The following is a 455979-nucleotide window of genomic DNA, read 5'->3' as shown; positions in this document are numbered from 1 at the left end:
CAGTGGATTTGCGGCTGACGGACGGCGTGATGAACACCGGCCTGTCAGGGGGCCTCGGCACCGCACCGCAGCGTAGGTCAGCAAGAAACAAGTCGTCGGCTGTCGTTCGATCACCTCGATCCACCCAGTGCGCACTTTTTTGCTTGCCCCGTCCACGCACCTCGGGACTCCGCTCCGGCGAGCCCGGTACGACCATTAAAGTATGTTAAGGAAATCGACAATGGCAACTGGCACTGTCAAGTGGTTCAACGACACCAAGGGCTACGGCTTCATCTCCCCGGACGACGGCGGCGATGACCTGTTCGCTCACTTCTCCGAGATTCAGGCTGAGGGCTTCAAGACCCTGCAGGACGGCCAGAAGGTCACCTTCGAGGTCACCCAGGGCAAGAAGGGCCTTCAGGCCTCCAACATCCGCCTCGCCGACTGATTCGGCGACGCGGCCGGCGGCGCCAAGGCGCCGCCGCTGTCACGAGAAGGCCCACCGCACGGTGGGCCTTTTTTGTGGCCGGCGCTCGGGGACGGCGGCTCAGCGCTCTTCCGACTCCGACTCCATGGGCTCGAACTCGTACTCCTCGACCTCCATCGGCTCGAATTCGGGAAGCTCCTGCTCCACCGCATCGAACTGCTCCTCGAGGCGACGCTGGGCCTCCTCGAAGCGCCGCTCCTGCTCCTCGATGATGGCGTCGATATCGGAGCGGGACGGCCCGCCGGTATCCAGCGCCTCGTCGTCCAGGCTCGAGTCGAAGTCCATTCCCGTATCGAAGCCCTCGTCGCCCTCCATGGGCTCGGGCACGGCGGCCTCCTCCTCGGCCTCCTCGAACTGCTCCTCGATGCGCCGCTGCGCCTCCTCGAAGCGCCGCTCGGTCTCCTCGAGCATGGCGTCGATCTCGTCCCGGGTGGTCTCCCCGGGCAGCGCCGCGCCCTCGTCCAGGGTGCTGGCCGGGGACTCGCCCAGGGTCTCGGCCTCGGGAATCTCTTCGGGCACCTCGTCCGGCGCCTCCTCGGCGGGCACCGGCTCCTCGGCCGCGTCATCCACCAGGCCGGCCTGCTCCTCCGGGGGCAGCTCGTCCTCGAGGGCCTCCGGCTCCTCGGCAGGCGCCGCGCTCTCTTCCTGGGCGGCGGGCTCGGCCGCGGGCTCCTCGGCGGCCGGCGGGGTCTCGTCGCCGTTGCCACAGCCGGCCAGCCCCAGCGCCAGCAGCGCCGCCAGCAGGGCGGGTTTCCAGGGTCTCTTCTGCATCTACCTGCTCCTGCATGTCTGACATCTGAGAGAAACATATTCCACCAGAGGCGGCAGGCCTACCGCAAGCCGCGCCCCGGCCCAGTTGTGTAAACCCACCTAGTCGTCGCGCAGGGGGAGCGGGCAGCCCAGGGTCCAGGCCACCGCCCGCAGCAGCTCGGCCTCCTCCGGGGCGATCCGGCCATCCTGCTCCACACAGCACACCATGGCGGCCAGCAGCGGCGCCCGTTCGGCCTGGACGAGCCGCACCAGGCGGGCCATGGCCCAGTCCAGGTCCGCCGCCGAGGGCGGTTCGCGCACCAGGTCCAGGGCCACGCCCAGCGCCCTTCCGGCCTGCTCGAGGGACTCACGCTGCTCATCCGGCGTGGCCTGGCCGGCGCGGGCCAGGGTGGAGAGCAGCAGCGAGCAGCGACAGCGGCCCCGCGAGGTCGCGCAGATGCCGGTCGCGTCGCGCCCGGGGCTCGCCCTCGATGCCGGTCAGCACCAGCCGGTGCAGCGCCCACTGCAGGGCACCAGGCACGGTTTCGGCCGCCATCAGGCCGGTGAGGCAGGCCCGAAAGCGGGCGAACTGGGCGGCGGAGAGCTGGCGCAGCACCGGCAGCGCCACCTCGATCAGCGGCAGGCGATCCCCGGCCGAGAGCTCGGCGAGGGGCGCCTCGAGGGCGTCGAGCTCGCGCAGCACCTCCGGCAGCGCCTGGTTCGCCAGCACCCGGCGCTGGGCCTCGCGGCTGGCCGGGTCGACGCCCATCAGGATGCCGTAGAGCAACGCACGGGCGGCAAAGGGATCATGGGCGGCCACGACCAGGCGCTCGTCGAGCCCCGCCAGGCGGCGCCGGGCCAGGGCAAGCGCCTCGGGGTCGGGCTGGCCGACGCTGGCCACCACCGCACCGGCGATGGCGGCACCGGCCGCGGCGCCTCCCAGGCCGCCGCCGAGGCGGGCATCCCGGAGAGAGGCCGCCGCCGGCTCCTGTGCCGGCGGGGCCTTGGGTGCCGGTGCGAAGGGCTCGGGCAGAGACCCGTCCCAGCGCGGCAGCACGCGGCGGATGCGCGCCTCCAGCGGGGGGTGGGTGGCGGTCCAGCGGCTCAGGGCTCGCACGCCGCTGCCGAAGTAGAGGTGGCTGAACTCCGCCGCCTGGGGCGCCATCAGCCGCGACCCGAGCCGGTAGGCGGCCAGGGTCTGGAGGGCGCCCCCGATGCCCTCGGGGTTGCGGGTGTACTGGACGGCGCTGGCATCGGCGAGGAACTCGCGCTGGCGGCTCACCGCCGCCTTGATCATGTTGCCGCACAGGGTGCCGGCATAGCCGACCAGCATCAGCGCCGCCCCGCCGGCCATCAGCCCCACCTGGGCACCGCCGCCGCGACGCGACGAGCGCCCGCGTCCCGACATCGCCGCTCCTCGCAGCAGCAGCTGGCCGATCAGGCCGATCACCAGGATGCCGTGAAGCAGCGCCACCAGGCGCAGGTTCAGGCGCATGTCGCCGTGCAGGATATGGCTGAACTCGTGGGCGATGACGCCCTGCAGCTGGTCACGGTCGAGGTGCTCGATGGCCCCCCGGGTCACCCCGATGGCGGCATCGTGGGTCTGGTGGCCGGCGGCGAAGGCGTTGATGGCGGCGTCCTCGAGCAGGTAGACCGCCGGTACCGGCATGCCCGAGGCGATGGCCATCTCCTCCACCACGTTGAGCAGCTGACGCTCGTCGGCGTCCCGGGTCTCGGGGTTGAGCAGACGGCCCCCGAGCGCTTCCGCCACCGCCGAGCCGCCGGCGCGCAGCTGAAGGTGGCGCATCGCCGCGCCCCCCACCACCACGGCCACCACCCCCAGCGCCACCCAGGCGAAGAGCTCGGGCTCGAGGGCGCGGGCCAGCGGGTCCGGTCCGCCCAGTTGGCCATCCATCAGCACCACGGCCAGCGCCACCAGCACGCTGGCCGCCACGACCAGGCCGACCACCGCCAGCAGCAGCAGCACGACCAGGCGCCCGGTCTGGCGCCGGGCGCGGTCCTGGGCGGTAAAGAAATCCATGGGCCGCCCCCGTCAGAAGCTGACGCTTGGCGCCGCCTGGATCTCGGCGCTGTCCGCGAACTCCAGCAGCGCGGCATCCTGCTTGTGGCCGAAGGAGGCCGCCATGACCACCGGCGGGAAGCTCTGCTTGTAGGTGTTGTACTGCATCACCGCGTCGTTGAAGGCCTGGCGGGCGAAGGCCACGCGGTTCTCGGTGCTGGTCAGGGTCTCGGAGAGCTGGCGCATGTTCTCGGAGGCTTTCAGGTCCGGGTAGGCCTCCATCACCACGTTGAGCCGACCGAGTGCCGCTCCCAGCGCCCCCTCGGCGCCGGCAAGCGCCGCCATGGCCCCCGGCTCACCGGGGTGGGCGGCGGCGTTCTGAAGTCCGGCCAGGGCGCCGTTGCGCGCCTCGGTCACCGCGGTCAGGGTCTCGCGCTCGTGGCTCATATAGGCACGGGCGGTCTCCACCAGGTTGGGAATCAGGTCGTAGCGCCGCTTGAGCTGGACCTCGATCTGGGCGAAGGCATTCTGGTAGCGGTTCTTCAGCGCCACCAGGCGGTTGTAGACCGCGACCGCATAGACCACCAGCAGGCCGAGGATCACCAGCGGCAGGATCATCGAGAGTGACATGGTCGACTCCTTGTCGAGATTGGGAGGGCAAGACGGCTTGACCCGTATCAAGGTCCTGACCCGCGGGCAGGTCATGTCGTGGCAGGGGCTTGATGCTATCATCGGCACACACCGGCCCGGCAGGGACAGCTTCAAGGCTAGCAGGCCGGCGCCCCGGGGTCGCCACCGGGATGATCCAAGAGACGATTCAGGGAGCCGAACTTGGCCGAGCAACTCAGGGACTTCGCCCACGCCTTTCTTCATGCCCTGCGCAACCTGACACCGATCATCGTGGTGGTGGTGGCCTTCCAGGCCCTGCTGTTCCGGGAGTGGCCCGACGGCGGCCTGAGCATCGCCATCGGCCTGCTGATCGTGGCCGTCGGGGTGGCGCTCTTCCTGCAGGGACTCGAACTGAGCATCTTCCCGGTGGGCAAGCGGCTCGCCAACCAGTTCGCGAGGCGCGGCTCCATGCCGCTGCTGATGGCCTTCGGCTTCGCCATCGGCTTCTCGGCGGTGGTGGCGGAACCGGCACTGATCGCCGTGGCCGAGCAGGCCTACGAGATCAGCGAGGGACGCATCGACGCCCTCACCCTGCGCCTGATCGTGGCCACCTCGGTGGGCCTGGTGATGGCGCTGGGCGTGCTGCGGGTGATCCTCGGCCACCCCATCCACTGGTACATGATCGTCGGCTACATCCTGGTGGTGGCGGTGACCTTCTTCGCGCCGGAGGAGATCGTCGGGCTCGCCTACGACTCCGGCGGCGTCACCACCAATATCGTCACCGTGCCGCTGATCGCCGCCCTGGGCATCGGCCTGGCCTCCTCCATTCGCGGCCGCAACCCGCTGCTCGACGGCTTCGGCCTGGTGGCGCTGGCCGTGATGGTGCCGATGATCAGGGTGCAGCTCTACGGCATCCTGGTCTACGCCGACCCCGGCGATGTCGCCAACGGCGCCGCCCTGGTGGCCGCCGGCAGCGACGTGGAAAAGCCCTCTGGCCCGCTGGTCATGATCCTCGACCTGTTCGGCATGCTGCGCGACGTGCTGCCCATCATCCTGGTGATCCTGTTCTTCCAGTACGCGGTGATCCGCCGCCCCCTGGCCAGCCCCGTCAAGGTGGGCGTCGGCTTCGCCCTGGTGATCATCGGCCTCTACGCTTTCGTGGTGGGCCTGAAGCTCGGGCTCTTCCCCATCGGCCAGCGCATGGCCGAGCAGCTGATCGGATTCGACACCTGGCTGTGGGTCTACCTGTTCGCCTTCGCCATCGGCTTCGCCACCACCATGGCCGAACCGGCGCTGATCGCCGTGGGCCAGCAGGCCGAGGAGGCCGCCGCCGGCAAGATCAACGGCAACGTGATCCGCATCCTGGTGGCCGTGGGGGTGGCCATAGGCATCACCATCGGCGTCCACCGCATCATCAGCGGCGACTCCATCCACTACTACATCATCGGCGGCTACCTGCTGGTGATCGCCCTGACCGCCCTGGCACCGCGCTATATCGTGGCGCTGGCCTTCGACCTGGGCGGCGTGACCACCTCGGAGGTGACGGTCCCCCTGGTGACCGCGCTGGGCATCGGCCTGGCCGGCCAGATCGAGGGACGCAACGTGCTGATCGACGGCTTCGGCCTGATCGCCTTCGCCTCCATCTTCCCTATCGTGACCGTGATGAGCTATGCCATCCTGATGGAACGGGTGGCCCACTGGAGAGAGAGGCAATCATGAAGTTTTCCCTGCTGGTGGCCATCGTGCCCGAGGAACTGGAGCAGGAGTGCATCGATGCCGCCACCGAGGCCGGCGCCGTGGGCATGACCCTGATGTCCGGCCGCGGCATCGGCGGCGAGCGCAAGAAGACCTTCTTCGGGCTGACCTTCGAGGGCAGCCAGAGCATCATCCTGCTGACCCTGGAGAAGGGGCTGTCGCTCAAGGTGCTCAAGGCGGTGCGCCAGGTCCTCAACCCCACGGGGGAGGATTCCAAGGGGCTGGTGATGACCCTGCCCGTGGAGCATCTCGGCGGCATCGACATGGCCCAGGTCAAGCGCTTCGAGGAACGACTCAGGCAGGATATCTGAGCGCCACCCACTGACGGAGAGAGACAATGCTGGTCAAGGACATCATGATGCGCGACGTGGTGACGGTGTCACCCTTCGCCACCCTGCGCGACGCCCTGGCGCTGATGAAGAAGCACAACCTCAAGTGCCTGGTGGTGGAGCAGCAGGACCCCCACGACGCCTGGGGCCTGATCACCTACACCAATATCCTCAAGACCATCGTGGCCGAGAACGGCGACATCGACCTGATCAACGTCTACGACGTCTGCGCCAAGCCCGCCATTGGCGTCGGCGAGTCCCTGGACGTGCGCCATGTGGCCAGGCTGATGACCGACAGCATCGTCAAACGTGTGCTGGTGCTCGACGACAATCGCCTGCTCGGCCTGGTGACCATGGACGATATCGTGGGTACCGTTCTCGACCTGATCGAGTGATGCACGGGACCCGCTGACATGGAAGAGTTCTTTACCTGGATCGGCAGGACGCTGGGCGAGGTGATCCGCTTTGCCGTCGACCTGCTGACCGGCTTCTTCGCCAACATCGGCAATGCCGCCCGCGGCTTCCTGGATGGCCTCTCCGGGGCGCTGGGCATCTCGCCGTCGCTGATCAGCCTGGTGGTGCTGGTGCTCGGGCTCTGGCTTCTGTGGAAGGGCTTCCGGGCGCTGATGCGCCGGGCCATTATCGCCACCCTGATCTGGTGGCTGCTGGGGTTGATGGTGCTGAGCTGGCTGATCTATTGATTGTGCGGAGGCTTTGCTGCTGCGCTCGATATCCTGGCCGCCGGCGGTGCTCGGAATCCTCATGTAGCGAGCTACACTCCGGTTCCTGCGCTTCGGCGGCGACCAGCCTCTCATCGCTCGCGACGCAAACCTCTCTCGCCCAATTTAAGCCAAGGCTTTTTCGACAACCTCATACACATTCGGCGAGAGCTTCTCGGCGCGGATGCGCTCGAGCTCGGCCTTCATCAGCGCCTGGCGGGTCTCGTCGAAGCGCGCCCAGCGGGTCAGCGGCGTGATCAGCCGCGCGGCGATCTCCGGGTTGAGGCGGTTGAGCTCGATCACCATGTCGGCCAGCAGGCGGTAGCCCGCACCGTCGAGGCGGTGGAAGTTGACCCGGTTCTGACCGGCGAAGGTGCCGATCAGCGCCCGCACCCGGTTGGGGTTCTTCAGGGAGAAAGCCGGGTGCTCCATCAGGAACTTGACCCTGTCCAGCGCATCGGGCTGCGGCCGAGTCACCTGGATGGCGAACCACTGGTCCATCACCAGGGGGTCGTGGGCCCACTTCTCGCCGAAGGCCCTGAGGGCCGGCTCGCTGAATTCGTCGCGGCTGCTGTGGGTGAGCAGGGTCAGGGCGTGGCGCACATCGGTCATGTTGTGATCCGCCGCGAACTGCTCCCGGGCGAGCTCGATCCCCTCCTCGTCCTCGATGGCCATCAGGTAGGAGAGCGCCACGTTCTTCAGGCTGCGCCGGGCGATCTGCTCCGGGGTCGGCGCATAGGGCTCGCCCCCCGAGTGCTCGAGGTGGTTCTCGCGGTAGACCCGCAGGAAGTCGTCGCGCAGCGCCATGGCCAGGCCCTGCTTGACGAAGGTGCGCGCCGCGTGGATGGCATCCACGTCCACCAGCGGCTGCTGCTCGGCGATATAGGCCTCGCTGGGCAGCGTCAGCATCTCGGCCAGCACGGCCTTGTCGTCGGTCTCGGCGGCGAGCAGGCTGCGGAAGGCATCCACCACCCGGGTGTCCATCACCTTCTCCACGCCGTTGCGATGGGCGGCGATCAGGTCGTCCAGCGCCAGCAGGGCGAGGCGCTGGCCGGCGTCCCAGCGGTTGAAGCCGTCGGAGTCGTTGGCCAGCAGGAAGGCGAGGTCCTCGCGGCCGTAGGGGAAGCGCAGCTTCACCGGGGCCGAGAAGCCGCGCAGAAGCGACGGCACCGGGGCCTCGGCCACGTCGGTGAAGAGGAACTCCTGCTCCGCCTCGCGCAGGTGGATCACCGCATCGGTGCCCAGCGTCTCGCCGTCGAGGGTCAGCGGCAGGTCGCGCCCGCTCTTGGTGCCGACGAGGCCCAGGCGCACGGGGATATGCAGGGGGAGCTTGTCCGGCTGCCCCGGGGTGGCCGGGGTGCGCTGGGCCAGGCGCAGGCGGTACTCGCCGCGGGCGTAGTCATACTCGCCGAAGGCGTCGATCTCCGGCGTGCCGGCCTGGTCATACCAGCGCATGAACTGGGTCAGGTCGAGCCCCGAGGCTTCGGCCATGCAGGCCACGAAGTCCTCGATGGTCACCGCCTGGCCGTCGAAGCGCTCGAAGTAGAGGTCGCTGCCGCAGCGGAAGGCCGCCTCCCCCACCAGGTTGGCCAGCATGCGTACCACCTCGGCCCCCTTCTCGTAGATGGTCAGCGTGTAGAAGTTGCCGATCTCGATGTAGTGGTCCGGGCGCACCGGGTGGGCGGTGGGGCCGGCATCCTCGGCGAACTGGGCGGTGCGGAAGAAGGAGACGTCCTCGATGCGCTTGACCGGGGCCGAGTTGGTGTCGGCGGAGAAACACTGGTCGCGGAAGACGGTGAAGCCCTCCTTGAGGGAGAGCTGGAACCAGTCGCGGCAGGTCACCCGGTTGCCCGACCAGTTGTGGAAGTACTCGTGGGCCACGATGCTCTCGACCCGCTGGAAGGCGGCGTCGGTGGCGGTGTGGGGGTGGGTCAGCACCGCCGCCGAGTTGAAGATGTTGAGCCCCTTGTTCTCCATGGCACCCATGTTGAAGTCGTTCACCGCCACGATCATGAAGAGGTCGAGGTCATACTCGCGGCCATAGGCCTCCTCGTCCCATGCCATGGCGCGCTTGAGCGAGGCCATGGCGTGGTCGGTCTTGCCGAGGTTCTCCTCCTCCACCCAGATCTGCAGGGTCACCTCCCGCCCGCTCAGGGTAGTGAAGGTGTCCTCGACCTTCTTCAGGTCGCCGGCCACCAGGGCAAACAGGTAGCTCGGCTTGGGGTGCGGGTCCTCCCAGGTGACGAAGTGCCGCCCGTTGGGCAGTTCCCCGCGCTCCACCGGGTTGCCGTTGGAGAGCAGCACCGGCTCGCGGCCGGCATCGCCGATCACCGTGGTACTGAAGGTGGCCATGACGTCGGGGCGGTCCGGGTAGAAGGTGATGCGCCGGAAGCCCTCGGCCTCGCACTGGGTGCAGTACATGCCGCTGGACTGGTAGAGCCCCTCCAGGGCGGTATTGGCCTCCGGGGCGATCTCCACCTCGGTGTCGAGGTGGAAGCGCTCCGGTACCCGATGGACGGTCAGTCCGTTCTCGCTCAGCGCATACTCATCCGCGTCGAGCGGCTCGCCATCCAGGGCGATGGCCTTGAGGGCCAGCCCCTCGCCGTGCAGCTGCAGCGGATCACCGGCCTCGCCCTCGGGATGGCGCTCCAGATGCAGGCGCGTCTTGACCCGGGTAGCGGCGGGGTCGAGGTCGAAGGTCAGCTCGGTGCGGGTCACGCGGTAGGCCGGGGGGCGGTAGTCGCTGAGATGGGTCGCCTGGGGATCGGACATTCGGGAAGCTCCTGTCGGAAATGGCTCCCATTGTACGGCGCCCGCCCCTTCTATCTCAAAGGCCTCTCAAAGACCTCTCAATGACCCCTCAGAGACCCGCTCGACTCGCCCCCGCCCGACAGGCCGAGGCGGCCCCTGCTAGCGGCCGAGTGCCGGCTCGGGGCGGGTGATGATCCACAGGCCGAGCAGGGAGAGCCCGCCGATCAGCGCCAGCTTGAGCCACAGCAGGCTGACGGTGAGGGCCAGCACCAGCATGGAGAAGGCGAGCATGCCGGCGGCCAGGCACTTGGCATGGCGGGGAATCGCCCGCTCCCCTTCCCAGGCCACCACGGTGGGGCCGAAGCGCGGGTGCGCGCGGATCCACAGGGCGAAGCGAGGCGAACCCCTCGAGGCGGCCCACACCGCCAGCAGCATGAAGCAGGTGGTGGGCATCAGCGGCACGAAGACGCCGATCACGCCCAGGCCGAAGCTGACCCAGGCGATGGCGATATAGACCAGACGTGCAAGCGTCGACATCCTGCGCTCTCTTGGCGACCTGACTTCATTGAAGACCAACCGGGAGCGTCTGGCCAATCGCCATGGGCTATGGGGCCCTTAGTCGCGGAAGTTGTCGAACTGCAGCGGCAGGTCGGGGCCACCCTCGCCGCGCAGCAGCGCCATCACCGCCTGCAGGTCGTCGCGCTTCTTGCCGGTGACGCGCACCTTCTCACCCTGGATCTGCGCCTGGACCTTGAGCTTGGACTCCTTGATGCGCTTGACGATCTCCTTGGCCTCCTTCTGGTCGAGGCCCTGCTTGAGGGTCACCTCCTGGCGGGCCCGCACCCCGGAGAGCACCGGCTCCTGGACGTCCATGCAGCGGGCGTCGATGCCGCGGCCGATCAGTTTTCCGCGCAGCACGTCGAGCATCTGCTTGAGCTGGAAATCCACCTCGGCCTCCAGCGAGACCGTCTCGCCGTTGAGTTCGAAGCTGGCGGTGACGCCCTTGAAGTCGAAACGGGTCTGGACCTCACGATTGGCCTGGTCCACGGCGTTGCTGGCCTCATGGCCGTCGAATTCGGAGACGATATCGAAGGAGGGCATGGCGGCTCCTGACTGTGGTTGGGAAGACGCCAGGATTCTATCAGCCCGCGACGCTCTCCGCGCCTGCCGGCAGCGCCTCGAGTGCCTTGACCATCTGCCAGCCGGCACAGCCGTCCTCGTAGTACTCCGGCAGCCAGCGCTCCAGGCGAAAGCCCATGCGCCGATAGAGCCCCAGCGCTACCCGGTTGTCGGCACGCACCTCGAGCCCCAGCAGCGCACTGCCCCGTGCCCTGGCCTCGCCCTCCAGGCACTCGAGCAGCTGACGGCCGAGTCCAGTGCCGCGGGCCTCGGGATGCACGCAGAAGGAGTAGAGCCGCGCCCGGCGGCTGCCGTGGCGAAACAGCAGAATGCCGTAGCCCAGCAGGCGCGCCGGCGAGAGGTCCTCGGCCTCGCGCTCGACCACCCAGGTCGCGGCGTGGGCGCGGTTGAGCAGGTGCCAGAGCTGGCGGCGGCTGAAGCGGTCGCCGGTAAAGGCGCTCTGCTCCAGGCGATGGAGGGCGTCCAGATCCTGGGGCGTGGCCGGACGCAGTCGGGTGGTCATGGGGAGCTCCTGTGTCGATGGCGGTGATTCTGCGCAGCCCGGCCACGGCTGTCAGCGGCCAGCAACATGAAATCTTTTCACTGTGCCGGCCGATTGTCCGCCGCCGCCCCCTGCCGCATGCTGGGCGCGTTGTCTCCCCCTCTCCCTCTGTCCGGAAAGCGCCCCATGTGTCCCTTGCGAATCGTCGTCGACCGCCTCGACGACTGGCAGCCCTACTACCCCTCCGAGGACCTGATCACCGCCGCCGACTTCCTGGCCCAGGATCGCCGCCACCGGGCGAGCGAGGAGCAGGACCGCACCACCCACGTGCTCAACCTGTGCGGCGAGCTCGACTACCTCGACAGCGGCTACTATGTCTCGCTGCTGGCCCAGGCCCGCGGTCAGCGGGTGCTGCCCACGGTGGAGACCCTCAACGAGCTGTCGCGCAAGGCGCTGATCGACCTGCAGCTGGACACCCTGGCACCGCTGCTCGGCGAGCTGGCCCGTGATGGCGCCCTGCCCGGCGATGCCCTGACCCTGCGGGTGCTGTTCGGCGAGTGCCGCGAGCCGGCGCTGGCGCGGCTCGCCCGCAAGCTGTTCGAGCGCCTGCCCTGCCCGCTGCTCGAGGCCAAACTGGTGCGCCGCCACGACCTCTGGCGGCTGGCACGCCTGCGCCCGCTGCGCCTGCGCGACCTGGCTGCGGACGAGCAGGACCTCTTCGCCAGCGCCCTGAACCGCCACTCGCGCCAGGTCTGGCGCACCCCCAAGGCGCGCCGCCGCTACCGCTTCGACCTGGCCATCCTGGTCGACCCGAAGGAGGCACTGCCGCCCAGCAACCGCAGTGCCCTCAAGGCCTTCATCCGCGCCGGGCGCAAGCAGGGTATCGACGTGTCGCTGATCACCCGCCGCGACGCCGGGCGGCTGGCCGAGTTCGACGGCCTGTTCATCCGCGAGACCACGGCGCTGGACCACCACACCTATCGCATGGCGCGGCGCGCCGAGCACGAGGGGCTGGTGGTGATCGACTCGCCCCGGGACATCCTGCGCTGCACCAACAAGGTCTACCTGCACACCCTGCTGCGGGCCCGCGGCGTGCCGGCGCCGGAGGGGGTGCTGCTGCAGCGCGGCGATCGCCGCCCCCTGGCCGAGCGGCTCGGGCGTCTCGCCTTCCCGCTGGTGCTCAAGGTGCCGGACGGCGCCTTCTCCCGCGGCGTGGTCAAGGTGACCGACCAGGCCCAGCTCGAGCGCGAGGCCGCCCGCCTGTTCCGGGACTCCGCCCTGCTGCTGCTCCAGGAGTGGCTGCCCACCGAGTACGACTGGCGCATCGGCGTGCTGGACGGCCAGGTGCTGTTCGCCAGCCGCTACTACATGGCCCGCGGCCACTGGCAGATCTACGACCACTCCGGCGCCCGGGTGAAGAGCGGCGGCTTCACCACCCATGACCCCGCCGAGGCACCGCCGGCGGTGATCAAGGCCGCCCTCAGGGCCTGCCGGCTGATCGGCGACGGCTTCTACGGCGTCGACCTCAAGCAGGCCGGCGAGCGGGTGGTGGTGATCGAGGTCAACGACAACCCCAACGTGGATGCCGGCATCGAGGATGCGGTGCTCGGCCGCACTCTCTATGAGCGCATCATGGGGGTGTTCCTGGCTCGCATGGAGGCGCGGGTGCGCCAGGGTGGCTGACGGGACCGGGCGGTTGGCGTAAGCTAGCTACCTTGGACAAACCCTGTACAGATACGGAGCCCCGATGAACGATCGCGACACCCGCCACCACCAGGCGATGCAGAAACTCAAGGCCCATGTCGACGGCAAGGTCGCCGCCGCCACCGAGCAGCGCGGCCTGCTGCTGGTCTTCACCGGCAACGGCAAGGGCAAGACCACCGCCGCCTGGGGCACCGTGACCCGGGCCCTCGGCTACGGCTACCGGGTGGGGGTGGTGCAGTTCATCAAGGGCATGTGGGAGTGCGGCGAGCGCGAGCGGCTGGCCGAGGACCCCAACCTGGAGGTGGCCATCATGGCCACCGGCTTCACCTGGGACACCCAGAACCGCGAGGCCGACACCGCCGCCTGCCGGAAGGTGTGGGTGGAGGCCGAGCGCATGCTGGCCGACCCCGGGGTCTATCTGGTGGTGCTCGATGAGCTCACCTACATGCTCAAGTTCGGCTACCTGGATATCGAGACGGTGAAGCGCGCCATCGAGAACCGCCCACCGGAGCAGACGGTGATCATAACCGGGCGCAACGCCCACCGCGAGCTCACCGCCATGGCCGACACCGTGACCGAGATGCAGGAGGTACGCCACGCCTTCAACGCGGGGATTCAGGCCCGCCGCGGCATCGACTACTGAGCCCGCTCAGGGCGCCGGCTTGCCCAGCGAGCCGGCGCCTCACTCCGGCGCCGGGGTACAGCGGCGCAGGGCCGATACCAGCCGCTCCAGCGCCTCCTCGCCGCCGCAGTCGCGGGTCTGCTCGTCCCACCAGGCGCGATGCACGCTGCGCACGCGCACCGTTATCCGCGGCAGGCCCAGCACCTGGGCCATGGCCAGCCGATGGAGCCCCTTGTTGATCTTGATCAGCTGGCCCCGACGGTCCACGGCCACTCCCAGGCGATCCTTCCCCGCCCCCGCATCGAAGCCGAAACAGGCCATATCTTCCATGTAGAGCAGGTAGAGTCGCAGATACTCCAGAATCCGCTCTCGGCTGTCGAGCAGCATGCCGCGATGATGGGAGCGCATCGGGTTGCCGCTCAGGCGGCTCGCCTCCAGCTGCTGAAAGGTATCGCTCTCCTCGGGGGCCAGGCGGTGTCGCCAGATGTCCTGGATGAACCGCACGTGGCCGCTGTCGGCCAGATAGTGCCGCGGCCGGTCCCAGTCGCCCTCCCACAGAAACAGGTTGGACGCCTTGCGTCTCTCCAGGCGGTCGGGGAAGCCGTCGGGATAGCTGAACCCTCGCACCAGGCGGCGCGGGTCGATCTCGAGATCCAGACGCTCACCCAGCGCGGACTCCAGGCTCCGCCGCGGCAGCCCCTGCTGTTCCAGCGTGCGGCAAGCCTCACGATTCCGCTGCCAGCGGCGAAACAGGAAGTCCTCGAATGGACGGCCGAGGGCGTGTTGAAACGCCATCTTGGCCTGATAGGCAACCCGCGACCTCAGCATACGACGCCGAAGGCGCCGGTCGTATAGCGGTGGGTGCACCGTTTCGCCGGTGGGCGTCAGCGGCAGCCCGGGCGCACGTCGCAGATCCTGAAGCCGCTGCTCGAGACGCCTCGACAGCGCCTCTCCGGGCGGGACCGGCGCGAGCGTCTGCGCCAGCTGCCACAGGGCCGCGCCCTGTCGCTGCGCGGGTATCGGGTCGAACACGCCCCCGGAGGAAGCCAGCGCCCCCTTTGCCGTCAGCAGGCTGTGCAGCCGGCTTGCCAGCACGGCGAACAGCCAGCCCTCGGGGGAAAGCTCGCTCTTTGCCTGGCAGTGGGCGTTCTGCCAGGCCAGCATCAGGGTGTCGTGAGTCACGTCATCGACGTGGCGCGCCTCGCTCAGGAAACGCTGCGCCACTGCCAGCAGAGACGGCGCGGCGGCGCGCGGGAGTGCCTGAAAGCCGCGGGCGTCTCCGGCACGGCTGGCCTCCAGTGCCGGCAGCAGCACCTGAGAAAGTGAGGGTGACGAAGTCATGGTGGCGTCTCGGCCATTGTGATGCCGTCAACCCTGCGGCCATTCAGCAGAAGGCCCCGCTGCAGCGGGGCCTGGCGTGACCGGCCGGGGAAGTTCGGCGGTAAGCCGCGGCGGCGCTCAGCCCTCGAAGGGGTTGCGCAGCACGATGGTCTCGTTGCGATCCGGGCCGGTGGAGATGATGTCGATGCTGACGCCCACCTTCTCCTCCAGGTAGCGGATGTAGGCGCGGGCGTTGGCCGGCAGGTCCTCGACGCGCTGGGCGCCCAGGGTCGACTCGCTCCAGCCCGGCAGGTCCTCGTAGAGCGGCTCGATGGCCTCATAGCCCTCGGAGTCCACCGGGGTGTCGAGCACATCGCCATCCTTGCTGCGATAGCCCACGCAGACGCGGATGTTCTCGAGGCCGTCGAGCACGTCGAGCTTGGTCAGGCAGATGCCCGAGACCGAGTTGATCTGCACCGCATGGCGCAGGGCCACGGCGTCGAACCAGCCGCAGCGGCGCGGGCGGCCGGTGGTGGCGCCGAACTCGTGGCCACGCTCGGCCAGGTGACGGCCGTGGTCATCGAACAGCTCGGTGGGGAACGGGCCGGAGCCGACCCGGGTGGTGTAGGCCTTGGTGATGCCCAGCACGTAGTCCAGGTAGAGCGGGCCGACGCCGGAACCGGTGGCGGTACCGCCGGCGGTGGTGTTGGAGCTGGTCACGAAGGGGTAGGTGCCGTGGTCGATGTCCAGCAGCGAGCCCTGGGCGCCCTCGAAGAGGATGTTTTCGCCCGCCTTGCGGTAGTCGTGGACCAGGCCCACGGTGTCGCAGACCATGGGGCGCAGCTCCTCGGCCATCTCCATGGCGCTGTCCAGCACCTGCTGGAAGTCCACCGGCTGCTCGCCGTGGTAATTGACCAGCACGAAGTTGTGGTAGTCGAGCACCTCGCCGAGCTTGGAGGCGAAGCGCTCCCGGTGCAGCATGTCGCCCAGGCGCAGGCCGCGGCGGGCCACCTTGTCCTCGTAGGCCGGGCCGATGCCGCGCCCGGTGGTGCCGATCTTGGCCACGCCGCGGGCCTTCTCACGGGCCTGGTCGAGGCGCACGTGGTAGGGCAGGATCAGCGGACAGGCCGGCGACAGGCGCAGGCGCTCACGCACCGGCACGCCCTTGGCCTCCAGCTCGCGGATCTCCTTGATCAGCGCGTCAGGCGAGAGCACCACGCCGTTGCCGATCACGCAGGTCTTGTCCTTGCGCAGGATGCCGGAGGGAATCAGGTGCAGGACGGTCTTCTCGCCGTCGATCACCAGGGTGTGGCCGGCGTTGTGACCGCCCTGGAAGCGCACCACGGCGGCGGCGGATTCGGTGAGCAGGTCGACGACCTTGCCCTTGCCCTCGTCACCCCACTGGGTGCCCAGTACGACTACGTTCTTGCCCATTGCTCTCTCGTCTCTCGTTGCCGCGCGGCGGCAGGCCGTCGCGCCCAAGGTTTAACCCAGTCTACAGTGCCACGGCCTGCCAGTGGCCATCGATCAACACCAGCTCACGGTCGCAGCGATGCTCGGCCGGTCCGGTGCGCTGCCCCGGCAGGGCCTGGACCACCCGCTCGCCCTGCCCGCGCAGGGCCACCACGGTCTCGTGCAGGCCCTCGCCCTCGGCCGGCGCCCAGATGCCGTCGCACGGCGGCTCCGAGGGGCTGAGCCCCGCCAGCAGCTTGAGGTCCATGGAGAAGCCGGTGGCCGGCCGGGCGCGCCCGAAGGCGCGTCCGGTGTCGTCATAGCGGCCGCCCTTGGCCAGCGCCTGGCCGTAGCCGGGCACATAGGCGGCGAACATCATGCCGGTATGGTAGGCGTAGCCGCGCAGCTCGCCCAGGTCGAAGTAGGGCGCCACCTCCGGGTGGCTGGCCAGCACGCCCTGATGCAGGGCGCGCAGCTGCTCCAGCGCCGCGCCCACGGCGGCGGGCGCCTCGGCGAAGGCCTCGCGGGCCTCCTCGAGCACCTCGGCACCGCCGTGCAGGCGGCCCAGCGCCAGGAACATCTCGGCCAGGGCCGGATCCTCGACGCTCTCGGCGACCCGCTCGGCGATCTCGCCGGGGCTCTTCAGCTCCAGGGCCTCGAACAGGGCTCGCTCGGCGTCGCCCGCCAGGCCCGCCGCCTGCACCAGGCTGCGGTAGATGCCGATATGGCCCAGCGCCAGGTGAATCTCGCCGGCGCCGGCGGCGGTAAGGCTGGCCAGCGCCAGGTGGAGGATCTCCAGGTCCGCCTCGATGCCGGCGTGGCCGAACAGCTCCACCCCCACCTGCACCGGGCTGCGGCCGCCCTGGTGCTGGTCGGCGGTGGCCCGCAGCACGTTGGTGCAGTAGCAGAGGCGCACCGGCCCCTGGCGCTTCAGGGAGTGGGCGTCCATGCGCGCCACCTGGGGGGTGACGTCGGCACTGATGCCCATCATGCGTCCGGTGAGCTGGTCGGTGAGCTTGAAGGTCTGCAGGGCCAGGTCGGAGCCGGTGCCGGTGAGCAGGGAGTCGAGAAACTCCGCGGTGGGCGGCATCACCTGGTCGTAGCCCCAGCGGTGGTAGAGGTCGAGCAGCGCGCGGCGCAGCTCCTCCATCCGGCTTGCCTGAGGCGGCAGCACCTCGTCCATGCCGTCGGGCAGCAGCCAGCGGTCAGCGATGGTCATGTGAATCATCCTGCTAGGCAGTGAAAATGGCCGTGAAGCCGTATGACAGGCGCTCGAGCCGAGGCCTCGGCGAGCGTCTCACGTGCAACAGGGCCTGCGCGGTCTTGCGACAGGCGGCCACAAAAAAACCGGGCCACGCCCGGTTGCAGGAGTCTACCACGTTTGCGCCGGGGATGAACCCCGGCGCGTCTCGCTGTCACTCCGCGCCGGAGGGCATGGCGCTCTTCAGGTAGCGGAAGAAGTCGCTGGAGGGATCCAGCACCAGCATGTTGCCGTCACCCTGGAAGCTCTCGCGGTAGGCGTTCAGGCTGCGCCAGAAGGTGAAGAACTCCTGGTCCTGGGAGTAGGACTCCGCGAAGATCGCCGCGGCCTCGGCATCACCCTCACCGCGCAGGGTCTCGGCCCGCTCGGTGGCCTGGGCCAGCAGCACCTGGCGACGACGGTCGGCGTTGGCGCGGATGCGCTCGGACTCTTCCTGACCCTGGGCGCGCCACTCGCGGGCCTCCCGCTCACGCTCGGAGCGCATGCGGTCAAAGACCGCGGCGGAGACATCGTCGGGCAGGTCGATGCGCTTGACGCGCACGTCGACGATAGCGACACCCAGCTCCTCGCGCAGCAGGGCATCGAGGTCCTGGGTCGGGCCGATCATCAGATCGTCGCGGCGCTCGGCGATGATCTGCTGGAGGTCCAGGCGACCGAACTCGTTACGCAGGCTCTCGTCGACCCGCGGCTGGATCAGGCGCACGGCCATCATCTCGTCGCCGGCGGTGGCCTCGTAGTAGCGGGTCGGATTGACCACCTGCCACTTGACGTAGGAGTCGACGATCACCGCCTTCTGCTCCAGGGTCAGGTAGCGGCTGGTGTCGGTGTCCAGGGTCAGCACCCGGGTGTCGAACTTGCGCACCGTCTGGGTGATCGGCACCTTGAAGTGCAGGCCCGGCTGGATGTTCTCCTCGATGACCTCACCGAAGCGCAGCTTGACGGCACGTTCGGTCTCGTCGACCACGTAGAGGCTGTTGCTGGCCAGCCAGGCCACGGCGGCCAGGCCGCCGACGATGAGCAGGGAACGATTATTGATCATTTAGCGGCCCTCCCTGCGGATTCCACTGTTGCTGCTGCTCGAGGTGGTCTGGCCGGAGCGCAGACGCTCCAGGACCCTCGGGTCGAGCTCGCCCTGCTCGCCCAGGCGCTCGCCGGAGGCCGAGGTGCCGCCGCTGCCGCCGCCATTGCCCATCTGGTCGAGGGGCAGGTACATCAGCGGGCTGTCGGAAGCCACGTCCACCAGGACCTTGGGCGTGCTGCTGAAGACATCGGCGATGGCATCCAGGTAGAGGCGCTCGCGCATCACGGCGGGCGACTGCTGGTACTGGGCAAGCAGCGCGGTGAAGCGGTTGGCCTGACCGCGGGCCTCGGCTACCACCGACTCGCGGTAACCCTGACCCTGCTCGACCAGGCGCTGCGCCTGACCCTGGGCCTCGGGGATGATGGCGTTGGCGTAGGCCATGCCCTGGTTGATGGTCCGCTGGCGGTCCTCACGGGCCCGGATGACGTCGTCGAAGGCGTCGATGACCGGGGCCGGGGCCGAGGTGGACTCGATGTTGATGGTCTGCAGGCGGATGCCGGTGCCGTAGCTGTCCAGGTAGGACTGCAGACGGCTGGACACGGAGCTGCCGAGGATCTCACGACCGGAGGTCAGGATCTCGATCATGTCGGTGCCGCCGACCACGTGGCGCAGGGCGGAATCCAGCGCGTTCTCGATGGAGAGCTGCGGGTTGCGCACGTTGAGCACGAAGTCGCGCGGGTTGGCGACCTGGTACTGGGCCGAGATCTCGACCTCGACGATGTTCTCGTCGCGGGTCAGCATCGACTGGGTCTGGGTCAGCGAGCGCACGCGGGTCACGTTGACCATGCGCACGTCGTCGATCAGCGGCGGGTTCCAGTGCAGGCCGGGGCTGACCACTTCCTGGAACTTGCCGAAGCGCAGCACCACGCCCCGCTCGGACTGGTCCACCAGGTAGAAACCGGAGGCCGCCCAGATCGCCAGCGCCACCACGACCAGCAGGCCAGGCAGCGCGAAGGTGTTGCGCGGCTTGCCGCCTCCCCCCTTGCCGCCCTTGCCGCCCTTGCCGCCGCGGCCGCCGAGCATGCCGTTGAGCTTGTCCTGAAACTTCTTCAGGGCCTCATCGAGGTCGGGTGGGCCCTGGTTGCCGCCGCGGTTGCCACCGCCGCCACCATTGCCACCGCCTCCGTTGCCGCCGCGTCGGCCACCACCACTCCAGGGGTCGTGCTGGTTGCCACCGCCACCAGGCTCATTCCAGGCCATAGGTCTTCTCCACTATGCGTTACTGCCCCGGCCGGCAAGCCGGCCGGGGCCTCGGTTGCGATCCTGTCGGCGCCCCTCCATCCGGGACGGTGGCGCCCGTCGTCCATGTCGTCGTTGTTATCAGCCGCCCGCTGCTAGTCTGCCCCCTGCTCTTCCCAGGCCTCGCGGTCGTGCAGGGCCTCGGGGAGATAATCATCGGCGCGCTCGCCGAGTCGCGACATCAGCTGCAGGAAGTCGCGCCGCGGCAGGCGCACCTGCAGCCGGGTGTCGCCCTGCTCGTCGAAGGCCTCTTCACGCACTGCCCCCAGTTCGTGAAGGGCCGCACGCAGGCGGCCCTGGGCCGGCCCCAGGCTGAGGGAGAAGTCGAGGACGTCGTCCGCCAGCCGCTCGGCCAGGGCCTGGGCCAGCAGGTCCAGCCCCCTGCCCTCCTGCGCCGAGAGCCACACCACCTCGGGGCGCCCCTCGCCGTCGCGCTCGATGCGCGGCGCGCTGTCGAGCAGGTCGATCTTGTTCATCACCTTGAGCATCGGCACCTCGAGGGCGCCGATCTCGTCGAGCACCAGCTCGACCTGCTGCACGTTGAGCTCGCGGTCCGGGTCGGCGGCATCGATCACATGCACCAGCAGGGTCGCCTCGGCGGCCTCCTGCAGGGTGGCGCGAAACGCCTCCACCAGCTTGTGGGGCAGGTGGCGGATGAAGCCGACGGTATCGGCCAGCACCACCGGGCCCACGTCCTCGACCTCCAGGCGCCGCAGCGTCGGGTCGAGGGTAGCGAAGAGCTGGTCGGCCGCATAGACCTCGGAGGAGGTCAGGGCGTTGAAGAGCGTTGACTTGCCCGCGTTGGTGTAGCCCACCAGGGAGACGCTGGGAATCTCGGCCCGGGCCCGGGAGCGACGGTTCTGCTCGCGCTGGCCGCGCACCTTGTCGAGGCGCTTGTGGATCGACTTGATGCGGGCGCGCAGCAGGCGGCGGTCGGTCTCCAGCTGGGTCTCGCCGGGACCGCGCAGTCCGATACCGCCCTTCTGGCGCTCCAGGTGGGTCCAGCCGCGTACCAGGCGGGTCGACATGTATTCCAACTGGGCGAGCTCCACCTGCAGCTTGCCCTCGTGGGTACGCGCCCGCTGGGCGAATATATCGAGGATCAGGCCGGTGCGGTCGAGCACCCGGCACTTGAGCTCACGCTCGAGATTGCGCTCCTGGGAGGGGCTCAGGGCGTGGTTGAAGATCACCAGCTCGGCACCGTGCACCGTCTTGGCCTCGCGGAGCTCCTCCAGCTTGCCGGAGCCCACGAAGGTACGCGGATCCGGCCGCTGACGGCTGCCGGTCAGCAGGGTGGCCGGCACGGCGCCGGCGGAGCGGACGAGCTCGAGGAACTCGCCTGCATCCTCGCGCTTCTGTTCGTCCTGGAAGTCCACATGGACGAGGACGGCCGTTTCACCGGCGTCGGGGCGTTCAAAAAACAATCACTACCTCACTGACTGTCCTGCGGCGCGGCAGGGTCCTGGGCCGGCAGACGCACGTTGCGTGACGGCACCACGGTGGAGATGGCGTGCTTGTAGACCATCTGGCTCACGGTGTTGCGCAGCAGGATGACGAACTGGTCGAAAGATTCGATCTGGCCCTGCAGCTTGATGCCGTTGACCAGGAAAATCGATACCGGGATGCGCTCCTTGCGCAGGATGTTCAGGTACGGATCTTGAAGGGACTGCCCTTTGGACATGTTGCTCTCCCTGAAATTGTCTCTGGGGTTGATGTTATTTCGTGGCGTACTGCTGTTGCCTCACTGGCATCGCCGACGCCGCGAGGGGCCCGGCTACCCGGCTCGTGAAAGGCGTATCATACGCTAAGTGCCGAAATCGCGCACGAGTTTCAGCACTTCGCCCAGGGGGTCAGGCCCCAGGCTGTCGACCCAGGCAAGCCCCTCCCAGCTGCGCATCCAGGTCAGCTGGCGCTTGGCCAGCTGGCGGGTCGCGACGATACCGCGATGGCGCAGGGTCTCGCGATCATACTCGCCGTCGAGATAGGCCCAGACCTGGCGATAGCCGACGCTCTTCATCGATGGCAGCTCCGGGTGCAGATCGCCGCGCGCCTTGAGTGCCGCCACCTCCTCGATGAAACCGCCGGCCAGCATGGCGTCGAAGCGTCGGGCGATGCGCTCGTGCAGCACGGCGCGATCCGCCGGGGCGAGCCCTATCGACAGCGTGCGCCAGGGAAAGGTTTCAGGCCGCTGCTCGGCCCACAGCTCGCTCAGCGGCCGGCCGCTGAGCCGATACACCTCCAGCGCCCGCATCAGCCGCTGGGGATCGTTGGGGTGGATGCGGGCCGCCGAGGCCGGATCGACCCGGGCGAGCGCCTGGTGCAGGGCGGCAAGGCCATGTGCCGCAGCCTCGGCCTCAAGCTCGGCGCGCACCGCCGGATCCGAGGAGGGCAGGTTGGCCACCCCGTGCAGCAGCTGCTTCAGGTACATCATGGTGCCGCCGACCAGCAGCGGCACCCGGCCTGACGCCGTGATCTCGGCCATCTCGCGCAGGGCATCCTCGCGGAAATCCGCCGCCGAGTAGGGTTCGGCGGGGTCGAGGATGTCGATCAGCCGATGGGGCGCCCGGGCGAGCTCCTCCGCGGAGGGCTTGGCGCTGCCGATATCCATACCGCGGTAGACCATGGCGGAGTCGACGCTGATCAGCTCGCAGCCGAGCCGCTCGTGGAGCGCGATGGCGAGGTCGGTCTTGCCGGCGGCGGTGGGCCCCACCAGCAGGATGGCGGGAGGACGGGTATCTGGCATTGCGTATCAGCCGCTCTTTTCAATCAATTGCATGACTTACAGATTAAGGAGCTTGCCTGGCGACAGGCCTCCGCGAGGGCGCTGTAAATACCTCCCTGTACGCTACTTTTTCCTTCCCTGGAAAAAGACCCTCGCTGCGACCTGCCCCCAGCGCTCCTGGAAAGCCCGGAGGCAATGACAAGGGCAACTACTGCCCCCTCATGAAGAGGCGGTCCAGGTCCTTCATGCTCATCTCGGTCCAGGTGGGGCGACCGTGGTTGCACCGGCCGCTGCGCTCGGTGCGCTCCATGTCGCGCAGCAGGGCATTCATCTCGGCCAGGCTCAGCTGGCGATTGGCACGCACGCTGCCGTGGCAGGCCATGGTGGCCAGCAGCTCGTTGACGTGGGCCTCGATACGGTCCGAGCGGCCGTAGCGCTCGAGGTCCCCCAGCATCTCGCGGATCAGGGGCTCCACGTCGGCGTCGATCAGCAGCGCCGGCAGCTGGCGCACCAGCAGGGTCTCGGGGCCGGCCACGTCGAGCTCGACACCGAAGCGGGCAAAGGCCTCGCGCTCCGCCTCGGCGGTGGCCACCTCGGCCGGGCTGGCGGCCAGCGACACCGGCACCAGCAGCGGCTGGGCATCGAGACGCCCACCGTGCACCTGGGTCTTCATGCGCTCGTAGACGATGCGCTCGTGGGCGGCGTGCATGTCCACCAGGATCAGGCCGCGCTCGCTCTGGGCGAGGATATAGACGCCATGCAGCTGGGCGATGGCGTAGCCCAGCGGGGGCGCCCGGGTGTCGTCGGCCTCCGGCAGCACCGGGCGGTGGGCCTCCTGCAGGGTCCGGCGCTCGGCCAGGGCCACCTCGGCGGCCGCACCCCCGACCCCGGCGCCCGGAGCGGCGGGCTGCGGCGTCAGCAGCATCTCCTCGTGACCGGGATGCAGCGCCCGATAGCCCTCCATGAAGGCGCGGACGCGATCGGGCGTCACCCGCTCGCCCTCCTCCCGGCCCGGCAGCGCCATAGGCTGCTGCTGCCAGCGCCCGGCGCTCTCGCGCACCTGCCCTGCCTCAGCGGTGCGCGGCGTCTCATCCGCAGCGACAGGTTCCCGGGCCTCCTCCAGGTCATGGCCGGCCCCCGGCTGGCCGGCCCCCGGCTGGCCGGCCCGCGCCTCCCCCAGGGCGCGATGCAGGCTGGAGAAGAGGAAGTCGTGGACCAGGCGGCCGTCGCGGAAGCGCACCTCGTGCTTGGTGGGGTGAACGTTGACATCCACCACCGACGGCTCCACCTCCAGGTAGAGCACGAAGACCGGATGGCGCCCGCTGAACAGCACGTCGCGGTAGGCCTGGCGCACGGCATGGGCCACCAGGCGGTCGCGCACCACCCGGCCGTTAACGAAGAAGTACTGCTGGTCGGCCTGGGCCCGGGAGTGGGTAGGCAGGCCCACCCAGCCCCACAGGCGCAGCCCCGAGGCCGCGAGGTCCAGGTGCAAGGCGTTCTCCAGGAAGGCACGGCCGAGCAGCGAGGCGATGCGCCGCTCGCGGGAGGCCTGGTCCTCGCCGGGACGCAGCTGGTGGAGGGTCTTCTGGTTGTGGCGCAGCGTCCAGCCGATGTCGTAGCGGGAGAGCGCCTGGCGGCGGAAGGCCTCCTCGACGTGGCCGAACTCGGTCTTCTCGGTGCGCAGGAACTTGCGCCGCGCCGGGGTATTGAAAAAGAGGTCGCGCACGGTCACCGAGGTGCCGCGGGCGTGGGGGGCCGGGCTGACCCGCGGCTCCATGTTGCGCCCCTCGGCCACCACCCGCCAGCCGGCGGTGGGGTCCTCATCGGCGTTGGAGACCAGCTCCAGGCGCGATACCGAGCTGATCGAGGCCAGCGCCTCGCCGCGAAAGCCGAGGCTCGCCACGCCCTCGAGCTCCTCCAGGGAGACGATCTTGCTGGTGGCGTGGCGCGACAGCGCCAACGGCAGGTCGGCCTCGCCGATGCCGCTGCCGTCGTCGCGCACGCGAATCAGGCGCGTGCCGCCGGCCTCGAGCTCGACCTCGATGCGGCGGCTGCCGGCATCGATGGCGTTCTCGACCAGCTCCTTGACCACCGAGGCGGGGCGTTCCACCACCTCGCCGGCGGCGATCTGGTTGGCCAGCCTCGGGTCGAGGACCCGGATGGGGCGCGGTTCGCTCATATCACTGCCTGCCCTTCGATTCAGGAGCGCGGGATGCGCAGTACCTGTCCCACACGGATCACGTCGCCATTGAGCTCGTTGGCCTGCTTGAGCCGATCCGTGGAGACGTTGTGCCGGGCGGCGATCTGCGAGAGCGTATCGCCGGGTTGGATGCGGTACTCGTTGCCGCCGGTGGTGCGGTTGTTGTCGCGCTGCCAGGCCAGCAGGCTGGCCGGCGGCGGGTTGCGCCGGAAGTGATCCTGCAGGCCCGCGAAGATCGCCCGGGCCAGGCCCTGCTGATGGTTCGGATCGCGCAGCCGGCGCTCCTCGTCCGGGTTGGAGATGAAGCCGGTCTCGATCAGTAGCGACGGGATATCCGGCGACTTCAGCACCATGAAGCCGGCCTGCTCCACCCGGTTGCGATGCAGGCGGTTGACCCGGCCCAGCTGGTCGAGCACCTGGCCGCCGATGGAGAGCGAGTCGTTGAGGGTGGCGGTCATGGTCAGGTCGAGCAGCACGCCGCGCAGCACCTCGTCCTTGTCCTTGAGGGAGAGGTTGCCGTCGACGCCGCCGATCAGGTCGGCGCGGTTCTCGCTGGCCGCCAGCCCCAGCCACTGGGCGGTCTCCGAGGTGGCGCCACGCTGGGAGAGTGCATAGACCGAGCTGCCCTGGGGACGGGGGCTGGTGAAGGCGTCGGCGTGGATGGAGACGAAGAAGTCGGCCTTCTGGTCCCGGGCGATCTGGGTGCGCTGGCGCAGGCCGATGTAGTAGTCACCGTCGCGGATCATCACCGCCCGGAACCCCTCCGCCTCGTCCACCAGCCGCTGCAGGCGCCGCGAGATCTGCATCACCACGTCCTTCTCACGGGTGCCGCCGGGGCCGATGGCCCCGGGATCCTCGCCGCCGTGGCCGGGGTCGATGGCGATGATGATATCGCGCCGGGGATGGGGCTGGGCCTGCTGCAGGGCCACCGCCGGCTCCGGGCTCACCTGGGCCGGGGCACCGCTCGATTCAGCGCGGGCGCGGTTGGCGGCGATCTCCTGCTCGCGGATCATCGCCTCGATGGGGTCGATGGGGTCCTGCACGGCGCTCTCGCCGGGGTACTCGAGATCCACCACCAGGCGGTGGCCATACTGGTCATTGGGCGCCAGGGTGAAGTGGCGGGGCTCCACGTCGCGCTCGAGCTCCAGCACCACGCGCAGGCCGTTGCCGTCGCGCGTACCGCTGCGAATGCGGCTGATGGCGCTGCCGGCGAGGTCGATGCCGGCCAGGTCGGCGGCCATGCGGCTGTCGTCGAGGTCGATCACCAGGCGCCGCGGGTTGTCGAGCGCGAAGATATTGGCCTGGGTCGGCGAGGCGAGGTCGAACACCAGGCGGGCATGGTCCGGCGCCGCCCACAGGCGCACGTTCTCCACCTCGGCGGCCTTGAGGCCTGCCAGGGGAAGCCACAGCAGGGTGGCGGCCAGCAGGCCGCGAAGTAGCCACTTGCTCATGGTGCGGTGTCGCCTCCCCTGGCGTCATCGGGTTCCTTGCGGAGGCTGGCGGCCAGCTCCGGCATGGCCGCCAGCCTGGCCAGCAGCTGCTCGCCCCGCGCGGTGAAGGCCTCGAGCCGAGCCTCCCGGCCCACCTCGGCCAGCGACAGGGCGATGCGCAGATCGGGCTCGGGCAGCCAGCCCTCGCCGCGCCCGGGCCACTCCACGAGGCACAGGACATCCTCGCCCAAGAGGTCGCGCCCCCCGATGAACTCCAGCTCCTCGGGGTCACCCAGCCGATAGAGGTCGAAATGGTGGACCCGCACCCCGTCCAGCTCATAGGGCTCCACCAGGGTATAGGTGGGGCTCTTCACGGCGCCACGGTGGCCATAGGCCCGCAGCACGCCGCGGGCCAGGGTGGTCTTGCCGGCGCCCAGCTCCCCCTCGAGATAGACCAGGCCACGCCCCTCCAGGGCCCGCCCCAGGCACTCGCCCAGGCTCACCTGGCGCGCTTCATCATCGAGTCGCAGCAGCATCGTCACCGCCCATCGTCGGGTTGACCAGAATTCGCGCATAGGATGCCAGATCACCGGCCAGCAGACCACGCTCCCCGGCCTTCGCCGCGGCGAGATCCGCGGCCCGGGCATGCACCAGCACCAGCACGCCCAGGCGGGCCGCGGCCTCCAGCGGCACCCCCTGGGCCAGCAGCGCACCGAGCATGCCGGAGAGCGCATCGCCCATCCCGCCGCTGGCCATGCCGGGGTTGCCGAAGGGGCAGACGGCAAGCCCCGCGGGCCCCGCCACCAGGGTACCGGCTCCCTTGAGCACCACCACGCCGCCGAAGCGCTCGCGCAGCGCCAGGGCCGCGGCGGGGCGGTCCGCCTCCACCTCGGCAGCCGTGCCGCCGAGCAGGCGGGCCGCCTCGCCGGGGTGAGGGGTGAGGATCCAATCGTCGCGGGTGTGCCCTGAAAAGCGCGCCGCCAGCAGGTTGAGGCCATCGGCATCCACCACCAGCGGCCGGCCGGACGCCAGCGCCGCCTGCAGCACGCCCTGGCCCCAGCTGCCCTGCCCCAGGCCCGGGCCCACCACCAGCGCGTCGGCCTGGCGAGGCAGCTCGCCGAGATCGCCGGCCCCGCGCACCCCGTGGGCCATCACCTCGGGGCTGCGAACCAGGCTTGCCGTGACGTGCTCGGGCGCGGTGGCCAGGCTCACCTTGCCGGCCCCCAGCCGGGCGCTCGCCTCGGCGGCGAGCAGCGCCGCCCCGCCGAAGCCCGGCGCGCCGCCCAGGATCAGCACATGGCCGCAGTCGCCCTTGTGGGCGGTCCGCCGCCGCGGCGGCAGCCAGGCCCGGATCAGCGCTTCCTCCAGCCGCCATGCCGCCGGCACCAGGTCCTCCTCGGCCCCGGCATCCACGCCCAGCGCGCAAAAATGGTGTTCGCCGACGTGATCCGCCGCCGCCCCGGTGTGGAGCCCCAGCTTGTCGCCGATGAAGGTGACCGTCGCGGTGGCACGCACCGCCTCCCCCAGCACCGCGCCGGTGTCGGCATGCAGCCCGGAAGGGATATCGACGGCGTACACCGGCCGGCCCGAGGCATTGATGGCGGCGATGGCTTCCCGGAAGGCGCCGCGCACCTCCCCGGTGAGTCCGGTGCCGAGCAGCGCATCCACCACCAGCTCCCCCTCCAGCGCCATGCCGGCGCGCCACGGCTCGGCGCCCACGCCGGCCGCCGTGGCCATGTCGGCGGCGAGCCGGGCATCGCCTGCGAGCTCGTCGATGCCCTTGAGCAGGATACGCTGCACGGCCAGGCCCTCAGCGGCGGCCAGGGCCGCGAGCACATGGCCATCGCCGCCGTTGTTGCCGGCACCGCACAGCACCGTGAGCCGGCGCACCCCGGGCCAGCGCTGGCGCAGCAGCTGCCAGGCGGCGACGCTGGCCCGCTGCATCAGGGCGAAGCCGGCGATGCCGCCGGCGATGGTGCGCCGGTCGAGCTCGCGCACCTGCTCGGCGCGGTAGAGGGGGAGCAGGGTCTCGTCAGACATCCGGTGTCTCCTGGCGGGGGGTTGCTTTACCATCAGTGTGTCGTTTCCCGGCCCCGGCGCCAATCGCCAGGCCTCACTTGCCCGGTATTTTCGCGATCATGAGCCACTCCCCCCCCCCCGCCGACCTCACCGCCCTGGCCGAGCGCATCAAGGCCTGGGGCCGCGAGCTCGGTTTCCAGCAGCTCGGCATCACCGACGTGGACCTGGCCGAGGACGAGGAGCGCCTGGCGCGCTGGCTGGATGCCGGCTTCCACGGCGAGATGGGCTTCATGGCCAAGCACGGCACCAAGCGCACCCGTCCCGCGGAGCTGGAGCCGGGGACGGTCCGGGTGATCAGCGTGCGGCTGGACTACCTGCCCGCCGAGGTGGAAACAGCCAAGGTGCTGGGCCAGCCCGAGCGCGCCTATGTGTCGCGCTACGCCACCGGCCGCGACTACCACAAGCTGATGCGCAAGCGCCTGGCGACCCTGGCCCAGCGGATCGAGGCCGAGGTGGGCCCCATCGGCTACCGTGCCTTCGTGGACTCCGCCCCGGTGATGGAGCGAGCGTTGGCGCGCAAGGCGGGGCTCGGCTGGTTCGGCAAGAACGCCATGCTGCTCAACCCGAAGGCCGGCTCGCTCTTCTTCCTGGGGGAGCTCTACACCGACCTACCGCTGCCGGTGGACCCGCCCTTCGAGGACGAGCACTGTGGCAGCTGCAGCGCCTGCCGCACCGCCTGCCCCACCGGTGCCATTGTCGCGGACCGGGTGGTGGACGCCCGGGCCTGCATCTCCTACCTCACCATCGAGCTCCACGGCGCCATCCCAGAACATTTCCGGGAGGCCATGGGCAACCGGGTGTTCGGTTGCGACGACTGCCAGCTGGTCTGCCCCTTCACCCGCTTTGCGCGGGCGACCCGGGAGCCCGACTTCGCGCCGCGCCACGACCTGGACCGCGCCAGCCTGCTCGCGCTCTTCGCCTGGGGCGAGGAGGAGTTCCTGGAGAAGACCGCCGGCAGCCCGATCCGCCGCATCGGCTACGCGCGCTGGCTGCGCAACCTCGCCGTGGGGCTCGGCAACGCCCCCTGGAGCGAGGCGGTGGAGACCGCCCTCAGGGCGCGCCTGCCCTACCCCTCCGACCTGGTGCGCGAGCACGTGCGCTGGGCGCTGGCCCGCCAGCGCGAGAAGCGCCGGGCGCTGATCGCCAGCGGCTGACCCTACTCCTCCTCATCGCTCCGCTGGCCCGGCAGGCGCAGGAAGGTCGCGCGGTAGTGGGCAAGCTCGGCGATGGACTCCTTGATGTCATCCATGGCCAGGTGAACGTTGCGCTTCTGGAAGCCCGCCATGGCGCCGGGGTTCCAGCGCCTGGCCAGTTCCTTGAGGGTCGAGACGTCCAGGTTGCGGTAGTGGAAGAAGGCCAGCAGCTCGGGCATCTCCCGCTCCATGAAGCGACGGTCCTGATGCACGCTGTTGCCGCACATGGGCGAGGTACCGGGCGCCACGTGCTCGCGCAGGAACTCGAGAGTACGGCGCTCGGCTTCGGCGGTGTCGACGGTGCTCGCTTTGACCCGCGCGGTCAGCCCCGACTCACCGTGGGTCCGGGTGCACCACTCGTCCATGGCCTCGAGCAGGCCGTCGGGCTGCCTGACGGCGATCACCGGCCCCTCGGCCACGACGTTGAGCTCGGCATCGGTGACCAGGGTCGCCACCTCGATGATCCGCTCCTTCTCCGGGTCGAGCCCGGTCATCTCCAGGTCGATCCATACCAGACGGTTCTGGCGCGGATCCTTGGGTTCGTTGCGCTGGCTCATCGCTATTCCTTGGGTGAGGTCCTTGCATGGCGCCGCGCGGCTCGCGACAGCGGGCGCCCAGGGTGAGTACAATGATCGACATTGTAACGAGCATCGGGCCCCCATGAGCAAACGCAAGTTGAACCGCCAGCAGCGCTGGCGCATCGAGAAGATCCAGGCCGAACGGGCCGCCCGCGCCGCCCGGCTCGACGAGAAGGACAGCGAGAAGCTGGCCGCCGGCGAGTACGGTCCCGAGCAGCCCGGCCGGGTCGTAGCCCACTTCGGGCGCACCCTGGACGTGCGCCCGGAGGGGGCCAGCGAGCCGGTACGCTGCCACCTGCGCGCCAACCTGGAGGGCCTGGTCACCGGCGACCGGGTGATCTGGCGCGGCCGCCAGGACGCCGAGGGCGCCATCGTGGAAGGCGTGGTGGTGGCCCGCGGCGAGCGGGAAAGCGTGCTGGAACGCCCCGACGCCCGCGGCCAGCTCAAGCCGGTGGCCGCCAATATCGACCAGATCCTGATCGTGTTCGCCGTGGAGCCCGAGCCCCACCCCAACCTGATCGACCGCTACCTGGTGGCCGCCGAGGCCACCGGCATCGCCCCGGTGCTGGTGCTCAACAAGATCGACCTGCTGCCCGAGGGCGGCGGCGAGCTGATGGCGCTGCTGCATCGCTACGAGGCGCTGGGCTACCCGGTGGTGGCCAGTACCACCGAGCGCGAGGAGGGCCTCGACGCCCTGCACGCCCGGCTGTCCGGGCGCACCTCGGTGTTCGTGGGCCAGAGCGGCGTGGGCAAGTCGTCGCTGATCGACCGCCTGTTGCCCGACGAGGAACTGCGCATCGGGGCGCTGTCCAAGGACAGTCGCAAGGGCACCCATACCACCACCACGGCGCGCCTCTACACGCTGCCGAGCGCCGTGGAGGCAGAGCTGATCGACTCGCCCGGGATCCGCGAGTTCGGCCTCGGCCACCTCGACGAGCAGCAGGTCGCCGAGGGCTTCATCGAGTTCCGCGACCTGCTGGGGCACTGCCGCTTCCGCGACTGCCGCCACCGCCAGGAGCCTGGGTGCGCGCTGCTCGCAGCGCTTGAGCGGGGCGACATTCATCCCGAGCGCTTCGCCAGCTACCGACGCATCCTCGACACGCTCGAATCGGGTTTCTAGACCCCGGGTTTGTAGAACAAGGAAATAGGAGAGCCGCCATGAGTTCCGAAGCCAACCTGCTGCCGCTGATCATCGAGCCCGAGCGGCTCGCCGAGCACCTGGACGAGCCGTCGCTGCTGATCATCGACGTGCCGCTCAAGGCCGAGAGCTACGCCGAGGGCCACGTGCCCGGCGCCATCTTCCTCGACAAGGCGCGCCTGATGCGCGGCTCGGGCGAGGTCCCCTGCCTGGAACCCACCGTTGCGCAGCTCTCCGCACTGTTCAGCGAACTGGGCCTGACCCGCGACACCCACGTGGTGGCCTACGACGACGAGGGCGGCGGCTGGGCCGGCAGGCTGCTGTGGACCCTGGAGCTGATCGGCCACACCCGCTACTCCTACCTCAACGGCGGCATCCATGCCTGGCGCCAGGATGGCCTCCCGGTGGAGACCGCGCCCAATGCCCCCACCCCCAGCGCCTACGAGGCGGAGATCCTCCACCCCGAGGTCGCCATCGACCGCGTCGAACTCGTCGAGCGCCTCGGCGAGAAGGGCTTCGCCATCTGGGACGCCCGTTCGCCCGAGGAGTACCGCGGCGAGAAGGGCGATAACCGGCAGCTGGGCCATATCCCCGGCGCGGTGAACATGGAGTGGACCCGCGCCATGGACCCGGAGCGCGGTCTGCGCATCCGCGACTACGCCGAGCTCGTCACCGAGCTGGAGGCGCTTGGCCTGACCCCGGACATGGAGGTCGCCACCCACTGCCAGAGCCACCACCGCAGCGGCTTCACCTGGCTGGTGGGCCGTGCGCTGGGCTTCGAGAAGATCCGCGGCTACGCCGGCTCCTGGAAGGAGTGGGGCAACCGCGACGACACCCCGATCGAGAAATAACCCTCAACGCTTGCCACAGGAATGCCCTTGTCACTCTCCCGGCTCTTTGCCCTGATCCAGTACCCGCTGCCCCACCACCTGCTCTCGCGGCTGGTGGGGCGCCTCGCCGACTGCCGCACCCCCTGGCTGAAGAACGCCCTGGTGCGGCGCTTCATCCGCCAGTTCAAGGTCGACATGAGCGAGGCGGCCAACCCCGACCCGACGGCCTACGCCACCTTCAACGACTTCTTCACCCGGGAGCTGAAGGCCGACGCCCGCCCCCTCGGCGAGGGGGTACTGAGCCCCGCCGACGGCAGGCTCTCCCAGTTCGGCCCGCTCACGGCCGGCCAGCTGCTCCAGGCCAAGGGCCACCGCTTCTCGGCCATGGACCTGCTGGGCGGCGACGGCGAGGCCGCGCGCCGCTACCTGGGCGGCAGCTTCGCCACCGTCTACCTCTCTCCCAGCGACTACCACCGGGTGCACATGCCCCTGGCCGGCACCCTGACCGAGATGGTCTACGTGCCGGGGCGGCTCTTCTCGGTCAATGCCGCCACCACCGAGCACGTGCCCAACCTCTTCGCCCGCAACGAGCGGCTGGTGTGCCACTTCGACACCGAGCAGGGCCCCATGGTGATGGTGCTGGTGGGGGCGATGATCGTCGCCGCCATCGAGACGGTATGGGCCGGGCAGATCACCCCGCTGCCCCGCGGCGGCGTGCAGCGCATCCGCTTCGATACCCCGGTGCACCTGGAACGCGGCGCGGAGATGGGCCGCTTCAAGCTCGGCTCCACGGTAGTGATGGCGCTCAGTGAGCCGGTGGCCTTCGCCCTTCGCCGACGGCCTCGCGCCCGGCGCCAAGGTGCAGATGGGTCAATCTCTGGGGGCGTTCCCCTCCTCATAGCGAGGGGCGCCGGGGACAGGCCGAAGAGGGGGTCCTACGCCAGGGGTGAGGAGCACTGCTCCGAACGGGCTGGCCATGGATGGCCAGCACCGGACCTGCAAGCGGAGCAGGATGCGAGAGCGAAGCAGGGCGTCGGTAGCGTACAGGGAGGTATTCACAGCGCCCCCTCGTAGGGCTGTCGACGGATCAGCCCCGAGCGGTGCAGATCCACGCCGCCTGGGAATCTTGCTAGCAGCGCGGCGTGGCGAAGGCCATTACCTCCGCCACGCTCGACTTGCCCAGCGCCAGCTGAATCAGCCGGTCGATGCCCAGCGCCACCCCGCTCCCCTCGGGCATGCCATGGGCCAGCGCCGCCACCAGGCGCCGGTCGATGTCCACCTCCGGCAGCCCCGCCGCCCGCCGTGCGGCGTTGTCCTCATCGAAGCGCGCCGCCTGCTCGGCGGCATCGGTCAGCTCGTCGTAGCCGTTGGCGAGCTCCAGCCCCTCGAGGTAGAGCTCGAAGCGCGAGGCCACCCACTCCCCGTCCTCCGGGTCGCGGTGGCGTCGGGCCAGCGCCGCCTGGCTGGCCGGGTAGTCCACCACCACCTCGATGCCCTCGCGGCCCAGCCCCGGCTCGATCACGAGACTCATCAGCAGGTCGAGGCAGTCATCGCGGGGGGCGTCGTCCATGGCCAGTTCGCCCTTGTCGGCGGCCAGCCGGCGCAGCTCGGCCAGGGGCGCGGTGAAGGGATCGATGGCGAGCGCCTCGCGAAACAGTGTCCGGTAGCGGCGACGACGCGGCGGCCCCGCCTCACTCCCCGGCTCCCGACCCAGCACCCGGCTCACCAGCGTGGCCGTCTCCTCGATCAGCGCGTCGAGGGTAAGGCCGGGGCGGTACCACTCCAGCATGGTGAACTCGAGGTTGTGGCGCCGCCCCACCTCGCCGTCGCGGAAGCAGCGCGCCAGCTGGAAGATGGGCCCGGCCCCCGCCGCCAGCAGCCGCTTCATGGCGAACTCCGGCGAGGTCTGCAGCCAGAGCCGCTCGCGTCCCGCCGGCGTGGTCGCCCGAGCCGAGAGCGAGGCCAGGTGCAGGTCGGTGCTGCCGCCGTGGCCCAGCACCGGCGTCTCCACCTCCAGCACGTCGCGCTCGGCGAAGAAGGCCCGCACCTCGGCCAGCAGCCGCGCCCGCTCGCGCAGGGTCGCGATCGTCGCCGTGGGGCGCCAGTCATCGGTCATTTCCTGTCCTCCGGAATCGTCAAGGCCACGCCGAAGCGTGGCCTTGTCTGGGATGCTCTCGTCGACCTGTCCCCGACGCCGCTGGCTGAGGCGTCTTTCCTCAGGCGCGGGAGACGTAGTCGCCGCTGCGCGTATCCACCTTGAGGATCTCGCCCTGGTTGATGAAGAGCGGCACACGGACCACGGCGCCGGAGGAGAGGGTCGCCGGCTTGGAGCCGCCCTGGGCGGTGTCACCCTTGAGGCCCGGATCGGTCTCGACCACCTCGAGCTCGATGAAGTTCGGCGGGGTCACGCTGATGGCGTTGTCGTTCCACAGGGTCACGGTGTAGACCACCTGCTCCTTGAGCCACTTGATGGTGTCGCCCAGGGCCTTCTTCTCCACCGCGTACTGCTCGAAGGAGCCGTCGGTCTTCATGAAGTGCCACATCTCACCGTCGGTGTAGAGGTACTCCATGTCGAGGTCCATGACGTCGGCGCCCTCGAGGGACTCGCCGGACTTGAAGGTGCGCTCCCAGACGCGGCCGGTGATCAGGTTGCGCAGCTTGACGCGGTTGAACGCCTGCCCCTTGCCCGGCTTCACGAACTCGTTCTCGACGATCGCGCAGGGATCGCCGTCCAGCATCACCTTCAGACCGCCCTTGAATTCGTTGGTAGAATAGTTCGCCATCTTCTCTCACCCATGTTCGAGCGCGCCCCCGGAACCCGGCGGCGCGCTGGGAAACGACTTTCGACGAGGCGACGCTTCCAGGAGCCCGCCTCGCCCGCATTGACTGGTGTGCCGCATGATAACCCGAAGCCCCGCCCTTTTGCAGCGTCACGACGAGGCCGAGCCGCTGGCACCGCCGCCCGCCTGGCAGGCGCAGCTGGCGGGCGCCATTCGCGACCCCGCCGAGCTCTGCCGGCGCCTGGGGCTCGACGCGGCCTGGCGGCCCGGCGCCGAGGCAGGCCATGCCCTCTTCGAGGTGCGCGTGCCCGAGGCCTTCCTGTCGCGCATGCGCCCGGGCGACCCGCACGACCCCCTGCTGCGCCAGGTGCTGCCGCTGGGCGAGGAGACCCTGCCGGCACCCGGCTTCGTGGCCGACCCCCTCGAAGAGGCGGCCCACACCCCGGCCCGCGGGCTGATCCACAAGTACGCCGGCCGGGTGCTCCTGATCGCCAGCCCCGCCTGCGCGGTCAACTGCCGCTACTGCTTTCGCCGCCACTTTCCCTACGGCGACAACGCGCCCTCCCGGGCTCAGTGGGAGTCCAGCCTCGACCATCTGAGACACGACCCCACGATCATCGAGGCGATCCTCTCCGGCGGCGACCCCCTGGCGGCCAGCGACCGCCAGCTCGCCTGGCTGGTCGAGCGCCTGGACGCCATTCCCCACCTCCGGCGGCTGCGGATCCACACCCGCCTGCCGGTGGTGATCCCGGACCGCATCGATGGCGGCCTGCTCGACTGGCTCGGCAAGACCCGCCTGCAGAAGGTGATCGTGCTGCATATCAACCACGCCCAGGAGATCGACGACGCCGTGATCGACGCCTGCGCCCGGCTCAAGACGGCAGGGGCCACCCTGCTCAACCAGAGTGTGCTGCTGCGCGGGGTCAACGACTCGGTGGACGCCCTGGCCGCGCTCTCCGAGCGGCTCTTCGAGGCCGGCGTGCTGCCCTACTACCTCCACGTGCTCGACCCGGTAGCCGGCGCGGCCCACTTCGACGTGCCGGACGACCAGGCCCGCGAACTGGTCGCGGGCCTGAGGGAGGTACTGCCGGGGTTCCTGGTGCCGAGATTGGTCAGGGAGATCCCCGGCGAAGGAAGCAAGACGCCGCTATAGCTACAAGGAGCAAGCACCAAGACTAGCGGCGCCGGGGACAGGCCGAAGCGGGGGTCCTATGCCAGGGATGGCATCGGTAGCGCCCAGGGACGGGTTCACAGCGCCCCCTCGGCGGTCCGGCGTCCCGGGGCCTGTCGCCGGATCAGCCGCGACGCTGCTACTTGGCCACCTCCAGCGACTCGGCGGTCACGTTGGCCGCCGGGGCCTGGGTGGAGACATGGCGGTTGATGGCGCTCATCACCGCCTTCATGGAGGCGCTGGTGATGCTCTCGTCGGTGCCGACGCCGAACACCGCCTTGCCATCGATGCGCACCTCCACGTAGGCGATCGCCTCGGCGTCGGCGCCCTGGCCGCGGGAGTGCTCGTGGTAGTCGATGATCTCCACATCGTGGCCGGCAGCGGCCAGCGCCTTGATGTAGGCGGCCAGCGGGCCGTTGCCCTCGCCCCTGATGCTGCGCCGCTCGCCGTGCTCCTCGATGGTCGCCTCCAGGCTCACCCGGGGGCTATCCGCCTCGGAGGAGAGGCGATGGCTGACCAGGCCGAAGGGCGTGGTCTGGGCCAGGTACTCGTCGGCGAAAGCCTGGTAGATCATCTGTGAGGTGATCTCCTTGCCCGTGCGGTCGGCCACCTCCTGCACCACCTGGCTGAACTCGATGGAGAGGCGACGCGGCAGCTCGATGCCGTGCTCCTGCTCGAGCAGGTAGGAGACTCCGCCCTTGCCGGACTGGCTGTTGACGCGAATCACCGCCTCGTAGCTGCGGCCCACGTCCAGCGGGTCGATGGGCAGGTAGGGCACCTCCCAGACGGCGTCGGGATTGGCGCGGCGCTCCGCCATGCCCTTCTTGATGGCGTCCTGGTGGGAGCCGGAGAAGGCGGTGAAGACCAGGTCGCCCACGTAGGGGTGGCGCGGATGCACCGGCAGCTGGTTGCAGTACTCCACCTCGCGCATGATCGGCGTGATGTTGGAGAAGTCGAGGCCCGGGTGCACGCCCTGGGTGTACATGTTCATGGCCAGGGTGACGATATCGACGTTGCCGGTGCGCTCGCCGTTGCCGAACAGGGTGCCCTCGACGCGGTCGGCGCCCGCCATCAGGGTCAGCTCGGCGGCGGCCACGCCGGTGCCGCGGTCGTTGTGGGGGGGCACGCTGACGATCAGGGCATCCCGGTTCTTCACGTGGCGACAGAACCACTCCACCTGGTCGGCGTAGTTGTTGGGCGATGCCGCCTCCACGGTAGCCGGCAGGTTGACGATCATCGGCTTCTCGGCGGTGGCACCGTAGGCCTCCATCACCGCCTCGACCACCTCCTTGGCGAAGTCCATCTCGCTGGTGGTGAAGAGCTCCGGCGAGTACTGGAAGGTCCAGTTCGTCTCCGGGGCCTCCGCCATGCGCTGCCGGATGAGGGTGGTGGCGTCCACGGCGATGCCGATGCACTCCTCCTTCGTCACGTTGAACACCACGCGGCGGAAGACCGGGTCGGTGGCGTTGTAGACGTGGACGATGGCGTTCTTGGCGCCCTTCAGGGACTCGAAGGTACGGTCGATCAGGTGGTCGCGGGCCTGGGTCAGCACCTGGATGGTGACGTCGTCGGGAATCCGGTTGCCCTCGATCAGCGAGCGCACGAAGTCGAAGTCGGTCTGGGAGGCCGAAGGGAAGCCCACCTCGATCTCCTTGAAGCCGATCCTCACCAGCAGGTCGAAGAAGCGCTGCTTGCGCTCCTGGTCCATGGGGTCGATCAGCGACTGGTTGCCGTCGCGCAGGTCGACGCTGGCCCAGATCGGCGGCTGCTCGATGCGACGGCTGGGCCACTGGCGATCCGGCAGGTCCACGGCGACGAAGGGGCGATACTTGGAGGCGGGGTTGTCGAGCATCATGGTGGCATTCTCCCTGGGCGACGGTGCGGCTGAATCAGTGGGCGGTGCGGAAACGATAACGCCCCGACGGGCAATGGCCAGTCGGGGCGTCGGGACTCGCTTCGCACATGATCGCACAGACGGCAGCCACTTGGCTGACGCAGGCGACACGATGGGCATGGATGGGGGTATTCATGGGGGCAGACATGGTACAACCTCGTTTTGACCGGACTCCAGACGATGCACAGGGGGCATCGCCGCTCGCTGTTCAGGCGCGGGCTAGTAGTCGTAGGTCGAGGTCGTACGCAGTCATGTTCATGCCTCTAGAGAATCAAGGTTGAGACCCTTTGTCAACTTTCCATGTACAGTGCCTGCCGGCTTAACGCCGCTGACGTTCCAGCAGCGCCTCCATCCGCGACAGCTGGGCGCGCAGTTCGCGCACGTCGTCGCGCAGGCCGTGCAGCTCCGCGGCCTCCCCCTCCCCGGTCTCCAGCTCGATGGCCAGGCTCTCCTTCTGCATCACGTCGAGCGCGATGCCCATCATCATGTTCAGGAAGATGAAGGCGTTGAGGAAGATGAAGGTCAGGAAGTAGATCCAGGCGTAGGGGTAGTGCTCCATGGTCGGGTAGAGCACCGCCGTGGCCCAGCTCTCGAAGGTGGCCACCTGGAAGAGCGTCAGCATGGCCAGCGAGATGTTGCCCCACAGCTTCTCGTCGACGCTGGCGAACAGGAAGCTGCCGATGGCGCCGTAGATGTAGAAGATGATGAACATCAGCAGCGCCACGTAGCCCATGCGCGGGATCGACTTGAACAGGGCGGCGATCAGCAGGCGCAGCTCGGGGATCATCGAGACCAGACGCAGCACCCGGAAGATGCGCAGCAGCCGCGCCAGCAGCACCATCTCCGAGTCGTCCATGGGAATCAGGCTGGCGGTGACGATCAGGAAGTCGAAGATGTTCCAGCCCTTGCGGAAGAAGTCCCGCAGGCGCTTCTCCGCCGCCATGCGAATCAGGATCTCCACCAGGAAGAACACCGTGACGCCGACATCGAGCCACAGCATCACCTCCTGGAAGCGGCTGACCTCCTCCTCGTAGGTCTTGGCGCCGATCAAGAGCGCCGAGACCACGATGATGGTGATCACCGTGAGCTCGAAGGCCTTGTTCGAGCGCAGCCGCTCGAAGCGGTCGCGCCAGGTATCGAAGGGGGCGCTCACGTCCACTACTCCTCCAGGTCCACCTGGCGATACCCGATCAGGTAGAGCACCGCATCGAGGCCCAGGGTCGAGATCGAGTGGTTAGCCTGGGCGCGCACCAGCGGCTTGGCCCGGAAGGCGATGCCGAGGCCTGCCGCCGCCAGCATCTTGAGGTCGTTGGCCCCATCCCCCACGGCGATGGTCTGCTCCAGGGTCAGCCCCTCGCGGGCGGCGATCTCGCGCAGCAGCTCCGCCTTGCGGTCGGCGTCGAGGATGGGCTCGCGCACCTCGCCGGTGACCTTGCCGTTCTCGATCAAGAGCTCGTTGGCGTGGACCTCGTCGAAGCCGAGCTTCTGCTGCAGGTGGCGGGCGAAGTAGGTGAAGCCCCCGGAGAGGATCGCCGTGCGATACCCCAGGCGCTTGAGCTGGGCCATCAGCCGCTCCACGCCGTCCATCAGCGGCAGCGTCTCGGCGATCTCGGCCAGCACCGACTCGTCGAGGCCCTTGAGCTTGGCCATGCGCTCGCGGAAGCTCTGCTGGAAGTCGAGCTCGCCGCGCATGGCGCGCTCGGTCACCTCGGCCACCTCGTCATAGACGCCGTGGCGGCGCGCCAGCTCGTCGATCACCTCGGCCTGGATCAGGGTGGAGTCCATGTCGAAGCAGACCAGGCGGCGATGCCGGCGCCAGATGGAGTCCTCCTGGATGGCGATGTCGACGCCGTGCATGGCGCCGAGCGCCAGCGCCTTCTCGCGCAGGGCGTCGAGGTCGACCTCCTCGCCGCGCAGCCAGCACTCCACGCAGGCCCCCTGGATGGCATCGCGCTCGCCGGGGACGCCGCCGTCCAGGGGCTCGCGGCCAGAGAGGCGGTGGATCAGCTCCACGGTGAGGCCGTGCTCGGCGGTGAGCGCCCCGACCTCCGCCAGGATGCCGGCGGGCAGGTGGGGCGCCAGCAGGGTCAGGATCAGCCGCGGCTGGCTGGCCTGCACGCTCCAGCGCTGGTACTCCTCGGCGCTGACCTGGATCGCCTGGACGTCGAGGCCCAGCAGATCGCCGGCGGCGGCCAGCGCCCCTTCGAGATCGGCCTCATGCTCGAGGCCCACCAGCGCCTCGAGGGAGAGCATGCCGAAGGTCACGCTCTGGTTGATGTCCAAAAGGCGCGCGCCGCTTGCGGCCAGCGCCTTGCCCAGCCCGGCCAGTTGGCCCGGCCGCGCCGCGCCGGTGGCGCGGATCAGTACTCGTCGTGTCATGGTTGCCTCAAGAGCTCTCTCGGTCCGCGGCGGGCCCGGCGCCGCGGTCTCATCGTGTCAGGTGTCGACGCTCATCGCTTCCAGCCGATCGACCTTCTGCAGGCCGCGGGGCAGCTTGCTGCCGCGCCGGCCGCGTTCGCCGCGATAATACGCGAGATCGTCGGGCTTGAGGGTGAGGTGACGCTTGCCGGCATGCACCACCAGGCTGGCGCCGGCCGCCAGCACCACCAGATCGCGCACGAACTCCTCGCGCCGCGCCGCCCGGGCCCCGGGGATGTCGATCATCTTGTTGCCCTTGCCCTTGGCCATCTCGGGCAGCTGCTCGAGGGGGAAGAGCAGAAGACGCCCCTCGTTGGAGACCGCCGCCACCATAGCGCCCTCGTCCGGCGGCACCGCCACCGGCGGCAGCACGTTGCACCCCTTGGGCACCGAGAGCACCGCCTTGCCGGACTTGTTCTTGCCGACCAGCGCCTCCAGCGGCGCCACGAAGCCGTAGCCGCCGTCGGAGGCGAGCAGGAAGCGCGAGGCGGGCGGGGCCAGCATGACGCCGGCCATATGAGCGCCGGCCACCACGTTGACGCGGCTGGTGACGGGCTCGCCCTGGCCGCGGGCGCTGGGCAGGTTGTGGGCGGCCAGGGTATAGGCGCGCCCGGTGTCGTCGAGCAGCACCAGCGGCTGGTTGGTCTTGCCCCGGGCGGCCAGGGCGAAGCGGTCGCCGGCCTTGTAGGAGAGCCCCGCCGGGTCGATCTCGTGGCCGCGGGCCGCGCGGATCCAGCCCTTCTCGGAGAGCACCACGGTGACGGGATCGGCCCCCACCAGCTCCACCTCGGAGAGGGCACGGGCCTCCTCGCGCTCGACGATGGGCGAGCGGCGCTCGTCGCCATGGGCCTCGGCGGCGGCGCGCAGCTCCTCCTCGATCAGATCGGTGAGCTTGGCCTCGTTGCCGAGCAGTTCCTGCAGGCGCTGGCGCTCCGCCTCGAGCTCCTCCTGCTCGCCGCGGATCTTCATCTCCTCGAGCTTGGCGAGGTGGCGCAGGCGCAGCTCCAGGATCGCCTCGGCCTGGCGCTCGGAGAGCCCGAAGGCCTCCATCAGGGTGGGCTTGGGCTCGTCCTCCTCGCGGATGATGCGGATCACCTCGTCGATGTTGAGGTAGGCGATCAAGAGGCCCTCGAGCAGGTGCAGGCGATCCTCCACCTTGCCCAGGCGGTGCTCCAGGCGGCGACGCACGGTGGAGCGCCGGAAGCGCAGCCACTCGCCGAGCAGGTCGGGCAGCGGCATCACCCGCGGCCGGCCGTCCAGGCCGATCACGTTCATGTTGACGCGGATGTTCTTCTCGAGATCGGTGGTGGCGAAGAGGTGCGCCATCAGCGCCTCGATGTCGACGCGGTTGGAGCGCGGCTCGATCACCAGACGGGTGGGCTCCTCGTGGGTCGACTCGTCGCGCAGGTCGGCCACCATGGGCAGCTTCTTGGCCTGCATCTGGGCGGCGATCTGCTCGAGGATCTTGGCCCCGCTCACCTGGTAGGGCAGCGCGGTGACCACGATGCTGCCCTCCTCCATGACGTAGCGGGCGCGCAGCTTCACCGAACCGCGGCCGCTCTCGTAGAGCTTTCGCAGGTCGGCGCGCGGCGTGATGATCTCGGCCGCGGTGGGGAAGTCCGGGGCCGGCAGGTGCTGGAGCAGGTCCGCCGTGGTGGCCTCGGGGTGGCGCAGCAGGTGGCAGGTCGCCTCGACCACCTCGTTCACGTTGTGGGGCGGGATGTCGGTGGCCATGCCCACGGCGATGCCGGTGCCCCCGTTGAGCAGCACATGGGGCAGCCGCGCCGGCAGCACCACCGGTTCGTTCATGGTGCCGTCGAAGTTGGGAGTCCAGTCCACGGTGCCCTGGCCCAGCTCGGCCAGCAGCACCTCGGCGAACTTCGAGAGCCGCGCCTCGGTGTAGCGCATGGCGGCAAACGACTTGGGATCGTCGGGGCTGCCCCAGTTGCCCTGGCCGTCCACCAGCGGGTAGCGGTAGCTGAAGGGCTGGGCCATCAGCACCATCGCCTCGTAGCAGGCGCTGTCGCCGTGGGGGTGGAACTTGCCGAGCACGTCGCCGACGGTGCGCGCCGACTTCTTGTACTTGGCGTTGGCATTCAGCGAAAGCTCGCGCATGGCGTAGACGATGCGCCGCTGCACCGGCTTCATGCCGTCGCCGATATGGGGCAGCGCCCGGTCGAGGATGACGTACATCGAGTAGTCGAGGTACGCCTTCTCGGTGTATTCGCGCAGCGAGAGGCGCTCGACGTCGCCCTCCGCCACCTGGATATCCATGGTCATACGGTATGCCCCTGGTCAGGGTGTCCAAAATCGTTGGCTGTCTTGCCTCGCGGCGGATCCGGCGACAGGCCTTGGCGCTTCAAGCTCGGCGTTACACTTCGATATCCGCCAAGTTGCCGTAGTCCTCGAGCCAGCTCTTGCGGTCGGCGGCGCGTTTCTTGGCCAGCAGCATGTCCATCATCTCCATGGTGCCGTCGCCCACTTCACGGGTGAGCTGCACCAGGCGGCGGGTCTCCACCGCCATGGTGGTCTCGCGCAGCTGTAGCGGGCTCATCTCGCCGAGGCCCTTGAAGCGCTGCACGTTGGGTGTGCCGCGCTTGCCCTCGAGCTTGCGCAGGATCGCCGCCTTCTCGCTCTCGTCCAGGGCGTAGTGCACCTCCTTGCCCAGGTCGATGCGGTAGAGCGCCGGCATGGCGACGTAGACATGGCCGGCATCCACCAGCGCCGGGAAGTGGCGCACGAACAGCGCGCACAGCAGCGTGGCAATGTGCAGGCCGTCGGAGTCGGCGTCGGCGAGGATGCAGATCTTGTGGTAGCGCAGCTGGCTGAGGTCGTCGCTGCCCGGATCCATGCCCACCGCCACGGCGATGTCGTGGACCTCCTGGGAGCCGTAGATGTCGTGGCTGTCGACCTCCCAGGTGTTGAGGATCTTGCCGCGCAGCGGCAGGATCGCCTGAGTCTCGCGGTTGCGCGCCTGCTTGGCGCTGCCGCCGGCCGAGTCGCCCTCGACCAGGAACAGCTCGCCCTGGGCCGGATCCTGACCGGAGCAGTCGGCCAGCTTGCCGGGCAGCGCGGGGCCGGCGGTGACCTTCTTGCGCGCCACCTTCTTGGCGCTCTTCTGGCGCCGCTGGGCAGCGCTGATCACCAGCTCGGCCAGGGCCTCGGCCTGATCGACGTGGTGATTCAGCCACAGCGAGAAGGCGTCCTTCACCACGCTGGAGACGAATGCCGCCACCGTGCGCGAGGAGAGCCGCTCCTTGGTCTGGCCGGCGAACTGCGGGTCGAGCATCTTCACCGACAGCACGTAGGCGACCCGCTCCCACAGGTCCTCGGCGGTGAGCTTGACGCCTCGGGGCAGGAGGCTTCTGTACTCGCAGAACTCGCGCAGCGCCTCGAGCAGGCCGGCACGCAGGCCATTGACGTGGGTGCCGCCCTGGGGGGTGGGGGTCAGGTTGACGTAGCTCTCCAGCAGCGGCTCGCCCCCCTCGGGCAGCCACTGGATCGCCCAGTCCACCGCCTGCTCGTCGTCGGCGAAGTGGCCGACGAAGGGCGACTGGGGCAGCACCTCATAGCCATCGGTGGCCTGGGCCAGGTAGTCGCGCAGGCCATCCTCGTACTGCCACTCGCTCTGGGTGCCGTCCGCCTCCATCAGGGTGACCTTCAGCCCCGGACAGAGCACCGCCTTGGCCCGCAAGAGGTGCTTGAGCCGCCCCACCGCCAGGCGCGGGCTATCGAAGTAGCTCGACTCGGGCCAGAAGCGCAGCACCGTGCCGGTGTTGCGCTTGCCGACGCTGCCGATCACCGAGAGGTGCGAGGCGGGCTCGCCGTGCTCGAAGGCGATGGCATGGCGGCCGCCGTCGCGCAGCACCTCCACCTCGAGGCGCCGCGAGAGGGCGTTGACCACCGAGACGCCGACGCCGTGCAGGCCGCCGGAGAACTTGTAGCTGGCGTTGGAGAACTTGCCGCCGGTGTGGAGCCGGGTGAGGATCAGCTCCACCCCGGAGACGCCGTGCTCCGGGTGGATGTCGATGGGCATGCCGCGGCCGTCGTCGGCCACCTCGATGCCGCCATCCTCGAAGAGCCGCACGGTGATCGTCGAGGCGTGGCCCGCCAGCGCCTCGTCGACGCTGTTGTCGACCACCTCCTGGACGAGGTGATTGGGGCGACTGGTGTCGGTGTACATGCCCGGGCGCTTGCGCACCGGCTCCAGGCCGGAAAGCACCTCGATCGAGCTGGCACTGTATTGCGTCATGGGTCGTCCGGTTCCTTGTGTGATCGTGGCTGCCAGGCGGGCGACAGGGCGTGGCCGCCGTGGGCCAGCAGCGCCGGCAGATGCCGGGCCAGCACCGCGAAGCCGTGGTCGGCCCCCGGGTGCAGCAGGGTTCGCGCATCGCGATAGAGGGCGAAGGCGTCCGCCGGCTCGAGCACCTCGTCGGCGGTGCCCAGCAGCAGCAGGTAGCGCTCCGGAGCCGTGATCCGCTCCGGCGTCAGCGCGGCCAGCTCCGCCAGGTGCACCTCCCCTACGGTGAAGCGCTCACCGCTGTAGTCGTTGACGAAGACCTCGTCGACCCAGTCGGCCACCAGCCGGGCCGGCGCCACCGCCGGATTGATCAGCGCGGCGCGCAGGCCGTGGCGCTCGGCCAGGCAGGTGGCCAGAAAGCCCCCCATGGAGCTGCCCGCCACCAGCGGCGCGGGGCCGAGCTCGGCGAGCCGGGCCTCGGCCAGCGCCAGTGCCTCGACGGGCCGGTGCGGCAACTGCGGCGTCACGCAGGGCAGGTCCAGGTGGGCACAGGCCTCGCGCACCCACACCCCCTTGGGCGACCCGGTGCCGCTGTTGAAACCATGCAGGTAGAGCACCCCGCTGGCCGGCGTTGCCCGGCAGGGGGCACTCAGCATAGCGCAACTGCTGTACGAACAGCCAGTATCACGTGACGGCCTTGCCATTGGTATCGGCCGCCCAGGCCGCCTCGATCAGCGCCCGGGTGGAGGCATCCATGGCCTCCAGGCCCTCCCGGCTCTCGAGGATGCGCTGGGTCTCGCCGGCGATCTGCTTGCCCAGCTCCACCCCCCACTGGTCGAAGGGGTTGATGCCCCAGATCGTCGCCTGGACGTAGACCTTGTGCTCGTAGAGGGCGATCAGGGCGCCCAGGGTGGCCGGGGTCAGCTCGTCGAGCAGCAGGGTCGTGGAGGGCTGGTTGCCGCGATAGCGCTTGTGCCCGGGGCGCTCTCCCGGCTCGTCGATGGCATCGTCGCCCAGCGCCAGCAGCCGCGACTGGGCGAAGCAGTTGGCCAGGGTCAGGCGGTGCTGGCCCTTGAGGTGCCGGCGGGTGGCGTCGTCGGCCACCTCGTCGTAGCGCCGCAGCGGCGCGATGAAGTCGCACTCCACCGCCTGGGTGCCCTGGTGCAGCAGCTGGTAGAAGGCGTGCTGGGCGTTGGGCCCGAGCTGGCCCCACAGCACCGGGCAGGTGGAGTAGTCCACCTCGCGCCCCTCGGCGGTCACCGACTTGCCATTGGACTCCATCTCGAGCTGTTCGAGGTAGGCGGCGAAGTACTCCAGGCGACCGTCGTAGGGCAGGATGGAGTGGGCGCGGATATCCAGGAAGTTGACGTTCCAGACCCCCGCCAGGGCCAGCAGCACCGGCAGGTTGTCGGACGGTGCCGCGGTGCGGAAGTGCTCGTCCAGGGCGTGGGCCCCGGCCAGCAGCTCGCGGAAGCGCGGCATGCCCACCACCAGGGCGATGGGCAGGCCGATGCCGCCCCACAGCGAGTAGCGCCCGCCGACCCACTCCCAGAACTCGAGCTGGTGCGCGGGGGCGATGCCCCACTCGGCCATCTTCTCGGGACTCGCAGAGACGCCAATGAAGTGCTGGCGCATCACCAGTTCGGCGTCGACGCCCTCCTCCCCGGAGAGGCGTGACATCAGCCAGTCCCGGGCGGTGCGGGCATTGGAGAGGGTATCGATGGTGGTGAAGGACTTCGAGGAGAGCACGAAGAGGGTGGTCTCGGGGTCGAGGCGCGCCAGGCAGTCGGCGAGCTGGGAGCCGTCCATGGTGGAGGCGAAATGCACCCCCACCCGGTGCACGTCGCGCAGCCGGTAGTCGGAGAGCGCGTGGGTCACCATCAGCGGGCCCAGGTCCGAGCCGCCGACGCCGAGGTTGACCACGTCGCGGATGGCCCTGCCGGTGGCGCCACGCCACTGGCCGGTATGGAAGCGCTCCACCATGGTCTCCATGCGGTCGAGGGTGCGGTGCACCCCGGGCACCAGGTCCTCGCCCTCCACCACCAGCGAGGCGTCCTGTGGCAGGCGCAGGGCCGTGTGCAGGGCCGGGCGGTCCTCGCTGAGGTTGACCCGCTCGCCCCCCAGCAGCCGCTGGATCGCCCCAGGGACATCCGCCTGCTCGGCCAGGGCCAGCAGGCGTGTCAGGGTCTCCGCGGACCAGCGCTGCTTGGAGAGGTCCAGGGTGAGGCCGGCGGCACTGCGGGTGAAGCGCAGGTGGCGGCTCGGCTCGGCCTCGAACAGGTCACGCAGGTGGCGCTCTCGCATCGTCCCGGCGTGGCTCGCCAGGTCGCGCCAGGCGCTGCGCTGATCGATCGGCTGGGTGGGCATGATTTCCTCCTTGACGTCCTGTCGTGCAGACGGGGCGGCCGAGGCGTAGAATGTCGGCCTTTCCCGCATGATTCCGGCTTGGCCCATGAGTGACGCATCTTACCGTGACGCGATCTTTTCGACACCCCTGGACCGGGTCGCGCGCTTCTCCTTCGATGAACGGGTGGTCGCCTGTTTTCCGGACATGATCCGCCGCTCGGTGCCGGGCTACGGACAGATCCTGGGGATGCTGGGGCTGATCGCCCGCCGCCACCTGCGCCATGGCGCCCGGGTCTATGACCTGGGCTGCTCGCTGGGCGCCGGCGGCCTGGCCCTGGCCGGTCAGCTCGCCCCGGAGGCCTTCCGCTACACGGGCGTGGACCTCTCACCGGCCATGGTCGCCCGCGCCCGGGAGACCCTGGCCGCCGAGTGCCCCGACCACGCCATGGAGGTGATCGAGGGCGACATCCGCACCCTCGACTACGCCCCCGCCGGCATGATCGTGCTCAACTTCACGCTGCAGTTCCTGCCCCCGGCGGATCGCGAGGCGGTGATAGCCCGGCTCTTCGAGGCCCTCGAGCCCGGCGGCGTGCTGGTGCTCTCGGAGAAGATCCGCGCCGAGGACGAGCAGGAGAACGCCTGGCTGGTGGAGCGCTACCACGACTTCAAGCGCGCCAACGGCTACAGCGATCTGGAGATCAGCCAGAAGCGCACCGCGCTCGAGAACGTGCTGGTGCCGGACACCCTGGACGCGCACCATGCCCGCCTGGCCGGCGCCGGCTTCGCCCGCAGCCACACCTGGTTCCAGCTCCTCAACTTCGCTTCGCTGGTCGCTTTCAAGGACGCCGACACCCCGGCGCCCCGGGAGGGCTGAGCGTGCCGATCCCCCCCGAACACCGCGACCTCTACCGGGCTTTCCTCGACCAGGGCCTCGACACCTGGCTGGCCCGGCTGCCCGAGCAGCTCGCCGCCGGGCTCGATCGGAAGCGCTACGGCGACCTGCCCGCCTGGGAGAAGGCGGTGGCCAAGCTGCCAGCACTGCCCGACGACCGCCGGGTTCGGCTCGACGCAGATACCCTCGAGGTCGAGCTCGCCCTCACCGACAGCCAGCGCTGTCAGGCCGAGAACCTGCTGAGAAAGCTCATGCCCTGGCGCAAGGGCCCCTTCTCGCTGGGTGGCATTCACATCGACACCGAGTGGCGCTCCGACTGGAAGTGGCAGCGCCTCGCCCCCCACCTGGCCCCGCTCGCCGGCAGGAAGGTGCTGGACGTCGGCGGCGGCAGCGGCTACCACGGCTGGCGCATGGCAGGTGCCGGCGCGGCCTTCGTGCTGGTGATCGACCCCTCCCCGCGCTTCTTCTGGCAGTTCCGGGCGGTGCGCCACTTCGTGGGCGACGCCGACGGCCATCGCACCCACTTCCTGCCGGTGGGCATCGAGGAGGTCCCCGAGGGGCTCGCCTTCTTCGATACGGTCTTCTCCATGGGGGTGCTCTACCACCGCCCCTCCCCTCTGGAGCACCTGCTGCAGCTCAAGGAGGCCCTGCGCCCCGGCGGCGAGCTGGTGCTGGAGACCCTGGTGGTGGAAGGCGACGAGACCACGGTGCTGCTGCCGGGCGAGCGCTACGCCGCCATGCCCAACGTCTACTTCCTGCCGTCATCACAAGCGCTCTGCCAGTGGCTCGGGCGCTGCGGCTTTACCGACGTGCGGGTGGTGGATGAGGCGGTGACGACGACCGACGAGCAGCGCGCCACCGAGTGGATGACCTTCCAGTCGCTCGCCGACTTCCTCGACCCCGAGGACCCGACCCGGACCCGGGAGGGCTACCCCGCCCCGCGCCGCGCAGTGGTCATGGCCAATCGGCCGCTCTAGCGCCTGAGGATCACCAGCCAGCGCCCCAGGTTGAGGATGCTGGCCAGTGAGGCCGCCACATAGGTGAAGGCGCAGGCGGTCAGCACATGGCGGGCGCCGGGCATGTCGTAGGGGGGGATATACTCCTTGAGCAGCGGCAGGGCCCGCTGGAAACTGGCGTCGAACTCCACCGGCAGGGTCACCAGATGCACCAGCGCCGCGGTGCCGAAGCTGATCACCGCCGCGGCCACCACGATGGCAAGGCCCCCCGGCAGGCGCGTCAGCAGGAACAGCAGCGGGGCCGCCATCATCAGTACCGCACCGAGCTTCTCCGCCTTCTGGGCCACCGCCACCAGCCGCGAACGGGCCAGCAGCGGCGCATAGCCCTGATGGTGCTGGATGGCATGACCCACCTCGTGGGCCGCCACCGTCACCGCGGTAAGCGAGCGCCCGCCGTAGACCTCCGGCGAGAGCCGCACCCGGCGCGCCTCGGGGTCGTAGTGGTCGCCCTGCTCGGTGAGCTCCACCTTGACCCCCTCGATGCCCAGCCGGCGCAGCAGGTGGTCGGCCAGCTCCGCCCCGGTGCCGGGGTAGTCGTCGCGGCCACGAGCGTGGCGCTTGATGACCCACTGTGCCCAGAGGTTGGGCAGCAGGAAGATGGCCAGCAGCAGGGCAATGGCGAGAACGATCATCGAGGAGTGGCTCCGGGTCGCTATGCTGGATATAGCAGCTTGCTCGGGGCTGTTCCGTCGACAAGCCTGCGAGGAGGCGCCATGAACCCCTCCCTGGGGGCTACCTAGACCATCCCTGGTCCACGGACCTCCTCTTCGGCTTGTCCCCGGCGCCCCTCGTCAACGAACGCTGCGAGAGCATGAGGTTAGCTGTGATGCTTTGGACACAGCCTACCACCGTGGGTTTCCGACTGCCGAAATGCCACGGGCCCGACCGCCATGGCGATCGGGCCCGTATGCTGGACGTTACCCGCCCTCAGCGCTTCAACAGCTTGCGAATATCCTTCGCTTCCCAGTGGGGGAAGTACTTGCGTACCAGGGCGTTGAGCTCCAGCTCGAAGCCGGCCCAGTCCACCTCGGTGGCGCTCGGCGAGTCGCCGTCACTGGCCACCACGGCGCGGATCATGCCCGCCCCCAGGGTAACGTTGGTCAGCCGGTCGATGACGATGAAGCTGCCTGTGCCGGGGCTTATCGCGTAGTCGTCCAGCGCCACCTCGGCGGTGAGGCTGACCCGGCAGCGGGCGATGGCGTTGAGCTCGAGGCGTTCGGCGGCGTGGTGCGACAGGGTGTTGACGTCCACCTGGTGGAGGATTTCCTTCACCTGCCCCGCCACCGAGCGCCCGGCCAGGCGGATGTCGACCTGCCGGCCCGGTTCGAGGGGCTGCTCGTGCATCCACACGATGTCCGCCTCGAAGGCGTGGGAGCTGGTCACCTCGGCGTCCGCCGCCACGATCCAGTCGCCCCGGGAGATATCGATCTCGTCCGCCAGGGTCACAGTGATCGCCTGGCCCGGCCAGGCCACTTCCAGGTCGCCGTCCCAGGTCACGATGCGCTCGATGGTGGAGCGCTTGCCCGAGGGCAGCACCTTGATCGCGTGGCCCGGGCGCAGCACGCCCGCCTCCAGGGTGCCGGCGTAGCCGCGGAAGTCGAGGTTGGGGCGGTTGACGTACTGCACCGGCAGGCGCAGGTCGGTCAGGTTGCGATCGCGGCTGATCTCGACACTCTCCAGCAGCTCCAGCAGCGTCGGCCCGGGGCTTCCATCGACACGGTACCAGGAGAGCGCGTCGCTCCTGTTGACCACGTTGTCGCCCTTGAGCGCCGAGAGCGGCACGAAGCGGATGTCGCGGGCCTGGAGCCTGTCGGCGATGGCCTGGTACTCCTCGACGATCTCCTCGAAGCGCGCCTGGGAGTAGTCGACGAGGTCCATCTTGTTGACCGCCACCACCAGGTGCTGGATGCCCAGCAGGTCGGCGATGAAGCTGTGCCGACGGGTCTGGGTCTGCACGCCGTGGCGCGCATCGACCAGGATGATGGCCAGGCTCGCCGTGGAGGCCCCGGTGGCCATGTTGCGGGTGTACTGCTCGTGCCCCGGGGGGTCGGCGATGATGAACTTGCGCCGGTCGGTGGAGAAGAAGCGGTAGGCCACGTCGATGGTGATGCCCTGCTCCCGCTCGGACTGCAGGCCATCCACCAGCAGGGCGAGGTCGACCTCCTCGCCGGTGGTGCCCACCGTCTTCGAGTCCCGGGTCAGCGCCGCGAGCTGGTCGTCGAAGATCATCTTGGAGTCGTGGAGCAGCCGGCCGATCAGGGTCGACTTGCCGTCGTCGACGCTGCCACAGGTGATGAAGCGCAGCAGGTCCTTGTTCTCGTGCTCGTGCAGGTACTGCTCGATATTGTCGGCAATCAGATCAGACTGGTGGGCCATCAGAAGTACCCCTCACGTTTCTTCTTCTCCATGGAGCCGGCCTGGTCGTGGTCGATGGCGCGGCCGCTGCGCTCGGAGGTCCTGGTCAGCAGCATCTCCTGGATGATCTCGGGCAGGGTGGCGGCGGTGGACTCCACCGCACCGGTGAGCGGGTAGCAGCCCAGGGTGCGGAAGCGCACCGAACGCTCCTCGGGCACCTCGCCCTCGGCCAGCGGCAGGCGCTCGTCGTCGACCATCACCAGCATGCCGTCGCGCTCCACCACCGGACGGGGGGCGCTGAAGTAGAGGGGCACGATGGGAATGGATTCCAGGTAGATGTACTGCCAGATATCCAGCTCGGTCCAGTTGGAGAGCGGGAAGGCGCGGATCGACTCGCCCTTGTTGACCCGGGCGTTGTAGAGGTTCCACAGCTCCGGGCGCTGGTTCTTGGGGTCCCAGCGGTGGAACTTGTCGCGGAAGGAGAAGACGCGCTCCTTGGCGCGGCTCGCCTCCTCGTCGCGGCGCGCGCCGCCGAAGGCGGCGTCGAAGCCGTACTTGTCCAGCGCCTGCTTGAGCGCCGCGGTCTTCATCACGTCGGTGTAGCCGCTGGAGCCGTGGTCGAAGGGGTTGATGTTGGCCGCGCGCCCCTCCTCGTTGGTGTGCACTAGCAGATCCATGCCCGCCTCGGCGGCCATGCGGTCGCGGAAGGCGATCATCTCGCGGAACTTCCAGGTGGTGTCCACGTGGAGCAGCGGGAAGGGCGGCGGGCCGGGATAGAAGGCCTTGCGCGCCAGGTGCAGCATCACCGAGGAGTCCTTGCCGATGGAGTAGAGCATCACCGGGTTGCGGAATTCGGCCGCCACCTCGCGCAGGATGTGGATCGACTCGGCCTCGAGCTGCTGCAGGTGGGTCAACCGCTGGGGCGACAGCGTCGGGGGGGCGCTGCTCGCCTGGGCAGGAGACGCTTGGGTCGCGGCGTGAAGAGTGGTCATGGCCCGGCTACCTCGCATGACGGTGGGCATGGGAATCATGCCATCGAGGGTAACGCCGGACCATTATTACTCAAAAGAATTAATGGCGATCTTTTTATAGCCAATAATCAAAGATCGACCCGTTCTACCCAGGTCGCGAAGCCCTCCTCGCCCAGGTCCACCACCCGATAGCCGGGGCGCGAGGCCTCGTCGATGGCGAAGGTCTCGGCACCGGCCAGGAACTGGTCGGTGGTGGAGGGGCAGCCGAAGACCGCCACCTCGCCATCTTCCAGGCGCTGGTGGCTGGCGAAGGCCTGATGGATATGGCCGCAGAGGATGGCGCGCACCTGGCGGTAGGCGGAGAGGGTCTGCCAGAAGGCTTCGCGATCCTTGAGCCCGAGCGCGTCGATCCATGCCGATCCCACCGGCAGCGGCGGATGATGCATGGCCAGCAGGGTCGGCCGGTCGTCCTCCTCCAGTCGCGCGGCCAGCTCGGCCAGGCGCTCCGGCCCCAGCTCACCGTGAGCCTGGCCGCTGACCCGGGTGTCCAGCATCAGGATGCGCCAGGCGCCGATATCGAGCTCGTCGAGCAGCTCGCGGGTCTCGGCCATCAGCGCCGGGTCATCGTGGTTGCCGGCCAGCCAGAACCAGGGGGCGGCGAGCCGGCCCAGGATGCGTGCGGCCAGTTGGTAGGAGGCCGGGGTCTCGTCGTTGCTGATATCGCCGGTCACCAGCACCATATCGGGGCGCTCGCGGTTGACCTCGGCCACCACGGCCTCCAGCTGGCGCAGCGGGAAGCCCGCCCGGGCGCGGGCGGCGGGGTCGGCGTGCAGGTGGCAGTCGCTGATCTGGACCAGTCGCATCATCGAAGGGGCTCTCGTCGGGCGCCGGTGAGCGCAGCGGGTTCAGGGAAGTGGCGTCAGGAGAGTTCGGGCAGGTCGCGCGAGTGGCCATGGGCCAGCCCATGCTCCAGCCACTCGCCGAGAAAGCGGTTGAGCTGCAGCTTCTCGTCGGGCTGATGCATGCGCGAGTTGGGGTAGCGGTAGCGGCCATCGAAGTGGCGCTGGCGCTGGAAGTCGGTGACCTCCGCCATGCGCACGTCGTGGTAGAGATGAACGCGCATGCGCGGGGCCTCGATCAGAGAATCGAGCACGCCGCGCTGGGTCACCCGCACGATGCTGGTGTAGGGGGCACGCTCCAGCAGCGTGAGGCTGAGCACGCCCAGCCAGCGCCCGTCGCTGGCCAGCTCGATCTCGCGGGTCTCGCCGACCTCGAGATCCCCCAGTAGGCGCACCAGGCGCAGGAAGTTGATGCTGCACTCCCCCTGCAGGCTCCTGAGATCGGTCACATAGGCACTTCGCCGCACAGCATCTCTCCGCACACTCTCTCCCCGGTCTATCGTGTCGCTCGCAGTGAGGCCCGTTCGACTGCCAGCCACTGCAGGGCGATCAGGCACATGGCATTGTCGAGTCGCCCGGCCTGCAGGAGTTCCCAGGCCCTGGCAAACGGTAGCACATGCACGCGGATATCCTCGTGCTCCTCGTCGAGGCCATGCACGCCGCCCAGGCCCTCGCTGTCGACCAGGCCGCAGAAGAGGGTGACCCGCTCGTCGCAGGCGCCGGGGCTCGGGTAATAGGCATAGAGCTCGATCAGCTCGCCCACCCGGGCGCCCGCCTCCTCCACTGCCTCGCGCCGAGCCACCTCGGCGGGCGACTCGCCCTCCTCCACCAGGCCGGCCACCACCTCGAGCTTCCAGGGCGAGGCGGGATCCTCCAGGGCACCGGCGCGGAACTGCTCCACCAGCACCACGGCGTCGCGCGCCACGTCGTAGAGCAGCACGCCCACGGCGTCGTGGCGGCGATGCACCTCGCGGGTCATGGCGCCGCTCCAGCCCCCTTCGAAGAGGCGATGGCGCAGCTGAAGTGCCTCCAGGCGAAAGAAGCCCTGATGCAGGCAGCGGCGCTCCAGCAGTTCCACGTCGGCGCGAGTAAAGGGCGCCTCCGCGGCCAGGTCCGGGGTCCGTTGGGCGTCACTCATGGCGCTCTCCGCATGCACAAAGTGGCCATTATCGTGACCGGGGGCACCGATGCCAAGCTGCCCCCGCTCCTCGCGACGACTCAAAGCCGCTCGAAGAGCTCCCGGGCTTCCTCGCGCAGCGCCTCGTCGGAGGCAGTGCGGTCGGGGCGGGCTTCACCTTCCACGGCGCGGCGGGCGTGCTCCCGGGCCTCCTCAATGCGCCCCTCGTCCTCCAGAAAGGCGGCGTAGTAGAAGTTGACGTCGATGCCGTCGGGGCGAATGGAGAGCGCGCGCTGGAACATCCGCTCGGCGGTCTCGCTGTTGCCGAAGCCCACCGGGCGGCCCGGCGCGCGGTCGTAGAGGGCACCCAGGGTGACGTAGGCCGAGCCCGCGGCACCATCGGGGTCGAGCTCGACGGCGCGTTCCAGGGCATCCCGGGCGCTGCGCGCGCTGGAGAGCGCCCCCAGGCCGCTGCGCTCCCGGGCATAGGAGGCCTCGATGATGCCCTGCCACACCAGCGGCATGGCCTCGTCCGGGTGGTCGGCCACCAGGCGCTCGGCCTGGCCGGCCAGCGACCTCAGGCCGCTGCTGCGCTGGCCCTCCGCCTGTTCGGTGATCAAGCGCTCCCAGTGGCTCTTCATGCCCTCCACCCGGGCCTCCCAGGCATGAGCCGCGGCCAGCGGCAGGGCGGCGAGGCCCAGGCTCAGACTCAAGCCCATGGCGGTATTCAGCAGGCGACGTCGAAACATGGCGAAACTCCTTTGCGGGGTGTTGTGGTTGTTGGGGGTCGCCCTGGCAATGTAACGAACGTTTGAATGATTCGCCAGCCGCCGCCTCTCCGCTTCCCCCTTGCCCTCCCCCCTTGGCCACCCCGGGCGCATGGCGTATGGTCCCGCCAGACGCAAGCGTGCGAGGAAGAGCATGAAAGGCCGCAACATGACCCGCTGGCGCGACCCCGCCAAGGACCCGCGCCAGGAACCCAAGAGCCACCTGATCACCGCCGAGGGCGCCGAGCGGCTGCGCGGCATCCTCGACCACCTCTCCCGGGTCAAGCGCCCGGCGCTCTCCGCCAAGGTGGGTGAGGCCGCCGCCCTGGGCGACCGCAGCGAGAACGCCGACTACACCTACAACAAGAAGGAGCTCAACCGGGTGATCGCCCGGATCCGCTACCTGACCAAGCGGCTCGACGAGTTGCAGGTGGTGGATCGCCTGCCGGCGGATACCGGCAAGGTCTATTTCGGCGCCTTCGTGACCCTGGAGGACGAGGACGGTGAGGAGATGGCGATCCGCATCGTCGGCCACGACGAGATCGACCCGGCCAAGCGCTGGATCAGCGTCGACTCCCCGCTGGCCAAGGCCCTGCTCGGCAAGCCGCTGGACGAGGAGGTGACGGTGGCCGCACCCGGCGGGGAGACCACCTACGTGATCACCGAGATCGCCTATCGCGACCCGGGGAAATAGCCCGGTAGACCCGGAAGCGGCGGTCGTCGGCGAGGATCTCGAAGCCGCCGAAGGCGCGTTCGAGCAGGTCCGGGTAAGGCAGGAAGGCGTTGGCCACCAGGAGCAGTTGTCCGCCGGGCTTGAGGTGCGCCGGCGCCTCAAGGATCAGCTGCGCTGCGGGACCGTAGTCGATGGCGCGCTCCTGGTGGAAGGGCGGGTTGCTGACGATGGCGTCGAAGGTGCGCCCCGCCAGCGCCGAGTAGACGTCGCTCTCCAGCGTCTCGCCAACCAGACCATTGGTTGCCAAGGTGCGCCGGGTCGCCTCCACCGCGAAGGCGTTGACGTCCACCGCCGTGACCGCCGCCCCGCGGCGGGCCAGCCAGGCGGCCAGGATGCCGTCGCCGCAGCCCATGTCTAAGACATCGCCCAAGACATCGCCCAGGACATCGCCCGGCCCATCGCCCACCGGCAGCACGGCAGGCAGCATCTCCAGCAGCAGCCGGGTGCCGTCGTCCAGCTTGCCGTGGCCGAAGACCCCGGGGTGGCTGGCCAGGAGCAGGCGCTCGGCGTCCGGCTCGACCTCGAAGGCGGTCCAGGCGGCATCCGGGTCGATCGCCACCCGGCCGAGGCGAGTCTCGAACAGCGAACAGCGCCGGGCGCTGTCGAGTTTGCGGCAGCCGAGCCCCAGCGCGGCCAGCACCTTGAGCACCCGCTTGATGCCTCCCTGATTCTCCCCCACCAGCTGCAGCGGCGTGCCCTCGGGTAGGGTGGCGCAGAGCCACAGCAGCCACCACTCCCCCCGGGCATGGCTCTTGGGCCAGAACAGCACCGCGCCCTGCACCTCCCTCTGCCCCTCCCCCTGCGGCGCTTCCTCGGCGCTGCCCGGCAGAGAATCAAACGGAGAGTACGCAGGACGCCCGGCGGCCTGCCACGCCTGGCGCACCGCAAGATCGGCGCTGATCGCCAGGCCCTGCCCTCCTTCCAGCCAGGGGTCCCGAGGCGGGGCCACCCACCACCAGCCGCGATAGTCCGTCTCCTGGCGGGCCAGTAGCTGGCAGGTGGGGGGCAGGGCTTGGGGGGTATCGGCATTCATGTCCCGGGCTCCTCGGCGGGCAGGGTTGGGGAATCGGGGCGCACCAGGGTGTAGAGCAGATAGCGCCCCAGGCGCCAGTGGGGGTCGACCCGGCAGTAGCGACGCTCCAGCGCCAGCAGCGCCTCACGGTCGGCGTCGTTCTGCGGCGGGTGGCGACAGTAGTCGTTGAAGATGCGGATTCCGGCCACGCCGCGGATCTCAAGCCCGCACTCGGCGCTCCAGGCCTCGACCTGGGCGTGGGTGAGCGGCGAGATCGGCGTCAGGCGCAGGCGCTCACCCTTGCCTTCCAGGCGATCGGCTAGGGCCTTCTCCAGGTTGCCCTTCACCACATTGGAGAAGCGCAGGGCATCGCGGTTGAAGACCATCAGCGAGAGCTGCCCGCCCGGTGCCAGCAGGCCCGCCAGGGTCGCCAGGGCGGCGCGCGGGTCGGCCAGCCACTCCAGCACCGCGTGGCAGGCGATCAGCGACCAGGGGCCGGGGGCCACCTCGGGCAGCGTCTGCAGCGGCGCCTGGATGAAGGTCACCGGCTGGCCAGACAGGGATTCCCGGGCCCGGGCCAGCATCTCGGCGGCGGGCTCGGCCAGGGTCACGTCATGCCCGCGCTCGGCGAACCAGCCGGCCAGCTGCCCCAGGCCACCGCCCACGTCGAGCATCGGCTGGTCGTGCAGCGCCAGCATCTCCGGCAGCAGCTGGTCGAGCAGGGCCAGGCGCAGCTCACCCCGCACGCCGCCGTAGAGGCTGGCGGCAAACTTCTCGGCCAGGCCGTCGAAGTGGCGGTCGCCCTGGGCGGAGAGCGGCGAGACGGTGGGGCCAGATGGCCTGGTGTGAGAGGGCTGGGACATGCATAGGCTCCGGCGGTGTCGCCGGGCATTCTACCTGAACTTAGCCGCCTGGCGGTCGCGGCAGGTGGCGGGCCCAGGCCACCTCCGCCTCCAGCTGGGCGGCCAGCGCCAGCAGGCACTTCTCGTCGCCCATGGGGCCGATCACCTGGACGCCCACCGGCAGCCCCTCGGGGGTGACGTGCAGCGGCAGCGACATGGCCGGCTGCCCGGTCAGGTTGGCCAGCTGGGTATAGGGGGTCATGCGCAGCGAGTCGGCGGCCAGGCGCTTGAGCATGCCGGCCTTCATCGCCAGCCGGGAGGCCCCCGGAATGGCCAGCAGCGCCATCAGCCGCTCCCGAGCGGGCGTCGGGTAGAGCGCGCCGCGGTGCGGGGCCGGGGTGGCGGCTACCGGCATCAAGAGCACATCGAAGCGGCGATGGAAGGCGGCCATGTCGCGGGCCACCCGGTTCCAGTAGCGCTTGGCCGCCTCGTAGTCCCGGGCCGGCAGGCAGCGCCCCAGGCGCCCGATGGCCCGGGTGGCGGGCTCGATGGCCAGGCGCGACACCGCCACCTCGGTCTGCTCGCTGATCCAGGCAAGATCCGCCGCCAGGTGGCCCAGGTAGAGGGTGAGGTAGCTGTCGGCCAGGGCCTCCCCGTCCAGGTCCGGCTCGGCCCACTCCACCTGGTGGCCGAGCCCCTCCAGGCGCGACGCCGCCCGCTCCACGGCCAGGCGCACCTCCGGGTCGAGACGGGCGCCCAGTGGCGCCCCCAGGGGCTCGCCCAGCGACACCGCTACCCGCAGCGGCCCGGGCGGGCGTGAGAGCGCATCGAGAAAGCCCTCCTCTCGGGGCAGCGGCCAGGGGCTGCCCTCGTCCATGCCGTTGATGGCGTCGAGCAGCGCGGCGCTGTCGCGCACGCTGCGGGTCAGGGCGTGCTCCACCACCGCGCCCTGCCACACCTCGCCGAACATGGGGCCCAGCGGCACCCGCCCGCGGGAGGGCTTGAGGCCGAACAGGCCACAGTGGCTGGCCGGGATGCGGATCGAGCCGCCGCCGTCGCCGGCCAGGGCCAGGGGCACCAGGCCGCCGGCCACCGCCGCGGCCGCCCCGCCGCTGGAGCCCCCCGGCGAGTGTGCCGGCGCCCAGGGGTTGACCGGATGGGGGAAGGCGCGGGGCTCTGTGATACCCATCAGCCCCAGCTCCGGGGTGGCGGTCTGGCCGAGGATCGAGAAGCCGGCCTGGCGCAGACGCGTCACCAGGCTCGAGTCCTCGGGGGCGCGCCACTCGGCCATGGCGGCGCTGCCGAAGGCGAGCGGCTCGCCACCGATGGCCATCAGCAGGTCCTTGGTGAGGGTGGGCACCCCGGCGAAGGGCGCGGAGGGATCGACGCGCTGGCCCTCCTCCCGGGCCTGCTCGAAGCGGGTGCGCACGACCGCCCCGAGGGCGGGGTTGCCTGCCTCGATGGCCGCGCAGGCCGCGGCAAACACCTCGCCGGCGCTCACCTCGCCGGCGCGGATCAGCGCCGCCAGCCCCAGGGGGTCATGGGCCTGATAGTCGCGAACGTCCATGATCTGCCTCCCTCTGAGTGACCAGAGCCTCAGACTACTCAACATTGGCAATGATGGAAGCCACATCTCGAGGCTGACCCGGCGACAGGCCTTAGAGGGGGCGCTATGAATACGTCCTTGTACGCTACTTCGGCCATCCCTGGTCCTCAGACCCCCTCTTCGACCTGCCTCCGGCGCCTCTCACCCTGGCAGCTTCGACAACCCTGCTCCTGATGCTACACCGCAGATTCCAAGGCTCGCCGCCGGGCCAGGCGCTCGCGGCCGTGCTCCAGCCAGGAGAGCAGCGCCGGGGTGACCAGCAGCACCAGAAACGTGGAGCCACCGAGGCCGAAGGCGATGGAGGTGGCCATGGGGATCAGGAACTGCGCCTGCAGCGAGGTCTCGAAGAGCAGCGGCAGCAGGCCACCGATGGTGGTCAGGGAGGTGAGCAGCACCGCCCGCACCCGCTGCACCACCGCCTCGTTGAGCGCCTCATCGATGGCCAGCCCGCGCTCACGCTGCTCGCGGTAGAAGCTCACCAGGATGATGGCGTTGTTGACCACGATCCCGGAGAGCCCGAACAGGCCGAACAGCGAGAGGATGGTCAGGTCGATGCCCAGCGCCCAGTGGCCAAGCAGCGCCCCCACCAGGGAGAAGGGGATGATGGCCATCACGATCAGCGGCAGGCTCCAGGAGGCGAACACCCAGGTCAGCACCCCGTACATCAGGCCGAGGCCTACCAGCAGGCCCATGCGCATGTCGGACAGGGTCTCGCGCTGGTCGGCGGCGCGGCCCTCGAAGCTGTAGTGCAGGTGGTGCTCCCGGGCCAGGGCCGGCAGGAGCTGTGCCGAGAGGCTCTCCAGCACCTGCTCCGCGGAGGTCACGGAGGTATCGAGCTCGGCGGTCACCTCCACCGCCAGCTGGCCGTCGGCGTGGCGCAACGCCTCGAAGCCCTGGCGATGGTCGAGCTCCATCACCTGGGTCAGCGGCACCTGGCGGCCGTCCGGCAGGCTCACCGCCAGCCCGGCGAGGGTGGCGAGCCGCTCGCGCTGCTCGCGGGGCAGCTGGACGCGCACCTCGATCTCGTCGGCGCCGGCCTGGTGGATCTGCACCACCCGGCCATCGAAGGCGGTACGCAGCTGGCGACCCAGTTCGGCGGTGGTCAGCCCCAGCGCCTCGCCGAAGGCGTTGACGCGGTAGATCAGCTGCTCGCGGCCCCAGGGCATGTCGTCCTCGGTGTCGATCACCCCGGAGAGGCCCGCCATGGCCTGGGCCAGGGTATCGGCGGCCAGGCGCAGCGCGAGGGCATCCTCGCCGGTCAGGCGCACGTTGACATCACGCCCCGGCGGACCGGCGGCGCGCTCGTTGATATTGAGGGCATCGAGGCCGGCAGGCTCGCGGATGCGCTCACGCCAGGCGCGGATGAAGGCGGCATTGCGCACCTCGCGGTGGTCCGGCGAGACCAGCTCGATCATCAGCGAGCCCACCTCGTCGGCGCTGCGCCCGGGGGAGCCCCCCTCCAGGGTGGTGCCATAGCGCGACACCGCCACCCGGACCAGGCCGCCGCCCAGGGCCTGGTCGGTCTCCTCCAGGGTCGCCTGGAGGTGGTCGACGAACGCCGCCACCCGGGCGCGGTCGGTGCCGGCCACGAAGCTGGCATTGGCATAGACCACGCTGGACTCCGGGGCCGGGAAGAAGTTGAAGCCGAGCCGTCCGCCGGCCAGCAGCCCCGCGGTGACCAGGGTCACCGCCAGGGCGCCGGCCACCGTAGCGCCGCGATGGCGCAGGGTCAGCGCCGAGAAGCGCCGGAAGGGGCCCTCGCGGAAGGCCTCGAAGCGCGCCTCGAAGCGCTCGCGCAGCCGGGCGATGCCGCGGGGGCGGCGCGCCTCCCCCTTGCCGGGCAGGAAGGCGTTGCGCAGGTGGGCGGGCAGCACCACGAAGCACTCCAGCAGCGAGGCGATCAGCACGCAGATCATGATCACCGGGATGTCGCCGAGGATGTTGCCGATCACCCCGCCCACCATCAAGAGCGGCATGAAGGCCGCCACCGTGGTCAGTGAGGAGGCCACCACCGGCCACAGCATGCGCCGCGCCGCCCCCGCCGAGGCGTGCCTCGGCGCCTCGCCCAGGCGGTGATGGGCGTCGGCGTCCTCGCCCACCACGATGGCGTCGTCGACGATAACCCCCAGCGCCATGATCAGCGCGAAGAGCGACATCATGTTGATGGAGCCACCGATGCCCCAGAACACCCCCAGGGCCGCCATGAAGGCGGTGGGAATGCCGATGGCCACCCACAGCGCCACCCGCGCCGGCAGAAAGAAATAGAGCAGGATCACCACCAGCAAAAGGCCGCTGGCGCCGTTGAGCAGCAGCAGCGAGATGCGGTCGTCGATCAGCTGCCAGGACTCGTCGTAGACCTCGAGTTCGACGCTAGGCGGCAGGGTCGGCCGGGTCTCCTCCACCCAGCCCGCCAGTACCCGGGCGGCGGCCAGGGAGTTGCCCGACTCGGCGCGCTGCAGCACCAGCTCCGCCGCCGGGCGCCCGCGGTAGGCGAGCTCCACCTGCCCATCCCTTGGTTCCTGCCGAATGGTGGCGATGTCGCCCAGGCGCAGCTGCACCCGATCGCCGCTGAGGATCGGCAGATCCTCGAAGCCGAGCGCGTCGCGACGCTGCTGCAGCGAACGCAGCTCCCGGGCACTGTCGCGCTGGCCCAGCAGCCCCGCCGGCAGGTCCCGGGACATCCCCTCCACCCGGCCGGCAATGTCACCCAGCGAGAGCCCCAGGCCCTGCAGCCGCTCCGCCGGCACCTCGATGCTGATCTGCTGGGCCGGCAGCCCGGTGATCTCCACCCGATCGATGCCGGCCTGCAGCAGCTCGTCCTCGAAGCGCTTGGCCATCTGGCGCAGCTCGTGGGGCGCCAGGTCGCCATGCACCAGCAGCCGGGCCACGGGCTCGTAGCGGGCCAGCCGCGACACCTCCGGCGTCTCGGCGTCCGCCGGCAGGTTGGTGAAGCTGTCTACCTGCTGGCGCACGTCGTCCAGGGCCAGCACCGGGTCGCTGCCCTCCCGGAACTCCAGGGTGATGTTGGCGATGCCCTGGGCCGAGGTGGAGGTCATCCGCTTGAGGCCGTCGAGGCTGCGCAGGCGCTGCTCCAGCGGGTTGGTGATGCCCTGCTCGATATCCTCGGCGGAAGCCCCGGACCACACCACCCGCACGCTGACCACGTCCAGGGCGAAGGTGGGGAAGAACTGGATGTTCATGCGCGCGATGCCGAGCGCCCCGCCGAGCAGCATCACCAGCATCACCAGGTTGGCCGCCACCCGATGGTGGACGAAGAAGCCGATCAGGCCGCCGCGCCGCCTCACTGGCCGGCCTCCTCGACGGCCGGGGCCTCGGCCACCTCGACCCTGAGCCCCTGCATGGCGTTGGGCAGGTGAGTGGCGATCACCCGGTCCCCCGCGGCCAGGCCCGGCGCACGCACCAGCAGCCAGCGCTCGCCGTCGGGTCCGATCGTCTCGCCCAGGCGCTCGACCCGCGCTCGCTCGAGGCGGGCGTCATCATCGATGCGGTAGAGCAGGTCGCTGCCGTGCAGGGCGGCGAAGGGCACCGCCAGGGTGTCCGCCACCGCCGGGCGCTCCAGCAACACCGCCACCAGCGCCCCGGGGCGCAGCCCGGCGGCCGGCCCCTCCAGCGCCAGGATCGCCTCGGTGCCGGCGGGGTCGCTCTCGCCGGCCAGGCCCGACAGCACGAAGCGCTGGCCACCCTCCTCGGCGGTGGCATGCAGCGGCTCGCCGCGCTCGAGGCTAGCCGCCAGCTCGGCCTGGAAGCGGCTCGGCACCCGGGCACGCAGCTCCAGCCCCTCCCCCGGGTAGAGCGAGAGCAGCGGCGCACGAGCGGCCACCTGGTCGCCCGGGGCCACCTGCACGCCGGTCACCACGCCATCGAAGGGCGCCAACACCCGGCCGCGCTCCCGGTCTCGCCCGGCCGTCTCGAGGGTGGCCCGGGCGCGGGCCAGGCGCGCCTCCAGGCTGGCCAGGCGCGACGGGTGCTCGGCCTCGGCGCTCTCTCGGGTGGTCACACTGAGCCGGGCCCGGGCGACCGCGTCGCGGGCGGCATCGAGGTCGGCCTGGGAGGCCAGATTGCGCTCCACCAGCGAGCGGTTGCGCTCCAGCTGGCGATTGGCGCTGGCCAGTATCTCCTGCTCCCTGGCCAGGGCCTGGCGATTATTCGCATGGCGCAGGCGCTCGTTCTCCGCCTGGGCCTCCAGGTCGGCTACCTCTGCCTCGGCCTGGCGCAGCGGCGGCAGCAGGTCGGCGTCGTCCAGGGCCACCAGCAGCGCCCCCGCCGCCACCCGCTGACCATCGCGCACCGGGCGCTCGGCCACCCGGGCGGCGATGGGCGCCACCAGGCTGACCCGCTCCGGTGCCACCAGCTCGCCGAACAGCGGCAGCACCGGTACGTGCTCGGCGTGGGCCACCGTCAGCGCCTCGACGCGCCAGCTGCGCTCCTGGGGGACGGCCGGCGGCGGCTCGGGCCGGGTCAGGCGCAGGGCCATGAAACCGGCGATGCCGAGGGCGAGGATCAGCAGGGGAAGCAGACGCTTGAGCATGGGGAGGTCCGAGCCGGTGATTAGCGGGGTCTACTATACGCCGCCCACGGCGGGCAACGAACGGCCAAGGCCAACGCTGCGGCAAGGTAACGCAGCTGCCCTGGCCAACCCGGGCGGTTTCACTCGCCGCCGATTTTCCCTATAATGCGCAGCGCGTCGCCCCCATAGCTCAGCTGGATAGAGCGTCCCCCTCCTAAGGGGAAGGTCTCAGGTTCGAATCCTGATGGGGGCGCCAGAAAGAACAGACAAAACAGCCACTTACGGATCACACCGGGTGGCGGTTTTTTGCTGCATCTCACTCTAGGTGACAAACGGGTGACAGGCGGCGGGCTGGTGCTGCTACGCCTGCCAGTGGGGGGGGCTGCCGCCGCATGAGGAGAGGGGGGGCTTCTCCTGGGGCGGGCCAGCGCTTGCCAGACCCCCGGGGACTTGCTGGGGAGGGGGCGCCAAGATTTCGCCTAGCCCCGCACCCGTCCCACCCCCACTGGCTGGCGCACCCTGACACCCCCCGAAAATTTTGAGATTATCAGCCAGAGAAGAGGCGCCCCGTGGGGCGCTGCCGGCAGGTGTGGCCAAAGTCGGGGTTAAGGTGCCGACCAAGGCCGACTAGGCTTATCTGGCAAGCACTATTAGAACATGAGCTCCGCCGGAGCCAGGGGACAGAACATGAGAAACGCCATCCTCGCTGCATGTGCAGCTATCAGCCTCCTGCTTACAGGCTGCGCCAGCCAGCTGAGCATTCAGGCACAGCCGGCAGCAGAGCATCAAACGGTCTACGTGGCCGGCCAGCCGGTGATGCTCTCGGATAAGCAGTACTCGGTGGCGGTCAGCCCGTCATCCTCCCGGGCAATGTCCAACGAGTCGCTTAGCTTCCTGGTCTACCTGACTAACACTCACGGTGAACCGGTGAACTTCGGCCCCGGCAATATCCGAGCCTCGCTCAACGGCCAGCCCGTCAGGGTGTTCACGCATGAAGAAGTCCTTGCCCAGATGGAGAGAGAAAGAGACTCGCAAGCACTCTCTGCCGCACTGGCAGGCCTTGGGCAAGCCATGTCGGCCACTGGCCAACAGCAGCACTTCGGTACCGCATCAGCCCAGCATTACGGCCGACAGGGTTATATGGGCCACAGCACCGGGATGTACAGCGGTACCACGTACAACCCAACAGCGGCGGCGGTGGCCCAGTCCAACATTCAGTCCCAGACACAGCAGAACGTCAGCAACATCAGGCAGCAGCACGATCAGGAAATTGCCAGCGCCAGGGCCGTGCTGCTGGCCACAGAGACTGTCTACCCCGGCAACAGGCACGGCGGCTATATCCGCACTGCGCAGCTGAACGACAGCAACGCATCGGGAACGCTCACCCTGACTGTCACGGTGAACGGAGAGCAACACGCCTTCGACTTTTCCGTCAGAGGCAACTAATTCGCACCGGCCTGCCAGTGGGGCTTCTCCCCCCCCCCCACTGGCCGGCGCTATTGGTCCCTGATATCTCCCAGTTGCCGCAGCGCCTCCAGGTGCAGTTGCGAAGCGCTCCTTGCCGTCAGATCCACCCGGGTCTTGTCGCCGTAGGTCTCTCGGTCGTAACGCGACGCCAGCCACTGGCGGATGCTGGCGGCGGCCTGGGCGGCCTTCGGGTTTAGCTCCCCCGCCTCCACCTGGTCGGCCAGCTCAAGCATACGGTCAGCCATCGCCGCGGCCGCTGCCTGCCGGGCTGCCTTCAAGTCCTCCCCATGGTCCTTGGTAATCCAGTGCCAGAAGGTGTTGATAGGGATGTCGTGCTCGGCGGCCAGGGCGCGGATGCTGTCGCCGCAGGCGATGCGGGCGATGCACTGGTGGGCGAAGTCGGGGTCGGCCTTCAAGGCCTGCCACCGGGCTCGGCGCTCTCGCTTGATGGGACTTCCAGCCATTGTGGCGATCCTCTGTCGGGTGATGATGGCGCGCGACTTGGGATGCTCGCGCGCGTAAGAAGCCGTTACAGCAGCGGGTGGTCCCCCGCCGGTTGCCGGCCTGCCCCCCTTCTTCGCCAGCCAGGGGGAGGTTCCTCGGCGCTGAACATCTCAAGGCACGAAACTGAGGGCTTAACACGAGGTGTCCGGTTGGTGTCCGGTTTAGCGTCCGGTTTGGCGCCGGTTTGTCCGGTAGGGTGTTCCTGACGGTGTCCTGTCCGGTCCGCTCCCCCTAGGGGGGCGGACAGGACCGGACATCCGGCACCCTGGGAAACGTAAAAAGGGGTGGTTATTTCCCTCCCACCATCTGATGCACCCTTACCCCCCACTGGCTGGCGCTGAGGGGAGGCCCCCGTGGCGGCGCCGGCCAGTTGGACGTGATGGCCGTCCACATGGACATCGCCCGCCTCCTCCAACGCGCTCAGCACGTCCGACCAGCGGCGCCTATCCACCCCAGCCTCTCGGCAAGCCTGCCGCCACTCCTCCAGCTCCACCCACACGGGGGCGGGGCCCCTTCCGGCTCTAAGCATTTCCGCCTCATGCTCCTGCGCCAGCATGGCCAGCTCGGCCAAGGCTGTTGCCTGGTTCTTGCCCCTCCTCCTCCCCCTGGTCGGCGAGGCAGGGGCTCCGCCCGGCACAAGGTAGGCCCCGAACACATCATTCCCCTCCTCGTCTATCAGCGGCACCTTGACGCTTTCCAAGGCGAAGGAGATGGGCGGCGGCAGCTCGGCGTCTTTCATCTCCGTGGGCTCGAACGTCACGCTACCGGTCGCGTCTCGCTTGATCAGGTAGCCGGCGTCGATGGCCCCGGTGAGAGAGGAGTTACCGCGGGCGCCCCTGCTCTCATCCTTGCCGGTGTGATGGACGACCAGGACGGTGCATTTCCAGTTGGCGCGGATCTCGTCCAGGTGCTGCACAAACCGGCCCATGTCTTCCGTGCTGTTCTCATCAGCCCCGAAGTTGCGGGCCAGGGTGTCCACCACGATCAGGGCGGGCGCTCCGTGCTTTTCCGCCATCCGGTTGATGGCGTGCAGCACCTCGGCGGCAGCATCACGGTCTGTAAGGGGCGCCGCCTTGTGGGAGATAGCCAGAGGGGCGGCCGCCAGCGGCACGCCTTTGGCCTTCTCCCAGGCAGTGAAGCGTCGGGCTAGGCCGTTGTGTCCTTCGCCGGCCAGGTAGAATACGGCGCCTTGCTGCACCCGGTGCCCGTTCCACGGGGTACCGGTGGCGATGCAGCAGGCCCAGTCGATAGCCAGGAAGGACTTGCCGGACTTCGGGGGGCCGTAGATCAGCCCCAAGCTGTCCGCCTCAAGATACCCTTTCACCTGCCACGCTATCGGCTTCAGCTGGCCCACCAGATCGCCAACCATGGTAAACCCTAGGGACAGCCCGCCTTCGCCCCCTGAGCGCGCCTGTACGGCCTCCTGAGGCGATTCCTGGGGCAGGGTGAGGGACGGGCCCACCACTGGCGGGCGCTCCCCCTCGAAGGCGTCACCCGCCAGTGGGGCTACCTCGTCCGGCTCAGCCTTGCTGGCGCTCCAGGCGCTATCCAGCGTGCCGGCGATCTCCTCGGCGTCCAGGCCGCAGGCAGAGGCCACAGCATCCAGGTCGGCACGAACCTCCACCCCATCCGCCTTGCCGGCGTGAACAAGGCTGAAGGCGCGGCGGGCCTTCTGGTACAGCACACCATTCCGGGTGCCGAGCGGCGCCTCCTCGATGTCCTGATAGATCCCGGCCAGGGCGCGGCGAGTGTAGGCGTCGCTTACCTCCCCCACTGGCTGGCGCTCCACGGCAGGGGCGGCGACTGCCTCCCCTACAAGGGGCACGCTGACAGCTGCCGCCCCCTCCACGAAGCCGGAGCGCACCGGCACCGGGTCAACCACCCCCGCCTCGAACATTGGGGCGGCGGTGTAGTGGAGCTGGGTGGCGCCGAATAGCGCGATGTCGAAGGGAGGGACCCCGTCCTCCTGCCAGCGGGCTTTCGCCCAAGCCTTGAGATGCTGGCTGGTCCGGGGCTCCTCCAGCCAGAACCAGATCCGCGCCTTCAGCTTGCCCGTGGCGGACGGGTGGCCGGCGGAGCCGGTCAGCTGCCAGTGGTAAGCGGCGCCCTCGAACTCGGGGAGGTGGGCGGCCAGGAACTCCGCCACCCCACTGGCAGGCTCTGCCACGGGGTCGGCACCAGCCGGCTCGAAGTCGTCCACATCCAGCGCCAGCCAGGAGCGGGGCACGTCTTCGAAGGTGGCGTTGTTGCGCTGCACGCTACCCGGGTCGATGCCTTCCCGGAGCTCGCCGCGGATGATGGCGGCGCTTGGGGTGCCCTCGAGTTCGGCCAATAGCGTAGACAGCTCCCGGATACTGCCCACTGGTCGGGAGGAGCACGAGAAGGTCTTGAGGTTGGGATAGCGGTCGATCTTGCCGTCAGCTTTCCAGGTCTTGGCAAGGGGCCGGGGGGCCTGGGCATGAAGCAGGGTGACGGCGTTCATTTGCGTACCTCCCCCACCTGATGGCCCACCGGCTCACCGTTCCGGAAGCGCAAATAGAGGGAGATGTACAGAGGCACATGGTAGGAGCCGCCGGCGGCAGCGTGGAGAGCCTTCCCCTCCTCCAGCTGCTTCCGGCGCCGGCCTCGGTAGAGGTACGCATCATCCAAGGTGCAGCAGTCCGATCCCCGGTGGATGGGCTCCCCTAACAGCTTCTCACCACGGCTTACGCCATGCTGGTGGACCTCACCGCAGAACGGGCAACGCACCAGCACCAGGTCAAGGTAGTCCTCGGGGATCTCAACAATCCGGGCGATAGCTTCAATGTTCTGGTGTATCATTAGAATTGATCCTTTAGCATTCCTTACGCCTCCCCTGGCTCGAGCCAGCGGGGGGCTTTTTCTGTCCGGAGTGGGGACCACTCACTGGCCGGCGGCAGCCACAGCAGCGGTGCTGCCATGACTGTCGGCAGCCGCCAGCCAGGCGAGCACATCGGATAGGCGGTAGCGGACAGAGCGGCCGCGCTTAACGAACCTCGGTGCCGGACGGCCAAGCAGCACACCGGTCACCCGGGCTTTGCGAGCAGTGGATGGCTGGGCGGCGATCAGGTGAGGGAATACGGCGGCCTCTGGCAGCTCGATCAGCGTCGGGTCGAAGCCTTCGCGGTAGCGGGCCAGGGCATTGGCCAACTGGTCGGCGGGTATTTGGGGGACAATGGGTTGGATGGTAGTAGCCATTTAGAGCGTCTCGTTTATGGATGACGCTAGAAATGGTCGAGCTTGAGCGCTGTCAATTGGTGCAGGTGCAAAATGCAGATTGCAGGCTACCGGCGCTTCTTGGCCTCCCATGCTTTGATTGCCGCGCCTACATGCTCTTGCAGCTTGCGGTCGCCCATGCTGGGCACGTCATCCGGAACTTTGGTCGACATATCGTAACTATTCAGCACCGGTTGGCTGAGTCGGGGCTTCTTGCTGCATGAAGGCTGGCACCTCCCCCGCAAACAGTTGCTCCAGTGCGGTATGCGCCGCTACCCCTTGCTTGACGGCGGTCGAGAGAAAGCTACGCATGCGGCAGAAGATCTCAGCACCCTCCCAGGAGCGGAAACAGCCCGAGATTTTCTGCTGGACCTTGGTCATTCGCAGATCGCGCTCCCCCTGGTTGTTGGTGAAGGGAGCGGCAGGGTCGTCGAGGAAGCGCAACACGTCGTCCTCGTACGCGTACGCCTGGAGGCGTTCCAGGAGGTTGCGCGACTTGGTGCGCTTGGCCCGGCCTCGCGTTCCAGGTGGCGGTTTCACCGGCGGGGGGCACTCGGCGTCCCCTTTCGCCAGGCAATCTCGATAGCGCTGCCGCCAGGCTCGGGTCTCATCGGCCGAGAGGCAGCCGTCGGCCACCTCCACGGCGCGATGCATCTCCAACAACAGGTCATGCAAGGCCTTGGCCCATGCCTGGCCATCGTTCTCCCAGGCCGCTGTCAGCTCCCGAAGGTGGTGCGCATTACAGAGCGCGTGCCGGCAATCCGGATAGCGGTAGTAGGGCTTCCAGTGATCATGCACCAGCACGCCACGCACGAAGGGCAATACGCCGATGGCGTCCATCGCTTCCTGGCCGCGCTTGGGGTGCGGGGCCAACCAGGTCAGGGCCTCGTTGGAGGCGCTGTGTAGCCAGTAGCGTTTGCCACCGACCTGCATTCCGGTTTCATCGGCATGGACGGTGGCTGCTTCACGTAGCGCCGGGATCACCCACTCGGCGAACGCCTCGGCCCGCTGGTAGGCCTCCTGGTTGAAGGCGAACAGGGTGCCGGTGCTCAGCGACAGGCCGCACTGCGAGGTGAGCAACTCGCGGATACGCGCATAGGGCAACAGCTGATACTGGGAGAGATAGACGACATGCGCCTTGAGGCGAGGGCCATACTGGATGGGGCGAGTCACGCCCTCGGGGAATGGCGCCACGTAGCGTTGCCCCTGATCATCTTCGAGGACCTCAGCCTGATATTCGGTGACCACGGCCTGGATTACGATGTCCTGCACTTGGCGCGTTTCGACGCCGACCGGGCGGTAAGAACGCCCCTTGGGGAGTTGCCGACGATCGACACGGAGCTTGACCACCTCGTCGGGGTCCGTCACCGGCGCCAACGTCTTACCCTCATGCCCTGGCTGTCCGCCGGGGCGCCGCTCGCCTTTGGCGCGCGAGCGGCGCTGGCGATTGGGATCCTGGGACGGTGGCTTGCTTGCTGTTGCGGCTACTGGTGGCCAGGCGATCGGCCATGAGCTTGACCAGCAGCATCAGCACATCGATGGCGGCACGCAGCGACGGCGAGACCGTCTGGTCTTCCTTGAGCTGCTGCCGGACCCGCTCCAGGGCCTCGTCGACGTTGATATCGCTGATGGTCATATCACCGCATAGGTGTGCCGAATGATGCTGTGCACTATGCCAGAAAAATCAGCTGGTTGGCGATACCCCATCCGCAGCCACCTGAATAGTTACGACATATCTTTGACAATGCGGGACGCCTTTGGCCGCGCCCCATACTGATAATCGGGGCCATGCTGGCTGGCATACAGCTCCACCAACAGGCCGAACGCCTCAAGGGCTCGCAGCTCCTTGTCTGCTGCTACCCCCCCTTTCTGCGCGTCTGCATCTGGCGCCTGTTTCGGCGCCTCTCCTGCTGACCAAAGCTCCGCGGGAACATCCGCATCTCCTGCTCCCCGGCTCTTGAGCCAGTCTCGGACTTCCTCTCGGGGCAATAGCCGCCCGTCTTTTTGACGACCAGCCCTTACAGGAACTCGGTCACCTCCCACTGGCTGGAGCTCTCCGCGCTCAATAGCTCCCGCTATCGTGCTCTCCCACTTCTCGGCAGCCGAAGACCCAAGAGCCCAGGTAGGATCACTACATTCAGGGTTGGCGTGACAAGCCAGCAAGGCAGCCATCTCTCTCACCGAAAGGACATCATCAAGCTGATAAGGGGACAAAGGCATCTGTATAACTCCTAACAAGCCTATGAAGCCCAGCCGGCCGGCATGACTTCATGACTTCCATGACTTGTGTTGGCTTCAGGTTTTGAAGTGGCTGAAGCGGCATATGCCTCCACCGCATCTCGTGCATGATCCGGGCGCAGGTGTGCATAGTGTTGGATGGTCGTCTGGATGTCCGAGTGGGCCATCAGTTTGGAGACGGTCAGCAGATCGACGCCGGCCATCACCAACTGGCTGGCGAAGTGGTGCCGCAGCGTATACAGCAACAGGTCGTCTGGAAGGCCGGCCAGCTTGCGGACGTTCGCCCATGGCTTCTGCATCGCGGTTGAAGCGAGACGCCGACCAGTGCGGGGGCTGGGGAAGACCAACCCACTGGCTGGCGCTCCCTGCTGTTGGTGCCACGCCTTGAGCACTGCCACCGCGGCAGAGGAAAGGGGGAAGGTCTGGGGCTCGGGGCGATGGTGGGCGGTCTTCTCGATCACCTTACGGATGGTGGCAAAGGTCAAGTTCACCTGCTCCCAGCGAAGGCCGAACAGGTCACCAGGGCGCAGCCCCGTGTAGAACATCAGCTCGATGAACGGGGCAACGTGATCCACGTAGGCCACCCCATCCAGGTCGGGAAGGTGCGGCTTACCGTGGGCGCGGCTGCGGCGGCGCTGCTGGCGCTTCTCCTCCTGGTAGGCCGCCAGCCCAGCAAACAGCGCTTCGACCTCCTCCGACTCCAGGTAGCGGCGCTGGGCAGCCTGGCCGGCCATCCCCTCCTCGGTCATAGCCGGGCGCTGCAAGCTCACGCCAGCCAGGGGGTGGGTGGGAATTACCTTGCGCTCCGCAGCATGCGCCAGCAGCGTGCACAGCGCCCCATAAACCCTGGTCAGGGTAGCGAAGGCGGGGGGCGGCTCCTCCGCCTCCTTACCGGCATGCCAGCGCTCCACATCGGCACGGGTCAGGCTCCCCATGGGCTTATCCAGCCAACCGGCAAAGTGTTTCTCGATGCTCTGGACTGTCGCCTTGCCGCCTTTTTTCCTCCCCTGATAGGCGGCATAGGGGCCAGCCAGGTAGGCGCCCAAAGTCTGCTGCTGCTGGTGCACAGCCTCGGCCTTGGCTTCCTCCAGCGCAGCGCGCGGATCTCCTCCCTGGGCTACGATAGCCAACGCTTCCGCTGCCCGCTGGCGGGCCTGGGCGGCGGTCAGAGCGCCGTAGCGCCCAATGGTCAGCATGCGCCGCTGGCCGGTCTTGGTGCGGTAGTAGAGCCGGAAGGTCAGGCCCCTCTTGCCAGGGCGGACATGGTAGCCAGCCAGCTCGGTATCCCACACATCCTCACCGGTGGCCGGCGGGGCCTTGGCCAGACGCTCCAGCGCCTTGGTGGTCAGCTTCATCTTGCTGGTGGGGTCTGCCATGGCGGGCTATCTCTAGGTGACAAACAGGTGACACCAACAGGATACATCGGGCACTATCCGGGAACAAGCGGAACACTCGATAACGCCATCAAGCTACTGATTCAATTGTGATATTGGGATATGTTCTGTTCTGGCTGTTCCTGGTGAGATACGACCTCCACCCCCTCCTAAGGGGAAGGTCTCAGGTTCGAATCCTGATGGGGGCGCCAGCGATTCCCCTCGATTTCCAGCGCCATCTTCGCCTGGCCCCGCGAGGCCCGCTAGCAGTCTGTCGGTTTAGAGGGCATGAAGCGTAGAAGCAACGTCCCCTCTCTGGTTTCTTCGCAGGGTAGTCGGTCATGTGGCGGGAGAGAGAGTCGCTGTTGGCCCTCCCTGCCTCGCCTTGCACCGCTCCTGACCCCGGTGACGCGCTACCCGGTGAGGGATCTCCCCTCATCCGGCAGCCAGGCGGTGCATTCGCTTGATGTTCCAGGCCAGGGTGGCCAGTCGCCACTCGCCGCTGACCTTGTCCAGGCCACGCAGCGAGAACTGCCGGAACCCCATCACGTGCTTGATGATGCCGAAGACCGGTTCCACCGTATGCTTGCGCAGCGCATACAGGGCGCGTCCCGCCCGGGTCTTCAGGCGGTGCGCCATCTGCTCGACGGGATCCTCACTCGCCGGGGCGGGCGGATCCGCCGCGAAGCGCTCGAACACGGGGAGATGATGGACATCGCGCTTCATGGCCAGCAGCGGTTCGATGCCATGGGCCTGGCAGGCATCGACATTGGCCGCACTGAAGTAGCCCGTGTCGGCCAGCAGGCAACTGGGGCGCCCCAACGCCTCGGGGTAGCCCTGCCATGCGGTCAGTAACGGCATGACCTGCTGCTTGTCGTTGGTCGCCTGGGTGACATGCACGTGGGTGACCAGCAGGGTGTCGTCGTATCGACGGCCGCCTGGGCGTTGTAGCACTGATCGAAGGCCTTGCCGGTGACCGGCATGATGCGTGATTGTGGGTCGGTGAGGTTGACCTGATCCTTGTCGCGGGGGGCCGCCCGTCGGTGGCTCGGGATCCCGCCCCCGAGGCGTCTTGCCGGCCTTCCGCTGCGCCTCACGGCGCGCCACCTTTTCCTGGTAGGCGGCTTGTTCGACGGCGTCTCGCTCCTCGGCCCGCGCCTCGATCTTGGCCTTGGCCTCGGCGATCGCCGCCAGGCGCGCTGTTCGCGACGGGCAATCTCCGCCGGGATGTCCATGCCATCGGCGGCGTCATCCCGATCCGCGGACTCGGCCCGTTGGGTCAGCGCCTTCACCTCGGCCTTGAACTGAGCCTCCAGCTTCTTGGCATGGCCGTACGACAGCGCCCTATGCTTGCTGGCGTTGGCCTTGAGCTTGGTGCCATCCAGCGCGATGGTGCCGAGCTTGAGCAGCTTCATCTCGCGGGCCAGCAAGAGCACCTGGACGAACAGTTGCTCCAGTTCGGGCAGGAAGCGCCGCCGGAAGGTGGCCAGGGTGTCGTGGTCGGGATGGGTGTTGGCGGCCAGGTAGCGGAACGCCACCGAGTCATAGGTGGCCCGCTCGATCTTGCGGCTGGAATACACCCCGGTGGCATAGCCATAGACCAGCAGACTCAGCAGCACCGCCGGGTGATGGGCCTTATGCCCCCGGCCGGCGTACCGCCGCGTCAACGCCGAGAGGTCCAGCTGCTCGACAACATCCACCACGAAGCGCGCCAGGTGGTCATCGGGCAACCACTCGTCCACGGAAGGCGGCAGAAGATAATCGGTCTGGCGGTCAACGGGGATGAAGCGGCTCATGGCGACGTTCCGGTGGTGGCGGCTGGAAGCGAGTATCTCACGACGTTATCGAAAACCCGACAGACTGCTAGCTATCGGCCAATGCCGGGGCAGCTTGAGGCAGGCCTGATGCGAGTCAGCCCAGGATGCGCTCGTAGGTCTGCTCGGTGGCCGGCTGCCGGTCGGCATCGAGCACCTCGCCGCCGAGTGCCTCGAGCTCCCTGCCAAACGCCACGAAGACGTGCATCTGCTGGTTACGGCTTCGCCGCAGCGGCGGCTTCACCAGCAGGCTCAGGCCGCGAAGTTGGAAACCATCGCTGCCCTGCCCGTTCAGCAGATCCGGCAGGGTGCCGGGCGGAAAGGCATTGGCGACCTTGATCGGGTTGGCGGGCTGTTCACCAGCCACGTTGAAGACCTCGAAGACGGAATCGTAGCGGGCCTCCACCTTGCGAAGCCATGCCACTACATCTGCCTGTATCTCGGACGTTGGCTCCGGAAAGATCACGAAGAGGCTATGCGCCGTGACCGCTTGAGCACGGCGCGGGCCATTGCCAGAGCGGGAGGGTAGCGAATCCTGGGTCGACTCACTGGTCGGCCCGGGCCGCGGCTTGACGTCAGGCTCAGCGCTGCGTGCCGCCCGCTGTGGCCTCAGGAACGCAACAGATAGATAGAGCGCCAGCCCGGCCGCCGCCAGGCTTCCCAACAGGGCGACCACACCCAACACCGCAGGCAGGGAATCGAACACCATGCTCTCCTTGTACTTTTTATAAGAATATTGACAGGACGACGATGCTAACACACAGAGTTAACACAGTATTATTGACTCATATCAAGCCACACCCAGCCAGACAGCACCCGCAACAGAGGTACCGTCACTGGGCGGGAGTCACGCCAGCCCTGAACTACGGCTGGACCTCGTGGCCGATTGCCTGCTCCCTGGATTCATAGCATAACCGCAGCCCACGACACCGAGCGTCTCAAGCGATTTGGCCAGATCGACTAAAGTCTCGCCCTACCGGGCCGATATGGAAAATGCTTCCAAGTCACCCCACGACGAGACCCTGTCCATGCCCCACACCGCAACGCCCTTAAGGCGCGCGCTCTCGCTGCAGACGCGCCTGCTGCTGCTGGTCCTGATCCCCCTGCTGGTGGTAATCCTGACGCTCACCGCCAGTCAGGCCCTCTCACGTATTCAGGACAGCCGCCAGCAGCTGGAGCAGCAGCGCCAGCTGCTCCTCGATACCCGCCAGACCGGCGTGCAGGACGTGGTGCAGAGCTCCCGCTCCGCCATCACGCCCGTGCTCGAGAACCCGGGGCTCAGTGCGGCCGAAAAGCGCCGCCTTGCAGCCGAAGTGCTCCGCGCCATCCGCTTCGAGGGCGACAACTACATCTTCGTCTACGACTTCGACGGCACCAATGTGGTGCTGCCCTACAGCCGCGAACGGGAAGGCACCGACATGAGCGGCCTGCGCGCGCCGGATGGGCGCTACCTGGTGCGCGACTTCATCGAGGTGGGCCGCAGCGGCGGCGGCCACTACGCCTATCCCTGGGAATACCCCGGCACCGACCGGGTAGAGCCCAAGTACTCCTACGTGGATGCCATTCCCGAGCTCGGCTGGGTGCTGGGCGCGGGGGTCTATGTCACCGACATCGATGAGAGCATGGCGGCCGCCGAGACGGTAGCCGCGGCGGAGCTGCGCCGCAGCCTGCTCACCACCGCCCTGCTCGGCCTGCTGATCTTCGGCGCGGTGGCCGCCGTCAGCCTGGTGCTGGTGCGCCACACCGTGCGCCCCATTCGTCGCACCGCCGAGGCCATGGGCGAGATCGCCCGCGGCCCGGGCGATCTGACGCGCCGCCTGACCGCCCAGCGCAACGATGAGCTGGGCGACCTGGCCACCCAGTTCAATGCCTTCGTGGCGCGCATGCAGGAGACCCTGCGGGACGTGCGGCGCAGCACCTACAGCGTGCACCAGGCCGCCGGCGAGATCGCCCAGGGCAGCGACGAGTTGGCCACGCGCACCGAAGAGGCCGCGGCCAACCTCCAGGAGACCTCGGCCTCCATGGAGCAGATCACCGCCATCGTGAACCACAGCGCCGAGGCCGCCGAGCAGGCCAACCAGCTGGCCCAAGAGACCGCCGGCGTCGCCCGCGAAGGTGAGACCGCCATGCGCGAGGTGGCACGCACCATGGGCGACATCGACCACTCCGCCGGCCAGATCAGCGAGATCATCACCCTGATCGATTCCATCGCCTTTCAGACCAATATCCTGGCGCTGAATGCCTCGGTAGAGGCCGCCCGGGCCGGCGAGCAGGGTCGCGGCTTCGCCGTGGTGGCCCAGGAGGTGCGCTCCCTGGCCAGCCGCTCCAGCGAGGCGGCCAAGGAGATCCGCACCCTGATCGACGCCTCCGTTGCCCACACCCGCGAGGGCACCCAGATCGTCGAGCGCGCCGGTACCACCATGCAGGGGATCGTCGAGAGCGTGGCCCGAGTCAGCGACGTCATCGCCGAGATCAGCGCCGGTGCCCGAGAGCAGAACAGCGGCATCGGCCAGATCAATACCGCCGTGGCCGAGATGGACACCATGACCCAGCAGAACGCCGCCATGGTGCAGCAGAGCGCCTCTGCCGCCGAGGAGATGCGCCACCATGCGACCCAGCTCAGCGCCCTGATCGACACCTTTGTGCTGGGCGACGAGCCCGGCGACCAGCGCAAGACACCGCAAGCCAAGGTCCCAGCGGCTATCGCCGGCTCATCATCCGCGATGAATCAGCAAGCCGCCCCTCCCTCGCCGGGGCGCACCGCCCCCGTGCGTACTGCGCCCTCCTCCACCGAGGCCGAGTGGGAAACGTTCTGAAATAGAAGAAGGCCCGGCCTGGCTCACCCGCTCTAGACGACCGGGGCAAAGAGCAGCGCCAGGTCCTCTTCGTCGAACATCGGGCCCTCACTCGGGCGCTCGGCACCGCCCTCTAGGATCGAGGCGGCGAGGTCAGCCTTGCGTGCCTGCAGGTCGAGAATGCGCTCCTCCACGGTGCCGGCGCACACCAGCTTGTAGACGAACACCGGGTTCTGCTGACCCATGCGGTGGGCACGGCCGGTGGCCTGGGCCTCCACCGCCGGATTCCACCAGGGATCGTAGTGGATTACGGTATCCGCGGCGGTGAGGTTCAGGCCCGTACCGCCGGCCTTGAGGCTGATCAGGAACACCGGGATCTCGCCCTGCTGAAACAGCGCCACCCGCTGGGTGCGGGTCTTGCCCGGCGTGTCGCCGGTCAGGGTGGTGAAGGTGATGCCGTCCTTCTCCAGGGCCTCACCGATCAGCGTGAGCATCTCGGTGAACTGGGAGAAGATCAGGATGCGCCTCCCCTCCTCCACCAAGGGTCCCACCAGCTCGCGCAGCTGTTGGAGCTTGGCCGAGCGTTTCGTCTTGCGCGCGCTCTGAAGCTTGACCAGCCGCGGGTCGCAGCACACCTGGCGCAGCTTGAGCAGCGCATCGAGCATCACGATGCCGGAACCGGCCAGTCCGCGCTCGGCCACCGCCTGCTGCACCCGCTGGTGCTGGGCCAGGCGCAGGCTCTCGTAGAGCTCGCGCTGGGCGCCGCTCAGGGTGACCTCGCGGCGGGTCTCGGTCTTCTCCGGCAGCTCGGCGAGCACCTGCTGCTTGGTCCGGCGCAGCATCAGCGGCGCGATGCGCCGGGAGAGCCGCTGGCGCAGTTCAACGTCGCCCTCTTTCTCGATGGGGGTGCGAAAGCGCTGACCGAACCACTGCTGGCTGCCCAAGGCACCGGGAGCCACAGCGTCGAGCTGGGCCCACAGCTCACCGAGGTGGTTCTCCAAAGGGGTGCCGGTCATGGCGATGGCGCGGGCCACATTGAGCTCGCGCACCGCCCGCGCGGTCTGGCTGGCGGCGTTCTTGATCGCCTGGGCCTCGTCCAGCACCAGCAGGCCGAAGTCGTGCTCGCGCAGGCGCTCGAGATCGCGGATCAGCAACGCATAGGTGGTCACCGCGAGGTCGGCATTGGGAAGCGCCTCCTCGAACTGGCGCTCGCGCTGAGCCTTACCCCCCTGCAGGGCGACGACGTTGAGATCGGGGGCGAAGCGTTCAGCCTCGGCGCACCAGTTGCCCACCAGGCTGGTGGGCGCCACCACCAGGGTCGGGCGGGTCAGCGCCCCGCGGGCGCGCTCATCGAGCACATGCGCCAATACCTGGACGGTCTTGCCCAGGCCCATGTCGTCGGCCAGGATGCCGCCGGTGCCCAGCTCGGAGAGAAAGCGCATCCAGGCGATGCCGCGGGCCTGGTAGTCGCGCAGCTCCCCGGTAAAGCCTGGGGGAGCCGGCAGGCTGGCGGGCAGTGCGCGCAGGCGGCTGGCCAGGGCAGTCACGTCTTCTCGCCCCGCCCAGCGCTCGTGTTCGGCAAGCGGCGCGACCTTCTCGGCGGCGGTCACCGGTAAACGCAGCGCAGCCTCCGGGTCACTCTCGTCGCTGAGCCAATCCAGGATAGGCGCCATCAGCGAGCGCAGGCGCGAGAGCGGCATCACCAGGCGCCGATTCTCCGCCAGGGGCAGCGTCCAGCTGGCATCCTCGGCTTCGTCCTCGGCGGGCTCCAGCGGGAAGCCGGGATCCCGAAACAGGCGACGCAGGATCGGCAGCAAGTTGAGGCGCTCGCCTTCCACTTCGATATCCAGCGCCAGGTCGAACCAGCCGTTGCCGGCCGGCTCAAGCTCGCCGTACCAGTCGTCCGGCTCCAGGTACGTCGGCTCTTCGGGGAAGTCATGATCGAACTCAACCAGGCAACCGGCCTGGCGCAGCCGGGCAATCATCTCCCACCAGTCATCGGGGCCGGCCAGGTGAGTCGACCACTCCAGGACCGTGGCCGGCAGGCATCCCGCGACCGGCAGCAGCAGCGACCAGCTGGGCAGCTTCAGATAGGCCGGCACCACGCCAAGTTCGCGTAGTCGCTCCAGGGTGACCATGCCCGGCGGCAGGCTGCGCACCAGCGCCAGCTCCGCCTCGGTATCGCGCCGGATGATCAGGCGCTGGCCGTCGCGAAAGCCCTGCACGCGCTCGCCACGCTCAGGCGCCACCTCGATGCCGGCGTAGTCGAAACTCACCACCGCGGCCCCCCCCTCGACCCAGCGCGGCAGCGGGGCCCCATCACGAAAGCCCAGCTGCCCCGCGGCAGCCTGCATGGTGACCTTGAGCCGCGGCACCACATCATCCAGGTGGCGCTCCTCGATCTGGTGCGGCGCGACCAGGGTCTCGGCCAGCGCCGGTGCCTCGCGCAGTCGCTCACTCAACCAGCCGCTCATCTCAGGGGGCAATGGCGGCGCCCGCGCGACCCGGCTGAGCCATTCCGGGTCTCCCGCCATGCGCCCGAAGAGGCCCTGCTCAACGTCCAGGTAACACAGCTCGCGCCCTGCGCGCAGCACGATCCCCGCTGGAGAGAGCAGGTCAGCGGGCTGGACGTCCAGCTCAAGGTGCTGGACACCCTCCTCATCGGCTTGCCAGTAAGGTGCCAACTGCCCGGCAGGCCCCAGCGCCAGCGGCGAGCCGGTCTGCTTCTCGTGGAACAGCAGCGGGGGAGCCTCAGCTTCCAGCAGGCGCCACAGCGCCCGGGCCTGGAAGGCCTGCGACACCAGGGTGGCGCCGCGCACCTGGCCGGACACCCAGGTGGACTCTCGTTGGCCGTGCAACAGCAGGGTCAGGGCTTCCTCAAGATCGGCCGACCAGCCGCCTTCGGGAACCGGCTGCAAACCATGGGAGCCAGATTCGATGATCCGCGGCGCTACCCAGCCCGTATGACGCCGGCTCTGACGCGACGGGCGCACCCACACCGGCACTACCCGCAGTATCGGGTCACGATAGGCACCGGGGATGCTCAGAAACAGCGCCAGGCGATACTCCTCGCCAACGCGCTCGCTGTCAGGGCCTGGGTGAGCCGGGGCGGCCAGCCAAGCCTCCCAGTCGCGCTTCAGCCGCTCGCTTCTGGCAGATGCCAGCTCGGCAGGCGACGACGAGTTGGCGATCGGCGATTCAGCGGGCGAGCCGGGAGCAGGCTCGGGGCTGTCCTCCTGCCAGGTGCCACCCTCCTCGGCCACCTGCTCCATGAAGGTCTCGATCAGAGCCACGGCATGCTTGCAGCGCACGCCGACCGGGCAGTTGCAGAGGGTAAAGAGCCCCTTGTCGAGCCCCTTGGGATCAAGATAGACCTGCGTCATGTAGGCCTGCTTGCGGCCCCCAGCCACGCGCCCGAAGATTCCCAGCATGTCGCTGCCGACCTGCAGGTTGAGCCCTTCGTACACACGCCCCTTCTGGGCATAGCCCAGGCCACGTGACAGCGTGGCGGCATCGAAGGCGGTGGGCCAGTCCACCTCCATCAGGGCCCAGAACAGGTCAAGGGCAGGATCTTCAGGGAAGTGCTCCGACACGTTGGCTCCTTATACCTGACTAGTGGCGATCTCTCGGGGCGGCGATGCTACCACGAGAGCTCCCGCTCACCCGAATTGCGCCTGCTCCACCTCGAAGGCCACGATCTGGCGCTGCTCCCGGGAGAACTCCACGCCCACCAGATGAACGGGCATGCCCCGGCCAAGATACTTGTCCGCGTAGCCGCGAGCCTTGAGCTGCCCGAGGGCACTGCCCTCGGGCAGTTGCTCCACCACCTTGAATTCGAACAGGTAGAGGTGCCCGAAGGCCTCCACGGTCATGTCTACCCGGCCGTGGTGGCTGGCATCCTCCACCGTGACCCGCACCCCCAGGGCAGCGAAGTGGCTGTAGAAGACGCTGGCATAGTGGCCCTCGTACCTGGCGATAGGATTGTTGCGATACCAGTCGTGGGGCAGGCCAGCATAGAGCGCCTTGAAGTAGGACTCCAGCCCCGCAAAGTCCGCCTCTCTCAGCAGGCCTGGCAGCCGCAGTATCAGGTCGTCCTGGGCATCGTCGTTCAGCCCCAGCACCGGCAGCAGCGCCTCGTTGAGGCTCATCTCCACCTCCTGGTTGGGGAAGCCCAGACGATAGAAAGGCCGGTTAGGAATCTCTTCGCGCACCTCGTGCAGCGTCAGGTAGCCCGCCTGAAAGAGCAGCGCCTCGGTGGCGATATCGTCCACATCGAAACGCCCCAGCAGCGCCGGCCGACTATGCCAGGCGGTCAGGGCCGGCGTGAACACGCCCCGCTGCCGGAGCAGCTCCACCAGAAACGTCGGCGTGGCGCTCTCGAACCAGTAGGGCCCAAACTGGCGTTTCTGAAACAGCAGCAGCACATCGAAGGGGTTGTAGACCGATGTCACGTTCTCCCCGCCCCAGCGGTAACCGTTGTACCAGTGGCGGATCGCCTCGCGATCCAATCCAGGCAGCTCTGCGGCAAACACCTGGTCGATATCCGCATCGGTATAGCCGCAGAGCGTGGCGTAGGGGGCATCCAAGGTGATGTCGTTGAGGTTGTTCAGGCCAGAGAAGAGACTCACCTTGCTGAACTTGGAGACGCCGGTAAGCAGCACGAAGGCCAAGTGCGGGTCGGCATCCTTGAGCACGCTGTAGAGGTTCTTCAACCCCTCGCGCAGCGCCCGGGCACGCTCCGGCTCCAGCAGGTTATCGAGGATTGGCTTGTCATATTCGTCGATCAGCACCACCGCGCGTTCGCCATGCCGGGCGTGTGCGTCGCGAATCAGCGCCGAAAACTCCCCGGCAATGTCGGTCTCGCGATTCAGCGATACCCCCAGGCGCTCACGCTCCCGGAACAGCTGATCACGGATGCGAACATCCAGGGCCTCGCGGCTCTGCAGCACGCCATCGCCAAAGCTCAGCCGGATCACCGGATGGCGGCGCTGCGACTCCCACTTGTCGTGGATATAAAGCCCATGGAAAAGCGCCTCGCGCCCCTCGAAGAGGCAGGCCAGGGTATCCAGCAGCAGGCTCTTGCCGAAGCGCCTCGGCCGCGAGAGAAAGTAATAACCGCCCTCCTCTACCAGCCGATGCAGCAGGGGTGTCTTGTCGACGTAATAGCACCCTTCCTTGCGAAGTTTCTCGAAGGACTGGATACCGATGGGCAGTTTCTTGCGAGCGAGGGTGGACATGGCGCCTCCAGGTGCGACGGTGCAGCAGAGCGCCAGTGTAGCATCGCAGGCTCCATAGAGGTCTGCAGAGCATTCTCAGCTTTTCCTCCCAGGCACCTTCTCAGCAAGAATCCGCGTGAAGCCTCGCCCAGCCGGGCGGGGAGCAGTCACCACGCCAAACTTGCGCGAAACCATCAAGGTTCAATAGTGGTACCTGCAAGAGATGATCGTGATCGAAGACTCCTCCACCACGTAAACCAGTCGGTTTGATTCGTCAATGCGTCGAGACCAAAAACCGGACAGGTTCTCCTTTAGTGGCTCGGGCTTACCAATACCTTCAAACGGCGAGCGCTTGACGTCCGCTATTAGCTTATTGATTCTCTTTAGCGTTTTCTTATCTTGACGTTGCCAATAGACATAATCACGCCATGACTCATCCGTCCAGCACACCAGTCGATTACTCATCGTCATCGAGCAACTTACGCCCAACGACTTTTCCTGAACGGTACTGCTCAATCGATCTGTTCAGATGTGCCGCATTCGCTGGGGAGCGAAGCAGGTGCACGGTTTCCATCAGGCTGTTGTAGTAATCGAGTGACATCACGACGGCATCTTCAGAGTCTCGACGTGTGATGATGGCCGTATCGGCATCGTTAATCACACTGTCCAGCACGCTCTTTAGCCCGTTTCTTGCTTCGGTAAAGGACACGACCCTCATGGCACTTCTCCACGGTCATTGCATTGTGCTCACGATAGCATAGACATCAGACATGTTCAATATGTTGCACATGTTGTCGATTGCCGAGGGCTACCCTCTCCCCCACTAGGCTGTGCCAGTGGCGGTCGATCACTTGAAGGGGTGAATACCGATGAGCAGCTTCTTGCGAGCGAGGGTGGACATGGCGCCTCCGGGCACGACGGTTCAGCAGACGCTCCATAGAGGCCTGCAGGGCGCTCTGTGCTGGCCGGCACGGGCAGTTGCCTCAGCCCGTGATTGCCTCCTCCATCTCGAAAGCCACGATCTGGCGCTGCTCCTTCGAGAACTCCACGCCCACCAGGTAGATCGGCATACCCCGGTCGCGGTACTTGTCGGCGTAGCCTTTGGCCTTGATCTGCGCAAGGGCACTGCCCTCGGGCAGTTGCTCCACCACCTTGAATTCGAACAGGTAGAGCTGCCCGAAGGCCTCCACGGTCATGTCCACCCGCCCATGGTGGCTGGCATCCTCCACCGTGACCCGCACCCCCAGGGCGGCGAAGTGGCTGTAGAAGACACTGGCATAGTGTCCTTCATATTTCGCAATCGGGTTATTGCGGTACCAGTCGTGAGGCAGGCCGGCGTAAAGCGCCTTGAAGTAGCTCTCCAGCCCCGCGAAGTCGGCCTCTCTGAGCAGGCCCGGCAGCCGCAGTATCAGCTCATCCTGGGCATCATCGTTCAGCCCCAGCACCGGCAGCAGCGCCTCGTTGAGGCTCATCTCCACCTCCTGGTTGGGGAAACCCAGACGGTAGAAAGGCCGGTTGGGAATCTCCTCGCGCACCTCGTGGAGCGTCAGGTAGCCCGCCTGAAAGAGCAGCGCCTCGGTGGCGATATCGTCCACATCGAAACGCCCCAGCAGCGCCGGCCGGCTATGCCAGGCAGTGAGGGCCGGCGTGAACACGCCCCGCTGCCGGAGCAGCTCCACCAGAAACGTCGGCGTGGCGCTCTCGAACCAGTAGGGGCCGAACGCTCGCTCCTGAAACAGCAGCAGCACATCGAAGGGGTTGTAGACAGCCGTCACCTCAGCCCCGCCCCAACGATAACCGTTGTACCAGTGGCGAATCTGGTCACGATCCAGCCCCGGGAGCTCGGCGGCGAACACCATCTCGAGGTCGGCATCGGTATAGCCGCAGAGCGCGGCATAGGCAGGCGAAAGGGTGATATCACGCAGATTATTCAGCCCCGAGAAAAGGCTCACCTTGCTGAACTTGGAGACGCCGGTGAGCAGCACGAAGGCCAGATGCGGGTCGGCATCCTTGAGCACGCTGTAGAGGTTCTTCAACCCCTCGCGCAGGGCTCGGGCGCGCTCGGGCTCCAGTAGGTTATCGAGGATCGGCTTGTCATACTCGTCGATCAGCACCACGACGCGTTCGCCATGCTGGGCATGGGCATCGCGAATCAGCGCCGAAAACTCCCCGGCAATGTCGGTATCACGCGTAAGCGACACCCCCAGGCGCTCACGCTCCCGGAACAGCTGGTCGCGGATGCGAACGTCCAGGGCCTCGCGGCTCTGCAGCACGCCATCGCCGAAGCTCAGCCGGATCACCGGATGGCGGCGCTGCCATTCCCACTTGTCGTGGATATAGAGCCCTTCGAACAGTGCCTCGCGCCCCTCGAAGAGGCAGGCCAGGGTATCCAGCAGCAGGCTCTTGCCGAAGCGCCGCGGGCGCGAGAGAAAGTAATAACCGCCCTCCTCTACCAGCCGATGCAGCAGGGGTGTCTTGTCGACGTAATAGCACCCTTCCTTGCGAAGTTTCTCGAAGGACTGGATACCGATGGGCAGCTTCTTGCGAGCGAGGGTGGACATGGCGCCTCCGAGTACCACGGTTCAGCAGAAGCGCCAGTGTAGCACTCTGAGCATTTGCCCCCAGAAATTTCGCGGCATGCCCCAGGCACCTGCTCAGATCAGAGTCCATTGGTGCGTACCAGCGGCGATTATAGATTCACTTCGCCGAATGCTAGACTGCCGCAAGCTTCCTCAGCCGATTGCCAAGGCAGGACCCATGCAGGATTCCACCGCCATCCAGAACGCTCTGGCCGACCTGGCGTCTCGCAGCAACGCGATTGCCGTGCTGTGGCTCTATGGCTCGCGGGCCAAGGGCACCGCGACGCCAGCTAGCGACTTTGATCTGGCCGTCGCCTTCCGGGAATTCGAGAAAGACCCGCTGGAGCGGCGCTTGCGCCCCGAGCTACTGGCGCAGGCCTGGCAGGATGCCCTGGGCCTGGCGGAGGATCAGCTCTCGATGGTGGACATCAACCTCGCGCCGCTGCCCCTGGCGCATGTCATCATCCGCACCGGGCGCGTGCTTCAGGCCAACGATCGCCTGCGGCTGATTCGAGAGGAACAGCGAATCGGCTCGATGTGGGAGATCGACCACCTTTACCACCAGCGCCATTTCGCCTGATCGACCGAGCCGACCTCCTATGGAACGCGAATATATCGACGCCATGCGGGAGCACCTGGCCACCCTCGCCGAGGAGCTGGAGCAGCTCTCACAAGCCGCCACGCAGCCGAGCGGGCTGAGCCCGCTGCTCTATCGTGCCGCCGAGCGCAACCTGCAGCTGCTGACCGAGGCCTGTATCGGCATCGCCAAGCAGCGCCTGAAGGCACTGGGGCAGGCCGTGCCCAGCGAGGCAAGGCAGGCCTTCGCCAAGCTGCACCGCCTCGGCCATGACGACAGCGGCACCCCCTGGAACAAGGTCATCGGCCTGCGCAACGCCCTGGTGCATGACTACCTGAACCTGGACGCCGGCATCGTCGAGAGCGTGATCCGCCAGCGCGACTACCAGCGGCTGCTGGACTTCGCCGAGACACAGCTTCGGGCTGGCTAACAGGGAAAGCAGGCAGGCCTCTCCCCCATCAGCCCAACATCGCCATCACATGCTCACGTTGCTGCTTCACGGCACCGTCCAGAATATCGAGTAGCTTTTCGTAGTCCCCCGGCATCTGTTCATCCATACCGGTGGCCTCGAAGCGGTCGATGGTGCGCTGGGTATCGTCGATGACGACCTGTAGCTCATCGATCACCTGCTGATATTCGTCAGGCTTCATAGCGACCTCATAACATCAGCTGCACTCTGCCCAGAACCGATTCCTACCAGGCGGCTAATGGTAGTCGTCCAGATGACGGCAGACTTTCTCGCCGAGAAGCAGGAAAAGCGCTACGATCACGGCAATGCCCAGTCGCAAGGCTCCAGTGCCATAGGCTGCATTACCCACCATCGGCGCATACTGCAAGGCCTCGAAAAAGAGATAGATTCCCGCTACAACACACAGCACCGCGACGACACGAAATGCATTCGCCAGTGTCAAAGGCCCGGATGGAATAAACGTATCGGGCGGCTCTACCCGGGCCTGAGAATCATCCGATTGGCTATCGTTAGATCGCATAAGCCGTTTCCTCCTTTTTCATCATTGAAACTCATGAGTCAACGCGAATCTATTTGTCAAAAACTAAAAAAAACATCTCCGTCAATTTTTAAATTAGATCAACAACCGATCGATTTTTAACTAAAAAAAATACTCTAAATTAAACTGATAGCCGCATTCTAGGCATCGACAATTATTAAGAATTTTTTTATTAACTATATGGCCCGCAGCAGCTCCTGAAGTTGCACCGACAGCACCCCCAGCAAGTGCACCAGCAATAGCGCCTGCGATAGTACCTATCGCGACACCCGCAGCCACACCAACAGGGCCGCCAAATACACCTACTGCTGCTCCTGCCTTGCCTCCAGCCGCGGCTCCTGCCACAGATGTAAGTGCCTAACTGAAAGTTTTCGTGCATAATGTACGTAGGATAACTGACACGGACGGAACCATGGCAAGGCGCTTCGTTGCACCTCTCACTGAGTCTGAGCAGCAGACGCTGTCCTCCGCCTATCACCATGGTGAGAAGCGCGCCCTACGTCGACGTGCGCATGCCGTCTTGCTGAGCGATCAAGGTCATACCATCGCTCAGATCTGTGAGATATTGCAGGTCCGCCGCGATGCCGTATCTCGATGGCTCAAACAGTGGGAGGTAGCAGGGCTTGATGGGCTGATCGACAAGCCGCGCAGTGGCCGCACGCCGGCCTTGGATGACGACGACCACCATCGGCTGCAGGAACTTGTCGCCGAACAGCCCCACCAGCTCCGCTCCTTGCATGCCCGCTTTCAGGAAGAGACCGGGAAAAACATCAGCATGGTGACGCTCCGCAGGGCGCTGAAAAAAAAATAGGCTCAGCTTCAAGCGTATTCGGCATTCACTGAAGGCACGGCGCGACGAAACGGATTTCCGCAACACTCAAGGCCTTCTCAAGGTGCTTCAGGAGCGGGAAGACCTGGGTGAGCACGAGCTCTATTACTTCGATGAGTCGGGCTTTTCGCAGTCGTCACCGGTTCCATACGCGTGGAGTCCCATTGGGCAGCCCTTTGAGATGACCGCCTACTCCCATAGGGCTCTTCGTCGTTGGGTGTGGAATTCGCCCCCTGAGCTGGGCCAGGATATGACCTCCACGACGACAGGAGGCATGGCATGGACGGCACCCAGATTCTGACCCTCGGCCTGGGCCTGGAAGCGCCCTGGATCCTCAAGGACCAGCACCTGGATACCTCCGTATCGCCCCACCGGTTGGACCTCTACGTCGAGGCCGAGCGCGGCAGCCTCTACCCCTGCCCTGAGTGCGGTGAGGCCTGTCCGGCTCACGACTTCTCCAACAAGACCTGGCGGCATCTGAACTTCTTCCAGCATCACTGCCACCTGCACGCCCGCGTGCCCCGCACCAAGTGCCCGGAGCATGGCGTCAAGCGCATCGAGGTGCCCTGGGCCCGGCCAGGCAGCGACTTCACCCTGTTGTTCGAGCAAGCCGCCATGTCGCTGGTCAAGGAAATGCCGGTACTGGCCGTCTCCCGGCAGCTGGAGATCTCCGACAAGCGGCTGTGGCGCATCGTGCACCACTACGTCGGCCGCATGCTGGGGGAACTGGATTTGAGCAATGTGGCCACCGTCGGCGTCGATGAAACCGCATCCCGACGCGGCCAGCGCTACGTCACTGTGTTCCTCGACATGCAGCGCAAGCAGGAGCCGGTGATCTTCGCCGTCCCAGGCCACGGCAAGGACACCATCAAGGCCTTCAGCGCCTTCCTGGCGGCCCATGGCGGCGATCCGGACAACGTGGTCGAGGTCGTCTGCGACATGTCACAAGCCTTCCTCAGCGGCGTGGCCGAGCACCTTCCCAAGGCCGAGGTTACGGGCGACTGGTTCCATATCGTGCAGACCTTCACTAAGCGGCTGGACGAAGTGCGCAAGAAGGAGCGCCGGGAGCAGGGGCACCCCAAGTCGCTGCGCTGGGCTCTGCTGAAGAGCTTGGAAAACGAGAACCTGACGCCCAAGCAGCTGGCGGCGCTCCAGGAACTGGTGGCCGACCAGAGCGCCACGTCCGATGCCTGGGTGATCAAGGAGAAGCTGCGCTGGATCCAGAAGGCCCCGACGCCGCGAGCGGCTCGGTGGCGTATCACGAACTACCTCAAGGTCATGAAGGCGGCGGTCTCGGAGAAGCCTCTCCTGAAGCCGATGGGGAAGGCCCTGGCGACGCTGGAGCGGCACGCCGACGCGGTAGTCAGGCGGTGGATCTCGGGACTGACCAACGCACGACTGGAAGGGATGAACGGCTTGTTCCAGGCGGCTCGGTCACGCGCACGCGGCTACCGGAACGAGGCCAACTTCATCGCCATGATCTACCTGATTGGCAGCCCGGTGGGCCGCCTGTTCGATCAGGCCAAATCCACATGAAACGACGAAGAACCTCCCATAGCCGAAGGTTGAACGTACTGGGGTTCCTCAGCCGAGCCGGGAAGCTGGTCTACCATACCTCCACGGAGCCGGTGACTACCGAGACAGTCATCGAAGCATTTGATCAATTTGTGGCCCAGAAAGATCCCGATACCTTCGCCATCGTGGTGCTCGACAATGCCAGCATGCATCGCTCCAAGGCCTTCAGAAGGAAGATTATGGAGTGGATGTCGCATCGTGTGCATCTGGTCTACCTATCGGCTTACTCGCCGGAGCTTAACCTGATAGAGATTCTGTGGCGGCAGATGAAGTACGCATGGCTACCGTTGAGTGCCTATCTCTCATTTGACCACCTCAGCAAGGAGGTCTGTCGCCTACTCGACGGCTACGGGTCTGAGCGCACGATAAATTTTGAATAGCCACTTACCACTGGCCTACCTAACTCATTAACCCAGCAGAGACAGCACGTTCTGCGGGATCTGGTTTGCCTGTGCCAGTACGGAAGTACCAGCCTGCTGCAGGATCTGCGCCCGGGTCATGTTGGCCACTTCCACCGCGTAGTCAGCGTCCTCAATGCGCGAACGAGCAGCAGCGAGGTTGGTCTCGTTGGTGCTCAGGTTGGTGATAGCGTCTTCGAAGCGGTTCTGCACGGCACCCAGTTCGGAGCGAAGGGTATCAACCTTGCTCAGAGCATCGTCAAGGGCACGCAGAGGGTCAACATTGACAGTGTCAGCCCCTTTACTGACAACGCCATCACTGTCGATAGTAGCGCTATGGAACGTGGTGTTGCCATTGGCGTCTTCGCCTTTGATGACATAGTCCCCAGTACCGTTTCCATCTGCATTCAGAATCTGATGCAGCGTTTCACCTTCAGCGAGACCGTCAAGATCAACAGTCACAGTATCGCCAGTCCTGACTTGACTAACAGGGTCATCCGAGGCATTAGAGGCGTTGAGGGCGGGGGTATCTGAACTCCAGCTCACTTCACCATTAGTGTTAACTGTTGCGGCATAAAAGTTGCCATCATCGGCCTCTACAGCATAACCACTCGGGGTATCAGAGTGCTCAAACACAGCAACTGCGGCAGGCACATCTGCCGGGTTAATTTCATTGCCATAGATATTGACGCTGCTGCCAACAGCTTCTGTCTGTGCAGTCACTTCAGCAGCAGCAGCGGTATTTACGTTTGATTCACTGACCTGCACGAGGTTCTCATAGTTAACATCGACTGTGTAGGTCCAGTTATCAGGGTTAGGATCAGTAGTACCTGAATCCGTGAAGCCGGCGCCGACACTTTCCCTATCACCGCCAGCGAGCACTTTTTGATCATTCGCCCCGTGCAAGTTGGCTTTCGCAAGCCCGTTATTGCCAAAACCCACCGTGCTGATCGGTGCTGACGGCCCGTTTTGTCATGCCTTTCCACCCGCCAGGCACGACATATCTGGCGATCGCGTGTCGCCTGGAACTGCTTGTGGATAGAGTGTCGCCGATTGACGGTCAGCATGGCGTTCCTCGTGGATAACGCAGTCGGCTCCGCAGCGTCTTGAGCACCGTCATGCGCCCGATGTCCTGCCCGAAGTCGAGGATGATCTGCCGCGCCTTGTGAATCACGAGCGCCGCACGATGCACCAGCTCTTGTAGCACGGTGCGGATCCGGCGCCGCTTAGCGGGATGGCGCACCGGGCTCAGCTCGCCGGTCATGCCCAGCTGCCCCATCAGCCGCAGGATGTTGTAGGCCAGCTGGGCGAGGTGCAGGATCAGATCGTTGGTGGCGAACTTGCCCGACGGCAGCCGCTCCAGGTCGAGATCGGTCTTGATCTCACTGTGGAATTGCTCGTGGGTGGCATGCGCCTGGTAGCGTTTGATCACCGCCTCCGGCGCCTCGTCCAGGCTGGTCCACCAGCCTTCCAACTCATAGTCCGGTTCGAGCAGCAACTGGCCATCGCGATCGGCGGTGCGCTCTACCAGGCGCATCACGCGTTGGACGACGTATTCGGTCTTGTTGTCGTCGTGGATCGAGACGGTCTGCGGCCACAGCGCCTGGCGCTTGCCAGGACGCAGCTCTTCCCAGTAGTCCGCCGCCACAGCCAACCAGGTATCCTGATCCGCCGTGGCCGAGCCGCGCGGGTTCCATTTGACGACATAGTCGAGCCGGCGCCCCTCGTCGGCAAAGACCTGGCGTTGCTGTTCGAGAAGCGCCAGGTGCGCCTGGCTGTCGAAGCCGCTGTCCTCGCGTAACAGGATCGGTTGCTTGGTCAGGCCTTGGGCGCGAGGCAGTACCCGCTCCAGGAAGGCGTTGCTCTCCTTCATGGTGTGCTGCTTGCCAGGCCGCAGTTCCAGACCCAGGCACCACCCTTCGTTGCCCAGATAGGCGGCGATCGGGGTGTAGCCATCGACCTTCTGGTAGGTCCGCGAGACGCCTTCCTTCTTCGAGTTGCTGTTGTCCATGACGAAGGTGTCGATGTCCAGGCAGACGTGCGTCGTCTCGGCGGTGATCGGTGCTTCGATCAGTGACAGCAGGGTCGTGGACCAGGTGGCGGTGCGCGCCTGCAGGTCGTTGGCGGCAAGTTTCTCCAGCCGCTGTCGCAACGTCGCCGCGCTCGGCACCTTCTGCAGGGTCAGCAGTTGTTGGAAGGGCTTGTCGCGGCGGAAGTTCTCGACAGCGTCATAGTCGCTCATGCCCAGACACAGCAGGCCCAGGTAGCTCTTGATCACGTCACTGGTGCGCATGCCCAGCGTGGTGGGGAAGCGGCCGTCGATGCTGTCGACGCCAGCGATCTCGAAGCATTGCCCGATGATGGACAGCCCGGCGTGGCTGGTGAGGGTGCGGCGACTGGCGCGGAACTTTATGTTGGGCATGGCACTGTCTGGGTGAATGGCGATAATGGCTATATTGCCATGCAGGTCAGTGGGTTAGAAGTGCTTCCGGGGGCCAGTCTCACGGATTCAGGTAGTAGTAAAGGTCAGGTCGACAGCGTAGTAGTTGCCATCATTACCAAGCGCTGCGTATTCCTCTCCTGCCACATCGTTACGCAGGAATAGCGCACCCGGCTGGATCTCGAAAGTAGTCGTACCGTCGGCCAAGGTCCCTGCAGTACCGCTGCTATTGAGGGTGCCCTGATTACCAGCGATCTTGATCGGAAGATCAGTGATCTCTTGGCTAGTATCAACATCAGCAGCATCGACTGCAGCTGAGGAGGAATCCCACACCCACTCCTCAGTAACGGCATTCCGCTCCAGATTATAGTACTGACCATCTTCAGCACGGGCGACAAGATCACCGGTGCCATCGTTCTTGGCAAACACGGCGTCCAGAGTGTCTGCAGGGCCAGCAGCAGGAGTAAAGCTATTCGCTTGCAGCTGGGCGTCGATGGTTTTATCTACAGTACCAGCATCTGCAATAGCATCGCTGAGATTTTCGCTGCTTACCGTCGGCTTAGTGATATCAAATGAAGAAAGCCCAAGAGTACTAGCGTTGATGGTCTGAAGATTTACGCTAATCACTTCACCATCGTTAGCACCAACTTGAATTTGAAGGCCTTGATTAGTATTGAGAACTTCCACACCATTGAAGTTGGTTTCGCCAGAAATACGGTCAATCTCGCTAAGGCGCTGGCCGATTTCGTCCTGAATGGACTTCAGATCATCTTCAGAGTTGGTTGCGTTCTGGGCCTGAACGGACAGCTCACGAATACGCTGCAGGTTGTCGTTAACCTGATTCAGCGAACCTTCAGCAGTCTGCGCCAGCGAGATACCGTCGTTGGCGTTACGCTGCGCCTGAGCCAGACCAGTGATCTGAGCGGTCATGCGGTTGGCGATGGCCTGACCTGCCGCATCATCCTTGGCACTGTTGATACGCAGGCCCGAGGACAACCTCTCCATGCTGGTCTGCAAAGCATTTTGCGACTTGTTCAGATTGGATTGGCCAATCATGGAGGTGGTGTTGGTATTGATCACGGACATGTGATGTTCCTTCCTAACGTGGGGGGCTCCATTGGCGGGCCCGCTGCGATTGGTCTTTCAAGGCCCAGCGGGCCTGCCACAACGGCGCCGGTGGCCGTTACTCTCTATAACGGCGGCCCCGGGGAAACCTTTAGGGTGCGTTAACAATTGCCGATGGAGATCGGGCTGATTTAGAATATCAGCATTTTTCGGTGATCTATGCCTCGGCTAATGCTACGTGATGACCAATGGGAGCGCATCGAGCACATGCTCCCCGGCAAAGCTTCAGATCGCGGGGTGACGGCCAAGGACAATCGCTTGTTCGTGGAAGCCGTCCTGTGGATCGCCCGGACAGGCGCTCCCTGGCGTGATCTGCCCGACGCCTTCGGTCGCTGGCACACTGTCTACATGCGCTATAACCGGTGGTCTAAGAAGGGGGTCTGGCAGCAGGTTATCGACACATTAGCCGATGATCCCGACATGGAGCAGCTGATGATAGATGGCAGTATCGTCAAAGTTCATCAGCATGGGGCGGCAAAAAAACGGCTCAGAGCACCGAAGCCATGGGGAAATCGCGTGGGGGATTGAGCACCAAGATCCACGCGGCGGTCGATGCCCTCGGCAACCCGGTACGGCTAATCCTCACACCGGGCCAAGCGTCTGAGTACGGAGCCGCCCCAGCGTTACTGGCGGGCTTTTCTCCAGCGGCGGTGCTTGGCGACAAGGGGTATGATTCCACCGCTTTGAGGGACATCATTCGAGCGGTGGGCGCCGAGCCGGTGATTCCGCCGAGAAAGAATCGCTTGGAATGCCCCGAGATAGATTGGCACTGTTACAAGGATCGCAACCTGGTAGAAAGGTTCTTCCAGAAAATCAAGCAGTTCAGGCGGCTGGCAACACGCTATGAGCGACTGGCGAGAAACTACCAGTCGCTACTCAACCTTGTATCCGCCGTCATATGGCTGGCCTAATTGTTAACGCTCCCTAGCCCGGATGTTGCACCGGGCCGACCAGACGCTCTCAGGTTTCAGGCCCGGAGAGTGTGATCCCTCTCCGGGCCTGAAATTGGCTATATATTGATCAAATTGCTGAGTTCAGGACGCACTGCCCCCAACCCCCATGTGTTTTCTGTGCCGGGGACAGCACGCCGCGGCGCTATCCCGGCACCAGCTTGCTGGCCAGCTTCAGGAAAAGGTCCTGCTCCGGGTACTGGCTGCTCAACATCAGCCGAATCGTGCGCGTGTTGCGGGTGATGACAGCGCCGATCTTCAGCAGCTTCAGGCGGATGGTATTGACCTGGGCTTGGGCGAAGGCGGTGCGCTTAAGGTAAATCCGACGCAGCCGCTCCAGGAGCAGGTAGGCCAGCCCCGAGAGCAGCAGTCGGTACTGATTGGGCCACCATTGGTGGCAGCTGGTGCGGTCTGAGAACAGGAGCTGCTGCTCCTTGATGCGGTTCTCCATCTCGCCTCGGGCGCAGTAGCGGTGGTCGTAGAGCCACTCTGCGCTGCAGCCGCGCAGGTTGGTCACCACGTAGCGGGTGTTGAAGCCACGCCAACTGGTCTCGGATTTGACGACCACCTTTCGTCGGCGCTTCTTCCAGCTCTTGGCGGCGTACTCGATGAAGCCGAAGACTCGCTGCTTCTCACGGGTCTTCTCGAAGCGGATAGCTGACTCGTAGTCGATATCCAGGGCTAGCTTGGCCAGCCGCGGGTTGCCGGCAAGGCCGACGATGTAGTCGACACCGTGGCGCTCGCACCAACTGAGGATCAGCGGGCGGCAGAAGCCGCTGTCGCCGCGGAATACGACCTTTACCTCAGGCCACGCCTGGCGCAGCCGCCGAACCAGCAGGGCAAGAATGGCGCCGGCGTGGTGGGCGGCATCTCGGTAGGCCGGGCGAAGGTAGCTGACCAGCAGCTGATCGCCACAGAACACGAACAGCGGCAGAAAGATGTAGTGGTTGTAGTAGCCGTTGAAGTGCCGCCCGAGCTGCTGGCCGTGCACCCGGTCGTCGGTGGCATCGAAGTCGAGGTAGAGCGGCTTCTTGGGTGGCCGCCGGAACGAGCGGATGAACTGCTCGATCATTTCCTCGTGGATGGTGACCGCCCAGTCCCGATCGGCTTGCTGCTCGAAGCGACACAGCGTGGACTGGCTGGCCAGCACGCCGTCGGTATCGACGGCGGTCTGCAGGGCGATGTCGTGACGCAGCGCCTGGTGGTCGTTGAGATCCTCGTAGCCCAGCGCCAGGCCAAACACGCGCTGCCGAACCAGGGTTTCGGTGCGATGCAGGCAGCGTTGAGGATCGCGGTCATCACTCAGCCGGCGAGCGATAGCGCGGGTCAGGCCCATCTCGCGGTCGAGCTGCCGCAGCAGCAGGATGCCACCGTCAGAGGTGACCTCGCCGCCATCGAAGCTGGCGGTGATCTGACGGCCTTTGCAGCGTGGAAAGGTGGCGGTGGGCGTGGTACATTTTGTCATGGCGGCTGTGTGTCGGCTGATTCTTGGTTAGGCTCTTGAATTATAACCGATTTTCAGCCGCTTTTTTCATGCCTGGTGCAATATTCGGGCTAGGCCCGTGGCGAAATAATTTGTGACATTTGCCTTGACAGTGCGTAACAAAAGGTAAATCTGGCCTGTAGATAACCCGGAAAGGCCAGCGCCCGGCGGAGCCGGGCGCTGCGGGGAAGGAGGGACTGGTGATGAAGGGGCTGGAAAGCCGAAGAGCCGCCCTGGCCGTTCCCGCTTCAGTTGCCGGCAGCCAGCTGCCGGCCAACCAGGCGCAAGGCTATTCCACCTGGATATCATGATGTCTAAAGCAATCAATTTTCTGCTAAAATAGACATCATGATGCCCCACGATGGATTCATTGATGCGTCTCTCTCTCCTCACCGCCAGCGACACCCAGCACGATCTTGCCAAGGCTGTGCGCCGCCACCGGCGCGAGCTGAAGCTTTCGCGTAGCGCCCTGGCAGAGCGCAGCGGGGTACCGGCCCCAACGATCAAGCGGTTTGAAACCACCGGGCAGATTTCCCTGCGCCAGTTCCTGCTGCTGTGGCAGTGCGTGGATCGACTGGAGCGAATAGCGGCGCTGGCAGCGCCAACGCCGAAGGCGCCACGCAGCATCGAAGAGGTGCTGCGCGATGAGTGAGTTCACGCCCGTGCGGCAGCTGGAAGTGTGGCGCTGCCTCGGCGACGGCCGCCAGGTTGCCGTGGGCCGGCTGGCGCAGAATCGCCAGGGCGTGTTCTTTCAGTATGACGACGCCTATTGCCAGGCCTTCCACAACCTCGCGCCGTTTCAGCTGGCATTCGACACCCGGCTGCAGGCCGCGCCACGCACCCCGCATCGGGGGCTGCATGGTCTCTTCGCCGACTCGCTGCCGGACGGCTGGGGCATGATGCTGATGGATCGCCTGTTTCGCCAGCACGGCATCTCGCCTCATGACGTGACGCCGATGGATCGGCTGGCCTTTGTGGGCGAGCACGGCATGGGGGCCTTACGCTACTACCCGGTATCGGCGCTTGGCGCTGGCAGCGACGCCGCCCCCGAGTGCAGCCTGGGCGAGTTGGGCGAACAGGCCCGCCGGCTCTTCGAGGGCCAGACCGACACCGTACTGGCCACCCTGGCACAGGCCGGAAGCTCGGGCGGGGCCCGCCCCAAGGTGCAGGTGTATCTCTCCCCGGAGACTCCCGACCGGGCCAGCACCCACCCCCGCACAGGGCTGGAACCCTGGCTGGTCAAGTTCACCTCCGGCACGCTGGCACTGGGGCATGAAGAAGGGCTATGCGAGGCTGCCTATCTGACTCTTGCCCAGCGTAGCGGCATCGAAACGCCGAGCTGGAAGCTGATCACGCCGCCCGAAGGTTCCCCGGCGCTTGGGTGGCTGGCACTGCGGCGCTTCGACTGCAGCGCCAGCTCCAGCGAACGGGGCCGGTATCACATGAGCAGCGCCTGCGCACTGCTGGATGCCGATTTTCGCCTCCCCTCTCTGGATTACGGGGATCTGATCAAGGCCGGCCAGGTACTCTGCGCCAGCCCTGCCGTCGGCAGGCAGCTGTTTCGTCGCGCCCTCTTCAACCTGTTCGCCTGCAACCAGGACGATCACAGCAAGAACTGGGCGTTCCTTCTGGATGACGAGGGCCAATGGCGCCCCTCGCCCGGCTACGACCTGACCTTCAGCCCGAGCCCCTATGGTGAACACGCCACGGCGTTCAAGGGGTATGGCAAGGCCCCACCGCTCAAGGCCGTTCAGGCGCTGGCCGATCAGGCCGGTTTTGCCCGCTGGCGCGAGGCAAGAGAGACGATCGAGGAGGTCGTGACGGCGATCGGCGACTGGGACTCAACCGCCAAGGCGCTTGGCGTCAGCGCCGGGGTGCGCCGGGAAATACAGCGGCGGCTGAACGCCACTCTCGAGGAGAACCGCCCGCTGTGGCGCGGCTGAGGGGCGGGACTTGCCCGCCTTGGCCACCGGCGCCAAGGCGGGGCTCTGGATCACGGCGCCGCTACCGCTTCCTGGGGTTGCCCAGATCGGCCAGCATATCGAACTGCTGGGTGAGGTAGGCGCTGGTCTGGTTCATCTGGGCGATCATCGAATCCAGCTGGCCGAACTGCACCCGGTAGCGGTCGATGGTGCGCTCGATGGAGACCTCCATGCGCGCATAGCGCTCGCCGATGCTCTTGACCCGGCTCTCGGCCCCGCTGATGGAACGCTTGACGATGCCGTTGCCGTCCAGCAGCTGGCCCAGGGTGGTGTTGAGCTGCCCGGCGAGGCCACCCTTGCTGTCGGCGCCGGCGAAGAACTCGCCCAGGGCGGCCATGTTCCCGCTGGTGAGCTCGTTGAGCTTGGCGTCGTCGAGCTTCAGGGTGCCGTCGCGCTGCAGGGTGATCCCCGCCTGGCTCAGGGTGCGCAGCTCCCCTTCCCCCACTCCGCCGGAAAGCACGCCGCGCAGCCGCGCCTCGATGGTGCGCACTGCGCTGTCGCCGTTGAGCTCGCCGGCCTGGCCGGTCTCGGCATTGAAGGAGGTGAGCTTGCCGATGGTGCCCTTGAGCTCGTTGAACGCCTTTACAAAGCCCTGCACCGCCTCGCGAGCCTTGAGGGTGTCCTGCTCCACCCGGAGGGTCATAGGCTGCCCCGCCTCGGTGGTCTGCTCCAGATTGAGGGTCACGCCCTGGATGGCGCCCTCTACCTTATTGGTGGCGCTGGTGATGCTGATGCCGTTGACGTTGATGCTCGCGTCGCGACCTGCGCGCAGGGTATCGGCATCCGCCTCAAGGGTGGCACTGCCGAACGTGAGGCCAGTCAGCGAGGCGTCGGCGCCGGTCTCCTTGCTCGCCAGCGCCAGGCGGTAGCCATTGCCGTCGTTGACGATCGACGCTGACACACCGGCCTTCTCGTCGGCGTTGATGGCGTCCCGCAGGTCCTCGAGAGACCAGCCCGCCTCGATCTGGATCTCCACGCTGCGCAGCGGCGCGGCGGAATCATCCAGCTCGCCGTCGGCATCGAAGGTGGCGCCGAAGTTCAGCGTCAGGGTATCGGCCGCGGTGAACAGCTCGCCATCCCGCGTGGTGGCCGCCGTGGTGGCCAGGGTGCCGGCGGTGGCCAGCTGAGCCACCTCTACGTTGTAGCTACCGGGCTGGGCCGCCTTGCTGGTGGTGGCGGTGAAGGCGTCGCCGCGCACGTTGGCGGAGAGGCTTTGAAATAGCGAGGCGTCGTTGAGCTTGGCCACGCTGTCCTGGAACTTGGTGAGCGACGACTGCAACTGGCCGAAGGCGGAGATCTTCGCCTGCTGCTGCTCCTCCTGTGCCTGCAGAGGAGCGAGCTTGCCGCGCTCCGCGTCGCGCAGCTGATCGAGCAGACCGGAAAGGTCCAGGCCAGAGCCAACGCCGAGGGCCGTGATGGTTGACATGGAAGTTCCTCAGTAGGCGCGCGATGCGCGGGTGCCGATAACGGTTCTGACAAAGATTATCGGCAGCACAATGAGGAACTTTAGCATGTCGCCGATCAATCACGGCCCAGCTGGGCATCCATGGCGGCGAACTGCTGGGTCAGGTAATCGCTGGTCTGGTTCATCTGGGCGATCATGCCGTCTAGCTGACCGAACTGCACCCGGTAGCGCTCGATGGTCTGGGCGATACCCTGCTCCATGCGCACGTAGCGCTGGCTGAGGCTCTCGATGCGGTTCTCGGCGCCGCCGATAGCGTTGGTGAGCGCGCCGTTGCTGCCCAGCAGCTGGCTGCTGGTCTCCGCCAGGCGCCCAGCCATGCCCGGGACATCCTCGCCGCCGGCGAAGAAGCGCTCCACCGCACCCATGTCGTTGGCGATGGCCATGTCGAGCTCGGCGGGGTCCAGGCTCAGGGTGCCATCCAGGGAGAGCGAGATGCCAAGCTCGCTGAGCATGGCCAGCTCGCCCTGGGCGGGGTCGCCCACCATGGCGCTCAGGTCGTTGCGCAGCCGCGATTCGATGGTGCGCACGGCGCTGTCGCCCAGCAGCTCGCCGGCCCGGCCGGATTCAGCATCGAAGGCGGTCAGCTCGCCGATGGTGCCCTTGAGGGCGTTGTAGGCCTCCACGAAGCCGCTCACCGCCTCGCGCACCGCCAGGGTGTCCTGCTCCACGCCGAGGGTGGCGCTGCCGGGCTGCTGCAGGTCCAGGGTGACGCCCTGAATGGCGCCCTCCACCTGGTTGGTCGGGCTTACGATAGCGATGCCGTTGACGCTGAAGGCGGCATCGCGGCCTGGCTGGACCACCGCGCCTGCGCCCTCGTCCTCGGCATCGCTGACGATCACGCCATCGGCAAAGAAGCCCTCCTCGAAGGTCATGCCGGTGAGAGAAGCCGCCTCGCCGGTGTCGTTGGACATCAGCGCCAGGCGGTAGCCCTCGCCGTCGTTGACCACGCTTGCCGAGACGTTGGCGCCCTCATGGGCGTTGATGGCGTCGCGCACCTCCTCGAGGGTGCTGCCGGCCGCCACGCTGATGTGGATGGCATCGGGCTTTCCGTCCGGGGCATTGCCAAACGCCAGGGTCAGAGTCGAGTCGCTATCGGTCAGGGCCTCGTCGAGCTCAACGTCGATCCGCTGGCTGGCCAGGCTGCCGGCGCTGGCGAGCTGTTCCACCTCCACCTGGTACTGGCCGGGGGCGGCATCGGCGTCGGCGGCGGCCTGCAGGGCGTCGCCGGTCACATTGGCGGAAAGGCTCTGGAAGAGCGAAGGCTCGGCCAGCCGGCCCACCGCGCCCTCGAAGGCGGCCAGCGCCCCCTGCAGCTCGCCGTAGGCGGAGATCCTCACCTGCTGGGATTCGATCTGGCGCTCCACGGGTTCGAGCTTGCCGCGCTCCGCCTCGTTGAGCTGATCCAGGAGCCCGTTGAGGTCGAGCCCGGAACCGATGCCGAGGGCTGAAATACTCGCCATAACACACTGCCTTATTGCCGGTGAATTTGCCTCCTGGGGAAGGGGATCGGCGGGGGAAGCGAGAACTTTAGGGTTGGTGGTCTCGCGACCTGGCGAGCCAGGCGTCAAGCTGCCGCTGGGAGAGGCCCATGCCGGCAATGCGATGGGGCGCCAGGACGCGCAGATCCTCGTGAAGGTGGCGCAGGAAGTGTTCACGATCCTGCTCGGGAACGGTGAGACAGCGCGCCTGAATCCGTGCCTCCATGTCTGGCCCCGTGAGCAATTCGGCCACGATCTCGGCGATGATCTGGCGGCGGAGCTTGCGGTATTTCACCCGCAGCGGATCGAAGCCGACGGCTTCGGCCGCTACGTCATAGTCGCGGCAGGAGCACAGGTAGGTCCAGACATAGAGCTCTGCCAGAGGCGAGACGTCGTTGAACTCGTAGGCCACCAGAATGGCCGCGTGGTAGTCGCCGGGCTCGACATCGTGAAAGGAGAGCGGCACTAGATTGTGGCGCACCAGTGGCAGGTTGGCGGCCAGGCGCGCCGTGCGCTTGTTCACGTCCACGAAGGGCTGAAGGTAGGCCAAGTGCACCAGCAGGAAAAAGCTCTGCTCATAGGGGTCACGAATGGCTCGTGCTTTCTCGACCAGCCGCTCCAGGCGCGGCAGCAGTTGATGGCGGCGCTCCAGAGGCAGGTAGCGCGACCCACCGATTCTCACCCCTTCATCACGCAGCTCGCCGGCCATGCCCGGCGCGACCAGACCATCAGCCAGCAGGTAGTGAAGCGACTGGATGTTGCTGACAGAAATCTCCAGTCGGTTGATCCCTTCGACGAGGAACTGGATCGCATCGCGGTGATTGAGAATCATCGCCTGCTCGGCATCGAGCTTGTCATCGGCGGCAACGCCCTCCAGCAACAGCCGCTCGGTTTCCGCCAGGGAGTAGGTATTACCCTCCAACCTTGAGGAGTTGTAGGAGAGGTCTACCAGCAGTCGATTGTAAATGCGCCTGGCGAAGGTACCGGCTGGCATGACACCTGCAAAACGGCTACCGCTGGAAGAGAGCGTTTCGCGCTGCGATTCGCTCAGATAGAAACTCTGGTTGGGAACGTAGGCCTCGACCCACTCATCCCGATAGGTGCTGGCCGGGCGCTGGAAAATCGGCACATCGAGGCGCCGCAGCGCGGCCCGCGCCCGTTCGCTCAAGGGCTCGGCTGGCACCGGGAGCGCCACAGCGCTACTACTGCCCCCCACCTCCCTGGCCCCGTCGGATATCACTCGGTACTGGCGGTTACGCTGGCCTCCACGGCTCACCAACACCCCCTGCTCGACCCACGCCTTGAGCCAGCGCCGTAGGGTACGAGGCGCAAGGTCGCTCCCCTGGGCAACGAGAATCTCACTCAAGGAAGGCCACTCACCTCGTGCCGAGAGGTAGTCGAGAACAGCCCGGCGGATGGATTCATGCTCTGTCATACAACAGCTCCAGGGGCGGATCGGTGTTCTTATCGGCCACTTATCGGCCACTTATCGGCCAGCATAGCGCTTTGAGGCCTTTATTGGCCACTTGCCGGCCATTTATCGGGCAAATTCTCAGTTGCCGGCCACTTATCAGCCACGTTTCGACGACCGAGCTCGTAACCTCCGTTCGGGAGCCACTTCCACCTTTGGGAGGGGAACTGCGTGCCGGCGGCAACTGGCGCCCTCTGGCTCCGGCAGGCATCAATGTGGTCACCGGCATCACGGCCCCGGTGCCGCTCACCACCCCCGACGGCCGCTACCGCCAGACGGCCCACGCCACCTTCGATGGCCAGACGCTCTCGCTCTGTCGTAGCGAGCACGAGCTCGATCGCTCGGGGGGCGATTGCGCCCGGCTGGTGGGCACCCAGCGCGACTTCTCCCGGGGGCTTGCCGGGCGGGTGGAGACCGAGCGCTTCGTGCGCGGGCCGCTGCGCTGCGACCTGCCGCTCAGGTCACGGTGATGCTAGACTGCCCGGCATGATGAAGGGGGAAGCCATGCGCCTGACTGAGCGGGAACACAACGCCATCGTCGCGGTGCTCAAGCGGCATTTCGGGGATGACGCGGTGATATGGCTGTTTGGCTCGAGGGTCGATGACAGGTTCTTCGCAGACTGGCGTGAAAGCGAAGCAACCTTAGGCAGAGGCGGGATAGAGAAACGGCGGTAAATCCGAGTAAGCTGATGTTCACCACAAACCCCAGCCTACGGATACCGCCGTTGCCATGGATGCTACCCCGCTCTGCCTGTTCTGGAAAGGTTTCACCGTCGCCCATCACGAATTCCTGGATGAGCAAACACTACGGCTCCAGTTGGCGCCTGATGACCTGATCCCGCCAGTCTGCAGCGGCTGTGACCATGCCTGCTTTCTCGTCCATGACGTGCATCACCGTCGTGTCCGAGAGGCGCCGTTACTGATCTACCGGGTGGAGCTGGAGGTGCCGGTACGTCGCCTGCGCTGCCCCGTCTGCGGCCCGACACGCGAGCGCATTGACTGGTTGCCGGGTCGTTCACCGGTGACCACTACGCTGCGCCAGTGGGTGGAGCGTCTGGTCGAGTTGCTGCCGATCCGGCATGTCGCCGACTTGGTCGGCCTGCACTGGCATACCGTCAAGACCATCGATAAGCAGCGCCTACAGCGTGACCTGCCGGCGCCGGACCCGACACGGCTGCGTCGCCTGATGATGGACGAGTTCGCCCTCCACAAGGGGCACCGCTACGCCACGGTGATTGCGTGTGCCGACTCCCAGCAGGTGGTGTGGATCGGCGAAGGTCGCTCCCGGGAGGCGATCCGCCCGTTCTTCGAATGGTTGGGTGATGCGCGACAGCAGATCGAGGCCGTCGCCATGGACATGAACGCGTCTTTCGATCTCGAAGTGAAGGACCAGTGCCCCAACGCCGAGGTGGTCTACGACCGCTTCCATGTCGTGGCCAAGTACGGGCGTGAAGTGATGGACCGGGTGCGTGTCGATCAGGCCAACCAGCTGCGCGATGATAAGGCGGCCCGCAAAGTGATCAAAGGCAGCCGCTGGCTGTTGCTGCGCAATCAGGACAATCTCAAGCCTGAGCAGGCGGTGAAGCTGGAGGAGCTGCTGGCTGCCAATGCCTCACTGACCAAGGTCTACCTGCTCAAGGACCAGCTCAAGACGCTGTGGTTTGCCGATGACGAGGCAACTGCCCGCCATGGCTGGCGAGAGTGGGCCGGCATGGCGTTGAGCAGCGGCATCGACGCCTTGGTGCGTTTCACCAAGAAGCTGGAGCCTTACCTGGATGGCATCGTGTCCAGTGCTCGCCACCGGCTAAACACCAGCGTGCTGGAGGGCATGAACAACCGGATCAAGGTCATCAAGCGGATGGCCTATGGGTACCGCGACACGGAATACTTCTTCCTGAAGATCCGTGCCGCGTTTCCCGGCAAAATGCGATGAACCATTAAAAAGACCGCATCGATCTTCACCGCCTCCGCCCTGGCGCTGGCCGTTGCCGGCGCCGCCCAGGCCGTCGAACTGGAAGTTGGCGAGACTACCCTCAACCTTTACGGCTACGCCAAGCTCGACATGATCTATGACGTCGATGACGATCTGGGCAACGCCGTTAGCCGCGCCGCGATCAGCCTGGATGGCGAGCCCAGCTCCAACGGCCATACCACCATGCACGCCTTCCAGAGCCGCCTGGGCTTCACCACCGCCACCCCGGCGGGCGGCAGCGAACTGAAGACCATGATCGAGGGCGACTTCTACGGCGGCGGCGGCGGCACCTTCCGCCTGCGCCACGCCTACGGCGAGTGGAATGGCCTGCTGGCCGGCCAGACTTGGACCAACTTCGGTGGCTTCCTGGCCATGCACCCCACCGTCGACTTCACTCCGACCCCGGGTATCGGCAACGCCGCCCGTCAGGCCCAGCTGCGCTATACCGTCGACGGCTTCTCCATTGCCCTCGAAGACCCGGAGAGCCTGGGTGGCAAGCCGAATGCAACCTACCGCTTTGTAGACACCGTTACTGTCAATGGTACAGATGTTGACCAAGTTGGCTCAGGCGATGCCGCCAAGAGCCGCCTGCCCGACCTGACCATGCGCTACCAGGGAGCTGCTGGTGACTTCAACTATGCCGCCTCCGCCATGCTGCGTCAGGTGCGTTACGACGCCAACAGCCAAGACGCTGCTCCTGCAGCCTGGAGCAGCGATTCCGCCACCGGCTGGGGCCTGGCCCTCGAAGCCAATGCCAAGGTCGCCGAAGGCGTGACCATCCGCGGCGGCGTGACCCACGGCGACGGCATCGGCGGCTATCTGGAGGGCAGCCCGGCGGCACCGGCCTATATCGACCCAACTACCGGCTCCCTGGAGACCATCAAGGCCACCGGCGGTGCAGCCAGCATCACCGTGGCGCCGGTCCTGGCAACATGACCCTGGGCTACGGTATCGCCCGCGCCGACCTCGACGATGCCGAAGCCGCCGGAGCAGCAACTGCCAACTCCAACAAGCAGTTTGAGGCCGTGCACCTGAACTATATCTGGTCACCGATCCGCAACGTCACCTACGGCGTGGAAGTGGGCTACCACACCCGCGAAGTGCAGGATGGCCGCGACGGCGATGCCGTGCGCGTCCAGGGCATGGTGCAGTACAACTTCTAAGCCTACCCCCGGCGGCGCGGGAAGCGCCGCCACTGTTTCAAGCGGTTCCCAGTACAAGCAGAAATTCGATCCCTTCGCCCCGGCCCAGCGCCGGGGCTTTTTGTTGGCGCCGGGAATATTGGTGCGACACTGCCAAACAGGGAACGCCGAACCATACCTTCAGTCTTTAAGAGGCTGGAGGCTGCTGGCGGGAGATCCTATTGGTGAGCCAAGCACTCGACAGGTGGGGGGAGGCGGCTCGATTCATTCACAAATCAAGGCCAGGGTCCGCCACGCGCCGAGCTTGCTGTGACTGGTGGGAGATCGGCTCTGCCGAGCGAATGGCCTAGCGGGCGCCACGGGCGGTATTGTTTGGCTTGCTGCCTGCCGCCAGGCGGATGTGCCATAGAGAATCCCCTGCTGGGGAATGTCACCTCGACCTACGAAGCGCACACAAGAAAGCCGGCCCCTTGGGGCCGGCTTCTGTGTACCGCTAGATCGGTTCGCTGTTTCTAATGCCGAAGAGGCAATTAGAAATCGTAGCGGATACCAACAGCGTAACCGAGATCGTCATTCAGATCGCTGACGCTATCGTCAGTGTCGAAGTCAGTATCCCAAATCTCAGCGTATACATACATCGGCTCACTGAAGCGATAGTTTACACCAACGTTCCAGCGATTCTGACTGTCGATCTGATCCAGCGCCATGCGAACGCGGTAGTAGTCAGCATAGACCTCACCCATACCGTAGTCGAAGGTGGCACCAAGACCCCAAAGGTTTTCAATCAGCCTGTGCGGGTTCTTTTGTTCCTCCAGAGTGGCTTGATCAAACTGGCTTGCTACTTCCTGATAAGTCAGGCGGGCAGAGAGCGCCGGAGTAAAGGCATAACGAGCGCTCACACCCCAAATGTCTTCGCCGCCCGCATAGGCTGCACCGCCATCATAGCTTGCACCACGATCAGTTTTACGACTCACACCCTTGGACTGATTGTAGCCAGCAGCCAAGTAGAGACCGTCAATCTCATAGCTCACGGCACCCGCGGCTGAAACGGTAGAGGAGTTATCCTGCTCACCGATATCCTGACCATTGCCACTCAGATGCTTCACGGAAACGTGGGCTTGGAAACCTTCCAGATTCGGTGTGGAGTACTGGACGGAGTCACCGCGGCTGCTGATGCTGCCGCCATCAAGGGTGGTGTATCCACCCCACTCGGGCACATCAAACATGGATGTAACAGCGGAATAGAATACGCTGTCGAAGTTACCTACGCGAACCATGCCGAACTGGTTGCTGTTCAGACCAACAAAAGTATTGCGGACAGTGATACCATCATCGTTCACAGCGTCCATGCGCGGACGGAGCTCAACGTTACCAAATGCCTGAAGGTCGGAGCTCAGCTGGTGACGTGCACGAAAGCCGATACGAGAGTTGACATCACGGAACTCAGAACCTGAGGTCTTCTCGGTCTGTACCAGCACGGGGTTACCATCTGCATCAAAACCATCGAATTTAGCATCATCGACTCCACCAGCGGTAACAGCAAAATTGATGCGGCCATAGATGTCGATTTGGGTGCCGTCCTGGTCGTAGACAGTAGCGGCCTGGGCGGCAGCGGAGACGCCCAGGGCGCCGGCGATAGCAGTTGCTAACAGTGTCTTTTTCATCTTGGGTTCCTTTGACTAGCAGTCTGTTTCGATCGTTTACCTGCGGACCGCGGGGCGGTCGCTGCAGCCGGCTTGCCGGGTCTGCTCTTCTCTTGCTGGCCGGTTCCCCTCCCGGGAAGCGGCTGGCTGGCGGCATGCCTCGACGAAGCCTTGTTGTAGTCCAATGCTCGCAAGAGGAACTCTATACCGGGAACCGGGGGAACGCAACAAGAAAAAACAGTGTTTCCCTTCGGGGTTCACCCTCCCACAGGAACTTTCGATGCCACCTGCGGTCTTGCGCCGCAGGCGTCACGCGGTTCAGGAGAGGCGATGCTTGGCCACCAGGGCGGCCAGCTTCTCCTCCATGGTGACGGGGCGGGACTCGGCCGCGGGCTGGGGCTTGGCCGCCTTGAGCGCCGACGGCCTGGCGGCGTCGCCCCCGGCCGCGGGCGCCTCCCGGGCGGGGCCGGCCTTGAACCTGGCCTTTCTATCCTCCTGTCTATCCCCCTGTCCATCCCCCGACTTGCCCAGCGACTTGTCTACCGATTGACTTCCCGGCCGGGCGCGCTTGGGCGCTGCTTGCTGGCGGCGGGCAGCGCCGGACGGCACCTTGCCGCGGCGCTCGGCCTGCAGGCGATCGAGCTTCTTGCGCGCGTGCTCGGCGGCCTGGGCATCCACGCCACCGGCGGGCTGGCCGGCGAGATCGATGCGCTCGGCGCCCTCGCGCACCGCCTTGAGGTAGCGCGGGAGGTTCACGTAGCAGGCCAGCGCCCTACGCACCAGCTTCTCGGGCCAGGGTTCGCGCTCGGCCAGCTCCTCGTGGATGCCCACCTTGAGCGGACGGGTGTGGCCCTTGAAGAAGGCAGCGGGGTAGCGCTGGTACCACTCGGCCAGCAGCGTGTGGGGCGAAGGGGCCTCGCCGATGGCGAGGCTGTCCTGCTGGCCGGCGACGGTCGGTGCCGGTGAACCACCTTCCTGTGAGGCGACCGATGCCGCCCCGCTGGCATCGCCCTTCGCCCGGCCGATCTCCTGGCTGATCTCCTCGCTGAGCCCCTGCCCCGCTGGGGGTTCCTCGGGTGCTGAGGGAGACTGCGCCGAGTCGGCGGTCGGGGAGGTGCGGCGCCCGATCAGCGCCGAGAGCCCCTGGGAGCGGCGGGCGGGGCGAGGAAAACCGCTGGCCTGCCCTTCCCGCTGCTCGCTCAGGCGCTCGTGAAGGTGGCGGTTATGCTCCTCCAGCTCGCGGTTCTGCTCGTCGAGCTCGCGGTTTTCTTCTACAAGCTCCAGGCGGCTGGCCTCGAGCTCGCGACGCTCTTCCAGCAGCTGATGGTTCTTCTCCACCAGCTGCTGGCTCTTCTCGGTGAGCGCCAGATGTGCGGCCTCCAGCTCGTCCAGGCGCTGCTGCAGGGCCTGGCGCGACTCGCGCTCCTGCCGCCACAGCCTGAGCAGGGTGTCGGCTCGCCCCTCCAGGGCATCCAGCAGGCGAATTGAGCGTTCCTCGATCAAACCGTTCTCCTCCACGCGTGAGCCAGAGCGAGGCCGTGACGGCCAGTCTGTGCCAGGCGCCGCCCCATGACAAATGTCGTCTAGCGGCGACGATACTCCACGAAGTCGTAGGCGGGCTGCCCCGCGCTCGGGGTTCCCGGCACGCGCTGCACCTCTTCCCACTCGCTCATGTCGAGTTCGGGGAAGCGGGCATCGCCCTCCACCTCGATGGCCACCTCCGTCAGGTAGAGGCGGCTGGCGTGCCCCAGTGCCTGAGCATAGATCTCGGCGCCGCCCATCACCATGATCTCCTCGACGCCGTCGATGGTGGCCTGCTGGTCGGCGAGGGCCAGGGCCGACACCAGGTCGTGGCAGACGCGAATGCCGTCGTGGTGAAACTCGGCGTCGCGGGTCACCACGATATTGAGCCGCCCGGGCAGCGGCCGGCCGATGGACTGGAAGGTCTTGCGGCCCATCACCAGGGGCTTGGCCTGGGTCATGCGCTTGAAGAACCTGAGGTCCTCGGGCAGGTACCAGGGCAGCTGGTTGTCCACGCCGATCACGCGGTTCTTCGCCATGGCGGCGATCATGGCGATGGGGATCAGGGTCTCGTCGGTCATACGGCCTCTCCTGCTTATACGGCCACGGCGGCCTTGATATGGGGATGGGGATCGTAGCCTTCGATGGCGATGTGTTCGAAGCGGAAGTCGAACAGGCCCGTGACGCTCGGGTCGAGCACCAGGCGCGGCGCCGGGCGCGGGGTGCGGGTGAGCTGCAGCTCGGCCTGCTCCAGGTGGTTCAGGTAGAGGTGGGCATCCCCCAGGGTGTGGATGAACTCCCCCGGGGCAAGGCCCGCCACCTGGGCGATCATCTGCGTCAGCAGCGCGTAGCTGGCGATATTGAAGGGCACGCCGAGGAAGATGTCGGCGCTGCGCTGGTAGAGCTGGCAGGAGAGCCGCCCCTCGGCCACGTAGAACTGGAACAGGCAGTGGCACGGCGGCAGGGCCATCTCGTCCACCAGCGCCGGGTTCCAGGCGGAGACGATCAGCCGGCGAGACTGGGGGCTTGCGCGCAGCTGCTCCAGCAACCCGGCGATCTGGTCGACGTGGCCGCCGCGGGGGTCGGGCCAGCTGCGCCACTGATAGCCGTAGACGGGGCCGAGATCGCCCTTCTCGTCGGCCCACTCGTCCCAGATGCTCACCCCGTTCTCCTTGAGGTAGGCGATATTGGTGTCGCCGGCCAGGAACCACAGCAGCTCGTGGAAGATCGAGCGGGTGTGCAGCTTCTTGGTGGTCAAGAGCGGGAAGCCGCGGGCCAGGTCGAAGCGCATCTGGTGGCCGAAGAGCGAACGGGTGCCCACCCCGGTGCGGTCGCCGCGCTCCACGCCGTGGTCGAGCACCTGGCGCATCAGGTCGAGGTAGGGCTGTTCGAGGGCGGGTAGCGTCTGGTCGGTCACGGCGTTCTCTGGTTGCTGGATGGGGACGGGAGTCTACCGGATCTCACTACGGTTGTTGATCGGCAGAAGGACTCTTCAGGGTAGCGTCACTGCAGTCGCCAAAGCATGTTGGTAGGGTTTCCGAGGCGTGGATGGATCGACCACGAGGATATCAATCGGCTGATCGCCGAGGCGAATCTGCAGGCGCGCCGTCAAGGTCAGCATCTTGTCCATCCTGCTCTCGATGACGTCAGGGCTCTCCAGCAGCAGGTCGATATCACCGCCCCGCACGGCGTCATCCAGGCGTGACCCGAAGAGCTTCACGCTGACGCCATCACCGAAGACCTCAACGGCGGCCTGCTTGATGATGGCAACCTGCTCCGGTGTTAGTCGCATACTCCACCTCCTTGCCTCACTCATCGTTACTCAGCACCACTCACGATTCACGACTCACCACTCATACTCTTGCATCCACCGGCTGATTCCGCGACCAGGCGATCAGCGCCAGACCGGCAACGATCATCGGCAGGGTCAGCAGCATGCCCATGGTCACCCAGCCGAAGGCGATGAAGCCGATATGGGCATCGGGCAGGCGCACGAACTCCACCGCGAAGCGGAACACCCCGTAGAGGGTCAGGAAGAGCCCGGAGATCAGCCCGCGGGCGCGGGGCTTCGCGGAGACGAACCACAGCACCACGAAGAGCACCGCCCCTTCCAGCACCGCCTCGTAGAGCGCCGAGGGGTGGCGCGGCTCGGGCCCCAGGCCCGGGAACGGCATGCCCCAGGGCAGCTCGGTGACGCGGCCCGGCAGCTCGCGATTGATGAAGTTGCCGATGCGCCCGGCGCCCAGGCCGATGGGCACCAGGGGGGCGACGAAGTCGGTGAGGGTGAAGTAGGCGAGCCCCTTCTTCCTGGCGAACCACCAGCTGGCGAGCAGCACCCCGGCCAGGCCGCCGTGAAAGCTCATGCCACCGTCCCAGACCCGGAAGATCCACAGCGGATCGCTGAACCACTGCCCCATGCCGTAGAAGAGCGCATAGCCCAGGCGCCCGCCCACCACCACGCCGATGGCGGCATAGAAGAGCAGGTCGCCGATGTCGTCGTGAGTCAGGCCGACGCGCGCGGCGCGGCGACGGCCGAGCCACCAGGCGGCGACGAAGCCCACCACATACATCAGGCCGTACCAGTGCACCTGGAAGGGGCCGAGGGAGATGGCCACGGGATCGATATCGGGGTAGTCGAGCATCGGGATTCCTTGAGGGCGAAACGAGATCAGGGGGTATCGAGGGCATCGGGGCGGGCCGGCAGCCAGCGCCTGACCAGCGCGATCAGCTCCTGGGGGCGATAGGGCTTGGCCAGGTAGTCGTCCAGGCCGGCTTCGGCGAAGCGCTGGCGATCCTCCACGCTGGCGTTGGCGGTCAGCGCCACCAGCACGCTGCGGTGGTCGGGGTAGTGCGCGGCCTCGACGTCACGCCAGCGGCGACTGGTCTCCATGCCGTCCATGCCGGGCATGAAGATGTCCATCAGCACCAGGTCGAAGGGGAGCTGCTCCAGGCTGGCCAGCGCCTCGGCGCCGCTGGTGGCGGTGCGAACCACGAGCCCTTCCCGCTCCAGCACCTGGCGCGCCAGCATCAGGTTGACGGGGCCGTCGTCGACGATCAGCACCCGGCTCTCCCGGTGGGCGGGCGGCGCCTCGGTGGCGGCCGGCTCCTCGCCGGCGATGTCCTCGAGCAGCACCGCGAGGTCGCCGAGCCTGTCGCGCAGCTCCTCCAGAGCGTGGCGCTGGGGGCCGCCCAGGGGTTGCTCGTCCTGGGGCGTCAGCAGTGCATCCAGGCGGACCTTCAACGGCTGGAGCTCGCGGCCCAGCAGGGTCAGGTAGTCAGACTTGAGCCGCGACTCCTCGCGGGGGCGATCGCGCCCCGCCGTCAGGCGCTCGAGCCGCTGCTCGCGACGCGCCAGGTCGTCTTCCAGGGCCTGCAGGCGGCGGCGCAGCTGCTCCTCGCCGGCGGCGACAAGCTCCACCGAAGGCGCCGCCTGCGGAGGGGTCAGGGGAGCCGGGGCGCCGGCCGCGGGCTCGGCATGGCGGGGAGACTCGCGCAGGCACCCGACCGCCACCGCGGCGAGGTTGAGCGTCGAGGCAAGCAGCAGCACTGCCAGCCAGGCACCGGGTGCGCTTGTCAGCAGCAGCGCCAGCCCCGCCAGCAGCAGGCCGGACTGGAGCAGCAGCACCAGGCGAAGGTAGGGGGGGAAGCCGCCGACATGGGCGACACTTGTCGACTCGCATTGTCATCCCTGGCTTGTCACGAGATTGACGGACGAGTGTACGCCGGGGGCGGCCGGCTGTCATGGCGCCCGCCCGGGTGGCCGGCTCAACGCTTCCCGCGCCCTGCGGGAGCCGCTAAGCTGGCGGGATGTGCCTGATTGCCTTCGACCACCGTCCGGACAGCGCGTGGCCGCTGCGGCTGGTCGCCAACCGCGACGAGTTCCACGCCCGCCCCGCCGCCTCCCTCGCCCGCTGGGCGGATGCCCCCCATATCGTCGGCGGCCGCGACCTGGAGGCCGGCGGCAGCTGGCTGGCGGTCCACCGCCGCGGGCGCTTCGCGGCGGTGACCAATGTCCGCGACCCGCGCCTCAAGGTGGCAGGCGACGCGCCAAGCCGCGGCGACCTGGTGCGCGACGCTCTCACCTGCGCCGACCTTCCCGCCTGGCTCGACCGCCTCGCCAGCGGCGAGGCCGAGCGGTTCGCCGGCTTCAACCTGCTGGCCGGTGACGGGGAGCGCCTGTGGCACCTGCACCGCGGCCTGGACGGCATCCAACTGGGCGAGATCGCCCCGGGCCTGCACGGGCTCTCCAACGCCAGCCTCAACACCCCGTGGCCCAAGCTGATCAGCGTACGCCAGGGGCTCGGGGCCAGCCTGCGCCACGGCCGCTGGCCCGAGGATGCCCTGGCGGCCATGGGCGACCGCCACCCCGCCGATGACGATCAGCTGCCGGAGACCGGCGTGGGCCTGGAGATGGAGCGGATGCTCTCCTCCCCCCTCATCGTCGGCGAGCGCTACGGCACCCGCGCCATGACCTGGCTGAGCTGGCATGCCAGCGGGCGCATCGAGATCGGCGAGCGGCGCTTTGGGCCGCATGGCGTGGCGCTGGGGGAGAGCGTGGAGCGGCTGGTGGGTTTACACCGCTAGGCAACACCGCCGGGGCGGCTTCGCCGCCATTCGCCGGGCAAAGCCCAGCTCCCACCAGTAGCCTCGAGCCTCGGGAATTATCCAGTCATCACAGAGGTCATTGGGCGCCTGCGGGGCGCAGACGCCTCAATCCCGCGGCGGCAGCAGGTGGCCAAGTTCCCAGCCGCCCAGGCGCTCGGCCAGGTGGTGACGCACCTCGCCGGGGGTGTCGAGGCGCAGGGTCTCCTCCACCAGGTCGCGGGCGCCTTCCAGCGGTACGCGGCGGATGGCGGCGCGCACCCGGGGCAGGCTGGGGGCGTTCATGGAGAGGGCATCGAAGCCCATGCCCATCAGCAGCAGGGCGCCGGCGGGGTCGCCGGCCAGCTCGCCGCACACCGAGATCGGCCGGTCCAGGCGTTTCGCCTCGCGGGCCAGGCTCGCCATGGCGGAGAGCACCGCCGGGTGGCAGGCATCGTAGAGCTCGGCGACCCGCGGGTTGTTGCGATCCACCGCCAGCAGGTACTGGGTCAGGTCGTTGCTGCCCACCGAGAAGAAGTCGGCGCGCCGGGCCAGGGCGTCGAGCTGATAGAGGGTCGCCGGCACCTCGATCATCACCCCCACCTTGGGCCGCGGCACTGAGACACCCTCCTCGCCCAGCTCGACGATGGCGCGATCGAGCAGCTTGAGGGCATCGTCGACCTCGTCGACGTTGGTCACCATGGGCAGCAGCACCTGGAGGTTGTCGAGCCCCTGGGAGGCGCGCAGCATGGCACGCAGCTGCACCATCAGCACCTCGGGGTGGTCGAGGGTGACGCGAATCCCGCGCCAGCCGAGGAAGGGATTGGCCTCCTCGATGGGGAAATAGGGCAGGTCCTTGTCGCCGCCGATATCCAGGGTGCGCATCACCACGGGCAGCGGGGCGAAGCTCTCCAGCTGATCGCGATAGAGCCGGGTCTGCTCCTGCTCACCGGGGAAGCGCTCGGTGACCATGAAGGGCACCTCGGTGCGGTAGAGCCCCACCCCGCTGATGCGGCGCTTGAGCTGAGCCACCGCGTCCACCACCAGGCCGGTGTTGACCATCAGCGGCATGTCGTGGCCGTCCGGCGTGCGGCTGGGCAGGTCCTGCTCGTGCTCGAGCACCTCGGTGAGCGCCTGCTCCTCGGCGATCAAGCCCTGATAGTGGGTGAGCAGCTCCTCGCCCGGTCGCACGAAGAGCCGCCCCCGGTGGCCATCGAGGATCACCCGCGCGCCGGAGAGCCGCGGCAGCGGCAGGTCGACCATGCCGAGCACCGTGGGGATGCCCATGGCCCGGGCGATGATCGCCACGTGGGAGGTGCTGGAGCCGCGCACCGAGACCAGCCCGGCGAGCTTCTCCCGGGGCACCTCGCCGAGCATCGCCACGCTGAGCTCGTCGCCCACCAGGATGGTGCTGTCGGGGAAGACCTCCGGCGTCTGGGGGGTCTCCTCCTGCAGGTGCGCCAGCACGCGGCGCCCCAGGTCGCGCACGTCGGCGGCGCGCTCGCGCAGGTAGTCGTCGTCGACCCGCTCCAGGTACTGGACATGGCGCTTGACCACATCGGCCAGCGCCCCGGGCGCCCACTGCCCCTCGCGGATGCGCTTCTCCACCTCCTGGGAGAGCGCCGCCTCGCTGAGCATCTGCTGGTAGACCTCGAACAGCGCCAGCTCCTGGGCCGAGACGCGGTTGGCCAGGCGCTCGGCGGCGGCGCGCAGCTCCTCGCGCGCGCGGCCGATCGCCTCCTTGAGGCGGGCGATCTCGTACTCGACGTCGGTGGGAATCAGGTCCGGCACGCTGTCGAGGTCGGCGGGTGGGGCAATCACCACCGCCTCGCCGATGCTCATGCCCGGGGCGCCGGCCACACCCTTGAACTGCACCTGCCCCGCCAGGCTTGGCCGGGTGAGGTTGCCGGTAGCCAGGGCATGGGCCAGCACGCCCGCGAGCTGGGCCGCCATGGTGACCAGGAAGGCCTCGTCCTCCTCGCCGTAGCGGCGCTTCTCGGCCTGCTGCACCACCAGCACGCCGAGCATGCGGCGCTGGTGGATGATGGGTACGCCGAGGAAGCTGGAGTAGCGCTCCTCGCCGGTGGATTCGAAGTAGCGGAACTGGGGATGAGCCTGGGCGTCCTCGAGGTTGAGGGGCTCCTCGCGGCTGGCCACCAGCCCCACCAGGCCCTCGCCCACCGGCAGGGCCACATGCCCGACCGCCTGGGTGCGCAGGCCGATGGTCTCCATCAGCACCAGCTGCTCGATCTCCTCATCGAAGAGGTAGAAGGAGCACACATCGGCCTCCATGGCCTTGCGGATACGCCGGACCATGGTGGCGAGCGCCGCTTCCAGGGTGCGGGCCCCGGTGACTTCCTGTGTGATGCGGCGCAGGACCTCGAGCATGGGCGTGGCATCTTCCGTTGTTGTCGTGGGTAGGGAGGCGGGAGCGAACTCCCGCCCCTGAGACTGCCTCACCGGGGCGGGGTTCCTCTATCAGGCTTCTGTCCGACCGAAGGCCTCGTCAGCCGAAGCCCAGGGCCAGGCGCTGGGCGCTGGGCGAGAGCTCCCTGAGCGCGCGGCGGTAGACCTCACGCTTGAAGGGCACCACCTGGCCCAGCGGATACCAGTAGCTGACCCAGCGCCAGCCGTCGAACTCCGGCGAGGCGGTGCCATCCATGCAGATCCGGCTCTCCTGACAGCGGATCCTCAGCAGGAACCACTTCTGTTTCTGGCCGATGCAGACCGGCCTCGAATGGGTACGAATCATGCGTCGCGGCAGGCGATAGCGGAGCCAACCCCGGGTGCAGGCAAGGATCTCGACGTCGTCGGCGGTCAGGCCGATCTCCTCGTAGAGTTCGCGAAACAGTGCCTCTTTCGGTGTCTCGTTCGCCTTGATGCCTCCCTGGGGAAACTGCCACGCGTTCTGCCCTACCCGACGCGCCCAGAGCAGCTGCCCCTGATCGTTGGCGATGATGATGCCAACGTTGGGGCGAAAGCCGTCAGCGTCGATCACGGACTTCACCTTGTTGAAACCTGAATTGGTCCCATTCTTCCACAGGGCCACGAAGCGCATCAATACGCCTTGCGGACGAAGCGCACCGGCGCGGCTCGCAGCCGGCAGCGGGTTCTGCGATAATCGCGGGCTTTCGACCCTGACCGTCAACCCTCTGCAACCTGCCCAAGGGAGTCATCGTGAGCCTGGCCATCTTCGACCTGGACAACACCCTGCTGTCGATCGACAGCGACCACGCCTGGGGGGAGTTCCTTCTCGAGCAGGGCGCCGTGGACCCGGTGGCCTACCGCGACGCCAATGATCGCTTCATGGCCGACTACGAGGCCGGCACCCTGGATATCCACGCCTTCCTCGCGGTGGCGCTGAAGCCCCTGGCCGACAACAGCCCCGAACAGCTCGCCGCCTGGCACCAGCAGTTCATGGCCAGCAAGATCGAGCCGCACATCCTGCCCAAGGGCGAGGAGCTGGTGGCCCGCCACCGCACCCGCGGCGACACCCTGCTGATCATCACTGCCACCAACCGCTTTATCACCGGCCCCATCGCCGAGCGGCTGGGCGTGGATGACCTGATCGCCGTGGAGCCCGAGATCGTCGACGGCCGCTACACCGGCCGCGTGAAGGGCACCCCCAGCTACCGCGAGGGCAAGGTGGTGCGTCTGGAGGAGTGGCTGGCCGACAAGGAGCTGACCCTGGACGACGCCTGGTTCTACAGCGACTCCCACAACGACCTGGCGCTGCTGGAGAAGGTCGACCACCCGGTAGCGGTGGATCCGGACCCCTCCCTGCGCGAGGTCGCCGAAGCCCGCGGCTGGCGGATCATCAGCCTGAGGGACTGAGCGCCAGCCGACCAGGCCAAGCCCGCGACAACGAAAAAACCCGCCGGATGCGCTCCGGCGGGTTTTTTCTCTGCTCTGCGCCGCCATGCGGCGATTCGCCCGGGAGACCTGGGCTCCCACAGGGTGGAAGCCCGCTCCCGAAGGAAGGCTCGATCAGCCCAGCAGGTGCTCGACGGCGGCGCGCTCTTCACGCAGCTCGTCTTCGGTGGCCTTCATCTTCTGCTTGCTGAAGTCGTCCAGCGCGAGGCCCTGGACGATCTCGTACTTGCCGCCTTCGCAGGTGACCGGGTAGGAGTAGATGATGCCCGGCTCGACGCCGTAGCTGCCGTCGGAGGGGATCGCCATGCTGACGATCTGGCCGTTGGTGCCCAGCGCCCAGTCGCGCATGTGGTCGATGGCGGAAGAGGCCGCAGAGGCCGCGGAGGAGGCACCGCGGGCCTTGATGATGGCCGCGCCGCGCTGCTGCACGTCCGGAATGAAGGTGTTCTCGTACCAGTCACGCTCGACCAGCTCGGCCGCCGGCTTGCCGGCCACCTTGCAGTGGGCGATGTCGGGGTACTGGGTGGCGCTGTGGTTGCCCCAGATGATCATGCTCTCGACGTCGGTGACGTGCTTGCCGGTCTTCTGGGCCAGCTGGGTCAGGGCGCGGTTGTGGTCCAGGCGGGTCATGGCGGTGAACTGCTTGGGATCCAGGTCCGGCGCGTTGCAGGAGGCGATTAGGGCGTTGGTGTTGGCCGGGTTGCCCACCACCAGCACCTTGACGTCGCGGCTGGCGTTGTCGTTCAGGGCCTTGCCCTGCACCGAGAAGATGGCGGCGTTGGCTTCCAGGAGGTCCTTGCGCTCCATGCCCGGGCCGCGCGGACGCGCACCCACCAGCAGGGCGAAATCGGCATCCTTGAAGGCGACGTTGGCATCGTCGGTGGCGACGATGTCCTGCACCAGCGGGAAGGCGCAGTCGTTGAGCTCCATCACCACGCCGTTCAGGGCCTCCATGGCCGGAGTGATCTCGAGCAACTGCAGGATGACCGGCTGGTCCTTGCCCAGCATGTCGCCGGAGGCGATGCGGAAGGCGAGGGAGTAGCTGATCTGGCCGGCAGCGCCGGTGATGGCAATACGAACGGGATCTTTCATGGTGGCTCCTGAGGTTGTCAACGCGAGGGTTGTCGCCGTGAGGATGGCCCGGGCCGGCGGATGGCCCGCCCGGGCCGGAATTCGAACCGCCAGAATGGTATGCCTGCAGTGCACAAAACTCAATGCGACGTAGGAGTGACAGGGGCAAGGGGCAAGGGGCAAGGGGCAAGGGGCAAGGGGCAAGGGGCAAGGGGCAAGGGGCAAGGGGCAAGGGGCAAGGGGCAAGGGGCAAGGGGCAAGGGGCAAGGGGCAAGGGGCAAGGGGCAAGCATCAGTATGAGGGTAAAGCCCCGGGAGGGTATGCTGGCGTTTCATGCTCGTTGATGGATCACCCCGCATGCCTCGCCGTCGCCTTCCCCTTTCCCCGCTGCTGGCCATCGCCGTCACTCTCGCCCTGGGCATATGGCTGGCCTTCGGCGATCTGCAGCGCTTCCAGGACACCGCCCCCGAGAGCGAGCCGGCCGAGGCGCCGCCCGCCGTCCGGGTCGAGGTCATGGAGCGCGAGGCCGAGGCCCACGCCCCGCGGCTGGTGCTGCAGGGCCACCTGGAAGCCGACCGCGACCTGACCCTGCGCGCCCGCCAGGCGGGGCGCATCGAGGCCCTGCCGGTGGCGGCGGGCGAGCGGATCGAGGCCGGTACGGTGCTGATCCATCTGGCCCGGGACGAACTGCCGGCCCGGCTCGAGCAGGCCGAGGCGGAGCTCGCCCTGGCCCGGGCCGAGCTGGCCGGTGCCGATGACCTGCGCCGCCGCGAGCTGATCGCCAACACCGACTACCTGCGCCTGCAGAGCGGCGTCGCCCGGGCGGCCGCCGAGGTGGCGAGCCTGCGCCGCCAGCTCGACGACACCCGCCCCATCGCCCCCTTCGACGGCGTGCTCGACCGCCTCGACGTGGAGCTCGGCGAGCTGCTCCAGGTGGGCGAGGCCTTCGGCCAGCTGGTGGATGACCGCCACCTGGTGGCCCGGGCCTGGGCGCCCCAGCGCGACGCCCACGCCCTCGAGGTCGGACTGCCCGCGACGCTGCGCCTGCTGGACGGTTCGCGGCTCGAGGGCGAGGTGAGCCTGGTGGCGCGCCGCGCCGAGGAGGAGGCGCGCACCTTCAGCGTGGAGGCCCGGGTGGCCAACCCCGAGGGACGCCGCCTGGCCGGCGCCAGCGCCACCCTGGTGATCACCCTGCCCGAGCGGCAGGTGCACCGGCTCTCCCCTGCCCTGCTGGAGCTCGATAACGACGGCCGCCTGGCGGTGAAGCAACTGGATGACGACGACCGGGTGGTGCGCACTGCGGTCGAGCTGGTCGATGCCGCCACCGACGAGGCCCGGGTCGCGGGGCTGCCCGAGCGGGTGCGCCTGATCACCCTGGGCGGCGGCCTGGTGGCTCCGGGCGAGCGCGTCGTGCCGGTGGCGGCCGACGCCCCCCAGGCGTCGCCCTGAGATGCGCGCCCTGATCGAGGCGGCGCTGGACCGCTCGCGCACCACCCTGCTGCTGCTGGCCGCGCTGCTGCTGGCGGGCCTGGCCGCCTGGCAGGCGATCCCCAAGGAGGCCAACCCCCACGTCACCATCCCGATCATCTATGTCTCGCTGTCGCTGGAGGGGGTCAGCCCCGAGGACGGCGAGCGCCTGCTGGTGCGGCCCATGGAGCAGGAGCTGCGCAGCATCGAGGGGGTGCGCAAGATGACCTCCCAGGCCAGCGAAGGGCACGCCGCGCGCATGAGCTGGCCGGTGATCGCCTCCACCGCCACTACCCTCGCGGTGTTCGTGCCGCTGCTGTTCTGGCCCGGGGTGGTGGGCGAGTTCATGAAGTACCTGCCGGCCACGGTGATCCTCTGCCTGCTGGCCTCGCTGGCCATGGCGCTGGTGTTCCTGCCCACCCTGGGTGGCGTTTTCGGGGTACGCGCCTCGCGCCGGGAGATCGCTCAGGACCACATCAGCGCCGGCGGGCGGCTCTATCGCGCCCTGCTCGCCCGGCTGCTGGCCATGCCGGGGCTGACCCTGCTCTTCGCCCTGCTGCTGCTGGGGCTGATCTACACCGCCTACGCCCGCTTCAACCACGGCGTGGAGTTCTTCCCCGCCGTGGAGCCCGACAGCGCCCAGGTGCTGGTGCGCGCACGGGGCGACTTCTCCGCCGTCGAGAAGGACGCCGTGGTGCGCCGGGTGGAGGCGCGCCTGGCCGGCATGAGCGAGGTGGAGGCGCTCTACGCCCGCTCCTTCGCCGTGCCCAACCAGCAGCTCGGCAGCGACGTGATCGGCGTCCTGCAGTTCCAGCTGATCGACTGGCACCGGCGCCGCCCGGTGGCCGAGATCTTCACCGAGATGAGCGAACGCACCGCCGACCTGCCCGGAATGGTGCTGGAGTTCCGCGAGCAGGAGATGGGCCCCGGCGAGGGCAAGCCCATCGTGCTGGAGGTGAGCGGCCATGACGATGCCGCCACCGACCGCGCGGTGGACCGGCTGCGCGAACTGATGGGCGAGCTGGGCGGCTTCCGCGACATCGAGGACGACCGCAGCCTGCCCGGCGTGGAATGGCGGGTGATGGTGGATCGCGAGGCGGCGGCACGCTTCGGCGCCGACGTGGCCGCGGTGGGCAGCGCCGTGCAGCTGCTTACCACCGGCCTGCAGGTGGCCAGCTACCGCCCCCCCGGCGTGAGCGACGAGGTGGATATCCGCGTGCGCCTGCCGGCGGGCTACCGCTCCCTGGACCAGCTGGGCCGGCTGACGCTCAACACGGCCCGGGGCCAGGTGCCGATCGCCAACTTCGTGGAGCTGGTGCCGGCGCCCAAGGTGGGCACCCTGCACCGCATCGACGGGCGGCGAGCGGTGACCCTCGAGGCCGACGTGGCCGAGGGTTACCGGGCCGACGAGCGGCTGCGCGCCCTGCTCGAGACGGGCGGTACGCCGCCGGAGGGGGTGATCGTCAACGTGGCCGGCGAACAGCAGGACCAGCAGGAGGCGAGCCGCTTCCTGGCCAGCGCCTTCCTGGTGGCCATCGCGCTGATGACGCTGATCCTGGTGACCCAGTTCAACAGCCTCTACCAGGCGGGGCTGGTGCTCTCGGCCATCGTGCTCTCCACCGCGGGGGTGCTGCTGGGCCTGCTGGTCAACGGCCAGCCCTTCGGCATCGTCATGGTGGGAATGGGCATCATCGCCCTGGCGGGGATCGTGGTGAACAACAACATCGTGCTGATCGACACCTACAACCAGCTGCGCGGCGAGGGGCTCTCCCCCGTGGAGGCCGCCCTTGAGGCGGGCGGGCTGCGCCTGCGCCCGGTGCTGCTGACGGCCATCACCACGGTGCTGGGGCTTGCGCCCATGGTGCTGGGGGTGAACGTCAACCTCTTCGCGCCGAGCCTGGGGCTGGGCGCCCCCTCGACCCAGTGGTGGACCCAGCTCTCCAGCGCCATCGCCGGCGGGCTCACCTTCGCCACCGCCCTGACGCTGCTGCTGACACCCTGCCTGCTGGTGCTGGGCGGGCGCTTCGAGCGCCGCGGCAAGGACGCCTGACCGGGCAGGGCGGGCCAGGCGGGTGAGGCGTCAGACCCGCGACTGCTGGGCCGCGGCCTCCTGGCGGGCGGCATCGGGGGCGTGGGCGGCATGGACGCGGCCGATCAGCTGATCTTCGAGGGCGAAGCGCTCGGTGAGTCCATGGGCCAGGCGCTCGAGCCAGGCGGGCAGCCGGCCGAGATGCTGGCGCACGCGGCCGGGGCTCTCGTACTCGGCATCGAAGGAGAGCACCAGCTCGGTGGACATCTCCAGCCGCGCCAGCAGACGGTCGGCCAGGGTCAGGGCGGCCTCGTCGTCGAAGGCCTTGGCCTCCTCGCGCAGCTGGGGGTAGATCTCGAAGTGGCCGGCGCTGATGTAGTCCATCAAAAGCTCGCTGAAGCGGTCGATCTGCGCCTTGCTGACCGCCTCCAGTTCGGCGTCGCAGGCCTCCTTGAGCTCCACGAAGTGAACCAGCAGCTCGCGGCGCTCGTCCAGCCAGCGATCGATCAGCTTGTGCACGCCGCCCCAGCGCTCCAGGGCGCTCTTGCAATCTTCCAGCATGGGGGCCTCCCTACGTTTGGTGGAGCCAGCTCGGTGGCGCCGGGAGCCTCCTGTTCCCGGCAGGGACTCCAGACTCACCCGCGCCGCAGGCGCTGTCAATCCCCGAGGGGAAGGCCATTGGCCAGGGGCGCCGGGGAGACTCAGCCGCGCTCCCGGAACGCCGAGAGCACAAGGCCCAGCGGCGCCAGGGCCAGCACCAGAAAGCCGATCAGCGTCCAGCCGGGCAGCGAGATGCCGAGCAGCAGGAAGTCGATCTCGGCGCACTCGCCGGAGCCGGAGAGCACCATGGCCACCACGTCACGCCAGGGCAACAGCTCCATCATGTAGTCGAGGCCGGGGCCGCAGCTGGGCACCTGGTCCGGCGGCAGCGACTGCAGCCACAGATGGCGCCATGCCACGCCGATGCCACCGGCCACCGAGGCGAGGCCCAGGGCGCCGTAGACGCCCGCCCCGACCCGCCCGGCGGGGTTGTGGGTGGCGGCGATCGCGAAGACCGCGGCGGCCGACAGCACCGCCACCCGCTGGAAGATGCACAGCGGACAGGGCTCGAGGCCGCCGAGGTGCTCGAGGCCGAGGGCCACGGCCATCATCAGCACGCAGAAACCCAACCCGGCGAGGCTCCACTGGCGCACCGAGAGGCGAGTCAGGTGCGTGCTCATGGGCTCTCCTCCCCGATCAGGCGAGACTCCCGGGCACGCTCGAAGTAGTCGGCCAGGAAGTCATCGAAGGCGACCCGGTCGGCGGCCTCGATCTCCTCCTGCTGGCGCCAGGAGGTGCCCACCAGCTCGGCGAACATCGCCTCCCGGGCCGGGTCCATGGGCTCACCGCGCAACCGCTCGGCCTGCTCCCGGGCGATGGCCAGCATGGCGTCGCTGAACTCCTCGCCGCTCTCCTCGAGGCGCGCCATCAGTCGGCCCGAGGGCGTCAGCGACGGGTCGGCCAGGCGCGGGGCCATGGCGGCCACGGCCTCCCGGTGGGGGCTGCCCGCCTCCAGCTGGTCGAGCAGGCCCGCCACCTGGTCGATCTCGGCCAGGATCTCGCCGCCCCACTCCGCCACGCTGCGGCCTTGCCCCTGGTCGCACAGCTGGAGCTCCGGATCGCGGCCACGCTCCACCACCCGCCGGCGGTTGTCGTCCAGGTGCTCGCACTCCTCGTCGCTGATCCAGGGGCTCTCGGCCAGCAGGCACCACATCACGAAGGCGTCAACGAAGTGGATCTGCGCCTCGTCCAGGCCCAGGGTCAGCAGCGGGTTGAGGTCGAGGCAGCGCACCTCGATATACTCCACCCCGCCGGCCTCCAGGGCCTGGCTGGGGGTCTCGCCGTGGCGGGTCACCCGCTTGGGGCGGATGTCGCTGTAGTACTCGTTCTCGATCTGCAGGATGTTGGCGTTGAGCTGGCGCCACTCGCTCCCCTCCTGAACGCCCAAGGCCGCATAGGCGGGCCAGGGCGTGGAGATGGCGTTGCGCAGGGTGTTGACGTAGTTGGAGAGCGAGTTGAAGCAGATCTTGAGCTGGGCCTGCACCTTGTTCTGATAACCCAGGTCCGACATGCGCAGGCTGGTGGCGTAGCGCGATACCAGCGTCTCGCTGCCATGGGCCTCGAGGTTGTCGGGGGTATCGCGGCCATCCAGGAAGCTGCGATCCAGCGCCGGCGAGGCGCCGAACAGGTAGAGCAGCAGCCAGCTGTGTCGGCGGAAGTTGCGGATCAGCCCGAAGTAGCGCTGGGAGCGATAGTCGGCCATGGGGGTGTCGGTCGCCCCCTCCAGCTCGCGCAGCAGCGTCCAGAGGTCGTCGGGCAGGGAGACGTTGTAGTGCACCCCGGCGATGGCCTGCATGATGCGCCCGTAGCGCACGTCCAGCCCCTGCCGGTAGACCCGCTTCATGGTGCCCACGTTGGAGCGGCCGTAGTCGGCGATGGGCACGCTGTCGTTGCCGGCCAGGCGCGACGGCATGCTGGCCGGCCAGATCAGCTCGTCGCCGAGGTAGCGATAGGTGAAGCGGTGCAGATCGCCGAGGAAGGCCATGGCGTCGGCGGGCCGGCAGTAGACCGGAGTGATGTACTCCAGCAGCGCCTCGGAGTAGTCGGTGGTGATGTGCGGGTGGGTCAGCTTGGAACCCAGCGCCTCCGGGTGCGGGGTGCGGGCGATGCGCCCTGCGGGGTCGACGCGCAGCCCCTCCTTCTCGAGGCCGCGGCGAAGCCGGCTGAACTGCCCCTGGCGGGCGGGGCCGGCCAGGCGCTCGATGAGGGTGGCGAGTGAGTCTGACAAGGTAACACCCCTGGTAGCGGAAAATTAGCGTGGAAGGTTAGCGCTTCTGTTTGGCCTTGAGCAGGGCGGCCCCGAGGGCACCCATCTGCCCCTGGGAGTCACTCGAGTCGCGTCCGCCGCCCCTGCGGGGCGCCTTCTGGCCCCCGGGCTTCTGGCCGGTCGACTGACGCCCCCCGCCGGCACGGCGCGGGCTCTCGCCCTCCTCCCCCGGCTGGTCGTCCAGGCGCATGGAGAGGCCGATGCGGGCCCTGGGAATATCGACGCTCATCACCTTGACCCTGACGATGTCGCCGGCCTTGACCACCGAGCGCGGGTCCTCGACGAAGGTGTGGGAGAGCGCCGAGATATGCACCAGGCCGTCCTGATGGACGCCGATGTCGACGAAGGCGCCGAAGTGGGTGACGTTGGTGACGCTGCCTTCGAGGATCATGCCGGGCTCGAGGTCCTTGAGGGTCTCGACCCCCTCGCGGAACTCGGCGGCCTTGAACTCGGGGCGCGGGTCGCGGCCCGGCTTGTCCAGCTCGGCGAGGATATCGGTCACGGTGGGCACGCCGAAGCGCTCGTCGGCGAACTCGGCGGGCCTGAGCGACTTCAGGGTGGCGCTGTCGCCGATCAGGCTGCCGAGATCCCGCCCGCTCTTCGCGGCGATGCGCTCCACCAGCGGGTAGGCCTCGGGGTGCACGGCGCTGGCATCCAGGGGGTTGTCGCCGTTCATGATGCGCAGGAAGCCCGCGCACTGCTCGAAGGTCCTGGGCCCGAGGCGGCTGACCTCGAGCAGCTCCTTGCGGCTGGCGAAGGCGCCCTGCACGTTGCGCCGGGCGACGATCGCCTCGGCCAGCGCCGGGGAGAGCCCCGCCACTCGGGAGAGCAGGGCGCTGGAGGCGGTGTTGAGGTCCACCCCCACGGCGTTCACGCAGTCCTCGATCACCGCCTCGAGGCTGCGCGACAGCTGCACCTGGGAGACGTCGTGCTGGTACTGGCCCACGCCGATGGACTTGGGCTCGATCTTGACCAGCTCGGCCAGCGGGTCCTGCAGGCGCCGGGCGATGGAGACGGCGCCGCGGATGGTGACGTCGAGATCCGGCAGCTCCCGGGAGGCGTACTCCGAGGCGGAGTAGACCGAGGCGCCCGCCTCGCTGACCATCACCTTGGAGAGCGTACGCTTGCCGGCGAAGCGTTTCAGCAGGTCGCCGGCCAGGCGGTCGGTCTCGCGGCTGGCGGTGCCGTTGCCCACGGCGATCAGCGCCACATCGTGCTTCTCGACCAGCCGGGCCAGCTCGGCCAGCGAGGCGTCCCAGTCGTTGCGGGGCGCATGGGGATAGATGGTGGCGTGGGCCAGGAACTGGCCGGTGGCATCCACCACCGCCACCTTGCAGCCGGTGCGCAGGCCCGGGTCGATGGCAAGCGTGGCCTTCTGCCCCGCCGGCGCGGCCAACAGCAGGTCCTTGAGGTTGGCGGCGAAGACCTCGATGGCAGCGAGCTCCGCGGACTCGCGCAGGCGGCCCAGCAGCTCGGTCTCCAGGTGGGTGTAGAGCTTGACCCGCCAGGTCCAGCGCACCACGTCGGCCAGCCATTTGTCCGCGGCGCGGCCCTCGTCGCGGATCGAGAAGTGGCGGGCGATGGCCACCTGGGCCGGATGGAGCGGCGCCTCGTCCTCGCCGGGCAGCTTGATGGCGAGCGTCAGCACGCCCTCGTTGCGGCCGCGGAACATGGCCAGCGCCCGGTGGGAGGGCGTCTTCGAAAGCTTCTCGTCGTGCTCGAAGTAGTCGGAGAACTTGGCGCCCTCGCCCTCCTTGCCCGGAATCACCCGGGCGCTGAGCTCGCCCTCCTGCCACAGCCGCTCGCGCAGGCTGCCCACCAGCTCGGCGTCCTCGGCGAAGCGCTCCATCAGGATCTGGCGGGCGCCGTCGAGGGCCGCCTTGGCGTCCTCCACGGCGGGGATGTCGCCCTCGGCCGCCCGAAGGTACTTCACCGCCTCGCTCTCGGGGTCCAGGCTGGGGTCGGCCAGCAGCGCATCGGCCAGGGGCTCGAGGCCCGCCTCGCGGGCAATCTGTGCCTTGGTGCGACGCTTCTTCTTGTAGGGCAGGTAGAGGTCTTCCAGGCGCTGCTTGGTGTCGGCGGCCTGGATCAGTCCCTTGAGCTCCTCGGTGAGCTTGCCCTGCTCGTCGATGGCGGCGAGCACCGCGGCGCGGCGCTCCTCCAGCTCACGCAGATAGCCGAGCCGTTCGTGAAGGGTACGCAGCTGGGTGTCGTCGAGGCCGCCGGTCACTTCCTTGCGATAGCGGGCGATGAAGGGCACGGTCGCCCCGCCGTCGAGCAGCTCCACCGTGGCCAGGACCTGCTGCGGGCGAACGGAAAGCTCCTCGGCGAGGCGCGCGATGATGCGGTTGGTGGCGTCCATGTTACCCCTTCAATGATGCTCGAAAATCGATCGCGACAAGGTATCACAAGCGCCCCGCCCGCGGCAGGCTTGACGTCCGTGTAAAGCAGCAGCCCCACGGCCTGGGGCGCGTGGGGCTGCTGGGGGTCACCAATGCCGCCGGCGGCGGCCGACCATCAGGTCAGGCTGGGGCCTGCCTTGACGATCGCTTCGCTGACGCCGTCGAACTTCTTGAAGTTGTCGACGAACTGCTCGGCCAGGTCCTGGCGCTTGCGGTCGTAGGCGGCCTTGTCTTCCCAGGTCTCGCGCGGGTCGAGCAGGCGGGAGTCGACGCCCGGCACGGCCACCGGCACCTCCAGGTTGAGCCCTTCGAGGCGCTTGGTCTCGACCTCGCGCAGCACGCCGGTCTGGATGGCGCTGATGATAGCGCGGGTGGTGGGGATGGAGAAGCGCGAGCCGCCCTCACCGTAGGAGCCGCCGGTCCAGCCGGTGTTGACCAGGTAGACCTGGGCGTCCTTCTCGGCCACGCGCTTGATCAGCAGGTCCGCGTACTCGCGGGCCGGACGCGGGAAGAAGGGAGCGCCGAAACAGGTGGAGAAGGTGGTGGAGAGACCTTCGGCGGAGCCCATCTCGGTGGAACCCACCTTGGCGGTGTAGCCGGAGAGGAAGTGGTAGGCCGCGGCTTCCTTGGAGAGCACGGAGACCGGAGGCAGCACGCCGCTCATGTCGCAGGTCAGAAAGACGATGGCGTTGGGCTCGCCGGCGCGGTTCTCCGGCACGCGCTTCTCGACGTGCTCCAGCGGATAGGCGGCGCGGGAGTTCTGGGTCAGGCTGTCGTCGGCGTAGTCCGGCTCGCGGCGATCGTCGAGGACCACGTTCTCCAGCACGGTGCCGAACTTGATGGCGTTCCAGATGACCGGCTCGTTCTTCTCGGAGAGGTCGATGCACTTGGCGTAGCAGCCGCCCTCGATGTTGAAGACGGTGCCCGGGCCCCAGGCGTGCTCGTCGTCACCGATCAGGTAGCGGGCCTGGTCGGCGGAGAGAGTGGTCTTGCCGGTGCCGGAGAGGCCGAAGAACAGGCAGGTCTCGCCGTCCTCGCCCACGTTGGCGGAGCAGTGCATCGGCAGCACGTCGGAGGCCGGCAGCAGGAAGTTCTGCACGGAGAACATGGCCTTCTTCATCTCGCCGGCGTAGCGCATGCCGGCGATCAGCACCTTCTTCTGGGCGAAGTTGATGATCACCACGCCGTCGGAGTTGGTGCCGTCACGGGCCGGGTCGCACTCGAAGCCGGCGGCGTTGAGGATGGTCCACTCTTCCTTGGCGGAAGGGTTGTAGGCCTCGGGACGAACGAACATGGTGCGGCCGAACAGGTTCTGCCAGGCGGTCTCGGTCTGCACGCGCGCCGGCAGGTAGTAGGTCGGGTCGCTGCCCACGTGGAGCTCCGACACATAGTGCTCACGGCCCAGCAGGTAGTCCTCGACGCGGGCCCAGAGGGCATCGAACTTCTCGGCGTCGAAGGGACGGTTCACGCTACCCCAGTCGATCTGCGCGCTGGTGGACGGCTCATCGACGATGAAGCGGTCCTTGGGCGAGCGCCCGGTGCGCACACCGGTATTCACCACCAGGGCACCGTTGGCGGCCAGGCGGCCCTCGCCGGTGGCCACTGCACGCTCGATCAGTTCTGCGCTGCTGAGGTTGACGTGGACGTTGGGAGCTTGGGGTGTGGTCATGTCGGTTCCTGGGCCTTGCGGCCGATTCTCTCTCGTGTGCCGGGCGTCGGTGGCGACGCAGCGGATACCTGCCATCGATCGCCGCTGCGGGTTTCCCGTCTTGTGGCGAAGCGATCGAGCCGAAAAAAAGCGGCGCCATTATGGCAAAAAGCGCCGCCGCGGGGAACGCCGTTTTTGGGCGAAATTCATGTAGTTTTTCTACAACATCTCGCCCGTTCACTACAGAATTTGTTGTGCGGCGCAGCAAGCGAATCAGTGCAGAACGGGGGGCGGCGCATCACCCTCGCTCAGCAACGCCTCGACGTCGGCCTCGTCGAAGTGGTAGCGGGTGTGGCAGAAGTGGCACTGGGTGTCGATGCTGCCGTGCTCGGCCAGCACCTGGCGCAGCTCTTCCTGGCCCAGGGTCAGCAGCGCGGAGGCGATGCGCTCCCGGGAGCAGGTGCAGCCGAAGCGCAGCGGCTTGGGGTCGAAGAGCCGCACCGTCTCCTCGTGGTAGAGACGATGCAGCAGCGCCTCGGGAGCCAGTGTCAGCAGCTCCTCGTCCTTGACCGTGTCGGCCAGGACCACGCTGCGATCCCAGGCGTCGAGGTCCTGGTTCTGGGATTCGTCGGGCATGCGCTGCAGCAGCAGGCCGCCGGCACGCACCCCGTCAGCGGCCAGCCACAGCCGGGTAGGCAGCTGCTCGGACTGCACGAAATAGGCGGCCAGGCAGCCGGCCAGGGTGTCGTGGTCCAGGGCCACGATGCCCTGGTAGCGGTGCCCCTCGCGGGGGTCCAGGGTGATCATGATCTGCCCCCCGCCGAGCAGCTCGAGGAAGCCCGCGTCATCCGCCGGCATCGGGGCGTCCTCGGCCAGCCGGGCGATGGCGCGCAGCTCGCCGCCGGGGTTCGATTCGGCCATCAGCAGGGCCAGGGCGCCCTTGCCGCGCACCTCGATGCTCAGGGTGCCATCGAGCTTCACGGTGTCGGTGAGCAGCGCCACGGCGGCGAGCAGTTCGCCGAGCAGCCGATTCACCACCGGCGGGTAGTCGTGGCGGTCGAGGACCTCGGCGTAGGCCCGCTCGAGGGTGACGAGCTCGCCGCGCACGTTGGTGTTGTCGAAGAGGAAACGCTGGATCTGGTCGGTCATCATGACTCTCTGTGAATCGTCGGCCGGCTGGCTAATCGTCGGACTGCTGACGCTGGAAACGCTGGATATCCCGGCGCTGCTTCTTGTCGGGGCGCTTGAGCGGGTGCTGCATGGCCTGGTTGGTGAGGCGGCGCGCCTCGGCCTCGCGCTCGCGGCGCACCGCACTCTCCTCGGTCTCGCGGTAGAGGGCGCGGGCCTCAGGGGCGCCGCGGCGCTGGTCGGAGAGCGCTACCACCTCGACCTCGAGGAGATCCCACCCCTGGGGCACGCGCACCAGGGCGCCCACCTCGACGGTCTTGCTGGTCTTGGCCCGGGCACCGTTGTAGTGGACCTTGCCGCCCTCGATGGCCTTCTTGGCCAGGCCCCGGGTCTTGAAGAAGCGTGCCGCCCACAGCCACTTGTCGAGCCGCACGCTACTCATGATCTCTCTCCATGGGCGCCCTCCCCCGGCGCGCCGGCGGCCCCGGGTGCCTGGCCGGGCGGCAGGTTGCCGGGCAGGATCGCCGCAAAGCGGTCGAGTGCCACGAACTCCTCGAGCTCCTTCTCCGGCCGAGTGCTGTCGGGCTGCTTGATGCCGAGCAGGTGGCGGATGCCGAACTCACGGGCGCTGGCCAGCACCCGGGGATTGTCGTCGATGAACAGGGTGCGGGCCGGGTCGAAGGGCTCGATCGCCTGGAGGGCGGGCCAGAAGGCCTGTTCCTCCTTGGGCACGCCCAGGTCCGCCGAGGAGACGATGGCGTCCAGGTACTCCTCCAGGCCGGTGAGCGGCAGCTTGAGTTCGAGGCTGGCGCGGTCGGCATTGGTGGCCAGCACCACCCGGGGGTGGGCCACCTTGAGCCACCGGAGGAAGTCCAGGGCGTCGCTGCGCAGGCCGATCAGGTGCTGGATCTCGCGCTTGAGGGCGACGATGTCGAGGTCGAGCTCGCGACTCCAGTAGGCCAGGCTGTACCAGTTGAGGGTGCCCTGCTCGTGGAGCACCTTGGAGCGCACCACCTCCTGGGTGGCCTCATCGAGCTGGTGCAGCTCCACGTAGCGCCGGGGCAGGTGCTCTAGCCAGAAGTGGCTGTCGAAATGGAGGTCCAGCAGGGTGCCGTCCATGTCGAGCAGGACGGTGTCGATGGCGCGCCAGTCGATCATCGCGACTCCCGGGTGGTGGCGGTAAAGGGGTGGTATTGTATCAGGCGCTCTCCCCTCCCAGAAATGGAGCCTCCATGTCCAACGCCCCCGAGTCCCAAGCGCCCAAGCCCCAGGCCCCGAGGTCCGAGGCCCAGTGGCCCCGGAAGCCCGAGGTGCTGGCCCGCCGGTCGGTGGCCACAAGCCGCCTGTTTCACGTCGAATCCCTGGACCTACGCTTCTCCAACGGCGAGGAGCGCACCTTCGAGCGGCTGACCGGCAGCGACAGCGGCGCGGTGATGATCGTCGCCATGCCCGACCCGGACCACGTGCTGCTGATCCGCGAGTATGCGGCGGGCTTCGAGGAGTACGTGCTGACCCTGCCCAAGGGCCTCGTCGACCCGGGCGAGGACATCGTCACAGCCGCCAATCGCGAGCTGATGGAGGAGTGCGGCTTCGGTGCCCGCAACATCGAGCCACTGGTGGAGCTGTCGCTGGCCCCCAACTACATGCGCCATCGCATGCAGGTGCTGCTGGCCACCGACCTCTACCCGAAGCGCCTGCCAGGCGACGAGCCGGAGCCGCTGATCGTCGAGACCCATGCCCTCGAGGAGCTGCCCGCGCTGCTCGCCCGGGAGGACTTCCATGAGGCACGCGCCATCGCCGCGCTGTTCATCGCCCGCGACCGCCTGCGCGGCGATCGCGACGGCGGCCCCAGGCTCTGGTAGCACCCGGCCCTGCCTGAGGCACTGCTCTGCCAAAACCACTGCCCCGGCGCCTGGCCGGGGCAGCAGAGTCGCTCGGGCGCGCCGGGTCAGTCGAGCTTGGAGAGGTCGCGCACCGCGCCCTTGTCGGCGGAGGTGGCGAGCATGGCGTAGGCCTTGAGCGCCGCCGAGACCTTGCGGTCGCGCTGGATGCTGGGCTTCCAGGCGGCGGCGCCCTTGGCCTCCTCGGCCTCGCGGCGGGCGGCCAGCTCGGCATCGGTCAGCTTGACGTTGATCGCCCGGTTGGGGATGTCGATCTGGATGATGTCGCCGCTCTCGATCAGGCCGATGGCGCCGCCAGCGGCGGCCTCCGGGGAGACATGGCCGATGGAGAGCCCGGAGCTGCCGCCGGAGAAGCGCCCGTCGGTCATCAGCGCACACACCTTCCCGAGCCCCTTGGACTTGAGATAGCTGGTCGGGTAGAGCATCTCCTGCATGCCGGGGCCGCCGCGGGGTCCCTCGTAGCGCACCACCACCACCTCGCCGGGTTTCACCAGCCCGCCCAGCACGTGCTCCACCGCCTGGTCCTGGGACTCCACCACGTGTGCCGGCCCCTCGAAGACCAGGATCGACTCGTCGACCCCGGCGGTCTTCACCACGCAGCCGTCCAGGGCGATGTTGCCGAACAGCACGGCGAGGCCCCCCTCGCGAGAGAAGGCGTGCTCGAGATCGCGGATACAGCCGTTGGCCCGGTCGCCGTCGAGGCTCGGCCAGCGCGCGGCCTGGGAGAAGGCGGTCTGGGTGGGGATGCCGCCGGGGCCGGCCTTGTAGAACTCCACCACCTCGGCGCTGGGGTTGCGCATGATGTCCCACTCGTCCAGGGCGTCCTTCAGGGTATCGCCGTAGACGGTGGGCACCCGGGTATCCAGGACGCCGGCGCGGTCGAGCTCGCCGAGGATCGCCATGATCCCGCCGGCGCGATGCACGTCCTCGATGTGGTACTTCTGGGTATTGGGGGCCACCTTGCAGAGCTGCGGCACCTCCCGCGACAGACGGTCGATATCCTCCATGGTGAAGTCGACCTCGGCCTCCTGGGCGGCGGCCAGCAGGTGCAGGATGGTGTTGGTGGAACCGCCCATGGCGATATCCAGGGTCATGGCGTTCTTGAAGGCCGCCTTGGAGCCGATGGCCCGGGGCAGCAGGTGTGCCTCGTCGCCCTCGTAGACGCGCTTGGCCAGCTCGACGATGCGATGGCCGGCATTCTCGAAGAGACGGCGGCGATCGGCATGGGTGGCCACCACGGTGCCGTTGCCCGGCAGCGCCAGGCCCAGGGCTTCCATCAGGCAGTTCATGGAGTTGGCGGCGAACATGCCGGAGCAGCTGCCGCAGGTGGGGCAGGCGCTGCGCTCGATCTCCTCGATCTCCTCGTCGCTGTACTTGTCGTCGGCGGCGTAGATCATGGCATCGATCAGGTCGATGTTGTGGTCGAGCAGCTTGGTCTTGCCCGCCTCCATGGGACCACCGGAGACGAAGATCACCGGGATGTTCAGGCGCATGGCGGCATTGAGCATTCCGGGGGTGATCTTGTCGCAGTTGGAGATGCACACCAGGGCGTCGGCGCAGTGGGCGTTGACCATGTACTCGACGCTGTCGGCGATCAGGTCGCGGCTCGGCAGCGAGTAGAGCATGCCGTCATGGCCCATGGCGATGCCGTCGTCCACGGCGATGGTGTTGAACTCCTTGGCCACCCCGCCGGCCTTCTCGATCTCGCGGGCCACCAGCTGCCCCATGTCCTTCAGGTGCACGTGGCCGGGCACGAACTGGGTGAAGGAGTTGGCCACGGCGATGATGGGCTTGTGGAAGTCCTCGTCCTTCATGCCGGTGGCGCGCCAGAGGGCGCGGGCGCCGGCCATGTTGCGGCCGGCGGTGGTGGTGCGGGAACGATACTCGGGCATGGTGTCCTCTATTCTCTTTACGGCCGCCCTGTGCCGGGCGGCTCCAGTGTCCAGGTCGGTGTCGATTCTGGCATGCGTCCGCCCGTCAGGCCAGGCCCGGAGCTGCACGTCTTGCACCTGGCACCGGCAGGCGGGAAGATGAAACACCCCTCGACGGAAAGGCGGCCATGTCATCCACTGTTGTCCACAAGGATGCTCCCGGTGACTCGAGCATCCCCCAGAGCGAAACGCTGACGGCCATCATCTCCCTGGCACGCCGTCGCGATGACCTGGCGGCAGTGTGGCTGTACGGCTCCAGGGCGCGCGGGGACCACCACCCCGAAAGCGACTTCGATCTGGCCGTGGCCTTCACCGGCTGGATCGCTGATCCGCTGGAGAGGCGCCTTCGCCCCGAGCTGCTGGCTCAAGAGTGGCAGCGTGAGCTGGGGTTGGGCGAGGAACAGTTGAGCGTGGTGGACCTGGCCATTGCCCCGATTCCGCTGGGCTGGAGCATTCTCAGCCAGGGAGTGCTGCTGGTTGACCTCGACTGGGACACTCGGATACGCCAGGAATCCCGTATCCTCTCGCGCTGGGAGATCGACTACCTTCACCCGGAGGGAATCCATGCCTGACGGCCAGCAGAGCGCCTACCTCAAAGCCCAGCGGCAACATCTCGAAGAGTGCGAGCAGGACCTTGCCGAGCTCGGCACCCTGCTGGAACAGCGCCCCTGGAGCCGGATCGAGCGCCACGCTGCCGAACGCTCACTGCAGCTCCTGATCGAGGCCTGCATCGGGCTGGCCAAGCACTGGGCACGCGAAGAGACCGGGATGGCATGCCGAGATGCCATCACCGGTTTCGAGCGACTCCAGGATGCCGGCAGGATCGAAAGTGATATCCCCTGGCGCAAGATCATCGGCCTACGCAACGTACTGGTTCACGACTACCTGGATGTCGACCCGGACATCGTGAAGAGCGTGATCGCCGACCGGCACTACCGCACCATCATCGACTTCGGCCATCAGGCCCTGGCCGCCCTGGACCGGGTTGGCTAGGGCCAGCGACGCCACTACCCGAACACCACCCGGGCCACGTCCCTGTAGCGTTTGGCGAAGTGCACCGTCATGCCCTCCTTGAGGTGGTCGGGCAGCTCCTCATAGTCGCGGCGGTTGGCGTCGGGCAGGATCACCTCGAAGATGCCGCTGCGCCGGGCGGCGATCACCTTCTCGCGGATGCCGCCCACCGGCAGCACCTGGCCGGTGAGGGTCAGTTCGCCGGTCATCGCCAGGGGGCGGTCGATGGCGTGGTGCTTCGCCAGGGAGAGCAGCGCCGTGGTCATGGTGACCCCCGCCGAGGGGCCGTCCTTGGGCGTGGCGCCCTCCGGCACATGCAGGTGCACGAAGGCGGAGTCGAAGAAGTCGGCGTCGGCGCCATATTCGGCCAGGTGGCCCAACACGTAGCTGTAGGCGATGTTGGCCGACTCCTGCATCACCTCGCCGAGCTTGCCAGTGAGCTTGAAGCCGCGGGTCAGCGAGTGCACCTTGCCCGCCTCGATGGGCAGGGTGGCACCGCCCATGGCGGTCCAGGCCAGGCCCGTGACCACCCCTTCTCCCTTGAGCACCTGCTCCTTGCGGAACAGCGGGGCCCCCAGGAAGGTCTCGAGGTTCTTCACCGAGACCTTCACCGACGCCTGGTCGCCCTCCAGCAGCTGCACCGCCGCCTTGCGCACGATGCGATGGAGCTGCTTCTCGAGCTGGCGCACCCCGGCCTCCCGGGCGTAGCCCTCGACCACCTGGCGCAGCGCCGCCTCGGTCAGGTTGATGCGCTTCTTCGGGATATTGGCGCGCTTGAGCAGCCTCGGCCAGAGGTGGTTGCGGGCAATGGCCAGCTTCTCCTCGGCGATGTAGCCGGAGAGGCGGATCTGCTCCATGCGGTCGAACAGCGGCCCGGGGATCGAATCCAGGGTGTTGGCGGTGCAGACGAAGAGCACCTTGGAGAGGTCCAGGCGCACGTCCAGGTAGTGGTCGAGGAAGTCGACGTTCTGCTCCGGGTCGAGCACCTCGAGCAGCGCCGAGGCGGGGTCGCCCTGGAAGGACTGCCCCATCTTGTCGATCTCGTCGAGCATGATCACCGGATTCTCGACCTCGACCTCCTTGAGGGCCTGCACCAGCTTGCCGGGCATGGCGCCGATGTAGGTGCGCCGGTGCCCCTTGATCTCCGCCTCGTCGCGCATGCCGCCCACCGAGAAGCGATAGAACTCGCGCCCCAGCGCCTCGGCGATGGAGCGGCCGATGGAGGTCTTACCCACCCCGGGCGGGCCCACCAGCAGCAGGATGGAGCCGCCCACGTCGCCCTTGAAGGTGCCCTCGGCCAGGAACTCGATGATGCGCTCCTTGACGTCGCCCAGGCCGTCGTGGTCGCGGTCGAGCACCTGCCGGGCGTGGGCCAGGTCGAGCTGGTCCTGGCTGTGGACGCCCCAGGGCATGCTGGTCAGCCAGTCCAGGTAATTGCGGGTGGTGCCGTACTCCGGCGAGCCGGTCTCCAGCACGGCGAGCTTGTCTAGCTCCTCCTCGATGCGGGTCAGCACCTTGGGCGGCACGACGAGGCTCTCCAGGCGGTCGCGGAAGGTGTCGACGTCGTTCTCGCGCTCGTCCTTGGAGATGCCCAGCTCCCGCTGGATCACCTTGAGCTGCTCGCGCAGGAAGAACTCCCGCTGGCGCTCCTGCATCTGGGCGTTGACCTGGTCACTGATCTCGCTCTGCAGCTGGGCGACCTCGATCTCCTTGCGCAGCAGCGGCAGCACCTTCTGCATGCGCGCGAGCACCGGCAGGGTGGCCAGCACGTCCTGCAGCTCGCGCCCCTTGGCCGAGGTGATGGCCGCGGCGAAGTCGGTGAGGGGGCCCGGCTCGTGGGGGCTGAAGCGGTTGAGGTAGTGCTTGAGCTCCTCGCCGTAGAGCGGGTTGATCGGCAGCAGCTCCTTGATGCCGTTGATCAGCGCCATGGCATAGGCGCGGGCCTCGTCGGCCTCGGCATCCACCGGCTCCCGGGGGTAGCTCACCTCCACCAGATAGGGGGGCTCCCGAGAGATCCAGCGCTGGATGCGAAAGCGCTGCAGGCCCTGGGCGATGAACTGCAGCTGTCCCTCTTCGCCCTGCAGCTTGTGCACCTTGACCGCGGTGCCGATCTCCGGGAAGTCGTCATGGGCAAGCCCCTCCACGGCGGCCTCGCCGACGAAGGCCAGGCCCACGGTGTGGTGGGGCGTCTTGGCGACCCGCTGCATGGTCTCGTCCCAGCGCTCGCGGTTGATCACCAGCGGCTGCACCTGGGCCGGGAAGAAGGGCCGATTGTGGATCGGCAGCAGGTAGATGCGCTCGGGAAGGGAATCGCGGGCCGGCACCACGGCGTGCCGGCTATCGCCAGGCAGGTCCTCGAGGTCGAACTCCTCGTCCTCGTCGTGGGCCCCGCCGTGGGTATCGTGCCGCCACTCCGGCGCATCCGGGTCGTGGCGGCGGTCCTGCTCGTCACTCATGATGGTCGTCCTGATCCAATGGAGGCTTGTGCCGTTGGCTCAGGAATGCGGGCGACGGGCGACAACTTCAAGTCGGGGGGTGGCCCTGCCTGCCACCCCTTGTCACCGCCAGAGCGACGGCATCGGCCGCCCGTTGACCCGAACCCGTCCGCGGATCACGTCGAGTTCCAGGTCACGGGTCCCCAGCGGCAGGCCCAGCCACAGGGCCACCACCGCGGGCACCTCACGCCAGATGCCATCGCCGTCGATACGGGTCAGCCAGCGCGCCCGCTCCTCTTCGTCATCGAGCCGCGCCAGGCTCAACTCGTCGAGGCGGCGCGGGTCGAAGAACAGCGACCCGTCGCCGCGGGCGGCGAGCCCCAGCATGGGGCTCTCCAGGTCGACCTCGGTGAGGTCCAGACGCGGGGAGTCGACCAGGGTCGCCCGCAGCTCCGGCTCCAGGCGGGCAATCAGCTCCCGCGGGGCGAGCTCGCGGGCCTTGGCCGCCTCCCGGCGCAGCCCGGCCAGCGCCTCGCGCACCGCGTCGGCGTTGATCCGCGACAGCTCCATGGCCACCCGCCCGGTCAGCAGCACCTGCTCCGCCGCCAGCACCTCGGCCAGGGTCAGCTCGCTATCGATGCGCAGCTCGCTGTCATCGAGCTGCATGCGGCTGCGGTAGACGAGCTCACTGGCCTCCAGCGCCAGGCCCGGCTGCTGCCAGGCGAGCTGATCGATGCGCAGCAGGTCACGCTGGGTGAAGTGATGGGCGCCGGCGGTATAGGCGTAGCGGCTCTCCAGGGAGACCAGCCCGGACTCCAGGGTGGCCACCCCATCGGTCAGCCGCCAGGGCTGCAGCCTGGCGCGCAGGCGCCAGTCGCCCTGCTGGCCACCGAAGCTGAGCTGGCCACCGCGGAAGTCGAGCTCGCGGGGCCCCTGGCTGATCAGGAAGGGGGCGAGCTGGATGGTGCCCTCCAGGGTGCCACCCAGGGTCTGGTAGCGGGCATGCCAGCTCGGCGGGCTGGAGGGCAGCCAGTCGCCGAACAGATGCAGCTGGCGCGGGCCGATGGCGGGATGGAACCCCCCCTCGATGCGGGTGCTGAAGACCCCGTGGCGCGCCGAGTAGGTGAGTTCGAGACGCCAGCCATCGCCCAGCACCGGGGAGACATGCACGACACCGGAGGAGCTCAGCCAACCACGCTCCACCTGGCTGCGCTCCATCACCATCTCGCCGCGGGCCTCGAGATCCGCCAGGGCGCGGACCAGCTCCCGCTCGAAGAGCAGCGAGGCGAGGTACTGGGCCACCGCCCAGACCACCGCCACCGCCACCGCCACCGGGACGATCAGTCGTTCCTTGCGCATAGCGCTCCCTTCCCTGCTTGGCCACGCCCGGACGGGCGAGCCACGACACGGTCCTTCAGTGTAGCCAGAACCAGATGTGCATCACGCTCCAGGCGTAGATCCCCGCCATCACGTCGTCGATCATGATGCCGAAGCCCCCCGCCACCCGGCGGTCCGCCCAGCGGATCGGCCAGGGCTTGATGACATCGAAGATGCGGAAGAGCACGAACCCCCACAGCGCCGCCTCCCAGGAGAAGGGCACCGCCGCCATGGTGATCCAGTAGCCGACGAACTCGTCCCAGACGATGCCGGAGTGATCGTGGACGCCGAGGTCGCGGGAGGTCTTCTCGCAGAGCCACACCCCCCACACGAAGGCCGCCATCACCACCGCCAGGTACCAGCCCAGGGGCAGCTCGGAGAGCAGCCAGTAGAAGGGAATGGCGGCCAGGGTACCGAAGGTGCCCGGGGCCCAGGGCACGGCCCCGCTGCCCAGGCCAAAGGCGAGGAAGTGGGTCGGACGGTGCCAGATGCTGGGGGGCGCTCGGTTCATGTCGCGCCCCCTGCGCCTTCGCTGCCGGCCGCCAGGAAGTGCTGCCAGCCGCTGCGGCTGGGCATGGCCACGCCGCGCAGGCCGGGCTCGGCCTCGAGGCGACCGATCACGGTGAGCGGCAGGCCCAGGGCGGCGAGCCGTGTGCGGGCCTCGTCGAGCCGCTCGGCGGGCAGCGCCAGCAGCAGTTCGTAGTCATCGCCGCCGGCGAGCGCTGCCTGGCAGGCGCCCTCCTCACCCAGCGCCTCGACCAGCCCTTCGGCCAGGGGCAGCGCCGCGGGGTCCAGGGTGGCACCCACGCCGGAGCGCTCGAGGAGATGGCCCAGGTCGGCCAGCAGGCCATCGGAAATATCGATGGCCGCCGTGGCCAGTCCCCGCAGCGCCTCGCCGGCGGCGAGACGCGGCTGGGGACGCAGATAGCGGAGCAGCAGCGGGTGGGACGGGTCGCGTTCGCCGCGCTGCCAGAGCGCCAGGCCGCCGGCGCCGCCGCCCAGGGCGCCGGTCACCGCGACCAGGTCGCCCGGCCGGCCGCCATGACGGGTCAGTGCCGCCTCCGGCGCCACCTCCCCCATCACCGTCACGCCGATGGCGGTGGCGCCGCGGGTCACGTCGCCGCCCACCAGGGCGGTGCCGCTGGCCTCGGCGAGGTCGCGAAAGCCGCGCGAGAAGCCCTCGAGCCAGGCGTCGTCGGCCTCTTCCAGAGTCAGCGCCATCAGGCACCAGCGGGCGCGGGCGCCCATGGCCGCGAGGTCGCTGAGGCTCACCGCCAGGGCGCGATGCCCGACCGCCTCGGCGGGGGCGTCCGCGGGGTAGTGGACGCCGGCCACCGAGGTGTCGACGCTCACCGCCAGCTGCTGCCCCGCCGCGGGAAGCAGCAGCGTGCAGTCATCACCCACCCCCAGCGCCACGCCGGCATCACTGCCGGGCGGCGACGGGGTGAAGTAACGGGCGATCAGCCCGAATTCACTGTGCTGACATTGACTGGGCACGGCTTGACTGGGCACGGCTTGATTGGGCACGGGGACACCCCCTTCAGCGGCGGCGGGCGGCCACCTCGGCGGAGCGCAGGCGCCCGGCGAGCTTGTCGAGGATGCCGTTGACGTACTTGTGGCCATCGGTGGCGCCGAAGGACTTGGCCAGCTCCACGCCCTCGTTGATCACCACCCGGTAGGGCACATCGAGGCGCCGGGAGAGCTCATAGGCCCCCAGGCGCAGGATGGAGAGCTCGATGAGGTCGAGCTCCTCGAGTTTGCGGTCAAGCAGCGGCGCGATGGAGGCGTCGAGGTCGGCCTTGAAGCGCGCCACGTTGTGCAGCAGCTCATGGAACAGCGCCAGGTCGGCGATCTCCATGACCTTGAGCCAGTTCTCGTGGTCCTCGAGGTCGTCGTCGGCACGCTGGCTGCGAAACTCGGCCTCCACCGCGGAGATCGACTTGCCGGTCATCTGCCACTGGTAGAGGCCCTGAACGGCCAGCTCCCGCGCGGCACGCCGAGAGAGCTGCGCCTTGGAGGGACCGCGAGCGCGCTCGCGACTCATGCCTCTTCCTCCTCGTCGTCGCCGAAGCAGCGCAGCAGCGAGACCATCTCCATGGCCGCCATGGCCGCCTCGGCGCCCTTGTTGCCGGCCTTGGTGCCGGAGCGCTCGATGGCCTGCTCGATGGAGTTGACGGTGAGCACGCCATTGGCGATGGGGGTATCGAACTCGAGCTGCAGGCTGCTCAGGGCCGAGTTGCAGCCGCCGGCCACGTACTCGAAGTGGGGGGTGCCGCCGCGAATCACCGCGCCCAGCGCGATCACCGCGTCGGGATGGGCCACCTTGAGCACCTGCTTGACCGCCAGCGGCAGTTCCCAGGCACCCGGCACGTGGACGATATCGATGTTCTCGCTGGCCACGCCGTGGCGTACCAGGCTGTCGACGGCGCCTTCCACCAGGCTGTCCACCACGTGATGGTTGAAGCGCCCCACCACGATGACGTAGCGGCCGTCCACGTCGATGAAGCTGCCTTCCACTTGAGAAATGGGTTGCATGTCTGTCTTCCTGATGATGCTGGGGCGCGGCCCGGGGCCGCGCCCGCTGGATGGTCGGGATCGGGGTCGGCGTCAGTCGCCGCGGTTCTCGGCACGCTCGGCCTCGGCAGCGTCTGCCGCGGCGATGTCCTCGGGGCTAAGGCGCTCGACCACTTCCAGGTCGAAGCCGGAGAGCGCCGAGAACTTCCAGGGGGAGCTGAGCAGGCGCATCTTGCCGACGTTGAGATGGCGCAGGATCTGCGAGCCGGTGCCGATGGTCAGGTAGTTGCCAGCACCGTCGGAGGCGCTGTTGCGCGGCGCACGCCGGCGCTCCAGGAAGGTGTCCCGGGTATCGCGCAGGTCCTGGCGGGGGCGGCCGTCGTCGAGCAGCACGAAGACCCCGCGCTCGCTGCGCGCCACCTCGGCGATGGCTCGCTGGGAGCTCCACTGGGCGCTGTCGCCCTTCTGCAGGGCGAGCAGGTCGCGCATGGCGTCGGCCAGGTGCACGCGCACGGTGGTCGGGGTCTCGGGGCTGGGGCGCCCCTTGACCAGCGCCAGGTGGTGGGCGCCCTGGATGCTGTCGCGGAAGACGTGCAGGGTCAGCTCGCCATAGGCGGTCTGCACCGGCGTGGCCTCCACGTGCTCCACCGTCTGCTCGTTGTGGATGCGGTAGTGGATCAGGTCGGCGATGGTGCCCATCTTCAGGCCGTGCTCGGCGGCGAAACGCTCGAGCTCCGGACGACGCGCCATGCTGCCGTCGTCGTTCATGATCTCGCAGATCACGCCGCTGGGGTCGAGGCCGGCCAGGGCGGAGAGATCGCAGGCCGCCTCGGTGTGGCCGGCGCGACGCAGCACGCCGCCGGGCTCGGCCATCAGCGGGAAGATATGCCCCGGCTGGACGATGTCCTCGGCCCGGGCGTCACGGGCCACCGCGGCCTGCACGGTGCGCGCGCGGTCGGCGGCGGAGATGCCGGTGGTCACGCCCTCGGCGGCCTCGATGGAGACGGTAAACTTGGTGGCGAAGCCCGAGCCGTTGTCGGTGACCATCAGCGGCAGCCTGAGGCGCTCGCAGCGCTCGCGGGTCATCGGCAGGCAGATCAGCCCACGGCCGAAGCGGGCCATGAAGTTGATGTGCTCGGCCTGCACCTTCTCGGCGGCCATGATGATATCGCCTTCGTTCTCGCGATCCTCATCGTCCATGAGGATCACCATCTTGCCCTGGCGGATGTCCTCGATCAGCTCCTCGATGGGGGCCAGCCCGCCGGCAGTTGAGTTCACCATGAGATCTCCAGAAATTCAGCTTGGCTGAGCGTCGGCCAGCGGCGACAGTCGCGTCGTCCGCAGGCGTCTACCCGCCTCGAAACGGCGTCAGAGTACCGTGGCGCGGCGTCGGGCGCCAGTAAAGCGCCGTGGCAAGCCCCTGCACGCTACTTTTCCGCTTTCGTGCGGCGCTCGGGCCGGGCGGTGATGCGCCAGTCGCGGCCCACGGCGCGAATATCGAGGATCTCGAGGCCGCGCTGCTGGGCCATGGTCTCGATGCCGGCGAGCTGGAAAAGCGGGCGCGCCTCGCCGCCCAGCAGGGTGGGGGCCACGAAGAGCTGCATCTCGTCCACCAGCCCCGCGTCGAGCATGGCACCGGCCAGGGTGGCGCCGGTCTCCAGCAGCACCTCGTTGGCCTGCTCCACATCGGCCAGGTAGCGCAGCAGGGCGTGGAGGTCGACGCGGCCGGCGGCGTCTGCCGGCAGCGCCACCACCTCGGCGCCGGCGGCCTCGAGCCGTTCGCGCCGCTCCGGCTCATGGCCCTCCACCGTGGCCACCAGGGTGCGGCCAGGCTCGGTGAGGCAGGCCGCGGCCTCGGGCAGGCGCAGGCGGCTGTCCACCACCACTCGCAGCGGCTGGCGGCCGGCGATCAGCTCCACCCCGTCGAGCTCGGCCTGCTCGGGGCGCACGGTGAGCCGAGAGTTGTCGAAGATCACCGATTCCACCCCGGTCAGCACGGCGCTGGACCGGGCGCGCAGGCGCTGCACCTCGCGACGGGCCTGGGGCCCGGTGATCCACTGGGACTCGCCGGAGCGCATAGCGGTGCGGCCATCGAGGCTGGTCGCCATCTTGAGGCGCACGAAGGGGCGGCCGTGGTCCATGCGCATGATGAAGCCGGGATTGAGCGCCCGGGCCTGCTCCTCCAGCACGCCCACCTCCACCTCGATGCCCGCCTCGCGCAGCCGCGCGATGCCGCGCCCGGCCACTGCCGGGTTGGGGTCGGCCATGGCCACCACCACTCGCGCCACGCCGGCCTCGACCAGCGCCACCGCGCAGGGGCCGGTGCGCCCCTGGTGGGAGCAGGGCTCCAGGGTGACATAGGCAGTGGCGCCGCGGGCGGCCGCGCCGGCCTGGCGCAGGGCATGAACCTCGGCGTGGGGCTCGCCGGCGCGGGCGTGGAAGCCCTCGCCCACCAGGCGCTCTCCCTTGACCAGCACGCAGCCCACGCGGGGGTTGGGGTCGGTGGTATAGAGGCCGCGGCGGGCCAGTTCCAGGGCCCGGGCCATCCAGGCTTCGGGGGGCGTTACGGCCATGGGATTCCTTGGGGTCGGGAAAGGACGCTTAGCCGCGCGGTTCGTCGGGGCCGAAGGTAGGCTCCTGGGCCAGGCGGTCGATCTCGGCGCGGAACTCGTCAATGTCCTGGAAGCGCCGGTAGACCGAGGCGAAGCGGATATAGGCGACCTGGTCGAGGCGCTTCAAGGCGAGCATCACCTGCTCGCCGATGTCGCGGGCGTGGATCTCCCGCTCGCCGCGGGCGCGCAGGGTCTGACGGATGCGCTGCACCGCCGCTTCGATGGACTCGGCGCTGACCGGCCGCTTCTCGAGGGCCCGCAGCATGCCGGCGCGCAGCTTCTGCTCGTCGAAGGATTCGCGGGAGCCGTCGCCCTTGATCACCCGGGGCATCACCAGCTCGGCGGTCTCGTAGGTGGTGAAGCGCTCGCCGCAGGCCACGCACTGGCGGCGGCGACGCACCTGGTCACCCTCGGCGACCAGCCGCGAGTCGGTGACCTTGGTGTCATGGGTACCGCAGAAGGGGCAGTGCATCGCTGGGTTCCGGGCTGGGGAGACGGGGACGTGGTCATATTGTAACGACTGCGGCCGCCCCCGCCCAGCGTGGCTCTCAGTGCCCGTGGTGGCCGCCACCGTGGCCGCCATCCTGCCCGTGCATGCCGCCGCCCATCACCTCGATGCGCCGCACCGGGGCGGTCAGCTCAAGGCTCTCGCCGCTGTCGAGCACCAGGGTGATCTCGACCTCGTCCCCCTCGTGGAGCGGCGCCACCAGGTCGATCAGCATCAGGTGCAGGCCGCCCGGGGCCAGCTCGGTGCTGGCCCCGGCGGACACGCCGATCTCGTCGACGCGGCGCATCTGCATGACGCCGTCCACGTCCACATGGTTATGCAGCTCGGTGGTCCCGGCGGCCGGCGAATGGGCCTCGACCACCGCCAGGTCGCCATCGCCGGGGTTAGTCAGCACCATGAAGGCCGCGGTGGTGGTGGAGACCGGCGGCACGGCACGCACCTGGGCGTTCTCGACCGCCAGGGACTGGGCCAGGACGGTCTGGCTGGCCAGCGCCAGGGCCAGGCCGGCAAGGGCGGTGCGCAGGAAAGGCAGGGCGGGATAGAGCATGGCAAGAGGTTCCTTGGGCGAGTGTGGCGAACAGGCGTATTCCGATATCCTACTGTCGAGCGGGCGACACGACCTTGCGACATAACGCCCCACGCCGCCGCCCCGGCTGCCAGGATAATACTCTGCTAATCCACGGCTGCCACTCTCGCCACGGGCTGTACAGTGCCCGACCCCCGACCCCCGACCCACAGGGAGCTTTCACATGCACGGACTGAACCAGAGCATCGCCATCGGCCCGCTGGGGCTCTCCATTGGCCAGCTGCTGCTGGTGCTGGCCTTCTCCATCGCCCTGCTGGCCGGCGCCCTGATCGGGCGGCGCCACCGCACCCCGACCGCCGACACCCTCTTCACCCTGCTGTTCGTGGCGCTGGTGGGCGCCCGCCTGGTGTTCGTGGCCCGCTACTGGGGCAGCTACGACGGCGCGCTGGCCATGCTGGACATCCGCGACGGCGGCTTCGACCCCCTGGGCGGCCTGGTCGCGGGCGTGGGCTATGCCCTCTGGCGGCTGTGGAAGGCGCCGCAGCAGCGCGCGGCGCTCTCCGGCGCCCTCGTGGCCGGCGCCTTCACCTGGGGACTCACCGCCGGCCCCCTGCTGCTGCTCGAGAGCCAGACTCGCCCCATGCCGGACACCCCGCTGGCGACCCTGGCAGGCGAGCCCATCGACTTGCCGACCCTGGCCGAGCGAGAGGCCCGGCCCATGGTAGTCAACCTCTGGGCCACCTGGTGCCCGCCCTGCCGGCGCGAGATGCCGGTCTTCGAGCAGGCCCAGCAGGAGGAGAGCGACATCACCTTCGTGTTCGTCAACCAGGGCGAGGATGAAAGCCTGGTGAACCGTTTCCTCGACCACGAGTCACTGACCCTGGAGAACGTGCTGCTGGATGCGCGCAACGCCCTGGGCGACGCCACCGGCGCCATGGCCATGCCGACCACCCTCTACTACGACGCCGAGGGTCGCCTGGTGGACACCCACTTCGGCGAGCTCTCCAGAGCGACCCTGCAGCGCGGGCTGGAGCGCCTGCGCTGAAGGCCACCACCGCCCATTTCCGTGTTCCCATCCATGAGAAAGGACCTCCCCATGCGACTGCCCTCTCCCCTGCTTCCCGTCGGCGCCCTGGCCATGGCCATGGCCATGGCCGCGCCTGCCCTCGCCGATGACCACTGGCCGGCCCCGATCCAGGCGCTCAGCGCCCAGGGCCTGCAGATCCACGCCGAGTTCGAGGCCCCCGGCGGCCTGACGGGCTACGCGGCGAGCTACCCCGCTGGCGAAGTGGCCATCTACCTGACCCCGGACGGCGGGCACGCCATCGTCGGCACCCTGGTGGACGCCGAGGGCAACGACCTCTCCGATGCCGCCCTGGACGAACACGTGCGCGCCGCCCAGTTCGCCGAGGTATGGGAGCGCCTGGAGAAGAGCCACTGGATCCTGGACGGCGACGCCGACGCGCCGCGGGTGGTCTACACCTTCACCGACCCCAACTGCCCCTACTGCCGGCAGTTCTGGGAGGCCGCACGCCCCTGGGTCGAGGCCGGCGAGGTGCAGCTGCGCCATATCATGGTGGGCATCCTCGCCTCCAACAGCCCCGCCAAGGCGGCGAGCCTGCTGGGCGCCGAGGACCCCGCCGCGGCGCTGCACGCCCACAGCGACGGCGGCGAGGAGATCGTGCCCACCGCCCAGGCGCGCGAGATCGAGGAGCAGGTCTACGCCAACAACCAGCTCTTCGACGAGCTGGGCATGATCGCCACCCCTTCCACGCTGTTCCGCGACGGCGATCGGGTCGATCGCGTCCAGGGGCTGCCGAGCGACGAGCGGATGGTCGAGGCGATGGGCGGCGAGGCGCCCTGACGCCTCGACACCCGTCCATGGGAAGCAAGCGTTGAAGCGAAGAGCCCCGCCTGGCACGCCAGGCGGGGCTCTTCACTGGCTGGCCACCGCCTCGGCGGGGCAGCGCCGGGCGGGGCCAGGGTGGCCTCAGTCCTCGAGATCCTTGAAGCGCGGCTGGCCGATGTTCCACGGCTTCACATCCTCGCCCTTCTCGCCCCAGTTGGCGTGATCGGCAAGGATATTGCCGTCAGGGCCTTCCTGGCCGTAGAGAGAGGTGCGGTGGAAGCTGGGGCCGAAGCGCTCCAGGGTCTCGGCCACGTCGCCGGTGTAGCGCGGATCCTGCGGGCGCTCCTGGTTGCTCATGTAGTAGGCGATGTCCCAGGCCTCCTGGTCGGAGAGCGATAGCGGCTGGCCCAGCGGCATGTTGTTCTTGATGAACCCTGCCGCGGTGTGGACGCGCACGATGCCGGCCCCCCAGTTGTTGGAGCCGTCACCCCAGGGCGGCGGAAAGACATACTCGCCGTTCTGGTAATAGCCGGAGCCATCCTCGCTGTGACAGACGGCGCAGTTCTCCATGTAGAGCGCCTCGCCGTTCTCGTAGCTGAGCTCGTCGGGGCGATCCGGGTGCGGGAAACCGCGACCGTAGATCGGCTGGTCGGGGTACATGGGGGCACCCTTGGCCAGCCACTGGTGGTAGGCGGTCAGCGCCAGCATGTCGTCGCTGCCGTACTCGGGCGGCACGCCGTTCATGGAGTAGGCGAAGCAGCCGGCGATGCGCTCCTCCAGGTTGTTGACGTGGTCGTTCTTGCCGCGGTAGTTGGGCAGGGTGACCGCCGCCGCCCACACCGGCGCGCTGAACGGCTGGCGCCCCTCGCCCAGATGGCAGCTCGAGCAGTTCATGTCGTTGTAGACGTTCTGGCCGCGCAGCTGCTGGGTGTCGGTGAAGAGGTCGTAGCCGCGCCGGATGACCTTCTTGGTCTCCGGGTGCAGGTCGGAGGCCTCGAGGTCCGCCATGGTCGGCGGGACATGCACCAGCTCGCCCTCCTGGGGGGCCGGATAGCCCATCTCCACCAGGGTCTCGATGGCCGGGTGCAGGGTGTCGGCGCTGGCCGCCAGGCTGACGCCAGCCACCAGAGTGGCGCTGGCCATGGCCAGGGTGGTCCTGCCCAGGTGTGTCCTGAAGTGGTTCATGCTCTGCTCCCCTTATTCCTCGGACGCCACGGACTGGCCGGCCAGCCAGGCCGCCACGGCGGTGATGTCCTCGTCGCTCATGCGCTTGGCCACGGCCCCCATCAGGTTCTGCGGGTCGTTGCTGCGCTCGTCGGCCTGCCAGGCACGCAGCTGCTTCTCGATGTAGCCGGCGTGCTGGCTGCTGATGCCCGGGAAGGTGCTGCCGGCCCCCTCGTTGCGCGGGCCGTGGCAGCTCTTGCAGGAGACGATGTACTGGTCCCAGTCGCCGCGCAGGGCGAGCTGCTCGCCGCGGGCCAGCAGCTCGTCATCGACGTCACCGCCCTGGGCGGCGGTCACCGGCATCTCGCTGTAGTAGGCCGCCACGTCGGCGATCTGCTGGTCATCGAGCATGTTGGCGAAGGGCAGCATGCTGGCGCTCTGGCGACGCCCCTCCTTGAAGTCGTGCAGCTGCTTGGCGATGTAGTCGGCATCAAGCCCCGCCAGGCGCGGCCAGGATTCACCGCCGGGCACGTTCATGCCACTGCCGTCTGCCTGATGGCAGGCCACGCAGGTTCCCGCGGCCGCCTGGCCCCGCTCGGCGTCGCCTTCCAGCGCCATGGCCTGACCGGCGGCCAGGCCGACGCCCAGCAGCAGGCCAAGCCCGCCCGTGATCCTCTTGCTGGTCATGTGGTTTCCCCTTGTTGTGTCATCGGCCCCGGTACGCGGTGATCGGTACGGGGTATTCAACGACCCGCCTTGACCGGCACGGTCAGGCAGGCCTCAAGCCCCTCCCCGTCGGGACGGGCAAACTCGAGCCGGCCGGCGAAACGCTCGGCGATGGCCATCACGATGGCCAGCCCCAGGCCGCTGCCGCGCTGCTTGCTGGCGCGCCAGAAGCGCTGGGACATCTGGGCGAGGGCCTTGTCGTCCACCCCCGGGCCGCGATCGCGCACCCGTAACGTCAGCTCACCCGCTGCCTCGTCCAGGCGGGCCGTGACCGTTACCGGCGCGCCCTCGCCACCGTGGCGCAGGGCGTTGTCCACCAGGTTGCGCAGCGCGGTGACGGCAAGCTCCCGGGGCAGCGCCAGGTCCACCTCGGGCCACGCCTCGGGCAGCGCGAAGCACCCCGGGTCCACGCCGGTATCGCGCAGGGCCAGCTCGACCACGTCGGCCACCCGGCTCGGCTCGCCATCCTCGAACTGCACGCGCCCCTCGACCCTGGCCAGCATCAGCAGCTGGTCGAGGATCCGCGCGAGCCGCCCCACGCCCTCCTCGGCGTAGGCCAGCGACTGGCGGGCCGCCTCGCCCTCGACCCGGCCCGCCACCTGCAGGTGGGTCTTGATGGCGGTGAGCGGCGTCTTCAGCTCATGGGCCGCATCGCTGGTGAAGCGCTGCTCGCGCACGATGGCCTGCTGGATGCGCGCCAGCAGGCCGTTGAGCGTCTCGATCAGGGGGCGCAGCTCCATGGGCACGCCGTAGGTGGCCACCGGCGCCAGGGCATCCGGGTGGCGCCGCGCCAGGGAGTCCCGCAGCCGCGAGAGCGGCGCCAGGCCGCGCAGCACGCCCAGCCAGAGCGCCACCATGCTGCCCAGCAGCGCCACGGCGAAGGGCACCACCGCCACCTTGAAGACGTCGGCCAGCAGCTGGTCGCGCTCGTCCATGCGGTCGGCGGTGGTGATGGTCAGCCCGCCGCGCTCGTAGGTGAACACCCGCCAGGTGACGCCGCCCTCCTCGCGGAAGGTGTGGCCGCGCTCCCCCGCCGCCAGGATCGTCTCCAGGTCGGTGTGGGTGCGGGCCATGATCTCGCCTCGCGGCGAGTGCACCTGGCAGGCCAGCCCCCCGATGGGCGGGATGGAGAGCGCACGGCGGTCGGCCTGGAGCCACACCTCCTCGGGGAGTTGGGCCATCAGCCCCGCCACCATCCGCGCCGACTGGGCCAGGCGCTGGTCCAGGGTGGCCACGAACTGCTCCTCGAGATCCCGCATCAGCCAGGCCGCAGCCAGGCCCCACAGCAGCGCCAGGGTGAGCCCCAGGGTCAGCAGCAGCCGCGTGCGCAGGCTCATGCCCCCCGCCCCCTCTCGGTCGGCTCCACCGCCGAGGGCTTGCCGAGCCGATAGCCCAGCCCGCGCACCGTCTCGATCACGCGGCTGCCGAGCTTGCGGCGCAGGTGGTGGATATGCACGTTGAGGGCGTTGCTCTCCACCTCGTCGTTCATGCCGTAGAGGCTGTCCTTGAGCTGGTCGGCCGAGAGCACGCTGCGCGGCGACTGCAGGAAGGTCTCCAGCAGCACCAGCTCGCGGCGCGACAGCGCGACCGGGCGCCCCCCCACGGTGACCTCCCGGGCCACCGGATCCAGGCACAGCGCCCCGTGCTCGATCAGCGAGCGCGGCCGCCCGGCGGCACGGCGCAGCAGCGCCTGCAGCCGGGCCACCAGCTCGTCCAGGTCGAAGGGCTTGATCAGGTAGTCGTCGGCGCCGCCGTGAAGGCCCGCCACGCGGTCCTGCACGGTGTCCCGGGCGGTCAGCACCAGCACCGGGGTGGTCACCCCGGCGGCACGCCACTCCTCCAGCAGCGTCAGGCCATCACCGTCGGGCAGCCCGCGGTCGAGGATCACCACATCGCTGGAGACCGCCCCCATGGCGCTGCGCGCCTCGGCCAGGGTCGCCACGTGGTCGACCACGAAGTCGTGGACGGTCAGGCCGGCCCGAATGCCGGAGGCCACCAGGGCGTCATCCTCGATCAACAGAACGTGCATGAGATGGATTCCTCGTCGTGTGGGGCATCGTGTCACCCGTCAATTAAGCAGGTGTTAAGCGGTTATAAGCGTACAACTGTTCGGCATGATCCATTGGCCCAATGACCCCGGGGAAACGCAAGCGTCCCCGCCGGCGATGCCGACGGGGACGCGAGGCGCCGCCCGGTGGGAGGGATTCAGCTGCGGGCTGGAATCGCCCTGGCCAGGAACCAGCCGGCCACCATGGCCACCAGCATGGCGACAAGGGGCGCGGTCAGGCCGCCGATGGAGGCAATGGCCGGACCCGGGCAGTAGCCGGAGAGCCCCCAGCCGATGCCGAACAGGGCGGCACCGCCGATCAGCCGTCCATCCAGGTCCTGGCGGGTCGGCAGCTGGAAGGCCTCGCCGTAGACCGGGGCCGTGCGCTTGAAGACCAGGCGATAGCCGATGAAGTTGGTGACCACGGCGCCACCGAGCACGAACATCAGGGTCGGGTCCCAGGCGCCGAAGAGGTCCAGGAAGCCCAGCACCCGCGCCGGGTCGGTCATGCCGGAGATGCCGAGGCCGAGGCCGAACAGCAGGCCAGCGATGTAGCCCGCGACTGATTTCACATTCCGGGGCTTCAAGGTCTCGGTCTTCATGCGCCACCTCCGATCACATGGCGGACCACGTAGACGGTGATGATCGCCGCCACCAGGAAGGTCAGGGTCGCCACCATGGAGCGCGGCGAGAGGCGCGACAGGCCACAGACCCCGTGGCCGCTGGTGCAGCCGCTGCCGAGCCCGGTGCCCACGCCGACCAGCAGGCCGGCCACGAGCATCAGCGCCACGCCACCGGCGGGGGCGCCGATCACCTGGCCTGTCACATCGATCCCGGTGCCGGCCACGTTGCCGAGCCCGCCGCCGAGCAGCATCAGCAGGAGGGGCCCGCTGATCAGGCCCAGCAGGAAGGTGAGCCGCCAGGCGCTGTCGCCCCTGGGCCGAACCGTGATGAGGTTGCCGATGATGCCGCTGATGCCGGCGATGCGGCCCAGCGTGGCCATCAGCCAGGTGGCGGACAGGCCGATCAGGATACCGCCGGCCAGTCCAGACAGGGGTGAGCTCCAGTCCACTTTCTCTCTCCTTCAGTGCATCCGCGGATGCGGGTGTGTCGAATCATCGATGGGGGAATCGAGTGTCGCGCCCATCTGCAGCTCGGCGCAGCGTCGCGACAAGCTGCCGTCGCTCTCGCCGCGCGGCTCCTGCCAGGCATCGAAGGTGCTGAGGAACACCTTGCCGGTCATCTCGTGGCAGAACTCGGTGTGCTGCAGGCGATCCATCACCGGCCCCTTGACCTCGGCCAGGTGCAGGGCGACGCCGGAATCCTTGAGCCGCGCGTTGATCGCCTCCAGGCTCTCCAGGGCCGAGGCGTCGATGACGTTGACCGCCTGGCAGGCCAGCACGATGTGGGCCAGGCCCGGCTGGCGAGCGGCCAGCGCCATCACGGTATCTTCCAGGTAGCGGGCGTTGGCGAAGTAGAGGCTCTCGTCGACGCGCAGGATCGCCAGGCGCGGGTCGGTCTCCACCGTGTGGCGCTCCACGTTGCGAAAGTGCTCGCTGCCCGGCACCAGGCCCACCACCGCGCTGTGCGGGCGGCTGGTGCGGTAGAGGTGCAGCGCCAACGACAGCCCCACCCCGGCCATGATGCCGCTCTCCACACCGACGACCAGGGTCACGGCGATGGTCGCCAGCATGGCGGCGAAATCGCTGCGCGAGTAGGCCCAGGTGCGCCGGATGGCCGGGATGTCCACCAGGGAGAGCACCGCCACGATGATGGTGGCCGCCAGGGTGGCGATGGGCAGGTAGGCGATCAGCGGGGTGAGCAGCAGCGCCGCCACGGCGATGCCCACGGCGGTGAAGGCCCCGGCCGCCGGGGTCTCGGCGCCGGCATCGAAATTGACCACCGAACGGGCGAAGCCGCCGGTGACCGGCATGCCCCCGGTGAAGGAGGCGGCGATATTGGAGGTGCCGAGCCCCACCAGCTCCTGGTCGGGGTCGATGCGCTGCCGACGCTTGGCGGCGAGGGTCTGGCCCACCGACACCGACTCCACGAAGCCGACGATGCTGATCAGCAGCGCCGCCACGAACAGCTGGCTCCACAGGCCGCTGTCGACGCCGGGCAGGGTCAGCGGCGGCAGGCCCGCCGGCACCGCCCCCACCACGGCCACGCCGCGCTCGTCGAGCCCATACCGCCAGGTGACCAGGGTCGTCACCGCCACGGCGAGAATCGGCGCGGCCTTGGTCAGCATGTCGGCCGGCCGGCCCGGCACGCCGAGGCGCACCAAGGCGGACTTGAGCCAGCGCCGGGCGGCGTAGAGGAAGGCCAGTACCGAGAGCCCGATCGCCAGGGTCGGGGCGTTCACCTGCCCCAGGCTGCCGGCCAGGCCAAGGAGCAGCTCGAGCAGATTATGGCCGCCGGCCTCGACTCCCAGCACATGCTTGAGCTGGCTCGCTGCGATGATCAGGCCCGAGGCAGTGATGAAGCCGGAGATCACCGGATGGCTCAGGAAGTTGGCCAGGAAGCCCAGCCGCGCCACCCCCATCAGGGTCAGCATCAGCCCGGACATCAGCGCCAGCACCAGGGCCGCGCCGAGGTACTCCGGGGTGCCCTGGGGGGCGATCTGCCCGATCGCCGCCGCGGTCATCAGCGAGACCACCGCCACCGGCCCCACCGAGAGGGTGCGGCTGGTGCCGAACACCGCATAGACCACCAGCGGCGCGATGCTGGCATAGAGGCCCACCTCCGGCGGCAGCCCGGCCAGCATGGCGTACGCCAGCGACTGCGGGATCAGCATGATGGTGACGATCACCGCCGCCAGCAGGTCGCTGCCCAGGGTGGCGCGTCCGTAGCCGGGCAGCCACTGCAGGATAGGCAGGTAGCGCTTGGGGTTCACGCGGCAGCCCTCAGAACTTGTTGATCGGCACCTTGAGGTAGACCTGGCCGTTGTCCTCGGCGGGCGGCATGTGCCCGGCGCGCATGTTGACCTGCACCGAGGGCAGGATCAGCTTCGGCATGTCGAGGGTGGCATCGCGCTCGGTGCGCATCTTCACGAACTCCTCCTCGCTGATGCCCTCGTGCACGTGGACGTTGTGACGACGCTGCTCTTCCACACTGGTCTCGTGCTGGTACGCCTCGCGATCCGGGGCCTTGTAGTCATGGCACAGGAAGATGCGGGTCTCGCCGGGCAGGGCCAGCACCTTCTGGATGGAGCGGTAGAGGGTGCGGGCATCGCCGCCGGGGAAGTCGCAGCGGGCGGTGCCATAGTCGGGCATGAAGAGGGTGTCGCCGACGAAGGCGGCATCACCGATCACGTAGGTCAGGCAGGCCGGGGTATGCCCGGGGGTGTGCAGCACCCGCCCTTCCAGTTGGCCGATGGTGAAGGTGTCACCCTCCTCGAAGAGGCGGTCGAACTGGCTGCCGTCCCGGGCGAACTCGGTGCCGGCGTTGAAGGCCTTGCCGAAGACGTCCTGGACCACGGTGATCTTGGCACCGATGCCGGTCTTGCCACCCAGCGCCTCATGCAGGTAGGGCGCCGCGGAGAGGTGGTCGGTGTGGACGTGGGTCTCGAGGATCCACTCCACCTCGAGCCCATGCTCACGCACGAAGGCGATGATCTCGTCGGCGGAACGGGTATCGGTGCGCCCGGCGGCGTAGTCGAAGTCGAGCACCGAATCGAGGATCGCGCAGGACTTGCTGTCGGGATCCTGCACCACATAGCTGAAGGTGTTGGTGGGCTCGTCGAAGAAGTGGGTCACGATGGGTCGGGCCACGGCGGCCCGGGACGCGTTCGACTGGGTCATGGGAAGCGGCCTCCTTGGAGATCAATGCTGCCGGTTGCTACCGGATATGGACTCAGCATAGCCGAAAACAAGTTCTAACCATAGATTATTTTAGAATAAATGAGCACCGCCGCCATTCTGCCCGTCATGGCGCCCCCGAAACACACGAGGCCCACCGCCATGGCGGTGGGCCTCGCTAGGTGCCTGCAGAGGCTGGGGACTACTTCTTCAGCTTGCAGGTATTGATGCCGAAGATGCTGTAGGCCGGACAGAAATTGATCAGGCCGGTGGCCAGCGGCAGCACGCCGATCCAGCCCCAGGCGCCAATGACGCCGGTCAGCGCCAGGCCGATCAGCAGAGCGCCGAAGACGATACGCGCGATCTTGTCGGCACCGCCCACGTTGCTTTTGATGTTCATGGTGACTCTCCTTCAGTGCCGGATGGCGGCATGCCGGCCGCCCCAAGGGCTGCCGGCATCGACATCGGGGCGAATGGGCTCAGAAGCTGAAGACCGGGATGGCCGGGTCGCGCATCATCTCGGCCATGGGACCCGGTGCGGCCACGCCCACGCCCTCGCGCAGGTCGCCTTCCTCGTAGTCGGTGTTGGGCAGGTAGATGGCACAGACATCCACACCGGCGCCCTCACCCATCATCATCTGCATCAGGCCCTCGGGCTTGACGCCGCGCGGACCCAGCTCGGTCTCGCTCTCGTAGCCCTCGATGGCCAGCTCGCCGGCGGCGTCGCAAAGCAGGATATGCGGGGTGGTGCCCTGCTCTCGCATGGCGTTGGCCAGGATCATCGCCATGCCCTGGGTCTGCAGGGAATCGCTGGTCACGATAAAGAGCGCCTTGTCGGCGTAGTCGTCGTGGGCGTCGTCACCGCCACCATGGCTACCGGCCAGGGCAGGAAGTGACAGGCCGGCAGTCAGCAGCGCACCGGCAAACAGGGAAACCGCAGCTCTATTCATAACAATAACCTCTAAGCTAATTACTCAATCAACCATTAGCCGAGGATAGACCAGGGATCGCCGAATGACATGGGGCAAGTCGTCGCAGCTTGATCCAGATCAAGCCGCGACGAATGGCATCAGAGCTCGATGCGGTCGCCGTAGGAGGGAATCTCGGCTTCGATGCCGCTCTCGGCCAGGGCGGCCTTGAAGGCCTCCTGGGTCTCGGGCTCGCCGTGCACCAGATAGAAGCGCGGATTGTTCCGGAAGGCCCCGGCCCAGCCGATCATGTCGGTCTGGCCGGCGTGGGCGGAGAAGCCGCCGATGGTGTGCACCTTGGCCTTTACGGCCAGATCCTGGCCCAGCACCCGCACCCGCTCGGCGCCATCGACGAGCCGACGGCCCAGGGTACCGGCGGCCTGGAAGCCGACGATCACCAGGCGGGTATTGGGCTTCTCCAGGTTGTAGCGGAAGTGGTGGATGATGCGCCCGCCGGTGCACATGCCGGCCCCGGCGATGATGATGGCCCCGCCGTGGATGCGGTTGATGGCCATGGACTCCTCCACGGTGCGGGTCATGCGCAGGATCGGCAGGTACTGGCTGGTGTCGCCGCTGGCGGCGATGTTGAGCACCTTGAGGTCCTCGGGATCCAGCGCCTTGCGCGCCCGGTGGTAGAGCTCGGTGACCTTGATCGCCATGGGGCTGTCGAGGAACACCAGCTGCTGGCGCAGGCGCTCCTCGTGGTAGAGCACGCTCAGGTGGTAGAGGATCTCCTGAGTGCGCCCTACCGCGAAGGCGGGGATCAGCACGTTGCCGCCCGCCTCGTGGGCCTCCTCCAGCACCCGGGCGAACTCCTCCAGGGTCTCGTCCAGAGGGCGGTGGTCACGATCGCCGTAGGTGCTCTCCATCAGCACCACGTCGGCCTCATAGAGCTTCTCGGGATCCTTCATCAGCACCGAACTGGGGTTACCCAGGTCGCCGGAGAAGACCAGCCGTTTCTCCTGGCCGCCGGAGGGGATCGTCAGCTCGACGATGGCCGAGCCGAGGATATGGCCGGCATCGCGAAACACCAGGCGGGCGCCGCCGGGCAGGTCCACCGGCTGGCCGTAGGGGTGGGACTCGCACAGCATAAGGGTGCGCTCCACGTCTTCAAGCTCGTAGAGCGGCTCGACCAGCGGCTTGTCTTGGCGCTTGCGCCACTTGTTCTCCCACTCCACGTCCTTGGCCATGATGAAGGCGGCATCCTGGAGCATGATCTCCAGCAGGTCACGGGTGCCCCGGGTGCAGTGGATCGGGCCATTGAAGCCCTCGCGAACCAGCTTGGGCTTGGGCAGCAGCCCGGCGTGGTCCAGGTGGCCGTGGGAGAGCACCACCGCGTCCACTTCATGAGCCAGCTTGCCGAAGGGTTTGGCGTTGGCCTCGTCGGCGTCGCTGCCCCCCTGGTGCAGCCCGCACTCCAGCAGCAGCTTCTTCGGGCTGCCGTTGCCGTCCACCTCGATCAGGTAGCGGGAGCCGGTGACTTCCTTCACCGCGCCCTGGAAAGTGAGTGTCGACATGGGGTTGCGCTCCTTTGCCCGCTGAGGTGCCCTGCTTGTGTGGCTCTTCCTTGCAGCATACTGGATCATCGCACGGGTGCACATGAGGTGATGGCAATATGCATAAGCAGCGCGCCCCGCGCCGTTTCCACGGCGCGGGGCGCGAAGTGCCCGGCGACAAGAGGTCGCCGGGCGCTCGAGGCAGGAGGCGCTCAGCGATAGACGGGGAAGTTGGCGCAGACGGCCTCGACCTTGCCCTTCACCTCGGCCTCGATGGCGGCGGAGTCCTCGCCCCTCGCCATCACGTCGAGGATGTCGCAGATCCAGCCGGCCAGCTCACGGCACTCGCCCTCGCCGAAGCCGCGGGTGGTCACCGCCGGGGTGCCGATGCGCAGGCCGGAGGTGACGAAGGGGCTCTGGGGGTCGCCCGGCACGGCGTTCTTGTTGACGGTGATGTGGGCGCGGCCCAGGGCGGCGTCCGCGTCCTTGCCGGTGAGGCCCTGCTTGATCAGCGAGAGCAGGAAGAGGTGGTCCTCGGTGCCGCCGGAGACGATGTCGAAGCCGCGCTCGATGAAGACGCCGGCCATGGCCTGGGCGTTCTTCACCACCTGCTGCTGGTAGGTCTTGAACTCGGGGTCCATCGCCTCCTTGAAGCAGATCGCCTTGGCGGCGATGACGTGCTCCAGGGGGCCGCCCTGGCCGCCCGGGAAGACCGCGGACTGCAGCTTCTTCTCGATGTCGGCATCGTTCTCGGCGGAGAGGATCAGGCCGCCACGCGGACCGCGCAGGGTCTTGTGGGTGGTGGTGGTGACCACGTGGGCGTGGGGCAGCGGGGTCGGATAGACGCCGGCGGCGACCAGGCCGGCCACGTGGGCCATGTCCACCAGCAGGTAGGCGCCCACCTCGTCGGCGATCTCGCGGAACTTCGCCCAGTCGATGATCTGGGAGTAGGCGGAGAAGCCGGCGATGATCATCTTCGGCTGGTGCTCGCGGGCAAGCCGGGCCACTTCCGCGTAATCGATGCGGCCGCTCTCGTCGATCCCGTACTGCACGGCGTTGTAGTGCTTGCCGGAGAAGTTGGGCTTGGCGCCGTGAGTCAGGTGGCCGCCAGCGTCGAGGCTCATGCCCAGGATAGTGTCGCCCGGCTTGACCAGCGCCTGGAAGACGGCGCCGTTGGCCTGGGAGCCGGAGTGGGGCTGGACGTTGGCGTAGGTGGCGCCGAACAGCTGCTTGGCATAGTCGATGGCCAGCTGCTCGACGATGTCGACGTACTCGCACCCGCCGTAGTAGCGCTTGCCGGGATAGCCTTCCGCGTACTTGTTGGTGAGCTGGCTGCCCTGGGCTTCCATCACCCGGGGGCTTGCGTAGTTCTCGGAGGCGATCAGCTCGATGTGCGCTTCCTGGCGCGCGACTTCCTTCTGCATCGCGTCGAACAGCACGTCATCGAAACCGGCAATCGTCATGTCGCGGCTGAACATGGGCGGGGGACCTCGCATCAAAGGGGGAAATCTGAGGCCATTATGATACCCCAGCCCCGGAGCGCTTTCATATGAAACACCGTCATCGCGGGTTGCAGGGAATTCATCCCGCCCCCGCCCGGCGGCATGGGCGCTGCCGGGCGACGGGTCCGAGGCTCAGCGGGTCTCGATCCGCAGGTCGAGCCGGTCGGGCAGCGCCAGGGGATCGTCGGCGAGGCTCTCCAGCCGGCTCTCGGCCGGCAGGGTCACGGTGAGCTCGAGGGTCTCGGCGCTGCCCTCCATCAGTGCCACCAGGCCTTCGAGCAGCTCCTGCACCCGGGGGCCGAACATCATGCCGAAGCCCTGGGCCTGGGTACGCGCCTGCTCCAGATACTGGCTCTCGGTGACGCCCCCCATGGCGGCCCCCAGGGTCACCAGGCGCGGGAAGAGCCCGTGGTCGCCCAGGGTCAGGGAGAGCTCGCCGCCGAGCAGGGTCGCTGCCTCCAGCAGGCGCTCATCGGTGAAGAGCTCCGCCGCGCTCACGCCCTCGGGCAGCAGAACCGGCAGCGTCACGGCATGGGCCAGGCGCAGGGCATCCTTCAGGTCGATGTGCCCTTCGCTGGCCAGGCGGGTGTGGCCGTCGCGCTCCTCCCACTCGGCGTCGAAGGCGGCGTCCAGGCGCAGCCGCCCGCTGCCGTCGGTGAGCACGTTGCTGATCATGCGCAGCCGGGTGCGCTCGTCGGCCGGGGCCTGGTCGATCATCCGCGCCAGGTCGAGCTCCAGGGCCTCGACCCACAGCCCGCCGCTGCCGTCCTCGAGGTCGCCATCCAGGCGCAGGCTGGCCAGGGAGGCCACCGGCCCCTCGGTGAGCTCGAGGCTCAGCCCGGAGAGCGCAAGCCCGCCCAGCCATTGCTCGGCCAGGGCCTCCTCGTCCCGGGGCGGCACGGCGCGACCGGGGTCGCTCAGCACCACCCGTTCGATGCCCATCACCCCCGGCTCGTCCAGGAACGCCTCCAGGCGAATGCCTTCCAGGGTGACCTCGTCGGGGCGGTCGTAGTCCCCGCGGACCACGTAGCGGTCGATGGTGAGCCGCTCGCCGTCGTGGCTCTCGAAGCGCAGGTCCTCGGCGGTCACCCGGCTGCGCAGCAGCGCCGAGGAAATATCGCCGATCTCGAGAGTGCCCTCGCCGGCGAAGAAGGCCTGCAGGTCGGCCTCGAGGCGCTCGACATCCGCATCGGCAAGCGCGAGGGAGGGCACGGAAAGAGCAACAGCGAGGCCCAGGGGCAGGGCAAGCCGCGCCGAGGCGTGAAGGGAGCGAGACATGGATCACCTCCTGTTTGATCGATAGGAAAGGGAGACTCTGCCAGTGAGCCTAGCTCAGACGGCCGAGGCGAGGCGCGCCTCGAGCCGCTCGTTGACCTGCTCCAGCACCGCCAGCCGGGCGCGACGCTTGTCGTCGCAGGCGACCAGCGACCACTCGGCGCCGGGGACGTGGGTGCGGGCGAACATTTCGTCGATGGCGGCCTGGTAGTCGTCCCAGCGCTCGCGGTTGCGCCAGTCCTCATCGGTGAGCTTGTGGCGCTTGTGGGGGGTAGCGGCCCGGGCCTCGAAGCGCCTGAGCTGCTCGTCCTTGTCGATGGCGAGGAACAGCTTGATCAGCACCCCGCCATGGGCCACCAGCTGCTGCTCGAAGTGGTGGATCTCGCCATAGCCGCGCCGCCACTGGGCCTCGCTGGCCAGCCCCTCGACCCGCTCCACCAGCACCCGCCCGTACCAGCTGCGATCGAAGATGGCGATGCGCCCGTCGGCGGGCAGGCGGCGCCAGAAGCGCCAGCCCCAGGGCAGCGCCAGCTCCTCGTCGCTGGGGGCGCCGATGCGATGGACCCGGTACTGACGGGCATCCAGCGCCGCGGTGACCCGGTGGATGCTGCCGCCCTTCCCCGCCGCGTCGTGGCCCTCGAAGGCGATCACTACCGGGATGCGCCGCCGGGCGACCTCCCGGGCATTGGCGGCCAGGCGGGCCTGCCCTTTGGCCAGGCGCTCGCGGTAGGCGACCTTGTCGAGACGCTCGGCCACCGCGGCGCTGGCGCGCCCCAGCGAGGGGGTGCCGGGCGATTCCTCCGGCCGCCTGGCGAGGGTCGCCGCCGGCGGTTCGGGGGGCGTTTCCAGGGCCGCCAGCAGGGCACGGCCGACCCGGGTGAGCTGCTCTGCCGGGTCATGGAAGGGCAGCCGCTGCCAGGGGGCGTGAGGCGCCTCGGTGTCATCGCGCAGCGTCCGCCCGATGGCCTCGATGACCGCATGCTGGCCATGGCGCTGCCACTCGCTCACCCCGACCTGCCAGGCCCGGGCCGGGTCCTGCTGCAGGTCGGTCAGGTGGCGGCGCTGCTCGCGGCGGCCGATGTCGGTCCACAGCTTGAGCAGCACCACCCCCTCGGCGGCGAGCTCCGCCTCGAAGGCGCGGATCTCCGCCAGGCGGTCCTGGAAGGCCCCGGGAGAGAGCCGGCGCTCGGCCCGGGCGAAGAGCGCATCGCCGTACCAGCCATGGATGAAGATGCCGATGCGGCCGCGATCGGGCACCCGCCGCCAGTAGCGCCACCAGTAGGGGCGCGCCTGCTCCTCGCTGCTCGGCCCCAGGGCGTGCACCTCGGTGTGACGGTTCTCCAGCCAGTGGTTGAGGCGGTTGACCACCTCGCCCTTGTGGGTCACCGCGTGGCCGGTGAGCAGCAGGATCACCGCGCGCTGCTTCTCCCGGGCCAGGGCGAGCTGGGCGTCCAGCAGCCGGTAGCGCAGGGTGTCGGTGTTCATGCGCTCCCCCTCAGGTCTCGCCCAGCAGTCCGAGGCTCGCCGCCGGGGCCTGGCGACGCAGGTCCCGGGAGAGCAGGTGGCCGATGGCACCGATCAACAGCGCCCCGCCCAGCGGCAGCGCCAGCCACAGCCAGCCGTGCAGGCGCGGCGTCAGATCGAACCAGGCCAGGTAGATGGCGGCGGTGGTAAGCTCCGCCAGCAGCGCCCCCATCAGGCCGCTGGCCAGCCCCAGGATGGCGAACTCCGCCCCCTGTACCCGGGAGAGCATGCGGTTGCCGGCGCCGAACACCCGCAGCAGGCCGCTCTCGTGGGCGCGCACCGGGCGACTGGCGGTGAGGGCGGCGTAGAGCACGCTGACCCCGGCCAGCAGCACGAACACCAGCACCAGCTCCACGGCGCGGGTCACCTGGGTCAGCAGATCGCGCACCTGGCCGAGGATGGCATCCACGTTGAGCAGCGAGACCCCGGGGAAGGCGCGCACCAGCTCACGCAGGGTGGTGGTCTCGCCGGCATCCAGGTGGAAGGCGGTGATGTAGCTGTGACCGAAGCGCTCCAGCACCCCGGGCGGGAAGATCACGAAGAAGTTGGGCCGGAAGCTGTCCCAGTCCAGGTCGCGCAGGCTCGCGATCTCGCCGACGATCTCCTCGCCGCCGATCGTGAAGGTCAGGGTGTCGCCGAGCGCCAGCCCGAAGCGCTCGACCAGGCCATCCTCCACGGAGATCGGCACCCGGATCACCGCGGGCTCGGCGGCCACCTCCCCCAGCCAGCCGCCGGGCTCGGCGCCCTCCAGGGCATCGAACCACTGCCCCGCCACCAGGCGGTTGCCCTCCGGCAGGGTCTCGCGCCAGGTCAGGTTGAGCTCGCGGCGCAGGGTGTTGTCGCCGCGGGCGTCCGCCGGCACCGCCTCCCGGGGCGGCCGGTCGTTGATGGCGGTGATGCGCCCGCGCACCATGGGATAGAGGGCGCTGCGCGCATCGGCGGCGCCGCCGAGCGCCGTCTCGAAGTCCTCGCGCTCGTGGGGCTGGATGTTGATGGCGAAGTAGTTGGGGGTGTCCTCCGGCAGCTGGGCCTCCCAGGTGGTGAGCAGGTCACCGCGCACCAGGGCGATCATCGCCATGGCGAAGAAGGTGACCGAGAAGGCCAACAGCTGGCCGAGGCTCGCCGTGCGCCGCCGCGCCAGCTGGGCCCCGCCCAGGCGCAGCGCCTGGACGAGATCCGCCTCGCCGCCGCGGCGGGGCAGGCGGGCGGCCAGGCGCAGCACCCCCGCGAGCAGCAGCGACCCGAGCCCCCACAGCACCACCAGCATGACGAGCCCGCCCAGCAGCAGCCCCACCGAGAGGCCGAGGTCCCCGGAATAGAGCCACAGCAGCGCCCCGAACACGGCGCTGGCCACCGCCACCACCAGCCAGGCGGACGCGGGCAGCGGGTCGAGCTCGCGGCGCAGCACCTTGAGCGCGCTGACCTTCTTGAGCCTCAGCAGGGTCGGGCCGGCGAAACCCACCAGCACGGCTAAGGCGGTGAGCACGCCGAGCCATAGCGGCAGCGCCCCGGGGGGCGGCAGCTCCATGGGCAGGAAGGCGGTGAGCAGGGCCAACAGCCCGGCCTGACCGGCCAGCCCCAGCAGTGCGCCCAGCGCCGAGGCGGCCAGCGCCAGCCACAGCAGCTGCAGGCTGAAGAGCCGCGTCAGCTCTCCCTGGGTGGCGCCGAAGCAGCGCATCAGCGCCGCGGTATCCAGGTGGCGATCCACGTAGCGGCGGGTGGCCATGGCCACCGCCACCCCGGCCAGCAGCACGGCGGCAAGTCCGGCGAGGCTCAGGTAGCGCTCGGCGCGCTCCAGGGCGTTGCCGAGCTGGGGGCGGTCGCGGCGCACGTCGCGCACCTCGATGCCGTCGCGTCGCAGCTGGGTCAGCAGCGGCGCCAGGTCGTCGATGATATCTGGCGGCCCGGCGGCGAGCAGTTCAAAGGAGACCCGCGAGCCGTCCTGCACCAGGTTGGAGGCGGCGAGATCCGCCGCGTGCATCATCAGCCGCGGGTTGAAGTTGGCGAAGCCGCCGGACTGGTCGGGCTCGCGCTCGACCAGCCCGGCCACGGTGAGCTCGGTCTCGCCCACCTGCACGCGGTCGCCGATCTCGGCCTCGAGCAGCAGCGCCAGGCGCGGCGCCAGCCACGCCTCCCCCGGGGCCGGGCCCCGGGCCACCACCTCGGTGCCCTCGCCCAGGTCCACGTGGACCCCGCCATAGAGCGGGTAGCGCTGGTCCACCACCTTGAGGCTGGCGGGCTGGAAGGCGTCCCCGAAGCTGACCATGGAGACCATGCCCACCTGGTCGGCGAGCACCAGCCCGGCCTCCTCCAGGGTCTGGCGCAGCTCGCTGCCGAAGGGGCGGCCCTGCTCCAGCACCAGATCGCCGCCCAGCAGCTGGCTGGCCTGGCGCTCCAGGCCGCGGTCCAGGCGGTCGAGGAAGAAGCCGATCATGGTGGAGGCGGCCACCGCCAGGGCCAGGGCGACGAACAGCGCGCGCACGTCGGCGGCCCGCAGGTCGCGGGCCAGCCCCCGGGCCGAGTAGCGCGCCAGGCGCAGGGCGGTCAGGCTCATGCGCTCACCTCGTCGAGGCGCAGGGTCTCCAGGCGGCCGTGGTCCAGGCGCAGGCAGCGGTCGCAGCGCCGCGCCAGGGCGTGGTCGTGGGTGACCAGCACCAGGGTGGTGCCGGCCTCGCGGTTGAGCGAAAAGAGAGTCTCGATGATGCGCTCGCCGGTGTCCGGGTCGAGGTTGCCGGTGGGCTCGTCGGCGAACACCAGCTCGGCGCCGGTGACGAAGGCCCGGGCCAGGGCGACCCGCTGCTGCTCGCCGCCGGAGAGCTGCTTGGGCAGGTGGTCGAGACGCTCGCCCAGGCCCACCCGCTCGAGCCACTCCCGGGCGCGGGCCTCGGTGCCCGGCCGCGGCGAGAGCTCCAGCGGCAGCATCACGTTCTCAAGCGCGGTGAGGGTCGGCAGCAGCTGGAAGTTCTGGAACACGAAGCCGACCCGGCCGGCGCGCAGCCGGGCGCGGCCATCCTCGTCCAGCGCGGCGAGGGACTGCCCGAACATCGAGAGCTCGCCGCCGGTGGGCAGGTCGAGCCCGGCCAGCAGGCCCAGCAGGGTCGACTTGCCCGCGCCGCTCTGGCCGAGGATCGCCACCGTCTCGCCGGGGAACACCGAGAGGGCCAGGTCACTCAGAATGGTGAGCTGCCGGTCGCCGCTCCTGACCTGCTTGGCCAGGTGCTCGGCGTGTAGAATCGGTGCCATGTCCATGCGAGAGGTATCGTTCATGATGAAGGGATTCCCTGGTTGTGCGTATCGTCGAGTGACCGCCTGGCTGCTGGCCCTGAGCCTGACGCTGGCCGCCGGCGCGGTCCTGGCCGAGGCACGCCCCACCCTGCTGGTGATGGGCGACAGCCTTAGCGCGGCCTACGGCATCGAGGCCGACGAGGGCTGGGTCAGTCTGCTGGAAGCGCGGCTCGACGGAAAGGCGCGGGTGGTCAACGCCAGCATCAGCGGCGAGACCAGCGCCGGCGGCGCCAGCCGGCTGCCCGAGCTTCTCGGACAGCATGCCCCCGACATTGTTCTGCTCGAACTGGGCGGCAACGACGGCCTGCGCGGCCTGCCGCCGGGCCAGTTCGAGGCCAACATGACTCGCATGATCGAGGCGAGCCTGGCGGCCGAGGCCGAGGTGCTGCTGCTCGGCATCGACATCCCGCCCAACTACGGCCAGGCCTACCGTGACGCCTTCACCGGGGTCTTCCACCGCCTGGCCGAGGCGTTCGACCTGCCGCTGGTGCCCTTCCTGCTGGAGGGGGTGGCGCTGGACGAGACGCTGATGCAGGGCGATGGCATCCACCCCACGGCAGAGGCCCAGCCGATCATCCTCGACACCGTCTGGCCCGAGCTCGCACCGCTGCTCAAGGCGAATGGTGCCCTGGCGGCGAAGGCCGATCTGCCCTGACAGCGACCCGGAGCCGACGCCGGCTCAGGCCTGCGGGTGCGGCGCCGGGGCCTTCTGCCACTGCTGCAGCGCGAGGCCCCCGAGGATCAGCACGAGGCCGACCAGGGTCGAGGCCAGGATCGGCTCCCCCACCACCAGGAAGAGCAGCAGCAGCGACACCGGCGGCGAGAGGAAGATCAGGTTGGAGACCTTGGCCGTGCGCGACACCCGGTGCACGGCGAGCTGCCACAGCACGAAGGCGATGCCCATCTCGAAGAGCCCCACGTAGACCCCGGCGGCGAGCCCCGGCCAGCCGTACCACTGGAGGCCCGGCCCCGCCAGCAGCAGCAGCGTGAGCACCGGCAGCCCGACGCTGAAGTTCTGCCACTGGGCCACCAGCGGCGGGCGATGATCCCGTGCATTGAGCAGCCAGTAGAGCGCCCAGATCAGGGTCGAGGCCAGCGCCAGGGCGACCCCCAGGGGGTCCGCGAAAGCCACGTCGAACACCGCCCCGCGGGTGGCGATCACCCACACCCCGGCGTAGGCGACCAGGCCGGCCAGCACATCCATTCGAGTCAGCCGCTGGCCGAGCAGCGGCACGGCGAGAAACGCCATGGCCAGCGCCCAGGTGTAGTTGAGGGCCATGGCCTCCTGGCCCGGCAGGCGGTCATAGGCCCCAAAGAGCAGCAGGTAGTAGGCCACCGGGTTCATCAGCCCCGCCCAGGCGGCGGTGCGCCAGCCGCGCTGGAACGCCTGGCCGGCGAGCCCCTGGCGCACCACCAGGGCGCCGATCAGCGCCCAGGAGACCAGCGAGGCGAGCCACATCAACTCAAGCGGCGACATGTAGCCCAGCGCCACCTTGAAGGCGGTGGCCACGGTGGACCACAGCGCCACGGCGCCGAGGCCGTAGAGCATCGCCTGACCGTCCCGGGTCACGGGTCAGCGTTTCCGGACACCCTCAGAATGTGCCGCGCCTGGAAGTCGCGGCAGCGTTCAAGGGTGTCCGGCAATAGAGGATAGAGGCGCGCCGCCGCATTGATGTTCTCGGCGATGGCGGCGCCATCCGTCAGATACTCATGGGCAAAGGCGTTGCGCAGCTGGCGCACTTCAAGCCAGTCATCGACGGCGAGCAGCACACCGAACTTCTCCATGCGGTTCAGGGTATCCAGCAGAGAGATATCGCCGCCGGTATCTTCCAGGCTGGCCCGCGCCAGCGCCCGGAACAGCTTGCCGGCCATGAAGTCCTGCAGCTTGCCGAAGCGGCTCAGGAAGAGGTCCAGCCTGTCGATGGCGTCATCATCCAGCCGGCGCACCCCATCCGCCTGCATGGGGAGATCTGGCTGAACCGCCTCCCAGGAGCGGTGCAGATGATGCAGCATGCGTTCCGCCACCTGAAGCTGCTCCTCCAGAATGGCATTGGCCGTCGTGGTCAAAGTCTCACTCCCTGCTCCAAGGCATCGCGATGTATCGGCCGCAGCGCCTCATCACGCGCACGAATCAGCAGATCGATACGCCTGGGGCCCAGGCGCTCCCAGAGCCGGCGCTGCAGCTGCACCTGCAGCCGCGAGCGGCGCTCGGCCAGGACCGGCAGCTCGATGTAGAGATCGATATCGCCGCCGCGGCAACGATCATCGACCCGAGAGCCGAACAGGTAAACGCGCGCCTCCTGGCCCAGCACCTCGGCAACCGTCTCATGGATGATGGCGACCTGCTCAGGGGTCAGGCGCATAGGCGAATCTTCCGCCGCCGAATGAGTGACATGGCAACCTTGCTATCGTGACAATGGGGCTTTCTATCTTAGCAAAAATCCGCGTAACCCCTCGCCCACTCGGGCGGGGATACAAGCGGGCAGCGCGATAGCGCTACTGGGTTTGCGGTATGGGGCCCGGCGGCATAAGCTGTATATACATACACGCATTAATGGGGCGCCATGCTGAAGGCTACTAAGGTACGACTCTACCCTACGACCGAGCAGGCGGCGTTCCTGAACCGCCAGTTCGGCGCGGTGCGCTTCGTCTATAACACCGGCCTTCGCATCATGTCCCATCGCTACCAACGCCACGGCCAGTCGTTGAGCGCCAAGCACGACATCAAGAAGCTGCTGCCGGTCGCCAAGACATCGCGCAAGTACGGCTGGCTGAAAGAGGCTGACTCCATCGCCCTCCAGCAGGCGTGCCTGCACCTCGATCATGCCTTCCAACGCTTCTTCGACCCCAAGCAGAAGGCCGGCCATCCGCGCTTCAAGAGCAAGCGGGGCAAACAGTCCAGCTATCACTGCGTCGGCGTCAAGGCCGGCGACGACTGGATCAAGGTGCCCAAGCTCGGACCGATCAAGGCCAGGGTGCATCGCAAGGTCGAGGGCAGACTGAAAAGCATCACTCTGACCCGTACCGTCACCGGCAAGCACTACGCCTCGTTGCTGTTTGAAACAGAGCAGGCCGCCCCGGCACCGCTGAAGGACATTGACGCCGCCAAGGTCGTGGGCCTGGATATGGGGCTGTCGCACCTGGCCATTGACTCCACCGGGCGCAAGATCGCCAATCCGCGCTTCCTCAAGCAGGCGCAGAAGAACCTCAAGCGCAAACAGCAGGCGTTGTCCCGCACAAAGAAGGGCAGCGCGAATCGAGCCAAGGCACGGTTACTCGTCGCCAAGGCGCACGAGCGGGTCGCCAATGCCCGCCACGACTTCCAGCACAAGCTCTCTCGACAGATTGTTGACGACAACCAAGCGGTGATCGTCGAGACGCTGAAGGTCGGCAACATGATGAAGAACCGCAGACTCGCCAAGCACATCGGCGATGCGTCCTGGTATGCCTTGATCACCAAGCTGCACTACAAGACCGAGGAGCAGGGCAAGCATCTCGTCAAGATCGCCCCATGGTTTCCCAGCTCCAAGACCTGCCATGTCTGCCATCACAAGGTGGACATTATGCCGTTGAGTGTCCGGTCGTGGGAGTGCCCGGCATGCCACACGCAGCACGACCGGGACATCAACGCGGCGTTGAACATCAAGCAGCAAGGCATCATCCAATTGAAGGCGGAAGGGCTGTCCGTCTCTCCCCATGGAGGCTTGCGTAAGTCCGGCACGTCGCCGGCTGCTGCCTTAGAAATGGGAAGCCTCGCCCGTTAGGGCGGGGAGCAGTCACCAGCGAGGAGCTCCCATGGCCGCACCCGAGATCAGCCAGTCCCGCCTCTACGAGTGGCTGACCGGCGACGAGGACAGCCGGATGTGCAAGGACATCCCGGACGAGGCCTGCGACGAGCAGCCGCGGAGCTTCTTCCTGCACCTGGTCGCCTCGCTCGGTAACAAGCTGGCCGACGAGCTCTCAAGCGCTCGGCTGGTGCTGCCCTGGCTGATGGGGGTGATCGGCGCCCCGCTCTGGATGGTGGGCCTACTGGTACCGATCCGCGAGGCCGGCGCCCTGCTGCCCCAGCTCTTCGTGGCGGGCTTCATTCGTCTCCGACCCGAGCGCAAGTGGGTCTGGGTGGCGGGCGGGCTGCTCCAGGCGGCGGCCGCGGCCCTGCTCGCCCTGCTGGCGCTGTTCGGCTCGGGCGGCGTCGGCGGCGGCCTGGTGCTCCTGGTGCTGGTGTCGCTGTCGCTCGCCCGGGGCCTCTCCTCGGTGGCCACCAAGGACGTGCTCGGCAAGACCATCAGCAAGCAGCGCCGCGGCACCCTGATGGGCTGGAGCGGCAGCGTGGCCGGCGCCGTGACCCTGGCCGCCGGTGCCGTGCTGATGCTCTTCGGCGACCGTCCGGGGGAGCTGGCCCTGGCGGTGCTGCTTGGCATCGCCGCCCTGGGCTGGGCCCTCAACGCCCTCTGCGCGGCGCGCATTGCGGAGACCCCCGGCGCCGTGGAGGGCGGCGAGAACGCCTGGGACAGCATCAAGCTGGGCCTGCGCCTGCTGCGCGAGGATCGCGGCTTCCTGCACTTCAACCTCTCCCGGGCCCTGCTGCTGGCCAGCGCCCTGGCACTGCCCTACGTGGCGCTGCTCGGCCAGCAGCAGAGCGGCACCGCACTGGGGGGACTCGGCGTGCTGATCGTGGTCTCGGGGCTCGCCGGCATGGTGGCGAGCCCGGTATGGGGGAAGCGCGCCGACGCCTCCAGCCGCCGGGTGATGCGTGATGCCGGGCTCGGCGCGACTTTCTGCTGCCTGCTGGCCGCCGCCATCGCCTGGCTGCCGGGCGCCTGGAGCCAGACCGTGTGGCCCTATGCGCTGGTCTATGCCCTGCTGGTGATCATCCACGCCGGGGTGCGCCTGGGCCGCAAGACCTATATCGTCGACATGGCCGGCAGCGACAGGCGCGCCCTCTACGTGGCGCTCTCCAATACCATCACCGGGGTGCTGATGCTGGCGGTGGGTGGCCTGGTCGGCGCGCTGGCCCAGTGGCTCGGCACCGCCGCGCTGATGGTGGTGCTGGCGCTGATGGCGCTGGCCGCCGCGGCCAGCGCCAGCCGACTGCCTGAAGTGGAGTGAACAGGTGGAGTGAACGCGCCGCGTTGAAATCCCCCGGCCGTCTGGCCATGATGTAACCAGCTGTGAAGTGCCCGCCGCCGTCGCCCTACCGGGCGGCCAGGACAGGATTTGCGACAGGATCGCCCAGAATGGAACGTCCAGAATGAAACGATCACCCCTGATCAGCCCGGAACTGCTCGAGCGCATCGTCGATGCCTCAGAAGATGGCATCGTGGTCGCCGAACAGGAAGGCGACGAGAACATCCTGATCTACGTGAACAAGGGGTTCGAGCGCCTGACCGGCTACAGTGCCGACGAGATCCTCTACCAGGACTGCCGCTTCCTGCAGAACGAGGATCGCGACCAGGAGGGCCTGGTGGCCATCCGCAAGGCACTGGCCGAGGGGCGCCCCTGCCGCACCGTACTGCGCAACTACCGCAAGGACGGCACCCTGTTCTGGAACGAGCTCTCCATCACCCCCGTCCACGACGACGATGACAACCTGACCTACTACATCGGCGTGCAGAAGGACGTCACCGAGCGGGTCGAGGCCCAGCTGGAACTGGAGCGCCTCAAGGCCGAGCATGGCCTTTAGTGAGACGGTCCGGGCTGCCCCGACCGGCCGCGCCGGCAAATAAATTCGCGCGGGGGCTTGTGCCCCGCGCCAAGTGGCGATATATAGCGCCCAGGCAACCACGTTGCCTGGGCGCTTCGGATTCCGCGTTACAGACCTGCAACGCACTGGGGAAGAGAAGCGATATGTGACCGGTCGACGCCCGTCGACCCCTGGCCATGGGAGGAGATCGCATGGGCCGTGAACACCTTCTCGAACCGAGCCTCGATGACGAGGTGGATTTTTCCGAAGCGGTGAACGACGAGGAGTATGCTCGTCCCCGCACCAGCCGCGCCGATACCCTGCGCGCCCGCCGCCGCGTGGAGGCGCTGCTCGAGGAGCGTCGCCTGCGTCGCGCCATCGAGGACGACTGGGCCATAGACGAAGAGGAGTAGGGCCGCGGCTGGCCTTTGCCTGCAGTGGCCACTATCATCGTGGCCACTGCAAATCCTCCAACCGATGGGTTCCCATGGCGCAATACGTCTTCACCATGAACCGGGTGGGCAAGGTCGTGCCCCCCAAGAAGCAGATCCTCAAGGACATCTCCCTCTCCTTCTTCCCGGGTGCCAAGATCGGCGTGCTGGGCCTCAACGGCTCGGGCAAGTCGACCCTGCTGCGCATCATGGCCGGGGTCGACACCGAGTTCGAGGGCGAGGCGCGCCCGATGCCGGGCATCAACGTCGGCTACCTGCCCCAGGAGCCTGAACTCGACGACGACAAGAACGTCCGCGAGACCGTGGAAGAGGCCCTGGGCGCCATCAAGGAAGCCCAGGAGAAGCTCGACGCCGTCTATGCCGCCTACGCCGAGCCGGACGCCGACTTCGACGCCCTGGCCGCCGAGCAGGCGCGCCTGGAGAACATCATCGAGGCCGCCGACGCCCACAACCTCGAGCGCAAGCTCGAGGTGGCCGCCGAGGCCCTGCGCCTGCCGCCCTGGGAGGCCCGAGTCGGCCATCTCTCCGGCGGCGAGCGCCGCCGCGTGGCGCTCTGCCGCCTGCTGCTCTCCAGCCCCGACATGCTGCTGCTCGACGAGCCCACCAACCACCTGGACGCCGAGTCGGTGGCCTGGCTGGAGCGCTTTCTGCACGACTACAACGGCACCGTGGTGGCGATCACCCACGACCGCTACTTCCTCGACAACGTGGCGGGCTGGATCCTCGAGCTCGACCGCGGCCAGGGCATCCCCTTCGAGGGCAACTACTCCGGCTGGCTCGAGGCCAAGGAGCAGCGCCTGGCCCGCGAGGCCAAGCAGGAGGCCTCGAAGAACAAGGCCATCAAGCAGGAGCTGGAGTGGGTGCGCTCCAACGCCAAGGGCCGCCAGGCCAAGAGCAAGGCGCGCCTCAACCGCTTCGAGGAGATGCAGTCCGGCGACTTCCAGAAGCGCAACGAGACCAACGAGATCTACATTCCGCCCGGCCCGCGCCTGGGCGACAAGGTCATCGAGTTCCACGGCGTCGCCAAGGGCTTCGATGACAAGCTGCTCTACGAGAACCTCTCCTTCACCGTGCCCAAGGGCGCCATCGTCGGCATCGTCGGCGGTAACGGCGCGGGCAAGTCGACCCTGTTCAAGCTGATCACGGGCAAGGAACAGCCCGACGCCGGCGAGGTGGTGATCGGCGATACCGTCGATGTCGCCTATGTGGAGCAGCTGCGCGACGGCCTCGACGACAAGCAGACGGTGTGGGAAGCGGTCTCCGACGGCCAGGACATGCTCAACATCAACGGCTACGAGGTCTCCTCGCGGGCCTACGTGGGGCGTTTCAACTTCAAGGGCAATGACCAGCAGAAGCGCTTGAACGAGCTCTCCGGCGGCGAGCGTGGTCGCCTGCAGCTGGCCCAGACCCTGAAGCAGGGCGCCAACGTGCTGCTGCTCGACGAGCCTTCCAACGACCTGGACATCGAGACCCTGCGCGCCCTGGAAGAAGCCCTGCTGGCCTTCCCCGGCTGTGCCATGGTGATCTCCCACGACCGCTGGTTCCTCGACCGCATCGCGACTCACATCCTGGCCTTCGAGGGGGACTCCCACGTGGAGTTCTTCGAGGGCAACTACGCCGAGTACGAGGCGGACCACAGGAAGCGGGTGGGCGACGATACCCCGCACCGCATGAAGTACAAGCGCATCGACGCCTGACCGGCTTCGCCGGAGCGGGAAGCCGTAAGCTTTAAGCTGTAAGAGAAAACCCCACTAACCTTCTCGGTTGTGGGGTTTTCTTATGGCTTACGGCTTATAGCTTACAGCTCCCGGTTTCTACTGAAGCTCCGCTTCAGTAGAAACCGGGTTCGCCCTCGGGGCGGGTCTTGAAGCGGCGGTGCAGCCACAGATACTGCTCGGGGTGCTTGCGGATCGCCGTTTCGATAAAGGCGTTGACCCGGGCGGCGTCGGCCACATCGTCGCCGGTGGGAAAGGGCTCCAGACGCGGATGGCACTCGATGGTGTAGGTGCGGTTGTCGGGGTTGCGGTGGAACATCAGCGGCACCACAGGCGCCCCGGTCATGCGCGCGATCTTGGCAGTCAGCTTGATGCTGGCCGCCTCCACGCCGAAGAAGGGGGCGAAAACGCTGACGTCGCGGCCGAAATCCTGGTCCGGAGAGTACCAGACGATATGGCCCGCCTTGATGCGACGCACCACGCCGCGCAGGTCATGACGGTCGATGGCACGCCCAAAGATGCGGTTGCGCGCCCGGGTCATGAAACGCTCGAAGAGCGGGTTGTCGTGGGGCCGATAGACCACGTCGGCCGGAAAGAAGAGCGAGTGCAGGGCGCCTCCCAGATCCAGGGTCGAGAAGTGGATCCCCACCACCAGCACGCCTTTCCCTTCCGCCTGGGCGGCGGCCAGATGGTGCTCGCCCTTGTAGGTGACGCGATGGCGAAGATGCTCGGGGTCGCGGCACCAGCCGGTGGCGGTCTCCATGATGCCGATGCCGTTGGCGACAAAGGTCTCCCTGACCAGACGCGCCTGCCGGTCGTCATCCAGCTCGGGAAAGCAGAGCCGCAGGTTGGTCTCGGTGATATGGCGCCGGCGCCGGGCGAAGCGCCAGGCGGCAAGGCCAATTCCCTTGCCGACCCAGAGCTTGAGCCGCCAGGGCAGCCAGGCCGCCAGGTACATCAGCCCGATGGCGAACCACACCGGCCAGTAGCGGGGGTGGGCGAAGTTCTGGTGGCTCATGGGGACAGACCCCAATTAACGGACCGCTCCATGTGAACCCTCTCCTTGTGCATGATTAATTGGGGTCTGTCCCCGATTCCCCATGATACCGCCTCGGCACCCGGGGCAGCACCCCGGTGAGCAGGGTGTAGCTGATGGTGTCGCAGTGACGGGCGACCTCGTCCACGCCGAGCACCTCGCCGCCCGCCGCCCGGCCCCACAGCACCACCTCGCTGCCGATGTCGGCCTCGGGAATATCGGTGATATCCACGGTCATCATGTCCATGGAGACCTTGCCGGCGACGGCGGTACGCTTGCCCGCCACCAGCACCGGGGTGCCGTCTACCGCATGGCGGTCGTAGCCGTCGCCGTAGCCACAGGCCACCACGCCGATGCGCGACGGCCGCGGGGTGACCCAGCGCCCGCCATAGCCCACCGGCTCGCCAGCGGGCAGCTCGCGCACGGCGATGATCGCCGAGCGCAGGGTCATCACCGGCGCGAGCCGGCGGCTCGCCGCGTTGGACTGCTCCAGCGGGTCGCTGCCGTAGAGCATCACCCCGGGGCGGTTCCAGGCGCCGTGGGCCTCGGGGCGGGCCAGGGTGGCCGGCGAGTTGGCCAGGCAGAGCGGTGCGCCGAGCCGCTCGGCCAGGGCCGCGAGCCGCGTCATCTGGCCGGCGAAGTAGCCGGTGGCGGCAAGGTCCGCGGTGGCGAAGTGGGTCATCAGGTGCAGGTCGCAGGCGTGACCGGGTGCCGCCGCCAGGCGCTGCCAGACGGCCTCTGCCCGCTCGGGGGCAAAGCCCAGGCGATGCATGCCGGAGTCCACCTTGAGCCAGGTGGGGATGGGGCTGGCGGGACGCCGGGCGAGCAGCGCCTCCACCTGCCAGTCGCTGTGCACCGCCATCCACAGGCCCAGCGCCTCGACCCGGTCGAGCTCAGCGGCCTCGAAGATCCCCTCGAGCAGCACGATGGGAGTACTGATGCCCGCCTCGCGAAGGGTCACCGCCTCCTCGATGCAGGCCACCGCGAAGGCCGGGGCGAGGCCCTCAAGCGCTCGCGCGCAGGCCACCGCACCATGGCCGTAGGCGTCGGCCTTGAGCACCGCGACGGCACGGCTGTCGGGGGCGAGCGAGCAGGCGAGACGATAGTTGTGACGCAGGGCATCGAGGTCGATATCGGCGATCAGCGGCCGGGCCATGGCAGATCCTGAAGCTGTGAAGGGGAAGAACGAGAGAAAGATCTGGCATTATCCATGGATAGCGCGGCCATCTCATGAAAGAAACCACCAAATTCTTGGTGGTTTCTGGTGGCAAGGCTCAAGAAATCATCAACCGGCAGCAAATCGTCAGGATGGCGACCGCGGACGCTCACCGATGTTCATCACCGGGTCATCGTTGGCCATCGCCGGCAGCTCCAGCGACACCGCCCCCTCGCTGCGCAGCCAGGCGTTGACCGCCTGGATCGACTCGGCGTCGAGCAGCCCCGCCTGCTGCTGCAGGCGCAGCAGGCCAAGCACGTAGTCGTAGCGCGCCTCGGCGTGGTCGGCGATGGCGTTGAACAGGTTGCGCTTGGCGTTGAGCACATCGACGATGTTGCGGGTGCCCACCTCGTAGCCGGAGCGGGTCGCCTCCAGGGCGCTGCGGTTGGAGACGATGGCCTGGGCGCGGGCCTCCACCGTCTCCACGTCGTTGCTTACCCGGGTGAACAGCGAGCGCACCTGCTGGACGGTATCGCGGCGCTGGGCCTCGAAGTCGTACTGGGAGACCTCCAGGGCGAAGCCGCTCTGACGAATCTGTGCCTGGGTGCTGCCGCCGGTGTAGAGCGGCATGCTGGCGCGCAGGCCGAGCTGGCTGCCGGAGTTGTAGCCGGAAGCCCCGCTGCGGTCGTTGTCCGAGTAGTCGTAGCGGGCGAAGGCCTCCAGGCGCGGCAGCTGGCCGGCCCGGGAGACGTCGAGCTCGCTGCGCGCCACCTCGATGCCGGCCTCGGCCATCTGCAGCATGGGACTGTTGGCCATGGCGAGCTCGACCCAGTCGCCACGATCCACGGGCTCCGGCGGCACGATGGGAATCTCCTCGGCGAGGCCGTCGATGCTCTCGTAGCGCTTCCCGGTCAGGCGCTCCAGGGCCTCGAAGCTGACCTGCATGGCGCTCTCGGCGGCGATGCGCTGAGCGCGGGCCAGGTCGAAGGAGGCCTGGGCCTCGTGCACCTCGGTGATGGCGATCAGCCCCACCTCGAAGCGCTCCCGGGCCTGCTCCAGCTGGCGCTCGATGGCGGTCTCCTGGGAGCGGCGCGCCGAGAGGATGTCGTGGGCGCGCAGGATCTCGAAGTAGGCCTCGGCCACGTCCAACAGCAGCTGCTGCTCGGCTACCGCAAGCGACAGCGATTCGCGATCGACCCGGCGCTCGGCCTGCTGGAGCTGGGCGCGCCGCGCGGGGTCATAGAGCGCCTGGCTGGCGTCCAGGTTCACGCCGAGGCTGTTGACGTCGTCATCCTCGTCCCGCGGCAGCTGGCCGGACTGCTGACTGGGGGGTAGCGCGGCACCGGACTGGCTCTCGTAGGTGCGGCTGTGGGTCAGGTTGCCGCCCAGGCTGACCTGGGGCAGCAGGGTGCCGCGCTGCACGTCGCGCCCCGCCTCCACGGCGGAGAAGCCCGAGCGGGCGGCGGCCAGGGTGGCGTCGTTGTCGAGGGCGTCGCGGGCGACGGTCCAGAGGTCGGTGGCCTGAGCGGTGCCGGCCACGGCCAGCCCCACGAGGAGGACCAGCGGCCGGGGCAGCAGGCGGGTCAGGGTCGGGCGATGCATGGGCTTGCGATTCCTGTACGGGGCCGAAGCCTGCATGCTGCCCCAGCAGCATGCAGGAAATCGGCAAGGGGTGCCGGCCGGGGCGACACGCGAGCCGGCACCGAGCGCTAGGCGAAGATCGAATCCAGCGAGAGTCCCTGCTTGTCGAGCACCCGGCGCAGCTTCTTGAGCGCCTCGACCTGGATCTGGCGGACCCGCTCGCGGGTCAGGCCGATCTCCTCGCCCACCTGCTCGAGGGTCGCCGCCTCGTGGCCGCGCAGGCCGAAGCGACGCACCACCACCTCCATCTGCTTCTCGGTGAGCTCGGAGAGCCACTCGTCGACGTGCTGCTTGATGTCGCCATCGAGCAGCGAGGACTCGGGGCCCAGGTCGTTGTCGTCGGCCAGGGTCTCGATCAGCGGCTTGTCGCTGTCGCCGCCTACCGGGTAGTCCACCGAGGAGATGCGCTCGTTGAGGCCCATCATCTTCTTGACCGCCTCCACCGGCTTGTCGAGGTGCTCGGCGATCTCCTCGGCGGTGGCCTCGTGGTCGAGCTTCTGGGTCAGCTCGCGGGCCGCACGCAGGTAGATGTTGAGCTCCTTGACCACGTGAATGGGCAGGCGGATGGTGCGGGTCTGGTTCATGAGCGCCCGCTCGATGGTCTGGCGGATCCACCAGGTGGCATAGGTGGAGAAGCGGAAGCCACGCTCGGGATCGAACTTCTCGACCGCGCGGATCAGGCCGAGGTTGCCCTCCTCGATCAGGTCGAGCAGCGACAGGCCGCGGTTTAGGTAGCGCCGGGCGATCTTGACCACCAGACGCAGGTTGGACTCGATCATCCTCGCGCGCCCGGCCGGATCCCCCTTGCGGGCCAGGCGGCCGTAGTAGACCTCCTCCTCCGGGGTCAGCAGCGGCGAGAAGCCGATCTCGTTGAGGTAGATCTGGGTGGCATCGAGGCTGTGGTTGCTGTAGCGATCCTCGCGACTCAGCGCCTTCTCGAAGGCCTCCTCGTCGTCACGACGGCTTTCCGTGTCGTCGTGGTCGTCGTCCAGTTCGTCGGCAACGTCATCCACTACCGCGTCGTCCTTCTCCTCGAGCGTGTCGAGATTCACATCCTGAAGGTCCCGTTCAAGCATGCTCATCGATGGCTACCCTGTGGTTGCGTCCCGGCGCCGATGCCAGACAACAGCATCGGCGCACCTGATTATTATTGTGTGACACCCCGCCACTGCGCGGGCCCTCGGGGCCACCGAGCGCCTCAGCGGGACGGCAGGTAGTTCAGGGGGTCCTGCGGCTGGCCGTTCTTGCGCACCTCGAAGTGCAGTCGCACGTCCTCGGCGTCGCTGTCGCCCATGGTCGCAATGACCTCACCGGCCTCGACCACATCGTTCTCGCGCACGCGCAGGGAGTCGTTGTGGGCGTAGGCGCTCAGGTACTCGTCATTGTGCTTGAGCAGGATCAGGTTGCCGTAGCCCCGCACCCCGCTGCCCGCATAGACGACGATCCCCGGACCGGCCGCTCTGACAGGTTGCCCCTTTTGCCCAGCGATATCAATGCCGGCGGTGATGCTGCCGCCCTCGCCGAAACGACCGACGATCTCGCCGTCGGCGGGCCAGCGCCAGTTGACCTCGTCCACCGGCGTGTAGCTGCGCGAGCTGCGATCCGGCGCCGGGCTGCCGTCGGCGCCGGGCGTCGTGGCGTCATAGATGGGGCCGGGGCCCGTCGTGCCGCCGGCGGCCTCCATGGCCCCCTCCATGGCCACCTGGGTCGGGCCGTCGGCCTCGTCCAGGGACTGGGCGGAGAGCCGACGGCCCTGCTCGGTGGTGCCGTCGGGCAGCAGCCACTCCATGCTGCCGCTCTCGACATCGGCGGGGGGCTGGCCACCACCCAGGGGGGTGGCCACCACGCCGGGCGTGCTGGCCACGGCGGTGACGCCCTCGTCGCGGGCCGGTCCCGGGCCTTCCGCGTCCAGCACCAGGCGCTGGCCCGGCTGGATCTGGTAGGGGGGGCCAATGCGGTTTAGACGTGCCAGGTCGCGGTAGTCCATGTTGTGGCGCCAGGCGATGCCATAGAGGGTATCGCCCGTCTCCACGGTGTAGTGGGAGGCGGGAGCGCGCTCGCGGCTGGCGGACAGGTCGCGGACCTGCGGCGCCTGGCCCTGCTGCTGGGCGGCACAGCCGGCCATGGCCAGGGCCAGCGCGGAAATCATCATTGCCTTACGCATCGGAAGCATCCTCCTTGTTCGCCCCCTTGGGCGTGCTCACGGCGGCCGGACGCCGGCCGGTACGATCCAGCAGCAGGACCAGGGCCAGGCCGGCCAGCATCAGCGCGGCCACCGCCGGCAGCTGGGCCGATTCGCCGGTGAGCAGGGCGAAGTCGCCCGGGGTGAGATAGCGATAGTCCAGCGGGATCATCTGCCCCTCGGGGCCGAGCTGATAGCGTACCAGTTCGCGCCACGGCCAGAGTACCGGCAGCGATCCCACGATGAAGCCAAGCAGCAGCTGGAGGGTGGCCGCATGGTGGCGGCGCAGCAGCCAGGAGAGCAGGCGAGAGAAGAAGAACAGGCCGATCAGGCAGCCCACCCCGAACACGGCGATCAGGCCCAGGTCGAAGGTGCGGATGCCCTGCATCACGGTGCCATAGAGCCCCATGGTGAGCAGCAGGAAGCTCCCGGAGACTCCGGGCAGCAGCAGCGCGCTGATGGCGATGGCACCGCCCACGATGAGCATCAGGTTGGGGCTGCCGAGCAGGGTGATCAGCGGCATCACCGCCGGCAGGAAGTGGGCCAGCAGCAGCCCCGCCACCAGCGGGGCGATGTGCCACCATCGCCAGTCGGTGGGATGGCGCCCCACCACCAGGGCCGAGGCCGCCACCAGGCCGAAGAAGAAGCCGTTGAGCAGCAGCGGATGGTCCTCCATCAGCCACACCACCAGGTGGGCGACGCTGATCAGGCTGGCGGCGATGCCGGCCAGCAGCGGCACCACGAAGCCCAGGTTGAGGTGGGCGATCAGCATCGGCAGGCCGCCGCGGCGCCAGGCCACGAAGGCGCTGGGCCCGAACTGCTTGATGGTGTGAATCAGCTCCTCGTAGATGCCGGTGACGAAGGCGATGGTGCCGCCCGAGACCCCCGGGACCGCATCGGCGGCCCCCATTCCGGCGCCCCTGAGAAAGATTCCTGGATAACGCTTCAAGCACGAACTCCTTTCAACGAATGACGCCTTCCAGCAGCGGCACGAAGCGAACCGACTCCAGGCGCTGCTGTTCGAATGTGTCGCCCTGGCGCCGCACGCGGGTCAGCCACTGGCGCCCCCGGGCATCGGCCAGCGGCGTGATCAGCACCCCCCCCTCGGCCAGCTGGGCCAGCAGCGGGGCGGGCAGCTCACCGGCACAGGCGGTGAGCAGGATGACATCGAAGGGGGCCTCCTCCGGCCAGCCGTGGCCGCCATCGGCCAGGCGCAGCTGTGCACCCTGGGCCTCCAGCAGGCGCAGGCGCTCGGCGGCGCGGCGGTGCAGGGCATTGATCCGCTCGATGGACCAGAGTTCCGGCACCAGCCGCGCCAGGATCAGGGTCTGGTAGCCCGAGCCGGTGCCGATCTCCAGCACCCGGGAGGGGGCCGCCTCCAGCACCAGCTCGGTCATCCTGGCCACCATCCACGGCTGGGAGAGGGTCTGGCCATGGCCGATGGGCAGCGCGGTGTCCTCGTAGGCGCGATGGGCCAGCGCCTCGTCCAGGAAGAGGTGGCGCGGTTCGGCGGCCATGGTGGCCAGCACGCGGGCATCGCGGATGCCCTGATCGGCCAACCTGGCCACCATGCGGTCGCGGGTGCGCTGGGAGGTCATGCCCACTCCCCGCACCAGCGCCGGCAGTCGTTCAGGTGAGTGCATCCAGCCAGCCCTGTACGTCACTGATCGCCGCATGCCGGGTCAGGTCGGTCTGCAGCGGGGTGATGGAAACGTAGCCGGCCTCGACGGCGGCGAAGTCGGTATCGGCGCCGTCGTCGGCGTTCTCACCGGCGGCGGCGATCCACCAGCGCACCCGGCCGCGGGGGTCGCGCACCTCGAGGGGCCGCGAGGCCGGACCGCGATAGCCCAGGCGGGTGACCCGGAAGCCCTGGATCTGGTCCCAGGGCAGGTCCGGGACGTTGACGTTGAGCAGGCTGCGCGGCGGCAGGGAGAGCTGGTCGGCGGCGCCCACCAGGCTCGCCGCCACGCGCCCGGCGGTATCGAAGTGGCGCGAGCCCACAAGCGACATGGCGATGGCCGGCATGCCCAGGTTGCGCCCCTCCATGGCGGCGGCCACGGTGCCGGAGTAGAGCACGTCGTCGCCGAGGTTACCGCCGTGGTTGATGCCGGAGATCACCAGGTCAGGTCTCTCCTCCCAGACGCCGTTGACCCCCAGGTAGACGCAGTCTGCCGGGGTGCCGTCGACGCTGTAGAAGCCGTTGTCCATGTCGGTCAGCGACAGCGGCCGGGTCAGGGTCAGGGAGTTGCTGGCCCCGCTCTTGTCGCGGTCCGGTGCCACCACGCGCAGCCGGGCGTGGGGCGCCAGGGCGTCATGCAGGGCACGCAGGCCCGGGGCATGGACGCCGTCGTCGTTGGAAAGCAGCAGTCGGCGCATGGCAGGCTCCTTCACAGGGTGGGGTGGGCGATCAGCTCGCGCAGCACGGCGGTGGCGAAGGCGCCTCGCGGCAGGCTGAAGGCGAGCCACAGCTCGCCCTCGCCGCGGGTCAGGGTCGGCTCGCCGAGGCGCAGGCGCAGCGCGCGTCGCGCCAGGCGCACGCCGGCGCGCTCGAGGCCCGCGCAGAGCGCCGGGTAGCGCTCGGCCAGCCGGGCCTCCCGGTCCAGCGCCTCGCCGGCCGCCACGGAGCCGCCGACGCCCCACAGCACGCCGCTTCCGTGCAGGTCGAGCCGGGCCGCCCGAGCCTCGAGCTCGGCATCCGGCGTCTCCAGGGTGAACTGGCTGGCGGTGCCGTCGAGGATCGCCACCTCGCCGGGCAGCAGGCGGTGCCAGCTGCCGTCGTGGACGCGCTCGGCCAGCTGCTCGTTGAACAGGAAGCTGCGCGCCGCGGAGAGCATCATGCCGTCGCGGTCATCGCGCTTGCGCCAGCCGCGGGCCAGCAGCGAGCGGGCACGCTGCAGGTTGCGGCCATCCGGCCCGAAGCGCTGGGGCCCGAAATAGTTGGCCACGCCCTGCTCCACCAGCCGCGCCCAGCGCGCCTCGAGGGTAGGGTCGGCCACCGCGGGGCCGGTGATCCGCAGGCGAAAGCGATTGGCGCGGTGCACGCCGCGCTTGAGCTTGCGGGGATGGCGCGCCTCGGCCAGCACGCGGATGCCGCGCTCGGCCAGCGCCTCGGCGAGCCCTGTCGGGGCCTCGCGCCCGGGCAGCTGCACCGAGAGCCACTGACGGGTGACGGCGACGCGATCCTTCATGCCGGAGTAGCCGACGTCGCGGGGCGAGACCTCGCACAGCCGGGCCAGCTCGCGCACCGCCATGGCGGTGGTCAGGTCGCGCTTCTCGACGTGCAGCCAGAGGTGCTCGCCCTGCCCCTCCGGGGCGAAGTCGAGCACCTCGGCGACCTGGAAATCCTCGGGGGTGGCGCGATACTCCCCCGCCGGCGGCGGGCCGAAGTCGGCGTCGAGCACCCGCGGCCAGCTCGGCGGCCAGGCGATGGCATCCGGCTCGCGCCGGGCGTCGGTGTCACTCACCGGCGCGCTCTCCCTCAGCGACGAGGGCCGCGGGCAGCAGCAGCACCACCGCCTCGGCGGCGATCCCCTCGCCGCGCCCGGTGAAGCCCAGGCGTTCGGTGGTGGTGGCCTTGACGTTGACCGCGCCGACCTCGACGCCGAGATCCTCGGCGATGGTGGCGGCCATGGCCGCGATGTGCGGGGCCATCTTCGGCGCCTGGGCCATCAGGGTGGCGTCCAGGTTGCCGACCCGGTAGCCGGCCTTACGCACCAGGCCCACCACGTGGCGCAACAGCACGCGGCTGTCGGCCCCCTTCCAGGCCGGGTCGGTGTCGGGAAAGTGGCGACCGAAGTCGCCCAGGGCGCAGGCGCCCAGCAGGGCATCGCTGACGGCGTGCAGCAGCACGTCGCCGTCGGAGTGGGCGACAAAGCCGTGGTCGAAGGGAACGGCGACGCCGCCGATCATCAGGTGGTCGCCTTCGCCGAAGCGGTGGACGTCGAAGCCGTGGCCGATGCGCATCATCTCTCCAGTGCGCCGGAAGGCGCCTTGTCCTGCTCGCCCGAGGCCGTCGCCTGGCGCTGGGCAGCCAGGATCTGCCCGGCCAGGGCCAGGTCCTCGGGATGGGTGATCTTGAGGTTGTCGCGACGCCCGCTGACCAGCCGCGGGAAGCGTCCCAGCGCCTCCACCGCCGAAGCCTCGTCGGTGACCGCCACGCCGGCTTCCCGCGCCGCCGTCAGCGCCCGGCGCAGCAGGCCGTAGCGGAAGCCCTGAGGGGTCAAGGCGTGCCAGAGGCCGGCGCGAGGCTCGGTAGTAGCGACTCGACCGGCGCCGTCATCGCGCTTCATGGTGTCGGCCACCGGGGCGGCCAGGAGGCCACCCACCGGATCGTCCGCCAGCACGGCGTGAAGGCGGACAAGATCCGCCACGGTCACGCAGGGGCGCGCCACGTCATGGACCAGCACCAGGTCATCGTCGCCGGCCTCGCCCGCGATGGCCGCCAGGGCGCTGGCCACCGAGTCGACCCGCTCGGCACCGCCGGGCACCCGGCGCCACTCGGCGAAGGGCACCCAGGCCGGGTCGAAGCGGGCATCCTCGGGGTCCAGACAGAGGCAGAGGCGCGCCGCGGGAAAGGCGGCATGCAGACGCGCCAGGGTGTGGGCCAGCACCGGGCGGCCGTCGATCGCCAGGTACTGCTTGGGGCGATCGGCCCCCATGCGTCGCCCCTGCCCCGCCGCGGGCACCACCAGCCAGGGCGCCACGCTCATCGGCTGGCCTCCAGGCTCACCGCCGGCGCGGGATTGACCACCGGGACGGCCTCCACCGCCACGCCCGGCACCCAGAAGAAGTACTCCTCGGCGCGCACCATGCCGATGTCGCTGCGGCTGCGCTCCTCGATGGCATCCAGGCCGGTCTTGAGGTCCAGCACCTCGGCGCCCAGGCGGGCGTTGCGGTCGCGTAGCGGCTTGTTGGCCGCCTCCAGGGCCGCCACCCGCTCGCGCACCTCGCCGAGGTCGCGGATGCCCCCCTCACCCAGCCACAGGCGATACTGCAGCAGGGCGAGCAGGACCAGCAGCACGATGGCCAACCACTTGAGCATGAACAGCGTCCGTCGCGAGAAAAAGGATGGCGGCATTATGCCACCATCGCCGGGCCCGCTCACGCCCTGAACGGCAGCGCCTGCGTCGCGGCGGCGCAATAGGCGCGGATCTGGGCGCGCTCCTCGGCGCAGAAACGCGCCACGGCGTCGCGCAGGCGGGGGTCGGCGATATGGTGAAGCGAGGTGAGCAGGCGCGGCGCGAAGCCCCGGGCCAGCTTGTGCTCTCCCTGGGTGCCGGGGTCGAAGAGGGTCAGCCCCCGGGCCAGGCAGTGCTCGATGCCCTGGTAGTAGCAGGCCTCGAAGTGCAGGCAGTCGGCCATCACCTCGCTGCCCCAGTAGCGGCCGTAGAGGGTGCGCGCGCCCTGCAGGCAGAGCGCCGCGGCCACCGGCCGGCCCTCGAGCCGCGCCTGCACCAGCAGCAGGCTCTCCGGCATGGTGGCGCGCAGCCGGCGGAAGAAGTCCGGGTTGAGGTAGCCGTGGCGCCCCCGCTCCAGGTAGGTGATCTCGTAGCAGCGAAAGAAGTGCTCGAGGGCCGCCGCGTCGATCTCCTCCCCTTCGAGGCGATGCAGCGTCAGCCCCTGGTCGGCGACGAGGCGCCGCTCGCGGCGGATCGCCTTGCGCCGCTTGGAGGTCATCGCGGCCAGGAAGCCCTCGAAGTCGCCGTAGCCGGCGTCGCGCCACTGGAACTGCACCCCGTGGCGGGCCAGCAGCCCGGGGCGCGCTGCCTGCCAGGCGGCCACCTCGGCCTCCTCGGCAAACAGCAGGTGCCAGCTGGAGAGCTCGCTGGCCACGCCTTCCCCGCGCCCCTCCCAGGCCATGGCCAGGGCCTCACGGGCGGCCAGCGGGTCGATGCCCTCGGCCAGCGCCAGCCGCGGCCCGGGCGCTGGGGTGTAGGGAATGGCGGTGAGCCCCTTGGGATAGTAGCGCCCGCCGGCGCGCTCCCAGGCATCGGCCCAGCTCCAGTCGAAGACGTACTCCCCGAAGGAGTGGTGCTTGAGGTAGTGGGGCATCGCCCCCACCAGGCGCTCGCCCTGCCAGAGGGTCAGGTGGCGCGGCACCCAGCCGGTGGCCGGGCTCACCGAGCCGCTCGCCTCCAGGGCATGCAGGAACTCGTGACGCAGGAAGGGGTGGTCATCGCCGACCAGGGCGTTCCAGGCCGCGGCCGGCACCGCCTCGATGGCGGGGAGTTCTTGCAACACAAGCGAGGACATGGCGGCTCCGGCAGCTGACAAGCCGTTGGCAGAAGGCCTACATTGTGCCCAGTGCCCGAGCCCCCTTCCATCCTCATCGACACACGGAGACGTGCATGACCGATGCCCGCGAGCTGCAGGCGCAGTTCGATGCCCAGCGTCGCGCCTTCGCGGCCGAGCCCTACCCGACGCTTGCCACCCGCCGCGAACGCCTGGCCCGGCTGGCGACCCTGACCCGGCGCCACCGCGACGAGATCATCGCCGCCATCGGCGAGGACTTTGGCCACCGCGCCGAAGCCGAGAGCCGGCTGGCCGAGATCGCCACCGTGCTCCAGGCGGTGCGCCATGCGCGGCGCCACCTGCGCCGCTGGATGCGCCCCCGCCGCGCCGCCGTGCCCTGGCGGCTCCAGCCGGGGCGGGCCCGGGTGCACCGCCAGCCGCTGGGGGTGGTGGGCATCATCGCCCCCTCCAACTACCCCTGGAACCTCGCCTGGCTGCCGGCGGTGGACGCCCTGGCCGCCGGCAACCGGGTGCTGATCAAGCCCAGCGAGCACACCCCCGCCACCAGCGCGCTGATGGCGCGCCTAGCCGAGCGCTACTTCGACCCCGCCGAGCTCGCCGTGGTCCCGGGCGACGTGGAGACGGCCCGCGCCTTCTCGGCGCTGCCCTTCGATCACCTGCTGTTCACCGGCAATGCGCGCATCGGCCGCGAGGTAGCCCGGGCCGCCGCCGCCCACCTGACCCCCATCACCCTGGAGCTGGGCGGCAAGACCCCGGCCATCATCGGCCCCGATGCCGACCTGTCGCATGCCGCCGAGCGCATCGCCTTCGGCAAGTGGCTCAACGCTGGCCAGACCTGCATCGCCCCCGACCACGTGCTGATCGACGCCTCCCGGCTCGGCGACTTCATCGAGGCGATGCGCCGAGTGGTCAACGACTTCTACCCTCGGGGCACCGCCGGTGAGGACTACACCGCCGTGCCGGGAGAGCATCAGCGCGCACGGCTCGAGGCCATGCTCGACGAGGCCCGCGACCACGGCTGCCGGATGATCGCCCTGGGCGAGCGCGTCGAGCTGCCGGGCGGCGGGGCCAAGCTGCCGCCGACCCTGGTGATCGACCCCAACGAGGGCCTGGCCCTGATGCAGGAGGAGATCTTCGGCCCCTGGCTGCCGGTCCTCGGCGTGCGCGACTTCGATGCCGCCCTGGCCCACGTCAACGCCGGGCCGCGGCCGCTGGCACTCTACGCCTTCACCGACGACGCCGAGCGGCGCCGCCGGGTGCTTGAGACCACCCACTCCGGCGGCGTGGTCTTCAACGACACCCTCTGGCACAACGCCGTTCCGGCACTGCCCTTCGGCGGCGTGGGCGAGAGCGGCATGGGCGCCTACCAGGGCGAGGCCGGCTTCCTGCGCTTCAGCCTCGAGCGCAGCGTCTTCCTCCAGGCGCGACGCAACGCCGTGGGCCTGCTCAACCCGCCCTACCGGCGCTGGCTGCTCAGGCTGCTGGGGCTGTGACGGGCCGAACGGCCCTAAAGGTAATAAAACTACAAATTCGACCAAATGCCGACTAGGATGACGGAGAATCCCGAGATTATTTTGGTAAACTTACCAAAAATACACAGAGACCGAGGTACCCCATGGCCACGACGCCCCCCGCCCTGAACGCCACCGTTGCCGACGTCACCCGACGCATCCGCGAGCGCTCCGCCGAGCGCCGCGCCCTCTACGAGGCGCGCATGGCGGCCCAGCATCGCCGCGGCGTGCACCGGGGTGAGCTCTCCTGCGGCAACCTGGCCCACGGCTTCGCCGCCTGCGGCGCCGAGGAGAAGGACCGCCTCAAGCTGATGAACAGCGCCAACCTGGGCATTATTTCGTCCTATAACGACATGCTCTCGGCCCACCAGCCGCTGGAGGACTACCCGGCGATCATCAAGGCCGCCGCCCGGGCCATGGGCTCCACCGCCCAGTTCGCCGGCGGCGTGCCGGCCATGTGCGACGGCGTCACCCAGGGCCAGCCCGGCATGGAGTTGTCGCTCTTCTCCCGGGAGGTGATCGCCATGGCCACCGCCGTGGCGCTCTCCCACAACATGTTCGACGCCACCCTCTACCTGGGCGTCTGCGACAAGATCGTCCCGGGGCTCTTCATCGGCGCGGCGCGCTTCGGCCACCTGCCGGCGCTCTTCGTGCCCGCCGGCCCCATGGAGAGCGGCCTGCCCAACAAGGAGAAGGCCCGCATCCGCCAGCTCTACGCCGAGGGCAAGGTGGGCCGCGACGAGCTGCTGGAGGCCGAATCCGCCTCCTACCACAGCCCCGGTACCTGCACCTTTTACGGCACCGCCAACTCCAACCAGCTGATGATGGAGATCATGGGCCTGCACCTGCCCGGCGCCTCCTTCGTCAACCCGGGCACGCCGCTGCGCGAGGCCTTGACCCGCTACGCCGCCGAGCAGGCGATTCGTAACAGCGAGCCGGGCGGCAGCTACCGCCCCTTCTACCAGCAGGTCGACGAGCGCGCCATCGTCAACGCCATGGTCGGCCTGCTGGCCTCCGGCGGCTCCACCAACCACACCCTGCACCTGGTGGCCATGGCCGCCGCGGCGGGGCTGACCATCACCTGGGACGACTTCACCGCCCTCTCCGCGGTGACGCCGAGCCTGACCCGCATCTACCCCAACGGCCAGGCCGACGTGAACCACTTCCAGGCCGCCGGCGGCATGAGCCTGCTGATCCGTGAGCTGCTGGGCGCCGGACTGATCCATGGCGACATCCCCACGGTGTTCGGCAGCGACCTGACCGCCTACACCCGGGAGCCCTTCCTGGAGGAGGGCAAGCTGACCTGGCGCGAGGGCCCCGCCGATAGCCTCGACCGGGACGTGCTGCGCGGCGTAAGCGAGCCCTTTGCCCCCACCGGCGGGCTCACCGTGCTCGACGGCAACCTGGGCCGCGGGGTGATCAAGGTCTCGGCGGTGGCCGAGGAACACCGCCTGGTGGAGGCGCCGGCACGGATCTTCGAGGACCAGAACGAGCTCAAGGCGGCCTTCGAGGCGGGCGAGCTGGATCGCGATCGCGACGTGGTGGTCGTGGTGCGCTACCAGGGCCCCAAGGCCAACGGCATGCCGGAGCTGCACAAGCTCACACCCTATCTCGGCGTGCTCCAGGACCGCGGCTTCCAGGTCGCGCTGGTCACCGACGGACGCATGTCCGGCGCCTCCGGCAAGGTCCCCGCGGCCATCCATATGACCCCCGAGGCTCTGGACGGCGGCCCCCTGGCGAAGCTGCGCGATGGCGATATCGTCCGCCTGGACGCCGACGCCGGCACCCTCGAGGTCAAGGTGGACGCCCACGCCTGGGCCGAGCGCGAGCGCGCCGAGCCGCACCTGGAGCACTGCCACCAGGGCCTGGGACGCGAACTGTTCGCCGGCCTGCGCCATCTGGCCAGCGGCTCCGAGCAGGGCGCCTCGGTGTTCGGCGGCTTCGAGGCCGACGACCTGGCCCGCCAGGCCGGCCAGATCCACGACGAGGACGCCTGAGCCACTGCCATCGCGAGAAGCGCCAGGGACAGAAAGGACACATTGACGATGACACGACCCGCGTTGATCGGTGATATCGGCGGCACCAACGCCCGCTTCGCGCTGGTGACCCCGGGCGCCTTCGCGCCCCGCGATATCCTCGCCCTGCCCTGCGCCGACTACCCCGGCCTGGTGGAGGCGGTGCACGACTACCTGACCCGGGTAGGCGCCACCGGCGAACGGGCCCCACAGGAGGCCTGCCTGGCCTTCGCCTGCCCGATCCGCGGCGACCAGGTGACCATGACCAACAACCACTGGGCCTTCTCCCGGGCCGAGGCCCAGGCGGCGCTGGGGCTCACGCGCTTCAAGGTGATCAACGACTTCACCGCCCAGGCGCTGGGCGTGCCCCACCTGCCCGAGGCCGACCTGGTCGAGGTGCAGCCCGGCGAGGCGATTCCCCATGCGGCCCGGCTGGTGATCGGCCCCGGCACGGGGCTCGGCGTCGCCGGCCTCTTCCCCGGCCGCCACGCCTGGATCCCGCTGCCCACCGAGGGGGGCCACGTCACCTTCGCCCCCACCGACGAGCGCGAGCAGAACCTCCTGCGCCACTTCCGCAACCGCTACGGCCGGGTCAGCGTGGAGCGCCTGCTGTGCGGCCAGGGGCTGCTGGACCTCTACCTCGCCCACTGCTCGCTCAAGGGCGCCAACCCCGTGCACACCACCCCCGCCGAGGTCACCGCGGCGGCCGACAGCGACCCGCTGGCCCGTGATACCCTGCTGCGCTTTCTCAAGATCCTCGGCGACGTCTGCGGTGACGCCGCCCTGATGCTGGGCGCCCGCGGCGGGGTCACCCTGTGCGGAGGCATCCTGCCGCGGCTGCGCGACTGGCTGCCGCGAAGCCGCTTTCGCGAGGCCTTCGCCGCCAAGGGACGCATGGACGCCTACACGGCGACGATCCCCGTGCACCTGGTGACCGCCCCCTGGACGGGACTGCTGGGCGCCGCCGAGGCCCTTTACAATCCAGAAGTCGACTAACGCGATGGAAGAGGTCGAATGATGATTCCGCAAAGCCTGCGCACCCTGCTCGACGAGACCCGCGGCCAGCGCCGCGCCCACTGGGCCGGCCGCGAGCTGTGGCTGGCCAACGAGGCCTGGGGCGAGCTGGCCCTCTCCCTGCAGGGGGGGCAACTTCTCCACTTCCTACCGGCCGGTGACGGCAGCGAAGGCTGGCTGTGGGTGACGCCCACGCCCCAGGATCTCCCCGGTGCGATTCGCGGCGGCATCCCGCTCTGCTGGCCCTGGTTCGCCGACGATCGCTACGCCGACGAGTCCGAGGATCACAGCGGCCCCTTCCACGGCACCGCACGCCTCGCCGACTGGCGGCTGGACGCCGTGGACGAGCACGAGGAGGGGGTGGAGTTGCACCTCTCGCCCGAGACGCGCCTGCACAGCCAGCTCACGGCGCGCCTGGTGGTCCAGGCCAACGCCCGGCGCCTGCACGTGGAGCTGGTCACCGAGCACGTCGGCGAGACGCCGGTGAAGATCAGCGGCGCCCTGCACAGCTACCTGGCGGTGCGCGACGCCTTCGCCTGCCGCGTCGAGGGGCTGGCCGGCGCCCGCTACCTGGACAAGCTGGCCGGCTTCGCCGACCGCGAGCAGCAGGGCGAGCTCGGCGTACGCGGCGGGCTCGACCGCATCTATCACAGCAACGCCGAGTTGACCCTGGACGACGGCGCTCGCCGCCTGCGCATCGCCCGCCAGGGCAGCGACTCCGCCGTGGTCTGGCACCCCGGCGAGGCGCTGCCCGAGGACACCCCCACCGAGGCCGGCCACCGCTTCCTCTGCGTGGAGTCCGCCAACACCCGCCTCGACCCGGTGTGGCTGGTGCCCGGCGCCCAGCACCTGCTGGGCACCACCCTCAGCCTGGCGCTGCCCGCATGATCCCGGTGATCGCCTTCGGCGAGGCCCTGGTCGACATGCTCTCCAGCCGGCTGGGCGATACGGCACAGGGCCACGAGACGTTCACGCCCTATGCCGGCGGGGCACCGGCCGACGTGTCCGTGGCCTGCGCCCGGCTCGGCGTGCCCAGCCGCTTCCTCGGCATGGTCGGCGATGACCGCTTCGGCGACTTCCTCGCGGCACAGCTGGCCGCCCACGGCGTCGACACCTCCGGGGTGGTGCGCACCCAGGAGGCGCGAACCGCCCTGGCCTTCGTCTCCCGGGATGAGCACGGCGAGCGCACCTTCGACTTCTACCGCCCGCCGGCCGCCGACCTGCTCTACCGGCTCGAGCACCTGCCCGCCGGCGTGTTCGCCGAGCCCGCCATACTGCACCTGTGCAGCAACAGCCTGACCGAGCCGGCGATCGCCGAGACCACCCTGGCCATGGCCGAGATGGCGCGCCGCGCCGGCTGCCTGGTCAGCGTGGACGCCAACCTGCGCCACAACCTGTGGGCCGAAGGCACCGCCGACATCAGCCTGGTGACCCGCCTGCTCGACACGGCCGACCAGCTCAAGCTCTCCACCGAGGAGCTCGACTGCCTGCGCGCCGACCACCCGGAGGACGCTTGGCTGGCCGAGCGCCTGGCCGCCGGAGTCAAGGCCATCGTCATCACCGACGGGGCCGGCGACGTGCGCCTGCTGGGCGTGGGCCTCGAGCAGCGGGTGACGCCGCCCGCCGTCGAGGCGGTGGACACCACCGCCGGCGGCGATGCCTTTATCGGCGGACTGCTGGCCGAACTCGCCGAACACCTCGGCGAGGCCGGCATCGACGGCGACTGGCACCGCGACGCCGACTTCCTGGCCCGGGCCGTGGAGACCGCCTGCCGCTGCGGCGCCCACGCCGTGACCCGCCCCGGTGCCTATGCCGCCCTGCCCACCCGCGAGGATCTGGCCGGGCTGCGCCATTAATTGGCTTAACGCTGATCTGTGTGCCAGGTAAGCCCTGCCACCTGAGGAAGTAAGCAGCTGTCGCCTCTCCCCGGCCAGGGCTATCGGCTCCAGTGGTTCGAGAGCACTTCCGCCTGTTGCATGATCAGCTCAACGGCCTCCGGCGCCTGGTCGGGCGGATACTTGTAGCGCTGCAGCGTTCGCCTCACCAGGATGCGCAGTTTCGCCCGCACGCTCTCGCGCACCTGCCAGTCGACGGTGGTGGATTTGCGCAGCTTGTCGGTGATCTCCACGGCAATCTTCTTCAGGACCTCGTCACCAAGCTCGCGCACGGCGCTCTCGTTATTGGCCAGAGCGTCGTAGAAGGCCACCTCGTCCGGGTTCAGGCCCAGGGCGGCATCCCGCTCCATCTCGGCCTGGAACTGCTTGGCCATGCTGATCAGCTCTTCGATCACCTGCGCCGTCTCGATACCCCGGTTGTTATACTTGCGCAGCGTCTCCTGCAGGCGGTCGGCGTATTTCCTCTCCTGCACCACGTTGTTGCGAGTCTTGGCCTTGATGTCGTCCTTGAGCAGCTTCTCCAGCAGCTCCACGGCGAAGTTCCTGTAGGGCATCTGCCGAACGTCTTCCAGGAACTCGTCGGATAGCAGCCCGATATTCGGCTTGTCCAGGCCACACAGGGCGAAGACATCAGTCACGCCCTCGGCAACCAGGGCATTTTCCAGGATCTGCTTCAGGGCGGTGTTCTTCTCCTCCTCGGTGAGCTTACGGTCCACGCTGGTGAACTTGGTGATGGCGGCCTTCACCTGGGACAGGAACGCCACCTCCTTCTGCAGCGCCTGGGCTTGATCCAGGGTGGCACACAGGGAAAAGGCCTTGTTCACGGCCAGCACGGTATCCAGGAAGCGCTTCTTGCCATCTTCCAGGCCGAGCACGTAGTTGGCGGTGGGCACCAGCAGCCTGTGGGGCTCATCCTCGAAACTCGCTCCCTGATGACAGCGGTAGTTGAATCCCTTGCCCTTGGGGCCAGGAGCGAACATGCCGTGGATGATGTCCAGCTTCTCCAGCAGGATGGCATAGGCCTCTTCGGCACTATGGGTGGGGGAACCCTTGCCCTTAGCGTCGGTGTAGGTCTTCAGAGCCTGCTTGAGCTCGTTGGCAATACCGATGTAATCCACCACCAGACCGCCGGGCTTGTCCTTGAACACGCGGTTCACATGGGCGATGGCCTGCATCAGGTTGTGCCCCTTCATGGGCTTGTCCACGTACATGGTGTGACAGCAGGGGGCATCGAAACCGGTCAGCCACATGTCGCGCACGATCACCAGCTTGAGCGGGTCGCGTTCATCCTTGAAGCGTTTCTCGAAGCGCTTCCGGGTCGCCTTGTTGTAGATGTGTGGCTGCAGCAGGGCCCGGTCCGAGGCGGAGCCGGTCATCACGATCTTGATTGCGCCTTTCTCGGGGTCAGCGTCGTGCCACGCCGGGCGCAGGGCGACGATCTCGTTATAGAGGTGAACCGCGATCTCGCGGCTCATGGCCACGATCATCGCCTTGCCGCTGATGGTCGCGGTACGGATCTCGAAGTGGTTGACCAGGTCCTCCGCCACCTGCTTCAGACGCGGACCGGCGCCCACCAGCTTCTCCAGCCGGCTCCACTCCCCCTTGGTCTTCTCGCGGCTGCCCACGTCTTCCTCGTCCTCGACCACCTCCTCCACCTGGTCGGAGAGCGCCTCGATCTGCTCGCGATTGATGTCCAGCTTGGCCAGGCGAGATTCGTAGAAGATCGGCACCGTCGCGCCATCGTCCACGGCATCCTGGATGTCGTAGATGGAGACATAGTCGCCGAACACGGCGCGGGTGTCCTTGTCCTCGCTCTCGATGGGGGTGCCGGTAAACCCGATGAATGAGGCGTTGGGCAGGGCATCGCGCATGTGCCGTGCATAGCCGAACCTGTAGGTGCCGTCCCTCTTGAGGGTAGCCTTCAGGCCGTACTGGCTGCGGTGGGCCTCGTCCGAGATCACCACGATGTTGTGCCGTTCGTTCAGCGCCGGGTGGTCGGTCTCATCAGTCAGCAGGGCGAACTTCTGCACCGTGGTGAAGATGATGCCGCCGGATTCCCGCTCCGACAGCAACCGGCGCAGGGCATCCCGATCATCGGCCTGAACCGGCTCCTGCTTGAGCAGCTCCCGGGCGGCGCTGAAGGTGGCGAACAGCTGGCCGTCCAGGTCGTTGCGGTCGGTCACCACGACCAGGGTGGGGTTGTTCATCTCCGGTTGTTGCAGCAGCTTGCCGGCATAGCAGCACATGGAGATGCTCTTGCCGGAACCCTGGGTATGCCACACCACCCCGGCCTTCTTGCTGCCCGGCTGCACCTCATCACCATAGGTGGCGCGCCGCCCCTCGGCTCGGTCAAGCTCGGGCGTCCGGGCGGCGATCACGGTGGCCTTCACCGCCTCACGCACGGCGTGGAACTGGTGGTAGCCGGCGATCTTCTTGACCAGCCTCTCGGCATCCGTCTCGAAGATCACGAAGTAGCGGATATAGTCCAGCAACAGCTCGCGGTCGAAGAAGCCCCGCACCATGGACTCCAGCTGCCACTCCAGCAGGGGCCTGTCGTCCTCGTGCTTCACGGTGCGCCAGGGCATGTAGCGCTCCTGGCTGGCGGTGAGCGAACCGACCCGAGCCAGGTAGCCATCGCTGATGACGGCGGCCTCGTTGTAGGCGAACAGGTCGGGCATCTCCTCCTTGTAGGTCTGGACCTGGTGGAAGGCGTCCCAGATGCTCACGTTCTCGGCACCGGGGCTCTTCAACTCCAGCATGGCCAGCGGCAGGCCATTGATGAAGCAAACGACATCCGGGCGGCGCAGCTGCTTGGCCCCTTCGAGGGTGAACTGGTTGATGGCCCGGAAGCGGTTGGCACTCAGGTCGCCGAAGTCCACCAGGAAGGCCTGGTCGTGGATCACCCTGTCGTCGCGCTTATACTCGACCGGCACGCCGTCCAGCAACAAGCGATGGAAGGTGCGGTTGCTGATCGCCACGTCCAGGCTTTCCGGCTTGCGCACCACGGCGATCGCCTGCTCGACGGCGTTCTGGGGCAGGTGCGGGTTGATGCGCCGGATGGCGGCCTCGAGATCCGCCAGCAACAGTACCTGCCGGTAATCGCCCCGCTCCGGGACCTCGCCATCCGGTGCCAGGTCCGGCCCGTGGGCGATCTCCCAACCGCCCTCGGCGAACCACCGCAGGCACTGCTGCTCCAGCTGATCCTCGGTCATGTCTTCAATCCTTATCCCCGGAAGCCGACTCTTTCAGCAGAATGAAATGCTCGATCAGGCGGATCATCAGGGCCTTCTGATCCGGCAGGCTTTCCGCCACCAGCAGGGCCAGGGCCACCAGGGTGTTGTCGTTGATCAGGTGTTCCACCGGCCGCGCCAGCAGGGTGGCGTTGCGGCGCAGGTACCACAGGAACAGGAACGAGCCGCAGCGCTTGTTGCCGTCGGCGAGCGGGTGGTTCTTGATCACGAAGTAGAGCAGGTGCGCGGCGCGGCTGGCGACATTGGGATAGAACAACTCATCCCCGAACCCCTGCTCGATGATGGCCAGGGCCGAGGCCAGGCCATCGCCCCGCAGCTGGCCGAACAGCTCGGTGGCCTCGCCCTTGGCCATCAGGGTCTGCTTGAGCTCACCGATGGCCGCGAGGGCCTCGTCCAGTTCCAACGGCTGCATGTCAGGCTGCCTGATTCCGACCTCGGCCAGCTGCTGCTCATCGTAGCCCTGCAGCAGGCTCCAGGAGCGGGCGTAGTCGCTGATCACCCGTGCGACGGCTTCGCCCTCCCTGGAGACCAGGCCCTGATGGGTCAGCGTGCGGCTCAGCAGGTCGACCGCCTGCTCGAACTCGATGCCGCGCTCCGCCAGGCGGCGCTGATTGAGGGTGTAGCCCTGCACAAGATGATCCTTGAGCACCTGGGTGGCCCACTGACGAAACTGGGTGGCGCGAATGGAGCTGACCCGGTAACCCACTGAAATAATGGCATCAAGATTGTAATGCTTGATGCGACGACGAACCTGACGCTTGCCCTCCTGGCGAACTACCGAGAAATCCTCGGTAGTTCGATCTTCCTCAAGCTCACCCTCTGCAAAGATATTCTTCAGGTGCAAACCGACATTGTCGGTGGAGGTATCGAACAAGGCAGACATCTGGTTCTGGTTCAACCAGACAGTTTCCCGATCAAGCGCCACTTCCAGCTGCGCCTTCCCGTCCTCAGAGACGAAAAGCTGGACCTTCTGTTGGTCAGGCGGTGGCATCGGCGACATCCGGAGAAACAGGCTCGAAAACGGCGTTCGAAATGCTCAACTCGCCGGAAAGCAGCTTAGGGAGGAGGGTGTCGCGGAGTTGGGAAAGAGTCTGCGACTGTCTGATATTCCTGGCCATGACCGCATAAATCGACGCTATACGGTTTGAATATTCAAGCATCAACGGCTCCGGAGGTAGTACCACGCCCATCGAGGCCACCTGCTTTGGCTGGGCCCTTTGCCGGCTGCCAGTCGAACCCGTCACACGCATCATCATTCCGCTTTGAAATGGCTCGGAGGTGACCATGCCAGCGATGAAAGCCCTTTGCTTAAGTTTCAGTGGTACAAACTGCATAAACTCTGTGGAGCAGATAGCACCGTCGTGATTTCGCACATCCGGCACCCATGTGCGAGGAAAGTGGGGATTCAACTTGGATGAAAGGATAGCGGCAGGATGGACCTTATACTTGCTACTTTTGATCTCCGACCCGAAATCATAAGCTGGGAATGCACCTTCATCGAAAGCTGGGATGCTATAATGTTCCCAGATTTTTCCAGGCTCCTGGGCGGGTTTCACCGACGTCGTATCCAGGCGAGCAATCTTTGAGAAAGACTCGACCGCCCACCCCTCCGGAATCTCTCCCAGCTCACTATCCTGCAGCTCCGACGGGAACAGCCCGGCGGTGGCACGAAGATTGGTGTACTGCTCGGGCTGTTCGGCCTTGAGCCGGGTCAGCGCCAATTCGTCCTTGCCGGAGATGGCCTGCATGGCGGCGAGCAGGGTGTCTTGCTCGCTGCCGCCGGCTTCCAGTGCGGCGACCTTGGCCTTGACCGGCTCGAAATCGACAAACCAGCTTTTAAAAATGGCCTGGACCATCTGCTCTAGATCTTGGTTGATTTTGCGGTTGAGTTGGATTTTACAGTCAAGGGCATCGAGTATCGATGCTATTTTGTTTTGGAAGGCAAGAGCAAACTCTGGAATAATGAGGTTAACTAGGTCTGACCCACGAATACCTGCTGCACCCGCGCCTTGCTCGATGATTGTATCCATCAAGGCTTTGCCATCTGGGCTGGAGAAATAATAATAGTAAAAAAGCGGGTTATGAGAAGTTTTTTCTAGGCGACAACGAATAAGATGCGACTCAAAGCAGACACGCTCCGAATCGCCCAAGAAAATTGAGCATTTCCCAGCTCCTTCTCGGACGAGCGACTGTCTAGCAAATAACAAATCCCCAGCCTCTAGCAGCGATGAAGCTTGCTCTTTTGGCGTCAGGGGCACTCTATCCATGAGAATATTGTTTATCCGCGAGTACTTGAATAGCTCACCCATGTTGACCATCTTAAAGCCCTGACCTCTAACTTTTTTGGGCTTTGTGAGGCCATTCCTTACCGGAATGCTTAGCAATTCTCCAAAAGGCTTAGATGTCATACCCCAGCCCCCCAAGATTCCGCTTAATCTCGGCCTCTAGCCGATCACTCTCCGCAAACTGCTCCCGCAGTTGCCCGGTCAACCGCACCATCTTCTCGGCAAAGGGCTCGCCGTCGTCCTCCTGCTCTTCTGCGCCCACATAGCGTCCCGGGGTCAACACGAAGTCGTGCTTCTTGATCTCCTCCAGGCTGGCGGCCTTGCAGAAACCGGCGACATCCTCATAGCCCTCGCCGCGCTGCCAGGCGTGGAAGGTGTCGGTGATGGTGGCGATATCCTCGGAGGCGAAGTCGCGCAGCACCCGGTCACGCATGTAGCCCAGGCGGCGGGCATCGATGAACAGGTACTCATTGCGGCGGGCGCGCTTTCTCACCTGGTTGGGCGAGAGGCCGCCGCTCTTGTCCTTGGTCAGCAGCCAGATGCAGGCGGGAATCTGGGTATTGGTGAAGAGCTGCCCGGGCAGGGCCACCATGCACTCCACCAGGTCCTCCTCCACCAGGCGCTTGCGGATCTCGCCCTCGTTGTTGGTATTGGAGCTCATGGAGCCGTTGGCCAGCAGCAGGGCCATGCTGCCCGCGGGCGCCAGGTGGTGGAGCATGTGCTGCATCCAGGCGAAGTTGGCGTTGCCCTTTGGCGGGGTGCCGTACCTCCAGCGGGCATCGTCCGCCAAGGATTCGCTCCACCAGTCCTTCATGTTGAAGGGCGGGTTGGCCATCACGAAATCGGCGCGCAGGTCCGGGTGCTGGTCACCCAGGAAGGTGTCGGCGTTCTTCTTCCCGAAGTTGAAGTCGATGCCCCGGATGGCCATGTTCATGGCGGCCAGGCGCCAGGTGGTGGGGTTGGACTCCTGGCCGTACACGGAGATGTGCTTCTTCTGCTCGGCAGGGTCGTAGTGCTGCTCCCTGGCGTGCTCCTCGATGAACCTGTCGCTGGAGACGAAGAAGCCGCCGGAGCCCATGGCCGGGTCGTATACGCGGCCGGAGTAGGGTTCGAGCATCTCCACGATCAGGGTGACGATGCTCTTGGGCGTGTAGTACTGCCCGCCCTGCTTGCCCTCGGCCAGGGCGAACTGGCCGAGGAAGTATTCGTACACATGGCCGAGGATGTCCTTGCTGTGCAGGCTCAGCGGCTCGCCGTCGAATACAGGCCGGGTGAAGGAGGTATCCGAGAAGGTGTTGATCAGGCCCAGCAGCTTGTCGTTCTCCAACTGGTACTGGCTGATGCGGTTGAGGATGCCCTTGAGCTTGGCGTTGCTCTTCTCAATCTCCTCCAGGGCGTTATCGATCAGTAAGGAGACGGAACGCAGCTTCACGTCATTACCCACACCGTCCTGCCAGAGCACGCTGCCCACTGGCAGCACGGCCTTCTCCTTCAGGGTGCTCCAGCGCGCTGCCCTGGGCACCCAGAAGACGTTGGCCTCGCGGTAGTAGTCCAGCAGCTCCAGCTCTTCCCCGAGCGCCTGCAGATACGCCGCGTCGCTGTCGAAATCCTCGCGGGGCAGGTAATAGATGTTGTCGTCGCTGTCGTGCCGGAACAGCGCCAGCAGCTCCTGCTGGCGCTCCTCGAAGGCATCGGAGACGTACTTCAGGAAGATCAGCCCCAGCACCACGTGCTTGTAGTTGGCGGCATCCAGGCTGGCACGCAGCTTGTCGGCGGCCTTCCATAGCTTGTCGTCCAGCTCCTTGAGGAACTGCTGCTCCTTGCTGTTCATGCGCTACCTCGTGCTTGATTTGCACACAGCTTGATAATTGCTCTGCTGAAAGTCCATAGGCTGCGCCGAGCCCCTACCTCACCGCCTGGCGATCCGGCCGCCGCCAGCGCAGCCGCCGGGCGATGACCGTCTCGCCCGGGCGATAGTCGCCGCGGGCCGCGGCCAGGGCGGCCTGCAGGGCCGTGGCAGCGATGCGCTCGTGGTCCTGCACCGCCGAGTTGACCGGCTGCGGCAGGAAGTCCAGCAGCCGGCTGTCGCCGAAGGTGGCCAGGCGCAGGCCCTGAGGCAGCCCGCCCTCCTCCAGCAGCACGTCGAAGACGCCGTCGAGCAGCGCATAGGAGGCCGTGACCAGGGCATCGGGCAGACCGTGGGCGTCGATCAGCTCGCGCAGCAGCCGTGCCCCCTCGTCGCGGTCATAGCGCTCACCGCTGGCGATGATTGCCTCGGCCTCGCTGTCCGCCAGGGCCCGCTCGAACCCCGCCCGGCGCTCCCGGGTGATGGAGATCCCCGGCACGGCATCCAGCCAGGCCACCCGTTTCACTCCCTCGCCCAGCACCGAACGGGTCAGCCGCTCGGCGGCCTCGCCGTCGTTGCTCACCACGCTGACGAAGCGCGAGGGATCGAAGCCCCGATCCACGGCGATGACAGGCAGGCCATCGGCCATCAGCTCGGCGTAGAAGGGATCGTCTGGCGGCAGGCAGCTGGCGGTGATCAACACTTCGCAGCGCTGGGCGCGCAGCGCCAGCGCCAGGTCGCGCTCGCTCTCCGGCCGATCATCTGAGCCGACGATCAGCAGCTGATAGCCCTGCTCCCGAGCGCCGCGCTCCAGCCGCTTGGCCAGGCGCGCATAGCTGGTGTTCTCCAGGTCCGGGACGATCAGCCCCAGGGTGCGACTCGAGCCACGCCGCAGTGCCGCGGCCTGGGCATCGACCCGGTAACGGTGCTTGCGCACCACGGCCATCACTCGCTCCACGGTCTGGGGGCTGATCCGCCGTTCCTCGGCCTTGCCGTTGATGACATAGCTGGCCGTGGTGCGCGAGACGCCGGCCAGGCGGGCGATTTCTGCGAGCGTCATGACGTTCCCTTGTGATGGAGGTGACACGATTCTACGCCACCCGCTACCGACCTGGCGCCCCACCGAGATGCGACCAATGTCGTAGGCCGTTCGCCTTGCCATCTCAAGTGAATCGATCCAGCCTTATTGGCATGGTGACTCGATTCACTAACCCTCGAGACATTCCCGATGCTGACTCTGACACCCGACGACATCCTGCTCGACTGCCATGCCGATGACTGGCAGGCGGCGCTGGACCACGCCGCCGAGGCCCTGCTGCAGGCCGGCCTCACGGCCGATGGCTACCGCGACGGCCTGCACGCCCGCGAGGCCCAGTCCTCCACCTTCCTCGGCAATGCCATCGCCATCCCCCACGGCACCCCGGAGAGCCGCGAGCACGTCCGTGCCACCGGGGTGCGGGTGCTGCAGTTTCCCCAGGGCATCGACTGGCACGACGGCAATCGCGTCCATGTGCTGGTGACCATCGCCGCCCAGAGCGACGAGCACCTGGAGATCCTGCGCCAGCTGACCCATGTGCTGGACCGCGAGGGCATCTCCGAACGGCTGGCCGCCGCCGACTCCCGGGGCGAGATCGCCGGGCTGCTGTCGAAGACGGTGGTGGAGCCGCGCCTGGATGCCGACACCCTCTGCCTGGGCTTCCCCGCCCGGGACAGCCAGGAGCTGGCGCTGGCCGCCGCCGCCCGGCTGCGCCAGGCCGGCTGCGTGGAGAACGCCTTCGTCGCCACCGTGGCCGACCAGGCGCCTCGCGCCCTGGGCCAGGGCCTGTGGCTGGTGGCAAGCGACCTGGGGGTGACCCAGCCCGCCCTGGCGCTGGCGACACCGGCGCACCCGCTCAACATCGGGGACGCTGGCCTTGTCGGGGTCTTCTGCCTGGCGGCCCAGGGCGACGCCCATCACGGCCTGCTGGAGCGGCTCGTCACCCTGCTGGAGAGCGGCAGCGCCGGCGACCTGGCCGGCGCCGACGCCGCCACCGTGCTGGCCCGCCTGGCCGGCGAAACGGCGAGCGCTATCACCGCCACGGTGCGGGTGCTCAATGCCCACGGCCTCCACGCCCGACCGGCCAAGCAGCTGGTCCAGGTGGCCCGCGCTCAGGGCGTGTCGATCCGGGTGCGCCTGGCCGAGGGCCTGCGGCAGCGGGCAGGCGGTCTCGGCCACCAGCCTGACCAAGGTGATCGGCCTCGGCGCCCGCCGCGGCCAGCCGCTGCTCTTCTCCATCGACGGCAGCGACCTCCCCGCCGACGCCGCCGAGCGTGCCCTGGCGGCCGTCTGCCGGGCGGTGACCGAGGGCCTGGGCGAGGCGGTCGCGCCCTTCGACGAGGGCCGCGAGCATCACCTGCCCGAGCCGGAAGTCATTATCGAGCCGCTGGTCGAGAACGAGCCCCAGACGGCGGTGGCCGCCTCCCCGGGCCTGGCCATCGCCCCGGCCTTCGTGCTGCGCCTGCCACGTTTCGAGTACCCCGAGCGCGCCGGCGACCCGGCCGCCGAGAACCGTCGCCTGGACGCCGCCCTGCTCGAGGGTGAGGACCAGCTCGAGGCCCTGGTGCGCCAGGCCCGCGGTGGTGAGGTGGCCCAGATCCTCTCCATGCACGAGGAGATGCTCAAGGACTCCGAGCTGCACCAGGCCGCCCGCGAGGGCATCGCCGAGGGCGCCTCCGCCGAGGCCGCCTGGTGGCATGCCATCGAGACCGCCGCCCGCGCCCAGGAGATGCTCGCGGACCGGCTACTGGCCGAACGCGCCGCCGATCTGCGCGATGTGGGTCGCCGGGTGCTGGGCATCCTCTGCAACGTTGCGCTGTCCGAGCCGCCGGACAGCCCCTATATCCTGGTAGCCGACGACCTGGGCCCCTCCGACGTGGCCCGCCTGGACACCGCCCGGGTCCGCGGCCTGCTCACCGCCCGCGGCGGCGCCACCGCCCATAGCGCCATCCTGGCCCGAGCGCTGGGCATTCCCGCCGCGGTGGGCGCAGGCGACAGGGTGCTGACGATGGCCAACGACACCCTGCTGATCCTCGATGGCGACCGGGGCCGCTATACCGTCGCGCCTTCCGAGGAGCGCCTGGCCAGTGCCGAACAGCGCCTGGCCGACCAGCGCCGCCGCGAGGCCGAGGCCTGGGAGGCCCGCCACCAGCCCGCGGCGACCCGCGACGGCCACCGCGTCGAGGTGGCCGCCAACCTGGGTAACACCGCTCACGCACAGGACGCCGTGGAGCGTGGCGCCGAGGGGGTGGGCCTCTTGCGCACCGAATTCATCTTCATGGCCCATGCGGCGATGCCCGACCTCATGACCCAGGTCGAGGAGTACCGCGAGGCCACCGAGGCCCTGGACGGCCGCCCCCTGGTGGCCCGCACCCTGGACGTCGGCGGCGACAAGCCGCTGCCCTACTGGCCGGTACCCAGGGAGGACAACCCCTTCCTCGGCCTGCGCGGTATCCGCCTGGCGCTGACCCGTCCCGAGGTGCTGGAGACCCAGCTGCGTGCCCTGCTGATGGCCGCGGCGCCTGCGGCAGAATCGGAACAAGCGCCTGCGGCTGGGGTCAAGGCGCCCGCGGCTGGGGTTGATAAAAAGTCCCGCCCGCTGCGCATCATGCTGCCGATGGTCAAGGACCTCGGCGAGTTCCGGCAGGCCAGGGCGATCTACGACCGCCTGCTTGAGGAGATCCCCGAGACCGAGCGCGCCACCGACGTCCAGCTCGGGGTGATGATCGAGATCCCCTCCGCGGCGCTGCTGGCCCCGACGTTGGCCCCCGAGGTGGACTTCTTCTCGGTGGGCACCAACGACCTGACCCAGTACGCCCTGGCCATCGACCGCGGCCACCCCGAGCTCTCCGCGCAGTCCGATGGCCTGCACCCGGCGGTGCTGCGGCTGATCCAGCTGACCGTCCAGGCCGCCCACGCCCAGGGCAAGTGGGTCGGGGTGTGCGGCGAGCTGGCCTCGGACGCCACGGCGGTCCCGGTACTGGTCGGCCTCGGCGTCGACGAACTCTCCGTGAGCGCCCGCCAGGTGCCGCTGGTCAAGGCGCGGCTGCGCGAGTTCGACCTCGAAGAGGCCCGTGCCCAGGCCACGCTGGCACTCGCCCAACCCACCGCCGAGGCGGTGCGTGACGCCCTGGAGGTGCGCTGATGGCCCGGATCCTCACCCTCACCCTCAACCCCGCCCTGGATCTGTCGATCGGCCTCGAGCGGCTCGTCCCCGGGGAGGTCAACCGCACCCGGGAGACCCATCTCGAGGCCGCCGGCAAGGGGGTCAACGTGGCCCGGGTGCTGGTCGCCCTCGGCCACGAGGTCACGGTGTCGGGCTTTCTCGGCGCCGACAACGACGGCCCCTTCCTGCGCGCCTTCGAGGCACTCGGCGTGGAAGACGCCTTCCTGCGCGTGCCCGGCGAGACCCGCATCAACGCCAAGCTCGCCGAGGCCGACGGGCGGGTCACCGATATCAACGGCCCCGGTGCCACCATCGACCAGGGAGCCTGGCAGCGGCTGCTGGCCTGGCTCGACGCCCGCCTCGCCAACCCCGAGCGTCGCCCCGCGGCGGTGGTGATCGCCGGCAGCCTGCCCCCCGGCCTCTCTCCTGCGGGGCTCGCCGAGCTGATCGCCCACCTGCGCGCCGACGGCCTGCCGGTCTGGGTGGACACCAGCGGCGAGGCGCTCGGCCAGGCCATCGAGGCCCGTCCCACCGCGGTCAAGCCCAACGAGCATGAACTGGCCGACTGGGCCGGCCACTCCCTGGAGGGCTTCGAGGCGCGCCTCAAGGCGGCGCTCCGGCTCTATGCGGTCGGCGTCGAGGAGGCGCTGATCTCGGCGGGCCCCGCCGGGGTGCTGTGGGTCAGCGGCCGCGGCGCCTGGCAGGCGGTGCCGCCACAGCTCGAGGTGGCCAGCACCGTGGGCGCCGGCGATACCCTGCTCGCCGCCCTGCTCCACGGCGTGATCGAGGGCCACACCCCGGAGCAGACCCTGCGCCTGGCCACCGCGCTCTCCGCCGAGTCCGTCCGCCACCTGGGCGTGGGCAACCCCCGCGCCTCCGACTTCCCCCACCTCCAACAACAGACCCGCGTGCGTCGCCTCAACGATGTCGATGCCAGCGCGGGGGGAGCCATCGCATGAACGTCCTTATCGTCACCGCCTGCCCCAGCGGCATGGCCACCACCTTCCTTGCCGCCCGTCGCTTGGAACAGGCCGCCAGGCGCCTGGGCTGGTCGCCCAGCGTCGAGATGCACGGCGAGCTGGCGCCCCCGGCACCGCTCTCCGCCGAGACCATCGCCGCCGCCGATCTGGTGATCGTCGCCGCCGAGCGGGTCCCGGCTCCCCAGCGCTTCGCCGGCAAGCCGCTGTTCCAGGCCGCCATCGACCAGGCGCTGCCCGACCCGGCGGCCTTCCTGGCCCGCGCCGAGCGCGAGGCGGCCCCCTTCACCCCACCGCAGGAGGCCGAAACCGAGGTCCCGGCCGCCGCCCCGGGCGGCGCCCGGATCGTGGCGGTGACCGCCTGCCCCACCGGGGTGGCGCATACCTTCATGGCGGCAGAGGCCCTGTCCGAGGCCGGCAAGGCGCTCGGCCACGAGATCCGCGTGGAGACCCAGGGCTCGGTGGGGGCCCAGGACAAGCTTACCGAGGAGGAGATCGCCGCCGCCGACCTGGTGATCCTGGCCTGCGATATCGAGGTGGACCCCACCCGCTTCGCCGGCAAGCGCCTTTACCGCACCTCCACCGGCAACGCCCTGAAGAAGGCCCAGACCACCATCGAGGCGGCCCTGGCCGATGCCGCGGTGGAGAGCGCAGACGCCTCCGCCAAGGGCGAGGCGCCGAAGGGCGTCAAGGAGAAGGGGGTCTACAAGCACCTGCTCACCGGGGTCTCCTTCATGCTGCCGATGGTGGTGGCCGGGGGACTCTTGATCGCGCTCTCCTTCGTGTTCGGCATCGACGCCTTCGAGCAGGAGGGCACGCTGGCCGCGGCGCTGATGCAGATCGGCGGCGGCACCGCCTTCGCCCTGATGATCCCGGTGCTGGCCGGCTATATCGCCTACTCCATCGCCGACCGTCCCGGCATCGCTCCGGGCATGATCGGCGGGATGCTGGCGGCCAACATCGAGGCGGGCTTCCTCGGCGGCATCCTCGCCGGCTTCCTGGCCGGCTATGTGGCCCTGGCGGTGGCGCGCCACGTCAAGCTGCCGGCCAGCGTCGAGTCGCTCAAGCCGATCCTGATCATCCCGCTGGTGGCAAGCCTGGTCACCGGCCTGACCATGATCTACGTGATCGGCGAGCCGGTGGCGGCCATCATGGCCGGCCTGACCAGCTTCCTGGCCGGCATGGACGCCACCAACGCCGTACTGCTGGGCATCCTGCTCGGCGCCATGATGTGCTTCGACCTGGGTGGGCCGGTCAACAAGGCCGCCTACACCTTCGGCGTCGGCCTGCTGGCCTCCCAGACCTACGCCCCCATGGCGGCGATCATGGCCGCCGGCATGGTGCCGGCCATCGGCATGGGCGTCGCGAGCTTCGTGGCCCGGAACAAGTTCTCCGAGCCGGAGCGCGAGGCGGGCAAGGCCTCCTTCGTGCTGGGGCTGTGTTTCATCAGCGAGGGGGCGATTCCCTTCGCCGCCAAGGACCCGCTGCGGGTGATCCCCGCCTGCATCGCTGGCGGCGCGGTCACCGGCGCCCTCTCCATGTGGGTCGGCGCCCAGCTGATGGCCCCCCACGGCGGCATCTTCGTGCTGCTGATCCCCAACGCCATCACCCCGGTACTGCTCTACCTGGCGGCCATCGTGATCGGCTCGCTGATCACCGGCCTGGGTTATGCGGCGATCAAGCGCGGCGCCGCCCCGGTGGCGGTGGGCGCTGCCACCTGAGCCCTCACCGACGGCACCACCCAGCCACAGGGCCCGGGCACCAGCCCGGCCCTGATGCTGTGTTCCATGGCGCTCGACTGGCTGCCGGCCCCGCCCTCCGCGTCGCGCAGTGCGCCGGTCTCTCGCCCGGGCGACGAACACGAGAACGCCGGGACGGTCTCCCGTCCCGGCGTTCGATTCAAGACCCGACGGCTGGCCGGGTCAAGTCAGGCGATCAGGCCGCGTCGCGCTTGGCGTCGCTCACCGCCTGCATCGCCAGGGCGGTATCCAGCATGCGGTTGGAGAAGCCCCACTCGTTGTCGTACCAGGCCATCACCTTCACCAGGCGACCGTTCACCCGGGTGTGGTTGGCATCGAAGGTGGAGGAGTGGGCGTCGTGGTTGAAGTCGATGGAGACCAGCGGCTGGGCATTGACCGCGAGCACCGGGGAGGCCTCGGCGGCCCTGGCGACGATGGCGTTGATCTCCTCCCGGGTGGTGTCGCGACTCGCGGTGAACACCAGGTCCACCAGGGAGACGTTGATCACCGGCACCCGCACCGCCAGGCCGTCGAGGCGACCGTCGAGCTCCGGCAGCACCAGCCCGACAGCGGCGGCGGCCCCGGTCTTGGTGGGGATCATCGAGTGGGTGGCGCTGCGCGCCCGGTAGGGGTCGCTGTGGTAGACGTCGGAGAGGTTCTGGTCGTTGGTGTAGGCGTGCACCGTGGTCATCAGGCCGTTCTCGATGCCCACCGCCTCGTGGAGCGCCTGGGCCACCGGCGCCAGGCAGTTGGTGGTGCAGGAGGCGTTGGAGACCACCTTGTGCTCGGGCCGCAGCACCTCCTCGTTGACCCCGTAGACCACGGTGGCATCGGCATCCGGGCTCGGCGCGGAGATCAGCACCCGCCGGGCGCCGGCCGCGAGGTGCTTGGCGGCGGCGGCACGCTGGGTGAACAGGCCCGTGCACTCCATCACCAGATCGACGCCAAGCGACTTCCAGGGCAGCGCCGCCGGGTCGCGCTCGGAGAGGATGGCGATGCGATCGCCGTCAACGCGCAGGCTCTGCTCGTCATGCTCCACCGGGAAGGGGAAGTGGCCGTGCACGGTGTCGTGGCGCAGCAGGTGGGCGTTGAGGGCGGGATCCCCCAGGTCGTTGATGGCCACCACCTGCACGCGGTGGCGATAGCCGTTCTCGTAGAGGGCGCGCAGCACGTTGCGCCCGATGCGGCCGAAGCCATTGATGGCAATCTTGAGGGTCATGGTTCTCTCCTCCCAGGCGGTGGCCCTGTTGTGATCTTGTCGTGGTCCGGGGGGAGCCGGTCGGCGGAGGTGGCGGCCGGTCGCCGCCCGACTTGCCCACGGGCTCGTCCTCTCCGCAATGTGCCTCAGCGGAGGGAAGGATTCAAGATTATTTTGGTAAGTTTACATTCATAACGCTTAAAAACTAACCATTATCTGGGAGCTGACACTTATCACGAACCAGATCTCCGCCCTATTGGTAGTAAACTTACAGATAACCCGCTATTCTGGACACCCAGCCCCTTGCCCCAGGAGACCGCGATGTCGAGCCAGCCTCACCACTCCTCCATCCATGACCCCATCCGCCGCACCAAGATCGTCGCCACCCTGGGCCCGGCCAGCGATCGCGAGGGCGTGCTGGAGGCCATGATCGCGGCCGGCGTCGACGTGGTGCGCCTCAACTTCTCCCACGGCTCCCCCGACGACCACCGCCAGCGCCTGACCCGGGTGCGCGAGATCGCCGACCGCCTGGGCCGGAGCGTCGCCGCCCTCGGCGACCTCCAGGGGCCCAAGATCCGCATCGCTCGCTTCGCCGAGGGCGCCGTCGAGCTCGCCGAGGGTGCCCCCTTCGTGCTCGACATGGCCCTCGACGGCAACGCCGGCACGCCGGAGCGGGTCGGCTGCGACTACCAGCAGCTGATCGACGATGTCGCCCCGGGCGACCGCCTGCTGCTCGACGACGGCCGGGTGGTGCTCGACGTCACCGCCGTCGAGGGGCGCGAGGTCCACACCACCGTGGTGGTAGTCGGCAGGCTCTCCAACAACAAGGGCATCAACAAGCAGGGCGGCGGCCTCTCGGCTCCGGCGCTCACCGACAAGGACCGCGCCGACCTCGCCACCGCCGTGGCGATCGGCGTCGACTACCTGGCGGTGTCGTTTCCGCGCAGCGCCGCCGACATGGCCGAGGCCCGGGCGCTGCTCGGCGAGGCCGGGCGCGAGATCGGCCTGGTGGCCAAGCTGGAGCGCGCCGAGGCCGTGGCCGACGAGGCGACCCTGGACGGCATCATCGAGGCCTCTGAAGCGGTGATGGTGGCCCGCGGCGATCTCGGCGTGGAGATCGGCGACGCCCAGCTGATCGGCATGCAGAAGCGCATCATCAAGCGCGCCCGCACCCTCAATCGGGCGGTGATCACCGCCACCCAGATGATGGAGTCGATGATCGAAGCGCCGCTGCCCACCCGGGCCGAGGTGTTCGACGTGGCCAACGCCGTGCTCGACGGCACCGACGCGGTGATGCTCTCCGCCGAGACCGCCGCCGGGCGCTTCCCGGTGGAGACCATCGAGGCCATGGACCGGGTCTGCCTGGGCGCCGAGCGGGAGAGGGTCGCCCAGGCCTCCGGCCACCGCATCCACGAGGGTTTCTCGCGCATCGACGAGACCATCGCGCTCTCCGCCATGTACGCCGCCAACCACCTCTCGGGCGTGGCGGCCATCGCCTGCATGACCTCCACCGGCTACACGCCGCTGATCGCCTCGCGGATCCGCTCCGGCCTGCCCATCGTCGGGCTCGCCCCACAGCCCGGTGGCGCAGCGGCGCATGGCGCTCTACCGTGGGGTAGTCTCGCTGCCCTTCGATACCCAGGACATGGCCCCCACCGAGCTCAACGACCGGGCGCTGGCGCTGCTGGTGGAGAAGGGCATCGCCGCCCCCGGCGACCACGTGATCCTGACCCGCGGCGACCACATGAACGCCCATGGCGGCACCAATACCCTGAAGATCCTCGAGGCGTAACACCATGAGCGACCCACGTCCGCAGCACACCGTGACCCGCACCCTGCCCGCCCGCAAGCGCATCGCGCTGATCGCCCATGACGGCAAGAAGGACGAGCTGCTGGCGTGGGCGGCACGCTGGCAGGCGACCCTGGCCCGCCACGAGCTCACCGGCACCGGCACCACCGCGGGCCGGGTGGCCAAGGCGCTGGGGCTCCCCGTGAAGGGACTGCTGAGCGGACCGCTGGGCGGTGACCAGCAGATCGGCGCCCTGATCACCGAGCAGCGGCTCGACCTGCTGATCTTCTTCTGGGACCCCTTCGCCCCCCAACCCCATGATCCCGACGTCAAGGCGCTGCTGCGACTCGCCGCCCTGTGGAACATCCCCCGTGGCCTGCAACGCCGCCAGCGCCGACTTCCTGATCAGCTCGCCCTGGCTGGAATCGGCCTACGAGATGACCATTCCCGACGCCGGCGCCTGGGTCTCGACCCGCAACGCCGACTGACACTCCCGACCCGGCTCCCATCGACCCCATCAATGACAAGAGGCGAGGCTTCCGATGTTCCAGCTGACCCGCAGCGTGACCTGGCAGGCACTCAAGCGCCTGCATGAGCAGACCGCCAACGACCGCATCCGCGACTACTTCACCGCCGATCCCCAGCGCTTCGAGAAGATGAGCCTGCGCGTCGGCGGCCTCTTCCTCGACTACTCCAAGCACCAGGTCTCCGACGCGGTGCTCGACCGGCTGATCGAGCTGGCCAACCACTCGGCGCTGGTGCAGCGTCGCGCCCAGATGTTCTCCGGGGACATCATCAACGTCACCGAGGACCGCCCGGTGCTGCACACCGCCCTGCGCAACCTCGCCGAGGGGCCGCTGATGGTGGACGGCCAGGACGTGATGCCGGAGATCCAGCGCACCCGGGAGCAGATCCGCCAGTTCTCGGAGGCGGTGCGCAGCGGCGAGTGGAAGGGCTACAGCGGCGAGCGCATCCGGGACGTGGTCAACATCGGCATCGGCGGGTCGGACCTGGGGCCCAACATGGCCTGCCGGGCGCTGCTCAAGCACCGCCACCCGGAGCTGAACTTCCACTTCGTCTCCAACGTCGACGGCGCCCATATCCAGAAGGTGCTGAGCCGCCTCGACCCGGCCACCACCCTGTTCATCGTCTCCACCAAGACCTTCTCCACCCAGGAGACGCTGCTCAACGCCCATACCGCCCGGCGCTGGTTCGTGGAGACCGCCGGCCCGGATGCCGACGTGGGCGCCCACTTCATCGCCGCCTCCACCAACAAGACGGCGGCCATGGCGTTCGGCATCCGCGAGGAGAACGTCTTCGAGTTCTGGGCCTGGGTGGGCGGTCGCTACTCGATGTGGTCCTCCATCGGCCTGCCCATCGCCCTCTCCATCGGCTTCGAGGGGTTCATGGAGCTGCTGGAGGGGGCCTACGCCATGGACCAGCACTTCCTCGCCGCCCCCTTCCGGGAGAACATGCCGGTACTGATGGCGCTGATCGGCATCTGGTACATCAACTTTCACGGCGCCGAGACCCAGGCCATCGTGCCCTACGACCAGGCGCTGCATCAGCTGCCGGCCTTCCTGCAGCAACTCGACATGGAGTCCAACGGCAAGTCGGTGGACATCTTCGGCCACCCGGTGGACTACAAGACCGGGCCCATCGTCTGGGGGCAGACCGGCTCCAACGGCCAGCACGCCTTCTTCCAGCTGCTCCACCAGGGGACGCGCTACGTACCCATCGACTTCATCGCCTCGCTGAAGCCCGAGCCCGGCATGGAGGAGCACCACTTCGCCCTGCTCACCAACATGCTGGCCCAGGCCAACGCCTTCATGGAGGGCAGCCAGAGCGGCAGCCGCCTCGATCCCTACAGCTGCCCCGGCAACCGCCCCTCCAGCGTGCTGCTGCTCGATGAGCTGACGCCGAGGAACCTCGGCGCGCTGATCGCCCTCTACGAGCACAAGGTGTTCGTCCAGGGGGTGATCTGGAACATCAACTCCTTCGACCAGTGGGGCGTGCAGCTCGGCAAGCGCATCGCCGGCGAGATCAGCGAGCGCATCGACGAGCAGAGCCAGGACTTCGACGCCTCCACCCAGGGGCTGCTGGCGCTGGTGCGTGGCCACTTCGCGGCCGACGGCGCTCCCCGGGCGAGCGCCGACGAGCCCGCGGCGACGCCCTCCGACAAGGGCGGCAAGCGCCGCCGGCGCTGAGTCAGCGTGCAGCGCGGGGGCCGGCAACTGCCGGCCCCCGCTCGTTTCGGGCTCGTTTCGGGAGAAAAAAAACCCGGCCACGAGGGCCGGGGAGAGGGACAGCAAGAGGCTGTCGAGAGAGCACGCGGGAACTTCTTTCGCAGGGAACTTCTTTCGCAGGGAACCTGGGGAGGGAGTCAGTGGTGGAAGCGCTCGGCCACCTCCCGGGCCAGCTGGCGGATGCCGTTCCAGTCTTCGGCCTCCACCAGGGAGTTCGGGGTCAGCCAGGAGCCGCCCACACACATCACGTTCTTGAGCGCCAGGTAGTCCTCGGCGTTGTCGAGGTTGATGCCGCCGGTGGGACAGAAGCGCGCCTCGGGGATCGGGCCGGCGAAGGCCTTGAGCGCCTTGACGCCGCCGCTGGCCTCGGCGGGGAAGAACTTGAAGCGGCGGTAGCCGAACTGCCAACCGGTCATCAGCTCGGAGACAGTGGCAACGCCCGGCAGCATCGGCACCGGGCTGGTCACCCCATAGCGATAGAGCGCCTCGGTGGTGCCGGGAGTGACCACGAAGTCGGCGCCGGCCTGCTCGGCCTGGCGGTACTGGGCCGGGGTCAGTACGGTGCCCACGCCGATGCTGGCCTGGGGCAGCGCCGCCTTGATGCGGCGCACCGCCTCCAGGGCGCAGTCGGTGCGCAGGGTCACCTCGAGCACGGTGAGGCCACCCTCGACCAGGGCGGTGGCCAGGGGCACGGCGTCTTCCACGCGCTGGATGGCCAGCACCGGGATCACCTCGGCCTTCAGGCAGATGCTGTCGAGCTCGGTGGTGCGGGTGGAGGGCAGCTGCTTGTCGATGCTCTTGTCGAAGGTCATTGGTGTCTCTCCATGAGATCAGGGGGCCCAGTAGATGGCCAGCGGGCAGGAAAGAAAGGCGCGGATCGGCAGCTCACGGACGTCATCGCCCGACAGCGCCCGGACCAGCATGTCACGCTTGTCGCCGCCGGTAATGTGCAGGAAGTGGCGCCGGGAGCGGTGCAGCCGATCGGCGGAAAGGGTCAGGCGCGGCTGAGACTGGCTCCGGGCACGCACGGCCACCGCCGCCTCGGCGGTGGAGAGCGCCAGCGCAAGCTCCCGGCTGTCGGGGAAGAGCGAGGCGGTGTGACCATCGCCGCCCATGCCCAGCACCACCGCGCTTGCCGGCCAGGCCAGGCCGGCAACACGCTCGGCCACGACCTCGGCGCCCTGCTCGGGGGTGGCGTCATCTGTGGTCAGGGGCACGAAGCTGGCCGCCGCCGCCGGGCCCTTGAGCAGGTGCTCGCCCACCAGGCGGGCATTGCTGTCGGCATGGGCCGGGGGCACCCAGCGCTCGTCGGCGAGGGTCACCTCGACCCGCGACCAGGGCAGCTCGCAGGCCGCCAGCGCCTGGAAGAAGGGCACCGGCGTGGAACCACCGGAGACCACCAGCAGGGCACGCTCCTGGCTCGCCAGGTCCTGTCGCAGCGCCTCGGCCACGGCCTCGGCCAGTTGGGTGGCCAGGCGTTCTCGGCAAAGCTCACTCATCTTGGAGTTCCTCAGTAATCCTCATACCAGCTGCGCCCGTCCTGAGTGATCATGGCAATCGATGCGACCGGCCCCCAGGAGCCGGCCGGATAGCGGCGCGGCGGCTCATCGCGATCGGCCCAGGCGGCAATCAGGTTATCGCACCACTGCCAGGCGTGCTCGACCTCGTCGCGGCGCACGAAGAGGTACTGCTGCCCCTTCATCACCTCGAGCAGCAGGCGCTCGTAGGCATCGGGAATCCGCGACTTGGGGAAGGCGCTGTTGAAGTCCAGGTGCAGCGGACCACGGCGCAGACGCATGCCCTTGTCCAGTCCGCTGTCCTTGGTCAGCACCTCCAGGGCGATGCCCTCCTCCGGCTGCAGGCGGATCACCAGCTTGTTGGCGGCGAGTCCCCGCTGGTCGGGGTCGAAGATGTAGTGGGGCTGCTGGCGGAAGTGGATGATGATCTGCGAGAGCTTCTCGGGCATGCGCTTGCCGGTGCGCAGGTAGAAGGGCACGCCGGCCCAGCGCCAGTTCTCCACGCCGGTCTTCATGGCCACGAAGGACTCGGTATGGCTCTCGGTATTGGCCCCCTCCTCCTCGAGGTAGCCGGGCACCGACTTGCCGTTGATGGTGCCCGCCGTGTACTGGCCACGCACCACGTCACGCCCCAGCATGTCGTCGGTGAAGGGCCTGAGCGCCTTGAGCACCTTGACCTTCTCGTCGCGGATGGCATCGGCGTCGAGGTTGGCCGGCGGGTCCATGGCGATCAGGCAGACCAGCTGCAGCAGGTGGTTCTGCACCATGTCGCGCAGCTGGCCGGCGTCGTCGAAGTAGCCCCAGCGCCCCTCGATGCCGACCTGCTCGGCCACGGTGATCTCCACATGGGAGATATGGTTCTGGTTCCACTGGGTGCCGAACAACGGGTTGGCGAAGCGCAGCGCGATCAGGTTCTGCACCGTCTCCTTGCCCAGGTAGTGATCGATGCGGTAGACGCGAGACTCGGGGAAGACGGCGCCGATGGCGTCGTTGATCTCCGCCGAGGAGGCCAGGTCGTAGCCGATCGGCTTCTCGACCACCACCCGGCTCTGGTCGTCCAGGCTGCCGCTGGCCTCGAGGTGGCGGCAGATGTCGCCGTAGATCCTTGCCGCCACCGAGAGGTAGACCACCATGGGGCGCTCCTGCCCCGCCTCGCGCCCCGCCTTGCGCCACTCCTGAATCGCCGCATAGCCCTCGACGCGAGTGAAGTCGAGCTGGCGGTAGTCGAGCCGCGCCAGGAAGCGCGTGAGGGCCTTGCGGTCGAGCTCCTCGGCCTTGACGTAGGTCGTGAGCGCCTTCTCGACGCGCCCCTTGAAGCCGTCGAGGTCGAGCTCCTGGCGTGCCAGGCCGAGCAGGCGCGTGCCCGGGTCGAGCAGACCCTCGCGATCGAGCTGGAACAGCGCCGGAAAGAGCTTGCGCTGCGCCAGGTCGCCAAGGGCGCCGAACAGCGCCAGGTCGATGTCGGTGCTGGCTGCCTGGCCGGACCGGCTGAAGTGACTCATGTCCGCCTCTCTTTTCGTTGGATTACCAAAAAAATACCCGAATCCCGGGATCAAGACAATGATTTGTTGTAATCTTACGCAATTAATTGCCAGCCACCGAGGACGATTGGCCGCGGCCGACCTCCTCGGGCTAGGATAGTCAGCATAATGTAGTTAAATCACTACATCACCCGTTCCGGCTTCACCCCGCGGCCCCGTCCCGCCCAGCATGGAGAGCGCCACCGCGCCATGGCCCGTCACGACCTGATCGATCGCATTCGTCAGCGCCTCGAGGAGCTCAACCGCTCCGAGCGCAAGGTTGCCGATGTCATCCTCGCCGACCCGGCAACCGCCACCGGCATGAGCATTGCCACCCTGGCCCAGGCGGCTTCGGTGAGCGAACCTACCGTCAACCGCTTCTGTCGCAGCTTCGATGCCAAGGGCTATCCGGACTTCAAGATCAAGCTGGCCCAGAGCCTGGCCGGCGGCACCCCCTACGTCAGCCAGGCGGTGGAACCCGACGACACGGCCGCCGACTACACCGAGAAGATCTTCGGTGCCACCATTGCCGCGCTGGACAACGCCCGTCGCCAGACCGACCCGCTGCGCATCGAGCGGGTAGTGGACTACCTGATCCAGGCGCGACAGCTGCACTTCTTCGGCCTGGGCGCCTCGGGCGCCGTGGCCCAGGACGCCCAGCACAAGTTCTTCCGCTTCAACATACCGGTCACCGCCTATGTCGACGTGCTGATGCAGCGCATGGTGGCCTCGAGCTGCCATACCGGCGACGTGGTGGTGGTGATCTCCTGGACCGGGCGCACCCGGGAGCTGGTCGACATCGCCCGCCTGGCCCGGGAGAGCGGCGCCGTGGTGCTGGGCATCACCGCCCCCGACTCGCCGCTGGCTCGCGAGTGCACCGAGACCCTGGAGGTCACCACCCCCGAGGACACCGACCACTACATGCCGATGACCTCGCGGATGATCCAGCTGGCGCTGATCGACGTGCTGGCCACCGGCGTGACCCTGCGGCGCGGCGAGGACTTCCTCGGCCACCTGAAGAAGATCAAGGACAGCCTGAAGGATACCCGCTACCCCGCCGGCCGGCGCTGAGCCCCGCGACGCGCCAGCCAACTGCCCGCGAGAGGCTGGCCCAGGGCCCTCCGACAGCTTGCCATTCCCGCGCCATCCCTTACCATTGGCGGCCCTGCCTCATTGCCACGGAGCCGCCTCCATGCGCCGCCTCGCCCTTGCCGCCGCCGCCCTCGCCCTGTTTGCCCAGGGCGCGGCCGCCGAGACCTTCCGCTTCACCGCCATCCCCGACGAGGACCAGGCGCGCCTGGTGGAGCGCTTCGGCAAGGTCGCCGACTACCTCGAGGAGCGCCTCGGCGTCACGGTGGAGTACGTGCCGGTCAAGTCCTACAGCGCCGCCGTGACCGCCTTCCGCAACGACCAGGTCCAGCTGGCCTGGTTCGGCGGCCTCTCCGGGGTGCAAGCGCGCCGCCTGGTGCCGAACTCCCAGGCGCTGGCCCAGGGCAGCGAGGACGACGCCTTCATGAGCTACTTCATCGCCCATGAATCGACGGGGCTGTCGCTGGCCGACGAGCTGCCCGACGAGCTCGAGGGCATGAGCCTCACCTTCGGCTCGCGCACCTCCACCTCCGGGCGCCTGATGCCGGAGCACTTCTTCCGCCAGCGCTTCGACAATGTCGACCCCGAGGCCTTCTTCTCCCGGGTCGGCTACTCCGGCGACCACTCCCGCACCATCGCCCTGGTGGAAGCGGGCACCTGGGACATCGGCGCGGTGAACTACACCGTCTGGGAAGCCGCCGTGGCCGATGGCCGCGTCGACACCGACAGGGTCTCGGTCATCTGGGCCACCCCGACCTACCCGGACTACAACTGGACCCTGCGCGGCGACGCCGACGCACGCTTCGGCGAGGGCTTCACCGACAAGGTGCAGGCCGCCTTCCTGGAGATGGACGACCCGGAGCTCCTGGCGAGCTTCCCCCGCGAGGCCTTCATCCCCGCCGACAACGCCCTCTACGCGCCCATCGAGGAGGTCGCGGAAGAGCTCGGCCTGCTGCGCTGAGGGCAGACGCCATGGAGAGCGAGCAACGCCGGCTGCTGATCCGCTTCGAGGGCGAGGATCTCGGCCACGGTCGCGACCGCCAGGGGCGCCTCCAGCACCTGGTGCTGCCCGGGCTGACGCTCACCCTGCACGAGGGTGAGCGCGTGGCGCTGCTGGGCCAGAGCGGCTCGGGCAAGTCGACCCTGCTCGCCGAGCTGCGCGCCCGACTCGGGCGGCACGCGGCCTGGTGCCCTCAGCACCACGGCCTGGTGCCGCAGCTGGCCGTCTACCACAACGTCTTCATGGGACGGCTGCCGGAGCACTCGACGCTGGCCGGCCTGTGGAACCTGGTGCGCCCGCTCTCCCGCCCCTGGCGGGAGGTGGGCGAGCTGTGCGCGCTGCTGGGGCTCGAAGGGCTCGAGCGGCGCCCGGTGGGCCAGCTCTCCGGCGGCCAGCGCCAACGGGTCGCCATCGGCCGCGCCCTCTACCAGGGGCGCGACCTCTTTCTGGGCGACGAGCCGGTGGCCAGCGTCGACCCCCACCAGGCGCTGCGCCTGCTGGCGCTGATCGATTCACGCCACGCCACCTCGGTGGTCGCCCTGCACCAGCGCGAGCTGGCGCTGTCCCACTTCGACCGGGTGTGGGGGCTGCGCGACGGCCACCTGGTGATCGACGCCCCGGCGGCGACCCTGACCCTGGCCGAGCTCGACGCCCTCTACCCGGATGCTGACGAACCGGCCGGCGCCTTCGGTGCGCCGGCGGCGGCCGGGATGCCGAGCCCGGAGGCCCTGCCCTGCGCCCGGGGCCGCCCGTGAACGAGGCGCTGCCCCACCCGCCCCGCCACGGCCGCCACTGGTGGCGGGGCACCACCCCCGGGCTGCGGCTGGCCCGCCATACCCTGGCGCTGCTGGCGCTGGCCGTGGTGCTGGCGCCCCTGGCCGATCTCGCCATTCACACCCGGGACCCCTGGGCGGAACTCGGCCGCATGGCCATGGGCATGGCCTGGCCCGCCTGGGGATCACTGGAGTCGCCGCTCACCGCCGTCGGCCTCACCGTCGCGGTGGCGATCTGGGGCACCCTGGCCGGGGTGGTGCTGGGCTTCCCGCTGGCGCTGCTGTTCGCCCGCTCCCGGCTGGTACGCGCCGGCTGCGCCTTCGTGCGGGCGATTCACGAGCTGTTCTGGGCGCTGCTGTTCCTGCAGGTGTTCGGGCTCTCCGCCTTCACGGCACTGGCCGCTCTGGCGATCCCCTATGCCGGCATCTTCGCCAAGGTCTATGCGGAGATCCTCGAGCAGACGCCCCGCGCGCCCCGCGACGCCCTGCCCCCGGGCACCGGCCGCCTGGTGCGCTTCGTCTATGCGGAGCTGCCGCTGGCCTGGGCGCAGCTCGCCGCCTATACCCGCTACCGCTTCGAGTGCGCCCTGCGCGCCAGCGTGCTGCTGGGCTTCGTGGGGCTGCCCACGCTCGGCTTCCACCTGGAGACGGCCTTCCGGGAGGGGCGTTACCACGAGGCAGGGGCCCTGCTCTGGCTCTTCTACCTGCTGATCGCCAGCCTGCCCGGGTGGAGCCACCGACGGCTGATCCCGGTGCTGCTGATCGGCGGCGCCTGGCTGCTGGGCCCCTGGCCCAGCGTGGATGGCGCCCTGGTGTGGCGCTTCGTCTCCGAGGACATCTGGCCACGGGCGCTGCTGGCCGGCGACTGGCCGGGCCTGGTCGAGTGGCTGTCGCGCATCCCGGACCTGGGGCCGGCCATCGGCAATACCCTGCTGCTGGGGCTGCTGGGCACCGTGGGCGCGCTGGTGGTGGCCATGGCGCTCTGGCCGCTGGCCTGCCGGCACTTCGGCAATCGCGGCACCCGGCTCGCCGGCCATGGCCTGCTGATCGCGCTGCGCTCCACGCCGGAGATGATGCTGGCCTTCCTCTTCCTGCTGCTGCTGGGTCCTTCGCTGCTGCCCGCCTGGCTGGCGCTGGCGCTGCACAACGGCGCGCTGATCGCCTTCCTGGTGGCGCGCCACGCCGATGCCATCCAGCCCGCCATGCCGGGGCTCTCCGCTCCGGGCCGGCTAGCCTACGAGCTGCTGCCGCGGCTCTATCCCGGGATGCTGGCACTGCTCTACTACCGCGCCGAGGTGATCCTGCGCGAGACGGCGATCCTGGGGATGCTGGGGGTGGCGACGCTGGGGTTCTACATCGAGGAGGGCTTCGACTACCTGCTGTTCGACGTGGCCTTCTTCCTGCTGCTGGTCACGGTCACGGCGATGCTGAACATCGCCGTGGATGCGCTCTCGCGGCGAATCAGGCCGAAGGACGGGGCCGTCATGGACGACCCCTGCGCGCGGTAGGCCAGCGGCTCAGTAGCTGTACTCGCCGCTGACCACGGCGGCGGTGACGGTGATCTCCACCCGGAGCTCGTCGGCGGGCATCGGCGCGCAGACGCAGGTGCGCGCCGGGGCGTGGCCGGTGGGCACCCAGGCATCCCACACCGCGTTCATGGCGGCGACGTCGTTGCCATCCTTCAGGTAGACGGTGGCGGTGAGCAGGTTCTCCCGATCGGAGCCGATCTCGGCAAGCAGCGCATCCACGCGTGCCAGCATGCTCTTCGTCTGCTCGGTGATGTCGCCGTGGCGCGCCTCGGGGCCGGGCACCTGGCCGCACAGGTAGGCGATGCCGTTATGGATCACGGCGCGGCTCATGCGCGCCTTGGTGTCGTGGCGAATGATGGTCATGGGTACTCCCCTTGGCGGTTATCGACAGGAAGATGGCCTGCCGGATGACGATCAGGCCGCCAGTATCAACGGATCCTCGCCAACAGTCGATACGTCGTGGCAGCGCATGAAAAACCCGCGGCCTGAGCCGCGGGCAAGCATCGGAACCGCCGAGGACGGCCCGGCCAGGCCGCCGGTCTCAGAACCAGACTTCGGTCTGCACGCCGAAGCTCCACTGGCCCCCGGTGAAGCCCTCCTCGCCGAAGCTGCCGCCATAATTGTTGAGCGCCTCGCTCCAGTCGGTGTAGGAGGCGAACAGGCGGATCTCCGGGCGCTGCCAGAAGCCCCCCACCTGGGGCTTGAAGGTCGGCGCGACGGTAAACTTGCCGAAGTCCCCCTTCACGGCGTTGCCGCCCTCCCCCTGATCGAGGTCCATGTACTGGTAGCTGGCCTCGTACTGCATCTCGAAGTTCTCGGTCAGCTCGTTGGCCAGGCGCACGTTGAGGCCCGCCCAGGTGAACTCGTCGCCCTGCACGTAGCGGTCCCGGCTGGTCTCGGCAAGGAGCGAAGGTGCCACGCGCCAGCTCGGCGCCAGGTAGGTGGTGCCGTAGAGGCCCAGGCGGGTCGCCTGGGCGTCATCGGTGAGATTGCCGTCGGCGCCCAGCACCTTGGCCTCCGCGCCCAGGCCCTGGCCGTGGATCAGGGCCGCCTTGAAATTGCCCTCGGAAAGGCCGAAGAAGCTGTCGCCGTGGTAGGCCACTATAGTGTGGAAGCCGCTGTCGGCGGCGGTCTGGCCCGCCCCGATATCGCGCTCGTCGTTGTCCGCGGCGGAGAGGCCGCTGACCATGAACTGCCAGTTGCCGACGTAGTTGTTGCTGGTGAGGATCAGGCTGTCGGTGCTGCCCGCGTTCGGATCATCGCTGCCGATCAGGTCGAAGCCGCTGAAGCTGCGGCCATAGAGCGACAGGTTGGAGGTCCAGTCGTCGGCCAGCTGCATGTCGTAGATCCCCGCGCCGGTGCCGGCCAGGAAGACGAAGTCGCTGTCGATCCAGTGGATGTCGAAGTTGTCGCGGTCGAAGCGCTTGCCGGCCCAGATCGAGGCATTCTCGAAGACGCCGGTGAAGCTCGGCAGCTCACTGAACTCCGCATAGACCTGGCGAACGTTGAGGTTCGACTCGTCGGCGGTCCAGTCGTTGCTGGTGCTGACGGAGTCGGCCAGCATCATGCGGTAGTGGGCCCGGGCGCCGTTGTCGTAGCGCATCCGGTAGTTGAAGATGCCCTCCACGTAGGTATCCCCCTCGTTGCCCAGGCGCCCCACGGCGCCACCCAGGGGGCCGGCGGGCGTCACGTAGGGCCCACCGGGAATGCTCTTGCGATCCTCGCCCAGCAGCAGGCCGGAGCGGGCATAGGCGTTGAAGGAGAAGCCCTCCTCGCCGCTGGCCTGGCGCTCGACGCGGGCCAGGCGCTCCTCCACCTCGTCGGCATCCGGCCGGGCCCCGCTCTCGGCCCGGGTCTCAGCAAGCGTGGCGCGCTGTTCGGCATCGGCGGCGCGCTGCTCGGCGGCGGCGATCCGCGCCTCCAGCTCGGCCAGACGCTGCTCCATGCCATGGGTATCGGCGCGGGCGGCGCCGCTCAGCGCCAGGCCGGCGACGGCGATGCCAATGGCCAGAGGGGTCTTGAACATGACGGCGTTCATGGTGATGTCATCCCTTGTTGTTGTGATCTGTAACGATTCAGTCCGGCAGCGTAACCCGACCGTCGGGGCACCCCGGAGGGCGGGCTGGGCAAGCCCACCAAAACTTAATCGTTTAAGTCGACCTCCTCAACGTCGCCCGGCAAGAACGCGACCAATGTCTAATGCCCGCTCCCTGACACCCGCCCGCGCCGGCGAGAGCGGCGTAATCATTAGCTTGCAAGGTAAGTCGCCGCTCACTCCCTCGTTGCCGGCCACGCCACCGCCCCTTCGACAAAAGTCTAGGTTGATGGGGCCCGGCCCATGCTCTTAACTGTGCCGACGTACTTAATCGTTTAAGACCATCGCCAACCGACAATAACAACCGACGAGGACTCCCATGCTCAAGACACCTCTCATCACCGCCCTCGCCCTGGGCACCGCGACGCTTGCCACCACCGGCCAGGCCCAGGCGGCGGATCTGACCATCTCCTGCGGCGCGGTCGGCGCCGAGCTGACCCTCTGCGAGGAGGGCGTGCGCGCCTGGGAGGAGGCGACCGGCCACCGCGTCGACATCGTCTCCACGCCCAACTCCTCCACCGAGCGGCTGTCGCTCTACCAGCAGATCCTCTCCGCCAACTCCCGGGATATCGACGTCTTCCAGATCGACGTGATCTGGCCCGGCCTGCTCGCCAACCACCTGCTCGACCTGCGCGAGGCGCTGGGCGATGAGGCCGGCGAGGGGCACTTCGAGGCCATCGTCGAGAACAACACCGTGGATGGCCGCCTGGTGGCGATGCCCTGGTTCACCGACGCCGGGGTGCTCTACTACCGGGCGGACCTGCTGGAGCAGCACGGCCACGAGCCTCCCGAGACCTGGGAGCAGCTCACCGAGATCGCCCGCGAGATCCAGGCCGCCGAGCGCGAGGCGGGCAACTCGCGCATGCACGGCTTCGTCTTCCAGGGCCGCGCCTACGAGGGGCTGACCGTCAACGCCCTGGAGTGGGTGGCCAGCCACGGCGGCGGCAGCGTGGTGGAGCCGGACGGCGAGATCAGCATCAACAACGCGCAGGCCGCGGCGGCCCTCGACCTGGCCGCCAGCTGGGTCGGCGAGATCGCCCCGAGCGGCGTCCTCAACTACACCGAGGAGGAGGCACGCGGCGTCTTCCAGGGAGGCAACGCGGTGTTCATGCGCAACTGGCCCTACGCCTGGGCGCTTTCCCAGAGCGACGGCAGCGAGGTGCGCGGCAAGGTGGGGGTGACCCAGCTGCCGGCGGGCGGTGATGGCACCAGCGCGGCGGGCCTCGGCGGCTGGAACCTGGCGGTCTCCCGCTACAGCGAGAACCCCGAGCTCGCCGCGGACCTGGTGGCCTTCCTCACCGGCCATGAGGAGCAGAAGCGGCGCGCCATCGCCGGTGCCTACAACCCCACCCTGGCGGCCCTCTACGAGGACGAGGAGGTGCTCGAGGCGGTGCCCTTCTTCGGCGAGCTCTACGATACCTTCGTCAACGCCGTGGCGCGCCCCTCGGCGGTCACCGGCGACGCCTATGGCCGGGTCAGCAACGCCTTCTTCAGCGCCGCCCATGACGTGCTCTCCGGCAGCCGGAGCGGCGAGCAGGCCGTGGCCGACCTGGAGCGCGAACTGTCCCGCGTCAAGCGCCGCAACTGGTAACCCGGGAGCCCCGACATGAGCACCACCCTAGACGACTGCGCGCCCGCCGTGGCGCGCCCCCCGGCCAAGGCCTACCGCAGTACCAAGGTCCGCCGCCAGCGGGTCAAGGCCGCCTGGCTGTTCCTCGCGCCGATGCTGGTCGCCCTGGCCCTGGTGGCCGGCTGGCCGCTCGCGCGCACCTTCTACTTCAGCTTCACCGACGCCTCGCTTTCCGATCTCGGCGACGTCCTCTTCGTCGGCCTGGAGAACTACCTGGTCCTCGACGACGGCCAGTGGTACGGCGTGCTCGCCGACCCGATCTGGTGGCGCGCGGTGTGGAACACCTTTTTCTTCGCCATCGTCTCGGTCTCGCTGGAGGTGGTGTTCGGGGTGATCGTGGCGCTGATCCTCAACGCCCAGTTCAAGGGGCGCACCTTCGTGCGCGCGGCGGTGCTGATCCCCTGGGCGATTCCCACCATCGTCTCGGCGCAGATGTGGGCCTGGATGCTCAACGACCAGTTCGGGATCATCAATGAGCTGTTGATGGCGCTGCGCATCATCGCCGACCCCATCGCCTGGACGGCGGACGCCAGCTACTCCATGTGGGCGGTGATCATGGTGGACGTCTGGAAGACCACGCCCTTCGTCGCCCTGCTGGCGCTGGCCGCCATGCAGATGCTGCCCAAGGACTGCTATGAGGCCGCCGAGGTAGACGGCATCCACCCGGTCCGGGTGTTCTTCAGGGTGACCCTGCCGCTGATCACCCCGGCGCTGATGGTGGCGGTGATCTTCCGCCTGCTCGACGCCCTGCGAGTCTTCGACGTCATCTATGTGCTGACCTCCAACTCCACCAGCACCATGTCGATGTCGATCTACGCCCGCCAGCAACTCGTCGAGTTCCAGGACGTGGGCTACGGCAGCGCCGCCTCCACCCTGCTGTTCCTGATCATCGCGCTGGCCACCATCGCCTATCTCTACCTGGGCCGTAAGCGCCTCAACCTGGGAGGTGACGCATGACCTCGCGCCAGTTCAACAAACTCGCCACCCGCATCGGCTTCTGGCTGCTGGTGGCCTTCGTGGTGGTCATCGCGGTGTTCCCCTTCTATTACGCCGTGATCACCTCCTTCAAGCCGTCCAGCGACCTCTTTCGGGTCGAGCTGTGGCCCAGCACCTGGAGCCTGGCCAACTATGTTCAGGTGTTCACCCAGCGAAGCTTCCTCCAGGCGATCTTCAACTCCCTCCTGGTCGCCACCAGCGTGGTCTTCATCGCCCTGCTGCTCGGCCTCACCGCCTCCTACGCCCTGGGCCGGGTGCGCTTTCGCGGCCGCTCCACGGTGCTGCTGGTGATCCTCGGCGTGTCGATGTTCCCCCAGGTGGCGGTGCTCTCGGGGCTCTTCGAGGTGATCCGGGCGCTCAATCTCTACAACAACCCGGGCGGGCTGATCCTGAGCTACACCATCTTCACCCTGCCCTTCACCGTCTGGGTGCTGACCACCTTCATGCGCCAGCTGCCCATGGAGCTCGAGGAGGCCGCCATCATGGACGGCGCCACCCCCTGGGTGACCATCACCAAGGTGTTCCTGCCACTGATGTGGCCGGCCATGGCGACCACCGGGCTGCTGGCCTTCATCGCCGCCTGGAACGAGTTCCTCTTCGCCCTGACCTTCACCCTCACCGACAGCCAGCGCACCGTGCCGGTGGCCATCGCCCTGCTCTCCGGCGGCAGCGCCTTTGAACTGCCCTGGGGCCCGATCATGGCCGCCTCGGTGGTGGTCACCGTGCCCCTGGTGATCCTGGTGATCATCTTCCAGCGCCGCATCGTCTCCGGCCTGACCGCCGGCGCGGTCAAGGGCTGACCTCTTCACTCATTCTCGACCTGGGATTCCTGCATGCAAGACACGACTACCTGGTGGCGCGGCGGCGTCATCTACCAGATCTACCCGCGCAGCTTCATGGACGCCAACGGCGACGGCATCGGCGACCTGGCGGGCATCACCGAGAAGCTCGACTACGTGGCAAGCCTGGGCGTCGACGGCATCTGGCTGTCGCCCTTCTTCACCTCGCCGATGCTCGACTTCGGCTACGACGTCAGCGACTACCGCGACGTGGACCCGATGTTCGGCACCCTGGAGGACTTCAAGACGCTGCTGGCCAGGGCGCACGCGCTGGGCCTCAAGGTGATGATCGACCAGGTGATCAGCCACACCTCCGACCAGCATCCCTGGTTCCAGGAGAGCCGCGTCGACCGCACCAATTCCCGGGCGGACTGGTACGTCTGGGCCGATCCCAGGCCCGACGGCACCCCGCCCAACAACTGGCTGTCGATCTTCGGCGGCGCGGCCTGGACCTTCGACCCGCGCCGGCGCCAGTACTACCTGCACAACTTCCTGACCAGCCAGCCGGACCTCAACTTCCACCACCCGGAGGTGCGGGCCGCCCAGCTCGATAACATGCGCTTCTGGCTGGAACTCGGGGTCGACGGCTTCCGCCTGGACACCGTCAACTTCTACTTCCACGACCAGGCGCTTCGCGACAACCCGCCGGTGCCGGCGGGCGAGGCCAAGACCCTGGGCGCCCCGGAGGCCAACCCCTACACCTGGCAGCGCCACGTCTTCGACCTGAGCCGCCCGGAGAACCTCGACTTCCTGCGCGAGCTGCGCGCGCTGATGGACGAGTACCCCGGCACCACCACGGTGGGCGAGATCGGCGACGACAACCCGCTCGAGCGCATGGCCGAGTACACCGCCGGCGGCGACAAGCTGCACATGGCCTACACTTTCGACCTGCTCAACAAGCCCCATTCGGCGGCCTATCTCCGCGAGGTGCTCGAGCGCTTCCAGCGCCTGGCCGGCGATGCCTGGCCCTGCTGGGCGATCTCCAACCATGACGTGGAGCGCAGCGCCAGTCGCTGGGGCGCCGGGGAGGACCCGGTGGCCTATCCCGCGGTGATGCTGGCCATGCTCTTCTCGCTGCGCGGCAGCGTCTGCCTCTACCAGGGCGAGGAGCTGGGCCTGCCCGAGGCCGAGGTGCCCTTCGAGCGCATCCAGGACCCCTACGGCAAGGTGCTGTGGCCGGAGTTCAAGGGCCGCGACGGCTGCCGGACCCCGATGCCCTGGAGCGATGCCGAGAGCGGTGGCTTCACCGCCCCGGGCGTCGAACCATGGCTGCCCATGGAGGCGCGCCACCTGCCCCTCGCGGTGGCCCGCCAGGAGGACGACAGCAGCTCGGTGCTCAGCGCCACCCGCCGCCTGCTGGCCTTCCGCGCCGCGCATCCGGCCCTGGTCGATGGTGACCTCGAGCTCGTCGAGGTCGGCGACGAGCTGCTCGGGTTCGTGCGCGCGACGGGCGAGGAGCGGCTCCTCTGCCTCTTCAACCTCACCGGCCAGGCCCGTGAGGCCCGCCTGCCGCTGCCGGTCACCGAGGCCCTCGAGGGGCACGACTTCCGCCACGAGCGCGACGACGAGACCCTTCATCTGCCGCCCTACCAGGCCGCCTGGTTCAGGCTCTGAGCCACACTGATGTCATCACAGCATCGATAACGAACAGCACGCATAACAACAGGCCGGCCCGCGGCGCGAGCCGCCGGGCCGGCAAGGAGACACCCCATGGCAAGCGTCACCCTCGACAAGGTCAACAAGGTCTTCGGCAGCACCCATATCATCAAGGATGTGGATCTCGACATCGGCGATGGCGAATTCGTGGTCTTCGTCGGCCCCTCGGGCTGCGGCAAGTCCACCCTGCTGCGGCTGATCGCGGGGCTGGAGTCGATCAGCGACGGCGAGCTGAGCATCGGCGAGACCGTGGTCAACGAGCTGCCGCCCCGGGAGCGCGGCGTGGGCATGGTCTTCCAGTCCTACGCCCTCTACCCGCACATGACGGTCTACGAGAACATGGCCTTCGGCCTCAAGCTGGCCAAGACCGCCAGGGAGACGATCCACGAGCGGGTCATGGCCACCGCCCGCATCCTGCAGCTCGAGGAGCTGCTCGAGCGCAAGCCCAAGGCGCTCTCCGGCGGCCAGCGCCAGCGCGTGGCCATGGGTCGCGCCATGGCCCGTGAGCCGCGCATCCTGCTCTTCGACGAGCCGCTCTCCAACCTGGACGCCTCGCTGCGCGTACAGATGCGCAACGAGATCGCCCGCCTTCACAACCGCCTGGGCTCCACCATGATCTATGTCACCCACGACCAGGTGGAGGCCATGACCCTGGCCGACAAGATCGTGGTGCTCAACGGCGGACGCGTGGAGCAGGTGGGCAGCCCCCATGAGCTCTACCAGCGGCCGGCAACGAAGTTCGTGGCGGGCTTCATCGGCTCGCCAACCATGAACTTCCTGCCGGCGAGCCTGGCCGGTCACGCCGAGGCGGGCTGTCGGGTCTCGGTCGAGGGCGTCGGCGACCTGGCGCTGCCTCAGCAGGCCGGTGAGCACGCCGCCGGCACGGCCCTTTCCCTGGGCGTGCGCCCCGAGCACCTGCGCCTGGCCGAGGCCAGCGGCGACAACGCCTTCGAGATCGTCAACGTGGAGTACCTCGGCAACGAGGTCTACGTCTATCTGGACGCCCGTGACGGTGGCCCCCTGCTGATCCACCGCAGCGAGGCGCCCAGCCGCTGGCAGGAGGGACAGCGGGTAGCCCTCGCGCCGGACCCGCAGCATGTGCACCTGTTCGATGGGCAGGGCAGGGCCCTGTCGGCCGCCACAGCCCGGGCGGCGGCCTGAGGCTCGCGGCGCGCCCCGTCGTCGGGGCCGCGTCGCCCGGCAGTGGCCAAATGCCGCGCGGACCACTAGGATAGCGAGCTGACTGAATCGATCCAGATGGCGAAGGAATCGCGCTTGTGTCTACCCCCCGTCGTATCACGCTGAAGGATCTGGCACGGGAGCTCGGTGTCTCCACGGCCACCGTCTCCAACGCCTTCAACCGCCCGGACCAGCTCTCGCCCGCCCTGCGCGAGCGCATCCTCGGCGAGGCGCGCCGCCTGGGCTACCGAGGGCCGGACGCCATGGCGCGCAGCCTGCGCACCGGGCGCTCGCGAATCATCGCGGTGATCCTCGCCGAGAGCCTCACCTACAGCCTGAACGATGCCGTGGCCAGCGAGTTCCTCTCGGGGGTGGCCGAGGTGCTCGACACCCAGGGCCACACCCTGCTGCTGCTCTCTTCGCGGCAGACCCAGGCCCAGTTCCCGGGCTCCGCCAGCATGGCCGACGGCTTCATCGTCTACGGCCTGATGCCCTCGCCCTCGCTGCTGGAGAGCCTGCCGAGCCAGGCGGCCCTGGTGGCGGTGGACTTCGACATCGAGGGGCGCCCCGCGATCCATGTGGACAACGAGGTGGCGTGCCAGGCCATCGCCCGGCACGCCCTGAGGATGCCGCCACGGCGGCCGGCGATCGTCAACCTGCGCCTGACCGCCGAGCCCTGCAACGGCCCCATCACCGCGTCACATCGGCTGCTGGGCGCCGAGCAGACCATCACCCGCTCCCGCCTGACCGGCTTCTACCGCGCCCTGGCGGAGCGCGGCATCGACCCGGCCGGCGTGCCGATGTGGAACATCGAGGAGAACACCTTCGAGGTGTGCGCCCCGGTCCTCGAGCCGATCCTCGACCTGCCTGGCGACGAGCGTCCCGACCTGCTGCTGTGCATGTCCGACCGCATCGCGCTGACCGCCCTGACCCTGGCCGAGCAGCGCGGCCTGCGCGTCCCCGAGGACCTGCGCATCACCGGCTTCGACGGCATCGCCGAGGGGCAGTACCGAGCGCCGCGGCTCACCACGGTGCGCCAGGACAGCACCGAGAAGGGGCGCATGGCGGCCCGCATGATCCTCGGCCTGACCCCGCCCGCCTCGAGCCTGCTGGCCACCGAGCTGATGGTCGGCGACAGCTGCCCCTGACAGCATGACGCCCCGGGCTCCCGTGATTCACTCGGGAGCCCGGGGCGTCGTGGGCCGGTCGGCCTCGGCGCTCAGCGCTCAGCGCTCAGCGCAGCAGCAGCACCGGCACCGAAGCCTTGCGCAGCATGCCCGTGGTAGTACTGCCCACCAGCAGGTGGCGGATGCGCGAGTGGCCGTAGGCCCCCATCACCAGCAGGTCGATGCCCTTCTCCTCCTTGTAGGCGCGCAGGGTCGCCTCCACCTCGCCGGCGCGGATGGCGCCCTCGGCATCAATGCCGGCATCGCGCAGGGTCTTGAGCGCCCAGTCGAGCTGGGAGCGGTTGTCGCCGGTCTCGGCGCCGATGATCACCACATGCACACCGAATGCCTGCGAACAGGGGGCTCTTCGCCAGCATCTCCACCCCCTTGCGGGTGGTCTTGCTGCCGTCGAAGGCGAGCATCACCGCCTCGGGGGCCTTGAAGGTGTCCGGCACCATCAGGATCGGCCGGTGCAGGGTGCGCACCACCCGCTCCAGGTTGGAACCCAGATGGCTGCTGTCCTGGTGGGCGGACTCGCCCCGCTTGCCCATCACCAGCAGACGGATCTCCTCCTGCAGCTCCTCGAGGGTCTCCACCAGGGTGCCGTTGCGCTGGCGGGTGCCCGGTTCGGTGACGCCATCCTCGATGGCCCGCTCCCTGGCGGCCTTGAGCATCAGCCGGCCCTGCTCCTGGGCCACCTTGGCGCGCTGCTCGTCGAGGTGGGCGAGCTCCTCGAGCAGATGCTCCCGGGCGCCCAGGCCGATATGGCCGGAGAGATCCGCCTCGGCGATCTGAGGGTGGTTGTCCACCACGTGCAGGAAGGTCAACGGTGCGCCCAGGGCGAGGCTGGCCCAGGCCGCCGCGTCGCAGACCCCTTGCGAGTACTTCGAGCCGTCGATGGCGGCCATCACCTGATCTGTCATGGTCATCGTGCTCCTCAGTGGCCGCCCATCAGCTTGTCGACGGCGGCAGGATCATTGTGCACAGCATAGCGATCCACGATGGTGGCCGTCGCCTCGTTGAGGCCCACCAGCGCCACCTCGGTGCCCTCGCGGCGGAACTTGATCACCACCCGGTCCAGGGCCTGCACGGCGGTGATGTCCCAGAAGTGAGCCCGGGAGAGGTCGATGGTGACCTTCTCCACGCTCTCCTTGAAGTCGAAGGCGTTGCCGAAACGCTCGGAGGAGGCGAAGAACACCTGGCCCACCACCCGGTAGCGGCGACGGCTGCCCTCGTCGGCCTCCTCGGAGCCGATGTAGAGGATGTTGCCCACCTTGTTGGCGAAGTTCATGGCGGCGATCAGCACGCCGACGAAGACGCCGATGGCCAGGTTGTGGGTGGCCACGGTGACCGCCACGGTGGCCAGCATGACGACGTTGGTGCTCATGGGGTGCTGCCTGAGATCGCGGATCGAGGCCGAGGCCCAGCTGAAGGTGCCGATGGAGACCATGATCATCACGGCGACCAGCGCCGCCATGGGAATCAGCGAGACCCAGTCGGAGAGGAAGACCACCAGGATGAGCAGCAGCACCCCGGCCACCAGGGTGGAGAGGCGCCCGCGGCCGCCGGACTTCACGTTGATCACCGACTGGCCGATCATGGCGCAGCCCGCCATGCCGCCCATCAGGCCGGCGCCGATATTGGCGATACCCTGGCCCTTGCACTCGCGGTTCTTGTCGCTCGGCGTATCGGTGAGGTCGTCGACGATGGTGGCGGTCATCATCGACTCCAGCAGGCCCACCACGGTGAGCATCAGCGCATAGGGCAGGATGATCCACAGGGTCTCGAGGTTGAGCGGCACGTCCGGCCACAGGAAGACCGGCAGGGAGTCGGGCAGCTCGCCCATGTCGCCCACGGTGCGGATCTCCATGCCGGAGAACAGATAGACCGCGGTGAGCACCACGATGCAGACCAGCGGCGAGGGGATCGACCTGCCGATCCTCGGCAGGTAGGGGAAGCCGTAGATGATGCCGAGCCCCGCCGCGGTCATGGCATAGACGTGCCAGGTCACCCCCGTCAGCTCCGGCAGCTGGGCCATGAAGATCAGGATCGCCAGGGCGTTGACGAAGCCCGTCACCACCGAGCGCGAGACGAAGCGCATCAGCTCGGCAAGCCTGAGATAGCCGGCGACGATCTGCAGCACCCCGGTGAGCAGGGTGGCAGCGAGCAGGTACTCGAGGCCGTGGTCGCGCACCAGGGTGACCATCAAGAGCGCCATGGCGCCGGTGGCCGCCGAGATCATGCCCGGCCGGCCGCCGGTGAAGGCGATGATCACCGCGATGCAGAATGAGGCGTAGAGGCCCACCTTGGGGTCCACGCCGGCAATGATGGAGAAGGCGATCGCCTCGGGTATCAGGGCGAGGGCCACCACGATACCGGCGAGGGTGTCTCCCTTCACGTTGGAGAACCAGGTCTGTCTTATCGATTCGAACATGCTCTGTTCCAGTCAGGGGTGGGGGTCATGCCGGGCAGCGCTGGCGCCACGGACAGCGCAGGGCCATGGGCCGCATCCTTCGGAATGCAGCGCGTATCGCGGCGTTGGGCGTTATCGCTAGGGAGAGTTGTCGTCAGGGGTGGACGCAGGTGCGCCCTGGCAGCCACAGCGTGGCGCCATGCGGTGACGTCTCGATGACGAGACGCCGCCGGGGAAGGGGGGGTGTACGCTAGGGCGGAGTCGCCAGCCCTGCCGGGGGAGTCATCACGGGGTGCGGTCTCTGGTCTTGGAGGAGCGCTTGCGGGGCGCCCGGGTCTCCGTCACGGCTCCGAGCCACGGCATGAGCCGGGGTCAGGGTCGCCAGGAAATCGAGCCGCGAATTCTAGCAGTAACGCCGCGGCCCTGCACCCGGGGCAGGGCCGCCACGACCGGGTGGTCGTAATGGCGGGATCAGGAGGGGTCGTGACTGCCGTTGGACGACTGTCCGGCGCTGCGCGCCTGGGCCGCCGGCGAAGCCTTCATATGCTTGAAGGCCTTCATGATGTCCATGGGCAGCGGGAAGACGATGGTCGAGGCGTTCTTGTTGCTCATGTCGCTCATGGTCTGCAGATAGCGCAGTTGCAACGCCGCCGAGTTCTCGGCCATGACGTTGGCCGCCTCGACCAGCTTGCGCGAGGCCTGCAGCTCGCCTTCGGCATGGATCACCTTGGCGCGACGCTCGCGTTCGGCCTCGGCCTGGCGGGCAATGGCACGGATCATGGTCTCGTTGAGATCGACATGCTTGATCTCGACGTTGACCACCTTGATTCCCCATCCCTCGGTCTGGGCATCGATGATTTCCTGGATGTCGGCATTGAGCTTGTCGCGCTCGGAGAGCATCTCGTCGAGATCATGCTTGCCGAGCACCGAACGCAGAGTGGTCTGGGCCAGCTGGCTGGTGGCCATGGTGAAGTTCTCCACCTGGATGATCGCCTTCTCCGGGTCGACCACCCGGAAGTAGATCACCGCGTTGACCTTCACGGTGACGTTGTCCTGAGAGATCACGTCCTGCTCCGGCACGTCCATGGTGATCACCCTCAGGTCGACCACCTCCATCTTCTGGATGCCGGGAATCACGATGATCAGGCCAGGGCCCTTGACCCCCTGGAAGCGACCGAGGAAGAAGATCACACCGCGCTTGTACTCCGGAAGGATGCGAATCGAGGCCGCGATCAGCATGAACAGCAGCACGACCGGTACGAGATAGGGAATCAACATGCTCTTTCTCCATGGTTTGCGTGGAACGTTCAGCGTGCAAGCGTGACGCGTCGAACGCGACGCCTCAGTGATGCTCATCCAGGGGTTCGACCTCGACGGTCAGGCCATCGATGCCCGCCACCCGCACCCTCTGGCCCTTGACCAGCGGCTGGTCGCTGCGGGCGTTCCAGCGCTCGCCCATCAGGCGCACGTGGCCGCTGCCCTCGAAGTCCTCGAGGACCCGGGCCTCGCTGCCGACAAGCTCCTCCTGCCCGCCCTTGGCCGGGCGCCGGCGCAGGCTGACGAAGCGGGTCATCACCCACAGCATCAGGACCGCGGCCAGCAGGGCGATGCCACCGATCATCGGCAGCGAGATACTCAGGTTGTCTGCGTCCATCAGAATCACCGATCCGATCACGAAGGCGACGATGCCGCCCATTCCCAATATGCCGAAGCTGGGCATCAGCGCCTCGCCCACCATCAGCGCCAGGCCGACCAGGATCAGCGCCAGGCCGGCGTAGTTGACCGGCAGCACCTGGAAGGCAAAGAGCGCCAGCAGCAGGCAGATGATGCCGATGGTGCCCGGCACCAGGCTGCCCGGATTGGAGAGCTCGAAGATCAGCCCGTAGAAGCCGATGATCATCAGGAAGTAGGCGACGTTGGGGTTGGTGATCACCGAGAGCAGCTGGGTGCGCCAGTCGGGATCGAAGCGCTCGATGACGAGCTCCGCGGTCGCAAGGGTCAGTTCGCCACGCTCCATCACCACCGTGCGACCGTCGATCTGCGCGAGCAGGTCCTCGATGTCGCTGGCCACCACGTCGATGACATTCTTCTCCAGCGCCTCCCGGGAGGTGAGGTTGACCGCCTCGCGTACCGCCTCCTCGGCCCAGTCGGTGTTGCGGCCGTGGCGCTCGGCCAGGCCGCGGATGTAGTAGACGGCGTCCTCGAGCACCTTGCGCTCCATGGCGGTCTCGCCGCGGCGCGGGCCATCGGCGGCGCGGCTGCGCTCCTCGGCCTCCTCGTCGGTGGCCGCCGCATCGGGCACGGCATCCCCCTCGGCGGTCTCGTCGCCGGCCACGTCGCTGTCGCCCGACGCGGCCTCTGCCTCGCCGTTCGCCTCGGTCTCCTGCTCGGGCTCCTCGGCACGCGCCCCACCCCGGGTGCCGCTGCGCTCGTCGTCATCGTCATCGTCGCCGCCGATCCCCGGGAATCCGCCGCCCATCTGCACCGGCGTGGCCGAGCCCAGGTGGGTGGAGGGCGCCATGGCCGCCACGTGGCTGCCGTAGAGCAGGTAGGTACCGGCGCTGGCCGCCCGGGCGCCGCTCGGCGATACATAGATGGCCACCGGCACCGGCGAGGTGAGCATGGCGCGGATCATGTCGCGCATGGAGGCGTCGAGGCCGCCGGGGGTGTCCATCTGCACCACCACGATCTCGGCATTGCCCTCGGCGGCCCGGCGCAGGCCACGCTGGAAGTAATCGCTGGTGGCGGGGCCGATGGCCCCTTCGACGGTCATCACCAGCGCCGTGCGCTCGCTCTGCTGGGCCTGGACCACCGACTGGAAGACGGCCAGCGCAATGCCCAACGCCAGGCACAGGAAGCTGAAGAAGAGGAGGCGTCGCCCGACCAGGGCGGCATGAACTCGGCTCATGGTGATCCTTCCTGCGCGACCCATACAGTGAATGTGAGTACCGGCACGGTGCTTGGTTCAGAATGGATTAAGTTGACACTGATATCAGCGTAGCAGCCCGGGCCGTGCTGCATGAAAACGAAAGCGCCGCGGGGCCCCCCCGCGGCGCTCTCATTGATGGCTGTAGTTTGCGATGACTGTAGTTTGCGATGACTGTTGTTTGCGATGACTGTCGTTTGCTGATCAGGCACGCACGGCTTGGACGGCACCCTCGCGCACCAGCTCGTCGGTGACGCGGTCCACGGCGCGGCGGGCGCGGGCGACGATCTCGTCCACCTCGTCGCGGGTGGTGACCAGCGGCGGCGCGAAGCCCAGGATATCGCCCTGGGGCATGGCGCGGGCGATCAGGTTCTCCTCCAGGGCCGCGGCGGCGATGCGCGGGCCCACCTTGAGGGCCGGGTCGAAGTGCTTGCGCTGCTCGGGGTCCACGGAGAACTCCAGCGCCGCCAGCATGCCCACGCCGCGCACGTTGCCGACGATCGGGTGGTCGCCGAAGGCGGTGGCCATGGCCTGCTGCAGGTAGGCGCCGGTATCACGGGCGTTCCCGGTCAGATCCTCGCGCTCGATGATCGCCAGGTTGGCCAGTGCGGCGGCACAGCCCAGGGCGTGGCCCGAGTAGGTCCAGCCGTGGCCGATGGGGCCGTACTGGCCGGTGCCCTGCTCCAGCACCGCCCAGACGCGGTCGCCGACGATGACGCCGGAGAGCGGCTGGTAGGCGCTGGTCAGGCCCTTGGCGACGGTGATCAGGTCGGGCTTGATGCCGTAGAAGTGGCTGCCGAAGTCGGCGCCGATACGCCCGAAGCCGCATACCACCTCGTCGGCGATCAGCAGCACGTCGTACTTGACCAGCACCGCCTGGATCGCCTCCCAATAGCCCTCGGGAGGCGGCACGATGCCGCCGGTGCCGAGCACCGGCTCGCCGATGAAGGCGGCCACGGTCTCGGGCCCTTCGGCCAGGATCATCGCCTCGAGCTTCTGCGCGCAGTAGGTGGAGAACTCGCGCTCGGTCATGCCCTGCTGCTCGGCGGCACGGTGGTAGTAGTAGGGCGCCTCGGTGTGCAGGATGCCCTCTAAGGGCAGGTCGAACTGGTCGTGGAACGCCTTGAGGCCAGTCAGCGAGCCGGTGGCCAGGCCCGAGCCGTGGTAGCCGCGCATGCGCGAGATCACCTTTTTTTTCAGCGGGCGACCCAGCACGTTGTTGTAGTAGCGCACGATCTTGAGCTGGGTCTCGTTGGCATCAGAGCCGCCGAGGCCGTAATAGACCTTGGACATGCCGGGGCCGGCGAGCGCGATGATCTTCTCGGAAAGAGCGATCTGCGGCTCGTTGGAGTGGCCTACGTAGGTGTGGTAGTAGGAGAGCTCCAGGGCCTGCTGATAGATCGCCTCGGCCACCTCGGTGCGGCCATAGCCGATGTTGACGCAGTAGAGGCCGGCGAAGGCATCGATGAACTCGCGGCCATCCTTGTCGCGGATATGGATGCCCTTGCCGCCGGTGATCACGCGGCCCGGCGCATCGCCCTGGGCGAAATCGCGCAGGTGGGTGGAGGCGTGGAAGGTCACCTTGCGGTCGCGATCGATCAGGTCCTGGTGCTGCTGGCTCATGGCTTTCCTCTAGTCATATCAGGCTCCCCGGCGTCCCGCCGGGGAGGATGGTCATCTAATTCGTTTGCCGGTATTGCAACATCTCGCGATGCCCGAGGACGAAACCCTGAGGCTTCGCTTGCGGCCTGCGCGTCGAACCGGAACAAGGTCCCTCTTGCCGGTTCTCGATCGACATCCCTGTCGATCGCCGCGCGCCGCTGCACTCGACTCAGCGTCCTCGGGTAGATATCGCTCGATATCGCATCCCGGCAAGGGTTCAGTCCTAGCTGCCCGAGACAGAGCCCAGGGCGCCGAGGCAGTAATACTTGGTCTCGAGATACTCGTCGATGCCGGTGGTGCCGCCCTCGCGGCCGAGGCCGGACTGCTTGACGCCGCCGAAGGGCACGGGCGGGCCGGTCATCTTCACCGAGTTGACCGACACCATGCCGAACTCCAGCGCCCGCAGGAACTTCCAGATGCGGCGGATATCGTGGGTGTAGACGTAGGCGGCGAGACCGTACTGGGTGTCGTTGGCCAGGGCAATGGCCTCGTCATCATCGGCATAGGCCATTACGCCGGCAATGGGAGCGAAGCTCTCCTCCTGCCACAGGCGCATGTCGCGGGTCAGCCCGGTCAGCAGCACCGGCATGAAGAAGTTCTCGCCGGGGGCGGCGCTCTGGTCGCCGGCCACCAGGGTGGCCCCCTTGGAAAGGGCGTCGTCGACGATGCCGGCGGCCTTCTCCACTGCCTGGCGGTGGATCAGCGGCCCCAGGTCGACCTCGCTCTCCAGGCCGTTGCCCAGAGTGAGGGCGGCCATGCGCTCGGCGAAGTGGGCGACGAACTCGTCATGGATCGACTCGTGGACCAGGATGCGGTCCGCGGCCAGGCAGTCCTGCCCCGAGGTCTGGAACTTGGCGGCCACGGCGGCGAAGGCGGCCTCCTTCGGGTCCATGTCCGGGCCGACGACGAAGGGGGCATCACCGCCCAGCTCCAGGGAGACCCGCTTGACGGTGCCGGCGCTCTGCTCGAGCAGCAAGCGGCCGACCCGGGTGGAGCCGGTAAAGGAGAGCGCCCGCACCCGTGGCTCGGCGCAGAGGATCTGCGAGACCTCGGCAGGCTCGCCCAGCACCACGTTGAAGATGCCCGCCGGGATGCCGGCACGTTCGGCCAGCTCAGCCAGGGCCAGCGCCGAGAAGGGGGTCTCGCCGGCCGGTTTGACGATCACCGGGCAGCCGGCGGCCAGCGCCGCGGCGGCCTTGCGGGTGATCATCGCCAGCGGGAAGTTCCAGGGGGTGATCAAGGCGGCGATGCCCACCGGCTCCTTGATCGTGCCCAGGGCGGCGTTGGGAATATGGCTGGGAATAGTCTCGCCGAAGGTGCGCTTGCCCTCCTCGGCGAACCAGCGCACGAAGCTGGCGCCATACTCCACCTCGCCGCGGGCGTCCGGCAGCGGCTTGCCCTGCTCCATGGTCATGATGGTGGCCAGGTCCTCGCGGTTGGCCAGGAGCAGGTCGTACCAGGCCAGCAGGCGCTCGCAGCGCTCGTCGGCGCGCAGCGCCCGCCAGTGCACGAAGGCGGCCTCGGCGGCGTCCACCGCGGCGCGGATCTGATGCGCCTCGAGCCAGGGAATGTACCCCAGGGCCTCGCCGGTGGCCGGGTCGAAGACGGCCTCCTCGCGGCCGCCCTCGCCGTGGGTCCACTGACCGTTGACGTAGGCGTGCTGACGAAACAGACGCGGATCGTCGAGCATGGTGGACAAAGTCCTGGACAGCTTCATGTTCATGCGGCACCTCCCTGACGCGCCGACCGGATTGGCCTTGTGGGTTGATGTTGCCCAGCGGCCGGCGTGAAGAAACGGACGAGCCGCCTGGCGTAATCCCTCCAGGGCGGCTCGATGGGTTCATGGTAAGGGAGATGAGCGGCGGGGACTTTTCGTTGGGCGGCGGGGAAGATGCGCTTTTTTTTTGTCCGCCGCCGCCCGACAGGAGGATTTTCTGCGCGACCGGTCAACCCGCCTCGGGGTTGGCCAGCGCCGCCTCGGTGAACACCAGCAGGCCAAGTTCCGGCCGATAGCCGTGGATCTCGGTGACGTCCAGGGCCTGCAGGAAGTGGAGGATCTCCTCGCTGACCACCTGGCCCGGCACCAGCACCGGGAAGCCCGGCGGATAGGGGATCACGAAGCTCGCCGAGACCGCGTCGCGGCCCGCACGCATCTCGGCCTGCAGCTCACCGTTGTCGAAGCGCAGGTATTCGGTGTTCTCCTCGTCATAGGCCAGGAAGTAGGCGCGGCGGATATCGCCCTGGGGCGTCTCGCTGCACTGGCGGAAGGCGTCATGGAAGCGGCTGAAGTCGGGCAGCGGCGGCAGCTCCTCGGTCAGCGAGCGCACCCGGTTCTCGATGATCCGACGCTCCGGGCGGCTGCTCTCCTCCCAGCGGGCCTCGAACTCCTTGGCCAGCTTGATCAGCACGTCGAGCAGGTAGGCGATGGAGCCCCGGGTGGTGCCGATATTGGTCATGAACAGCACGGTGTTGCGGGAGGTCTTGTTGATCTGGATGCCGTACTTGTTCATCAGGTACTCGTTCTTGAAGGCATCGCCGTCGACGCCGGTGGCGCCGATGGCGATGGTCACCCGGCTGGGGTCGACCACGAACTCGTCGCGGGCCCAGGCCTCCTCCATCTTGTTCCAGCCGGTCACCGGGTCGTAGAAGGACTCCACCCCGGATTCGCGGTATTCCGCCGGCACCAGGTCGCCGTTCTTGAGCACCCGGAAGTACTTCTGCAGCAGCGGGTGGTGGTAGAGCTGCTCGCGCAGCGACAGCGCCGCCTCCACCTGGGCATGCACCAGCTCGAAGCCCTCCATCTCGGCCTGCATCCGGCCCACGTCCAGAGAGGCGATGATCTGGTAGTTGGGCGAGGTCGAGGTATGGGTTATGTAGGCCTCGTGGAACGGCGCCTCGACCTTCTGGCGATAGTCCTGGTCCCAGACATGGATCATCGAGCCCTGGCGCAGCGAGGTCAGGGTCTTGTGGGTGGAGTGGGTGGCATAGGTGCGGATGCGCACGAGGTCGGGGTCGGGCAGCAGCAGCTGCTCCAGCCAGGTGGCATCGTCGTCCGGGTCGAGCGCCTCGAACTCGGCCTTCCAGGCCGCGTACTCCTCGCGGTAGGCCTCGCTGCGGTAGCGGTCGCGCAGGGTGCGGGCGGCATGCATGGCGGTGCGCGGGCGGTAGGTGGGGTTGAAGCCGGCGAAGGCGAACCACGCCTCATCCCAGAGGAACACCAGGTCTGGCTTGATCGCCAAGCACTCCTCCATCACCCGGCGCACGTTGTAGACCACGCCGTCGAAGGTGCAGTTGGTCAGCAGCAGCATCTTGACCCGGTGGAGCTCGCCGGCGCGCTTGTAGGCCAGCAGGGTCTTCTTGATCTCCTTGAGCGGCACGGCGCCGTACATGGAGTAGTCGTTGAGCGGATAGGAGTCCAGATAGCTGACGTGGGCCCCGGCCAGCACCATGCCGTAGTGGTGCGACTTGTGGCAGTCGCGGTCGATCAGCACGATGTCCCGCGGCTTGACCAGCGCCTGCACCACGATCTTGTTGGCGGTGGAGGTGCCGTTGGTGACGAAGAAGCTCTGCCGGGCGCCAAAGGCGCGGGCGGCGTACTCCTGGGCCTTCTTGATGGGGCCGTAGGGCTGCAGCAGGGAGTCGAGCCCGCCGGAGGTGGCCGAGGTCTCGGCGAGGAAGATGTTGATGCCGTAGAAGTCGATCATGTGCCCCGCCCAGTGCGAGCGGGTCACCGACTTGCCCCGCGAGATGGGCATGGCGTGGAAGACCCCGGTGGGCTTCCTGCTGTACTCGCGCAGGGCATCGAAGAAGGGGGTGCGGTAGCGGTTGTCGATGGCACGCAGGATGGTGTGGTGCTGCTCGATGTAGTCGGTCTCGCGATAGAAGATGCGGTTGAAGTGTCGGATGTCGCGGCTCGCCGTGGCCTCCACGTCGCCGCTGGTGACCAGGAACTGGTCGATCTCCGGGCGCAGCTCATGGATCATGCCGCTGAGCAGGATGCTGCGCTCCGCCTCGGACTGGTGCTCCAGGGCCTGCTCGGAGAGCCCCTCCAGGTAGTTGCGCAGCGCACTGAGGTTGTACTTCGACTTGTAGGGAAACTCGTAGCGGATCAGGCAGGCCTGGATGTTGGGATTGACCAGCACCGCGATCAAGGCGTCCTCGAAGCTTCTCACCGTCACCACATCGTAGACGAAGCGATCCTCGGGGCGGCGCATGTTGCGGAACGCCTCGCGCACCACCTCCTCCTCCTGGGCCGACAGGTTGTCGACGATCAGCAGCTCGAAGTAGGGCTGGGCCGCGCTGTTGGAGGCCGGATGCCCGCGGCGCAGCTGGGCCAGGGCATCCAGGGTCTCCATGTCCTCGGCATCGGCGTCGGTCTCGCTGAGGTCCACGTGGCGGCGCCGGTAGGACTCGCTGATCAGCGCCCGCACCAGGCGCTTGACCACCTTCTCCAACAGCAGGTACTCCTCGCGATCGAACAGCGACCAGAGGTGGCGGAAGTCCTCCTTGGAGGGGAAGGCATGGTAGTCCTCGATGATCTCGAGGCGGGTCAGCTTGACGTCGATCGCCTTGACCAGGTTGCGGGCCTGCGCCTCGTCGGCCAGCCGATTGAGCTGGCCGAGGTCGCGCTTGAGCGCGTTCCAGGTATCGGCCCGTAGCTGAGAGATCTTGTGGTAGAAGCCCAGCGCGGTATAGGGCGTTTCTGTTTGGCTGCTCTCTTGCATGGCGACACCCTTCTCTGGTGATTGTCGTTGTCGATATCGATCAGCTGCCGAACCTCTCCCGCACGCCGTAGCGCACGGTGATCGCCTCCTCGGGGAAATGATCGAAGCCGAGGTCCAGGTCGAGGCCGGGCCAGCGGTAGCGCACCCGCCCCTCCCCGGGGCGGTAGAAGGCCGAATAGATGGTGCCCAGCCCGCGGCGATAGTCGTGGCGGAACAGCGGTGGTGCCGAGAAGGCCGCCTCCAGGCGCGCCTCGCTGGTGGCCTCGTCATCCACCAGGATGGAGAGCTGCCCCTCGCGGATCAGCGTCTCCGAGGCCAGCGCGTGGGCGTACCACTCGATGCGCTTCTGGTGGTTGGTGGCCACCGGCACCCGGCGGATGCTGGCCCGGCGGTCGGGGCCGATCATCGCCGTGACGTAGCGCCCGGCAGCGTCGGCCACGGTGATGTTGTAGGCCATATGGGTGGGCACCCGCGCCAGCACCTCGGCGGCCTCGGGCACGCTGTCGCAGAACTCCAGCAGGTAGCGCAGGATCACCGGCGCCCCGAACCCCTCGCCCACCGCCTTGCGCCCGCCGAAGGCCAGCGACACGGCGAGCCCACGGTCGTTCATGCCGTCGAGCACGCCCCACAGGCAGTCGCTCATGGCGATCACGCCGCGACCGTTCCAGCGGGTATAGAGGATCGACCCCTCGCAGAGCTCCGGCGGGTAGTCGTAGTTGCGGGCCAGCAGGGTGGCGCCGGGGCGGGCCAGCACCGCCTGGGAGCAGCCGGTGATGTAGGGCGGCGGCTGGTAGAGGCTCAGGAAGCGCGAGGCCAGGTCGCCGCCGCCGGCCAGGTCGCACAGCGTCCGGTAGGTATCCAGCAGCTCCGGCATATGGCGGCGCAGGGCGTTGAGGCAGGCCAGGTACCCCGGTCGCTCGCGCTCGCCCTCCGCCAGGTACCAGGCCCCGTAGGCGGACCAGTGCGCATCGAAGAGCGAGCGCCACTTGGGGCCCGGCGCCGCCTCGTGCAGGGTGCGAAAGACCAGCGTCTTGTCGTCCATCGTTGCGGACGCCGACCCTCGCGGGCCGGCCCCCTCCCCCTTCACAGGATCTTGAAGTTGCCGCCGCCCACGGCGTGGCTGACGGCGACCTGCTCCACCACGGGATCCTGCAGCGACTGGCCGGCGTACTGGCCGCGGATGCCGTCGATCCAGGCCTTCGCCCGCTCGTTGAGCTGGAAGTTGTCATCCATCAGCCGGCCGCGGGTGATCAGGATGCCGAGGTCTGCTCCCTCATAGCGGAAGTCGCCGGCACCGCTGATGCGCAGGAAGAAGCCCTCCTGCTCGTTCTCGGCGGCATGGGGGTGATAGCTGTAGTGGTCGTAGGCGATGCTGCCGTCCTCGGCCATCTTCCACACCCCGGTGCGCGGCGCGCCGGTCAGCAGGTCGACGCTCTCGTCGGTGTGCTTTATCACCAGCTGGCTCCAGCTGTCGACGCTGTCCGGGTGCGCCCAGCGCTCGTTGATCTCGTTGATGTCGAGGTCGAACTCGACGTCGGAGAACTCCAGCAGGTGGAAGAGGAACAGCGGGATGTCGGAGTGGGCGAAGGCCGCCACGTTGGTCAGCGAACTCGCCCCGGTGACCCGCGGGTTGAGCTCGCCCAGGTAGACCTCGCCGCTGTCCATGTCGATCAGGAAGTCGAGCTCGAAGTAGCCGCGGTAGCCCTCCTCGCGCAGCGCCTCGCCGAACTTGAAGGTGTACTCACGAGCCTTGTCGCGAATCTCCTGGGTGAAGGCGCCGGCGAACATCTCGTTGCCGCACCAGCCCCCCTTGTAGGGGGTCAGGGTCTTGAAGCCGACCAGCTCGGTCATCAGCGGCCCCACCACGGTGCCGCAGCGGGTGGCACAGGCCTCGATGGCCGAGCCGCGGCAGTTGATCCGCTTCATGATCTTGACCTCGGCCTCGGCCTCGATCTCCTCGGCGTGCTTGTAGTAGTCGTCCTCGCTGGCGATGAAGAAGGTGGTGTGGCCGGAATCGCCGAAGGCGGTCTGCACCACCAGGTCGGAGCCGAGTTCCCGGCTCACCTCGCAGAGCTCCTGGTAGCTGCCCACCCGGGCCAACACATTGGGCACGCTGGGCACGCCGGCCTTGTTGCCGATGCGCACCGTCTCGATCTTGTTGTCCATCCGCGAGCGCAGCGCCGCCGGCGGGAAGGCCACCTTGAGCCCCAGCTGCTGGCACACCTCCTCGGTGTGCTCGTCGAACATCAAAAAGGCGGCGGTGCCGGCATGCTCGCCGTCGGCCCTCGACTGGATGAAGTCGATGACCTCCTTGTGCTCCAGCAGGTAGTTGTTGATGTCCTCGATGCTCTCGAAGTCGCGGGGAAACTTCTCCTTCGGCACGAAGACGTTGCGCTGCTGGCCGTCGAAGCAGTCGATGTAGTTGATATGGCGGAAGTTGCCCACCCAGTCGCCGATGCCGAGCAGATTGAAGTTGGTGGCCGAGATGAAGTAGATCGGCTCCTTGTTGTTGCGAAAGTGGCGGCGGACATCGGCAATGCTGGTGATCTTGTTCATTGTTGTCGCTCCAACGATGGCGGATGAGGGGGCGTCAGCCGCTCTCGCGGCGGGCGAGGGGGAGTCCCGGCGGCCGAGCAGTCGGCACAGGGTGCGCTTCAGGGACTCCAGCATGATGGTCTCCTTGCGGGTCAGGGGGCTGCGGATCAGTACTCCTCGACGTCGGCGCGCAGCGGCTTCTGCAGCGGGCCCAGGGTATCGAGGAAGGGCGAGGAGCCGGTCTCGCTGCGATAGAGCGAGAAGTCGACGCTGCGGTCGCGGAAGCTCTTGAGGGGCTGGCCGAGGCCGCGCAGGCCGGTCTCGCGCTCGCGGCGTACCCGGTTGAGGTCCACCTCGATGGGCATCACCTCCTCGCCGGTGCCGGCCTGGTGGATGACGTCGCCGGAGGGGCCCACCACGATGGAACGCCCGTTGCCGATGGCGCCGGCGCCGTTGATGTCGAAGAAGTAGCACTGGTTGACCGCTGCGTTGGTGCGCGCGATGGAGAGCTCGATGTCGCGGTCGATGGTATCGGTCATGGTCGGGTGGAGGATCACCTCGGCCCCCATGGCGGCCAGGGTCCGGGTGGTCTCGGGGAACCACATGTCGTAGCAGATCGAGACCCCGAAGCGCGCCACGTGGGGCACGTCGAACACCACAAACTCGCTGCCGCTCTCCACCCCCGCCTCGTAGGGCAGGAAGGGGAACATCTTGCGGTAGCGGGCCACGACCTGGCCGTGGGGGTTGATCACCGAGAGGGTGTTGAAGATCCCGTGCTCGGTCTTCTCGAACATGGAGCCCGGGATCAGCCAGATGCGGTGCTGCTCGGCGAGCTGGCAGAAGAACTGCTCGGCATGGCTGGGCATCGGCTGGGCGTGGTGGGGCGAGGCCCCCATGGGCATCAGCTCGCTGAACAGGACCATCTGGACCTGGGGGAAGCGGCTCATCAGCACGTCGACCCGGTGGCGCATGGCTTCGGTGTTGTCGCCGTGATGCAGGGCATGCATCTGCACACCGGCAATCGTGAAGTAGGACATGGCAGTCTCTCTGCGTCAGGCGATCTCGTCTCTATCCGGGGCGGAGTCAGCCATGACCGGCACCTGGAAAGCGTGCCGGAAGGACCGCCCGGCGTGGCTAAGCCTATGCTCACACACTTACACAAGCATATGCCACAGGCTTCGCCGGAGAATCAACGCTGGACTCGCGCAGGGCGGGTCAGCCAGCGGGGGAGACGGGGGTCAGGGGGAGAAGTCGTCGCGGGAGAAGCCCGGTTCGGGCCGCTTGACCGTCTTGGTGACGATGTAGGTGAAGTAGCGCTCGATGCCGGCCTCGCCGGTCAGCCAGGCATCGATCAGGCGCTGGTAGGCGTCGATGGAATCGGCCTCGACCTTGATCAGATAGTCGACGCCGCCCCCCACCCCCACGCACTCGGTGACCTCGGGGGTGGCCTGCACCAGCGCCTCGAAGCGGGCGAAGCTCTCGGCGTTGTGGGCCTTGAGCTCGATCTGCACCCACACCGGGGTGCGCTTGACCAGCGCGGTACCATTGATGCGGGCGCTGTAGCCTTCGATGATGCCGGCCTTCTCCAGCCGGCGCACCCGCTCCCAGCAGGGGGTGACCGAGAGGTTGATCGCCTCGGCCAGCTTGGACTTGGTGATGCGGCCATCCCGGGAGAGGATCTCGAGGATCTTCAGGTCGTAGCGGTCCAGTTTCATCGTGATTCCGGCACCCTCAACCCAGCGAGTCGACGACATCGGCGATCACCGCGATGGTGTCACCCATGTTGACCAGCGCCGGATGACGGCGTGCCGCCAGCACCCCGCTGCGCCCGGCGCGGTACTCCACCGGGGCGGTGCCGCTGCGGGTCATGTCATAGACCCGGGCCACCACCTCGCCCTTCTCGACCCGCTCGCCCAGGGCGAAGCAGAGCTCCAGCACGCCGGAATGTTCGCTCTGCACGTAGCAGCTGGCATCGGGCATGTCGAGGTAGACCTGGGGCTCGGCGGGCATCTCCACCTCGCCTTCCAGCAGGCCGTAGTGGATCAGGAAGTTGCGCACGCCGCGCTCGGTGATCGCCATGCTCTCCGGGGTGGAGGTGCCGCCGCCGCCGAGCTCGGTGGCCACGAAGATCTTGCCCTGGCTCTCCACCGCGGTGTCGAAGAGGGCCGCGGCGTCGAGCTCGAACATCATCATGGCGTAGGGGGCGCCGAACGCCTTGGCGCCCTCCAGCGCCTGGCGCTGCTGCTCGGGGTCGTCGAGCACGTGGGAGGCGCCGAAGGGGATGATGTCCAGGGTGCGCCCACCGGAGTGCAGGTCGAGCACCACGTCGCACATCGGCACCATCACCCGGGTGAAGTAGTCGGCGATCTTCTCGGTCACGGTGCCGTCGGGGTCGCCGGGGAAGCTGCGGTTGAGGTTGCCGCCGTCGAGCCCGGAGGTGCGCTTGCCGGCCATCACCGCCGGGGTGTTCATGCAGGGCACGATGATCACCCGGCCGGTGACCTCCTCGGCCTTGAGCTGGCCCGACAGCTTGAGCAGCGAGGTGATCCCCTCGTACTCGTCGCCGTGGTTGCCGCCGGTGAGCAGGGCCGTGGGGCCCTCGCCGTTCTTCACCACGGTGACCGGGATCATCACTGCCCCCCAGGCGGAGTCGTCCACCGAGATGGGTAGCTTGAGGAAGCCGTGCTGGACGCCGTCGGCGTCGAAATCGACGGTGGCGCTGATCGGGCTGGGACGCTTGGTCATTGTTGATACTCCTTGTTCTGATGTGACATGGGCGCCATGGCCTCGTGCCACTCGGGGCTGATCTGGCGGCAGATCTACGAGGGGGCGCTGTGAACCCATCCCTGGGGGCTACCGATGCCATCCCTGGCATAGGACCCCCTCTATGATCTGCCCCCAGCGCCCCTCGCGATTCGATGTAGTTAACTCAGCTTGAGCCCGTTCAGCGCACGAACAGCTGGCGCGGGAAGTCGGCCAGGGTCTCGCAGCCGGTCTCGGTGATCAGGATGCTCTCGGTGATCTCCAGGCCCCACTCGTCCTCCCACAGGCCCGGCATGAAGTGGAAGGTCATGCCCGGCTGCAGGATGGTCTCGTCCGAGGGGCGCAGGCTCATGGTGCGCTCGCCCCAGTCCGGCGGGTAGCTGATGCCGATGGGGTAGCCGCAGCGGGCGCCGCCGCGGTCGAAGCCATACTTGTCCATGGCCGCGCCCAGCGCCATGGCGATGTCCGCGGTGCGGTTGCCGGGCCTGGCCACGGCCAGGCCGTTCTCGATGCCCTCGAGCAGCGCCGACTCGGCGCGCACGAACTCCGCCGGCGGCTTGCCCAGGAACACCGTGCGCGACATCGGCGCATGGTAGCGCTTGTAGACCCCGGCGATCTCGAAGAAGGTGCCCTCCCCCTCGCGGAACGGGGTGTCGTCCCAGGTGAGGTGGGGGGCGGCGGCATCCTTGCCGGTGGGCAGCATCGGCACGATGGCCGGGTAGTCGCCGCCGAAGACCTTGCCATTGGCGTCCGTCCAGCCCTCGATGCCCACCCGGTAGATCTCGGAGACCAGCTTGCTCTTGGGCAGGCCGGGCTCGATCACCTCGAGGATCCGCGAGTGCATGCCCTCGACGATCTTCGCCGCCACGCGCATGTACTCGATCTCCTGCGGCGACTTGATGGCACGGCACCAGTTGACCAGGGAGTTGGCGTCCATGAAGCGGGCGTGGGGCAGCTCCCGCAGCAGGCTCTGGTAGGCCTTGGCGGAAAAGTAGTAGTTGTCCATCTCCATGCCGACCACCCCCTGGTGCCAGCCGCGATCGGGCATGATCGACTGGGCCAGGTAGTCCATGGGGTGCATGTCGGGGTTCTGGACGTAGTAGTCCGGGTAGTAGGTGATGTTTTCCGGATCGATCCAACAGGTGCGCAGCGCCCCGTTGGCGTCCATGCGCCGGCCGTACCAGACCGGCTCGCCCTCCAGCCCCAGCAGCACGCACTGGTGCACATAGAACGACCAGCCGTCATAGCCGGTGAGCCAGGCCATGTTGGAGGGGTCGCTGATGATCAGCACGTCGATGCCGCGGCTGGCCATCTCGGCACGCACCTTCCATAGCCGGCTGGCGTACTCCTCGCGGGTGAAGGGCAGGTTTACCTGGGTCATTAGGCCACTCGCCAAAGCAACATCAAGAAAATCGGCCCTCTCGATGAGGAGAAGGCCGGCCAGGGTCACGGTCACCGACGGATGCCTGGACGGGTCGCGAACCGGTCGGTGGCACGAGGCAGTGGGGTTGACCCCTCTGGGTGGAGGTTACTGCCAACCCACGGTAGGCGGTCAAGCATTTCCGCTTCAGGTGTCACCCTTGTTCACAACGTCGCCGGCTTCCATGATGAACGCAACCCCTGTGCAAGGAGAGACCATGAAGGTACTGGTGCATATCGACGATGCCGAGCAGTGGCGAGACGCCCTGGCCGAACGGCTGCCCGAGGCCGAGGTGATCACCAGCGCGGCGCCGCCGGCGCAGCGCCGCCAGGCCGACTATCTGGCGGTGTGGAAGCCGCCGGAGGCACTGCTGCGCGAGCCCGAGGCCCTCAGGGGCATCGTCAACCTGGGAGCCGGGGTGGACGCCCTGCTCAACAACCCCGGGCTTCCCGAGGGGGTCCCGATCGTCAAGCTGCGCGACGCCGGCATGGCGGAGCTGATCGGCGACTACGTGCGCTACGGGATCCTCCACTTCCAGCGCGACTTCGACCGCTACCGCCGCCAGCAGCACGCCCGGGCGTGGCGCGAGCACGCGGTGGTGGACAAGGCCGACTGGCCGGTGGGGGTGCTGGGGCTCGGCGCCATCGGCGCGAAGGTGGCCGCCATGGTGGCCGCCGACGGCTTCCCGGTGCACGGCTGGAGCCGCTCGCCCAAGCGTCTCGAAGGCATCACCTGCCACCACGGCGATGCCGGTCTCGACGAGCTGCTCGGCCGGGTCAACACCCTGGTGCTGCTGCTGCCGGACACCCCCGCGACGCGCCATATCATCGACGCCCGCGCCCTCGCCCGGCTGCCCGAGAGGGCCAGCCTGATCAACCCCGGACGCGGTACCCTGATCGACGAGGCCGCGCTGCTCGCCGCCCTGGGGCCGAGCGACGACCCCGCAAGCGTGGGGCGGCTGCGCGGCGCCCTGCTCGACGCCTTCCCCGAGGAGCCGCTGCCCGAGGCGAGCCCGCTCTGGACCCACCCACGGGCCTGGATCACCCCGCACATGGCCGGCCCCACGCCGCTGGGCGCGGCGCTGGACCAGGTGGCCGAGGCGCTGCGCGCCTTCGAGGCCGGCACGCCCCAGGCGACGGTGGACCCCGCGGCCGGCTACTGACGCCGCTACACGAAGGGCGGTGAAGGCCCTACCCTGAGAAGAGAGGTGCCACCTTCAGGGGAGAGGCAGATGATGAGCATGAGCTTGGAGTACGGCCCCGGCGACGCGCTGCTCGTCGTGGACCTGCAGAACGACTTCTGCGAGGGGGGCGCCCTGGCCGTGGCCGGCGGTGCCGCCTTGGTGCCGGGCATCAACGCCGAGATCGCCGCCGCTCGGGCCGCGGACGCCCTGGTGGTGGCCAGCCGTGACTGGCACCCCGTCGACCATGTGAGCTTCGCCCATCGCGGCGGCCCCTGGCCGGTGCACTGCGTGCAGGACACCGACGGTGCCGCCTTCCACCCCGATCTGGCGCTGGACGCCGCCACCATCCGCGTCAGCAAGGCCACCGCCTTCGACGCGGACGCCTACTCCGCCTTCGACGGCACCGGCCTCGCCGGCTACCTGCGCAGCCGCGGCATCGAGCGCGTGTTCGTCTGCGGCCTGGCGCTGGACGTCTGCGTCCGGGCCACCGCACTGGACGCCCGCCGCGAGGGCTTCACCACCCGGCTGCTCGGTCCGCTGTGCGCCGCGGTGGTCCCCGAGGCTGCCGAGGAGACCCTGGGGGCGCTGCGCGATGCCGGGGTGGAGGTGGTGGCGGAGCGGGTGCCATGACGCCGGTGCCCTATGCGGTCGCCGACGACGACCTGGCCCTGCTCACCGACCTCTACCAGCTCACCATGCTGCAGGCCTACTGGGCCGAAGGGATGGAGGCCCGCGCCACCTTCAGCCTCTTCTTTCGCAGGCTGCCGGCGACTCGCCGCTTCATGCTCGCCTGCGGCCAGCAACATGCGGCCGAGCTGGCCACCCGGCTGCGCTTCGGTGAGTCACAGCTGGCCCGCCTGGCCGGCACCGGGCTGTTCGACGCGGACTTCCTCGACTGGCTCGGCCGGTGGCGCTTTCGCGGCGACATCCGGGCGCTGCCCGAGGGGACCCCGGTGTTCGGCAACGAGCCCCTGCTGGAGGTGGAGGCCCCCATCGCCGAGGCCCAGCTGCTCGAGAGCCTGCTCATGAACCTGGTGCAGCTGGAGACGGTGCTCGCCTCCAAGGCGGTCCGCCTGGTGATCGCGGCCCGGGGCCGGCCGGTGGTGGACTTCGGCCTGCGCCGCATGCACGGCATCGACGCCGCGGTGCGCGGCGTGCGCGCCTACCGCACGGCGGGGCTCGAGGGGACCAGCAACGTGCTGGGCGGGCTGCGTCACGGCATGGCGCTGCGCGGCACCATGGCCCACAGCTATATCCTGGCCCACGACGACGAGCGCGAGGCCTTTCGCGCCTTCGCCCGCCACTATCCCGGCACCACCCTGCTGGTGGACACCCACGACACCCTCGAGGGGGTACGCCGGGTCATCGCGCTGCTGCGCGAGGAGCCCGCGCTTGCGGTGAAGGCGATCCGCCTCGACTCCGGCGACCTCGGCGAGCTGGCCAGGGGCGCCCGGGCGCTGCTCGACGCGGCGGGCCATGGCGAGGTGAAGATCGTGGCCAGCAGTGGCCTGGACGAGGGGCAGATCGCCGCGCTGATCGACGCCGGCGCGCCCATCGATATCTTCGGGGTGGGCACCGAGATGGGGGTCTCCGCCGACGCCCCGGTAATCGACCTCTCCTACAAGCTGGTGGCGTACGCCGGCACCCCGCGGGTGAAGCACTCCCCCGGCAAGATCAACCTGCCCGGGGGCAAGCAGCTCTATCGCCGCCTGGGCGCCGACGGCCGCTACGCCGGCGACATCATCGCCCTGCGCGACGAAGCAGGCATCGACGGCGAACCGCTGCTGCGCCCGCTGGTGGTGGATGGCCGGGTGGTCGCCGAGGAGATGGCACTGGCCGAGGGCGCCCGGGAGCGGGTGCGGGAAGCCCTCACGGCGCTGCCCGCCCCCCTCCTCGAGCTCGCCCCGGGCGAAAGCGACTACCCGGTGACGCTAAGCCCGGGGCTCGCGGCGCTCAGCCGCCGGCTGTGAGGCCGGACGAGGCGCCACGATGAAAGCCGCGGCCTGAATATGCAAGAACCCCGCATGCCGGAACCCTAGCCCGCCGCGGGGGTCCACTGCACTGCCTTCGCCCAGCGAGACCCTGTGATGCACCTGAGACGCCTGCTGCCCGTCCTGCTCCTCTGCCTGCCCCTTGCCACCGCGGCGGCGGAGGCGCCGGCCGCCCCCTCCCCCAGCTACCGCAAGGCGGAGCCGGCCGTCGAGAACGCCGCACGGGTGGTCCCCCAGCCCTTCGCCGCCCGCTACCGTCTGGAGGTGAGCGGCTGGCCCAGCACCAGCGTCGAGCACCGGCTCTCCCGGGACGGTGGCTCCTGGCACAGCGAGATGAGCGCCGCCATCGCCGTGGCGCGGGGGGAGGAGCGCAGCCGCTTCATGATCAAGGACCAGGGGGTGCGTTCTCTCCAGTACATCAGCGGCTACTCCCTGCTGGGGCTGGGCGGCGACTACCGCCTCGCCCCGGACGACCTGGCCGTGCTTCCCGACCGCCAGGCCGCCCTCTTCGAGCTCTCCCGCCGGGTGATCGACGGCACCTGCCGGGATAGCTGTGACATCCGCTACCAGAACCACCGCGGCCGGGAGGAGCGCATGGCGTACCAGGTGCTGGGTCCCGAGAGCCTGAGCCTGCCCGCCGGAGAGTTCGAGGCCCTGGCGGTCGAGGTCACCGAACCCGACAAGCCGGAACGCCACCTGGTGTTCCACTTCCACCCCGAGGTCCCCGGCCTGATGCTGGCCGTGGAGTACCACCGCGACGGCGAGCGCCGAAGCCGCCTCTCCCTCTCCCGCCTCTCCCTCGGCGAGTGATGCCCAGCCCCGCAAGAGCCTGCTAGAGTAGCGGGTTTTCCGTCGCCGCCTTGGCGACAGCACAGGGAAGGGACTCTCGATGCTGACAGGTCTGGTGATCGTGCTGCTGCCGCTGGTGCTGGGCTATCTGGTACCGGTGCGCCGCGCCGGCCTGATGGCGCTGATCAACCGTGGAGTCAACGCCTCCGTCTACGTGATCCTGCTGCTGATGGGGGTGAGTCTGGCCGGACTCGACGACCTCGCCGGCCAGCTCTCGCGCATGGGGGGCGAGGCACTGGTGCTGTTTGCCGTGATCAGCGCCTGCAACCTGGCGGGGCTCTGGTGGCTCTCCGGGCGCCTCGGCCTCGCCACCGACCCCTCCCGGGTGGTGCCCGGCGCCCCGCTGAGCAAGCTCGCCGCCATGGCCGGCTCCCTGGCGCTGGTGGCCGTGGTGGTGCTCGGCGTCGGGCTGGGGCTGGCGGGCCGCGCCCTCCCCGGGCTCCACGACGGCGCCGAGACCCTCGCCGAATGGGTGCTCTACGCCCTGCTGGTGCTGATCGGCTGCCAGCTGCGCAACTCCGGCATGCCGCTGCGCCAGATCCTGCTCAACCGCCACGGCCTGGCCATCGCCCTGGTGCTGGCGGCCACCTCGCTGGCCGGCGGCCTGCTCGCCGCACCGCTGCTGGACCTGCACGCCAGCGAAGGCCTGGCGCTGGCCGCCGGCTTCGGCTGGTACTCCCTCTCCGGCATCCTGGTGGGTGATGCCCTGGGCCCGGCCATGGGCGGCGTGGCCTTCTTCAACGACCTGGCCCGTGAACTCCTCGCTTTCGTACTGATCCCCCTGGTGATCCGCCGCCATGCGGCCCTGGCCATCGGCTACGGCGGCGCCACCTCCATGGACTTCACGCTGCCGGTGATCCAGCAGCACGGCGGTGTGACCTGCGTGCCGGTGGCGGTGGTCTCGGGCTTTATCCTCTCGCTGCTTTCGCCGCCGCTGCTGCTGTTCTTCCTCTCCCTCTGAGGCGCTCCCGCCGCCACCGGCTTGCATATCGCTTGCACATTTCCTGACCATTGGCTGCATCGCCGCGCGCGATGCTCTTCGCTCCCCTTCCCTGCCCGAGTCGCCCATGAACCGCCCGCCCCACCCCTCCCAGGCACGTCCTCACCGCCAGCGCGGGCGCTTCGGCCTCGGCGCCCTGGTCGCCCTGCTGGTGCTGGCCGGCGGGCTCGCCATGGCCTGGTGGCTGATGAGCCAGCCGCCACGGGTGGAGCGCCGCCCCGCCCCGGCGCCCGTCCCGCCGCTGGTGGAGGCCATCAGCGTGATGCCGCGTGCCGCCGCCCCGGCGCTGCACGGCTTCGGTCGGGTCGTGGCAGAGCGCGAGTCGCGGCTGGCGAGCCGGGTGGCCGGCCGCCTGGAGGCCTTCGCCCCCGGGGTGGTACCGGGCCGCGTGGTAGAGGCCGGTGCCCCCCTCGCCCACCTGGACGACGCCGACCTCGGCCTGGCCCTGCGCGAGGCCGAGGCCGCCCTGGCCCAGGCCGAGGCGGCACTGGCCATGGAGCAGGGGGAACAGCAGCGCGCCCGGGCCGAGTACCAGAGCTTCGGCCGCGAACTGCCCGCGGAGCGGCGCGCCCTGGTGCTGCGCGAGCCCCAGCTGAGAAGCGCCCAGGCCGACGTGGAGCGCGCCCGGGCCGCCCGCGACCGGGCCCGGCTGGATCTCGCGCGCGCCACCCTCACCGCCCCCTGGGCCGGCATGGTCCAGGCGCGCCTGCTCGGCGAGGGGAGCGAGGTGGGCAGCGGTACCGAACTCCTCCACCTGGTGGACGTGTCGCGCTTCTGGGTGCAGGCGTCCTTGCCGGGCGAGGCGCTGGCCTGGCTGGTGCCTGCCTCCGAGGAGGCCTCGGGCAGCGCCGTGACCCTGACCAGCCGCGGCTGGCCCGCCGGCAGCGAGCGCGAGGGCGAGCTGCTCTCGGTGCTGCCGGCCCTGGAGGAGAACGGCCTGCAGGTCCAGCTGCTGGTCGCGGTGGAGGACCCCCTGGCGCTGGCCGAGGCGCAGCGCGGCGCGCCGGCGCTGCGTCTCGGCGACGTGGTGCGCCTGGAGTTCCAGGCAGGCGAGCGCGAGGACCTGATCGCGCTTCCCGCCGCGGCCCTGCGCCCCGGCGACGAGGTATGGGTGCTGGACGAGGAGGAGCGCCTGCGCCGCCGCCCGGTGAGCGTGCTGCATCGCGATGACCATCAGGTGCTGGTGGCCGAAGGCCTCGAGACAGGCGAGCGGGTGATCACCTCGCCGCTGGGCCAGCCCCGGGAGGGCATGGCGCTGCGCACCGCCGCCAGCAGCGCCGAGCGACCGGCCGGCGCCGCGCCGGCGGAGCCCCGCCCATGATGCGCCGCGGCCCCATCGCCTGGATGGTCCACCACGGGGTGGCCCCCAACCTGCTGATGCTGCTGCTGATCATCGGCGGGCTGATGGCCTCCACCACCATCAAGAAGGAGGTCTTCCCCGACTTCGAGCTGGAGATCATCACCGTCGCCATCGGCTATCCCGGTGCCACCCCCGAGGAGGTGGAGCGCAGCCTGCTGCTGCCCCTGGAGGCAGCACTGGCCAACGTGGACGGCATCGACGAGCTCACCGCCACCGCCAATGAGGGCGCCGGCCGCGTCTCCGCCAGCCTGGTGGAGGGGGTGGAGGTGATGCGGGTCTACCAGGAGATCCAGCAGGCGGTGGGCGCCATCACCAGTCTGCCATCTGCCGCCGACCCGGCCCGCTTCGGCCTGGCGGGGCGCTCGCGCAGCGTGATGAGTCTGCAGTTGCATGGCTGGGTGGACGACCAACTACTCCACGACGTGGCCGAGGAGGTGCGCGCCGAACTGCAGGCGTCCCCAGGCATCGCCCGGGTGGAGCTCTCCGGCAACCGAGAGCGCGAGATCCAGGTGCTGCTCGACGAGGAGGCGATGCAGCGCCACGGCCTCGACCACCGCCAGCTGGCCAACCGCATCGGCGACGAAGCCCTGGACCTGGCCGGCGGCCGCCTGACCACCGGCGAGGGAGAGTGGCTGATCCGCTACCAGGGACGCCGCGACGAGGCCCGGGAGTTCGCCGAGCTGCCGATCCTCGGCACCCCCGACGGCGGCCAGCTGCGCCTGGGCGAGATCGCCCGGGTCGAACGCGGCTTCGCCGAGACCGACCGCGAGGTGCTCTACAACGGCGCGCCGAGCCTGACCCTGGACGTCTACCAGGTCGGCGGCCAGACGCCGATCGGCATCTCGGACGCCGTGCATGCCCAGCTCGAGCGGCTTCAGGCGGACCTGCCGGAGGGGGTGAGCCTCACCATCTCCCGGGACAGCTCCGAGGTCTATCGCGACCGCCTCGACCTGCTGCTCAAGAACGCCTTCCTGGGCCTGGCGCTGGTGCTGGTGCTGCTGGGCCTGTTCCTGGAGGCGCGGCTGGCCTTCTGGGTCACCCTCGGCATTCCCACCGCCTTCCTCGGCGCCCTGCTCTTCCTGCCCTGGTTCGGGGTGTCGCTGAACATGATGTCGATGTTTGCCTTCATCATCGCGCTGGGCATCGTGGTGGACGACGCCATCATGGTGGGCGAGAACATCCACAGCTACCGGGAGCAGGGCCACTCCCTGCGCGAGGCGGCGGTGCGCGGCGCCCGGGAGATGGCGGTGCCGATCAGCTTCGCCATCCTCTCCAACATCGTCGCCTTCCTGCCGCTGCTCTTCCTGCCCGGCTTCCTGGGCATGATCTTCGCCGTGGTGCCGCTGGTGGTGATCACGGTGTTCCTGGCCTCCTGGCTGGAGGCGCTGTTCATCCTGCCGGCCCACCTGGCCCATCGCGCCGGCGGCCGCGAGGCGCCGGCTTGGCGGCGTCCCCTCGACCGGGTGCGCAAGGCCCTGCAGGCCTGGCTGTCTCGCGTCACCCAGCAGCGTTTTTCCCCCTTCCTCGAGCGCTGCCTGGACCAGCGGCTGCTGACCGTGAGCCTCGCCGTGGCGTTGCTGGCGGTGGCCCTGGCCTGGGCCATGAGCGGGCGGCTCGGCTTCTCGCTGATGCCCCGGGTGGAATCTCACCGGGTCCAGGCCACGGTGACCCTGCCGGTGGGCAGCCCCATCGCCGACGACCGCGCCATCCGCGACCGCCTGCTGGCCGCCGCAGAGGCCTTGGCCGCTCGCGACGACGGCCCCGCCTTTACCGCCAACCGCGCCCAGATCGACGGTGACCGGCTCAGCGTGCAGCTGACCCTGGAGCGCGCGAGCCTCGACGCCTGGCCCCCCTCCCGGGTCGCCCGGGAGTGGCGCGAGCTGGCCGGCGAGTTCAGCGGCGCCCAGGCGGTGCGCTTCGAGTCCGACGTGGGCGGCCCCGGCGCCGGGGCCGGCCTGACCCTGCGCCTCTCGCACCCCGACAGCCGTGCGCTGGAGGGTGCCGCCACGCGGCTCGCCGAGGCGCTGGGTGAGTTCGAGGGGATCACCGACATCGACAGCGGCCTGGCCGACGGCAAGCCCCAGCTGGAGATTCGCCTCTCGCCGGAGGGGCGCGCCCTGGGCCTTACCGGCGGCGACCTGGCCGGCCAGCTGCGCGCGCCCCTGCAGGGCATCACGGCGCTCGAGCAGTTCATCGGCCGCCACGAGATCAGCGTCGAGGTGCGCCTGCCCGCGGAGGCGCGCCAGAGCCTCGCCGACCTCTACCGGCTGCCGATCCGCACCCCGGACGGGCGCCAGGTGCCGCTGGCCCGGGTCGCCGAGATCGAGCTGGGCCGGGCCGCCACCACCCTGCAGCGCATCGACGGCCGGCGCATCATCAACGTCACCGCCGATGCCGCCGGCGATGAGCGCATCAATCAGGTGCTGGGCACCCTGGAGGCCGACGTCTTCCCCGCCCTGAGGGCCGGCTGGCCGGGGCTCGAGATCTCCCCGGGCGGGCGCCAGCAGGAGACCGCCGACAACGTCTCGGCACTCACCAAGGCCTCCTGGCTGACCCTGATCGCCCTCTATGCCCTGCTGGCGATTCCCTTCCGCAGCTACCTGCAGCCGCTGCTGGTGCTGGCCGCCATTCCCTTCGGCATCATCGGCGCGGTGGCCGGCCATATGATCATGGGCTTCGGCCTCTCGGTGGTCAGCCTGATGGGCATGCTGGCGCTCTCCGGGGTGGTGATCAACGATGCCCTGGTGCTGATCGACTACGCCAACCGCCGGCGCCGCGAGGGCATGGGCGCCCGGGAGGCGATCGTCGCCGCCGCCACCCGGCGCCTGCGCCCGATCATGATGACCACCCTGACCACCTTCCTGGGGCTCGCGCCGATGATCTTCGAGACCTCGCGCCAGGCCCGCTTCATCATTCCCATGGCGATCTCGCTGGGCTTCGGCATGCTCTTCGCCACCGTTATCCTGCTGCTGCTGGTGCCTTGCCTCTACCTGATGCTGGAGGGGGTGCGCGCGCGCGTTTAGGGCCGCAGCCCCCAACCCGAGGAGGCCTCCCCATGAGCCTGCGTCTGCCCCGGCCCGCCGTCTCCCGGCTGGGCGTCAAGCTGTTCGTGGTGATCCTGTCGGTCAATGTGGCCATCTCGGGTCTGGTGTTCCTGGGCATCTCGCGCAGCCTCGACCGCGGCTTCATCGAGTACCTGGACACCACCCAGGCCAACCGCGCCGAGACCCTGGCCGAGGGGCTCGGCGAGGAGTGGGCGAGCCGCGGCGGCGACTGGCAATGGCTGCGCGCCTCGCCCTCGGCCTGGCATCGGCTGGTGCGCCAGCAGCTGTGGCCCGGGGCCGGCATGCCGCCCCAGGGCATCGAGCGCCGCCTGGGCGACCCCAAGGACTTCGTACTCCACGACGCCTCGGGCCTGCCGGTGATCGGCCTGCCACCGGACGACGAGGAGGAGGCCGCCACCCTGCGCTGGCTGCCGATCCTCCACGAGGGGGAGCGGGTCGGCACCCTGGGCTATCGCCCCCCGGAGCAGCTGATGGCGCGCATGGACCATATCTTCCTCTCCCGCCAGCAGCGCAACCTGGCGATCATCATCGGCTCCCTGGGGGTCGCCTCGCTGCTGCTGGCCGGCGGGCTCTCCTGGTGGCTGGGGCGGCGCACCCGCAGCATGGCACTCGCCACCCGCCGCCTCACCGAGGGCGACTACAGCATCCGCCTGCCGGAGAGCGGCCAGGACGAGCTGTCGCGGCTCTCCCGGGACTTCAACGTGCTGGCCGCCACCCTGGAGGCGAGCCGCGAGGCGCGCAGCCGCTGGGTCTCCGACATCGCCCACGAGCTGCGCACGCCGCTCGCCGTGCTGCGCGGCGAGATCGAGGCGATGCAGGATGGCATCCGCCGCCTCGACCAGGACAGCCTGCACTCCCTGGCCCAGGAGGTGGGCCAGCTCGAGCGACTGGTGACCGACCTGCGGCTGCTCTCCCAGAGCGACGCCGGCGCCCTGAAAGTGCTGCTCGCGCCGCTGGACCTGGCCGAGAGCCTCGCCGACCGACTCGACGAGGCCGAGGGCTGGCTCACCGACAGCGGCATCACCCTGGAGACCCGCATCCAGGCCGAGGCCTGGATGCGCGGCGACGTCCAGCGCCTGCGCCAGCTGTGGAACAACCTGCTCGACAACACCTGCGCCTATACCCGGGCCCCGGGCCGGCTGCGGGTCACCCTCGACGCCACCCCCCGGGGCATCCGGCTCACCTGGGAGGACAGCGCCCCCGGGGTGCCCGAGGGCGAGCTTGCCCGGCTCACCGAGCGTCTCTACCGGGTTGAGGGCTCGCGCAATCGCGCCAGCGGCGGTAGCGGCCTTGGACTCTCTATCGCCGCGGCCCTGGTCAAGGCCCACGGCGGCGAGATGCACCCCTCGTCCTCGCCGCTGGGTGGGTTATGCTGGACGCTCACCTTTCCACCGCTCGATGACGACCGCATCAGGGAGGAGATCGCATGACATCAAGGGAACACGAGGGACAGCAGGTCCTGATCGTCGAGGATGAACCCAAGATCGCCCGGCTGGTGGCCGACTACCTGGCCGGCAGCGGCTTCGCCACCCACCACCTGGATCACGGCGACGCCGTGCTGCCGTGGCTGGCCGAGGCGCGTCAGGGGGGGCAGGGGCCCGCGCTGGTGCTGCTCGACCTGATGCTGCCCGGCACCGATGGCCTGACCCTGTGCCGCGAGATCCGCCAGCGCTGGCCTGCGCTGCCGGTGATCATGCTCACCGCCCGGGTCGAGGAGGTGGACCGCCTGCTGGGGCTCGAGCTGGGCGCCGACGACTATATCTGCAAACCCTTCAGCCCCCGGGAGGTGGTGGCCCGGGTCAAGGCGGTGCTGCGCCGCAGCCAGGGCAACGACGGCGCCGAGCAGGCCGCGGGCAGCGACCTGCTCCTCGACGAGGAGGGCTGGCGGGCGCTGGCCGACGGCCAGGACCTGGCCCTCACCGCCGTGGAGTTCCAGCTGCTCAAGGTGATGATGCACGCCCCGGGACGGATCTTCTCCCGGGACCAGCTGATGGACCACATGTACCGTGACCACCGCATCGTCTCCGAGCGCACCGTGGACAGCCACGTCAAGAAGCTGCGCCGCAAGATCAGCGAGGTGTGGCCGGAACGCGAGGTGATCCGCTCGGTCTACGGGGTGGGCTACAAGTACCAGCCCGAGGAGTGAGCATGCACCACCTTTGCACGCTCGCTGCACCGACCTTGCACCGCGCCGGGTGAGACTGGAACCATCAACCCGAGGCACGAAGGAGTGACCCCATGAAGATGACCGTTTCCCGCAAGCTGCTGGCGCCGGCCCTGCTGGCCATCGCCATCGCCCCCCTGGCGCTCTCCGCCACCGCCGCCCACCACGGCAAGGGGGTCGAGCAGTCTCAGGAGCAGCGCGAGCAATGGAAGGAGGCCCGCGCCGAGTACCGGGCCGAACAGCGCCAGGCGCTCTTCGAGCGCGCCGGCATCGACGAGGCGACCCGCGAAGCCCTGGACGAGGCCCGCACCGAGCACCGCGAGGCGATGCGTCAGCTCCACGAGCAGCATCAGGAGCGCCTGGCCGAGATCCTCGATGATGAGCAGCGCGCCGCCCTGGAGGAGGCCCGCCGGGAGATGCGCGAGGAGCGTCGCGCCGAGATGATGGAGCAGCGCCGCGCCAGCATGCAGGAGCGCCTCGAGGCGCTGGTCGATGAGTGGGGCCTCTCCGACGAGGAGCGCGAGGCCCTGCGTGAGACCCGCGAGGCGATCTACGCCGACATGGCCGAGCTGCGCGGCCGCGACTTCGACTCCCGCGAGGAGCGCCGCGATGCCATGCGCGAGATGCGCGACCGCCACCAGGAGGCCCTGGCCGAGCTCCTCAGCGAAGAGCAGCTCGAGGAGCTGCGCGAGACCATGATGCAGCGCGGCGAGCGCGGCTATGGCAAAGGTCATGGCAAGGCCTACCGCGGCCATGGCGAGATGCGTGGCAACTGACACACTGCAACCCAAGCGCGGCCACTGAAGCACAAGAGCTGCCGCCGGCCCAGGCCGACGGCAGCTAAGAGAAGCCCTCCCCCGGACCCGACGCCCTGCGTCGGGTCCGGTCTTTTCGAACATGGCCACGAAGACCAGCAGCCGGAAGGTGCGCTGCACCTCCCGCATTCAACGCGGGAGAGTCCCCCTCGACCTGCTGCCCTCCATCCCCCTCACCCGCAGGTCTGCTTGCGGCGGCGCAGCAGAGAGGCGTAACGTATTGGCTCTTGCTCATTAGCACGCAAAGGAGTCGCCATGTCCCGGTCTACCCCCAGGAGCGGCTATCGTCTTCCCGTGCCCGGCAGCGCCCTGCTGGCCGCCTGGCGCGCGGGCTACGGCCTGGCCGAACTGCGTCACGACCTGATGGCCGGCCTGACCATCGGCATCGTCGCGGTGCCGCTCTCCATGGCGCTGGCCATCGCCACCGGGGTACCTCCCCAGCACGGGCTCTACACCGCCATCGTGGCCGGCGCCATCATCGCCCTGACCGGCGGCTCCCGATTCAACATTTCCGGCCCCACCGCGGCCTTCGTGGTGATCCTCTTTCCCATCGTCGCCAGCCACGGCGTCGGCGGGTTGCTGATCGCCACCCAGATGGCGGGATTGATCCTTACGGCCCTGGGCCTCGCCCGGCTGGGCAGCCTGATCCAGTTCGTGCCCTACCCGGTGGTGCTCGGCTTCACCGCCGGCATCGCGGTAGTGATTGCCCTGCTGCAGCTCCCCCACTTCCTGGGACTGGCCGGAGTCGAGCTCGGCGACAGCACCCCGCACAACCTGGCCGCCATCGTTCGCGCCGCGCCGACCCTGGCCCCGGCCGAGCTGGGCATCGGCCTGGTGACCCTGGCCACCCTGATCCTCTGGCCACGCTTGAAGATTCCGGTGCCGGCTCCCCTGGTAGGCCTGATCGCAGGCACCCTGGCGGCCCTGGCAGTGAGCGCCGCCGGGGTCGAGGTCGCCACCATCGCCTCGCGCTTCAGTTGGGAGTTCCAGGGCCAGGGCGGCAGTGGCATCCCGCCCTTCGCTCCCGGGCTGGTGGTCCCCTGGCGACTGCCAGGGCCCGACGGCACGCCACTGGTGGTGGACTTTGCGCTGATTCGCGAACTGCTTGGTCCGGCGCTGGCCATCGCCATGCTGGCGGCCATCGAATCACTGCTCTGCGCGGTGGTGGCCGACGGCCTGACCCGCACCCGTCACGACCCCAACGCCGAGTTGATCGGCCAGGGGCTCGGCAACATGGTGGTGCCCTTCTTCGGTGGCATCACCGCCACCGCGGCCCTGGCGCGCACCGCCACCAATATCCGCAGCGGCGCGGTCTCGCCGCTGGCCGCGGTGGTCCATGCCCTGGTGGTGCTGCTGGCGGTGGTGCTGCTGGCCGGGGTGCTGGGCTACGTGCCCATGGCGGCGCTGGCCGCCCTGCTCTTCATCATCGCCTGGAATATGAGCGAAGCGCGCCACTTCGCCCATACCCTGAAGAGTGCCCCGGGAAGCGACGTGGCGGTACTGGTGATCTGCTTCGCGCTCACGGTGGTCTTCGATATGGTGCTGGCGGTGGCCGTGGGCATGGGCCTGGCCGCGGCGCTGTTCATCCGCCGCATGGCCAGCCTCACCGAGACGCGCCAGCTGCATGCCGGCGAACGCGAGGCACCGCCGACGCTGCCCCGCGGGGTGGCTTGCTACGATATCAACGGCCCGCTGTTCTTTGGCGCTGCCGAGAAGGCCGTCTCGTCGCTGCGGGTGGTAGACCCGGAGGTGAGGGTGATGATGCTGGACATGCGCGATGTACCGAGCCTGGATGGCACCGCCATCGTCGCCCTGCAGTCGCTGGTGGAGGAGCTTCGCATCGAGCGGGTCGGCGTCATCTTCGTCGGCCTGCCGGCGCGGATGGTGATCAAGCTCAAGCGGGCCGGCGTCCGCCGCGAGGCGGGCCGGCTGGCCATGGTCGCCAGCCAGGCCCATGCCGCCCGCCTGGCCGAGCGCTGGCTGGCCTTGGAGGCGCGACACCATGGGTAAGTCCCTATCCCCGCTGCAGGTCACTCGCTGGCTCAACGTCGACACCCGTCAGGATCTGCAGGAGACCGATGCCAAGACAGCCAAAAGGGGCGCCGAAGCGCCCCTGGGACCGCTGGGCCGGTGACATCAGTCGGCCATATCGAGCACGATGCGCCCTTCGATCTTGCCATCGATCATGCGCTGGAAGACATCGTTGATGTTCTCCAGCCTGTCGGTGGCGACGGTGGCCTTCACCTTGCCCTCGCCGGCAAAGTCCAGCGCCTCCTGCAGATCCTGACGGGTGCCGACGATGGAGCCCCGCACGGTGATGCCGTTGAGCACGGTATCGAAGATCGGCAGCGGGAAGTCGCCCGGCGGCAGGCCGTTGAGCACCAGGGTGCCGCCGCGACGCAGCATGCGCTGGCCCTGATCGAAGGCTTTGGGCGATACCGCCGTGACCAGCGCCCCATGAGCGCCGCCGATCTCGCGCTTCAGGTAGTCGACCGGATCGGTCTTCATGGCATTGACAGTGACCGTCGCCCCAAGCCTTTCGGCCAACGCCAGCTTGCCGTCATCGATGTCCACCGCCGCCACGTTGAGCCCCATGGCACGAGCGTACTGCACGGCCATGTGGCCAAGCCCGCCGATGCCCGAAACCACCACCCACTGCCCTGGGCGAGTGTCGGTCATCTTGAGCCCCTTGTAGACGGTCACGCCGGCACACAGCACCGGAGCGATCTCTAGAAAGTCGACATTATCGGGCAGGAGGCCGACGAATCCCGCATCGGCCAATGTGTAATCGGCGAAGCCTCCGTTCACCGAGTAGCCGGTATTTTGCTGCGACTCGCACAGCGTCTCCCAGCCGCCCAGGCAGTGCTCACAGTGGCCACAGGCCGAATAGAGCCAGGGAACGCCAACACGATCGCCCTCCTTGACGTGTTTCACGCCCTCGCCGATGGCGACAATATGCCCGACGCCCTCGTGGCCGGGAATGAACGGCGGATTGGGCTTCACCGGCCAGTCACCGTGAGCGGCATGCAGATCGGTATGGCAGACGCCCGAAGCGGCCACCTTGACCAGGATCTCGCCCTTCTGGGGCCGAGGCGTCTCTACCTCCTCGATAGCCAAGGGCTCACCGAACTTGCGTACTACAGCGGCCTTCATCGTCTTGTCCATTATCTTACTCCTGCTGTTGCTCGAGTGGAGAGCCCCTGTCGGGCTCGGGGCATCGCCCGGGGAACGAGGTGGTGGCCCACCCTCTGCTGGGAAAGGAGCGCCGCCCGGCGAATCCGGACGGCGCAAGGATCAGAAGAAGCCCAGCGGGTTGGTGTCATAGCTGACCAGCAGGTTCTTGGTCTGCTGGTAGTGCTCGAGCGCCACCTTGTGGGTCTCGCGGCCGACGCCGGACTTCTTGTAGCCGCCGAAGGCGGCGTGGGCCGGGTACTGGTGGTAGCAGTTGGTCCACACCCGGCCGGCCTGGATGCCGCGGCCCATACGGAAGGCGACGTTGATGTCGCGGCTCCACACCCCGGCGCCGAGGCCGAACTCGGTGTCGTTGGCGATGGCCAGCGCCTCCGCCTCGTCCTTGAAGGTGGTGACGGCCACCACCGGGCCGAAGATCTCCTCCTGGAAGACGCGCATCTTGTTGTTGCCCTTGAGGAGTGTCGGCTGGATGTAGAAGCCCTTGTCGATGCTCGGGTCCAGGCTCTCCTTGTCGCCGCCGGTGAGGAACTCGGCGCCCTCTTCGCGCGCGATCTCCATGTAGGACATGATCTTGTCGAACTGCTCCTGGGAGGCCTGGGCGCCCACCTGGACGTCGGTGTCGAGCGGGTTGCCGCGCTTGATCCTGCCTACCTTCTCCATGACCCTGGCCATGAAGGCGTCGTACATGGACTCCTGGATCAGCGCCCGGGAGGGGCAGGTGCACACCTCGCCCTGGTTGAAGAAGGCCAGCACCAGGCCCTCCGCCGCCTTGTCGATGAACTCCGGCTCGGCGTTCATGATGTCGGCGCAGTAGATGTTGGGGGACTTGCCGCCCAGCTCCACCGTGGAGGGGATGATGTTCTCGGCGGCGCACTTGAGGATATGCGAGCCTACCGGGGTGGAGCCGGTGAAGGCGATCTTGGCGATGCGCTTGCTGGTGGCGAGCGCCTGGCCCGCCTCGGCGCCGTAGCCGTTGACGACGTTGACCACCCCCGGCGGCAGCAGGTCGCCGACCAGCTTCATCAGCTCCAGGATCGAGGCCGGGGTCTGCTCGGCGGGCTTGAGCACCACGCAGTTGCCCGCCGCCAGGGCCGGGGCCAGCTTCCACACCGCCATCAGCAGCGGGAAGTTCCAGGGGATGATCTGCCCCACCACGCCCAGCGGCTCGTGGAAGTGGTAGGCCACGGTGTTGGCGTCGATGTCGGCGGCGGTGCCCTCCTGGGCGCGGATGCAACCGGCGAAGTAGCGGAAGTGGTCGACGGCCAGCGGCAGGTCGGCATTCAGAGTCTCGCGCACCGCCTTGCCGTTGTCCCAGGTCTCGGCCACGGCCAGCATCTCGAGGTTCTGCTCGATGCGGTCGGCGATCCTGAGCAGGATGTTGCTGCTCTCGGCGGCGGAGGTCCTGCCCCAGGCCGGGGCGGCGGCGTGGGCCGCGTCCAGCGCCTTGTCGATATCCTCGGCGGTGGAGCGGGGAATCTGGCAGAACACCTCGCCGTTGACCGGGCTGACGTTGTCGAAGTAGCCGCCCTTGACCGGCGGGACGAATTCGCCGCCGATGTAGTTGCCGTAGCGCTGCTCGAAGGTGATGACGGAACCGGACTGGCCGGGGTTGGCGTAGATCATGACGTGACTCCAGAGCTGTTGTGGTTATGTCGGGTCACTTCACAGTCTTGGTCAGGCCGCGCTTCTGCGACATACTCCGGTGGCATGAGATGCTCTCCTCCCTTGGGAGGAGAGCCCGACGGGAGAACGCGATGACGACCCTGATGGTCGCCGATGACCATCCGCTGTTCCGCGACGCCATCGGCGCGGTGATCGCGGCGGGGCTGCCGGGCACCCGGCTGCTGGAGGCGGACAGCCTGGCGCTGGCCCTGAAGGAGGCCGAGCGCCACGAGGAGGCGCTCGACCTGCTGCTGCTGGACCTGAACCTGCCCGACGCCGAGGGCCTCGACGGGCTGCGCCGCCTGCGGGAGGTGCTGCCGTCGCTGCCGGTGGCCATCCTCTCGGCGGAGCAGGATCGGCGCACGGTGCTGGCGGCCATCGAGATGGGCGCGGTGGGCTATATCCCCAAGTCGACCCCCCGCGACGACCTGCTGGCCGCCCTGCATCAGCTCCTCGAGGGGCAGCTCTACCTGCCGCCTCAGGTCATGCGCCGCCCGCCGCCCGCCCACCCGGCTCCGGCGGTCACCGGAGCCGCGGCGCCCGACCCGCGCCTCACGGGGCTCACCGACAAGCAGCTCGAAGTGCTCGAGCTGCTCAGCCGGGGCGCCTCCAACAAGGGCATCGCCCGGGAGCTGAACGTCGCCGAGACCACGGTGAAGACCCATGTCTCGGCCATCCTGAGAAAACTGGGGGTGGCGAGCCGGGTCCAGGCGGTCCTGCTGGCCGGCGAGCTGGAGCTGGCCCGCTACCGGGCGAGGCGCCGCTCCGGCTGACGCCCCAGCAGCGAGGTGAGCAGCAGACGCAGGCGCAGCGGCTTGACGGGCTTGAGCAGGCAGTCGTAGCCGGCCTGGCGTATCCGCGCCTTCAGCGCCGCGTCATGATTGGCGGTGATCACCACCACCGGCAGCCCGGGATGGCGCTCGCGCAGCCGGGCGGCGACCTCGAGGCCGTCGGGCTGCCCCTCCCCCAGATGGAAGTCCACCAGCAGCGCGGCGCCGGGCGCCTTGATCCGTCCCAGCAGCTCGGCCGGCGAATTCGCGGCCACCACCCGACAGCCCCAGCCCCCCAGCAGGGCCTCCATGCCCTCGCGGATCGCCGCATCGTTGTCCAGCACCCAGATGACCTCACCGGCCAGCGGCTGCCCGCTCGGCAGCGGCTCCCGTGGCGGCCCGGCCGACCGGGCCGACCGGGATGCCGTGGCGTAGGGCACCGTCACCGAGAACAGCGCGCCGTGCCCCGGCCGCGAGACCAGCCCGAGCGGGTGGCCGAGCATGCCGCCGATGCGCTCGACGATGGCCAGCCCCAGGCCCAGGCCGCGGTCGTCGCCCTCCTCGGCCGCCCCGAGGCGACGGAACTCCTCGAAGATCAGCCGCTGCTGGGCCGGGGCGATGCCCGGCCCGGTATCGCCGACCAGGATCTCAAGCCCCTCGGGACGACGGCGGCAGCCGAGCAGGATGCGCCCCTGGCGGGTATAGCGCACGACATTGCTCAGGAAGTTGCGGACCACCCGCGCCAGCAGCGCCAGGTCGGAGGCGATCACCGCCCGGGTCGGCACATAGCGCAGCTCGAGGCCGCGGCTGGCGGCCAGCTGGCGATACTCCTCGGCCAGCACCCCGAGCAGCTCCTCGGCGGGGAAGCTGGCCACGTCCGGCCTGAGCACCCCGGCATCGAGCCGCGATATGTCCACCAGGCTGCCGATCAGCGACTCGACGTCCTTGAGCGAGCGCCCGATGTTGCCGACCAGCCGGCGGGAGCCCGGCGGCAGCGGCTGCTCCTCCAGGGCGCTGGCGAAGAGCCGCGCGGCGTTGAGCGGCTGCAGCAGGTCATGACTCACCGCGGCGAGAAACTTGGTCTTGGAGAGGTTGGCCGCCTCGGCCTCCGCCTTGGCCCGGTGCAGCTCCCCCAGGGTGCGCTGCAGGGTCTCGGTGCGCTCGCGGACCTGCTCGGCCAGCAGCACCGAGTGCTCGAAGGCCGCATAGGGTGCCCCGCCGGGCACACCGCTGGACTCCACCCGCTCGATCAGTGCCGCGCAGATGCGCCGCAGGCGAGCGTTCTCCTCGGCCAGCAGGGCCGCCCGAGCCGCGGGCGCCTCAGGCAGCGTCGTCGGGTCGAGCGGTGCCAATGGCCACCCCGGTGAAGGTTTGGTTGATGTGCATGCCATGGTACTGCTCCCCGTAGGTGTTGAAGCCGATCACCCGGCGCCGGCTCAGCAGGTCCGAGACCTCGGCCTCCTGGCCCAGCACCTCCAGCTCCAGGCGCCTCAGGAAGCAGTCGCATCCGATCACCAGCTCGGTGGCGCCCAGGCGGCCCTCGAGTCCCGCGAGTGTCTGCGCCAGATCGTCATGGATAGGGGCACAGGCCATGGCCGTGAGCACAATGCCGTTCTCCACCGCACAGTAGAAGCTCAGGCTGCCGTCCTCGTTGGCCCGCTGGATGGAGCGCACGTAGTAGTGGTCGCCGATGCGCACCGCCAGCGGGTGCCGGGCAAACAGCTCCGGGCCGAGCCGTGACTCCGGCTGCCCCACCAGCTGAGCATAGGCCGCCACGGCGGGGGCAGCGTTGAGCTCCAGCACCCGCCGCGACTCCCGGTCGACGCCGGTGACCACCAGCTTCTCATGCCGGGGCCGCAGGTGGTGGGTGGAGAAGACCTCGAAGGGCAGCGGGGTGTTGACCAGCAGCACCACGGCCGCCTCGGCGTGAAACCGCCCGTCACAGAAGACGTGGGTGCGGGCGAGCCGGTTGTCGTCCCCCGCCGAGCCGCCGAAGCTGGGAATGCTGCCGAGGGCGGCATCGAGGGTCGCGATCACGCTCTCCTCGCTGCTCGAGAGGCCATCGAGGAGGGTCACCACGAAGCTGTTGCCGGCCAGGGGCGCCAGGGCCCGCTCGCGACATCGCCCGAGAAGGTCATCCACCAGCCGCTGGGCGCGGGGCAGGTCGAAGGCCTCCAAACGCTCTACCAGGGCCGTCGCCGGCACGAAGTGGCGCCGATCGAAGCCGATCGCCACGATCCCGCCCCGGGCGTAGCCCGCCGGGGTGATCTCGCCGGCCGTGGTGCAGCCGGCCACGGGCAACCCCTCGAAGGCGCTCCGGAGGGCATGGGAGAGGGCCTCGAGCGGATACTCGACGCTGCAGAAGAAGAGCACGAAGCCCAGCGACCCGTGCCGCAGCTCGGCGGCGAGCTCCGCCACGGCCTCGGCCGGGTCGGAGAGAAGGCTGACCGCGGTGCGCAGCGGGGACGCGCCGGCCTGTGCAGCAGAGGGGGAGAGGCTCATGGCATCTGGCATTGCGGACTCCGGTGTCAACGCTCGCCCCAGTGTAGGCGTCCCGGCGTGCGCCCCACAAACGCCGGGGTCAGCGGTTCGGCGGCACCCGCCAGGCCTGCAGTGCCTCCATGGTGGCCTCCAGGCAGCGCTTCAGTTCTCCCAGCAGCCCCCGGGCCGCCTGCCGGTCACCGGACTGGGCTAGGCGCTCGAGGCGCGTGGCGAGGCCGGCCACCTTGACGGCACCCAGGCTCGCCGACTCGCCCTTGAGCTGGTGAGCCGCATGTTGCGCCTCCTGCAGATCGCCCTCGCCGAGGGCTCGCGCGAGGGTCGCCAGTCGCGCCTCGACCTGGCCACAGAAGAGCACCATCAGCGACGCAAGCCCCTCCTCGCCCACGGAGTCGCGCAGCGCCTGCAGCGTCAGCGGATCGATCAGGCTGTCGCGCCCGGAGGCGGGCACCGCGGCGCGCACGGGTTCATGCGCACCCCCTCCGCTCAGGTGGCGGAACAGCGCCTCCAGCAACTCTTCCTGGCGCAGGGGCTTGGTGAGGTAGCCGTTCATGCCGGCGGCCAGGCAGCGGGCCTGCTCGCCTCCGGGACCACCGGCCGTCATTGCCACGATCGGCACCTGGCCCGTCCAGCCATCACGGGCGCGCAGCCGACGGGTCACCTCCAGGCCGTCCATATCCGGCATCTGGATATCCATGAAGATCAGGTCGAAGCGGCCTGCCGCGGCCAGCTGCAGGGCGGCCGCACCGGAGTCAGCCATGGTGACCGAACAGCCAAGGCGCTCCAGCATGGCCCTGGCCACCTGCTGATTGACGGGATTGTCCTCCACTACCAGCAGGTGGGTGCTCTGCAGGTCCAGGTGGCGAGAGCGCCCTGCCGCCGGCAGCGCGTCCGGATCAGGCGCCTCGGCGGTCGCCAGCGACAGCACAAACCAGAAGCGGCTGCCCACCCCGGGTTCGCTGGCGACCTCGATGCGCCCCCCCATGGCCTCCACCAGCCGGCGACAGATCGCCAGGCCCAGCCCAGTGCCACCGAAGCGCCGAGCAGTGGAGGCATTGCCCTGCCGGAACGGCTCGAAGATCCGCGTGAGCTGTTCGGGAGCGATACCGCAGCCGGTATCCACCACCTCGAAGCGGAATCGCCCGCCCCCTTCGGCGCTCACCTCCAGGCGAATCTCGCCCTGCGCGGTGAACTTCACCGCGTTGGAGACCAGGTTGATCAGCACCTGGCGCAAGCGCCCCGGATCGGCCAGTACCCGTGCCGGCAGTTGCGGGTCCAGCCGCGTCCGCAATGCCACGCCGCGAGCCTCGGCGCGCGGCGCCAGCAGCGCCACCACGCCATCGACGAGTTCATCCAGCGCCATGGCGCGCTGCTCCAGCTCCAGGCGTCCCGCCTCGATCTTGGAGAAGTCCAGCAGGTCGTTGATCAGCTCCAGCAAGAGCCCGGCGCGGTCGTGGATGGTGGTCACGCACTGGCGCGCCTCCCCCTCGAGCCGGTGCTCCAGCAGCACATCACTCATGCCGATGACCCCGTTGAGCGGGGTGCGGATCTCGTGGCTGACGGTGGCCAGAAACTCCGACTTGGCCTGGTTGGCCGACTCCGCCTGCCGAGCGGTCGCCTCCAGCTCCCGGCTCAGCACCTCCAGGTCACGCCGCGCCGCCGCGTTGTCACGGGCCTCGCGGAACAGGATCAGCGCCACCAGCATGGCCGAGAGGCTCATCGCCAGGATCAGCACCAGCAGCAGGGCATAGAGCCGCTGCAGCTGGCCACGCTCACGGGTGGTGGTCTCGGCCAGGTGGCCATTGATGGCGATCACCAGCCGCTCGGTACGATTGCCCAGGGTATCGAGGTGCTGGTCCAGGGCAAGGCGGTCGCTCTCGTGCAGCGCCTCGAGCGCATCGATCATGAGGTCGAGGGCATCGATGCGCTGCTCGATCTCGTCCAGCAGAGCGCTGGCCGCGGGAATCGTGGCCAGCAGCTCGGTGATATCGCCCCCCCCTCGCATCAGGAAGAGCCGGCTGTAGAAGAGCTCGAAGCGCAGCGCCAGGCCCGCATGGTCGGCGTCCGGCTGCGCCAGGTAGTTGCGCAGCTGCACCACGTCGCGGTCGAGCTTGTAGGCGTGCCAGGAGGCATCCCCGCCCACGCTCTGGGCCAAGCTGTCCTGGCACCAGGAGACCAGGCCTACCACCACCAGCGCCGCCGCCAGCAGCAGCAGCGCGCTGATGGCGCCGAGCTTGACGCGCAGGGGCAGGCGCAGCATGGGACGCTCCCGATAGCGGGCCCTCAGGGGGCGTGAATGTGCACGACCTGCCACACCGAACGAAAGCGCACGGACTCGTTGTGCAGCTCCGGGTGGTCGTCGAAGGGATAGAGCACGAACAGCGGGCCGAACTCGCGGATCTGCATCGGCGAGCCGTTGCGACTCATGGCCAGGATGACGTCATAGTCGTGGAGGTCGGCGAGCGGGATCTCCGCCTCGAAGTCGTTGAGCGCCCGCACCAGGACACGATCGCTGCGCACGCCGGCGGCCGCCAGCACCTCCCGCAGCAGCGGGCCCTCGTAGCGGCCGCGGTCGGCGTGCCAGGGGGTGCGGGTCTCGATTACGGTGGGCGCGATGGCCATCAGCATCTCGCGATCGAAGCGGGCCTCGTCCTCCCCATTGGGGAAGTCGAGGTTGCCGCTGATGGTGAGCAGCACCTCGCCGCTCGGCGCCGGCAGCGTCTCCTCGGCGACGGCGGACGGCGCCAGGCACGAGAGTGACACCAGGGCAAGCAGCAGGGGCAGGATGCGTTGGCGCATGGAGGGCAATCCTGTGGAGAGATCCGGGAGTGGCACAAGCCTACCCGATCAGAAGACAAAGATCAGTGTAACTATTCAGGTGGCTGCGGATGGGGTATCGCCAACCAGCTGATTTTTCTGGCATAGTGCACAGCATCATTCGGCACACCTATGCGGTGATATGACCATCAGCGATATCAACGTCGACGAGGCCCTGGAGCGGGTCCGGCAGCAGCTCAAGGAAGACCAGACGGTCTCGCCGTCGCTGCGTGCCGCCATCGATGTGCTGATGCTGCTGGTCAAGCTCATGGCCGATCGCCTGGCCACCAGTAGCCGCAACAGCAGCAAGCCACCGTCCCAGGATCCCAATCGCCAGCGCCGCTCGCGCGCCAAAGGCGAGCGGCGCCCCGGCGGACAGCCAGGGCATGAGGGTAAGACGTTGGCGCCGGTGACGGACCCCGACGAGGTGGTCAAGCTCCGTGTCGATCGTCGGCAACTCCCCAAGGGGCGTTCTTACCGCCCGGTCGGCGTCGAAACGCGCCAAGTGCAGGACATCGTAATCCAGGCCGTGGTCACCGAATATCAGGCTGAGGTCCTCGAAGATGATCAGGGGCAACGCTACGTGGCGCCATTCCCCGAGGGCGTGACTCGCCCCATCCAGTATGGCCCTCGCCGCCTCAAGGCGCATGTCGTCTATCTCTCCCAGTATCAGCTGTTGCCCTATGCGCGTATCCGCGAGTTGCTCACCTCGCAGTGCGGCCTGTCGCTGAGCACCGGCACCCTGTTCGCCTTCAACCAGGAGGCCTACCAGCGGGCCGAGGCGTTCGCCGAGTGGGTGATCCCGGCGCTACGTGAAGCAGCCACCGTCCATGCCGATGAAACCGGAATGCAGGTCGGTGGCAAACGCTACTGGCTACACAGCGCCTCCAACGAGGCCCTGACCTGGTTGGCCCCGCACCCCAAGCGCGGCCAGGAAGCGATGGACGCCATCGGCGTATTGCCCTTCGTGCGTGGCGTGCTGGTGCATGATCACTGGAAGCCCTACTACCGCTATCCGGATTGCCGGCACGCGCTCTGTAATGCGCACCACCTTCGGGAGCTGACAGCGGCCTGGGAGAACGATGGCCAGGCATGGGCCAAGGCCTTGCATGACCTGTTGTTGGAGATGCATCGCGCCGCGTGGAGGTGGCCGACGGCTGCCTCTCGGCCGATGAGACCCGAGCCTGGCGGCAGCGCTATCGAGATTGCCTGGCGAAAGGGGACGCCGAGTGCCCCCCGCCGGTGAAACCGCCACCTGGAACGCGAGGCCGGGCCAAGCGCACCAAGTCGCGCAACCTCCTGGAACGCCTCCAGGCGTACGAGGACGACGTGTTGCGCTTCCTCGACGACCCTGCCGCTCCCTTCACCAACAACCAGGGGGAGCGCGATCTGCGAATGACCAAGGTCCAGCAGAAAATCTCGGGCTGTTTCCGCTCCTGGGAGGGTGCTGAGATCTTCTGCCGCATGCGTAGCTTTCTCTCGACCGCCGTCAAGCAAGGGGTAGCGGCGCATACCGCACTGGAGCAACTGTTTGCGGGGGAGGTGCCAGCCTTCATGCAGCAAGAAGCCCCGACTCAGCCAACCGGTGCTGAATAGTTACAGATCAGTTAGGAAAAGGGATGATCTGCCCGTTGCCGTCAGGGGCTCTCCCGGACCGGGTCAGGCCGCTGCTCCTCGAGGCCCTCCAGCAGCCGCTGCAGATAGCGGGCACGCTGCTCCCACACGGCGTTACGGTGCAGCTGCCGGGACAGCGGCAGCAGGTCCGGGTCGCCCAGCCGCGCCTCGGCGAGCTGACCATGATAGGCCTCGACCAGAGCCAGGTCGGCCTCTCGCCCCTCTTCCCAGGCCGCCCGAGAGGCCTCCAGGGCCAGGCGCGCCTCCCGCCCGAGCACCTTGTCGAGCCGTGCACCGAGGCGCTCCACCTCCTCCTCCCAGCGTATCCCGGCCTCCCGGGCACACGCCAGGGCGGGTTCGGACAGCCACTGGGCCTCCGCCAGGCAGGCATCGAGCTCATGGGCAATGGTCTGGCCTCCGCCCGCGGGCGACAGCGTCTGGGCATGCAGCGGCACCAGGGGAAACAGGAGCAGGAGGCAGGCAAGCGGGCGAAGTATCGGCATGGCATCACCTTGTGGGGGCCGGGATGGCGCCAGCAACGAAAAGGGGGGCGTCAACGCCCCCCAGCATAGTGCCCTGGCCCCGGCAGGGCGAGCGGGCTCAGCCGTGCAGTTCGCCGTCCTCCTCGATCACGTCGACACGCACCAGATCCTCGTAGGCGTGCCAGCTGGCGAAGCCCAGCACCGGCAGGATCAGCGCCAGGCCGATGTAGAAGGTCAGCACACCGACAAGCACACAGCCGGTCAGGATCGCCGCCCACAGCAGCATCGGGCGGAAGTTGCGCCCCACGGAACGCACGCTGGCCTCGATGCCCTCCATGAAGGTGAGGTCGTGGTGCATCAGGGTCGGAATGGCCACCACGCTGATGGCGAAGGCGCCGAAGGCGAGGATGCCCCCCAGCACGCTGCCCACGGCGATCATCCCGAGGCCCTCGGGGGTAGTCAGCAGGGCGGAGTAGAGGGTGGCCGGGCTCGGCACCTCGAAACCGAAGAAGAGGGCGAAGAGCAGGGTCGCCAGCCGAATCCAGGCCAGGAAGAAGATCATCATCATCACGCCCATCATTGCGAGCTGGCCGGCGTGAGGCCGCCAGGCCCCGAAGGCATCTCCCAGGTGGGGAGCCCGATTCGCCTCCAGGGCGCGACTGACGCCGTAGGAACCCACCGCCACCAGCGGGCCGATGAACATGAAGCCTGCCACCATGGGCAGCAGCCAGTGCCAAAGCCCCAGGGTGATGGCCCCGGCGGTGATGGCGATGCTCAGGCCCACCCAGAACATGCCGTAGGCGAGGCTCACCGCCGTGGCCTGGCGGAAATCCTCGATGCCGGCCGCCAGCCAGGCCCTCGGCCGATCCATGCCCACCGGGTTGATGGTGATCTTGACCCTGGGCGCTGCAGCCTTGTGATCCGCTTTTGTTGTTGCCGCGTTCATGGTGTCACCCCTGTTGCGCCATGTAATTCCCGCTTCCCGCGGGACGGTTCCGGCACCGGCCTGCGACCTAATGCCGCCTTAACCAGTTAACTCAGGATTAATGTAGTTGACCGGAGTCAATCCTGCCGCCTGGCCACCCTCGCGAATTCCACGCTTTCCGGCGTGAGATACATAAGCTGATCACGATTGGTTCTTTGTCAGACTGGCCATGGCTGCCCTAGCATGGCGTTCTGCCATAACTCCAGACCAGAACCAGAAGAAAAGCCCCCTCGGGGCCCAGCCCAAGGAACCTGACGATGACCCTGCCACGACCCATGGCGGTCTCCCTGCTGGGGGCCCTGCTACTTGGCGGCCTGGCCCTGGCCGCCCATGCCGATGATGAATTCTCCCGCGAGCAGCTCGAGGTGATGGCCGGGGGCTGCGCCAGTTGCCACGGCACCGATGGCCGCCTCTCCGGTCCGGTGCCCGCCATCGCCGGCCGGCCCCAGGCCGTGCTGGAGTCGCGCCTGCTCGCCTTCAAGCGCGATGAGATTCCGGACACCACGGTGATGAACCGTATCGCCCGCGGCTTCAGCGACGAGGAACTCTCGGCGCTGGCCGGCCACTTCGCCACCATCGACGCGCCCTGAGGAGGCCCCATGAGTCATGATTCCCAACGCCAGGGCGTTTCCCGGCGTCGCTTCCTCCAGGGCCTCGGCGCCGCCTCCACCCTGCCCCTGTTAGGTGGCCTCTCTCCCTTCGCCATCGCCAACGGCCCCGCCGGCCGCGTGGTGGTGATCGGTGGCGGCTTCGGTGGCGCCACCGCCGCCAAGTACCTCAAGCGGGCCAATCCGGCCATCGAGGTCACCCTGGTGGAGCCCGCGGAGGTCTTCTACACCTGCCCGTTCAGCAACCTCTTCCTGGGCGGCCTGCGCGACATGCGCTCCATCGCCCACGGCTATGACGAACTGCGCGATCGCTACGGCGTGCGGGTGGTGCATGCCCTGGCCGAGGACGTCGACCCCCACGGGCACCGCGTGCGCCTCTCCAACGGCGAGACCCTGGCCTACGATCGCCTGGTGCTCTCGCCGGGCATCGACTTCCGCTGGAACGCCCCCGAGGGGTACGACGAGGCGGCCGCCGAGCTCGCGCCCCACGCCTGGAAGGCCGGCGCCCAATCCGAGCTGCTGCGCCGCCAGCTCGAGGAGATGGACGACGGCGGTACCTTCGTGATGGTGGCCCCCGAGAACCCCTTCCGCTGCCCGCCGGGACCCTACGAGCGCGCCAGCATGGTGGCCCACTACTTCAGCCAGCATAAGCCCAACTCGAAGGTGCTGATCCTCGACGCCAAGGACAACTTCTCCAAGCAGGGGCTGTTCACCGCCGGCTGGGAACGCCTCTACGGCGACCGCATCGAGTGGGTGGGCCTCTCCGGCGACGGCCGCGTGACCCGGGTGGATGCCGAGAACCTCGAGGTGGAGACCGAGTTCGGCACCCGCCACCGGGCCGATGTGCTCAATGTGATCCCGCCCCAGAAGGCGGGCTTCATCGCCGAGCGCGCAGGCGTCACCGATGAGTCCGGCTGGGTGCCGGTCAAGGCCGAGACCTTCGAGTCCGAGCGGGTCCGCGACATCTATGTGGTGGGCGATGCCACGGTGGCCGCGCCGATGCCCAAGTCGGGCTTCTGCGCCAATAACCAGGCCAAGGTGGTGGCCGCCGCCATCGCCGCGGACCTCTCGGGCCGTGCCGCCCCGGAGCCCTACTGGACCAACACCTGCTACAGCCTGATCGGCCCCGAGTACGGCATCTCGGTGGCCGGGGTCTACCGGGTCCAGGAAGGCGTCATCGCCGAGGTGGAGGGCGCCGGCGGGCTCAGCCCGGCCGACGCCCCGGACCATATCCGGGCACTCGAGGCCGAGTACGCCGTGGGCTGGTACAACGCCATCTGCCAGGACACCTGGGGCACCAGCGTCTGACCCGGGAGCGGCAGTGATATGATGCGCAGGGCCACCTTCGGGTGGCCCCGTTTCGTTGAAGGATCGAGGAGTTTTCCATGAGCCATACCGAGCTGGTGGCCTGGTCGGGCCTGGTGATCGGCCTGGCCTTCGGCGCCACCGCCCAGGCCACCGGATTCTGCCTGATGCGCGGGCTGGCCAACGCCTGGACGCGAGGCGACACCGTCAAGCTGCGCGCCTTCGCCCTGGCCATGGCCGTGGCGCTGCTGGGCAGTCAGGCGCTCGTGGCCACGGGCGTCCTGTCGCTGGGGGGCGCCCTCTACCTGCCGCCCAGCGCCTCCTGGCTGGCGGTGCCCCTGGGCGGTGCGCTGTTCGGCTACGGCATGGTGCTGGCCAACGGCTGCGGCGCCCGCTCGCTGGTGCTGCTCGGCAGCGGCAACCTGAGGAGCTTCGTGGTGCTGGTCTGCCTGGGCCTTTCGGCCGCCATGACCCTCTCCGGCCTGCTCGCTCCGCTGCGGGTCTGGCTCGAGGGTGCCACCACCCTCGCCCTCCCCGCCCGGGATCTGCCCGGGCTGCTCGGCGTTCCCGCCTGGCTGCCGGCCCTGGTGCTCGGCGGCGCACTCATCGCCTGGGCGCTTGCCAGCCGCGACTTTCGCGCTTCGCCGCGAGACTGGCTCGGCGGGCTGGTCATCGGCGCCCTGGTACCGGCCGGCTGGCTTGCCACCGGCGTGCTGGGCTTCGACGACTTCGAGCCGGTGCGCCTGGCCACCCTCACCTTCATCGCCCCCATCGGCGACAGCCTGCAGTACGCCATGCTCTCCACCGGCAGCCGGCTCGGCTTCGGCGTCAGCGTGGTGGCCGGGGTGCTGGCGGGCGCCCTGGTGATGGCACTCGCCCGCCGCGACTTCCGCTGGCAGGGCTTCAGTGGTCCAGGCCACATGGGGCGCAGCATGGCCGGCGGCAGCCTGATGGGCATCGGCGGCGTGCTGGCCCTGGGCTGCTCCATCGGCCAGGGGCTGTCGGGCTTCTCGACCCTGGCGCTGCCCACCTTCGCCGCCCTGGCCGGCATCCTCCTCGGCGCCTGGCTGGGGATCAAGGGGCCGCTTTCGCTGTCCAATTCGACGACCTGACTAACCCTCCAGGAAATTGCCCATGCCCCACCCCCTGACCCGACGCCTGCTCTCACGACGCCGCCTGCTGATTGGTGCTGGCCTGATGCTCCTCGCGCCAGTCGCGCTGGCCGACGGCCCCTGGCAACGCCTGGAGGCCGCCAGCGAGCTGCTCGGGGGCACCACCCCGGCTACCGAAGGACTGGTCCTCGATCTGCCCCACGTGTCGGAAGACGGCTCGGCCGTCCCCCTCACCATCAGCTTCGACGGCAGCCTCGCCGACGACGATTACCTGACCGAGATCCACCTCTTCGCCACCGGCAACCCCTCTCCCGAGATCGCCAGCTTCTCGCTCGGCCCCGCGGCCGGCCTGCCGGAGATCTCCACTCGGGTGCGCCTCAACGAGACCCAGCAGGTGATCGCCATCGCACGCACCCAGCAGGGCGAGACCTTCGCCACCGCCCGAGAGGTACGCATCACCGTCAGCGGCTGCCTGATGCGCGGTGACGACCAGGGCCCCGAGCCGCTGACCAACCCGCGAGTCAGCCTCAGCCTGCCCGAGCGCTTCACCGCCGGCGTGCCAGGCGAGGTTCGCACCCTGATCAGCCACCCCATGGAGACCGGGCTGCGCGAGGGCAGCGACGGCGAGACGCTGCCGCGCCACATCATCGAGCGCTTCACCGTGACCCTCGACGGCGAGACCGCCTTCGCCGCCGACCTCCACCAGTCAATATCGGCCAACCCCTACCTGCGCTTCCACCTGGCGCCGCAGGAGGACGCCGAGCTGGTCATCGAATGGCAGGACGACAGCGGCGAGAGCGCCCGCCACGAGGCGAGACTCAGCGTCGGCTGATCGGCGACTCCACCCACCCGAACGCAGGCGCCCCCGCCAGTTGGCCGGGGCGCCTGCGCTGCAAGGGGGCACCGGGGGCGCCCGTGGAGAGCGGCCGCTTACCGCACGATCATCACCGACATCTTGGAGTGGTGCACCACGTGCTCGGCGTTGGGACCCAGCACGTAGTCGGCGAACTTGCGCTTGTTGTGGGAGGCCATCACGATCAGGTCGACCTCGAGCTTCTTGGCCGCCTTGATGATCGCCTCCCAGGGCGAGCCGTCGACAATCACCGTCTGCACCTTGATGTCCTCGGGCACGTGCTCCTGGATGAACCGGTGCTGGGCCTCGGTAACGGCCTCGTGGGCCTTCTTGGCGAAGTCCTTCGGAAAGTAGGAGCCCACCAGGGGCATCCGGTAGTCCGGCAGCACCGTCACCACATGCAGCGAGGCGCCAAAGGTGCGGCACAGGGTCACCGCCGTGGGCAGCGCCTTCTTCCAGGAGCTCTCCTCGTTGAGGTCCACCGGCATCAGGATCTTGTTGTACATGTCATCGTCTCCTTCAGGCAGTAGCCGCCTGGCCGGTACCGGGTTCACGACGGCGACGCTGCAGCATCACCACCAGGCCAAACACCAGGAAGCCCGGTATCCACATCCACTCCTTGGCCCAGCGATCCACCGGGGCCAGTACCTCGAGGATCTCCTGGTCGAAGTCGAACCCCAGGTCGGCCGCCAGGCTGCCGAACTCGACGAAGTCCACCATGGCCTGATCGCCATCGACCCACAGCTCCATGCCGAGACGCTCCATGCGCTCCTCGCCGGTATCGCCGCGGGGCACCGGCACCAGCACATAGGTGGTCATGGGATCGCCGAAGGCGTCCTCGCCGGCGATCTGCACCCGCAGGTTGCTGCCGTCCTCCACGTCACCCAGGGCCTGGACGAACTGGCTGGGGGGCACCGCCTCGTAGGGGTCGTGGACCTTGTCCATCCAGAACCCCGGGCGGAACAGGGTGAAGGCCACCAGCAGCAGCAGCACCGACTCATACCAGCGGTTGCGCACGATCATGTAGCCCTGGGTACCCGCAGCGAAGATCAGCATGGCGATGGTGGCGATGATGAAGATCACTATCCCCTGCAGCCACCCGACATCGATCAGCAGCAGGTCGGTGTTGAAGATGAACAGGAAGGGCAGCGCCGCGGTGCGCAGGCTGTAGTAGTAGTAGAAGGCCTGGAAACCGGTGCGCAGCGGATCGCCGCCGGAGACCGCCGCCGCCGCGAACGACGCCAGGCCCACCGGGGGGGTCACGTCGGCCATGATGCCGAAGTAGAAGACGAAGAGGTGCACCGCGATCAGCGGCACGATCAGGCCGTTCTGCTGCCCCAGCATCACGATCACCGGCGCCATCAGCGCCGAGACCACGATGTAGTTGGCGGTGGTGGGCAGGCCCATGCCGAGGATCAGGCTGAGCAGCGCGGTGAGCAGCAGGATCAGCATCAGGTTGCCCATGGAGAGGATCTCCACCACGTCGGCCAGCACCAGGCCGACACCGGTCTGGGAGACCGCCCCGACGATGATGCCCGCCGCCGCCGTGGCGATACCGATGCCGATCATGTTGCGGGCACCGGCCACCAGGCCATCCCACAGGTCCTTGAAGCCCTCCTTGATGTCCCCAGCGACCTTGCTGCGACCGCGGAAGAGCGCGATCAGGGGGCGCTGGGTGACCATGATGAAGATCATGAACACCGTGGCCCAGAAGGCGGAAAGCCCGGGCGAGAGGCGCTCCACCATCAGGCACCACACCAGCACGATCACCGGCAGGATGTAGTGCAGGCCGACCATCACCGTGGGCCGGGTCTCGGGCAGCTTGACCACCTTGGAGCTCGGGTCGTCGAGCTCCAGCTCCGGATACCTGGCGCCCACCTTGAGCAGCGCCACATAGATCACCGCCAGCCCCACGGCCACCACCCAGGGGGTGGCATCGCCGAGCACCGGCTTGAGCCAGCCGAGGCCGTAGTAGACGGCAAAGGAGAGCGCCATCAGCAGCAGCAGGCCGGTCAGGAAGCCGATGACCTTGTTGAGGAAGGGGCGCGCGGGATTGCTCGAGGGCAGGCCCTGCATGTTGGCCTTGAGCGCCTCCAGATGGACGATGTAGATCAGGGCGATATAGGAGATCAACGCCGGCAGGAAGGCGTGCTTGATCACCTCCACGTAGGGAATGCCGACATACTCGACCATCAGGAAGGCCGCGGCCCCCATCACCGGCGGCATGATCTGGCCATTCACCGAGGAGGAGACCTCCACGGCGCCGGCCTTCTCCGCCGAGAAGCCGACCCGCTTCATCATGGGGATGGTAAAGGTGCCGGTGGTGACGGTATTGGCAATCGACGAACCGGAGATCAGGCCGGTCATCCCGGAGGCCACCACCGCCGCCTTGGCAGGGCCGCCCTTGTAGTGACCGAGCAGCGAGAAGGCCACCTTGATGAAGTAGTTGCCGGCCCCGGCCTTGTCGAGCAGGGCGCCGAAGAGCACGAACAGGAAGACGAAGCTGGTCGAGACCCCGAGGGCGATGCCGAACACCCCCTGGGCGGTCAGCCACTGGTGGTTGATCAGACCGTTCAGGCTGACGCCGCGGTGGGCCAGGATGCCCGGCATCTGGGGGCCAAACAGGGAATAGAGGATGAAGACCGAGGCCACGATCATCAGGGGTGGCCCCAGCGCCCGGCGGGTGGCCTCCAGCAGCATCACCAGGCCGATCACGCCGACGATCACGTCCTGGGTGATCGGTGCCCCCGGCCGGTTGGAGAGCTGCTCGTAGAAGAGGAACATGTAGGCGCCGCAGAAGGCGGCCACCGCCGCGAAGATCCAGTCCTGGATCGGGATGCGATCACGAGGCGAGCGCTTCAGCGCCGGGTAGGCCATGAAGGCCAGGAAGAGGGCGAATGCCAGGTGGATCGAACGCGCCTCGGTGGCGTTGAAGACACCGAAGCGGAACATGTAGGGGAGCGGCGACGCAATCCACAGCTGGAACAGCGACCAGCTGGCTGCAATGCCTACCAGCAGCTTGCCGGGCGCTCCCAGCGGCTTGCGCGCCCCGGAGTCGCTGGAGGCGACCATATCCTCCAGGTCTACCTCCGAGGCGCGGGGTTTGGTGTTCTCGTCAGTCATGTGCTGGCCCTGCCCGCAGTCAAGTGTTGTGTCTATCCCTGCCCGTGGTGGATGGCCCCAGGCGGGGCCCCAACGAGATGCGCGGACGCCCCGAGGGGGTCCGCGCATCGATCACCACGGGTGATTGGCTGACGCCGCTGGAATCACTCGATCCAGCCGCGCTCGCGATAGTAGCGGGCCGCACCGTCATGCAGCGGCGCAGTCAGACCCTCGGAGATCATCTGCTCCTCCTGCAGGTTCTCGAAGGCCGGGTGCAGGCGCTTGAAGCGATCGAAGTTCTCGAACACCGCCTTGACCGTCTCGTAGACGATCTCCTCGTCCACCTCCGCAGAGGTGACGAAGGTCGCCGCCACGCCGAAGGTCTCGACGTCCTCGTCGTTGCCGCGGTACATGCCACCCGGAATCACCGCGTGGGTGTAGTAGGGATTGGCCTCGATGATCTCCTCGATCTCCGGGCCGGTCACCGGGATCAGGCGCGCATCGATGGTGGTGGTGGCCTCCTGGATGGAGCCGTTGGGGTGGCCCACCACGTAGACCATGGCATCGATGTTGTTGTCGGAGAGGGCCGCGGCCTGCTCGGCGGCATCCAGCTGGGAGGCCAGGGAGAAGACGCTGGTATCCCAGCCCATGGCCTCCATGACGACGTTCATGGTGTTGCGCTGGCCGGAACCCGGGTTGCCGATATTGACGCGCTTGCCCGGGAAGTCGCTGATGTGCTCGATGCCGGAGTCGGCGCGGGCCACCACGGTCAGCGGCTCGCCGTGCATGGTGAAGACGGCGCGCATCTCTTCCCAGGCGCCATCCTCGGCGAAGTTGTCCTCGCCGTGGTAGGCGCGATACTGGACGTCGGACTGCACCACGCCCATGTCCAGCTCGCCGCTCTTCATGCCATTGACGTTGGCCACGGAGCCGCCGGTGGAGGGGGCGTTGCAGCGGATGTTGTGCTCGTCGCTGCCGCGGTTGACCATGCGGCAGACCGACTGGCCGACCACGTAGTAGACGCCGGTCTGGCCGCCGGTGCCGATGGTGATGAAGCGATCCTGGGCCACGGCCGGGGCCGAGAACATCGCAGCACCGAGCAGGGCGCCGGAGAAGGCAGCAGCCGAGAAAGCATGGCGTTTCATGAACACACCTCTTTGCGTTGTAGGCATTCGGTTGTAGGCAATCGTTGGTGGCAGCTCCGACACCCTGGTCGGGGAATCTACCAATCTCTTCTACTTTAGCGGAAAAAACTGCTTACGGGTAACCAACCTCCCTCAACGAAAAGCGGAAAGATGACTCCCATCAGTCTAGCCCCTGGCAGCGTTTATCGCGCGTTGGGGCCATGGCAGGACAGAACGAAAGAACCGCGCCGTGGCGCGGTTCCGTTTCCAGCGTGAAAATGCCAGCGGCACGTCACGGCGCCCCTCAGGAAGCCTTCATGATCAGCGCCTGCTTCTCGTCCTTCATGGCGGCAAACTCGGCCTCGAAGAAGAACTCGCTCTCCCCAAGCGCAGGCTCCAGATGGTTGAGCCAGGTGGCCTCTTCGTCGTATTTCGCGAAGAAGGGACGCTGCACCCAGTCGCTTTCGCGCCCCTGGATGAAGCGCAGCACGAACACCTTCTCGCCGTTGATCTCGGTGACGCCCTGGATCTCCACCTTGCCGGGATCGGCGGACATCGACGGCCCCCGGGCGGTACGCGCAAGGCCCGGCACCTGCTTCATCGCCTCGCGGTAGATCTCCCAGGCGCGCACCAGCGGCACCTCGAAGTAGTGGCGGGCGCCGGTGTCGCGCTCCACGAACAGGTAGTAGGGGATCATCCCCAGGCGCACCTGCTGGGTCCACATCTTGGCCCACTGGTCGGCGTCGTCGTTGATGTGCCTGAGAAGCGGCGCCTGGGTGCGGATCTCGGCCCCGGTGGCGCGGATGCGGCGGATCGCCTCGCGGCAGATGGGGGTATCCATCTCCTTCCAGTGGTTGAAGTGCGCCATGAAGGCCACATGCTTACCGGCCGCGGTCAGCTCGCGGAACAGCGCGAGGATATCCTCGGCGTCCGGGTCAGTGACGACGCGATAGGGCCAGAAGGTGAGGCTCTTGGAGCCGATGCGGATGTCCTGGACGTGATCCAGCTCGGGCTTCATCAGGCCCTCCAGGTACATCCTCAGGTGCTTGGCCTTCATCACCATGGGATCGCCGCCGGTCATCAGCAGGTCGGTGACCTCGGTATGCTCGGCCAGGTAGCGGTGCAGGGAGTCGGCTTCGCTGGAGGCGAACTTGAGGTCCTTGTCGCCCACGAACTGCGCCCAGCGGAAGCAGAAGGTGCAGTAGCTGTGACACACCTGCCCCTGGCTCGGGAAGAAGAGCACCGTCTCGCGGTACTTGTGCTGCATGCCGGGTAGCGGCTCGCCGTCGAGCAGCGGCAGGTTGAGGTCCATCTGCCCCGCCGGATGGGGGTTGAGCTCACCGCGGATGCGCTCGATCACCGGCTTCATCTCGGCGGCGTCGGCATCGCGGCGCACCAGCTCGGCCACTTCGTCGTAGTGCTCGGGACGCAGCATGCCGCGCTGGGGAAAGGTGAGCTGGAAGATCGGATCGTCGGGAATGTTGCTCCAGTCGATCAGCTCCTCGATCACGTACTCGTTGACCCGGAACGGCAGCACCTGGCTGACGACCCGCATGTCGAAGCGCAGGTCGTCAGGCAGGTTCTGTATCGCCTCGATCTTGTCGAGCTGGCGGTGGGTGTAGACCTTGAACTGTCGGGCCTCGAAGGCCTCGGCCTCGGGGCTGCCGAGCTCGATATTGACGCGCTGGTTCATCTCGCCTCCTCTTCGTTGTCCGGGGCGCCGGCCAGGGAGGCAGCGCCGCCGTCTTCTCATCGGGGGAGGCCATTGGTACAGAGTCGGTGAGAAAAGTGCAAATTTATGCGCCGATTTGCAACGAATGTCGCGAAACGACGCACAAGGCGCAACAGTTCGTTCGCTCCCGGCTCACCGGGCGGGCTGGCGGATCAGCTTCGCCGCGAGGCGCTGAAGACGCGGGGCCCCGACCAGGATCAGTGCGAGCTCCGGGCAGCCCGAAGCACGCGACTAGCGCCCTACCCCACGTTGTAGCCCAGCGTCCGCGGCAGCCACAGCGCGATCTCCGGGCAGCATGAAGAGCGCCACAAGCGCCCTACCCCACGTTGTAGCCCAGCGTCCGCGGCAACCACAGGGCGATCTCCGGGAACACGGCGACGAGCGCCAGGGCGCTGGCCATGGCCACCACGAAGAGCAGCGCCCAGCCCACCGTCTGCTCCAGGCGGATCTTCGCCACCTCGGTGGTCACCATCAGGTTCACCGCCACCGGTGGCGTGAACTGGCCGATGGCGATGTTCATGGCCAGCAGGATGCCGAACCACACCGGGTTCCACTCGAAGTGCTGCATCACCGGGATCAGGATCGGCATCAGGATCAGGTAGATGGAGATGGCATCGAGCAGCATGCCGGCGGCCAGCACCGCCAGCATGATAAGGATCAGCAGCAGCACCCCGTTGTCGGTGAGCGCGATGATCCACTGGGCCATGTCGCGGAAGGTGCCGAGCATGGTGCCGGCCCAGGCGAAGATGCCGGCCAGCGCGATGATCAGCATCACCACGCCTGAGATCACCGCCGCCTCGCCGAACAGCCGCCACAGGTCGCGCACCCCGATCTCGCGGGTCACGAACAGCCCGATCGCCACCCCGTAGGCCACCGCCACCACCGCCGCCTCGGTGGGGGTGAAGAGCCCGGAGCGCAGCCCGCCGAGGATCAGCACCGGGGCGAAGAGCGCCGGCAGCGCCTGCTTGAAGGTCTCGCCCACCTTGAGGCGCTCGGCTCCCTCCACCGGCGTGCCGCCCTCCCAGCCCCGCCCTTCCCAACCATAGCGCCTCGAGACGATCAGCGCCGGCACCAGCAGCGCCAGGCCGGCCAGGATCCCGGGGAAGAGCCCGGCGGCGAAGAGCGCCCGCAGGTCGACCCCTGGCACCACGATGGAGTAGAGGATCAGCGCCACCGAGGGCGGGATCAGGATCGCCGTGGAGGCCGAGGCGGCGATCAGCGTCGCCGAGAAGGGCTTGGGGTAGCCCGCCTTGGTCATGCTGGGCAGCATCACCATGGCCACCGCCGCGGCGTCCGCCGGCCCCGACCCGCTCATGCCGCCCATGATCATGCACACCAGCACCGCCACCAAGGCCAGACCGCCGTGGCGCGGGCCGATCAGCGCCTGGGCGAAGCGCACCAGGCGCAGCGCCACCCCCGAGCGCTCGAAGATCAGCCCGGTGAGGATGAACAGCGGAATGGCGATCAGCGGGTACTTGGCGATGCTGTTGTAGGTGTTGGTGCCGAGCGTGGCGAGCATGGCCGGCGGCAGGCCGGCCAGGATGCCCACGGCGCCGGCCAGGCCCAGGGAGAAGGCCACCGGCACCCCGGCAATCAGCAGGCCCGCGAAGGCCAGCAGCATCCACAGATCAGGGCTCATCACTGAGCCTCCCGCGCAGGCGATCCCAGGTCTGCTGGGTCTGGCGGATCATCATCGCCGCCGAGAGCAGCGGCAGCCAGACGATGTACCACCACTGCGGCAGCCCCAGCCCCGGCGAGAGCGACTCCCACTGGTACTCCTGCCAGGCGAGCTTGCCGCCGAACCAGGTGATCAGACCCAGCACCGCCATGCCGCAGCTCCACTGGAAGAGGATCAGTGCACGGCGCGGCGCGGCGGGCAGCGCCCGCTCCAGCAGGCCCACGCGGATATGGCCGTTGCGGCGCAGGGCCACCGCGGCGCCGGCGAAGGTGAGCACCACCAGCAGGAAGACCGAGAACTCCTCGGTAAAGGCCAGCGAGCCCCCGGTGATATAGCGGGTGACCACGTTGCCGAGGCTGATCACCGCGATGATGATCAGCGCCAGGGAGGCGAGCCAGCGCTCCGGCCGGGCATCAGGAGAGGGTGTCATAGGGACCTCATGAATGACGTCGCCCCCGTTTCCGGGGGCGACGAGTGTGGCGTGTGGTGGGGGCTCAGCGTGCTTCGACGGCCTCGCGGGCCGCTTCCACCAGGGCCTCGCCGATGCGCGGCACCCACTTGTCGTGAACCTCGGCGGTGGCCTCGACGAAGGCCTGGTACTGCTCGTCAGTCAGCTCGGTGACGGTGACGCCGCGCTCCTGGATGGCGGCCAGCCGCTCGCCCTCCTCCTCCCGGGTCATGGCGATCTCCCACTGGCCGGCCTCGATGGCCGCCTCGCGCAGGATCTCGCGGTCGCCCTCGTCCAGGGAGTCCCACACCTGGCGGTTCACGGCGAAGATCAGCGGGTCGTTCATGTAGTTCCACAGGGTCAGGTGCTGCTGGCCCACCTGATCGATGCGCGCCACGTCGAACACCGAGAGCGGGTTCTCCTGGCCGTCCACCGCGCCGGTGGTCAGCGCCGGCTGGGCGTCGGTCCAGCTCATCTGGGTGGGGTCGGCGCCCAGGGCGTTGAAGGTGTCCTGGAAGAGCGGCGAGCCCACCACGCGGATCTTCAGGCCATCGAGGTCGCCAGGCTCGCTGATCGGGCCGCGGGAGTTGGAGAGCTGGCGGAAGCCGTTCTCGCCCCAGGCCAGCGGGATGACGTCGCGGGACTCGATCGCCTCGAAGACCATCTCGCCGGCGGCGCCGCCGGTCACCGCGTCCACCGCCGCCTCGTCGGGCAGGAAGAAGGGCAGCGAGAAGAGGTTGAGCTCCGGCACCTGGGGCGACCAGTTGATGGTGGAGCCCACGGCGGCGTCGATCAGCCCGGAGCGCATGGCGGAGAACTCGCGGGTCTGGTCACCGGCCACCAGCTGGGAGTTGGGGTAGACCCGCATGGTGATGCGGCCTTCGGTGCGCTCTTCCACGAGCTCGGCCCAGCGCTCGGCGGCCTGCCCCCAGGGGAAGGCGTCGGAGAGCACGGTAGAGATGGAGAGCTCGCGGGCCTGGGCGGAGAGCGAGGCGCTGAGCAGGGCGGCACCCGCCAGGGCGGCGGCCAGCTTGGCAAGCGGTCGATGGAGTGTCATGGCGTGTCCTTGCTTCGGGGGCCCAAGGGGCTCGGGCCACAGTTGTCATTATGGAGCGGGCGGCCAGGCGCGGCGGCGCGGCCGTCAAGGCAGATATTCTACGAATACCAGCGTTGAATGACAGCCGGCCGCACACTACTCGACCGGGCCCCTTCATTCTTCGGCAGCAGATGACAGGCAGCGGCCCGCGCTGCCGGGCCAGCTGACGCAGTCGCCCTCCTCGATACCCCAGGCCTCGAAGAGGCCAGCATTGACCTCCAGCGCCGCCCGGTAGGGCACGCCGGGGTAGGTCACCGGGCACTCCGAAGGGTTGGCCGAGCCGCAGGGCCACATGGTGAAGATGGCAGCAATGCGCTCATCCTCGCCGATAAAGGCGATATCCAGCGGAATCAGGGTGCGATACATCCAGAAGCCGTTGCGGGGCGACTGGGTGTCCCGGTAGAGAAACAGCATGCCGGCGTCCTCGTCGAGGTGATCGCGCTCCATCAGGCCGCGGCGGCGCTCGGGAATGGTGCGGGCCACCTCCACCTCGAAACGGTGCACGTCCTCGGCGGCGTGCACCGTGAGAGGCACTACCGCCAGGCCCGACGGCGCACGCGCCTCGGCCAGCAGCGCCGGTGAGAGCGCCAGCAATACCACCAGCCCCGCGATGCCCAGCCACACCCTCCCCAGGCCCTGCTGCGGCCTCCGGGTGTCCGGCCCCGGCGTTTCCGTTCCCTGCCCGTATCGGCTCATCTCGGCGTCCTCGTCTCCTCCGGCGCATCCTCCGCCGGCATCAGGTGAATGCCCGCCGCCAGCAGCGATACCTGAACCGGCTCCCCCCTGGCCAGGCCGTTGCGCCGGGCCGCATGAGTGGCGATATCGAAGCTGAGGGTCTGCCCAGTATGGTCGAAGGCGAGCGATACCGCGGTGATGCCCCCCAGCACCACCAGGGACTCGACCCGGGCGCGCACCGGGTTCTCGCGCTCGCCCTGGGAGGGTCGATCACGGCGGTGCAGCACCACGTCGGAGGGCGGCAGGTACCAGCTCACCCGCCCGCCGAGGGGCAGTGCCGCAAGCCCCTCTGCCACTTCCAGCCGCCAGGGGCCCCAGGCGAGGCGTCGCTCGCCGCCCTCCTCCACCACCTCGCCCTCGAAGAGGTTGTGGCGGTCCAGTACCCGGGCTACCTCCGCCGAGGACGGACGGCGAAACAGCGCCTCCGGCGGTCCCGCCTGCAGGCTGCGGCCGCCGTGCAGCACGCAGAGCCGGTCGGCCAGGGCCGCCGCCTCATCCAGGTCATGGGTCACCAGCACGATGGGGATGCGAATCTGCTCGCGCAGCATGGCCAGCTCCCGCTGCAGGCGGCGGCGCGTCACCTGATCCACCGCCGAGAAGGGCTCGTCCAGCAGCAGCACCCGGGGGTTTCGAGCCAGGGCCCGGGCCAGGGCCACCCGCTGCCGCTGGCCACCGGAGAGCTGTCCCGGGTAGCGCGCCTCCAGCCCCGTCAGGTGCACCCGCGACAGCCAGGCGCCGGCCCCTCGACGGCGCTCACGGGGCGGCAGGTGGTCCAGGGCCACCATGACGTTGCCCAGGGCTGTGAGGTGGGGAAAGAGCGCATAGTCCTGGAACACCAGCCCCACCCGGCGCCCCTGGGGCGGCAGGGAGAGGCGCCGGCCCGAATCGAACCAGGCCTCGCCGCCACAGGCAATGCGCCCCTGGGCAGGGCGATAGAGCCCGGCGATGGCGCGCAGCAGGGTGGTCTTGCCGCTGCCGGAAGGGCCCACCAGGGCGAGCAGTTCGCCGGCCTCGCAGTGGAACTCCGCTGACAGAGGGATGGGGCCCGGCTGGTGCAGACTCACTGAGAGCGAGGCAGGGGATCCAGGACGCTCAGGCACGTCGCCACCTCCGCCGGCCCGCCAGGCCGTAGACCACGCCGATGGTCAGGAAGGAGACCAGCAGCAGCATGGCCGACATGATCCCCGCCCCCGCCTCGTCGAAGGCCTGCACCCGGTCGTAGATGGCGATGGCCAGGGTACGGGTCTCGCCGTCGATGGCACCGCCCACCATCAGGATCACCCCGAACTCGCCGAGGGTGTGGGCGAAGGTGAGGGCCAGGGCGGAGATGATGCCTGGCCACACCAGGGGCAGCTCGATACGCAGGAAGGTCTGCCAGGGAGAGAGCCCGCTGCACCAGGCCGCCTCGCGCAGGTTGGGCGGCACCGTCTCGAAGGCGCGCTGGATCGGCTGCACCGCGAAGGGCAGGTTGGCCACCAGGGAAGCGATCAGGATGCCGGTGAAGGTGAAATTGAGCCCCGAGCCGAACACCCTGGCCCAGAGCCCGCCGAAGGGCGCCTCGACCCCGAAGGCCTGCATCAGGTAGAAACCCAGCACCGTGGGCGGCATCACCAGCGGCAGGGCGACCAGGGCCTCGCAGAGGGGCTTGCCGCGAAAGCGGGTGGTGGCCAGGGTCCGCCCCATCCAGAGCCCCACCGGCAGCAGCAGCAGGCAGGTGAAAGCGGCCAGGCGCAGCGAGACCGAGAGAGCCGTCCAGTCCATCAGGGCGTGGCGTCTCCCTCGTCGGCGGGCGTGGCTTCAGGATCGGGCAGACGGAAGCCGTAGTCGGCCAGGATCGTCCGGGCTTCCTCCTCCTGCAGCCAGGCGTAGAAGGCCCGCGCGGTCTCGCCGGCCCCCTTGACCAGCGCCATGCGCTGCACCAGGGGGGCATGCCAGGCCTCGGGAATCAGCACATGGTCGCTGCGCTCGGCCATCGCCGGGGCCAGCGCCAGGGACCAGGCCACCAGGCCGCCCCGGGCGTCGCTGGTCAGCGCGAACTGGGCGGCCTGGGAGACGTTCTCACCCAGCACCCTCAGCGGCGCCGTCGCCTCCCAGAGCCCGGCATGTTCCAGCACCTGCCTGGCCGCCACCCCGTAGGGGGCGTGCTCGGGGTTGGCCAGCGCCAGGCGTGGCCTGCCCTGCCCTGCCGCATGAGCCGCCAGCGCCTCACGCACTCCTGCCAGGGGAGCTTCCTCGCCCGGCAGATCATCGCGACCGGGGCGCTGCATCCACACCAGCCGGCCGATGGCGTAGACCACGCCCGCATCCTCGGTGCGCCCCTCATCATGGAGCGCCAGCACATAGGCCTCATCGGCGGAGAGGTAGAGCTCGAAGGGTGCCCCCTGACTGATCTGGCGGCGGAAGTTGCCGGAGGAGCCGAAGTTGAGGCCCAGGTCGCGGCCGGTCTCGGCGCGGAAGCGCTCGGCGGCCTCGGTGAGGGCAAACTGCAGATCCGAGGCCGCCGCCACCGTAGGCACATCGGCCTTGAGCAGGCCAGCCGGCAGCAGCAGCGCCAGGCCGAGCAGCCAGGCTGCGTATCGTGAACGCATGTAGGGACCTCCTGAGCGAGCGAACAGCGCGCATTGTCGTTCAGGCCAAGAGGAAACCACAAGTTGACAGGCCGACGCAGACGACCGCGATCTGGGTCAGGGCTCGGCGGCGGCTACGCCGAAGATCGCCTTGAGGTCGGTGACGCTCTCCCGGCTGCCGAGATCGAGCAGTCCCTCGAGGCTCTCCAGGTGGCGCACCACGGCATGGCGGGCGCCCTCGGCATCGCCTGAGCTCAGGGCCTCGAGGAGCCGCGGGTGGTCACCCTGCAGAAAGCAGGAGGCCAGCGTAGGGCGCTTGTAGAGGGCGATGACAATGGAGGTGCGCAACACCAGATCGGTGAGCATGGCGCCGAGCACCCGGTTGGGAGAGAGCTCGGCCAGGCGGTGGTGAATGGCCAGGGAGTGGGCGATACGCGCCGGCTCATCGCTGCGCTCATGGGCAGCGGCCTCCGCACGCGCCTCCGCCTGCAGGGCCGTCAGGGCATCGGGAGAGAGTCGGCCGGCCAGCAGGGCGGCGACCTCCCCCTCCACCAGACGGCGGGCGTCGAAGGTCTCGCGGGTCTCCTCCACGCTGGGCGCGCGCACCCGGGAGACCTGGTTCGGCCGCTGGTCGACCACGTGGTCGGCGGCCAGCCGGGTCAGGGCCCGGCGCACCACCGAACGACTCACCCCGAAGATCTCGCCCAGGGCCACCTCGGGCAGGCGCGTGCCGGGGGGCAGCCGCTGGGTCAGCACCGCCTGGCGCACCTGGTCGACGATATGCCGGTCGCTGATCCGCTCGCCCGCCTTCACGGCGGCCTCGACGTCTTCCCTCCAGGAGTGGCTCATGGCGTGTCTCGACGGTGATGATCCTGAGGGCACCTTCGCACTTTTTGCGCCGACTGGCCACACTTTGCCACATCCGTGTATACAGGATCAGAAGCAGGTGGCCATCACTTCCTGCACCTCGAGCCGGTCGTCGACCCGCAGCACGGCGCGCCACTTGTCGAAGGTGAGACAGGGATGGGAGACCCCGAAGGCGACGATATCGCCTACGCGCACGTCGCCCACGCCCATGTCGCCGGCCGACTCGGGCAGGCGCACGAAGGCGTGCTGGTCCATCAGCTTGACCACCTCCCAGCCTGCCACCGGGAGCACCGCCGCCGGGTCGCCCCCCTCGCGGTAGCGACGCAGCGCCAGCGGCATGCGGTCGCCGCCCACGTCGCGCCGCCCCATGGCGACGATGGCCAGGCCCGGCTCCGGCAGCGACTGCACCTGGGCGAACACCTCCAGCGCCGGGCGCAGCCCCTCCGCCTCGCCCTCGCGGGCCAGCAGGTGGCGCTGGGCCTCGGCGTAGAGGCCATGGTCGTGCACCACATAGCAGCCCGGGCGCAGCACCGGCGCAAAGGCCTGGGACGGCGCCAGGGTGTGGAAGGCCTCGGCGATCAGGTCGTACCAGGCCGAACCGGCGGCGGTCACCAGCGGTACCTCGCGCTCGAACAGGCCTTTCCCGGCCAGGGTATGGGCCGCCGTGACCAGCTCACGGGCGTAGGCGCGCACCGCCCCTTCCGGGTCGTCGCCCGACACCACCCCCTCGTAGCCCTCGAGGCCCGCCAGCAGCAGCGCCGGCGCCTGGTTCACCCGCTCGGCCAGGGCCAGCACCGCCTCGGCGCTGCGACAGCCGCAGCGCCCGCCCGGGATGCCGAGCTCGATCAGTACGGGGAGACGCAGGCCGCGGGCAGCGAAGTAGCGGTCCAGCGCCGCCACGTTCGCCTCGCCATCCACCACCACGAAGAGCTCGGCGCCGGCCTCGATCAGCCCGGCGACGATCGCCATGTTGGCCTCGCCCACCAGCTGGTTGGCCAGCAGCAGGCGCCTGATGCCGTGGGCGAAGGCGGCCCGGCACTGGGGCGCGGTGGCCAGGGTCATTCCCCAGGCGCCGGCCTCGAGCTGGCGCCGGAAGAGCGCCGGGGCCATGGTGGTCTTGCCGTGGGGCGCCAGGTGCGCCCCGCGCGCCTCGGCGAAGCGCCGCATCCAGATCAGGTTGTGGGCCAGCGGCGCCTCACGGACCACCGCCGCCGGCAGGCTGATACCGGCAAGCAGCCCGCGGCCGGTTTCCGGGCAGCCCTTGTCTCCCGGGAACTCATCGGCGAGCGGGTCCGGGCGGTGCTCGCCCGGCTCAGCCGACATGCCGCTCGTTCACGTCGAGGATCTTCAGGGTATTGGTGCCGCCATGGGCATTCATGTGGTCGCCCCGGGTCAGGATCACGTGATCCCCCTCCGTCGCGATGCCCTTCTCCACCAGCAGCGCCAGCGCCCGGTCGTTGAGCTCGGTGGGGGCCATGTCCTGGGTATCGAAGGGTAGCGAGACCACCCCACGGTAGAGCGCCATGCGCCGCTGCGCCACCGGGCTGTGGGCGAGCCCGACGATGGGCAGGCCGGAGCGGATCCGCGAGGCGATCAGCGGCGTGTAGCCGGTGGAGGTCATGCAGGCGATGGCCGCCACGCCCGAGAGGTGGTTGGCGGCATACATGGCGGACAGCGCGATGGTCTCGTCGATGCGCGAGAAACCCTCGTGGATGCGGTGGCCGGAGGCCTGGGCGACCCTCTCCCGCTCGGCGCCCCCAGGCAGACCCGGTCCATGGCCTCGATGGTCTCCACCGGGAAGCGCGCCCGGCGGCGGTCTCGGCGGAGAGCATCACCGCGTCGGTGCCGTCGAGCACGGCGTTGGCCACGTCGAACACCTCGGCCCGGGTGGGCAGCGGCGCTTCGATCATCGACTCCATCATCTGGGTGGCGGTGATCACCGCCCGATTGAGGGTGCGGGCGCGCTTGATGATGCGCTTCTGCATGCCGATCAGCTGGGCGTCGCCGATCTCCACGCCGAGATCGCCGCGGGCCACCATCACCGCTTCAGAGGCCTCGATGATGCCGTCCAGGGTCGCCTCACAGGCCACGGCCTCGGCGCGCTCCAGCTTGGCCACCAGGCCGATCTCGCGCCCGGCCTCGCCGAGCAGCGCGCGGGCCTCGGCCATGTCGGCGGCGCTGCGCGGAAACGACACCGCCAGGTAGTCGACGCCGATCGCCACGGCGGTGGCGAGGTCGGCGCGGTCCTTGTCGGTGAGCGCCGGAGCCGAGAGGCCGCCGCCCTGCTTGTTGATGCCCTTTTGTTGTTGGAGAGCCTGCCGCCTACCACCACGGTGGTGTGGACCTCGCGCCCCTCGACGGCGGTGACGTCGAGCACCACCCGGCCGTCGTCGAGCAGCAGGCGGTCGCCCGGGGCGACATCGTCGATCAGCTGCTGGTAGTCGCAGCCGACCCGCTCCGGCGTGCCGGCGTTGCCGTCGAGGGCCATGTCGAGCACGAAGGGGGCACCCTCGGCGAGCTCGACGGCGCCCTCGGCGAAGCGAGCGATGCGGATCTTGGGCCCCTGGAGGTCGCCGAGGGCGGCGACGCTCCGGCCCAGGCGGTCGGCGATCTCGCGCACCCGGGTCAGGCGTCAGGCGCTGGCGGTGGTCGTCGGGGGAGCCGTGGGAGAAGTTGAGGCGCACCACGTCGACGCCGGCCGCGATCATGGCCTCCAGCACGCCCTCGCGATCGCTGGCCGGGCCCAGGGTGGCGACGATCTTGGTGCGGCGGATGGGGTCATGGATGGGGGCGTGGGGGGGAAGCGTCATGGTGTCCTCGGCAAGACCAGAATGGCACGGAAATCGTTGACATTGGTGCGCGTCGGCCCGGTCACGATCAGCCGGTCGAGCGCCTGGAAGAAAGTATACGCGTCATTGCGTGACAGGTAATCGCGCGCCTCGAGACGCAGCGCCTCGGCCCGGTGCCAGTCGTCGGGCCCGAACAGCGCACCGGCATTGTCCTCGGAGCCATCGATGCCGTCGGTGTCGACGGCCAGGGCGTGAATGCCCTCGGCCCCGCGCAGGGCCTCGAAGAGCCCCAGCAGGTACTCGACGTTGCGCCCGCCGCGGCCGTGGCCCGTGACGGTGACGCTGGTCTCGCCGCCGGAGAGCAGCAGCAGGGGCCTGTCCCGCGGCACGTCGCGCAGGGAGAGCGCCAGGCGCGCCTGGGCGCGGCCGAGTTCGCGGGCCTCGCCCTCCAGGTCATCGCCGAGCAGGCGCACCTCGACCCCGGCCGCCTCGGCGGCGGCGCGGGCGGCCTCGAGGGCGTCCGCCGCACGCGCCAGCACCCGGGTCTCGTCCCGGGCGAAGCCAGGGTCGTCGGGCATGGGGTGCGAGGCCTCGAGCACCTCGATGCGCTCGCAGGCCGTGCCATGGCCATAGCGGGTCACCACCAGCCCCGAGAGCGGGGCCTCGGGATGGTGGGCCTGCCAGGCGCGCTCCAGGGCGGCGGCCATGGCGGCGGCGGCCTTGCCGGCGCCCACCACCAGGGTGCGCCCGGCGGGGGGCTCGGGCAGCTGCCCCTCGAGCAGGGCATCGGGGTGCACCGCGGCCACGGCGGTGTCGGCCAGCTCGCGCAGCCAGGCGAGGGAATCGACCTCGCAGGGCAGCAGCGGTGTCTCCGGGGATGAGATCGCGGTCATGGGTGCTCCTCGCGGCGGGCCGGCGTCGACGGGGGCACCGCCGGCGGAAGAATACGATAGGGAATTCGGGGGTCGAAAAAAGCCCGGCGACAGGCGGGGCTGCCTCCCGCCGCCGGGCAAGGTCGCCTTGCGGCGACCGGAAGGCAGACGACGACCCGACGCCTGCCCTCAGGGAGCAGTCACCTCCCTGTCGCCGCCGCCCCGAGAACCGGGGCGGCGAACCGACTCATGCCGGGTTGGCCGGCGACTGGCCGACCTCATGGCCGGCCAGCGCTTCCAGGGCGCGCAGGATGCCGGCGTGGTCCCAGTCACCGCCGCCCAGGGCGGCGCAGGCCTGGAACAGCTGCTGGGCGTTGGCGGTACCGGGCAGCGCCAGGTCGAGGCTGCGCGCCCCCTCGAGGGCCAGGTTGAGGTCCTTCTGGTGCAGCCGGATGCGGAAGCCCGGGTCGAAGGTGCGCTCGATCATGCGCGCGCCGTGGACGTCGAGGATCTTCGACTGGGCGAGGCCGCCGAGCAGCGACTCGCGCACCTTGGCCACGTCGGCACCGGCCTTGGAGGCGAACAGCAGCCCCTCGGCCACCGCCTCGATGGTCAGGGCCACCACGATCTGGTTGGCCCCCTTGCAGGTCTGGCCGGCGCCATGGCCGCCGATATGGGTGATGGTCTTGCCCATCACCTCCAGGATCGGGCGGGCGCGCTCGAAGCCCTCGTCGGTGGCGCCCACCATGATGGTCAGGGCCGCATTGATGGCCCCGCCCTCGCCGCCGGAGACCGGGGCGTCGACGTACTCGCCGCCCGCCTCATGGATGCGCCTGGCGAAGCCCTGGGTCGCGATGGGGGCGATGGAACTCATGTCGATCACCAGGGTGCCGGGCTTGAGCCCCTCGATGACGCCCCCCTCGCCGAACAGCACCTCCTCGACGTCCGGGGTATCCGGGACCATGGTGATGATCACCTCGGCCTCGGCGGCCACCGCCGCGGGGCTATCGAGCTCGCGCAGGCCCTTCTCGGCCAGGGTGGCGTCCAGCGTGCCGCGCCTGACGGTAACGACCTCGTGGCCGGCGTCCAGCAGGTGGCCCGCCATGGGGCGGCCCATGATGCCGAGGCCAATAAATCCAATCTTGCTCATCGTCACTCTCCTCTTGTCGTTGTCATCCTGGCTAGAAGGCTACTTACCGCGCGAGGCTGTTCCGGCGCCTCTCGCTATGAACAGCGCTCTCAGCTCCGCACCGCGTCCAGCCAGCCCAGCCCTTCCTCGGTGCGGCCGGCCGGCTTGTACTCGGCGCCGATCCAGCCGTCGTAGCCCAGCCGGTCCAGATGGGCGAACAGGAAGGGGTAGTGGATCTCGCCGGTGCCGGGCTCGTGGCGGCCGGGGGTGTCGGCGATCTGCACGTGGGCGAGGCGCGCGAGGTGCTTCTCCATGGTCGGCGCCAGGTCCCCCTCCATGATCTGCATGTGGTAGATGTCGTACTGCAGCTTGAGGTTGTCGCTGCCCACCTCGTCGAAGATGGCGAGCGCCTGCTCGGTGCGATTGAGGAAAAAGCCGGGGATGTCCCGGGTGTTGATCGGCTCGGCGATCAGCCGGATGCCGGCAGCCGCGAGCTTCTCGGCGGCGAAGCGCAGGTTCTCCACCAGGGTGGCGCGCGCCTGGTCGTCGCTCCCCCCCTCGGGCTTGATGCCGGCCAGGCAGTTGACCTGGGTATTGCCCAGCACTCGGGCATAGGCGATGGCGCGCTCAACGCCCTCGCGGAACTCCTCGACGCGATCTGGGTGGCAGGCGATGCCACGCTCCCCGGCGGCCCAGTCGCCGGCAGGCAGGTTGAAGAGCACCTGGGTCAGGCCGTTGGCGTCCAGGCGCCGCTTGAGCTCCTCGGCCGGGTAGTCATAGGGAAAGAGGTACTCCACTCCCTTGAAGCCGGCCCGGGCGGCGGCCTCGAAGCGGTCGAGAAACTCCACCTCGGTGAACAGCATGCTGAGGTTGGCGGCAAACTTGGGCATGGGAAACTCCTTGGGTCGCTATAGTTGTCCGGGCTTGTCTGGCGACAGGCCTGTTCGGAGGCGCTGTGAACCCCTCCCTGGGCGCTACCGACGCCATCCCTGGCATAGGACCTCCTCTCTGGCCTGCCCCCAGCGCCCTTCGATGAGGTGAAAGATTCAAACGAGGGCGGCGATGGAGGTAGGCGCATCCTCGTGGTTCTCGGCCAGGGCCTCGAACTCGTTCACGCCGTCCAGGTCGGTGCCCATGGCGATATTGGTCACCCGCTCGAGGATCACCTCCACCACCACCGGCACGCGGTGCTCGGCGATCAGGCGGCGGGCCTCCTCCAGCGCCGGGGCGATCTCCTCGGGCCGGGTGACGCGCAGCGCCTTGCAGCCCAGCCCCTCCACCACCGAGACGTGATCCACTCCGTAGCCGTTGATCTCCGGGCAGTTGATATTCTCGAAGGAGAGCTGCACGCAGTAGTCCATGTCGAAGCCGCGCTGGGCCTGGCGAATCAGCCCCAGGTAGGAGTTGTTCACCAGCACGTGGATCCAGGGCAGGTTGAACTGGGCACCGGCGGCCAGCTCCTCGACCATGAACTGGAAATCATAGTCGCCGGAGAGGGCTACCACCTCGGCCTCCGGGTCAGCGCGCCGTACCCCCAGGGCCGCCGGGATGGTCCAGCCCAGCGGGCCCGCCTGGCCGCAGTTGATCCAGTGGCGCGGCTGATAGACGTGCAGGAACTGGGCACCGGCGATCTGTGACAGCCCGATGGTGCTGACATAGCGGGTGTTGCGGCCGAAGACGCGGTTCATCTCTTCAAAGACCCGCTGGGGCTTGACCGGCACGTTGTCGAAGTGGGTCTTGCGCAGCAGGGTGCGCTTGCGCTCCTGGCACTCCTCCGCCCAGCGGCCACGGCGCTTGAGCCGGCCGGCCGCGTCGAGCTCGCGGGCCACCTCGATGAAGAGTTCGAGCGCCGCCCGGGCGTCGGAGACGATGCCGTAGTCCGGCCCGAAGATGCGCCCGATCTGGGTCGGCTCGATGTCCACGTGCACGAAGGTGCGGCCCCGGGTGTAGGTCTCGACGTTGCCGGTGTGGCGATTGGCCCAGCGGTTGGCGATGCCCATCACGAAGTCCGCGGCGAGCAGGGTGGCATTGCCGTAGCGGTGGGAGGTCTGCAGCCCCACCATGCCGGCCATCAGCGGATGGTCGTCGGGGATGGCACCCCAGCCCATCAGGGTCGGGATCACCGGCACCCCGGTGAGCTCGGCGAACTCGAGCAGCAGGTCGCTGGCGTCGGCGTTGAAGATGCCGCCGCCGGCCACGATCAGCGGGCGCTCGGCCGCCTGCAGCATGGCGATGGCCTTCTCGGCCTGGGCACGGGTGGCACGGGGCTTGAAGGCGGGAAGCGGCTCGTAGGTGTCGGGGTCGAACTCGATCTCGCTCATCTGCACGTCGATGGGCAGGTCGATCAGCACCGGGCCCGGGCGGCTGGAGCGCATCAGGTGGAAGGCCTGCTGGAAGACCCGCGGCACCTGGGCGGGCTCCAGCACGGTGACCGCCCACTTGGTGACGGGGCCGGCGATCGCCTGGATATCCACCGCCTGGAAGTCCTCCTTGTGCATCCGGGGGCGGGGCGCCTGGCCGGTGATGCAGAGGATCGGGATGGAATCGGCGCTGGCCGAATAGAGCCCGGTGATCATGTCGGTACCGGCGGGACCGGAGGTGCCGACGCACACCCCGATATTGCCGGCCTTCGTCCGGGTATAGCCCTCGGCCATGTGGGAGGCGCCCTCGACGTGGCGGGCGAGGATATGGTCGATGCCCCCCACCTGGCGCAGGGCGGCGTAGAAGGGGTTGATGGCGGCGCCGGGCACCCCGAAAGCGACCTCGATGCCTTCCTTCCTGAGAACGTGAACGGCGGCTTCTGCAGCGGTCATGCGGGCCATGACGGGATCCTCCAGTGAGGGATTTTGTTTTTGGAAAAGTAACTATTCAGGTGGCTGCGGATGGGGTATCGCCAACCAGCTGATTTTTCTGGCATAGTGCACAGCATCATTCGGCACACCTATGCGGTGATATGACCATCAGCGATATCAACGTCGACGAGGCCCTGGAGCGGGTCCGGCAGCAGCTCAAGGAAGACCAGACGGTCTCGCCGTCGCTGCGTGCCGCCATCGATGTGCTGATGCTGCTGGTCAAGCTCATGGCCGATCGCCTGGCCACCAGTAGCCGCAACAGCAGCAAGCCACCGTCCCAGGATCCCAATCGCCAGCGCCGCTCGCGCGCCAAAGGCGAGCGGCGCCCCGGCGGACAGCCAGGGCATGAGGGTAAGACGTTGGCGCCGGTGACGGACCCCGACGAGGTGGTCAAGCTCCGTGTCGATCGTCGGCAACTCCCCAAGGGGCGTTCTTACCGCCCGGTCGGCGTCGAAACGCGCCAAGTGCAGGACATCGTAATCCAGGCCGTGGTCACCGAATATCAGGCTGAGGTCCTCGAAGATGATCAGGGGCAACGCTACGTGGCGCCATTCCCCGAGGGCGTGACTCGCCCCATCCAGTATGGCCCTCGCCTCAAGGCGCATGTCGTCTATCTCTCCCAGTATCAGCTGTTGCCCTATGCGCGTATATCCGCGAGTTGCTCACCTCGCAGTGCGGCCTGTCGCTGAGCACCGGCACCCTGTTCGCCTTCAACCAGGAGGCCTACCAGCGGGCCGAGGCGTTCGCCGAGTGGGTGATCCCGGCGCTACGTGAAGCAGCCACCGTCCATGCCGATGAAACCGGAATGCAGGTCGGTGGCAAACGCTACTGGCTACACAGCGCCTCCAACGAGGCCCTGACCTGGTTGGCCCCGCACCCCAAGCGCGGCCAGGAAGCGATGGACGCCATCGGCGTATTGCCCTTCGTGCGTGGCGTGCTGGTGCATGATCACTGGAAGCCCTACTACCGCTATCCGGATTGCCGGCACGCGCTCTGTAATGCGCACCACCTTCGGGAGCTGACAGCGGCCTGGGAGAACGATGGCCAGGCATGGGCCAAGGCCTTGCATGACCTGTTGTTGGAGATGCATCGCGCCGTGGAGGTGGCCGACGGCTGCCTCTCGGCCGATGAGACCCGAGCCTGGGCGGCAGCGCTATCGAGATTGCCTGGCGAAAGGGGACGCCGAGTGCCCCCCGCCGGTGAAACCGCCACCTGGAACGCGAGGCCGGGCCAAGCGCACCAAGTCGCGCAACCTCCTGGAACGCCTCCAGGCGTACGAGGACGACGTGTTGCGCTTCCTCGACGACCCTGCCGCTCCCTTCACCAACAACCAGGGGGAGCGCGATCTGCGAATGACCAAGGTCCAGCAGAAAATCTCGGGCTGTTTCCGCTCCTGGGAGGGTGCTGAGATCTTCTGCCGCATGCGTAGCTTTCTCTCGACCGCCGTCAAGCAAGGGGTAGCGGCGCATACCGCACTGGAGCAACTGTTTGCGGGGGAGGTGCCAGCCTTCATGCAGCAAGAAGCCCCGACTCAGCCAACCGGTGCTGAATAGTTACTTGGAAAATTATTTTGTATATCGAGATTAGGACCGAAACGGCGCGCCGTCAACGAATACTGGAAAATATTTTCATAAAAACTCAAAAAAGAAAATACCCAAGCAGTATCAGCCGCTTGGGTACAGAACCTCAGTCCGGAAGCGCCCTGATCAGAGCGTCACGCGCAGCGCCAGCGGATGCTCGTCGCAGTTGTTCCCCTCGCCGCCGCGATCGACGACGAGAAACTCCCCTTCCCGCTCCAGCACCGACTGGATGGCGTGCCAGGTGCCGGCGCGGTAGTTGACCCCCTGACGGCCGTCGGTGACGAAGGCGCGCACCTCGGCGGGATCGATGGTCTCGCCCGGCGGCGCCACGACCACCACAAACCTTTCTTCATGGAGCGGCATGAAGGCCTGGCTGCCCAGAGGATGGCGCTCCAGGAAGTCGAGTTCCAGGGGGACCGTCACCGGCTGGCTGACGAAGAGGCTGATCAGCGTCCGCGCGCCCTCCCCCAGGGTCTCGACCGTCGCCAGGTCGTGGTGGCGCCGGGTGCGCCCGGCGTTGATGGGAAACCACGCCGACGCCCGGGCGTCGATCACCTCGCCGAAGGGGGCGAAGGCCTCGGCGGTCAGCGGTTCGGCTTTCAGTTCCAGCATGTTCTTGTATCTCCGACGTTGGATGCGAGAGGCGCCGGGGACAGGCCTGGAGGGGGTCCTATGCCAGGGGTGAGAAGCACTGCTTCGAACGGGCTGGCCATGGAGGGCCAGCACCGGTCCTGCAAGCGGAGCAGGACGCGAGAGCGAAGCAGGGCATCTGCGCCCAGGGAGGGGTTCACAGCGCCCCCGATCTGGTCCGGCACCCCGGGGCCTGTCGCCGGATCAGCCTCGAGCCCCGCCAACGCAGCTCGCGAGTCTCGGGCAGCCGCCTGAATGCTCAGCGGCCACCCAGGCGCAGCCTGGGATGGCGGTTGACGTCCTTGTAGAGCAGGTAGCGGAAGGGCCCCGGGCCGCCGGCGTAGCAGGCCTGAGGGCAGAAGGCACGCAGCCACATGAAGTCGCCCGCCTCCACCTCGACCCAGTCCTGGTTGAGGTGGTAGACCGCCTTGCCCTCCAGCACGTAGAGGCCGTGCTCCATGACGTGGGTCTCGTCGAAGGGGATCACCGCGCCGGGCTGGAAGGTGACGATATTGACGTGCATGTCGTGGCGCACGTCGTTCGGATCGACGAAGCGGGTGGTGGCCCAGCGCCCCTCGGTGCCCGGCATGGGGTTGGGCTCGAGGTCGTTCTCGTTGGTGACGAAGGCCTCCGGCACCTCGATGCCCTCGACCCGCTCATAGGCCTTGCGCACCCAGTGGAAGCGCACCGGCGCCTCGGCTTCGTTCCTGACCTGCCAGTCACTGCCCGGCGGGATGAAGGCGTAGCCGCCGGGGCCCATGGCGTGGCGCTCGCCGGCGAGTGTCAGGGTCATCTCGCCCTCCACCACGAAGAGCACCCCTTCGGCCTCGGGGTCGATCTCGGGGCGCTCGCTGCCGCCGCCGGGGGCGACCTCCATGATGTACTGGGAGAAGGTCTCGGCGAAGCCGGAGAGCGGGCGCGCCAGCACCCACAGCCGGGTGCCCTCCCAGAACGGCAGGTTGCTGGTGACGATATCGCCGAAGACGCCCTTGGGAATCACCGCATAGGCCTCGGTGAACACCGCTCGGTCGGAGAGCAGCTGAGTCTGGGGCGGATGACCGCCGGTGGGTGCGTAGTAGGTACGTGGTTTCATGGTATGTCCTCAGGCTTGCGGTGCCGGATGATGCTCGGCCCAGTGGCGGGCAATATCCACCCGACGCGCCACCCAGACCCGGTCATGGCTCTCGATATGGTCCAGGAAGCGCTGCAGGGCGCGGAAGCGGCCCGGCCGCCCCAGCAGGCGGCAGTGCATGCCGATGGAGAGCATCTTGGGCGACTCCTCCCCCTCTGCATAGAGCACGTCGAAGGCGTCACGCAGGTAGGTGAAGAAGTGGTCGGCGGTGTTGAAGCCCTGGGGCGCGGCGAAGCGCATGTCGTTGCTGTCCAGGGTGTAGGGCACGATCAGGTGGTCGTGCTCGACCCCCTGGCTGTCGCGCTCGCGGGTCCAGAACGGCAGGTCGTCACCATAGTAGTCGCTGTCATAGAGGAAGCCGCCCTCGTCCAGCACCAGCCGGCGGGTGTTGGGGCTGTCGCGACCGGTGTACCAGCCCTGGGGCTTCTCGCCATAGAGGCGCTGGAAGATCGCCATGGCCTGCTTCAGGTGCTCGCGCTCCTGTGCCTCCGGCATCTCCTGGTAGTGGATCCAGCGATAGCCGTGGCAGGCGACCTCGTGGCCCAGCTCCTTGAAGGCGTGGGCCACCTCCGGGTGGCGCTCCAGCGCCATGGCCACCCCGAAGACGGTGAGCGGCAGGCCGCGGCGCTCGAACTCGCGCAGGATCCGCCATACCCCCGCCCGGGAGCCGTACTCGTAGATCGATTCCATGCTCAGGTGGCGGTCCGGATAGGCCGCCGCCCCGATGATCTCGGAGAGAAACTGCTCGGAGCCGGCGTCGCCGTGCAGCACGCAGTTCTCGCCCCCCTCCTCGTAGTTGAGCACGAACTGCACGGCGATCCTCGCCCGGCCGGGCCAGTTGGCATGGGGCGGGTTGCGGCCGTAGCCGATCAGGTCGCGAGGGTAGTCGGCGATCGTCATTTGCACTCAATTCCTGTATTTATTGTATACATAATGAATTTAGCGCTGTCGCCTTCGTCATGCAAGCCCGAACCCGCAAGGTTCAGGATGCGAAGATGGCCTGCAGGTCGGGAGCCTCCTCCTCCTCCTCCACCATGGAGAGCGTGGCCTCCACGGCTTTCAGGTGCTGCGACATCAGCGCGGCCGCCGTTTCGCCTTCACCGGCCTCCAGGCATGCGATCAGGGCATCATGATCATGGGTCTCGCAACCCAGATGGCCGGCATTGCCATAGACGGCGAGGATCAGCGAGGAGCGCGAACAGAGCCGGCCGACGAATTCGGCCAGGGTAGCGTTCCCCGAGACCCTGGCCAGGCGGGTATGGAACTCCGCGGAGAGGCGGATGCCCGCACTATGCTCCCCCTCCTTCACCGCCCGCTGCTCGCGCTCGCTGAGCAGACGCAGCTCGCCCGCCTCCTCGGTGGTGATGCGCCGGGCCACCTCGGGCATCAGGCCGCACTCCACCATCTGGCGGGCATCGAAGACATCCTTGGCCTCGTCGGCGGTGGGGCGCGTGACGCTGGCCCCGCGGCGGGGGGTCAGGGTGACCAGCTGCTCAAGCGCCAGGCGCTGCAGGATCTTGCGGATACCGGTGCGGCTGACGCCGAACACCTCGGCGAGGGCATCCTCACGCAGGCGGGCGCCGGGCTTGAGCCGGTGCTCGATGATCGCATCGCTGATCGAGCGATAGATGGCCTCGTGACGCTCGGCGCCGTCGCCGTCCTTGCCGCGTCCGCTTCCCGACGCCTTGCGCTGGCTCTCGATATGGCGCTGACTCATCCCTCTCTCCCGGTAGCAGTTGGCCGCCCGTGGCGGGCGTCTGGAGATGATTGTATACGCCAGGCGGGCAGAGTCATCTCTTCAACGACAAGGACCCGCCGCGAGGCGGGTCCCTGCCGGGCGCGAGCACAGAGGGGCGTCATCGGGACCAGGCGGCGATGGCCTCGCGCTCCTCGTCGGTCATGCCGGTCATGTTGCCCAGGGGCATGTAGCCGCTGGCCACCACCTGCTGGATCTGGGCACGCTGGGCGGCGGTCTGCTGCGGGGAGTCATAGGCGACCCCGGCCGGCGGCGCGTTGAAGCCGGGCTGGGTGGGCTGGCTGGCATGGCAGGAGGCGCAGCGGGTCTCCATGATGGCGTGGACCTCCTCGAGGCTCACCGCGGCACGATCCGGGTCGGCGGCGGGTGACGGCGCGGGGGCGGCGATCCAGAACGCCAAGGCGATCAGCGCCACGCCGGCCGCCGGGTAGGCGGGCTTGACGCTGCCGGCATGCATCAGCACGAAGAACTGACGGATCAGGGCCCCGGCGAAGATGAACAGCGACATGATCACCCAGGCCTGCTGGTGGGAGTAGGCGAAGGAGTAGTGGTTGCTGATCATCAGCAGCACCACCGGCAGGGTGAAGTAGGTGTTGTGCACCGAGCGCTGCTTGCCGCGCTTGCCGTCCAGGGGGTTGGGGGCCTCGCCCGCCTTCATGGCGGCCACCATGCGGCGCTGGCCGGGAATGATCCAGAAGAAGACGTTGGCGGACATCGCCGTGGCCATCACCGCGCCGGTGATCAGGAAGGCGGCGCGGCCGGCGAAGAGCTGGGTGCTGAGCCAGGCCACCACGACCATCATCACGGCCACCGCGATGCTCAGCAGGCCATCCCGGGTCATGTCGGGGCTGATGCGCTTGCACAGCTCGTTGTAGACCACCCAGCCACCGACCAGGAAGAGCAGCGCCAGCACGTTGGCCTGCCAGCCGCTCATGGTGGCGGCCCACTCCCAGCTGGCATTGGGGTTGACCAGATAGAAGCTCGGGTTGGCCATGTAGAGCAGCACGAAGAGCGCAAAGCCCGACAGCCAGGTGGTATAGGACTTCCAGAACGACCAGTGCAGGTCATCGGGCAGCCTGGCCGGCGCCGTAGCGTACTTCTGGTTATGGTAGAAGCCGCCACCGTGCACCGCCCACATCTCGCCGAAGACCCCCTTGTCGCGGTCCTCGGCAGCCTTGGGCTTCCTCAGGCTGTTGTCCAGCATCACGAAGTAGATCGACTCGCCGATCCAGGCGATGGCCGCGATGACGTGCAGCCAGCGCAGCATGAAGTTTCCGAAGTCCAGCAGATAGGCTTGCATCAGGGGAGCCTCGACTCATGGCATTGTTGTTGGTGACTGGCAACCAGCCCTGGTCTGAAAGATTGGCGAGCGCCGCCAGCGCTCGGCTAGCTGCCGCGGTAGGTGGAGTAGCCATAGGGCGAGAGCAGCAGCGGCACATGATAGTGCGCGCCGGCATCGGCCACCCCGAAGCGCAGCGGAATCACATCCAGGAAGCGCGGCTCCTCGGCCTCGACGCCCTGGGCCTGGGCACGCAGGTAGTCGCCGGCGTGGAAGACCAGCTCGTACTGGCCGACGGCGAAGCCCTCGCCCTCAAGGATCGGCGCATCGCAGCGGCCGTCGTCGTTGGTGACGACCTCCTTCAGGCGAATGCGCTGCTCGCCCTCCAGGCGAAAGACCTCGATGCGGATACCTTTGCCCGGTCGCCCCTGGGCGGTGTCGAGTACGTGGGTAGTCAGGCGTCCCATGGCGGGTGCTCCTCGTGTCGCGTTGTGGATTGTCGTGATCGGACCGGGTGCCGTAGCATGAAAACAGTTTTAGCCATTCTTGCAGTACATTTCAAAACATTTTTTGTATACATTTAACCGAGACACACCGCAGACAGCGACAAGACCACCCCCTGCAGGAGCATCACCATGAGCGACCGGAACCTGAACCCGCGCCCCAGCCAGCTGGACAAGGCCGCCTTCGTGGCCGCCTACGGCGAGATCTACGAACACTCCCCCTGGGTCGCCGAACTGGCCTGGGAGAAGGGCCTCTCCGCCACCCAGGACACCCCCGCAGGGCTGGCCGAGGCGATGGGCGAGGTGCTCTCCTCCGCCCCCGCCGAGCGCCAGCTGGAAGTGATCCGCGCCCACCCGGACCTGGCCGGCAAGGCGGCACTGGCCGGCACCCTCACCGACGACTCCACTCGCGAGCAGGCCGGCGCCGGCCTCGACCAGTGCTCGCCGGAGGAGCTGGCCCGTTTCGAGCGGCTCAACGAGGCCTACAAGGCGAAGTTCGGCTTTCCCTTCGTGATGGCGGTGAAGGGCAGCGACCGCTTCGCCATCCTCGACGCCTTCGAGGTGCGCCTGGAGAACACCCCGGCCGAGGAGCGCCGCACCGCGGTGGAGCAGATCAATCGCATCGCCCTGTTCCGCCTGCAGGCCCGCGCGGAGGGCTAGGGCTCTCCTTCACCCCACGCTTCGCTCGGCGCCCCTCATGCCAGCCCCGCGGCTTCCTCCGCGGGGCTTTTGTCGTTCGGGCTGGCCCCCTGCACTCGATCACGACATGACCAAACGGTCAATAGATAACGGATAACCCACTGATCAACAAGGGATCCGTAAAATGAGTTCCGGGAAATCATCCAGATGTCTTTCAAACAGAGTCATATTGTGTACATTTAAAGGCATGGATTGGCCTCAATCACGATAACAACCGGCCAGCCTCACGACCCGCACGCCAGCACCGACAACAACCCAAGCTGCGAGCCCGACCATGACCAGACCCCGTTCCGCGCCCCATCCCGAGACGAACCCCACTCGCACCATCAACCGCGACCCGGACGCGATGCCGCCGCTCTCCAAGGCGATTCCCCTGGGGCTGCAGCACATCATGGCGATGTTCGCCGGCAACGTGACCCCGCCGATCATCATCGCCGGCGTGATCGGCGCCGCCACCGGCGAGACGATCTTCCTGATCCAGGTGGCCCTCTTCGTGGCCGGGGTCTCGACCCTGATCCAGACCATTGGCGTGGGCCCCATCGGCGCCCGCCTGCCCATCGTCCAGGGCACCAGCTTCGGCTTCCTGCCGGTGGCGCTACCCCTGGCCAACGCCTTCGGGCTGGCCGCCGTGCTCGGAGCCTCCTTGATCGCCGGCCTGCTGCAGGTGGTGCTGGGGGCCTTCCTCAGGAAGATCCGCCACTGGTTCTCGCCGGTGGTCACGGGCATCGTGGTGCTGCTGATCGGCATCACGCTGATGCCGGTAGGCCTCAACTACGCCGCCGGCGGCGTGGGATCCGACGACTTCGCCTCGCCCACCAACCTGCTGCTGGCGCTCTTCGTGCTGGTGGTGTGCATCGCCGTTCACCAGCTGGGCCGCGGTTTCGTCAAGGCCTCCTCGATCCTCTTCGGGCTGCTGGCCGGCTACCTGGTGGCCATCGCACTGGGCATGGTGGACTTCACCAACCTGCGCGAGGCGGCCTGGTTCGCCGTGCCGAGACCGCTGCAGTACGGGATGGAGTTCCACCTCACCGCCATCGTCGGCATGGTGCTGATCATGTTCGTGGTGGGGCTGGAGACCATCGGCAACATCTCGGCCATCACCACCGGCGGCGCGGGCCGCCCGGCCAAGGACCGCGAGCTCTCGGGCGGCGTGATGGCCGACGGCGTGGCCACCTCCTTCGCCGCGCTCTTCAACACCCTGCCCAACACCGCCTACGCCCAGAACGTGGGCCTGATCACCCTGACCGGCGTGGTTAGCCGCCATGTGGTGACCATCGGTGGCATCCTGCTGATCTGCATGGGGCTGTTTCCCAAGCTGGGCGGCCTGGTGGCGGCCATGCCCCACGCGGTGCTGGGCGGTGCCGGCGTGGTGATGTTCGGCATGATCGCCTCGGCGGGCCTCAAGATCATCCAGGAGTGCGAGCTCGACCAGCGCGCCATGCTGATCATTGCGGTTTCCCTGAGCCTCGGCATCGGCCTGCCCGCCGTGGAGGCGATCTCCGAGACCATGCCCGGCCAGGTGGGACTGCTGCTGAAGTCGGGCCTGGTCCCGGCGGCGCTGGCCGCCCTGCTGCTCGACGCCATCCTGCCCGGCAAGCCGAAGCGCCAGCGCGGCGGCGAGGCCGTCGAGGCCGAGGCCGGCAAGGCCGAGGCCGGCAAGGCCGAGTCCAACGCCTGACGCCCGACTTCGCCTCCCCTGCTAGCCGCCCCCTGTCCACCACCTTTTCGCCACCCAGGCGCCGCCGGAGACCCCGGCGGCGCGCACGTCTTCGCCTGCTCGCCCCGGCCACCTCGGCTAGACTTCTCTCGAACGCATTGCGGAGGGATAGCCATGTACCGCGACCGACTGGAGGCGGCTAGGCGCCTGGCCGAGGCCCTGGGCCACCTGAAGGGGGAGCGCCCCCTGGTGCTGGCCATTCCCCGCGGCGGCGTGCCCATGGGCCGGGTGATCGCCGACGCCCTGGAGGGCGAGCTGGACGTGGTGCTGGTGCGCAAGATCGGCGCGCCCGGCAACCCCGAGTACGCCATCGGGGCGGTCAGCGAGGACGGCAGCGTGCACCTGGAGGAGCAGGCCGGGCAGTGCCGCGAGGAGTGGCTGACCAGGGCGATCGAGGAGCAGCGCCAGCTGATCGACGAACGCCGCCGCCGCTATACGCCGGTGCGCTCGCCCATCGACCCGGTCGGGCGGACGGTGGTGGTGGTGGACGACGGCAGCGCCACCGGGGCCACCATGGCCGCGGCACTCGCCACCCTGCGCCAGCGCGCACCGGCCCGGCTCATCGCCGCCCTCGGCGTGGCCCCCCCGGATACCCTGGCACGGCTTGAGGCCCTGGCCGACGAGGTGGTCTGCCCCGAGGCCCCGAACCGCTTCGGTGCGGTGGGACAGTTCTTCGCCGACTTCGGCCAGGTGGAGGATAGCGAGGTAATCCGCCTGCTGGGTCAGGCGACCCCCTGAGCCGGCCGCCTCGGCGGCCACCAGCGTCACGGGCCACCAACGACACGGGCCGCCCCGAGGTGGGGCGGCCCGTTCGATGTCGCGGCCGGCGTAGCGCCGGCGCCTGCCTTACTTGGCGGCGGCGGTCGCGGACTTCATGCTCTCCTCGACCAGCTTCTGGCTCTTCTGCAGGAAATCCTGGCCGAGGGCATTGACCTTCTCGGCATCGGCCTTCATCCGCTCGCCCAGGTCCTGGGCCGCCTTCTGCTGGCCCTCCATGGTCTTCTTGAAGCCCTCGACGTCGCGGGCGTCGACCCAGGCGCGCGCCTGAGCCAGGCCGAGGTCGGTATAGGTCCGGGCCGCTTCCATCTGGGCGGCCATCAGCTTCTCGTAGTACTCGAGCGTCAGGGAGCCATAGGCGCGGGCCGGCGCGACGAACAGGCCCTCGAACTGCTCGGTGGCCTTCTGGGTGGTTGCCTTGGTCATGGAACACCTCCGTCTACCTTGGGAAGACAGGGCATTTCGCCCTGCGCTGCATTGCAACATAGCAGGCGATATTGTGCGATGCAACATGGCGAAGGACCATTCTGCTCATGCCTCCAGCCGCTTCCTTACGGTCAGCGGTAGGCCCCCTCGATATCGGTGATGCGCATGGCGCGGCGACCCAGGCCGCCGTGCTGGTCGAGCATGCGCTCGAGCCAGGCGTAGACCGGGTCGGCATTGGAGACCAGGTCGGCGCTCGACACGCAGCGCGCCCACATGAAGCTGCCGAACACCAGGTAGTCACCGGCCGCGGGCGCCTCGCCGTCGATGTAGTCCGCCTCCTTCAGGCGACCGCGCAGCGGCTCGAGCGCCGCATCCAGCTGCGAGAGCCCCTTCGCCGGGGAGTGGAACTCCTCCAGGGTGCGACCGAGGCGCTTCTCGCGGGTCTCGCGGAAGTAGTCGCGATCGTCGGGGTGAATGGCGTTGAGCAGATCCATGATGATGGTGCGCAACATGGCCGGCTGCAGGGAGCGCTCCGCGTAGTGCTTGAGGAAACTCGCTCGCCCCTCGGCCAGGGCGTCACCGAACAGCGGGGACTCGGGGTAGGCGCGATCCAGGTAGCGCAGGATGGCGTAGCTGTCGGTGATCGTCTCGTCACCGTCGACCAGCACCGGCACCTTGTCGTGATCGGCAAAGGCCAGCGCCGCCCTGTCATTGAAGCGCCAGGGGCGGGTCTCGGCCTCCAGCCCCTTGTGGGCAAGCGCATAGCGCACCCGCCAGCAGTAGGGCGAGAAGCGCAGCCCCTCATCGATGCCGCAGAGATCAAAGAGCACCCGTGTCATGACGTTCCCCCGTTGCGATTGGCGTGTCCCGGCAGTGTGCCAGCCTTTTCCCGCCCCCGCCACGCGGCATGCCGTGGTCCATCCGGCCCTGCCCTCCCTGTCCTTTAGTCTATAGTCAGGAGGCGCCGTTTCGCGGCAGATCTCGAGCGCTTCCGAACAACCCATTGTTGAAAAAGGCATTTCCTTATTTCAGGTATTGCGAAAACAAGAAATCGATTGGTAATACCAATTTTCCACCGCTGGCGAGTCAACGCTCCCAGGGCGTATCTTTCGCGCATCAGCCGCGCCCCCGGCAGGCGGAGTCGCGCCACCTCATTGCAGACAACATCATCACAACAGTCGAGGGGAAACCTGCCTCATGAATGACACCCTACTTGCGCTGCTGGCCTTTACGCCTCTGGTGCTGGCCGGTGTACTGCTGATCGGCTTGCGGATGCCGGCCAAGACCGCCATGCCGGCCGTCTACGTGGTCACCGCCCTCATCGCCCTGCTCGCCTGGGACATGAGCTTCAACCGGGTACTGGCTTCGACCCTTCAGGGTCTGATCCTCACCGTGTCGATCCTGTGGATCATCTTCGGGGCCATCCTGCTGCTCAACACCCTGAAGCACTCCGGCGGCATCACCGCGATCCGCAACGGCTTCTCCGGCATCAGCCCCGACCGCCGCGTCCAGGCCATCATCGTCGCCTGGCTGTTCGGCTGCTTCATCGAGGGCGCCTCCGGCTTCGGCACCCCGGCCGCCGTGGCCGCCCCGCTGATGGTGGCCCTCGGCTTCCCGGCGCTGGCCGCCGTGGTCGTGGGCATGATGATCCAGTCCACCCCGGTCTCCTTCGGCGCCGTGGGCACCCCCATCGTGGTGGGTGTCACCGGCGGCATCAACCGCGATGCCATCACCGAGGCGCTGGAAGCCGGCGGCTACACCTGGCTGGAGTACTTCCGCCTGATCGCCGCAGAAGTGGCCGTGATCCACGGCATCGTCGGTATCCTGATGCCGCTGATCATGGTGGTCATCATGGTCAAGTTCTTCGGTGCCAACAAATCCTGGAAGGAGGGCCTCTCCATTGCCCCCTTCGCGATCTTCGCCGGCGTGGCCTTCGTGGTCCCCTACATGCTGGCAGGCGTGCTGCTCGGCCCGGAATTCCCGTCGATGATCGGCGCCATGGTCGGCCTGGCCATCGTCGTGCCGGCGGCCCGTCGCGGCTTCCTGATTCCCAAGGATGTCTGGGACTTCCCCGAGCGCAAGTCCTGGCCGGACGAGTGGATCGGCAAGCTGGAAATCAAGCTGGATGACATCGCCGGCAAGGCGCCGATCTCCACCCTGATGGGCTGGGTGCCCTACGTGCTGCTGGCCGTGATCCTGGTCGCCTCTCGCACCATCGAGCCGTTGCGCGACGCCCTCAATGCCTGGACCTTCGGCTGGAGCAACATCCTCGGTGAGGCCGGCGTTTCCGGCAGCATTGCCCCCCTCTACCTGCCGGGCGGCATCCTGCTGATGGTGGTGCTGATCACCGCCGTGCTCCACAAGATGCGCATGGGCGAGCTCAAGGCCGCCTTCGGCGAATCCTCGAAGACCATCCTCGGCGCCGGCTTCGTGCTGATCTTCACCATCCCCCTGGTGCGGATCCTGATCAACTCCGGCGTCAATGCCTCGGACCTGGTCTCCATGCCGGTGGCCATGGCGCAGTTCGTCGCCGACGGTGTGGGCGGGGTCTATCCCTTCTTCGCCCCGGCCGTGGGTGCCCTGGGCGCCTTCATTGCCGGCTCCAACACCGTGGCCAAACTGATGCTGGCGGACTTCCAGTTCAACGTGGCACAGCAACTGGGTGTCTCCACCGCCATGATGGTCTCCCTGCAGGCCGTGGGCGCCGCGGCGGGTAACATGATCGCCATCCACAACGTGGTCGCGGCCTCTGCCACCGTGGGCCTGCTGGGCCGCGAGGGCATCACCATCCGCAAGACCATCCTGCCGACGATCTACTACCTGATCTTCACCGGCATCATCGCGCTGATCGCCTTCTACGTGATCGGTGTGACCGACCCCTTGATGCGGGCCGGATGATGGCACGAGCATGACGCTCACCGGGCCTCGCCGACTCTCGGCGGGGCCCGGTCATTTTCCGCCGAACGCCCTCCAGAACAGAGCCGATACCGCTTCATATAGAATAATTTTCCATGGATAAATGGAAAATATTTTCATACAATTGACATCTACACTGAAGAGATACCTCCCTCTCCTCCGGAGTCATCATGAACACCCTCTTCGATGAACGACTCGATGGCGAAGTGACCCAGCGCGACCCCGCCGAGGTGCTCGCCGACCTGCGCCAGGCACTCCCCGGCATGACCCTGCTGCACCGCGAGGAGGACCTGCGTCCCTTCGAGTGCGACGGCCTCTCCGCCTACCGCGCCCTGCCGATGCTGGTCGCCCTGCCCGAGACCCTCGAGCAGGTCGAGACCCTGCTCAAGCGCTGCCGCGCCCTGGGCGTGCCGGTGGTGACCCGCGGCGCCGGTACCGGCCTCTCCGGCGGCGCCCTGCCGCTGGAACACGGCGTGCTGCTGGTGCTGTCGCGCTTCAACCGCATCCTCGAGATCGACCCCGACGCGCGCACCGCCCGGGTCCAGCCCGGAGTGCGCAACCTGGCGATCTCCGAGGCGGCGGCGCCCTACGGGCTCTACTACGCCCCGGACCCCTCCTCCCAGATTGCCTGCTCCATCGGCGGCAACGTGGCGGAGAACGCCGGCGGCGTGCACTGTCTGAAGTACGGACTGACCGTGCACAACGTGATCCGGGTCGAGGTGCTGACCATCGAGGGCGAGCGCATGACGCTCGGCTCCGACGCCCTGGACGCCCCCGGCTTCGACCTGCTCGCCCTGTTCACCGGCTCCGAGGGCATGCTCGGTGTGGTCACCGAGGTGACCGTCAAGTTGCTGCCCAAGCCGGAGAGCGCCAAGGTGCTGATGGCAAGCTTCGACGACATCGAGAAGGCCGGCAACGCCGTGGGCGCCATCATCGCCGCGGGCATCATCCCCGGGGGCCTGGAGATGATGGACAACCTGGCGATCCGCGCCGCCGAGGACTTCATCGGCGCCGGCTACCCGGTGGAGGCCGAGGCGATCCTGCTTTGCGAGCTGGATGGCGTCGAGGCAGACGTGGACGACGACTGCGAAACGGTGCGCCGCGTGCTGGAGCAGGCCGGTGCCACCGGCATCCAGCAGGCCCGCGACGAGGCCGAGCGCGCGCTGTTCTGGGCCGGGCGCAAGAACGCCTTCCCGGCGGTGGGCCGCATGTCCCCGGACTACTACTGCATGGACGGCACCATTCCCCGCCGCGAGCTGGCCCGGGTGCTCAAAGGCATCGGCGATCTGGGCGAGGAGTACGGCCTGCGGGTGGCCAACGTCTTCCACGCCGGCGACGGTAACATGCATCCGCTGATCCTCTTCGATGCCAACCAGCCCGGTGAATTCGAGCGCGCCGAGGAGCTCGGCGGGCGCATCCTAGAGCTGTGCGTCGAGGTGGGGGGCACCATCACCGGCGAGCACGGGGTGGGTCGCGAGAAGATCCACCAGATGTGCGTTCAGTTCAGCCCCGGCGAGCTCGCCACCTTCCGGGCCGCCAAGCGCGCCTTCGACCCCGACGAGCTGCTCAACCCGGGCAAGAACATTCCCACCCCGGCGCGCTGCTCCGAGTTCCGCCTGACCAAGAGCGCCGGCGACGCCCCCCCCCCGACCCAGGCCCCAGAGAGCCACGGCTGAGAGACTTCGACGACATGGTGAGCACACACGACACCCCCCAGCACGATATCCCCAGCCATGACGCCAGCGAGGCGCTGGCGGAGCGCATCCGCCGTGCCGAGGCCGAGGGTACCCCCCTGCGCATCGTCGGCGGCGACACCAAGGCCTTCTATGGTCGTAACGTTCAGGGCGAAGCGCTCTCGACCCGGGAGCACCGCGGCATCACCGAGTATGACCCGGTGGAGCTGATCGTCTCGGTGCGTACCGGCACGCCGCTGCACGAACTGGAGGCCGCCCTGGCCGCCAACGGCCAGATGCTGCCCTGCGAGCCGCCCCACTTCGGCGAGGACGCCACCGTGGGCGGCATGATCGCCACCGGGCTCTCCGGCCCGCGCCGCCCCTGGGCCGGCAGCGTGCGCGACTTCGTGCTGGGTACGCGGATCATCACCCGCCAGGGCAGCGAGCAGCGCTTCGGCGGCCAGGTGATGAAGAACGTGGCCGGCTATGACCTCTCGCGGCTGATGGTGGGCGCCCAGGGCACCCTGGGGCTGCTGACCGAGGTCTCCATGAAGGTGCTGCCGCTGCCCGGCGCCAGCCGCAGCCTGCACCTGGACATGCCGCTGGCCCGGGCGCTGGAGAAGCTCTCCGAGTGGGGCCGCCAGCCGCTGCCGATCACCGCCGCCGCCTGGCTCGACGGCGCCCTGCACCTGCGTCTGGAGGGCGGACCGAGCTCGGTGGCCGCCACCGCCGAGCGGCTGGGCGGCGACGAGCTCAAGCCCGACTTCTGGGCCGCCCTGAACGAGCAGCGCCTGGCCTTCTTCGCCAGGGATGACGGCCGCGCCCTGTGGCGCCTCTCGCTGCCCCACCACACCCCGGTGCTCGAGCTTCCCGGCGTCAATGATGCCGACGTGCTCTACGACTGGGCCGGTGCCCAGCGCTGGCTGAGAAGCGACCTCGACGCCGCGACCCTGCGCGAGGTGGTCTCCCGGGCCGGCGGCCACGCCACCTGCTGGCGCGGCGCCAACGGCCAGCCGGTGGACGAGACCTTCACCCCGCTCGCCCCGGTGCTGGCCAAGTACCACCAGAACCTCAAGGCAGAGCTGGACCCCAAGGGGATCTTCAATCCGGGCCGGCTCTACGCGGCATTCTGAGACAGAGGGGATAACGCCGAGATGCAGACGCATTTTTCCGAGGAAGATCTCAAGAAGCCGCATATCCGCGAGGCCGACCGGGTGCTGCGCACCTGCGTGCACTGCGGCTTCTGCAACGCCACCTGCCCCACCTACCAGCTGCTCGGCGACGAGCGCGACGGCCCCCGCGGGCGCATCTACCTGATGAAGGAGATGCTCGAGGCCCCCGAGGGCGCCGACAAGGTGACCGAGGAGACCCGGCTGCACCTGGACCGCTGCCTGACCTGCCGCAACTGCGAGACCACCTGCCCCTCCGGCGTGGAGTACCACAAGCTGCTCGACATCGGCCGCGCCGAGATCGAGCGGCGGGTGCCCCGCAAGCCGGCCGAGCGCGCCCAGCGCTATGCGCTGCGCAAGATGCTGGTGGAGCCGAAGCGCTTCCAGGCGCTGCTCAAGCTCGGCCAGACCTTCCGGCCGCTGGTGCCCGGCGCCCTGCGCGACAAGCTGCCGCCCGCCCCCGTGGATGCCGGCAAGCGCCCAGAGGGCAGCCGCCACGCCCGCCAGATGCTGATCCTGGAGGGCTGCGTGCAGCCGGGCCTTTCGCCCAACACCAACGCCGCCACCGCCCGGGTGCTGGACCGCCTCGGCATCGGCCTGACGCCGGTGGCGGAGGCCGGCTGCTGCGGCGCCATCGACTTCCACCTGAACGCCCACGACGACGGCCGCGCCCGGGCGCGGGCCAACATCGACGCCTGGTGGCCGCACGTCGAGGCCGGCGCGGAGGCCATCGTGCAGACCGCCAGCGGCTGCGGCGCCTTCGTCAAGGAGTACGTCGACATCCTCAAGGACGACCCGGCCTACGCCGAGAAGGCGGCCCGGGTGAGCGCGCTGGCCAGGGACCTGGTGGAGGTGCTGCGCGACGAGGCGCTAGACGCCCTCGATGTGAAGCAGAGCCGCAAGCTCGCCTTCCACTGCCCCTGCACCCTGCAGCACGCCCAGAAGCTCGGCGGCGCCGTGGAGTCGGTGCTGACCCGGCTCGGCTTCTCGCTGACCCCGGTCGCCGATGCCCACCTCTGCTGCGGCTCGGCGGGCACCTACTCCATCACCCAGCCCGAGCTCTCGACGCAGCTGCGCGACAACAAGCTCGACAACCTGGAGGCCGGCAAGCCCGAGGTGATCGTCACCGCCAATATCGGCTGCCAGACCCACCTCAACGGCGCCAACCGCACCCCGGTACGCCACTGGATCGAGATCGTCGACGAGGCACTAACCCCCTGAGGACAACCCCATGAAGACCAAGCCCGTACTGACCCTGACCGACGTCAACGCCATCCTCGATGCCGCCGAGAAGGAGGCCGAGGCCAACGGCTGGGGCGTGACCATCGCCGTGGCCGACGACGGCGGCCACCTGCTCGGCCTGCGCCGCATGGACACCGCCCCGCCCTTCAGCGCCGACGTGGCCACCCAGAAGGCCCGCAACGCCTCCCTGGGCCGCCGCGAGACCCAGGCCTTCGAGGAGATGATCAACGGCGGCCGCACCGCCTTCGTCACCGCCCCCATGCAGTCTCTGCTGGCCGGCGGCGTGCCGGTGCTGGTGAATGGCGAGGTGGCCGGCAGCGTCGGCATCTCCGGCGTCAAGCCCGACCAGGACGTTCAGGTGGCCAAGGCCGGCGTCGCCGCCATCGCCTGAAGCGCCTGGCTGAAGTAAGCTTTAGAGCCCCGCCGCCGCGGGGCTCTTCCGTGATGGCCAACGAGGATGCCATGCCCCTGCTCTATTTCCTGCCGCCGCTCGGCGCCGTGCTGATCTGGTCGGGCAACATGACCATCAACCAGCTCACCGTGGGCGCCATCGCGCCCTCCAGCATCGCCTTCCTGCGCTGGGTGCTGGCGCTCGTCGTGCTCACCCCCTTCCCGGCCCCGGCGGCCTGGAAGCACCGGGCGACGATCCGCCGCGAGTGGCCCAAGCTCGCCGTGCTGGGCCTGCTCGGCATGGGGCTGTGGCAGGGACTCGCCTACGTGGCCGCCGAGACCACCAGCGCCACCAACATGGGCATCCTGGCCGCCATGGTGCCGCTGCTCACCGTGCTGCTCAGCGCCCTGATCCTGCGCGAGCCGCCGAGCCTCGGCGGCGTGGCCGGCGGCGCCCTGGCGCTGTTCGGGGTGACCATCCTGCTGGGCCGCGGCAACCCGCTGTCGCTGCTGGAGCTGACCGTGGCCAAGGGCGACGCCCTGATGCTGGTGGCCGCCACCTGCTACGCCCTCTACGGGGTGATGCTCAAGCGCTGGCCCATCGGCCTGCCGCCCTGGGTACTGCTCTACGCCCAGGTGATCTTCGCGGTGCTCTTCCTGCTGCCGCCCTACCTGATGGGCCCCATGACCCCGGTGGACGCGAGCAACATTGGCCTGATCCTCTATGCCGGCATCCCGGCCTCGATCGTCACCACCTTCCTGTGGATGCTGGCGATCCGCCAGATCGGCGCCAGCCAGGCGAGCATCTTCATCAACCTGATGCCGCTGTTCAGCGCGCTGATCGCCATGGCGGCCCTCGGCGAGCGCATCGCGCTGTTCCACCTGCTGGGCGGCGTGCTGATCCTGGCCGGGGTGATCATGGCCCAGACCCTCACCCGGCCGCTGCTGCGCGCGCGACCCGCACCGAGCGATGCAGACCGCCCGTGCTAGACTCGGACTTCGCCCCCTGAACGACAGATAAGGATGCGCCATGTCCCTCGACGACCTGCACCTGACGCTTCGCAACCTGACGCCCGAGGACTATCCCCAGCTCGAGACGCTGATGGACGCGGTCTATCACGACATCGGCGGCGCCTGGTCGAAGCACACCATCGAGACGCTGATCGCCTCCTTCCCGGACGGCCAGCTCGCCATCGAGGACGACGGCCGCCTGGTGGGCATGGCGCTGACCGCACGGGTGGACTATGACGAGTTCACCAACCCGCACAGGTACGACGACCTGATCGGCAAGCGCGAGGTGATCCTCGACGACCAGGACGGCGACGCCATGTACGGCCTGGACGTGCTGATCCACCCGGAGTACCGCGGCTACCGGCTGGGTCGGCGCCTCTACGACGCCCGCAAGGAGCTGTGCCGCTCGCTGAACCTGCGGGCGATCCTCGCCGGCGGGCGCATCCCCCAGTATCACCAGCACGCCGAGACGCTCTCCCCCACCCAGTACATCGATCAGGTGGCCCGCAAGGAGATCCACGACCCCATCCTCTCCTTCCAGCTGGCCAACGACTTCCAGGTCAAGCGCCTCCTGCGCGACTACCTCCCCGAGGACGAGAAGTCCCAGGGCTATGCCACCCTGCTGGAGTGGAACAACTTCCTCTATGAGCCCGCCGAACTGGTGCTCGACAACCGCAAGACCCAGGTGCGGGTCGGCGCGGTGCAGTGGCAGATGCGCGAGTTCGACTCGGTGGAGGCGGTGCTGCAGCAGGTGGAGTACTTCGTCGACGCCCTCTCCGGCTACAAGAGCGACTTCGCGATCTTCCCGGAGCTCTTCAATGCCCCGCTGATGGGGCTGCAGGACCGCGCCGCCCAGCGCGACCAGATGGCGGCCGTGCGCTTCCTGGCCAGCTTCACCGAGCAGTTCAAGGCCGAGCTGTCGCGCATGGCGGTCTCCTACAACATCAACATCGTCGCCGGCTCCATGATCGAGGTGGGCGAGGACGACCGGCTCTACAACGTCAGCTACCTCTGCCACCGCGACGGCGAGATCGAGAGCCAGGCCAAGCTGCATATCACTCCCCAGGAGCGCCGCGACTGGGTCATCGAGGGGGGCGACGACCTGCAGGTGTTCGACACCGACGCCGGCCGGGTCGGCATCCTGATCTGCTACGACGTGGAGTTCCCGGAGCTGCCGCGGCTCTTGGCCGAGCAGGACATGGACATCCTCTTCGTGCCCTTCTGGACCGACACCAAGAACGGCTACCTGCGGGTGCGCCACTGCGCCCAGGCCCGGGCTATCGAGAACGAGTGCTACGTGGTGCTGTGCGGCAGCGTGGGCAACGTGCCCTCCATCGAGAACCTCGACATCCAGTACGCCCAGTCGGCGGTCTTCTCGCCCTCGGACTTCGCCTTCCCCCACGACGCCGTGCTCAACGAGACCACCCCCAACACCGAGATGATTCTCTTCTCGGATCTCGACCTGACCCGACTGACCATGGTGCGCAACGAGGGCTCGGTGACCAACCTCAAGGACCGCCGCAAGGACCTCTTCGACCTGCGCTGGCGGGACTGGTCCTGGAAGTCAGGGGCCGACCTGGAAGAGAGCTGAGTCGAGGCGAGGAGAGCCGATGCTGGGGCACCTGAAACGCTGGCGGGCCGAGCGCTTCGCCGCCCGCCACCCCTTCCCCGAGGCGGCCTGGGCCGAGGCCCGGTCGCGCCTGCCGCTGCTTGCCGCCCTGCCCGAGGCGCAGGCCGCTTCGCTTGGGCAGCGCGCCTGGCAGTTTCTCCACGCCAAGCGCCTGAGCCTGCACCCGACGCTTGCCGAGTCCACCCCCTTCGACCTGCCTGCCCAGCTGGCTCTCGCCGCCCAGGCCTGCCTGCTGACCCTGGGCTGGAGCGACGAGGAGCACCGGGAGGCCTTCGCCAACGTCCACGAGGTGCTGATCCTGCCCGACGCCTTCCAGCGCCAGGTGGAGGAGATGGACGAGTTCGGCGTGATGCACGAGTACGTGGACGAGCGCGCCGGCGAGACCTCCCACCAGGGGCCGGTGGTGGTGGCCTTCCCCGACCTGATGGAGAGCGGCGACTTCTCGGGCTTCAACGTGCTGATCCACGAGTTCGCCCACAAGCTCGACATGGGCAACTCCCTGGACGTGGACGGCTTCCCGCCGCTGCCCGCCGACATCGATCCGCGGGAGTGGCATCGGGTCTTCATGGGCGTCTGGGAAAACCTCCAGGCGCATCTCGAGCGCGGCGACCCCACGCCCATCGACGACTACGCCGCCACCCACCCCGGCGAGTGCTTCGCGGTCTGCTGCGAGGCCTTCTTCACCGCCCCGGACCTGCTCCACGACGCCTATCCGGCGCTCTATGCGCTGCTCGGCCGCTACTTCGGCCAGGACCCCCTGGCCCGGCTACCCGCGCTTGCCGAGGAGCGCCCGGCGCCGCAACACCACGAGCGGCACTGAGCGCCCCCGCTAAGCGGGCAGCGCGGCGACGCGACGCGGCAGCTCCCGCTGCAGCAGCTCGACGAAGGCGCGCAGGCGCGCCGGCACATGGCGGCGCTGGGGATAGACGGCATGGAAGTCGGCGCGCACCCCCCGCCAGCCGGGCAGCAGCTCGACCAGCTCGCCCCGGGCCAGCCACTCATGCACGTCCCACCAGGAGCGCAGCATGACGCCGTGGCCGTCCAGCGCCAGGCCCACGATCACCTCGCCGTCGTTGCTGGCCAGCGGCCCCGCCACCTTCACGGCCTGCTCGGCCCCGCCATCGCGACGGCGAAAGCGCCACACCGCATAGTCGCTGTCGTTCTCGCGCAGCACCAGGCAGGGGTGGGCCGAAAGGTCCGCCGGGGTCTCCAGCGGTGGCATGCTCACCACATAGCGGGGCGAGGCACACAGCACCCGGCGGTTGGCCAGGACATGCCGGGCCACCAGCCGCGAGTCGGGCGGCTCCCCCACCCGGATGCCGATATCCACCCCCTGCTCGCCCGGGGTCAGCGGGAAATTGGAGAGCTCAAGCGATGCCTCCACCCCCGGGTGGCGGGCGCAGAAGTGCGACAGCAGCGGGGCCACGTGGCGGCGCCCGAAGCCGAAGGTGGCATTGATCTTGAGCGGGCCCGAGAGCTCGGCCCGCTGCGCCCCCAGCGCCTCCTCCAGCTCGACCAGCTCCTCGAGGATCGCCGCCCCGCGCACCAGATAGCGCTCCCCTTCCGGGGTCAGGGTCAGGCGGCGGGTGGTGCGGCTGGCCAGGGTCACTCCCAGGCGCGCCTCCAGCTGCTTGAGCCGCTTGCTCACCGCCGAGAGCGACAGGCCAAGCTCCCGGGCCGTGGCCGTGAGGCTGCCGGCCTGGGCCAGGCGCTGGAAGAAGGCCAGGTCATCGAGCTGGGCCACCGAACTCTCCACTTTTTCTCAACAATGGCTTGCATTCTAGCCCGATTATCGACAGCCATGGGAGGGCTAGACTGTGGGGGTTCGTTCCTCCCCCCGGAAATCGATGGAGCCCGACATGACCCACAGAATCGCCGTGATCCCCGGTGACGGCATCGGCAAGGAAGTGATGCCCGAGGGGCTGCGCGCCCTCGAGGCCGCCGCCAGCCGCTTCGGCATCGCCCTGGAGCTTGCGCACTTCGACTTCGCCAGCTGCGACTACTACGCCGAGCACGGCAAGATGTTGCCCGACGACTGGTTCGAGACCCTGAAGGACTTCGATGCCATCCTCTACGGCGCGGTGGGCTGGCCGGCCACCGTGCCGGACCATGTCTCGCTGTGGGGCTCGCTGCTGCAGTTCCGTCGCCGCTTCGACCAGTACATCAACCTGCGCCCCTGCCGGCTGCTGCCCGGCATCAAGAGCCCCCTGGCGGACCGCAAGCCCGGCGACATCGACTTCTACGTGGTGCGCGAGAACACCGAGGGGGAGTACTCCAGCGTCGGCGGCAAAATGTTCGAGGGCACCGAGCGCGAGGTGGTGATCCAGGAGACGGTGATGACCCGCCACGGCACCGACCGGGTGCTGAAGTTCGCCTATGAGCTGGCCGCCTCGCGCCCGCGGAAGAAGCTCACCTCGGCCACCAAGTCCAACGGCATCGCCATCACCATGCCCTGGTGGGACGAGCGGGTGGCCGAGATGGGCAAGCGCTATCCGGACGTGACCGTGGACCAGTTCCATATCGACATCCTCACCGCCAACTTCGTGATGCACCCCGACTGGTTCGACGTGGTGGTGGCCAGCAACCTGTTCGGCGACATCCTCTCCGACCTGGGCCCCGCCTGCACCGGCACCATCGGCGTGGCCCCCTCGGCCAACATCAACCCCGAGGGCACCTTCCCGAGCCTCTTCGAGCCGGTCCACGGCAGCGCCCCGGATATCGCGGGCAAGGGCATCGCCAATCCCATCGGCCAGATCTGGTCCGGCGCCATGATGCTCGAGCACCTGGGGCACAAGGAGGCCTCGGACGCCATCGTCAGCGCCTTCGAGGCGGTGCTGGCCGAGGGCGACAGGAGCGTGCTCACTCCCGACGTGGGCGGCAGCGGCACCACCGAGAGCCTGGGCCGGGCCATCGCGGCACGCCTCGAGAGCTGAGCCTGCCCGAGCGTCATCAGCCCAGGCGCCATGCCCCTTCGAGGATACGCACCCTGTCGGCGGCCAGGTTGTCGCGCAGGTTGCGCCCCATCTCGGCGAACTCCTCGCCGAAGATCAGCGCCGGCCCCGGAAGAGCCCGGGCCGGCGCCTCCCCCGCCTCGCGGCGGCCGTGCTTCTGGCGCCAGGCAAGGGCTTCGTCGGTCACATCCCGCACGCAGAGCGGCTCGAAGCCCGCCGCGGCAAGGCTCGCCTCGAGGGTCTCGCGGCGCTGCAGGTGGCTGGTCGCCGCCGTGCGCGCCCAGGGCACCGGCAGCGCCAGCGGTTCGGGACTGTCGCCGGCCACCACCTCATGCAGCAGCACCCGGCCGTCGGGCGCCAGCAGGCGACGCCACTCCGCCAGCACCCCGGGCACGTCCGGCATGTTCATCAGCGCATGCTGGCACCAGATGACGTCGAAGGCGCCATCCGCCAGCGGGGTGCGAACGGCATCGGCGCACAGGAAGCGGGTATGGCCCGACAGCCCCGTGGCCGCGCTGAGCCATTCGGCCACCGCGATGAAGGCGGCGGTGATATCGACGCCGACCACCTCGCAGCCGAACTCGTCGGCGAGCAGGCGGCTGGCCCCGCCGGTGCCGCAGCCCACGTCCAGCACCCGCTGCCCGGCCCAGAGCTCGCCCAACACCGCCAGGGAACGGCTGGCGGCCCGCCCGCCCAGGTGCAGCTGGTCGATCCCGGCGATCTCGTCCAGGGTCAGGGCGTCCGGGTCGCACCCGGCGGCGCGGAAGGCCGCCTGAAGACGCACCAGCAGGCTTTCCTCGCCCCCGGCGGCGAGGGCATCATAGTGCTCATTGAGTACGCGGGCATCGTGATCACGGGCGTGGTCGGGCATGGCGGCCTCCTGGCGCGGGTCGGGCGGCCAGTCTAGCCTGGCTCCGCGCCCTGCCCCATCCTGCCAAGGTCACAGCCGATCGCCGCCGGCACCACGACAAGGAGTCACCCCATGCCATTCCCCTCTCGCCCTGCCCCCCTCGGCGCCAGCGCCCTGCTGCTGGCCGGCTGCACCGGCATCCCCAGGGGCACCGAGCCGGTCACCGGCTTCGAGCTCGACCGCTACCTGGGCCAGTGGTACGAGATCGCGCGACTCGACCACTCCTTCGAGCGCGGGCTGGACTGCGTCACCACCGACTACTCGCTGCGCGACGACGGCGGGGTGCGGGTGCTCAACCGCGGCGTGAAGCTCGCCGAGGGCGAGGTCAGCGAGGCGGAGGGGCGCGCCTACTTCATCGGCGACGAGGACGTGGGCCGGCTCAAGGTGAGCTTCTTCGGCCCCTTCTACGGCGGCTACAACGTGCTGGCCCTGGACGACGACTACCAGTGGTCGCTGGTGGCCGGCCCGGACCGCGACTACCTGTGGATCCTCGCCCGCACCCCGACCCTGCCGGAGGCCACCTACCGCGATCTGGTGGAGCGCGCCGAGGCGCTGGCCTTCCCGGTGGAGGAGCTGATCGAGGTGGAGCAGGGCGAGGCCTGCGACCCCTGGCGCGAGGAGGCCCGATAGCGTGTCCCGTCACGACATGTCCCCGTCCCCGGGGCTCGCGAGCTGGCTCGAGGCCAGCATCGAGGAGGCAGATTTTCCCGAGCAGGGCCGGCTCCCCGGCGGCCACTTCCGCTGTCTCGGCCACGGAATGCTGGCGCTTGAGCCCGACAGGCCCGGGCCGGCGGCGCGGGCCGGCGTGCTCTCGGTGGGCGTGCACGGCAACGAGACCGCCCCCATGGAGCTGCTCGCGGCGCTGCTCGCCCGCCTGGCCGCCGGCGAACTCGTGCTCGGCGCGCCGGTGCTGCTGCTGCTCGGCAACCCCGAGGCGACCCACCAGGGGGTGCGCTACGTGGGCACCAACCTCAACCGCCTCTTCCGCCGGGAGCTCGACGAGCAGGGCATGGAGCCCGACCGGGCGCGGGAGCTGATGGCCGCGGTGGACGCCTTCTTCACCCGGCACGAGACGCTGCCACGGCTGCACTACGACCTGCACACCGCCATCCGCGACAGCCGCTACCCCCGCTTCGTGGTCAGCCCCTATACCGAGCGCACCGCGGTCACCGCCGAGCAGTGGCGCTGGCTCGCCGCCGCCGGCATCCAGGCGGTGCTCCACCAGCACCGCCACAGCTGGACCTTCTCCCACTACAGCAAGCACTATCATGGCGCCCAGGCCTTCACCCTGGAGCTGGGCCGCGCCCTGCCCTTCGGGCACAATGACCTGGCACCGCTGGCGCCCATGGGCGTGCTGCTGGCGGCGCTGCTCGAGGGGCGCGAGCCCCCCGCGGCAGCGCCCGAGCGCATGGCCTTCTTCCGGGTCGCGCATGAGCTGATGCGGGAGTCCGCGGCGTTTCGACTGGCCTTCCCCGACGATACGCCCAACTTCACGGCCTTCCCGCCGGGCACCCTGCTCGCCGAGGATGGCCAGGCCGGCGAGACCCGGGTCGGCGAGGCACCGCTGGCCGTGGTCTTTCCCAACGCCGGAGTGGAGATCGGCGCCCGCGCCGCCCTGCTGGTGCACCCCGAGCCACCGCCGTCGGGTTGAGGCCGGCGGCCCGCCGAGGCCCCGGGAAGCATCGGCAGCAGAAAAACCCTTATAACAACCACAACGGGAGGGTAAAATCTTGCCCCTTTGCCGATCAGCACTGGACCCGCGCCGCATCCCATCTCGCCCTCTCACACCACTCGGAGGGCGGATGCGCCGCTGGCATCGCCCCTGCCAAGCGCCGCTTACCCACGGCGTGTCGCCGCGGCGACCCTGACCCGGAGCCCATACCATGGCCGAAACCCCGATTCCGCTGGAAGTCCGCAACATCAAGAAGCGCTTCGGCGATACCGAAGTGCTCAAGGGGCTCTCGCTCTCTGCCCACAAGGGCGACGTGATCACCCTGATCGGAGCCTCCGGCTCCGGCAAGAGCACCTTCCTGCGCTGCATGAACCTGCTCGAGCAGCCCGACGAGGGCGACCTGATCGTCCACGGCGAGGAGATCCGCTTCAGGCAGACCCGCCACGGCCGCGAGCCCGCCGACTGGAAGCAGGTGGTACGCATGCGGGCCAAGCTCTCCATGGTCTTCCAGGGCTTCAACCTCTGGGCCCACATGACCCTGCTCGAGAACATCATCGAGGCCCCGGTGCATGTGCTCGGCAAGCCGAAGAAGGAGGCCATCGAGCAGGCCCGCGCGCTGCTCGAGCGGGTGGGCCTGACCGCCCGCGCCGACGCCTACCCGGCCCAGATGTCCGGCGGCCAGCAGCAGCGCGGCGCCATCGCCCGGGCGCTGGCCATGGACCCGGAGGTGATGCTGTTCGACGAGCCCACCTCGGCGCTGGACCCGGAGCTGGTCGGCGACGTGCTCAAGGTGATGCGCGAACTCGCCGACGAGGGGCGCACCATGATCGTGGTGACCCACGAGATGGGCTTCGCCCGGGACGTCTCCAGCCAGGTGATCTACCTGCACCAGGGGCTGGTCGAGGAGGCGGGTCCGCCGGACCAGGTGCTGGGCAACCCGCAATCACCGCGCCTGAAGCAGTTCCTGGCCCCCAAGTACTGAGCGGGAGAGCACTATGCTGGATCTTCATGGCTACGGCCCACGGCTGCTGGAAGGCGCCGGCGTCACCCTGCAGCTGGCGGTGCTGTCGCTGGCGCTGGCCATCCTGCTGGGACTGGCGACCGCCAGCGCCAGGATGTCTCGCAGCTGGCTGCTGAACCGCCTCGCCACCCTCTACACCACGGTGATCCGCGGCGTGCCGGACCTGGTGCTGATGCTGCTGCTCTTCTTCGGCGGCCAGATGGCGCTCAACGTGGTCACCGATGCCCTCTACGACCGCACCGGGCTGGACTGGTACGTCAACCTCAACGCCTTTGCCGCCGGGGTGATCACCATCGGTTTCATCTTCGGCGCCTACATGGGCGAGACCTTCCGCGGCGCCTTCCTGGCCGTCGACGAGGGCCAGATCGAAGCCGGTAAAGCCTACGGCATGAGCAACTGGCTGGTGTTCCGGCGCATCCGTTTTCCACTGATGATGCGCCACGCCCTGCCCGGCCTCTCCAACAACTGGCTGGTGCTTCTCAAGACCACCGCGCTGGTCTCGGTGATCGGTCTCTCCGACATGGTGCGGGTCGCCGCCGAGGCGTCCCGGGCCACCCATGAGCCGTTCGTGTTCCTGATCCCGGTGGCGCTGATCTATCTGGCCATCGCCAGCGTCTCGGAGTGGCTCTTCGCGCGCCTGCAGAAACGCTACAACGTCGGCTTCGGAGGGCACTGACATGGAACTCATTACCTGGTTCACCGAGCTGCTCGACGGCAACCTGATCTTCACCCCGCGGACCCTCGGCTACTATTGGGACGGCCTGGTGACCACCACCCAACTGGTGTTCCTGTCGCTGCTCGCCGGGCTGGTGCTGGCCGTGCCGCTGGCCATCGGGCGCAGCTCGCGCCACCGCTGGATCAGCCTACCCATCTACGCCTATACCTATGTGTTTCGCGGCACCCCGCTGCTGATCCAGCTCTACATCATCTACTACGGCGTGGTGTTCGTGGACGGCATTCAGGAGACGATCTTCTGGCCACTGCTGCGCGAGGCCTTCTACCCGGCACTGATCGCTTTCACCCTCAACACCGCGGCCTATACCACCGAGATCTTTCGCGGCGCGATCAAGGCCACGTCGCGTGGCGAGATCGAGGCGGCCCGCGCCTACGGCATGTCCAATGCGCTGATGATGCGGCGGATCGTGCTGCCCAGTGCCTTTCGTCGCGCGCTGCCAGCGTACGGCAACGAAGTCATTTTCATGCTCCATGCCAGCGCCATCGCCAGCGTCGTCACGCTAATGGACCTGACCGGCGCCGCGCGCTTCGTCTATGCGCGTTTCTACGCACCCTTCGAGGCCTTCCTGTTCGTGGCGGCGATCTATTTGTGCCTGACCTTCGCCATCCTGTACTTCTTCCGCTTCCTCGAAAAGCGGCTGCTGGCGCATCTCAGGCCGGCGTGACGACGGATCGATACCCGCCGTCAAACAAGCGTTGGGAAACTGGCCTGGCAAGGCCGGTTTCCCTCTTCCGGCCCATCGCAAGCTGCGCTAATGTAGCCGTGTTCTCACCCTAGGGTGACCCCGACAACAACAGGGAAATGCATCATGAAAAAACTGCTCACCATCTCGCTCCTCGGCGCCGCACTGGTCGCCGGCACCGCCCAGGCACGTGACTACGATCACGTTCGCTTCGGCGTCGACGTGCCCTACGAGCCGATGCAGTACCGCACCCCGGACGGCGAGCTGACCGGCTTCGATATCGACCTCGGCAACGCGCTATGCGAAGAGATCGGTATCACCTGCGAGTGGATCGTTCAGGAGTGGGACGGCATCATCCCCGGGCTGATGTCGCGCAACTATGACGCCATCATGTCGTCGATGACCATCAACGACGAGCGCCGCCAGACCGTGCTGTTCTCCGACCCCTACTTCACCCCGCCGTCAGCCTGGTTCGCCCCGGCAGACAGCGAGCTCGAAGACGCCACCGAGGAGAGCCTCGACGGCAAGACCATCGGCGTGCAGCGCGGCACCCTGCAGGACAACTACGCCACCGACATGTTCGGCAGCGTGGCCAGCGTCAGCCGCTACTCCACCGCCGACGACATGGTGCTGGACATGCAGGCGGGCCGCCTGGACATCGTGTTCCTCGACTACCCGGTGGGCAAGTCGACCCTGCTCGACAGCGAGAGCCGCGACTACAAGGTGGTCGGCGAGATGATCACCGAGCCCCAGGAGTACTTCGGCGACGGCTTCGGCATCGCCTTCCGCCAGCGTGACGAGGCGCTCGCCGAGCGCTTCAACGAGGCCCTGGCGACGCTGCAAGACGACGGCACCTACGACGAGATCTACGAGCGCTACTTCGGCGACGACGAGTAATCCCGTCCTGCGCTCCCGGCCCTGCCGGGAGCGCTTCCATCTGGCTACATGCAACGCGCTTGCCCCGGCAAGCACGGCGCCCTATGGCCAAGCGTCACAACAATAAGGACTTCCTCATGTACCGCTATCTTGGCATCACCCTGCTCGGCGCCGCCCTGGTCGCCGGCAGTGCCCAGGCCCGCGACAGCTACGACCACGTGCGCTTCGGCGTCGACGTACCCTACGAGCCAATGCAGTACCGCACCCCGGACGGCGGGCTGACCGGCTTCGACATCGATCTCGGCAACGCCCTGTGCGAGCAGATGGGCATCACCTGCGAATGGATCGAACAGCAGTGGGACGGCATCATTCCCGGGCTGATGGCGCGCAACTACGACGCCATCATGTCGTCGATGACCATCAACGAGGAACGCCGCGAGCAAGTGCTGTTCTCCGATGCCTACCTGACCGTACCGTCGGCCTGGTTCGCCCCGCAGGACAGCGACATCGAGACCGCCGACGAGCAGACCCTCGACGGCCTGACCCTTGGCGTGCAGCGCGGCACCCTGCAGGACAGCTACGCCACCGACTTCTACGGCGACGTGGCCAATGTGCGCCGCTACGCTACCGCCGACGACATGCTGCTGGACATGGAGTCGGGGCGTCTCGACCTAGTGTTTGTCAACTACCCGGTGGGCAAGACCACCCTGCTCGACAGCGAGCGCGCCGACTACCGCGTGGTCGGCGAGATGATTCGCGAGCCTTACGAGTACTTCGGTGACGGCATCGCCATCGCCTTCCGCCCCCGCGACGAGGCCCTCGCCGAGCGCTTCAACGACGCGCTGGCCGAGCTCCAGGAAGACGGCACTTACGACGAGATCCACGACCGCTACTTCAGCGAATAAGCCGGCTCGCCGCGCCTGTTCAAACGCTCCCGCCACACGGCGAGGCCGCTTGACAGGCGCGGCCCGATCGCGCATGTTTTCGTGGTGGTTCCGACACCCGCAGAGGTCCACTTCCTATGACCATCCATCCCAGGATCGTCCCGGCAATTTTCGTTGAGAGCTTCTATCTCAGCGAATGGTTCGACGAATAGCCCTCCCCCGGCCAGCCCTGGCCACTCGGCACTCTGGTGCCCGATACCGCAATGCATGGCGATGATACGTCCTTGGCCCACCGCCGAGGCGTGAAGCAGTCGCGATGACAGCGGACCCCCTTATTGCTATCAACAATCACAAGCTGCCACCGTGCGGCGACCTAGGCTCTGTCTGAAAAGTCGACGAGCGATGGTCAGACAAGGCAAAAATCGGTGAAAAGACGGAGTTTACGGGTTGTAAATGAGTACTTTGAGCAGATTTTTAACGCCGTATGGCCGAGCGCAGGCAGTTTTCGGACAAAGCCTAGACCCATGGAGATTCCCATGCATTATTCCACGCTATTGCTGAGCGCTGCGCTCGGCGCCACCCTGATCACCGGCACCGCCCAGGCCCGCGACTATGACGAGGTTCGCCTCGGCGTCGATATTCCCTACGAACCCTTCATGTACCGCCAGGCCGACGGCGAACTGACCGGCTTCGAGATCGAACTCGGCGAGGCGGTCTGCGCCTATCTCGACATTTCCTGCACCTGGGTCGAGCAGGACTGGGACGGCATCATCCCTGGCCTTCTCGCACGCAACTACGACGCCATCATGTCGTCGATGGCGATCACCGAGGAGCGCGCCCAGCGGGTGCTGTTCTCCGAGCCCTACTACACCACCCCCAGCGCCTGGATCACCACCCACGAGCATGACATCGATATCGACGACCGCGACAGCCTGGCCGGTCTGACGGTGGGCGTGCAGCGCGCTACCCTGCAGGACAACTACGTCACCGAGCTGTACGGCGACCTGCTCGACATTCGCCGCTATACCGGCGTCGACGACGTGGTCACCGACCTGCGCGCCGGGCGCCTCGACCTCACCTTCATGGACTACCCGATCGCCGAGTCGGCCATCGAGATCGACACCGACGGCAGCGACTTCCAGCGCATCAGCGACTTCATCAAGGAGCCCGAGCATATCTTCGGCCAGGGCGTCGGCGTCGCCTTCCGCCCTCGCGACGAGGCCCTGGCCGAGCGCTTCAACGAGGCCCTGGCGGCACTCAAGGAGGACGGCACCTATGATGAGATCATGCAGCGTTACTTCAGCTACGACGTAAAACTTTAACGTCACTTGGGCCCTGCAACGTCGACCCATGGCCGGCGTTGCAGGTTACCTGCCACTCAGAGAACTGCCATGCTGACACTGCTCAAGAACGCAAATCTCTATGCCCCCGAGCCGCTGGGGCTCTGCCACCTGCTGATCGCCGACCGACGCATCGCCGCAATCAGCGCGGCACAAGAGACGCCCCCCGTTGAGGGCACCGCCGTCGAGGTAATCGATCTTGGCGGTCGCCGGGTGATTCCCGGCCTGGTCGACCCGCTGGTGCACATCACCGGCGGTGGCGGCGAGGGCGGCTTCGGCACCCGCACCGCGGAGTTGACCCATGGCGATGCCCTCGCCTCCGGCGTCACCACCCTGGTGGCGGCGCTGGGCACCGACGCCCTGACCCGCAACCCCGCCAACCTGATCGGCAAGGCCCGCGAACTGACGGCCGCCGGCCTCAGCGTCTACGCCTACACCGGCTCCTATCAGCTGCCGCCGGTGACCCTGACCGGTTCGGTGGCCAGCGATATTCTCTACATCCCCGAGTTCATCGGTGTCGGCGAAGTGGCGATCAGCGACCACCGAGGCTCGCAGCCTACCGCCCAGGAGCTGACCCGGCTGGCCTCGGAGGCGCGCACCGCCGGCCTGCTGGCCGGCAAGGCGGGGGTCGTGTTCATTCATACCGGTGATGCGCCAAGCCATCTGGAGCCGCTACGCGAAGTTGCCCGCAGCAGCGCCATCCCGCTGTCGCAGTTCTACCCCACCCATATCAACCGCACCGCCGCGCTGTTCGAGGACGGCCTGCGCTTTGCCCGCGAGGGTGGGCGTATCGACTTCACCACCAGTACCACCGACGAGCTGCTGGCCGGCGGCGAAGTGGCCGCCTCGGAGGCCGTGGCTCGCGCTCGTCACGCCCGCGTCGACCTGGCCCGGGTCAGCCTCTCCTCTGACGCCAACGCCTCGCTGCCGCAGTTCGATGCCGAGCGCCGCTTCGTGGGCCTCGAGCCCGGCCGCCTGGCCAGCCTGTTCGAGGTACTCGGCGAGTGCGTCACCCACCACGATATCCCTTTGGAGCAAGCCCTGCCCTGCGCCGCCACCAACGCCGCCGAGGCACTCAAGCTGCCGCACAAGGGCCGCCTGGCGGCGGGTGCCGACGCCGACCTGCTGGTGCTCGCAAACGGCGGCTGGGCCATCGACGAAGTGTGGGCACTGGGCCGCCGGGTGTATCGGCGCGATTGAGCCGTCCAGCGGAGCTTCAACGGCCGCCGTGCGGCCCAGGAACGTGGCTGGACTCGCCGGTTTCGGTGGGCAGCTGATGCGATGCCGGCTGGGCCAGTTCCTGAAGAATGCCGCAGTGGCTGGAGGCGGTCTCGCCGTTGCAGCGCGAACGCAGCTTGGCCAACGCTTCCCGCAGGGCCACGAGCTGCTCGATGCGGGCGTCGACGTGGGCCAGGTGGTCGTCGATCAGGCCGTTGACCGCAGTACAGGGCTGGCGCGGACGGTCGTGATAGTCGAGCAGGGTGCGGATCTCGTCCAGGGTCATGTCCAGCGTGCGGCAGTGACGGATGAAGCGCAGCCGCTCGGCATGGGGCTCCGCATAGAGGCGATAGTTGCCGCTGGAGCGAGCAGGCTCGGGCAGCAGCCCCTCGCGTTCGTAGTAGCGGATGGTTTCCACCGCGCAGCCGGTGCGGGTGGCCAGCTCACCGATTTTCATGTGGGGCCTCATCAATCGCTTGACCCTGTAGCAACTACAGGGTGTGTCATGAGATTAGCCCATGACACGGAGACTTACCATGAGCGAACATACCTGCTGTTCCAGCCACGGCGACACCACTCGTCCCAGCGCCAAGCCAAGACCGAGCGCCCCTCCCCCCGGTACGCAGCCGCTGCAACTATATATCGAGGCGATGGACTGCCCCACCGAAGAGGGCTTGCTGCGCCGCGCGCTGGAGGACATGCCGGGCATCGAGCGGCTCGACTTCGATCTTGTCAATCGCGTGCTGACGGTGCACCACCGCAACGTCATGGAAGACACCATCGAGCGCCGTATCGCCTCCGCAGGCATGGGCGCACGGCGCCACGATCCGGCCCAGCGCATGCCGACGGCAAGCAGCACGGGGAACTGGTGGAAGCTGGGCGCCGCCGCGATGCTGGCCCTGGCCGCCGAGGCCAGCCACTGGTTGGGACTCGCCGAGCCCTGGCTGGCCGCCGCGCTGGCACTCACGGCCATCGCCCTGGTCGGCCTGCCGACCTGGAAGAAAGGCTTCATTGCCCTGCGCCATCGCACCCTCAACATCAATGCGCTGATGAGTGTGGCGGTGACTGGCGCCCTGCTGATCGGCCAGTGGGCCGAGGCGGCCATGGTGCTGGTGCTGTTCACCCTGGCCGAGCGCATCGAGGCACGTTCGCTGGGTCGCGCGCGCAACGCCATCCGCGAGCTGCTCTCGCTGGCCCCGGAGAGCGCCAGCGTGCGCCAGCCCGACGGTACCTTCCTCAGCATGCCGGCCAGCGACGTCGCCGTGGGCAGCCTGGTTCGGGTGCGCCCCGGCGAGCGCCTGGCGCTGGACGGCAGCGTGACCGAGGGTCACCCGGCGCTGGACGAATCCCCCATCACCGGTGAGAGCCTGCCGGTGGACAAGGCCCCCGGTGCCGCCGTGTTCGCCGGCAGCATCAATCAGGGCAGCGAGTTTCTCTACCGCACCACCCGTGCGGCAAGCGACACCACCCTGGCACGCATCATTCATACCGTGGAGCAGGCCCAGGCCAGTCGCGCCCCCACCCAGCGCTTCATCGACCGCTTTGCCGCCGTCTATACCCCAGCAGTGTTCGCCATCGCCCTGCTGGTGGCACTCACCTGGCCACTGCTGTTCGGCGTCAGCTGGTTCGACGGCATCTACCGCGCCCTGGTACTGCTGGTGATCGCCTGCCCCTGCGCGCTGGTGATCTCCACCCCGGTCACCGTGGTCAGCGGCCTGGCTGCCGCCGCCCGTGCGGGGATCCTGGTCAAGGGTGGCAACTTCCTGGAGCTGGGCCATCGCCTGGTCGCCATCGCCTTCGACAAGACCGGCACCCTGACCCAGGGTCGCCCCTCGCAGCGCAGTTGGCACCCCCTCGACGGCGCGCTGGACATGCTCGACCGTGAGCGCCTACGAGCGCTGGCAGCAGGCCTCGCCGCTCGCTCCTCACACCCGGTGTCGGCGGCATTGACGCGTGCTGCCGAGGCCGATGGCATCACGCCGCTGGACGTGAGAGACGTGCGCGAACTGCCCGGCCGCGGCGTGGTGGCAAGCCACGACGGTCGCACGCTATGGCTCGGCAACCGTCGGCTGATGCGGCAGTTCGCGGCGCTGGACGACACCTTCGACGCGCATCTCGCCGAGCATGAGGCGCGTGGCGAGACCCTGGTGATCCTCGGTGAGGAGACCCGCCCACTAGCGCTGTTTGCCGTGGGCGATCCGCTGCGTGAAGAGAGCCGCGAGGCCATCGAGTCGCTGCACCGGCTGGGCGTGATCACGCTAATGCTGAGCGGCGACAACCCGACCAGCGTGGCCGCCGTCGCCGCCCAGGTGGGTATCGACGAAGCGCATGGAGGGCTGCTGCCCGAGGACAAGCTGGCAATGATCGAGGCACGAGCTCAGCAAGGACGGGTGGGCATGGTGGGCGATGGCATCAACGACGCCCCGGCGCTGGCCCGCGCCGATATCGGTTTCGCCATGGGCGCACTGGGCAGCGATGCCGCCATCGAGACCGCCGACGTGGCGCTGATGGACGACGACCCGCGCCGCCTGGCCGACTTCCTGCATCTCTCGCGGAATACGCACAGGGTGCTGATGCAGAACATCGCCATCGCCCTGGGCCTCAAAGCGGTGTTCATGGTGCTTGCCTTCACCGGCCACGCCACCCTGTGGATGGCGGTGTTCGCCGACATGGGCGCCAGCCTGATCGTGGTGGCCAATGGCCTGCGTTTGCTGCGGATCAACCGGGCCCCTCGCTAGCGCAGCACGCGGCGAATCAGGAAGGGGGCGATCACCTCGAAGACCACGGTGGAGGCCACCACCGCCGAGAGCAGCAGCGAGCGGTGCTCGGGAAAGCGCTCGACTACCAGCAGCGCCATGCCCATGGCGATGCCGGCCTGGGGCGTCAGCGCCAGGCCGATGTCCCGCGGCAGCTCGCCCCCTCGCCCTGTCAACTGCACGCCCAGGGCGCCGCCCATCAAGCGCCCGGCCAGGCGCAGCACGATGTAGGCCAGTGTCAGCCACAGTGCCGCTCCCATGTAGTCGAGGTCGACGTGAGCCCCGGAGAGCACGAAGAAGAACACCAGGAACGGCCACTCGATGTGCTCGATCTGGCGGAACGAGCGGGTGTGGTGGGAGGAGAAGTTGGCCACCAGGGCACCAGCCAGCATCGCCGCCAGCAGCCCCGACACGTCCAGCCAAGTGGAGAATCCCGTCAGCAGCAGGATCAGCGCGAAGGCCTCGACCTGGGTCGGCTCCCCCGGCCGTAGGCGGCCGGTCAGCCAGGCCGCCGGCAGGCCGATGGCCAACCCCAGCAGCAGCGCCCCACCCAGCTCCCAGCCGGCATAGGCCAGCGCCAGACTACCGTCGCCGGTGAGCTGCCAGCCGAGTAGTGCAATGGCCAGCCCGAACAGCAGGATGCCCCAGGCGTCGTCGACGGCGACCATACCCATCAGCAACCTTGCGCGCAGGCGGTCATCGCCCCGCGCTTGGACTTCGTCGCTGATCTCGGCCGGCTCAGTGGCCACCGAGATGGCGGCCAGGGCCACCACCACCACCAGCGGGAAGCCCAATAGCCATAGCCCCACCCCAACCAGCAGCGCCCCGCTGAGCACGATGGACAGCGAGATCGCCACCATCAGCCAGCCATTGCGCCGCAGCCGCGCCACGGTCAGCTCGCCACCGAGCAGAAACGACACCAGCACCAGCGCCAGGTGGATCAGCGGCTCGCTCATCGCGCCCAGCGGCGCGCTGCCATCCTGCCCCAGCAGCAGCTGCTGTACCCTTGCCCAGACCACCCCGACCAGCACCAGCAGCGAGATACGCGGCAGGTGCCAGCGCCTGGCCAGCGCATCCACCCCGATGCTAATGCTCAGGATAATGCCCAGCAGGATCAGGTTGGCCGACCCCGCGCTGAGTTCGGCCATCGGCCACTGCCAGGTTTCACTCGCGGTCATGCAGCGAGCCTAGCGAGCCTGCTGCATGAAGTTCAAGATCCAGCGTACCGTCAGCTCGGCATCCAGCGGGGCATCCAGGGAGTCGAGCCCCTCATCGACCCGCGCCTCGCCAACCAGGTCACGGCGCAGCTGCATCAGGTCGCGGGAGTAGGGCTTGGCGAACTCCGGGTGCCCCTGCACGCCGAGGAAATGCTCGCCGACCTGCATCAGGTAGTGGGGGCAGAAGTCGCTGCCGGCCAGCACCCGTGTCTCCGGCGGCAGCCGCTCGACCTGGTCCTGGTGGCTGACCAGCAGATCGAGATTGGGCTGCCACGGCTGCATCCAGTCGGTGCGGGCATTGACGCAGTTGAACGACATGCCCACCCCCCAGCCCCGTGGGCTCTTGACCACCTCGCCGCCCAGCGCCTTGGCGATCAACTGATGGCCGAAACAGATGCCAACCAGCGGCTTGCCGGCGTCCCATAGCTCGCGCACGAACTCGCACAGCGTATCGACCCATGGCAGGCCGTCGTTGACACCGAACTTGGAGCCGGTGGTCAACCAGGCGTCGGCGGCGTCCACGTCGTCGGGGATCTCGCCGTCGAGGCAGCGCCACACGCGGAACTCGAGGCTCGGGTCGATGCGCTTGAACAGCGCCTCGAACATCTCCGGGTAGTTGCCGTGAGTCGCGATCAACTCCGGCGCCACGTCGTCACACTGCAGCAGCCCTATGCGCATCGCCCGACCTCCTGAGTCCATGCTTCGCGACCATCAATCAAAGACGTCCCTCCACCGCCGCGACGAAGATGTCGCGATACTGATTGGCGTCGAAGGCGATCGGGTTGGTCCCCGAGGAGGGGTCGGCCACCGCCATCTGCCCCACCTTGTCGGCCTGCTGGGTATCGATCTTGAGCTCGGCCAGGGTATGCGGAATCGCCAGCCGCTCGCGCAGCTCCAGCACCCAGTCGATCACCGCCGCGGTTCCCGGCTGGCGCAGATCGAGGTAGCGCCCCAGGCGCACCATCGGCTCGCCGATGACACGCTCGTTGGCGCGTAGCACATAGGGCATCAGGATCGCATTGAGGGTGCCGTGGTGGGCGTCGTACAGCGCCCCCAGCGGATGCGCCAGGGCGTGCATCGCGCCCAGGCCACGCTGGAAGGCGGTGGCGCCCATGCTCGACGCCACCAGCATGTTCATGCGCGCCTCGAGGTCGCTGCCGTCGGCGTAGGCCCGCGGCAGGTAGTGGCAGACCCGGCGCATGCCCTCGACGGCGATGCCCTCGGCCATGGGGTGATAGAGCGGCGAGCACCACGCCTCTAGGCAGTGAGACAGCGCGTCCATGCCAGTGGAAGCGGTCAGCGTGGGCGGCAGGCCGGCGGTCAGCTCGGGGTCGAGGATCACCGTGGCCGGCACCATGCCGGGATGGAAGATGATGCGCTTGACATGCTCGACCTCGTCGGTGATCACCGAGGCGCGCCCCACCTCGGAGCCGGTACCCGCGGTGGTCGGCACCGCGACGATGGGCGCGATGGCGTCGGCGTCGGCATTCTTCCAGTTGTCGCCGACATCCTCCAGCGACCACAGCGACAGGCCCTCACGCTGGTTGGCCATCAGCGCCACCGCCTTGGCGGCGTCGAGCCCCGAGCCACCGCCGAAGGCGATCACCCCGTCGTGGCCGCCGTCGCGGAAGGCGGCCATGCCGTCGAGCACGTTCTTGCCGGTGGGATTGCCCTTGATCTCGCTGAACACGGCGATGCCCAAGCCGCTGTCGTGGCAGGCCAGCACGATGTCGCGCACCATCGGCAGGATGGCGAGGCCAGGGTCGGTGATCAGCAGCGGCGCCTTCATGCCCAGCGCCTGGCATGCCGCGGGCAGCTCGCGGATGCGCCCGACCCCGGTGAGGATATTGGCGGGGTAGTTCCAGCCCATGTGGAACTGGCTCATGTCCTGGTTCATCGGCGACTCCTAGGCGTGCTTGAGATGGAAAGACTTGGGCCGGGTCAGCGTCTCGTAGCCGAGTCGCGACAGCGAACAGCCGCGCCCCGACTGCTTGACGCCGGTCCAGGCCAGCTCGGGATCGAGGTAGTCGCAGCGGTTGGTGAACACCGTACCCGCCTCCAGGCGCTGCGCCAACCGCTCGCCGGCCGCCATATCGCGGGTGAACACCGCCGCGGTGAGGCCGAAGGCGCTATCGTTCATCATCGCCAGCGCCTCCTCGTCGGACGCCACCGGCATGATGCCGACTACCGGGCCGAAACTCTCCTCGTGCATCACGCGCATCGAATGGTCGACGCCGGTCAGCACCTGCGGCGCCAGGTAGGCGCTCCCCGGCACCGACAGCGGGTAGTCACCGGGATCGATCCACGCCCTGGCCCCGGCGGCCACCGCCTCCTCGATCTGGCCGCGCACGAAATCCGCCGCCGCCGGGCGTACCAGCGGGCCAAGCGTGGTGGCCGGGTCGCTGGGGTTGCCCAGCCTGAGCTGCTTGACCCAGGCCACCGCGCGCTCGACGAAGGCGTCGAAGATCGCCTGATCAACGTAGATACGTTCGATGCCGCAGCAGCTCTGCCCCGAGTTGAAGAAGGCGCCGTCCATCACCCCTTCCACCGCGGCATCGAGGTCCACGTCGCCGCGAATATAGGCCGGGTCCTTGCCGCCCAGTTCCAGGCCAGTGGCAATGAAGCGGCCGGCGGCGTTGCGCTCGACCATCGCGCCGCCGGCCACCGAGCCGGTGAAGGAGACGTGGTCGATCCGCCGGTCGCGGATCAGCTGTTCGGTGGCCGCATGCGACAGATGCAGGTGTTGGAACACCCCCTCGGGGAGGCCCGCGGCATCGAAGGCCTGCTGGATGCGCTCGGCACACAGCGGGGTCTGGGCGGAGTGTTTGAGGATCACCGTATTGCCGGCCATGATCGCCGGGACGATGGCGTTCACCGCGGTCATGAACGGAAAATTCCACGGCGCGACGATAAACGACACGCCCAGCGGCTCGCGGGTGATATAGCGGGTAAAGCCCGGCTTATCGGCCAGCCGAACCGGCGCCAGCGCCGCCTCGGCCAGGCCGATCATGCCCCTGGCGCGCTCCTCGAAGCCGCCGATTTCGCCACCCGCGGCGCTGATCGGGCGGCCCATCTGCCAGGTCAGCTCGCTGGCGAGCTCATCGCGCCGGGCGACGAAGGCGTCGACCATCGCCGAGCACAGCCGAGCGCGCTCGGCGATCGACGTCTCGCGCCAGCTGCGCTGGGCGCTGGCCGCCCGCGACAGAGTGGCGTCGATCTGTGCCGGATCGGCCAGCTCACGCTCGACGTAGACCGAGCCGTCGACCGGAGATATCGTCTTCTGTATGGGCATACGCGTCTCTTTCCTTCCAGTAACGAGTGACAAGGCTCAGTTCACTTCTATCCGACACTCGGCTCGCGGCTATCCCGTCGCCGCTTATCACTTCGAACGGCTCTGCCTCTGCAGAGCACTGAGCGAGCTCAAATAATCTCGAAATAACGATCCAACTCCCAATCGGTTATATGGCGTCGGAACTCGCGCTCCTCCCACTCGCGGGTCGCCGCGAAGTGCTCGACGAAGTCGTCGCCGAACAGCGCCCGGGCCGGTTGCGACGCCTTGAGGCGCTGGGCGGCCTCCCACAGGGTGCGCGGCAGCGCCTGGTGCTCGGGGTGGTCGAGTTCGTAGGCGTTGCCGCGTACCTGCTCGTCCGGCTCGAGGCGTTGCTGAATGCCGTAGAGGCCCGCGCCGATGGCCGCGGCCAGCGCCAGATAAGGGTTGGCATCGGCGCTGCCGAGACGATACTCGACGCGCTGCGACTTGGCACTGCCGGGAATCACCCCCAGCGCCGTGGTGCGGTTCTCGACCCCCCAGGTTGCCTCGGTAGGTGCCCAGAAGCCGGGGATCAGCCGCGTGTAGCTGTTGATGGTCGGCGCGAACATGGCCAGGAACTCAGGCATCAGCTGCTGCTGCCCGGCCACGAAGTGGCGCTGCACGTCGCTCATGCCATAGGGCTTGTCGGCATCGAAGAACGCCGATTCGCCGCTCTCGGCGTGGCTCAGCGACAGGTGGATATGGCCGCTCTGACCGGGATAGTCCGGCGACCACTTGGCCATGAAGGTGGCCATCAGGCCGCGGCGCTGCGCCCACACCTTGGTGAAGGTCTTGAACAGCGCGCCCTTGTCGCCGGCGGAGAGGGCCTCGTCGACGCCGATGGCCGCCTCGAGTACGCCGGGGCCGGTCTCGGTGTGCAGCCCCTCGATGGGGAAGTCCATGGCCTCGGAAAGCGCCAGCAGCTCATGATAGAGCTCGGCGTGCACCGAGCTTCTGAGCATCGAGTAGCCCATCATGTCCGGGGTCAGCGGGGTCAGGTTGCGAAAGCCCTTGTCGCGAATCGACTCCGGGGTCTCGCGGAACATGAAGAACTCGTACTCCAGCGAGCCATGGGCCTTGAAGCCCATCGTGCTGGCCTGATCGAGCACCCGCCGCAGCAGCCCGCGTGGGCAGATCGCCTCGGCCTTGCCGCTGAACTCGGCGAGAAACAGCAGCATATCGCCCTCCGCTGGCACCTCGCGGCAACTCTCGGGGACGATGCGCAGCTGGGCGTCCGGGTAGCCGGTATGCCAGCCGGTGTACTTGACGTTGTCGTAGAGCTCATCCTTGCTGTCCCAGCCCAGCACCACGTCGCAGAACGCGAAGCCCTCGTCCAGGGCGTGGAAGAACTTGTCGCGACGCATGTACTTGCCGAGCATCACGCCGTCCATGTCGAACATGCCGACCTTGACGTGGGTCAGGCCACGCGCCTCGACCAGGCGGCGGGCCTCGTCGGCGCGGGTGATGTGTCGGGGTGATAATTGACTCATGGCAGCTTCCTTAGTGGGCCAACGATCGTTAGGCGGCAGGTATGCGGGGCGGGCAGTGCCCGCCCCAGGCATGCCTTAACTGTAGCGGTAGGGAGGCCCTGCCTGCTGCATGGTCTCGCGGTACGCCTTGAGTATCTCCACCACCCGGGCACTGCGCTCGCTCTGCTCGGCGATCTCGTCCCAGAATGCCAGCGCCTCGTCTTCGAGGGTCTGCCACTCCTCCTCGGGGATCGAGGTGAGCTCGAGCTTGCCGCCGGTGGTGCGGTAGTGCGCCTCGCCCCACCAGTACCAGTGCTGCCGGTAGTAGTGCGAATTGTCCATGCACAGCTTGAACAGCATCTGCAGGTGCTCGGGCACTTCGTTCCAACGCTCGCTGTTGGCGAAGTAGGAGCCGGCCCAGGCGCCGGAAATGTTGTTGTTCAGATAGTAGTTGCTGACATCGGCCCAGCCCACGGTGTAGGCCTCGGTGATCCCCGCCCAGGCGATGCCGTCGAGTTCACGTGTCTGCATGGCGACCTCGATGTCCTCCCACGGCAGAGTCACCGGGACCACCCCGAAGCGGCTCAGGAAGCGCCCGGCGGTGGGGAAGGTGAAGACGCGCTTGCCGCGCAGGTCGTCGAGGCTGCGAATCGGATCGCGGGTGACGAAGTTGCAGGGGTCCCAGGAACCGGAGCCGAGCCAGGTCACGCCGTCGATCTCGTCATAGGCCTCTTCCCAGATCTCCTTGAGGCCGTAGTGGTGGAACAGCGCCGGCACGTCGAGGCTGTAGCGCGAGGCGAACGGGAAGTAGCCGCCGAACACCGATACATCCACCGGGGCGTTGATCGAGTCGTCATCGCTCTGCACCGCGTCGATGGTGCCGCGCTGCATGGCGCGGAACAGTTCGCCGGTGGGCACCAGTTGGTCGGCATAGTAGAGCTCGATCTCCATCTCGCCGTTGGCGGCCTTGTTGAAGGCGTCGATGGAGGGTTTGATGACATGGGCCGCCAGCGCCGGTCCGGCGTAGGTCTGCATGCGCCAGCGGATCGGGCTCGACTGGGCGTGGACGTAGGGCGCGCCGACGCTGGCCGCGCCAACGGTGGCGGCGGTGGCCACCCCGGCCTTCTTGAGGAAATTGCGCCTGTTGTGATCGGTCATGAGACTTCTCCCTTGGGTTGTTGTTGTTACCACTTCGTTCACCGCTTGCTCGCGGCGGTTATCGCGGCCCGTCGCCGGGCATACTCGCGTCTTATCCGTAGTAGAGTTCGGGTAGCCACAGCGCCAGCTGCGGGAAGGCGGTGATCAGCCCTAGCCCTAGCACCATGATTGCCACGAACGGCCACACGCTGCGGTAGATGTCCATCAGCGTCACTTCGGGGGGCGCCATGGCCCGCATCAGGAACAGGTTGTAGCCGAACGGCGGCGTCATGTAGGCGATCTGCACGGTGATGGTGTAGAGCACCCCGTACCACACCGGGTCGAAGCCCAGGCTCATCACCAGCGGCACGTAGAGCGGGGCGACGATCACCAGCATCGCGGTGTCGTCGAGGAACATGCCCATCAGGATGTAGGAGAGCTGCATCATCAGCAGGATCTCCCAGGGGCCGAGCCCCATGCGGTCGAGGAACACGTTCTCGATGGCACGCACCGCGCCGAGACCGTCGAACACCGCGCCGAAGCAGAGTGCGGCGAGAATGATCCACATGAACATGCAGCTGATGCCCAGGGTGCGGCGCACCGTGACCTCGATCACTGCACGGGTCAGGCGCCCCTTGATCAGCGCCGCCAAGGTCGCGGCGAAGGCGCCATAGGCGGCACTCTCCACCAGGCTGGTGACGCCCATCAGGAACAGCCCGGTCATCGAGAAGAAGATCAGCAGCGGCAGGATGCCGGCGCTCAACAGCTTGAGCTTGGCGCCCAGCGCCATGGTGCGCTCCTCGGCGGGCAGCGCTGGGCCCAGGCTCGGCTGCAGCCGGCAGCGCACCACGATATAGATCACGAACATCGCCGCCAGGATCAGCCCTGGAATCGCCCCGGCCAGCCACAGCTTGCCTACCGGCTGGCGGGCGATCATGCCGTAGAGCACCAGCACCACGCTGGGCGGCACCAGGATGCCCAGTGAGCTTCCCGCCTGGATCACCCCGGTGACCATGATCTTGTCGTAGCCGCGGCGCAGCAGTTCGGGCAATGCGATGCTGGCGCCGATCGCCATGCCCGCCACGCTCAGGCCGTTCATCGCCGAGACCACCACCATCAGGCCGATGGTGCCGATCGCCAGGCCGCCTCTGAGCGAGCCCATCCAGACGTGAAACATCTCGTAGAGATCGCCGGCGATACCCGACTCCGAGAGCATGTAGCCCATGAATACGAACAGCGGCAAGGTCAGCAGCGGGTACCAGTTCATCAGCACGAAGCTGGCGTTGAACGGCATCTCCACCCCGCCGTCGCCCCACAGCAGCAGCGCCGCGGCGGCGCCGACGAAACCGATCACCCCGAACACCCGCTGGCCGGTCAGCAGCAGCAGCATCATGGTCGAGAACATCAGCAGCGCGATCATCTCATAGCTCATGCCGTGTCCTCCCCGTCGATGGGACGCCCCAGCGCGGCGCCGAGATCGCGGAAGAAGGTGGCGAAGGCCTGCAGCAGCATCAGCACGATGCCGAAGCACATGATCAGCTTGATCGGCGCCAGCGGCGGCGCCCAGGCGGAGTGATTGCGCTGACCGTAGTCCAGCGCATACTGGGTGCTGGAGATCCCGCCCAGCAGCAGGGTGACCAGGAAGGTGATCAGAAACAGGATGGTGACGGCATCCACTGCGGCCTGGGTGCGCGGCGACCAGCGGCTATAGAACAGGTCCATGCGCACGTGGGCGCCCATCTGCATGGCATAGGCACCGCCCAGCAGGTAGTAGCTGGCGAGCATGAACTGTGACATCTCCACGCCCCACAGCAGCGGCGCATTGAGCACCGAGCGCGAGAATGAGGCGTAGAGCAGCAGCCCCATCATGATGAAGATCATGTACATCACCAGCCGTCCCACCCCACGGGTGAGCCGCTCTACCCAGCGGACATAGACGCATATTGTTGTTGGCATTGGGGGGTAATTCCCGCGTCGTGAATCGAGTGATAGTCAGTCTTGGACGCGGTTTGGCGATCTGGCAAAGAGCATCGGTGGCGTCGACGCCGCGGCTATCGGAAAAATCGATAGTGCACGCTCAAGGCGCATCAGGCGGGCTGCGATGCGCCGGCTCAGGGCTGGGTCGCGACCTGTGGCGAGAGCCACGGCAGGCCGCGCTCGAGCTCCTGGCGAAAGCGCAGCTCCAGCAGGCGGCGGGCATCGCGGGCCAGCTGTGCTGGCAGGTCGCCGAGTTCGTCGCGCCTGGCGACCAGCGTCAGCTCGCGCTGCAGCGGTGCCACCGGCAGCGGCGCCACCCGCACCTGCAAGGTATCGAGGCCGGCCTGGAAGAGGCATAGCGGCGTGGTGATGGTCCAGCCGGCGCCGGCGCTGACCAGGCGCAGCACGGCGAAGGTGTTGTCGAGGTGCAGGCGCGCCGGCAGCTCCAGCCGGTTGAGCCGCAGGTGGCGCTCGATGGCCTGGCCGATCAGCGACTGCGGCGTGTAGCGCACGAAGTCGAGCTGGCGAGTCAGCCAGCGCAGGTTGTCGAGGGGCCCCGTCCAACTGGCCGGGGCTACCAGCACGAAGGGCTCGCGCAGCACCGCATGGCGCTCGAGGCCGTCGTAGTTTTCGAGGCGGTCGTCAGAGACGATGAAATCGACATGCCGGGTCAGCAGAGCGTGGCTGTGCATATGCGACAGCCCGGTGGTCAGGGTGTAGTCGCGGGTATGGCGCTTGATCAGTTCGATCAGCGGCTGGCCCACCGCCGTGGCCAGCGAGTCGACCAGCGCCAGGCGCACCTGGTGCAGCTGGCCGAAGGCGCCGGAGACCAGTTCGCGGCGGGTGCTGCGCGCCTCGTCGAGCAGGCGCCGGGCGCGGTCGTAGAAGAAGCGCCCGGCGGCAGTCGGCTCCAGCGGCCGAGCGTTGCGCTTGAACAGGCTGACGCCGAGCCCCTCCTCGAGGGTGGCCAGGCTCTGGGACACCGACGACTGCTTGAGCCCCAGGCGCCGCGCCGCGGCGCTCTGGCTGCCCTGCTCCAGGGTCTCGACGAAGATTTCCATGCTGCGTAGATCAAACCCGAAGCCGCTGCGCATCCCAGTGTCCTTGAATTCAGAGCACTCGCCGATAGCCGCTCCGCTCAGAACTGATCCGTCGGCAGGCCTTTGAGGAGGCGCTGTAAACCCATCCCTGGGCGCTACCTACGCCATCCATGGCGTAGAACCTCCTCGTCGGCCTGCCCCCGGCGTTCTTCGCTAACAGGCAATTGCGATCACCCTGCCTTGAATAAGCTGCCCTTGACCCACCGCGTCTTGCAACAGAGTATCGTTTAAGGACGATCAGGCCCAGCCTGACGGGAGGATCCCATGCCCCATCTACTCTTCGTGTACGGCACCCTCAAGCGTGGCTTCGCCAACCATGCCGGCTACCTCGGCGAGGCAGAATTCCTCGACTTAGCGGTGACCTGCGAGCCCTTTCCGCTGGTGCTCAACGGCCCGCGCTTCTCGCCGGTGCTGGTCGATGCCCTGGGCCGTGGCCTCAAGGTCCAGGGCGAGCTGTTCCGGGTCGATTCGCCAACCCTGGATGAACTCGACCGGCTGGAGCGGGTCAATGAGCGCGACGGCTATCGCCGCCGCCGGCTGGCGGTCGCCGACCCGAGCGGCCAAGTGCGCGCCGCCTGGAGCTACCTCAAGCCGCCCAGTTGGGTGGAAGACGTGAGAAGCGAGCCTCTGGCGGTGTATGATGACGACCGCTATCGACCCAGGCCCGACGCCTGACCCAACGTTTCCTACATGACTGCCCCCATCGCTACAACCCGGAGGTAACGATGAGCGCAACGGCAAGCGCCGTCCCCGACACTTTTCGACCCGCCTCGGCCTGGACCGCCTGGGGCCAATGGCTGGCCCTGGCGACCATGACCATCGATCACCTGACCCGCTACGTGGCGCCCGACAGTTGGCAGCTCGACTGGGCCGGCTCCTCAATCGGCCGCATCGCCTTCCCGCTGTTCGCCGCCATGGTCGCCTGGCACGGGCTGTTCAACACCCGCAATCCGCAGCGCTATGCGCGGCGCATCCTGATCATCGGGCTCGCCGCTCAAATTCCCTACATGATGATGCCGCGGGCCTCGGACGCCTTGATCCTCAACGTCTGCTTCACGCTGGCGGCGGGGCTGGCCGGCGGTGCCTGGCTGCGCGAGCTGGCGACCCGGCAACGCCGCGGCGAGCTGGCCGCGCACTGGACGGCTCTGGGCGCCGCGGCCACGCTGGTGGTCTGGTACCTGCTCGGCGACTGGGTCGAGTATGGCCACAACGGCCTGCTGCTGATCCCGCTGCTGATGTTCGCCATGCACCACCTCAGCCAGGCCGGTAGCCACCTGTCGGCACGCCTGCTGGCCGCTGCGGCCGCGTTCCCGGCGCTGTGGGTGGCGGGCCAGATGAACGCCTCGGACATGGCCAAGTCGTTCACCGTGGCGACCTGTCTGGCGGTACTGCTGCTCGCCGCCGGCGCCGCACAGCGCGTGCCGCCGCTGGGCACCCTGATGCCGCGGCGGCTATGGCTAGCCTGGTATCCCGGCCACTTCGCGCTGATTGCCGCGTGGCTGTGGGTTATGGGCGCCGCGAGCTGGCCACTGGCCTAACGCGCTCCTAGGGCCAGCTATAGACCCCGCGGTTGAGGCCGTCGCGCATCGCCGAGATCACCTTGGCGCCGCGCAGGGTGGCGCCGCTGAAGCCGTCCACCTCGTCGACCACGCGCTCGGGCTCGTAAAGAGCGAAGATCGAGGTCAGGGGCTCGCCCTCCAGCCACTCGGTGATGCGGCGATGCTGCACCATCACCGGGTACAGGTCCGCATCCTCCTCCAGGGTCAGGTAGTCGACGCCGCGATAGGCGAGATGGCGGAAATTCACATCGCTCAGGTGGCCATCGCGCAGGTCGAAGGTGATATTGACCTGAATCTCGCCGCGGTCGGTGAACACGCCGCGGTAGTGGCCGTCCAGCGGCTGTCCGAGCATGGCGCGGTGCAGACGCTGATCCTCAGCGGGAGACGGTGCGGCAGCCGCCGCTTCCTGCTCCATCGGCTGATCCTGCTCCTCGCTAGGCAACTCGCCGGTATCGGCGCTTTCCAGCGGTTCGCCCTGGTCGTCGACCAGCCGCCCGATGCGATAGTTCTCCAGCTGGCGCTCGGCGGCCGGGCTATGTGGCCGCCCGGGGCTCTTGTTGTCCCACGCCTCACTGGATTCACGTCCGCACCACTCGAGGATCACCTCTTCCTCGGTGGGGTGGTCGGGGACGTAGTCGGTGATGTCGTAGACGCCACCGTGAATGGCCTTCCAGCAGCTCTCGGCGCTAGCGTGCTCGGCCAGCTCGTCAAGGGTGATATCACGCTCGTCGCCGGCGCTGTCGGCCTCGTCCGACGAGAGCGCCTGCACCGAGACCAGGGTGCCGATACTGGCCAGGAAGGCGATAAAGGCACTATAGGCAATCTTGTTCATAGGAAATCGAAGACCTCGCAGTGGATACGCGATGCCGGCACGCCCTGGGCGGCGAGCAGGTCACGCAGGTGGCCGATCATCCCGGGCGGGCCGCACAGGTAGATCTCGCGGTCGGCGTAGTCCGGGCAGTGGTGGCGCAGGAAGGATTCGCTGAGCGGCCCCTGCTCACGGTAGAAGTGGGCGGTTACCGTCAAGCGCTCGACCTCCTCGGCGCAGCGGGTGAGCTCATCGAGGTAGTAGGCACGGTCGGGGCCGTTGGCCAGGTAGAACAGCTGGGCATGACGTCCTTCATCTTCAGCAGCCATTCCCCTGGCTGCGCTGACGAATGGTGTGATGCCGATGCCGCCGCCGAGCCACAGCGCGTCTCGCTGAGGATAGTCCACGGCGAAGAAGTCGCCGTAAGGCCCCTCGAGCATCGCCCGACTGCCCACACTGACGGTCTGCAGGGCATGGCTGGCATCGCCGAGATCCTTGATGCCGAGCCTCAGCAAAGGATCATCCGGGGCCGAGGCAATGGTGTAGGGGTGCTCCTCGCCGCGTCCCGCGGTCAGCGATTCGTCGAGCGGGGTGAGATAGACGAACTGGCCGGGGCGATAGCTAAGCCCGCGAGCCTCCGGCCTCAGGGCAATTTCCACCACGCCGCGGGCCAACGACTCGACGCTCTCGACCCGGTAAGCGTGGCGGGCAAGCGACGGCGACAGCAGCTTGCGCCACACCATGGCACCCGCGCCAAGGGCGCCGAGCAGCCACCACGGCCAGGTCTCCCCCGCCAGCGGCAACGCGTGGCCCAGCGCCAGCAGCAGCGCCGCTGCCGACAGCATATGCAGGCGCTTCCAGCGCTGGTAGTCGAGCCGGCCGAAGAACTGGAAGGTCGGCGCCAGGAAGATCACCATCGCCAGCCAGGCCAGCCAGCCGCTCCACAGTGCCAGCTGCGACAGCGGCGGAAACAGCGTCAATATCGCCACGTCTAGGCCCGCCGGCACCCGCGCCAGGCCGAGCGCCAGCACGTGCAGCATGATCAGGATAAAGGCGCTGAAACCGAGCAGCCGGTGCAGCTGCCAGAGCCGGTCGAGCCCGCCGAACCAGCGGTCGAATCCCGGCAACCGGATGCTCAGCGCCGCGGTCACCAGCAGCATGGCCAGTCCCAGAATACCGCTGACGCGCCCCACCCAGCCGAGCAGCGCCGCCGCCTCCCCCGGCGGCCAGCCCAGCCTCGGCGCCGCTACCACCAGCGGCACCAGCAAGGCCATGATCAACAGCAGATCACCGCGTTGTATTCGGTAACTCATGGCACCTCCCTTGCCCACATGTTGCCGAGCGACAGCCAATGCGCAGACTGCCCCCGTTCAGGCGCTCTTGTGCCACACTGAACCGGCATCAGCATGGTCATCAGGGCGATACCGCCCACCCAAGCCATAGCCGCATCACGCCTCACCCTGTCGAACGCTACCTGACAGTGTCGCCGATAGGCGCCAGTCATCAAGGCCTACATCACGTTGTTCGCCCCATCTTGATCTGTGTCAGAGAAATCCGCTCAGAGGCGCCCATACTGAATGCGACAATGCTACTAACTTATCTTAGGCTGGAGATCATATGGAAAGTCACGACAACGGCGCTAGGTCCTGGCTGGTCCTGGGGCTTCCGCTTGCCCTCGGGCTGGCCTGGGTGACCCAGGGCACCGGGGTGGTAGAGAACGACCTCGAACGCAATATCTGGATTCCCGATGAGCTGACCATGCCGCTGCAGGTGCAGGCCGCCTACAACGGCGAGCAGATCTTCTTCCGCTATCGTTGGCCGGCATCTCAGCCCCATGTCTATCACGACATGCTGCGCTACGAGGACGGTGAGTGGATTCGCCACGGCAGTTCGGTTGCAGGGCCCGATCCCGCCGGCACCTACGAGGATCGAGTGGCGATGCTGGTCGACGATGGCGGCGTCCCCGACTTCGGGCGCTATGGCGGTTACATCACCGTCGGCGACCAGATGCGCTTCTTCAGCAACTCCGCCTCGCCGGCTGACGTGCGCGCCCATCCTCATCTGGGCGAGACTCTCGGCGAGAGCGATGTCCGCAAGTACCTACCCGCGACCCGGTCAAACCAGAATGACTGGCGCAGCGTAGTCGACGCGGATGTGCTGCAAGCCCAGCGGGAGGCCGGCTACTTCCTGGATCTCTGGCACTGGCGCGCCGGGCGCTCCAATGCCATCGGCGCCTCCGATGACCAGTGGGTCGGCGAATATCGCCACGGCGATGCCGGCGGCGGTCCCTTCACCACCAACTGGGATGGCGATAACAACCGGCCGCGCTGGATGCTCGACCCCGAGCAGACCGGTCAGCGATCGCTGCGCTGGGAAGATGTGACCTCAGGGGGCGTCGATTTCGACGGCATCTACTACCTTTCCGAGGACAACCGGACCGACTTCGACCCCGACCACGACTGGCAGAACGGTGATGTGATCCCGCGGCGCCTGCTGCGGGAGCCGGCCGGCTCCCGCGGCGATATCATGGTGCATGAAGGCCCTGCCCGCTGGGCGGACGGCTACTGGGACGTGACCCTGGTACGAGACATGGACACCCGAAGCCCACTGGACGACAAGGCGTTCCGTGAACAGGGCGTGTACGACATCGGCATCGGCGTCTATCGCAACGCCACCGGGAGCCGCTGGCACTACGTATCGCATCCCTACACGGTAGGCCTGGGACGCGAAGCCGACTTCCAGGCACGGGCCTTCGAGGGGGACTCCCCGGACTGGTCGACTGACTGGTTCGAGATGACGCTCTTCTATCCCGGGCAGGTCGACTGGCCGCTGTTGATCAGCCGTGCTCACGCCGGCGCCGAAGATATCGCCGAAGGCAAGCCAGTCAGGCCACGCCACAGCGAGAAGCAACTCGCCCTCTACGGGGTAGAGATGGAGTTCAACGACGCCATCACGACCCGCTGGTGGATGACTCTTATCGCCGGCCTGATCGCCATGCTCGGCGTCACCTTGGCGCTACTACCTTCCTTCCGCCAGACTCATCAAGGAGACCGCTCATGACCGGCACTCACGCTATGCTTTCTCACTTCCCGATCGGGTTCTGGGCGCTGGCCACCCTGATGATCCTGGTCGGCGCCTTCCTGCCCGGCAAGATGGCTGAGCTCAGCCGCGCCGCCCTGCTGCCGGTACTGGTGCTGAGCCTGCTAGGTGCCGTGGCGACCCTTACCATCGGCTTCTTGATCTGGCCAATGGAGGCCAACCTGGCCAGCCCTCTGGCACGCAACCATATCCTGATGGCGCTCTGGTCACTGGGCATCTTCACCATGCTCACCGTAGTGGTGTGGCGAGCCGGCGCCTCGGCTTTCGACGGTGCCCGGCGCTGGGCCCTGGTAGTCCCGGCCCTGACAGGGGCATTGATGTTCGCCTCCGCAGGCACCCTGGGTGGCCACCTGGTGGGCGCCACCACGGCGTTCTCTGCGGTGCTCGGCCTGATGGGATGGGAAGTCTATACCACCTTCTACAGCCCGCTCTGGGTCATCGCCGTGATGTTGATTATCGGCATCGCACTGGGGGTGCTCGGCTTCATGAGCCAGCGCAGCCGCCGCTGACAGCGGCCTCACCCTCCCCCACCGGCAGGGCCCCGCTTCGGCGGGGCCCTCGTCGTTTGCGCCTCTGTAACCGAAGTGACTCCATCCAGACACGCTGATGTAACGCCGCCGGGGCAAGCTCTCCCACCGAGATACCCAACCTCATCCGTGGAGAGCCCCCATGACCCAGCATCAGCACCCCGGCCACGTCGACCCCGTTCTCGCCGCCGGCGACGAGCCCATGAGTAACGCCTCGGCCAACGGCTACTTCGGCGATATCCTCGAGGCGCGCATCAGCCGCCGCGCCATGCTGCGCGGCAGCCTTGCCGCCGCCGTGGCCGGCGCCATGGCCACCCAGCTGCCCTTCGGCAGCGCCTTCGCCGCCGGTGGCGCCAGCGCCCCGGCGCCGAGCCTCGGCTTCAAGGCCATTCCGGTCAGCGCCGCCGACAGCGTGGTGGTCCCGGAGGGCTACCGGGTCAGCGCCATCCTGCCCTGGGGCACCCCGATCAGCGGCGACATGCCGGCCTTCTCGCTTGACGCCAGCGGCGAGGCCCAGGGGCACCAGGTGGGCAGCCACCACGACGGCGTGCACTTCTTCCCGCTGGAGGGCAGCTCCCGGGACGGCCTGCTGGTGATGAACCACGAGTACGTGGAGCCGCGCTTCCTGCACGCCGCCGCCGCGGGCCTGGCGCTGGACCGCAACGGCTTCCCCCAGAACGCCGACGGCAGCCGCGACGACGACCAGGTGCTCAAGGAGCTCAACGCCCACGGCGTCAGCGTGGTGCGCATCCGCGAGGGCAGCGACGGCCAGTGGCAGGTGGTCGAGGACGCCCGCAACCGCCGCATCACCGGCCTGACCCCGATGCGCCTCGCCGGCCCCGTGGCCGGCACCGAGCATGTGGTGACGAAGTACAGCCCGGACGGCACCATGACCCGCGGCACCCTCAACAACTGCGCCCACGGCGTCACCCCCTGGAACACCTACCTGGCCGCCGAGGAGAACTGGGCCGGCTACTTCGCCAACAGCGACGCCGAGATCGATCGCCGCCAGGCCCGCTACGGCATTCAGACCCGCGACACCGGCCGCTACCAGTGGCACCGGGCAGAGAGCGGCGCCGACGAGTTCGTGCGCTTCGACGCCAGCAGCCGCGGCGCCACCCCCGCCGAGGACTACCGCAACGAGCCCCACGCCTTCGGCTGGATGGTGGAGATCGACCCCCTGGACCCGGCGGCCACCCCGGTCAAGCGCACCCACCTCGGCCGCTTCGCCCACGAGGGGGTGATCTTCGCCCCGGCGGTGGAGGGGCAGCCGGTGGTGGCCTACTCCGGCGACGACGCCCGCTTCGAGTACATCTACAAGTTCGTCTCCGCCCGCCCCTACCACGCCGCCACTGCCGACGGCTCCCTGCTCGACGAGGGCACCCTCTACGTGGCCAGGTTCCATGAGGACGGCCGCGGCGAGTGGCTGGCCCTGGCCCCGGGCGAGAACGGCCTCACCCCGGAGAACGGCTTCGCGGATCTCGCCGATATCCTGGTCAACACCCGCGCCGCCGCCGACCAGGCCGGCGCCACGAAGATGGATCGCCCCGAGTGGGGCGCGGTGGACCCGGCCACCGGACAGGTCTACTTCACCCTGACCAACAACACTCGCCGCGAGGCGGGCGACGAGGACGCCGCCAACCCCCGCGCCGAGAACCACTTCGGGCATATCATCCGCTGGCAGGAAGAGGGCAGCCACGCCGGCACCCGCTTCGCCTGGGACCTCTTCGTGCTGGCCGGGGACGGCGACGACAGCCAGCCGATCCTCGCCGGCGAGCCCCTGGGTCAGGAGGCGATCTTCGCCAACCCCGACGGCCTGTGGATCGACGCCGACCGCCGGGTGTGGATCCAGACCGATATCAGCGAGTCGGTGATGAACACCGGTATCTTCGAGGTGTTCGGCAACAACCAGATGCTGGCCGCCAACCCCGAGACCGGCGAGATCCGCCGCTTCCTCACCGGCCCCGTGGGTCAGGAGATCACCGGCGTGGTGACCACCCCGGACCAGCGCACCATGTTCGTCAACGTCCAGCATCCGGGCGCCACCACCGAGGCCGAGGCCTTCGCCGCAGGCGAGCTGGTGAGCCACTGGCCGGACGGCGGCAGCGCCATCCCACGCTCGGCGACCCTGGTCATTACCCGGGAGGACGGCGGCATCATCGGGGCCTGACGGCCTAGTGTTCTGAAACGAGCGGCCCCGCCAGATGGCGGGGCCGCTTGCGTTGCCGATGCCGATGGGGAGAGCCGTTCAGTCGGCCTTCTCGAAGCTGAAGCGGGGCTCGGGGGCCTCGGGCAGCAGGGCCGCGCAGGCGCGCACCCGCGCCATCAGCGCCTCGTGGGTCGGCGCCACCAGGTTGACGTGGGCCAGCTTGCGCCCGGGGCGCTCGCTCTTGTCGTAGCGGTGCAGGTGGGCGTCCGGCAGGGCGAGGATCGCCGCCGGGTTCCCCTCGCGGCCGATCACATTGACCATGCAGGTGGGCATCCGCGCCGCGGTATCGCCAAGCGGCAGGCCCTGGATGGCGCGCAGGTGGTTCTCGAACTGGCTGGTCACCGCACCGTCCATGGTCCAGTGGCCGGAGTTGTGCACCCGCGGCGCCATCTCGTTGGCCAGCAGGCTGCCGTCGGCGCACTGGAAGAGCTCCAGGGTCAGCACCCCCACGTAGTCGAGCTCGTCGAGCAGCGCGCGGATGTAGCCGTCGGCGGTCTGCTGGACGCTGTCGTCCAGGTCCGGCATGGGCGCCACGGAATAGCGCAGGATGCCGTCCACGTGCTGGTTCTCGGCCATGGGGTAGAAGACCACCTGGCCGTCGCGGCCGCGCACGGCGATGATCGACACCTCGCGCACGAACTCCACGAAGGCCTCGACGATCAGTCTGGGATGGCCGATGGCGCGCCAGGCTTCCGCCGCCTCGGCGGGGTCGCGGATCACCGCCTGGCCCTTGCCGTCGTAGCCTTCGGTGACCGACTTGGCCACCACCGGACAGCCCAGCTCCCGGGCCGCGGCCTCGAGCTCATCGGCGTGCTCCACCAGGCGGTAGGTGGGGGTGGGAATGCCCAGGCGGTCGAACAGCGCCTTCTCCTCGGCGCGGTTCTGGCAGACGCGGATCGCCTCGCTGGAGGGATAGACCGGCTTCACCTCCTCGATGGCCTGGACCAGGGAGACCGGCAGGTGCTCGAACTCGTAGGTGACGAGGTCCACCTTCGCCAGGAAATCGTCGAGCAGATGGTGCTGGTCGGTATGGATCAGGACCTCCCCGATCCCGGCGCTGGGGTGGCCGGTGGTATCGAGGAAGGTGAAGCGGTTGGCCAGCGGGTAGCCGGCCAGGGCCAGCATGCGGCCGAGCTGGCCGGCACCCAGGACGCCGATGTTCATGGCTTTTTCCACGACATTCTCCTCACTCGTCTCTCTATCAGGGCTGGGCTATCAGGGCTCGGGACGGGGATCGGGGTTGTCGAGCACCGTCTGCGTCTGCTCGGCACGGAACGCCTCCACCGCACCACGCACCGCCGCATCCTGCAGGCCGACGATCTGGGCCGCCAGCAGGCCGGCATTGGTGGCGCCGGCCTTGCCGATGGCGAGCGTGCCCACGGCGATGCCGCCCGGCATCTGCACGATGGAGAGCAGCGAATCGAGCCCCTTGAGCGCCTTGGACTCCACCGGCACGCCGAGCACCGGCAGCGCGGTCTGGGAGGCCACCATGCCCGGCAGGTGGGCCGCGCCGCCGGCGCCGGCCACGATCACCTGAAGCCCCCGGTCGGCGGCGGGCTTGGCGTAGTCGAACAGCAGGTCCGGCGTGCGGTGGGCGGAAACGACGCGGGTCTCGAAGGGCACACCCAGGCGTTCGAGCATCGCCACGGCGTGTTCCATCACCGGCCAGTCGGACTTCGACCCCATGATCACGCCAACCTTCGGCGACTGTTCGGACTGCATCGATGCTCCTCGGCGACTGCCTGTTCAGGATAGAGAGTGCGGGAAGGAAAGCCGCACATTCTAGCCGTGCGGCCCTCCCCCGTCACCTTGACCGGCTGGACAGCGCCCCCTCCCGCCGGCTGGCCAGCCAGTTGGCACCGATGGCCAGGACCATCACCGCCACCCCGGCGGCCTCCACCAGGAAGTTCGGCCAGAACACCGCCACGATGGCGCCGGCGATGGCGATGCGCGGCAGCCACGACATCCGCGTGAACAGATACCCCTCCAGCGCCGCGGCGAAGGCCCCCAGGGCGAGGATCGCGATCAGGCCGTTCCAGGCCACCACCGCCCAGGGGGCGCCCACGATGATCTCCGGATTGAAGACCATGAACAGCGGGATCAGGTAGAGCCCCTTGGCGAACTTCCAGGCCTGGAAGCCGGTCTCCATGGGCCTGGAGCCGGCGATGGCCGCCCCGGCGAAGCCGGCCAGCGCGATGGGGGGCGTCACGTTGGAGTCCTGGGAGTACCAGAACACCACCAGGTGGGCGATCAGCAGCGGGATGCCGAACTCGGCGGTCAGCGCCGGGCCCACCAGCACGATCAGCACGATGTAGCTGGCGGTGACCGGTAGGCCCATGCCCAGCACCAGGCTGGCCAGCAGCACCAGGATCAGCGCCAGCACGATGTTGCCGCCGGAGAAGGCCAGCATCATGGCGGAGAACTTCAGGCCGAGCCCGGTCAGGCCGACGATGCCGACGATGATGCCCGCCACCGCACAGGCCATGGAGACCGCCACGGCGTTGCGCGCGCCGAGCTCGAGGCCCTGTACCAGCTTCACCCAGCCGGCCCAGACCACGGACCCGACCCGGGCCAGGGTCACCTTCTCGCCCTGGCGCGGGGCGACGAACAGGAACCAGATGGCGTAGCGCAGCACGGCCACGGCCAGCATGGTGACCACCGCGTAGAAGCCTACCCGCATGGGCGACATGTGCATCACCAGCAGCCACACCAGCACGCCCAGCGGCAGCAGGAAGTGCCAGCCCTCCTTCATCACCTCGCGCACCTGGGGCAGCTCGCTCTTGGCCATGCCCTGCATGCCCTGCTTGAGGGCGATGATGTGTACGAAGAGATAGACGGTGGCGAAATACATGATCGCCGGCAGGATGCTGATCTTGACGATCTCGATGTACGGCGTATTGGTATATTCGGCAATCAGGAAGGCACCCGCCCCCATCAGGGGGGGCGTGATCTGCCCTCCGGTGGAGGCCGCCGCCTCGATGCCCCCGGCCTGCTTGGGCTTATAACCCAGGCGCTTCATCAGCGGGATGGTGAAGGCGCCGGTGGTCACCACGTTGGCGATGGCGCTGCCGGAGATGGAGCCCATGCCGGCGGAGGCGATGACCGCCGCCTTGGCGGGCCCCCCGCGCTGGCGTCCGGTGGCGGCGTAGGCCAGGTCGATGAAGAACTTGCCGGCGCCGGTGATCTCGAGGAAGGCGCCGAACAGCACGAAGATGAAGATGTAGGTGGCCGCCACGCCCAGCGGCAGGCCGAAGATGCCCTCCTGGCCCAGGTAGAGCTGGCCCACCACACGGTCGATGTTGTAGCCGCGATGCTCCAGGATGCCGGGCAGCCACTGCCCGAGCCACGGCAGCTCGCCCCGCGGGCCGGCGAAGGCGTAGAGGATGGCCACGGCACCGATGATGGTCATGCCCAGGCCCACCGCGCGGCGGCTGGCCTCCAGCACGGTCAGGGTGGCGATGCAGCCGACGATGATGTCGGTCTGGCTCCAGAACCCGGCACGGCGGAAGATCTCGTCCAGGTAGATCACCAGGTAGCCGCCGGTGAGCAGGGCCCCGGCCAGGAACAGGCAGTCGATGGTCCAGCCCAGCACGCCGCGCTTGCGGTGGGGGCCGAAGACCGGAAAGATCAGGAAGGCCAGCACCATGATCAGCATCAGGTGGATGCTGCGCTGGTAGAAGAGTCCCAGCGGCTGGATGCCGGCCGAATAGAGCTGGAACAGGGAGAGCCCCACGGCCACCAGGGTGATCAGCCAGAGGATGGAGCGCGCCTGGATGGCGCCTCCCCCAGGCACGGTGACCTCGGGCGCAGTGGCGGCAGGCTTGGCGGATTCGCTCATGGGCGTCTCGTCAGGAGGTGGATGCCGAGGTGCGCAGGTGGATCGTCACCCGCTCGCCGGCGGCCTGGTCGCTCAGGCTGAGCCGGCGGCCCTCGTGCAGCAGTCGATGGTTGACCTCCGGGGATCCGACCCGGAGGCGATAGCGGTTGCCGGGCACCGGCTCGTCGATCTCCTCGATCCAGTAGCCACCCTCGCCGTCGGAGACCTGTCGCCCCCGGCCAGGCACGTGGCCGAGCCCGGCGGCGAAGTCGGGCTGGTGGCTGCGCTCCAGCACCATCAGGCCCTCCCGGTGGCGATAGCGATAGCAGTCCTGCACGGGAAAGCCGGCCACGGAGTGGTTCCACTCCAGGCACCAGGCCTCGCCCTCGGGCATCGGCAGCGAGGCGATCCGCCGACCGTTGTCGGCGGTGACCTCCAGCCAGCCCTCGTCGTCGGCATGGGCCGACGGAGCGAGCAGCAGACAGAGCGCAAAGGCCGCCGGCCCGAAGGCACGGCGGCTGACGTCATGGATCGAAGAAGACATCGGGGTGCCCGGCTCGGGGCGCGTTACGGGCGCTGGTGGTCCTGGACCTCGGCGCCGATCTCCTCATAGTAGCGCAGCGCGCCATCATGGAAGGGCACCGGGGTGGAGTCGATGCTGAACTCCACGGTGGTGTCGTTGGCCGCCGGGTGCACCGCGATCAGCTCATCGGTCTGCTCGAAGAGCATCTTCGTGATCTGGTAGGCCAGCTCCTCGTCCATCTCGCTGCTCACCGCCAGCACGTTGGGAATGCCGATGGTCTGCACGGCCTCGTCCATGCCCTCGTAGAGGCCGGCACGCAGGTCATAGGGGGCGAAGACCGGCTCCGCTTCCCGGGCGTTGGCCACTTCTTCCTCGGAGAGTCCCACCAGGCGGATATCGCGGGTGGTGGCCAGGTTGAGGATGGAGCTGGTGGGCGGGCCCACGCTCCAGAAACCGGCGTCGATGTCGCCATCGCGGATGGCGTCGGCGGTCTCGTTGAAGTTCAGGCGCTGGGGGGTGAAGTCGTCATAGGTGATGCCGTTGGCTTCCAGCAGGGCGCGGGCGTTGAGCTCGGTACCGCTGCCCGGAGCGCCCACCGAGACCCGCTTGCCGCGCAGGTCCTCGAGGGACTCCACGCCGGAGTCGGCCAGGGTGACCAGCTGCACGGCATTGGGATAGACCGAGGCCAGGGCACGGATGTTGTCGAGCTGGCGCCCCTCGAAGTCGCCGGTGCCGTTGTAGGCCTGATAGACGGTATCGGCCAGGGCGAAGGCGAGATCGGAGTCGCCGCGCCACACCAGGCCCATGTTCTCCACCGAGGCCCCGGTGACCTCGGCCACCGCGCTGGCCCCCTCGATATGGCTGTTGATCATCTCGGCCAGGCCGCCGCCCAGGGGGTAGTAGACCCCGCCGGTACCGCCGGTGGCGATGGAGAGCTGCTGGGCCGCGGCCAGCGGGGCCGTCGCGATCAGCGAGGCGGCGACGGCGTACTTCATGGCATTCATGGCAATCCTCCGGGCTGAAACCCGTTTGTTGTATCGTTGTTGTCGGTGCTGGAGGGAAAGCACCTGAGGGAAACCTAGCATGGCCCCTGCGTGAGAGGCCCTGGCCATATTTCTACGTTTTCAGTTTTTTTCGGCAATTCCACCAAGGTCGCCCGCTCAGCCCTCCACCAGCGACTTCACCTGCTCGACGATATGGGCACCGATGGGAATCGCCGAGGTCGCCGCGGGCGACGGGGCATTGCCCACGTTGAGGGTGCGCCGGGTGTTCACGAACAGGAAGTCGTCCACCAGCCTGCCGTCCCGGGAGACCGCCTGGGCGCGCACCCCGGCCGGATAGGGCTCGAGGTCCTCGAGGGTCAGGCTCGGGCAGTACTTGCGCACCAGCTCCAGGTAGCCCCGCTTGTAGAGGGAGTTCTTCATCTCCACCAGGCCCGGACGCAGGTTCTTGCCCAGCACCTTGAGGATGCCGGGGTTGGTGAACATCCGCGCCATGTCGGGAAGCGAGATATCACGCTTGTGGTAGCCCTCGCGCTTGAGCGCCAGCACCGCGTTGGGCCCCACGGTGACGCTGCCGTCGATCATCCGCGTCAGGTGCACGCCCAGGAAGGGCATGGAGGGGTCGGGGATCGGATAGATCAGGTGGTTGACGATCGCATTGTGCTTCGCCGGCAGCCGGTAGTACTCGCCGCGGAAGGGGCAGATGGTGAAGCCTGGGTCCTGGCCCAGCAGGCGGATCACCCGGTCGGCCATCAGCCCCGAGCAGGTCACCAGATAGTGCCCCGTGAACTCGCCTCCACTGCTGCTTACCACCACCTCGCGGCTTCGCTCCTCGAGGCCCGTCACCTCGCAGCCGTAGCGGATCTCGCCGCCCATCCGCTCGAACTCGGCGGCCATGGCGCGGGTCACCGCGGCGTAGTCGACGATGCCGCTGGAGGGCACGAAGATGCCGCCGACCCCGGTGATATTGGGCTCGCGCTCGGCCAACGCCTCGGCGGAGAGCCACTCACGCTCGAGGCCGTTGGCCGCGGTGCGCTCCCAGAGCGCCTTCATGCGCTCCATCTCCAGGTCGTTGGTGGCCACCAGCAGCTTGCCGCAGGTGTCGTAGGGAATGCCGTGGGCCTCGCAGAACTCGACGGTGGCCCGGTTGCCGGCCAGGCAGAAGCGCGCCTTGAGGCTGCCCGGGGTGTAGTAGACCCCGGCGTGGATCACGCCGCTGTTGTGGCCGGTCTGGTGCATGGCCGGCTCGGCCTCCTTCTCCAGCAGCAACATGCGCCGCTCCGGGTAGGCCTGCTTGAGCTGCATGGCGGTGGACATCCCCAGGATGCCGCCGCCGACAATGATGAAATCGTGCATCTTCTCTCTCTGCTGAAGGGTGCTGGCTGAACCACGCTGGCGGACACGCGCATGCCACGCCGCAGGGCGTGGCATGGCTCATATCATGACAACCGCTCGGGCTGCCGTCACTTCCCGGCGCCTTACACCTGGCGCGGGTCGCGCAGGGTCTTGGCGTGGGTGAAGTAGCCGCGCTGGCGCATCAGCTCGCGGCGCAGGTCCGGGTGCGGGGTGAAGCGGTCGCGGCCGTGCAGCCAGAAGTGGTTGTTGATCAGCAGGAAGCTGCCAACCGGGTTGGGCAGGGAGACGATGGCCGGGCTGGTCTCCAGGGACTCGGAGAGGTCGGTCAGCCAGTTGCCCTCCTCGTAGTCCTTTGGCTGCACGAACTGGTCGATGTAGGCCATGATCGGGCGCCCCTCGCGGTCCACATCGAAGACCGGGTGGAAGACGTCGCGGGCCACGTTCTTGCTGGGCGGCGCGGTCCAGCGCATCGGGCGATGGGCCAGCGGGTGGGCGAAGAAGCGCTCCAGGTCGGCCCAGTCGTCCAGGTGCAGCAGCAGGGAGGTGCCGCCCGCCATGTTCTGCTCGTCGATCTTCATCATCAGCACGTAGTCGGTGTCCTGCTCGACGAAGGTGCCGTCGTTGTGCAGCTCCATGACCCGATGCGGCTGGCGCAGGTAGGAGTCGGAGTTGTCGACGTTCTTCACCACGAAGCGCGCGTAGTACTGGCCGCTCATGGCGTCGTAGTTGGAGCGCCCCATCAGATGGGCCACGGCGGTGGAGAGCTTGACCATCTCCTCGGCCTGCTCCACGGAGTCGAGCCCCTCCATCACCACCTGAAAGCCACCGGTGGCGCGATCCACCAGGGTGTTGACCAGCACCGGCTGCAGGGTGTTGTCGCACAGGTCGTCCAGGATCTTCGCCACGCGGAAGCGCAGCATCGACTTGTACTCCAGCGCCTGCACTGGCCACTCGGCCACGGCCGCCACGAAGGCCTCGACCACCTCGCGCGAGATCGTCAGCTGGATCAGGCGCGGCGAGGCGGCGGAGGGGGCCAGAGTGAAGCCGCGGATATCGGCGGGCAGCGGCATGGCGACGGCGGGAAGCTGGGTCAGGATCGACATGTCAGGGTCTCCAGGGGAGTGAGAGGATGACTGCCCCTCAAAAATATCTACATTTTTAACTTGTGTCAAAATATATATTTAATGGCGATAGAAATTGCTCGCCATGCCGCCCTCTCCTGCCCCCTGCAAACGACACCGCCGAGGCCAGGGGCCTCGGCGGTGAACGCCACACGAACGGAAGGGACTGGCCGGGCGCGCCCGGCCCGCCTCAGGCGGTGATCGCCTCGAGAGAGCGCTCGATGATGGCGAGCCCCTCCTCCAGCACTGCGGAGGGGGCGGTGATCGGCACCAGCACGCGGATGGTGTTGCCGTAGAAGCCGCAGGAGAGCAGGATCAGCCCCTGCTCGCGGGCCTTGGCGCACAGCGCCTGGGCCTGGGCCGGGTCCGGCCGGCCCTCGGCGTCGAGCAGCTCGAAGGCCGCCATGGCGCCCAGGTTGCGCGCATGGCCCACCGGGGCGAAGCGCTCCTGCCAGACCGCGAAGCGCTCGGCCAGCATGCGGCCCATCTGCTCGCTGCGCTCGAGGATGTTCTCCTCCTCGATGGCGTCGAACACCGCCAGGGCCGCCGCGCAGGAGAGCGGGTTGCCGCTGTAGGTACCGCCCAGGGAGCCCGGCCCGGAGGAGTCCATCACCTCGGCGGTGCCCACCACCGCCGAGAGCGGCATGCCGTTGGCCAGGGACTTGGCGGTGGTCAGCATGTCGGCCTCGATGCCGCTGTGCTCCAGCGCGAAGAGCTTGCCGGTACGCGCGAAGCCCGACTGCACCTCGTCGACGATCAGCAGGATGCCGTGGCGGTCGCAGAGCGCGCGCAGCGCCTTGAGGTACTCGGGCGAGGCGATATAGAAGCCGCCCTCCCCCTGCACCGGCTCGATGACGATGGCCGCCACCCGATGAGCCGGGATGTCGGTCTTGAAGAGCTTCTCGATGCCCGCCAGGGCCATCTCGTCGCTGATGCCGTGCAGCGGGTTGGGGTAAGGCGCGCGATAGACGTCACCCGGCATCGGGCCGAAGTCGTTCTTGTAGGGCAGCACCTTGCCGGTCATGGCCAGGGTCATCATGGTGCGGCCGTGGAAGGCGCCGTCGAAGGTGATGACGCCGGAGCGGCCGGTGGCGGCGCGGGCGATCTTGACCGCGTTCTCCAGCGCCTCGGCGCCGGTGTTGACCAGCATCGCCTTGCGCTCCGGGCCCTTGACTGGGGCCTTCTCGCAGAGCCGCTGGCAGAGCTGGATATAGGGGGCGTAGGAGAGCACCGCCGAGCAGGTGTGCATGACGCGCTCGAGCTGGTCCTGCACGGCCTTGACGATGCGCGGGTGGCGGTGGCCCAGGTTGAGCACGCCGATGCCGCCGGCGAAGTCGATCCAGCGCTGGCCATCCTCGTCCCACAGCTCGGCGTTCTCGGCGCGGGCCACGAACTGGGCGGTGGGGGGGGCGGCGCCGTTGGCCACGAAGCGCTTCTTGAGCTCGTTGAGCTCGGCGTTGGTGAAGGTCTGGGTCATGGTGAGATCCTGGCAGAGAGTGGGTGACACGGCGGGCTCAGAGCCCGCCCACGCAGACGTACTTGAGCTCGGTGAACTCCTCGAGGCCGTGGCGCGAGCCCTCGCGGCCGAGGCCCGACTCCTTGACGCCGCCGAAGGGGGCAAGCTCGGTGGAGATGATCCCCTCGTTGACGCCGACCATGCCGTACTCGAGCCCCTCCATGACGCGCCAGATGCGGCGGTAGTCCCGGGCGTAGAAGTAGGCGGCCAGGCCAAAGGGGGTATCGTTGGCCATGGCGATCGCCTCCTCCTCGTCGCGGAAGCGGAACACCGGCGCCAGCGGGCCGAAGGTCTCCTCGCTGGCCACGGCCATCTCCGGAGTGGCATCGGCGATCACGGTGGGGGCGTAGAAGCTCTGGCCCAGCGCATGGAGGGTGCCGCCGCACAGCAGCCGCCCGCCCTTGGCCACGGCGTCATCCACGTGACGCTGTACCTTGTCGACGGCGGCCTGGTTGATCAGCGGGCCGATCATCACGCCCGGCTCGCGGCCGTCACCCACCGGCATCGCCGCGACCTTCGCGGCCAGGGCCTCGACGAAGGCGTCGTAGATTCCCTCCTGGACCAGGAAGCGGTTGGTGCAGACGCAGGTCTGGCCGGCGTTGCGGTACTTGGAGGCGATGGCTCCGGCCACGGCGGCGTCGAGGTCCGCGTCGTCGAAGACGATGAAGGGGGCGTTGCCGCCGAGCTCCATGGAGGCCTTCTTGACGGTGCCGGCGCACTGGGCCAGCAGCTTCTTGCCCACCGGGGTGGAGCCGGTGAAGGAGACCTTGCGCACGCGGGGGTCGGTGGTCAGCACCTCGCCCACCGCCGCGGGGCTCGCCGCGGTGACCACGTTGATCACCCCGGCCGGGATGCCGGCCTCGCGGGCCAGGCGCGCCAGGGCCAGGGCGGTGAGCGGGGTCGCCTCGGCGGGCTTGATCACCACGGTGCAGCCGGCGGCGATGGCCGGGGCGCACTTGCGGGTGATCATCGCCATGGGGAAGTTCCAGGGCGTGATGGCCGCCACCACGCCGATCGGCTCGCGCAGCACCAGCAGGCGCTTGTCGGCGGCATGGGTCGGCAGGGTCTCGCCGGCCATGCGCTTGGCCTCCTCGGCGAAGTACTCGATGAAGCTGGCGCCGTAGGTCACCTCGCCGCGGGATTCCGCCAGCGGCTTGCCCTGCTCCAGGGTCATCAGCTCGGCCAGCCCCTCGGCCTCTTCCTGGATGCGCAGGAACCAGGCGCGCAGCAGGGCGGCGCGCTCCTTGGCCGTGGTCTTCTTCCAGGCGGCGCCGGCCGCCTCGGCGGCGGCCACCGCCTGGCGGGTCTCGTCGGCACCCAGGTCGGCCACCTGGGCCAGCCGCTCACCGGTGGCGGGGTTGGTCACGGGGAAGCTTGCGCTGCCGGTCAGCCAGGCCTCGCCCACCAGGGCGGCGGCCGTGCCGTCGATCAACAGCGAGTCGATCAGCGTCATGGGGGTCTCCTCTTGTCGGTATGGGGAAGCACGCTAGCAGCAAGGCGACCCGCCACCTATGGACCACTTCCCCGGCCAGGTGGACCAATCCTCACCCGCAGGGGATAATCGCCACACACCGCGCCACCGTTGCCACCGCCATGCCGCCCCAGGTCTCCCTCGCCCCGCTTCTCGCCCGCGTCAGCCAGCAGCCCGAACGCCTGGGCAAGGGCGTACGCATCGAGCAGGCCCTGCGCCTGACGATCCTGCACGACTGGCTCGACGGCAGCCGGATGCCCTCCCACCGGCTGCTCTGCCAGGAGCTGAAGGTCGCGCGCGACACCCTGGCCCAGGCCATGCGGCGACTGGGGGAGGAGGGGCTCATCTTCACCGGGCAGGGCCAGGGCACCTGGACTCGCCGCCCGGTCACGCCGGACCCGACGCCGGCCGACGCCGCCCCGCGCCTCTCGACCCGGGCCGCCGCCATCCTGGACGCCCCCAGTGCCAGCGCCATCCAGAGCGGCGCCTTCATGCCCGGCATCCCGGACATCACCCAGTTCCCCATGGCCAAGTGGCGCGAGCTCTATGCCAGCGTCACCGTGCCGCGCAACGCCCTGCTGCTCTCCTACTCCGGCGGCGGCTACGGCCCGCTCAAGCGCGCCATCCGCGACTTCCTGTGGCGCTGGCGCCGGCTGGAGTGCGAGACCGACCAGATCATCATCACCGAGGGCACCCACAACGGCATCGAGCTGTGCGCCCTGGCGCTCACCGACGTGGGTGACCGGGTGCTGATGGAGTCCCCCTGCTACTGGGGGGCGCGCAACGTCTTCACTGCCGTGGGCGCCAGGGTCGACCAGCTCGCCTGGTCCCCGGAGGCGGGCCACGCCCCCGGGGAGGCGAACGCCCCGGTGCGGCTGGCCTACTTCACCGGCTCGCACCACTACCCGCTCAGCGTGCCCACCTCCCGAGCGCACCGGCAGGCGCTCTGCGCGCGCCTCGCGCCCGACTTCGTGCTGGAGGATGACTACGAGTTCACCGGCGAGGATGGCGCCAACCTGATGTTCGACGGCCGCTCGCCCCGGCACCTGCTGGTCGGCTCCTTCTCCAAGCTGATGTTCCCCGGCCTGCGCCTGGGCTACCTGGTGGCCCCCCGGTCGCGGGTGGCGCCACTCAACCAGCTGCGCAGCGAGGTGTTCCGCGAGGGGCGCCTGCTGGACCAGGCCGCCCTGGCCCAGTTCATCGCCGAGGGGGAGCTGGACGCCTGGTACCGCCGTATCCAACGCGACTACCTGGCCCGCCAGCAGGTGATGCACGACCAGCTGGTGCAGGTGCCCGGCGTGCTCCACGTCTCCCCGCCCAGCCACTCCATCAGCCTCTGCGTGCAGTTCGCGCCGGAGGTGGATGACCGGCGCGTCGCCAGCCGCCTGCTGCAATCCCACCTCATCACCCGCCCGCTGAGCCCGGCCTGCGCCCCCGACGACCCGCGCAGCGGCCTGATCCTCGGCATCGGCATGCTCTCCGGCAACACCCTGGCCAGCGAAGCGGTACGCCTGCGCCACGTGCTGACGCGCTGCCTGCAGCGCACCTGAGCCTGCTCCTGCGGCGTCTTCTTGCTGCCACCAAAGCATCATCGAATCGACACTGGCAAAATCGCCGAAGAGACCCCATAGTGTGCATGTCGCAATCGCCCACTGGAGCATCATGAGTACTGCACGTCACACCCAAGCCGCGGACCAACTCGACCCCCCGCGAAGTAGCCCTGACCTCGACGTCAGGGACCTGGAAAAACGTACACGCCTCATGCGCATCGTGACTCGGCTGATCGCCGTCTCCGACCTCGGCTGCCGAGAGATCGCCCGCCGTGCCGGCCTGCCGGCCCAGAAGGTCAGCGATCTGCTCTCCGGCCGTCTGGAGCATCTCTCCGTCGAGGAGCTGCAGATTCTCTACCGCACCATCGACCCGGAGCCGACGGCCCACTGACGCCGCCCCCCCCCCTCTCCTATCACGCCCTGCCGGGTCACCGGCGGGGCGTGATGCTTTCCCTTGGCTGCCAGCCACTTGCGGCAACATTAAGCGAGCATTAAGAGCTTGCTAATCATCTCTTGATGCATATCAAGCCACTCGACCTTGGTCGCAGGTAGGCTTTCCGGTGTCACCCTCTTATCCCGCCGCGGGGCGATCCCCCGCGACACCCAGGCCACCGGAGGCGCCATGGACCACCTTCGCCGCTCCCTTCTCGGCCAGCTCGCTCGCCTCAGCGCGGGTGCCGCCCTGATACCGCTTTCGAGCGTTGCCAGCGCCGGCATCAACAGCCAGCCGCCCCGCCGAGAAGGCGACCCCACCAAGCGCTACGGCATGCTCATCGACCTGCGCCAATGCATCGGCTGCCAGGCCTGCACCGTGTCGTGCCATATCGAGAACGACGCCCCCCTGGGCAAGTTCCGCACCACCGTCTCCCAGTACGAGGTGGAGCATCAGGAGACCGGCGAGCTTGCCACCTTCATGCTGCCGCGCCTGTGCAACCACTGCGAGAACCCGCCCTGCGTGCCGGTCTGCCCGGTCCAGGCGACCTACCAGCAGCAGGACGGCATCGTGGTGGTGGACAGCGACCGCTGCGTGGGCTGCGCCTACTGCGTCAACGCCTGCCCCTACGACGCCCGCTTCATCAACGACAGGACCCAGACCGCCGACAAGTGCACCTTCTGCGCCCACCGCCTGGAAGCCGGCCTGCTGCCGGCCTGCGTGGAGAGCTGTGTGGGCGGCGCGCGGATCATCGGCGACATGCGCGACCCTGAAAGCCAGATCAGCCGCATGATCGCGGAGCACCGCGACGAGCTGATGGTGCTGCAGCCTGAAAAGAACACCCTGCCCCAGGTCTTCTACCTCGGCATGGACGAGCGCTTCATCACGCGCCCGCTCGCCGAGCCGGTGGCCCTGGAAGTCCTCGACCCCCACGGCAAGGAGATGGGTTATGAATTCCATGGCCATTGAGCTGCTCGCGCCCCGCTACGCCATCGCCTGGTACCCCTGGGCGGTGCAGTACTTCTTCCTGATCGCGCTCTCCTACGCCACCCTGTGGCTGGCGGCACCGGCGCTGGTGTTCGGCAGGCAGCGCTGGCTGCCCACCGCGCGCCTGGCGATGCTGGCCTGCCTGACCACGACCCTGGTGGCCCCGGTGGCGCTGCTCGCCGACCTGCACCAGCCGCTGCGCTTCTGGCACTTCTACGCCTACGCCACCTCGAGCTCCTGGATGTCCATCGGCAGCCTGCTGCTGCCGCTCTACGTGGTGGGCGTGCTGCTGCTCGCCTGGCTGGCCTGGCGACCGGCGCTGCAGGCCAGCCGCCAGGCACCCGGCCTGCCGGGCCTCGCCGCCCGCCTGCTGTCGTTCGGCTCCGCCCCTACCCCGCGCGCGGCGCTGGTGCTGGTGGGCCTGGGCACCCTGGCGCTCTCCACCGGCATCATGCTCTATACCGGCGCCGAGCTTGCCGTGGTCAAGGCGCGCCCGCTGTGGAACACCGTCTGGCTGCCGCCGATGCTGGTCGCCACCGGCTTTATCGCCGCCGCCGGCCTGATCCTGGTGCTCAACCGGGTCAGCGGCCTGCGTGACCAGGCCAGCAGCGGCCAGATGCTCAGGGTGCTGCTGGGCGCCTGCCTGGTGGCCGGGATCGTCGCCGGCAGCTGGTTCCTGGACGGCATCAACGCCAACGTCGGCTCGGTGGCCGCGGCGCTGGACTCGGTGCGCGCAAGCCCCTCCTGGCGCAGCACCGCCCTCTGGGGCGGCCTGACCGGGGTGGCCCTGTTCGGCGCCGTGCTCTACCTGCTCACCCGCCCCGCCGCCCGCCGCCCGGCCCTCTTCGCCTGGGCCTGGGTGCTGGGCCTGGTGGCCATCCACATGGGCTGGATGTTCCGCTGGGTGGTGCTGATGGACGTGCAGCACGTGGCCCGCAACAGCGCCGGCTTCCACCACTACGGCATCCCCGCCGGCTCCTCCGGCATCCTCGGCATCGTCGGCACCTTCGGCCTGTGGCTCGCCGCGGTCCTGGTGATCGACCTGCTGATCCCCTGGCGCCAGGCGCGCCAGGGCGGCAGCGCCGCCGACGTCTCGCTCTCGGACAGCACAGCGTCATCCGAAAGCACCGCACACCCCGACGCCAAGCGCGCCGCACACAACATGGAAGGAGCGCCCCGCCATGGCTAAGTCCCCCGTCGATACCTCACGCCGCCGCTTCATGAAGGGTGCCGTCGCCGCCGGCGGTGCCGCCACCTTCGTCGCCGGCTACTCCGCCCCCCTGGCCAAGATGGCCAAGGGCGTCACCGGCAGCGCCGGCGAGACGCCGAAGCACCCGATCCACGGCAACTCCCTGGCGCCGGAGTATCGGGTCGACCTCGACAGCGGCGAACTGACCCTCAACCCGGACCAGCGCACCGCCTTCACCATCTGCTACGGCTGCACCACCCAGTGCGGCGTGCGGGTGCGCGTCGACAGCGAGAGCGACCGGGTGCTGCGTGTCTCCGGCAACCCCTACCACCCGCTCTCCGCCGACGACCACCTGCCCATGCGCACCCCGGTGGCCGAGGCGCTGCGCCACGTCAGCGCCTACGGCGGCCAGGGCCAGGTCAACCGCTCCACCGCCTGCGCCCGCGGCAACGCCATGATGAGCCAGCTGGAGAGCCCCTTCCGCATCGACCACTGCCTCAAGCGGGTGGGCGAGCGCGGCGAGCGCCAGTGGCAGAAGATCTCCTTCGAGCAGCTGATCGAGGAGATCTGCGAGGGCGGCGACCTGTTCGGCGAGGGCCACGTGGACGGCCTGCGCGCCATCCACGACCATGACACCCTCATCGACCCGGAGAACCCGGAGTACGGCCCGAAGGCCAACCAGCTGATGGTGATGGAGGCCACCGACTACGGCCGCTCGGAGCTGCTCAAGCGCTTCACCCTCAACGGCTTCGCCACCCGCAACTACGGCCACCACGGCTCCTACTGCGGACTGGCCTTCCGCATGGGCTCCGGTGCCGTGATGAACGACCTGGGCGCCAACGCCCACGTCAAGCCGGACATCCAGAACGCCCGCTTCATCATGTACATCGGCACCGCGCCGAGCCAGGCGGGCAACCCCTTCAAGCGCCAGGGCCGGCTGATCGCCAAGGCGCGCGCCGAGGGCACCCTGGAGTACGTGGTGGTGGACCCGGCGCTCAACGCCGCCGCCTCCCACGCCGCCGCCCACAACCGCTGGGTGCCGATCCGCCCCGGCACCGACAGCGCCTTCGCCATGGCCATCATCCAGTGGCTGCTGGACAACGAGGGCTATGCACGGGCGTTCCTCGAGCTGCCCGGCAAGGCTGCCGCGGACGCCGCCGGCGAGGCCACCCACTCCAACGCCACCCACCTGGTGATCGATACCGAAAACCACCCCCGCCGCGGCCGTTTTCTGATGGCCAGCGACCTGGGCCTGGCCGAGGCCGGAAGCGACGCCGATGCCCCCCTGGTGGTGGTCGACGGCAAGCTCGTTCACGGCGAGGAGGCGATGGCCGCCGAGCTCTTCGTCGACCGCGAGGTCGAGCTCGCCGGTTCGTCGGAAGGGCCTGGGAGCACCGTGCGGGTGAAGAGCAGCATGACCCTGCTGCGGGAGTCGGCCAACGAGTACGACCTGGCCACCTACGCCGAGCACTGCGGCATCCCCGAGGCCACCATCGTCGAGCTGGCCGAACGCTACGCCAGCCACGGCCGCCGCGCCGTGGTCAACTGCCACGGCGGCATGATGTCGGGCAACGGCTTCTACGCCGCCTTCGCGGTGCAGATGCTCAACCTGCTGGCCGGCAACTACAACATGAAGGGCGGCAGCGCCGTGGGCGGGGGCCAGTTCAACGGCTTCAGCCAGGGCCCCCGCTACGACCTGGTGGACTTCCCCGGCAAGCGCGGCCCCCAGGGCGTCTTCCTCTCCCGCTCGCGCTTCCCCTACGAGCGCTCCTCGGAGTACCGCCGCAAGGTAGAGGCCGGCGAGAACCCCTACCCGGCCAAGGCGCCGTGGCGCTCCTTCGCCCCGCCCACCCTCACCGAGCACCTGCCCTCGGCGCTGGACGGCTACCCCTACCCGATCAAGGCGCTGATCGGCTGCATGGCCAACCCCATCTACGGCCAGGCCGGGCTCGAGGCGATGATCGCCGACAAGCTCAAGGACCCGAAGCGCCTGGGGCTCTTCGTGGCGGTGGATGGCTTCATCAACGAGACCAACCGCTACGCAGACTACATCGTGCCCGACTCGGTGATGTATGAGGTGTGGGGCTTCACCGGCGCCTGGAAGGGCACGCTGGGCCGGCTGACCACCGCCTGCTGGCCGGTGGTGGAGCCGCGCCAGCAGAAGACCGCCGAGGGCGAGCCGGTGTGCCAGGACAGCTTCTTCATCGCCGTGGCCCGGCGCCTGGGCCTTTCCGGCTTCGGCGACGAGGCGATCCCGGATGCCGACGGCCACCTGCACCCGCTCAACCGCGCCGAGGACTATTACCTGCGCGCCGCGGCCAACATCGCCTACATGGACGAGCCGCTGCCCGAGGCCGACGAGAGCGACATCGCCCACGCCGGGCTCGCCCCGCTGCTGCCGCGGCTCGAGCGCACCCTCAAGGAAGAGGAGCGTGGCCGGGTGGCCTACCTCTACGCTCGCGGCGGGCGCTTCCAGGACGCCAGCGACCACTTCCGCGGCGAGCGGCTGACCAACGCCTGGCGCCGCACCCTGTGCGTCTACAACGAGGTGGTGGGCACCAGCATCGACACCATGAGCGGCAAGCCCAACCGCGGCGTGCCCGGCCACAGTCTGCCGCTGCTGGCCAACCAGCAGACCATGCGTGAGGTGTTCCTCGAGGAGGAGTGGCCGCTGCTCGCCTTCTCGTTCAAATCCAACCTGATGAACTCCTACGCCATCGGCAACGAGCGGCTGCGCATGATCAAGCCCTACAACCCCGTGCAGATGCATCGCCAGGACGCCGAGCGCTACGGCATCAGCCACGGCGATACCGTCCGCATCGAGAGCCCCGGCGGCAGCGTGGTGGGCCTGGCGCTGGTCAGCGAGAGCGTGATGCCGGGGTCACTGGGCATCGAGCACGGCTACGGCCACCGGGATCTCGGCGCCACGCCGCATGTGATCGACGGCGAGTCCCAGCCGGACATGCCCTGGCTGCGCGCCGGCATCAACATCAACGACCTGGGCTTCCGGGACCCGACCCGCAACGTGGACGGCACCTGGCTCGAGCCCATCAGCGGCGCCAGCGTGCGCCAGGGCCTGCCGGTGAGGGTCCGCAAGGCCTGAACCCGCCGCGCCCGAACCAACCGAGCCTGGATAAACCACTGAAAGGCAGAGCGCCCCCCCCGGGAAACCGGCGGGGGCGCTGTCGTTGGCGCTCCTGTCAGCCGCGGGGGCTCAGTCGAAGGCGTCGGTGACCGCCCCGGTGCTGGCGGAGCTGACGGTCCTCGCGTACTTGGCCAGCACCCCGCGGGTGTAGCGCGGCGCCGGCTGCTGCCAGGCGGCGCGGCGGCGGCGGCGCATCAGCTCCTCGTCGGAGAGGTCGACCTCGATGGTGTCGGCCTCGGCGTCGATGGTGATCACATCGCCATCCTCCACCAGCGCCAGCGGGCCGCCGTCGAAGGCCTCTGGGGTCACGTGGCCGACCACGAAGCCGTGGCTACCACCGGAGAAGCGCCCGTCGGTGATCAGCGCCACCTCGCTGCCGAGCCCGCGGCCCATGATCGCCGAGGTGGGCGTGAGCATCTCGCGCATGCCCGGCCCGCCCTTCGGGCCCTCATAGCGGATCACCACCACGTCCCCGGCCACCACGGTGCCGTCGTTGATGCGCGCCTGGGCCTCCTCCTCGGAGCCGAACACCCGGGCGGTGCCGGAGAAGCGGGTGCCCTCCTTGCCGGTGATCTTGGCTACCGCCCCCTCCGGCGCCAGGTTGCCGAAGAGGATGCGCAGGTGGCTCTCCGCCTTGAGGGGCGCATCCAGCGCCGCGATGATCTTCTGGTCGTCGGGATAGGGGGCGACATTGGCCAGGTTCTCGGCGAGTGTGCTGCCGGTCACCGTCAGGCAGTCGCCGTGCAAGAGGCCGGCATCGAGCAGGGTCTTCATCAGCGGCTGGATGCCGCCGATGGCGACCAGCTCGCTCATCATGTAGTGGCCGCTGGGGCGCAGGTCGGCCACCACCGGCACGCGCCGCCCGATGCGGGTGAAGTCCTCGAGGGCGAGGTCCACCCCGACGGTGCGCGCCATGCCGATCAGGTGCAGCACCGCATTGGTGGAGCCGCCCAGCGCGATCACCACGGTGATGGCGTTCTCGAAGGCCTCCCGGGTCATGATGTCCGAGGGCTTGATGTCACGTTCGAGCAGCGCGAGCACTGCGGCACCGGCCGCCTCGCAGTCCTCGCGCTTGTCGTTGGAGACGGCGTTCTGCGCCGAGCTGCCCGGCAGGCTCATGCCCAGCGCCTCGATGGCCGAGGCCATGGTGTTGGCGGTGTACATGCCGCCGCAGGAGCCGGGGCCGGGGATCGCGGTCTCCTCGATCTGCTTGAGCTCGATCAGGTCGATGTCGCCGCGGCTGTGGGCGCCCATGGCCTCGAACACCGAGACGATGTCGGTGTGGCCCTTGCCGGGCAGGATGGTGCCGCCGTAGACGAAGACGCTCGGCCGATTCAGCCGCGCCAGGCCCATCAGGCAGCCCGGCATGTTCTTGTCGCAGCCGCCGATGGCCACCAGGCCGTCGAAGCCCTCGCAGCAGGCCACCGTCTCGATGGAGTCGGCGATCACCTCCCGCGACACCAGCGAGTACTTCATGCCCTCGGTGCCGTTGGCGATGCCATCGGAGATGGTGATGGTGTTGAAGATCACCCCCTTGCCGCCGGCGGCGTCGGCGCCGTCCCGGGCGTGCTCGGCCAGCTCGCCGATATGGCTGTTGCAGGGCGTGACCATGCTCCAGGTGGAGGCAATACCCACCTGGGGCTTGGCGAAGTCCTCATCACGAAAGCCCACCGCGCGCAGCATGGCGCGGCTGGCCGCCTTCCCGGGGCCGTCCACCACCTTGGCGGAGTGGCGGCGGCGGGGGGCCTTGGGGGTGTCGCTCATGGCGGGGCTCCTTGTGAAGATGGGGTAACCCCCAGAGGGTGGACCTCGAGCCCCGGGCTGTCCATAGCCGCCGGCCTGGCTAGTCGGCGAGCCCCAGCTTGTTCCAGCGGTAGCTGAACTGGCGAGGCGTCAGCCCCAGCAGCTGGGCGGCACGGGTCTTGTTGCCCCCGCTGCGCCGCAGGGCGTGGCAGAGCGCCTCGGGGCTGTGGGAGGTAGCCGGCACATAGGGGCGTACGTCGGCGACCGTCGCGGTGGCGCCCGGAAAGGGGCCCCCGCCCTCCCCCGGCAGCGGCCCGCCCGCGGCACCACCCCCCGGCGCCCCGGCCGCCATCTCCTGCTCCCCGGGGAGGAAGCGCTCCACGTCCTCCGCCTCCAGGGCCGCCCGATCGGTCAGCAGCACCATGCGCTCGATCACGTTGCCCAGCTCGCGGATATTGCCCGGCCAGGGGTAGGCCTGCAGGCGCTCCAGCGCCCCGCCGGTGAGGTGGACGTTGCGCTGGTTGGCCTGGTTGATCCGGTTGAGGTGGTGCAGCGCCAGGGCCGGGATATCGCCGCTGCGCTCGGCCAGGGAGGGAAGCCGGATCGGGATGACGTTGAGCCGGTAGTAGAGGTCCTGGCGGAAGGCGCCCCGGGCCACCTCCTCCTCGAGGTGGCGGTTGGTGGCCGCCACCAGACGCACGTCGATGGCGAGTTCACTCTTACCGCCCAGCCGGGTGATCGACCCCTCCTGCAGGGTGCGCAGCAGCTTGGTCTGCATGGCCAGGGGCAGTTCGCCGATCTCGTCGAGAAAGAGGGTGCCGCCGTCGGCCTGCTCGAAGGAGCCCTGGCGCAGCGACTGGGCGCCGGTGAAGGCGCCCTTCTCGTAGCCGAAGAGCTCGGACTCGAACAGGGTCTCCGGAATCGCCGCGCAGTTGACCTTGATGAAGGGCGCCTCCCGCCGCGGGCTGGCCAGGTGCAGGGCCCGGGCGAAGAGCTCCTTGCCGGTGCCCGACTCCCCCAGCAGCAGCACGCTGGCGGTGGAGTCGGAGACCTGCTCGAGCTCCGTCACCGCCTGGAGCAGCCGCGGGGAGCTGCCGACGATGCCGTAGCGGCTGGCGCTGGAGGCCAGCGCCCGGGAGAGCAGCCGATTCTGCTGCCGGAGAGATTCGGTGCGCGCCTGCATCTGGGCGTGCAGCTGCAGCAGCTGGCCGGCATAGGCCGCCAGCAGCTTGAGCATCTGCAGGTCATCCGCCAGGGGGCGCGGGCGGCGCCGTATCCGGTGGCAGGCCAGCACCCCCAGGGTGCGCTCGGCCACCCGGATCGGCTGGGCGATGAAGGAGACCGGGCCCTCCGGCAGCCGGCTGCGCGCCACCATCCGCCCCAGGAAGAGCGGGTCGCGGTCGATATTCTGGCAGACCATCAGCTGGCCGGTGGCCAGCACCCGGCCGGTGATCCCCTCGTGGAGCCCGTAGCGGCCCCGGGAGACCTCCTCCCGGGTCAGCCCGTAGGCGTAGCGGATCTCGCCGTGGCGGCCCGCCGCGTCCAGCAGCACGATCCGCCCCCGGTTGAGTCCCAGCAGCTCCGACAGCAGGTGCAGCATCTCCTGGAGCGCCGGCCCCGGGTCCGTCTTGCGCCCCGCCAGCGCCATCACCTGCTGCAGCAGCAGCATCTCCTGGGCCCGCCAGAAGGCGGGAGAGCGCTCGCTGTCGGGCTCCTCGGCCCGGCGTCCGCTCCGCTGCCGCGAAACCCGGCCTGTCTCCGTCTCGCACTCCCTCTCCATGTCGCTCCTCCCGCAACGCAGGTGCCCCCGGCCGGGCCGGGGGCAAGACATCACGCCTCACGGCGCCTGTTCTCTGGTCGACGCCGGCTCAGTAGCTCTTGTAGGGCAGGAACTTGCCCGACAGCACCACCTTGACCCGGTCGCCGTTGGGGTTCTCCTCGCGCTGGATATCCATGGAGAAGTCGATGGCGCTCATGATGCCGTCGCCGAACTCCTCGTGGATCAGCTCCTTGATGGTGGTGCCGTAGACGCTGACCACCTCGTACCAGCGGTAGATCAGCGGGTCGCTGGGCACCTCGGTGGGCAGCGACCCCTTGTAGGGCACCACCTGCAGCCAGGCCACCGCCTCGTCGGGCAGGTCGAAGATCTCGCCCAGCACCTCGGCCTGCTGCTTGTTGAAGGTCATCTGGCCGAGGCAGCCGGCGGTGGTCCACTCCTTGCTCAGGCCCACGGCCTGGGCCACGTCGCTCCACTTCACGCCCTTGCTCACCTTGGCGGAGAGGATCATCTCGGTCACTTGCTTACGGTCGGTAATCATCGTGGTTTCTCCTGGTCACTCATCGAGGGGTACTGGGTAAAAGAGGCCGAGCGGGAAGCATCCCCGCCTCAGGCCGGGCCTGCCGCGGCGCGGCGGGGCGTATTCGTCGGCGGCTCATCATCCCGGGAGGCGACGACCTTCAGGGAGTCGAGCCCCGGCCGCACCACCCTGGGCTCGCCGTAGGCGGCCTTGAGGTCGCGCGTCTCCTGGAGCTTCTTCGAGCGGTGCACCAGGAAGTCCACCAGATGGTTGCGCAGCCGGTAGAACTGGGGGTCGTGGTGCATCGTCTCCCGCTGCCGCTCCCGGGGCAGCGTATTGATGACGATCTCGGCGATATGGGCCCGGGGGCCGTTGCTCATCAGCAGGATCTTGTCGGCCAGCAGGATCGCCTCGTCCACGTCGTGGGTGATCATGAAGACCGTCTGACGGGTATCGGCGCAGATCCTGAGCAGCTCGTCCTGGATCACGCCCCGGGTCAAGGCGTCCAGGGCGCCGAAGGGCTCGTCCATCAGCAGCATCTTGGGCTCCACCGCGAAGGCCCGGGCGATGCCGACCCGCTGCTTCATGCCGCCGGAGAGCTCCGCGGGCTTCTTCTTCTCCGCCCCCGCCAGGCCCACCATCTTCAGGAAGCGGGCGCCGTGCTCGGCCACCTGGTTGCGCGACCACCCCGGATGGCGGGAGCGCACCGCAAAGGCGATGTTCTCCTCCACGCTCAGCCAGGGCAGCAGCGCATGGCCCTGGAACACCACGCCGCGATCGAGGCTCGGGCCGTCCACCTCCTTGCCGTCCATCACGATGCCCCCGCGGCTGGCCTGCTCCAGGCCGGCCAGGGCGTTGAGGATGGTGCTCTTACCGCATCCCGAGTGGCCGATGATGCAGATGAACTCGCCCTTGTGGATGGAGAAGCTCACGTTCTCGAACACCGGCGGCAGATCGCTGCGATACTGCTTGGCCAGGCCCTCCACCTTGACGAAGGGCACTTCGCTGTCTTTCACATCATTCGACATAGGTCACCTTCCTCTGCAGTTGGGCAAACATCAGGTCCAGCAGCATGCCGATCAGGCCGATCATCAGGACCGCGAAGATCACGTTGTTCAGCGACAGGTTGTTCCACTCGTTCCAGACGAAGTAGCCGATCCCGGTCCCGCCCACGAGCATCTCGGCGGCGACGATGACCAGCCAGGCGATGCCCATGGAGATGCGCATGCCGGTGATGATGGTGGGCGCCGCGGCGGGCAGGATTACCCGGAAGGCCTTGCGCAGGGGGTTCACCTCCAGGGTCCGCGCCACGTCCAGCCAGCCCTTGCGCACCCCCGCCACGCCGAAGGCGGTATTGACCAGCATCGGCGAGATGGAGCAGATGAAGATCACGAAGATGGCCGAGATGGTGGAGTCCTTGATGGTGTAGAGGGCGATGGGCATCCAGGCCAGCGGCGAGATGGGCTTGAGCACCTGGATGAAGGGGTTGAGGGTCTGGTAGAGCAGCGGCGACATGCCGATCACGAATCCCAGGGGGATGGCCACCGCCATGGCCAGCAGGAAGCCCGCCGCCACCCGCCACAGGGAGTGGGCGAGCTGGATGCCGATGCCCTTGTCGTTGGGGCCGTTGTCGTAGAAGGGGCTGGCCAGGTGGCCCAGAGCGCTGGAGGCGAACTTGCCAGGGGTGGGAAAGCCGGAGCTGCGTTCGCTCTCCGCGGAGAGCCCCATCAGCATGGCGTACTCCGGGTCCAGCGCCTCGCCGCCACCGCTGGCGGTGACCTGGGTCGCCGCATGCCAGATGCCGACCAGCACCAGCAGCAGCAGGCAGGAGAGCAGCCCGGCGCGCAGTTTCAGTGTCTTGTCCATGGTGTCATCCTCGATTCAGTCGGCTGTCGGGCTCAGGCCCGCGACAGCGGCAGGCTCTGCAGATACTCGTCGGCCCGATGGGGGTCGAAGGTGCGGCCCATGATCTCGAAGCTGGGGTAGCCATCCAGCGGCTCCTGCTCCGCCTCGGCCATGCCGAGCTCCGCCATCTGGCGCCTGGCGTCGGTCATCAGGAACACCTCCTCGGCCAGCGCCTTGAAATCCACCTCCTGCTTCAGGTAGCCCCAGCGCTTCATCTGGGTGAGCATCCAGGTCGCCATGCCGTACCAGGGCATCGGCTCGAAGCCGGAGCGGTCGGGCTGGTCCTGGATGCCGCCCAGGCCGTCGGCGTAGCGCCCGGTCAGCGCCTGGCGAATGACGATCTCCGGCTGGTTGAGGTAGTTGGGGGTGGAGATCGCCTCGGCGATGGTGCCGAGGTTGGCCGGATCCCGGGCCATGGCGGAGGCGTTGAGCACCGCCCGATAGAGCGCGGCGAAGGTGTTGGGATTCTCCTGGATGAACGCCTCGGACATGCCGAAGGAGCAGCAGGGGTGGCCGTTCCAGATCTCCTTGGTCAGCAGGTGCAGGAAGCCGATCTGGTCGTAGACGGCGCGCTGGTTGAAGGGGTCCGGCCCCAGGAAGCCGTCGATGTTGCCGGCGCGCAGGTTGGCCACCATCTCCGGGGGCGGCGTGACCCGAAGCTGGACGTCGTTGTCCGGGTCGAGGCCGTGCTCGGCCAGGTAGTGGCGCAGCAGGAAGTTGTGCATGGAGTATTCGAAGGGGATGGCGAAGCGGAAGCCCTTCCAGTTGCGCGGGTCGCGGTTGTCCTTGTGCTTCATGGCCAGGGTGATGGCCTGGCCGTTGGTGTTCTGGATGGTGGCCACGCGCATGGCCTGTCGCGACGAGCCTAGCCCCAGGGAGATGGCCAGCGGCATGGGCGCCAGGAAGTGGGAGGCGTCCAGCTCGCCGTTGAGCATCTGGTCGCGCACCAGGGCCCAGCCCGAGCTCTTGATCAGCGAGACGTTCAGCCCCTGTTCGGCGTAGAAGCCCAGCGGGTCGGACATGATCAGCGGCGTGGCACAGTTGATGGGAATGAAGCCCACCCGCAGGTCCTTCTTCTCCAGCGGCCCCTGGCGCTCCTCGGCCATGGCCTGCAGGCTCTCCATGGGCAGCACGCTGGCGATGGCCGCCATGGCGCTGCCCATGCCCACCGCCTTGAGGAAGCGCCGCCGGGTGGCATCGTGGGGAAACAGTGCCTTGACCGCCGCCGCCTCCACGAAGTCCCGGGAGAGGGTATCGGGGTCCTGCGCCCTCGCCTGCCTGGCCGCTGCATCGTGGTCCGCCTGGCTCTGGTGCTGGCCGCAGCTGCAGCCGCCCAGGCGGGAGTCGCTCGAGTAGGGACGGTAGATATTGTTGTCGCTCATGGCTTGTCCTCGAAGGTGTTGTGCAAGGGGTCAGGCGGCGCGGCGGCCGGCGCCCACGCTCAGGGTGGCCAGGACGCGCTCGCCCTGGCGCTGTTCCATCTCGAGCCGCTCCGCGTCGTCGCTGACCGTGACCCAGTCGGCATCGGGATCCGGCCGGCCGCTCAGGGTGATCGGCAGCTGCCGGGTCTTGAGGCGCACCACCGGCGCCGCGTGGCGGTAGCCCGGGTGGTCACGCTCCAGCAGCGCATGGGCCAGGGCCTCGGCCTGGCGCGCCAGCGGTTCGATGAAGCGACATGGCTGGCCCTCGATGGCGATGCAATCGCCCAGGGCGAAGATGCCGGGCACGCTGGTGGCCAGGGTGCGCCCGTCGACGCAGATCCCGCCGGCGAAGTCGAGCCCGGCCTGACGCGCCAGGCGCGGCTCGGTGGCAAGCCCGGTGGCGGCGACCACCTGATCCACCACCAGCCGCTCGCCGTCGGCCAGCTGCACCACCCGCTCCCCCGCCGCGTTGCGTTCGACGCCCGCGACCGCGACGTTCGGGCGCACCGCGATGCCCAGCGCCCGCTGGGCGGCCAGCAGGCGACGCCCGGCGGCCTCCGGCAGCAGTCCGGCCAGGGGGTAGGCGTGGCGGTCCAGCAGGCTCACGCGATGACCGGCCCGGGCGAGATCCTCGGCCAGCTCGCAGCCGACCATGCCGCCCCCCACCACCGCCACCCGCGCCGGCCCGTCGGCCAGGGCCCGCTGCAGACCGCTCCAGCCGGCCAGGTCGTTGACCCGCCAGCAGTGCGCCTCGGGCAGCGCCTCGGGCAGCGCCGGCCGGGCGCCCATGGCCAGCACCAGGCCGGTGTAGCTCAGGGTCCCGCGGGTGGTGCGCAAACGGCGCGGCTGCGGCGAGAGGCCGGTGACGAAGGTGCGGGGCAGCAGCTGCACGCCCAGGCGCCGCGCCGCCTCGCTCCCGGATTCCCTTACCAGGTCATCGGCGCTCTGGCCGCGGCTCAGCGCCACCGACAGCTCCGGCTTGTGGTAGCGGTCGCCCGAGCAGGCGGTCACCAGGGTGATCGGCAGGTCGCGATCCAGGGCCCGCAGGGCCTCCACCGCCGCCCAGCCGGCCAGGCCGGCACCCACCACCACCGCACCGACGCGGCGGGGGCTGGCGTCGGCCGCCACGGCGTCCACCGGCTCCCTCGGCACGAAGGGCTCGAAGTCTGCCTTGGTCACGCCGCACAGCGGGCACTCCCAGTCGTCGGGGATATCCTCGAAGCGAGTGCCGGGGGCCAGGCCGCTGTCCGGGTCGCCCTCCGCCTCGTCGTAGATCAGGCCGCAGGCGCGGCAGATGTACTGCTGAAAGGGACGCTCCTCGCTCATGACGGCATCTCCTCGCGCATCAGGCGCGCCATCTCCCAGCGCAGGTGCTTGATGGCCGGCGTCACGATGGCCACGAAGTGCGCCTCGCGAATGCGCCGCTGGGGAGCCGCGCTCATCAGATAGCCCCTGGCCCCCTGGTGGAGCAGCGCCGACTGGGAGGCGCGCAGCGCCAGCTCGGCCCCCTGCACCCGGGCGTCCAGCACCTCGAGCAGGAAGTCGCGGCCGCCCTCGAAGGGGGTCTTCGCCAGCGTCAGGGCGCGCTGGCGCAGCTCGTCCAGCTCCGCCTGCAGGGCGTCGGGGCGCTCGTCGAGATGCTGGTTGACGTGCCCCAGCGCCGGCTCCACCTCGCGGATGGCGTCGATGCTGCCCTGGGTGACCCCCACCGCCATGCCGGTCTGCAGCAGGATGAAGGCGGCCTTGATGCGGGCGATGAAGGGGCGCGCCGGGTCGGCGATCAGCTCATCCTCGCCGACGAAGTAGTCCTTGAGGGTGATGCTCCAGGTGCTCGAGCCCTCCATGCCGGAGAAGGCCGGGCACTGGCGCAGCGCCACCTCCTCCCGGCAGTGCAGCACGAACATGATCTCGTGGGAGAGGCTGCCGTCGGCGCCCTCGACCCCGGCCAGGGCGCCGCAGTACTGGCCGGCGGCGATATGGCTCACCCAGGGCAGGGTGCCGCTGACCCGGTAGCCCCCCGGGACCCGCCGGGCCCGCAGCGCCAGGCTCTCGATCCCCGACAGCGCCTTCATGGGGTTGGAGAGCGCCGTGCCGCCGAAGCTGTCGCCACGGGCGTGGCGCTCCAGGAAGTCACCGCAGAGCGCCGGGTTGCCCGACTGCTCCAGGTAGAGGCCGAAGACATCGTGGGCCCAGACCAGAAAGCCGGTGGTGCCGCAGTGGCGGCTGACCTCGGCCATGGCGCCGATGGCCTGGTCGAAGCGCTGGCCGCGGCGGTCCAGGTGGGCCCCCAGGCCCCCGGCGCGCCCCAGGGACGCCATGATCTCCAGCGGGTAGTGGCCCCGGTCGATGCGTCCGGCCATCTCGGCCAGGGGGCCGGCGGCGATCCGCTCGACCCGCGACACGATATCGGCACTCGAGGCGTCGCCGGGTGGAAGCCCCGGGGCGGGGGGCGGCGCGGGGCGAACGGCGTTGGCAGTGGCGGCTTCGATCATGGTCATCTCTCCGTGCAGGCGTTCAGGGGTACGGTCGCGCGGCTTATTCCGGGTCCGCCAGGCTGATGCTGAAGGGGATGGGGTTACGCATGGTGTTGGCCACCGGGGAGTAGAAGTTGGCGTGCCGGACGATCTCGTCGAGCTCCTCGCGGCTGGCGTCGCCCTCGACCAGCACCTTGACGCGGATCTCCTGGAAGCCCATCTCGGGAGGCTGCTTCTCGGCGCCGCCGGCTCCCCAGGCGGCGGGGTTGCCGATATCCCCCTCCAGGAAGATCTCCAGGCGGCTCAGCTTGACCTGCTTCCAGGTGGCCACGGCGGTGATGCCCACCGCCAGGCAGCCGCCCAGGCCGGAGAGCACGATCTCGCCCGGCGCCGGCGCGGTATCTTCGCCGAACAGGTGCAGGGGCTCGTCCACCACCACCTGGTGCCCGCTGACGTGGCTGATGGTGCGGTACTGCCCTTCGGTGACGGTGTGGACCTTGTTGGTGCCCCGGGTGGCAGGGTTGCTGCGGCCCTTCTCGGCGAAGCCCAGCAGGCCGTCACGGTCGATGGGGCGCAGATAGTCGGAGCCGGTGGTGGCAACGGTGGCGGAAACGGTGGCTTCGGCGGCTTGGCTCATGGTGTTCTCCTGGGTGTCTCGAATGGCTTGATGAACGTTTTCACCAAGCAGTTGCAAGCCAGGCACCAGGAATGCCAAAAACCCTACTGAGTCTCTTATTTTCAGATACTTGAAAACCAGGCAAGGGACCTCGAGCGATCCCGGGAAGCCCGACAATGTCGGACAGAGTGGCGACAATGTCTACAATTGGTGCGACGCACCATGCCAAGAAGCCATGGCGGTGCAGGGAGAGGAGCGGCATCAGCGACAGGTAGCGCCCCCTCTCCGGGCCAAGGGGGCGAGCGCGCTCCGGGACTGCTAAAGTACTGGGCGCCAATCGCAACGGCGGCACCCCTTCATTCGCCCACCAGACAAGGAACGTTACATGGACCACAACTCTCAGGAACTTCTGCGCGACCTGATCGAGCCGCTCTACCGCGGCAAGTTCTGGATGCAGCTCACCGGCGTGATGCTGATCCTCTCGGGCATCCTCACCGCTCTCTCCATCGTCGGCCTGATCGTGGCCTGGATTCCGATCTGGGCGGGCTGGGTGCTGATGCAGGCGGCGGGCGCCGCCGGGCGGGTCTTCGAGAGCGGCGACTCCCGGGACATGAAGTTCGCACTCGGCAAGCTCAAGACCTACTTCACCATCTTCGGCGTCCTGATCCTGATCTACCTGGCCATCGCCGTAGGCGGCATGCTGTTCGGCGCCATCGGCATGATGGGCATGATGGGCGGCAGCTGGTAGCGGCTGACGACCCGCAGCGGACCATCACGCCACAGCGGCCCATCACGCAGCGCCCCCGCCGGTAAACCGGCGGGGGCGCTGCGTATCAGGGGTGGGCTCGACGTGGGGAGCGAGGCGCCGAGCGCCGTCGCTCACGATGCCTGGTCGGAGCCTGCACCTGGCGCCGTCTCATACGGCGAAGGCTCGGCGCTGCAGAGACGGTTGCGCCCCTCGGCCTTGGCGCGATAGAGGGCGGCATCGAGGCGCTTCATCCAGCAGACCTCCGGCTCGTACGGCGAGACCTCCGCCACCCCGAAGCTGCTGGTCACCCGAGGCACGGGGTGGAAACTCGTCGTCTCGATGGCCTGGCGCAGCCGTTCGGCCAGGGCCATGGCGCCTGACAGCGGCGTATCGGGCAGCATCAGCATGAACTCTTCGCCACCCCAGCGCGCCAGCACATCCCCCTCCCGCTGATGCGCCCTGCAGGTCGCCACCAGCTTTCGCAGCACATCGTCGCCGACGCTGTGGCCGTAGCCGTCGTTGACGCGCTTGAAGTGGTCGAGGTCGAGGTCCAGCATCACCATGCTCAGGGGGAGCTCGGCCCGCCGCGCCTGGATGCGCTCACGCTCCAGCAGGGCAAGGAAACGGCCGCGATTGACCGCACCGGTGAGGGGGTCGTGGCCGGCCAGGTGCTCGAGTTCGGCCTGATAGCGCTTGGTCTCGCTGATATCGCGCATGATGGTGGCGATGCTGTCCAGCTCGCCATGCTCATCGCGCCTGGCAACGATCAGCTGCGATACCGGCAGCTCGCCCTCCGCGGTGCGCAGCGCCGTCTCCGCGTACCAGTAGCCGTGACGGTGGGCGAAGGGGATTCCCTCCCTCTCGATCAGCCGCCTGGCCCAGTCGGGGTGGGCGATGGCCATGGCCTCGGAGAGGTCTCCCGGCAGCTCGCCCACCAGGTTGCGGCCCACCAGGTTGCGGCCCGCCCGGTTGAGGTAGACCATCTGCTGCTCGGCGTCGGTGATGGAGACGAAGTCCGGCGAGGCGTCGAGCAGATGAATCAGACGCTCCTTGATCACCTGGGCCTCCTTGCGGGCGGTCACATCCTCCACAACGCCATCGAACACCGGGCTGCCGTCCGGCTCGGTGCGTCGTCGCGCGGTCACCTCCACCCAGAGCGTGCGCCCCTTCAGCGAGCGCATCTTCAGCGGCCGGCGGTTGACCGCGCCTTCGCTCATCAGGAGCTCGCTGAAGCGCCGACGCTGCTCCGGGTCGTCGTACAGCCGGGAGACAGGCACCGCCAGCAGCGCCTCCTCGGACGCCGCCTCGAAGATCTCCAGCATGGCCCTGTTGACGGTCACGAAGCGCCCCTCGGGGCCCGGCGTGTTTCGAAAGACGCCCACGGGCAGATGGCGAAACAGCTCGTGGTCCACCGCCAGTTCGGCCTGATAGCGCTTCTCGTCGGTAACATCGACGATGATGGAGTGCAGGTAGTGGCGGTCACCGACCGTGACCGGGCCGGTATAGACATGCACGTCGCGCTGCTCGCCCGAAGCGATACGGTGGCGAAACTCGAAGAACAGCTGGTCGCAGGCGCGCGCTTCCGCCATCCGCACCCGAACCTCGTCGGGAGCGAGGCAGTTGATATCGGAAATACTCATGCCCTTGAGCTCCGCCAGGGAGTAGCCGTAGAAGGCCTCCGCTGCCGGATTGGCGTCGACAATACGGCCGTCGCGAGGGTCGATCAGCAGCTTTACCGCCGGGTTGGTGCTGAACATTTCCCGATAGAGAGAGGTCTTCTCGAGCTCGCTGCCCCGGGGCGGGGCGGTCAGGGTCAGCTGCACCACCTCCCGGCCCTGCCACATCAGGCGACGCGCACGCACCTCGGCGACGACCTGCCCCGACAGGGTGGTAAAGGGCCCTTGAAGAATACCGTCTGGACCTTCTTGCGCGAGTGCCGTCCAGCTCTCGCGCATCCTGAGGCAGTCCGCGTCGGACCAGAGCCCCCTCAGGCTCGCCTGCTCGGCGCCGGGTACCGCCTCGAAGAGCTCCCGTGCCGCCTCATTGGCGAGCAGAATGTCGCCCTCCCCGTCCACCACCAGTACCGGCACCGGCAGCCCCTGCACCAGGACCTCGAACGAGCCGGCCTGAGCGCCGGCGCCTGGGTCTGTCATCAACCTTTCCTCGCCACTCTTACCCGTCAAAACGCGGGCAGACAGAAACACGTCTCGACGGTTGAAACGTCGGCAAGGAATCGATGCGTCCCGCCCGGCGACTCAGCGGGAGCAGGTAGTCGGCGCCAGTCAACCTTGTCACAAGACGAGCTTGCCGCTACTCTTTATCGCAAAGTGCGATAGAACAGACGCCATGCATGTCATCACCCAGAAGCGCATCTGGGAAGCCAAGCAGAAATGGCCCCAGGCCGCCTCTGCACTGGATGCCTGGTATCGGCTCATGAAGTCGAGCGAGCCCGGCAGCTTTGCCGAGATGAAGGCACTGTTTCCCGCCACCGACAAGGTCGGCCGGCAGCATGTCTTCGATATCGGCGGCAACAAGATTCGTCTCATCGCCGTGGTGCATTATCGATTCAGGAAGATCTATATCCAGCACATCCTCGACCATACCGAATACGACAGGGGTACCTGGAAGGAGTGAACATGACCAGCATCGTCCAACAGGCGGCCGCCCACTGGCGCTTCGTGGCTCCCCTGCTCAGCGCTCCGGAAACGGAAGACGACTACGACGCCCTTGTCGCAGCGCTCGATGAGCTGCTGGAGCTGGTCGGAGACGACGAGGAGCACCCCCTGGCGAGCCTCGCCTCTCACATGGGTGACCTCATCGAGGAATATGACGATGCCCATCGCCCGATGCCTGAGGTGAGGGGGGCCGACATGCTCCGCCACCTGATGCAGTGGCACAGCCTCGACCAGTCGAGCCTGCCGGAAGTCGGCACCCAATCGGTGATCTCGGAGATCCTGAACGGCAAGCGACGCCTGAACGTTCGCCAGATCAAGGCCCTGACCCAGCGCTTCGGGCTACCCGCCGACCTCTTTCTCGACTGAGGGTGGGCCTCCCCTCTTCCCCTCAGCAACGCCCACCGCAAGCAAGGCGGGTATGGCGACGGCTACCCGCGCAGCCCGCTCAGCGCGGCATCACGGCGTCGTGGAAGGCACGCTCCCTGGCGATGGTCTCGCGGAAGCATTCGGCCATGCGGGTGAAGGCGGCGTCATCGAGCCCTTCCGCCTCCTCGTCCAGGCGTTGGCGCAGCCAGGCCACGAAGTCCTGGAAGGCGGGGTTGTCGTGCAGGTCGATCCACTCCCCCACCAGCGGGTGCAGCCCCTCTGCGCGTGTGATACGCAGCGCCCACTCCAGATAGACCCACTCGGTGACCACCAGCGCCGCCAGGATCTCGGCATAGCCGCCGGCGCTACCGGTCTCGCGCAGCAGCACCTGGAAGGCGCGGGTCTCGGGCAGGTAGTGCGGCGCCTGGCGCTGGGCGGCGGGCACCGCGAAGGCCTCGAAGGTGCGCTGGAAGGTGCTGTTCTCGTCGCTGGTCAGCATGCCCATGAACTGCCCCAGCACCACCCGGTCGGCCATGCTCGGCGCACGGCCGATGGCGAAGCCGATCAGCGCGGTGAAGGGGTCCACGAAGCCGTAGTCCTGCACCATGTAGGCGGCGAAGTCGGTGCCGGCGAGGCGACCCTCGGCCATGGCGTCGAAGAGCGGGTGGTTCACGGTGGCGGACCAGTCGGGCTCGCTGATCTCGCGCAGCCAGTCGGTGAGGCGCGGCGCGTCCTGCTGCGCCGCCCAGGCGGTCCAGTCGGCTCGAGTCGTCATCGGGCATCTCCTTGGAGTGTCGGTTGGAATCTCGCCCCCGGGCGAAGCCAGGCGATCAGCAGGCTCACCAGCGTGGAGGCGACCAGCGCCCCCAGGAAGGGCGGCAGCGTCGGGATGCTGTCCGGGAAGGTGGCGGCCAGCACGCCGGCGGAGAGGCTTCCCAGGGTGATCCAGCCTGGCAGCACCGCACCGAGCAGGCCCGCCACGCCGCCGGCCACCGCGGCGAGCGGCGACATGCGCCGCCACAGGCCCAGCAGCACCGGCAGCAGGATGGCGGCGCACAGGAGATCGGCGATCAGGAAGAGGCGCAGCACCGAGAAGCCCTGCAGGGCCACCCACACCACCGGCAGCATCAGCGCCACCGTGACCAGGCGCGCCGCCCGCACCGAGAGCCCGCGCCGGCCGACGCTTGCCACCGCCATGGAGGCGATGGCGTTCTGCAGGGTATCGACGCTGGAGGCCACCAGGGTCACCGCCAGCACCAGGGCCGGCAAGCCCAGCCAGGCCGGCGCGGCGGAGAGCAGCGCGAAGAAGGGAATCGGCGGCTCGCCCAGGGGCAGCGCGTGCATCGCTGCCAGCATGCCGAGCCCACCGATGGCCATCACCACCAGCAGGCTGCTGGCTCCACCCAGCAGGGCCCCACGGGCCAGGGCGCGGTCATCCTCGGCGGCCCATACCCGCTGCCAGTAGCCCTGATGGAAGAGGTTGGCCGCGGTGACGGCGATCACTAGGGTGAGCGCCACCGAGAGCGCACTGCTCGTGGGAATGGAGGGCATCACGGCTTCGGCCGGCATCGGCGGCAGCCACCACCAGGCCACGCCGCCCACCAGCACCAGCAGGGCCAGCAGCAGCCAGGCCTGCCAGCGGTCGGTGGCGAGGCTCGCCCGCAGCCCGCCCAGGGTGGTGTAGACCAGTGTGACCACCGCCACCCCGAGGATCACCAGCGCCGGCGGCACGTCGGAGAGCAGCGCGGCGATGGCGCCGATGGCGGTGAGCTCGGCGGCCAGGAAGATCGCCATGTAGGCCACCGAGACGAAGGAGACCCAGCGCCGCACCCCGGCGCCGTAGCAGGACTCCGCGAACTCGCCGATGCTGCGCCCTTCCGGCAGGTGGCGACGGATCGCCGGGCCGTAGAGCCCCAGCACGATAAAGGGCAGCGACGAGCCGATGGCGTAGCCGGCCAGCGCCACCGGCCCCACGAAGGCGCCGATCTCCGGCGGCGCGAAGAGGATCCAGGCCCCCATGCTGGAGGCCAGGAACGACAGGCCGATGGCCTGGGCGCCCTGGGAGTTGCGGGCGGTGACGTAGTCATCGAGCAGGCCGTCGGCCCGGCGGGCCCGCAGGCCCAGAAAGGCAAAGCACAGGAGCGCCGCGCCGAGCACGGCAGACGTCAGGTAAGGCATGTCGCGCTTCCTCCGCCGGTATGAACCGGATCAGGTTCCAGGGTCGGCGCTTGGCCCTCTCAGCCCCCGCGGATGCGGCGGGACTCCCCTGGCGACAAGTGAATGAATTGTGTGGGCCCGCCGCTGTCGGCGACACGACGGGCCGGAGGCATCATAGCGAGGCCATGGGCCGGCGGCCAGGGGTCGCCGGGGGTATCAGCGTCGGAAGCACTCCCGGAAGTGCCAGGCGAGATAGTCTCGGTTTGGAAAGGCGCGAGGGCTCAGGATCAAGGGCTGGCCCTCGAGGTCATGGAGCTGCGCCTTGAGCTGGCCGTTGGGGGCCGCGCCGGTCAGCTCAGGAGAGATGCGAATGCGGTCCCGGTCGTCGATGGCCAGCAGTCCCTTATCGAAGGCGCGGTCATGGAGCGCGTTGAGGCAGAGCCCATTGGCGGGATCGAGGCGAGACTCTGGGCGCGCCTGCCAAGGCATGATATGGCTCGCAATCAGTAGATCCTCGTGACGAAGCCCGGTAATCACGCATCGCGTGTCGTAGCGCACCATCACAGCCTTGCGGAATAGCGACTGCCCAATACGCCGTCGCTGCAGGGCATAGGCCTCGCTGCCGGTGTAATCCTCATCTGGCTCGGCGCTATCGCCAAAGGGATCGAGTTCTACCCAGGCCGACTCACTCTCGGCGGCGACGCTCTCCGGGTCGGCGATAAAGCGCTCCCACAGCAGGCGATCCTGGCGTGAGGCTCCCGACAGCCCCTTTTTGCCCAGCGCCCGTACCTCTGGGTCGAGGCTCGCGTAGTTGGAGAGCTTCATGGCCACCGAGCTGGCAGAGCGCCCCATCTGCTCGGCCAGGTGAATGACCTCGGGCCGCTCACGATGCAACTGACCAAAACTCAGGCGGCAGTAGAGCGCCAGCGCCTGCAGCCTGTCTTGGTCGCTCCATGCCTTACGCTCCGCCACTGAACATGCCTCGCATCATTCCCCTTTTCATCTTCGAGCGTACCGGCAGCCCTTCTGGATGCCAACGGCGTTACTTCTCCCGCGGCACCCGGCCCATCAGGTAGAACTCCTCGTTGGGCGGGGTGCCGGCGAGGGTGACCAGGCGGTTGGACATGCCGAAGAAGGCGGCGATGGCGCCGATGTCCCAGATGTCGTCCTGGGTGAAGCCGACCTCCAACAGGCGGGTCTGCCACTCGTCGGTGAGCTCGCCGACCTCGAGACCGCTGTGCATGGCGAAGTCGAGCATCACCCGGTGGCGCTCGCTGAGGCCAGCGACGCGGTGGTTGATGGCGACCTGGTCGGCCAGCAGCGGATCCTTGCTGTAGATCCGCACCAGGGCACCGTGGGCGACTACGCAATAGAGGCACCGGTTGCGGGCGCTGGTGGCCACCACGATCATCTCCTTCTCCGCCTTGGTGAGGGTGTCGGCCTCCCGCTCCATCAGGGCGTCGTGGTAGGCGAAGAAGGCGCGGAACTCGGCCGGGCGGTGGGCCAGCATCAGGAAGACATTGGGGATGAAGCCGGCCTTCTCCTGCACCGCCAACATGGCGTCGCGGATGTCCTCGGGAAGGTCCTGGATCGATTCGGGGATGGGAAAGCGGCTGATGGGCGCGGTCATGATGGCTCCTGGCGTTGTGGTTGTTGTTGGAAACCTCCAGTTAACGTCAGCGTCAAGTGACTGTCCATGCGGACGATCGTCGCAAGCGCCACGAGCGCCACGAGCGCCGCTCACGTCTCGCCGAGGATGGCCCGGGTCATCACCCGGTTGCGATTGCGGTCCTTGGCCTGGTACATCGCCTCGTCGGCCTCCCGGTAGAGCCGTTCGGCATCCGGCACCCTCTGGAAGTCATTGCAGCAGACCAGCCCGAAGGAGGCGGTGACCACTCCGCCCTCTGCCTGCACGTGGGGAATGGCGAGGTCCTCCAACGACTGACGGAAGGCCTCCATGACATGCCGGCCCTGGTCCAGAGTATCGACCTCCAGCAGCAGGCCGAACTCCTCGCCGCCCAGGCGGAACAGACGGTCGCCAGCGCGGCGGAAATGTTGCTGCAGCAGCGCGGAGACACGCCTGAGCACCTCGTCACCGGCCTGATGGCCGTAGGTGTCGTTGTAGGCCTTGAAGGCATCGATATCCATCACGGCGAAGAGCAGCGCCCGGCCGCTGCGGCGACGCTGCAGGAGCTCCGCATCAACGAGCTCATGGAACTGGCGGCGGTTGAGCAGCCCGGTCAAGGGGTCGGTGCGGGCCATGGCGGCGAGCCGCTGGTTGGCGGCTTCGAGCTCACGGGTGCGCTCATCCACCTCGGCCTCCAGCCGCTGGTTGTGCGAGCGCTGCAGCTCATGGGTGGCCCGCTCGGCGGCGAGCTTCTCGTTCTTGAGCAGGTTGATCTTGTAGGCCAGCCCGAAGGCCAGCAGCAGGAACTCGATGCCCGAGCCCGCCTGCACGGCGTACTCGGTGAAGACGTTATAGGGCAGTACCCCGGCCACGCGCAGGAAGTAGAGCGCGATCCCCACCAGCAGCACACACCAGGCCACAAGGAAGATCTGTGCCAGGCGGTCGCCCAGCCAGCTGCGCCACACGGCCACGGAGAGCATCAACAGGGAGAGCAGGATGGCGGCGGGGATCATGACGCGGAACACCGGAGCGTAGTGCCCCTGCAGCGCCGGCAGCGCACTCGCCAGGCACAGGCCCGCCACCCCGTGCAGCCCCCATGACAGTCGCGGCGCGTGCCGGCGCAGGTTGAGGTAGCTGCTGCTGAAACTGGCCAGGGTGACGGCGAAGAGCCCGATGGTCAGCGGCAGCATCTGGTTGTTGAAGGTCGGCCAGTTCGGCCACCAGTACTGGTAGGCAAAGCCCCGCGCCGCGAACATCAGCACGAAGAAGGTGCCGAGGTAGACCACATAATGCAGCAGGCTGCGCTCCCGGATAGCCAGGAACAGCAGCAGATTGAAGATCATCAGCGCCAGCAGGGCGCCGAAGTAGAGGCTGAAGGCCATCAGTTCGCGCTGGGCCTTCTGCAGGAAACTGGCGTCGCTCAGCAGGTAGAGCGGCGTGGCATCGAAGAGGCCATCGTGGGTATCCAACCGCAGGATCACGCGGCGCGTCTCGCCGGGCGGCAGCACGATGGGCAGCACGAAGGTGCGGTGGGCCACCGGGCGCGTGTCGAAGGCACGCCGGTTGCCGGTCTGCCATTCGGCGACCACCTCCCCCCCCTCGTCGACCACCCAGGCGTCCAGATAGTCATGCAGCGGCATGGCCAGCTCCAGCAGGCGTCTCAACGGCGCCTCGCTGGCGTTGACGAGCTCCACCTGCAGCCACCAGGCAGAGTCGGAGAAGCTGAAGTTGAGGGTCTCCTGCTCTGAGGACCGCCAGGGCAGGTCATCATCCCGGGAGAGCAGGTCGGCTATGGTGAACTCGCGATCGACATCCTCCAGCAGCTGCACCTGCGGGCCCAGGTTGAGCCCATCGAAAGGGTCGGCAACATCGAGCGCGGCCCGGGCCGGCGAGGCCAGCAGGCAGGCAAGCAGCAGCCAGGCGGCCAGGGCCGACGGCAGGTGGGGAAACGGGCGAGTCACGAGAGCTCCGGTATCGTATCCGTACGATGCCTGCACTCTAGGGTGCGTTAACAATTGCCGATGGAGATCGGGCTGATTTAGAATATCAGCATTTTTCGGTGATCTATGCCTCGGCTAATGCTACGTGATGACCAATGGGAGCGCATCGAGCACATGCTCCCCGGCAAAGCTTCAGATCGCGGGGTGACGGCCAAGGACAATCGCTTGTTCGTGGAAGCCGTCCTGTGGATCGCCCGGACAGGCGCTCCCTGGCGTGATCTGCCCGACGCCTTCGGTCGCTGGCACACTGTCTACATGCGCTATAACCGGTGGTCTAAGAAGGGGGTCTGGCAGCAGGTTATCGACACATTAGCCGATGATCCCGACATGGAGCAGCTGATGATAGATGGCAGTATCGTCAAAAGTTCATCAGCATGGGGCGGCAAAAAAACGGCTCAGAGCACCGAAGCCATGGGGAAATCGCGTGGGGGATTGAGCACCAAGATCCACGCGGCGGTCGATGCCCTCGGCAACCCGGTACGGCTAATCCTCACACCGGGCCAAGCGTCTGAGTACGGAGCCGCCCCAGCGTTACTGGCGGGCTTTTCTCCAGCGGCGGTGCTTGGCGACAAGGGGTATGATTCCACCGCTTTGAGGGACATCATTCGAGCGGTGGGCGCCGAGCCGGTGATTCCGCCGAGAAAGAATCGCTTGGAATGCCCCGAGATAGATTGGCACTGTTACAAGGATCGCAACCTGGTAGAAAGGTTCTTCCAGAAAATCAAGCAGTTCAGGCGGCTGGCAACACGCTATGAGCGACTGGCGAGAAACTACCAGTCGCTACTCAACCTTGTATCCGCCGTCATATGGCTGGCCTAATTGTTAACGCTCCCTAGCAGTTCTGCCTGACCGTCCGGTCGAAGGCCATCAACGCACAGGGCCCCGCCTCTCTCGAGGCAGGGCCCTGTCGTTACCGAGCGGAAGGATCAGCTCAGGGAGATGGTGCTGTTGATGCCGCTGGAGACGTTCTCCGGCTCGTACCAGCGGGCGGTGACGGTCTTGGTCTGGGTCCAGAAGGCGATCGCCTGCTTGCCGTTGGGGCCCAGGTCACCCAGCTTGGAGGCCCGGGAGCCGGTGAAGCTGAAGTAGGCGACCGGCACCGGGATCGGCACGTTGATGCCGATCTGGCCCACGTCGATGTCGGTCTCGAAGCGGCGCGCCACCCAGCCGGAGTTGGTGAAGATGGAGGTGCCGTTGCCGTTGGGGTTGGCGTTGATGAACTCGATCGCCTCGTCCAGGGTCTCGACGGTCACCACGCAGAGCACCGGGCCGAAGATCTCCTCGCGGTAGATGCTCATCTCCGGGGTCACGTCGGCGAACAGGGTCGGGCCGACGAAGTTGCCGTTCGGGTAGCCCTCGACCTGGTAGCCGCGGCCGTCCACCAGCAGCTTCGCGCCCTCCTTCTCTCCGGCGGTGATCAGCCGCTCGACGCGCTCCTTGGCCTGGGGAGAGACCAGCGGGCCGAGGTCGGCGTCGGTCTGGGTGCCGGGGCCCACCTTCATGCTGCGGGTGCCCTCGACGATATCCTCCAGCCACTCGCGGGCCTCGCCCACCAGCACCACCACGGAGTTGGCCATGCAGCGCTGGCCGGCGGCGCCATAGGCGGAGCCGAGCAGGTTGTTGATGGCCTGGCTGCGGTTGGCATCGGGCATGATCACGCAGTGGTTCTTGGCGCCCATCATCGACTGCATGCGCTTGCCGGCGGCGGCGGCGCGGTTGTAGAGCAGCGAGCCCACGTGGGTGGAGCCGATGAAGGAGAGCGCCTTGATGTCGCTATGGTCGGCGATCTGGTTGGCGACGTCCGGGCCACCGTGGACCACGTTGAGCACGCCGGCGGGGATGCCCGCCTCGTGGGCCAGCTCGACCAGGCGCATGGTGGAGGTGGGGTCCTGCTCGGAGGGCTTGAGCACGAAGGTGTTGCCGGTGGCGATGGCCAGCGGGAACATGAAGCAGGGCAGCATGATCGGGAAGTTGAAGGCGGTGATGCCGGCGCCCACGCCCAGCGGCTGGTGCATGGTGTAGACGTCCACCTCGCTTGCCGCGTTCTCGGCCAGCTCGCCCAGCTGCAGGCTGGTGATCGAGCAGGCGTGCTCCACCACCTCCAGGCCGCGGCCCACTTCGCCCACGGCGTCGGGCAGGGTCTTGCCGTGCTCCTCGGTGATCAGCGCGGCCAGCTCGTCGGTGTGCTCGCGGATCAGCGCCTGCAGCTTGAGCATGATGCGCATGCGCTTGCCCAGCGGCACCTTGCGCCACTCCTTGAAGGCCTCCTTGGCGCTGGCCACGGCGCGCTCCACCTCCTCCGCGGTGCAGAACGGCACCCGGGCGACCACCTCCTGGGTGGCCGGGTTGACCACGTCGCGCCACTCCTGGCTCTGGGACTGGACGGGCTGGCCGTCGATGATCATGGGGATTTCGCGGACTGACATGGGGCGTGCTCCTCTCTGTGCTGTCGCTGCCCGGGGGATCGGCTTGTTGTTGACGTTGCCGTGGATCACCCTGGCATTAGACTTTGTGTGTATAAAAACACGGAAGGTGATAGAAACGAGTCTATCCAGAGGTCGGATGGTGTGACAACGGGCACTCGGGCACATTGTTTGTGCATTCATGCACAAGCAAACCCGACTCCCATCTTCGGCGAGGCCCCCATGCTCGACTGGCAGGATATCCAGATCTTTCTCGAGGTTGCCCGCAGCCAGCGGCTCACCGATGCCGCCCGCCGCCTGGGGCTCGACCACTCTACCCTGTCGCGGCGCACCCGGCGCTTCGAGCAGAAGCTCAACGCCCAGCTCTTCGAGCGCAGCACCCACGGCTACCACCTCACCGAGGCGGGCCAGCAGCTGCTCGCCCACGCCGAGGAGATGGCGCGCCACGCCTTCGAGGCCGGCGAGAGCCTGACTGACAAGAACCACCAGATCAGCGGCCAGATCCGCCTGGGGGTGACCGAGGGCTTCGGCACCTGGGTGATCGCCCCGCTGCTCTCGGCCTTCTGCAAGCGCCACCCGGGGGTCACCCTGGACCTGCTCGCCCTGCCCCGGGTGGTCAATCTGAGCCGCCACGAGGCGGATCTCGCCATCACCGTGGAGCGCCCGGTGAGCCCGGGGCTGGTGATCTCGCGGCTGTGCGACTACCGGCTGCGGCTCTACGCCAGCGAGGGGTACCTCGAGCGCCACGGCACGCCGCAGCGGCTCGCGGAGCTTGGCCGGCACCGGCTGATCGGCTATGTGGATGACCTCATCTTCAGCGAGCAGCTCGGCTACTTGGCGCCGCTGCTCGACCCGGCGGTGGTGGACCCGCCGCCCCACTTCCCCCTGCGCAGCACCAGCGTCACCACCCAGCACGTGGCCGCCCGCCACGGCATCGGACTTGCCGTGCTGCCCTGTTTCATGGCCGAGACGGACACCGCCCTGACCAGCGTGCTGGATGACGAGGTGGAGGTCGTGCGCCAGTTCTGGATCACCGCCCGCCAGGAACAGCGCCAGCTGGCCCGGGTACGCCTGCTGTGGGACTTTCTGCGCGAGGCGTTGGAGGCCAACCGCGACTTCCTGATGGGCGAGGCCCGCGAGCTCGAGATACCGACCGCCGTGGGCTGAGGCCGCAGATCAGGCCTCCTCGGCGTGCACCACTACACCGTTGCGCCCCTGGCGCTTGGAGGCGTAGCTGGCGGCGTCGGCGCGCGCCAGCACCGTCTCGATGGCATCATCGCCCTCCTGGAACACGGTCAGGCCGATGCTGGCGGTCACGAAGTACTCTCGGCCCTCGTGGCTGACGCTCACCTGGCTCACCACCTTCCTGACGGTTTCGGCAATGGTCCTGGCCTGGCTCAGGGTGCAGCTCGGCAGCAGCAGGCCGAACTCGTCGCCTCCCTGGCGCGCCAGGTGATCGCTGCGGCGCACCTCCCAGGCCACCACCTGGGCCAAGCGCCGCAGCAGTTCGTCGCCGAGGGCATGGCCACCGTTGTCGTTAACGGACTTGAAGTGGTCCAGGTCGAAGAGGATCAGGGCCGAGGGCGTGCCGGTCTTGGTGAAGTCGGCCAGCGCCTCCTCGAGGCGGCGCTCAAAGCCGCGGCGGTTGAGCAGGCCGGTCAGCGGGTCGTGCTCCGCCTCCCAGCGCCGCAGGGCCTCCTCGTGGCGGCGTTCGGTGATGTCCTTGACCACCCCGACGATGCCGAGCGGCGCCTCGCCGCCCCCCACCGGGCTGGCGTGCACCTCCAGCCACAGCAGCTCGCCGCGGGCGTCATGCATGCGCAGCTGCCGCAGGAAGTCGTCCCGCCGGGCCAGGGCATGCTGCCAGAGGTCCAGGGCCCCCTCGCGGTCGTCCTCATGGACACGCTCGAGCACGGCTGCGGTGGTGGTGTCCGGCGCGAGCCCCAGCATGGCCACCAGGGCGGGGTTGAGGTAGGTGATCTCGCCCTCGAGATTGGCCACGAACATGCCGGTCGGGGTCGAGCCCAGCACGGCATTCAGGAAGGCCTCGCGCTCCCGCAGCCGATGCAGCACCTCGCTGCGCTCGTGCTCCAGGCGGTTGAAGGTCGCCGAGACCTGGCGCAGCTCCTGCAGGTCGGTGGAGAGCAACAGGCGCTGACGCTTGCCGGCGCTCACCTCGCCGATCTGGCCCTCAAGGCGGTGCAGCGGCGCGAGCTGACGACCCACCCACCAGCGGGTCAGCGCCAACAGCAGCAGTGCGGCCACCAGCCAGGTCCACCATAGCTGCTTCAGGAAGGCCTGCAGCGGGGCCAGCACCGAACGGCCAGGCATCATCATGGCCACCACCCAGTCGGCATCCCACACCTGGCGGTAGGCCACCAGCAGGGTATCGCCCTGAAGCTCGTGGCGGGTCTCCCCCTGCCAGCCATCCAGCGCCAGCTGAAAGTCCGGTGGATCGAGCCGGCTCAGATCATCGACCGCCCCCGCCAGGTCACCCGGCACGAAGAGGGGGTTTCCCTTGGCGGTGAAGATCGCCACGTGCCCCTGGTGCTCGAAGGAGAGCGAGGCGATGCTGCGGAAGAACTGGCCATGGGCCAGGTTGAGCATGCCGCCCACCACTCCGGCGAACTCGCCCTCGCCCGTGAAGCGGGGCACCAGCATCAGCACCAGTGGCTCCCCGCTGGCACGCCCGACGAAGGGCCGGCTCACGTAGGGCCAGGGCGAGTGGCGCAGCATCTGGAAGTACTCGGTATGGGCGGTCTCGAGCCCCACGCGGCCCGGGACCTCGGGCAGGTCGGCGACCACACGACCCTCGGCGTCGCTCACCATGACGCCCTCGAAGTGGGCCAGCAGGCTGCGGTTCGCCCGGAGCTGTTCGACGGCCGGCTCACCGCTCTCGTCGCCCAGTTGGCCGGCGAGATGCTTGAGCGCCGCGAAGCGCTGATCAAGACGATCCTGCAGGCCCCGGCTGAGCATCTCGGCCTGGTAGCCCAGGTGGGCATGGTTGGCGTCGCGGGCCAGGGTCTGGCCCATGCCCCAGGCCACGGCCAACAGCAGGGCGATGATGACCAGCCAGGTCACCACCAGCCCTGCAAGAAGACGGCCCTGCAGCGTCTGCAGCGGCCGCCAGAAACTCCATGGCACCAACCCTTTTCGCAACCTTCCCTCGGCGCTGCCCCGAATGACAACCAATGTCACAATTTGGGGGCATGTTACAACATTCGCCGTGCGGGCTTCACTTTCCCGAGGCCTGACGGACCGCGCCAGACGTAGCAGCTCCGCTGCCGCCCGCCGATTGAGATTGGCTATCGCCGCGGTCGACAATGCCGCATTGTGCTAATGGATCTCCTAGGAGTAGGTTAGGGGTGATCCGGACAGGGAGCCGCGGCCGTCGCGCCCGCAAAGTTGGCGATGGTTGATATGGCTCATTGTCCCCCCGGGAAGTCATCGTCTATACAAGGATGGCTATTCCCGAAACACAGCCAAGCTCACAGCAGCCAAGATGGAGTGCGACATGGGTGATCAGCAGAACACAGGCAAGTGCCCGGTGATGCACGGGTCCAACACGCAGGAGAAGGCGGATGTTGTCGCCTGGTGGCCGGAATCCCTGAACCTGGACATCCTCCACCAGCATGATCGCAAGACCAATCCGATGGGCGAGGATTTCGACTATCGCGAAGAGGTCAAGAAGCTCGACTTTGAGGCGCTGAAGCAGGACATGCATGCGCTGATGACCGACAGCCAGGAGTGGTGGCCGGCCGATTGGGGTCACTACGGCGGCCTGATGATCCGCATGGCCTGGCACGCGGCGGGCACCTATCGCCTGGCCGACGGCCGTGGCGGCGGCGGCACCGGCAACCAGCGCTTCGCTCCTATCAACTCCTGGCCCGACAACGGCAACCTGGACAAGGCACGCCGCCTGCTCTGGCCGCTCAAGAAGAAATACGGCAACAAGATCAGCTGGGCCGACCTCTTCATCCTGGCCGGCAACGTGGCCTACGAGTCCATGGGCTTCAAGACCTTCGGCTTCTCCTACGGCCGCGAGGACATCTGGCACCCCGAGAAGGACATCTACTGGGGCGCCGAGAAGGAGTGGCTGGCACCTTCGGATAGCCGCTACGAGAACGTCGACAAGCCCGACACCATGGAGAACCCGCTGGCCGCGGTGCAGATGGGGCTGATCTACGTGAACCCGGAGGGGGTCAACGGCCAGCCCGACCCGCTCAAGACCGCCGAACAGGTGCGCGTCACCTTCGCCCGCATGGCGATGAACGACGAGGAGACCGCGGCGCTGACCGCCGGCGGCCACACCGTCGGCAAGACCCACGGCAACGGCGATGCCGGGGCACTGGGCCCGGAGCCGGAAGGCGCAGACGTGGAAAACCAGGGCTTCGGCTGGCTCAACCCGCACATGGACGGCAAGGCGGCCAATGCCGTCACATCGGGCATCGAGGGGGCCTGGACCACCAACCCCACCGTGTTCGACATGGGCTACTTCGATCTGCTGTTCGGCTATGAGTGGGAGCTCAAGAAGAGCCCCGCCGGCGCCTGGCAGTGGGAGCCGATCGACATCAAGGAGGAGCACAAGCCGGTCGATGCCACCGATCCCTCCAAGCGCCACAACCCCATCATGACCGACGCCGACATGGCGATGAAGATGGATCCGAAGTACCGCGCCATCTGCGAAAAGTTCATGGCGGATCCGGAGTACTTCAAGGACTGCTTCGCCCGCGCCTGGTTCAAGCTGACCCACCGTGACATGGGGCCGAAGTCCCGCTACATCGGTCCGGAAGTCCCGGCCGAGGACCTGATCTGGCAGGACCCGGTGCCCCAGGGCGAGACCAACTACATCGAGGAGGTGGTCAAGGAGAAGATCGCCGAGGCCGGCCTCTCCCTCGAAGAACTGGTCTGCACCGCCTGGGACAGCGCCCGGACCTTCCGCGGCTCCGACATGCGCGGCGGCGCCAACGGTGCACGCATCCGCCTGGCGCCCCAGAAGGACTGGGAAGGCAACGAGCCTGCGCGACTGGCCAAGGTGCTGAAGGTCTACGAGCAGATCTCTGCCGAGACCGGTGCCAGCATCGCCGACGTGATCGTGCTGGGCGGCAACCTGGGCATCGAGCAGGCCGCCAGGGCCGCGGGCCATGACGTCCACGTGCCCTTCCTGAAGGGACGCGGCGATGCCACCGACGAGATGACCGACGCCGAATCCTTCGAGCCGCTGGAGCCGCTGGCCGATGGCTTCCGCAACTGGCAGAAGAAGGATTACGTGGTCAAGCCGGAGGAGATGCTGCTCGACCGCGCCCAGCTGATGGGCCTGACCGCGCCGGAGATGACCGTGCTGCTGGGCGGCATGCGGGTGCTGGGCACCAACCACGGCGGCAGCCAGCACGGGGTCTTCACCGATCGCGTGGGCCAGCTGACCAACGACTTCTTCGTCAACCTGACCGACATGGCGAACCGCTGGGAGCCCACCGGCAAGAACTCGTACAACATCGTGGACCGCAAGAGCGGCAGCACCAAGTTCACCGCGACCCGCGTCGACCTGGTATTCGGCTCCAACTCCATCCTGCGCGCCTACGCCGAGCTCTACGCCCAGGATGACAACCAGGAGAAGTTCGTGAAGGACTTCGTTGCCGCCTGGACCAAGGTGATGAACGCCGACCGCTTCGACGTCGCGTAACGCGCAAGCGCTGGCCGGGGAGCCCCGGCCACGCCGTCACCCACAGAGACGCCCGGGCTTTCCCGGGCGTCTTTTTTGATGCAGGGTATTCCGTTGCGGCTCAGGTCCCGCAGAAGGTGCGGAAGACCCGCTCGGTGGACGGCGCCGGCTGGGCGTATTCTTCCCGACCCGGCTGCTCGGTGAAGGGCTCGGCCAGCACCTGGCGCAGGGCCTCGAAGGGGCCGAAGTCATCCTGCTCGGCGGCGGCCGCGATCATCCTCTCCACCAGGTGGTTGCGGGGGATATAGAGCGGATTGACGGCGTTCAGGCGCGCGGCGATCTCCTCCCTGCCGACACCTTCCCGAGCCAGACGCTCGCGCCAGCGCGGCAGCCACTTCCGCAGGGCCGCGTCGTTCTCGAACAGCGCCAGCAGCGCGGGGGCGTCGTCCTCCACCGCCTCACCCTCTTCAACCGCTTCACTCAGGCGACGGAAGGCCAGGGTGAAGTCGGCCCGGCCGGCCTGCAGTGCTTCCAGCAGGCCCTCGACCAGCTCGCGGTCGCCCGCCTCCTCCTGAACAAGCCCCAGCTTCTCGCGAAAGACCGCCAGCCACTCGGCCCCATAGCGCGGCTCGAAGGCCTCGACCAGCGCCGTGGCCCGCTCAACGGCGCGCTGCTGGTCCGCATCGATCAGCGGCAGCAGCGCCTCGGCCAGCCGCGCCAGGTTCCACAGGGCGAGCCAGGGCTGGTTGCGATAGGCGTAGCGCCCCTGCTCGTCGATGGAGCTGAACACCGTCGCAGGATCATAGGCCTCCATGAAAGCGCAGGGGCCGTAGTCGATGGTCTCGCCGGAGATCGCGCAGTTGTCGGTGTTCATCACCCCGTGAATGAAGCCGAGCCCCATCCACTTCGCCACCAGCGCCGCCTGGCGCCCGACTGCCGCCTCCAGCAACGCCGCGTAGCGCTCTCCCTCTTCCAGGCCCTCAAGCTGAGGATAGTGTCGCTCGATGGCCAGGTCGGCCAGGGTGCGCACCGCCTCATGCTCGCCCCGGGCGGCGAAGTACTGGAAGGTGCCCACCCGCAGGTGGCTCGACGCCACCCGGGTCAGCACCGCACCGGGCTCCGGCACTCGGCGGAAGACCCGCTCGCCGCTGGTCACCGCGGCCAGCGCCCGGGTGGTGGGCACGCCGAGGCGATGCATCGCCTCGCTCACCAGGTACTCGCGCAGCACCGGCCCGAGGGGAGCACGACCGTCGGCGCCTCGGGAAAAGGGCGTCATGCCGGCGCCCTTGAGCTGGACGTCGCGCAGCCGCCCGTCGCGGTCGGTCACCTCGCCGAGCAGCACCGCCCGGCCGTCGCCGAGGCGCGGGTTGAAGTGGCCGAACTGGTGGCCGGCGTAGGCCTGGGCGATGGGCTCGGCGCCGGGCGGCACGGCGTTGCCGGAGAACCACTCGGCGGCGCGCGCCTCGTCGAAGGCATCGAGATCGAAGCCGAGTTCCTCGGCCAGCGGCCGGTTGAAGGCCACCAGCCGCGGCGCGGGCACCGGCACGGGGTCGAAGCGGATATAGAAGTGTTCCGGCAGGCGAACGTAGCGCAGGGTGAACTCGGGGAACATGGCAACTCCGGTCGCGGCGAGGGGCGTGAATACCCGAGTATAACGCTCGGGATTCTCCCTTTCGACCTATCGCCGCCATAGGAGGCAGCGTTCAGCGCACGGTGGGGTCCATGAAGGTGCGGGCAAACTGCTTGAACTGGCCGAGGTGTTCCTGGCAGATGGAGAAAACCACCTGCCAGTTAACGGCTTCGTAGTTGTGCACCACGATATTGCGAAATCCGACCGACTTCCTCATGTTGTCGGCAAGTTCTCTACTGATGACGCCTCGTTCGGCCAGCACTTCGAAGCTCTGCCCCATGGTAATGGGCGATGTCAGGTCATGATGCTCCGCAATCCAGTGGGCAGCGATATCGACACAGAGCTGTACGGCACGCGTGAGGTTGAGCGCCAGGATATCCTGAATATCGATATCGGCCTCGAGGGCTTCAAGGGTATCGGGGCAGCGACTCTCCAGCCGCACGACACAGCGGCGCAGCGACTCGAGTTTCTGATTGATCAGGAGTTGATCCATGCGTCCTGCCTCGCCCTGAGAATCCTCTGCTGGAGAGGCACGAAGTCCTCGTTATCGATGATGTTGCGATAGACCAGCCTGGCCCAGCAGGTATCGCTGCCCTTGAGACGAACGCCGGTCGTGACGATCCGAGTCAGCAGCGGCTGCCCCGCCGCCCTGAGATCGACCAGGTCCACGGGACGCGACGACGCCAGCGCCAGCGCCTCGATCATGGCCATCTTCTGCTGGCTGCTCAGGGGCTCGCGGCTCTCCACGGCGACGTCGAGATCACTCTCGGGCCGCGCCCTGCCTACCGCCAGGGAGCCGAACAGCACGACCTGCTCGACTTCGAAGGGCGCCAGGGCCTGAAGAATCGCCTGGTGAAGCTCTCGATCCACATCGTTAACCACGGGCTGCATGTCGTCGCCTCTGGGGATGACTTCGATTACAGGCAGTGTACCCCGACGGTGAGCACCCTGCCTTCCCTGCTCCGCTGCCAGCGCTGTCGGTGGTCGTGATAAGCCAAGTAGCGCATCGAAGCCACCCTCAGCGCCCGATCAGCGCCGTGGTCAGCCAGGGCTGCCAGGCCAGCAGCACCAGGGTGACAAGGCTCGCCAGCAGGAAGGGGAGCAGCGAGCGGAAGATGCGCATCGGCGAGGCCCCGGTCATCGAGGAGGCGATATAGAGCCCCGCCCCCACCGGCGGGGTGAGCAGGCCCAGCACCAGGGTCAGGCAGACCACCACCCCGAACTGGTAGGGGCTGATGCCGAACTGCTGGGTGGCGATGGGCAGCAGGATCGGCACCACCAGGATCAGCGCGGCGATGCCGTCGATGATCATCCCCACCAGCAGCAGCACGCCGATCAGCAGCAGCAGGAACAGGAAGGGATCGGTGGTCAGCGCGGCGATCCAGGCCGCGGCCATCTGCGGCAGCCGCTCGTAGACGATCACCCAGCCGAACACCCCGGCGGCGGCGATCAGCATGATCACGAGCCCCGCATTCACGGCCGTGCGCCGGAGCACCGTCGGCAGCATGGCGAACTTCAGGTCGCGATAGAGGAAGCGCCCCAGCAGCAGCGCGGCCAGCGACGCCAGCGACGCGGACTCCGTGGGCGTGGCCAGCCCCAGCAGGATGCCACCGATGATGATCAGCGGGATGGAGAGCGCAGGCAGGCCCATGAGCAGCGCCCGCTTCGCCTCGGCGCGGCTCGGCCACTCCCCCTTGGGGTACTGCTGCACCAGCCCCACCACGGCGATGGTCAGGAAGAAACTGAAGCCCAGCAGCAGGCCCGGCAGGATGCCGGCGATGAACATCTCGGCGATGGGCACCTGAGCCATGACGCCGAACAGCACGAAGAGCATCGAGGGCGGGATGATCGGCGAGAGCAGGCCCCCGGCCGCGGTGATCGCCGCGCTGTAGGGCCGGCTGTAGCCCTCCCGTTCCATGGCCGGCACCATGGCCCGCGACATGATGGCGATCTGCGAGGCGGCCGAGCCGACGATGGCCGCCATCATCATGTTGGCCACCAGGTTGATATAGGCGAGCCCGCCGCGGAAGCCGCCCACCAGCAGCCGCGCCAGGTCGATCAGCCGGCGGGTCACCCCGCCCTCGTTCATCAGCTCCCCGGCCAGCATGAAGAGCGGGATCGCCAGCAGCCCGTAGCTCTCGATGGCGCCGAAGAGCTGCTGGGGGTAGGAGTCGAAGAGCACGCTGTTGCCCGAGACCTGGATGTAGAACATCGCGGTCAGCGCCAGCACGAGCGCGATGGGCACCGCCCCCAGCAGCAGCAGCGCAAAGATCGCGACCGTCATGGCATCGCCTCCGGGGGTGCCTGCCCCGGATCACGCAGCCCGCGCAGGGCGCCACCCAGGTTGACCAGGCCGTGGAAGGTCAGCGAGAGCGCGAACCAGGGCACGATCAGCCACACCCAGAACTTCCTGATGCCGAGCGTCGAGGTGTTCTCGGCATAGATGAAGTTGAAGGTCTCGCCCTGGAAGGCGCGGAAGTCGAAGCCCGCCTGGGCCAGGGCCAGCGGCTGGTACCAGCGCCAGCAGAGCCACAGCAGCAGCACCGCGAACAGCAGCACGGCGAGATCGACCGCGGCCATCAGCAGCCGATGGCCGAAGCCAGGCACCAGGTCGCTGACCAGGGTGACCGAGATGCTCTGGCGGCGCTTGAGCACCGCACTGGCGATCAGGAAGGTCATCCAGATCATGGCGTAGATGGCCAGCTCGCTGATCCAATAGAGGGGGCTGCCCGCGGCGCGGAAGGCCACGTTGACGAGGATCAGCAGGGTGACCGCCGCCGCGAGGGCGGCGGCGGCGATCTCCTCCAGGTAGGCCAGGCGGTCGGAGAGGCGTGACAGCATCGGCTCGCCTTCCGCTTACTGGCGCAGGCGCTCGGCTTCCTCGCGCAGCGCCTCGAGCATCGGCGCCTTCTCGGCCCAGGTGGCCTCCCACTCGGCGATGGCCTCGCTGAAGAACTCAGCGTCGGCCTCGACGATGTTGAGGTCCAGGCCGCGAATCTCAGCCTCCTGGTCGGCGTCCATCTGCTGGAAGCCGGCCAGCACGTTCTCCAGGTGCTCGGCCATGGTGGTCTCGATCAGCTCGCGATCCTCCGCGGAGAGCTCGCGCCACACCCGGCCCGAGACCACGCCCACCATCGGGAACATCATATGGTTGGAGATCAGCAGGTTGCGCGCCTGCTCGTGGAATTTGAGGATCAGGATCGAGTCGAAGTCCATGTCGATGGCGTCCACCTGGCCGTTGGCCAGGGCGTCATAGACCTCGAGCAGCGGCAGCGGCGCCGGGGCCGCGCCGGTGGCGGTGTAGAAGTCGCGGATGGGCTCGAAGGGGGTGATGCGCAGACGCTGACCGCGCATGTCGTCCATGTTCTCGATGGGGCTGCGGGAGAGCACCTGGCGCATGCCCACCATGCCGTAGCCGAGCCCGACCAGGCCCACCTCGGCGGGCATCAGCTCGAGCAGCTCGGCGGCGGTGTCGGAGCGCAGCAGGCGCGCGGCGTGGTCCACATCGTCCACCAGGTAAGGGGCGTAGAGGGCACCGAAGTCGGGGATGCGGTTGGAGATCTCGGCGATGGTCAGGAAGGCCATGTCGAGTGCGCCGGTCTGCAGCTGCTGGACCATCTGCGCCTCGTTGCCGAGCTGCTGGGCCGGGTAGACGCTGACGCTGTGCTCGCCGCCGGAGCGCTCGTGCAGGCTCTCGGCGAAGGCCTCGGCCTCGGTGCTCCACAGGTGCTGCGGCGGGGGGATCAGCCCCAGGCGGAAGTCCCGCGCCTGGGCGGTCAGGGAAGCGGTGGCAAGCGCAGCGGCGGCCACGGCCAGGGTCAGCGTCTTGAGTCGTTTCATGGGAGCCTCGTGTCGGTCCAGCGTGGTCAGGCCGTGCGTGCGGCCGGGCCTTGTGATCATCAGGCTGACGAGATTACCGCAGACGAGGCGTTGATGGCAGCCATGCATTGGTGCCGCCGGCTGGCATAGGATTAGCCATGCCCCTCCACAGCGCGAGACCTGCCATGTCCCACCCCCTGTTCGCCCCCCCCCGATCCGCCCGGCCTCCCCGCGGGACCAGGCCGATGAAGATAGTGATTCCCGACGACTACCAGGACTGCGTGCGCACCCTGGAGGCCTTCGCCAGGCTCGAGGGCCACGAGGTCACGGTGTTCAACGACACCGTCACCGACCTCGACACCCTGTCGGCGCGCTTCCGGGACGCCGAGGCGCTGGTGCTGATCCGCGAGCGCACGCCGATCACCGCCGAGCTGCTCGCTCGCCTGCCCAACCTCAGGGTGATCAGCCAGACCGGCGGCGGGGCCGCCCACGTGGACCTGGCCGCCTGCAGGGAACGAGGCGTCACGGTGCTGGCCGGCACCGGCTCGCCCCATGCCGCCGCCGAGCTCACCTGGGGACTGGTGCTGGCCGCCATGCGCCACATCCCCGAGGAGGCCGCCAACCTCAAGGCCGGCCGCTGGCAGCGCACCCTGGGCACCGGCCTCAAGGGGCGCACCCTGGGCATCTTCGGCTACGGCAGGATCGGCCAGCTGATGGCCCGCTACGCCCGGGCCTTCGAGATGGAGGTGCTGGTGTGGGGCCGCGAGGGCACCCGCCAGCGGGCCGCCGAGGCGGGCCTCGAGGTGGCCGCCAGCCAGGCGGCGCTCTTCGAGCGCAGCGACGTGCTGAGCCTGCACCTGCGCCTGAACGACGAGACCCGGGGCATCGTCACCGCCGAGGACCTGGCCCGCATGAAGCCCACCGCACTGCTGGTCAACACCGCCCGAGCGCCGCTGATCGCCCCGGGTGCCCTGGAGGCCGCCCTGTGCGAAGGCCGGCCCGGCATGGCCGCCGCGGACGTCTTCGACGACGAGCCGGTGATCGACCACCCGCTGCTGGAGATGCCCAACTTCCTCGGCCTCCCCCATCTGGGCTACGTGGAGAAGGACAGCTACGAGCTCTACTTCGGCGACGCCTTCGACAACCTGCAGGCCTTCGCCGCCGGCAGGCCGGTGAAAAACCTGGCCGCGTGATTCAGGAGGGCCGGCCGCCGCGCTGCTGTGCGCTCAGGGAGCTGCCCGAGGCGGGGCGCTCCACCTCGAAGAGGTCGGTGCAGCGGGCGTAGTCGTTGCCCGCCATGCGCCCGATGGGCCTGAGCCCCTCGGCATCCACGTGGCGGCCGTCCCACAGGGCGTCGTCGATGTGGATCGACACCACCTCGGCCAGCACCAGGTTGCCGGCCAGGGGCTGGTCGCCGAAGCGGATGATCTCGCGCAGACGGCAGCCGAAGGCCACCGGCGCCCCCGCCACCCGCGGCACCGAGACGCCGGCCATGGCCACCTTCTCGAGCCCCGCGTGGATGAACTCGTCGTCGCCGTGCTCGAGCCCCGCGCTGGTGGCGTTCATCTCCGTCACCAGCCCCTCGCCGCTGATATGCACCACGCACTCCCCCACCTCGCCGAGGTTGCGGATGGTGTCCTTGGGGTTGGCATCGCCGTCGAGCAGCGGCGAGAAGCCCAGCACCGGGGGGTTGACGCTGACCACGTTGAAGAACGAGAAGGGCGCCAGGTTGGCGTTGCCGGCCGCGTCCAGGGTCGAGACCCAGGCAATGGGCCGCGGGCAGATGCTGCCCGAGAGCAGGCGGTAGATCTTGCCCGGGCTCAGGGCGTGTTCTTCCAGCAGGTAGTCACTCATGACAGGGGCTCCGTGAGAATCGCGATCCCCCGATGGTAGCCCATCCGGCACCGCGCTGTGGCACCATGAGAGGCCTGTCATCGCCCTCGGCACCCAGCGAAGGAACCGCGCCATGCCCGCCCTCGACGATTCCGCCCTGCAGCCCGGTTTCATGGTGATCCACGGCAACCGCCTGGAGGCGCTGCGCGGCCTCGCGGTGGAGTGGATGCGCCGCCACCCGCTGGGGCCGCTGGAGAACGAGACGATCCTGGTGCAGAGCAACGGCATCAGCCAGTGGCTGAAGCTCGCCCTGGCCGCGGACGAATCCCGGGGCGGCGCCGGCATCGCCGCGGCGCTCGACGTCAGCCTGCCGGCGCGCTTCCTGTGGCAGGCCTACCGGGCCGTGCTGGGAGAGGAGCAGGTGCCGCCGGTCTCGCCCTTCGACAAGCCGCGGCTGGTGTGGCGGCTGATGCGCCTGCTGCCCGCCCTGCTGGACGCCCCCGTGTTCGCCCCCCTGGCACGCTTCCTGGAAGGCGACGACGACCTGCGCAAGCGCCACCAGCTGGCCGAGCGCCTGGCCGACCTCTTCGACCAGTACCAGGTCTACCGCGCCGACTGGCTCACCGCCTGGGCCACGGGCGAGGATGTGCTGATCACCGCCCGCGGCGAGGCGCGCCCGCTCGCCGAGGAGCAGCGCTGGCAGGCCGAGCTGTGGCGCGCCCTGCGCGACGACATCGCCCGGGCCCATGGCGAGGCGGGGCTGGCCTCCAGCCGCGCGGCGGTACACGAGCGCTTCCTCGAAGCCTGCCGGGAGCTGGGCGAGCGCCCGCCAGGCCTGCCCCGCCGGGTGATCGTCTTCGGCATCTCTTCGCTGCCCGCCCAGACCCTGGAGGCGCTGGCCGCCGTGGCGCGGGTCAGCCAGGTGCTGCTCTACGTGCACAACCCCTGCCGCCACTACTGGGCGGACATCATCGAGCACAAGGATCTTCTCAGGGCCGAAAGGAAGCGCCAGCGGCGCCGCCCCGGCATGCCGGCGGACCTGGCCGAGACCGAGCTGCACCTCCACGCCCAGCCGCTGCTGGCCGCCTGGGGCAAGCAGGGCCGCGACTACCTGCGCCTGCTGGACGAGTTCGACGAGCAGCAGGCCTACCGCGGCCTCTTCGAAGGCGAGGCGCTGCGCATCGACCTCTTCGACTCCCCTCTCCACCACAACGCCGAGCCCAGCCTGCTGCGCCAGCTCCAGGACGATATCCTCGAGCTGCGCCCGCTGGCCGAGAGCCGCGCCACCTGGCCCGCCGTGGACCCGGCTCGCGACCGCTCGCTGCGCTTCCAGGTGGCCCACAGCGCCCTGCGTGAGGTGGAGATCCTCCACGACCAGCTGCTCGCCGCCTTCAGCGAGGACCCGACCCTCAAGCCCCGGGACATCCTGGTGATGGTGCCCGACGTGGACCAGTACGCCGCCGCGGTGCAAGCGGTGTTCGGCCGCCTCGACCCCGACGACCCGCGCCATATCCCCTTCACCCTCTCCGACCAGGCCAGTCGCCACCGCCTGCCGCTGCTGATCGCGCTGGAGTCGCTGCTGCGCCTGCCGGAACTGCGCCTCTCGGTGAGCGACCTGCTCGACCTGCTGGAGGTGCCGGCGGTGCGCGCCCGCTTCGCCGTCCCCGAGAGCGGCCTGCCCACCCTGCGCCGCTGGATCGAGGGCGCCGGCATCCGCTGGGGGCTTGACGCCCGCCAGCGCCAGAGCCTCGACCTGCCGGGCGGCATGGCCGCCAACACCTGGGCCTTCGGTCTGCGCCGGCTGCTGCTGGGCTATGCGGTGGGCGATGCCGCCGACGGCCCCTGGCAGGGGGTGGAGCCCTATGACGACATCGGCGGGCTGGAGGCGGCGCTGGCCGGCCCCCTGGTCAGCCTGATCGACACCCTGGAGGCCCAGTGGCAGACCCTCGCCGAGCCCTGCGACGTGGCCACCTGGGGCGAGCGCCTGCGCGAGCTGCTGGCGGCCTGCTTCCTGGCCGACTCCGACCAGGACCTGATGGCGCTGACCCGGCTGGAGCAGGCGCTGGACGCCTGGCAGGAGAGCGCCGAGGAGGCCGGGCTCAGCGAGCCCCTGCCGCTCTCGGTGGTGCGCGAGCACTGGCTCGCCCAGGTGGACGAGGCGAGCCTCTCCCAGCGCTTCCTGGCCGGGGCGGTGAACATCGCCACCCTGATGCCGATGCGCGCCATCCCCTTCCGCCACGTCTGCCTGCTGGGCATGAACGACGCCGACTACCCGCGGGTCCAGCGCCCGCTGGACATCGACCTGATGGCCCAGGACTACCGCCCCGGCGACCGCTCCCGCCGCGAGGACGACCGCTACCTCTTCCTGGAGGCGCTGCTCTCGGCCCGGGACCGGCTGAGCATCAGCTGGGTGGGACGCAGCATCGTCGACAACACCGAGCAGCCCCCCTCGGTGCTGCTCGGCCAGCTGCGCGACCACCTGGCCCGCGGCTGGCGGCTGGCAGGGCAGGAAGTGGAGGACGGCGGCAAGGCACTGCTGGCGGCGCTGACCACCGAGCACCCGCTGCAGCCCTTCAGCATCGAGTACTTCCGCGAAGGTTCTTCATTGACCACCTACGCTCACGAGTGGCGCGAGTTGCACCTGCCCGGCGACGAGCGCGCGCCGCCCGAACCGGTGCCACTGGCCCCCTTCCGCCAGGAGGCCCCGCTGACCCTGGCCCAGCTGGGCGCCTTCCTCAGGGCGCCGGTACAGGCCTTCACCACCACCCGGCTCAAGGTCTTCCTGGAGCTCGATGCCATGGAGCGCCTCGATCACGAGCCCTTCACCCTCGGCGGCCTCGACCACTGGCAGCTGCAGCATGCGCTGATCGAGGCGAGCCGCGCCGCGGTGGAGGCTGGCGAACCCCATGAGCCCGCCATGCTGGCCACCCTCGAGCGTCTCGAGCGCCAGGGGCGCCTGGCCATGGGCGGATTCGCCGAGCGCATGCGCGACTCCCTCGTCGAGCCCATGGAGAGCCTCTTCGCCGACTACCGCCAGGTGCTCGACGAGTGGCCCCACGCCATGGAGGAACCCCTCACCGTCTCGCTGGACCTTCGCGAGGCGCTGGGCGAAGGGGCCGATGAGAGTCCGAGCGGCGGCCTGGCCCTGGAGGACTGGCTGGGCGAGCTGCGCGTCAACGACGCCATGGAGCGCTGCCGGGTGCTGCTCACCACCAGCAGCCTGGTCAACAAGGGCAAATACCACTGGAAGCACTGGCTCGGCCCCTGGGTGGCCCACCTGGCCGGCCAGCTGGAGGGCCCCATGACCACCCGGCTGCTCTCCCGCGCCGGCGGCGGCACCCTGGCCCCGCTGCCCGCCGAGGAGGCCCGCGCGCGGCTGGCCGATATCGCCGCGGCCTGGCAGCACGGCATGGCCACCCCCCCGCCCCTGCCCCGGGACACCGCCTTCGCCTGGCTGGAGAAGGGCGGGAGCCCCGCGGCCATGGCCCGCTGCCTCGCCGGCACGGCAAGCGAGGAGGACGACAAGGCCTGGAAGGCCGCCAGCACCGTCTTCTACGGCAGCGGCTTCAACAACGACCACGGCGAGCGCGGCCGCGACCCCTACCTGCTGCGCCAGTGGCCGGAGCTGGAGGAGATGGTCCGGTCGCCGGAGGGCGGCGGCTTCGCCGAGCTGGCCGAGCGGCTCTACGCCCCGCTGCTACGCGCGGTGAAGAAGCCGAAGGAGAAGAACCGCAAGGGCAAGGGAGGCAAGGCATGAGCACCGATAACCAGACGCCAGCCAACTTGGACCCGATCCACCTGCCGCTCACCGGCAGCCGGCTGATCGAGGCCAGCGCCGGCACCGGCAAGACCTTCACCATCGCCCTGCTCTACGTGCGCCTGGTGCTGGGCCCCCGGGACGAGGCCGACGCCGAGAGCTTCCCCCGCGCCCTCACCCCCCCGGAGATCCTGGTGGTGACCTTCACCAACGCCGCCACCCGGGAGCTGCGCGACCGCATCCGCGCCCGGCTGATGGAGGCCGCCGAGGCGTTTCAATCGGGGACAGACCCTCATTCAAGCAAGGCTGCAGAAGAATCCACCGAAGGGGCGCCTGGGGCAGGTCATCGCGGAGGTCCTATGCCAGGGATGGCATCGGTAGCGCCCAGGGAGGGGTTCACAGCGCCTCCGCAGAGACCTGTCTCAGGGAAAGCCCCGTCCATGACAGGGGACCTCTTCGCCGAACCACCGGTGGATAACTCAGAGGCGGTGGACAGGTCGCACGGCAATACGCCGGGCGGCGACCCGCTGCTCGCCCTGCGAGACAGCTATCCCCGCGAGCGCTGGCCGGCCTGCGCCCGCCGCCTGCAGCTCGCCGCCGAGTGGATGGACGAGGCCGCGGTCTCCACCATCCACTCCTGGTGCCACCGCATGCTGCGCGAGCACGCCTTCGAGAGCGGCAGCCTCTTCTCGCTCGAGATGAACCTCGACCAGTCGGAGCTCGAGCTGGAGGTGGCCCGGGACTACTGGCGCAGCTTCTACTACGCCCTGGACGCCGAGGCCCTCGCGGTGGTCACCTGCTACTGGGAGACCCCCGACGCCCTGGCCGAGGACGTCCGCCGCCTGCAGGGCGACGCCGAGCTGCTGCCCGACGCCCCTCCCCCCGCCGGGGCACTGGCCACCCTGCAGGCCGAACGCACCCGGGTGCTCGCCGAGCTCAAGGCGCCCTGGCCCGCCTGGCTGGATGAGCTCACCGAACAACTGGAGAGCGCCGCCGCCGCCAAGGCCTTCGACCAGCGCAAGCTCAACAGCAGAAGCCGCATCGACTGGCTGGCGAAGCTGCGCGACTGGGCCCAGGACCCAGAGCTCGCCACCCCCGCGCTCACCGACGCCGCCTGGAAGCGCCTGACGCCCGAGGGCATGGCCGAGATCTGGAAGCAGGGCGAGCCGCTGGACCACCCCGCCCTGCACGCCCTGGTCGCGCTGCCCGAACAACTCGAGGCCCTGCCCAGCGCCCACGCCGACCTGCTGGCTCACGCCGTGCGCTGGATGAGCGAACGGCGCGAGCGCGTGCAGCAGCGCCGCGCCGAGCTCGGCCCCGACGACCTGCTCGAGCGCCTCGACCGCGCCTTCGCCGGCCCCGCCGGCGGGGCGCTGGCCGAGCACGTGCGCCGCCAGTTCCCGGTGGCCCTGGTGGACGAGTTCCAGGACACCGACCCGGTGCAGTACCGGCTCTTCGACCACGTCTACCGCCTGGCCGAGGCCCCCGACCCCGACAACCCCGGTGCCGTCCTGCTGATCGGCGACCCCAAGCAGGCGATCTACGCCTTCCGCGGCGCGGATATCCACACCTACCTGCAGGCGCGCCGCGACACCGTCGGTCGCCATGTGACGCTCGGCACCAACTTCCGCTCCTCCACCGCCATGGTGGAGGCGGTCAACCGGGTGTTCCGCTTCGCCGAGACCCACCCCGCCGGCCGCGGCGCCTTCCTGTTCCGCTCCCCCGAGGGGGGCAACCCTGTGCCTTTTTTACCGGTGGCAGCTAAAGGCAGGAAGGATGCCCTGACCCGCGACGGCAAGCCGCTGCCCGCCATGACGCTTTGGCACCTTTCGGCCCAGGGCGACGATGCCGAGAAGGGCATAAGCAAGGGCGCCTACTTCAAGGAGATGGCCGCGCGCTGCGCCACCCGGATGGCCGAGCTTCTGCGCGAGGGCCAGCAGGGCCGCACCGGCTTCGGCGCGCCCGACGAGCCCTTCCGGCCCCTGAAACCGTCGGATCTCGCCGTGCTGGTCAACAACGGCAACGAGGCGAAGGCGATCCGCGGTGCGCTGCTCGAACGCGGCATCAAGAGCGTCTACCTCTCCGACAAGGAGGGGGTCTTCGAGACCCCGGCGGCCCTGGAGCTGGAGGTGTGGCTGGCCGCCTGCGCCGAGCCCGACAGCGAACGGCGCTTGCACGCCGCCCTGGCCATGCCCAGCGTCGGGCTATCGCTCGCCGAGCTCGACGCCCTGCAGCACGACGAGCTGGCCTGGGAGGCGCGCGTGCTGCAGTTCCGGGGCTACCACCGGCAGTGGCAGCGCCAGGGCGTGCTGCCCATGCTGCACCGGCTGCTGGCCGACTTCGCCGTGCCCACCCGGCTGCTCAGGAGCCCGAGTGGCGAGCGGCATCTCACCGATCTGCTGCATCTCGGCGAGCTGCTCCAGCAGGCCAGCGCCGAGCTCGACGGCGAGCACGCCCTGCTGCGCCACCTGAGCGAGGCCCGCGCCCATCCACCCCAGCAGGCCGATACGCACCGCCTGCGCCTGGAGAGCGATGCCGACCTGGTACAGGTGATCACCATCCACAAGTCCAAGGGGCTGGAGTACCCGCTGGTCTTCCTGCCCTTCATCTGCGCCTTCCGCGAGAAGAAGGCCACCGACCTGCCGCTCACCTGGCACGACGCGGCGGGCCGACGCCACCTCTCGCTGGAACCCGACGAGACCGTGCTAGCCCGCGCCGACGACGAGCGCCTGGGTGAGGACCTGCGCAAGCTCTACGTGGCCCTGACCCGCGCCCGCCACGCCACCTGGCTGGGCATCGCCCCGCTCAAGGGGTTCGAGCGCAGCGCCATCGGCCAGGTGCTCACCGCCGGGGCACCGCTCTCGTCACCCTCGACGGACGGCCTGCTCGAGGCCCTCTTCCCCCTCGCCCAGGGCGCGGCGGAGACGGAGCTCAAGGTCGAGCCGGCGCCGGAGCCGAATGACCAGATGGTGCCCAGCGAGGCGAACGACGAGGCCCTGCGCGAGGCGCTCACTCCGGCGCGCCGCGCCCGGGAGCACTGGTGGATCGCCAGCTACTCGGCGCTGCGCCTGGGCGGAGAGCGCATTGGTGATGAAGAAGCACCCGCCCTTCTGGAAGAACCCGAAAGCGCTCTCTCCACAGAGCCCGCCCTTCTGGAAGAACCTGAAAGCGCTCTCGAAGCCACCGCCCGGGAGATGCGTGACGAGCCCAGTGACCCGGCCAGCGCGCCGCTGCCGGTGAGTGATGCCTCGCTTCACCGCTTCCCCCGGGGGCCGGCGGCGGGCACCTTCCTGCACGGCCTGCTGGAGTGGGCCGGCGCCGAGGGCTTCGCCCGGCTGGTCGCGGAGCCCGAGCGGCTGAACGACACCCTGGCGCGGCGCGCCAACCTGCGCGGCTGGCGCGAGCGCATCCCGGCGCTGCAGGCCTGGCTGCGGGGGCTGCTGGCCTGCGAGCTGCCAGTGCCGAACGCCCCCGAGGGGCCGGTGTCGCCGCTGCGGCTGGACCGGTTGGAGAGCGCTCACTATCAGGTGGAGCTGGAGTTCTGGTTTGCCGCCCACCGGGTCGACACCACCCGACTGGACGCCCTCGTAAGCGCTCACACACTGGGCGGCGCCGAGCGCCCGGCGCTGGAGCGCGACCGGCTCAACGGCATGCTCAAGGGCTTCATCGACCTGGTGGTGGAGCACGAGGGGCGCTTCTACGTGCTGGACTGGAAGTCCAACTACCTGGGCCGCGACGACGAGGCCTACTCAGAGGCGGCCATGGCGGAGGCGGTGCGCGAGAAGCGCTATGACCTGCAGTACTGCCTCTACCTGCTGGCCCTGCACCGCCTGCTGAAGGCGCGGCTGCCCGGCTACGACATCGACCGCCATCTGGGTGGGGCGCTCTACGTCTTCCTGCGTGGCCAGCACGCCCCCTCCCGCGGCGTGCACCACGAGCGCCCGCCCCGGGTGCTGATCGAAGCACTCGACGCCCTGTTCCGCGATGCCGATGCCACCCCGGAGGAGCAGCCATGAGCGCTGGAGACACAGCCATGAGCGCTGGAGACACAGCCATGAGCGCTGGAGACAAAGCCATGAGTGACCACTCACCCACCGCCCAGGCCACCCCCAACGAGGCCGCCGGCGCCGAGGCCCTGCACAAGAGCGCAGCACTCTTCGCGCTGCTCGACCGCTGGGTGGCCCGCGGCTGGCTGCGCGCCCTGGACCGCGCCTTCGCCGCCTTCCTGGCCCGCGAGGTACCCGACGCCCCTGCCCCGCTGCTGCTGGCCGCGGCACTGGCCAGCCACCAGCTCGGCCGCGGCCACGTCTGCCTGGACCTGGAGCGCACCCTCGCCGAGCCGGACCTCGCCCTCTCGCTGCCCCCGGAGGGCGACAGCCTGGAGGACTCGCCCCCCCCCCCCCTGCCCAGCGCCCTGCTCGGTGAGCTCACCCTCGCCGACTGGCAGGAAGCGCTCACTCACCCGCTGATCGTCGGCCACGGGCCCGGCAGCACCCCGCTGGTGCTCGACGCCACCCGCCTCTACCTGCGCCGCTACTGGCACCACGAGCGGGAAATCCGCCACCACATTGCGACGAGACTGGGCAAAAGCGACGACGCCTGTAGGAGCTCGGCTCCGCCGAGCGAAGGCGCCGACAGGCGCCCGGCAGACACCACTACCCTCGGCCAGGCCCTCAACGCCCTCTTCCCCGCAAGCCCCACTCTGGACTGGCAGAAGGCCGCCTGCGCCCTGGCCGCCCGCTCGCCCTTCGCGGTGATCACCGGCGGCCCCGGCACCGGCAAGACCACCACGGTGGTCAAGCTGCTCGCCCTGCTGCAGACTCTGGCACTGGGCGAAGGCCGCCGAGCGCTGCGCATCCGCCTGGCCGCCCCCACCGGCAAGGCCGCCGCGCGCCTCAACGAATCCATCGCCGGGCAGGTGGCTGGGTTAAGCCTCGACGGTCTTTCAGACTTGTGGGAGCCCGATTTATCGGGCGATTGCAGTGCCAGCAAACTCAGATCCGCCATTCCCACCGACGTCACCACCCTCCACCGCCTGCTGGGCTCGCGCCCCGACACCCGCCACTTCCGCCATAACGCCCGACACCCGCTGCCGCTGGACGTGCTGGTGGTGGACGAGGCCTCCATGGTCGACGTGGAGATGATGGCCGCGCTGCTCGACGCCCTGCCGCGCCGCGCCCGCCTGGTGCTGCTGGGCGACAAGGACCAGCTCGCCTCCGTGGAGGCGGGCTCGGTACTCGGCGACCTCTGCGCCCGGGCCGAGGGCGGCCACTACACGCCCGAAACCGCCGACTGGCTCGCCGAGGCCACCGGCCAGGCGCTGCCCGCCGAGATGATCGACCCCGCGGGCGCCCCGCTGGACCAGGCCATCGCCATGCTGCGGGTGAGCCACCGCTTCGACGCGGCCAGCGGCATCGGCCGGCTGGCCGGGGCGGTCAACCGCGATGCGGCGGGCCGCGAGAAGCGCACCGCCATCCGCGAGGTGCTTGGTCACGGCTACGCCGACCTCTCCCACCTCAAGCTGGAAACGGACAGGGATCGCGGCCTGGAACGGCTGGTGGTCTCGGGGCACCCCGCGGGCTTCCCTGATCGAGGAAAGAGTGCCGGCGAGGGCCGCATGGTGAACGGCAAGACGCTGCCGCCGCCGGTGGGCTATCGCCACTACCTGGAGGTAATGCGGAGCCTCGACGTCATGCAGCGCGCCGAGCCACAGGCGGGCCAGCACGGCGAGATCGCCCGCGAGGCGCTGGACGACTGGGCCCGACAGGTGCTGGCCGCCCACGGCCAGTTCCAGCTGCTCTGCGCCCTGCGCCGCGGCCCCTGGGGCGTGGAGGGGTTGAACGAGCGCATCCGCGCCGCGCTGGAGAAGGAAGGGCTGATCGACAGCGGCGACGGCCGCCGGCTCTGGTATCCCGGCCGCCCGGTGCTGGTCACCCGCAACGACTACGGCCTGGGGCTGATGAACGGCGATATCGGCATCACCCTGGCGCTGCCCCAGCCCACGGGCGAGGGCCGCGGCCCGGCGCTGCGGGTCGCCTTTCCGGCAGGAGACGGCAGCGGGCGCATCAAGTGGGTGCTGCCCAGCCGCCTGCAGGCGGTGGAGACGGTGTTTGCCATGACGGTGCACAAGTCCCAGGGCTCGGAGTTCACCCACACCGCCCTACTGCTCCCCGACGCCCCCAACCCGATCCTCACCCGGGAGCTGGTCTACACCGGTATCACCCGCGCCAGACACTGGCTCACCCTGGTCGAGACCGGACGCGGCCAGCTGCTGGATGCGGTGGAGCGTCGGGTGATGCGGGTGAGTGGATTGGGAGCCGGATGAGCGTTGGCACCCGTCCGTTTTCCCACCACCTTGATACCGCAAAAGGCAGGCAGTAGAACGGTATGTGCTCCCTGCTGCCCCAGGATGTGATCGGGCGCTTCGGCGCATCGTCGCCCTGCCGGATGCACACCCGAAGGACGCGCAGATGGTGGCCGAACGGCTGCAGCAGAAGGTCAGCGAGCTTGCGGTGATGGAGGCGATGCTCGAGCACCGCCTGACCGTCACCATCGGCATCGCCGGGGTCCTCAACGAGGCAACCGACCTTGACGCCCTGATCCACCGGGCCAACCAGGCCCTCTACGCCGGCAAGTACGGCGGCAGGAACCGAGAGGTGGTGAGTCAGTAGGTATGAGGCGAGCCGTGATGGGGAGCTTATGCTCCCCCATACTTGCCCCTCATTGAGGTGTTCCGCTCGAGCTCTCCAAATGCAAATAACTAGAAAGAAAAACCGCTAATTAAATAACATCCAAGAAATAATTCCCCATCATTCCGGAAGAACTCCTACCCTTAGTCCTATCTCTTATAAGATGGTTCAGCTTCTCCACGCGAGCATTGTATGCAGACACTTGATTCGGCTTGATCACACCCCCCCTTTCATCAGCAAGGAGTCTGTGACAAAAATCAAAGAGAACAACCCTTACATCCCCCCTTTCTATCAACCTTGAAACAATATCGAAAGAAGAGAACCTCTCACCCTTCTTTACAGAAACCAACTTGCATATATAGTTATTTAACTCGAATATCTCATCAAGCCTAACTTTTCTAGTCAGCTGATCAAGGCTCTTCAGGTCAGATGAAAGCTTTTCGCTTGCCTCAAAAAGGTCTTTAACCTTATCTTCCCCCTTTCTGTACGCAGACTTGTAAATCAAACCCCTTGCCAATCTATAATTCCAAACTTTATCGTCGCAAACCCCGCTCACAAGCGCATGACGAGAAACATCTATCATTCCTTGAGGATACACCTTTCCTTCTTCGGCCCTATACCAACAGTCATATAAAAACTCTTTTGTGCCTTGCCGCCTTTCGAGTGAGAAATCCTGAAGCACTTCCTTGCCTCTTCATAATTTGGCGGCACAGACTCAAGATAAAGCCACCCTTTTGTAAGGATCAAATCTGGATGCTGCTTCTGACGAGAAAGCTCATTGTCGATAGTTTCAAATGCTCGAGAAAAATCCCCTTCCAACTTTAGGGCTCTCGCCTGACTAATAGCCATTCCAACCCTATGCCTATTCCCCCGCTTACCCTCTTTAACTGAGGAACGGTGCCGCCTAACTTCGTTCAAAAGTGCTTGGTGGTCGCCAGCCATTTCCTTTCTTATCTCACCAACCAACAAGGATGTAGTTGATGAAACAGAAAAACGATCCTCCCCTTGAACTATCCTTGGCTCATCAACCAAGAAAAGAGCCTTTAGCTCTTCAACCACGTCCATAAGCTTAATTTTGGGAACAGCCAACACCTGCCTCAGCTCTGTAAAAGAGCAACTTCCAAAATAGGTAACAGCTAACAGAGCTCGCTTTGCCTCAGGAGTAAGAGAATCAATCTCTCTACGCACAGCGGCATTCCTCGCGTCCTCCCCTAGCTCTCCTCTCCATTCAGAAATTGCTTTATCAAGAGAAAGCCCAGACCTGTGGAGCCTAATAATTGACTGGGTTAGCAATGGAGAACCATCACTCACTTCATGTATTTTATTTATAAAGCCTTGCTTAAAATCTTTTATTCGATATTTTTCAACCAAGGAGAGGACGTACTCCTTATGTTCGTCAGCATTCATCCCGGAAACATCAATACATGACTCGCTAGAGTAAGAGAACTTTTTCCTAGTTGTTATTAGATATCTTACTTTATCACTTGCCAAATGGCGACAGCAGTCGACTATCTTTTTTTGATCGTCGTCATCAAGCGCATCGATATTATCGACCACCACCAAACTAGGAAAGAAAGCTATCGACTGCTTTATTAGTGATTTAAGCCCATTAACTGAAAGTCCATCCACATCACTTTCCAGCAGCGCACAATGTTCTGCAAGAGATAATAGAAAGTCTTGAGCGTTAGAGAAGTCCGCCCCGTTTAAATCGTAGTATTCGTTAGCAATGCCAGAAAACTGCTTTTCCTTTGCAGTCAACCATATGATTTTTTCAAAGCCTTGCGGGGCACTTCTTGAAAACTCTTCGCAAAACTGGTAAGCGATAGATGTTTTTCCCTTCCCCCCATCACCAGCAAGAACTCTTGTGTAGTCAAACGGCTCCGCCATCCACTGCCAGAGCAAAGTTATTTCTTCTTTCCTACCAACAAACTTTGGACAGATAAGCTGCTTATCCGGGAGGTTATGATCCAGGAATTTAGCATGGTTCCCGCTTTGCCCCCCAGCCCTATCTGAAAACTTCCTGGGAGAAAATAAGAATTTATAATCCTCTGGCTTTTCAGCTCTCATGCATTGATCAAGAGACCTCATCAACACATCTTCAGAAGAAAATATTCTTGCAGTTCCGCCCACCCTTTTAAGCGGCCCATCCCTAACGATCTTTACCAGTTCACCATCTACAGCACGCTTGGGGACTAGCAAAAGTCCAAAAACGTAACACTTGCCATCAAAAAACTTCTCAACCCTTGAGAAAGTGCAGTCAATTTCGACACCTGAATAATGTTTTATTTTATCCCTCAAAGCTGATATATTGAAAGCATCAAGATCAATATCAACAGGAGAAAAAACCTGATCCTTAACTAACTCCTGCACGCCATAGACTATATACCCACCAAATGAATTATGGAAACTAATTACCTGCCTAACACGCTTAGCAAGAGATATCTCACTGCCGTCAAACTGAGCCTTATAGTCCCAAAGCCATCCCTCCTTCGGACAAAAAGAATTGCCAGAAACTAAAATATCAAGTAACTATTCAGGTGGCTGCGGATGGGGTATCGCCAACCAGCTGATTTTTCTGGCATAGTGCACAGCATCATTCGGCACACCTATGCGGTGATATGACCATCAGCGATATCAACGTCGACGAGGCCCTGGAGCGGGTCCGGCAGCAGCTCAAGGAAGACCAGACGGTCTCGCCGTCGCTGCGTGCCGCCATCGATGTGCTGATGCTGCTGGTCAAGCTCATGGCCGATCGCCTGGCCACCAGTAGCCGCAACAGCAGCAAGCCACCGTCCCAGGATCCCAATCGCCAGCGCCGCTCGCGCGCCAAAGGCGAGCGGCGCCCCGGCGGACAGCCAGGGCATGAGGGTAAGACGTTGGCGCCGGTGACGGACCCCGACGAGGTGGTCAAGCTCCGTGTCGATCGTCGGCAACTCCCCAAGGGGCGTTCTTACCGCCCGGTCGGCGTCGAAACGCGCCAAGTGCAGGACATCGTAATCCAGGCCGTGGTCACCGAATATCAGGCTGAGGTCCTCGAAGATGATCAGGGGCAACGCTACGTGGCGCCATTCCCCGAGGGCGTGACTCGCCCCATCCAGTATGGCCCTCGCCTCAAGGCGCATGTCGTCTATCTCTCCCAGTATCAGCTGTTGCCCTATGCGCGTATCCGCGAGTTGCTCACCTCGCAGTGCGGCCTGTCGCTGAGCACCGGCACCCTGTTCGCCTTCAACCAGGAGGCCTACCAGCGGGCCGAGGCGTTCGCCGAGTGGGTGATCCCGGCGCTACGTGAAGCAGCCACCGTCCATGCCGATGAAACCGGAATGCAGGTCGGTGGCAAACGCTACTGGCTACACAGCGCCTCCAACGAGGCCCTGACCTGGTTGGCCCCGCACCCCAAGCGCGGCCAGGAAGCGATGGACGCCATCGGCGTATTGCCCTTCGTGCGTGGCGTGCTGGTGCTGGTGCATGATCACTGGAAGCCCTACTACCGCTATCCGGATTGCCGGCACGCGCTCTGTAATGCGCACCACCTTCGGGAGCTGACAGCGGCCTGGGAGAACGATGGCCAGGCATGGGCCAAGGCCTTGCATGACCTGTTGTTGGAGATGCATCGCGCCGTGGAGGTGGCCGACGGCTGCCTCTCGGCCGATGAGACCCGAGCCTGGCGGCAGCGCTATCGAGATTGCCTGGCGAAAGGGGACGCCGAGTGCCCCCCGCCGGTGAAACCGCCACCTGGAACGCGAGGCCGGGCCAAGCGCACCAAGTCGCGCAACCTCCTGGAACGCCTCCAGGCGTACGAGGACGACGTGTTGCGCTTCCTCGACGACCCTGCCGCTCCCTTCACCAACAACCAGGGGGAGCGCGATCTGCGAATGACCAAGGTCCAGCAGAAAATCTCGGGCTGTTTCCGCTCCTGGGAGGGTGCTGAGATCTTCTGCCGCATGCGTAGCTTTCTCTCGACCGCCGTCAAGCAAGGGGTAGCGGCGCATACCGCACTGGAGCAACTGTTTGCGGGGGAGGTGCCAGCCTTCATGCAGCAAGAAGCCCCGACTCAGCCAACCGGTGCTGAATAGTTACAATATCAATAGGCTTACCACCAATCTCTTGAGACTCAATACATTGTGCAATTTTGGCTGCAACGCTACTAAGACTAATATTAAACGACGCCATCTCCCCCTCCAAAAGCAAAAAATCAAAAGACTAAAAAATATCAACATCTACACCAAGAAAATCGGGGACAGACTCTCATTTGTCTGCCACCTTTACCCCGCCATAAAACGCCCCCCCCTCCCCTCAATTGCCTCCATGCCCTCAACAGGTCGCTCATAACTCCACGCCACATCCTTGTGCTCGCCAAAGGAGAAATACGCGGCATCGCCCTTGAAAGGGCAGTGGGTCACGGTGTCGGAGGGGGGCAGCAGGTCCATGCGTACGTCGTCGCGGGGGAGGTACTGCCGCGGCGGGTAGCCGCGTTCGCGCATTTCGATGGCGCGGGTGCTGTCGGCCAGGACGGTGCCGTCGATGACGACCCGCACCCGACGGGAGTGCGGGTACAGCGTGATGCGCGGCTCTGGGGCATCGTCCATGATCGTTCCCTGTGCGTTTTTCTAATATTTCATTACGTATCGTAACAATCCTGACAGCCCTCGCCGACGGCAGATTTCCTACGACTAAGGTCTTGCCGGCAAGAGCAACGCCGTCAGGTCGGGCCTCACGATCCGGCGGCGGGCTGCTCTTCTTCCTCCTCCTCGAGGGGGTCCTCCAGCGGCTCGCCCTGCTCGTCCAGGAGCTGGCTGTCGTAGGCCGCCTGCAGGCCGCTTTCCTCCTCGGCGGCCTCTTCCTCCTCCGCCTGGGCGATGGCGCCCGGGTAGAAGGGCGGGAGGATGGCCACCAGGATGCCCAGCGCGGCGAACATGGCGAAGGCGTCGGCGTAGCCGAAGCCCTCCACCAGGCGGCCGACCACCGGCGAGCCGGCCGCCCGGCCGAGCGATACCGCCATGAAGGGCAGCACCGGCCCCACGGCAAGGCGCCCGGGCAAAAGGCGGATACCGGTCATCAGGTAGAGCCCCGTCAGGCTCATGTAGGCCAGGCCGAAGACCAGCGCGGAGAAGGCGGTGAGCAGCGGCTGGTCGGGGCTCGCGGCCAGCAGGGCGAGGCTCGCCGAGAGCATCATCAGCATCAGCGCCTGGGTGATGGGCGGGTTGTTGCGATCGGCCAGATCGGCGACCACGGCCCCGCCGAGGCCGGCCACCCCCACCGCGAGCCACAGCCAGGCGGTGGCGCTTGCAGGCAGGCCGCCGAGGCTCACCACCAGGTCGGGGGCGAAGATCCAGTAGGCAGCGGAGACGAAGCCCATCAGGAAGGCGAAGAGCGTGAGCCGGACCAGGCGCGACCAGGGCAGTTCATTGAGGGGCGGCGGGTCCGCCGCGTTGGCCGGCACGATCCGCGAGACCGAGGGCAGCAGGAGCCAGGCCGCGATCACCCCGAGGCCGGCGAAGATGGCGAAGGAGAGGTAGGCATGGCGCCAGGCGCCGGCCAGGAACAGCACCGTGGGCACGGCCACGATCACGCCGATGCTGGTGCCCGCGTTCATCACCGAGCTGACGCGCCCGTGCAGCGAGCGCCTGACGACGGCCTGCATGGCCGCCGTCAGCGCGGGCATCATCAGGCCGGTGCAGATCCCGCAGGCGAACACCCCCGCGCCCAGCATCAGCGGGTCCGCGGCCCGGCTGATCAGCGAAAGCCCGGCGACGCCGAAGCCCCCGGAGAGCACCGCCGTGTAGCGGGACCCGAGGCGACGGGTGACGAGAGGGGCGACCGCGGTGGCCAGCAGGAAGCTGATCAGCGGCAGTGCGCCGATGATGCCGATCACGGAGGAGCCGAGGCCCAGCTCCTCGCGGATCGGGGGGACGAAGAGCCCGAAGGCAAAGCGGGCGAGGCCGAAGCTGATGGCGATCAGCGCGGCCCCCAGGACCGCGAACCCCGTGCTCGAAAGTCTCATGATCCTGCCTCCGCCGGTCCTGCTCGGTGGTCGAGGTCGTCAGCGCTGCCGGACGCCCGATGGCCGCCCCTGGGGGGCCATCGCGTGTCGGCACCTCGGCCCAGCGTGAAGCAGCCAAGCGGCCTCGGCAAACGTCAGAGGGGTGGCATCATCGGGCGAATTCGGGAAACTTCGGCAGGTCGTCGGCGAGCTCGAACCACTCGGCCCGGGAGGAGACCCAGGCGTGGACCCGCCTGCCGGGCGCGATCGGGGTGTCCAGGGTGCCCAGACGCAGCCGCTTGGCCTCGGGCAGGTCGTCGCGGGCGCTGTAGAGGGGGCTTCCGCACTCGGCGCAGAACACCCGCACCTTGCCCGGCGTGGCGCGGTACTCCTTCAGATGCGCCTCGCCCCGGGTGAGATGAAAGTCCGCCGAGCGGATCGGCGCCACGGCGACGAAGGCCGTGCCCTGGGCCTTCTGGCACTGCTTGCAGTGGCACATGGAGATCGCGTCGATCTCGCCGTGGTACTCGTACCCCACCTTCCCGCACAGACAGCTTCCGGTATGCATCGGCGTTCCTCCCCGCTGGTTTTCCGCCATCTTGGCCGTATCGAGCCACAGGCACACTGCTCCCTTCGGCGCAGTACACTGGGCCCAGGCATTCCACACGAGGCACACCCACTCCATGACACCTTCCCCCTCTTCCCCCCGCCCAGACGGCGGCAACCTGCCCCAGCCGATGCGGCTGGGCGGCCACGATGTGCTCTTCGTGATGGCCGCCGAAGCCGAGTACGGCCCGCACCTGCGGCAGCGCTTCACCCCGCTGATGACCGGCGTCGGCCCGGTGGAGGCGGCGGTCGAGCTCACCGCGGCCCTGGCCGCCCTCGCCGGTCAGGGCCGCCTGCCGGCGCTGGTGGTGTCGCTGGGCTCCGCCGGCAGCCGGATGCTCGAGCAGACCGAGGTCTATCAGGCGAGCTCCGTCGCCTATCGCGACATGGACGCCACCGCGCTGGGCTTCGACCAGGGCGTCACCCCCTTCCTCGACCTGCCGGCAACCCTGCCGCTGCCGCTGCGGATTCCCGGCATTCGCGAGGCCACGCTCTCCACCGGCGCCAATATCGTCTCCGGCGCGGCCTATGACGCCATCGCCGCCGAGATGGTCGACATGGAGAGCTACGCCTGCCTGCGCGCCTGCGCACGCTTTCAGGTGCCGCTGGTGGCGCTGCGCGGCATCTCGGACGGCAAGGCGGAGCTGCACCACGTTAACGACTGGACGGAGTACCTGCACGTCATCGATGAGAAGCTGGCCGCCGCCGTCGACCGCCTCGGCGAGGCGCTCGCCGCGGGCCTGCTGACGCCCTGAGGCCATCGCGGGGCCGTCACCACGCGCCGCGAGCCGGTGGCATGCGCCCTTGCGGCCGCCCGCCGGGCTTGCCACCCTGAAGGAGAGGCCCTGCCGCCCGCCGGCGGGTCTGCGAGGTTTCACCCCCATCAGGAAAGGAGCGTCCATATGAGCAACAGGGAAGCCTACGAGCAGAAGCTGCGCGCGAAGCTGGACGAGTGGCAGGCCGAGATCGACAAGCTGCGGGCCAAGGCCAGGGGCGCCGAGGCCGATGCACGCATCGAGCGGGAGAAGGAGGCCGAGCGCCTCGAGGCCAAGCGCGAGGAGATGCGCCACAAGCTCAAGGAGCTGCGCGAGGCCGGCGACGACGCCTGGGACGACCTGCGGGACGGCGCCGAGCGCGCCTGGAAATCCTTCAGCGACTCCTTCGAGAAGGCCCGCGACCGCTTCAAGTAGCCGGCGGTTGCCTTGCCCTCCCCTTGCTGCGGGCGCCCATGGCGGGCGCCCGTTCATCATGCCGCTTGACCACCCCTCCGCCCGGTAGTGTCATGGCCCCTGGCGCCGTGGGCGCCGCCGTGCGTTTCGTGATCCGTGCCAGCTGATCCATGCCAGTCAATCCGTGCCAACCCATCCAAGCCAGCCAGAGGCCTCCATGCGAAAGATCCTGCTCGTCGACAACGGCTCCCTGCGGGCCCAGGCCACCCTCAACCTGCGCCGCCTGGCCCGGGCCCTCGGCGAGGCCACCGGCCAGGAGATCGAGGCCGCCTCCCTGCTGCACTCCTACAAGATCCCGGCCGAGGAGCTCGACGGGGAGAAGGCGGTGTCGCTGGGGCCGCGGGCCGAGCAGCTGGCGGAGCAGGGCGTGACCGAGCTCGTGATCCTGCCCTTCTTCTTCGGGCCCAGCCAGGCGCTGACCCGCTACCTGCCGGAACGCCTGGCCGAGGTGCAGGCCCGCCATCCACGGCTCGCCGTCAAGGTGGCGCTGCCGCTGGTGGAGAGCCAGGCCCCGTTGGACCTGCGCCTGGCAAGGCTGCTGGCCGACAACGTGCGCGAGCAGATGAAGGGCACGTCGCGGCCCAGGGTGGTGCTGGTCGACCACGGCAGCCCGATTCCCGAGGTCACGGCGGTGCGCAACTTCCTGGCCGGCCAGCTCAGCGTGCTGCTGAGCGAGGAGGCCGAGTGCGTCACCTTCGCCTCCATGGAACGGCGCGACGGCGATGCCTACCGCTTCAACGAGCCGCTGCTGGAGGGCCTGCTGGCCGCCGAGGCCATGGCCGGCAGCGAGGTGATACTGGCCATGCTGTTCCTCTCCCCGGGGCGCCACGCCGGCGAGGGCGGCGACATCGCGGAGATCTGCGAACAGGCCATGGCGCACTCCCCGGGGCTGCGCGTCACCACCACCCGGCTGGCGGGGGAGCATGACGGCATCCTGGAGATCCTCGCCACCCGCCTGGCGCAGGGCCTGGCCGGCACGCCGCTGCTGCTGTCGCTGCCGGCCGGTAGCTGAGCCGGTAGCTGAGCCGGTGGCTGAAGGGGTGGCTGAAAGAGTGACCCGGGGGCTCGGGGTGATCCGAGGGGGCGGTGGCCCGCGGGCCCAGCGTCTAGGCTGGGAGGGGAGATAGCGGCACAGTGCTCAAGGAGGTGCCATGCCTGCCACCCGCGAACGATCCCTCAGCCCCGCCCTGGAGCGGTTCCACCTGGTGTGGGACCTGCTGATCATCCTGCTGGTGATCGCCAACCTGACCCTGCTGCTGTTCGACAGCCTCTTCCTGCTCGCGCCGCTGAACGCCGCCTTCGAGGCCGCCGCGCCCGGGCTGCACGCCGCCTACGACCAGCATGTCCACGCCCGCTTCATCGCCATCGACCTGGCCTTCGTGGCGGTGTTCGTGCTCGACGTGCTGCTGGGCTGGGCGGTGGCCATCGCCGAACGGCGCTATCACCGCTGGTTCTTCTATCCCTTCGTGCACTGGTACGACGTGCTCGGCTGCATCCCGGTGGGCGGCTTCCGGCTGCTGCGCATCCTGCGCGTCGTCTCGTTGGTGCATCGGCTGCACCGGCTGGGGCTGATCGACGTGCGTCGCTGGTACCTCTACGGGGTGGTCGCCAAGTACTACGACATCCTGCTGGAGGAGCTCACCGACCGCATCGCCATCCGCATGCTCGACAACGTCCAGGCCCAGCTGCGCTCCGGCGATTCGCTCTCCACCCGGGTGGTGGAACGGGTGGTGCGGCCCCGCCAGAAGGCGCTGATCCACGAGATCAGCCAGCGGCTGGAGGCCATGGCCGGTAGCGCCTACGCCCGCAATCGCGACGACACCCTGCGCTACGTGCGCGGCCTGGTCGGCCGCACCCTGGCGGAGAGCCCGGAGCTGCAGCGGCTGGCGCGGCTGCCACTGGGCAGCCAGCTGAGCCGGGGGCTCGAGGCCTCGCTCTCCGACCTGGCCTGCCGCCTGGTCAACGAGGCCCTGGAGGGGCTGCAGTCGGCGGAGTTCTCCGCCCTGGTGGAGCACCTGGCCGAGAGCGGCTTCGATGCCTGGCTGCGCACCGACCCCCACACCGAGCAGGTCACCGAGCAGGTCACCGAGCAGGTGCTGGTGGACATGCTGGAGCTGCTCAAGGAGCAGATCGCGGTCAAGGGCTGGCAGCAGCGCTACCAGTGATGTCGCCGCCCACGGCAGCGGAGTCAGGATGGGCCAGGGCGCAATGCCATGACCCGCGCCAGCTCCTGGCGATAGGCCTCCTCGTGGTGGGCCGGCTCGGAGGGAAAGCGCTCGAGGGCCACCGCCAGCTCGAAGAAGCCCGGCCGGGGCAGGTCGCCACGGCGGCTGACCACCAGAGCGGCGATCAGCGGGCGGCCGGCGGCGACGTCCTCGCGCATCAGCGTCTCCAGCGCCAGAGCGACGCGCTGGATGGTGCGCGGTGGGGCGAGTCCCAGCGCCTCGGCGGCCTGCTGGTAGGTGATGGGCACGGCGTCATCGGGCAGTTGCTCGAGCAGCGTGCGCAGCCGCGGGGCCAGGTCGGGGTCAGGCATCACCGGGGGCATGGCGGCAGGGCGACCCGATAGCGGGTGCTGCGCCCTCCTCCCGGCAGCTTCACGAGGCAGCCCTTGGCCAGCAGGTCCGCCAGGTGTCGGGTCGCCGTGGCCTTGCTCACCTTGGCGACCTTCTGGTACTGGGCGGCACTGATGCCATTCTCGAAGCCCCGCTCGCCGCCATCCAGCAGCCGGTTGAGCACCTTGATCTGCTCGGGTAGCAGACCGGCATCGGCGAAACGCTGCCAGAAGCGCGTCCTGGACAGGGTTCGATCGATATCGGCCAACACCCCCGTCAAGGTCTGTAGCAGGGTGTCGAGAAACCAGGCCAGCCAGTCGGTGAGATCGGTGGTGCCCCGCTGGCAGGCTTCGAGCACCCGGTAATACGCCTGGCGTTCGGCAAGGATCGCAGCCGACATGGCATAGAGCCGAATGGTCTGTCGGTCGGCCTGGGCCAGGGCACGATCGGAAATGGCACGCGCCAGGCGGCCGTTGCCGTCCTCGAAGGGGTGCAGGGTGACGAACCAGAAATGGGCGATGCCGGCGCGCAGCAGGGGATCCAGGGTGGGGTCGTGGCGGCTCTCTTCGAACCATGTCAGGAACGTGGCCATCTCGTCCTCCAGCACCCGGCGAGGCGGCGCCTCGAAGTGGACCCTGGGCCTGTCGATGCGCCCGGAGACCACCTGCATCGGCTCCTCGCCTCGCCACTGGCCCACTCGCAGCCTGACCAGCGATGCCTCGGCATCGGGAAACAGCCAGCGGTGCCACTGGAACAGCCGCTCGCGGGTCAGCACCGTGTCGGCAAGGCCGATGGCGTCCATCATCATCTCGGCCATTCCCTCCGAACGCGGCGACACGGCACTCACGGCGTCCTCCACACCCAGCCGCCGCGCCAGCGAGGAGCGCACCGACGCCGCATCGAGGCGCTCCCCTTCGATGGCCGAGGAGGTGATGATGTTCTGCAACAGGGTATCCAGCATCACTGCCGGGTCATTGCCGGGGGGAAGGGAACCGGCTCTGCCCAGCAGGATGCCGAGCGTACGCCACGCCTCCTGAAGGCGCGGCTGAACCACGGCAGCCCGCCAATCGAACTCTGGCCAGCCAGGCTGCTGCCAGACCCAGGTCGGCGTTGTGGAGGTCTCGTCCATCGAGGGCACCTGTATGCCGGCATGAGCCGCAAGGTCGACTATTCGGCTCATTATTTGAGCCGTATTTTCAAGCTATTCGGCTCATCGGTCAAGCGAGGGTGGGGTGCGCTATGCCGAGCCTGCGCCGTGGCCTTTTTTCGAGCCAGTGCCACCCCCTGCTGCCCAGACAGGAGCGCCAGGCGCTGGCCGAAGTGCTGGAAGCGCTGGCGCTATGCTGAACCCGGGGGCCGGGGCGATATCACGGCCGCTGGGTGGCACTCAGCCCCTTCCAGTCCTCCAGGTCGAGCTCGGGGTTGCCGGCGCGGAAGCGGGCGTAGAGCTCGATGCCGCGGGGGTCCTCGAGGATCTCCACCTGTACGCCCTTCTCCCGCAGCAGGGCCTCGGTGCCCGAGGCGTTGGTGACATCGCCCACCACCACCCGCGAGACGCCGCGCATGTAGAGCAGCGTGGCGCATACCTGGCAGGGGCTCAGCGAGGTGAGCGAGGTGAAGAGCGTCGTCCTACCGAAGTCGAGGCGGCCGGCATCGCGCATGGCCGAGGTCTCGCCGTGGTTGTAGGGGTGATTCTCCTGCACCAGGGTGTTGTGCCCCTTGCCGACGATGCGCCGGGTGGCGTTGTCGATGATCACCGCCCCGATCGGGCAGCCGCCCTCGTCATGGCTCTTCTGCGCCAGCAGCACCGCGATGCGCATCAGGTCGGCATCGGAGAGCCGCCGGGCGAAATCGTCATCCATCAGCACCGGCAGGCTGGCGGTCGGCATATGGGCGATGGCGGCCAGTGCCGCCCCGGTCACCTCTGTACCGGCATTCAACAGCGTTTCCATGTCTCCTCCTCACCGAAAGTCGAGTGGTGCGGGTCGCGATTAGGCTGTAGATTTTCGCCCGCTGGAAGCCGTTCCATCGGGCTTATTTCTCGCCATTTTGGCGGCATTCCTTCCCCTCCTCGTAGTCACGTTACCTTCCTCGAGCTCCCTGGCTCTCCGTGTAGTCATACTACAACCCCCTGTGCGGCTAATGGCGCGTTGTGGGAGTGGTTGCCCTGACCCATAGTGGAGTCATGGATCAGGACAGAGGGTCGCTACCCCGATTCACTGACCTGATCCCGGCTACAACCTGAGCGCCAAGTAATTTCTGATCCAGGCGCCAGAAGCAAAGGTCTTGGAAAGCTTGCAGACCTGTCGCGGTTGCAGCATGGGGCACTTACCCGGCCCGGCATGAGTAGCCAAGGCACCAGAACGCCATCGGAGATGGCAACCCCAAAACGGGATTTCCCCCGGGGTAATGATGACCTTGATGAGGATTGAAAAATGAACTGCATCCAACTTAGCCAGCAAGCCGACCTTATCGCCAACACCTTCAGCAAGCTCGATCTTGCCAAGCTGGTGGTCGCCCTCAAGGGCAGTGGTGAGTCCCTGCAGAACGCGGTTGAGGTTATCGACACGGTCGATGCCCGCCAGGGTTACACCCTGGAAAAGGCCTGGGACGAGGTTCGCACCGGCGAGAACCGCCCCCTGGCCGCCAACGACGACTGATTACCCCCTGCAAACCGCTTGTGTAACTACCCCCTCCCCGCCGGGAGGGGGTTTTCTTTGGGCGCCATTCGGATTCATGGCCGAGGCGTCATCACTTCATCTCGAAGCCACGCTTGATCAGGAAATCGCGCATATGGGGGCGCAGCTTGGTGTCGAAAAGCGGGGTGAGGTTCTGCGACCAGTTGCTCTGCTTGTTGCCGCCCTTCCGCGACTGGTAGTAGGCGTGCATGGTCTCGTCGAAGGCCGCCACCAGCTCGCGGTCGTCGCCGTAGGTGTCCTCCTTGAGGATCGCCTCCACCGGCAGGCGCGGCTTGATATCCGGCTGGTGGGCAGGGTAGCCCAGGCACATGCCGAACACCGGGTAGACGTGGTCGGGCAGGCCCAGCAGGTCGCTGATCTCCTGGGGATTGTTGCGCACCCCGCCGATATAGCAGCTGCCCAGCCCCTCGGATTCCGCGGCGATGGCCACGTTCTGCGCCATCAGGGCGGTGTCCACGCTGGCCACCAGCAGCTGCTCGGTCATGCCGCGGATCACCCGGGCGCCGGTGCGCTCGGCGGCGTCGGTGGGCCGCTTCATGTCGGCGCAGAAGACCAGGAAGGCGCCGCAGCTGGCCACATAGGACTGGCCGCCGGCCAGCTCGGCGATCAGCTCGCGGTTCCTCGGGTTCTTCACGTGGATGACCGTGTAGGCCTGCACGTGGCTGGAGGTGGCCGCCCCCTGGCCGGCACGGATCAGCTCCTCCAGCAGCTCCCGGGAGACCGGTTGGTCGGTGAACTTGCGGATGGAGCGGTGGGATTTCAGCAGTTCGACGGTGGGGTTCATGGGGCCTCGTTCGCTAGGGTGCGTTAACAATTGCTGATGGAGATCGGGCTGATTTAGAATATCACCATTTTTCGGTGATCTATGCCTCGGCTAATGCTACGTGATGACCAATGGGAGCGCATCGAGCACATGCTCCCCGGCAAAGCTTCAGATCGCGGGGTGACGGCCAAGGACAATCGCTTGTTCGTGGAAGCCGTCCTGTGGATCGCCCGGACAGGCGCTCCCTGGCGTGATCTGCCCGACGCCTTCGGTCGCTGGCACACTGTCTACATGCGCTATAACCGGTGGTCTAAGAAGGGGGTCTGGCAGCAGGTTATCGACACATTAGCCGATGATCCCGACATGGAGCAGCTGATGATAGATGGCAGTATCGTCAAAGTTCATCAGCATGGGGCGGCAAAAAAAAAAAAACGCTCAGAGCACCGAAGCCATGGGGAAATCGCGTGGGGGATTGAGCACCAAGATCCACGCGGCGGTCGATGCCCTCGGCAACCCGGTACGGCTAATCCTCACACCGGGCCAAGCGTCTGAGTACGGAGCCGCCCCAGCGTTACTGGCGGGCTTTTCTCCAGCGGCGGTGCTTGGCGACAAGGGGTATGATTCCACCGCTTTTAGGGACATCATTCGAGCGGTGGGCGCCGAGCCGGTGATTCCGCCGAGAAAGAATCGCTTGGAATGCCCCGAGATAGATTGGCACTGTTACAAGGATCGCAACCTGGTAGAAAGGTTCTTCCAGAAAATCAAGCAGTTCAGGCGGCTGGCAACACGCTATGAGCGACTGGCGAGAAACTACCAGTCGCTACTCAACCTTGTATCCGCCGTCATATGGCTGGCCTAATTGTTAACGCTCCCTAGTCGGCTAAGGATGTTGCCCAGCATAACCCAGCAGGCGCGAGGTGGCGCAACCGGAGCCGGTGACGCCGAGACTCGCTGGAGGGGGCGCCAGCGGTCGGCTCAGGCTTCGGCCTCCCCGCCACCGGGCACGACACCGATGAAGACCCGCATGGGGTACTCCCCCTCGGCGATCATGAAGGGCTCGTAGATGCCCTCCAGGTCCTGCTGGTGCAGGTTTAGCTCCTGCTCGCGGAAGGCGTGCTCCCAGGTCGCCTGGGTGAAGAGCCCCAGCCGGTGATGGTCCACCTGGACGTCGAGCTCGCCCCCCTGGCGGATCAGGTAGACCAGAGTGGCCTCGTACTGCTCGTCGCCCGGGGGGCGCACGTAGTTGTTCTCCAGCACCGTGATGTGGATGCCGTCACGCTCGCCGGTATAGGCGAAGTTGTTGTCGTGGAAGAGCTCCCTGGGCTTGGCCACCACCAGCAGAGCGCCGCCGGGGAGCAGGTGCTCCCGGGCGGTGGTTAAGGCGAGGGCGAGCTCCTCGCGGCTGGCCATGTAGTCGATGCTGTCGGGAATCACCACGGCATCGAACTGGCGCCCCAGCCGCACGCTGCGCATGTCGCCCTGGTGATACTCCACCTCGGGGTTGGTGCGCCGGGCCAGCCGCAGCATGGCGTCGTTGAGGTCCACCCCGGTCATCCGGAAGTGGCGCTTCAGGGCGCGGTCGTGGGCACCGGCGCCGCAGCCCAGGTGCAGCACCTCGCGCACCGGGCGGTGGGCGTGCTCCTCGAGCAGGCGGCGGTAGGTGGCGACTTCCTCCTCGACGCCCCTGGGATCCTCGAGCCATGCCTCGGTCCAGGCCAGTTCGTCATAGGCTTTCCACATGTTTCCTCCCCCATCGTTCTCCGGCACTCTCCGCCCTTGCCTTAAAGCTGGTCCAATCCCGTCACGGGCGCCAGCGGAGTTTCCACGCTGGCAATCTGTCCCTGTCGGTTGAATCGCATCACTTTTATCGCGCGCCGGAAAAATTGCCACCTATTGACAGGCGACGGCTATCGAAAATAAAAGGTGAAAGGCTTTGACCCGTACCGGGATACATGACACTGTGGCGTCAGTTGGTCGGCAAGCAGCATGGTTTCAGCAGCATTCGAATTCTTTCGGCAGCCTGATATTGTCTCCCTTGTTCTACCCGCTACTTCATCTGGGTAACACCAGGAATATCGCAAGGCGCTCAGCGCGAAAAGGATGCTTATCATGGCTACCGGCACAGTCAAGTGGTTCAACGATTCCAAGGGTTTTGGCTTTATCTCTCCGTCCGACGGCAGCGATGATGTCTTTGCTCATTTCTCCGAAATTCAGTCCGATGGCTTCAAGTCCCTGCAGGAAGGTCAGAGCGTCTCCTTTGACGTGACCCAGGGCAAAAAAGGCCTTCAGGCGTCAAACATCAAAGCCATCGCCTGATCTTAACGGTCATGTGATGCCTCGAACCCTCCGGGGTTCGACAGCAGGGCCCGCTTCGGCGGGCCCTGCTGCGTTGCGTGCCGACCCTGGCGGAACGGGCCGAATCCCCCTAGAGTGTTGCGCCAGAGCCGTTGGGTCACAGGACGACGGCGAAGGACAGGCATGGAGGTAGGCGAATGAGACCCGAGGACCTGAAGACGCTGGTCACCCTGCGCATGCCCTACGGCAAGTACGCTGGCCGGGTGATCGCCGACCTGCCGGGGCCCTACCTGGCCTGGTTCGCCCGGGAAGGCTTCCCGCCCGGCCGGCTCGGCGCCCTGCTGGCGCTGATGCACGAGATCGACCACAACGGGCTGGGCGAGCTGCTCGAGCCGCTGCGCCCGCCGCGCTGACCCGCCCCCCCCTCGCCGATTGCCAACACCAGCAGGAGCCCCATGCTGCGCATCTCCAACTCCGTGGAACTGGCCGACTGGGAGATCGAGCTCAATGCGATCCGCGCCCAGGGCGCCGGTGGCCAGAACGTCAACAAGGTGGCCTCTGCCATCCACCTGCGTTTTGACATCCAGCGCTCCAGCCTGCCGCCCTTCTACAAGGAGCGGCTGCTGGCGCTGGGCGACCAGCGCATCACCCAGGAGGGCGTGGTGGTCATCAAGGCCCAGCGCTTTCGCACCCAGGAGCAGAACCGCGAGGATGCCCTCGAGCGCCTGCGCGAGCTGATCCGCGACGCGGTGAAGCAGCGTCGGGTGCGCAAGCCCACCAAGCCGACCCGCGCCGCCAAGCGCAAGCGGGTCGACGCCAAGACTCGCAAGGGCAGGACCAAGGCGCTGCGCGGGAAGGTGAGCGAATGAGCGAGCGCGAAGCAGGACTCCCGACGCGCCCCGAGTCCCCGTGCATCAAGGTCTGCCGGCCGGTGGGCGACCTCTGCCTGGGCTGCCACCGCACCCTGGACGAGATCGCCCGCTGGTCGCGAATGGATGCGGCCCAGCGCGAGGCCGTCTGGCAGCGGCTGGATGCCCAGGCAAGGCGCGCCGCCGACGCGGAGGAGGCCGAACGGCAGGCCGAGGCTCAGCGCGGCTGAGGGGGAGCGGAGATGACGGCACCTGCCGCCGAGCGCGCACGCCGAACCACCTACAGCTACTTTGCGGCCTTCGTGGCCATCGGCATGAGCGGCGGCCTGCTGGGGCCGGCGCTGCCCCATCTGGCCGAGATGACCGGCGCCACCATGGGCCAGATCGCCATCCTGTTCACGGCCCGGGCCCTGGGCAACATGCTCGGCTCGGTGGTCTCGGGCGCCCTGGTGGACCGCTTCCCCGGTCATCGCGTGCTCATCGTCATGCTCGGGCTGATGGCGCTGGGCCTGGTCGCCGTGCCGTTCAGCCAGGCGCTGGCAATGCTCACGGCGGTGGTCTTCCTGCTCGGCTTCAGCGAGGTCTCGATCAACGCCGGGGCCAATACCCTGCTGCTATGGACCCATGGCCCGGCCTCGCCGCCCTGGATCAGCGCCCTGCACTTCTGCTTCGCGCTCGGCAACATGCTGGTGCCGCTGCTGCTGGTGGCGGCGCTGGCCGTGACCGGCCTCTTCCACCTGGCCTTCTGGGCGGTAGGGCTCTACGCCCTGCTGCTGATCGCCCCGCTGGCCAGGCAGCCAAGCCCCACGCCTCCGGCGCCACGGCCCGGCACGGGTGCCCACCGGCCCGCACCGGACCCCTGGCGGCTCGCCCTCTTCCTGCTGCTGTTTGCGCTCTATGTGGGCATGGAGGTGACCTTCGCCGGCTGGATCACCGCCTATGCCACCCTGGCTGGCACGCCGCCCGGCCGCGCGGCGCTGCTGGTAACGCTGTTCTGGGTCACCCTCTCCGCCGGGCGCCTGCTGGCCATCCCGCTGCTGCGCCGCACTACCCCATGGCGGGTTCTGTGGCTCTGCCTGGGGCTGGCGCTGCTGGCCAGCCTGGCCCTGCAGTTCGGCTGGCTGCCGCTGTCGGCCGTGGCGCTGCTCTTCGGGCTCGCCAGCTCGGCCATCTTCCCGACCCTGTTCGGACTGGCCAACCAGCTGATGACCATGAGCGGGCGCACCACTGGGCTGGTCTTCCTGGCGGCCGGCGGCGGGGCCATGGCGGTGCCGTCGCTGACCGGCCCGCTGCTGGAGCGGGCCGGCACCGGCGCCTTCGCCCCGCTGCTGGTCGGCCTGGTATGCCTGCAGGCCGCGGGGCTTGTGCTGCTGCACCGCCGGATACGACACACCCCCCGGGACGGCCAGGATCGGGGGGCCGGGTGAGGCACCTCAGTGCTGCTTCACGCGCCAGATGCGCCACGCCAGCACCGCAAGGATGCCGAGGCCCAGCGGGCCGATGATGGGGGCGGCCACCGCCGGCACGATGGCCACGCCCAGGGCGCCGAGGCTCTGCAGGCCCAGCTTGAAGAGGCTGAACAGGTAGTAGCTGATCACGATGATCGACAGCCCCTCCACCGCCTTCTGGATCTTGAGCTGGCTGCTGGTGCGCTCGTTGAGGCTCTTGAGCATCTCGGCGTTCTGCTCCTCGATCTCCACCTGGGCGCGGGTCCGCAGCAGGTCGTTGAGACGCGCCACGCTCTCGGCCAGGGCCTCCTGGCGGGCGTGGATCGCCGCGCAGAAGCGCACCAGGGGGCGGAAGCGGCGCTGGATGAAGATGCCCAGGCGAGGATGCTCGCCCACCTTCCTCTCGCGCAGCTCCTCGATGCGGGCATCGACGATGCGCGCATAGGCCTCGGTGGCGCTGAAGCACAGCCGTGAGCGGGCGCTGGCGTGTTCCAGGCGGGCGGAGAGCTCGGAGATGGCCGCGAGCAGCGGTCGCGAGCTCTCGCTCTGCCGTTCGGCGTTGCGCACCGAGAGCGTATCCAGCTCGCGCTCGTTGGCATCCAGCTCCAGGCGCATCTCGCGGGCCAGGGGCAGCGCCAGGGACGCCATCATGCGGTAGGTCTCGATCTCCAGCAGGCGGCGGGCCATGCGCCCCAGGCGGAAGCCGTCGAGGGCCTGGTTGACCAGCAGCAGGCGATTGACCCCGTCCGGCGTGAGGCGAAAGTCGCTCCACACCGTGGCCTCGCCGTCGGCGACCCGGGAACCGGCCGGATCCCGGAAACCGTAGGCCTCGGGGCTGCCGGACCAGCGGTGGGCGGCCTCCACTAGGATCAGGGTGGCGCTGATCACCTGGTCGCGGTGGGACGCCAACAGCGCCTCCAGCAGCGGCGGCGGCTCCGGCCACAGCGCCTGGTCGGGCTGCCGCGGCACCATCAGCGTGAGGGTGAAGAACTCGGTATGGCGCTCCCACTTGAGGGTCATGCCGTCGATCTCGAGGATCTCCTGCACCGCCTCCGGGTCGCGCTCACGGTGGGCAAGTGAGTCGATCCGGGCCAGCAGCGCCTCGGCCTGGCCCGCCTGGTCGAGCATGGCGTAGTGGTGCAGGTGTGCCGGTCCGGCGAAATGGATCGAGGGTCGGGCGTGCAGCTCGTCGTGCAGCGCTTCGCGAAGTGGGTGCATGGTCGGGGCTCGAAAGGGGGAACCTCCGAGACTAGAGCCTCACGCCGCGGGAGCCAAGCGCCTGCGGCAAGGCGCCTCGCCTCCAGGGTATCGAAGGCTAGAACCATCCCTTGCGGCGGAACAGCCACGCCAGCCCCACGCCGATGCTCATCATCAGGCCCAGCACCATGAAATAGCCATAGGGATGCTCGAGCTCGGGCATGTGCACGAAGTTCATGCCATAGATGCCGGCGATGAAGGTCAGCGGCACGAAGACGGCGGTGATCACCGTGAGAATGCGCATGGTGATGTTGAGCTGATGCGAGGAGAGCGAGATATGGCCATCCACCAGGTCGCCGCAGATCTCGTAGTACATCTGGGTCAGGGTGAGTAGCCGTTCGAAGCGCTCGTGGACGTCGTTGATGGCATGCAGCGTCTCGCTGACGTTGCGGGGCAGGTGGGAGTAGTCGTAGGCGGTCAGTTCCTGGGTGATACCCAGGTGGTAGTTGAACAACCGCCGCATCTTCACCAGCCGCGAGCGATAGCCGATCACCTGGCGCATCAGGGTATCGCTGCCGTTGAGCGTCAGCGCGTCCTCCAGGTCGCTGAGCGCATTCTCGAACTCCAGCAGGCTGTCCAGGTAGTAGCCGGCGGAGTGGTACATGATCTTGAGCGCCACATGCTCCGGGGAGCGCTGCAGCAGGACGGTGCCCTCCTGCTCGAACAGGCGATCGATGCTCTGCGCCCGGCCGGGATGCAGGGTGAGCAGGAAGCGCTCGCCGAGAAACAGCGCCATCTGCTGGGGCGTGTAGTGGAGGTCGGCGTCGAAGGAGGAGATGCCGCGGTAGAGGATCAGGGTGTGACCCTCGAACTCCTCGATCTTGGGCGGGTGGCGCTCGCGGTGGGCGTCATCGATGGCCATGGGGTGGCAGTCGAAGGCCTCGAGCATCTCCCGCTCCCGGGCCACCGGCTCGCCCTGCATGTCGATCCACAGGCGAGCATCGGGTGATTCACGCCAGCGGGCGATCAGCTCCTCGCCCCCAGCCATGGTCCGGCCCTCGGCGTCCACCATCAGCGTGCGTATCATGGCGTGTCATCCCTGGCAGCGACGGGCGAGGCCGCCCACATGCTCCCCACTCTAGCATTACGTCGGCGCGTCAGCGCACCGCCTCGCCGGACAGCGGTGGCTGCAGGTAGCGGGACATGAAGGCCAGCGCCGGTCCGAGGCTGGCCCGCCACACGCGCCAGGTATGGCCGCCGGAGAGCACCTCCAGGGGCACCTGGCCCGGCTGGTGGACCTCCAGCGCCGCCTGCAGCCGGCGGGCATGGCCCACGGCATCGAAGACATCGCGGTTGCCGGCACTCAGGTAGAGCGGTACCACGTAGTCCTGGGCCAGGTAGCTATCCAGGTGGGCGGGATAGTTGAGCCGCTGCCAGAGATCGGCATCGAAGCGGTTGTCCGGGGTCAGGAAGGCGGCATGCTCCCGAGCCGTGGAATTGGCCGGCGGCAGCGGATAGTAGCTGGCCGGGCTCAGGGCCGCGGCGGCAACGAACAGCTCGGGCCGCTCCAGGACGAAGTTGATGGTGCCGTAGCCCCCCGCGGAGAGCCCGGCGATGCCGCGCCATTCACGCTTCGGCACCACCCGCCAGACCTCCTCCACGTGGGGCAGCAGGTCCTCCAGGAAGGCGGTGCGGGCCGCCTCGTTGTGGCCGTCGACCCACCAGCTCTGGCTGCCGGGCATCACGATCACCGCCGGCGGGATGCGCCCCTGGCGGATCATGCGATCGGCGATCTCCTTGAGGGCGCCTCGGGTCACCCAGTCGCGGTCGCTGCCGAAGGAGCCGTGCAGCAGGTAGATCACCGGGTAGTCGAGGCCGGAGTCGTGGTAGCCGTCGGGCAGGTAGAGGGTGTAGGGGTAGTCGCGCCCCAGCGCCTCGGAGTGAAAGCGGTGGTGGGTCACCTGGCTGGCCAGCGCCTGGCCGGCCAGCAGCAGGAACATCAGGATGGTGAATACGCAGCGTCTGGCTGCCGTCATGTCAGGCCTCCCTCGCCTCGGGTTGATGCGAATCCCCGGATGAAAGGGAATTCATGGTGCCTGTCGCGGTCCGACAGCAAGTGCCCAAGCAGCGTTCAACCATTCGAGGCCCACAGGGAACCGGGACATGCAACGGATCGAGGAAATCTACTGGCTGCGCGCCTATGGCTGCCTGGCGGTCTTCAGCTTCCATCTCCTCGATTACCTGAATCAGCGCGTCGACACCCTGGCCACCGACCTTGCCCGCATTCCCACGGTGCTCGGCACCCCGATCTTCATCTTCATCTCGATCTTTCTCTTCTCGATGCGCTACGGGCGCGACATCCCCCAGGGCTTCCTGGGCAGTCGCGTCAAGTACGTGATGGTGCCCTACCTGGTCTACGGCCTGGCCTACTCGCTGGCGGAGTTCCTGCGCCTGCAGGCCAACGGGGTCGAGGCGGGCCTCGTGGAGACGCTGCGCGAGTACCTGGTCTATGCCGGCTGGCACGGCTACTTCCTGATCATCGCCGCCCAGTTCTACGCCTTCTACTGGCTCTACGGGCGCTTCGACCTCGCCCGCTGGCTGCCTGCCACGCCATGGCTTCTGATCGGCAGCCTGATCGGCATGGCCTGGTGGGGCTACTGGCAGTGGCGCAGCAGCCTGCCGCCGGGCTACCTGCACTGGATCGCCCCGCTGGGGTGGCTCTACCTCTTCTTCCTGGCCATGGTACTGGTGAAGCACTATCAGGATACGCCTGAAGCGCGGCCGGCCTGGCTGGTGGCGCTGGCCCGCCCGCGCTGGCTGGTCGCCCTGATCGGCCTGGTGGTGCTGCTCTCGCTGCCCGGCTGGCTGGAGTACTCCTCCAAGGAGGTGTGGGTGGTGCCGTTCTTCCTGCTCTTCACCCTGTGGATCATGGGGCGGCTGCGCGGCCGCCCGGCCCCCCCGCTGGTACGGCGCCTCAACGAGTTCTCCTTCGGCATCTACCTGGCCCACCCGATGTTCTTCAACCTGGTGGACGTGCTGGACCCCGGCCAGCGGCTGCCGCTTGCGCTCTATGTGCTGGCCCTGGCGGTGGTCGGCATGGCCGGCTCCATCGCCTGGAACCTGACCGCCAACCGCATGCAGTGGGGCGGGCTGCTGTTCGGCAAGCGGCTGCGGGTGGCCTGAGGGCAGGGGCGACGGCGGCCACCGGAGGCTGCTAATCTAGTCCCAGCCCGCCTCGCCCCCCAGGGGCAACGACAGTCATCAAGGGAGAGTGTGTCGATGAGTGAGCAGGTCTCTCGGATCATCGTCCCGGTGGACGGTTCACCCACGGCCGCCGCGGCGGCCCGCCATGCCAGCCTGCTGGCCCGGCTGCTGGACGCCCCGCTGCAGCTGCTGCATGTGATGCCCCTCAACCCAGCGGAGCTGTGCGATATCCCCGCCAACCGCCAGGCCGAGGCCGACCATGACCGGACGGTCCGCCTCGAGATAGCCGGGGAGGCCTTCGCCAAGGCCCGCGCGGCCATCGAACCCGGCCTGACACCGGCTCCGGAGGAGGTGGTGCTGGAGGACAGCACCTTCATCCGCCACCCGGACCGGGCCATCGTGGCCCATGCCCGCAGCCAGCCCGACTGCCTGCTGGTGCTGGGGGCGCGCCACCTGAGCGAGGTGGGCAAGTTCGTGCAAGGCAGCGTCAGCAACGAGGTAGTGCACCGCGCCCGCTGCCCGGTGACCATCGTCCACGACGACGCCAGCATGCAGGAGGCCTCGGGCATCGGCCGGGTGCTGCTGCCGGTGGATGGCTCGCTCCATGCCAACCAGGCGGCGGGGCTTGCCGGCGACCTGGCACGCAGCGCCGAGGTGCCGGTGGAGCTGGTGTTCTGCCAGCCCGGCGGCCAGGCCGGGGGGCTCGAGGAGGACGGGGAGAGCCAGGCCGGGCGGGTCTTTCGCTTGGCGCGGGAGGCCCTGGGGGAGATCCCCGGGGGCATCGAGGAGGTGCTGCTCCACGAGGAGCGCTTCGCCGAGGCGATCGTCTCCCGGGCACGCCACCACCTGGCGGAGCGGCCGATGATCGTGATGGGCCGGCGCGGGCTGGGCAAGTGGCGCGAGTCGCTGCTCGGCAGCGTGAGCCACCGGGTCATCGACCTGGCGCCCTGCCCGGTCACCGTGGTGGTCTGATCCCGCCTAGTGCCCGGCCGCGCCTCAGGCGAGGCCGGTGATGTTGCCTTCGGCGTCCAGGCCGATGCCCAGGGCCGCCGGTTCCCGGGGCAGGCCCGGCAGGGTCATCAGCCTGCCGCACACCGCCACCACGAAGCCGGCGCCGGCCGAGAGCCTGAGCTCGCGGACCCGCAGCCGGTGCCCCTTGACCAGGCCGCCATCGGCCGGGTCACCCGAGAAGCTGTACTGGGTACGGGCGATGCACACCGGCAGCTGCCCGTAGCCGGCCCCCTCGAGACGCCGCAGCGTCGCCCGAGCCTCGGGCGAGAGTTCGACCCCGCTGGCCCCGTAGAGCCGGGTAGCCACGACCTGCAGGGCCGTCTCCACGGGCGTGCCATCGGCATACAGCGCTGCCGCTTCGCCGCCGCCCTCCTCCAGCCGTTCCAGCACCCGCCGCGCCAGGGCCAGGGCGCCCTCCCCCCCCCGAGCCCAGTGGTCGCAGTGCGCCAGGGCCACGCCGAGCTCGACGCAACAGGCCGCCAGCCTCTCCCGCTCGGCCTCGCTGTCGTCCGGGAAGGCGTTGAGGGCCACCACCGGCTCCAGGCCGAAGGCGCGGGCCACGGCCACCTGGCGGACCAGGTTGTCGAGGCCGGCGATGAGCGCCGCGAGGTCGGGACGATGCATCGCCTCGCGGCTCGCTCCGCCATGGAAGCGCAGGGCACGCAGGGTCACCACGATCACCACGGCATCCGGAAAGAGGCCGGACTGGCGCGACTTGATGTCGATGAACTTCTCCAGCCCCTGGTCGGCACCGAAGCCCGCCTCGGTGACCACCACTTCGCCCAGCGCCAGGGCCGCCCGGGTGGCCGTCAGCGAGCTGCAGCCGTGGGCGATGTTGGCGAAGGGCCCGCCGTGGATCAGCACCGGGGTGTGCTCCAGGGTCTGCACCAGGTTGGGGGCCAGGGCATCGCGCAGCAGCGCGGACATGGCGCCGACCGCGCCCAGGTCCGCCGCGGTCACCGGGGTGTCGTCGCGCCGCCAGGCCACCACGATGCGGCCCAGGCGTCGCTCGAGGTCGGCGAGGTCCTCGGCCAGGCAGAGGATCGCCATGATCTCGGAGGCGGCGGTGATCTCGAAGGTGCTCTCGCGCTCCACCTCCCCCAGGCCAATGCGCACCCGGCGCAGGCTGCGATCGTTGAGGTCGAGCACCCGGGACCACACCACCCGAGCCGGGTCGATGCCCAGGGCATTGCCCCAGTAGAGGTGGTTGTCGAGCAGCGCGGCCAGCAGGTTGTGGGCCGCGGTCACGGCGTGGAAGTCGCCGTTGAAGTGCAGGTTGATGGCCTCCATGGGCACCACCTGGGCGCGCCCGCCACCGGCGGCACCGCCCTTCATGCCGAACACCGGCCCGAGGGACGGCTCGCGCAGGCAGGCCAGGGCCGAGATTCCGAGGCGCGAGAGGGCGTCCACCAGCCCGACGCAGGCGGTGGTCTTGCCCTCGCCGGCGGGGGTCGGGGTGATGGCGGAGACCAGCACCAGGCGCCCGCGGGGGCGGTCCTTCAGCCGCTGCAGCAGCGGGAGGGAGAGCTTGGCGCGATGATGGCCGAAGGGCACCAGGTCCTCGGCGGCGAGGCCAAGGCGGGCCTCGGCCAGCGGCAGGATCGGTTCGAGCCGCGCGCGGCGGGCGATGGCCAGGTCGCTTTCGGGCGCATGCCCGGAGATGCCCTCGCCATCATCCAGCTGTCGAGACATGGGGACTCCTCCGAGCCGGCCCTGCCGGCAGCGCTCGCGGGTGCGTCAAGCCTCGTAGGCGGCCTTGAGGCGATAGAACTCGGTGACGATCTCGTCCATGGAGGTCGGGTCGTAGTCGCACAGGCCGCTGACCACCAGCTTCTTGGAGCCGGTACCGATGGAGACACCGCCGGACTGGATGTGGAACTCCAGCAGGCAGTCGCCGCGCTTGCCGTTGACCTCCAGGGATGAACGGTCCAGCGCCAGCTCCGGCGCCAGGGCGTCGAGGCGCTCGAGGGAGAAGCCCATGCTGTCGTAGATCACCAGCGGCCGGCGCGGGTTGAACATCACCCCCTTCTCCTCCATCAGCGGCTTGAGGTAGTGGGGGAAGTTCTTGCCGGAGAAGGCCACGTTGCAGCGGGTGAAGGCCTCCACCACCGCCTCGTCACGGGTCGTCTCGCCGCTGCGTGTGACCTCGAGGTAACACTTGCCGTTCTCGTCGCAGACGCGGATCAGGCCATCCTCCCCCTCCTGGAAACAGAGCGGGGTGCCGTCACCCACCATGTTCAGGAAGCGAAAATCCATCCGCTGGGAGAGCCCGAAGCGGGCCAGCACCAGGGCGAACAGCAGGTCACCCGGCACGCAGAAACGGCGCGCATCCGGGTTATGGATGGGGTTGTAGTCGCCGACGACTCCCTTGGCGAAACGGCTGGCCTGCTCGGCGGAGATGCAGACGCGCTCTCCTGCCGGCGAATGAAATTCATCGAGAAACATGCGTGCTGTGCCTGCCCTGCGTCGTTGGCGATCCAGATCCTGCCGGCGGCTGCCGGAGCGCAGATGATGCCATAAAACCCTCGCCAACGAAGCCTCGTTAGGCGCTACCATGGGCCAATGGGCAGACCAGGCGACGACGACGACAAGAGACAGCAGGAGCGACCCCCGCGGAGCGGCCCCTGGCGGTGGCTGGGCGGCTCGGCCGTCGTCGTGGCGCTGGCCCTGGCTGGCGTGATCCTGACCCTGCCCGCCCTGCTGGACAGCCCCTGGCTGCAGGCCAGGCTCTCCGGCCAGGAGGGGCTGTCGATCCGCTGGGAGGGCTCGCGCCCCGGCTGGGAGCACCTCACCGTGGAGCGGCTCGTGATCGAGCGCGATGACGAGGCGCTCCCGCTGGCGCTGGAAGTCGATGCCGCCCGCCTTGAGCTCGCCCTGCCGGCCATGCTGGCGTCCCTGCTGACCCGACGCCTGGCGATTCGCGAGCTGTCGGCCAGCGGCCTGCGCCGTCTGGAGGTCGACGGTCACCGGCTAAGCGGCGAGGGCAGGCTCGCCCTGTCGGACCTGGCGCTGGCCCGGGACGAGCTGGGCGTGGGGCGCCTCACCCTGGCGCTCGAGCAGGCCACCCTGGCTCGGGACGGAATGCCCCTGGCCGAGGAGATTGCCCTCGCCGCCGACCTCAGCGCGGCGCCCTTCGATCCCGCGGCCCATCCCGGCCAGGCCGCGCTGCGCTTCCTCTCCGGCGACCTCACCCTGGCGGCCCGCGCCGACGCCTGGGACCTCTTCAATCCCTATCTGGCGGAGCTGGGCTGGCTGGGCCTGACCGGACGCGGCAGCCTCGAGGGCGCGCTCTCCCTGGAACGGGGCGTGCTTGCCCCCGGCAGCCGCCTGGTGCTTGACGCCGCAGAACTCGGCGTCACTCTGGACGAGACCGCCCTGCTGGCGGGCCGCCGCCAGGATGACGCCACACCGGCCTGGGTGGTCCCCGGCGAGGCCTATCGTCTGAGCGGTGCCGGCCGCGTGACGGCCAGCGTCGACGAGGAGGCCACGGCTTCGGGGGATGCAGCGGCCGGCCGGCTGGCGGTGACCCTGGAGCAGCTGGCGATGCATCAGGGCGAGGAGCCGGCACCGCTGCTGACGGGTCGGCGATTCGAACTCGAGGCGTCGCTGCCCACGGACCTGGCCGCCTCACCAGCACCGCCCGACGAGGCGCGGCTGAGCTGGCAAGCGGCCACGGTGCCCGATGTTCGCGCCCTGGCGCGTTTCCTGCCGGAACACGCCCCGGTGGCCCTGCAGAGCGGACGCGCCGCCCTCGACGGCCGGCTGGACTACCGGGCGGGAGAGCTCTCCGGCGCCTTCACCCTGGCCGGCGAACGGGTCTCCCTGACCCTTCAGGGGCAGCCGCTGCGGGGCGACCTGCGCCTCGACCTGGCGCTGCCTGGCCTCGACCCGGAGGCGCGACGACTGGATCTCTCCGGCACCCGCCTGCGGCTCGACGTCGCCGGCGACGAGCGCGCCGACGCCCTGGGCCTGGACCTGACCCTGGAGACCGCCCGGCTCGCGTCCCGGGTGCCGCTGGACACCCTGCGCGACCAGCCGCAGCCGCCGCTGGACGGCGAGCTGGCGCTGTCCGGCCGCCTCGACCGGCTGGGATTTCTCGACCCCTTCCTGACGGGGCTGTTCGACGGAAGCGGCATCGCCCTGAGCGGGGGCGGCGAGGTGCGCGCCAGGGCGCGGCTGATGGATGGCCGGGTCGATGCCGGCAGCCGGCTGGAGGTGGCCAGCGATGCGCTCGGGGTGAGCCTGCCCCACGCCCGCGCCGAGGGCCGCGGTCGCCTCGTCGCCGAGTGGCGCGACACCGACACCCTGCCGCTGCGCCTGGACCTGCGCCTGGAGGAGGCCGGGATGATCCGCCACGCTGATGGCGCGCGCCTGCTGGAGGGCGCCCGCCTGACCCTGGCGGCCGAGGGCCACCCGCCGGAGGCAGGCAGCTCGCCGCTGCCCGAGCGGGCCGCGCTCGCCTGGGAGGGCGCCAGCCTGGCGGACGTGGCCGTGCTCTCGCCCTATCTTCCCGAAGGCGCCCCCTTCGCACTCAGCGGCGGCCGGGCCGACAGCCGGGGCCGCCTGATGCTCGAGGAGGAGCGCATCCGCGGCGAGGCATGGCTCAGCGGTCGCCGAATCAGCGGCCGGCTGCTCGGCGAGGAGGTCTCCGGCGAGATGACCCTCGAACTGGCCCTGGGCCAGGCCAGCCTGGACGGCAGCGAGTTCGACCTCTCCGGCAGCCGGCTGACGCTCTCCGCCGCGGCCGCCAATGCCGACGAGGAACAGCGGCTGGGCAGCGTGCTGGTGGCCCGGGAGGCACGCTTCACCCGGCTGGATCAGCCCAGCGCGCGGCGCGGGCGGCTGGTTCTGGAGGGCATGGTCGACCGCCTGGGGTTCCTGGACGCCTTCCTGCCCCGGGAGCACGGCCTCATCCTGCGCGGCAGCGGCCGGCTGGCGGCCGATCTGCACCTGGCAGGCGAGCAGCTGCTGGCGCCGAGCCACCTGCGGGTGGATGCCGACGACCTCGCGGTGGGCTTCCTCGACTACCGGGCGGTGGGGCGCGGCGAACTCGACGCGCGCCTGGAGGGCGAGGCAGAAAGCCCCGGCGCCCGGCTGACGCTCTCGCTGCCGCGCTTCGCCCTGCGCCGCGAGGCCGAGCAGGAGCGCACCTGGCTGGCCGGGCGCCACCTGACCCTGGAGACCGCCACGCCCCACTTCTCCACGGACCCCGAGCGGCTCGACATCGGCGCCTTCACCACCCGGGTGGCACTGCCCATCGTCGAGGTGCCGGACCTCGCCCTCTACAACGCCTACCTGCCGGAGGCGGCAGGCGTGGAGCTGCTGGGCGGGCGCGCCAGCCTGGAGGCGGCGCTGGCGATGGAGGGCCTGGGCGCCCACGGCGACCTGGTGCTGCAGGCCTTCGGCACCGAGCTGCGCCTGGCCAGCCAGCGGTTGACGGGCGACCTGCGCCTCGAGGCACGCCTGCGCGAGGGCGACCTGGCCGAACGGCGGTTCGATGCCTCGGGATCCCTGCTGCGCCTGGACAACGTCACCCGCCGGGATGCCGACGGCCAGGGCGAGGCCGGCTGGTGGACCCGGCTCTCCCTCGAGGAGGGCCGTCTTACCTGGGCGGAACCGCTGGAGGTCGATGCCCGGCTGGGCCTCGCCATGCGCGACAGCGGCCTGCTGGCGCGGCTCTTCCTGGCGGGCGCCCGGGAGCGCGACTGGCTGGGACGCCTGCTGACCGTGCGCGATATCCAGGGCGAGGCTCGGCTGACCATGGCCGCCGACGGCATCTACCTGGATGAGGCACGGCTGGAGGGAGGGCCGCTCGCCCTGCTGGCCGCGCTCGCCTTTCGCGACGAGCGCCTGGACGGCCAGCTCTACGCCAGGCTGGGACGACTCGCCGTTGGCGTCGCCCTCCAGGAGGGCGAACGAACGCTGCGCTTCTGGCAGCCGCGCCGCTGGTTCGGGGAGCAGGGTCGAGAGGAGCTGGAGGAGACCTCCCCGGAGGCGTTCCGGGAGGCCCTGACGCCACGTTGAGGCGGAGGTCTTCGCGCTCGGTCGCGGGCTGCATGAACAAAGGTCCTGAAGAAGGTCGTTAGGGAGCGTTAACAATTAGGCCAGCCATATGACGGCGGATACAAGGTTGAGTAGCGACTGGTAGTTTCTCGCCAGTCGCTCATAGCGTGTTGCCAGCCGCCTGAACTGCTTGATTTTCTGGAAGAACCTTTCTACCAGGTTGCGATCCTTGTAACAGTGCCAATCTATCTCGGGGCATTCCAAGCGATTCTTTCTCGGCGGAATCACCGGCTCGGCGCCCACCGCTCGAATGATGTCCCTCAAAGCGGTGGAATCATACCCCTTGTCGCCAAGCACCGCCGCTGGAGAAAAGCCCGCCAGTAACGCTGGGGCGGCTCCGTACTCAGACGCTTGGCCCGGTGTGAGGATTAGCCGTACCGGGTTGCCGAGGGCATCGACCGCCGCGTGGATCTTGGTGCTCAATCCCCCACGCGATTTCCCCATGGCTTCGGTGCTCTGAGCCGTTTTTTTTTTGCCGCCCCATGCTGATGAACTTTGACGATACTGCCATCTATCATCAGCTGCTCCATGTCGGGATCATCGGCTAATGTGTCGATAACCTGCTGCCAGACCCCCTTCTTAGACCACCGGTTATAGCGCATGTAGACAGTGTGCCAGCGACCGAAGGCGTCGGGCAGATCACGCCAGGGAGCGCCTGTCCGGGCGATCCACAGGACGGCTTCCACGAACAAGCGATTGTCCTTGGCCGTCACCCCGCGATCTGAAGCTTTGCCGGGGAGCATGTGCTCGATGCGCTCCCATTGGTCATCACGTAGCATTAGCCGAGGCATAGATCACCGAAAAATGCTGATATTCTAAATCAGCCCGATCTCCATCGGCAATTGTTAACGCACCCTAGCATGCAAAAAAAGCATGCGAAACGCCTCTGTGACGGGGCCTCCCGCCGTATTGCACCGCATCATCACATGCTAGAATCGGCGCGCTTATTACCCCCTCCCCGCAACCCCTTCCTCGGGACACTGCAACCATGCACACAATCGATGGCATCGCCTCACGGCCCCGGCGCTCCGCCTGGTGGTCGAGCCTTCTCGTATTCGCTTGTTTCGCCCTGCTGTTCAGCCCCGCCGCCCATGCGGTGACCGGCGAGCTGGACATGACCGGCTCCCTGGTCGGCGTGCTGGCCGTGAGTATCTTCGTCCTCGCCTATGCCCTCGTTATGGGCGAGGAGAAGCTGCACATGCGCAAGTCCAAGCCGGTACTGGTCGCCGCCGGCATCATCTGGGCCCTGATCGGCTGGGTCTATGTGCAGTCGGGCATGCCGAACGAGGCCGAGCACGCCTTCCGCGAGACCCTGCTCGAGTTCACCGAGCTGATGCTCTTCCTGCTGGTGGCGATGACCTACATCAACGCCATGGAGGAGCGCCGCGTCTTCGACGCGCTGCGCTCCTGGATGGTGCGCAAGGGCTTCAGCTACCGCCAGCTGTTCTGGATCACCGGCGTGCTGGCCTTCCTGATCTCCCCCATCGCCGACAACCTGACCACGGCGCTGCTGATGTGCGCCGTGGTGACCAAGGTCGCCGAGGGCGACAAGCGCTTCATCAACCTCTGCTGCATCAATATCGTGGTGGCGGCCAACGCCGGGGGCGCCTTCAGCCCCTTCGGCGACATCACCACCCTGATGGTGTGGCAGGCCGGCATGCTGGCGTTCCACGAATTCTTCGTTCTGCTGGTGCCCTCGCTGGTCAACTTCCTGATCCCGGCGGTAGTGATGAGCGCCTTCATCAAGAACCGCAAGCCCGACAGCGTCCAGGAGGATGTCTGGCTGAAGCGCGGTGCGCGGCGCATCATCGCGCTGTTCCTGCTCACCGTGGCCACCGCCGTGGCCTGTCACACCCTGCTGAACCTGCCGCCGGTACTGGGCATGATGACCGGTCTGGGCTACCTGCAGTTCTTCGGCTATTTCCTGCGCCGCACCCTGCCGCGCTCGCTGGAGAAGAAGCGCACCCGCTATACCCAGCGCGGCGACGACAAGAAGCTGGCCCAGCTCGGCAGCGTGGGGCCCTTCGACGTCTTCAACCGCGTGGCCCGCGCCGAGTGGGATACTCTGCTGTTCTTCTACGGCGTGGTGATGTGCGTCGGCGGACTCGGCTTCATGGGCTACCTGACGATGGTATCGGAAGCACTGTACGGGAACCTGGGCGCCACCTGGGCCAATATCGCCCTGGGCGTGATTTCGGCGGTGGTGGACAACATCCCGGTGATGTTCGCGGTGCTGACCATGCAGCCCGAGATGTCTCACGGCCACTGGCTGCTGATCACCCTGACCGCCGGCGTCGGCGGCAGCCTGCTCTCCATCGGCTCCGCCGCCGGCGTTGCCCTGATGGGTCAGGCCCGGGGCAACTACACCTTCATGGGCCACCTGCGCTGGGCGCCGGTCATCGCCGTCGGCTACGCCGCCAGCGTGGCCACCCACCTCTGGCTCAACGCCCACAGCTTTACCGTTTTCAACTGATCGATTCCTGGTGACTTCACCCACTCTCCGGCGGCGATTGCCGCCGGAATTCGTTACGCGTTGAGATCCTCGCTTTACATTGCCTTCCAATGATGTAGCGTATCCAAAGATGGCCGCATCAGCACAGTCGCCGGGGCAAGGGGCGGCGGCTGCCGACACCATAACCAGATGGCCACATCGTATGCAGGAGAGAAGGTCCTCGCCCGGAGCGACGCGCAAGACGAAGCCCGAGGCTGCAGCGAATCATTCACGGGGAACCGATACGCAGAGCTTATCTCCATCCTGTCACCTCCAGCGGTGGCGTCAGAGCGCCTGTCCAGCCGTCAAGGGGCCTTCCGGTGGCGTGGCTGAGGCATGGCCTGCTGGCGGCCCTGCTCGCGCTGTGCTGGCCCTCCCTGGCAGCTGCCGACGAGAGCCCGGTCCTGGTGGCCCACCCGGATGTGCGGACCGTCCACCTGACCCGCGATACCACCCGCGCCATCTTCGCCATGCGGCAACGCACCTGGCCGGATGGCCAGGCGGTGAGGGTCCATGTACTCAGCAACAATGATCCTGTACACGGGCGCTTCGTGAAGGAGCGCCTGGCCGTCTATCCGCACCAGCTTCAGCTGGCCTGGGACCGCATGGTGTTTTCCGGCACCGGGCAGGCCCCCACGCGAGTCTTCTCCCAGGCCGAGATGCTCGACCGCATCGCCAACACCCCCGGCGCCCTGGGCTATCTGGAAAGGGAGTATCTGGATGATCGTGTCCAAGTCATTTCGGTGGAGTGAGCGCCGTGCCCGACTGGCGCTGGCCGCCCTGCTGCTGGGCGGCAACGCTCCGGCTGCGGCAGACAGCAGCATGCTGGATACCCTGCAGTTGCACGGTTTCCTCAGCCAGGCGCTGGTGATCACCGATCGCAATGACTTCTTCGGCCCGAGCAGCAGCGGCGGCGGCAGCCTGAAGTACACCGAGATCGGCGCCAACGCCTCCTTCCGCCCCCATCAGGACGTGTTGATCGCCGCCCAGGTGCTCAGCCGGCGCGCCGGCGGGGATGGCAGTGGCTGGTTCGCTACGACAGCCTGATCAACAACCGCGACGATCGCTCAGGCTCTGCCTATGAGGCTAGCGGCGCCGGCCCCGCCCATAGCCAGTTCGCGGAGGACTACACCCTGGGCCTTCAGTGGACCGTCAATCCGCGTGTCCTGCTCGCTGCCGAGTACCACCATATCGATGGCACTGGCTGGCTTCCCACACAGGACAACCCGGACCCGGCAGAAACCAGCCGTCGCTGGAACATGTTGCTGTTCCAGCTCTCGCTGCGCTTCTGACCGGCCCGAGGCTACGCATGCGGACCAACATCAACCGCCAGCCCTGCCGCCTGAGCCTGACCTGGCGAGTCCTCGCCCTGAGCAGCCTGCTTCTGGTAATGCTGGTGGCGCTTTCCGCCTGGCTGGTGCATACCAACCTGACCCGCCAGTTCGAGACCAACCGGGGCGAGCACGGTGAGCGTCAGGTCCGCGAGATCCGCCTGGCCCTGGAGCGCTCCGAGGAAGGGTTGCGCCAGCTGGCCTCGCTGGTGGCCTCGGGCCAGGGGCTGGGCGAGGCGCTCCAGGCCGGCCAGCCGGCGCTGCTGGTCGACTCGCTGGAGACCCAGTGGCCCACGCTGCAGCTGGAGGCAGGGATCGACGAGATCCTCGTCTTCGACATCGACGCGAACCAGCAGGCCGCCTGGGGCGAGGGGCAGTTGCACAACGAGCGCCCCGTCCAGGAGTGGGTGCGCCGCGTGCTGCGCGACGAGATGCCCCACTCCGCCCTGCGCTGCTCCAGCGACTGCCGCCAGTATGCTGCGGTACCGGTGCTGGTCGAGGGAGTGAGCGCAGGCGCCGTGATCCTCTCTCGCTCCCTGGCCGACGTCACTCGCCAGGCTCAGCAGGTCTCCGAGAGCGACGTGGCCCTGCTGGTGGTGGGAAGCTCGGCCGACCCGGAACTGCCCGAGGAGCGGGCGATTCCCGCCTGGCGCGGGCAGCTCATCGCCATGACGCGCCAGGAAGCCTACCTGCCGATCCTGCGCAGTGCCGCCCCCCAGGTCTCGGTGCGAGATCTGGAGCGCCAGCCACGGCGCCTGGAGCACTCGGGCCAGACCATCGAGCTCAGCGCGGTTCGCATGGACGAGGACGAGGACCGCCGCAGCGTCGGCTACTTCCTGCTCGCCTCTGACATCACCCCCCAGATCAAGGCCATCGCCCATGACACCCGGGTGCTGGTCGCCGTGGGCCTTGCCGGCTGGCTGGTGGCGGAGCTTCTGCTGCTCGCCATTCTGCTCAGCCCCATGGCCCGGCTGCGGCGGATCGCCAGCGTGCTGCCCACCCTGGCCCAAGGGAGCTTCGCCGAGGCCAGGGCCGCCATTCCACGTCCCCGGCGCCTCCTGGCCGACGAGATCGACGTGCTGCAGGGCACTACCCTGGCACTGGCCGACCAGCTCGAGACCCTGGAGCGGGAGGTCTCGGCCCGAGGCGAGCAGCTCGCCGAGCGGGTCGAGGAGCTGGCCAGGGAGCGCGACTTCATCGGCAGCCTGCTGGATACCGCCCGGGTCTTCATCGTGACCCAGGACGCCAGCGGCCGCATCGGCCTGGTCAACGACTATGCGCTGACGGTCATGGGCAGCGAAGAGGAGACACTGCTGAATCGCCTGTTCGAGGATGTCTTCGCGCCGGGCCAGCCGCCCGCCGGCCCGCCCCTTGCCGCCCCGCACCTGGAGGAGCGCCTGCTGGTCACCGCCGATGGCCAGCAGCACACCATCGCCTGGTACCACGCCCCGCTCCCCGGGAGTAACGAGGCCGCGCCCGGGAGGATCTCGGTCGGCCTGGATATCACCGAGCGCAAGGCCGCCGAGGCACGCCTGACCTGGCTGGCCGAACGCGACCCCCTGACCGGCCTCTATAACCGCCGCTATTTCCAGGAGGCTCTGGGCGCAGCGATCAAGCATGGGCTGAGCGGGGCAATGCTGCTGATGGACCTGGACCAGTTCAAGGATGTCAACGAGCTCTGCGGCCACCAGGCCGGCGACCAGCTGCTGCGCAAGGTGGCTCGCGTGCTTACCGAGGAACTCGGCCACCGGGGCGTCATCGCCCGGCTGGGGGGCGACGAGTTCGCCCTGCTGCTAAGGGAAGCGGATGCCGATCTCGCCGTACGCATCGCCCAGCAGATCAGCCAGATCCTCGAGGGCACCGTCTTTGTGGCCGCGGAGCGGCGGCATAGGGTCTCGGCCAGCAGCGGTATCGCGCTCTTCCCGGAACATGCCGACAACCCCATCGACCTGATGGCCAGCGCCGACATGGCCATGTACAAGGCCAAGGCCTCGGGCACCCAGCGCTGGCACCTGCTGGCCACGGCGCAGGGAGCCCGTGAGGAGCTGCAGGAGAGGGTCTACTGGGAAGAGCGCGTTCACCGCGCCCTGGAGGAGGATGCCTTCGAGCTGATGGTTCAGCCCATCGTGCGCCTGGAGGATCGCGACGTGCGCCACTACGAGGTGCTGCTGCGCATGCGCGACGACCAGGGTGGTCTTATCTCGCCGGCGACCTTTATCCCGGTAGCCGAGCGCAGCGGGCAGATCATCGCCCTGGACCGCTGGGTGCTGCGTCACAGCCTTCGCGCCCTGAGCCGGGTACAGGAGCAGGGGGTAAGCCTGGCGGTGAACCTCTCCGGGCAGTCCCTGCATGACGATGGGCTGAACCAGTACCTGGCCGATGAGATTGCTGCCAGCGGCGCCGATCCCGAGTACCTGATCCTTGAGGTCACCGAGACCGCCGCCGTGACCGACTTCTCCACGGCCCGAGGGGTACTGCAGGGCATCCGGGACCTCGGCTGCCGCACGGCCCTGGATGACTTCGGCGTGGGCTTCAGCAGCTTCCACTACCTGGGCCAGCTTCCGGTGGACTACATCAAGATCGACGGCAGTTTTATCCGCAACCTGGCGGTGAATGCCGACAGCCGCGTGATCGTCAAGGCCATTGCCGATATTGCAGCCGGGTTCGGCAAGCAGGCCATTGCTGAATTTGTAAACCAGGAGGCCCTGCTACCCATACTGCAAGACTATGGGATAGCTTATGGGCAGGGTTATTTACTGGGCATGCCAGAACCCATCGAGAGCATTATCAGTGACACTCGATGAAAGAGCCATTTCAACACAAATAAGCACTTAAACCGGCGAACGCTCGCAGAGCTCCGCTCTTCCGCACAGGATTCTTATCCCATGAAAGCCATCCCAAAGGTCGAACCAGAAACGTTGGAAAGGAAAGACCTCCTTCACAGGTTTGGGGAAGAGTTCTCATTTACGATTGCAAAAAACCCAAGGCAGCTCCAGGACGTTTTCGCACTGAGACATGACGTCTTCATCAAGGAAATCGGCTATGACATGGAAGAGGATGAAAGCCATAGCCTGGAACGTGATGAGCATGACAGCAGAGCGATCCACTGTTTTATCAGGCACAAAAGAACGGGACTGATCGCTGGCTGCCTTCGTCTGATAGCTCCTAGCGAAATCGATAGCAATCATGGTGAATTGCTGCCAATCGAGGCCCACGGCGACGGCATTCTGAACCATGACACGTTTCGCCCAGACATCCTGCCTCGCAATCAAATCTGCGAAGTATCACGACTCGCAATTGCCAAGCCTTTTCGAGAAAGGCCCAAGGATGATACGTCTCAAACCAGTAACATCTTCACCCTGGAAGAGAGAAAAGTCTTTCCCATCATCTTGATAGGATTGTTCCTCTGCACCTACACCCTCGTCGGCCTTACCGGAAAGCGGCATGTATTTGCCATGATGGAGCCCAAGCTCCCACGACTCCTTTCTTACTCAGGCTTTCACTTCTCGAAAGTTAGCGGCGACATTTTTTACCATGGCAAGAGAAACGCCTTCTACATCGATCATCAAGTAGCAGAGCAGCAGGTCCACCAGGATCTGACTCAACTGTATGCAGCCATCCAGAAAGAGCTTTCTCCACAGCTTGATGTCACGAATGCCTTCAAAACAGCCATTGTGCAACCGGAAATGACCTGATGATTTTTTCCTCTCGATGGTAGGTGGCGCGTGACTATCTGGTCCGCCGCCTCGACTGCTCCGGCCGGATCATCCTGACCCGCACCTTGGGGCGCAGCGCAGCGGGTGGCGCCGCACCTTCACCGGTCTCCTCGCCGGATGGCGGCGGAGGCGTAATGGTCACCCAGGCGAAGGTGGGCAGCGCCAGCTGCCAGTAGATGGCGGCGAGGCGCAAGCCCAGGGTCACCAGCAGCGCCAGGGCAATGGTCAGGGTGCCCGGTGCGGAGAGGGCGTCCAGCACCACGTAGGTGATGCCGCCTGCGATGGCCGCCGTGGCGTAGACCTCCTGACGCAGCACCATGGGCACCCGCCGCGCCAGCACATCACGCACCATGCCCCCTGCTACGCCGGTCAGCATTCCCATCAGCACCGCGACCACCCCCGGCGCCTCGAGCAGAAGCGCCTTGTGGGTGCCGATGACCGTGAACAGCGCCAGCCCGAAGGCATCGGCCACCGGCAGGAAGCCCCGGTTGAGCCGATGGATATAGTGGAAGCAGAGGATCGAGAGCCCCACGGTGGCCATGATGACCCACAGGTAGGTGGGGTCGGTGACCCAGAAGACCGGCCGCACGCCCAGCACCAGGTCGCGCAGGGTGCCGCCGCCGATGCCCGTCACCGCTGCCAACACCAGCATGCCGAAGGGGTCCATGCGGGAGCGGCAGGCGAGTATCACCCCCCACAGTGCAAAGACGATCACCCCTGCCATGTCCAGCCAGTAGATCAGACCGCTCACCGTTGTTTGCCTCCCGACGAATCAATAGCAAATGGGCGACAGCATAGCCCAATTTTCACCCATCGAGGCCTTCTCGGTCAGGCGCAAGCGTCGACGGCGGCGCTAACGCGAGCAGGCGGCCCGAAGGCCGCCTGCGAAGCGTAGCATCAGCCGCCGAGGGAGGTCAGTCGACGCTGTGGCCCTGCGACTCGAGCCAATCGCGCAGGAAGGCGATCTCCTCCTCCTGGGCGGCGATGATCTCCTCGGCCAGCTCGCGGATCTCCTCATCCTCGCCGTGCTCCAGCACGATGTTGGCCATGTCGATCGCCCCCTGGTGGTGGGGGATCATGCCGCGGGCGAAGTCCACATCGGCATCGCCGGTGAAGCCGACCATCATGTCCTCGTGCATGCGGTCATTGGCCTCCCGGTAGGCCTGCACCGCCGGGTTGTCGGCATGCTCCTCGGCCTGCCCTTCAGCATGGTGGGCATCGCCCTGGGAGTGATCACCATGGGCATGGGCGTCGCCGTGGCTGCCGGCAGCGGCCGGCTGGGCCAGCAGCACGGCCCCGGCCAGGGCGGCGGCACCCAGCGCCGCGGCCCACCAGCCGAGCCCGGCCTCGGGGCGGCCGGCGGTGATGGCGCGAATCTCCTCCTTGCGGTTCGGCTGGCGCGTCTGTCGATGGGTCATGGTGGGGCTCCTTGCAGAGGGTTCGCTTGGTTGGTGACATTCACACTCTAGAACCTGTGGGCCGCCCAAAGGTCAAGGGGGATGGCCCACGGGGCCTCAACCGAGTACCCTGGGGGAGCGGCCTGGCGGCATGCGTCCAGATCCCCCCTCGTCGCCCGCCGCGTCTCTGGGCCACTGCGGTCCGGTCTCCCACTCCCGAGCCACTGGAACGCCCCATGGACTGGAACCCCGCCGTCATCTGGCTGATCGTCGCCCTGCTGCTGGGCCTTGCCGAGCTCACCACCGGCGGGCTGGTGCTGCTGGCGCTCGGCATCGCCGCCGCCCTGACCGCCGGCCTCGCTGCCCTGGGGCTGCCGCTTCCCTGGCAGCTGCTGGGCATGGGCCTCTTCTCCGGTCTCCTGGTGCCACTTGCCATCTGGGTGATCCGCCCCCGGTTCTCGCCCCGCGGCGTGGCCTACGGCACCACCGGTACCGGGGTGGAGAAGGGCCACACCTACACCACCCTCAGGCGCGACTTCGACGGTGCCAGCGGCATCAAGATCAACGGCGACTTCTACCGCCTGCGGGTCGCCGCTGACGCCGACGAGGAGAGCGGCAAGACCGACCTGCCTCCCGGCACTCGGGTCATCTTCCAGGCCTTCGATGGCACCACCGCCATCGTGACGCTGGCCTCTCCAGCGCCGGTCTCCGGCGCCACCCACGACAAGGAGTAATACCCAATGGACCTTCCCGTCAGCCCGGGGCTGATCATCGCCCTGATCGTCGTCGTCATCGGCATCCTGATCATCGCCAAGGGGCTGGTGATCGTCCGCCAGTCGGAGGTGATGGTGATCGAGCGCCTGGGGTCGTTCAACCGGGTGCTGGAGAGCGGCATCAACATCATCGTGCCCTTCATCGACCAGCCCCGCGCCATCACCATGATTCGCTATCGCAAGATGGGCGAGGAGTACCAGGCCATCACCAGCAGCGAGTCACGCATCGACCGCCGCGAGACGGTGATGGACTTCCCCGGCCAGCCGGTGGTGACCACCGACAACGTCACGGTGCGCATCAACGGCGCCCTCTACTACCAGATCATCGACCCCAAGCGCGCCGTCTACGAGGTGGAGAACATGAGCCAGGCGGTGGAGGTGCTGGCCAAGACCACGCTGCGCTCGGTGGTCGGCAAGATGGAGCTCGACAAGCTGTTCGAGTCCCGCGCCGAGGTCAACAACGAGATCCAGGCCGCCATGGAGGAGCCCGCCTCCAAGTGGGGGGTGAAGATCTCCCGGGTCGAGGTGCAGGACATCGCCATGCCCGAGGAGGTGGAGTCCGCCATGCGCCTGCAGATGGCCGCCGAGCGCAAGCGTCGCGCCACCGTGACCGAGGCGGAGGGCGAGAAGTCCGCCGCCATCGCCATGGCCCAGGGCCAGCGCGAGTCGGCCATCCTCAACGCCCAGGGCGACAAGGAGTCCGCCATCCTGCGCGCTCAGGGGGAGCAGGAGTCGATCAAGCTGGTGCTGGGCGCCATCGGCGACAGCGAGGAGAACAAGCGCACCGTGGTGGGCTACCTGCTCGGCCAGAGCTACATCAAGGCGCTGCCGACCATGGCCAAGGAGGGTGAGCGCGTCTTCGTGCCCTACGAGTCCTCGGCGCTGCTCGGCTCCATGGGCATGTTCCGCGAGATGGCCGGCTCCCCGGAGGACGCCGTGGCTAGCCACCTTCAGGCCAGCGGCAACCGCAGTAGCCTGCGCGGTGGCGTGGTGGGCGGAGCGGCCAGCGGCGGCTGAGCACCTCTCTTCATCACCCCCTCACCCATGACGACATCGGCCCGCCATCTGGCGGGCCGATGTCGTGGGGGCCGGCAGCCCTCACCCCAGCTGGAAGGGGTAGACGCTGCCGATCTCGAGGATACCGCTCAGTTCGTCCAGGGCGACGAGGGTCTCCCGGGCCAGGGCCGGGTCGGCGAGATCCTCGGGGGCGAGACGATCGCGGTAGTGGCGCTCGACCCAGGCGGTAAGCTCGCCGTGCAGGGCGTCGTCGAGCAGCACCCGGCCGGCCAGCGCCCCGCGCTCCTCGGCGCCGAGCACCACCCGCAGGCGCAGGCAGGCGGGCCCGCCGCCGTTGCGCATGCTCTGCTTGACGTCCTTCACCACCACCTCGCCGATGGGGTTAGCCCCGGCCAGCAGGTGGTCCTGGACCGTCCGCCACACGCTCTCGTTCTCCTGGCACTCCCCGGGCACCACCAGGGTCATGGAGCCGTCGGGGTTGGAGAGCAGCTGGGAGTTGAAGAGGTACGACCCGATGGCATCCTCGAGGCTCACCGCCTCGAGGGGGATGCGCACCGGGATCAGCGGCGTGCTCATGCGCTCGCGCAGCGCCTCGAGAGTGCCCGCCTCGTCGAGGAAGGCCATCTCGTGATAGAGCAGCACCGGGCCGTTGCCCACCGCGATGACGTCGTTGTGGAAGACCCCGGCGTCGATGGCCTCGGGATGCTGCTGGGCGAAGACCGTCTGCGACTCGGCCAGGCCGTGCTGGCGGGCCACCGCCTGGCTCGCCTCCAGGGTCTGGCGCGCAGGGAAGCGCTTCGGGGCCGGCAGGGTCTCGCTGCCCCAGCCGAAGGCCTCGCGGCCGTAGACGAAGAGGTGCACGCCGGCCTCACCGTGGCCACCGGCCAGGCGCGTATGGTTCGCCGCTCCCTCGTCGGAGAAGGCCGGCGTCGCCGGCAGCGCCGGGTGGTGGGCGAAGCGGGCCTCGTCGCGGAAGATCGCCGCCAGCACCCGGCCGGTGGTGGCCGGCTCCAGGAAGCGATGGAAGCTCGACTGCAGGTTGGCCGGGGTGAAGTGCACCCGGCCATCCGGCGCGTCCGGGCTGGGCGTCACCGTGGCGGCATTGGCGGTCCACATGCTCGAGGCGGAGCAGACCGCCCGCAGGATCTGCGGGGCATCGCCGGCGGCCCGGGCCAGCACCCGCTCGTCGCTGCCGGTGAAGCCCAGCGCCCGCAAGGCGCCCAGGTCGGGGCGCTGCTGGGGCGGCAGCACCCCCTGGAGATAGCCGGCGTCCATCAGCGCCTTCATCTTGGCCAGCCCCTGCAGGGCGGCCTCC

At 68.2% G+C, this 455979-nt stretch carries 385 protein-coding genes, 1 tRNA gene, 14 pseudogenes and 1 riboswitch (1 of these 401 cut by a window edge); of the genes and pseudogenes, 151 read left to right on the top strand and 249 right to left on the bottom strand.

The genetic code is table 11. The annotated features are described in order from the left end of the window. Nucleotides 1–220 precede the first annotated feature (220 nt). Nucleotides 221–427 (top strand): cold-shock protein, encoded by a 207-nt coding sequence (locus B6N23_RS14890; RefSeq protein ID WP_110069349.1) that lies wholly within the window; start codon nucleotides 221–223, stop codon nucleotides 425–427. A 99-nt stretch (nucleotides 428–526) separates the two neighbouring features. Here B6N23_RS14890 and B6N23_RS14885 read toward each other — a convergent pair whose 3' ends face one another. From B6N23_RS14885 to B6N23_RS14870, 4 genes are all read right to left on the bottom strand, one after another. Continuing rightward, complete coding sequence (locus tag B6N23_RS14885; protein WP_305500300.1) at nucleotides 527–1237, bottom strand: hypothetical protein; 711 nt, start codon at nucleotides 1235–1237, stop codon at nucleotides 527–529. A 99-nt stretch (nucleotides 1238–1336) separates the two neighbouring features. After that, nucleotides 1337–1552 carry a hypothetical protein gene (locus tag B6N23_RS14880; RefSeq protein ID WP_305500298.1) on the bottom strand — a complete coding sequence of 72 codons (216 nt, stop codon included), beginning with the start codon at nucleotides 1550–1552 and terminating at the stop codon, nucleotides 1337–1339. 40 nt (nucleotides 1553–1592) lie between these two features. Next, nucleotides 1593–3257: a M48 family metallopeptidase gene (locus B6N23_RS14875; protein ID WP_305500296.1), complete on the bottom strand. Its 1665-nt coding sequence runs from the start codon at nucleotides 3255–3257 to the stop codon at nucleotides 1593–1595. A gap of 12 nt (nucleotides 3258–3269) precedes the next feature. Next, nucleotides 3270–3866, bottom strand: coding sequence for a LemA family protein (locus B6N23_RS14870; RefSeq protein ID WP_119021629.1), 597 nt, complete (start codon nucleotides 3864–3866; stop codon nucleotides 3270–3272). A 201-nt stretch (nucleotides 3867–4067) separates the two neighbouring features. Between B6N23_RS14870 and B6N23_RS17060 the strand changes: the two genes are divergently transcribed. The 4 genes from B6N23_RS17060 to B6N23_RS14845 are packed head-to-tail and all read left to right on the top strand — an operon-like array spanning nucleotide 4068 to nucleotide 6630. After that, nucleotides 4068–5564, top strand: coding sequence for a DUF1538 domain-containing protein (locus B6N23_RS17060; protein ID WP_369424681.1), 1497 nt, complete (start codon nucleotides 4068–4070; stop codon nucleotides 5562–5564). Further along, entirely contained in the window at nucleotides 5561–5911 is a 351-nt protein-coding gene (locus B6N23_RS14855; RefSeq protein ID WP_305500292.1) for a P-II family nitrogen regulator, read from the top strand. Before B6N23_RS17060 ends, B6N23_RS14855 begins: the two co-directional genes overlap by 4 nt. A gap of 26 nt (nucleotides 5912–5937) precedes the next feature. Next, nucleotides 5938–6324, top strand: a complete 387-nt coding sequence (locus B6N23_RS14850; protein WP_119021631.1) for a CBS domain-containing protein — start codon at nucleotides 5938–5940, stop codon at nucleotides 6322–6324. Nucleotides 6325–6342: 18 nt separating this feature from the next. Continuing rightward, the gene (locus B6N23_RS14845) at nucleotides 6343–6630 is read left to right on the top strand and encodes a hypothetical protein (RefSeq protein WP_119021632.1); all 288 of its coding nucleotides are present in this window, start codon (nucleotides 6343–6345) and stop codon (nucleotides 6628–6630) included. Nucleotides 6631–6774: 144 nt separating this feature from the next. Here B6N23_RS14845 and pepN read toward each other — a convergent pair whose 3' ends face one another. From pepN to B6N23_RS14825, 4 genes are all read right to left on the bottom strand, one after another. Then, complete coding sequence (gene pepN / locus B6N23_RS14840) at nucleotides 6775–9420, bottom strand: aminopeptidase N (RefSeq protein ID WP_305500289.1); 2646 nt, start codon at nucleotides 9418–9420, stop codon at nucleotides 6775–6777. Between the two features lie 138 nt (nucleotides 9421–9558). Continuing rightward, nucleotides 9559–9936: a YbaN family protein gene (locus B6N23_RS14835; RefSeq protein WP_110069342.1), complete on the bottom strand. Its 378-nt coding sequence runs from the start codon at nucleotides 9934–9936 to the stop codon at nucleotides 9559–9561. Nucleotides 9937–10014: 78 nt separating this feature from the next. Then, nucleotides 10015–10500, bottom strand: coding sequence for a YajQ family cyclic di-GMP-binding protein (locus B6N23_RS14830; RefSeq protein ID WP_110069341.1), 486 nt, complete (start codon nucleotides 10498–10500; stop codon nucleotides 10015–10017). A 40-nt stretch (nucleotides 10501–10540) separates the two neighbouring features. Further along, on the bottom strand, nucleotides 10541–11041 hold the full coding sequence (locus B6N23_RS14825; protein WP_119021635.1) for a GNAT family N-acetyltransferase: 501 nt from the start codon (nucleotides 11039–11041) through the stop codon (nucleotides 10541–10543). Between the two features lie 165 nt (nucleotides 11042–11206). Here B6N23_RS14825 and B6N23_RS14820 point away from each other — a divergent pair, with 165 nt between their 5' ends. Together B6N23_RS14820 and cobO are read left to right on the top strand one after the other, a co-directional pair. Then, complete coding sequence (locus B6N23_RS14820) at nucleotides 11207–12703, top strand: RimK family ATP-grasp domain-containing protein (protein WP_305500285.1); 1497 nt, start codon at nucleotides 11207–11209, stop codon at nucleotides 12701–12703. Nucleotides 12704–12767: 64 nt separating this feature from the next. Next, complete coding sequence (gene cobO / locus B6N23_RS14815) at nucleotides 12768–13367, top strand: cob(I)yrinic acid a,c-diamide adenosyltransferase (protein WP_305500282.1); 600 nt, start codon at nucleotides 12768–12770, stop codon at nucleotides 13365–13367. A gap of 39 nt (nucleotides 13368–13406) precedes the next feature. On the opposite strand, the gene B6N23_RS14810 is transcribed toward cobO, so the two are convergent. The 12 genes from B6N23_RS14810 to B6N23_RS14755 all read right to left on the bottom strand — a co-directional run bounded on the left by B6N23_RS14810 (nucleotide 13407) and on the right by B6N23_RS14755 (nucleotide 28091). Then, a complete protein-coding gene (locus tag B6N23_RS14810) occupies nucleotides 13407–14687 on the bottom strand; it encodes an RNA polymerase sigma factor (protein ID WP_305500281.1) in 1281 nt (426 codons plus the stop codon). A gap of 117 nt (nucleotides 14688–14804) precedes the next feature. Next, nucleotides 14805–16100: an adenylosuccinate synthase gene (locus B6N23_RS14805; protein ID WP_119021643.1), complete on the bottom strand. Its 1296-nt coding sequence runs from the start codon at nucleotides 16098–16100 to the stop codon at nucleotides 14805–14807. A 61-nt stretch (nucleotides 16101–16161) separates the two neighbouring features. Next, nucleotides 16162–17337 (bottom strand): ATP phosphoribosyltransferase regulatory subunit, encoded by a 1176-nt coding sequence (locus tag B6N23_RS14800; protein ID WP_305500280.1) that lies wholly within the window; start codon nucleotides 17335–17337, stop codon nucleotides 16162–16164. Nucleotides 17338–17533: 196 nt separating this feature from the next. Beyond that, nucleotides 17534–18418 (bottom strand): protease modulator HflC, encoded by an 885-nt coding sequence (gene hflC / locus B6N23_RS14795; RefSeq protein WP_305500277.1) that lies wholly within the window; start codon nucleotides 18416–18418, stop codon nucleotides 17534–17536. Then, nucleotides 18419–19660 carry an FtsH protease activity modulator HflK gene (gene hflK, locus B6N23_RS14790; RefSeq protein WP_305500274.1) on the bottom strand — a complete coding sequence of 414 codons (1242 nt, stop codon included), beginning with the start codon at nucleotides 19658–19660 and terminating at the stop codon, nucleotides 18419–18421. 134 nt (nucleotides 19661–19794) lie between these two features. Continuing rightward, nucleotides 19795–21123 carry a ribosome rescue GTPase HflX gene (hflX, locus tag B6N23_RS14785; RefSeq protein WP_169958884.1) on the bottom strand — a complete coding sequence of 443 codons (1329 nt, stop codon included), beginning with the start codon at nucleotides 21121–21123 and terminating at the stop codon, nucleotides 19795–19797. Nucleotides 21124–21131: 8 nt separating this feature from the next. Further along, nucleotides 21132–21380, bottom strand: a complete 249-nt coding sequence (hfq, locus tag B6N23_RS14780) for an RNA chaperone Hfq (protein WP_110069332.1) — start codon at nucleotides 21378–21380, stop codon at nucleotides 21132–21134. A 123-nt stretch (nucleotides 21381–21503) separates the two neighbouring features. Next, a complete protein-coding gene (gene miaA, locus B6N23_RS14775; RefSeq protein ID WP_305500269.1) occupies nucleotides 21504–22442 on the bottom strand; it encodes a tRNA (adenosine(37)-N6)-dimethylallyltransferase MiaA in 939 nt (312 codons plus the stop codon). A 187-nt stretch (nucleotides 22443–22629) separates the two neighbouring features. Beyond that, the gene (gene mutL / locus B6N23_RS14770) at nucleotides 22630–24600 is read right to left on the bottom strand and encodes a DNA mismatch repair endonuclease MutL (protein WP_305500267.1); all 1971 of its coding nucleotides are present in this window, start codon (nucleotides 24598–24600) and stop codon (nucleotides 22630–22632) included. Between the two features lie 20 nt (nucleotides 24601–24620). Next, a complete protein-coding gene (locus tag B6N23_RS14765; protein WP_305500265.1) occupies nucleotides 24621–26072 on the bottom strand; it encodes an N-acetylmuramoyl-L-alanine amidase in 1452 nt (483 codons plus the stop codon). Beyond that, on the bottom strand, nucleotides 26069–26587 hold the full coding sequence (tsaE, locus tag B6N23_RS14760; RefSeq protein WP_110069328.1) for a tRNA (adenosine(37)-N6)-threonylcarbamoyltransferase complex ATPase subunit type 1 TsaE: 519 nt from the start codon (nucleotides 26585–26587) through the stop codon (nucleotides 26069–26071). The genes B6N23_RS14765 and tsaE overlap by 4 nt, the downstream gene beginning before the upstream one ends. Further along, nucleotides 26568–28091, bottom strand: coding sequence for an NAD(P)H-hydrate dehydratase (locus B6N23_RS14755; protein WP_305500260.1), 1524 nt, complete (start codon nucleotides 28089–28091; stop codon nucleotides 26568–26570). Before B6N23_RS14755 ends, tsaE begins: the two co-directional genes overlap by 20 nt. A 98-nt stretch (nucleotides 28092–28189) precedes the next feature. Between B6N23_RS14755 and queG the strand changes: the two genes are divergently transcribed. Further along, the gene (gene queG, locus B6N23_RS14750; RefSeq protein WP_305500257.1) at nucleotides 28190–29284 is read left to right on the top strand and encodes a tRNA epoxyqueuosine(34) reductase QueG; all 1095 of its coding nucleotides are present in this window, start codon (nucleotides 28190–28192) and stop codon (nucleotides 29282–29284) included. A gap of 2 nt (nucleotides 29285–29286) precedes the next feature. Here queG and orn read toward each other — a convergent pair whose 3' ends face one another. Further along, on the bottom strand, nucleotides 29287–29880 hold the full coding sequence (orn, locus tag B6N23_RS14745; protein WP_305500255.1) for an oligoribonuclease: 594 nt from the start codon (nucleotides 29878–29880) through the stop codon (nucleotides 29287–29289). A gap of 103 nt (nucleotides 29881–29983) precedes the next feature. Here orn and rsgA point away from each other — a divergent pair, with 103 nt between their 5' ends. The 3 genes and pseudogenes from rsgA to asd all read left to right on the top strand — a co-directional run bounded on the left by rsgA (nucleotide 29984) and on the right by asd (nucleotide 32770). Further along, the gene (rsgA, locus tag B6N23_RS14740; RefSeq protein ID WP_169958890.1) at nucleotides 29984–31021 is read left to right on the top strand and encodes a small ribosomal subunit biogenesis GTPase RsgA; all 1038 of its coding nucleotides are present in this window, start codon (nucleotides 29984–29986) and stop codon (nucleotides 31019–31021) included. A gap of 38 nt (nucleotides 31022–31059) precedes the next feature. Then, nucleotides 31060–31890 carry a sulfurtransferase gene (locus B6N23_RS14735; RefSeq protein ID WP_305500251.1) on the top strand — a complete coding sequence of 277 codons (831 nt, stop codon included), beginning with the start codon at nucleotides 31060–31062 and terminating at the stop codon, nucleotides 31888–31890. Nucleotides 31891–31917: 27 nt separating this feature from the next. Then, nucleotides 31918–32770 (top strand): annotated as a pseudogene (asd, locus tag B6N23_RS14730) (archaetidylserine decarboxylase). 228 nt (nucleotides 32771–32998) lie between these two features. Here the strand turns inward: asd and epmA are convergent. Further along, the gene (gene epmA / locus B6N23_RS14725; RefSeq protein WP_305500249.1) at nucleotides 32999–33985 is read right to left on the bottom strand and encodes an EF-P lysine aminoacylase EpmA; all 987 of its coding nucleotides are present in this window, start codon (nucleotides 33983–33985) and stop codon (nucleotides 32999–33001) included. 100 nt (nucleotides 33986–34085) lie between these two features. After that, complete coding sequence (efp, locus tag B6N23_RS14720) at nucleotides 34086–34652, bottom strand: elongation factor P (RefSeq protein ID WP_169958894.1); 567 nt, start codon at nucleotides 34650–34652, stop codon at nucleotides 34086–34088. A gap of 115 nt (nucleotides 34653–34767) precedes the next feature. On the opposite strand from efp, the gene epmB reads away from it, so the two are divergent. Continuing rightward, nucleotides 34768–35802, top strand: coding sequence for an EF-P beta-lysylation protein EpmB (epmB, locus tag B6N23_RS14715; protein WP_305500245.1), 1035 nt, complete (start codon nucleotides 34768–34770; stop codon nucleotides 35800–35802). Nucleotides 35803–35959: 157 nt separating this feature from the next. Here the strand turns inward: epmB and leuA are convergent, their stop codons facing one another. The 7 genes from leuA to pgi (B6N23_RS14680) all read right to left on the bottom strand — a co-directional run bounded on the left by leuA (nucleotide 35960) and on the right by pgi (B6N23_RS14680) (nucleotide 46739). Continuing rightward, complete coding sequence (gene leuA / locus B6N23_RS14710) at nucleotides 35960–37675, bottom strand: 2-isopropylmalate synthase (RefSeq protein ID WP_305500241.1); 1716 nt, start codon at nucleotides 37673–37675, stop codon at nucleotides 35960–35962. Between the two features lie 358 nt (nucleotides 37676–38033). Next, nucleotides 38034–38867 (bottom strand): ion transporter, encoded by an 834-nt coding sequence (locus tag B6N23_RS14705; protein ID WP_305500239.1) that lies wholly within the window; start codon nucleotides 38865–38867, stop codon nucleotides 38034–38036. Nucleotides 38868–38872: 5 nt separating this feature from the next. Then, complete coding sequence (gene serB / locus B6N23_RS14700; protein ID WP_119021660.1) at nucleotides 38873–40093, bottom strand: phosphoserine phosphatase SerB; 1221 nt, start codon at nucleotides 40091–40093, stop codon at nucleotides 38873–38875. A gap of 57 nt (nucleotides 40094–40150) precedes the next feature. Then, nucleotides 40151–42412, bottom strand: a complete 2262-nt coding sequence (parC, locus tag B6N23_RS14695; RefSeq protein WP_305500237.1) for a DNA topoisomerase IV subunit A — start codon at nucleotides 42410–42412, stop codon at nucleotides 40151–40153. Between the two features lie 91 nt (nucleotides 42413–42503). Then, complete coding sequence (parE, locus tag B6N23_RS14690; RefSeq protein WP_305500234.1) at nucleotides 42504–44384, bottom strand: DNA topoisomerase IV subunit B; 1881 nt, start codon at nucleotides 44382–44384, stop codon at nucleotides 42504–42506. After that, nucleotides 44381–45028 carry a YqiA/YcfP family alpha/beta fold hydrolase gene (locus B6N23_RS14685; protein WP_305500232.1) on the bottom strand — a complete coding sequence of 216 codons (648 nt, stop codon included), beginning with the start codon at nucleotides 45026–45028 and terminating at the stop codon, nucleotides 44381–44383. Before B6N23_RS14685 ends, parE begins: the two co-directional genes overlap by 4 nt. Before the next feature lie 28 nt (nucleotides 45029–45056). Beyond that, nucleotides 45057–46739 (bottom strand): glucose-6-phosphate isomerase, encoded by a 1683-nt coding sequence (gene pgi / locus B6N23_RS14680; RefSeq protein WP_305500225.1) that lies wholly within the window; start codon nucleotides 46737–46739, stop codon nucleotides 45057–45059. 85 nt (nucleotides 46740–46824) lie between these two features. Between pgi (B6N23_RS14680) and cmoA the strand changes: the two genes are divergently transcribed. Next, entirely contained in the window at nucleotides 46825–47592 is a 768-nt protein-coding gene (cmoA, locus tag B6N23_RS14675) for a carboxy-S-adenosyl-L-methionine synthase CmoA (RefSeq protein ID WP_305500222.1), read from the top strand. A 2-nt stretch (nucleotides 47593–47594) separates the two neighbouring features. Beyond that, nucleotides 47595–48587, top strand: a complete 993-nt coding sequence (gene cmoB / locus B6N23_RS14670) for a tRNA 5-methoxyuridine(34)/uridine 5-oxyacetic acid(34) synthase CmoB (RefSeq protein WP_305500219.1) — start codon at nucleotides 47595–47597, stop codon at nucleotides 48585–48587. Here the strand turns inward: cmoB and B6N23_RS14665 are convergent. From B6N23_RS14665 to B6N23_RS14635, 7 genes are all read right to left on the bottom strand, one after another. Further along, nucleotides 48584–49258, bottom strand: a complete 675-nt coding sequence (locus B6N23_RS14665; RefSeq protein ID WP_305500216.1) for a zinc metallopeptidase — start codon at nucleotides 49256–49258, stop codon at nucleotides 48584–48586. The two genes, cmoB and B6N23_RS14665, sit on opposite strands and share 4 nt — an antisense overlap. A gap of 295 nt (nucleotides 49259–49553) precedes the next feature. Then, the gene (gene cysN, locus B6N23_RS14660; protein WP_305500214.1) at nucleotides 49554–51002 is read right to left on the bottom strand and encodes a sulfate adenylyltransferase subunit CysN; all 1449 of its coding nucleotides are present in this window, start codon (nucleotides 51000–51002) and stop codon (nucleotides 49554–49556) included. Next, nucleotides 51002–51973 carry a sulfate adenylyltransferase subunit CysD gene (cysD, locus tag B6N23_RS14655; RefSeq protein ID WP_379687359.1) on the bottom strand — a complete coding sequence of 324 codons (972 nt, stop codon included), beginning with the start codon at nucleotides 51971–51973 and terminating at the stop codon, nucleotides 51002–51004. The genes cysN and cysD overlap by 1 nt, the downstream gene beginning before the upstream one ends. A 107-nt stretch (nucleotides 51974–52080) precedes the next feature. After that, entirely contained in the window at nucleotides 52081–52815 is a 735-nt protein-coding gene (locus B6N23_RS14650; protein WP_305503827.1) for a phosphodiesterase, read from the bottom strand. 56 nt (nucleotides 52816–52871) lie between these two features. Continuing rightward, on the bottom strand, nucleotides 52872–53318 hold the full coding sequence (locus tag B6N23_RS14645) for a DUF1249 domain-containing protein (RefSeq protein WP_119021668.1): 447 nt from the start codon (nucleotides 53316–53318) through the stop codon (nucleotides 52872–52874). Between the two features lie 29 nt (nucleotides 53319–53347). Then, nucleotides 53348–53989, bottom strand: coding sequence for an NUDIX domain-containing protein (locus B6N23_RS14640; protein ID WP_119021669.1), 642 nt, complete (start codon nucleotides 53987–53989; stop codon nucleotides 53348–53350). Nucleotides 53990–54069: 80 nt separating this feature from the next. Beyond that, entirely contained in the window at nucleotides 54070–54717 is a 648-nt protein-coding gene (locus B6N23_RS14635) for a hypothetical protein (protein ID WP_119021670.1), read from the bottom strand. A 172-nt stretch (nucleotides 54718–54889) separates the two neighbouring features. Here B6N23_RS14635 and greB point away from each other — a divergent pair, with 172 nt between their 5' ends. Continuing rightward, nucleotides 54890–55429: a transcription elongation factor GreB gene (greB, locus tag B6N23_RS14630; RefSeq protein ID WP_305500204.1), complete on the top strand. Its 540-nt coding sequence runs from the start codon at nucleotides 54890–54892 to the stop codon at nucleotides 55427–55429. Here the strand turns inward: greB and B6N23_RS14625 are convergent. From B6N23_RS14625 to B6N23_RS14605, 5 genes are all read right to left on the bottom strand, one after another. Then, nucleotides 55395–56501 (bottom strand): methyltransferase, encoded by a 1107-nt coding sequence (locus B6N23_RS14625; RefSeq protein WP_305500202.1) that lies wholly within the window; start codon nucleotides 56499–56501, stop codon nucleotides 55395–55397. The genes greB and B6N23_RS14625 overlap by 35 nt on opposite strands. Beyond that, on the bottom strand, nucleotides 56498–57343 hold the full coding sequence (locus tag B6N23_RS14620) for a methyltransferase domain-containing protein (RefSeq protein WP_305500199.1): 846 nt from the start codon (nucleotides 57341–57343) through the stop codon (nucleotides 56498–56500). The genes B6N23_RS14625 and B6N23_RS14620 overlap by 4 nt, the downstream gene beginning before the upstream one ends. Nucleotides 57344–57383: 40 nt before the next feature. After that, on the bottom strand, nucleotides 57384–58889 hold the full coding sequence (locus B6N23_RS14615; protein ID WP_305500197.1) for an amidase: 1506 nt from the start codon (nucleotides 58887–58889) through the stop codon (nucleotides 57384–57386). Between the two features lie 215 nt (nucleotides 58890–59104). Next, on the bottom strand, nucleotides 59105–62233 hold the full coding sequence (locus tag B6N23_RS14610; protein WP_305500195.1) for an efflux RND transporter permease subunit: 3129 nt from the start codon (nucleotides 62231–62233) through the stop codon (nucleotides 59105–59107). Then, a complete protein-coding gene (locus B6N23_RS14605; RefSeq protein ID WP_305500188.1) occupies nucleotides 62230–63477 on the bottom strand; it encodes an efflux RND transporter periplasmic adaptor subunit in 1248 nt (415 codons plus the stop codon). Before B6N23_RS14605 ends, B6N23_RS14610 begins: the two co-directional genes overlap by 4 nt. A gap of 158 nt (nucleotides 63478–63635) precedes the next feature. Between B6N23_RS14605 and B6N23_RS14600 the strand changes: the two genes are divergently transcribed. Together B6N23_RS14600 and B6N23_RS14595 are read left to right on the top strand one after the other, a co-directional pair. Next, a tRNA-Arg gene (locus B6N23_RS14600) sits at nucleotides 63636–63712 on the top strand. A 431-nt stretch (nucleotides 63713–64143) separates the two neighbouring features. Next, a complete protein-coding gene (locus B6N23_RS14595) occupies nucleotides 64144–64902 on the top strand; it encodes a hypothetical protein (RefSeq protein ID WP_305500186.1) in 759 nt (252 codons plus the stop codon). A gap of 50 nt (nucleotides 64903–64952) precedes the next feature. Here B6N23_RS14595 and B6N23_RS14590 read toward each other — a convergent pair whose 3' ends face one another. From B6N23_RS14590 to B6N23_RS14555, 8 genes and pseudogenes are all read right to left on the bottom strand, one after another. After that, the gene (locus B6N23_RS14590) at nucleotides 64953–65339 is read right to left on the bottom strand and encodes a terminase small subunit-like protein (protein WP_305500183.1); all 387 of its coding nucleotides are present in this window, start codon (nucleotides 65337–65339) and stop codon (nucleotides 64953–64955) included. Between the two features lie 113 nt (nucleotides 65340–65452). Next, nucleotides 65453–67909 (bottom strand): AAA family ATPase, encoded by a 2457-nt coding sequence (locus tag B6N23_RS14585; protein WP_305500181.1) that lies wholly within the window; start codon nucleotides 67907–67909, stop codon nucleotides 65453–65455. Continuing rightward, nucleotides 67906–68247, bottom strand: a complete 342-nt coding sequence (locus B6N23_RS14580; RefSeq protein ID WP_305500179.1) for a hypothetical protein — start codon at nucleotides 68245–68247, stop codon at nucleotides 67906–67908. Before B6N23_RS14580 ends, B6N23_RS14585 begins: the two co-directional genes overlap by 4 nt. A gap of 81 nt (nucleotides 68248–68328) precedes the next feature. Beyond that, nucleotides 68329–68643: a hypothetical protein gene (locus tag B6N23_RS14575; protein WP_305500177.1), complete on the bottom strand. Its 315-nt coding sequence runs from the start codon at nucleotides 68641–68643 to the stop codon at nucleotides 68329–68331. A gap of 198 nt (nucleotides 68644–68841) precedes the next feature. Beyond that, a pseudogene (tnpC, locus tag B6N23_RS14570) lies at nucleotides 68842–70297 on the bottom strand (IS66 family transposase). Nucleotides 70298–70901: 604 nt separating this feature from the next. Next, a complete protein-coding gene (locus B6N23_RS14565) occupies nucleotides 70902–72275 on the bottom strand; it encodes a tyrosine-type recombinase/integrase (protein WP_305500174.1) in 1374 nt (457 codons plus the stop codon). 432 nt (nucleotides 72276–72707) lie between these two features. Next, a pseudogene (locus B6N23_RS14560) lies at nucleotides 72708–74068 on the bottom strand (IS1182 family transposase). A gap of 115 nt (nucleotides 74069–74183) precedes the next feature. After that, nucleotides 74184–74792 (bottom strand): cell division protein ZipA C-terminal FtsZ-binding domain-containing protein, encoded by a 609-nt coding sequence (locus B6N23_RS14555; RefSeq protein ID WP_305500171.1) that lies wholly within the window; start codon nucleotides 74790–74792, stop codon nucleotides 74184–74186. A 322-nt stretch (nucleotides 74793–75114) separates the two neighbouring features. Here B6N23_RS14555 and B6N23_RS14550 point away from each other — a divergent pair, with 322 nt between their 5' ends. Beyond that, nucleotides 75115–76902 (top strand): methyl-accepting chemotaxis protein, encoded by a 1788-nt coding sequence (locus tag B6N23_RS14550; protein WP_305500168.1) that lies wholly within the window; start codon nucleotides 75115–75117, stop codon nucleotides 76900–76902. Nucleotides 76903–76934: 32 nt separating this feature from the next. On the opposite strand, the gene B6N23_RS14545 is transcribed toward B6N23_RS14550, so the two are convergent. From B6N23_RS14545 to B6N23_RS14525, 5 genes are all read right to left on the bottom strand, one after another. Further along, nucleotides 76935–80474, bottom strand: a complete 3540-nt coding sequence (locus B6N23_RS14545; RefSeq protein WP_305500166.1) for a DEAD/DEAH box helicase — start codon at nucleotides 80472–80474, stop codon at nucleotides 76935–76937. Nucleotides 80475–80540: 66 nt separating this feature from the next. Then, nucleotides 80541–82118, bottom strand: a complete 1578-nt coding sequence (locus B6N23_RS14540; protein ID WP_305500164.1) for an ATP-binding protein — start codon at nucleotides 82116–82118, stop codon at nucleotides 80541–80543. A 180-nt stretch (nucleotides 82119–82298) separates the two neighbouring features. Next, on the bottom strand, nucleotides 82299–82562 hold the full coding sequence (locus B6N23_RS14535) for a Txe/YoeB family addiction module toxin (protein WP_305500161.1): 264 nt from the start codon (nucleotides 82560–82562) through the stop codon (nucleotides 82299–82301). After that, the gene (locus B6N23_RS14530) at nucleotides 82555–82815 is read right to left on the bottom strand and encodes a type II toxin-antitoxin system Phd/YefM family antitoxin (RefSeq protein ID WP_305500159.1); all 261 of its coding nucleotides are present in this window, start codon (nucleotides 82813–82815) and stop codon (nucleotides 82555–82557) included. Before B6N23_RS14530 ends, B6N23_RS14535 begins: the two co-directional genes overlap by 8 nt. A 265-nt stretch (nucleotides 82816–83080) precedes the next feature. Beyond that, nucleotides 83081–84658 (bottom strand): ATP-binding protein, encoded by a 1578-nt coding sequence (locus tag B6N23_RS14525; protein ID WP_305500157.1) that lies wholly within the window; start codon nucleotides 84656–84658, stop codon nucleotides 83081–83083. Nucleotides 84659–84854: 196 nt separating this feature from the next. On the opposite strand from B6N23_RS14525, the gene mntA (B6N23_RS14520) reads away from it, so the two are divergent. Then, complete coding sequence (gene mntA / locus B6N23_RS14520) at nucleotides 84855–85256, top strand: type VII toxin-antitoxin system MntA family adenylyltransferase antitoxin (protein WP_305500155.1); 402 nt, start codon at nucleotides 84855–84857, stop codon at nucleotides 85254–85256. Between the two features lie 19 nt (nucleotides 85257–85275). Continuing rightward, nucleotides 85276–85683: a type VII toxin-antitoxin system HepT family RNase toxin gene (gene hepT / locus B6N23_RS14515; RefSeq protein ID WP_169958953.1), complete on the top strand. Its 408-nt coding sequence runs from the start codon at nucleotides 85276–85278 to the stop codon at nucleotides 85681–85683. A 28-nt stretch (nucleotides 85684–85711) separates the two neighbouring features. Here hepT (B6N23_RS14515) and B6N23_RS14510 read toward each other — a convergent pair whose 3' ends face one another. Together B6N23_RS14510 and B6N23_RS14505 are read right to left on the bottom strand one after the other, a co-directional pair. Next, nucleotides 85712–85903: a hypothetical protein gene (locus B6N23_RS14510; RefSeq protein ID WP_305500152.1), complete on the bottom strand. Its 192-nt coding sequence runs from the start codon at nucleotides 85901–85903 to the stop codon at nucleotides 85712–85714. Between the two features lie 54 nt (nucleotides 85904–85957). Beyond that, complete coding sequence (locus B6N23_RS14505) at nucleotides 85958–86242, bottom strand: hypothetical protein (protein ID WP_305500150.1); 285 nt, start codon at nucleotides 86240–86242, stop codon at nucleotides 85958–85960. 430 nt (nucleotides 86243–86672) lie between these two features. On the opposite strand from B6N23_RS14505, the pseudogene B6N23_RS14500 reads away from it, so the two are divergent. The 3 genes and pseudogenes from B6N23_RS14500 to B6N23_RS14490 all read left to right on the top strand — a co-directional run. Next, nucleotides 86673–87366 (top strand): annotated as a pseudogene (locus tag B6N23_RS14500) (IS630 family transposase); the annotation flags it as partial. Between the two features lie 2 nt (nucleotides 87367–87368). After that, nucleotides 87369–88625 (top strand): ISL3 family transposase, encoded by a 1257-nt coding sequence (locus B6N23_RS14495; protein WP_305500148.1) that lies wholly within the window; start codon nucleotides 87369–87371, stop codon nucleotides 88623–88625. Continuing rightward, a pseudogene (locus tag B6N23_RS14490) lies at nucleotides 88580–89044 on the top strand (IS630 family transposase); the annotation flags it as partial. The gene B6N23_RS14495 and the pseudogene B6N23_RS14490, both read left to right, overlap by 46 nt. A 27-nt stretch (nucleotides 89045–89071) precedes the next feature. On the opposite strand, the gene B6N23_RS14485 reads toward B6N23_RS14490, so the two are convergent. From B6N23_RS14485 to B6N23_RS14475, 3 genes are all read right to left on the bottom strand, one after another. After that, on the bottom strand, nucleotides 89072–90004 hold the full coding sequence (locus B6N23_RS14485; protein ID WP_305500146.1) for a flagellin: 933 nt from the start codon (nucleotides 90002–90004) through the stop codon (nucleotides 89072–89074). Between the two features lie 118 nt (nucleotides 90005–90122). Then, nucleotides 90123–91484 (bottom strand): IS1380 family transposase, encoded by a 1362-nt coding sequence (locus tag B6N23_RS14480; RefSeq protein WP_305500144.1) that lies wholly within the window; start codon nucleotides 91482–91484, stop codon nucleotides 90123–90125. Between the two features lie 87 nt (nucleotides 91485–91571). Beyond that, nucleotides 91572–92588 (bottom strand): flagellin N-terminal helical domain-containing protein, encoded by a 1017-nt coding sequence (locus B6N23_RS14475; protein WP_305500142.1) that lies wholly within the window; start codon nucleotides 92586–92588, stop codon nucleotides 91572–91574. A 198-nt stretch (nucleotides 92589–92786) separates the two neighbouring features. Here B6N23_RS14475 and B6N23_RS14470 point away from each other — a divergent pair. Continuing rightward, nucleotides 92787–93538 (top strand): IS5 family transposase gene (locus B6N23_RS14470; RefSeq protein ID WP_371317400.1). Its coding sequence is split into 2 segments (ribosomal slippage): nucleotides 92787–93110 and nucleotides 93113–93538, totalling 750 coding nucleotides; the frame shifts between segments, so codons are not numbered across the junction. A gap of 184 nt (nucleotides 93539–93722) precedes the next feature. Here B6N23_RS14470 and B6N23_RS14465 read toward each other — a convergent pair. Then, entirely contained in the window at nucleotides 93723–95042 is a 1320-nt protein-coding gene (locus B6N23_RS14465; protein WP_305500135.1) for an IS1380 family transposase, read from the bottom strand. 379 nt (nucleotides 95043–95421) lie between these two features. Here B6N23_RS14465 and B6N23_RS14460 point away from each other — a divergent pair, with 379 nt between their 5' ends. Continuing rightward, the gene (locus B6N23_RS14460; RefSeq protein WP_439649825.1) at nucleotides 95422–95712 is read left to right on the top strand and encodes a helix-turn-helix domain-containing protein; all 291 of its coding nucleotides are present in this window, start codon (nucleotides 95422–95424) and stop codon (nucleotides 95710–95712) included. Further along, nucleotides 95705–97003, top strand: a complete 1299-nt coding sequence (locus B6N23_RS14455; RefSeq protein ID WP_305500133.1) for a type II toxin-antitoxin system HipA family toxin — start codon at nucleotides 95705–95707, stop codon at nucleotides 97001–97003. Before B6N23_RS14460 ends, B6N23_RS14455 begins: the two co-directional genes overlap by 8 nt. Before the next feature lie 61 nt (nucleotides 97004–97064). Here the strand turns inward: B6N23_RS14455 and fliD (B6N23_RS14450) are convergent, their stop codons facing one another. From fliD (B6N23_RS14450) to B6N23_RS14440, 3 genes are all read right to left on the bottom strand, one after another. Next, a complete protein-coding gene (gene fliD, locus B6N23_RS14450) occupies nucleotides 97065–98468 on the bottom strand; it encodes a flagellar filament capping protein FliD (RefSeq protein ID WP_305500130.1) in 1404 nt (467 codons plus the stop codon). A gap of 95 nt (nucleotides 98469–98563) precedes the next feature. Beyond that, nucleotides 98564–99967, bottom strand: coding sequence for a flagellar filament capping protein FliD (fliD, locus tag B6N23_RS14445; protein ID WP_305500128.1), 1404 nt, complete (start codon nucleotides 99965–99967; stop codon nucleotides 98564–98566). 67 nt (nucleotides 99968–100034) lie between these two features. Beyond that, on the bottom strand, nucleotides 100035–101153 hold the full coding sequence (locus tag B6N23_RS14440; RefSeq protein ID WP_305500126.1) for a Fic family protein: 1119 nt from the start codon (nucleotides 101151–101153) through the stop codon (nucleotides 100035–100037). Nucleotides 101154–101611: 458 nt separating this feature from the next. On the opposite strand from B6N23_RS14440, the gene B6N23_RS14435 reads away from it, so the two are divergent. The 5 genes from B6N23_RS14435 to B6N23_RS14415 are packed head-to-tail and all read left to right on the top strand — an operon-like array spanning nucleotide 101612 to nucleotide 104591. Further along, entirely contained in the window at nucleotides 101612–101926 is a 315-nt protein-coding gene (locus B6N23_RS14435; RefSeq protein ID WP_305500124.1) for a hypothetical protein, read from the top strand. A 34-nt stretch (nucleotides 101927–101960) separates the two neighbouring features. Then, the gene (locus tag B6N23_RS14430; protein ID WP_305500122.1) at nucleotides 101961–102131 is read left to right on the top strand and encodes a hypothetical protein; all 171 of its coding nucleotides are present in this window, start codon (nucleotides 101961–101963) and stop codon (nucleotides 102129–102131) included. Between the two features lie 55 nt (nucleotides 102132–102186). Further along, nucleotides 102187–103389, top strand: coding sequence for an ISL3 family transposase (locus B6N23_RS14425; RefSeq protein WP_305500120.1), 1203 nt, complete (start codon nucleotides 102187–102189; stop codon nucleotides 103387–103389). Between the two features lie 3 nt (nucleotides 103390–103392). Next, nucleotides 103393–104364, top strand: a complete 972-nt coding sequence (locus B6N23_RS14420) for a DcaP family trimeric outer membrane transporter (RefSeq protein WP_379688500.1) — start codon at nucleotides 103393–103395, stop codon at nucleotides 104362–104364. Then, a complete protein-coding gene (locus tag B6N23_RS14415) occupies nucleotides 104361–104591 on the top strand; it encodes a hypothetical protein (RefSeq protein ID WP_305500115.1) in 231 nt (76 codons plus the stop codon). Before B6N23_RS14420 ends, B6N23_RS14415 begins: the two co-directional genes overlap by 4 nt. Before the next feature lie 509 nt (nucleotides 104592–105100). Here the strand turns inward: B6N23_RS14415 and B6N23_RS14410 are convergent. The 7 genes from B6N23_RS14410 to B6N23_RS14380 all read right to left on the bottom strand — a co-directional run bounded on the left by B6N23_RS14410 (nucleotide 105101) and on the right by B6N23_RS14380 (nucleotide 111359). Continuing rightward, on the bottom strand, nucleotides 105101–106234 hold the full coding sequence (locus B6N23_RS14410) for a porin (RefSeq protein ID WP_305500113.1): 1134 nt from the start codon (nucleotides 106232–106234) through the stop codon (nucleotides 105101–105103). 297 nt (nucleotides 106235–106531) lie between these two features. Continuing rightward, a complete protein-coding gene (locus B6N23_RS14405) occupies nucleotides 106532–107716 on the bottom strand; it encodes a ProQ/FINO family protein (RefSeq protein WP_305500111.1) in 1185 nt (394 codons plus the stop codon). 80 nt (nucleotides 107717–107796) lie between these two features. After that, complete coding sequence (locus B6N23_RS14400) at nucleotides 107797–108315, bottom strand: dihydrofolate reductase (RefSeq protein WP_305500109.1); 519 nt, start codon at nucleotides 108313–108315, stop codon at nucleotides 107797–107799. A gap of 14 nt (nucleotides 108316–108329) precedes the next feature. After that, nucleotides 108330–109151 (bottom strand): thymidylate synthase, encoded by an 822-nt coding sequence (locus tag B6N23_RS14395; protein ID WP_305500107.1) that lies wholly within the window; start codon nucleotides 109149–109151, stop codon nucleotides 108330–108332. A gap of 75 nt (nucleotides 109152–109226) precedes the next feature. Next, complete coding sequence (locus B6N23_RS14390; RefSeq protein WP_305500105.1) at nucleotides 109227–109526, bottom strand: nucleotidyltransferase domain-containing protein; 300 nt, start codon at nucleotides 109524–109526, stop codon at nucleotides 109227–109229. A 61-nt stretch (nucleotides 109527–109587) separates the two neighbouring features. Further along, complete coding sequence (lgt, locus tag B6N23_RS14385; RefSeq protein ID WP_305500103.1) at nucleotides 109588–110376, bottom strand: prolipoprotein diacylglyceryl transferase; 789 nt, start codon at nucleotides 110374–110376, stop codon at nucleotides 109588–109590. A gap of 26 nt (nucleotides 110377–110402) precedes the next feature. Continuing rightward, nucleotides 110403–111359, bottom strand: coding sequence for a response regulator (locus B6N23_RS14380; protein WP_305500101.1), 957 nt, complete (start codon nucleotides 111357–111359; stop codon nucleotides 110403–110405). A gap of 182 nt (nucleotides 111360–111541) precedes the next feature. Here B6N23_RS14380 and B6N23_RS14375 point away from each other — a divergent pair, with 182 nt between their 5' ends. After that, nucleotides 111542–112318 (top strand): NRDE family protein, encoded by a 777-nt coding sequence (locus tag B6N23_RS14375; protein WP_305500099.1) that lies wholly within the window; start codon nucleotides 111542–111544, stop codon nucleotides 112316–112318. A 126-nt stretch (nucleotides 112319–112444) separates the two neighbouring features. On the opposite strand, the gene ptsP is transcribed toward B6N23_RS14375, so the two are convergent. After that, nucleotides 112445–114703: a phosphoenolpyruvate--protein phosphotransferase gene (gene ptsP, locus B6N23_RS14370; protein ID WP_305500096.1), complete on the bottom strand. Its 2259-nt coding sequence runs from the start codon at nucleotides 114701–114703 to the stop codon at nucleotides 112445–112447. A 118-nt stretch (nucleotides 114704–114821) separates the two neighbouring features. Beyond that, nucleotides 114822–115313 (bottom strand): RNA pyrophosphohydrolase, encoded by a 492-nt coding sequence (locus B6N23_RS14365; RefSeq protein WP_205527643.1) that lies wholly within the window; start codon nucleotides 115311–115313, stop codon nucleotides 114822–114824. 179 nt (nucleotides 115314–115492) lie between these two features. Here B6N23_RS14365 and B6N23_RS14360 point away from each other — a divergent pair, with 179 nt between their 5' ends. Then, nucleotides 115493–116149 (top strand): histidinol-phosphatase, encoded by a 657-nt coding sequence (locus B6N23_RS14360; RefSeq protein ID WP_302139239.1) that lies wholly within the window; start codon nucleotides 115493–115495, stop codon nucleotides 116147–116149. A 153-nt stretch (nucleotides 116150–116302) separates the two neighbouring features. Here B6N23_RS14360 and B6N23_RS14355 read toward each other — a convergent pair whose 3' ends face one another. Then, nucleotides 116303–117280 (bottom strand): malate dehydrogenase, encoded by a 978-nt coding sequence (locus tag B6N23_RS14355; protein WP_305500089.1) that lies wholly within the window; start codon nucleotides 117278–117280, stop codon nucleotides 116303–116305. Between the two features lie 336 nt (nucleotides 117281–117616). Between B6N23_RS14355 and B6N23_RS14350 the strand changes: the two genes are divergently transcribed. Then, entirely contained in the window at nucleotides 117617–118708 is a 1092-nt protein-coding gene (locus tag B6N23_RS14350; protein ID WP_305500087.1) for an efflux RND transporter periplasmic adaptor subunit, read from the top strand. Between the two features lie 10 nt (nucleotides 118709–118718). Continuing rightward, nucleotides 118719–120776: an efflux RND transporter permease subunit gene (locus B6N23_RS14345; protein ID WP_439649848.1), complete on the top strand. Its 2058-nt coding sequence runs from the start codon at nucleotides 118719–118721 to the stop codon at nucleotides 120774–120776. A 30-nt stretch (nucleotides 120777–120806) separates the two neighbouring features. Here the strand turns inward: B6N23_RS14345 and rsd are convergent, their stop codons facing one another. The 8 genes from rsd to yrfG form a co-directional block, all read right to left on the bottom strand. Beyond that, entirely contained in the window at nucleotides 120807–121316 is a 510-nt protein-coding gene (rsd, locus tag B6N23_RS14340; protein WP_305500084.1) for a sigma D regulator, read from the bottom strand. Between the two features lie 140 nt (nucleotides 121317–121456). Then, the gene (locus B6N23_RS14335; RefSeq protein WP_305500082.1) at nucleotides 121457–121975 is read right to left on the bottom strand and encodes a disulfide bond formation protein B; all 519 of its coding nucleotides are present in this window, start codon (nucleotides 121973–121975) and stop codon (nucleotides 121457–121459) included. Continuing rightward, nucleotides 121972–123582, bottom strand: coding sequence for a glutamate--cysteine ligase (gshA, locus tag B6N23_RS14330; protein ID WP_305500080.1), 1611 nt, complete (start codon nucleotides 123580–123582; stop codon nucleotides 121972–121974). The genes B6N23_RS14335 and gshA overlap by 4 nt, the downstream gene beginning before the upstream one ends. Nucleotides 123583–123619: 37 nt before the next feature. Beyond that, nucleotides 123620–125983 carry a Tex family protein gene (locus B6N23_RS14325; protein WP_169959016.1) on the bottom strand — a complete coding sequence of 788 codons (2364 nt, stop codon included), beginning with the start codon at nucleotides 125981–125983 and terminating at the stop codon, nucleotides 123620–123622. A 155-nt stretch (nucleotides 125984–126138) separates the two neighbouring features. Next, nucleotides 126139–127692 (bottom strand): phosphoenolpyruvate carboxykinase, encoded by a 1554-nt coding sequence (locus B6N23_RS14320; protein WP_305500078.1) that lies wholly within the window; start codon nucleotides 127690–127692, stop codon nucleotides 126139–126141. A gap of 252 nt (nucleotides 127693–127944) precedes the next feature. After that, a complete protein-coding gene (gene hslO / locus B6N23_RS14315) occupies nucleotides 127945–128820 on the bottom strand; it encodes an Hsp33 family molecular chaperone HslO (RefSeq protein WP_305500076.1) in 876 nt (291 codons plus the stop codon). Nucleotides 128821–128851: 31 nt separating this feature from the next. Then, entirely contained in the window at nucleotides 128852–129241 is a 390-nt protein-coding gene (gene hslR, locus B6N23_RS14310) for a ribosome-associated heat shock protein Hsp15 (protein ID WP_119021774.1), read from the bottom strand. Next, nucleotides 129238–129957: a GMP/IMP nucleotidase gene (yrfG, locus tag B6N23_RS14305; protein ID WP_169959019.1), complete on the bottom strand. Its 720-nt coding sequence runs from the start codon at nucleotides 129955–129957 to the stop codon at nucleotides 129238–129240. The genes hslR and yrfG overlap by 4 nt, the downstream gene beginning before the upstream one ends. 74 nt (nucleotides 129958–130031) lie before the next feature. Here yrfG and nudE point away from each other — a divergent pair, with 74 nt between their 5' ends. Next, nucleotides 130032–130661: an ADP compounds hydrolase NudE gene (nudE, locus tag B6N23_RS14300; protein WP_305500072.1), complete on the top strand. Its 630-nt coding sequence runs from the start codon at nucleotides 130032–130034 to the stop codon at nucleotides 130659–130661. A gap of 86 nt (nucleotides 130662–130747) precedes the next feature. Here nudE and ilvD (B6N23_RS14295) read toward each other — a convergent pair whose 3' ends face one another. After that, on the bottom strand, nucleotides 130748–132592 hold the full coding sequence (gene ilvD, locus B6N23_RS14295) for a dihydroxy-acid dehydratase (protein WP_305500069.1): 1845 nt from the start codon (nucleotides 132590–132592) through the stop codon (nucleotides 130748–130750). 167 nt (nucleotides 132593–132759) lie between these two features. Between ilvD (B6N23_RS14295) and mntA (B6N23_RS14290) the strand changes: the two genes are divergently transcribed. Both mntA (B6N23_RS14290) and hepT (B6N23_RS14285) read left to right on the top strand, forming a co-directional pair. Then, a complete protein-coding gene (gene mntA, locus B6N23_RS14290) occupies nucleotides 132760–133203 on the top strand; it encodes a type VII toxin-antitoxin system MntA family adenylyltransferase antitoxin (protein WP_169959021.1) in 444 nt (147 codons plus the stop codon). Next, entirely contained in the window at nucleotides 133196–133624 is a 429-nt protein-coding gene (gene hepT / locus B6N23_RS14285) for a type VII toxin-antitoxin system HepT family RNase toxin (RefSeq protein ID WP_169959022.1), read from the top strand. Before mntA (B6N23_RS14290) ends, hepT (B6N23_RS14285) begins: the two co-directional genes overlap by 8 nt. 14 nt (nucleotides 133625–133638) lie before the next feature. Here hepT (B6N23_RS14285) and lon read toward each other — a convergent pair whose 3' ends face one another. The 10 genes from lon to B6N23_RS14235 form a co-directional block, all read right to left on the bottom strand. Then, nucleotides 133639–136098 (bottom strand): endopeptidase La, encoded by a 2460-nt coding sequence (gene lon, locus B6N23_RS14280; protein ID WP_305500065.1) that lies wholly within the window; start codon nucleotides 136096–136098, stop codon nucleotides 133639–133641. A 102-nt stretch (nucleotides 136099–136200) separates the two neighbouring features. After that, nucleotides 136201–137436: a DUF945 family protein gene (locus tag B6N23_RS14275; protein WP_305500063.1), complete on the bottom strand. Its 1236-nt coding sequence runs from the start codon at nucleotides 137434–137436 to the stop codon at nucleotides 136201–136203. Between the two features lie 55 nt (nucleotides 137437–137491). After that, complete coding sequence (locus tag B6N23_RS14270) at nucleotides 137492–137965, bottom strand: phosphatidylglycerophosphatase A family protein (protein WP_110069210.1); 474 nt, start codon at nucleotides 137963–137965, stop codon at nucleotides 137492–137494. Then, nucleotides 137962–138981: a thiamine-phosphate kinase gene (gene thiL / locus B6N23_RS14265; RefSeq protein WP_305500060.1), complete on the bottom strand. Its 1020-nt coding sequence runs from the start codon at nucleotides 138979–138981 to the stop codon at nucleotides 137962–137964. The genes B6N23_RS14270 and thiL overlap by 4 nt, the downstream gene beginning before the upstream one ends. A gap of 13 nt (nucleotides 138982–138994) precedes the next feature. Beyond that, complete coding sequence (nusB, locus tag B6N23_RS14260; RefSeq protein WP_110069208.1) at nucleotides 138995–139498, bottom strand: transcription antitermination factor NusB; 504 nt, start codon at nucleotides 139496–139498, stop codon at nucleotides 138995–138997. Beyond that, entirely contained in the window at nucleotides 139495–139989 is a 495-nt protein-coding gene (gene ribH / locus B6N23_RS14255) for a 6,7-dimethyl-8-ribityllumazine synthase (RefSeq protein WP_302139263.1), read from the bottom strand. The genes nusB and ribH overlap by 4 nt, the downstream gene beginning before the upstream one ends. A 72-nt stretch (nucleotides 139990–140061) precedes the next feature. Continuing rightward, complete coding sequence (gene ribBA, locus B6N23_RS14250) at nucleotides 140062–141249, bottom strand: bifunctional 3,4-dihydroxy-2-butanone-4-phosphate synthase/GTP cyclohydrolase II (RefSeq protein ID WP_305500049.1); 1188 nt, start codon at nucleotides 141247–141249, stop codon at nucleotides 140062–140064. Nucleotides 141250–141395: 146 nt separating this feature from the next. Next, complete coding sequence (gene ribD, locus B6N23_RS14245) at nucleotides 141396–142541, bottom strand: bifunctional diaminohydroxyphosphoribosylaminopyrimidine deaminase/5-amino-6-(5-phosphoribosylamino)uracil reductase RibD (protein WP_305500047.1); 1146 nt, start codon at nucleotides 142539–142541, stop codon at nucleotides 141396–141398. 28 nt (nucleotides 142542–142569) lie between these two features. Further along, on the bottom strand, nucleotides 142570–143052 hold the full coding sequence (nrdR, locus tag B6N23_RS14240) for a transcriptional regulator NrdR (protein ID WP_119021788.1): 483 nt from the start codon (nucleotides 143050–143052) through the stop codon (nucleotides 142570–142572). A 76-nt stretch (nucleotides 143053–143128) separates the two neighbouring features. After that, the gene (locus B6N23_RS14235; protein WP_110069203.1) at nucleotides 143129–143635 is read right to left on the bottom strand and encodes a copper chaperone PCu(A)C; all 507 of its coding nucleotides are present in this window, start codon (nucleotides 143633–143635) and stop codon (nucleotides 143129–143131) included. 202 nt (nucleotides 143636–143837) lie between these two features. On the opposite strand from B6N23_RS14235, the gene B6N23_RS14230 reads away from it, so the two are divergent. Together B6N23_RS14230 and dsbG are read left to right on the top strand one after the other, a co-directional pair. After that, nucleotides 143838–144659 (top strand): TlpA disulfide reductase family protein, encoded by an 822-nt coding sequence (locus B6N23_RS14230; RefSeq protein WP_169959029.1) that lies wholly within the window; start codon nucleotides 143838–143840, stop codon nucleotides 144657–144659. Nucleotides 144660–144710: 51 nt separating this feature from the next. Then, nucleotides 144711–145478, top strand: a complete 768-nt coding sequence (gene dsbG, locus B6N23_RS14225; RefSeq protein ID WP_379687517.1) for a thiol:disulfide interchange protein DsbG — start codon at nucleotides 144711–144713, stop codon at nucleotides 145476–145478. 126 nt (nucleotides 145479–145604) lie between these two features. Here the strand turns inward: dsbG and B6N23_RS14220 are convergent, their stop codons facing one another. The 16 genes from B6N23_RS14220 to B6N23_RS14145 form a co-directional block, all read right to left on the bottom strand. Beyond that, nucleotides 145605–146648: a c-type cytochrome gene (locus B6N23_RS14220; RefSeq protein ID WP_249322188.1), complete on the bottom strand. Its 1044-nt coding sequence runs from the start codon at nucleotides 146646–146648 to the stop codon at nucleotides 145605–145607. A 12-nt stretch (nucleotides 146649–146660) separates the two neighbouring features. Further along, on the bottom strand, nucleotides 146661–147314 hold the full coding sequence (locus B6N23_RS14215) for a c-type cytochrome (RefSeq protein WP_169959031.1): 654 nt from the start codon (nucleotides 147312–147314) through the stop codon (nucleotides 146661–146663). Nucleotides 147315–147370: 56 nt separating this feature from the next. Beyond that, complete coding sequence (locus B6N23_RS14210; RefSeq protein WP_305500042.1) at nucleotides 147371–148690, bottom strand: ATP-binding protein; 1320 nt, start codon at nucleotides 148688–148690, stop codon at nucleotides 147371–147373. Continuing rightward, nucleotides 148687–149382 (bottom strand): response regulator, encoded by a 696-nt coding sequence (locus B6N23_RS14205; protein ID WP_305500040.1) that lies wholly within the window; start codon nucleotides 149380–149382, stop codon nucleotides 148687–148689. Before B6N23_RS14205 ends, B6N23_RS14210 begins: the two co-directional genes overlap by 4 nt. Before the next feature lie 176 nt (nucleotides 149383–149558). After that, complete coding sequence (locus B6N23_RS14200) at nucleotides 149559–150002, bottom strand: DUF6691 family protein (protein WP_110069196.1); 444 nt, start codon at nucleotides 150000–150002, stop codon at nucleotides 149559–149561. Continuing rightward, nucleotides 149999–150472, bottom strand: coding sequence for a YeeE/YedE family protein (locus B6N23_RS14195; RefSeq protein ID WP_305500036.1), 474 nt, complete (start codon nucleotides 150470–150472; stop codon nucleotides 149999–150001). Before B6N23_RS14195 ends, B6N23_RS14200 begins: the two co-directional genes overlap by 4 nt. Nucleotides 150473–150484: 12 nt before the next feature. Further along, nucleotides 150485–152293 carry a SulP family inorganic anion transporter gene (locus tag B6N23_RS14190; protein WP_305500034.1) on the bottom strand — a complete coding sequence of 603 codons (1809 nt, stop codon included), beginning with the start codon at nucleotides 152291–152293 and terminating at the stop codon, nucleotides 150485–150487. A 10-nt stretch (nucleotides 152294–152303) separates the two neighbouring features. Continuing rightward, a complete protein-coding gene (locus B6N23_RS14185; RefSeq protein ID WP_305503821.1) occupies nucleotides 152304–153170 on the bottom strand; it encodes an MBL fold metallo-hydrolase in 867 nt (288 codons plus the stop codon). Nucleotides 153171–153399: 229 nt separating this feature from the next. Further along, complete coding sequence (locus tag B6N23_RS14180; protein ID WP_379687526.1) at nucleotides 153400–153597, bottom strand: YgaP family membrane protein; 198 nt, start codon at nucleotides 153595–153597, stop codon at nucleotides 153400–153402. Nucleotides 153598–153676: 79 nt separating this feature from the next. Next, on the bottom strand, nucleotides 153677–154147 hold the full coding sequence (locus B6N23_RS14175; RefSeq protein WP_169959033.1) for a DsrE family protein: 471 nt from the start codon (nucleotides 154145–154147) through the stop codon (nucleotides 153677–153679). 119 nt (nucleotides 154148–154266) lie between these two features. Further along, on the bottom strand, nucleotides 154267–155682 hold the full coding sequence (locus B6N23_RS14170) for an MBL fold metallo-hydrolase RNA specificity domain-containing protein (protein WP_305500031.1): 1416 nt from the start codon (nucleotides 155680–155682) through the stop codon (nucleotides 154267–154269). Nucleotides 155683–155873: 191 nt separating this feature from the next. Then, complete coding sequence (glyA, locus tag B6N23_RS14165; protein ID WP_305500028.1) at nucleotides 155874–157139, bottom strand: serine hydroxymethyltransferase; 1266 nt, start codon at nucleotides 157137–157139, stop codon at nucleotides 155874–155876. 156 nt (nucleotides 157140–157295) lie between these two features. Beyond that, nucleotides 157296–158441, bottom strand: a complete 1146-nt coding sequence (locus B6N23_RS14160) for an aq_1923 C-terminal domain (RefSeq protein ID WP_305500026.1) — start codon at nucleotides 158439–158441, stop codon at nucleotides 157296–157298. A gap of 54 nt (nucleotides 158442–158495) precedes the next feature. Continuing rightward, nucleotides 158496–159923 carry a polyphosphate kinase gene (locus B6N23_RS14155; protein ID WP_305500024.1) on the bottom strand — a complete coding sequence of 476 codons (1428 nt, stop codon included), beginning with the start codon at nucleotides 159921–159923 and terminating at the stop codon, nucleotides 158496–158498. A 10-nt stretch (nucleotides 159924–159933) separates the two neighbouring features. Beyond that, nucleotides 159934–162516: an ABC transporter permease gene (locus B6N23_RS14150; protein ID WP_305500022.1), complete on the bottom strand. Its 2583-nt coding sequence runs from the start codon at nucleotides 162514–162516 to the stop codon at nucleotides 159934–159936. Continuing rightward, nucleotides 162513–163229 carry an ABC transporter ATP-binding protein gene (locus tag B6N23_RS14145; RefSeq protein WP_169959038.1) on the bottom strand — a complete coding sequence of 239 codons (717 nt, stop codon included), beginning with the start codon at nucleotides 163227–163229 and terminating at the stop codon, nucleotides 162513–162515. Before B6N23_RS14145 ends, B6N23_RS14150 begins: the two co-directional genes overlap by 4 nt. Here B6N23_RS14145 and B6N23_RS14140 point away from each other — a divergent pair. Continuing rightward, nucleotides 163228–163902 carry an arylesterase gene (locus B6N23_RS14140; RefSeq protein WP_169959039.1) on the top strand — a complete coding sequence of 225 codons (675 nt, stop codon included), beginning with the start codon at nucleotides 163228–163230 and terminating at the stop codon, nucleotides 163900–163902. The two genes, B6N23_RS14145 and B6N23_RS14140, sit on opposite strands and share 2 nt — an antisense overlap. 24 nt (nucleotides 163903–163926) lie before the next feature. On the opposite strand, the gene B6N23_RS14135 is transcribed toward B6N23_RS14140, so the two are convergent. The 3 genes from B6N23_RS14135 to B6N23_RS14125 are packed head-to-tail and all read right to left on the bottom strand — an operon-like array spanning nucleotide 163927 to nucleotide 165610. Continuing rightward, the gene (locus B6N23_RS14135) at nucleotides 163927–164817 is read right to left on the bottom strand and encodes a DMT family transporter (protein WP_119021812.1); all 891 of its coding nucleotides are present in this window, start codon (nucleotides 164815–164817) and stop codon (nucleotides 163927–163929) included. After that, nucleotides 164814–165314: a hypothetical protein gene (locus B6N23_RS14130; protein WP_305500018.1), complete on the bottom strand. Its 501-nt coding sequence runs from the start codon at nucleotides 165312–165314 to the stop codon at nucleotides 164814–164816. The genes B6N23_RS14135 and B6N23_RS14130 overlap by 4 nt, the downstream gene beginning before the upstream one ends. Next, on the bottom strand, nucleotides 165311–165610 hold the full coding sequence (locus B6N23_RS14125) for a nucleotidyltransferase domain-containing protein (RefSeq protein WP_305500017.1): 300 nt from the start codon (nucleotides 165608–165610) through the stop codon (nucleotides 165311–165313). The genes B6N23_RS14130 and B6N23_RS14125 overlap by 4 nt, the downstream gene beginning before the upstream one ends. 201 nt (nucleotides 165611–165811) lie before the next feature. On the opposite strand from B6N23_RS14125, the gene B6N23_RS14120 reads away from it, so the two are divergent. The 5 genes from B6N23_RS14120 (at nucleotide 165812) to ettA (ending at nucleotide 171079) form a co-directional block, all read left to right on the top strand. Further along, nucleotides 165812–167011 (top strand): RNA-guided endonuclease TnpB family protein, encoded by a 1200-nt coding sequence (locus B6N23_RS14120; RefSeq protein WP_305500016.1) that lies wholly within the window; start codon nucleotides 165812–165814, stop codon nucleotides 167009–167011. A gap of 31 nt (nucleotides 167012–167042) precedes the next feature. Beyond that, on the top strand, nucleotides 167043–168356 hold the full coding sequence (locus B6N23_RS14115; protein ID WP_305500015.1) for an MFS transporter: 1314 nt from the start codon (nucleotides 167043–167045) through the stop codon (nucleotides 168354–168356). Between the two features lie 142 nt (nucleotides 168357–168498). Next, nucleotides 168499–168930, top strand: coding sequence for a PAS domain-containing protein (locus B6N23_RS14110; protein WP_169959041.1), 432 nt, complete (start codon nucleotides 168499–168501; stop codon nucleotides 168928–168930). Between the two features lie 212 nt (nucleotides 168931–169142). Then, nucleotides 169143–169343: a PA3496 family putative envelope integrity protein gene (locus B6N23_RS14105; protein ID WP_169959042.1), complete on the top strand. Its 201-nt coding sequence runs from the start codon at nucleotides 169143–169145 to the stop codon at nucleotides 169341–169343. Nucleotides 169344–169417: 74 nt separating this feature from the next. Next, nucleotides 169418–171079 carry an energy-dependent translational throttle protein EttA gene (ettA, locus tag B6N23_RS14100; protein WP_169959043.1) on the top strand — a complete coding sequence of 554 codons (1662 nt, stop codon included), beginning with the start codon at nucleotides 169418–169420 and terminating at the stop codon, nucleotides 171077–171079. Nucleotides 171080–171212: 133 nt separating this feature from the next. Here ettA and lpxL read toward each other — a convergent pair whose 3' ends face one another. From lpxL to B6N23_RS14035, 13 genes are all read right to left on the bottom strand, one after another. Further along, nucleotides 171213–172115, bottom strand: coding sequence for an LpxL/LpxP family Kdo(2)-lipid IV(A) lauroyl/palmitoleoyl acyltransferase (gene lpxL / locus B6N23_RS14095; protein ID WP_305500012.1), 903 nt, complete (start codon nucleotides 172113–172115; stop codon nucleotides 171213–171215). Nucleotides 172116–172170: 55 nt separating this feature from the next. Beyond that, complete coding sequence (gene alr / locus B6N23_RS14090; protein WP_305500010.1) at nucleotides 172171–173289, bottom strand: alanine racemase; 1119 nt, start codon at nucleotides 173287–173289, stop codon at nucleotides 172171–172173. A gap of 147 nt (nucleotides 173290–173436) precedes the next feature. Next, a complete protein-coding gene (locus B6N23_RS14085) occupies nucleotides 173437–174891 on the bottom strand; it encodes a TolC family outer membrane protein (protein ID WP_305500008.1) in 1455 nt (484 codons plus the stop codon). Between the two features lie 107 nt (nucleotides 174892–174998). Continuing rightward, nucleotides 174999–176006 carry an RNA polymerase sigma factor RpoS gene (gene rpoS / locus B6N23_RS14080; RefSeq protein ID WP_439649847.1) on the bottom strand — a complete coding sequence of 336 codons (1008 nt, stop codon included), beginning with the start codon at nucleotides 176004–176006 and terminating at the stop codon, nucleotides 174999–175001. A gap of 122 nt (nucleotides 176007–176128) precedes the next feature. Continuing rightward, nucleotides 176129–177094: a peptidoglycan DD-metalloendopeptidase family protein gene (locus B6N23_RS14075; protein ID WP_305500004.1), complete on the bottom strand. Its 966-nt coding sequence runs from the start codon at nucleotides 177092–177094 to the stop codon at nucleotides 176129–176131. Continuing rightward, entirely contained in the window at nucleotides 177087–178061 is a 975-nt protein-coding gene (locus B6N23_RS14070; protein ID WP_169959049.1) for a DUF368 domain-containing protein, read from the bottom strand. The genes B6N23_RS14075 and B6N23_RS14070 overlap by 8 nt, the downstream gene beginning before the upstream one ends. A 13-nt stretch (nucleotides 178062–178074) precedes the next feature. Beyond that, the gene (locus B6N23_RS14065; RefSeq protein WP_302139289.1) at nucleotides 178075–178755 is read right to left on the bottom strand and encodes a protein-L-isoaspartate(D-aspartate) O-methyltransferase; all 681 of its coding nucleotides are present in this window, start codon (nucleotides 178753–178755) and stop codon (nucleotides 178075–178077) included. Next, nucleotides 178742–179488: a 5'/3'-nucleotidase SurE gene (surE, locus tag B6N23_RS14060; RefSeq protein WP_305500000.1), complete on the bottom strand. Its 747-nt coding sequence runs from the start codon at nucleotides 179486–179488 to the stop codon at nucleotides 178742–178744. Before surE ends, B6N23_RS14065 begins: the two co-directional genes overlap by 14 nt. Nucleotides 179489–179499: 11 nt before the next feature. Next, entirely contained in the window at nucleotides 179500–180576 is a 1077-nt protein-coding gene (gene truD, locus B6N23_RS14055; protein ID WP_305499999.1) for a tRNA pseudouridine(13) synthase TruD, read from the bottom strand. After that, a complete protein-coding gene (gene ispF / locus B6N23_RS14050; protein WP_305499998.1) occupies nucleotides 180569–181075 on the bottom strand; it encodes a 2-C-methyl-D-erythritol 2,4-cyclodiphosphate synthase in 507 nt (168 codons plus the stop codon). The genes truD and ispF overlap by 8 nt, the downstream gene beginning before the upstream one ends. Further along, the gene (gene ispD / locus B6N23_RS14045; protein ID WP_305499997.1) at nucleotides 181075–181821 is read right to left on the bottom strand and encodes a 2-C-methyl-D-erythritol 4-phosphate cytidylyltransferase; all 747 of its coding nucleotides are present in this window, start codon (nucleotides 181819–181821) and stop codon (nucleotides 181075–181077) included. Before ispD ends, ispF begins: the two co-directional genes overlap by 1 nt. After that, the gene (gene ftsB, locus B6N23_RS14040) at nucleotides 181818–182153 is read right to left on the bottom strand and encodes a cell division protein FtsB (RefSeq protein WP_305503817.1); all 336 of its coding nucleotides are present in this window, start codon (nucleotides 182151–182153) and stop codon (nucleotides 181818–181820) included. Before ftsB ends, ispD begins: the two co-directional genes overlap by 4 nt. 59 nt (nucleotides 182154–182212) lie before the next feature. Next, nucleotides 182213–183364 (bottom strand): GNAT family N-acetyltransferase, encoded by a 1152-nt coding sequence (locus B6N23_RS14035; RefSeq protein WP_169959054.1) that lies wholly within the window; start codon nucleotides 183362–183364, stop codon nucleotides 182213–182215. 95 nt (nucleotides 183365–183459) lie between these two features. On the opposite strand from B6N23_RS14035, the gene B6N23_RS14030 reads away from it, so the two are divergent. The 5 genes from B6N23_RS14030 to B6N23_RS14010 all read left to right on the top strand — a co-directional run bounded on the left by B6N23_RS14030 (nucleotide 183460) and on the right by B6N23_RS14010 (nucleotide 189760). Further along, nucleotides 183460–184857: a coniferyl aldehyde dehydrogenase gene (locus B6N23_RS14030; protein WP_305499993.1), complete on the top strand. Its 1398-nt coding sequence runs from the start codon at nucleotides 183460–183462 to the stop codon at nucleotides 184855–184857. A 122-nt stretch (nucleotides 184858–184979) separates the two neighbouring features. Then, nucleotides 184980–186872, top strand: coding sequence for a phosphogluconate dehydratase (edd, locus tag B6N23_RS14025; RefSeq protein ID WP_305499991.1), 1893 nt, complete (start codon nucleotides 184980–184982; stop codon nucleotides 186870–186872). Between the two features lie 48 nt (nucleotides 186873–186920). Beyond that, on the top strand, nucleotides 186921–187886 hold the full coding sequence (glk, locus tag B6N23_RS14020; RefSeq protein ID WP_305499989.1) for a glucokinase: 966 nt from the start codon (nucleotides 186921–186923) through the stop codon (nucleotides 187884–187886). A 21-nt stretch (nucleotides 187887–187907) separates the two neighbouring features. Then, the gene (locus B6N23_RS14015; protein ID WP_305503815.1) at nucleotides 187908–188792 is read left to right on the top strand and encodes a D-hexose-6-phosphate mutarotase; all 885 of its coding nucleotides are present in this window, start codon (nucleotides 187908–187910) and stop codon (nucleotides 188790–188792) included. Beyond that, complete coding sequence (locus B6N23_RS14010) at nucleotides 188789–189760, top strand: carbohydrate kinase family protein (RefSeq protein WP_305499987.1); 972 nt, start codon at nucleotides 188789–188791, stop codon at nucleotides 189758–189760. The genes B6N23_RS14015 and B6N23_RS14010 overlap by 4 nt, the downstream gene beginning before the upstream one ends. Before the next feature lie 80 nt (nucleotides 189761–189840). Here the strand turns inward: B6N23_RS14010 and B6N23_RS14005 are convergent, their stop codons facing one another. The 5 genes from B6N23_RS14005 to cra form a co-directional block, all read right to left on the bottom strand. Beyond that, the gene (locus B6N23_RS14005) at nucleotides 189841–193011 is read right to left on the bottom strand and encodes a type I restriction endonuclease subunit R (protein WP_305499985.1); all 3171 of its coding nucleotides are present in this window, start codon (nucleotides 193009–193011) and stop codon (nucleotides 189841–189843) included. A 4-nt stretch (nucleotides 193012–193015) separates the two neighbouring features. Further along, a complete protein-coding gene (locus tag B6N23_RS14000; RefSeq protein WP_305499983.1) occupies nucleotides 193016–194041 on the bottom strand; it encodes a virulence RhuM family protein/type II toxin-antitoxin system death-on-curing family toxin in 1026 nt (341 codons plus the stop codon). Further along, nucleotides 194028–195359 (bottom strand): restriction endonuclease subunit S, encoded by a 1332-nt coding sequence (locus B6N23_RS13995; protein WP_369424663.1) that lies wholly within the window; start codon nucleotides 195357–195359, stop codon nucleotides 194028–194030. The genes B6N23_RS14000 and B6N23_RS13995 overlap by 14 nt, the downstream gene beginning before the upstream one ends. A gap of 88 nt (nucleotides 195360–195447) precedes the next feature. Continuing rightward, nucleotides 195448–197166 carry a class I SAM-dependent DNA methyltransferase gene (locus B6N23_RS13990; protein ID WP_305499979.1) on the bottom strand — a complete coding sequence of 573 codons (1719 nt, stop codon included), beginning with the start codon at nucleotides 197164–197166 and terminating at the stop codon, nucleotides 195448–195450. A 73-nt stretch (nucleotides 197167–197239) separates the two neighbouring features. Continuing rightward, nucleotides 197240–198241, bottom strand: a complete 1002-nt coding sequence (gene cra, locus B6N23_RS13985) for a catabolite repressor/activator (protein WP_305499978.1) — start codon at nucleotides 198239–198241, stop codon at nucleotides 197240–197242. 168 nt (nucleotides 198242–198409) lie between these two features. On the opposite strand from cra, the pseudogene fruB reads away from it, so the two are divergent. The 3 genes and pseudogenes from fruB (at nucleotide 198410) to B6N23_RS13970 (ending at nucleotide 204081) form a co-directional block, all read left to right on the top strand. Continuing rightward, nucleotides 198410–201362 (top strand): annotated as a pseudogene (gene fruB / locus B6N23_RS13980) (fused PTS fructose transporter subunit IIA/HPr protein). After that, on the top strand, nucleotides 201362–202342 hold the full coding sequence (gene pfkB / locus B6N23_RS13975) for a 1-phosphofructokinase (protein WP_305499977.1): 981 nt from the start codon (nucleotides 201362–201364) through the stop codon (nucleotides 202340–202342). Before fruB ends, pfkB begins: the two are co-directional and overlap by 1 nt. Next, the gene (locus B6N23_RS13970) at nucleotides 202339–204081 is read left to right on the top strand and encodes a PTS fructose-like transporter subunit IIB (protein ID WP_305499976.1); all 1743 of its coding nucleotides are present in this window, start codon (nucleotides 202339–202341) and stop codon (nucleotides 204079–204081) included. The genes pfkB and B6N23_RS13970 overlap by 4 nt, the downstream gene beginning before the upstream one ends. A 214-nt stretch (nucleotides 204082–204295) precedes the next feature. Here B6N23_RS13970 and gap read toward each other — a convergent pair whose 3' ends face one another. Then, nucleotides 204296–205318 (bottom strand): type I glyceraldehyde-3-phosphate dehydrogenase, encoded by a 1023-nt coding sequence (gene gap / locus B6N23_RS13965; protein ID WP_169959063.1) that lies wholly within the window; start codon nucleotides 205316–205318, stop codon nucleotides 204296–204298. A 300-nt stretch (nucleotides 205319–205618) separates the two neighbouring features. On the opposite strand from gap, the pseudogene pyk (B6N23_RS13960) reads away from it, so the two are divergent. The 3 genes and pseudogenes from pyk (B6N23_RS13960) (at nucleotide 205619) to pgi (B6N23_RS13950) (ending at nucleotide 209293) form a co-directional block, all read left to right on the top strand. Beyond that, nucleotides 205619–207089 (top strand): annotated as a pseudogene (gene pyk / locus B6N23_RS13960) (pyruvate kinase). Between the two features lie 4 nt (nucleotides 207090–207093). Then, nucleotides 207094–207574: pseudogene (locus tag B6N23_RS13955) on the top strand (methylglyoxal synthase). A gap of 54 nt (nucleotides 207575–207628) precedes the next feature. After that, on the top strand, nucleotides 207629–209293 hold the full coding sequence (gene pgi / locus B6N23_RS13950; protein ID WP_305499971.1) for a glucose-6-phosphate isomerase: 1665 nt from the start codon (nucleotides 207629–207631) through the stop codon (nucleotides 209291–209293). Between the two features lie 176 nt (nucleotides 209294–209469). Here pgi (B6N23_RS13950) and B6N23_RS13945 read toward each other — a convergent pair whose 3' ends face one another. From B6N23_RS13945 to zwf, 3 genes are read right to left on the bottom strand one after another with little or no spacing between them, the layout of a single operon-like run. Next, nucleotides 209470–210144: a bifunctional 4-hydroxy-2-oxoglutarate aldolase/2-dehydro-3-deoxy-phosphogluconate aldolase gene (locus tag B6N23_RS13945; protein ID WP_305499969.1), complete on the bottom strand. Its 675-nt coding sequence runs from the start codon at nucleotides 210142–210144 to the stop codon at nucleotides 209470–209472. An 18-nt stretch (nucleotides 210145–210162) separates the two neighbouring features. Then, nucleotides 210163–210831, bottom strand: coding sequence for a 6-phosphogluconolactonase (gene pgl / locus B6N23_RS13940; protein WP_169959068.1), 669 nt, complete (start codon nucleotides 210829–210831; stop codon nucleotides 210163–210165). 11 nt (nucleotides 210832–210842) lie between these two features. Next, on the bottom strand, nucleotides 210843–212351 hold the full coding sequence (gene zwf, locus B6N23_RS13935; RefSeq protein WP_169959069.1) for a glucose-6-phosphate dehydrogenase: 1509 nt from the start codon (nucleotides 212349–212351) through the stop codon (nucleotides 210843–210845). Nucleotides 212352–212579: 228 nt separating this feature from the next. On the opposite strand from zwf, the gene B6N23_RS13930 reads away from it, so the two are divergent. From B6N23_RS13930 to B6N23_RS13915, 4 genes are all read left to right on the top strand, one after another. Continuing rightward, on the top strand, nucleotides 212580–213440 hold the full coding sequence (locus tag B6N23_RS13930) for a MurR/RpiR family transcriptional regulator (RefSeq protein WP_305499966.1): 861 nt from the start codon (nucleotides 212580–212582) through the stop codon (nucleotides 213438–213440). Nucleotides 213441–213561: 121 nt separating this feature from the next. Continuing rightward, nucleotides 213562–214419, top strand: coding sequence for a putative selenate ABC transporter substrate-binding protein (locus tag B6N23_RS13925; RefSeq protein WP_305499964.1), 858 nt, complete (start codon nucleotides 213562–213564; stop codon nucleotides 214417–214419). An 11-nt stretch (nucleotides 214420–214430) separates the two neighbouring features. After that, the gene (locus B6N23_RS13920) at nucleotides 214431–215213 is read left to right on the top strand and encodes an ATP-binding cassette domain-containing protein (RefSeq protein ID WP_305499962.1); all 783 of its coding nucleotides are present in this window, start codon (nucleotides 214431–214433) and stop codon (nucleotides 215211–215213) included. Beyond that, on the top strand, nucleotides 215210–216739 hold the full coding sequence (locus B6N23_RS13915; RefSeq protein ID WP_305499960.1) for an ABC transporter permease: 1530 nt from the start codon (nucleotides 215210–215212) through the stop codon (nucleotides 216737–216739). Before B6N23_RS13920 ends, B6N23_RS13915 begins: the two co-directional genes overlap by 4 nt. A 9-nt stretch (nucleotides 216740–216748) precedes the next feature. Here B6N23_RS13915 and B6N23_RS13910 read toward each other — a convergent pair whose 3' ends face one another. Both B6N23_RS13910 and B6N23_RS13905 read right to left on the bottom strand, forming a co-directional pair. Next, the gene (locus tag B6N23_RS13910) at nucleotides 216749–217123 is read right to left on the bottom strand and encodes a RidA family protein (protein ID WP_119021841.1); all 375 of its coding nucleotides are present in this window, start codon (nucleotides 217121–217123) and stop codon (nucleotides 216749–216751) included. 178 nt (nucleotides 217124–217301) lie between these two features. Then, nucleotides 217302–218798, bottom strand: a complete 1497-nt coding sequence (locus B6N23_RS13905; protein ID WP_305499958.1) for a carbohydrate porin — start codon at nucleotides 218796–218798, stop codon at nucleotides 217302–217304. A 376-nt stretch (nucleotides 218799–219174) separates the two neighbouring features. On the opposite strand from B6N23_RS13905, the gene B6N23_RS13900 reads away from it, so the two are divergent. The 6 genes from B6N23_RS13900 to B6N23_RS13875 all read left to right on the top strand — a co-directional run bounded on the left by B6N23_RS13900 (nucleotide 219175) and on the right by B6N23_RS13875 (nucleotide 226303). Continuing rightward, entirely contained in the window at nucleotides 219175–220446 is a 1272-nt protein-coding gene (locus B6N23_RS13900) for an ABC transporter substrate-binding protein (RefSeq protein ID WP_302139309.1), read from the top strand. Between the two features lie 15 nt (nucleotides 220447–220461). Further along, the gene (locus tag B6N23_RS13895) at nucleotides 220462–221442 is read left to right on the top strand and encodes a carbohydrate ABC transporter permease (protein WP_305499955.1); all 981 of its coding nucleotides are present in this window, start codon (nucleotides 220462–220464) and stop codon (nucleotides 221440–221442) included. Then, entirely contained in the window at nucleotides 221439–222281 is an 843-nt protein-coding gene (locus B6N23_RS13890; RefSeq protein ID WP_119021845.1) for a carbohydrate ABC transporter permease, read from the top strand. Before B6N23_RS13895 ends, B6N23_RS13890 begins: the two co-directional genes overlap by 4 nt. 33 nt (nucleotides 222282–222314) lie before the next feature. Then, the gene (locus tag B6N23_RS13885; protein WP_305499952.1) at nucleotides 222315–223934 is read left to right on the top strand and encodes an alpha-glucosidase family protein; all 1620 of its coding nucleotides are present in this window, start codon (nucleotides 222315–222317) and stop codon (nucleotides 223932–223934) included. Between the two features lie 96 nt (nucleotides 223935–224030). Continuing rightward, a complete protein-coding gene (locus B6N23_RS13880; protein WP_305499949.1) occupies nucleotides 224031–225137 on the top strand; it encodes an ABC transporter ATP-binding protein in 1107 nt (368 codons plus the stop codon). A gap of 116 nt (nucleotides 225138–225253) precedes the next feature. Beyond that, a complete protein-coding gene (locus B6N23_RS13875) occupies nucleotides 225254–226303 on the top strand; it encodes a substrate-binding domain-containing protein (RefSeq protein ID WP_305499947.1) in 1050 nt (349 codons plus the stop codon). A gap of 85 nt (nucleotides 226304–226388) precedes the next feature. Here B6N23_RS13875 and B6N23_RS13870 read toward each other — a convergent pair. From B6N23_RS13870 to doeA, 13 genes and pseudogenes are all read right to left on the bottom strand, one after another. Then, nucleotides 226389–227244: pseudogene (locus tag B6N23_RS13870) on the bottom strand (universal stress protein). Nucleotides 227245–227258: 14 nt separating this feature from the next. Beyond that, nucleotides 227259–228755 (bottom strand): SulP family inorganic anion transporter, encoded by a 1497-nt coding sequence (locus B6N23_RS13865; RefSeq protein ID WP_305499945.1) that lies wholly within the window; start codon nucleotides 228753–228755, stop codon nucleotides 227259–227261. Between the two features lie 450 nt (nucleotides 228756–229205). Continuing rightward, nucleotides 229206–230012, bottom strand: a complete 807-nt coding sequence (locus B6N23_RS13860) for a slipin family protein (protein WP_305499943.1) — start codon at nucleotides 230010–230012, stop codon at nucleotides 229206–229208. A 64-nt stretch (nucleotides 230013–230076) separates the two neighbouring features. Beyond that, nucleotides 230077–231642 carry an NfeD family protein gene (locus tag B6N23_RS13855; RefSeq protein ID WP_305499941.1) on the bottom strand — a complete coding sequence of 522 codons (1566 nt, stop codon included), beginning with the start codon at nucleotides 231640–231642 and terminating at the stop codon, nucleotides 230077–230079. A 222-nt stretch (nucleotides 231643–231864) separates the two neighbouring features. Continuing rightward, nucleotides 231865–233283, bottom strand: a complete 1419-nt coding sequence (locus B6N23_RS13850; protein WP_305499938.1) for an aminotransferase — start codon at nucleotides 233281–233283, stop codon at nucleotides 231865–231867. Nucleotides 233284–233545: 262 nt separating this feature from the next. Beyond that, nucleotides 233546–235045, bottom strand: coding sequence for an NAD-dependent succinate-semialdehyde dehydrogenase (locus B6N23_RS13845; RefSeq protein ID WP_305499936.1), 1500 nt, complete (start codon nucleotides 235043–235045; stop codon nucleotides 233546–233548). Nucleotides 235046–235268: 223 nt separating this feature from the next. Further along, the gene (locus B6N23_RS13840; RefSeq protein ID WP_305499934.1) at nucleotides 235269–238046 is read right to left on the bottom strand and encodes an aminotransferase class I/II-fold pyridoxal phosphate-dependent enzyme; all 2778 of its coding nucleotides are present in this window, start codon (nucleotides 238044–238046) and stop codon (nucleotides 235269–235271) included. 40 nt (nucleotides 238047–238086) lie between these two features. Then, nucleotides 238087–239088: a C45 family autoproteolytic acyltransferase/hydrolase gene (locus B6N23_RS13835; RefSeq protein WP_305499931.1), complete on the bottom strand. Its 1002-nt coding sequence runs from the start codon at nucleotides 239086–239088 to the stop codon at nucleotides 238087–238089. Between the two features lie 41 nt (nucleotides 239089–239129). Then, complete coding sequence (locus B6N23_RS13830; protein ID WP_305499929.1) at nucleotides 239130–240716, bottom strand: biotin carboxylase; 1587 nt, start codon at nucleotides 240714–240716, stop codon at nucleotides 239130–239132. A 32-nt stretch (nucleotides 240717–240748) separates the two neighbouring features. Continuing rightward, nucleotides 240749–241618, bottom strand: coding sequence for a carbon-nitrogen hydrolase family protein (locus tag B6N23_RS13825; protein ID WP_169959088.1), 870 nt, complete (start codon nucleotides 241616–241618; stop codon nucleotides 240749–240751). A gap of 201 nt (nucleotides 241619–241819) precedes the next feature. Beyond that, nucleotides 241820–242296, bottom strand: coding sequence for an Lrp/AsnC family transcriptional regulator (locus tag B6N23_RS13820; RefSeq protein ID WP_305499926.1), 477 nt, complete (start codon nucleotides 242294–242296; stop codon nucleotides 241820–241822). A gap of 16 nt (nucleotides 242297–242312) precedes the next feature. Continuing rightward, nucleotides 242313–243326 (bottom strand): N(2)-acetyl-L-2,4-diaminobutanoate deacetylase DoeB, encoded by a 1014-nt coding sequence (doeB, locus tag B6N23_RS13815; protein WP_305499924.1) that lies wholly within the window; start codon nucleotides 243324–243326, stop codon nucleotides 242313–242315. A 199-nt stretch (nucleotides 243327–243525) separates the two neighbouring features. Beyond that, a complete protein-coding gene (doeA, locus tag B6N23_RS13810; protein WP_305499916.1) occupies nucleotides 243526–244725 on the bottom strand; it encodes an ectoine hydrolase DoeA in 1200 nt (399 codons plus the stop codon). Between the two features lie 256 nt (nucleotides 244726–244981). On the opposite strand from doeA, the gene B6N23_RS13805 reads away from it, so the two are divergent. The 12 genes from B6N23_RS13805 (at nucleotide 244982) to B6N23_RS13750 (ending at nucleotide 259325) form a co-directional block, all read left to right on the top strand. Further along, entirely contained in the window at nucleotides 244982–245926 is a 945-nt protein-coding gene (locus B6N23_RS13805) for a 2-hydroxyacid dehydrogenase (protein WP_305499914.1), read from the top strand. Nucleotides 245927–245995: 69 nt separating this feature from the next. Next, nucleotides 245996–246577: an isochorismatase family protein gene (locus B6N23_RS13800; protein ID WP_305499912.1), complete on the top strand. Its 582-nt coding sequence runs from the start codon at nucleotides 245996–245998 to the stop codon at nucleotides 246575–246577. Next, nucleotides 246574–247917: a nicotinate phosphoribosyltransferase gene (locus B6N23_RS13795; protein ID WP_305499910.1), complete on the top strand. Its 1344-nt coding sequence runs from the start codon at nucleotides 246574–246576 to the stop codon at nucleotides 247915–247917. The genes B6N23_RS13800 and B6N23_RS13795 overlap by 4 nt, the downstream gene beginning before the upstream one ends. A 117-nt stretch (nucleotides 247918–248034) precedes the next feature. Further along, nucleotides 248035–248748, top strand: a complete 714-nt coding sequence (locus B6N23_RS13790; RefSeq protein WP_305499908.1) for a hypothetical protein — start codon at nucleotides 248035–248037, stop codon at nucleotides 248746–248748. A gap of 79 nt (nucleotides 248749–248827) precedes the next feature. Further along, complete coding sequence (locus B6N23_RS13785) at nucleotides 248828–249748, top strand: LysO family transporter (RefSeq protein WP_305499905.1); 921 nt, start codon at nucleotides 248828–248830, stop codon at nucleotides 249746–249748. A 106-nt stretch (nucleotides 249749–249854) separates the two neighbouring features. After that, nucleotides 249855–251108, top strand: a complete 1254-nt coding sequence (locus B6N23_RS13780) for an efflux RND transporter periplasmic adaptor subunit (RefSeq protein ID WP_305499903.1) — start codon at nucleotides 249855–249857, stop codon at nucleotides 251106–251108. Further along, nucleotides 251105–254170 carry an efflux RND transporter permease subunit gene (locus tag B6N23_RS13775; RefSeq protein WP_305499901.1) on the top strand — a complete coding sequence of 1022 codons (3066 nt, stop codon included), beginning with the start codon at nucleotides 251105–251107 and terminating at the stop codon, nucleotides 254168–254170. Before B6N23_RS13780 ends, B6N23_RS13775 begins: the two co-directional genes overlap by 4 nt. A gap of 32 nt (nucleotides 254171–254202) precedes the next feature. Further along, nucleotides 254203–255642: an ATP-binding protein gene (locus B6N23_RS13770; RefSeq protein WP_305499899.1), complete on the top strand. Its 1440-nt coding sequence runs from the start codon at nucleotides 254203–254205 to the stop codon at nucleotides 255640–255642. After that, the gene (locus tag B6N23_RS13765; protein WP_305499897.1) at nucleotides 255639–256358 is read left to right on the top strand and encodes a response regulator; all 720 of its coding nucleotides are present in this window, start codon (nucleotides 255639–255641) and stop codon (nucleotides 256356–256358) included. Before B6N23_RS13770 ends, B6N23_RS13765 begins: the two co-directional genes overlap by 4 nt. 92 nt (nucleotides 256359–256450) lie before the next feature. After that, the gene (locus B6N23_RS13760; RefSeq protein WP_305499894.1) at nucleotides 256451–257152 is read left to right on the top strand and encodes a Spy/CpxP family protein refolding chaperone; all 702 of its coding nucleotides are present in this window, start codon (nucleotides 256451–256453) and stop codon (nucleotides 257150–257152) included. Nucleotides 257153–257446: 294 nt separating this feature from the next. Further along, on the top strand, nucleotides 257447–259201 hold the full coding sequence (dauA, locus tag B6N23_RS13755; RefSeq protein WP_305499892.1) for a C4-dicarboxylic acid transporter DauA: 1755 nt from the start codon (nucleotides 257447–257449) through the stop codon (nucleotides 259199–259201). Then, on the top strand, nucleotides 259194–259325 hold the full coding sequence (locus B6N23_RS13750) for a hypothetical protein (RefSeq protein WP_305499889.1): 132 nt from the start codon (nucleotides 259194–259196) through the stop codon (nucleotides 259323–259325). The genes dauA and B6N23_RS13750 overlap by 8 nt, the downstream gene beginning before the upstream one ends. 2 nt (nucleotides 259326–259327) lie before the next feature. Here the strand turns inward: B6N23_RS13750 and adhP are convergent, their stop codons facing one another. Together adhP and exaC are read right to left on the bottom strand one after the other, a co-directional pair. Continuing rightward, a complete protein-coding gene (gene adhP, locus B6N23_RS13745; RefSeq protein ID WP_253444860.1) occupies nucleotides 259328–260356 on the bottom strand; it encodes an alcohol dehydrogenase AdhP in 1029 nt (342 codons plus the stop codon). A 129-nt stretch (nucleotides 260357–260485) separates the two neighbouring features. Beyond that, nucleotides 260486–262006: an acetaldehyde dehydrogenase ExaC gene (gene exaC / locus B6N23_RS13740; RefSeq protein WP_305499883.1), complete on the bottom strand. Its 1521-nt coding sequence runs from the start codon at nucleotides 262004–262006 to the stop codon at nucleotides 260486–260488. A gap of 131 nt (nucleotides 262007–262137) precedes the next feature. Here exaC and B6N23_RS13735 point away from each other — a divergent pair, with 131 nt between their 5' ends. Beyond that, nucleotides 262138–262818, top strand: a complete 681-nt coding sequence (locus tag B6N23_RS13735) for a response regulator (RefSeq protein ID WP_305499881.1) — start codon at nucleotides 262138–262140, stop codon at nucleotides 262816–262818. Here the strand turns inward: B6N23_RS13735 and B6N23_RS13730 are convergent. The 4 genes from B6N23_RS13730 to B6N23_RS13715 form a co-directional block, all read right to left on the bottom strand. Continuing rightward, entirely contained in the window at nucleotides 262791–264206 is a 1416-nt protein-coding gene (locus tag B6N23_RS13730) for an ATP-binding response regulator (protein WP_305499879.1), read from the bottom strand. The two genes, B6N23_RS13735 and B6N23_RS13730, sit on opposite strands and share 28 nt — an antisense overlap. Next, complete coding sequence (nosP, locus tag B6N23_RS13725; RefSeq protein WP_305499876.1) at nucleotides 264136–265329, bottom strand: nitric oxide-sensing protein NosP; 1194 nt, start codon at nucleotides 265327–265329, stop codon at nucleotides 264136–264138. Before nosP ends, B6N23_RS13730 begins: the two co-directional genes overlap by 71 nt. 67 nt (nucleotides 265330–265396) lie before the next feature. Next, the gene (locus B6N23_RS13720) at nucleotides 265397–267574 is read right to left on the bottom strand and encodes an ATP-binding protein (protein ID WP_305499874.1); all 2178 of its coding nucleotides are present in this window, start codon (nucleotides 267572–267574) and stop codon (nucleotides 265397–265399) included. A 23-nt stretch (nucleotides 267575–267597) separates the two neighbouring features. Then, entirely contained in the window at nucleotides 267598–268113 is a 516-nt protein-coding gene (locus B6N23_RS13715; protein WP_110069850.1) for a putative pterin-binding protein, read from the bottom strand. 160 nt (nucleotides 268114–268273) lie between these two features. On the opposite strand from B6N23_RS13715, the pseudogene tnpC (B6N23_RS13710) reads away from it, so the two are divergent. Beyond that, a pseudogene (gene tnpC / locus B6N23_RS13710) lies at nucleotides 268274–269727 on the top strand (IS66 family transposase). Nucleotides 269728–269768: 41 nt separating this feature from the next. Here tnpC (B6N23_RS13710) and B6N23_RS13705 read toward each other — a convergent pair. Together B6N23_RS13705 and B6N23_RS13700 are read right to left on the bottom strand one after the other, a co-directional pair. Further along, complete coding sequence (locus B6N23_RS13705) at nucleotides 269769–270248, bottom strand: hypothetical protein (RefSeq protein ID WP_110069849.1); 480 nt, start codon at nucleotides 270246–270248, stop codon at nucleotides 269769–269771. Nucleotides 270249–270345: 97 nt separating this feature from the next. Beyond that, on the bottom strand, nucleotides 270346–271173 hold the full coding sequence (locus B6N23_RS13700) for a DUF2189 domain-containing protein (RefSeq protein ID WP_110069848.1): 828 nt from the start codon (nucleotides 271171–271173) through the stop codon (nucleotides 270346–270348). Between the two features lie 296 nt (nucleotides 271174–271469). On the opposite strand from B6N23_RS13700, the gene B6N23_RS13695 reads away from it, so the two are divergent. The 4 genes from B6N23_RS13695 to soxZ all read left to right on the top strand — a co-directional run bounded on the left by B6N23_RS13695 (nucleotide 271470) and on the right by soxZ (nucleotide 275069). Then, nucleotides 271470–271802, top strand: coding sequence for a c-type cytochrome (locus B6N23_RS13695; RefSeq protein WP_110069847.1), 333 nt, complete (start codon nucleotides 271470–271472; stop codon nucleotides 271800–271802). 9 nt (nucleotides 271803–271811) lie between these two features. After that, a complete protein-coding gene (locus B6N23_RS13690) occupies nucleotides 271812–273128 on the top strand; it encodes an NAD(P)/FAD-dependent oxidoreductase (protein ID WP_305499868.1) in 1317 nt (438 codons plus the stop codon). A gap of 77 nt (nucleotides 273129–273205) precedes the next feature. Continuing rightward, entirely contained in the window at nucleotides 273206–274237 is a 1032-nt protein-coding gene (locus B6N23_RS13685; RefSeq protein ID WP_305499865.1) for a YeeE/YedE family protein, read from the top strand. A 22-nt stretch (nucleotides 274238–274259) separates the two neighbouring features. Beyond that, complete coding sequence (gene soxZ, locus B6N23_RS13680; protein ID WP_305499862.1) at nucleotides 274260–275069, top strand: thiosulfate oxidation carrier complex protein SoxZ; 810 nt, start codon at nucleotides 274260–274262, stop codon at nucleotides 275067–275069. 98 nt (nucleotides 275070–275167) lie between these two features. On the opposite strand, the gene B6N23_RS13675 is transcribed toward soxZ, so the two are convergent. From B6N23_RS13675 to gcl, 18 genes and pseudogenes are all read right to left on the bottom strand, one after another. Continuing rightward, nucleotides 275168–275596 carry a universal stress protein gene (locus tag B6N23_RS13675; protein WP_119021899.1) on the bottom strand — a complete coding sequence of 143 codons (429 nt, stop codon included), beginning with the start codon at nucleotides 275594–275596 and terminating at the stop codon, nucleotides 275168–275170. Between the two features lie 13 nt (nucleotides 275597–275609). Beyond that, complete coding sequence (locus tag B6N23_RS13670; protein WP_305499859.1) at nucleotides 275610–278213, bottom strand: TRAP transporter permease; 2604 nt, start codon at nucleotides 278211–278213, stop codon at nucleotides 275610–275612. 143 nt (nucleotides 278214–278356) lie between these two features. Continuing rightward, complete coding sequence (locus tag B6N23_RS13665) at nucleotides 278357–279337, bottom strand: TAXI family TRAP transporter solute-binding subunit (protein ID WP_169959110.1); 981 nt, start codon at nucleotides 279335–279337, stop codon at nucleotides 278357–278359. 283 nt (nucleotides 279338–279620) lie between these two features. Next, nucleotides 279621–281009, bottom strand: coding sequence for a KamA family radical SAM protein (locus B6N23_RS13660; protein WP_305499856.1), 1389 nt, complete (start codon nucleotides 281007–281009; stop codon nucleotides 279621–279623). Between the two features lie 355 nt (nucleotides 281010–281364). Then, entirely contained in the window at nucleotides 281365–282687 is a 1323-nt protein-coding gene (locus B6N23_RS13655; protein WP_305499853.1) for a TRAP transporter large permease, read from the bottom strand. Beyond that, nucleotides 282677–283156 carry a TRAP transporter small permease gene (locus B6N23_RS13650; protein ID WP_302139367.1) on the bottom strand — a complete coding sequence of 160 codons (480 nt, stop codon included), beginning with the start codon at nucleotides 283154–283156 and terminating at the stop codon, nucleotides 282677–282679. The genes B6N23_RS13655 and B6N23_RS13650 overlap by 11 nt, the downstream gene beginning before the upstream one ends. A gap of 64 nt (nucleotides 283157–283220) precedes the next feature. Next, a complete protein-coding gene (locus B6N23_RS13645; RefSeq protein ID WP_305499851.1) occupies nucleotides 283221–284231 on the bottom strand; it encodes a DctP family TRAP transporter solute-binding subunit in 1011 nt (336 codons plus the stop codon). Nucleotides 284232–284384: 153 nt separating this feature from the next. Next, nucleotides 284385–284966 (bottom strand): DUF192 domain-containing protein, encoded by a 582-nt coding sequence (locus B6N23_RS13640; protein WP_305499850.1) that lies wholly within the window; start codon nucleotides 284964–284966, stop codon nucleotides 284385–284387. Continuing rightward, entirely contained in the window at nucleotides 284963–286105 is a 1143-nt protein-coding gene (locus tag B6N23_RS13635) for an ABC transporter ATP-binding protein (protein ID WP_305499848.1), read from the bottom strand. The genes B6N23_RS13640 and B6N23_RS13635 overlap by 4 nt, the downstream gene beginning before the upstream one ends. Beyond that, a complete protein-coding gene (gene modB, locus B6N23_RS13630; RefSeq protein ID WP_305499846.1) occupies nucleotides 286098–286766 on the bottom strand; it encodes a molybdate ABC transporter permease subunit in 669 nt (222 codons plus the stop codon). The genes B6N23_RS13635 and modB overlap by 8 nt, the downstream gene beginning before the upstream one ends. Continuing rightward, nucleotides 286766–287593, bottom strand: coding sequence for a molybdate ABC transporter substrate-binding protein (modA, locus tag B6N23_RS13625; RefSeq protein WP_305499844.1), 828 nt, complete (start codon nucleotides 287591–287593; stop codon nucleotides 286766–286768). Before modA ends, modB begins: the two co-directional genes overlap by 1 nt. 96 nt (nucleotides 287594–287689) lie before the next feature. Then, on the bottom strand, nucleotides 287690–288421 hold the full coding sequence (locus B6N23_RS13620) for a GntR family transcriptional regulator (RefSeq protein ID WP_305499842.1): 732 nt from the start codon (nucleotides 288419–288421) through the stop codon (nucleotides 287690–287692). A gap of 87 nt (nucleotides 288422–288508) precedes the next feature. Then, entirely contained in the window at nucleotides 288509–289762 is a 1254-nt protein-coding gene (locus B6N23_RS13615; protein ID WP_305499840.1) for an amino acid deaminase, read from the bottom strand. Next, nucleotides 289752–291249, bottom strand: a pseudogene (pyk, locus tag B6N23_RS13610) (pyruvate kinase). The gene B6N23_RS13615 and the pseudogene pyk (B6N23_RS13610) overlap by 11 nt, the downstream one beginning before the upstream one ends. Beyond that, the gene (locus tag B6N23_RS13605) at nucleotides 291246–292121 is read right to left on the bottom strand and encodes an MOFRL family protein (protein ID WP_305499839.1); all 876 of its coding nucleotides are present in this window, start codon (nucleotides 292119–292121) and stop codon (nucleotides 291246–291248) included. The pseudogene pyk (B6N23_RS13610) and the gene B6N23_RS13605 overlap by 4 nt, the downstream one beginning before the upstream one ends. A gap of 226 nt (nucleotides 292122–292347) precedes the next feature. Then, a pseudogene (locus tag B6N23_RS13600) lies at nucleotides 292348–293268 on the bottom strand (2-hydroxy-3-oxopropionate reductase); the annotation flags it as partial. Between the two features lie 71 nt (nucleotides 293269–293339). After that, nucleotides 293340–294119: a hydroxypyruvate isomerase gene (gene hyi, locus B6N23_RS13595; RefSeq protein WP_305499835.1), complete on the bottom strand. Its 780-nt coding sequence runs from the start codon at nucleotides 294117–294119 to the stop codon at nucleotides 293340–293342. A 156-nt stretch (nucleotides 294120–294275) separates the two neighbouring features. Then, on the bottom strand, nucleotides 294276–296051 hold the full coding sequence (gene gcl / locus B6N23_RS13590; protein ID WP_305499832.1) for a glyoxylate carboligase: 1776 nt from the start codon (nucleotides 296049–296051) through the stop codon (nucleotides 294276–294278). Between the two features lie 131 nt (nucleotides 296052–296182). On the opposite strand from gcl, the pseudogene tnpC (B6N23_RS13585) reads away from it, so the two are divergent. Further along, a pseudogene (gene tnpC, locus B6N23_RS13585) lies at nucleotides 296183–297634 on the top strand (IS66 family transposase). A 153-nt stretch (nucleotides 297635–297787) separates the two neighbouring features. Here the strand turns inward: tnpC (B6N23_RS13585) and B6N23_RS13580 are convergent. The 6 genes from B6N23_RS13580 to uraH all read right to left on the bottom strand — a co-directional run bounded on the left by B6N23_RS13580 (nucleotide 297788) and on the right by uraH (nucleotide 302925). Then, nucleotides 297788–298273, bottom strand: coding sequence for an ureidoglycolate lyase (locus B6N23_RS13580; RefSeq protein WP_305499830.1), 486 nt, complete (start codon nucleotides 298271–298273; stop codon nucleotides 297788–297790). A gap of 277 nt (nucleotides 298274–298550) precedes the next feature. Next, nucleotides 298551–299384 carry a bifunctional allantoicase/(S)-ureidoglycine aminohydrolase gene (locus tag B6N23_RS13575; protein WP_305499828.1) on the bottom strand — a complete coding sequence of 278 codons (834 nt, stop codon included), beginning with the start codon at nucleotides 299382–299384 and terminating at the stop codon, nucleotides 298551–298553. A 9-nt stretch (nucleotides 299385–299393) separates the two neighbouring features. Then, a complete protein-coding gene (gene puuE / locus B6N23_RS13570) occupies nucleotides 299394–300323 on the bottom strand; it encodes an allantoinase PuuE (protein ID WP_305499826.1) in 930 nt (309 codons plus the stop codon). 82 nt (nucleotides 300324–300405) lie between these two features. Then, on the bottom strand, nucleotides 300406–301140 hold the full coding sequence (locus tag B6N23_RS13565; RefSeq protein ID WP_305499824.1) for a GntR family transcriptional regulator: 735 nt from the start codon (nucleotides 301138–301140) through the stop codon (nucleotides 300406–300408). A gap of 139 nt (nucleotides 301141–301279) precedes the next feature. Then, nucleotides 301280–302479, bottom strand: a complete 1200-nt coding sequence (locus B6N23_RS13560) for a urate hydroxylase PuuD (RefSeq protein WP_305499822.1) — start codon at nucleotides 302477–302479, stop codon at nucleotides 301280–301282. Between the two features lie 86 nt (nucleotides 302480–302565). After that, the gene (gene uraH / locus B6N23_RS13555; protein WP_305499821.1) at nucleotides 302566–302925 is read right to left on the bottom strand and encodes a hydroxyisourate hydrolase; all 360 of its coding nucleotides are present in this window, start codon (nucleotides 302923–302925) and stop codon (nucleotides 302566–302568) included. A gap of 168 nt (nucleotides 302926–303093) precedes the next feature. On the opposite strand from uraH, the gene uraD reads away from it, so the two are divergent. From uraD to B6N23_RS13540, 3 genes are all read left to right on the top strand, one after another. Then, nucleotides 303094–303621, top strand: coding sequence for a 2-oxo-4-hydroxy-4-carboxy-5-ureidoimidazoline decarboxylase (gene uraD / locus B6N23_RS13550; RefSeq protein ID WP_305499820.1), 528 nt, complete (start codon nucleotides 303094–303096; stop codon nucleotides 303619–303621). Nucleotides 303622–303934: 313 nt separating this feature from the next. Then, a complete protein-coding gene (locus tag B6N23_RS13545; protein WP_305499819.1) occupies nucleotides 303935–305338 on the top strand; it encodes a uracil-xanthine permease family protein in 1404 nt (467 codons plus the stop codon). Between the two features lie 153 nt (nucleotides 305339–305491). Next, the gene (locus B6N23_RS13540; RefSeq protein WP_305499817.1) at nucleotides 305492–306115 is read left to right on the top strand and encodes a phosphoribosyltransferase; all 624 of its coding nucleotides are present in this window, start codon (nucleotides 305492–305494) and stop codon (nucleotides 306113–306115) included. A 108-nt stretch (nucleotides 306116–306223) separates the two neighbouring features. Here B6N23_RS13540 and B6N23_RS13535 read toward each other — a convergent pair whose 3' ends face one another. Beyond that, on the bottom strand, nucleotides 306224–306580 hold the full coding sequence (locus B6N23_RS13535) for a phasin family protein (RefSeq protein WP_305499815.1): 357 nt from the start codon (nucleotides 306578–306580) through the stop codon (nucleotides 306224–306226). Nucleotides 306581–306711: 131 nt separating this feature from the next. Then, nucleotides 306712–307419: a glutathione S-transferase N-terminal domain-containing protein gene (locus B6N23_RS13530; protein ID WP_169959135.1), complete on the bottom strand. Its 708-nt coding sequence runs from the start codon at nucleotides 307417–307419 to the stop codon at nucleotides 306712–306714. A gap of 358 nt (nucleotides 307420–307777) precedes the next feature. On the opposite strand from B6N23_RS13530, the gene B6N23_RS13525 reads away from it, so the two are divergent. The 8 genes from B6N23_RS13525 to B6N23_RS13490 all read left to right on the top strand — a co-directional run bounded on the left by B6N23_RS13525 (nucleotide 307778) and on the right by B6N23_RS13490 (nucleotide 317431). After that, a complete protein-coding gene (locus tag B6N23_RS13525) occupies nucleotides 307778–309478 on the top strand; it encodes an L-lactate permease (RefSeq protein ID WP_305499811.1) in 1701 nt (566 codons plus the stop codon). Nucleotides 309479–309666: 188 nt separating this feature from the next. Further along, nucleotides 309667–311172, top strand: coding sequence for a glycolate oxidase subunit GlcD (gene glcD / locus B6N23_RS13520; protein WP_305499809.1), 1506 nt, complete (start codon nucleotides 309667–309669; stop codon nucleotides 311170–311172). A 14-nt stretch (nucleotides 311173–311186) separates the two neighbouring features. Then, complete coding sequence (gene glcE / locus B6N23_RS13515; RefSeq protein WP_305499807.1) at nucleotides 311187–312302, top strand: glycolate oxidase subunit GlcE; 1116 nt, start codon at nucleotides 311187–311189, stop codon at nucleotides 312300–312302. Between the two features lie 21 nt (nucleotides 312303–312323). Then, nucleotides 312324–313559, top strand: coding sequence for a glycolate oxidase subunit GlcF (glcF, locus tag B6N23_RS13510; protein ID WP_305499806.1), 1236 nt, complete (start codon nucleotides 312324–312326; stop codon nucleotides 313557–313559). A 10-nt stretch (nucleotides 313560–313569) separates the two neighbouring features. Beyond that, nucleotides 313570–313971: a GlcG/HbpS family heme-binding protein gene (locus B6N23_RS13505; RefSeq protein WP_253445014.1), complete on the top strand. Its 402-nt coding sequence runs from the start codon at nucleotides 313570–313572 to the stop codon at nucleotides 313969–313971. Nucleotides 313972–314042: 71 nt separating this feature from the next. Beyond that, nucleotides 314043–314960: a DMT family transporter gene (locus B6N23_RS13500; protein WP_305499796.1), complete on the top strand. Its 918-nt coding sequence runs from the start codon at nucleotides 314043–314045 to the stop codon at nucleotides 314958–314960. 40 nt (nucleotides 314961–315000) lie between these two features. After that, nucleotides 315001–316572: a bifunctional GNAT family N-acetyltransferase/carbon-nitrogen hydrolase family protein gene (locus tag B6N23_RS13495; RefSeq protein ID WP_305499794.1), complete on the top strand. Its 1572-nt coding sequence runs from the start codon at nucleotides 315001–315003 to the stop codon at nucleotides 316570–316572. Nucleotides 316573–316591: 19 nt separating this feature from the next. Continuing rightward, the gene (locus B6N23_RS13490) at nucleotides 316592–317431 is read left to right on the top strand and encodes a M90 family metallopeptidase (protein WP_305499791.1); all 840 of its coding nucleotides are present in this window, start codon (nucleotides 316592–316594) and stop codon (nucleotides 317429–317431) included. A 9-nt stretch (nucleotides 317432–317440) separates the two neighbouring features. Here the strand turns inward: B6N23_RS13490 and B6N23_RS13485 are convergent, their stop codons facing one another. Continuing rightward, nucleotides 317441–318355, bottom strand: coding sequence for a LysR family transcriptional regulator (locus tag B6N23_RS13485; RefSeq protein WP_305499789.1), 915 nt, complete (start codon nucleotides 318353–318355; stop codon nucleotides 317441–317443). A 115-nt stretch (nucleotides 318356–318470) separates the two neighbouring features. Between B6N23_RS13485 and B6N23_RS13480 the strand changes: the two genes are divergently transcribed. Then, nucleotides 318471–319544, top strand: coding sequence for a tartrate dehydrogenase (locus B6N23_RS13480; protein WP_305499787.1), 1074 nt, complete (start codon nucleotides 318471–318473; stop codon nucleotides 319542–319544). A gap of 16 nt (nucleotides 319545–319560) precedes the next feature. On the opposite strand, the gene B6N23_RS13475 is transcribed toward B6N23_RS13480, so the two are convergent. Then, nucleotides 319561–320433, bottom strand: a complete 873-nt coding sequence (locus B6N23_RS13475; protein WP_305499785.1) for a class I SAM-dependent methyltransferase — start codon at nucleotides 320431–320433, stop codon at nucleotides 319561–319563. Between the two features lie 111 nt (nucleotides 320434–320544). Here B6N23_RS13475 and B6N23_RS13470 point away from each other — a divergent pair, with 111 nt between their 5' ends. The 9 genes from B6N23_RS13470 to iadA all read left to right on the top strand — a co-directional run bounded on the left by B6N23_RS13470 (nucleotide 320545) and on the right by iadA (nucleotide 328883). Then, on the top strand, nucleotides 320545–321102 hold the full coding sequence (locus B6N23_RS13470) for a lipocalin family protein (RefSeq protein ID WP_305499782.1): 558 nt from the start codon (nucleotides 320545–320547) through the stop codon (nucleotides 321100–321102). 16 nt (nucleotides 321103–321118) lie between these two features. After that, a complete protein-coding gene (locus tag B6N23_RS13465) occupies nucleotides 321119–322123 on the top strand; it encodes a succinylglutamate desuccinylase (RefSeq protein ID WP_169959635.1) in 1005 nt (334 codons plus the stop codon). Between the two features lie 232 nt (nucleotides 322124–322355). Continuing rightward, entirely contained in the window at nucleotides 322356–323126 is a 771-nt protein-coding gene (locus B6N23_RS13460; protein ID WP_119021424.1) for an ABC transporter ATP-binding protein, read from the top strand. Between the two features lie 13 nt (nucleotides 323127–323139). After that, a complete protein-coding gene (locus B6N23_RS13455; protein ID WP_305499779.1) occupies nucleotides 323140–323841 on the top strand; it encodes an ABC transporter permease in 702 nt (233 codons plus the stop codon). Between the two features lies 1 nt (nucleotide 323842). Continuing rightward, nucleotides 323843–324565, top strand: a complete 723-nt coding sequence (locus tag B6N23_RS13450; protein ID WP_305499777.1) for an ABC transporter permease — start codon at nucleotides 323843–323845, stop codon at nucleotides 324563–324565. 144 nt (nucleotides 324566–324709) lie between these two features. Next, nucleotides 324710–325480, top strand: coding sequence for a transporter substrate-binding domain-containing protein (locus B6N23_RS13445; protein WP_305499775.1), 771 nt, complete (start codon nucleotides 324710–324712; stop codon nucleotides 325478–325480). A gap of 116 nt (nucleotides 325481–325596) precedes the next feature. Beyond that, entirely contained in the window at nucleotides 325597–326364 is a 768-nt protein-coding gene (locus tag B6N23_RS13440) for a transporter substrate-binding domain-containing protein (RefSeq protein ID WP_305499773.1), read from the top strand. A gap of 515 nt (nucleotides 326365–326879) precedes the next feature. Then, entirely contained in the window at nucleotides 326880–327665 is a 786-nt protein-coding gene (locus tag B6N23_RS13435) for a transporter substrate-binding domain-containing protein (protein WP_305499771.1), read from the top strand. A 69-nt stretch (nucleotides 327666–327734) separates the two neighbouring features. Beyond that, entirely contained in the window at nucleotides 327735–328883 is a 1149-nt protein-coding gene (iadA, locus tag B6N23_RS13430) for a beta-aspartyl-peptidase (protein WP_305499768.1), read from the top strand. 16 nt (nucleotides 328884–328899) lie between these two features. Here iadA and cadR read toward each other — a convergent pair whose 3' ends face one another. Next, entirely contained in the window at nucleotides 328900–329358 is a 459-nt protein-coding gene (gene cadR, locus B6N23_RS13425) for a Cd(II)/Pb(II)-responsive transcriptional regulator (protein ID WP_305499766.1), read from the bottom strand. A gap of 79 nt (nucleotides 329359–329437) precedes the next feature. On the opposite strand from cadR, the gene B6N23_RS13420 reads away from it, so the two are divergent. After that, nucleotides 329438–331639, top strand: coding sequence for a heavy metal translocating P-type ATPase (locus B6N23_RS13420; protein WP_305499764.1), 2202 nt, complete (start codon nucleotides 329438–329440; stop codon nucleotides 331637–331639). Here B6N23_RS13420 and B6N23_RS13415 read toward each other — a convergent pair. From B6N23_RS13415 to B6N23_RS13375, 9 genes are all read right to left on the bottom strand, one after another. Next, entirely contained in the window at nucleotides 331636–332835 is a 1200-nt protein-coding gene (locus B6N23_RS13415; protein WP_305499762.1) for a cation:proton antiporter, read from the bottom strand. The two genes, B6N23_RS13420 and B6N23_RS13415, sit on opposite strands and share 4 nt — an antisense overlap. A gap of 9 nt (nucleotides 332836–332844) precedes the next feature. Then, a complete protein-coding gene (locus B6N23_RS13410) occupies nucleotides 332845–333552 on the bottom strand; it encodes a glutamine amidotransferase-related protein (RefSeq protein ID WP_305499761.1) in 708 nt (235 codons plus the stop codon). 37 nt (nucleotides 333553–333589) lie between these two features. Next, nucleotides 333590–334771, bottom strand: coding sequence for an iron-containing alcohol dehydrogenase (locus B6N23_RS13405; RefSeq protein ID WP_305499760.1), 1182 nt, complete (start codon nucleotides 334769–334771; stop codon nucleotides 333590–333592). A gap of 9 nt (nucleotides 334772–334780) precedes the next feature. Further along, nucleotides 334781–336166: an aldehyde dehydrogenase family protein gene (locus tag B6N23_RS13400; RefSeq protein ID WP_305499757.1), complete on the bottom strand. Its 1386-nt coding sequence runs from the start codon at nucleotides 336164–336166 to the stop codon at nucleotides 334781–334783. 128 nt (nucleotides 336167–336294) lie between these two features. Next, the gene (locus B6N23_RS13395) at nucleotides 336295–337674 is read right to left on the bottom strand and encodes a glutamine synthetase family protein (protein WP_305499755.1); all 1380 of its coding nucleotides are present in this window, start codon (nucleotides 337672–337674) and stop codon (nucleotides 336295–336297) included. A gap of 75 nt (nucleotides 337675–337749) precedes the next feature. Continuing rightward, nucleotides 337750–338811 (bottom strand): TRAP transporter substrate-binding protein, encoded by a 1062-nt coding sequence (locus tag B6N23_RS13390; protein WP_305499754.1) that lies wholly within the window; start codon nucleotides 338809–338811, stop codon nucleotides 337750–337752. Nucleotides 338812–338902: 91 nt separating this feature from the next. Then, on the bottom strand, nucleotides 338903–340222 hold the full coding sequence (locus B6N23_RS13385; RefSeq protein WP_305499753.1) for a TRAP transporter large permease: 1320 nt from the start codon (nucleotides 340220–340222) through the stop codon (nucleotides 338903–338905). Further along, complete coding sequence (locus tag B6N23_RS13380; RefSeq protein WP_305499749.1) at nucleotides 340219–340746, bottom strand: TRAP transporter small permease subunit; 528 nt, start codon at nucleotides 340744–340746, stop codon at nucleotides 340219–340221. Before B6N23_RS13380 ends, B6N23_RS13385 begins: the two co-directional genes overlap by 4 nt. 155 nt (nucleotides 340747–340901) lie before the next feature. Further along, entirely contained in the window at nucleotides 340902–341861 is a 960-nt protein-coding gene (locus tag B6N23_RS13375; protein WP_305499746.1) for a LysR family transcriptional regulator, read from the bottom strand. Between the two features lie 270 nt (nucleotides 341862–342131). Between B6N23_RS13375 and B6N23_RS13370 the strand changes: the two genes are divergently transcribed. Both B6N23_RS13370 and B6N23_RS13365 read left to right on the top strand, forming a co-directional pair. After that, nucleotides 342132–342542: a gamma-glutamylcyclotransferase family protein gene (locus tag B6N23_RS13370; protein ID WP_305499744.1), complete on the top strand. Its 411-nt coding sequence runs from the start codon at nucleotides 342132–342134 to the stop codon at nucleotides 342540–342542. A 50-nt stretch (nucleotides 342543–342592) separates the two neighbouring features. Then, on the top strand, nucleotides 342593–343405 hold the full coding sequence (locus tag B6N23_RS13365) for a TraX family protein (RefSeq protein ID WP_305499742.1): 813 nt from the start codon (nucleotides 342593–342595) through the stop codon (nucleotides 343403–343405). A 7-nt stretch (nucleotides 343406–343412) separates the two neighbouring features. On the opposite strand, the gene B6N23_RS13360 is transcribed toward B6N23_RS13365, so the two are convergent. Both B6N23_RS13360 and B6N23_RS13355 read right to left on the bottom strand, forming a co-directional pair. Continuing rightward, nucleotides 343413–344258 (bottom strand): cytochrome b5 domain-containing protein, encoded by an 846-nt coding sequence (locus B6N23_RS13360; protein ID WP_305499734.1) that lies wholly within the window; start codon nucleotides 344256–344258, stop codon nucleotides 343413–343415. Further along, nucleotides 344255–345547 (bottom strand): ferredoxin reductase family protein, encoded by a 1293-nt coding sequence (locus B6N23_RS13355; protein ID WP_305499730.1) that lies wholly within the window; start codon nucleotides 345545–345547, stop codon nucleotides 344255–344257. Before B6N23_RS13355 ends, B6N23_RS13360 begins: the two co-directional genes overlap by 4 nt. Before the next feature lie 304 nt (nucleotides 345548–345851). Here B6N23_RS13355 and B6N23_RS13350 point away from each other — a divergent pair, with 304 nt between their 5' ends. From B6N23_RS13350 to B6N23_RS13340, 3 genes are all read left to right on the top strand, one after another. Further along, complete coding sequence (locus tag B6N23_RS13350; protein ID WP_305499727.1) at nucleotides 345852–347294, top strand: ethylbenzene dehydrogenase-related protein; 1443 nt, start codon at nucleotides 345852–345854, stop codon at nucleotides 347292–347294. Next, entirely contained in the window at nucleotides 347291–347842 is a 552-nt protein-coding gene (locus tag B6N23_RS13345; protein WP_305499724.1) for a DUF2231 domain-containing protein, read from the top strand. Before B6N23_RS13350 ends, B6N23_RS13345 begins: the two co-directional genes overlap by 4 nt. Nucleotides 347843–348002: 160 nt before the next feature. Further along, entirely contained in the window at nucleotides 348003–350030 is a 2028-nt protein-coding gene (locus B6N23_RS13340; RefSeq protein ID WP_305499721.1) for a PhoX family protein, read from the top strand. 78 nt (nucleotides 350031–350108) lie between these two features. On the opposite strand, the gene B6N23_RS13335 is transcribed toward B6N23_RS13340, so the two are convergent. The 9 genes from B6N23_RS13335 to B6N23_RS13295 form a co-directional block, all read right to left on the bottom strand. Then, nucleotides 350109–351233 (bottom strand): 5-(carboxyamino)imidazole ribonucleotide synthase, encoded by a 1125-nt coding sequence (locus tag B6N23_RS13335; RefSeq protein WP_305499717.1) that lies wholly within the window; start codon nucleotides 351231–351233, stop codon nucleotides 350109–350111. Nucleotides 351234–351284: 51 nt separating this feature from the next. After that, nucleotides 351285–351791 carry a 5-(carboxyamino)imidazole ribonucleotide mutase gene (purE, locus tag B6N23_RS13330; RefSeq protein WP_305499713.1) on the bottom strand — a complete coding sequence of 169 codons (507 nt, stop codon included), beginning with the start codon at nucleotides 351789–351791 and terminating at the stop codon, nucleotides 351285–351287. Nucleotides 351792–351873: 82 nt separating this feature from the next. Next, nucleotides 351874–353907 carry a TRAP transporter permease gene (locus B6N23_RS13325; RefSeq protein WP_305499711.1) on the bottom strand — a complete coding sequence of 678 codons (2034 nt, stop codon included), beginning with the start codon at nucleotides 353905–353907 and terminating at the stop codon, nucleotides 351874–351876. Nucleotides 353908–353917: 10 nt separating this feature from the next. Beyond that, the gene (locus tag B6N23_RS13320; RefSeq protein ID WP_305499709.1) at nucleotides 353918–354430 is read right to left on the bottom strand and encodes a DUF1850 domain-containing protein; all 513 of its coding nucleotides are present in this window, start codon (nucleotides 354428–354430) and stop codon (nucleotides 353918–353920) included. Nucleotides 354431–354453: 23 nt separating this feature from the next. Continuing rightward, nucleotides 354454–355413, bottom strand: a complete 960-nt coding sequence (locus B6N23_RS13315; RefSeq protein WP_305499707.1) for a TAXI family TRAP transporter solute-binding subunit — start codon at nucleotides 355411–355413, stop codon at nucleotides 354454–354456. A 156-nt stretch (nucleotides 355414–355569) separates the two neighbouring features. Continuing rightward, entirely contained in the window at nucleotides 355570–356766 is a 1197-nt protein-coding gene (gene lhgD / locus B6N23_RS13310) for an L-2-hydroxyglutarate dehydrogenase (protein WP_305499704.1), read from the bottom strand. 122 nt (nucleotides 356767–356888) lie between these two features. Further along, complete coding sequence (gene glaH / locus B6N23_RS13305) at nucleotides 356889–357869, bottom strand: glutarate dioxygenase GlaH (protein WP_305499702.1); 981 nt, start codon at nucleotides 357867–357869, stop codon at nucleotides 356889–356891. Between the two features lie 208 nt (nucleotides 357870–358077). Then, on the bottom strand, nucleotides 358078–359364 hold the full coding sequence (gabT, locus tag B6N23_RS13300; RefSeq protein ID WP_305499699.1) for a 4-aminobutyrate--2-oxoglutarate transaminase: 1287 nt from the start codon (nucleotides 359362–359364) through the stop codon (nucleotides 358078–358080). 37 nt (nucleotides 359365–359401) lie between these two features. Further along, nucleotides 359402–360856 (bottom strand): NAD-dependent succinate-semialdehyde dehydrogenase, encoded by a 1455-nt coding sequence (locus B6N23_RS13295; RefSeq protein ID WP_305499696.1) that lies wholly within the window; start codon nucleotides 360854–360856, stop codon nucleotides 359402–359404. 140 nt (nucleotides 360857–360996) lie between these two features. On the opposite strand from B6N23_RS13295, the gene B6N23_RS13290 reads away from it, so the two are divergent. From B6N23_RS13290 to B6N23_RS13270, 5 genes are all read left to right on the top strand, one after another. Continuing rightward, complete coding sequence (locus B6N23_RS13290; protein WP_305499695.1) at nucleotides 360997–362424, top strand: aminotransferase-like domain-containing protein; 1428 nt, start codon at nucleotides 360997–360999, stop codon at nucleotides 362422–362424. Nucleotides 362425–362536: 112 nt separating this feature from the next. Next, nucleotides 362537–362815 carry an XRE family transcriptional regulator gene (locus tag B6N23_RS17145; protein ID WP_119021446.1) on the top strand — a complete coding sequence of 93 codons (279 nt, stop codon included), beginning with the start codon at nucleotides 362537–362539 and terminating at the stop codon, nucleotides 362813–362815. Between the two features lie 231 nt (nucleotides 362816–363046). Further along, entirely contained in the window at nucleotides 363047–363826 is a 780-nt protein-coding gene (gene dsrO / locus B6N23_RS13280; protein WP_253445133.1) for a sulfate reduction electron transfer complex DsrMKJOP subunit DsrO, read from the top strand. Then, nucleotides 363807–365033: an NrfD/PsrC family molybdoenzyme membrane anchor subunit gene (gene nrfD / locus B6N23_RS13275; RefSeq protein WP_305499692.1), complete on the top strand. Its 1227-nt coding sequence runs from the start codon at nucleotides 363807–363809 to the stop codon at nucleotides 365031–365033. Before dsrO ends, nrfD begins: the two co-directional genes overlap by 20 nt. Continuing rightward, on the top strand, nucleotides 365026–368136 hold the full coding sequence (locus B6N23_RS13270; RefSeq protein ID WP_305499679.1) for a molybdopterin dinucleotide binding domain-containing protein: 3111 nt from the start codon (nucleotides 365026–365028) through the stop codon (nucleotides 368134–368136). The genes nrfD and B6N23_RS13270 overlap by 8 nt, the downstream gene beginning before the upstream one ends. A gap of 111 nt (nucleotides 368137–368247) precedes the next feature. Here B6N23_RS13270 and ilvD (B6N23_RS13265) read toward each other — a convergent pair whose 3' ends face one another. The 9 genes from ilvD (B6N23_RS13265) to B6N23_RS13220 form a co-directional block, all read right to left on the bottom strand. Further along, complete coding sequence (gene ilvD / locus B6N23_RS13265; protein WP_305499675.1) at nucleotides 368248–369942, bottom strand: dihydroxy-acid dehydratase; 1695 nt, start codon at nucleotides 369940–369942, stop codon at nucleotides 368248–368250. 79 nt (nucleotides 369943–370021) lie between these two features. Further along, entirely contained in the window at nucleotides 370022–371701 is a 1680-nt protein-coding gene (locus B6N23_RS13260; protein WP_253445143.1) for a sigma-54 interaction domain-containing protein, read from the bottom strand. Between the two features lie 88 nt (nucleotides 371702–371789). After that, a complete protein-coding gene (gene cynS, locus B6N23_RS13255; RefSeq protein WP_062375986.1) occupies nucleotides 371790–372239 on the bottom strand; it encodes a cyanase in 450 nt (149 codons plus the stop codon). Between the two features lie 68 nt (nucleotides 372240–372307). Further along, nucleotides 372308–373246: an ABC transporter ATP-binding protein gene (locus B6N23_RS13250; RefSeq protein WP_305499667.1), complete on the bottom strand. Its 939-nt coding sequence runs from the start codon at nucleotides 373244–373246 to the stop codon at nucleotides 372308–372310. Then, a complete protein-coding gene (ntrB, locus tag B6N23_RS13245; RefSeq protein WP_305499665.1) occupies nucleotides 373236–374084 on the bottom strand; it encodes a nitrate ABC transporter permease in 849 nt (282 codons plus the stop codon). The genes B6N23_RS13250 and ntrB overlap by 11 nt, the downstream gene beginning before the upstream one ends. Nucleotides 374085–374116: 32 nt before the next feature. Continuing rightward, a complete protein-coding gene (locus B6N23_RS13240) occupies nucleotides 374117–375505 on the bottom strand; it encodes an ABC transporter substrate-binding protein (protein WP_022524340.1) in 1389 nt (462 codons plus the stop codon). A gap of 30 nt (nucleotides 375506–375535) precedes the next feature. Beyond that, nucleotides 375536–376870: an FAD-dependent oxidoreductase gene (locus tag B6N23_RS13235; RefSeq protein ID WP_369424648.1), complete on the bottom strand. Its 1335-nt coding sequence runs from the start codon at nucleotides 376868–376870 to the stop codon at nucleotides 375536–375538. Next, nucleotides 376867–378036, bottom strand: coding sequence for an acyl-CoA dehydrogenase family protein (locus tag B6N23_RS13225; RefSeq protein ID WP_305499662.1), 1170 nt, complete (start codon nucleotides 378034–378036; stop codon nucleotides 376867–376869). Before B6N23_RS13225 ends, B6N23_RS13235 begins: the two co-directional genes overlap by 4 nt. Nucleotides 378037–378079: 43 nt before the next feature. Continuing rightward, the gene (locus tag B6N23_RS13220) at nucleotides 378080–378655 is read right to left on the bottom strand and encodes an OsmC family protein (protein WP_062375954.1); all 576 of its coding nucleotides are present in this window, start codon (nucleotides 378653–378655) and stop codon (nucleotides 378080–378082) included. Between the two features lie 364 nt (nucleotides 378656–379019). On the opposite strand from B6N23_RS13220, the gene B6N23_RS13215 reads away from it, so the two are divergent. Further along, nucleotides 379020–379382: a DUF5362 family protein gene (locus B6N23_RS13215; protein WP_305499654.1), complete on the top strand. Its 363-nt coding sequence runs from the start codon at nucleotides 379020–379022 to the stop codon at nucleotides 379380–379382. Nucleotides 379383–379513: 131 nt separating this feature from the next. Here B6N23_RS13215 and B6N23_RS13210 read toward each other — a convergent pair whose 3' ends face one another. Continuing rightward, nucleotides 379514–381535, bottom strand: coding sequence for a diguanylate cyclase (locus B6N23_RS13210; protein ID WP_305499653.1), 2022 nt, complete (start codon nucleotides 381533–381535; stop codon nucleotides 379514–379516). A 193-nt stretch (nucleotides 381536–381728) separates the two neighbouring features. Here B6N23_RS13210 and B6N23_RS13205 point away from each other — a divergent pair, with 193 nt between their 5' ends. Continuing rightward, nucleotides 381729–382016, top strand: coding sequence for a type II toxin-antitoxin system HigB family toxin (locus B6N23_RS13205; protein ID WP_110069551.1), 288 nt, complete (start codon nucleotides 381729–381731; stop codon nucleotides 382014–382016). Between the two features lie 2 nt (nucleotides 382017–382018). Continuing rightward, on the top strand, nucleotides 382019–382423 hold the full coding sequence (locus B6N23_RS13200; protein ID WP_305499650.1) for a helix-turn-helix domain-containing protein: 405 nt from the start codon (nucleotides 382019–382021) through the stop codon (nucleotides 382421–382423). A 79-nt stretch (nucleotides 382424–382502) separates the two neighbouring features. Here B6N23_RS13200 and B6N23_RS13195 read toward each other — a convergent pair whose 3' ends face one another. From B6N23_RS13195 to B6N23_RS13175, 5 genes are all read right to left on the bottom strand, one after another. Beyond that, the gene (locus B6N23_RS13195; protein ID WP_305499648.1) at nucleotides 382503–383198 is read right to left on the bottom strand and encodes a TenA family protein; all 696 of its coding nucleotides are present in this window, start codon (nucleotides 383196–383198) and stop codon (nucleotides 382503–382505) included. Further along, nucleotides 383195–384601: a sodium:solute symporter family transporter gene (locus tag B6N23_RS13190; RefSeq protein ID WP_305499646.1), complete on the bottom strand. Its 1407-nt coding sequence runs from the start codon at nucleotides 384599–384601 to the stop codon at nucleotides 383195–383197. Before B6N23_RS13190 ends, B6N23_RS13195 begins: the two co-directional genes overlap by 4 nt. After that, a riboswitch (TPP riboswitch) is annotated at nucleotides 384591–384701 on the bottom strand. Its footprint overlaps the gene before it by 11 nt. Before the next feature lie 95 nt (nucleotides 384702–384796). Then, the gene (locus B6N23_RS13185) at nucleotides 384797–385552 is read right to left on the bottom strand and encodes an HNH endonuclease (RefSeq protein WP_305499644.1); all 756 of its coding nucleotides are present in this window, start codon (nucleotides 385550–385552) and stop codon (nucleotides 384797–384799) included. Nucleotides 385553–385622: 70 nt separating this feature from the next. After that, complete coding sequence (locus tag B6N23_RS13180; RefSeq protein WP_302139436.1) at nucleotides 385623–386210, bottom strand: peroxidase-related enzyme; 588 nt, start codon at nucleotides 386208–386210, stop codon at nucleotides 385623–385625. A 110-nt stretch (nucleotides 386211–386320) separates the two neighbouring features. Further along, complete coding sequence (locus tag B6N23_RS13175) at nucleotides 386321–388168, bottom strand: sensor domain-containing diguanylate cyclase (RefSeq protein WP_305499639.1); 1848 nt, start codon at nucleotides 388166–388168, stop codon at nucleotides 386321–386323. Nucleotides 388169–388273: 105 nt separating this feature from the next. On the opposite strand from B6N23_RS13175, the gene B6N23_RS13170 reads away from it, so the two are divergent. Beyond that, entirely contained in the window at nucleotides 388274–389026 is a 753-nt protein-coding gene (locus tag B6N23_RS13170) for an IS5 family transposase (RefSeq protein WP_305499637.1), read from the top strand. A gap of 107 nt (nucleotides 389027–389133) precedes the next feature. Here the strand turns inward: B6N23_RS13170 and B6N23_RS13165 are convergent, their stop codons facing one another. Further along, nucleotides 389134–390633 (bottom strand): CoA-acylating methylmalonate-semialdehyde dehydrogenase, encoded by a 1500-nt coding sequence (locus B6N23_RS13165; protein WP_305499635.1) that lies wholly within the window; start codon nucleotides 390631–390633, stop codon nucleotides 389134–389136. Nucleotides 390634–390852: 219 nt separating this feature from the next. Between B6N23_RS13165 and B6N23_RS13160 the strand changes: the two genes are divergently transcribed. Then, the gene (locus B6N23_RS13160; RefSeq protein WP_305499633.1) at nucleotides 390853–391797 is read left to right on the top strand and encodes a LysR family transcriptional regulator; all 945 of its coding nucleotides are present in this window, start codon (nucleotides 390853–390855) and stop codon (nucleotides 391795–391797) included. A 9-nt stretch (nucleotides 391798–391806) separates the two neighbouring features. Here the strand turns inward: B6N23_RS13160 and B6N23_RS13155 are convergent, their stop codons facing one another. Then, nucleotides 391807–393774 (bottom strand): sensor domain-containing diguanylate cyclase, encoded by a 1968-nt coding sequence (locus B6N23_RS13155; protein WP_369424644.1) that lies wholly within the window; start codon nucleotides 393772–393774, stop codon nucleotides 391807–391809. A gap of 370 nt (nucleotides 393775–394144) precedes the next feature. Between B6N23_RS13155 and katG the strand changes: the two genes are divergently transcribed. Beyond that, the gene (katG, locus tag B6N23_RS13150; RefSeq protein WP_302139452.1) at nucleotides 394145–396313 is read left to right on the top strand and encodes a catalase/peroxidase HPI; all 2169 of its coding nucleotides are present in this window, start codon (nucleotides 394145–394147) and stop codon (nucleotides 396311–396313) included. A gap of 100 nt (nucleotides 396314–396413) precedes the next feature. On the opposite strand, the gene B6N23_RS13145 is transcribed toward katG, so the two are convergent. The 6 genes from B6N23_RS13145 to B6N23_RS13120 form a co-directional block, all read right to left on the bottom strand. Next, nucleotides 396414–397904, bottom strand: a complete 1491-nt coding sequence (locus tag B6N23_RS13145) for a protein adenylyltransferase SelO (protein WP_305499625.1) — start codon at nucleotides 397902–397904, stop codon at nucleotides 396414–396416. A gap of 91 nt (nucleotides 397905–397995) precedes the next feature. After that, nucleotides 397996–398415, bottom strand: a complete 420-nt coding sequence (hepT, locus tag B6N23_RS13140) for a type VII toxin-antitoxin system HepT family RNase toxin (RefSeq protein WP_305499623.1) — start codon at nucleotides 398413–398415, stop codon at nucleotides 397996–397998. Next, nucleotides 398400–398813 carry a type VII toxin-antitoxin system MntA family adenylyltransferase antitoxin gene (gene mntA, locus B6N23_RS13135; RefSeq protein ID WP_169959195.1) on the bottom strand — a complete coding sequence of 138 codons (414 nt, stop codon included), beginning with the start codon at nucleotides 398811–398813 and terminating at the stop codon, nucleotides 398400–398402. Before mntA (B6N23_RS13135) ends, hepT (B6N23_RS13140) begins: the two co-directional genes overlap by 16 nt. 127 nt (nucleotides 398814–398940) lie before the next feature. Beyond that, nucleotides 398941–400206, bottom strand: a complete 1266-nt coding sequence (locus B6N23_RS13130) for a TRAP transporter large permease (RefSeq protein ID WP_305499619.1) — start codon at nucleotides 400204–400206, stop codon at nucleotides 398941–398943. Beyond that, nucleotides 400203–400763: a TRAP transporter small permease gene (locus tag B6N23_RS13125; RefSeq protein ID WP_110069539.1), complete on the bottom strand. Its 561-nt coding sequence runs from the start codon at nucleotides 400761–400763 to the stop codon at nucleotides 400203–400205. The genes B6N23_RS13130 and B6N23_RS13125 overlap by 4 nt, the downstream gene beginning before the upstream one ends. Before the next feature lie 15 nt (nucleotides 400764–400778). Then, nucleotides 400779–401762: a TRAP transporter substrate-binding protein gene (locus tag B6N23_RS13120; protein WP_305499614.1), complete on the bottom strand. Its 984-nt coding sequence runs from the start codon at nucleotides 401760–401762 to the stop codon at nucleotides 400779–400781. A gap of 224 nt (nucleotides 401763–401986) precedes the next feature. Between B6N23_RS13120 and B6N23_RS13115 the strand changes: the two genes are divergently transcribed. Beyond that, nucleotides 401987–402934: a D-2-hydroxyacid dehydrogenase family protein gene (locus tag B6N23_RS13115; protein ID WP_305499612.1), complete on the top strand. Its 948-nt coding sequence runs from the start codon at nucleotides 401987–401989 to the stop codon at nucleotides 402932–402934. 1 nt (nucleotide 402935) lies between these two features. Here the strand turns inward: B6N23_RS13115 and B6N23_RS13110 are convergent, their stop codons facing one another. Beyond that, nucleotides 402936–403595 carry a flavin reductase family protein gene (locus B6N23_RS13110; protein ID WP_305499610.1) on the bottom strand — a complete coding sequence of 220 codons (660 nt, stop codon included), beginning with the start codon at nucleotides 403593–403595 and terminating at the stop codon, nucleotides 402936–402938. Between the two features lie 112 nt (nucleotides 403596–403707). Here B6N23_RS13110 and recC point away from each other — a divergent pair, with 112 nt between their 5' ends. The 4 genes from recC (at nucleotide 403708) to B6N23_RS13090 (ending at nucleotide 414002) form a co-directional block, all read left to right on the top strand. Next, nucleotides 403708–407331, top strand: coding sequence for an exodeoxyribonuclease V subunit gamma (gene recC, locus B6N23_RS13105; protein WP_305499608.1), 3624 nt, complete (start codon nucleotides 403708–403710; stop codon nucleotides 407329–407331). After that, complete coding sequence (gene recB, locus B6N23_RS13100; RefSeq protein WP_305499607.1) at nucleotides 407328–411347, top strand: exodeoxyribonuclease V subunit beta; 4020 nt, start codon at nucleotides 407328–407330, stop codon at nucleotides 411345–411347. Before recC ends, recB begins: the two co-directional genes overlap by 4 nt. Before the next feature lie 59 nt (nucleotides 411348–411406). Next, nucleotides 411407–413656 (top strand): exodeoxyribonuclease V subunit alpha, encoded by a 2250-nt coding sequence (gene recD / locus B6N23_RS13095; RefSeq protein ID WP_305499606.1) that lies wholly within the window; start codon nucleotides 411407–411409, stop codon nucleotides 413654–413656. A 64-nt stretch (nucleotides 413657–413720) separates the two neighbouring features. Beyond that, complete coding sequence (locus B6N23_RS13090) at nucleotides 413721–414002, top strand: diguanylate cyclase domain-containing protein (RefSeq protein ID WP_439649824.1); 282 nt, start codon at nucleotides 413721–413723, stop codon at nucleotides 414000–414002. Nucleotides 414003–414111: 109 nt separating this feature from the next. Here B6N23_RS13090 and B6N23_RS13085 read toward each other — a convergent pair whose 3' ends face one another. Further along, a complete protein-coding gene (locus B6N23_RS13085) occupies nucleotides 414112–414603 on the bottom strand; it encodes a hypothetical protein (RefSeq protein ID WP_305499602.1) in 492 nt (163 codons plus the stop codon). Beyond that, a complete protein-coding gene (locus tag B6N23_RS13080) occupies nucleotides 414600–416390 on the bottom strand; it encodes a P-loop NTPase family protein (RefSeq protein WP_305499597.1) in 1791 nt (596 codons plus the stop codon). Before B6N23_RS13080 ends, B6N23_RS13085 begins: the two co-directional genes overlap by 4 nt. A gap of 248 nt (nucleotides 416391–416638) precedes the next feature. On the opposite strand from B6N23_RS13080, the gene tnpC (B6N23_RS13075) reads away from it, so the two are divergent. Then, on the top strand, nucleotides 416639–418093 hold the full coding sequence (gene tnpC, locus B6N23_RS13075; RefSeq protein WP_305499594.1) for an IS66 family transposase: 1455 nt from the start codon (nucleotides 416639–416641) through the stop codon (nucleotides 418091–418093). A 189-nt stretch (nucleotides 418094–418282) separates the two neighbouring features. On the opposite strand, the gene B6N23_RS13070 is transcribed toward tnpC (B6N23_RS13075), so the two are convergent. The 3 genes from B6N23_RS13070 to B6N23_RS13060 all read right to left on the bottom strand — a co-directional run bounded on the left by B6N23_RS13070 (nucleotide 418283) and on the right by B6N23_RS13060 (nucleotide 420568). Beyond that, the gene (locus tag B6N23_RS13070) at nucleotides 418283–418606 is read right to left on the bottom strand and encodes a DUF427 domain-containing protein (protein WP_305499593.1); all 324 of its coding nucleotides are present in this window, start codon (nucleotides 418604–418606) and stop codon (nucleotides 418283–418285) included. A gap of 125 nt (nucleotides 418607–418731) precedes the next feature. Next, entirely contained in the window at nucleotides 418732–420024 is a 1293-nt protein-coding gene (locus tag B6N23_RS13065) for an MFS transporter (RefSeq protein ID WP_305503809.1), read from the bottom strand. 145 nt (nucleotides 420025–420169) lie between these two features. After that, complete coding sequence (locus B6N23_RS13060; RefSeq protein ID WP_305499591.1) at nucleotides 420170–420568, bottom strand: GFA family protein; 399 nt, start codon at nucleotides 420566–420568, stop codon at nucleotides 420170–420172. 115 nt (nucleotides 420569–420683) lie between these two features. On the opposite strand from B6N23_RS13060, the gene B6N23_RS13055 reads away from it, so the two are divergent. From B6N23_RS13055 to B6N23_RS13040, 4 genes are all read left to right on the top strand, one after another. Then, the gene (locus tag B6N23_RS13055) at nucleotides 420684–421361 is read left to right on the top strand and encodes a 5'-methylthioadenosine/S-adenosylhomocysteine nucleosidase (RefSeq protein WP_305499589.1); all 678 of its coding nucleotides are present in this window, start codon (nucleotides 420684–420686) and stop codon (nucleotides 421359–421361) included. Between the two features lie 147 nt (nucleotides 421362–421508). Beyond that, a complete protein-coding gene (locus B6N23_RS13050) occupies nucleotides 421509–421796 on the top strand; it encodes a sll1863 family stress response protein (RefSeq protein ID WP_110070698.1) in 288 nt (95 codons plus the stop codon). Nucleotides 421797–421992: 196 nt separating this feature from the next. After that, nucleotides 421993–422847 (top strand): sirohydrochlorin chelatase, encoded by an 855-nt coding sequence (locus tag B6N23_RS13045; RefSeq protein WP_305499587.1) that lies wholly within the window; start codon nucleotides 421993–421995, stop codon nucleotides 422845–422847. Between the two features lie 139 nt (nucleotides 422848–422986). Continuing rightward, nucleotides 422987–424000, top strand: coding sequence for an ion transporter (locus tag B6N23_RS13040; RefSeq protein WP_305499584.1), 1014 nt, complete (start codon nucleotides 422987–422989; stop codon nucleotides 423998–424000). Between the two features lie 23 nt (nucleotides 424001–424023). On the opposite strand, the gene B6N23_RS13035 is transcribed toward B6N23_RS13040, so the two are convergent. The 3 genes from B6N23_RS13035 to B6N23_RS13025 form a co-directional block, all read right to left on the bottom strand. Then, complete coding sequence (locus B6N23_RS13035; protein WP_305499582.1) at nucleotides 424024–424371, bottom strand: hypothetical protein; 348 nt, start codon at nucleotides 424369–424371, stop codon at nucleotides 424024–424026. Further along, nucleotides 424371–425519, bottom strand: a complete 1149-nt coding sequence (locus tag B6N23_RS13030; RefSeq protein ID WP_169959227.1) for a Fic family protein — start codon at nucleotides 425517–425519, stop codon at nucleotides 424371–424373. Before B6N23_RS13030 ends, B6N23_RS13035 begins: the two co-directional genes overlap by 1 nt. Nucleotides 425520–425757: 238 nt before the next feature. After that, nucleotides 425758–426342, bottom strand: a complete 585-nt coding sequence (locus tag B6N23_RS13025) for a nucleoside deaminase (protein ID WP_305499579.1) — start codon at nucleotides 426340–426342, stop codon at nucleotides 425758–425760. 483 nt (nucleotides 426343–426825) lie between these two features. Between B6N23_RS13025 and B6N23_RS13020 the strand changes: the two genes are divergently transcribed. Further along, a complete protein-coding gene (locus tag B6N23_RS13020) occupies nucleotides 426826–427050 on the top strand; it encodes a hypothetical protein (protein ID WP_305499577.1) in 225 nt (74 codons plus the stop codon). 91 nt (nucleotides 427051–427141) lie between these two features. Here the strand turns inward: B6N23_RS13020 and nfsA are convergent, their stop codons facing one another. Then, complete coding sequence (gene nfsA / locus B6N23_RS13015) at nucleotides 427142–427873, bottom strand: oxygen-insensitive NADPH nitroreductase (protein WP_305499574.1); 732 nt, start codon at nucleotides 427871–427873, stop codon at nucleotides 427142–427144. 81 nt (nucleotides 427874–427954) lie between these two features. On the opposite strand from nfsA, the gene B6N23_RS13010 reads away from it, so the two are divergent. Then, nucleotides 427955–428711, top strand: a protein-coding gene (locus tag B6N23_RS13010; protein WP_305499566.1) for an IS5 family transposase whose coding sequence is annotated in 2 segments (ribosomal slippage) — nucleotides 427955–428284 and nucleotides 428286–428711 — 756 coding nt in all. Because the reading frame shifts where the segments join, the coding sequence is not laid out codon by codon here. 116 nt (nucleotides 428712–428827) lie between these two features. On the opposite strand, the gene B6N23_RS13005 is transcribed toward B6N23_RS13010, so the two are convergent. Beyond that, on the bottom strand, nucleotides 428828–429592 hold the full coding sequence (locus tag B6N23_RS13005; RefSeq protein ID WP_305499563.1) for a class I SAM-dependent methyltransferase: 765 nt from the start codon (nucleotides 429590–429592) through the stop codon (nucleotides 428828–428830). A gap of 369 nt (nucleotides 429593–429961) precedes the next feature. Between B6N23_RS13005 and B6N23_RS13000 the strand changes: the two genes are divergently transcribed. The 5 genes from B6N23_RS13000 (at nucleotide 429962) to B6N23_RS12980 (ending at nucleotide 432443) form a co-directional block, all read left to right on the top strand. Further along, nucleotides 429962–430168, top strand: a complete 207-nt coding sequence (locus tag B6N23_RS13000; RefSeq protein ID WP_169959231.1) for a cold-shock protein — start codon at nucleotides 429962–429964, stop codon at nucleotides 430166–430168. Nucleotides 430169–430344: 176 nt separating this feature from the next. After that, on the top strand, nucleotides 430345–430560 hold the full coding sequence (locus tag B6N23_RS12995) for a DUF3820 family protein (protein WP_110070228.1): 216 nt from the start codon (nucleotides 430345–430347) through the stop codon (nucleotides 430558–430560). A gap of 42 nt (nucleotides 430561–430602) precedes the next feature. Next, entirely contained in the window at nucleotides 430603–431016 is a 414-nt protein-coding gene (arfB, locus tag B6N23_RS12990) for an alternative ribosome rescue aminoacyl-tRNA hydrolase ArfB (RefSeq protein ID WP_305499556.1), read from the top strand. Further along, nucleotides 431013–431246, top strand: a complete 234-nt coding sequence (locus B6N23_RS12985; RefSeq protein WP_305499553.1) for a DUF1289 domain-containing protein — start codon at nucleotides 431013–431015, stop codon at nucleotides 431244–431246. The genes arfB and B6N23_RS12985 overlap by 4 nt, the downstream gene beginning before the upstream one ends. Before the next feature lie 12 nt (nucleotides 431247–431258). Next, on the top strand, nucleotides 431259–432443 hold the full coding sequence (locus tag B6N23_RS12980; RefSeq protein ID WP_305499551.1) for an MFS transporter: 1185 nt from the start codon (nucleotides 431259–431261) through the stop codon (nucleotides 432441–432443). A gap of 6 nt (nucleotides 432444–432449) precedes the next feature. Here B6N23_RS12980 and B6N23_RS12975 read toward each other — a convergent pair whose 3' ends face one another. The 3 genes from B6N23_RS12975 to B6N23_RS12965 form a co-directional block, all read right to left on the bottom strand. Further along, nucleotides 432450–433682 carry a DUF3422 domain-containing protein gene (locus B6N23_RS12975; RefSeq protein ID WP_305499549.1) on the bottom strand — a complete coding sequence of 411 codons (1233 nt, stop codon included), beginning with the start codon at nucleotides 433680–433682 and terminating at the stop codon, nucleotides 432450–432452. A gap of 97 nt (nucleotides 433683–433779) precedes the next feature. Then, the gene (locus B6N23_RS12970) at nucleotides 433780–434748 is read right to left on the bottom strand and encodes a magnesium transporter CorA family protein (protein ID WP_305499547.1); all 969 of its coding nucleotides are present in this window, start codon (nucleotides 434746–434748) and stop codon (nucleotides 433780–433782) included. A gap of 70 nt (nucleotides 434749–434818) precedes the next feature. Continuing rightward, nucleotides 434819–435697, bottom strand: coding sequence for an alpha/beta hydrolase (locus B6N23_RS12965; protein ID WP_110070710.1), 879 nt, complete (start codon nucleotides 435695–435697; stop codon nucleotides 434819–434821). Nucleotides 435698–435824: 127 nt separating this feature from the next. On the opposite strand from B6N23_RS12965, the gene B6N23_RS12960 reads away from it, so the two are divergent. Both B6N23_RS12960 and B6N23_RS12955 read left to right on the top strand, forming a co-directional pair. Further along, the gene (locus B6N23_RS12960; RefSeq protein ID WP_305499545.1) at nucleotides 435825–436844 is read left to right on the top strand and encodes an acyltransferase family protein; all 1020 of its coding nucleotides are present in this window, start codon (nucleotides 435825–435827) and stop codon (nucleotides 436842–436844) included. A gap of 96 nt (nucleotides 436845–436940) precedes the next feature. Continuing rightward, the gene (locus B6N23_RS12955; protein WP_305499543.1) at nucleotides 436941–437837 is read left to right on the top strand and encodes a universal stress protein; all 897 of its coding nucleotides are present in this window, start codon (nucleotides 436941–436943) and stop codon (nucleotides 437835–437837) included. A gap of 24 nt (nucleotides 437838–437861) precedes the next feature. On the opposite strand, the gene B6N23_RS12950 is transcribed toward B6N23_RS12955, so the two are convergent. Together B6N23_RS12950 and B6N23_RS12945 are read right to left on the bottom strand one after the other, a co-directional pair. Then, the gene (locus B6N23_RS12950; RefSeq protein WP_305499540.1) at nucleotides 437862–439568 is read right to left on the bottom strand and encodes a formate--tetrahydrofolate ligase; all 1707 of its coding nucleotides are present in this window, start codon (nucleotides 439566–439568) and stop codon (nucleotides 437862–437864) included. 45 nt (nucleotides 439569–439613) lie between these two features. Next, nucleotides 439614–440321, bottom strand: a complete 708-nt coding sequence (locus tag B6N23_RS12945; protein ID WP_305499538.1) for a DUF3581 family protein — start codon at nucleotides 440319–440321, stop codon at nucleotides 439614–439616. A 117-nt stretch (nucleotides 440322–440438) separates the two neighbouring features. On the opposite strand from B6N23_RS12945, the gene B6N23_RS12940 reads away from it, so the two are divergent. Continuing rightward, on the top strand, nucleotides 440439–443900 hold the full coding sequence (locus tag B6N23_RS12940; RefSeq protein ID WP_305499536.1) for a translocation/assembly module TamB domain-containing protein: 3462 nt from the start codon (nucleotides 440439–440441) through the stop codon (nucleotides 443898–443900). Nucleotides 443901–443975: 75 nt separating this feature from the next. On the opposite strand, the pseudogene B6N23_RS12935 reads toward B6N23_RS12940, so the two are convergent. After that, nucleotides 443976–444682, bottom strand: a pseudogene (locus B6N23_RS12935) (IS5 family transposase). A 245-nt stretch (nucleotides 444683–444927) separates the two neighbouring features. On the opposite strand from B6N23_RS12935, the gene nhaD reads away from it, so the two are divergent. The 5 genes from nhaD to B6N23_RS12910 all read left to right on the top strand — a co-directional run bounded on the left by nhaD (nucleotide 444928) and on the right by B6N23_RS12910 (nucleotide 451456). Continuing rightward, complete coding sequence (gene nhaD / locus B6N23_RS12930) at nucleotides 444928–446412, top strand: sodium:proton antiporter NhaD (RefSeq protein WP_305499534.1); 1485 nt, start codon at nucleotides 444928–444930, stop codon at nucleotides 446410–446412. A gap of 338 nt (nucleotides 446413–446750) precedes the next feature. Next, nucleotides 446751–447182, top strand: coding sequence for a hypothetical protein (locus B6N23_RS12925; RefSeq protein ID WP_439649823.1), 432 nt, complete (start codon nucleotides 446751–446753; stop codon nucleotides 447180–447182). After that, on the top strand, nucleotides 447157–447477 hold the full coding sequence (locus tag B6N23_RS17055) for a hypothetical protein (protein ID WP_369424636.1): 321 nt from the start codon (nucleotides 447157–447159) through the stop codon (nucleotides 447475–447477). The genes B6N23_RS12925 and B6N23_RS17055 overlap by 26 nt, the downstream gene beginning before the upstream one ends. 262 nt (nucleotides 447478–447739) lie before the next feature. Beyond that, complete coding sequence (locus B6N23_RS12915; RefSeq protein WP_305499532.1) at nucleotides 447740–450565, top strand: bifunctional diguanylate cyclase/phosphodiesterase; 2826 nt, start codon at nucleotides 447740–447742, stop codon at nucleotides 450563–450565. 81 nt (nucleotides 450566–450646) lie between these two features. Further along, nucleotides 450647–451456 (top strand): PEP-CTERM/exosortase system-associated acyltransferase, encoded by an 810-nt coding sequence (locus B6N23_RS12910; protein WP_110068811.1) that lies wholly within the window; start codon nucleotides 450647–450649, stop codon nucleotides 451454–451456. Between the two features lie 34 nt (nucleotides 451457–451490). Here the strand turns inward: B6N23_RS12910 and B6N23_RS12905 are convergent, their stop codons facing one another. Both B6N23_RS12905 and copM read right to left on the bottom strand, forming a co-directional pair. Next, on the bottom strand, nucleotides 451491–452228 hold the full coding sequence (locus tag B6N23_RS12905) for a trimeric intracellular cation channel family protein (protein ID WP_305499529.1): 738 nt from the start codon (nucleotides 452226–452228) through the stop codon (nucleotides 451491–451493). Between the two features lie 163 nt (nucleotides 452229–452391). Continuing rightward, a complete protein-coding gene (gene copM, locus B6N23_RS12900; protein WP_305499527.1) occupies nucleotides 452392–452895 on the bottom strand; it encodes a CopM family metallochaperone in 504 nt (167 codons plus the stop codon). Between the two features lie 215 nt (nucleotides 452896–453110). Between copM and B6N23_RS12895 the strand changes: the two genes are divergently transcribed. Beyond that, entirely contained in the window at nucleotides 453111–453608 is a 498-nt protein-coding gene (locus tag B6N23_RS12895; protein WP_305499525.1) for an NfeD family protein, read from the top strand. A 6-nt stretch (nucleotides 453609–453614) separates the two neighbouring features. Further along, entirely contained in the window at nucleotides 453615–454664 is a 1050-nt protein-coding gene (locus tag B6N23_RS12890; protein ID WP_305499523.1) for an SPFH domain-containing protein, read from the top strand. Nucleotides 454665–454745: 81 nt separating this feature from the next. On the opposite strand, the gene astB is transcribed toward B6N23_RS12890, so the two are convergent. After that, nucleotides 454746–455979, bottom strand: partial view of an N-succinylarginine dihydrolase gene (gene astB / locus B6N23_RS12885; protein WP_110068815.1) — the 3' portion only. 140 nt of this gene lie beyond the right edge of the window; 1234 of the gene's 1374 nt are visible here — the last part of the coding sequence; its start codon lies off the right edge, out of view — the gene reads right to left on this strand; the stop codon is at nucleotides 454746–454748.

The sequence above is a fragment of the Halomonas alkalicola genome, from assembly GCF_030704205.1.
Lineage (GTDB): Bacteria > Pseudomonadota > Gammaproteobacteria > Pseudomonadales > Halomonadaceae > Halomonas > Halomonas alkalicola.
The sequence above is the reverse complement of the archived record's forward strand: the minus strand, read 5'-3'. Positions and strand labels throughout refer to the sequence as shown.

What these genes read in the sequence shown, in the direction of transcription:
- doeB (WP_305499924.1), bottom strand. Translation starts at nt 243,326, where the DNA reads ATGACCAAGCGTCCCAGCCCGATCAGCGCCACCGTCGATTTCGACGCC.
- B6N23_RS14685 (WP_305500232.1), bottom strand. Translation starts at nt 45,028, where the DNA reads ATGCTGAGTGCCCCCTGCCGGGCAACGCCGGCCAGCGGGGTGCTCTAC.
- B6N23_RS13235 (WP_369424648.1), bottom strand. Translation starts at nt 376,870, where the DNA reads ATGAGCGAGGAGCGTCCCTTTCAGCAGTACATCTGCCGCGCCTGCGGC.
- B6N23_RS13845 (WP_305499936.1), bottom strand. Translation starts at nt 235,045, where the DNA reads ATGAACATGAAGCTGTCCAGGACTTTGTCCACCATGCTCGACGATCCG.
- B6N23_RS13005 (WP_305499563.1), bottom strand. Translation starts at nt 429,592, where the DNA reads ATGTGGAAAGCCTATGACGAACTGGCCTGGACCGAGGCATGGCTCGAG.
- B6N23_RS13820 (WP_305499926.1), bottom strand. Translation starts at nt 242,296, where the DNA reads ATGAAACTGGACCGCTACGACCTGAAGATCCTCGAGATCCTCTCCCGG.
- B6N23_RS13480 (WP_305499787.1), top strand. Translation starts at nt 318,471, where the DNA reads ATGACCCACAGAATCGCCGTGATCCCCGGTGACGGCATCGGCAAGGAA.
- ribD (WP_305500047.1), bottom strand. Translation starts at nt 142,541, where the DNA reads ATGGCCGTAACGCCCCCCGAAGCCTGGATGGCCCGGGCCCTGGAACTG.
- hslR (WP_119021774.1), bottom strand. Translation starts at nt 129,241, where the DNA reads ATGAGTAGCGTGCGGCTCGACAAGTGGCTGTGGGCGGCACGCTTCTTC.
- B6N23_RS13565 (WP_305499824.1), bottom strand. Translation starts at nt 301,140, where the DNA reads ATGAGTCAGCGCCATATCGAGAGCCAGCGCAAGGCGTCGGGAAGCGGA.
- B6N23_RS13885 (WP_305499952.1), top strand. Translation starts at nt 222,315, where the DNA reads ATGCAAGACACGACTACCTGGTGGCGCGGCGGCGTCATCTACCAGATC.
- B6N23_RS14830 (WP_110069341.1), bottom strand. Translation starts at nt 10,500, where the DNA reads ATGCCCTCCTTCGATATCGTCTCCGAATTCGACGGCCATGAGGCCAGC.
- B6N23_RS14085 (WP_305500008.1), bottom strand. Translation starts at nt 174,891, where the DNA reads ATGCATCGCCCGACCCTGACCCGCCTGCTGCCCCGGCCGCTGGTCCTC.
- B6N23_RS14530 (WP_305500159.1), bottom strand. Translation starts at nt 82,815, where the DNA reads ATGAGGGTCGTGTCCTTTACCGAAGCAAGAAACGGGCTAAAGAGCGTG.
- mntA (WP_169959021.1), top strand. Translation starts at nt 132,760, where the DNA reads ATGTCATCCACTGTTGTCCACAAGGATGCTCCCGGTGACTCGAGCATC.
- B6N23_RS13220 (WP_062375954.1), bottom strand. Translation starts at nt 378,655, where the DNA reads ATGAGCCAAGCCGCCGAAGCCACCGTTTCCGCCACCGTTGCCACCACC.
- B6N23_RS14170 (WP_305500031.1), bottom strand. Translation starts at nt 155,682, where the DNA reads ATGTCGACACTCACTTTCCAGGGCGCGGTGAAGGAAGTCACCGGCTCC.
- dsbG (WP_379687517.1), top strand. Translation starts at nt 144,711, where the DNA reads ATGCGACTGCCCTCTCCCCTGCTTCCCGTCGGCGCCCTGGCCATGGCC.
- cysD (WP_379687359.1), bottom strand. Translation starts at nt 51,973, where the DNA reads ATGACCACTCTTCACGCCGCGACCCAAGCGTCTCCTGCCCAGGCGAGC.
- B6N23_RS13050 (WP_110070698.1), top strand. Translation starts at nt 421,509, where the DNA reads ATGAGCAACAGGGAAGCCTACGAGCAGAAGCTGCGCGCGAAGCTGGAC.
- hepT (WP_305499623.1), bottom strand. Translation starts at nt 398,415, where the DNA reads ATGGATCAACTCCTGATCAATCAGAAACTCGAGTCGCTGCGCCGCTGT.
- B6N23_RS13830 (WP_305499929.1), bottom strand. Translation starts at nt 240,716, where the DNA reads ATGCTGGAGTCCCTGAAGCGCACCCTGTGCCGACTGCTCGGCCGCCGG.
- B6N23_RS13040 (WP_305499584.1), top strand. Translation starts at nt 422,987, where the DNA reads ATGCCTGCCACCCGCGAACGATCCCTCAGCCCCGCCCTGGAGCGGTTC.
- B6N23_RS13990 (WP_305499979.1), bottom strand. Translation starts at nt 197,166, where the DNA reads ATGAACAGCAAGGAGCAGCAGTTCCTCAAGGAGCTGGACGACAAGCTA.
- B6N23_RS14460 (WP_439649825.1), top strand. Translation starts at nt 95,422, where the DNA reads ATGGATTCATTGATGCGTCTCTCTCTCCTCACCGCCAGCGACACCCAG.
- B6N23_RS13765 (WP_305499897.1), top strand. Translation starts at nt 255,639, where the DNA reads ATGACATCAAGGGAACACGAGGGACAGCAGGTCCTGATCGTCGAGGAT.
- B6N23_RS13840 (WP_305499934.1), bottom strand. Translation starts at nt 238,046, where the DNA reads ATGCAAGAGAGCAGCCAAACAGAAACGCCCTATACCGCGCTGGGCTTC.
- B6N23_RS14870 (WP_119021629.1), bottom strand. Translation starts at nt 3,866, where the DNA reads ATGTCACTCTCGATGATCCTGCCGCTGGTGATCCTCGGCCTGCTGGTG.
- B6N23_RS13645 (WP_305499851.1), bottom strand. Translation starts at nt 284,231, where the DNA reads ATGACACTCCATCGACCGCTTGCCAAGCTGGCCGCCGCCCTGGCGGGT.
- hepT (WP_169958953.1), top strand. Translation starts at nt 85,276, where the DNA reads ATGGAACGCGAATATATCGACGCCATGCGGGAGCACCTGGCCACCCTC.
- B6N23_RS13945 (WP_305499969.1), bottom strand. Translation starts at nt 210,144, where the DNA reads ATGACCTTCGACAAGAGCATCGACAAGCAGCTGCCCTCCACCCGCACC.
- B6N23_RS13385 (WP_305499753.1), bottom strand. Translation starts at nt 340,222, where the DNA reads ATGAGCTATGAGATGATCGCGCTGCTGATGTTCTCGACCATGATGCTG.
- B6N23_RS14525 (WP_305500157.1), bottom strand. Translation starts at nt 84,658, where the DNA reads ATGTCCACCCTCGCTCGCAAGAAGCTGCCCATCGGTATCCAGTCCTTC.
- B6N23_RS13505 (WP_253445014.1), top strand. Translation starts at nt 313,570, where the DNA reads ATGAAGACCAAGCCCGTACTGACCCTGACCGACGTCAACGCCATCCTC.
- B6N23_RS14325 (WP_169959016.1), bottom strand. Translation starts at nt 125,983, where the DNA reads ATGGACGCCACCAACCGCATCATCGCGCGCCTCGCCGAGGAGCTTTCC.
- B6N23_RS13850 (WP_305499938.1), bottom strand. Translation starts at nt 233,283, where the DNA reads ATGAGCCAGCAGCACCAGGACCTGATCGATCGCGACCGCAAGGTGACC.
- iadA (WP_305499768.1), top strand. Translation starts at nt 327,735, where the DNA reads ATGCTGACACTGCTCAAGAACGCAAATCTCTATGCCCCCGAGCCGCTG.
- B6N23_RS12915 (WP_305499532.1), top strand. Translation starts at nt 447,740, where the DNA reads ATGCGGACCAACATCAACCGCCAGCCCTGCCGCCTGAGCCTGACCTGG.
- B6N23_RS13475 (WP_305499785.1), bottom strand. Translation starts at nt 320,433, where the DNA reads ATGCCCGACCACGCCCGTGATCACGATGCCCGCGTACTCAATGAGCAC.
- epmA (WP_305500249.1), bottom strand. Translation starts at nt 33,985, where the DNA reads ATGACCGATGACTGGCGCCCCACGGCGACGATCGCGACCCTGCGCGAG.
- B6N23_RS14535 (WP_305500161.1), bottom strand. Translation starts at nt 82,562, where the DNA reads ATGAGTAATCGACTGGTGTGCTGGACGGATGAGTCATGGCGTGATTAT.
- puuE (WP_305499826.1), bottom strand. Translation starts at nt 300,323, where the DNA reads ATGACGATCGCCGACTACCCTCGCGACCTGATCGGCTACGGCCGCAAC.
- B6N23_RS14065 (WP_302139289.1), bottom strand. Translation starts at nt 178,755, where the DNA reads ATGCACTCACCTGAACGACTGCCGGCGCTGGTGCGGGGAGTGGGCATG.
- B6N23_RS12940 (WP_305499536.1), top strand. Translation starts at nt 440,439, where the DNA reads ATGGGCAGACCAGGCGACGACGACGACAAGAGACAGCAGGAGCGACCC.
- B6N23_RS13250 (WP_305499667.1), bottom strand. Translation starts at nt 373,246, where the DNA reads ATGTCGAATGATGTGAAAGACAGCGAAGTGCCCTTCGTCAAGGTGGAG.
- B6N23_RS14230 (WP_169959029.1), top strand. Translation starts at nt 143,838, where the DNA reads ATGCACGGACTGAACCAGAGCATCGCCATCGGCCCGCTGGGGCTCTCC.
- B6N23_RS14335 (WP_305500082.1), bottom strand. Translation starts at nt 121,975, where the DNA reads ATGAGCACGCACCTGACTCGCCTCTCGGTGCGCCAGTGGAGCCTCGCC.
- B6N23_RS13795 (WP_305499910.1), top strand. Translation starts at nt 246,574, where the DNA reads ATGACGCCGGTGCCCTATGCGGTCGCCGACGACGACCTGGCCCTGCTC.
- recB (WP_305499607.1), top strand. Translation starts at nt 407,328, where the DNA reads ATGAGCACCGATAACCAGACGCCAGCCAACTTGGACCCGATCCACCTG.
- B6N23_RS13355 (WP_305499730.1), bottom strand. Translation starts at nt 345,547, where the DNA reads ATGAGTTACCGAATACAACGCGGTGATCTGCTGTTGATCATGGCCTTG.
- B6N23_RS13440 (WP_305499773.1), top strand. Translation starts at nt 325,597, where the DNA reads ATGTACCGCTATCTTGGCATCACCCTGCTCGGCGCCGCCCTGGTCGCC.
- B6N23_RS13215 (WP_305499654.1), top strand. Translation starts at nt 379,020, where the DNA reads ATGGACCACAACTCTCAGGAACTTCTGCGCGACCTGATCGAGCCGCTC.
- B6N23_RS14575 (WP_305500177.1), bottom strand. Translation starts at nt 68,643, where the DNA reads ATGGCTACTACCATCCAACCCATTGTCCCCCAAATACCCGCCGACCAG.
- uraH (WP_305499821.1), bottom strand. Translation starts at nt 302,925, where the DNA reads ATGGGACGCCTGACTACCCACGTACTCGACACCGCCCAGGGGCGACCG.
- B6N23_RS13855 (WP_305499941.1), bottom strand. Translation starts at nt 231,642, where the DNA reads ATGAGCCGAGTTCATGCCGCCCTGGTCGGGCGACGCCTCCTCTTCTTC.
- B6N23_RS14465 (WP_305500135.1), bottom strand. Translation starts at nt 95,042, where the DNA reads ATGACAAAATGTACCACGCCCACCGCCACCTTTCCACGCTGCAAAGGC.
- B6N23_RS13195 (WP_305499648.1), bottom strand. Translation starts at nt 383,198, where the DNA reads ATGACGACTCGAGCCGACTGGACCGCCTGGGCGGCGCAGCAGGACGCG.
- adhP (WP_253444860.1), bottom strand. Translation starts at nt 260,356, where the DNA reads ATGGACAAGACGATGAAGGCCGCTGTAGTACGCAAGTTCGGTGAGCCC.
- B6N23_RS14205 (WP_305500040.1), bottom strand. Translation starts at nt 149,382, where the DNA reads ATGCACGTTCTGTTGATCGAGGATGACGCCCTGGTGGCCTCCGGCATT.
- B6N23_RS13335 (WP_305499717.1), bottom strand. Translation starts at nt 351,233, where the DNA reads ATGAACATCGGCGTCCTGGGTGCCGGCCAGCTCGGCCGCATGCTGGCC.
- B6N23_RS14475 (WP_305500142.1), bottom strand. Translation starts at nt 92,588, where the DNA reads ATGTCCGTGATCAATACCAACACCACCTCCATGATTGGCCAATCCAAT.
- B6N23_RS14270 (WP_110069210.1), bottom strand. Translation starts at nt 137,965, where the DNA reads ATGAACCGAGCGCCCCCCAGCATCTGGCACCGTCCGACCCACTTCCTC.
- cra (WP_305499978.1), bottom strand. Translation starts at nt 198,241, where the DNA reads ATGACGCTCGCAGAAATCGCCCGCCTGGCCGGCGTCTCGCGCACCACG.
- edd (WP_305499991.1), top strand. Translation starts at nt 184,980, where the DNA reads ATGGCCACGACGCCCCCCGCCCTGAACGCCACCGTTGCCGACGTCACC.
- cysN (WP_305500214.1), bottom strand. Translation starts at nt 51,002, where the DNA reads ATGGCCCACCAGTCTGATCTGATTGCCGACAATATCGAGCAGTACCTG.
- B6N23_RS14350 (WP_305500087.1), top strand. Translation starts at nt 117,617, where the DNA reads ATGCCTCGCCGTCGCCTTCCCCTTTCCCCGCTGCTGGCCATCGCCGTC.
- B6N23_RS13800 (WP_305499912.1), top strand. Translation starts at nt 245,996, where the DNA reads ATGATGAGCATGAGCTTGGAGTACGGCCCCGGCGACGCGCTGCTCGTC.
- B6N23_RS13380 (WP_305499749.1), bottom strand. Translation starts at nt 340,746, where the DNA reads ATGCCAACAACAATATGCGTCTATGTCCGCTGGGTAGAGCGGCTCACC.
- pgl (WP_169959068.1), bottom strand. Translation starts at nt 210,831, where the DNA reads ATGAGTGAGCTTTGCCGAGAACGCCTGGCCACCCAACTGGCCGAGGCC.
- ettA (WP_169959043.1), top strand. Translation starts at nt 169,418, where the DNA reads ATGGCGCAATACGTCTTCACCATGAACCGGGTGGGCAAGGTCGTGCCC.
- B6N23_RS13620 (WP_305499842.1), bottom strand. Translation starts at nt 288,421, where the DNA reads ATGAGCCACTCCTGGAGGGAAGACGTCGAGGCCGCCGTGAAGGCGGGC.
- B6N23_RS13325 (WP_305499711.1), bottom strand. Translation starts at nt 353,907, where the DNA reads ATGAGCGAATCCGCCAAGCCTGCCGCCACTGCGCCCGAGGTCACCGTG.
- glcD (WP_305499809.1), top strand. Translation starts at nt 309,667, where the DNA reads ATGAACACCCTCTTCGATGAACGACTCGATGGCGAAGTGACCCAGCGC.
- ispF (WP_305499998.1), bottom strand. Translation starts at nt 181,075, where the DNA reads ATGCGCATCGGCCACGGCTTCGACGTCCACCGCTTCGGCGAAGGCGAC.
- nfsA (WP_305499574.1), bottom strand. Translation starts at nt 427,873, where the DNA reads ATGAACCCCACCGTCGAACTGCTGAAATCCCACCGCTCCATCCGCAAG.
- B6N23_RS14415 (WP_305500115.1), top strand. Translation starts at nt 104,361, where the DNA reads ATGACCCTGGGCTACGGTATCGCCCGCGCCGACCTCGACGATGCCGAA.
- glk (WP_305499989.1), top strand. Translation starts at nt 186,921, where the DNA reads ATGACACGACCCGCGTTGATCGGTGATATCGGCGGCACCAACGCCCGC.
- B6N23_RS13970 (WP_305499976.1), top strand. Translation starts at nt 202,339, where the DNA reads ATGAACGTCCTTATCGTCACCGCCTGCCCCAGCGGCATGGCCACCACC.
- B6N23_RS14105 (WP_169959042.1), top strand. Translation starts at nt 169,143, where the DNA reads ATGGGCCGTGAACACCTTCTCGAACCGAGCCTCGATGACGAGGTGGAT.
- pepN (WP_305500289.1), bottom strand. Translation starts at nt 9,420, where the DNA reads ATGTCCGATCCCCAGGCGACCCATCTCAGCGACTACCGCCCCCCGGCC.
- B6N23_RS13270 (WP_305499679.1), top strand. Translation starts at nt 365,026, where the DNA reads ATGGCTAAGTCCCCCGTCGATACCTCACGCCGCCGCTTCATGAAGGGT.
- parC (WP_305500237.1), bottom strand. Translation starts at nt 42,412, where the DNA reads ATGACCATGGATATCCAGGTGGCGGAGGGCGACGTCGAGCGCCTCTCG.
- hyi (WP_305499835.1), bottom strand. Translation starts at nt 294,119, where the DNA reads ATGCCCAAGTTTGCCGCCAACCTCAGCATGCTGTTCACCGAGGTGGAG.
- B6N23_RS13055 (WP_305499589.1), top strand. Translation starts at nt 420,684, where the DNA reads ATGACACCTTCCCCCTCTTCCCCCCGCCCAGACGGCGGCAACCTGCCC.
- arfB (WP_305499556.1), top strand. Translation starts at nt 430,603, where the DNA reads ATGCTGCGCATCTCCAACTCCGTGGAACTGGCCGACTGGGAGATCGAG.
- gabT (WP_305499699.1), bottom strand. Translation starts at nt 359,364, where the DNA reads ATGACCCAGACCTTCACCAACGCCGAGCTCAACGAGCTCAAGAAGCGC.
- gcl (WP_305499832.1), bottom strand. Translation starts at nt 296,051, where the DNA reads ATGGCCCGCATGACCGCTGCAGAAGCCGCCGTTCACGTTCTCAGGAAG.
- B6N23_RS14810 (WP_305500281.1), bottom strand. Translation starts at nt 14,687, where the DNA reads ATGACTTCGTCACCCTCACTTTCTCAGGTGCTGCTGCCGGCACTGGAG.
- B6N23_RS14125 (WP_305500017.1), bottom strand. Translation starts at nt 165,610, where the DNA reads ATGCGCCTGACCCCTGAGCAGGTCGCCATCATCCATGAGACGGTTGCC.
- B6N23_RS13650 (WP_302139367.1), bottom strand. Translation starts at nt 283,156, where the DNA reads ATGACACCCTCTCCTGATGCCCGGCCGGAGCGCTGGCTCGCCTCCCTG.
- B6N23_RS14800 (WP_305500280.1), bottom strand. Translation starts at nt 17,337, where the DNA reads ATGACCATCGCTGACCGCTGGCTGCTGCCCGACGGCATGGACGAGGTG.
- B6N23_RS13695 (WP_110069847.1), top strand. Translation starts at nt 271,470, where the DNA reads ATGACCCTGCCACGACCCATGGCGGTCTCCCTGCTGGGGGCCCTGCTA.
- B6N23_RS13340 (WP_305499721.1), top strand. Translation starts at nt 348,003, where the DNA reads ATGACCCAGCATCAGCACCCCGGCCACGTCGACCCCGTTCTCGCCGCC.
- B6N23_RS12890 (WP_305499523.1), top strand. Translation starts at nt 453,615, where the DNA reads ATGGACCTTCCCGTCAGCCCGGGGCTGATCATCGCCCTGATCGTCGTC.
- leuA (WP_305500241.1), bottom strand. Translation starts at nt 37,675, where the DNA reads ATGATGCTCGACAACCCCGCCTCCAAGTATCGCCCCTTCGTCGCCGTG.
- B6N23_RS14155 (WP_305500024.1), bottom strand. Translation starts at nt 159,923, where the DNA reads ATGAACACCGACACCCTGCGCTACCGGCTGCTGGACGCCCAGCTCGCC.
- hslO (WP_305500076.1), bottom strand. Translation starts at nt 128,820, where the DNA reads ATGACCGACCAGATCCAGCGTTTCCTCTTCGACAACACCAACGTGCGC.
- B6N23_RS12995 (WP_110070228.1), top strand. Translation starts at nt 430,345, where the DNA reads ATGAGACCCGAGGACCTGAAGACGCTGGTCACCCTGCGCATGCCCTAC.
- B6N23_RS14430 (WP_305500122.1), top strand. Translation starts at nt 101,961, where the DNA reads ATGCGCCTGACTGAGCGGGAACACAACGCCATCGTCGCGGTGCTCAAG.
- epmB (WP_305500245.1), top strand. Translation starts at nt 34,768, where the DNA reads ATGATAACCCGAAGCCCCGCCCTTTTGCAGCGTCACGACGAGGCCGAG.
- B6N23_RS14180 (WP_379687526.1), bottom strand. Translation starts at nt 153,597, where the DNA reads ATGAACATCAAAAGCAACGTGGGCGGTGCCGACAAGATCGCGCGTATC.
- B6N23_RS13290 (WP_305499695.1), top strand. Translation starts at nt 360,997, where the DNA reads ATGCCGCCCCAGGTCTCCCTCGCCCCGCTTCTCGCCCGCGTCAGCCAG.
- B6N23_RS13770 (WP_305499899.1), top strand. Translation starts at nt 254,203, where the DNA reads ATGAGCCTGCGTCTGCCCCGGCCCGCCGTCTCCCGGCTGGGCGTCAAG.
- B6N23_RS13180 (WP_302139436.1), bottom strand. Translation starts at nt 386,210, where the DNA reads ATGACCGCGCCCATCAGCCGCTTTCCCATCCCCGAATCGATCCAGGAC.
- B6N23_RS14510 (WP_305500152.1), bottom strand. Translation starts at nt 85,903, where the DNA reads ATGAAGCCTGACGAATATCAGCAGGTGATCGATGAGCTACAGGTCGTC.
- B6N23_RS13715 (WP_110069850.1), bottom strand. Translation starts at nt 268,113, where the DNA reads ATGCGCCAACGCATCCTGCCCCTGCTGCTTGCCCTGGTGTCACTCTCG.
- B6N23_RS13730 (WP_305499879.1), bottom strand. Translation starts at nt 264,206, where the DNA reads ATGGCATGCACATCAACCAAACCTTCACCGGGGTGGCCATTGGCACCG.
- lon (WP_305500065.1), bottom strand. Translation starts at nt 136,098, where the DNA reads ATGAGTGACGAGCAGGACCGCCGCCACGACCCGGATGCGCCGGAGTGG.
- B6N23_RS14160 (WP_305500026.1), bottom strand. Translation starts at nt 158,441, where the DNA reads ATGTCTCGCTCCCTTCACGCCTCGGCGCGGCTTGCCCTGCCCCTGGGC.
- mntA (WP_305500155.1), top strand. Translation starts at nt 84,855, where the DNA reads ATGCAGGATTCCACCGCCATCCAGAACGCTCTGGCCGACCTGGCGTCT.
- B6N23_RS13390 (WP_305499754.1), bottom strand. Translation starts at nt 338,811, where the DNA reads ATGACCGATCACAACAGGCGCAATTTCCTCAAGAAGGCCGGGGTGGCC.
- B6N23_RS13580 (WP_305499830.1), bottom strand. Translation starts at nt 298,273, where the DNA reads ATGCTGGAACTGAAAGCCGAACCGCTGACCGCCGAGGCCTTCGCCCCC.
- B6N23_RS14200 (WP_110069196.1), bottom strand. Translation starts at nt 150,002, where the DNA reads ATGAAGACCGAGACCTTGAAGCCCCGGAATGTGAAATCAGTCGCGGGC.
- B6N23_RS13320 (WP_305499709.1), bottom strand. Translation starts at nt 354,430, where the DNA reads ATGTCTTCTTCGATCCATGACGTCAGCCGCCGTGCCTTCGGGCCGGCG.
- B6N23_RS13750 (WP_305499889.1), top strand. Translation starts at nt 259,194, where the DNA reads ATGGGTAAGTCCCTATCCCCGCTGCAGGTCACTCGCTGGCTCAACGTC.
- B6N23_RS14075 (WP_305500004.1), bottom strand. Translation starts at nt 177,094, where the DNA reads ATGCGTAAGGCAATGATGATTTCCGCGCTGGCCCTGGCCATGGCCGGC.
- B6N23_RS14580 (WP_305500179.1), bottom strand. Translation starts at nt 68,247, where the DNA reads ATGATACACCAGAACATTGAAGCTATCGCCCGGATTGTTGAGATCCCC.
- B6N23_RS13210 (WP_305499653.1), bottom strand. Translation starts at nt 381,535, where the DNA reads ATGACAGACCCAGGCGCCGGCGCTCAGGCCGGCTCGTTCGAGGTCCTG.
- B6N23_RS14550 (WP_305500168.1), top strand. Translation starts at nt 75,115, where the DNA reads ATGCCCCACACCGCAACGCCCTTAAGGCGCGCGCTCTCGCTGCAGACG.
- B6N23_RS13705 (WP_110069849.1), bottom strand. Translation starts at nt 270,248, where the DNA reads ATGCCGATACTTCGCCCGCTTGCCTGCCTCCTGCTCCTGTTTCCCCTG.
- B6N23_RS14140 (WP_169959039.1), top strand. Translation starts at nt 163,228, where the DNA reads ATGATGAAGGGATTCCCTGGTTGTGCGTATCGTCGAGTGACCGCCTGG.
- B6N23_RS13495 (WP_305499794.1), top strand. Translation starts at nt 315,001, where the DNA reads ATGTCCCTCGACGACCTGCACCTGACGCTTCGCAACCTGACGCCCGAG.
- ribH (WP_302139263.1), bottom strand. Translation starts at nt 139,989, where the DNA reads ATGCAACCCATTTCTCAAGTGGAAGGCAGCTTCATCGACGTGGACGGC.
- B6N23_RS14110 (WP_169959041.1), top strand. Translation starts at nt 168,499, where the DNA reads ATGAAACGATCACCCCTGATCAGCCCGGAACTGCTCGAGCGCATCGTC.
- B6N23_RS14175 (WP_169959033.1), bottom strand. Translation starts at nt 154,147, where the DNA reads ATGAATAGAGCTGCGGTTTCCCTGTTTGCCGGTGCGCTGCTGACTGCC.
- tsaE (WP_110069328.1), bottom strand. Translation starts at nt 26,587, where the DNA reads ATGCTGCTGCGACTCGATGATGAAGCGCGCCAGGTGAGCCTGGGCGAG.
- B6N23_RS14030 (WP_305499993.1), top strand. Translation starts at nt 183,460, where the DNA reads ATGACCGATGCCCGCGAGCTGCAGGCGCAGTTCGATGCCCAGCGTCGC.
- B6N23_RS13435 (WP_305499771.1), top strand. Translation starts at nt 326,880, where the DNA reads ATGCATTATTCCACGCTATTGCTGAGCGCTGCGCTCGGCGCCACCCTG.
- B6N23_RS14825 (WP_119021635.1), bottom strand. Translation starts at nt 11,041, where the DNA reads ATGACCACCCGACTGCGTCCGGCCACGCCCCAGGATCTGGACGCCCTC.
- B6N23_RS13605 (WP_305499839.1), bottom strand. Translation starts at nt 292,121, where the DNA reads ATGACCGCGATCTCATCCCCGGAGACACCGCTGCTGCCCTGCGAGGTC.
- B6N23_RS14850 (WP_119021631.1), top strand. Translation starts at nt 5,938, where the DNA reads ATGCTGGTCAAGGACATCATGATGCGCGACGTGGTGACGGTGTCACCC.
- cmoA (WP_305500222.1), top strand. Translation starts at nt 46,825, where the DNA reads ATGAGTGACGCATCTTACCGTGACGCGATCTTTTCGACACCCCTGGAC.
- B6N23_RS14565 (WP_305500174.1), bottom strand. Translation starts at nt 72,275, where the DNA reads ATGGCAGACCCCACCAGCAAGATGAAGCTGACCACCAAGGCGCTGGAG.
- B6N23_RS14820 (WP_305500285.1), top strand. Translation starts at nt 11,207, where the DNA reads ATGTGTCCCTTGCGAATCGTCGTCGACCGCCTCGACGACTGGCAGCCC.
- B6N23_RS13415 (WP_305499762.1), bottom strand. Translation starts at nt 332,835, where the DNA reads ATGACCGCGAGTGAAACCTGGCAGTGGCCGATGGCCGAACTCAGCGCG.
- queG (WP_305500257.1), top strand. Translation starts at nt 28,190, where the DNA reads ATGAGCCACTCCCCCCCCCCCGCCGACCTCACCGCCCTGGCCGAGCGC.
- surE (WP_305500000.1), bottom strand. Translation starts at nt 179,488, where the DNA reads ATGCGCCGACTGCTGCTTTCCAACGACGACGGCGTCCATGCCCCGGGC.
- B6N23_RS14355 (WP_305500089.1), bottom strand. Translation starts at nt 117,280, where the DNA reads ATGAAAGATCCCGTTCGTATTGCCATCACCGGCGCTGCCGGCCAGATC.
- B6N23_RS14010 (WP_305499987.1), top strand. Translation starts at nt 188,789, where the DNA reads ATGATCCCGGTGATCGCCTTCGGCGAGGCCCTGGTCGACATGCTCTCC.
- B6N23_RS14320 (WP_305500078.1), bottom strand. Translation starts at nt 127,692, where the DNA reads ATGACCACACCCCAAGCTCCCAACGTCCACGTCAACCTCAGCAGCGCA.
- B6N23_RS13125 (WP_110069539.1), bottom strand. Translation starts at nt 400,763, where the DNA reads ATGCTGTCACGCCTCTCCGACCGCCTGGCCTACCTGGAGGAGATCGCC.
- rsd (WP_305500084.1), bottom strand. Translation starts at nt 121,316, where the DNA reads ATGCTGGAAGATTGCAAGAGCGCCCTGGAGCGCTGGGGCGGCGTGCAC.
- B6N23_RS14150 (WP_305500022.1), bottom strand. Translation starts at nt 162,516, where the DNA reads ATGAGCCTGACCGCCCTGCGCCTGGCGCGCTACTCGGCCCGGGGGCTG.
- B6N23_RS13025 (WP_305499579.1), bottom strand. Translation starts at nt 426,342, where the DNA reads ATGGAAACGCTGTTGAATGCCGGTACAGAGGTGACCGGGGCGGCACTG.
- mutL (WP_305500267.1), bottom strand. Translation starts at nt 24,600, where the DNA reads ATGAGCGAACCGCGCCCCATCCGGGTCCTCGACCCGAGGCTGGCCAAC.
- B6N23_RS13805 (WP_305499914.1), top strand. Translation starts at nt 244,982, where the DNA reads ATGAAGGTACTGGTGCATATCGACGATGCCGAGCAGTGGCGAGACGCC.
- B6N23_RS13450 (WP_305499777.1), top strand. Translation starts at nt 323,843, where the DNA reads ATGGAACTCATTACCTGGTTCACCGAGCTGCTCGACGGCAACCTGATC.
- B6N23_RS13905 (WP_305499958.1), bottom strand. Translation starts at nt 218,798, where the DNA reads ATGAACGCCGTCATGTTCAAGACCCCTCTGGCCATTGGCATCGCCGTC.
- cynS (WP_062375986.1), bottom strand. Translation starts at nt 372,239, where the DNA reads ATGATTACCGACCGTAAGCAAGTGACCGAGATGATCCTCTCCGCCAAG.
- B6N23_RS13720 (WP_305499874.1), bottom strand. Translation starts at nt 267,574, where the DNA reads ATGCTGCGCCTGCCCCTGCGCGTCAAGCTCGGCGCCATCAGCGCGCTG.
- B6N23_RS13675 (WP_119021899.1), bottom strand. Translation starts at nt 275,596, where the DNA reads ATGTACAACAAGATCCTGATGCCGGTGGACCTCAACGAGGAGAGCTCC.
- B6N23_RS13350 (WP_305499727.1), top strand. Translation starts at nt 345,852, where the DNA reads ATGGAAAGTCACGACAACGGCGCTAGGTCCTGGCTGGTCCTGGGGCTT.
- pgi (WP_305500225.1), bottom strand. Translation starts at nt 46,739, where the DNA reads ATGCCCACCCAGCCGATCGATCAGCGCAGCGCCTGGCGCGACCTGGCG.
- B6N23_RS14505 (WP_305500150.1), bottom strand. Translation starts at nt 86,242, where the DNA reads ATGCGATCTAACGATAGCCAATCGGATGATTCTCAGGCCCGGGTAGAG.
- B6N23_RS13375 (WP_305499746.1), bottom strand. Translation starts at nt 341,861, where the DNA reads ATGCGCAGCGGCTTCGGGTTTGATCTACGCAGCATGGAAATCTTCGTC.
- B6N23_RS14855 (WP_305500292.1), top strand. Translation starts at nt 5,561, where the DNA reads ATGAAGTTTTCCCTGCTGGTGGCCATCGTGCCCGAGGAACTGGAGCAG.
- B6N23_RS13535 (WP_305499815.1), bottom strand. Translation starts at nt 306,580, where the DNA reads ATGACCAAGGCAACCACCCAGAAGGCCACCGAGCAGTTCGAGGGCCTG.
- B6N23_RS14620 (WP_305500199.1), bottom strand. Translation starts at nt 57,343, where the DNA reads ATGTCCCAGCCCTCTCACACCAGGCCATCTGGCCCCACCGTCTCGCCG.
- B6N23_RS13410 (WP_305499761.1), bottom strand. Translation starts at nt 333,552, where the DNA reads ATGCGCATAGGGCTGCTGCAGTGTGACGACGTGGCGCCGGAGTTGATC.
- B6N23_RS14005 (WP_305499985.1), bottom strand. Translation starts at nt 193,011, where the DNA reads ATGACCGAGGATCAGCTGGAGCAGCAGTGCCTGCGGTGGTTCGCCGAG.
- dauA (WP_305499892.1), top strand. Translation starts at nt 257,447, where the DNA reads ATGTCCCGGTCTACCCCCAGGAGCGGCTATCGTCTTCCCGTGCCCGGC.
- nrdR (WP_119021788.1), bottom strand. Translation starts at nt 143,052, where the DNA reads ATGCACTGCCCCTTCTGCGGTACCCATGACACCAAGGTCACCGACTCG.
- B6N23_RS12960 (WP_305499545.1), top strand. Translation starts at nt 435,825, where the DNA reads ATGCAACGGATCGAGGAAATCTACTGGCTGCGCGCCTATGGCTGCCTG.
- fliD (WP_305500128.1), bottom strand. Translation starts at nt 99,967, where the DNA reads ATGGCGAGTATTTCAGCCCTCGGCATCGGTTCCGGGCTCGACCTCAAC.
- B6N23_RS13930 (WP_305499966.1), top strand. Translation starts at nt 212,580, where the DNA reads ATGGCCCGTCACGACCTGATCGATCGCATTCGTCAGCGCCTCGAGGAG.
- B6N23_RS13470 (WP_305499782.1), top strand. Translation starts at nt 320,545, where the DNA reads ATGCCATTCCCCTCTCGCCCTGCCCCCCTCGGCGCCAGCGCCCTGCTG.
- B6N23_RS13120 (WP_305499614.1), bottom strand. Translation starts at nt 401,762, where the DNA reads ATGAAACGACTCAAGACGCTGACCCTGGCCGTGGCCGCCGCTGCGCTT.
- gap (WP_169959063.1), bottom strand. Translation starts at nt 205,318, where the DNA reads ATGACCCTCAAGATTGCCATCAATGGCTTCGGCCGCATCGGGCGCAAC.
- B6N23_RS13575 (WP_305499828.1), bottom strand. Translation starts at nt 299,384, where the DNA reads ATGAAACCACGTACCTACTACGCACCCACCGGCGGTCATCCGCCCCAG.
- B6N23_RS14215 (WP_169959031.1), bottom strand. Translation starts at nt 147,314, where the DNA reads ATGACCAGCAAGAGGATCACGGGCGGGCTTGGCCTGCTGCTGGGCGTC.
- ntrB (WP_305499665.1), bottom strand. Translation starts at nt 374,084, where the DNA reads ATGGACAAGACACTGAAACTGCGCGCCGGGCTGCTCTCCTGCCTGCTG.
- B6N23_RS14595 (WP_305500186.1), top strand. Translation starts at nt 64,144, where the DNA reads ATGAGAAACGCCATCCTCGCTGCATGTGCAGCTATCAGCCTCCTGCTT.
- hflK (WP_305500274.1), bottom strand. Translation starts at nt 19,660, where the DNA reads ATGGCCTGGAATGAGCCTGGTGGCGGTGGCAACCAGCACGACCCCTGG.
- modB (WP_305499846.1), bottom strand. Translation starts at nt 286,766, where the DNA reads ATGGACTGGACGGCTCTCTCGGTCTCGCTGCGCCTGGCCGCTTTCACC.
- B6N23_RS13530 (WP_169959135.1), bottom strand. Translation starts at nt 307,419, where the DNA reads ATGACACGGGTGCTCTTTGATCTCTGCGGCATCGATGAGGGGCTGCGC.
- glyA (WP_305500028.1), bottom strand. Translation starts at nt 157,139, where the DNA reads ATGTTCAGCCGCGACATGACGATTGCCGGTTTCGATGACGTGCTGTTC.
- copM (WP_305499527.1), bottom strand. Translation starts at nt 452,895, where the DNA reads ATGACCCATCGACAGACGCGCCAGCCGAACCGCAAGGAGGAGATTCGC.
- B6N23_RS13170 (WP_305499637.1), top strand. Translation starts at nt 388,274, where the DNA reads ATGCCTCGGCTAATGCTACGTGATGACCAATGGGAGCGCATCGAGCAC.
- B6N23_RS13190 (WP_305499646.1), bottom strand. Translation starts at nt 384,601, where the DNA reads ATGCCTTACCTGACGTCTGCCGTGCTCGGCGCGGCGCTCCTGTGCTTT.
- nusB (WP_110069208.1), bottom strand. Translation starts at nt 139,498, where the DNA reads ATGAGTCGCGAGCGCGCTCGCGGTCCCTCCAAGGCGCAGCTCTCTCGG.
- glcF (WP_305499806.1), top strand. Translation starts at nt 312,324, where the DNA reads ATGCAGACGCATTTTTCCGAGGAAGATCTCAAGAAGCCGCATATCCGC.
- orn (WP_305500255.1), bottom strand. Translation starts at nt 29,880, where the DNA reads ATGAGCCAGCGCAACGAACCCAAGGATCCGCGCCAGAACCGTCTGGTA.
- lpxL (WP_305500012.1), bottom strand. Translation starts at nt 172,115, where the DNA reads ATGAGCCACCAGAACTTCGCCCACCCCCGCTACTGGCCGGTGTGGTTC.
- B6N23_RS13690 (WP_305499868.1), top strand. Translation starts at nt 271,812, where the DNA reads ATGAGTCATGATTCCCAACGCCAGGGCGTTTCCCGGCGTCGCTTCCTC.
- B6N23_RS13640 (WP_305499850.1), bottom strand. Translation starts at nt 284,966, where the DNA reads ATGAGCCGATACGGGCAGGGAACGGAAACGCCGGGGCCGGACACCCGG.
- B6N23_RS13880 (WP_305499949.1), top strand. Translation starts at nt 224,031, where the DNA reads ATGGCAAGCGTCACCCTCGACAAGGTCAACAAGGTCTTCGGCAGCACC.
- tnpC (WP_305499594.1), top strand. Translation starts at nt 416,639, where the DNA reads ATGACCATCAGCGATATCAACGTCGACGAGGCCCTGGAGCGGGTCCGG.
- B6N23_RS14495 (WP_305500148.1), top strand. Translation starts at nt 87,369, where the DNA reads ATGGACGGCACCCAGATTCTGACCCTCGGCCTGGGCCTGGAAGCGCCC.
- B6N23_RS13665 (WP_169959110.1), bottom strand. Translation starts at nt 279,337, where the DNA reads ATGAAACGCCATGCTTTCTCGGCTGCTGCCTTCTCCGGCGCCCTGCTC.
- B6N23_RS12910 (WP_110068811.1), top strand. Translation starts at nt 450,647, where the DNA reads ATGAAAGCCATCCCAAAGGTCGAACCAGAAACGTTGGAAAGGAAAGAC.
- recD (WP_305499606.1), top strand. Translation starts at nt 411,407, where the DNA reads ATGAGTGACCACTCACCCACCGCCCAGGCCACCCCCAACGAGGCCGCC.
- nrfD (WP_305499692.1), top strand. Translation starts at nt 363,807, where the DNA reads ATGAATTCCATGGCCATTGAGCTGCTCGCGCCCCGCTACGCCATCGCC.
- B6N23_RS13130 (WP_305499619.1), bottom strand. Translation starts at nt 400,206, where the DNA reads ATGACGGTCGCGATCTTTGCGCTGCTGCTGCTGGGGGCGGTGCCCATC.
- ilvD (WP_305499675.1), bottom strand. Translation starts at nt 369,942, where the DNA reads ATGAGCGACACCCCCAAGGCCCCCCGCCGCCGCCACTCCGCCAAGGTG.
- B6N23_RS13400 (WP_305499757.1), bottom strand. Translation starts at nt 336,166, where the DNA reads ATGCCCATACAGAAGACGATATCTCCGGTCGACGGCTCGGTCTACGTC.
- B6N23_RS14755 (WP_305500260.1), bottom strand. Translation starts at nt 28,091, where the DNA reads ATGTCTGACGAGACCCTGCTCCCCCTCTACCGCGCCGAGCAGGTGCGC.
- B6N23_RS13160 (WP_305499633.1), top strand. Translation starts at nt 390,853, where the DNA reads ATGCTCGACTGGCAGGATATCCAGATCTTTCTCGAGGTTGCCCGCAGC.
- B6N23_RS13420 (WP_305499764.1), top strand. Translation starts at nt 329,438, where the DNA reads ATGAGCGAACATACCTGCTGTTCCAGCCACGGCGACACCACTCGTCCC.
- B6N23_RS14115 (WP_305500015.1), top strand. Translation starts at nt 167,043, where the DNA reads ATGGCCGCACCCGAGATCAGCCAGTCCCGCCTCTACGAGTGGCTGACC.
- rsgA (WP_169958890.1), top strand. Translation starts at nt 29,984, where the DNA reads ATGAGCAAACGCAAGTTGAACCGCCAGCAGCGCTGGCGCATCGAGAAG.
- nhaD (WP_305499534.1), top strand. Translation starts at nt 444,928, where the DNA reads ATGCACACAATCGATGGCATCGCCTCACGGCCCCGGCGCTCCGCCTGG.
- B6N23_RS14885 (WP_305500300.1), bottom strand. Translation starts at nt 1,237, where the DNA reads ATGCAGAAGAGACCCTGGAAACCCGCCCTGCTGGCGGCGCTGCTGGCG.
- B6N23_RS13545 (WP_305499819.1), top strand. Translation starts at nt 303,935, where the DNA reads ATGACCAGACCCCGTTCCGCGCCCCATCCCGAGACGAACCCCACTCGC.
- greB (WP_305500204.1), top strand. Translation starts at nt 54,890, where the DNA reads ATGAAAGGCCGCAACATGACCCGCTGGCGCGACCCCGCCAAGGACCCG.
- B6N23_RS13225 (WP_305499662.1), bottom strand. Translation starts at nt 378,036, where the DNA reads ATGATCGAAGCCGCCACTGCCAACGCCGTTCGCCCCGCGCCGCCCCCC.
- B6N23_RS13865 (WP_305499945.1), bottom strand. Translation starts at nt 228,755, where the DNA reads ATGTTCGAATCGATAAGACAGACCTGGTTCTCCAACGTGAAGGGAGAC.
- B6N23_RS13685 (WP_305499865.1), top strand. Translation starts at nt 273,206, where the DNA reads ATGAGCCATACCGAGCTGGTGGCCTGGTCGGGCCTGGTGATCGGCCTG.
- doeA (WP_305499916.1), bottom strand. Translation starts at nt 244,725, where the DNA reads ATGACCCAGGTAAACCTGCCCTTCACCCGCGAGGAGTACGCCAGCCGG.
- B6N23_RS13200 (WP_305499650.1), top strand. Translation starts at nt 382,019, where the DNA reads ATGACCAGCATCGTCCAACAGGCGGCCGCCCACTGGCGCTTCGTGGCT.
- B6N23_RS13615 (WP_305499840.1), bottom strand. Translation starts at nt 289,762, where the DNA reads ATGTCGGCTGAGCCGGGCGAGCACCGCCCGGACCCGCTCGCCGATGAG.
- B6N23_RS14400 (WP_305500109.1), bottom strand. Translation starts at nt 108,315, where the DNA reads ATGACCGACGAGACCCTGATCCCCATCGCCATGATCGCCGCCATGGCG.
- B6N23_RS14585 (WP_305500181.1), bottom strand. Translation starts at nt 67,909, where the DNA reads ATGAACGCCGTCACCCTGCTTCATGCCCAGGCCCCCCGGCCCCTTGCC.
- B6N23_RS13670 (WP_305499859.1), bottom strand. Translation starts at nt 278,213, where the DNA reads ATGACTGACGAGAACACCAAACCCCGCGCCTCGGAGGTAGACCTGGAG.
- B6N23_RS13540 (WP_305499817.1), top strand. Translation starts at nt 305,492, where the DNA reads ATGTACCGCGACCGACTGGAGGCGGCTAGGCGCCTGGCCGAGGCCCTG.
- B6N23_RS14455 (WP_305500133.1), top strand. Translation starts at nt 95,705, where the DNA reads ATGAGTGAGTTCACGCCCGTGCGGCAGCTGGAAGTGTGGCGCTGCCTC.
- B6N23_RS13045 (WP_305499587.1), top strand. Translation starts at nt 421,993, where the DNA reads ATGCGAAAGATCCTGCTCGTCGACAACGGCTCCCTGCGGGCCCAGGCC.
- lgt (WP_305500103.1), bottom strand. Translation starts at nt 110,376, where the DNA reads ATGCTCGACTACCCCGATATCGATCCCGTGGCCATCTCCCTCGGCCCC.
- efp (WP_169958894.1), bottom strand. Translation starts at nt 34,652, where the DNA reads ATGGCGAACTATTCTACCAACGAATTCAAGGGCGGTCTGAAGGTGATG.
- B6N23_RS12950 (WP_305499540.1), bottom strand. Translation starts at nt 439,568, where the DNA reads ATGTCTCGACAGCTGGATGATGGCGAGGGCATCTCCGGGCATGCGCCC.
- recC (WP_305499608.1), top strand. Translation starts at nt 403,708, where the DNA reads ATGCCCGCCCTCGACGATTCCGCCCTGCAGCCCGGTTTCATGGTGATC.
- B6N23_RS14635 (WP_119021670.1), bottom strand. Translation starts at nt 54,717, where the DNA reads ATGTTTCGACGTCGCCTGCTGAATACCGCCATGGGCTTGAGTCTGAGC.
- B6N23_RS13000 (WP_169959231.1), top strand. Translation starts at nt 429,962, where the DNA reads ATGGCTACCGGCACAGTCAAGTGGTTCAACGATTCCAAGGGTTTTGGC.
- B6N23_RS13910 (WP_119021841.1), bottom strand. Translation starts at nt 217,123, where the DNA reads ATGACCATCATTCGCCACGACACCAAGGCGCGCATGAGCCGCGCCGTG.
- B6N23_RS13240 (WP_022524340.1), bottom strand. Translation starts at nt 375,505, where the DNA reads ATGAGCGACAACAATATCTACCGTCCCTACTCGAGCGACTCCCGCCTG.
- soxZ (WP_305499862.1), top strand. Translation starts at nt 274,260, where the DNA reads ATGCCCCACCCCCTGACCCGACGCCTGCTCTCACGACGCCGCCTGCTG.
- B6N23_RS13490 (WP_305499791.1), top strand. Translation starts at nt 316,592, where the DNA reads ATGCTGGGGCACCTGAAACGCTGGCGGGCCGAGCGCTTCGCCGCCCGC.
- B6N23_RS13455 (WP_305499779.1), top strand. Translation starts at nt 323,140, where the DNA reads ATGCTGGATCTTCATGGCTACGGCCCACGGCTGCTGGAAGGCGCCGGC.
- B6N23_RS13560 (WP_305499822.1), bottom strand. Translation starts at nt 302,479, where the DNA reads ATGCAAGCCTATCTGCTGGACTTCGGAAACTTCATGCTGCGCTGGCTG.
- B6N23_RS12980 (WP_305499551.1), top strand. Translation starts at nt 431,259, where the DNA reads ATGACGGCACCTGCCGCCGAGCGCGCACGCCGAACCACCTACAGCTAC.
- B6N23_RS14220 (WP_249322188.1), bottom strand. Translation starts at nt 146,648, where the DNA reads ATGAACCACTTCAGGACACACCTGGGCAGGACCACCCTGGCCATGGCC.
- B6N23_RS13315 (WP_305499707.1), bottom strand. Translation starts at nt 355,413, where the DNA reads ATGAATGCCATGAAGTACGCCGTCGCCGCCTCGCTGATCGCGACGGCC.
- fliD (WP_305500130.1), bottom strand. Translation starts at nt 98,468, where the DNA reads ATGTCAACCATCACGGCCCTCGGCGTTGGCTCTGGCCTGGACCTTTCC.
- B6N23_RS13895 (WP_305499955.1), top strand. Translation starts at nt 220,462, where the DNA reads ATGAGCACCACCCTAGACGACTGCGCGCCCGCCGTGGCGCGCCCCCCG.
- B6N23_RS13790 (WP_305499908.1), top strand. Translation starts at nt 248,035, where the DNA reads ATGCACCTGAGACGCCTGCTGCCCGTCCTGCTCCTCTGCCTGCCCCTT.
- B6N23_RS13110 (WP_305499610.1), bottom strand. Translation starts at nt 403,595, where the DNA reads ATGAGTGACTACCTGCTGGAAGAACACGCCCTGAGCCCGGGCAAGATC.
- B6N23_RS13860 (WP_305499943.1), bottom strand. Translation starts at nt 230,012, where the DNA reads ATGTTGATTCCCTATCTCGTACCGGTCGTGCTGCTGTTCATGCTGATC.
- hepT (WP_169959022.1), top strand. Translation starts at nt 133,196, where the DNA reads ATGCCTGACGGCCAGCAGAGCGCCTACCTCAAAGCCCAGCGGCAACAT.
- B6N23_RS13460 (WP_119021424.1), top strand. Translation starts at nt 322,356, where the DNA reads ATGGCCGAAACCCCGATTCCGCTGGAAGTCCGCAACATCAAGAAGCGC.
- B6N23_RS13345 (WP_305499724.1), top strand. Translation starts at nt 347,291, where the DNA reads ATGACCGGCACTCACGCTATGCTTTCTCACTTCCCGATCGGGTTCTGG.
- B6N23_RS13655 (WP_305499853.1), bottom strand. Translation starts at nt 282,687, where the DNA reads ATGAGCCCTGATCTGTGGATGCTGCTGGCCTTCGCGGGCCTGCTGATT.
- B6N23_RS13700 (WP_110069848.1), bottom strand. Translation starts at nt 271,173, where the DNA reads ATGAACGCGGCAACAACAAAAGCGGATCACAAGGCTGCAGCGCCCAGG.
- pgi (WP_305499971.1), top strand. Translation starts at nt 207,629, where the DNA reads ATGTTCCAGCTGACCCGCAGCGTGACCTGGCAGGCACTCAAGCGCCTG.
- hfq (WP_110069332.1), bottom strand. Translation starts at nt 21,380, where the DNA reads ATGTCCAAAGGGCAGTCCCTTCAAGATCCGTACCTGAACATCCTGCGC.
- B6N23_RS13995 (WP_369424663.1), bottom strand. Translation starts at nt 195,359, where the DNA reads ATGGGTGAGCTATTCAAGTACTCGCGGATAAACAATATTCTCATGGAT.
- dsrO (WP_253445133.1), top strand. Translation starts at nt 363,047, where the DNA reads ATGGACCACCTTCGCCGCTCCCTTCTCGGCCAGCTCGCTCGCCTCAGC.
- purE (WP_305499713.1), bottom strand. Translation starts at nt 351,791, where the DNA reads ATGCAGTCCGAACAGTCGCCGAAGGTTGGCGTGATCATGGGGTCGAAG.
- B6N23_RS13825 (WP_169959088.1), bottom strand. Translation starts at nt 241,618, where the DNA reads ATGTCCTACTTCACGATTGCCGGTGTGCAGATGCATGCCCTGCATCAC.
- B6N23_RS14035 (WP_169959054.1), bottom strand. Translation starts at nt 183,364, where the DNA reads ATGTCCTCGCTTGTGTTGCAAGAACTCCCCGCCATCGAGGCGGTGCCG.
- B6N23_RS13035 (WP_305499582.1), bottom strand. Translation starts at nt 424,371, where the DNA reads ATGCCTGACCCCGACCTGGCCCCGCGGCTGCGCACGCTGCTCGAGCAA.
- B6N23_RS13165 (WP_305499635.1), bottom strand. Translation starts at nt 390,633, where the DNA reads ATGTCAGTCCGCGAAATCCCCATGATCATCGACGGCCAGCCCGTCCAG.
- B6N23_RS13030 (WP_169959227.1), bottom strand. Translation starts at nt 425,519, where the DNA reads ATGGACGAGACCTCCACAACGCCGACCTGGGTCTGGCAGCAGCCTGGC.
- B6N23_RS14640 (WP_119021669.1), bottom strand. Translation starts at nt 53,989, where the DNA reads ATGAGTGACGCCCAACGGACCCCGGACCTGGCCGCGGAGGCGCCCTTT.
- B6N23_RS14375 (WP_305500099.1), top strand. Translation starts at nt 111,542, where the DNA reads ATGTGCCTGATTGCCTTCGACCACCGTCCGGACAGCGCGTGGCCGCTG.
- B6N23_RS14835 (WP_110069342.1), bottom strand. Translation starts at nt 9,936, where the DNA reads ATGTCGACGCTTGCACGTCTGGTCTATATCGCCATCGCCTGGGTCAGC.
- B6N23_RS13360 (WP_305499734.1), bottom strand. Translation starts at nt 344,258, where the DNA reads ATGAACAAGATTGCCTATAGTGCCTTTATCGCCTTCCTGGCCAGTATC.
- B6N23_RS14605 (WP_305500188.1), bottom strand. Translation starts at nt 63,477, where the DNA reads ATGCTCAAGCGTCTGCTTCCCCTGCTGATCCTCGCCCTCGGCATCGCC.
- B6N23_RS13060 (WP_305499591.1), bottom strand. Translation starts at nt 420,568, where the DNA reads ATGCATACCGGAAGCTGTCTGTGCGGGAAGGTGGGGTACGAGTACCAC.
- B6N23_RS14890 (WP_110069349.1), top strand. Translation starts at nt 221, where the DNA reads ATGGCAACTGGCACTGTCAAGTGGTTCAACGACACCAAGGGCTACGGC.
- B6N23_RS14540 (WP_305500164.1), bottom strand. Translation starts at nt 82,118, where the DNA reads ATGTCCACCCTCGCTCGCAAGAAACTGCCCATCGGTATCCAGTCCTTC.
- ftsB (WP_305503817.1), bottom strand. Translation starts at nt 182,153, where the DNA reads ATGCTCAAGTGGTTGGCCATCGTGCTGCTGGTCCTGCTCGCCCTGCTG.
- B6N23_RS14805 (WP_119021643.1), bottom strand. Translation starts at nt 16,100, where the DNA reads ATGGGCAAGAACGTAGTCGTACTGGGCACCCAGTGGGGTGACGAGGGC.
- glaH (WP_305499702.1), bottom strand. Translation starts at nt 357,869, where the DNA reads ATGTCGATCCTGACCCAGCTTCCCGCCGTCGCCATGCCGCTGCCCGCC.
- B6N23_RS13660 (WP_305499856.1), bottom strand. Translation starts at nt 281,009, where the DNA reads ATGAACCAGCGCGTCAATATCGAGCTCGGCAGCCCCGAGGCCGAGGCC.
- B6N23_RS14210 (WP_305500042.1), bottom strand. Translation starts at nt 148,690, where the DNA reads ATGAGCCTGCGCACGCGGCTGCTGCTGACCCTGGGGCTCACCCTGGCG.
- B6N23_RS13775 (WP_305499901.1), top strand. Translation starts at nt 251,105, where the DNA reads ATGATGCGCCGCGGCCCCATCGCCTGGATGGTCCACCACGGGGTGGCC.
- B6N23_RS14390 (WP_305500105.1), bottom strand. Translation starts at nt 109,526, where the DNA reads ATGCGACTAACACCGGAGCAGGTTGCCATCATCAAGCAGGCCGCCGTT.
- B6N23_RS13780 (WP_305499903.1), top strand. Translation starts at nt 249,855, where the DNA reads ATGAACCGCCCGCCCCACCCCTCCCAGGCACGTCCTCACCGCCAGCGC.
- B6N23_RS13525 (WP_305499811.1), top strand. Translation starts at nt 307,778, where the DNA reads ATGAATGACACCCTACTTGCGCTGCTGGCCTTTACGCCTCTGGTGCTG.
- ptsP (WP_305500096.1), bottom strand. Translation starts at nt 114,703, where the DNA reads ATGCTCGAGGTCCTGCGCCGCATCACACAGGAAGTCACCGGGGCCCGC.
- B6N23_RS12955 (WP_305499543.1), top strand. Translation starts at nt 436,941, where the DNA reads ATGAGTGAGCAGGTCTCTCGGATCATCGTCCCGGTGGACGGTTCACCC.
- B6N23_RS13500 (WP_305499796.1), top strand. Translation starts at nt 314,043, where the DNA reads ATGCCCCTGCTCTATTTCCTGCCGCCGCTCGGCGCCGTGCTGATCTGG.
- B6N23_RS13890 (WP_119021845.1), top strand. Translation starts at nt 221,439, where the DNA reads ATGACCTCGCGCCAGTTCAACAAACTCGCCACCCGCATCGGCTTCTGG.
- B6N23_RS13085 (WP_305499602.1), bottom strand. Translation starts at nt 414,603, where the DNA reads ATGATAGATGTTTCTCGTCATGCGCTTGTGAGCGGGGTTTGCGACGAT.
- B6N23_RS13070 (WP_305499593.1), bottom strand. Translation starts at nt 418,606, where the DNA reads ATGGACGATGCCCCAGAGCCGCGCATCACGCTGTACCCGCACTCCCGT.
- katG (WP_302139452.1), top strand. Translation starts at nt 394,145, where the DNA reads ATGGGTGATCAGCAGAACACAGGCAAGTGCCCGGTGATGCACGGGTCC.
- B6N23_RS13920 (WP_305499962.1), top strand. Translation starts at nt 214,431, where the DNA reads ATGGAGAGCGAGCAACGCCGGCTGCTGATCCGCTTCGAGGGCGAGGAT.
- B6N23_RS14235 (WP_110069203.1), bottom strand. Translation starts at nt 143,635, where the DNA reads ATGCTCTATCCCGCCCTGCCTTTCCTGCGCACCGCCCTTGCCGGCCTG.
- B6N23_RS12895 (WP_305499525.1), top strand. Translation starts at nt 453,111, where the DNA reads ATGGACTGGAACCCCGCCGTCATCTGGCTGATCGTCGCCCTGCTGCTG.
- B6N23_RS14275 (WP_305500063.1), bottom strand. Translation starts at nt 137,436, where the DNA reads ATGCGCAAGGAACGACTGATCGTCCCGGTGGCGGTGGCGGTGGCGGTG.
- B6N23_RS12970 (WP_305499547.1), bottom strand. Translation starts at nt 434,748, where the DNA reads ATGATACGCACGCTGATGGTGGACGCCGAGGGCCGGACCATGGCTGGG.
- B6N23_RS12945 (WP_305499538.1), bottom strand. Translation starts at nt 440,321, where the DNA reads ATGTTTCTCGATGAATTTCATTCGCCGGCAGGAGAGCGCGTCTGCATC.
- B6N23_RS13735 (WP_305499881.1), top strand. Translation starts at nt 262,138, where the DNA reads ATGACGACCCTGATGGTCGCCGATGACCATCCGCTGTTCCGCGACGCC.
- B6N23_RS14145 (WP_169959038.1), bottom strand. Translation starts at nt 163,229, where the DNA reads ATGAACGATACCTCTCGCATGGACATGGCACCGATTCTACACGCCGAG.
- zwf (WP_169959069.1), bottom strand. Translation starts at nt 212,351, where the DNA reads ATGAGTCACTTCAGCCGGTCCGGCCAGGCAGCCAGCACCGACATCGAC.
- parE (WP_305500234.1), bottom strand. Translation starts at nt 44,384, where the DNA reads ATGACGCAATACAGTGCCAGCTCGATCGAGGTGCTTTCCGGCCTGGAG.
- miaA (WP_305500269.1), bottom strand. Translation starts at nt 22,442, where the DNA reads ATGCCAGATACCCGTCCTCCCGCCATCCTGCTGGTGGGGCCCACCGCC.
- B6N23_RS14765 (WP_305500265.1), bottom strand. Translation starts at nt 26,072, where the DNA reads ATGAGCAAGTGGCTACTTCGCGGCCTGCTGGCCGCCACCCTGCTGTGG.
- B6N23_RS13115 (WP_305499612.1), top strand. Translation starts at nt 401,987, where the DNA reads ATGAAGATAGTGATTCCCGACGACTACCAGGACTGCGTGCGCACCCTG.
- ispD (WP_305499997.1), bottom strand. Translation starts at nt 181,821, where the DNA reads ATGAGCGTGGCGCCCTGGCTGGTGGTGCCCGCGGCGGGGCAGGGGCGA.
- mntA (WP_169959195.1), bottom strand. Translation starts at nt 398,813, where the DNA reads ATGCAGCCCGTGGTTAACGATGTGGATCGAGAGCTTCACCAGGCGATT.
- B6N23_RS13900 (WP_302139309.1), top strand. Translation starts at nt 219,175, where the DNA reads ATGCTCAAGACACCTCTCATCACCGCCCTCGCCCTGGGCACCGCGACG.
- ribBA (WP_305500049.1), bottom strand. Translation starts at nt 141,249, where the DNA reads ATGGTGAACTCAACTGCCGGCGGGCTGGCCCCCATCGAGGAGCTGATC.
- B6N23_RS13925 (WP_305499964.1), top strand. Translation starts at nt 213,562, where the DNA reads ATGCGCCGCCTCGCCCTTGCCGCCGCCGCCCTCGCCCTGTTTGCCCAG.
- lhgD (WP_305499704.1), bottom strand. Translation starts at nt 356,766, where the DNA reads ATGCACGATTTCATCATTGTCGGCGGCGGCATCCTGGGGATGTCCACC.
- cobO (WP_305500282.1), top strand. Translation starts at nt 12,768, where the DNA reads ATGAACGATCGCGACACCCGCCACCACCAGGCGATGCAGAAACTCAAG.
- B6N23_RS13205 (WP_110069551.1), top strand. Translation starts at nt 381,729, where the DNA reads ATGCATGTCATCACCCAGAAGCGCATCTGGGAAGCCAAGCAGAAATGG.
- B6N23_RS14625 (WP_305500202.1), bottom strand. Translation starts at nt 56,501, where the DNA reads ATGAATGCCGATACCCCCCAAGCCCTGCCCCCCACCTGCCAGCTACTG.
- B6N23_RS12975 (WP_305499549.1), bottom strand. Translation starts at nt 433,682, where the DNA reads ATGCACCCACTTCGCGAAGCGCTGCACGACGAGCTGCACGCCCGACCC.
- B6N23_RS13785 (WP_305499905.1), top strand. Translation starts at nt 248,828, where the DNA reads ATGCTGACAGGTCTGGTGATCGTGCTGCTGCCGCTGGTGCTGGGCTAT.
- B6N23_RS14650 (WP_305503827.1), bottom strand. Translation starts at nt 52,815, where the DNA reads ATGCGACTGGTCCAGATCAGCGACTGCCACCTGCACGCCGACCCCGCC.
- B6N23_RS14480 (WP_305500144.1), bottom strand. Translation starts at nt 91,484, where the DNA reads ATGCCCAACATAAAGTTCCGCGCCAGTCGCCGCACCCTCACCAGCCAC.
- nudE (WP_305500072.1), top strand. Translation starts at nt 130,032, where the DNA reads ATGTCCAACGCCCCCGAGTCCCAAGCGCCCAAGCCCCAGGCCCCGAGG.
- B6N23_RS13295 (WP_305499696.1), bottom strand. Translation starts at nt 360,856, where the DNA reads ATGACGCTGATCGACTCGCTGTTGATCGACGGCACGGCCGCCGCCCTG.
- B6N23_RS13365 (WP_305499742.1), top strand. Translation starts at nt 342,593, where the DNA reads ATGAGCGCAACGGCAAGCGCCGTCCCCGACACTTTTCGACCCGCCTCG.
- B6N23_RS14615 (WP_305500197.1), bottom strand. Translation starts at nt 58,889, where the DNA reads ATGGACGTTCGCGACTATCAGGCCCATGACCCCCTGGGGCTGGCGGCG.
- B6N23_RS14425 (WP_305500120.1), top strand. Translation starts at nt 102,187, where the DNA reads ATGGATGCTACCCCGCTCTGCCTGTTCTGGAAAGGTTTCACCGTCGCC.
- rpoS (WP_439649847.1), bottom strand. Translation starts at nt 176,006, where the DNA reads ATGCTTGAACGGGACCTTCAGGATGTGAATCTCGACACGCTCGAGGAG.
- B6N23_RS13370 (WP_305499744.1), top strand. Translation starts at nt 342,132, where the DNA reads ATGCCCCATCTACTCTTCGTGTACGGCACCCTCAAGCGTGGCTTCGCC.
- B6N23_RS14120 (WP_305500016.1), top strand. Translation starts at nt 165,812, where the DNA reads ATGCTGAAGGCTACTAAGGTACGACTCTACCCTACGACCGAGCAGGCG.
- B6N23_RS12985 (WP_305499553.1), top strand. Translation starts at nt 431,013, where the DNA reads ATGAGCGAGCGCGAAGCAGGACTCCCGACGCGCCCCGAGTCCCCGTGC.
- B6N23_RS14665 (WP_305500216.1), bottom strand. Translation starts at nt 49,258, where the DNA reads ATGATCGTTCTCGCCATTGCCCTGCTGCTGGCCATCTTCCTGCTGCCC.
- glcE (WP_305499807.1), top strand. Translation starts at nt 311,187, where the DNA reads ATGGTGAGCACACACGACACCCCCCAGCACGATATCCCCAGCCATGAC.
- exaC (WP_305499883.1), bottom strand. Translation starts at nt 262,006, where the DNA reads ATGATCTACGCCAACCCCGGCCAGTCCGGTTCCGTCATCACCTTCGAG.
- alr (WP_305500010.1), bottom strand. Translation starts at nt 173,289, where the DNA reads ATGGCCCGGCCGCTGATCGCCGATATCGACCTCGATGCCCTGCGTCAC.
- cadR (WP_305499766.1), bottom strand. Translation starts at nt 329,358, where the DNA reads ATGAAAATCGGTGAGCTGGCCACCCGCACCGGCTGCGCGGTGGAAACC.
- B6N23_RS13445 (WP_305499775.1), top strand. Translation starts at nt 324,710, where the DNA reads ATGAAAAAACTGCTCACCATCTCGCTCCTCGGCGCCGCACTGGTCGCC.
- serB (WP_119021660.1), bottom strand. Translation starts at nt 40,093, where the DNA reads ATGACACGACGAGTACTGATCCGCGCCACCGGCGCGGCGCGGCCGGGC.
- B6N23_RS14015 (WP_305503815.1), top strand. Translation starts at nt 187,908, where the DNA reads ATGATTCCGCAAAGCCTGCGCACCCTGCTCGACGAGACCCGCGGCCAG.
- B6N23_RS13020 (WP_305499577.1), top strand. Translation starts at nt 426,826, where the DNA reads ATGAACTGCATCCAACTTAGCCAGCAAGCCGACCTTATCGCCAACACC.
- pfkB (WP_305499977.1), top strand. Translation starts at nt 201,362, where the DNA reads ATGGCCCGGATCCTCACCCTCACCCTCAACCCCGCCCTGGATCTGTCG.
- B6N23_RS13260 (WP_253445143.1), bottom strand. Translation starts at nt 371,701, where the DNA reads ATGGAGAGGGAGTGCGAGACGGAGACAGGCCGGGTTTCGCGGCAGCGG.
- ilvD (WP_305500069.1), bottom strand. Translation starts at nt 132,592, where the DNA reads ATGCCCGAGTATCGTTCCCGCACCACCACCGCCGGCCGCAACATGGCC.
- B6N23_RS13395 (WP_305499755.1), bottom strand. Translation starts at nt 337,674, where the DNA reads ATGAGTCAATTATCACCCCGACACATCACCCGCGCCGACGAGGCCCGC.
- B6N23_RS13405 (WP_305499760.1), bottom strand. Translation starts at nt 334,771, where the DNA reads ATGAACCAGGACATGAGCCAGTTCCACATGGGCTGGAACTACCCCGCC.
- B6N23_RS13145 (WP_305499625.1), bottom strand. Translation starts at nt 397,904, where the DNA reads ATGTTCCCCGAGTTCACCCTGCGCTACGTTCGCCTGCCGGAACACTTC.
- B6N23_RS12965 (WP_110070710.1), bottom strand. Translation starts at nt 435,697, where the DNA reads ATGACGGCAGCCAGACGCTGCGTATTCACCATCCTGATGTTCCTGCTG.
- nosP (WP_305499876.1), bottom strand. Translation starts at nt 265,329, where the DNA reads ATGCCAGATGCCATGAGCCTCTCCCCCTCTGCTGCACAGGCCGGCGCG.
- B6N23_RS14845 (WP_119021632.1), top strand. Translation starts at nt 6,343, where the DNA reads ATGGAAGAGTTCTTTACCTGGATCGGCAGGACGCTGGGCGAGGTGATC.
- yrfG (WP_169959019.1), bottom strand. Translation starts at nt 129,957, where the DNA reads ATGATCGACTGGCGCGCCATCGACACCGTCCTGCTCGACATGGACGGC.
- B6N23_RS13835 (WP_305499931.1), bottom strand. Translation starts at nt 239,088, where the DNA reads ATGGACGACAAGACGCTGGTCTTTCGCACCCTGCACGAGGCGGCGCCG.
- B6N23_RS14735 (WP_305500251.1), top strand. Translation starts at nt 31,060, where the DNA reads ATGAGTTCCGAAGCCAACCTGCTGCCGCTGATCATCGAGCCCGAGCGG.
- B6N23_RS17145 (WP_119021446.1), top strand. Translation starts at nt 362,537, where the DNA reads ATGAGTACTGCACGTCACACCCAAGCCGCGGACCAACTCGACCCCCCG.
- hflC (WP_305500277.1), bottom strand. Translation starts at nt 18,418, where the DNA reads ATGATCAATAATCGTTCCCTGCTCATCGTCGGCGGCCTGGCCGCCGTG.
- B6N23_RS13760 (WP_305499894.1), top strand. Translation starts at nt 256,451, where the DNA reads ATGAAGATGACCGTTTCCCGCAAGCTGCTGGCGCCGGCCCTGCTGGCC.
- B6N23_RS14875 (WP_305500296.1), bottom strand. Translation starts at nt 3,257, where the DNA reads ATGGATTTCTTTACCGCCCAGGACCGCGCCCGGCGCCAGACCGGGCGC.
- B6N23_RS13465 (WP_169959635.1), top strand. Translation starts at nt 321,119, where the DNA reads ATGTCCCCGTCCCCGGGGCTCGCGAGCTGGCTCGAGGCCAGCATCGAG.
- modA (WP_305499844.1), bottom strand. Translation starts at nt 287,593, where the DNA reads ATGCGTTCACGATACGCAGCCTGGCTGCTCGGCCTGGCGCTGCTGCTG.
- B6N23_RS14410 (WP_305500113.1), bottom strand. Translation starts at nt 106,234, where the DNA reads ATGAAAAAGACACTGTTAGCAACTGCTATCGCCGGCGCCCTGGGCGTC.
- uraD (WP_305499820.1), top strand. Translation starts at nt 303,094, where the DNA reads ATGAGCGACCGGAACCTGAACCCGCGCCCCAGCCAGCTGGACAAGGCC.
- B6N23_RS14000 (WP_305499983.1), bottom strand. Translation starts at nt 194,041, where the DNA reads ATGCCACCGCCTGACCAACAGAAGGTCCAGCTTTTCGTCTCTGAGGAC.